The 461373-nt window shown below is 68.4% G+C and carries 334 protein-coding genes, 2 tRNA genes, 23 pseudogenes and 1 riboswitch (2 of these 360 running past the window's edge); of the genes and pseudogenes, 210 read left to right on the forward strand and 149 right to left on the reverse strand.

The window, feature by feature from the left end:
• From B9D87_RS03490 to B9D87_RS03505, 4 genes are all read left to right on the forward strand, one after another.
• Positions 1-320: the final stretch of a glycosyltransferase gene (locus B9D87_RS03490; protein ID WP_040631308.1), read on the forward strand. 958 nt of this gene lie to the left of the window's left edge; 320 of the gene's 1278 nt are visible here — the last part of the coding sequence; the start codon falls outside the window, past its left edge; it ends in the stop codon at positions 318-320.
• Between the two features lie 405 nt (positions 321-725).
• Positions 726-2012, forward strand: coding sequence for a glycosyltransferase (locus B9D87_RS03495; protein WP_040631307.1), 1287 nt, complete (start codon positions 726-728; stop codon positions 2010-2012).
• Positions 2013-2106: 94 nt separating this feature from the next.
• Positions 2107-2910, forward strand: coding sequence for a TylF/MycF/NovP-related O-methyltransferase (locus B9D87_RS03500; RefSeq protein WP_007774214.1), 804 nt, complete (start codon positions 2107-2109; stop codon positions 2908-2910).
• Between the two features lie 112 nt (positions 2911-3022).
• Positions 3023-3826, forward strand: coding sequence for a class I SAM-dependent methyltransferase (locus B9D87_RS03505; protein WP_077091815.1), 804 nt, complete (start codon positions 3023-3025; stop codon positions 3824-3826).
• A gap of 76 nt (positions 3827-3902) precedes the next feature.
• Here B9D87_RS03505 and B9D87_RS03510 read toward each other — a convergent pair whose 3' ends face one another.
• The 8 genes from B9D87_RS03510 to B9D87_RS03545 form a co-directional block, all read right to left on the reverse strand.
• A complete protein-coding gene (locus B9D87_RS03510) occupies positions 3903-5111 on the reverse strand; it encodes a class I SAM-dependent methyltransferase (RefSeq protein WP_007774212.1) in 1209 nt (402 codons plus the stop codon).
• Positions 5112-5249: 138 nt separating this feature from the next.
• On the reverse strand, positions 5250-6506 hold the full coding sequence (locus tag B9D87_RS03515) for a glycosyltransferase (RefSeq protein WP_007774211.1): 1257 nt from the start codon (positions 6504-6506) through the stop codon (positions 5250-5252).
• A gap of 108 nt (positions 6507-6614) precedes the next feature.
• Complete coding sequence (locus tag B9D87_RS03520; protein WP_040631303.1) at positions 6615-7271, reverse strand: O-methyltransferase; 657 nt, start codon at positions 7269-7271, stop codon at positions 6615-6617.
• Positions 7272-7288: 17 nt separating this feature from the next.
• Entirely contained in the window at positions 7289-8338 is a 1050-nt protein-coding gene (locus tag B9D87_RS03525) for a polysaccharide pyruvyl transferase family protein (RefSeq protein ID WP_007774209.1), read from the reverse strand.
• Between the two features lie 2 nt (positions 8339-8340).
• Positions 8341-9399 carry a glycosyltransferase gene (locus B9D87_RS03530; protein WP_101896860.1) on the reverse strand — a complete coding sequence of 353 codons (1059 nt, stop codon included), beginning with the start codon at positions 9397-9399 and terminating at the stop codon, positions 8341-8343.
• Positions 9400-9725: 326 nt separating this feature from the next.
• Positions 9726-10964, reverse strand: a complete 1239-nt coding sequence (locus B9D87_RS03535; RefSeq protein WP_007774206.1) for a glycosyltransferase — start codon at positions 10962-10964, stop codon at positions 9726-9728.
• A gap of 466 nt (positions 10965-11430) precedes the next feature.
• Entirely contained in the window at positions 11431-12261 is an 831-nt protein-coding gene (locus B9D87_RS03540) for an NAD-dependent epimerase/dehydratase family protein (protein WP_040631300.1), read from the reverse strand.
• A 103-nt stretch (positions 12262-12364) separates the two neighbouring features.
• Positions 12365-13192, reverse strand: coding sequence for a hypothetical protein (locus tag B9D87_RS03545; RefSeq protein ID WP_007774203.1), 828 nt, complete (start codon positions 13190-13192; stop codon positions 12365-12367).
• A gap of 142 nt (positions 13193-13334) precedes the next feature.
• Here B9D87_RS03545 and B9D87_RS03550 point away from each other — a divergent pair, with 142 nt between their 5' ends.
• The 3 genes from B9D87_RS03550 to B9D87_RS03560 all read left to right on the forward strand — a co-directional run bounded on the left by B9D87_RS03550 (position 13335) and on the right by B9D87_RS03560 (position 15798).
• Entirely contained in the window at positions 13335-13670 is a 336-nt protein-coding gene (locus tag B9D87_RS03550; RefSeq protein ID WP_148664680.1) for a hypothetical protein, read from the forward strand.
• Positions 13667-14881, forward strand: a complete 1215-nt coding sequence (locus B9D87_RS03555) for a glycosyltransferase family 2 protein (RefSeq protein WP_080598620.1) — start codon at positions 13667-13669, stop codon at positions 14879-14881. The genes B9D87_RS03550 and B9D87_RS03555 overlap by 4 nt, the downstream gene beginning before the upstream one ends.
• 134 nt (positions 14882-15015) lie before the next feature.
• On the forward strand, positions 15016-15798 hold the full coding sequence (locus B9D87_RS03560) for a class I SAM-dependent methyltransferase (protein WP_157373234.1): 783 nt from the start codon (positions 15016-15018) through the stop codon (positions 15796-15798).
• A 283-nt stretch (positions 15799-16081) separates the two neighbouring features.
• Here B9D87_RS03560 and B9D87_RS03565 read toward each other — a convergent pair whose 3' ends face one another.
• The 13 genes from B9D87_RS03565 to B9D87_RS03620 form a co-directional block, all read right to left on the reverse strand.
• Positions 16082-17131: a putative sugar O-methyltransferase gene (locus B9D87_RS03565; RefSeq protein WP_080598619.1), complete on the reverse strand. Its 1050-nt coding sequence runs from the start codon at positions 17129-17131 to the stop codon at positions 16082-16084.
• A 176-nt stretch (positions 17132-17307) separates the two neighbouring features.
• A complete protein-coding gene (locus B9D87_RS03570; protein WP_007774197.1) occupies positions 17308-18510 on the reverse strand; it encodes a class I SAM-dependent methyltransferase in 1203 nt (400 codons plus the stop codon).
• Between the two features lie 17 nt (positions 18511-18527).
• Positions 18528-19079, reverse strand: coding sequence for a dTDP-4-dehydrorhamnose 3,5-epimerase (gene rfbC, locus B9D87_RS03575; RefSeq protein ID WP_007774195.1), 552 nt, complete (start codon positions 19077-19079; stop codon positions 18528-18530).
• On the reverse strand, positions 19076-20164 hold the full coding sequence (gene rfbG, locus B9D87_RS03580; RefSeq protein ID WP_238553488.1) for a CDP-glucose 4,6-dehydratase: 1089 nt from the start codon (positions 20162-20164) through the stop codon (positions 19076-19078). Before rfbG ends, rfbC begins: the two co-directional genes overlap by 4 nt.
• Positions 20152-20925: a glucose-1-phosphate cytidylyltransferase gene (gene rfbF / locus B9D87_RS03585; RefSeq protein WP_007774193.1), complete on the reverse strand. Its 774-nt coding sequence runs from the start codon at positions 20923-20925 to the stop codon at positions 20152-20154. The genes rfbG and rfbF overlap by 13 nt, the downstream gene beginning before the upstream one ends.
• The gene (locus tag B9D87_RS26815; RefSeq protein ID WP_148664681.1) at positions 20925-21806 is read right to left on the reverse strand and encodes a hypothetical protein; all 882 of its coding nucleotides are present in this window, start codon (positions 21804-21806) and stop codon (positions 20925-20927) included. The genes rfbF and B9D87_RS26815 overlap by 1 nt, the downstream gene beginning before the upstream one ends.
• 453 nt (positions 21807-22259) lie before the next feature.
• Positions 22260-22958, reverse strand: a complete 699-nt coding sequence (locus B9D87_RS03590) for a hypothetical protein (protein WP_085382795.1) — start codon at positions 22956-22958, stop codon at positions 22260-22262.
• Between the two features lie 149 nt (positions 22959-23107).
• Positions 23108-23899, reverse strand: a complete 792-nt coding sequence (locus tag B9D87_RS03595; RefSeq protein ID WP_007774190.1) for an ABC transporter permease — start codon at positions 23897-23899, stop codon at positions 23108-23110.
• Positions 23899-24639: an ABC transporter permease gene (locus B9D87_RS03600; RefSeq protein ID WP_007774189.1), complete on the reverse strand. Its 741-nt coding sequence runs from the start codon at positions 24637-24639 to the stop codon at positions 23899-23901. Before B9D87_RS03600 ends, B9D87_RS03595 begins: the two co-directional genes overlap by 1 nt.
• Complete coding sequence (locus B9D87_RS03605; protein ID WP_007774187.1) at positions 24636-25583, reverse strand: daunorubicin resistance protein DrrA family ABC transporter ATP-binding protein; 948 nt, start codon at positions 25581-25583, stop codon at positions 24636-24638. The genes B9D87_RS03600 and B9D87_RS03605 overlap by 4 nt, the downstream gene beginning before the upstream one ends.
• 241 nt (positions 25584-25824) lie before the next feature.
• Entirely contained in the window at positions 25825-28743 is a 2919-nt protein-coding gene (locus B9D87_RS03610; RefSeq protein WP_040631296.1) for an MMPL/RND family transporter, read from the reverse strand.
• Between the two features lie 89 nt (positions 28744-28832).
• Positions 28833-31724: an MMPL/RND family transporter gene (locus B9D87_RS03615; protein WP_007774183.1), complete on the reverse strand. Its 2892-nt coding sequence runs from the start codon at positions 31722-31724 to the stop codon at positions 28833-28835.
• Complete coding sequence (locus tag B9D87_RS03620) at positions 31721-32179, reverse strand: MmpS family transport accessory protein (RefSeq protein WP_044488295.1); 459 nt, start codon at positions 32177-32179, stop codon at positions 31721-31723. Before B9D87_RS03620 ends, B9D87_RS03615 begins: the two co-directional genes overlap by 4 nt.
• Before the next feature lie 814 nt (positions 32180-32993).
• On the opposite strand from B9D87_RS03620, the gene B9D87_RS03625 reads away from it, so the two are divergent.
• The 12 genes and pseudogenes from B9D87_RS03625 (at position 32994) to ileS (ending at position 83920) form a co-directional block, all read left to right on the forward strand.
• Positions 32994-33224: an MbtH family protein gene (locus B9D87_RS03625; protein ID WP_003877688.1), complete on the forward strand. Its 231-nt coding sequence runs from the start codon at positions 32994-32996 to the stop codon at positions 33222-33224.
• Between the two features lie 40 nt (positions 33225-33264).
• A complete protein-coding gene (locus tag B9D87_RS03630; protein ID WP_040631546.1) occupies positions 33265-43524 on the forward strand; it encodes a non-ribosomal peptide synthetase in 10260 nt (3419 codons plus the stop codon).
• Positions 43521-51170, forward strand: a complete 7650-nt coding sequence (locus B9D87_RS03635) for a non-ribosomal peptide synthetase (protein ID WP_007774171.1) — start codon at positions 43521-43523, stop codon at positions 51168-51170. Before B9D87_RS03630 ends, B9D87_RS03635 begins: the two co-directional genes overlap by 4 nt.
• A gap of 614 nt (positions 51171-51784) precedes the next feature.
• Positions 51785-52732 (forward strand): annotated as a pseudogene (locus B9D87_RS27905) (condensation domain-containing protein); the annotation flags it as partial.
• Between the two features lie 333 nt (positions 52733-53065).
• Positions 53066-75109: pseudogene (locus tag B9D87_RS27690) on the forward strand (amino acid adenylation domain-containing protein); the annotation flags it as partial.
• Positions 75002-76495 (forward strand): annotated as a pseudogene (locus B9D87_RS27910) (thioester reductase domain-containing protein); the annotation flags it as partial. The pseudogenes B9D87_RS27690 and B9D87_RS27910, both read left to right, overlap by 108 nt.
• Positions 76496-76600: 105 nt before the next feature.
• Positions 76601-77443: a helix-turn-helix domain-containing protein gene (locus tag B9D87_RS03645; protein WP_040631874.1), complete on the forward strand. Its 843-nt coding sequence runs from the start codon at positions 76601-76603 to the stop codon at positions 77441-77443.
• A complete protein-coding gene (locus tag B9D87_RS03650) occupies positions 77397-77798 on the forward strand; it encodes a VOC family protein (RefSeq protein ID WP_040631829.1) in 402 nt (133 codons plus the stop codon). Before B9D87_RS03645 ends, B9D87_RS03650 begins: the two co-directional genes overlap by 47 nt.
• 76 nt (positions 77799-77874) lie before the next feature.
• Positions 77875-78444 carry a carboxymuconolactone decarboxylase family protein gene (locus tag B9D87_RS03655; protein WP_007776329.1) on the forward strand — a complete coding sequence of 190 codons (570 nt, stop codon included), beginning with the start codon at positions 77875-77877 and terminating at the stop codon, positions 78442-78444.
• 74 nt (positions 78445-78518) lie between these two features.
• Complete coding sequence (locus B9D87_RS03660; RefSeq protein ID WP_007776327.1) at positions 78519-79643, forward strand: NAD(P)H-dependent flavin oxidoreductase; 1125 nt, start codon at positions 78519-78521, stop codon at positions 79641-79643.
• A gap of 182 nt (positions 79644-79825) precedes the next feature.
• A riboswitch (M-box (ykoK) riboswitch) is annotated at positions 79826-79995 on the forward strand.
• Between the two features lie 278 nt (positions 79996-80273).
• Entirely contained in the window at positions 80274-80522 is a 249-nt protein-coding gene (locus B9D87_RS03665; RefSeq protein WP_007776326.1) for an Rv1535 family protein, read from the forward strand.
• Positions 80523-80782: 260 nt separating this feature from the next.
• Positions 80783-83920, forward strand: a complete 3138-nt coding sequence (gene ileS / locus B9D87_RS03670) for an isoleucine--tRNA ligase (RefSeq protein WP_007776324.1) — start codon at positions 80783-80785, stop codon at positions 83918-83920.
• 12 nt (positions 83921-83932) lie between these two features.
• On the opposite strand, the gene B9D87_RS03675 is transcribed toward ileS, so the two are convergent.
• Complete coding sequence (locus tag B9D87_RS03675) at positions 83933-84454, reverse strand: hypothetical protein (protein WP_007776322.1); 522 nt, start codon at positions 84452-84454, stop codon at positions 83933-83935.
• Between the two features lie 122 nt (positions 84455-84576).
• Here B9D87_RS03675 and B9D87_RS03680 point away from each other — a divergent pair, with 122 nt between their 5' ends.
• Positions 84577-85995: a DNA polymerase IV gene (locus tag B9D87_RS03680; RefSeq protein WP_007776321.1), complete on the forward strand. Its 1419-nt coding sequence runs from the start codon at positions 84577-84579 to the stop codon at positions 85993-85995.
• On the opposite strand, the pseudogene B9D87_RS03685 reads toward B9D87_RS03680, so the two are convergent.
• A pseudogene (locus B9D87_RS03685) lies at positions 85960-86915 on the reverse strand (asparaginase). The gene B9D87_RS03680 and the pseudogene B9D87_RS03685 sit on opposite strands and share 36 nt — an antisense overlap.
• Before the next feature lie 54 nt (positions 86916-86969).
• On the opposite strand from B9D87_RS03685, the gene lspA reads away from it, so the two are divergent.
• A complete protein-coding gene (gene lspA / locus B9D87_RS03690; RefSeq protein ID WP_040631826.1) occupies positions 86970-87620 on the forward strand; it encodes a signal peptidase II in 651 nt (216 codons plus the stop codon).
• Positions 87613-88539, forward strand: a complete 927-nt coding sequence (locus B9D87_RS03695) for an RluA family pseudouridine synthase (RefSeq protein ID WP_007776316.1) — start codon at positions 87613-87615, stop codon at positions 88537-88539. Before lspA ends, B9D87_RS03695 begins: the two co-directional genes overlap by 8 nt.
• 1 nt (position 88540) lies before the next feature.
• On the opposite strand, the gene B9D87_RS03700 is transcribed toward B9D87_RS03695, so the two are convergent.
• Entirely contained in the window at positions 88541-89299 is a 759-nt protein-coding gene (locus B9D87_RS03700; protein WP_007776313.1) for a class I SAM-dependent methyltransferase, read from the reverse strand.
• Between the two features lie 36 nt (positions 89300-89335).
• Complete coding sequence (locus tag B9D87_RS03705) at positions 89336-89746, reverse strand: group I truncated hemoglobin (protein WP_007776310.1); 411 nt, start codon at positions 89744-89746, stop codon at positions 89336-89338.
• Between the two features lie 284 nt (positions 89747-90030).
• On the opposite strand from B9D87_RS03705, the gene B9D87_RS03710 reads away from it, so the two are divergent.
• From B9D87_RS03710 to dnaE, 4 genes are all read left to right on the forward strand, one after another.
• The gene (locus B9D87_RS03710; RefSeq protein WP_040631825.1) at positions 90031-91071 is read left to right on the forward strand and encodes an SDR family NAD(P)-dependent oxidoreductase; all 1041 of its coding nucleotides are present in this window, start codon (positions 90031-90033) and stop codon (positions 91069-91071) included.
• A 4-nt stretch (positions 91072-91075) separates the two neighbouring features.
• Positions 91076-91879 (forward strand): SDR family NAD(P)-dependent oxidoreductase, encoded by an 804-nt coding sequence (locus tag B9D87_RS03715; RefSeq protein ID WP_007776304.1) that lies wholly within the window; start codon positions 91076-91078, stop codon positions 91877-91879.
• A 253-nt stretch (positions 91880-92132) separates the two neighbouring features.
• Entirely contained in the window at positions 92133-92564 is a 432-nt protein-coding gene (locus B9D87_RS03720) for a type II toxin-antitoxin system Rv0910 family toxin (protein WP_007776302.1), read from the forward strand.
• Positions 92565-92631: 67 nt separating this feature from the next.
• Positions 92632-96198 carry a DNA polymerase III subunit alpha gene (gene dnaE / locus B9D87_RS03725; RefSeq protein WP_040631822.1) on the forward strand — a complete coding sequence of 1189 codons (3567 nt, stop codon included), beginning with the start codon at positions 92632-92634 and terminating at the stop codon, positions 96196-96198.
• Between the two features lie 9 nt (positions 96199-96207).
• On the opposite strand, the gene B9D87_RS03730 is transcribed toward dnaE, so the two are convergent.
• Together B9D87_RS03730 and B9D87_RS03735 are read right to left on the reverse strand one after the other, a co-directional pair.
• A complete protein-coding gene (locus tag B9D87_RS03730; protein ID WP_007776296.1) occupies positions 96208-97149 on the reverse strand; it encodes an MBL fold metallo-hydrolase in 942 nt (313 codons plus the stop codon).
• Entirely contained in the window at positions 97146-97592 is a 447-nt protein-coding gene (locus tag B9D87_RS03735) for a PPOX class F420-dependent oxidoreductase (RefSeq protein WP_007776294.1), read from the reverse strand. The genes B9D87_RS03730 and B9D87_RS03735 overlap by 4 nt, the downstream gene beginning before the upstream one ends.
• Before the next feature lie 60 nt (positions 97593-97652).
• On the opposite strand from B9D87_RS03735, the gene B9D87_RS03740 reads away from it, so the two are divergent.
• The 5 genes and pseudogenes from B9D87_RS03740 (at position 97653) to B9D87_RS03760 (ending at position 103230) form a co-directional block, all read left to right on the forward strand.
• Positions 97653-98054 (forward strand): helix-turn-helix domain-containing protein, encoded by a 402-nt coding sequence (locus B9D87_RS03740; protein WP_007776292.1) that lies wholly within the window; start codon positions 97653-97655, stop codon positions 98052-98054.
• Entirely contained in the window at positions 98051-98527 is a 477-nt protein-coding gene (locus B9D87_RS03745) for a VOC family protein (protein WP_007776289.1), read from the forward strand. Before B9D87_RS03740 ends, B9D87_RS03745 begins: the two co-directional genes overlap by 4 nt.
• Before the next feature lie 101 nt (positions 98528-98628).
• Positions 98629-100455 carry a fatty acid--CoA ligase FadD11 gene (gene fadD11 / locus B9D87_RS03750; RefSeq protein ID WP_007776288.1) on the forward strand — a complete coding sequence of 609 codons (1827 nt, stop codon included), beginning with the start codon at positions 98629-98631 and terminating at the stop codon, positions 100453-100455.
• A pseudogene (locus tag B9D87_RS03755) lies at positions 100452-102343 on the forward strand (lysophospholipid acyltransferase). The gene fadD11 and the pseudogene B9D87_RS03755 overlap by 4 nt, the downstream one beginning before the upstream one ends.
• A 107-nt stretch (positions 102344-102450) precedes the next feature.
• A complete protein-coding gene (locus B9D87_RS03760; protein WP_007776286.1) occupies positions 102451-103230 on the forward strand; it encodes a DUF6065 family protein in 780 nt (259 codons plus the stop codon).
• Between the two features lie 7 nt (positions 103231-103237).
• Here B9D87_RS03760 and B9D87_RS03765 read toward each other — a convergent pair whose 3' ends face one another.
• Positions 103238-104701, reverse strand: a complete 1464-nt coding sequence (locus tag B9D87_RS03765; protein WP_007776285.1) for an FAD-dependent oxidoreductase — start codon at positions 104699-104701, stop codon at positions 103238-103240.
• Positions 104698-105105: a hypothetical protein gene (locus B9D87_RS03770; RefSeq protein ID WP_007776284.1), complete on the reverse strand. Its 408-nt coding sequence runs from the start codon at positions 105103-105105 to the stop codon at positions 104698-104700. The genes B9D87_RS03765 and B9D87_RS03770 overlap by 4 nt, the downstream gene beginning before the upstream one ends.
• Before the next feature lie 96 nt (positions 105106-105201).
• Between B9D87_RS03770 and B9D87_RS03775 the strand changes: the two genes are divergently transcribed.
• From B9D87_RS03775 to B9D87_RS27695, 4 genes are read left to right on the forward strand one after another with little or no spacing between them, the layout of a single operon-like run.
• Positions 105202-105759 carry a TetR/AcrR family transcriptional regulator gene (locus B9D87_RS03775; RefSeq protein ID WP_007776281.1) on the forward strand — a complete coding sequence of 186 codons (558 nt, stop codon included), beginning with the start codon at positions 105202-105204 and terminating at the stop codon, positions 105757-105759.
• Positions 105760-105806: 47 nt separating this feature from the next.
• Positions 105807-106244 (forward strand): nitroreductase family deazaflavin-dependent oxidoreductase, encoded by a 438-nt coding sequence (locus tag B9D87_RS03780; RefSeq protein ID WP_007776280.1) that lies wholly within the window; start codon positions 105807-105809, stop codon positions 106242-106244.
• Positions 106245-106282: 38 nt separating this feature from the next.
• Entirely contained in the window at positions 106283-107578 is a 1296-nt protein-coding gene (gene ilvA, locus B9D87_RS03785) for a threonine ammonia-lyase (RefSeq protein ID WP_007776278.1), read from the forward strand.
• Positions 107579-107617: 39 nt separating this feature from the next.
• A complete protein-coding gene (locus B9D87_RS27695; RefSeq protein ID WP_274517479.1) occupies positions 107618-107752 on the forward strand; it encodes a hypothetical protein in 135 nt (44 codons plus the stop codon).
• On the opposite strand, the pseudogene B9D87_RS03790 reads toward B9D87_RS27695, so the two are convergent.
• Positions 107725-108473 (reverse strand): annotated as a pseudogene (locus tag B9D87_RS03790) (pyridoxamine 5'-phosphate oxidase family protein). The gene B9D87_RS27695 and the pseudogene B9D87_RS03790 overlap by 28 nt on opposite strands.
• Positions 108474-108513: 40 nt before the next feature.
• Here B9D87_RS03790 and B9D87_RS03795 point away from each other — a divergent pair.
• Positions 108514-109841, forward strand: a pseudogene (locus tag B9D87_RS03795) (aminotransferase class I/II-fold pyridoxal phosphate-dependent enzyme).
• A gap of 7 nt (positions 109842-109848) precedes the next feature.
• On the opposite strand, the gene B9D87_RS03800 reads toward B9D87_RS03795, so the two are convergent.
• The 7 genes and pseudogenes from B9D87_RS03800 to B9D87_RS03830 all read right to left on the reverse strand — a co-directional run bounded on the left by B9D87_RS03800 (position 109849) and on the right by B9D87_RS03830 (position 120295).
• Positions 109849-110031: a hypothetical protein gene (locus B9D87_RS03800; RefSeq protein WP_007776272.1), complete on the reverse strand. Its 183-nt coding sequence runs from the start codon at positions 110029-110031 to the stop codon at positions 109849-109851.
• A 56-nt stretch (positions 110032-110087) separates the two neighbouring features.
• A complete protein-coding gene (gene treZ / locus B9D87_RS03805) occupies positions 110088-111818 on the reverse strand; it encodes a malto-oligosyltrehalose trehalohydrolase (RefSeq protein ID WP_007776269.1) in 1731 nt (576 codons plus the stop codon).
• On the reverse strand, positions 111811-114123 hold the full coding sequence (treY, locus tag B9D87_RS03810; protein WP_007776266.1) for a malto-oligosyltrehalose synthase: 2313 nt from the start codon (positions 114121-114123) through the stop codon (positions 111811-111813). Before treY ends, treZ begins: the two co-directional genes overlap by 8 nt.
• Before the next feature lie 3 nt (positions 114124-114126).
• Positions 114127-116337 (reverse strand): glycogen debranching protein GlgX, encoded by a 2211-nt coding sequence (gene glgX / locus B9D87_RS03815; RefSeq protein WP_040631818.1) that lies wholly within the window; start codon positions 116335-116337, stop codon positions 114127-114129.
• A gap of 61 nt (positions 116338-116398) precedes the next feature.
• Positions 116399-118564, reverse strand: coding sequence for an acetyltransferase SucT (sucT, locus tag B9D87_RS03820; RefSeq protein WP_007776260.1), 2166 nt, complete (start codon positions 118562-118564; stop codon positions 116399-116401).
• 146 nt (positions 118565-118710) lie between these two features.
• Entirely contained in the window at positions 118711-119487 is a 777-nt protein-coding gene (gene ripD, locus B9D87_RS03825) for an NlpC/P60 family peptidoglycan-binding protein RipD (RefSeq protein ID WP_007776258.1), read from the reverse strand.
• Between the two features lie 332 nt (positions 119488-119819).
• Positions 119820-120295: pseudogene (locus tag B9D87_RS03830) on the reverse strand (hypothetical protein).
• A gap of 62 nt (positions 120296-120357) precedes the next feature.
• Here B9D87_RS03830 and B9D87_RS03835 point away from each other — a divergent pair.
• The 4 genes from B9D87_RS03835 to B9D87_RS03850 are packed head-to-tail and all read left to right on the forward strand — an operon-like array spanning position 120358 to position 124032.
• Positions 120358-121674 (forward strand): adenosylmethionine--8-amino-7-oxononanoate transaminase, encoded by a 1317-nt coding sequence (locus tag B9D87_RS03835; RefSeq protein ID WP_007776254.1) that lies wholly within the window; start codon positions 120358-120360, stop codon positions 121672-121674.
• A gap of 4 nt (positions 121675-121678) precedes the next feature.
• Positions 121679-122824 (forward strand): 8-amino-7-oxononanoate synthase, encoded by a 1146-nt coding sequence (locus tag B9D87_RS03840; RefSeq protein WP_007776251.1) that lies wholly within the window; start codon positions 121679-121681, stop codon positions 122822-122824.
• A gap of 9 nt (positions 122825-122833) precedes the next feature.
• Positions 122834-123514, forward strand: a complete 681-nt coding sequence (gene bioD, locus B9D87_RS03845; protein WP_007776248.1) for a dethiobiotin synthase — start codon at positions 122834-122836, stop codon at positions 123512-123514.
• On the forward strand, positions 123514-124032 hold the full coding sequence (locus tag B9D87_RS03850) for a 2'-5' RNA ligase family protein (protein ID WP_007776246.1): 519 nt from the start codon (positions 123514-123516) through the stop codon (positions 124030-124032). Before bioD ends, B9D87_RS03850 begins: the two co-directional genes overlap by 1 nt.
• Here the strand turns inward: B9D87_RS03850 and B9D87_RS03855 are convergent.
• From B9D87_RS03855 to B9D87_RS03880, 6 genes are all read right to left on the reverse strand, one after another.
• Positions 124021-125433 (reverse strand): mechanosensitive ion channel domain-containing protein, encoded by a 1413-nt coding sequence (locus tag B9D87_RS03855; RefSeq protein WP_007776245.1) that lies wholly within the window; start codon positions 125431-125433, stop codon positions 124021-124023. The genes B9D87_RS03850 and B9D87_RS03855 overlap by 12 nt on opposite strands.
• Positions 125430-127610, reverse strand: coding sequence for an adenylate/guanylate cyclase domain-containing protein (locus B9D87_RS03860; RefSeq protein WP_040631815.1), 2181 nt, complete (start codon positions 127608-127610; stop codon positions 125430-125432). Before B9D87_RS03860 ends, B9D87_RS03855 begins: the two co-directional genes overlap by 4 nt.
• A gap of 81 nt (positions 127611-127691) precedes the next feature.
• On the reverse strand, positions 127692-129056 hold the full coding sequence (locus tag B9D87_RS03865; protein ID WP_007776243.1) for a hypothetical protein: 1365 nt from the start codon (positions 129054-129056) through the stop codon (positions 127692-127694).
• The gene (locus B9D87_RS03870) at positions 129053-129415 is read right to left on the reverse strand and encodes a hypothetical protein (RefSeq protein WP_007776242.1); all 363 of its coding nucleotides are present in this window, start codon (positions 129413-129415) and stop codon (positions 129053-129055) included. Before B9D87_RS03870 ends, B9D87_RS03865 begins: the two co-directional genes overlap by 4 nt.
• 4 nt (positions 129416-129419) lie before the next feature.
• Positions 129420-131252, reverse strand: a complete 1833-nt coding sequence (locus B9D87_RS03875; protein ID WP_007776241.1) for a hypothetical protein — start codon at positions 131250-131252, stop codon at positions 129420-129422.
• Positions 131253-131364: 112 nt separating this feature from the next.
• Positions 131365-131556: a hypothetical protein gene (locus B9D87_RS03880; RefSeq protein ID WP_007776237.1), complete on the reverse strand. Its 192-nt coding sequence runs from the start codon at positions 131554-131556 to the stop codon at positions 131365-131367.
• Positions 131557-131692: 136 nt separating this feature from the next.
• On the opposite strand from B9D87_RS03880, the gene bioB reads away from it, so the two are divergent.
• The 3 genes from bioB to B9D87_RS03895 all read left to right on the forward strand — a co-directional run bounded on the left by bioB (position 131693) and on the right by B9D87_RS03895 (position 133643).
• A complete protein-coding gene (gene bioB, locus B9D87_RS03885) occupies positions 131693-132730 on the forward strand; it encodes a biotin synthase BioB (protein WP_007776234.1) in 1038 nt (345 codons plus the stop codon).
• Positions 132731-132759: 29 nt separating this feature from the next.
• Positions 132760-132987: a biotin synthase auxiliary protein BsaP gene (gene bsaP, locus B9D87_RS03890; protein ID WP_064883538.1), complete on the forward strand. Its 228-nt coding sequence runs from the start codon at positions 132760-132762 to the stop codon at positions 132985-132987.
• 65 nt (positions 132988-133052) lie between these two features.
• Positions 133053-133643, forward strand: coding sequence for a DUF2567 domain-containing protein (locus B9D87_RS03895; protein ID WP_415623604.1), 591 nt, complete (start codon positions 133053-133055; stop codon positions 133641-133643).
• On the opposite strand, the gene B9D87_RS03900 is transcribed toward B9D87_RS03895, so the two are convergent.
• Together B9D87_RS03900 and B9D87_RS03905 are read right to left on the reverse strand one after the other, a co-directional pair.
• Positions 133638-134978 (reverse strand): lipase family protein, encoded by a 1341-nt coding sequence (locus tag B9D87_RS03900; RefSeq protein ID WP_007776229.1) that lies wholly within the window; start codon positions 134976-134978, stop codon positions 133638-133640. The genes B9D87_RS03895 and B9D87_RS03900 overlap by 6 nt on opposite strands.
• Positions 134979-135138: 160 nt before the next feature.
• Positions 135139-135876 carry an NUDIX hydrolase gene (locus B9D87_RS03905; RefSeq protein ID WP_007776226.1) on the reverse strand — a complete coding sequence of 246 codons (738 nt, stop codon included), beginning with the start codon at positions 135874-135876 and terminating at the stop codon, positions 135139-135141.
• A 46-nt stretch (positions 135877-135922) separates the two neighbouring features.
• Between B9D87_RS03905 and nadA the strand changes: the two genes are divergently transcribed.
• From nadA to nadC, 3 genes are read left to right on the forward strand one after another with little or no spacing between them, the layout of a single operon-like run.
• On the forward strand, positions 135923-136972 hold the full coding sequence (nadA, locus tag B9D87_RS03910) for a quinolinate synthase NadA (RefSeq protein ID WP_007776223.1): 1050 nt from the start codon (positions 135923-135925) through the stop codon (positions 136970-136972).
• Positions 136969-138549 (forward strand): L-aspartate oxidase, encoded by a 1581-nt coding sequence (locus tag B9D87_RS03915; protein WP_007776221.1) that lies wholly within the window; start codon positions 136969-136971, stop codon positions 138547-138549. Before nadA ends, B9D87_RS03915 begins: the two co-directional genes overlap by 4 nt.
• A complete protein-coding gene (gene nadC / locus B9D87_RS03920) occupies positions 138546-139406 on the forward strand; it encodes a carboxylating nicotinate-nucleotide diphosphorylase (RefSeq protein ID WP_007776218.1) in 861 nt (286 codons plus the stop codon). The genes B9D87_RS03915 and nadC overlap by 4 nt, the downstream gene beginning before the upstream one ends.
• A 177-nt stretch (positions 139407-139583) precedes the next feature.
• Here the strand turns inward: nadC and B9D87_RS03925 are convergent, their stop codons facing one another.
• Positions 139584-139997 carry a nitroreductase family deazaflavin-dependent oxidoreductase gene (locus B9D87_RS03925; protein WP_007776212.1) on the reverse strand — a complete coding sequence of 138 codons (414 nt, stop codon included), beginning with the start codon at positions 139995-139997 and terminating at the stop codon, positions 139584-139586.
• A 97-nt stretch (positions 139998-140094) separates the two neighbouring features.
• Here B9D87_RS03925 and hisD point away from each other — a divergent pair, with 97 nt between their 5' ends.
• From hisD to hisI, 8 genes are all read left to right on the forward strand, one after another.
• Complete coding sequence (gene hisD, locus B9D87_RS03930) at positions 140095-141441, forward strand: histidinol dehydrogenase (RefSeq protein WP_007776210.1); 1347 nt, start codon at positions 140095-140097, stop codon at positions 141439-141441.
• On the forward strand, positions 141438-142580 hold the full coding sequence (locus tag B9D87_RS03935; protein WP_007776208.1) for a histidinol-phosphate transaminase: 1143 nt from the start codon (positions 141438-141440) through the stop codon (positions 142578-142580). The genes hisD and B9D87_RS03935 overlap by 4 nt, the downstream gene beginning before the upstream one ends.
• Entirely contained in the window at positions 142577-143197 is a 621-nt protein-coding gene (gene hisB, locus B9D87_RS03940; protein WP_007776207.1) for an imidazoleglycerol-phosphate dehydratase HisB, read from the forward strand. The genes B9D87_RS03935 and hisB overlap by 4 nt, the downstream gene beginning before the upstream one ends.
• Positions 143194-143817, forward strand: coding sequence for an imidazole glycerol phosphate synthase subunit HisH (gene hisH / locus B9D87_RS03945; protein ID WP_007776206.1), 624 nt, complete (start codon positions 143194-143196; stop codon positions 143815-143817). The genes hisB and hisH overlap by 4 nt, the downstream gene beginning before the upstream one ends.
• A gap of 82 nt (positions 143818-143899) precedes the next feature.
• Positions 143900-144631 (forward strand): bifunctional 1-(5-phosphoribosyl)-5-((5-phosphoribosylamino)methylideneamino)imidazole-4-carboxamide isomerase/phosphoribosylanthranilate isomerase PriA, encoded by a 732-nt coding sequence (gene priA, locus B9D87_RS03950; RefSeq protein ID WP_007776205.1) that lies wholly within the window; start codon positions 143900-143902, stop codon positions 144629-144631.
• Between the two features lie 6 nt (positions 144632-144637).
• Positions 144638-145438 (forward strand): inositol monophosphatase family protein, encoded by an 801-nt coding sequence (locus B9D87_RS03955; RefSeq protein WP_007776204.1) that lies wholly within the window; start codon positions 144638-144640, stop codon positions 145436-145438.
• A 1-nt stretch (position 145439) separates the two neighbouring features.
• Positions 145440-146228 carry an imidazole glycerol phosphate synthase subunit HisF gene (gene hisF / locus B9D87_RS03960; protein ID WP_007776201.1) on the forward strand — a complete coding sequence of 263 codons (789 nt, stop codon included), beginning with the start codon at positions 145440-145442 and terminating at the stop codon, positions 146226-146228.
• Positions 146225-146572: a phosphoribosyl-AMP cyclohydrolase gene (gene hisI / locus B9D87_RS03965; protein ID WP_007776200.1), complete on the forward strand. Its 348-nt coding sequence runs from the start codon at positions 146225-146227 to the stop codon at positions 146570-146572. The genes hisF and hisI overlap by 4 nt, the downstream gene beginning before the upstream one ends.
• A gap of 4 nt (positions 146573-146576) precedes the next feature.
• Here hisI and B9D87_RS03970 read toward each other — a convergent pair whose 3' ends face one another.
• A complete protein-coding gene (locus B9D87_RS03970; RefSeq protein ID WP_007776198.1) occupies positions 146577-148103 on the reverse strand; it encodes a serine/threonine-protein kinase in 1527 nt (508 codons plus the stop codon).
• 107 nt (positions 148104-148210) lie between these two features.
• Here B9D87_RS03970 and B9D87_RS03975 point away from each other — a divergent pair, with 107 nt between their 5' ends.
• Positions 148211-149302 carry a calcium:cation antiporter gene (locus B9D87_RS03975; protein WP_007776196.1) on the forward strand — a complete coding sequence of 364 codons (1092 nt, stop codon included), beginning with the start codon at positions 148211-148213 and terminating at the stop codon, positions 149300-149302.
• A 3-nt stretch (positions 149303-149305) separates the two neighbouring features.
• Here B9D87_RS03975 and B9D87_RS03980 read toward each other — a convergent pair whose 3' ends face one another.
• Complete coding sequence (locus tag B9D87_RS03980; protein ID WP_007776195.1) at positions 149306-149764, reverse strand: peroxiredoxin; 459 nt, start codon at positions 149762-149764, stop codon at positions 149306-149308.
• Between the two features lie 73 nt (positions 149765-149837).
• Here B9D87_RS03980 and B9D87_RS03985 point away from each other — a divergent pair.
• The 11 genes and pseudogenes from B9D87_RS03985 (at position 149838) to B9D87_RS04035 (ending at position 162143) form a co-directional block, all read left to right on the forward strand.
• A pseudogene (locus B9D87_RS03985) lies at positions 149838-151375 on the forward strand (anthranilate synthase component I).
• Positions 151368-152045, forward strand: coding sequence for a TIGR02234 family membrane protein (locus B9D87_RS03990; protein ID WP_052002585.1), 678 nt, complete (start codon positions 151368-151370; stop codon positions 152043-152045). The pseudogene B9D87_RS03985 and the gene B9D87_RS03990 overlap by 8 nt, the downstream one beginning before the upstream one ends.
• Before the next feature lie 112 nt (positions 152046-152157).
• The gene (gene trpC / locus B9D87_RS03995; protein ID WP_007776189.1) at positions 152158-152976 is read left to right on the forward strand and encodes an indole-3-glycerol phosphate synthase TrpC; all 819 of its coding nucleotides are present in this window, start codon (positions 152158-152160) and stop codon (positions 152974-152976) included.
• Positions 152977-153045: 69 nt separating this feature from the next.
• Positions 153046-154308, forward strand: a complete 1263-nt coding sequence (trpB, locus tag B9D87_RS04000) for a tryptophan synthase subunit beta (RefSeq protein ID WP_175648696.1) — start codon at positions 153046-153048, stop codon at positions 154306-154308.
• On the forward strand, positions 154305-155120 hold the full coding sequence (gene trpA, locus B9D87_RS04005) for a tryptophan synthase subunit alpha (protein WP_007776184.1): 816 nt from the start codon (positions 154305-154307) through the stop codon (positions 155118-155120). The genes trpB and trpA overlap by 4 nt, the downstream gene beginning before the upstream one ends.
• Entirely contained in the window at positions 155117-156796 is a 1680-nt protein-coding gene (locus tag B9D87_RS04010) for a prolipoprotein diacylglyceryl transferase (protein WP_007776183.1), read from the forward strand. Before trpA ends, B9D87_RS04010 begins: the two co-directional genes overlap by 4 nt.
• Before the next feature lie 165 nt (positions 156797-156961).
• Complete coding sequence (locus tag B9D87_RS04015) at positions 156962-157315, forward strand: DUF2752 domain-containing protein (protein ID WP_040631867.1); 354 nt, start codon at positions 156962-156964, stop codon at positions 157313-157315.
• A gap of 65 nt (positions 157316-157380) precedes the next feature.
• A complete protein-coding gene (pyk, locus tag B9D87_RS04020; RefSeq protein WP_007776179.1) occupies positions 157381-158799 on the forward strand; it encodes a pyruvate kinase in 1419 nt (472 codons plus the stop codon).
• A gap of 92 nt (positions 158800-158891) precedes the next feature.
• On the forward strand, positions 158892-159740 hold the full coding sequence (locus B9D87_RS04025) for an acyl-CoA thioesterase II (RefSeq protein ID WP_085977894.1): 849 nt from the start codon (positions 158892-158894) through the stop codon (positions 159738-159740).
• A gap of 144 nt (positions 159741-159884) precedes the next feature.
• The gene (locus B9D87_RS04030) at positions 159885-161285 is read left to right on the forward strand and encodes a bifunctional lysylphosphatidylglycerol flippase/synthetase MprF (RefSeq protein WP_040631866.1); all 1401 of its coding nucleotides are present in this window, start codon (positions 159885-159887) and stop codon (positions 161283-161285) included.
• A gap of 114 nt (positions 161286-161399) precedes the next feature.
• On the forward strand, positions 161400-162143 hold the full coding sequence (locus B9D87_RS04035; RefSeq protein ID WP_080598647.1) for a maleylpyruvate isomerase N-terminal domain-containing protein: 744 nt from the start codon (positions 161400-161402) through the stop codon (positions 162141-162143).
• On the opposite strand, the gene cydC is transcribed toward B9D87_RS04035, so the two are convergent.
• From cydC to B9D87_RS04075, 7 genes are all read right to left on the reverse strand, one after another.
• Positions 162039-163766, reverse strand: coding sequence for a thiol reductant ABC exporter subunit CydC (gene cydC / locus B9D87_RS04040; RefSeq protein WP_007776160.1), 1728 nt, complete (start codon positions 163764-163766; stop codon positions 162039-162041). The genes B9D87_RS04035 and cydC overlap by 105 nt on opposite strands.
• On the reverse strand, positions 163753-165339 hold the full coding sequence (gene cydD, locus B9D87_RS04045) for a thiol reductant ABC exporter subunit CydD (RefSeq protein ID WP_040631864.1): 1587 nt from the start codon (positions 165337-165339) through the stop codon (positions 163753-163755). Before cydD ends, cydC begins: the two co-directional genes overlap by 14 nt.
• Positions 165340-165425: 86 nt before the next feature.
• The gene (gene cydB / locus B9D87_RS04050; protein WP_007776152.1) at positions 165426-166466 is read right to left on the reverse strand and encodes a cytochrome d ubiquinol oxidase subunit II; all 1041 of its coding nucleotides are present in this window, start codon (positions 166464-166466) and stop codon (positions 165426-165428) included.
• A gap of 35 nt (positions 166467-166501) precedes the next feature.
• On the reverse strand, positions 166502-167974 hold the full coding sequence (locus B9D87_RS04055; RefSeq protein ID WP_007776151.1) for a cytochrome ubiquinol oxidase subunit I: 1473 nt from the start codon (positions 167972-167974) through the stop codon (positions 166502-166504).
• A gap of 88 nt (positions 167975-168062) precedes the next feature.
• Complete coding sequence (locus B9D87_RS04060; RefSeq protein WP_415623600.1) at positions 168063-168668, reverse strand: HdeD family acid-resistance protein; 606 nt, start codon at positions 168666-168668, stop codon at positions 168063-168065.
• Positions 168669-168695: 27 nt separating this feature from the next.
• The gene (locus B9D87_RS04065; RefSeq protein WP_007776149.1) at positions 168696-170027 is read right to left on the reverse strand and encodes an adenylate/guanylate cyclase domain-containing protein; all 1332 of its coding nucleotides are present in this window, start codon (positions 170025-170027) and stop codon (positions 168696-168698) included.
• A gap of 767 nt (positions 170028-170794) precedes the next feature.
• Positions 170795-170871, reverse strand: a tRNA-Leu gene (locus B9D87_RS04075).
• 112 nt (positions 170872-170983) lie between these two features.
• Here B9D87_RS04075 and B9D87_RS04080 point away from each other — a divergent pair.
• Complete coding sequence (locus B9D87_RS04080; RefSeq protein ID WP_007776147.1) at positions 170984-171601, forward strand: ANTAR domain-containing response regulator; 618 nt, start codon at positions 170984-170986, stop codon at positions 171599-171601.
• A gap of 15 nt (positions 171602-171616) precedes the next feature.
• On the opposite strand, the gene B9D87_RS04085 is transcribed toward B9D87_RS04080, so the two are convergent.
• Together B9D87_RS04085 and B9D87_RS04090 are read right to left on the reverse strand one after the other, a co-directional pair.
• Positions 171617-172816, reverse strand: a complete 1200-nt coding sequence (locus B9D87_RS04085; protein WP_007776145.1) for a lipid-transfer protein — start codon at positions 172814-172816, stop codon at positions 171617-171619.
• Positions 172813-173256 (reverse strand): Zn-ribbon domain-containing OB-fold protein, encoded by a 444-nt coding sequence (locus B9D87_RS04090; protein WP_007776142.1) that lies wholly within the window; start codon positions 173254-173256, stop codon positions 172813-172815. Before B9D87_RS04090 ends, B9D87_RS04085 begins: the two co-directional genes overlap by 4 nt.
• Before the next feature lie 77 nt (positions 173257-173333).
• On the opposite strand from B9D87_RS04090, the gene polA reads away from it, so the two are divergent.
• The 3 genes from polA to coaE all read left to right on the forward strand — a co-directional run bounded on the left by polA (position 173334) and on the right by coaE (position 178974).
• A complete protein-coding gene (gene polA, locus B9D87_RS04095) occupies positions 173334-176069 on the forward strand; it encodes a DNA polymerase I (RefSeq protein ID WP_052002583.1) in 2736 nt (911 codons plus the stop codon).
• 247 nt (positions 176070-176316) lie between these two features.
• Positions 176317-177753, forward strand: coding sequence for a 30S ribosomal protein S1 (gene rpsA / locus B9D87_RS04100; RefSeq protein ID WP_007776137.1), 1437 nt, complete (start codon positions 176317-176319; stop codon positions 177751-177753).
• 6 nt (positions 177754-177759) lie between these two features.
• Positions 177760-178974, forward strand: coding sequence for a dephospho-CoA kinase (coaE, locus tag B9D87_RS04105; RefSeq protein WP_007776134.1), 1215 nt, complete (start codon positions 177760-177762; stop codon positions 178972-178974).
• Between the two features lie 6 nt (positions 178975-178980).
• Here the strand turns inward: coaE and B9D87_RS04110 are convergent, their stop codons facing one another.
• The 5 genes from B9D87_RS04110 to B9D87_RS04130 form a co-directional block, all read right to left on the reverse strand.
• Positions 178981-179394 carry a hypothetical protein gene (locus B9D87_RS04110; RefSeq protein WP_040631807.1) on the reverse strand — a complete coding sequence of 138 codons (414 nt, stop codon included), beginning with the start codon at positions 179392-179394 and terminating at the stop codon, positions 178981-178983.
• 57 nt (positions 179395-179451) lie between these two features.
• A complete protein-coding gene (locus tag B9D87_RS04115; RefSeq protein ID WP_040631805.1) occupies positions 179452-180228 on the reverse strand; it encodes a DNA-formamidopyrimidine glycosylase family protein in 777 nt (258 codons plus the stop codon).
• Positions 180221-181102, reverse strand: a complete 882-nt coding sequence (ligD, locus tag B9D87_RS04120; RefSeq protein ID WP_007776128.1) for a non-homologous end-joining DNA ligase — start codon at positions 181100-181102, stop codon at positions 180221-180223. The genes B9D87_RS04115 and ligD overlap by 8 nt, the downstream gene beginning before the upstream one ends.
• Positions 181103-181138: 36 nt before the next feature.
• Positions 181139-181579, reverse strand: a complete 441-nt coding sequence (locus B9D87_RS04125) for a ribonuclease FAU-1 family protein (RefSeq protein WP_007776126.1) — start codon at positions 181577-181579, stop codon at positions 181139-181141.
• A gap of 96 nt (positions 181580-181675) precedes the next feature.
• A complete protein-coding gene (locus B9D87_RS04130) occupies positions 181676-184414 on the reverse strand; it encodes an ATP-binding cassette domain-containing protein (RefSeq protein WP_193787399.1) in 2739 nt (912 codons plus the stop codon).
• A 305-nt stretch (positions 184415-184719) separates the two neighbouring features.
• Between B9D87_RS04130 and B9D87_RS04135 the strand changes: the two genes are divergently transcribed.
• The 5 genes from B9D87_RS04135 to B9D87_RS04160 all read left to right on the forward strand — a co-directional run bounded on the left by B9D87_RS04135 (position 184720) and on the right by B9D87_RS04160 (position 192535).
• A complete protein-coding gene (locus B9D87_RS04135) occupies positions 184720-186795 on the forward strand; it encodes a serine/threonine-protein kinase (protein ID WP_007776118.1) in 2076 nt (691 codons plus the stop codon).
• Between the two features lie 171 nt (positions 186796-186966).
• Complete coding sequence (locus B9D87_RS04140; protein WP_077091875.1) at positions 186967-187263, forward strand: hypothetical protein; 297 nt, start codon at positions 186967-186969, stop codon at positions 187261-187263.
• A 3-nt stretch (positions 187264-187266) separates the two neighbouring features.
• The gene (locus B9D87_RS04145) at positions 187267-188337 is read left to right on the forward strand and encodes a hypothetical protein (RefSeq protein ID WP_007776116.1); all 1071 of its coding nucleotides are present in this window, start codon (positions 187267-187269) and stop codon (positions 188335-188337) included.
• Between the two features lie 568 nt (positions 188338-188905).
• Positions 188906-191065, forward strand: a complete 2160-nt coding sequence (uvrB, locus tag B9D87_RS04155; RefSeq protein WP_007776111.1) for an excinuclease ABC subunit UvrB — start codon at positions 188906-188908, stop codon at positions 191063-191065.
• A 57-nt stretch (positions 191066-191122) separates the two neighbouring features.
• Entirely contained in the window at positions 191123-192535 is a 1413-nt protein-coding gene (locus B9D87_RS04160; RefSeq protein ID WP_007776110.1) for an MFS transporter, read from the forward strand.
• A gap of 74 nt (positions 192536-192609) precedes the next feature.
• On the opposite strand, the gene B9D87_RS04165 is transcribed toward B9D87_RS04160, so the two are convergent.
• A complete protein-coding gene (locus B9D87_RS04165; RefSeq protein ID WP_007776107.1) occupies positions 192610-194193 on the reverse strand; it encodes a mannosyltransferase in 1584 nt (527 codons plus the stop codon).
• Positions 194194-194477: 284 nt separating this feature from the next.
• Here B9D87_RS04165 and B9D87_RS04175 point away from each other — a divergent pair, with 284 nt between their 5' ends.
• A complete protein-coding gene (locus B9D87_RS04175) occupies positions 194478-194921 on the forward strand; it encodes a universal stress protein (RefSeq protein ID WP_007776105.1) in 444 nt (147 codons plus the stop codon).
• Positions 194922-195037: 116 nt separating this feature from the next.
• Here the strand turns inward: B9D87_RS04175 and B9D87_RS04180 are convergent, their stop codons facing one another.
• The gene (locus B9D87_RS04180) at positions 195038-195715 is read right to left on the reverse strand and encodes an MBL fold metallo-hydrolase (RefSeq protein WP_007776102.1); all 678 of its coding nucleotides are present in this window, start codon (positions 195713-195715) and stop codon (positions 195038-195040) included.
• Between the two features lie 162 nt (positions 195716-195877).
• Here B9D87_RS04180 and uvrA point away from each other — a divergent pair.
• A pseudogene (gene uvrA / locus B9D87_RS04185) lies at positions 195878-198792 on the forward strand (excinuclease ABC subunit UvrA).
• Positions 198793-198798: 6 nt separating this feature from the next.
• Here the strand turns inward: uvrA and B9D87_RS04190 are convergent.
• The gene (locus B9D87_RS04190) at positions 198799-199041 is read right to left on the reverse strand and encodes a PspA/IM30 family protein (protein ID WP_007776097.1); all 243 of its coding nucleotides are present in this window, start codon (positions 199039-199041) and stop codon (positions 198799-198801) included.
• Between the two features lie 270 nt (positions 199042-199311).
• On the opposite strand from B9D87_RS04190, the gene B9D87_RS04195 reads away from it, so the two are divergent.
• From B9D87_RS04195 to B9D87_RS04205, 3 genes are all read left to right on the forward strand, one after another.
• Positions 199312-200028, forward strand: coding sequence for a hypothetical protein (locus B9D87_RS04195; protein ID WP_007776095.1), 717 nt, complete (start codon positions 199312-199314; stop codon positions 200026-200028).
• A gap of 29 nt (positions 200029-200057) precedes the next feature.
• On the forward strand, positions 200058-201428 hold the full coding sequence (locus tag B9D87_RS04200; protein WP_007776093.1) for a cytochrome P450: 1371 nt from the start codon (positions 200058-200060) through the stop codon (positions 201426-201428).
• Between the two features lie 91 nt (positions 201429-201519).
• Positions 201520-202119, forward strand: a complete 600-nt coding sequence (locus B9D87_RS04205) for a class I SAM-dependent methyltransferase (protein WP_040631860.1) — start codon at positions 201520-201522, stop codon at positions 202117-202119.
• Between the two features lie 37 nt (positions 202120-202156).
• On the opposite strand, the gene B9D87_RS04210 is transcribed toward B9D87_RS04205, so the two are convergent.
• From B9D87_RS04210 to lysX, 6 genes are all read right to left on the reverse strand, one after another.
• On the reverse strand, positions 202157-204025 hold the full coding sequence (locus B9D87_RS04210; RefSeq protein WP_007776087.1) for a putative bifunctional diguanylate cyclase/phosphodiesterase: 1869 nt from the start codon (positions 204023-204025) through the stop codon (positions 202157-202159).
• A gap of 112 nt (positions 204026-204137) precedes the next feature.
• Positions 204138-206261, reverse strand: coding sequence for an Rv1355c family protein (locus B9D87_RS04215; RefSeq protein WP_007776084.1), 2124 nt, complete (start codon positions 206259-206261; stop codon positions 204138-204140).
• Between the two features lie 67 nt (positions 206262-206328).
• Positions 206329-206976, reverse strand: coding sequence for a TetR/AcrR family transcriptional regulator (locus B9D87_RS04220; protein ID WP_007776083.1), 648 nt, complete (start codon positions 206974-206976; stop codon positions 206329-206331).
• 46 nt (positions 206977-207022) lie between these two features.
• Complete coding sequence (locus B9D87_RS04225; protein WP_007776082.1) at positions 207023-207463, reverse strand: DUF6653 family protein; 441 nt, start codon at positions 207461-207463, stop codon at positions 207023-207025.
• A 5-nt stretch (positions 207464-207468) separates the two neighbouring features.
• Positions 207469-208953 (reverse strand): alpha/beta hydrolase, encoded by a 1485-nt coding sequence (locus tag B9D87_RS04230; protein ID WP_175648605.1) that lies wholly within the window; start codon positions 208951-208953, stop codon positions 207469-207471.
• 77 nt (positions 208954-209030) lie between these two features.
• Positions 209031-212390 carry a bifunctional lysylphosphatidylglycerol synthetase/lysine--tRNA ligase LysX gene (gene lysX / locus B9D87_RS04235; RefSeq protein WP_415623605.1) on the reverse strand — a complete coding sequence of 1120 codons (3360 nt, stop codon included), beginning with the start codon at positions 212388-212390 and terminating at the stop codon, positions 209031-209033.
• Between the two features lie 443 nt (positions 212391-212833).
• On the opposite strand from lysX, the gene infC reads away from it, so the two are divergent.
• The 4 genes from infC (at position 212834) to B9D87_RS04255 (ending at position 215000) form a co-directional block, all read left to right on the forward strand.
• Positions 212834-213442, forward strand: coding sequence for a translation initiation factor IF-3 (infC, locus tag B9D87_RS04240; protein ID WP_077091885.1), 609 nt, complete (start codon positions 212834-212836; stop codon positions 213440-213442).
• A 62-nt stretch (positions 213443-213504) separates the two neighbouring features.
• Complete coding sequence (gene rpmI / locus B9D87_RS04245; RefSeq protein WP_007776073.1) at positions 213505-213699, forward strand: 50S ribosomal protein L35; 195 nt, start codon at positions 213505-213507, stop codon at positions 213697-213699.
• 80 nt (positions 213700-213779) lie between these two features.
• On the forward strand, positions 213780-214175 hold the full coding sequence (gene rplT, locus B9D87_RS04250; protein ID WP_007776071.1) for a 50S ribosomal protein L20: 396 nt from the start codon (positions 213780-213782) through the stop codon (positions 214173-214175).
• Positions 214176-214199: 24 nt separating this feature from the next.
• Positions 214200-215000, forward strand: a complete 801-nt coding sequence (locus B9D87_RS04255; RefSeq protein ID WP_040631853.1) for a TrmH family RNA methyltransferase — start codon at positions 214200-214202, stop codon at positions 214998-215000.
• Here B9D87_RS04255 and B9D87_RS04260 read toward each other — a convergent pair.
• The gene (locus B9D87_RS04260; protein WP_040631801.1) at positions 214987-216066 is read right to left on the reverse strand and encodes an oxygenase MpaB family protein; all 1080 of its coding nucleotides are present in this window, start codon (positions 216064-216066) and stop codon (positions 214987-214989) included. The genes B9D87_RS04255 and B9D87_RS04260 overlap by 14 nt on opposite strands.
• Before the next feature lie 210 nt (positions 216067-216276).
• On the opposite strand from B9D87_RS04260, the gene B9D87_RS04265 reads away from it, so the two are divergent.
• The 17 genes and pseudogenes from B9D87_RS04265 to B9D87_RS04345 all read left to right on the forward strand — a co-directional run bounded on the left by B9D87_RS04265 (position 216277) and on the right by B9D87_RS04345 (position 248541).
• Positions 216277-217188, forward strand: a complete 912-nt coding sequence (locus tag B9D87_RS04265; protein ID WP_007776065.1) for an adenylate/guanylate cyclase domain-containing protein — start codon at positions 216277-216279, stop codon at positions 217186-217188.
• A 9-nt stretch (positions 217189-217197) separates the two neighbouring features.
• Positions 217198-218016 (forward strand): rhomboid-like protein, encoded by an 819-nt coding sequence (locus B9D87_RS04270; RefSeq protein WP_007776064.1) that lies wholly within the window; start codon positions 217198-217200, stop codon positions 218014-218016.
• Positions 218017-218163: 147 nt separating this feature from the next.
• Positions 218164-219207 carry a phenylalanine--tRNA ligase subunit alpha gene (gene pheS / locus B9D87_RS04275; protein WP_007776044.1) on the forward strand — a complete coding sequence of 348 codons (1044 nt, stop codon included), beginning with the start codon at positions 218164-218166 and terminating at the stop codon, positions 219205-219207.
• A complete protein-coding gene (gene pheT, locus B9D87_RS04280) occupies positions 219207-221708 on the forward strand; it encodes a phenylalanine--tRNA ligase subunit beta (RefSeq protein WP_007776042.1) in 2502 nt (833 codons plus the stop codon). Before pheS ends, pheT begins: the two co-directional genes overlap by 1 nt.
• 30 nt (positions 221709-221738) lie before the next feature.
• A pseudogene (argC, locus tag B9D87_RS04285) lies at positions 221739-222798 on the forward strand (N-acetyl-gamma-glutamyl-phosphate reductase).
• Positions 222753-224009, forward strand: a complete 1257-nt coding sequence (gene argJ / locus B9D87_RS04290; RefSeq protein WP_415623601.1) for a bifunctional glutamate N-acetyltransferase/amino-acid acetyltransferase ArgJ — start codon at positions 222753-222755, stop codon at positions 224007-224009. Before argC ends, argJ begins: the two are co-directional and overlap by 46 nt.
• Positions 224006-224896 (forward strand): acetylglutamate kinase, encoded by an 891-nt coding sequence (gene argB, locus B9D87_RS04295; RefSeq protein WP_040631798.1) that lies wholly within the window; start codon positions 224006-224008, stop codon positions 224894-224896. Before argJ ends, argB begins: the two co-directional genes overlap by 4 nt.
• 38 nt (positions 224897-224934) lie before the next feature.
• The gene (locus B9D87_RS04300) at positions 224935-226086 is read left to right on the forward strand and encodes an acetylornithine transaminase (RefSeq protein ID WP_052002584.1); all 1152 of its coding nucleotides are present in this window, start codon (positions 224935-224937) and stop codon (positions 226084-226086) included.
• On the forward strand, positions 226083-227009 hold the full coding sequence (gene argF, locus B9D87_RS04305) for an ornithine carbamoyltransferase (RefSeq protein WP_007776036.1): 927 nt from the start codon (positions 226083-226085) through the stop codon (positions 227007-227009). The genes B9D87_RS04300 and argF overlap by 4 nt, the downstream gene beginning before the upstream one ends.
• A 49-nt stretch (positions 227010-227058) precedes the next feature.
• A complete protein-coding gene (locus B9D87_RS04310) occupies positions 227059-227553 on the forward strand; it encodes an arginine repressor (RefSeq protein ID WP_007776035.1) in 495 nt (164 codons plus the stop codon).
• Between the two features lie 38 nt (positions 227554-227591).
• Entirely contained in the window at positions 227592-228809 is a 1218-nt protein-coding gene (locus B9D87_RS04315; protein ID WP_007776034.1) for an argininosuccinate synthase, read from the forward strand.
• Positions 228806-230224, forward strand: coding sequence for an argininosuccinate lyase (gene argH / locus B9D87_RS04320; RefSeq protein ID WP_007776033.1), 1419 nt, complete (start codon positions 228806-228808; stop codon positions 230222-230224). The genes B9D87_RS04315 and argH overlap by 4 nt, the downstream gene beginning before the upstream one ends.
• 111 nt (positions 230225-230335) lie before the next feature.
• Positions 230336-231397, forward strand: a complete 1062-nt coding sequence (locus tag B9D87_RS04325; protein ID WP_007776032.1) for a type III polyketide synthase — start codon at positions 230336-230338, stop codon at positions 231395-231397.
• A gap of 49 nt (positions 231398-231446) precedes the next feature.
• Positions 231447-237835 (forward strand): annotated as a pseudogene (locus B9D87_RS04330) (SDR family NAD(P)-dependent oxidoreductase).
• A 19-nt stretch (positions 237836-237854) separates the two neighbouring features.
• Complete coding sequence (locus tag B9D87_RS04335) at positions 237855-244220, forward strand: type I polyketide synthase (protein WP_007776019.1); 6366 nt, start codon at positions 237855-237857, stop codon at positions 244218-244220.
• Positions 244221-244222: 2 nt separating this feature from the next.
• Positions 244223-247326, forward strand: a pseudogene (locus tag B9D87_RS04340) (type I polyketide synthase).
• 154 nt (positions 247327-247480) lie between these two features.
• Positions 247481-248541 (forward strand): annotated as a pseudogene (locus B9D87_RS04345) (type III polyketide synthase).
• A gap of 65 nt (positions 248542-248606) precedes the next feature.
• Here the strand turns inward: B9D87_RS04345 and B9D87_RS04350 are convergent.
• The 9 genes from B9D87_RS04350 to B9D87_RS04390 form a co-directional block, all read right to left on the reverse strand.
• Positions 248607-250388 (reverse strand): ABC-F family ATP-binding cassette domain-containing protein, encoded by a 1782-nt coding sequence (locus B9D87_RS04350; protein ID WP_007776013.1) that lies wholly within the window; start codon positions 250386-250388, stop codon positions 248607-248609.
• 24 nt (positions 250389-250412) lie between these two features.
• Positions 250413-251099, reverse strand: coding sequence for a PAS and ANTAR domain-containing protein (locus B9D87_RS04355; protein ID WP_040631846.1), 687 nt, complete (start codon positions 251097-251099; stop codon positions 250413-250415).
• Positions 251100-251200: 101 nt separating this feature from the next.
• A complete protein-coding gene (locus B9D87_RS04360) occupies positions 251201-252316 on the reverse strand; it encodes an enolase C-terminal domain-like protein (RefSeq protein ID WP_007776002.1) in 1116 nt (371 codons plus the stop codon).
• The gene (locus tag B9D87_RS04365) at positions 252304-253320 is read right to left on the reverse strand and encodes an SDR family oxidoreductase (RefSeq protein ID WP_040631794.1); all 1017 of its coding nucleotides are present in this window, start codon (positions 253318-253320) and stop codon (positions 252304-252306) included. Before B9D87_RS04365 ends, B9D87_RS04360 begins: the two co-directional genes overlap by 13 nt.
• Positions 253321-253350: 30 nt before the next feature.
• Positions 253351-255141 carry a glycoside hydrolase family 15 protein gene (locus B9D87_RS04370; protein WP_007775998.1) on the reverse strand — a complete coding sequence of 597 codons (1791 nt, stop codon included), beginning with the start codon at positions 255139-255141 and terminating at the stop codon, positions 253351-253353.
• On the reverse strand, positions 255134-256831 hold the full coding sequence (locus B9D87_RS04375) for a GMC family oxidoreductase (RefSeq protein ID WP_007775996.1): 1698 nt from the start codon (positions 256829-256831) through the stop codon (positions 255134-255136). The genes B9D87_RS04370 and B9D87_RS04375 overlap by 8 nt, the downstream gene beginning before the upstream one ends.
• Positions 256831-257577, reverse strand: a complete 747-nt coding sequence (locus B9D87_RS04380; protein ID WP_007775995.1) for a gluconate 2-dehydrogenase subunit 3 family protein — start codon at positions 257575-257577, stop codon at positions 256831-256833. Before B9D87_RS04380 ends, B9D87_RS04375 begins: the two co-directional genes overlap by 1 nt.
• A gap of 18 nt (positions 257578-257595) precedes the next feature.
• Positions 257596-258102, reverse strand: coding sequence for a hypothetical protein (locus B9D87_RS04385; protein ID WP_040631841.1), 507 nt, complete (start codon positions 258100-258102; stop codon positions 257596-257598).
• A 396-nt stretch (positions 258103-258498) separates the two neighbouring features.
• On the reverse strand, positions 258499-259344 hold the full coding sequence (locus B9D87_RS04390) for an SDR family NAD(P)-dependent oxidoreductase (RefSeq protein WP_007775991.1): 846 nt from the start codon (positions 259342-259344) through the stop codon (positions 258499-258501).
• Positions 259345-259413: 69 nt separating this feature from the next.
• Here B9D87_RS04390 and B9D87_RS04395 point away from each other — a divergent pair, with 69 nt between their 5' ends.
• The 3 genes from B9D87_RS04395 to B9D87_RS04405 are packed head-to-tail and all read left to right on the forward strand — an operon-like array spanning position 259414 to position 264178.
• A complete protein-coding gene (locus tag B9D87_RS04395; protein WP_040631839.1) occupies positions 259414-260883 on the forward strand; it encodes an HNH endonuclease signature motif containing protein in 1470 nt (489 codons plus the stop codon).
• A 56-nt stretch (positions 260884-260939) separates the two neighbouring features.
• Positions 260940-263966, forward strand: coding sequence for an acyl-CoA synthetase (locus tag B9D87_RS04400; RefSeq protein WP_085977890.1), 3027 nt, complete (start codon positions 260940-260942; stop codon positions 263964-263966).
• Positions 263963-264178: a Trm112 family protein gene (locus B9D87_RS04405; RefSeq protein ID WP_007775985.1), complete on the forward strand. Its 216-nt coding sequence runs from the start codon at positions 263963-263965 to the stop codon at positions 264176-264178. The genes B9D87_RS04400 and B9D87_RS04405 overlap by 4 nt, the downstream gene beginning before the upstream one ends.
• Here the strand turns inward: B9D87_RS04405 and B9D87_RS04410 are convergent.
• The 4 genes from B9D87_RS04410 to B9D87_RS04425 form a co-directional block, all read right to left on the reverse strand.
• Entirely contained in the window at positions 264144-264767 is a 624-nt protein-coding gene (locus tag B9D87_RS04410) for a TetR/AcrR family transcriptional regulator (protein ID WP_007775983.1), read from the reverse strand. The genes B9D87_RS04405 and B9D87_RS04410 overlap by 35 nt on opposite strands.
• Positions 264768-264783: 16 nt before the next feature.
• Positions 264784-265602 (reverse strand): ABC transporter permease, encoded by an 819-nt coding sequence (locus tag B9D87_RS04415; RefSeq protein WP_199778447.1) that lies wholly within the window; start codon positions 265600-265602, stop codon positions 264784-264786.
• Positions 265536-266300, reverse strand: a complete 765-nt coding sequence (locus tag B9D87_RS04420; protein WP_040631793.1) for an ABC transporter ATP-binding protein — start codon at positions 266298-266300, stop codon at positions 265536-265538. Before B9D87_RS04420 ends, B9D87_RS04415 begins: the two co-directional genes overlap by 67 nt.
• An 88-nt stretch (positions 266301-266388) precedes the next feature.
• Positions 266389-267666 (reverse strand): ammonium transporter, encoded by a 1278-nt coding sequence (locus B9D87_RS04425; protein WP_007775977.1) that lies wholly within the window; start codon positions 267664-267666, stop codon positions 266389-266391.
• 108 nt (positions 267667-267774) lie between these two features.
• Here B9D87_RS04425 and B9D87_RS04430 point away from each other — a divergent pair, with 108 nt between their 5' ends.
• From B9D87_RS04430 to xerD, 14 genes are all read left to right on the forward strand, one after another.
• A complete protein-coding gene (locus B9D87_RS04430) occupies positions 267775-268419 on the forward strand; it encodes a DNA-3-methyladenine glycosylase (RefSeq protein ID WP_007775976.1) in 645 nt (214 codons plus the stop codon).
• Between the two features lie 33 nt (positions 268420-268452).
• Positions 268453-269724, forward strand: a complete 1272-nt coding sequence (tyrS, locus tag B9D87_RS04435) for a tyrosine--tRNA ligase (RefSeq protein WP_007775974.1) — start codon at positions 268453-268455, stop codon at positions 269722-269724.
• A gap of 99 nt (positions 269725-269823) precedes the next feature.
• Positions 269824-270186, forward strand: coding sequence for a DUF732 domain-containing protein (locus B9D87_RS04440; RefSeq protein WP_007775971.1), 363 nt, complete (start codon positions 269824-269826; stop codon positions 270184-270186).
• A 28-nt stretch (positions 270187-270214) separates the two neighbouring features.
• A complete protein-coding gene (locus B9D87_RS04445; protein ID WP_415623602.1) occupies positions 270215-271015 on the forward strand; it encodes a tetratricopeptide repeat protein in 801 nt (266 codons plus the stop codon).
• Positions 271015-272040: an HAD-IIA family hydrolase gene (locus B9D87_RS04450; protein WP_007775967.1), complete on the forward strand. Its 1026-nt coding sequence runs from the start codon at positions 271015-271017 to the stop codon at positions 272038-272040. The genes B9D87_RS04445 and B9D87_RS04450 overlap by 1 nt, the downstream gene beginning before the upstream one ends.
• Before the next feature lie 23 nt (positions 272041-272063).
• Positions 272064-272249: a hypothetical protein gene (locus B9D87_RS04455; RefSeq protein WP_007775965.1), complete on the forward strand. Its 186-nt coding sequence runs from the start codon at positions 272064-272066 to the stop codon at positions 272247-272249.
• A gap of 8 nt (positions 272250-272257) precedes the next feature.
• Entirely contained in the window at positions 272258-273067 is an 810-nt protein-coding gene (locus B9D87_RS04460; RefSeq protein ID WP_007775963.1) for a TlyA family RNA methyltransferase, read from the forward strand.
• A complete protein-coding gene (locus B9D87_RS04465) occupies positions 273064-273987 on the forward strand; it encodes an NAD kinase (protein WP_007775961.1) in 924 nt (307 codons plus the stop codon). The genes B9D87_RS04460 and B9D87_RS04465 overlap by 4 nt, the downstream gene beginning before the upstream one ends.
• Positions 273988-274012: 25 nt before the next feature.
• Positions 274013-275785 carry a DNA repair protein RecN gene (gene recN / locus B9D87_RS04470; protein WP_007775958.1) on the forward strand — a complete coding sequence of 591 codons (1773 nt, stop codon included), beginning with the start codon at positions 274013-274015 and terminating at the stop codon, positions 275783-275785.
• Positions 275786-275898: 113 nt separating this feature from the next.
• Complete coding sequence (gene steA / locus B9D87_RS04475) at positions 275899-277080, forward strand: putative cytokinetic ring protein SteA (protein WP_007775955.1); 1182 nt, start codon at positions 275899-275901, stop codon at positions 277078-277080.
• The gene (locus tag B9D87_RS04480) at positions 277081-278025 is read left to right on the forward strand and encodes a copper transporter (protein ID WP_007775951.1); all 945 of its coding nucleotides are present in this window, start codon (positions 277081-277083) and stop codon (positions 278023-278025) included.
• A gap of 122 nt (positions 278026-278147) precedes the next feature.
• A complete protein-coding gene (pyrG, locus tag B9D87_RS04485; RefSeq protein WP_007775946.1) occupies positions 278148-279899 on the forward strand; it encodes a CTP synthase in 1752 nt (583 codons plus the stop codon).
• A complete protein-coding gene (locus B9D87_RS04490) occupies positions 279892-280515 on the forward strand; it encodes an NUDIX domain-containing protein (protein ID WP_007775945.1) in 624 nt (207 codons plus the stop codon). The genes pyrG and B9D87_RS04490 overlap by 8 nt, the downstream gene beginning before the upstream one ends.
• The gene (xerD, locus tag B9D87_RS04495; protein ID WP_007775943.1) at positions 280512-281453 is read left to right on the forward strand and encodes a site-specific tyrosine recombinase XerD; all 942 of its coding nucleotides are present in this window, start codon (positions 280512-280514) and stop codon (positions 281451-281453) included. Before B9D87_RS04490 ends, xerD begins: the two co-directional genes overlap by 4 nt.
• A gap of 9 nt (positions 281454-281462) precedes the next feature.
• On the opposite strand, the gene B9D87_RS04500 is transcribed toward xerD, so the two are convergent.
• Positions 281463-282218 (reverse strand): O-methyltransferase, encoded by a 756-nt coding sequence (locus tag B9D87_RS04500; protein ID WP_040631791.1) that lies wholly within the window; start codon positions 282216-282218, stop codon positions 281463-281465.
• 206 nt (positions 282219-282424) lie between these two features.
• Between B9D87_RS04500 and B9D87_RS04505 the strand changes: the two genes are divergently transcribed.
• From B9D87_RS04505 to B9D87_RS04575, 16 genes are all read left to right on the forward strand, one after another.
• Complete coding sequence (locus B9D87_RS04505) at positions 282425-283288, forward strand: ParA family protein (protein WP_007775939.1); 864 nt, start codon at positions 282425-282427, stop codon at positions 283286-283288.
• The gene (locus B9D87_RS04510) at positions 283285-284100 is read left to right on the forward strand and encodes a segregation/condensation protein A (RefSeq protein WP_007775937.1); all 816 of its coding nucleotides are present in this window, start codon (positions 283285-283287) and stop codon (positions 284098-284100) included. The genes B9D87_RS04505 and B9D87_RS04510 overlap by 4 nt, the downstream gene beginning before the upstream one ends.
• Complete coding sequence (gene scpB, locus B9D87_RS04515; protein WP_007775935.1) at positions 284100-284795, forward strand: SMC-Scp complex subunit ScpB; 696 nt, start codon at positions 284100-284102, stop codon at positions 284793-284795. The genes B9D87_RS04510 and scpB overlap by 1 nt, the downstream gene beginning before the upstream one ends.
• On the forward strand, positions 284795-285538 hold the full coding sequence (locus tag B9D87_RS04520) for a pseudouridine synthase (RefSeq protein WP_007775933.1): 744 nt from the start codon (positions 284795-284797) through the stop codon (positions 285536-285538). Before scpB ends, B9D87_RS04520 begins: the two co-directional genes overlap by 1 nt.
• Positions 285535-286218, forward strand: a complete 684-nt coding sequence (cmk, locus tag B9D87_RS04525) for a (d)CMP kinase (protein WP_007775931.1) — start codon at positions 285535-285537, stop codon at positions 286216-286218. Before B9D87_RS04520 ends, cmk begins: the two co-directional genes overlap by 4 nt.
• Positions 286215-287615: a ribosome biogenesis GTPase Der gene (gene der / locus B9D87_RS04530; RefSeq protein WP_007775927.1), complete on the forward strand. Its 1401-nt coding sequence runs from the start codon at positions 286215-286217 to the stop codon at positions 287613-287615. The genes cmk and der overlap by 4 nt, the downstream gene beginning before the upstream one ends.
• A 199-nt stretch (positions 287616-287814) precedes the next feature.
• A tRNA-Pro gene (locus B9D87_RS04535) sits at positions 287815-287888 on the forward strand.
• Between the two features lie 91 nt (positions 287889-287979).
• Positions 287980-289173, forward strand: coding sequence for a tyrosine-type recombinase/integrase (locus B9D87_RS04540; protein WP_007775925.1), 1194 nt, complete (start codon positions 287980-287982; stop codon positions 289171-289173).
• A 244-nt stretch (positions 289174-289417) separates the two neighbouring features.
• The gene (locus B9D87_RS04545) at positions 289418-289633 is read left to right on the forward strand and encodes a helix-turn-helix domain-containing protein (RefSeq protein WP_007775923.1); all 216 of its coding nucleotides are present in this window, start codon (positions 289418-289420) and stop codon (positions 289631-289633) included.
• 324 nt (positions 289634-289957) lie between these two features.
• The gene (locus B9D87_RS04550; RefSeq protein WP_007775921.1) at positions 289958-291361 is read left to right on the forward strand and encodes an AAA family ATPase; all 1404 of its coding nucleotides are present in this window, start codon (positions 289958-289960) and stop codon (positions 291359-291361) included.
• A gap of 516 nt (positions 291362-291877) precedes the next feature.
• The gene (locus tag B9D87_RS04555) at positions 291878-292165 is read left to right on the forward strand and encodes a hypothetical protein (RefSeq protein WP_007775919.1); all 288 of its coding nucleotides are present in this window, start codon (positions 291878-291880) and stop codon (positions 292163-292165) included.
• Entirely contained in the window at positions 292162-292680 is a 519-nt protein-coding gene (locus tag B9D87_RS04560) for a hypothetical protein (RefSeq protein WP_007775918.1), read from the forward strand. The genes B9D87_RS04555 and B9D87_RS04560 overlap by 4 nt, the downstream gene beginning before the upstream one ends.
• Positions 292681-292836: 156 nt before the next feature.
• Positions 292837-293685 carry a phage major capsid protein gene (locus B9D87_RS04565; RefSeq protein ID WP_007775915.1) on the forward strand — a complete coding sequence of 283 codons (849 nt, stop codon included), beginning with the start codon at positions 292837-292839 and terminating at the stop codon, positions 293683-293685.
• A 165-nt stretch (positions 293686-293850) separates the two neighbouring features.
• Positions 293851-294111: a hypothetical protein gene (locus B9D87_RS26820; protein ID WP_148664683.1), complete on the forward strand. Its 261-nt coding sequence runs from the start codon at positions 293851-293853 to the stop codon at positions 294109-294111.
• A 417-nt stretch (positions 294112-294528) separates the two neighbouring features.
• Positions 294529-294897 (forward strand): hypothetical protein, encoded by a 369-nt coding sequence (locus tag B9D87_RS04570; protein WP_007775912.1) that lies wholly within the window; start codon positions 294529-294531, stop codon positions 294895-294897.
• Entirely contained in the window at positions 294897-295166 is a 270-nt protein-coding gene (locus B9D87_RS04575; RefSeq protein ID WP_148664684.1) for a hypothetical protein, read from the forward strand. Before B9D87_RS04570 ends, B9D87_RS04575 begins: the two co-directional genes overlap by 1 nt.
• A 623-nt stretch (positions 295167-295789) precedes the next feature.
• On the opposite strand, the gene B9D87_RS04580 is transcribed toward B9D87_RS04575, so the two are convergent.
• From B9D87_RS04580 to B9D87_RS04595, 4 genes are all read right to left on the reverse strand, one after another.
• The gene (locus B9D87_RS04580; protein WP_007775909.1) at positions 295790-296260 is read right to left on the reverse strand and encodes a hypothetical protein; all 471 of its coding nucleotides are present in this window, start codon (positions 296258-296260) and stop codon (positions 295790-295792) included.
• Between the two features lie 55 nt (positions 296261-296315).
• Positions 296316-296660, reverse strand: coding sequence for a DUF732 domain-containing protein (locus B9D87_RS04585; RefSeq protein ID WP_007775907.1), 345 nt, complete (start codon positions 296658-296660; stop codon positions 296316-296318).
• A gap of 184 nt (positions 296661-296844) precedes the next feature.
• A complete protein-coding gene (locus B9D87_RS04590) occupies positions 296845-297147 on the reverse strand; it encodes a hypothetical protein (protein WP_007775905.1) in 303 nt (100 codons plus the stop codon).
• A 393-nt stretch (positions 297148-297540) separates the two neighbouring features.
• Positions 297541-297720 carry a hypothetical protein gene (locus tag B9D87_RS04595; protein WP_040631789.1) on the reverse strand — a complete coding sequence of 60 codons (180 nt, stop codon included), beginning with the start codon at positions 297718-297720 and terminating at the stop codon, positions 297541-297543.
• Positions 297721-298039: 319 nt separating this feature from the next.
• Between B9D87_RS04595 and B9D87_RS04600 the strand changes: the two genes are divergently transcribed.
• On the forward strand, positions 298040-298375 hold the full coding sequence (locus B9D87_RS04600) for a hypothetical protein (protein WP_007775902.1): 336 nt from the start codon (positions 298040-298042) through the stop codon (positions 298373-298375).
• A 9-nt stretch (positions 298376-298384) separates the two neighbouring features.
• Here B9D87_RS04600 and B9D87_RS04605 read toward each other — a convergent pair whose 3' ends face one another.
• Positions 298385-299056, reverse strand: a complete 672-nt coding sequence (locus B9D87_RS04605; protein ID WP_007775900.1) for a DUF2510 domain-containing protein — start codon at positions 299054-299056, stop codon at positions 298385-298387.
• 321 nt (positions 299057-299377) lie between these two features.
• On the opposite strand from B9D87_RS04605, the gene B9D87_RS04610 reads away from it, so the two are divergent.
• The gene (locus B9D87_RS04610) at positions 299378-299677 is read left to right on the forward strand and encodes a hypothetical protein (protein WP_007775898.1); all 300 of its coding nucleotides are present in this window, start codon (positions 299378-299380) and stop codon (positions 299675-299677) included.
• A 50-nt stretch (positions 299678-299727) separates the two neighbouring features.
• Positions 299728-300213, forward strand: coding sequence for a pyridoxamine 5'-phosphate oxidase family protein (locus tag B9D87_RS04615; RefSeq protein WP_007775895.1), 486 nt, complete (start codon positions 299728-299730; stop codon positions 300211-300213).
• A gap of 16 nt (positions 300214-300229) precedes the next feature.
• On the opposite strand, the gene B9D87_RS04620 is transcribed toward B9D87_RS04615, so the two are convergent.
• The 3 genes from B9D87_RS04620 to B9D87_RS04630 form a co-directional block, all read right to left on the reverse strand.
• Positions 300230-300664 (reverse strand): DUF4383 domain-containing protein, encoded by a 435-nt coding sequence (locus B9D87_RS04620; protein WP_007775892.1) that lies wholly within the window; start codon positions 300662-300664, stop codon positions 300230-300232.
• A gap of 78 nt (positions 300665-300742) precedes the next feature.
• Positions 300743-301321 carry a cyclic nucleotide-binding domain-containing protein gene (locus B9D87_RS04625; RefSeq protein ID WP_007775886.1) on the reverse strand — a complete coding sequence of 193 codons (579 nt, stop codon included), beginning with the start codon at positions 301319-301321 and terminating at the stop codon, positions 300743-300745.
• Between the two features lie 76 nt (positions 301322-301397).
• On the reverse strand, positions 301398-302954 hold the full coding sequence (locus B9D87_RS04630; protein ID WP_007775883.1) for a succinic semialdehyde dehydrogenase: 1557 nt from the start codon (positions 302952-302954) through the stop codon (positions 301398-301400).
• A 159-nt stretch (positions 302955-303113) separates the two neighbouring features.
• Here B9D87_RS04630 and B9D87_RS04635 point away from each other — a divergent pair, with 159 nt between their 5' ends.
• The 3 genes from B9D87_RS04635 (at position 303114) to B9D87_RS04645 (ending at position 305564) form a co-directional block, all read left to right on the forward strand.
• On the forward strand, positions 303114-304349 hold the full coding sequence (locus tag B9D87_RS04635) for an MFS transporter (RefSeq protein ID WP_007775881.1): 1236 nt from the start codon (positions 303114-303116) through the stop codon (positions 304347-304349).
• Between the two features lie 127 nt (positions 304350-304476).
• The gene (locus tag B9D87_RS04640) at positions 304477-304758 is read left to right on the forward strand and encodes a hypothetical protein (RefSeq protein WP_007775880.1); all 282 of its coding nucleotides are present in this window, start codon (positions 304477-304479) and stop codon (positions 304756-304758) included.
• A gap of 59 nt (positions 304759-304817) precedes the next feature.
• Positions 304818-305564, forward strand: a complete 747-nt coding sequence (locus tag B9D87_RS04645; RefSeq protein WP_007775878.1) for an ANTAR domain-containing protein — start codon at positions 304818-304820, stop codon at positions 305562-305564.
• 1 nt (position 305565) lies between these two features.
• Here B9D87_RS04645 and B9D87_RS04650 read toward each other — a convergent pair whose 3' ends face one another.
• Together B9D87_RS04650 and B9D87_RS04655 are read right to left on the reverse strand one after the other, a co-directional pair.
• Positions 305566-306360 (reverse strand): GAP family protein, encoded by a 795-nt coding sequence (locus tag B9D87_RS04650; RefSeq protein ID WP_007775877.1) that lies wholly within the window; start codon positions 306358-306360, stop codon positions 305566-305568.
• A 592-nt stretch (positions 306361-306952) separates the two neighbouring features.
• Positions 306953-307147 (reverse strand): hypothetical protein, encoded by a 195-nt coding sequence (locus B9D87_RS04655; RefSeq protein ID WP_007775875.1) that lies wholly within the window; start codon positions 307145-307147, stop codon positions 306953-306955.
• A gap of 421 nt (positions 307148-307568) precedes the next feature.
• On the opposite strand from B9D87_RS04655, the gene B9D87_RS04660 reads away from it, so the two are divergent.
• The 5 genes and pseudogenes from B9D87_RS04660 to B9D87_RS04680 all read left to right on the forward strand — a co-directional run bounded on the left by B9D87_RS04660 (position 307569) and on the right by B9D87_RS04680 (position 344445).
• Positions 307569-307796: an MbtH family protein gene (locus tag B9D87_RS04660; RefSeq protein WP_007775874.1), complete on the forward strand. Its 228-nt coding sequence runs from the start codon at positions 307569-307571 to the stop codon at positions 307794-307796.
• A gap of 53 nt (positions 307797-307849) precedes the next feature.
• Positions 307850-339155: pseudogene (locus tag B9D87_RS27915) on the forward strand (non-ribosomal peptide synthase/polyketide synthase).
• A 159-nt stretch (positions 339156-339314) separates the two neighbouring features.
• Complete coding sequence (locus B9D87_RS04670) at positions 339315-341120, forward strand: N-acetylglutaminylglutamine amidotransferase (protein WP_007775863.1); 1806 nt, start codon at positions 339315-339317, stop codon at positions 341118-341120.
• The gene (gene ngg / locus B9D87_RS04675; RefSeq protein ID WP_007775862.1) at positions 341117-342907 is read left to right on the forward strand and encodes an N-acetylglutaminylglutamine synthetase; all 1791 of its coding nucleotides are present in this window, start codon (positions 341117-341119) and stop codon (positions 342905-342907) included. The genes B9D87_RS04670 and ngg overlap by 4 nt, the downstream gene beginning before the upstream one ends.
• A 53-nt stretch (positions 342908-342960) precedes the next feature.
• Entirely contained in the window at positions 342961-344445 is a 1485-nt protein-coding gene (locus B9D87_RS04680) for an MFS transporter (RefSeq protein WP_007775860.1), read from the forward strand.
• An 11-nt stretch (positions 344446-344456) separates the two neighbouring features.
• Here B9D87_RS04680 and B9D87_RS04685 read toward each other — a convergent pair whose 3' ends face one another.
• The 6 genes from B9D87_RS04685 to B9D87_RS04710 form a co-directional block, all read right to left on the reverse strand.
• Positions 344457-345971, reverse strand: a complete 1515-nt coding sequence (locus B9D87_RS04685) for a serine/threonine-protein kinase (protein ID WP_007775858.1) — start codon at positions 345969-345971, stop codon at positions 344457-344459.
• Positions 345972-346067: 96 nt separating this feature from the next.
• A complete protein-coding gene (locus B9D87_RS04690) occupies positions 346068-347867 on the reverse strand; it encodes a serine/threonine protein kinase PknE (RefSeq protein ID WP_007775857.1) in 1800 nt (599 codons plus the stop codon).
• 170 nt (positions 347868-348037) lie between these two features.
• Entirely contained in the window at positions 348038-348379 is a 342-nt protein-coding gene (locus B9D87_RS04695) for a hypothetical protein (RefSeq protein WP_007775854.1), read from the reverse strand.
• Between the two features lie 122 nt (positions 348380-348501).
• Entirely contained in the window at positions 348502-349218 is a 717-nt protein-coding gene (locus B9D87_RS04700) for a pyrimidine reductase family protein (RefSeq protein ID WP_007775851.1), read from the reverse strand.
• Positions 349219-349221: 3 nt separating this feature from the next.
• Positions 349222-349719 carry a flavin reductase family protein gene (locus tag B9D87_RS04705; protein ID WP_007775849.1) on the reverse strand — a complete coding sequence of 166 codons (498 nt, stop codon included), beginning with the start codon at positions 349717-349719 and terminating at the stop codon, positions 349222-349224.
• A gap of 94 nt (positions 349720-349813) precedes the next feature.
• On the reverse strand, positions 349814-351094 hold the full coding sequence (locus B9D87_RS04710) for an APC family permease (RefSeq protein ID WP_040631782.1): 1281 nt from the start codon (positions 351092-351094) through the stop codon (positions 349814-349816).
• Positions 351095-351205: 111 nt separating this feature from the next.
• Between B9D87_RS04710 and B9D87_RS04715 the strand changes: the two genes are divergently transcribed.
• Both B9D87_RS04715 and B9D87_RS04720 read left to right on the forward strand, forming a co-directional pair.
• The gene (locus tag B9D87_RS04715) at positions 351206-351952 is read left to right on the forward strand and encodes an arsenate reductase/protein-tyrosine-phosphatase family protein (RefSeq protein ID WP_007775845.1); all 747 of its coding nucleotides are present in this window, start codon (positions 351206-351208) and stop codon (positions 351950-351952) included.
• Positions 351952-353433, forward strand: coding sequence for a multicopper oxidase family protein (locus B9D87_RS04720; RefSeq protein ID WP_007775843.1), 1482 nt, complete (start codon positions 351952-351954; stop codon positions 353431-353433). The genes B9D87_RS04715 and B9D87_RS04720 overlap by 1 nt, the downstream gene beginning before the upstream one ends.
• A gap of 6 nt (positions 353434-353439) precedes the next feature.
• Here the strand turns inward: B9D87_RS04720 and B9D87_RS04725 are convergent, their stop codons facing one another.
• Positions 353440-354564 (reverse strand): FAD-dependent oxidoreductase, encoded by a 1125-nt coding sequence (locus B9D87_RS04725; RefSeq protein WP_007775841.1) that lies wholly within the window; start codon positions 354562-354564, stop codon positions 353440-353442.
• A 70-nt stretch (positions 354565-354634) separates the two neighbouring features.
• On the opposite strand from B9D87_RS04725, the gene B9D87_RS04730 reads away from it, so the two are divergent.
• Entirely contained in the window at positions 354635-355534 is a 900-nt protein-coding gene (locus B9D87_RS04730; RefSeq protein ID WP_415623701.1) for a hypothetical protein, read from the forward strand.
• Here B9D87_RS04730 and B9D87_RS04735 read toward each other — a convergent pair.
• Positions 355531-356448 (reverse strand): TIGR03619 family F420-dependent LLM class oxidoreductase, encoded by a 918-nt coding sequence (locus tag B9D87_RS04735; protein WP_007775835.1) that lies wholly within the window; start codon positions 356446-356448, stop codon positions 355531-355533. The two genes, B9D87_RS04730 and B9D87_RS04735, sit on opposite strands and share 4 nt — an antisense overlap.
• A 191-nt stretch (positions 356449-356639) precedes the next feature.
• Here B9D87_RS04735 and B9D87_RS04740 point away from each other — a divergent pair, with 191 nt between their 5' ends.
• Positions 356640-357251 (forward strand): PadR family transcriptional regulator, encoded by a 612-nt coding sequence (locus B9D87_RS04740; protein WP_080598651.1) that lies wholly within the window; start codon positions 356640-356642, stop codon positions 357249-357251.
• On the opposite strand, the gene B9D87_RS04745 is transcribed toward B9D87_RS04740, so the two are convergent.
• Entirely contained in the window at positions 357248-358999 is a 1752-nt protein-coding gene (locus tag B9D87_RS04745; RefSeq protein WP_174320974.1) for a 3-ketosteroid-delta-1-dehydrogenase, read from the reverse strand. The genes B9D87_RS04740 and B9D87_RS04745 overlap by 4 nt on opposite strands.
• A gap of 103 nt (positions 359000-359102) precedes the next feature.
• Between B9D87_RS04745 and B9D87_RS04750 the strand changes: the two genes are divergently transcribed.
• Entirely contained in the window at positions 359103-360224 is a 1122-nt protein-coding gene (locus tag B9D87_RS04750) for a 3-ketosteroid-9-alpha-monooxygenase, oxygenase component (RefSeq protein ID WP_007775831.1), read from the forward strand.
• A 2-nt stretch (positions 360225-360226) separates the two neighbouring features.
• The gene (locus B9D87_RS04755; RefSeq protein WP_007775830.1) at positions 360227-360511 is read left to right on the forward strand and encodes a hypothetical protein; all 285 of its coding nucleotides are present in this window, start codon (positions 360227-360229) and stop codon (positions 360509-360511) included.
• Between the two features lie 89 nt (positions 360512-360600).
• On the opposite strand, the gene B9D87_RS04760 is transcribed toward B9D87_RS04755, so the two are convergent.
• On the reverse strand, positions 360601-361509 hold the full coding sequence (locus B9D87_RS04760) for a hypothetical protein (RefSeq protein ID WP_007775829.1): 909 nt from the start codon (positions 361507-361509) through the stop codon (positions 360601-360603).
• Positions 361510-361860: 351 nt separating this feature from the next.
• Here B9D87_RS04760 and B9D87_RS04765 point away from each other — a divergent pair, with 351 nt between their 5' ends.
• Complete coding sequence (locus tag B9D87_RS04765; protein ID WP_007775828.1) at positions 361861-362418, forward strand: TetR/AcrR family transcriptional regulator; 558 nt, start codon at positions 361861-361863, stop codon at positions 362416-362418.
• A gap of 67 nt (positions 362419-362485) precedes the next feature.
• On the opposite strand, the gene B9D87_RS04770 is transcribed toward B9D87_RS04765, so the two are convergent.
• The 12 genes and pseudogenes from B9D87_RS04770 to B9D87_RS04825 form a co-directional block, all read right to left on the reverse strand.
• Complete coding sequence (locus B9D87_RS04770) at positions 362486-362914, reverse strand: nuclear transport factor 2 family protein (RefSeq protein WP_007775826.1); 429 nt, start codon at positions 362912-362914, stop codon at positions 362486-362488.
• Between the two features lie 16 nt (positions 362915-362930).
• A complete protein-coding gene (locus tag B9D87_RS04775) occupies positions 362931-363713 on the reverse strand; it encodes an SDR family NAD(P)-dependent oxidoreductase (protein WP_007775819.1) in 783 nt (260 codons plus the stop codon).
• A 20-nt stretch (positions 363714-363733) separates the two neighbouring features.
• Positions 363734-364810, reverse strand: a complete 1077-nt coding sequence (locus B9D87_RS04780; protein WP_007775818.1) for a hypothetical protein — start codon at positions 364808-364810, stop codon at positions 363734-363736.
• Positions 364811-364855: 45 nt separating this feature from the next.
• Positions 364856-365839: pseudogene (locus B9D87_RS04785) on the reverse strand (alpha/beta hydrolase).
• Between the two features lie 12 nt (positions 365840-365851).
• Positions 365852-366724 (reverse strand): SDR family NAD(P)-dependent oxidoreductase, encoded by an 873-nt coding sequence (locus B9D87_RS04790; protein ID WP_007775807.1) that lies wholly within the window; start codon positions 366722-366724, stop codon positions 365852-365854.
• A complete protein-coding gene (locus B9D87_RS04795) occupies positions 366724-367215 on the reverse strand; it encodes a nuclear transport factor 2 family protein (protein WP_007775805.1) in 492 nt (163 codons plus the stop codon). The genes B9D87_RS04790 and B9D87_RS04795 overlap by 1 nt, the downstream gene beginning before the upstream one ends.
• A 72-nt stretch (positions 367216-367287) precedes the next feature.
• On the reverse strand, positions 367288-368313 hold the full coding sequence (locus tag B9D87_RS04800; protein ID WP_007775802.1) for an acyl-CoA dehydrogenase family protein: 1026 nt from the start codon (positions 368311-368313) through the stop codon (positions 367288-367290).
• Positions 368310-369449: an acyl-CoA dehydrogenase family protein gene (locus B9D87_RS04805; protein WP_007775799.1), complete on the reverse strand. Its 1140-nt coding sequence runs from the start codon at positions 369447-369449 to the stop codon at positions 368310-368312. The genes B9D87_RS04800 and B9D87_RS04805 overlap by 4 nt, the downstream gene beginning before the upstream one ends.
• On the reverse strand, positions 369449-370225 hold the full coding sequence (locus tag B9D87_RS04810; protein WP_007775797.1) for a crotonase/enoyl-CoA hydratase family protein: 777 nt from the start codon (positions 370223-370225) through the stop codon (positions 369449-369451). Before B9D87_RS04810 ends, B9D87_RS04805 begins: the two co-directional genes overlap by 1 nt.
• Positions 370222-371640 (reverse strand): aldehyde dehydrogenase family protein, encoded by a 1419-nt coding sequence (locus B9D87_RS04815; protein WP_007775795.1) that lies wholly within the window; start codon positions 371638-371640, stop codon positions 370222-370224. The genes B9D87_RS04810 and B9D87_RS04815 overlap by 4 nt, the downstream gene beginning before the upstream one ends.
• A gap of 16 nt (positions 371641-371656) precedes the next feature.
• Entirely contained in the window at positions 371657-372763 is a 1107-nt protein-coding gene (locus B9D87_RS04820) for a zinc-binding dehydrogenase (RefSeq protein WP_007775792.1), read from the reverse strand.
• A 37-nt stretch (positions 372764-372800) separates the two neighbouring features.
• Positions 372801-374399 carry an acyl-CoA synthetase gene (locus tag B9D87_RS04825; protein WP_007775791.1) on the reverse strand — a complete coding sequence of 533 codons (1599 nt, stop codon included), beginning with the start codon at positions 374397-374399 and terminating at the stop codon, positions 372801-372803.
• A 93-nt stretch (positions 374400-374492) separates the two neighbouring features.
• Here B9D87_RS04825 and B9D87_RS04830 point away from each other — a divergent pair.
• Together B9D87_RS04830 and B9D87_RS04835 are read left to right on the forward strand one after the other, a co-directional pair.
• Positions 374493-376431 (forward strand): annotated as a pseudogene (locus B9D87_RS04830) (flavin-containing monooxygenase).
• Positions 376428-377315 (forward strand): SDR family NAD(P)-dependent oxidoreductase, encoded by an 888-nt coding sequence (locus tag B9D87_RS04835; protein WP_007775781.1) that lies wholly within the window; start codon positions 376428-376430, stop codon positions 377313-377315. The pseudogene B9D87_RS04830 and the gene B9D87_RS04835 overlap by 4 nt, the downstream one beginning before the upstream one ends.
• Positions 377316-377343: 28 nt before the next feature.
• On the opposite strand, the gene B9D87_RS04840 is transcribed toward B9D87_RS04835, so the two are convergent.
• From B9D87_RS04840 to B9D87_RS04850, 3 genes and pseudogenes are all read right to left on the reverse strand, one after another.
• A complete protein-coding gene (locus B9D87_RS04840; protein ID WP_007775779.1) occupies positions 377344-377781 on the reverse strand; it encodes an SRPBCC family protein in 438 nt (145 codons plus the stop codon).
• A gap of 8 nt (positions 377782-377789) precedes the next feature.
• Positions 377790-378425 (reverse strand): Dabb family protein, encoded by a 636-nt coding sequence (locus tag B9D87_RS04845; protein ID WP_007775775.1) that lies wholly within the window; start codon positions 378423-378425, stop codon positions 377790-377792.
• A pseudogene (locus tag B9D87_RS04850) lies at positions 378418-378764 on the reverse strand (hypothetical protein). Before B9D87_RS04850 ends, B9D87_RS04845 begins: the two are co-directional and overlap by 8 nt.
• Positions 378765-378862: 98 nt before the next feature.
• Between B9D87_RS04850 and B9D87_RS04855 the strand changes: the two are divergent.
• A pseudogene (locus tag B9D87_RS04855) lies at positions 378863-380100 on the forward strand (NADH:flavin oxidoreductase).
• On the opposite strand, the gene lipP1 reads toward B9D87_RS04855, so the two are convergent.
• From lipP1 to B9D87_RS04890, 7 genes and pseudogenes are all read right to left on the reverse strand, one after another.
• Entirely contained in the window at positions 380077-381000 is a 924-nt protein-coding gene (gene lipP1, locus B9D87_RS04860) for a LipP1 family hormone-sensitive lipase (RefSeq protein ID WP_007775769.1), read from the reverse strand. The pseudogene B9D87_RS04855 and the gene lipP1 overlap by 24 nt on opposite strands.
• Positions 380997-381860, reverse strand: a complete 864-nt coding sequence (locus tag B9D87_RS04865) for an IclR family transcriptional regulator (RefSeq protein ID WP_007775766.1) — start codon at positions 381858-381860, stop codon at positions 380997-380999. The genes lipP1 and B9D87_RS04865 overlap by 4 nt, the downstream gene beginning before the upstream one ends.
• 154 nt (positions 381861-382014) lie before the next feature.
• Positions 382015-383478 (reverse strand): FAD-dependent oxidoreductase, encoded by a 1464-nt coding sequence (locus tag B9D87_RS04870; protein WP_007775764.1) that lies wholly within the window; start codon positions 383476-383478, stop codon positions 382015-382017.
• Between the two features lie 187 nt (positions 383479-383665).
• A complete protein-coding gene (gene bphC / locus B9D87_RS04875) occupies positions 383666-384574 on the reverse strand; it encodes a biphenyl-2,3-diol 1,2-dioxygenase (protein ID WP_007775762.1) in 909 nt (302 codons plus the stop codon).
• A gap of 12 nt (positions 384575-384586) precedes the next feature.
• The gene (locus B9D87_RS04880; RefSeq protein ID WP_007775760.1) at positions 384587-385771 is read right to left on the reverse strand and encodes an acyl-CoA dehydrogenase family protein; all 1185 of its coding nucleotides are present in this window, start codon (positions 385769-385771) and stop codon (positions 384587-384589) included.
• A gap of 147 nt (positions 385772-385918) precedes the next feature.
• Positions 385919-386716, reverse strand: coding sequence for a mycofactocin-coupled SDR family oxidoreductase (locus B9D87_RS04885; protein ID WP_007775759.1), 798 nt, complete (start codon positions 386714-386716; stop codon positions 385919-385921).
• A pseudogene (locus tag B9D87_RS04890) lies at positions 386716-388349 on the reverse strand (flavin-containing monooxygenase). The gene B9D87_RS04885 and the pseudogene B9D87_RS04890 overlap by 1 nt, the downstream one beginning before the upstream one ends.
• Positions 388350-388479: 130 nt before the next feature.
• Between B9D87_RS04890 and B9D87_RS04895 the strand changes: the two are divergent.
• The 6 genes and pseudogenes from B9D87_RS04895 to B9D87_RS04920 all read left to right on the forward strand — a co-directional run bounded on the left by B9D87_RS04895 (position 388480) and on the right by B9D87_RS04920 (position 391824).
• Positions 388480-388782, forward strand: a complete 303-nt coding sequence (locus B9D87_RS04895; RefSeq protein WP_040631770.1) for a 2Fe-2S iron-sulfur cluster-binding protein — start codon at positions 388480-388482, stop codon at positions 388780-388782.
• 6 nt (positions 388783-388788) lie between these two features.
• Entirely contained in the window at positions 388789-389634 is an 846-nt protein-coding gene (locus tag B9D87_RS04900; protein ID WP_007775750.1) for a mycofactocin-coupled SDR family oxidoreductase, read from the forward strand.
• Positions 389635-389672: 38 nt separating this feature from the next.
• Positions 389673-389861: pseudogene (locus B9D87_RS27920) on the forward strand (SDR family NAD(P)-dependent oxidoreductase); the annotation flags it as partial.
• 43 nt (positions 389862-389904) lie between these two features.
• Positions 389905-390405, forward strand: coding sequence for a nuclear transport factor 2 family protein (locus tag B9D87_RS04910; RefSeq protein ID WP_007775748.1), 501 nt, complete (start codon positions 389905-389907; stop codon positions 390403-390405).
• Between the two features lie 14 nt (positions 390406-390419).
• On the forward strand, positions 390420-391181 hold the full coding sequence (locus tag B9D87_RS04915; RefSeq protein WP_238553498.1) for a hypothetical protein: 762 nt from the start codon (positions 390420-390422) through the stop codon (positions 391179-391181).
• Between the two features lie 40 nt (positions 391182-391221).
• Positions 391222-391824: a PaaI family thioesterase gene (locus B9D87_RS04920; RefSeq protein ID WP_007775746.1), complete on the forward strand. Its 603-nt coding sequence runs from the start codon at positions 391222-391224 to the stop codon at positions 391822-391824.
• A 13-nt stretch (positions 391825-391837) separates the two neighbouring features.
• Here the strand turns inward: B9D87_RS04920 and dmpG are convergent, their stop codons facing one another.
• The 5 genes from dmpG to B9D87_RS04945 all read right to left on the reverse strand — a co-directional run bounded on the left by dmpG (position 391838) and on the right by B9D87_RS04945 (position 396158).
• Positions 391838-392899 carry a 4-hydroxy-2-oxovalerate aldolase gene (gene dmpG / locus B9D87_RS04925; RefSeq protein WP_007775745.1) on the reverse strand — a complete coding sequence of 354 codons (1062 nt, stop codon included), beginning with the start codon at positions 392897-392899 and terminating at the stop codon, positions 391838-391840.
• Positions 392896-393816: an acetaldehyde dehydrogenase (acetylating) gene (locus tag B9D87_RS04930; RefSeq protein WP_007772459.1), complete on the reverse strand. Its 921-nt coding sequence runs from the start codon at positions 393814-393816 to the stop codon at positions 392896-392898. Before B9D87_RS04930 ends, dmpG begins: the two co-directional genes overlap by 4 nt.
• Before the next feature lie 10 nt (positions 393817-393826).
• Positions 393827-394612, reverse strand: coding sequence for a 2-keto-4-pentenoate hydratase (locus B9D87_RS04935; protein WP_007771595.1), 786 nt, complete (start codon positions 394610-394612; stop codon positions 393827-393829).
• A complete protein-coding gene (locus B9D87_RS04940; RefSeq protein ID WP_007771594.1) occupies positions 394599-395477 on the reverse strand; it encodes an enoyl-CoA hydratase in 879 nt (292 codons plus the stop codon). The genes B9D87_RS04935 and B9D87_RS04940 overlap by 14 nt, the downstream gene beginning before the upstream one ends.
• A gap of 249 nt (positions 395478-395726) precedes the next feature.
• Positions 395727-396158, reverse strand: a complete 432-nt coding sequence (locus tag B9D87_RS04945) for a hypothetical protein (protein ID WP_007771593.1) — start codon at positions 396156-396158, stop codon at positions 395727-395729.
• A gap of 359 nt (positions 396159-396517) precedes the next feature.
• On the opposite strand from B9D87_RS04945, the gene B9D87_RS04950 reads away from it, so the two are divergent.
• The 13 genes from B9D87_RS04950 (at position 396518) to B9D87_RS05010 (ending at position 408623) form a co-directional block, all read left to right on the forward strand.
• Positions 396518-397234, forward strand: coding sequence for an MlaE family ABC transporter permease (locus B9D87_RS04950; protein ID WP_007771592.1), 717 nt, complete (start codon positions 396518-396520; stop codon positions 397232-397234).
• A gap of 7 nt (positions 397235-397241) precedes the next feature.
• Positions 397242-398087, forward strand: a complete 846-nt coding sequence (locus B9D87_RS04955) for an ABC transporter permease (protein WP_007771591.1) — start codon at positions 397242-397244, stop codon at positions 398085-398087.
• Between the two features lie 14 nt (positions 398088-398101).
• A complete protein-coding gene (locus B9D87_RS04960; protein ID WP_040629939.1) occupies positions 398102-399286 on the forward strand; it encodes an MCE family protein in 1185 nt (394 codons plus the stop codon).
• Positions 399283-400308: an MCE family protein gene (locus B9D87_RS04965; RefSeq protein ID WP_007771589.1), complete on the forward strand. Its 1026-nt coding sequence runs from the start codon at positions 399283-399285 to the stop codon at positions 400306-400308. Before B9D87_RS04960 ends, B9D87_RS04965 begins: the two co-directional genes overlap by 4 nt.
• A complete protein-coding gene (locus B9D87_RS04970; protein WP_007771588.1) occupies positions 400308-401387 on the forward strand; it encodes an MCE family protein in 1080 nt (359 codons plus the stop codon). The genes B9D87_RS04965 and B9D87_RS04970 overlap by 1 nt, the downstream gene beginning before the upstream one ends.
• Positions 401387-402868, forward strand: coding sequence for an MCE family protein (locus B9D87_RS04975; protein ID WP_007771586.1), 1482 nt, complete (start codon positions 401387-401389; stop codon positions 402866-402868). The genes B9D87_RS04970 and B9D87_RS04975 overlap by 1 nt, the downstream gene beginning before the upstream one ends.
• A gap of 50 nt (positions 402869-402918) precedes the next feature.
• Entirely contained in the window at positions 402919-404109 is a 1191-nt protein-coding gene (locus B9D87_RS04980) for an MCE family protein (RefSeq protein WP_052002518.1), read from the forward strand.
• Positions 404109-405656: an MCE family protein gene (locus tag B9D87_RS04985; protein WP_007771578.1), complete on the forward strand. Its 1548-nt coding sequence runs from the start codon at positions 404109-404111 to the stop codon at positions 405654-405656. Before B9D87_RS04980 ends, B9D87_RS04985 begins: the two co-directional genes overlap by 1 nt.
• Before the next feature lie 50 nt (positions 405657-405706).
• Positions 405707-406222 carry an Rv2253/PknI dimerization domain-containing protein gene (locus B9D87_RS04990; protein ID WP_052002490.1) on the forward strand — a complete coding sequence of 172 codons (516 nt, stop codon included), beginning with the start codon at positions 405707-405709 and terminating at the stop codon, positions 406220-406222.
• Positions 406223-406344: 122 nt separating this feature from the next.
• Complete coding sequence (locus B9D87_RS04995; RefSeq protein ID WP_099047335.1) at positions 406345-406671, forward strand: hypothetical protein; 327 nt, start codon at positions 406345-406347, stop codon at positions 406669-406671.
• A gap of 10 nt (positions 406672-406681) precedes the next feature.
• Positions 406682-407107 (forward strand): Rv2576c family protein, encoded by a 426-nt coding sequence (locus B9D87_RS05000; protein WP_052002488.1) that lies wholly within the window; start codon positions 406682-406684, stop codon positions 407105-407107.
• Positions 407108-407262: 155 nt separating this feature from the next.
• Entirely contained in the window at positions 407263-407985 is a 723-nt protein-coding gene (locus B9D87_RS05005; protein ID WP_007771565.1) for an Rv1363c family protein, read from the forward strand.
• On the forward strand, positions 407982-408623 hold the full coding sequence (locus B9D87_RS05010; RefSeq protein WP_007771563.1) for a hypothetical protein: 642 nt from the start codon (positions 407982-407984) through the stop codon (positions 408621-408623). The genes B9D87_RS05005 and B9D87_RS05010 overlap by 4 nt, the downstream gene beginning before the upstream one ends.
• Positions 408624-408676: 53 nt before the next feature.
• On the opposite strand, the gene B9D87_RS05015 is transcribed toward B9D87_RS05010, so the two are convergent.
• The 4 genes and pseudogenes from B9D87_RS05015 to B9D87_RS05030 all read right to left on the reverse strand — a co-directional run bounded on the left by B9D87_RS05015 (position 408677) and on the right by B9D87_RS05030 (position 412172).
• Positions 408677-409558, reverse strand: coding sequence for an alpha/beta fold hydrolase (locus B9D87_RS05015; RefSeq protein ID WP_007771561.1), 882 nt, complete (start codon positions 409556-409558; stop codon positions 408677-408679).
• A gap of 60 nt (positions 409559-409618) precedes the next feature.
• Positions 409619-411012 (reverse strand): annotated as a pseudogene (locus B9D87_RS05020) (WS/DGAT/MGAT family O-acyltransferase).
• 212 nt (positions 411013-411224) lie between these two features.
• Positions 411225-411563 carry a DoxX family membrane protein gene (locus tag B9D87_RS05025; protein WP_007771559.1) on the reverse strand — a complete coding sequence of 113 codons (339 nt, stop codon included), beginning with the start codon at positions 411561-411563 and terminating at the stop codon, positions 411225-411227.
• A 156-nt stretch (positions 411564-411719) separates the two neighbouring features.
• Positions 411720-412172, reverse strand: coding sequence for a nuclear transport factor 2 family protein (locus B9D87_RS05030; RefSeq protein WP_007771558.1), 453 nt, complete (start codon positions 412170-412172; stop codon positions 411720-411722).
• Between the two features lie 291 nt (positions 412173-412463).
• Here B9D87_RS05030 and mbp1 point away from each other — a divergent pair, with 291 nt between their 5' ends.
• From mbp1 to B9D87_RS05055, 5 genes are all read left to right on the forward strand, one after another.
• Complete coding sequence (gene mbp1 / locus B9D87_RS05035) at positions 412464-412697, forward strand: microaggregate-binding protein 1 (protein ID WP_007771557.1); 234 nt, start codon at positions 412464-412466, stop codon at positions 412695-412697.
• 97 nt (positions 412698-412794) lie between these two features.
• Positions 412795-413220, forward strand: a complete 426-nt coding sequence (locus tag B9D87_RS05040; protein ID WP_007771556.1) for a PPOX class F420-dependent oxidoreductase — start codon at positions 412795-412797, stop codon at positions 413218-413220.
• A 52-nt stretch (positions 413221-413272) separates the two neighbouring features.
• Positions 413273-415543, forward strand: a complete 2271-nt coding sequence (locus B9D87_RS05045) for a molybdopterin-dependent oxidoreductase (protein ID WP_007771555.1) — start codon at positions 413273-413275, stop codon at positions 415541-415543.
• Between the two features lie 82 nt (positions 415544-415625).
• Positions 415626-416729: a type III polyketide synthase gene (locus B9D87_RS05050; protein WP_080598558.1), complete on the forward strand. Its 1104-nt coding sequence runs from the start codon at positions 415626-415628 to the stop codon at positions 416727-416729.
• Positions 416730-416742: 13 nt separating this feature from the next.
• The gene (locus B9D87_RS05055; RefSeq protein ID WP_007771553.1) at positions 416743-417246 is read left to right on the forward strand and encodes an isoprenylcysteine carboxyl methyltransferase family protein; all 504 of its coding nucleotides are present in this window, start codon (positions 416743-416745) and stop codon (positions 417244-417246) included.
• Here the strand turns inward: B9D87_RS05055 and B9D87_RS05060 are convergent, their stop codons facing one another.
• Positions 417247-418092 (reverse strand): SDR family NAD(P)-dependent oxidoreductase, encoded by an 846-nt coding sequence (locus tag B9D87_RS05060; protein ID WP_007771552.1) that lies wholly within the window; start codon positions 418090-418092, stop codon positions 417247-417249. It lies immediately after the preceding gene.
• A gap of 207 nt (positions 418093-418299) precedes the next feature.
• Between B9D87_RS05060 and B9D87_RS05065 the strand changes: the two genes are divergently transcribed.
• Both B9D87_RS05065 and B9D87_RS05070 read left to right on the forward strand, forming a co-directional pair.
• On the forward strand, positions 418300-419349 hold the full coding sequence (locus B9D87_RS05065; protein ID WP_080598547.1) for an alpha/beta hydrolase: 1050 nt from the start codon (positions 418300-418302) through the stop codon (positions 419347-419349).
• Between the two features lie 161 nt (positions 419350-419510).
• A complete protein-coding gene (locus B9D87_RS05070) occupies positions 419511-422177 on the forward strand; it encodes an FHA domain-containing protein (RefSeq protein WP_080598546.1) in 2667 nt (888 codons plus the stop codon).
• 11 nt (positions 422178-422188) lie between these two features.
• On the opposite strand, the gene B9D87_RS26955 is transcribed toward B9D87_RS05070, so the two are convergent.
• On the reverse strand, positions 422189-422353 hold the full coding sequence (locus B9D87_RS26955; protein WP_167540309.1) for a hypothetical protein: 165 nt from the start codon (positions 422351-422353) through the stop codon (positions 422189-422191).
• 253 nt (positions 422354-422606) lie between these two features.
• Here B9D87_RS26955 and B9D87_RS05075 point away from each other — a divergent pair, with 253 nt between their 5' ends.
• The 7 genes from B9D87_RS05075 to fadD1 are packed head-to-tail and all read left to right on the forward strand — an operon-like array spanning position 422607 to position 429121.
• The gene (locus tag B9D87_RS05075; protein WP_007771548.1) at positions 422607-423785 is read left to right on the forward strand and encodes an acyl-CoA dehydrogenase family protein; all 1179 of its coding nucleotides are present in this window, start codon (positions 422607-422609) and stop codon (positions 423783-423785) included.
• Positions 423786-423806: 21 nt separating this feature from the next.
• The gene (locus B9D87_RS05080) at positions 423807-424925 is read left to right on the forward strand and encodes an acyl-CoA dehydrogenase family protein (protein WP_007771547.1); all 1119 of its coding nucleotides are present in this window, start codon (positions 423807-423809) and stop codon (positions 424923-424925) included.
• Positions 424922-425422: a MaoC family dehydratase gene (locus B9D87_RS05085; protein ID WP_007771545.1), complete on the forward strand. Its 501-nt coding sequence runs from the start codon at positions 424922-424924 to the stop codon at positions 425420-425422. Before B9D87_RS05080 ends, B9D87_RS05085 begins: the two co-directional genes overlap by 4 nt.
• Positions 425419-425865, forward strand: coding sequence for a MaoC/PaaZ C-terminal domain-containing protein (locus B9D87_RS05090; protein ID WP_007771544.1), 447 nt, complete (start codon positions 425419-425421; stop codon positions 425863-425865). Before B9D87_RS05085 ends, B9D87_RS05090 begins: the two co-directional genes overlap by 4 nt.
• Positions 425862-427064, forward strand: coding sequence for a thiolase family protein (locus B9D87_RS05095; RefSeq protein WP_007771543.1), 1203 nt, complete (start codon positions 425862-425864; stop codon positions 427062-427064). The genes B9D87_RS05090 and B9D87_RS05095 overlap by 4 nt, the downstream gene beginning before the upstream one ends.
• A gap of 2 nt (positions 427065-427066) precedes the next feature.
• A complete protein-coding gene (locus tag B9D87_RS05100) occupies positions 427067-427468 on the forward strand; it encodes a Zn-ribbon domain-containing OB-fold protein (protein WP_007771542.1) in 402 nt (133 codons plus the stop codon).
• Positions 427469-427501: 33 nt separating this feature from the next.
• Positions 427502-429121, forward strand: a complete 1620-nt coding sequence (fadD1, locus tag B9D87_RS05105; RefSeq protein WP_040629921.1) for a fatty-acid--CoA ligase FadD1 — start codon at positions 427502-427504, stop codon at positions 429119-429121.
• A gap of 9 nt (positions 429122-429130) precedes the next feature.
• On the opposite strand, the gene B9D87_RS05110 is transcribed toward fadD1, so the two are convergent.
• The gene (locus tag B9D87_RS05110) at positions 429131-429994 is read right to left on the reverse strand and encodes a DMT family transporter (RefSeq protein WP_040630383.1); all 864 of its coding nucleotides are present in this window, start codon (positions 429992-429994) and stop codon (positions 429131-429133) included.
• A gap of 249 nt (positions 429995-430243) precedes the next feature.
• Between B9D87_RS05110 and B9D87_RS05115 the strand changes: the two genes are divergently transcribed.
• From B9D87_RS05115 to B9D87_RS05135, 5 genes are all read left to right on the forward strand, one after another.
• The gene (locus B9D87_RS05115; RefSeq protein ID WP_007771538.1) at positions 430244-431341 is read left to right on the forward strand and encodes a ferredoxin reductase; all 1098 of its coding nucleotides are present in this window, start codon (positions 430244-430246) and stop codon (positions 431339-431341) included.
• 16 nt (positions 431342-431357) lie between these two features.
• The gene (locus tag B9D87_RS05120) at positions 431358-432767 is read left to right on the forward strand and encodes a fatty acid desaturase family protein (protein ID WP_040629919.1); all 1410 of its coding nucleotides are present in this window, start codon (positions 431358-431360) and stop codon (positions 432765-432767) included.
• Between the two features lie 98 nt (positions 432768-432865).
• Positions 432866-433588: an SDR family NAD(P)-dependent oxidoreductase gene (locus tag B9D87_RS05125; RefSeq protein WP_007771536.1), complete on the forward strand. Its 723-nt coding sequence runs from the start codon at positions 432866-432868 to the stop codon at positions 433586-433588.
• A gap of 54 nt (positions 433589-433642) precedes the next feature.
• A complete protein-coding gene (locus B9D87_RS05130) occupies positions 433643-435007 on the forward strand; it encodes a molybdopterin-dependent oxidoreductase (RefSeq protein ID WP_238553442.1) in 1365 nt (454 codons plus the stop codon).
• The gene (locus B9D87_RS05135; RefSeq protein WP_007771534.1) at positions 435000-435476 is read left to right on the forward strand and encodes a hypothetical protein; all 477 of its coding nucleotides are present in this window, start codon (positions 435000-435002) and stop codon (positions 435474-435476) included. Before B9D87_RS05130 ends, B9D87_RS05135 begins: the two co-directional genes overlap by 8 nt.
• On the opposite strand, the gene B9D87_RS05140 is transcribed toward B9D87_RS05135, so the two are convergent.
• Complete coding sequence (locus tag B9D87_RS05140) at positions 435449-436330, reverse strand: alpha/beta fold hydrolase (protein ID WP_007771533.1); 882 nt, start codon at positions 436328-436330, stop codon at positions 435449-435451. The genes B9D87_RS05135 and B9D87_RS05140 overlap by 28 nt on opposite strands.
• A 103-nt stretch (positions 436331-436433) precedes the next feature.
• Here B9D87_RS05140 and B9D87_RS05145 point away from each other — a divergent pair, with 103 nt between their 5' ends.
• Complete coding sequence (locus B9D87_RS05145) at positions 436434-437396, forward strand: LysR family transcriptional regulator (RefSeq protein WP_007771532.1); 963 nt, start codon at positions 436434-436436, stop codon at positions 437394-437396.
• Here B9D87_RS05145 and B9D87_RS05150 read toward each other — a convergent pair.
• The gene (locus B9D87_RS05150) at positions 437373-437708 is read right to left on the reverse strand and encodes an SHOCT domain-containing protein (protein ID WP_007771531.1); all 336 of its coding nucleotides are present in this window, start codon (positions 437706-437708) and stop codon (positions 437373-437375) included. The genes B9D87_RS05145 and B9D87_RS05150 overlap by 24 nt on opposite strands.
• Positions 437709-438214: 506 nt before the next feature.
• On the opposite strand from B9D87_RS05150, the gene B9D87_RS05155 reads away from it, so the two are divergent.
• The 6 genes from B9D87_RS05155 to B9D87_RS05180 all read left to right on the forward strand — a co-directional run bounded on the left by B9D87_RS05155 (position 438215) and on the right by B9D87_RS05180 (position 444495).
• Positions 438215-439861 carry a class I adenylate-forming enzyme family protein gene (locus tag B9D87_RS05155; RefSeq protein ID WP_040629916.1) on the forward strand — a complete coding sequence of 549 codons (1647 nt, stop codon included), beginning with the start codon at positions 438215-438217 and terminating at the stop codon, positions 439859-439861.
• A complete protein-coding gene (locus B9D87_RS05160) occupies positions 439848-440621 on the forward strand; it encodes a class II aldolase/adducin family protein (RefSeq protein ID WP_052002486.1) in 774 nt (257 codons plus the stop codon). Before B9D87_RS05155 ends, B9D87_RS05160 begins: the two co-directional genes overlap by 14 nt.
• Before the next feature lie 19 nt (positions 440622-440640).
• Entirely contained in the window at positions 440641-441909 is a 1269-nt protein-coding gene (locus tag B9D87_RS05165; protein ID WP_007771527.1) for an amidohydrolase family protein, read from the forward strand.
• Between the two features lie 161 nt (positions 441910-442070).
• On the forward strand, positions 442071-443066 hold the full coding sequence (locus B9D87_RS05170) for an alpha/beta fold hydrolase (RefSeq protein ID WP_007771526.1): 996 nt from the start codon (positions 442071-442073) through the stop codon (positions 443064-443066).
• 143 nt (positions 443067-443209) lie between these two features.
• Positions 443210-443677, forward strand: a complete 468-nt coding sequence (locus B9D87_RS05175; protein WP_007771524.1) for a GbsR/MarR family transcriptional regulator — start codon at positions 443210-443212, stop codon at positions 443675-443677.
• The gene (locus B9D87_RS05180) at positions 443674-444495 is read left to right on the forward strand and encodes a class I SAM-dependent methyltransferase (RefSeq protein WP_007771522.1); all 822 of its coding nucleotides are present in this window, start codon (positions 443674-443676) and stop codon (positions 444493-444495) included. The genes B9D87_RS05175 and B9D87_RS05180 overlap by 4 nt, the downstream gene beginning before the upstream one ends.
• Positions 444496-444499: 4 nt before the next feature.
• On the opposite strand, the gene B9D87_RS05185 is transcribed toward B9D87_RS05180, so the two are convergent.
• Entirely contained in the window at positions 444500-445519 is a 1020-nt protein-coding gene (locus B9D87_RS05185; protein ID WP_007771519.1) for an NAD(P)H-dependent flavin oxidoreductase, read from the reverse strand.
• A gap of 113 nt (positions 445520-445632) precedes the next feature.
• Between B9D87_RS05185 and B9D87_RS05190 the strand changes: the two genes are divergently transcribed.
• Positions 445633-447234: an arylsulfatase gene (locus B9D87_RS05190; protein WP_007771518.1), complete on the forward strand. Its 1602-nt coding sequence runs from the start codon at positions 445633-445635 to the stop codon at positions 447232-447234.
• Here the strand turns inward: B9D87_RS05190 and B9D87_RS05195 are convergent.
• Positions 447225-447884 (reverse strand): class I SAM-dependent methyltransferase, encoded by a 660-nt coding sequence (locus tag B9D87_RS05195; RefSeq protein WP_040629911.1) that lies wholly within the window; start codon positions 447882-447884, stop codon positions 447225-447227. The genes B9D87_RS05190 and B9D87_RS05195 overlap by 10 nt on opposite strands.
• 91 nt (positions 447885-447975) lie before the next feature.
• Here B9D87_RS05195 and B9D87_RS05200 point away from each other — a divergent pair, with 91 nt between their 5' ends.
• Both B9D87_RS05200 and B9D87_RS05205 read left to right on the forward strand, forming a co-directional pair.
• A complete protein-coding gene (locus B9D87_RS05200) occupies positions 447976-448968 on the forward strand; it encodes a Gfo/Idh/MocA family protein (RefSeq protein WP_007771515.1) in 993 nt (330 codons plus the stop codon).
• 116 nt (positions 448969-449084) lie between these two features.
• Positions 449085-449933 carry a sigma-70 family RNA polymerase sigma factor gene (locus B9D87_RS05205; protein ID WP_007771513.1) on the forward strand — a complete coding sequence of 283 codons (849 nt, stop codon included), beginning with the start codon at positions 449085-449087 and terminating at the stop codon, positions 449931-449933.
• A gap of 121 nt (positions 449934-450054) precedes the next feature.
• Here B9D87_RS05205 and B9D87_RS05210 read toward each other — a convergent pair whose 3' ends face one another.
• The 4 genes from B9D87_RS05210 to B9D87_RS05225 all read right to left on the reverse strand — a co-directional run bounded on the left by B9D87_RS05210 (position 450055) and on the right by B9D87_RS05225 (position 452350).
• Positions 450055-450429: a DoxX family protein gene (locus B9D87_RS05210; RefSeq protein WP_007771510.1), complete on the reverse strand. Its 375-nt coding sequence runs from the start codon at positions 450427-450429 to the stop codon at positions 450055-450057.
• A gap of 108 nt (positions 450430-450537) precedes the next feature.
• A complete protein-coding gene (locus tag B9D87_RS05215) occupies positions 450538-450816 on the reverse strand; it encodes a DoxX family protein (protein ID WP_007771509.1) in 279 nt (92 codons plus the stop codon).
• A gap of 77 nt (positions 450817-450893) precedes the next feature.
• On the reverse strand, positions 450894-451751 hold the full coding sequence (locus B9D87_RS05220) for a sugar phosphate isomerase/epimerase family protein (protein ID WP_007771508.1): 858 nt from the start codon (positions 451749-451751) through the stop codon (positions 450894-450896).
• The gene (locus B9D87_RS05225; protein ID WP_007771507.1) at positions 451748-452350 is read right to left on the reverse strand and encodes a hypothetical protein; all 603 of its coding nucleotides are present in this window, start codon (positions 452348-452350) and stop codon (positions 451748-451750) included. The genes B9D87_RS05220 and B9D87_RS05225 overlap by 4 nt, the downstream gene beginning before the upstream one ends.
• A gap of 239 nt (positions 452351-452589) precedes the next feature.
• Between B9D87_RS05225 and B9D87_RS05230 the strand changes: the two genes are divergently transcribed.
• The 7 genes from B9D87_RS05230 (at position 452590) to B9D87_RS05260 (ending at position 460997) form a co-directional block, all read left to right on the forward strand.
• Positions 452590-453273 carry a TetR/AcrR family transcriptional regulator gene (locus tag B9D87_RS05230; protein WP_007771505.1) on the forward strand — a complete coding sequence of 228 codons (684 nt, stop codon included), beginning with the start codon at positions 452590-452592 and terminating at the stop codon, positions 453271-453273.
• A gap of 249 nt (positions 453274-453522) precedes the next feature.
• A complete protein-coding gene (locus B9D87_RS05235) occupies positions 453523-454725 on the forward strand; it encodes a cytochrome P450 (RefSeq protein ID WP_007771504.1) in 1203 nt (400 codons plus the stop codon).
• Entirely contained in the window at positions 454725-455561 is an 837-nt protein-coding gene (locus B9D87_RS05240; RefSeq protein WP_007771502.1) for a mycofactocin-coupled SDR family oxidoreductase, read from the forward strand. Before B9D87_RS05235 ends, B9D87_RS05240 begins: the two co-directional genes overlap by 1 nt.
• A 29-nt stretch (positions 455562-455590) precedes the next feature.
• Positions 455591-456559, forward strand: coding sequence for an enoyl-CoA hydratase/isomerase family protein (locus B9D87_RS05245; RefSeq protein WP_007771501.1), 969 nt, complete (start codon positions 455591-455593; stop codon positions 456557-456559).
• Between the two features lie 19 nt (positions 456560-456578).
• A complete protein-coding gene (locus B9D87_RS05250) occupies positions 456579-458942 on the forward strand; it encodes a CaiB/BaiF CoA transferase family protein (protein WP_007771496.1) in 2364 nt (787 codons plus the stop codon).
• Positions 458939-459700 (forward strand): SDR family NAD(P)-dependent oxidoreductase, encoded by a 762-nt coding sequence (locus tag B9D87_RS05255; RefSeq protein WP_040630370.1) that lies wholly within the window; start codon positions 458939-458941, stop codon positions 459698-459700. The genes B9D87_RS05250 and B9D87_RS05255 overlap by 4 nt, the downstream gene beginning before the upstream one ends.
• 19 nt (positions 459701-459719) lie before the next feature.
• Positions 459720-460997 carry a hypothetical protein gene (locus B9D87_RS05260; RefSeq protein WP_040630367.1) on the forward strand — a complete coding sequence of 426 codons (1278 nt, stop codon included), beginning with the start codon at positions 459720-459722 and terminating at the stop codon, positions 460995-460997.
• On the opposite strand, the pseudogene B9D87_RS05265 reads toward B9D87_RS05260, so the two are convergent.
• Positions 460994-461373: pseudogene (locus B9D87_RS05265) on the reverse strand (HNH endonuclease signature motif containing protein); it runs 978 nt beyond the window's last position. The gene B9D87_RS05260 and the pseudogene B9D87_RS05265 overlap by 4 nt on opposite strands.

The following is a 461373-nucleotide window of genomic DNA, read 5'->3' on the forward strand; positions in this document are numbered from 1 at the left end:
CGGTGGTCCACCACGGCGGTTCGGGCACCACCGCCGCGAGCCTGCGCTCCGGGGTTCCCACCCTGATTCTGTCGATGGACGCCAATCAGACCGTCTGGGGAGCCCAGCTCAAACGGCTGAAAGTTGGTACCACACGCCGGTTTTCGGCAACCGACCGGGAATCGTTGGTGGCGGACCTGCGGCGGATCCTGGCCCCGGACTACGCCGCGCGCGCCCGCGAGATCGGTGCCCGGATGACCAAGCCGGCCGACAGCGTGGTCAAGGCCGCCGACGTCGTGGAGAACTTCGTCAGCTCGCGGAGTCGGTCCCGTTCCAGCTAGCCCGCCGCAGCCGTTGTGCAGGGCGGATAGCTGACTCAGCTATCGAATCGGGGCGTGCGGCGCCATCCGGATCGACTTCTGATTTTTCTGAGACACGCTGTCGATCGTCTGGCAGACTTACATATGATCAGGCGGCGATACCTGGGGTTCAGCTAAACCACCCGGGGTCGTCATACTTCTACGGTCGGGGGGAAAGGCCGATGGGGTTGGGTTCGTCGCGCTCGACTGTACCGGTGCGCGCTCGCGATCGTGTCTGGCCTCGGGCTGCCAAATCCGTTGCGAAACAACTACATTCACTGTCTCTGACCACACCGCAGGGCCAATGGCGGGCCGCAGATTACCGAGCGAAAGCGCTGCAGTCAAAGTTGCCCATGCCGTCGGGGATTGATTAAGGTATTAATCGCGATGAAATTTGCTGTGGCAAGCTATGGAACGCGTGGGGATATAGAACCTTGCCTCACCATCGGTCGTGAGCTGATGCGCCGCGGCCATTCGGTTCGGATGGCCGTCCCGCCCAATCTCGTCGGTCTGGCCGAAGCGGCCGGTCTTCCGGCGATCGGCTATGGGCCGGATATGCACGACTTTTGGAGCGACGAGTTCATCCGGGACTTCTGGAAGAATTTCGTCAGGGGACCCATCAGTTTGATGCGCGAAGCCTGGGAACCGGTGCTGCGCAACTGGCAGGAAATGAGCTCGGCGCTGATGTCGGTGGGCGCCGGTGCCGATTTGCTGTTCAGTGGCCAGCTTTACCAGGATTTGGCCATCAACGTCGCCGACTATTACGGCATTCCGATGGCCACGCTGCACTACATCCCGATGCGTCCCAACGGTCGTCTCCTGCCGAAGGTGCCCGGGCCCCTGGTCCGCACCGGCATGTCGATATACGACTGGATGTGCTGGCGGATGAACAAGAAGGCCGAGGATCGGCAGCGCCGCGAGCTCGGCCTGCCGACCGCCTCGGTCGCCTCACCGCGACGCATCGCCGAACGCGGTTCGCTGGAGATTCAGGCGTACGACGACGTCTGCTTCCCCGGGTTGGCCGAAGAATGGAAGAAGTGGGGCACGCAACGGCCTTTCGTGGGTTCGCTGACCATGGAACTGCCGACGGACTCCGACGACGAGACCTTGTCGTGGATCGCCCAGGGAACGCCGCCGATTTGTTTCGGCTTCGGCAGCATGCCGGTCGCCGAGACACCCGCCGATACGGTCCGCATGATCGGCGACGCGTGCGCGGAGCTGGGGGAGCGGGCCCTGATCTGTTCCGGCTGGAGCGACTTCAGCGACGTCCCGCAGCTCGAGCACGTCAAGGTCGTCGGCGTCGTCAACTACACGAAGATCTTCCCCGCCTGCCGTGCCGTCGTGCACCACGGCGGATCGGGCACCACGGCGGCGGGCCTGCGCGCCGGGGTTCCCACGCTGATCCTCTGGACGGCGGGTGATCAGCCGATGTGGGGGTCTCACGTCAAGCAGCTGAAGGTGGGCACGTCCCGGCGGTTCTCGGCCACCACGCCCGAGTCCCTGGTCGCGGACCTGCGAAAGATCCTGGCGCCGGAGTACCTCACCCGTGCCCGTGAGCTTGCGGCGCGGATGAGCAAACCCGCCGAGAGCGCAGGTCGCGCCGTCGACCTGCTGGAAGAGTTCGCCCGCTCGGGGCGTTGCGTCCCGGGCATTCCCGCGGAGCGAAGTCGCTGAGCGGGGCAACGGATACACTGCGAAACGCATTAACGGCGCCCATGCGGCGTCTAGGCTCTACCGGTACTACTGGCTTGCGGATTAAGGGGCAGTTTTGGCCGTGACGGATCACGACACGCGGTTTGCATACCTCGACCTGCTCCGGCGTGACCTCACCAGGTACGGCAGCGACGAGCTGGTGCCGGTCGGGTTGTACCGCCTCGGTCGACCCTTGTTCAGCACCCGCAACTTGATGCTCGTGCGGAAGCGTCCGTTCAACAAGCAGGCGCGTGATCTCGGCCTGGACTGGCCGGCGGATGCCCTGACGATGATCGGCATGAAGCGGCTGACCAGCTTGCAGAACTGCGTCGAGACGGTGCTGGAAGAGGACGTGCCCGGCGACCTGGTCGAGTGCGGTGTGTGGCGCGGCGGCGCCTCCATCCTGATGCGTGCCGTGCTCGCGGCCCACGGGGACGAGAAGCGCACCGTATGGCTGTGCGATTCGTTCGCGGGTGTCCCGCCCCCGGACACCGTCAATTACAAGGCGGATAAAGGGATTAGGCTGCATCGCCACGCGCGCATCCTGGGCGTGCCGCAAGATCACGTCAAAGCGAATTTCGAGCGCTATGGGTTGCTCGATGACCAGGTCCGGTTTGTTCCGGGGTGGTTCAAGGACACCCTGCAGGACGCCCCGATCGACCGCATTTCGGTGTTGCGGCTGGATGGCGATCTGTATGAGTCGACGATTCAGGCGCTCGATGCGCTCTACCCGCGGCTGTCGCCCGGGGGCTTTTGCATCGTCGACGACTACCACGCGATCAAGGCGTGCGCGCAAGCCGTGACCGACTACCGAACGCAACACGGCGTGACATCGGAGATCGTCGAGATCGACGGCACCGGCGTGCTGTGGCGCAAGTGAGATTGCTGAAACCCTAGGTGTACGAAACGGTTTGCCCTCCGGCGAGGGATGGTCGAAACACGATCACCGCGCTCCCGTCGCGTTTCCCCGGGACGCCGTGCGCGCCGATGTTATGGTTGCCGCCGTGGCAACAGGGCTGACAGCTGGCACCCGCCTCAGGATGTGGTGGGTGCGCACCGAATACTGGCTCGCGCGCACGCTGCTGCCGGACGTCTACGCCAACGACGCGTTGATCACGTTCAACAACTTCCACGGATTCCTCGACGATCCCGACTTCCAGCGCGCTTACCGGCGCGGCGCCAAATCCCTCGGTAACGAGGACTGGTACCAGTGGCAATGGCGCGTACACGTGGGGCTGTGGGCCGCCGCGAGCGCCAGCCACCTCGAGGGCGATTTCGTCGAGTGTGGCGTCAGCTACGGGTTTTTGAGCAGCGCCATCATGGAGTACCTCGATTGGGATCGGCTGGGCAAGACGTTCTACCTGCTCGACACCTTCGCCGGGCTTGACCCGCGGTTCGTCAGCGACAACGAACGCCGGGCCGGAGCGCTGGAGACGAGCGAGGGACACCTCCGCAACGGGATGTACGTCAACGGAGTCGATGGCGTCCGCGCCAATTTCTCGCAATGGAAAAACCAGCGCATCATCGTGGGCGCGGTCCCGGAGACACTCGAGCAGGTCGAGGCGACGTCGGTGGCCTACCTGCACATCGACATGAACTGCGCGCCCCCCGAAGTCGCCGCGCTGCGCTACTTTTGGCCGCGCCTCACACCCGGCGCCTTCGTGCTGCTGGACGACTACGCGAATCGCGGACGCGACGAGCAGCGCATCGCCATGGATGAGGTCGCCGGCGAGCTGGGTGTGAAAATCTGCTCACTGCCCACCGGCCAGGGCCTGCTGATGAAACCCGCGCGCTGAGCTCAACCCCTGAATCTACAAGAGGCACTGTCTCTCAACACTTTTGGCTGGCCTGGACGTCGCCCGGAGCCGATGATCAGACGAGGCGGACATCCTGCGGCGCGTAGAAGATCCAGCGTCCGCCGTTCTCGTGAAACAAGCGCTCCTTCGTCATGATCTCGTCGGCGTGGTTCCAGGCGAACAGCAATGCGTAGTCGGGATAGGGGTGGGAGAAGGCTTCAGGTGAACACACGGGAACATTCGAGCCGGGTGCCAGGCAACCCTGCTTTTCGGGGGTCGAATCACACACCATGGGAATGAGATCCGGGCCGATATCACAGAAGTTCATCACCGTAGCGCTTCTGGATGTGGCTCCATACCCGACGATGCGCTTGCCGTCGGATCGTAAGTCGCGTAGGAGACGGAGTAGGTCCGCGCGGATGCGTTCGAGGTTGGTCGTGAACCGAACAAACGTTGCGTCTTCGGCAATCCCATCGGCTGTTTCCTGCGCCAAGTATTCGGCGACGTTGGCGGCGGCATTCCTGGTGCCTGCGCGGGCGAGGGTGTAACGAATCGAACCTCCGTGCAGTGGGAGGTGTTGGGCGTCAATCAGTTCGAGGCCGAACCGAACTGCCAGCGATTGCACCGAGCCCACGGAGAACAGGTAGAAGTGTTCGTCGTAGATCTGATCGAAGTAGACACACTTTTGGATATCACCGAGGTAGCGGTCCTCGATGATGAGTAACCCGTCGGGAGCAAGCAGCAAGTCGATTCCACGGAATATCGAGTCGAGGTCGGAGATATGGCTGATCGTGTTCGCCGAATAGATGATGTCGGCCGGGCCGTGCTCATCGCGGATCTGGCCGGCCGTTGGCTCGTCAAAGAACTCTGTACATACGGCGATGCCCTGCGCACGGGCGACATCGGCCGCGCTCGCGGCGGGGTCCACACCCAGGTGTCGTATCCCTGCCTTGCGGAGTGTCTTCAGCATGACGCCGTCGTTGCACCCGATCTCAACGACGAACGGATCCCCTCGTTCGCCTGCGCACATCTGCATAATCTGCTGGGCAACATCCTCACCGTGCCTGCGGATCAGGGCGGAGCCGGAGGCGCGATAGGGGTAATCCACGCGATACATTGCGTCCGGGGGAACCTGATTCAGCTGCTGCACCATCGTGCACGATGCACACATACCGACTTCAAGTTGGTAGAAGGGCACCTTCGCGGTCTCGTCGGGCCTCACAAATGCGTTTGAGACCGGCTGCCGTCCGAGGTCGAGGACCTTTCGAAGAGCTTCGCCGCACACCCGACATCTGTGTTCAGTCAAAGCGGCCCCCTGTCTAGAAGGTGAATACCACTTTTAATCAGCGTAAACCTCCGTGGCGGCGCCTGATGTTCTTCGAGCGCTTCCACGGATCTTCGCTAGAGCGCGACCGTTCTGGGTCTACTCAGCCGGTGCCCGGCGGGCTGCGTCTTCCAGAAGGTCGGCGACGGTCGCCGCGCTTTCGGCGGGTTTGGTCATCCGGCTGGCGAGCTCGCGAGCCCGCGTGGCGTACTGGGGGGCAAGGATGGTGCGCAAGTCGGCAACCAGCGACTCTTGGCTCGTGGCGGAAAAGCGTCGTGCCATGCCAACCTTGAGCCGTTTGACTTGAGCTCCCCAGTACGGCTGATCTCCCGAACTCCAGAGAATCAGCGTGGGGGTCCCCGCGCGCAGGCTCGCAGCCGTGGTGCCCGCGCCGCCATGGTGAACGGCGGCACGACAGGCGGGAAAGACGGTCGCGTAATTCACCGTGCCGACCACTTTGACATGGTCGAAATGCGGGACGTCGCTGAAGTCGGTGCCGCCGAAGCAGATTAGCGCCCGCTCGCCCAACCGTGCACAGGCTGAGCTGATCATCTCTACGGTGGCCGCGGGGGATTCGAGCGGTATGCTCCCGGAGCCGAAGCAAATGGGGGCTGTTCCTGAGGCAATCCATGACGTGATGTCGTCGTCGCCGTCCGTCGGCAATTCCATCGTCAGGGCGCCGACGAAGGGCCGGCGGCTGCCCCATTTCGCCCATTCGTCGGCCAGCCCCGGGAAGCACGCCTGGTCGTAGGCCTGTATTTCCAGCGACCCGCGTTCGGCCATCCGTCGCGGCGAGCGACGTGTCGCCTTGGGCAGGCCGAGCTGCCGGCGCTGCTCGTTCTCGGCCTTTTTCGTCGAGCGCCAGAACAGCCATTCGATCGCCGTCATCGTCGAGCGGACCGCGGTCGACGGCATGCTCGGGACGAGTTGGCCATTGGCTCGCATCGGGTAGTGGTGCAGCGAGGCGAACGGGATGTCGTAATACTCGGCGACGTTGGCCGCAGCCTGTTCGAAATTCAGGCCCGTCGCGAGCAGGTCGGCGCCGTCGGCCAGCGATTTCAAGGTGGTGCTCGCGTCGCTCCAGTAGCGGATAAGGGGCTCCCAGACTCTGGATATCGACCTGATTGGATTGCGAAAGGTATCGGTCCACATATTCCGAAGGAATTCCTCGTCGAGAAAGTCCTGCACCTTCGGGCCGTACGGAACCGCGGTGAGCCCGACCGACTCGACGAAGCTGACGAGTTCGGGCGGCACGGCCATGCGAACCTCGTGCCCCCGGCGCAGTAGTTCGACGCCAACGGCGGCGGCCGGTTCGATGTCGCCGCGAGTTCCGTAGCTCGCCAGGGCAAACTTCACGCCACGTCCTGCCTTCCGAGTCGTCCCGCCTGTCGGCGACGTCGGGGCCATTATTGCCGGTTCTACCGACCGGCCGTCAGGGGATCGCCAATGTGCGGGGGGCAGGGCTTAGGACGCCAATTCGACAAGGCCCAACCGTTTGGACACTTCGACAGCACCGACCACCTGAGGATCGGCGCAGATATCCCGCCAGGCTTCGCCCATCCCGCGGTTGAAGTCGATGTCATCGAACAGCACGCAGCCACCCGGGGCCATCCGGGGCTTCAAGATCTGCCATTGCCGGGTCACGAAGTCTCGGGTGTGGATCCCGTCCACCAAGGCCAGATCGATCGGGTCGGGGATGGCGCCGACGTGGTCTTCGAAGGCGCCCCGCGTCAGGGTGTAGCGATCGGTGACGGAGTTGATGTTTCGTTCTGCGATGTCGGCCCAGGAGGGGTTGATCTCGAACGAATACATCCAGCCCCGCCGAAGCGCCGAGGACAGGTACATGCCGGATACCCCGAACGCCGATCCGAACTCCACGACGATCGCGGGGTCGTGCCGGCCCACCAGGTAGGCGTACAGGTCGCCCTGCCACGACGCGGCCCGGACCTGTTTGGGCTTCCGGGTCGCACCGGGCTGCCCATAGGCCTCGGCCAGGGGCAGGGCGCCGAGCTTCTCGGTTGTGCGTGCTGACGATTCGATCTCGGTCTTGCGCTCCGCCAGCGGCAAGCGGCGGGGAAGATCGGCGATGCGCCCGCCGCGCTTGATCCACCTCAGCTCCAACCCTTTTCGCAGCGGTATCACGAGGCGAGACCCAACTCGCTTGCCAGCTCCGCGTATTCGCCTTCGAGGCGCCGTTTCAGGCGTGCGACGGCGGTGCGCTTCCTGCTCCGGATGCTGGACGCGTTCCCGATCGCATCGAACACCCGGTCGACGACGGCGCCGCTGCTCACCTCGTCGGTGCGAACCAGTGACCGTTCGTCGTCGATCGCAAGCGCGAAGTCCCGGCATTTCGGTTGGTACTCCAGCGAAACGACCGGCGTGTCCGAGAGCGAAGCCAGGACGCTCGCATGCAGGCGGGTGACGATCGCGACGGAACAGCGGGCCAGTTCCCGCGCCGCCGCATCGGGGTTGGCCGGCAGCACCATCTCCGCTTCCGGAATGTCCCTCAGCGCCACTTCGGTCCAGCGTCTGTCTTCCGGATTCATCAGTATCCCGACGAAGCGGTAGCCATGGGAGGACAGTTGCTTGACGGCGCCGGCTATCTCGTCCGCCAACTGCGTCGGGTCGTGTCCCCAAAGATCGTCGCCGAAGCCGAGATTCACTCCGATCAGGCCGTCTTCGGGGGTTACGGCGGGCCGGGGGAGAAGCAGCGCCGGATCGCCGGATACCTCGACGTCCAACCCGATGTCGGACAGCAGCTCGGCGCTGCGCGGCCCCCGCACGGACACGGTACGGAACTTGGAAAGTATCGGCGCCCAACGCCTCAGTTCGCCCCTGCCCGAGCCGCTATTGCGTCCGCCGAACGCCGGATCTTCCACGCCGACGCCGATCGCGTAGCTTGCATTGTCTTTGGTGAGCGCCAAGCCTCGGTTGACCAAGAGCCGCCACTGGCTGCGCCCGACGAGCGTTCCGCCACCCACGACTTGGCTGCTGCGCCGCAGCGATCGGTTCAAACCCATTGCCGCCGTGACGGTTGCATAGATCAGTTGGTGGGGAAGGCGCGGCAGATCGAGAAAGGTTGCGCCCTGCAACTGGCCCCGAACCGCGTCGTAGATCGCGTCGTCGCCAAGGTTGCCCAGCCCATGCCAGCCCAGGTACGCGACGGTGGCGTCGCCGGTGACACCCATCCTCAGGCACTCAGTTGTTCGTCGACACGGCGCCCAGCACCCTTCTTCGGGGCACCGGCGTTGCGAGTGAGCTTGCGCCGCAACCTCTTCACACGCCCGCCGAGCGTTTTGGTCCAGCGATTCTGCAATGCCAGCGTCGCGATGCGCGGGTACTGGGCCGTGGTTTGCACCAGAAGTTCCTGACCCTCAGGATCTGGGACCTGCTTGGCGATCGCGCTGAGCACCCAGTTGGCGTTTTTGGCAACGATCGACTCGTGCACGGGGTCGCCGCAGACGACGTCGAGCATGGCGTCCAATGTCGCCGCGTGCGCGGGGCCTTGCGTGCGCCAGAAGGTGGCGGGATCGGTGATGGACTTGTACCACATGCCGCGCGGGTGGCGGCGATACACGGCCATCGTCTCGGGCAGCATGGCGATACCGCCTTCGGCGGCATGGCGGACGTGCAGGTACCAATCCAGGGGCATGACGTCGGCCGGGATGTCGTCGTAGCGGGAGAGGCGGCGGTACATCACCGAGTTGGTCTGGATGAAGTTGCGCGAGATCAAGGTCTCGAAGCTGAGGTCGCCGGCCCGAAACGGCGGCGGAAACTTCGGAAGGAAGGTCTCTTCGAACTTGCGGTACAGGGTGTGGACGAGTTTCTCGTCCTCTGCGCGTTCGTTGGTCCAGACCACCTGCACCGGGTGGAAACACACGGTCGTGCGGGGTTCGGCGTCCAGCAGCTGCACCTGTTTGCTCAGCTTCGACGGGTCGGTCCAGTAGTCGTCGCCCTCGCACAGCGCGATGTAGTCACCACGCGCGGCGGACAGGGCGCCGGTGAGGTTGGCGTTGAGGCCGACGTTCTTGGACCGCAGGATGGGCCGGAACAGGTGCGGGTGGCGGTCGGCGTACTCGCGGATGATTCGGGGTGTGGCGTCGGTCGACGCGTCGTCGGCGACGATGACCTCCATCGGAAAATCGGTCTGCTGGGCGAGGAAGCCGTCCAGGGTGTCGCGGACGTAGGTCTGCTGGTTGTGCGTGGTCGATACCACGCTGACTTTCGGTGCGGTCGCTGCTTTCCTTATCGCGGTCACTGCGGGCCTCTCCTTCGCGCGCCGGCTGCGACGCGGTCGAGAAGTACCTTGTTATTGAGCAGCGAACAAAGTAGTTGCGAAGAGATGCCGATTCCCCCACTGCGGTTGCGTACAGCGCGACCCTGTGGGCGACGACGTACGATTACTGACAGTTTGGTCAATAATAGCCAACGTGGAACCCGGGTTCCTATCGGCTGCGCGGTTCGGGGGCTTGGCGCGGGATTCGGCAAATAATTACGAATGTTTCCTCGCGTCAAGAACTCCTGCTGAACCCATTTGGTTCTGTCAGCGACGATGTGCATGGCAACCCCGCTACCTCACGTGGCAAATTTCTCCAGGAGGTTGGCCGTGGTCGCGATGCTCTCGGCAGGTTTCGTCATCCGCGCCGCGATCGCGCGAGCGCGGATGGCGTACTCCGGTGCCAGGATCTGTCCGAGGTCAGCGACCAACGAATCCAGAGTGGTGCTCGGAAAGTGCCGCGCCAGGCCAACTTTCAAACGTTGAACCTGGCCGGCCCAGATCTTCTGATCGCTCAAACTCCAGAGGCTCAGCGTCGGGACTCCCGCGCGCAGGCCCGCCGCCGTGGTGCCCGCGCCGCTGTGGTGGACCACCGCGCGGCAGGCGGGAAAGACCGCTGCGTAATTCACCGGGCCCACCACCTTGACGTGGTCAAACTGTGCCGTACCAGTGAAGTCCGTTTTCCCGGAGCAGACCAGCGCCCGCTCGCCCAGCTGCGCGCAGGCGTTAGCAATCATGTTGAGTGTATTGGCCGGAGAATCAACGGATGTGCTGCCGAAACCGAAGCAGATCGGGGGCGTTCCGGCGGCGATCCACGCCGCGACGTCGTCGTCGGAGTCCGTCGTCAACTCCATCGTCAGCGTGCCGACAAAGGGCCGCTGGCCGTTCCATTTGGCCCATTCGGCGGCCAGCCCGGGAAAGCAGACCTCGTCGTAGGCCTGGATCTCCAGTGCGCCCCGGTCGGCCATCCGTTGTGGCGCAGGGCCTTTCGCCTTCGGCAGGCCGAGTTCGCGGCGCTGGGCGTCCTCGGCGTTCTTCGTCACTCGCCATTGCACCCAGTCCAGAGCGCTCATCGCGGTGCGCACGGCCGGCGCCGGCAGGTGAGGCGCGAGCTGCCCGTTGGGTCGCATGGGGAAGTAGTGCATCGTGGCCAATGGCACGTTGAGGTGTTCGGCCACGTTCGCCGCGATCCCCGGAAAGCCGGGGCCGGTGAACACCAGGTCGGCACCGTCGGAGAGCGATGTGAGGGTGGCGCTCATCTCCGCCCAGGACTGGGCAAGCAAGTCCTGGGCTTCGCGCCATCGCCTCCTCACCTCGGGGACGTTCCAGAACTTGCCGAGGAAGTCGGTGTCCCAGAAGCCGTCCTGCTGATCGGGCCCGTAGCCGGACGCCGAAAGGCCGGCGGACTCGACGAGGGGCACTAGGTTGGGCGGAACGACCATGCGGACCTCGTGCCCGCGGCGCTGCAGTTCGCGACCCACAGCCGTGCAGGGCTCCACGTCGCCGCGAGTTCCGTAGCTGGCCAGGGCGAATTTCACGACGAATCCTTCCAGTGGTCGTGCGTGTGCGGGCATTCGCAGAGGCCATTATCGCTGTTCGTCGGCTTTCACGTGGGTTGTTCGCTGTAGGCGCGTGCTGTTAATAGTGAGTTCGAATGCTCGACCTACCCGCTCAGAACATCGGGCTCCAGTGACTTGGCCGTGTGAGTGGCAGGCAGTAGGAAATCGTCGTTGGTTGGCGAACGCCGGAGCGGCGTGTCAAGACCTACACGCGCACGGCGGCGTCCTTTTTCCATTGACCTAGGGTCCTGCGACAAAAGCACGCGCTCCCCTATCGATCCACTGGGCCTGCACTGTCATCCGCGCGGCGGCGCTGCAGGGTCAAGGCCTTATCGGGCCACTGCGTTCTGATGGTCAGTGTGTTTTCGCCGTCGCAGCGATAGAGCCGTTCATCTCTTCAGAGATCGGAAGCACGCCCGTTTGTAACAGCTTGGCACCGTTGCCGTCATACGTGGCTCGGCACACCAACGATCCGCGGAGGGTCAAAGATGTTTTCCGGTTTCGCCCCAAAAAGCAGCAGGTCACGGCGGCCGTACTCGTCGGCGACGCTCTCGGCAAGTTGTCGAACAGTCACCCCTTCACCTGAGCAGATGTTGACCGGGCCTTGCTGCTTCCCGAGCGCGACATCGGCGATCATCCGCCCAGCGTCTTTGACGTCGAGGAAATCACGCACCTGATCGCCGCGAGTAAGGAGGACTTCTTTTCCAGCCTCGAGTTGCCCGCGGATATACGGCACCAGCCGCCGCTCGTCTTCTCCTTCCCCGTACAGGTAGAAAACCCGGCACCAGGCAAAGCTGATACCGTCTGCACCAAAGAAATGGTCTAGCACCTGAGCGGCCGCCGCCTTACACGCGGCGTACAACGTATTTGGCGCTAACGGCGTATCGGCTGCAAGCAGGCCCGCGGATGTGTCGTATTCCGCGCAGGTTCCTACACCAATGAATCGCTTGCCGCCGACCGCCGCGAATGCGCGGGCGAGGTTCAGCGTGCCGCTGAGGCAGCTAAGGTTCTCTGGCGACGTGAGGTATTTCCCGGGCTCCGCATACCAAGCCGCATGCACCAACGTTTCTGAGCTTTCGAGCAACTCTTCCAATTGCTGCGTCGCCTCGGTGAATAAGTTTGGCGTCTGCACGACCTCTAGCGCTCCTCCTGTCCGGCGAGCAGATAGACGGGACGGATCGCGAACGAGTGCCCTCACCGAGCAGCCTCGTTCAAGGAGGCTATGCAGAATCTGTCTTCCGACAAACCCGGTTGCTCCGGTCAAGGTGACGTTCATACGAGTGTCAGTTCCCGCGGGGTCGATAGTCGAATCCAGAAACAATCAAGTGCGTTTCGATTTTCACCATCTCGTCCACCTAGCTCCTCTTCGAGAAATTCGGCTACGCGCCATCGGCCGTGGCGCCCTTGCCCCAGGCCCGATACTGGAACTCGTCGCGCGTAGCCGTGGAACCATCACCGTACTTGCGCGTGTGATTATCTTGAACGATCAGGTTTGATTGGCCGTTTGCACAGTATGTTGCCGATTGTGGCCAATCGCTCGCTGCGAAATATCGGCCGTCCCGCCCTGCAACCAGAACCTTCAGGCCCTGGCGCTCGATCTGTCGAGTCATACTGCTCCGTCCGCTTTCAAAGGCCCAGGCGAGTTGCTTGCTGCGCGTTTGTGGAGACTTAAGCGCCAAGAACGTGTCGCGCTGCATGATGAATCCATTTGTGCGGATGTGCGGATTGGGGAAGTGCGGTGAGAAACGCCATTTGTAGAGCCACAGAATCGCAAGGTGGGGGAGTGGCTGTGCCCGCATAAGCTGAAAAGCATTGGATGTCTGGCTCTCCCAGGAACCCGTTACCCCGACGAGGCCTACGCCTTCTTGCCGGATGCCGTGATAAAGGCGGGCAAGCCATTCGTCGGCGAGGATCTCGCTGAACGAATTGAAAAAAGCCACATATCGGGTGTCGATCTCGCGCGTGGCTTCGTGGTAGGCGCCGATGTCGAATAGGTCGTCGCGTGCGAGCCTAAGCGTTTCGGCGCCAAACGTGCGTGCCAGCGCCTCGTGTTCCGTCAAGGTATTTTGATCGGCGTATCCCTTGAACACGACCAGAAACTGGTGAGCGACGCCGGCGTTGTGCGCGCGATAGCTTTCCAGGAACCGCTCGAGAGGTACACGGCCATTGCTACCGCGGGCTAGATGGATGACCGTCAACTCGCTCATAGCAATTGCCCGCTCTGCCTGTGCGGCTTGGTGTAGGCGGTGGCGTGCATCATCGGAAGTCCAACCCGGGAACCGCCGTCACGAACAAAAACCTCTCTGCACAAGATCTGTCAACTAGGCTCGCACCTCGTGGGCGATGTTCATGGGTAAGGTGACCACATCGTCTGTTGGCTTCGGTCGAGGAGTGAGCCGATTTCTTTCCGTGGAAAACGGAGGAGTGTGTTTTATGGGGTTGAGTCTGCCTGACGGTCGCCCCGAGACCAAGTACAAGGCCTGGCGGTTCGAAAGCGGCCAGGACAGGCTTTCGCGTTTCCTGGCTGCGTTGGGGTTGACCAGCCTGGTGTGCGGCCTCGGCCATGCGGCCCGGCCGTGGCTGGACGCGCGGATGCTTTCCGCACCGGCGCGAACGCAGTTGCTGGTGGTCGGCAATATCTGGCGTTGGGGGCGCGCTCCTACCGCGCCTGATGGCACCGCATGAGCGCACCTGAATTTTCGGTGCTCCTGCCCACACGCAACCGCGCGGAGTTGCTGGCCCAGGCGATCGCCACCGTGCGGGCGCAGGATGAGGCGAGCTGGGAGATCGTCGTCTCCGACAACGCATCCGTGGATGATGTGCGGGGTCTGGTAAAGAGCCTTGACGACCCGCGCATTCGCTATCTTCGCAGTGATACGCCGCTGCCGGTAACTGACAACTGGAACCGCGCCGCCGATGCCGCGACTGGCCGGTGGGTAGTGATGCTAGGTGATGATGACGGGCTTCCCGCCGGTTACATGAGGACGATGCGCGAGGCCTGCACGGCGCTGGCCGACCCTGACCTGATATATCACGGCGCGTACCATTTCATGGCGCCTGGCGTCGTCCCCGGCCAGACGCAAGGACTGATGTCCGATGTGACGCAGGTGTACTGCATGCTTCACGGCCGTGATGCGCCGGCGATCATTCCGCCGGAGGAGGCGCGGGCGGCGGCGCGGGCGGCGCTGGACATGCGTGCGCTCTACGCGTTCAACATGCAGCACTTCCTGTTCCGACGCGACTTCCTGGAGCGTTTGCGCGCCGACGCACCGGTGTTTAGGGGGCCGTTCCCGGATTTCTATACCGCCAACCTTGCCTTGCTGCGCGCGGCCCGCGTGGGCGTGGTGCCGCGCCCAATGACGGTGATCGGCATTACGCGCAAGTCCTATGGCTATTTCCACCTCAACGACTCCGAAGCGGCGGGGGTGGATTTCCTGGGGAACCAGGACTTCCGCGACGAAGTGGCACCGGGACTCCGCGAGCGGCTCCTGCCTGGCAGCTATATGAACACGCTGTGGCTTGTATCCGTGGCGCTGGTACGCGATGCGCTGGCGGATGATCCGTCTTTGCACCTGGGCGTGGACCGCTACCGGCGCTTGCAGATTGTGAGCACGATATTGCATCACTACACCACCGGGCGGCCTGTGGGCACGACGTTCGGTCAGATGTGGCCGCTGCTGAGTCGCTCGGAAAGGGCACTGGCGATGCTGCTGCGCATGGCATTGCTGCCATTGCGCGCATTACCGCAAGTCCTGCGCCGCGTGCTTGGCCACCTGGTTGCGAGCAGGTTCGGGCAATATGGCTGGCTAACCCGGCCACGCAAGGTGCCGCTGGCACCGTCCAACATGCTGGACGCCGTGGACGGCCTGCGCCGTCTGGCCGAGGGCGCCGCGTGATGGGCGGCGACGGGCCTCACTGCCCCTATTGCGCCGCGGCTACTACCGCTCTGCTGGCGGCGCCGGACGTGAATCGCCGCGTGACGGGGACCGTATTCCACCTGCGCCAGTGCAGTGGCTGTGGACTGATCTTCGTGGCCGACCCGCCAGCGGACCTCGGCCCCTATTACACGTCTGACTATCATTACGTGCCGAAGGACCAGGCCGAACTGGAGAGGCATCTGCCGCCGCAGCGCTTCAAGATCGAACTGCTGCGCCGCTACCGCCAAACCGGGACACTGCTGGAGATTGGACCTTCGATCGGCCAATTCTGCGCTCTGGCGCAGCAAGCGGGCTTCGTAGTTCACGCGGTGGAGATGGACCCCGAGTGCGCGCGGTTCCTGACGACGGAGCTCGGGGTTGTGACGACCTGTTCGGCCGATCCGGCCTCGGTGCTGCGGGACCAGCCGCAGACCTACGATGCGATCTGCCTGTGGCACGCTCTTGAGCATCTGCAGCGTCCCTGGGACGTGCTGGCAGCGGCCACGGCGCGGCTGAACCCGGGTGGCGTGATCGTTGTTGCGGCACCTAATCCATTGAGCATCCAGGCCCGCAGGATGGGCCGCCGATGGCCACATCATGACTTGCCGCGCCACCTCTTCGGATTATCGATGCCGTGGATGAGCCGTTGGGCCGAAGCTCACGGACTGGAGGTGGTATTGGCCACAACCCGGGACGAAGGCAGCTTGGACTGGAACCGCTTCTCCTGGGCGATGCGGACAATCGGCCTTGTGCCCGGGGCAAAGCCAGGCCGGTTGGTGTGGTGGCTGGGGATGCGGTTCGGTGGATTGATGCTGCGCTTCGAGGGAGGTGAGGGCGAGGGCGCGTGCTACACGATGGTGCTGCAGCGGCCCGAGTCACCCGCTGCCGCGAACTGATCGAGACTCGACTGGAGTGTTCCCGCGAATCGCTGCTGGAGCGCTCGATCAGCGCCGAGCGTGAGCGGGAGTTCGCGGGGGTCAGCGGCCCGCCAAAGATGCTGCGGACGGACAACGGCCGGGAACCGATTTCTCAAGCTCTGCGATCCTTTTCCGCTGGGAAAGTGGGACTGTCCTACATTTCACTTAGGCGCCGTGGGGCAACGTCTAGATCGTATCGTTCAGCAACCGGCTACGAAGGGAGCGCCTCACCCGCAACCACTGGATCAAGCTGCCCAGAATGCTATTTTGAATTGCGGCGCCAAACTCTATCAAAGAATTCCGGGACTATCGGATCGGAGAAGTGGTGAGACAGCTTCCATTCATTTCCATTGATGTAGTCGTCGGGTCCGATATCGGTTCCGTCAAGTGGATTCTTCCAAGACTTCCATTGCTTTAGATAGATGTAATCAGCCGATTTCCGCTGGAAAAGATCGATATAAAGTACCACCTGCTCGCGGCTCATCTCAGGCAAGGTGCTGATTGAGAGCATCACATCAAAGTATCTGTCTGGAAATTTGGTGATCTGATTAGCGGTAAAAAACGCAATGTCTGTCGACGACAGCTCGGCTTCGATCGTTGAGAAATCGTCAAAGGGACGGAATCGAAAAATCTTCTTGTCCGGGAACAGTTGGGACAAATACCACTGAGACACATAGAGGGCCGGTGGTATGTCAAAAATGACATACTGCCCTTGCAGTTTCTCGGCGAAAACTTGGGCCAACCGACCGGATCCGGCGCCTATTTCCGCCACCCTCCGCTGCGACGAAGGAGAATCCAGCAGATCAGCAATAACATTCGCCTCGATAATGGAATTGGCGAGATCCTGGCTTATTAGCGTCTCGCCCAATCGAATTTTAATCGGATTACCTAAAATCGGTTCAGACAGGTCAACGTGCAGCTTCCTCTTGTCGATCCGGACCATAAGGTCCCAGAGATAGGTCACGAACCGGCGGTAGTGGTTTTTTTGTCTTGGCTTCAGCGTTACTGGGGTGTCATGGGTAGTAAATGAGAGAGTGACATCATCCTCTATCGAGCTTCGCCAAGGATTGAGCGTGGGTCGCTTGAGCCAGTTAAGAAAGACGTGCCGGACCATCGGCCCTCCTCTGCCGACAACCCAGTTGAAGTAATTTTGAGAAACCGTTCTTTTGAAATTATCCAGTCCTCGGCTCTCCAACATAGCCATGTTTTTTTGACCAATGTCAGTCCAGAACTTCGACGCTAAAAAGCGGCGATCTCTTTCGATTTCCTGAAGCATCGAATTGCACACGCGATGAAGCTCAGTCTCAGTCATCTCGAGTTAGCCCCTGCGCCACATGCGATTTCAGCATCTGATTTCGTGACTCCTTGTCATGTTCACTAGATCTAAATGGCGAGAATTGTCCCTGGTGCGGCATCTCGGCCGTAGCGTATTCGGAACCTCGCTCCGAACGCCTCAAGGTGTCGGATAAAATTGGCCAACGCCGGACTTCACAGCACGCTCAATTCGGGAACCGCCGTCACGAAACGTGTACCGTTGTGTACAAGGTCAACCAATTGGGTTCGCACCTCCTGGGCGATGTTCCAGGGCAAGATGACTACGTCGTCCGGCCGATTCTCACGCAGTGCCTCAGGCGAATAGATGGGGATATGGCTTCCTGGCATGAATTTTCCTTGCTTGGACACCGCAGCGTCGCACACATACGGCAGCAAGTCAGGCTTGACACCTGCGTAGTTCAACAATGTGTTTCCTTTAGCAGCGGCCCCGTAGGCCGCCACACGCCGGCCGGCCTGCTTCTGCTCGATGAGGAACATCAGAAGATCGTCTTTCACGCGGTCGGCGCGCTGCTGGAAGGTCCAGTAAGTCTCGGGCCGGGATATCCCGAACGCATCTTCTCGCGTCAGCAACGAACCGACACGGTCCGTGGTCGAAATCGTTGCCTCGCTGTGGCAGCCGTACACTCGCAGGCTTCCGCCGTGCGTTGGCAGTTCTTCCACATCCCACACACGCAGTCCTGCGGCGTCGAAGATGCGGCATACTGTCGTGAGCGAGTGGTACGAAAAGTGCTCATGGTAGATGGTGTCGAACTGCGTCCGTTCGATCAACGGCATCAAATGCGGAAATTCCAGCGTGACAGTACCTTCCGGCTTCAGCGCGGCGGCCAATCCACGGGTGAAGTCATTGATGTCGGGAACGTGTGCGTACACGTTGTTGCCCGCGATCAGATCCGCCCGCCGTCCTTGGCTTGCGAGCCGACGTCCCAGGGCTTCTCCGAAGAATTCCCGCATGACGGCGATTCCCAATGCCTCGGCGGCTGCTGCTGTGCTCGCTGTCGGTTCGATGCCCAAGCAGGGGATCTTCTGGGCCACAAAGTTTTTCAGCAGATAGCCGTCGTTGGAGGCCACTTCGATCACAAAGCTGTCGGGCCCAAGCTGCAGCCGCTCGGTGATCATGTGTGCATAATCGGCCGCGTGCTCGAGCCAGCTGCTCGAGGTACTTGAGAAGTAGGCGTAGTCGGCACTGAACAGTTCTTCGGCGCGGGCGTAATCTTCGGTTTGAACGAGCCAACACTGGTGACAAACCTTAACGCGCAGTGGGTAATTCACCTCGGGACAACTCAGGGAGTCGGCCTCCAGATAGGCGTTGGACGGGGGAGCAAAGCCCAGGTCTACAAAACTGAGATCCAAGGGCACGCCGCAGTGTCGGCATTTCATAGCGTGACTCCAGTGAAATCGGCATTCAGGAGCGGATGTGCCTGGTCACGAGGTGACAGGTCCTGCGGTTGTAGCGGCCAGGCGATGGCGAGTCGTGGGTCGTCGTAGCGAAGTCCACCCTCGGCAGGTGGGTGGTACAAGGCCGTATGTAGATATAGCAATTCGCTCTCTGGCTCCAGGACCTGGAATCCGTGGGCAAAGCCTTCCGGGATGACCAGCATCTGCGCGTCCTCTTGCGCCAATTCCTGCGCATACCAGCGCAGGAACGTGGGGGACTCGGCCCGCAGGTCGACTGCGACGTCCCAGACCCTGCCGCGAAGGCAACGAATCATCTTCATTTCGGCGTGCGGCGGATGTTGAAAATGGAGGCCACGCACAGCCCCGACGTTACTGGTCCGGGAGTGATTGATCTGGGCGATCTGACGTTGCCCGACCACGGCCCGGAGTTCTTGCGCGCAGAACAGACGCAGGAAAGCGCCACGAGCGTCGCGGTGGGGCGATGACTGCACCACCTTCAAACCGGCGAGCGGGGTGTCGATGATATTCATGAAATCGCCCAGCCTAAGCCGGAATCGACCGCGTCGGTGGTATAAGTCGCCAGTTGGTCTGAACTCGACACTTCGCCTCGTTCGAGAAACTGGTGGTACCAATCGGCGGTGGAGTGGATGGCTTTTTGCAGGTTCCAGACCGGACGCCACCCGAGATGCATCTTCGCCTTCGCGGTGTCGAGTTGCAGTAAGCCGGCCTCATGAGGTTGGGGACTAGATGTTACTTGCCATTGGAGCTGCGGCCATGTGCCGGCGAGGTCTATTAGCACTCCTTCAACCGTACGGTTTCCTTCCCCATCGGGGCCGAAGTTCCAAGCGTCTGCGCACGCGTTCTCACCAGCCAGCAGCCGCTGACCCAGTAGCAGATACCCACTGAGGCAATCCAATACATGTTGCCAGGGACGTGTGGCGCGTGGCGAGCGAATGACGAGTGGCTCGCCGGCGGCGACCGACCGTACCAGGTCAGGAATGAGGCGGTCCTCGGACCAGTCGCCACCGCCAATCACGTTGCCCCCCCGGGCGGTTGCGAGCAGTGGGGCCGATGGCTGTTGCAGGAACGCGGACCGATAGCTCGCGGCCACCAACTCGGCACCGGCCTTAGACGCACTGTATGCATCGTGGCCCCCCAGCCGGTCCCGTTCTCGGTATGCCCAAGGCCATTCGCGATTCTCATAGCATTTATCGGTCGTCACGATTACCACCGCGCGCACGCCGGGCGTGTGACGAGCGGCCTCGATTAGGTGCGCCGTTCCCATCACATTCGTGGCCCATGTGGTGACTGGCTCGTGGTAGGACCGACGGACCAACGGCTGTGCGGCCAAATGAAAAACGATCTCGGGCTTTTCCGAAACAAAGACGTTGCGGACCGCCGATTCGTCACGGATGTCGATGCGATGATCGCGAATGGATAATTTCAACAGATCCCAGTGGTTGGGCTCGGTCGCGGGATCCAATGCGAGCCCGGAAATTTCGGCGCCGAGTGCCTGTAACCACAGACACAGCCAGCTGCCCTTGAACCCGGTATGGCCAGTGACCAGGGTCCGCCGCCCACGATAGGCCGAGCCGAAGGCGTTCAATGCCAGCATTTCCACGGCGCTTCGCCGCTGCTCCACAGTTCATCGAGCATATTCTTGTCCCGGAGCGTGTCCATCGGTTGCCAAAAACCAGAGTGCTCAAAGGCCATCATTTCGCCGTCGGCAGCGAGGCGCGCCAATGGCGCGCCCTCCCAAGAAATCTCGTCGCCCTCGATGTAGTCGAGTACCGCGGGCGACAGGACGAAGAATCCGCCGTTGATGAGGCCGCCGTCGCCGCGTGGTTTCTCGACGAAACGCGTGACACGGCCGCCCGCGCACTCAATGGCGCCGTAGCGGCCCGGCGGAAGTACCGCGGTGACCGTGGCGTGATGCCCATGCTCACGGTGGAATTCAATACTTGCGCTGATGTTCACGTCGCTGAGCCCGTCACCGTATGTGAAGCAGAACGCGTCATCGTCCTTGATGTAGGACTCCACGCGCTTTAGACGCCCGCCGGTCATGGTGTCGTCCCCGGTATCGACGAGTGTCACCCGCCAAGGTTCTGCGTGACGCTCATGGACTTCCATCTTGTTAGCGGACATATCGAAAGTCACGTCAGACATGTGTAGGAAATAATTGGCAAAATATTCCTTGATGACGTAACCCTTATAGCCACAGCATACGACGAAATCGTTAATTCCATGATGGGAATAAAGCTTCATGATATGCCACAGGATCGGCCGCCCGCCAATCTCCACCATAGGTTTGGGGCGGATCGTAGTTTCCTCGCGGAGGCGAGTGCCTAAACCGCCGGCTAGCAATACTGCTTTCATCAGGCTCGCTTACGTTTTAGATGGTACCTACGCGGCCGTACGTTGGGCCGATCTGTTTCAACGGCCTCCGATCTGCCGATCGAGTAACTTGAGTTACCTTCGACGATGACAGTCATATACCCGAATATATCGGCAGGAATTTTGTTTGAATACTTTTCCACAAGATGGCGAATTAAAAAGAAAGACCCCAGTCTCTCCGAAAGAAATCCAACCGCCCTTACCTGATACGTATCGTAATGTTTCAAACGACTCGCGTTTCTGTGTACAAAGTTCCTGCTAACGAGCTCTATGCTTGACATTGCGTCCATCAGCCATGACCTCGGATAGATCCCGAGTTGAATACCTCCGGGAATCAAATGTTTTGCGGTCAGAAACTCCGATGCGGAATCCGAATCTAATACCCCCAATTCAATCGCTAGCGCAGTGTAGTCGATTATATCCCTGCGATAATGAGCCGCTGCATATTGACCAATTATCGAGCTTTCGAAGTATAGGGGCTGCGCCACCAGGAACTCAATGCCATGCCTTGGTCTGATTACTGGTAGGGCAACCCCAGTTTCAAGGTTGCCGAGGCTCAATTCTCGCATGGTTGGATTGCCGTGCGATTTGGACTCCATGCCAGCCGGAGAGGGGAGAATTCTTTTCCTAAACGACGAAATTTCGATGAGCTCAGCGCCGCTGGATGACCTTTCGATCGCGATGGGTAAGACATAGGTGCCTTCCGCGCCGTACACAAGCGGTCTAGCCTCATGCCAAAAGCGATCGAGTTGCCCTATGTGAAATTTAGAGTCGGATTGGAAGTCGCCGAGCGAGATGCAATCGTCATACCAGCTATCCGGCAATAGCGGCTTCTGATGACTAATGCAGAATCGGTGAATCATGGTCGGGGATGACGTCGCGAAAGTTCGGATGTCGGAGACTTCCCTCCCACGTCTTTCCCGACTGTGTGCTGGATAACCCCGCAGTTCTCGGCCGGCGACACCATGAGCGCTTTCGGCTGCCAATGGACGATGTTCCCCTGGTTGTGTAGGAATTCATTCACTGCTTGGTCCGCGAGGCGCCGTGGGCGCGTCTCGGAACAAGCCTGTTTTCCATGTGGGCAACTGTAGCCCATGCTCTGCCTTACGAACCGGAGAACGCGCAGTCCGGTAGCCTTGGCCGCGGCACGCTCCTGCACACCAGCCGGAACTCCGTGGCCGCTTTTCGATTCCGCACCGGAACCGAGTGCCGTCGCACGCCCCCGCACCTCAGGCCTGCCAAGCGCATTGCCGGTATCGGGCGCGTGTCAACATGATCGATGCGATCTAGCGCGGCGAACATGGCTGCAAAGGTGCCTACTGATGGCTGGAGGACGTTTGCGTCAAATCTGGGGTTGTGCGCCGCACAATAACAATGGACTCGTAGATCTCGATGCTGCCTAAGGCCGGCGTGATTCTTGGTACCGAAACTTCGAGCATGTTGTTCGGGCTGCTGCCGCGCGCGCTGGTTCCGCTGGCGGTGACTTTGCTATGTATTGCGTCGATCAGTGCTCTAACAAGGTCGATGAACGAAACCGGGCTGTTGCGATAGGGATTCCGATAGTCGCAGTCAACCCTATCGACAATATAAGCCCCGCCGTCGCCCAGCGCGCTTACGAACAGACAACGAAAGCAGTCCACCATGTGAGAATTTGTATGGCTCCCAGTGTCGAGAATGACATCGAAAGGACCGAATTCCGCGGCCGTTCCGCGCAACGAGGAAATGGTCTGATCGCCACCGATACGAACGTGAATGCCTTGCGCATCCGCGATTTTTACCAACTTGGCGTCAACGTCGACCCCGACGATGAGCGAGTCGGGGTGAAGGAATTCCTGCCACATCTCTACCGAGTCGCCATAGAAGCTACCAATCACTAACATCCGGATCCGACTAGTTGAGTCGACTACAGATTCGTAGACCGGTAAGTCGTTCGGCGTCATGCGGGCCGGAGTCTGATTGCCTGACTCGCGCATTTCGCCGTGAAGCTCGGTGTGCACGGCAGGCAACGTGGTCATTGATCCAAGGTCGGGACCCAATGCTCTTAACATTTGGTCTTGGCCTCTATACGGGTACCGCCGAGCGAAGAAAAATAACTTCAAAACGGCTTTGGTTATCACCATCTTCCGATACAGGTCGCTTAGCAGCGGCCGTCGCGCGACGGCCGTCACGCACTTGCCTCTGCGGCCAACCGGTAGCCGCGCACGGCTATCGGGACGGATAGCGCGAGGAGCGCGACCGCCCAGGCCGCGGTTATGCTCAGGGGCTGCAACAGCGGACCGCCGTGGGCCAGCGACCGCATCGCCTCGATGGGCGGCGAAATAGGTTGCAGGTGAATCAAAAGTCGAATCCATCCGGGGAACTGCGCCATTGGCGTGGCGCCCGGATTGACGAACGCCATCGAAAAGGTAACGGCCACCAGCCAGTTCATCGCGGCACGGCCCTTGTCGCGAATGGCCACCGTCATCACGAGAGCGGTGAATCCGGTCACCACGATCGACGGAATCAGGAGGTACAGCACGATGGTCGGCCAGCCGTGGATGAAGCGCAGCCCCATCGCCACCCCGATCGCGGTGATCAGCGTCGTACCGAACAGAGCGCGCACGAACTCCGCGGTCAACCACCCGGTGAGCGCGCTCGCCCGATGTATCGGCAGGGTCCACATCCGGCTGAGCACGCGCGACTGACGGTCCATCATGATGCCGACAGAACCGCCGAGGGAGCCGAACAGCGCGGAAATCACCGCGCACATGGGCACAATGCCATAGACACTTTCGATACCGGTGGCCCTGCGCACCTGCTCGCCCAGCACGACCTGGTAGCAGAACAAGAGGAAGACGGGCAGCAGCAGCGACCCCATCAGCACCGCGAAGTCACGTCGCCAACGGATGAGCAGGCGACCGGCCTGCACCCAGCTCTCGGTAACCAGGGACCCTTGCGTCTCGAGCCGATGGGTCACTAGCCGCGCCTCTGCATCCGCAACGAGATCCCACCGAACACCACCACCATGCCTAGAGCCCAGGCCAGGGTGGTCGCCAGGTTGGCGAGTAACAGATGCCCGGTGGCCAGGCCGCGCAGTGTTTCGGCGAACTGCGAGAAAGGCTGGTTGCGGACATACGGGCGCAACCATTCCGGAAAGGTTTTTTCGGGCGCGATTCCCGTGGACAGCATGAACATCAGCAACTGCGGGACGAACAGTAGGTGGCTGGCCCCCTGAACCGTCTTGGCGCTTGATCCCAACGCGTCGGCGCCGAGCGTCACAGCCAGGCACAGCAGCAGCGCGACCACCACAAAAGCGATGGCATTGCCCGGGCCGCCGGTCATCCGAAAACCAAAGACAAAGCCGGCAATCATCGCCACTATCAGCGAGAGGACACCCCGCAGTAGGGTGGCCGCCGTCCGGGCCGTCACGGTGGCCGCCGCCGGAACCGGAAGCGTCCGGATCCGCTCGCCGAACCCGAAAATATGGTCGCGGACCGCGCGGTCCGCGGTGAGCATGCCGACGAAGGTCATCGACTGAACCACCACGGCGGGCAGCAGATACTGCGAATAACTGACGGGCCCGGTATCGATCAGCCCGTGCAGCGCGACGCTGAAGCCGGCCAAATACACGGCCGGCGCGAAGACCTCAAAAATCATCTCGCCATCGCGTGCCGCCGACATCAGCGAACGTTCGGTGAGGGCGGTCAGGGCGCTCATGACCGGGCGGGGGTCCGTTCGGTGATGTGCAGGAAGGCTTCGTCGAGCGACGGCTTGCGCAGCGAGATGTCGGCGAGTTCCAGCCCCAGCGCATCGACTCGGCGAAACACCTCGACCAGGGTGGCCACCCCATCGGGCGCAAACACCGACACCGAGCCCGTGTCGCTGTCGACCTCGACGCCCTCGAGTCCATTCAACGCCGCCGCGACCCGAGTCAAATCCGCGGGGTTCGCCGGTGTCACCTGGCAGTAGCTGGTACCCACCGCGCGCTTGAGCTCCTCGGAGGTGCCGCTGGCGATCACCCGTCCGTGATCGATGACGACGATCGAGTCGCTGAGCACGTCGGCCTCTTCCAGGTACTGCGTAGTCAGCAGCACGGTGATGCCCTGCACGGTCAGCGAACTCACCAAAGCCCACACGTCGCGCCGGCTGCGTGGGTCCAGCCCGGTGGTCGGCTCGTCGAGAAAGAGCACCTGCGGCGGAACCACCAGAGCGCTGGCCAAATCCACGCGCCGGAACATGCCTCCCGAGTAAGTCGACAGCCGGCGGTCGGCGGCGGCGACCAGATCGAACTGTTCGAGCAGCTCATCCGCCCTGGTCTTTGCCCGCTTGCGATTCAAGCCGCGCAGTCGGCCGAACAACACCAGGTTCTCCCGGCCCGTCAGCATGGGGTCCATTCCGGTGAACTGTCCGGCCATTCCGATGCTGGCACGTACCTTCGCCGGTTGGCGGATGACGTCGTACCCGGCGACGCTGGCGCGGCCCGAGCTGGGCCGGATCAGCGTGGACAGGATGTTGATCGTGGTGGTTTTGCCGGCACCGTTATGGCCCAGTACCCCGCACACCGTCCCAGCCGGAACCGAGAAGTCGATGCCGTTCAGCGCGACCGTGTCTCGCCCGAATGTCTTTGTGAGGCCTTCGACCTCGATCGCCAGAGCGCTCACGGTAGGAGTATTTCACGGTGCGTAGCGGCATGCTGGCGGTATAGGCAGATAGCGATATGGGGGATGGCGCAAGCCTTTCCTCGATGGCCACCGCGGATTCCGCCGGCACTGCGCAAAGCTGTTCGCAGCGGGGGAGTTCCGGATTTTCCATTCAAAATCATTGGCGTCCAATCTTTCTCGTCGCGTTTCGCGGAGGGCGTCGACCGCCTCGCTATCCGGGCAACGAAACGACGAGGACCACCTAGACGGTCGGCCTCGCGACGGGGATCTCGGCCGTGGGTGCGTCCATGTCGACCTCGTCGTGGTGGAGCAAGGTGCGTACCGACTGACGCGTTCCCACGGAGCGAAGCAGCAGACTGGCCGGCCTTGGTCGAACCAATTGTGGCCACCAGAACCACCGTCCGAGCAGCGCGGCGATGGTAGGCGTCATGAACGAACGCACGATCAACGTGTCGAACATCAGGCCGAGGCCGATCGTGGTACCGACCTGACCGATGATGCGCAGGTCGCTGACCACCATCGAGGCCATGGTGAACGCGAACACCAGGCCGGCATTCGTCACGACCTTGCCGGTGCCGCCCATCGCGCGGATGATGCCCGTATTGATGCCGCCGGCCAGCTCCTCTTTCATTCGGGATACCAGGAGCAGGTTGTAGTCGGAACCGACCGCCAACAAGACGATCACCGACATGGGCAGCACCATCCAGTACAGCTTGATGCCGAAGATGTACTGCCAGATCAGCACCGAGATCCCGAACGATGCGCCCAACGAGAGCGTCACCGTTCCCACGATCACCAGGGCGGCGATGAAACTTCGGGTCAGGATCAACATGATGATGAAAATCAGGCACAGCGCACCAATGCCGGCGATGAAGAGGTCGTACGTGGAGCCGTCCCGGAAGTCCTTGAACGTCGACGCGGTGCCCGCGATGTAGATCTTGGAATTCTCCAAGGGGGTGTTCTTGAGCGACTCTTCGGCCGCCTGCCGGATCTTGTCGATGCGGTTGACGCTTTCGGACGTCGCGGGGTCGCCTCGGTGCGAAATGATGAAGCGGGCGGCCTTCCCGTCCGGCGACAAGAATTGGGTCATCGCTTTCTTGAAGTCGGGATTCTCGAAAATCTCGGGCGGCAGATAGAACGAATCATCGTTCTTCGAATCGTCGAACGCCTGCCCCATGATGGTGGCGTCCTTGTTATTGCTGCTCATCTGGCCGATGATCCCGGACATGGTGCTGTGGTTCGTGAGCATCATGTTCCGCATGTCCTCGGACATCGCGATCATCGGCGGATACTGCTCGAGCAGCTGAGGCATCAGCTTGTCCATGTGATCGAGGTCTTGGAGTAGTGTCACCATCTTGTCGCTGAGCGTGTCGACGCCGTCCAGAATCTCGAAGATCTGCCGCAACGACCAGCAGATCGGGATGTCGTAGCAGTGCTTTTCCCAGTAGAAATAGCTACGCAGCGGCCGAAAGAAATCCTCGAAATCGGCCATCTTGCCATTTAACTCAGCGAGAACGACGGCCATTTCTTTGGTCTTCGTGATCGAGTCGTGCGTGATGTCCGTCATGCGGGACTGAAGTGCATATAAGCGCTTCATGATCTCGATCTGCTTGGCCATCATGTCCGCCTGGACAAGCATGTCGTCCATGCGCGCCTGCATGTACTTCATGTCTTGACCCATGATCGCTTGCTGCATGCTGAGCAGGAACGGGATCGAGGTGTGCTGGATCGGTGTTCCCTCGGGTCGCGTTATGCCCTGCACGCGAGAGATCCCGTGAACTCCGAAGATTGCCTTCGCAAGTCGGTGCAGCAACAGGAAATCCGCCGAGTTCCGCATGTCGTGATCGGATTCGATCATCAAGATCTCGGGCATCATGCGCGACTGGTTGAAGTGACGGTCAGCCGCCGCGTAACCGACGTTGGCGGGAACGTTGTCCGGCATGTAGAGCCGGTTGTTGTAGCTCGTCTGGTAGCCGGGCAGCGTCACCAGGCCCACCAGGGCGACGGCGATCGTCGCACACAGGATCGGCGCGGGCCAACGGACGATCGCCGTGCCGATGCGCCGCCACCGGCCGAATCCGATTGCGCGCGTCGGGTCGAACAACCCGAAGCCGCTTCCGACGGTCAGGACGGCCGGAACCAGCGTCAGGGCGATCAGCACCGAGATGAGCATGCCCACCGAGCAGGGCATGCCCATGGTCTGGAAGATGGGCATGCGGGTGAAACTCAGGCACAGCATCGCTCCGGCGATCGTCAGACCGGAACCCAAGACCACGGGGGCGACGCTGCGATAGGTGGTGAAATACGCCGTCTGCCGGTCTTCGCCCGCCTGGCGCGCCTCCTGATAGCGGCCGAAGAAAAAGATCGCGTAGTCCGTACCGGCGGCCATTGCCAGGGCCACCAGTAGGTTGACGGCAAACGTGGAGAGCGCCATCCAGTTGTTATTGGCGATAAAGGCGATGACGCCGCGAGCGGCGAAGACCTCGATCCCGACGGTGAGCAACAACAAAATGACCGTCGTGACCGAGCGGTACACCATGAGCAGCACGACGAAGATGATCAAGGCGCCGATCATCGTCATCTTCAGAATCGATCGGTCGCCGGCGAGCTGCATATCGGAGAACAGTGCCGAGGGACCGGTGACGTAGGCCTTGACCCCGGGGGGCGGTGGCGTTCGCGCGATCACATCGCGGACCGAGGCCACGGATTCCTGGCCCAGGGTGGTGCCTTGGTTGCCCGCCAGATTCAACTGCACATAGACGGCCTTACCGTCCGGGCTCTGGGCGCCCGCCGCAGTGAGGCGATCGCCCCACAGGTCCTGCACGTGCTCGATATGCTTTGTGTCGCTTTTTAATTCGCTAACGAGCTTGTCGTAGTACGCGTGATCCTGGTCGCCAAGCTGATGTTGCGACTCCAGGACCAGCATCGCGAAGCTGTCCGAATCGGATTCCTTGAAGTCCCGGCCCATGCGCTGCATGGCCTGCACCGCCGGCGCGTCCTGGGGGGCGAGCGGCACCGAATGCTGTTGGCCGACAATCTCGAGCCGTGGCACGCCGAACGTCACCAGCAGGGTCAGCGCCACCCACCCGATGATGATGAACACCGCAAGGTGGCGGATCGACCGCGCCAAGCGCGAGGGCCGGGGTGGGTGCGTAGTCATAAGGCCCTCGACGTGCCGACGACGCTATTGCCCTGTGTCACAGTGTTCCCCACGGTCGCTGTTCCCATCCTGAAGTGGAAAGCCACCACTTATTGCGGCTGCTTCAGGAGCAGTGAACGCACCAACGGACGGGGGCCGGTGTGCCGCAGCATCGTGCTGGCCGGGCGGGGGCGCACCAACTGTGGCCACCAGAACCAGCGTCCCAGCAATGCGGCGACCGACGGCGTCATGAACGCCCGCACGATCAACGTGTCGAATATCAAGCCGATGCCGATCGTCGTGCCCACCTGGCCGATGCTGCGCAGCTCGCTGACCCCCATCGAGGCCATGGTGAAGGCGAACACCAAGCCGGCGTTGGTCACGACCTTTCCGGTACCGGCCATGGCGCGGATGATGCCCGTGTGGATACCGGCAGCCAACTCCTCCTTCATTCGGGAGACCAAGAGCAAGTTGTAGTCGGAGCCCACCGCCAACAGCACGATCACGGAGGTGGACAGCACACTCCAGTGCAGTTGCATGTGCAGCAAGTACTGCCAGAACAGCACGGACAACCCGAAGGACGCCCCGAGCGAGAGCAGAACCGTGCCGACGATCACCATGGCGGCAATGAAGCTTCGCGTCATGATCAGCATGATGATGAAAATGAGGCAGATCGCGGATACGCCGGCGATCAACAGGTCGAACATGGATCCGTCAACCAGATCTTTGGTGATCGCCGCGGTACCGGTCAAGTAGATCTTGGCGTTTTCCAGGGGAGTGCCCTTGAGTGATTCCTCGGCCGCCGTCTTGATCTGTTCGACCCGGTTGAGGCCTTCGGGTGTCGACGGGTCGCCCCGCTGGGAGATCAGCAGACGGACGTCCTTGCCGTCCGGCGACATGAACACCTTCTCGATCCGCTTGAACGACTCGGACCCGTTGATGATCCCGGGCGGCAGGTAGAAGGAATCGTCATTCTTGGAGGCATCGAACGCCTGCCCCATGGCGCTGGGATCCTTTGCGCTCGAATCCATTTGGCCCATGACGCCGGACATGGTGCTGTGCATGGTCAGCATCATGGTGCGCATGCCCGACATGGTTTCGATCATCGGCGGGATCTGCATGACCAGCTGCGGCAGGATCGTATCCAGCTGGTCCAGGTCCTTCACCAGGTCGCCCAATTTGTCGCTGATCTCGTCGACGCCGTCGATTGCGTCGAAGATCGATCGCAGGGAGTAGCAGATCGGGATGTCGTAGCAGTGCTTTTCCCAATAGAAGTAGCTGCGAATCGGGCGCCAGAAATCCTCGAAGTCCGAAACGCGGTCGCGCAATTCTGAAGTGATGTCCTGCATTTCATGCGTCGTCCCGACCATGTGGTGGGTGGTGGCGACGAGTTCTTTCATCAGGTCGAGCATGTGCTGCATGATGCCGATCATCTTCCCCAGCTCATTGGCTTGGGTGAGCATGTCGTTCATGCGGTCTTTTTGGAAAGCCATGTTCTGCATCTGGCTTGCCTGACCCATGCTGATGATCCAGGGAATCGTGGTGTGCTGCAGGGGCGTTCCCTCGGGACGGGTCACGGTCTGCACCGTCGCAATTCCGGGCACCGCCAGCACGCCCTTGGCGAGCTTGTTGATGACGAGCATGTCCGTCGGATTACGCAAGTCGTGATCGGTCTCGATCAACAGAATTTCGGGCATCGACATCCGCTGACCGGGGAAGTGCCGAGCCGCGGCCGCATACCCCACGTTGGCGGGGATGCTCTGCGGAATGAATTTCTGGTCGTCATAGCTGGGCTTGTAATTCGGCAGGGTCAACAGCCCGATCAACGAGACGGCCAGCGAGGCGATCAGGATGGGCGCCGGCCACCGCACGATGGCCGTACCGATCCGCCGCCACCTGCGGGTCGAGAGCGCGCGCCGTGGGTCGAACAAACCGAACCGGGCACCGGCGGCAATAAGGGCCGGGCCCAGCGTGATCGCGACCAGGACCGCGATGGCAATGCCGACGGCGCAGGGAATGCCGAGCGGCTGGAAAAACGGAAGTCGGGTGAAGCTGAGGCAGAGCACCGCGCCGGCGATGGTCAAACCGGAGGCCAACACGACCTTGGCGACGCCGTTGAATGTGGTGTAAAAGGCCTCTTCTCGGCTTTCACCCGCGTGCCGCGCTTCTTGATATCGGCCGACGAAGAAAATGCCGTAGTCGGTACCCGTCGCGATAACAGCGGCGACCAGCAGGTTGACGGCAAAAGTGGTAAGGCCGACCAACCCGAGATGGCCGAGCAGCGCGACCATTCCGCGCGCGATCTGCAACTCGAGGCCGACGATCAACAACAAAAGAACGACCGTGACGATTGACCGGTAGACGAGCAGCAACGTCAAGAAAATCACGGCAAGGCTGACCAGCGTAACCAGCATGATGCTCTGCTGACCGGCAATGTTCATGTCCGCGACGATGGGTGCGGGCCCGGTCACGTAGACCTTTAATCCCGGTGGGGGCGAAGCCTCCTGCACGATCTTTCGAACGGCCGCCACGGACGCGTCACCCGCGGCCGCGCCCTGGTTACCGTTCAGGTTCACCTGCACATATGCGGCCTTACCGTCCTGGCTCTGCGCGGCGCCGCGGGTCAGCGGGTCGCCCCAGAAGTTCTGGACGTGCTGCACATGCGTGTGATCGTCTTCCAGAAGCTTGACCAGGCGGTCGTAATACTTGTGCGCGTCGTCGCCGAGTTGCTGCTGGCCCTCCAGCAGGATCATCGCCAACGCGCCGGAGTTCGTCTCGTGGAAGTCCTGACCAAGGCGCTCCATGGCCTTGAACGACGGCGCGCCCAGGGGGCTCAGCGAGACCGCGTTCTCCGCCTCGACCTGCTCCAGCGACGGGACGCCGATGCTGATCAGGACGGCGACAGCCAGCCAGCCCAAGATGATCGGAACCGACAGGCGATGAATGATCCGCGCAATACGTGGCCGCGGCGCAGCCTGGGTCTCCAGTTGCGGGGCGCTCATGTGGCCGTCAACACGCAGTAGGTGAACGCATTCAATTCGTGCGAGATCCTCTCGGCTTTGACGACACCGTCGACCACGATCCGGCAGCCGAGACTATCGCTGTTGCCCTGCGCGACCACATTTCCCACGATCGAAGGCAGCGTCGTCGAGATGTCGAACGTCCACGGCAGCTCGATACCGGTGATGTGGTTCGGCTCGCCGTTGGCGTCGAAGTAGCTGATGTCGGCCATCGACCCGGCGGGGCCGAAGACCTCGTACTTCACGTGCTTGGGGTTGAACGGCTTGGTGTCCTGCTGTCGTGATTCGGCGTAGCTCGGGCGCTTCTCGGAGCCGAAGACACCATGCAGCCGCGAGACGGTCATACCTCCGGCCACGACGACGGCCACGATGACCAGCGGGATCCACAGCCGGCCGAGGAAACCGAATATCCCAGGACCCTTTTTCGTCCGCGTCACCTGACGGCCGCTTTGCTGCACGGGTTCAGTTGAAGATCGACGACCAAAGCCTAGGAAACGACGTTGGCTAATGTCTCGTCCTTCCGCGATGGTGTTGTCGGGCCGGGCCCGGACATCCGATTCGACCACTGCACCCCCTTCAGCCGTGTTCATGCCCGGGCGGTTCTCGCCGCTCAAACATGCAACTACACCCCCGCCGCGACACGCCAGGCTGCAGCGCTTTGAATGTGGTGCACGTGGCGGACCAGCCGTGCCTCGGACACCTCATACAAGCTCCGCCCCCCGGGGAGCGCGACCAGGTCTTGTTGAGTAAACCACGCCAGTCGCTTCCGTATCAGTTCTTTGGCAACGCGATGCGGGATCGTAATGCCCCTCGCGTGCGTAAACCGCATTTGCTGACCGCCCGAATGTGCCCGGCGAGTCCCGCAGCGCCGCACCCACCTAAGCACAACACACGGTACGTGTCACTGGCCCGGGTGGTTCAAGGCTCCTCGCTGACCGGGCGCGTTCGCCTCTTGGTGATTTTCCCGGCCCCTGGGGCTTCGGCTAAGCTCAAGGGCGACAAGCACAAAAACTTCATCGGCCTGAAGGACGTGCCTGCCCCAATAGCGATATTTCGCAAGCCAACGCCATTGATGCAGGTCACTGCAGCGAACTCCGGGGCATCGGGGCCCCGCCGCACACCATTCACTGGACGCCGTCAACGCCTTCTAGGTCACACCAGGAACTTTGTCCAAACCACGGGCGAGCGCTCTAGGGCTCAACTATGGTTTGGACCTGTTCCACTCATGTCCACTATGCATCCTGGAGAATTGTGAGCATCAATCCATTCGACGACGACAACGGCAGCTTTTTCGTCCTGGTGAACGACGAGGAGCAACACAGCTTGTGGCCGGCCTTCGCCGATGTTCCAGCTGGCTGGCGAGTGGTCCACGGCGAAGCCGACCGAGCTGCGTGTCTGGAGTACATCGAGCAGCACTGGCCTGACATTCGGCCGAAGAGCCTGCGGGACAAGCTCGCAACGGGTCGGGGTTTTGACCAGTAACGAGTCGGGGTATGGGGCGGGTGGAGACTTGGGGGAGTCGATGGCGAGGGAAGATGGGGCACTTCCGCTAACGCGGGGGCAGCTTGACATCTGGTTGTCCCAAGAGGCCGGGTTCGCCGGCACGCAGTGGCAACTCGGTCTCCTGGTCAAGATCGACGGCATCGTCCACCGCGATGAGCTCGAACAGGCGATCACTCAGGCCGTCGCCGAGGCGGAACCGGGCAGGGTCTCGTTCTTCGAGGTCGACGGCCAGGTCGTGCAGAAGCCGGTCGACTACCCGCTCGTCGAGTTGACGTTCGACGACCTGAGGAGCGCGGCCGACCCCGTGCAGGAGGCCCGCGAGAGGTCGTCGTCAATCCAGCGCACGCCGATGGCGTTGAACGGCCAGCTGTTCAAATTCGTGCTTTTTCAAACAGGGCACGAGGAATTCTATTTGTTTGGTTGCTGCCACCACATCGCCATCGACGGTCTGGGCATGGCCCTCGTCTGCCGCCGGGTTGCAACCATTTACTCGGCGATGGTGGCCGGAAAACCGATTCCCGACGCCTACTTCGGTTCCACGCGGGACCTGGTGGACCTGGAGTCGGGGTACGAAGCCTCCGAGGACTACGCCGAAGACAGGGCCTATTGGAGCGAGCACCTGCCGCCGGAGAGCGGGCCGGTCGATCGCCTGCCCGAGGCGGCCGGCGAACGCGACCATTACTCGCCGTCCGCGTCCGTGCAGCTGGACCCCGCGGTTGCCAACCGCATCAAGGAGCTGTCGAAAAAGCTTGCCATCCGCCGCTTTTCGGTCACCACCGCCGCGTGCGCCCTGCTGGTCCGCGGGTGGTCCGGTAGCGGCTCGGAGGTGGCGCTCGACTTCCCGGTCAGCCGGCGCGTGCGGCCGGAGTCCAAAACGCTGCCCGCCATGCTCGCCGGAGTGGTGCCGCTGGTCCTGGCGACCGAGCCGCAATCGACCGTCGCCGACTTCTGCAAGCACGTCGACATCCGCATCCGTGAACTCCTGCACCACCAGCGCTTCCCGGTGCACACCCTGGAGGGCGACGGGCTGCGGCAGGCGCCGAACCGGGTCGGGATCAACTTCATCCCGTCCCGGCTGACGCTGGACCTCGCCGGCGCTCCGGCCACCGCGTCGTACACGAACCACGGCCCGGTCGGGCACTTCGGACTGTTCTTCCTCGGCGCCGGTGACCAGCTGTTCCTCAGCACCGCGGGCCCGGGCCAGCCGTTCGCCAGCTTCGGCGTCGCCGACCTGGCGGGGCGCTTGCAGCAGATCCTGGAAGAGATGACCGCCGACCCCGAGCGGCCGCTGTCGTCGATCGATCTCCTGACGCCCGACGAGCCCGCCCTGCTGGACGAGTGGAGCAACCGGCCGGCGCTGCACGAGCCGGTCCCCGACCCCGTGTCGATCCCTCAAGCGTTCGCCGAGCACGTGCAGAGCACGCCCGAGGCGGTCGCGGTGACATTCGGCGACCGCTCCCTGACATTCGCGGAACTCGACGAGGCCTCCAACCGGTTGGGCCATCTGCTCGCCGACCGCGGGGTCGGCCCGGGGGACTGCGTGGCGGTGCTGTTCCCCAGGTGCGCCGACGCCATCGTGTCGATGATGGCGGTGCTCAAGACCGGGGCGGCGTACGTGCCGATCGATCCGGCGCACGCGTCGTCGCGGATGGATTTCGTGCTCGAAGACGCGGCGCCCAGTGCGGTGATCACCACGGCGGAGCTGCGCCCGCGGCTCGACGACCATGACGTCCTGGTTGTCGACGTGCACGACCCGGCCATCGACAGCCAGCCCGACACCGCCTTGCCGCTGCCGGCGCCCGAGAACACCGCGTACATCATCTACACCTCCGGAACCACCGGAACCCCCAAAGGCGTTGCGATTCCTCATCTCAACGTCACCTGGCTGATCGAGTCGCTCGACGCCGGACTGCCCAAGGGAAACGTGTGGACGCAATGCCACTCCTCGGCCTTCGACTTCTCGGTGTGGGAGATCTTCGGCGCCCTGCTGCGCGGTAGGCGCCTGCTGGTGGTGCCCGAATCGGTGGCGTCGTCGCCGGCGGACCTGCACGACCTGCTGGTCGCGGAGAAGGTCAGCGTGCTGACCCAGACCCCGTCGGCCGTGGCGATGCTGCCGGCCGACGGCCTGGAGTCCACCGCGCTGGTGGTGGCCGGTGAGGCCTGCCCGACCGACGTCGTCGATCGGTGGGCGGCGCCCGGGCGGGTGATGCTCGACGCCTACGGTCCGACCGAGACCACGGTCTGCGCGTCGATCAGCACGCCGCTGGTGCCCGGATCGCCGGTGGTGCCGATCGGCTCCCCGATAGCCGGCGCGGCGATGTTCGTGCTCGACAAGTGGCTGCAGCCGGTGCCCGCCGGCGTGGTCGGCGAGTTGTACCTGGCCGGGCGCGGCGTCGGGCACGGCTACGTGCGCCGGGCCGGCCTGACCGCATCGCGGTTCGTGGCCAACCCGTTTGGCGGCCCGGGGGCACGCATGTACCGCACCGGTGACCTGGTGTGCTGGGGCCCCGATGGGCAGTTGCAATACCTGGGCCGCGCCGACGAGCAGGTCAAGATCCGCGGCTACCGCATCGAACTCGGCGAAATCCAGGCCGTGCTGGCCGGACTCGACGGAGTGGACCAGGCGGCCGTGGTCGCCCGCGAGGACCGTCCCGGCGACAAGCGTCTGGTCGGTTACATCACCGGGACCGCCGACCCGGCGGCGGTGCGCGCCGAGCTGGCCGACAAGCTTCCGCCCTACATGGTCCCGACCGCGGTGATGGTGCTCGACGCCCTGCCGCTGACCGGTAACGGCAAGCTCGACAAGCGCGCCCTGCCCTCGCCCGAATACGCCGCGAGTGAGTACCGGGCCCCGGCCGACGCGATCGAGGAGATCCTGGCCGACATCTACGCCCAGGTGCTCGGCGTGGAGCGCGTCGGCGTCGACGACTCCTTCTTCGACCTCGGCGGCGACAGCATCCTGTCGATGCAGGTGGTGTCGCGGGCCCGCGCGGCCGGCGTAATCTGCCGTCCGCGAGACATTTTCGTGGAGCAGACGGTCGCTCGCCTGGCGCGGGTGTCCGAGGTGGCGGCCGACGGTGAGTTCGGTGCGGCCGACGAGGGGATCGGGCCCGTGGTGGCCACTCCGATCATGCGCTGGCTGCAGACCATTGACGGCCCGATCGACGAGTTCAACCAGACCATGGTGCTGGCGGCTCCCGCCGGCGTGGGCGAGGACGACGTGACGGCGGTGCTGCAGGCGCTGCTGGATCGCCATCCCATGCTGCGGCTGCGCGTGCAGGACGACGGCGCCGGCGGCTGGTCCCTGGAGGCGCCCGAGGCGGGTTCGGTGCAGGCCGGCGACTGCCTGCGCGTGGTGGACACGTTGTCCGACGCGGCGCTGATCGAAGCCCGCGGCCGGCTCAATGTGGCCGACGGCGCGCTGGTGAGCGCTGTATGGGCAAGCGCGACAAGCCAATTGGCGTTGGTCATTCACCACCTGGCCGTCGACGGCGTCTCGTGGCGGACCCTGATCGAAGACCTCAACATCGCCTGGGCCCAGCTGCACAACGCCCAGCCGGTGGCCCTGCCGGTGCCCGGAACGTCCTTTGCCCGTTGGTCTTCGCTGCTCGCCGACTACGCGCAGAGCCCGGCGGTGACCGCGCAGGCCGACGCGTGGCGGCAGGTGGCCGCCACCCCGGCGGTGCTGCCGGCGGTGCAGGCCGAGGACACCTACGCGACCGCCGGGCAGTTGACGGCGTCACTGGACGTCCACACCACCCGGCTGCTGCTGGGGGAGGTGCCCGCGGCGTTTCACGCTGGGGTGCAAGACATTCTGCTGATCGCGTTCGGGCTGGCGTTCACCGAATTCCTCGGCGAAGCCGCCCCGATCGGTATCGACATCGAGGGACACGGCCGCCAGGAAGAGGTGGCCTCGCACGTGGACCTGTCGCGCACCGTGGGCTGGTTCACCACCAAATACCCTGCGGCGCTGAAGATCAACGGCACGCTGAACTGGTCGAAGGTGGCCGCCGGTGACGCCGCGCTGAGCGCGGTGATCAAGGACGCCAAGGAGCAACTGCGCGCCCTGCCCGACGGTCTGACCTACGGGCTGTTGCGTTACCTGAACACCGACGTCGACCTCGACGGTCCCGACCCGGTGATCGGGTTCAACTACCTGGGCCGGCTGGCCGCGGGAGCCGACCTCTCCGAGGACCTGTGGCGGGTCAGCGAGGACAGCCTGTCGTCGGCCGCGGTGGCCACAGCGGTGGCAATGCCCTTGGCGCACACCGTGGAACTCAACGCGGGCACCATGGACACCGAGGCCGGTCCGAACCTGCACGCCAACTGGCGGTGGGCGCCGTCGGCGCTGACCGACGAGCAGGTAAACCGGTTGAGCCAGTTGTGGTTTGAGGCTCTTACCGGGATCTGCGCGCACGTGCGCGCCGGAGGCGGCGGGCTGACCCCGTCCGACATCGCCCCCGCCCGGCTGGACCAGCAGCAGATCGACGAGCTCTGCCGGCAGCACCAGATCGCCGACGTGCTGCCGCTCAGCCCCGTCCAGCAGGGCCTGCTCTTCCACACCAGCTTCGCGCAGGAGCTCGAGGACCTCTACGCCGTGCAGCTCGGCATCACCGTAAGCGGTTCCCTTGACCCGCAACGGCTTCGCGACGCGGTGCAGGCCGTCGTCAACCGCCACCCCAACCTGGCGGCCCGGTTCATCGACGAATTCGGCGAGCCGGTGCAGATCATCCCGGCCGAGCCGGTGATGGCGTGGAACTACGTCGAGCTGAGCGGCGGCGAGGTCGACCAACAGGTCGAGGCGCTGTCCGCCGCCGAACGCACCGCCGTCTGCGATCTGGCCGGCCAGCCGGCCTTCCGGGCCGCGCTGATCCGCACCGCGCCCGACCGGCACCGGTTCCTGCTCACCATTCACCACATCGTCATCGACGGCTGGTCGCTGCCCGTGCTGATGCGCGAGGTCTTCGCCGGCTACTACGGCGAGCGGCTGCCCGCGCCGCCGTCGTATCGCAGCTACCTGATGTGGCTGGCCGCGCAGGATCGCGCCGGCGCCCAAGCCGCCTGGGCCGAGGCGCTGGAGGGATTCGAAGCGCCCACCCTGGTGGCGCCGCCGGGCAAGATCGGCCGGCGTGCCGTTGCCAGCTATACGGTTTCGGCGGACACCACCCGCGCCCTGAGCGAATTGGCACGCTCCAGCCGCACCACCGTCAGCACCGTGCTGCAGGGTGCCTGGGCGCAACTGCTGACCTGGCTCACCGGCCAGCACGACGTGGCCTTCGGCACCGCGGTGTCGGGCCGGCCCACCGAACTGCCCGGCGCGGACGCCATGGTCGGTTTGTTGATCAACACCGTTCCGGTGCGGGCCAACATCGCCGCCGCCACCACCGTCGCCGACCTGCTCGAGCAGCTGCAACGCGTCCACGCCGAGACGCTCGAGCATGAACACTTGGCGCTCAACGAGATTCACCGCGTCACCGGCCACGACCAGCTGTTCGACACGCTCTTCTTGTACGAGAACTACCCGATCGATGCCGGTGCGCTGCTGGGCGTCCAGGAGCTGGCCGTCACCGAATTCAACAGCCGCGAATTCAACCACTACCCGCTTTCCGTGGTGGCCACCCCGGGCCACGAACTGAGCCTGCGCGTCGAGTACGACACCGAGGTGTTCGAGGCGTCCGAAGTCGAAACGCTGATCGAGCGGTTGCGTCAGGTGATGGCGGCCATGACCGCCGATCCCGCACAACGGCTTTCGTCGATCGACCTGCTCGACGCCGCCGAGCACGAGCGGCTCGACGCCTGGGGCAACCGGGCGATGCTGGCCCGCCGTCCGCGCGGGAAGGCGTCGATTCCGGAGCTGTTCGCCGCGCAGGTGGCCCGCGCCGCCGACGCGGTGGCGATCACCTGCGGCGAGCGGTCGTGGACCTACCGCGAGGTCGAGGAGTCGGCAAACCGGTTGGCGCACTTGCTTTCCGACCAGGGCGCCGGACCGGGTCAGCGGGTGGCCGTGGTGATCCCGCGGTCGGCCGAAGCGGTAATGGCGATCTTCGCCGTGCTCAAGACCGGGGCGGCCTACGTGCCGATCGACCCGAGCGTGCCCGAGGCCCGGTTGCAGTTCGTGCTCGGCGACTCCGCACCCGTCGCGGCGGTGACCACCGCCGAGGTGCGCGCCCGGCTGGACGGGTTCGACGGCCTGATCGTCGACATCGACGACCCCGCCGTGCAGACCCAACCGGCGACGGCCCTGCCGGTGCCGGCGCCGGAGAACATCGCGTACATCATCTACACCTCGGGGACCACCGGAACCCCGAAGGGCGTGGCCATCCCGCACCACAACGTGACGTTGTTGCTGGAGACACTGGATGCTCAGCTCGGGTTGGGCCAGGTGTGGACGCAATGTCACTCGCTGGCGTTTGACTTCTCGGTATGGGAAGTCTTCGGGTCACTGCTCTACGGCGGACGCCTGGTCGTCGTGCCCGACGCGGTGGTGCGTTCGGCTGAGGACCTGCACGCGTTGCTGGTGCGCGAGCAGGTCAGCGTGCTGAGCCAGACCCCGTCGGCGTTCTATGCGTTGCAGAGCGCCGATGCGTTGGCGCCGGAGTTGGGTGAGCAGCTGAAGTTGCAGACGGTGGTCTTCGGTGGTGAGGCGCTGGAGCCGCACCGGTTGTCGACGTGGTTGCACCGTCACCCGGGGCTGCCCCGGATGGTCAATATGTATGGCATCACCGAAACCACGGTGCACGCGTCGTTCCGCGAGATCGTCGACGCGGACACCGACAACAACGTCAGCCCCATCGGGGTGCCGCTGGCCAACCTCGCCTTCTTCGTGCTCGACGGCTGGCTGCGCCAGGTGCCGGTCGGTGTGGTCGGTGAGCTGTACGTCGCCGGCGGCGGGCTGGCCACTGGCTATGTCGGGCGCCCAGACCTGTCGGCCACGCGGTTCGTGGCCTGCCCGTACGGGGCCCCGGGAGGACGCATGTATCGCACCGGCGACCTGGTGCGCTGGGGCGCCGACGGGCAGCTGCAGTACATGGGCCGCTCCGACGAACAGGTCAAGATCCGCGGCTACCGCATCGAACTCGGGGAGATCCAGGCCGCCCTCGCCTCGCTGGACGGGGTCGAGCACGCGGCGGTGATCGCCCGCGAGGACCGGCCCGGCGACAAGCGCCTGGTCGGCTACGTGACCGGGACGGCCGACCCGGCCGAGGTGCGCGCCCAGCTCGGCGAGCGGTTGCCGAGCTACATGGTGCCCACGGCCGTCGTCGTGCTCGAGGCCCTGCCGCTGACGGTCAACGGCAAGCTGGACACCCGCGCGCTGCCGGCGCCGGAATACTCCGACGCCGATCGTTACCGGGCCCCGGTGAGCGCCATCGAGGAGATCCTGGCCGGCATCTACGCCCAGGTGCTCGGTGTGGAGCGGGTCGGTGTCGACGACTCCTTCTTCGACCTCGGCGGCGACAGCATCCTGTCGATGCAGGTGGTGGCGCGCGCCCGGGCGGCCGGAGTGGTGTGCCGCCCGCGCGACGTCTTCGTCGAGCAGACAGTGGCCAAGCTGGCGCGAGTCGCCACCGTGGCCAGCGGCGAGGACGACGTGGTCGACGAGGGGCTGGGCGCCGTGGTGGCCACCCCGATCATGCGCTGGCTGCAGAACATGGACGGCCCGGTCGAGCAGTTCAACCAGACCATGGTGCTGGCGGCGCCGGCCGAGGTGACCTTCGACGACGTGCCGGTGGTGGTGCAGGCGCTGCTGGATCGGCACGCGATGTTGCGGATGCGCGTCGAGGACGACGGCGCCGGCGGCTGGTCGCTCGACGTGCCCGAGGCGGGTTCGGTGCAGGCCGGCGACTGCGTGGAGTCGGTCGACGAGTTGTCCGAAGCGGCGCTGGTGGACGCCCGGTCGCGGCTGAACCTGGCCGACGGTGTGCTGGTGCGTGCCGTATGGGCAAGCGCGACAAACCAATTGGCGCTCATCATTCACCACCTGGCCGTCGACGGCGTGTCCTGGCGGACCCTGATCGAGGACCTCAACATCGCCTGGGCGCAGCACCACAGCGGCCAGCCGGTGGCGCTGCCGGTGGGCGGCACCTCGTTCGCGCGGTGGTCGTCGCTGCTGGACGACTACGCGCGCCGGCCCGAGGTGGTCGAGCGGCTGGAGGAGTGGCGGCAGGTGGCCGCCGTCCCGGCGGTGCTGCCGAAGGCGCAGCCCGAGGACACGTACGTGACGGCCGGGCAGTTCTCGGCGTCCCTGGACGTCGAGACGACCCGGCTGCTGCTGGGTGAGGTGCCCGCGGCGTTCCACGCCGGGGTGCAAGACATCCTGCTGATCGCGTTCGGCCTGGCCTGGACCCAGTTCATGGGCACCGGCGCGCCGATCGCCATCGACGTGGAGGGCCACGGACGCAACGAAGAGCTGGGCCCGCAGGTGGACCTGTCGCGCACGGTCGGCTGGTTCACCGCGAAGTACCCGATGTCGTTGCGGATGGGTGGACTGTCCTGGGGCCAGGTGATCGGCGGCGACCCGGCCCTCGGCGGGCTGATCAAGGACGCCAAGGAGCAGCTGCGCGCGTTGCCCGACGGCTTGACCTACGGGCTGCTGCGTTACCTGAATCCCGAAGCGGCACTGGATGATCCGGACCCGGTCATCGGATTCAACTACCTGGGCCGGCTCGGCGGCGGGGCCGCCGAACTGTCGGCCGACCTGTGGCAGCTGGCCCCGGACAGCTTCGCGCTGGCCGGTGCGGCCGGCGCGGTGGCCCTGCCGTTGCCGCACACGGTGGAGCTCAACGCCGGCACCATGGACACCGCGGACGGCCCGCACCTGCAGGCCAACTGGACGTGGGCGCTCTCGGCGCTGGACGACAAGCAGATCGGCCGGCTCAGCGAACTGTGGTTCGACGCCCTGGCCGGCATCTGCGCGCACGTGCGCAACGGCGGCGGCGGCCTGACCCCGTCCGACATCGCGCCCGCCCGCCTGAGCCAGCGCGACCTCGACGAACTGCAGCAGCAGTACCAGATCGCCGACGTGCTGCCGCTGACCCCGCTGCAGCAGGGACTGCTGTTCCACACCGGCACCGCCCAGGGCGGCCAGGACTCCGACGACCTCTATGCGGTGCAGCTCGACATCTCCGTGACCGGCGCTTTGGACCCGGAGCGGCTGCGCGAGGCGGTGCAGACCGTCATCCGGCGCCACCCCAACGTGGTGGCCAGCTTCTCCGAGGACTTCGGGGAGCCGGTGCAGGTCATGACGACCGATCCGGCGCTCGCCTGGCAGTACGTCGAACTGGACACCGACGACGGCCCGGACGCTCACGCCGAGCAGGTCGAGCGGTTGTCCACCGCCGAGCGCGTCGCCGTCTGCGATCTGGCCGGGCAGCCGCCCTTCCGGGCCGCCCTGATCCGCACGGCGGAGAACACGTACCGGTTCGTGCTCACCAACCACCACATCGTGCTCGACGGCTGGTCCAAGCCGGTCCTGCTGCAGGAGATCTTCGCCAGTTACTTCGGGGTGCGGCTGCCCGCACCGGTGCCGTACCGCAGCTTCATCACCTGGCTGTCCGAGCAGGATCGTGCCGCGGCTCAGGCGGCGTGGCGCGACGTGCTGGCCGGTTTCGACACCCCCACGCTGGTGGCTCCGTCGGGACGCATGGCGCTGGGTCCGCGCGGCGTCGCCGAGTTCCATGTGTCCGCGGAGACGAGTCGTCTGCTCGGCGAATTGGCCCGCTCGTGCCGCACCACCGTCAGCACGGTGCTGCAGGGAGCCTGGGCGCAGCTGCTGATGTGGCTGACCGGACAGCACGATGTGGTGTTTGGCACAGCAGTTTCGGGCCGTCCCACCGAATTGCCCGGATCCGACGCCATGGTGGGCCTTTTGATCAATACCGTGCCGGTGCGGGCGACTATCGGCGCCGAAACCACCATCGCCGACCTGCTTGACCAGCTACAACGCGCCTACACCGACACTCTGGACCACCAGCATTTAGCACTGAATGACATCCATCGTGTAACGGGACATGACCAAATTTTCGACACAATGTTCGTGTACGAGAACTATCCCATCGATACTGCCGCGCTATCGGCCGTGGACGAGTTAACTATTACTGGATTCACGAATCGGGAATACAACCACTACCCGCTTTCGGTGCAAGCCGTGCCAGGCCATGAAATAGGCCTTCGCGTCGAGTTCGATACAGACGTATTTGGCGAGGCGAGGATCGACAAGCTCGTAGAGCGGTTCAAGCGGGTGCTGGAAGCCATGACCGTGGACTTGGAGGAGCAGTCATGACCGTCGGTGCGGGACGGCGCTTGTTGTCGATCGATCTGCTGGATGGCGGCGAACACGATCGACTCGACGAGTGGGGCAACCGGGCGGTATTGACCAAGCCGGTCAAGGCTCCCTTGTCGATCCCCGAGATGTTCGCCACCCAGGTGGCCCGTGCTCCGCAGTCGGTGGCACTGACCTTTGGCGACCGCTCCCTGACCTACCAGGAGCTCGACGAGGCCGCGAACCGGCTGGCCCACCTGCTGGCCGAGCAGGGCGCGCGCCCGGGCGAATGCGTCGCGCTGCTGTTCTCCCGCTCGGCCGAGGCGATCATCTCGATTCTCGCGGTGCTGAAGACCGGCGCGGCCTACCTGCCGATCGACCCGGCGCTGCCCTCGGCGCGGATGGAATTCATGCTCGGCGACGCAACGCCGATCGCGGTGGTGACCACGGCCAGCCTGCGCACCCGGCTGGACGGGTTCGACCTGCCCGTCATCGACGTCGACGAAGCCGCGGCCGACGGCCAGCCCAGCAGCGCGCTGGAGGGGCCGGCGCCCGAAGACATCGCCTACATGATCTACACCTCGGGCACCACGGGGACACCCAAGGGCGTCGCGGTCACGCACCGCAACGTCACCGAGTTCGTGCGGACGCTGCACGCCGATCTGCCGACCGGGCCGGGGAAGGTCTGGTCGCAGTGGCACTCGCTGGTGTTCGACGTCTCCGTCTGGGAGATCTGGGGCGCACTGCTCCACGGCGGTCGCCTGGTGGTGGTCCCCGAGTCCGTCGCGGGGTCGCCCGACGAACTGCACGCGCTGCTGGTGGCCGAGAAGGTCAACGTCCTGAGCCAGACCCCGTCCGCGGTGGGCATGCTCTCGCCGGAGGGCCTGGACGACACCGCGCTGGTGGTCGCGGGTGAGGCCTGCCCGGCCGAGGTGGTCGACCGGTGGGCGCCCGGACGCGTGATGATCAACGCCTACGGCCCGACCGAGGCCACCGTCTACGCCGCGATGAGCACGGCGCTGGCGGGCGATTCGGGCGCTCCGCCGATCGGATCGCCGGTCCCAGGCGCGGCGTTGTTCGTTCTGGACAAGTGGTTGCGGCCCGCGCCGGAAGGCGTGGTCGGTGAGTTGTATGTGGCCGGCCGCGGCGTCGCCACCGGGTACGCCCGCCGGGCCGGCCTGACGGCGTCGCGCTTCGTGGCCTGCCCGTTCGGCGGGCCGGGCGCGCGGATGTACCGCACCGGTGACCTGGTCCGCTGGGGCGCCGACGGCCAGCTGCAGTACCTGGGCCGCGCCGACGAGCAGGTCAAGATCCGCGGCTACCGCATCGAACTCGGCGAGATCCAGTCGGCGCTCGCCTCGCTGGAGGGCGTCGACCAGGCCGCGGTGATCGCCCGCGAGGACCGCCCCGGCGACAAGCGCCTGGTCGGGTACATCACCGGGACCGCCGATCCGACCGAGCTGCGCACCCAGCTGGGCAAGCGGCTGCCGGCCTACATGGTCCCGGCCGCGGTCGTCGTGCTGGAGACCCTGCCGCTGACGGTCAACGGCAAGCTGGACAAGCGCGCGCTGCCCGCGCCGGAGTACCACAAGCGCGGCGGCCAATACCGCGCGCCCGGCAACCACACCGAGGAGATCCTGGCCGGCATCTACGCCCAGGTGCTCGGCGTCGAGCGGGTCGGCGTGGACGACTCGTTCTTCGACCTCGGTGGAGACAGCATCCTGTCGATGCAGGTGGTGGCCCGGGCCCGCGCGGCCGGCGTGATGTGCCGCCCGCGCGACGTGTTCGTCGAGCAGACGGTCGCACGGCTGGCCCGGGTGGCCACCGACGGCGCCGACGAGGACGACGTGGTCGACGAGGGCATCGGGCCGGTGCTGGCCACCCCGATCATGCATTGGCTGCAAACCGTGCAGGGCCCGATCGACGACTTCAACCAGACCATGGTGCTGGCCGCCCCCGCGGGCGTCACCTCCGAGGACGTCGCGCTGGTGCTGCAGGCCTTGCTGGACCGTCACCCCATGCTGCGGCTGCGCGTGGAGGACGACGGCGACGGCGGCTGGTCGCTGCATGCGCCCGAGCCGGGCACCGTGCAGGCCGCCGACTGCCTGCAGTCGGTCGAGCAGCTGTCCGACGAGACCCTGGTGGCCGCCCGGTCCCGGCTGAACCCGGGCGCCGGAGTGATGGTGAGCGCCGTCTGGGCAACGGAGACAAGCCAATTGGCGTTGATCATCCACCACGTGGCCGTCGACGGCGTGTCGTGGCGGACCTTGATCGAGGACCTCAACATCGCGTGGGCGCAGCACCACAGCGGCCAGCCGGTGGCGCTGCCGACGGGTGGCACCTCGTTCGCCCGCTGGTCCTCGCTGCTGGCCGAGCACGCGCAGAGCCCGGCGGTGGTCGAGCAGGCCGACGCCTGGCGCGAGGTGGTCGCGACCCCGGCCGTGCTGCCGGCGGTGCGCCCCGAGGAGGACACCTACCAGACCGCCGAGCAGTTGTCGGTGTCCCTGGATGTCGAGACGACGCGGCTGCTGCTGGGTGAGGTCCCCGCGGCGTTCCACGCCGGGGTGCAGGACATCCTGCTGATCGCGTTCGGGATGGCGTGGACGGAGTTCCTGGGCAGCGGCACGCCGATCGGCATCGACGTCGAGGGCCACGGCCGTCAGGAAGAGCTCGGCCCGCACGTCGACCTGTCCCGCACCGTGGGCTGGTTCACCACCAAGTACCCGGTCGCCTTGAAGGTCGACGGCCTGGACTGGGCGAACGTGGTGGCCGGTGACGACGCGTTGGGCGCGGCGATCAAGGCCACCAAGGAGCAGCTGCGCGCCCTGCCGGACGGACTGACCTACGGCCTGCTGCGCTACCTGAACCCCGACGTCGACCTGGGCGGATCCGACCCCGTGATCGGGTTCAACTACCTGGGACGGCTGGGCGCGGCCGCCGACCTGCCGGGCGAGCTGTGGCGGCTGAGCCCCGACAGCCTGTCGCTGAGCGGCGCGGCCGCGGCGGTGGCGATGCCGCTGATGCACACCGTCGACCTCAACGCCGGCACCATGGACACCGAGGAAGGCCCGCACCTGCACGCCAACTGGACGTGGGCGGCCTCCGCGATGGACCGGGAGCAGATCAACCGGCTGAGCCAGCTGTGGTTCGAGGCGCTGACCGGCATCTGCGCCCACGTGCAGGCCGGCGGCGGCGGGCTCACCCCGTCGGACATCGCGCCCGCACGCCTGAACCAGCCGCAGATCGACGAGCTGAGCAAGCAGCACCAGATCGCCGACATCCTGCCGCTGACCCCGTTGCAGCAGGGGCTGCTGTTCCACGCCAGCTTCGCGCAGGACCCGGGCGACGACGTCTACGCGGTGCAGCTCGGCATCACCGTGACCGGCGAGCTGGACTCGCACCGGCTGCACGACGCCGTGCACACCGTGGTCAGCCGGCACCCCAACCTGGCGGCCCGGTTCTGCCCGCAGTTCGGTGAGCCCGTCCAGGTCATCCCGGCCGACCCGGTCATGGCGTGGCGGTACATCCAGCTGGGCGCCGAGGACCTCGACCCCGAGCAGCGGGTCGAGGAGCTGTGCGCCGCCGAGCGCGCCGCGGTGAGCGACCTGGCGAACCGTCCGGCATTCCGGGCCGCGCTGATCCGCACCGCGGACAACCGGTACCGGTTCGTGCTGACCAACCACCACATCGTGATGGACGGCTGGTCGCTGCCGATCCTGCTGCGCGAGATCCTCGCCAACTACTACGGCGACCAGTTGCCCGCGCCGGCGACCTACCGCAGCTACCTGACGTGGCTGGCCGGACAGGACCGCACCGCCGCGCAGGCGGCCTGGCGCCAGGTCCTCGAGGGCTTCGACACGCCCACCCTGGTGGGTCCGGCGGGCCGGATGAAGCTCGGCCGGCGAGCCGTGGAGTCCTACCGGCTGTCCGCGGAGACCACGCTCGCCCTGGGCGAGCTGGCCCGCTCGTGCCACACCACCGTCAACACCGTGCTGCAGGCCGCGTGGGCGCAGCTGCTGATGCGCCTCACCGGCCAGCACGACGTCGCGTTCGGCACCGCGGTGTCGGGGCGGCCGGCCGACCTGATCGGCGCCGAGTCCATGGTGGGTCTGCTGATCAACACCGTGCCGGTGCGGGCCAGCATCACCTCGGAGACCACCGTCGCCGACGTGCTGGAGCAGCTGCAGCAGCACCACAACGACACCCTCGAGCACGAGCACCTGGCGCTGAGCGACATCCACCACGTCACCGGCCACGACGCGCTGTTCGACACCTTGTTCCTGTACGAGAACTACCCGATCGACACCAGCGTGCCGTTGGGCTTCCACGAGTTGGCCATCACCGATGTCACCAACCGCGAGTACAACCACTACCCGCTGTCGGTGATGGCGCTCCCGGGCCGCGAGCTGGGCCTGCGCGTCGAATTCGACACCGACGTGTTCGACGCGGCCGGCATCGAGAAGCTGACCGAGCGGTTCCAGCGGGTGCTGTCGGAGATGACGGTCGACCCGACCCGAAAGCTGATGTCGCTGGACGTCGTCGACGAGCACGAGCACGCGTGGCTGGACGAGCGGGGCAACCGCGCGGTGTTGAGCCAGCCGGCGACCGGCAAGTCCATCCCGGCCATGTTCGCCGCGCAGGTGGCCAGCACCCCGGACGCGGCGGCGCTGACCTTCGACGGCCGCTCGATGACGTATCGGGAGCTCGACGAGGCCGCCAACCGGATGGCGCACCTGCTGACCGAAGAGGGCGCCGGCCCGGGCGAGCGGGTCGCGCTGCTGTTCTCGCGCTCCGCCGACGCGATCGTCTCGATCCTTGCGGTGCTCAAGACCGGGGCGGCCTATTTGCCGATCGACCCGGCCCTGCCGGCCGCGCGGATCGAGTTCCTGCTGGCCGACGCCGAGCCTGTCGCCGTGGTCACCACCGCGGGGCTGCGGGATCGGCTGGACGGCTGCAACCCGACGGTCATCGACGTCGACGACCCGGAGCTGGCCGCCCAGCCCAGCACGGCGTTGCCGATCCCGTCGTCGGACAACATCGCCTACGTGATCTACACCTCGGGAACCACCGGTGTCCCCAAGGGTGTGGCCGTCACCCACGAGAACGTCGCGCAGCTGCTGGAGACGCTGCACGCCGACCTGCCGGAGGCGGGGGTGTGGGCGCAATGGCACTCGCTGGTGTTCGACGTGTCGGTCCACGAGATCTGGGGCGCGCTGCTGCACGGCGGCCGCCTGGTGGTGGTGCCCGAGTCGGTCGCGGCTTCGCCCGACGAGTTGCACGCGCTGCTGGTCTCCGAAGGCGTCACCGTGTTGAGCCAGACCCCGTCGGCGGTGGGCATGCTCTCGCCGGAGGGCCTGGAGTCGACGGCGTTGGTGGTGGCCGGTGAGGCCTGCCCGGTCGAGGTTGTCGATCGGTGGGCGCCGGGACGGGTGATGATCAACGCCTACGGCCCGACCGAGGCCACCGTGTACGCGGCGATGAGCGCTCCGCTGGCGAGCGGAACAGGGTCGGCGCCGATCGGTTCGCCGGTGCCGCGCGCCGCGCTGTTCGTGCTGGACCGCTGGCTGCGACCGACACCCGAGGGCGTCGTCGGCGAGCTGTACATCGCGGGACACGGTGTGGCCACTGGTTATTCGCGCCGGCCCGGCTTGACGGCGGGACGCTTCGTCGCCTGCCCGTTCGGCGGCCCGGGTGCGCGGATGTACCGCACGGGCGACCTGGTCCGGTGGGGCCGCGACGGTCAGCTCGAGTACCTGGGACGGGCCGACGAGCAGGTCAAGCTGCGCGGCTACCGCATCGAGCTCGGTGAGGTCCAGGCGGCCCTCGCCTCGCTGGAGGGCGTCGAGCAGGCGGCGGTGATCGCCCGCGAGGACCGTCCCGGTGACAAGCGGCTGGTGGGCTACATCACCGGAACGGCCGACCCGGTCGGGATCCGGATCCAGCTCGCGGACCGGCTGCCGGCCTACATGGTGCCGGCCGCGGTGGTGGCGTTGGACGCGCTGCCGCTGACGGTCAACGGCAAGCTGGACAAGCGCGCCCTGCCCGCACCGGAGTACCAGAAGCGCGGCGGCGAGTACGTCGCGCCGGCCGACCCGACCGAAGAGATCGTGGCCGACATCTTCGGCCGCGTCCTCGGCATGGAGCGGGTGTCGGTCGAGGACTCCTTCTTCGAGCTGGGCGGCGACTCGTTGTCCGCGATGCGGGTGATCGCCGAGATCAACACCGCCGTCGATGGCGCCCTGTCGGTGCGCACCCTGTTCGACTCGCAGTCGGTGCGCGCACTGGCGCACCGGATCACCAGCGGTGCGGACACCGAGGGCGCCGCGGGACCCGGCTTCGCGGCGGTGCACGGCGCCGACGCCAAGGAGGTGTTTGCCCGCGACCTCACGCTGGACAAGTTCATCGACGCGACGACGTTGTCCAACGCGCCGGCGCTGCCCGGCCCGAGCGCGGAGGTCCGCACGGTCCTGCTGACCGGTGCGACCGGGTTCCTGGGTCGCTACCTGGCACTGGAATGGCTCGAGCAGCTGGAACAGGTCGACGGCAAGCTGATCTGCCTGGTGCGGGCCCGCTCCGACGAGGACGCGTGGCGCCGCCTGGAGAAGACCTTCGACAGCGGTGACCCGGATTTGCTGCGGCACTTCCAGGAGCTGGCCGAAGAGCACCTGCAGGTCGTCGCCGGTGACAAGGGCCAGGCCAACCTCGGGCTGGACGACGAGACGTGGCAGCGGCTGGCCGACACCGTCGACCTGATCGTCGACTCCGCGGCCGTCGTCAACGGTGTCCTGCCCTACAACGAGCTGTTCACCCCGAACGTCGGCGGCACCGCGGAGCTGATCCGGCTGGCGATCACTACGAAGAAGAAGCCGTACGCGTACGTGTCGACGTCGGACGTGGGCCGCCAGATCGACCCGGCTCAGTTCACCGAGGACGGCGACATCCGGGTGATCAGCGCCCGGCGCGTCATCGACGGCGGCTACGCCAACGGGTACGGCAACAGCAAGTGGGCGGGCGAGGTCCTGCTGCGCGAGGCCAACGACTTGTGCGGCTTGCCGGTCTCGGTGTTCCGCTCCGACATGATTCTGGCCGACACCACCTACGCCGGTCAGCTCAACGTGGCGGACATCTTCACCCGGATGATCCTGAGCGTCGTGGCCACCGGCACCGCGCCCAAGTCCTTCTACCAGCTGGACGCCGACGGCAACCGGCAGAGCGCGCACTTCGACGGCCTGCCCGTCGAGTTCGTCGCCGAGGCCATCGCCAAGCTGGGCGCCCAGGTGATGGACGGGTTCGAGACGTACCACGTGATGAACCCGCACGACGACGGCATCGGGCTCGACGAATACGTCGACTGGCTGATCGAAGCCGGCTACCCGATCGAGCGCGTCGGCGACTTCGGTGAGTGGCTGCAGCGCTTCGAGACCGGCCTGCGCGGCCTGCCGGAACGGCAGCGGCAGAACTCGGTCCTGCAGATGTTGACGTTGCTGCTGCGGGAACCGAAGAACCTGCAGCCCGCCGAGCCGGCCCGGGGGGCCTTCGCCCCGACGGATCGCTTCCGCGCGGCGGTGCAGGAAGCCAAGGTGGGTTCCGACAACGACATCCCGCATGTCAGCGCGTCGGTGATCGTCAAGTACGTCACCGACCTGCAACTGCTCGGTTTGCTGTAATCCCTTACGACGAAAACGAATGCGGCGTGGTCCACCCGGACCACGCCGCATTCGTTTATCCGGGATTGGTGAGATCGGCCCTTCGGGGCTAGCCACGGCCCGCCTATAACCGCGGGATAACGGTCGGCGCCGCGATGCGGGCTTTCGAATGGCGAAATGCCGCGCCACCAATCCATACCGTATGTTGCCGCCATACCATCGACCAGTACTGAAAGTACGTTCAATATGGCTATTACTGAGTCAAGATCTACCTTCTTGGCCAATTCACAGGACATTAAGTTTGAATAACCCTGGACCTACGGGGTGGTCGTCTACTAGCGTCCCAACTGTTGCACTCGTGTTGACTACGGGGTCTGCGGAGTGGGTGGGCGTCGACCGTTCGATGGCGGCGCCCGCCGGCTCGGTCGCCTCGGCCAACGACGAGCAGCAGCGAGGTTGTGGTCGGTCTTTGCCGACGCCGGGCCCGATGTGGGGTCGAGCGCCGCGAAGCGGACCGCGCCGAGCGCCGGAGCTATCTCGAGCGGAAGCGCAACGGGCCATGGCCTGAGCGTCCGCGCGAGCGGCTTCACTCAACCGGGGGGGTTGAAAGGAACACCCTGTTGTTGGGGAGTTGGATGGAGCTTGAGAGCCAGGCACTTCCGCTGACGCGCGGACAACTGGACATATGGCTTGCGCAGGAAACGGGCCACTCCGACACCGAGTGGCAGCTCGGCCTGTTCGTGCGGATCAACGGCATGGTCCAGCGCGACGCCCTGCAGTGGGCGATCCGGCAAGCCGTGCACGAGGCGGAACCGACCAGGGTCGCCTTCTTCGAGGTCGACGGCGAGGTCGTCCAGCGGCCGATCGAGGACCCAAACGTCGAGTTGACGTTCCTCAACCTGAGCGATTCGCCCGATCCCGAGCAGGAAGCCCGTCGCCGAGCGCTGGCCATTCAGCGCACGCCCATGCCGCTCACCGGGCCGCTGTTCAAGTTCGTCCTCTTCCAGACCCGGCGAGACGAATTCTTCTTCTTCGCGTGCTGCCATCACATCGTGATCGACGGCACCGGCGTGGGGCTGGTCGGCCATCGCATCGCCTCCATCTACTCCGCGATCGTGTCCGCCGGCCCCATCCCGACGGGGGTCTTCGGCTCGCTGCGGGAGCTGATCGACTGCGAATCGCACTACGAAGCCTCCGACGAATACCGCGAGGACGAGGCCTACTGGAGCGCCAACCTGCCCACGGACAGCGAAGCGCAGCACCGCATGCCCGACGGCGCGGGGGAGCGTGACCCGTGGCCGTCCGCTCCGGTCGCGCTGGACCCCGCGGTGGTGCGCCGGGTGCAGCGGTTCTCCGACGTTTGGGGCGTGTCGCAGACCTCGGTCATCACGGCGGCGTGCGCGCTGTTGGTCCGCGGGTGGTGCGCGAACGGCTCGGAAGTGGTGCTCGATTTCCCGGTCAGCCGGCGCGTGCGCCCGGAGTTGAAGACGCTGCCCGGCATGGTGGCCGGCGTCGTGCCGCTGGTGTTCACCGCCGGGCCACGGGCAACGGTCGCCGAGTTCTGCAAGCACGTCGAGAAGCGCATCGACGAGGCGGTGCAACACCAGCGATTCCCGGTGCACGCCCTGGAGCGCAAGGTCCGCGGCCTGACGAAGCCACCCGAACGGGTCAGCGTCAACTTCATCCCGTCCGCGTTCACCCTGCCCTTCGGTGGCGTCATGGCCTCGGCGTCGTACACGAACTCCGGTCAGGCCGACGGCTTCGGCCTCATCTTCTCCAGCGACGGTGACGAACTCTTCCTCAGCACGGCGGGCAGCTGGCAGCCCTGGTCCGGCCTGGACGCTCCCGACCTGGCGGCGCGTCTGCAGCGGCTCCTGGTGGCGATGACGGCCGATCCCACCAGGCCGCTGAGGACACTCGATGTGGTCGACGAGAGCGAGCGCGCCCGGCTCGACGGGTGGGGCAACGAGGCCGTCCTGGCCGAGCCGATGGAACCCGTGTCGGTGGTGGGGTTGTTTGCGGCGCAGGTGGGGCGGACTCCGGATGCGGTGGCGTTGACGTTCGAGGGCGAGTCGATGACCTACCGCGAGCTCGATGAGGCGGCTAACCGGTTGGCGAACCTGTTGGTGGAGTGTGGTGCCGGTCCGGGACAGGTTGTGGCGCTGTTGTTGTCGCGGTCGGCCGAGGCGGTCGTGGCGATTGTGGCGGTGCTCAAGTCCGGGGCGGCCTACCTGCCGATCGATCCCGCGCTGCCGGGGGCGCGGGTGGAGTTCATGGTGGCCGACGCGGGCCCGCGGGTCGCGGTCACCACGGCCGAGCTGGCCGGCAGGTTGGCCGGCTTCGACCTGACCGTGGTCGATGTCGGTGATCCGGCGGTGGCGGGGTGGCCCAGCAGCGCGCCGGCTGCGCCGGGGCCGTCGGATCTGGCGCACATCATTTACACGTCGGGTACCACGGGTGTGCCCAAAGGTGTTGCGGTGAGCCAGCACAACGTGGCGCAGTTGTTTGACGGGTTGGATCTTGGGTTCGCGCTGTCGGCCGGGCAGGTGTGGACGCAGTTTCATTCGTATGCGTTCGATTTCTCGGTGTGGGAGATCTGGGGGCGTTGCTGCACGGTGGGCGGTTGGTGGTGGTGCCCGAGGCGGTGTCGCGTTCTGCTGAGGAGTTTCATGCCCTGTTGATTCGTGAGGGTGTCACGGTGTTGACCCAGACCCCGTCGGCGGCTGCGGTGGTGTCCGCGGAGGGCCTGGACGGTACGGCGTTGGTGGTCGGGGCCGAGCCCTGCCCGCCCGAGTTGGTGGACCGGTGGGCGCCGGGGCGGGTGATGGTCAACGTTTACGGCCCCACCGAGACCACCATGTGGGTCTCGCACAGCACGCCACTGACCCCCGACCTCGGCGCACCACCAATCGGGTCACCGGTGACCCGCGCGGCGTTCTTCGTGCTGGACGAGTGGCTGCGCCCGGTGCCCGCCGGCGTGGTCGGGGAGCTCTATCTCGGCGGTGAAGGCGTGGGCGTCGGGTATTGGCGTCGGCCCGGGCTGACCGCGTCGCGGTTCATCGCCTGCCGGTTCGGGCAGGCGGGCACCCGGATGTATCGCACCGGCGACCTCGTCTGCTGGGGTCGCGACGGGCAGCTGCGCTACTTCGGCCGGGCCGACGAGCAGGTCAAGGTGCGTGGCTATCGCATCGAGCTGGGCGAAATCCGCACCGCACTAGCCGAATTGGACGGCGTTGAACGGGCGGCGGTGCTGGTTCGTGAAGATCGTGTCGGCGACAAGCGCGTCGTCGGCTATGTGACTGGAGCCGCTGACCCGGCCGACATTCGGGCCCGGTTGGGTCAGCGGCTCCCCACATATATGGTGCCCGCGGCGGTGGTGGTGCTCGACGCGCTGCCGGTGACGCTCAACGGCAAGCTGGACACCCGCGCCCTGCCCGCCCCCGAATATCAGGGCGGCCACGGCTACCGCGCACCGGAAACCGCCATCGAGGAAATCCTGGCCGGCATTTTCGCCCGGGTCCTCAACGTCGACCGTGTCGGCATCGACGACTCGTTCTTCCACCTCGGCGGCGACTCCCTGTCAGCGATGCGGCTCGTCTCCGCAATCAACACCGGACTGGACGCCCATCTGGGCGTGCGGATCCTGTTCGAGGCGCCCTCCGTCGCCGAACTGGCGCCGCATGTTTGCGGAGGCGGGAGCAAGCTCGCCCGGGTGGTGGCGGCCGACCGGCCGACCGTGGTGCCGTTGTCCTTTGCCCAGTCGCGACTCTGGTTCCTCGACCAGCTGCACGGGCCGTCGCCGGTGCACAACATGGCGGTGGCCCTGCGGCTGACGGGACGGTTGGACGCCGACGCGATGGGCGCCGCCCTGGGCGACGTGGTAGCCCGCCACGAAAGCCTGCGAACCGTCTTCGTCGCGGACCAGGGGACACCCCGGCAAGTGGTGGTCCGGGCCGACGGCGCCGAAGTCGGCTGGCAGGTCATCGATGCCTGCGGGTGGCCGATAGAGCGACTGAGCGAAGCCATCGACACCGTGGCACGGCACCGTTTCGATCTGTCCAACGAAATCCCGTTGCGAGCAATGCTTTTGCGCCTCGCCGACGACGACCACGTGTTGGTTGCGGTGGCCCACCACATTGCCGCCGACGGATGGTCACTCACCCCGCTGGTGCGGGACCTGGGCATCGCGTACGCCGGCCGGTGCGGCGGCCGTGCGCCGGATTGGGCGCCGTTGGCGGTGCAGTACGTGGACTACACGTTGTGGCAGCGGGCCCAATTCGGTGACCTGGACGATCCATCCAGTCCGATCGCCGGGCAGCTGGGGTATTGGCAGCGGGAGTTGGCTGGATTGCCCGAACGCGCTGAGTTGCCGACGGACCGGCCGTATCCGTTGGTGGCCGATTATCGCGGGGCCAGCGTGGACATCGACTGGCCCGCGCAGTTGCAGCAGCAGGTGCGTGCGGTGGCGCGGGCGCACAACGCGACCGAGTTCATGGTGATGCAGGCCGCGCTGGCGGTGCTGCTGGGCAAGCTGAGTGCGAGTTCGGATGTGGCGGTGGGCTTTCCGATCGCCGGTCGAAGCGATCCCGCGCTGGACGACGTGGTGGGGTTCTTCGTCAACACGTTGGTGCTGCGGGTGGACCTCGGCGGTGACCCCAGCGTCGCCGAGCTGCTGGACCGGGTGCGCCAGCGCAGCCTGGCCGCCTACGAACACCAGGACGTGCCCTTCGAGGTACTCGTCGAACGGCTCCATCCCGCCCGCAGCCTCGCGCATCACCCGCTGGTCCAGGTGGTGCTGGCCTGGCAGAACCTGCCGTGGCAGCACGACGGCCCGGCCGCCGGCCTGGAACTCGGCGACGTGCGGGTCACCCCGTTGCCGCTGGACACCCAGGTTGCCCGGATGGACCTGGTGTTCTCGCTCGCCGAACGCTGGACCGACGACGGCCAACCCGCCGGCATCGGCGGCGCGGTCGAGTTCCGCACCGACGTCTTCGATCCGTCGAGCATCGAAACGCTGATCGAGCGGTTTCATCGGGTACTGACGTCGATGACCGCCGATCCCGCGCAACGGCTTTCGTCGATCGACCTGCTCGATGACGCCGAGCGTGAGCTGCTCGACGCGGCCGGCAACCGCGCGGTCGTCACCCTGCCGCCCATGGCGTCGGTGTCGATTCCGGCGTTGTTCGCCGCGCAGGTGGCGCGCGCCCCGGGAGCGGTGGCGGTCACCTGCGGTGCGCGGTCGCTGACTTACCGCGAGGTCTACGAGTCCACAAATCGATTGGCGCACTTGCTTTTCGAGCGGGGCGCCGGACCGGGCGAGCGCGTCGCGGTGGTGATCCCGCGGTCGGCCGACGCGATCGTCGCGATCCTGGCGGTGCTCAAGACGGGGGCGGCCTACGTGCCGATCGACCCGAGCGTGCCGGCGGCCCGGTTGGACTTCGTGCTCCGTGATGCCGAGCCGATCGCGGCGGTGACCACCGCCGAGGTGCGCTCCCGGCTGGACGGGTTCGGCGGGGCGATCATCGACGTCAATGACCCGGCCCTGCGCACCCGGCCCGCCACCGGCCTGCCGGTGCCGGCCGCCGACAGCATCGCCTACATCATCTACACCTCCGGCTCGACCGGCGTTCCCAAGGGGGTGGCGGTCACCCACCGCAGCGTCACCCAGCTCTTGGACGCGATAGACGCCGGGCTGAGCCCGGGCGAGGTCTGGAGCCAGTGCCATTCGCTGGCGTTTGACTTCTCGGTCTGGGAGATCTTCGGTGCGCTGCTGCGCGGCGGTCGGCTGGTGGTCGTGCCCGACGCGGTGGTGCGTTCGGCTGAGGACCTGCATGCGTTGCTGGTGCGTGAGCAGGTCAGCGTGCTGAGTCAGACGCCGTCGGCGTTTTATGCGTTGCAGAGCGCCGATGCGTTGGCGCCGGAGTTGGGTGAGCAGTTGAAGTTGCAGACGGTGGTCTTCGGTGGTGAGGCGCTGGAGCCGCGTCGGTTGTCGACGTGGTTGCACCGGCATCCGGGGCTGCCCCGGATGGTCAATATGTATGGCATCACCGAGACCACGGTGCACGCGTCGTTCCGCGAGATCGTCGACGCGGACATCGACAACAACGTCAGCCCCATCGGGGTTCCCCTGCCGCACTTGGGCTTTTTCGTGATGGATGGCTGGCTGCGTCAGGTGCCGGTCGGTGTGGTCGGTGAGCTGTATGTCGCAGGCGGTGGGCTGGCCACCGGTTATGTGGGCCGCCCGGACCTGTCGGCCACGCGGTTCGTGGCCTGCCCGTACGGGGCGCCGGGTGCGCGGATGTATCGCACGGGTGATCTGGTGCGCTGGGGCGCCGACGGGCAGCTGCAGTACCTGGGCCGCTCCGACGAACAGGTCAAGGTGCGTGGGTATCGCATCGAGTTGGGCGAAATCCGTGCGGCGCTAAGCGATCTGGACGGCGTCGAGCACGCGGCGGTGATCGCCCGCGAAGACCGGGCCGGCGAGAAGCGTCTCGTCGGCTATGTAACCGGAGCCGCTGATCCGACCGACATTCGGGCCCGGTTGGGTCGGCGGCTCCCCACATACATGGTGCCCTCGGCGGTGGTGGTGCTCGAGGCCCTGCCGCTGACGGTCAACGGCAAGCTGGACACCCGCGCGCTGCCGGCGCCGGAATACTCCGACGCCGATCGTTACCGGGCCCCGGTGAGCGCCATCGAGGAGATCCTGGCCGGCATCTACGCCCAGGTGCTCGGTGTGGAGCGGGTCGGTGTCGACGACTCCTTCTTCGACCTCGGCGGCGATTCGCTGTCGGCGATGCGCCTGATCGCGGCGGTGAACACCGCGCTGAATGCCGGGGTTTCGGTGCGGACGCTGTTCGAGGCGCCCACCGTGGCCCAGCTGGCGCCGCGACTCGGCGACGGCGGTGTGCGCAGTGCCCGCGTGCTGGCGGGTCCACGACCGGCGTCGGTGCCGTTGTCGTTCGCGCAGTCCCGGTTGTGGTTCATCGACCAGTTGCAGGGGCCCTCGCCGATGTACAACATGCCGGCGGCACTGCGCATGTGCGGCCGATTGGACGTGGAGGCCCTGCATGCCGCGCTGATCGATGTGGTGGCACGGCACGAGAGCTTGCGCACGGTGTTTCCCGTCTCCGACGGGACACCGCGGCAGGTCGTGATACCCGCTGAACGGGTGGACGTCGGGTGGGACGTAGTTGATACCGCCGGTTGCTCACCGGCACGGATGAAGGAGGCAGTTGATGCCGCGGCAAGTCACGTATTTGACCTCGCAACCGAAATACCCATACAAGCAAAGCTATTCCGTCGCGGCGATGACGAGCATGTGTTGGTGGCGGTGGTCCATCATATTGCTGCGGATGGTTGGTCGCTGAACCCACTCGTGCGCGATCTCGGGGTCGCGTACGCCGGCCGGTGTGCCGGCCGTGCGCCGGATTGGGCGCCGTTGGCGGTGCAGTACGTGGATTACACGTTGTGGCAGCGGGCCCAATTCGGTGACCTGGACGATCCATCCAGTCCGATCGCCGGGCAGCTGGGGTATTGGCAGCGGGAGTTGGCTGGATTGCCCGAACGCGCTGAGTTGCCGACGGATCGGCCGTATCCGTTGGTGGCCGATTATCGCGGGGCCAGCGTGGACATCGACTGGCCCGCGCAGTTGCAGCAGCAGGTGCGTGCGGTGGCGCGGGCGCACAACGCGACCGAGTTCATGGTGATGCAGGCCGCGCTGGCGGTGCTGCTGGGCAAGCTGAGTGCGAGTTCGGATGTGGCGGTGGGCTTTCCGATCGCCGGTCGAAGCGATCCGGCGCTGGACGATGTGGTGGGGTTCTTCGTCAACACGTTGGTGCTGCGGGTGGACCTCGGCGGTGACCCCAGCGTCGCCGAGCTGCTGGACCGGGTGCGCCAGCGCAGCCTGGCCGCCTACGAACACCAGGACGTGCCCTTCGAGGTACTCGTCGAACGGCTCCATCCCGCCCGCTCCCTCGCCTATCACCCGCTGGTGCAGGTGATGCTCGCCTGGCAGGGCAACGACCCCACGCAGCTGAACCTGGGTGGCCTGCAGGTCACCGCCGAGCCCGTCCAGACCCACACCGCCCGTGTGGATTTGACGTTCTCGATGTCCGCCCGCTGGGGTGAGGACGGCGGGCCGGCCGGGATCGGCGGAACGGTCGAGTTTCGCACCGACGTGTTCGACGCGGACACCATCCGCACCCTGACCGAACGACTGCGTCGGGTATTGGTCGCCCTGACCGAGGATCCGCGCCGCCGCCTCTCGTCGATCGACGTGCTCGAGAACAACGAATGCGAGCGACTGACCGCGTTGGGTAATCGGCCCGCCCTGGGTCGGGCGTCGGCGCCGGTGTCGGTGGTGGGGTTGTTTGCGGCGCATGTGGGGCGGACTCCGGATGCGGTGGCGTTGACGTTCGAGGGCGAGTCGATGACCTACCGCGAGCTCGATGAGGCGGCTAACCGGTTGGCGAACCTGTTGGTGGAGTGTGGTGCCGGTCCGGGACAGGTTGTGGCGCTGTTGTTGTCGCGGTCGGCCGAGGCGGTCGTGGCGATTGTGGCGGTGCTCAAGTCCGGGGCGGCCTACCTGCCGATCGATCCCGCGCTGCCGGGGGCGCGGGTGGAGTTCATGGTGGCCGACGCGGGCCCGCGGGTCGCGGTCACCACGGCCGAGCTGGCCGGCAGGTTGGCCGGCTTCGACCTGACCGTGGTCGATGTCGGTGATCCGGCGGTGGCGGGGTGGCCCAGCAGCGCGCCGGCTGCGCCGGGGCCGTCGGATCTGGCGCACATCATTTACACGTCGGGTACCACGGGTGTGCCCAAAGGTGTTGCGGTGAGCCAGCACAACGTGGCGCAGTTGTTTGACGGGTTGGATCTTGGGTTCGCGCTGTCGGCCGGGCAGGTGTGGACGCAGTTTCATTCGTATGCGTTCGATTTCTCGGTGTGGGAGATCTGGGGGGCGTTGCTGCACGGTGGGCGGTTGGTGGTGGTGCCCGAGGCGGTGTCGCGTTCTGCTGAGGAGTTTCATGCCCTGTTGATTCGTGAGGGTGTCACGGTGTTGACCCAGACCCCGTCGGCGGCTGCGGTGGTGTCCGCGGAGGGCCTGGACGGTACGGCGTTGGTGGTCGGGGCCGAGCCCTGCCCGCCCGAGTTGGTGGACCGGTGGGCGCCGGGGCGGGTGATGGTCAACGTTTACGGCCCCACCGAGACCACCATGTGGGTCTCGCACAGCACGCCACTGACCCCCGGCCCCGGCGCACCACCAATCGGGTCGCCAATCTCTGGGGCGGCCCTGTGCGTGCTGGACCAGTGGCTGCGCCCGGTGCCGATCGGTGTGGTCGGGGAACTGTACGTCGCCGGTGCCGGGGTGGGCGTCGGCTATCTCGGCCGGGCGGGACTGTCGGCGTCGCGATTCGTGGCCTGCCCGTTCGGCGCGCCCGGCCAACGCATGTACCGTACCGGGGACCTGGTGCGGTGGGGGGCCGATGGACAGCTGCGCTACTTCGGTCGGGCCGACGAGCAGGTCAAGGTGCGTGGCTATCGCATCGAGCTGGGCGAAATCCGCACCGCACTAGCCGAATTGGACGGCGTTGAACGGGCGGCGGTGCTGGTTCGTGAAGATCGTGTCGGCGACAAGCGCGTCGTCGGCTATGTGACTGGAGCCGCTGACCCGGCCGACATTCGGGCCCGGTTGGGTCAGCGGCTCCCCACATATATGGTGCCCGCGGCGGTGGTGGTGCTCGACGCGCTGCCGGTGACGCTCAACGGCAAGCTGGACACCCGCGCCCTGCCCGCCCCCGAATATCAGGGCGGCCACGGCTACCGCGCACCGGAAACCGCCATCGAGGAAATCCTGGCCGGTATTTTCGCCCGGGTCCTCAACGTCGACCGTGTCGGCATCGACGACTCGTTCTTCCACCTCGGCGGCGACTCCCTGTCAGCGATGCGGCTCGTCTCCGCAATCAACACCGGACTGGACGCCCATCTGGGCGTGCGGATCCTGTTCGAGGCGCCCACCGTCGCCCAGCTGGCGCCACGCGTGGAGGCCGGTGTCGGTCGCGCGGACCGGTTGGCGCCCACCGAGCGACCCGCGCTGCTGCCGTTGTCGTTCGCCCAGTCCCGCCTGTGGTTCATCGACCAATTCCAGGGACCGTCGCCGGTGTACAACATGGCGGTCGCCCTGAAACTCAACGGGCCGGTGAATACCGACGCGATGGGCGCCGCCCTGCGCGACGTGGTAGCCCGCCACGAAAGCCTGCGAACCCTGTTCGTCGCACCCGAAGGCACACCCCAGCAGGTGATCGTCGCGCCCGAGCGCAGCGACGTCAGCTGGCAGGTCGTCGACGCCACCCGCTGGCCGGCGTCCTGGCTGGCGGAGGCGACCCAGGAGGCGGCCCGCTACACTTTCGACCTCGCGAACGAAATTCCCTTGCGGGCATGGCTTTTCCAGACGGGCGACGACGAGCACGTCTTGGTGGCGGTCGTACACCACATCGCCGCGGACGGGTGGTCGCTGACGCCGCTCGTCCGCGACCTGGGGGCGGCCTATGCCATCAGGTCCACCGGACGGACACCCGATTGGGCGCCGCTGCCGGTGCAATACGCGGATTACACGCTGTGGCAGCGGGCCCACTTCGGCGACCTGGAGGATCCGGCCAGCCCCATCGCCGGGCAGCTCGCCTACTGGGAACAAGCCCTGGCCGGGCTGCCCGAACATGTTGAGCTGCCCACGGATCGGCCGTATCCCTTGGCGGCCGATTACCGCGGATCCAGTGTCGACGTGCAATGGCCGGCCGAACTTCAGCAACGGGTCGCCCGCCTGGCGCATACCCACAACGCGACCGGTTTCATGGTCGTCCAGGCCGCGCTGGTGGTGCTGCTGGGCAAGCTGAGTGCGAGTTCGGATGTGGCGGTGGGCTTCCCGATCGCCGGTCGAAGTGATCCGGCGCTGGACGATGTGGTGGGGTTCTTCGTCAACACGTTGGTGCTGCGGGTGGACCTCGGCGGTGACCCCAGCGTCGCCGAGCTGCTGGACCGGGTGCGGCAGCGCAGCCTGGCCGCCTACGAACACCAGGACGTGCCCTTCGAGGTACTCGTCGAACGGCTCAACCCGTCCCGCAGCCTGGCTCACCACCCGCTGGTCCAGGTGATGTTGGCCTGGCAGAACAACGATCCCGTCGACCTGAGCCTCGGCGACGTGCAGGTCACCCCGCTGCCCCTGGAGACCCAGGTCGCCCGAATGGACCTGGTGTTCTCGCTCGCCGAACGCTGGACCGACGACGGACAACCCGCCGGCATCGCCGGAACCGTGGAATTTCGCACCGACGTCTTCGATGCGGCCAGCATCGAGACGCTCGTCGCGCGATTGCGGCAGGTGCTGTCGGGCATGGCCGACGACCCTGCCCGGCCGCTGTCGTCGATCGACATCCTCGACGCGTCGGAACACACCCGGCTCCATGAGATCGGCAACCGCGCGGTCTTGGCCCGGCCGCCGAGGGGGACGGTCTCGATCCCCGCACTGTTCGCCGGCCAGGTCGCTCGCACGCCGGGGGCGGTGGCGATCACCTGCGGGCGACGGTCGTGGACCTACCGCGAGCTCGATGAGTCGGCGAACAGGTTGGCGCACATGCTCGTTGGCCGCGGCGCGGGCCCGGGCCGACGGGTGGCGGTGATGATCCCGCGGTCGGCCGACGCGATCGTCGCGATCCTTGCGGTGCTCAAGACAGGCGCGGCCTACGTGCCAATCGACCCGGCTCTACCGCTGGCCCGCATCGAATTCATGCTCACCGATGCCGCTCCGATCGCGACGGTCAGCACCGCCGAATTCCCTGCCCGACTTGATATTTCCGGTCCGCTCATCGATATCGACGACCCCGGCGTGCGCACCCATCCCAGCACCGGGCTGCCGGCGCCGACGGCGGACAACATCGCGTACGTCATCTACACCTCGGGGACCACGGGCACCCCCAAGGGGGTCGCGGTCACCCACCACAACGTCACCCAGCTGCTGCAGTCGGTGGATGCTCAGCTGGGCCTGGGGCAGGTCTGGAGCCAGTGCCATTCCCTGGCGTTCGACTTCTCGGTGTGGGAACTCTTCGGGTCCCTGCTGCGAGGCGGGCGTCTCGTCGTCGTTCCCGACCAGGTCGTCCGATCGCCAGAAGACCTGCACGCCTTACTGATCGCCGAACGGGTCAACGTCTTGAGCCAAACCCCGTCGGCGGCGGCGGTACTGCCGTCCGATGGCCTGGAATCGGTGGCGCTGATCGTCGGCGGTGAACCGTGCCCGCTGGAGGTGATGGATCGGTGGGCGCCCGGGCGCGTGATGGTCAACCAATACGGCCCCACCGAGACCACGATGTATGCGGCGATGACCGTGCCGCTGACCGCGGGCCTCGATTCGGTGCCGATCGGCTCGCCGGTTCCCGGCGCCGCGCTGTTCGTGCTGGATCACTGGCTGCGTCCGGTGCCGCCCGGCGTGGTGGGGGAGCTGTACATCGCGGGGCGGGGCGTCGCCACCGGTTATCTCGGCCGGGCCGGCCTGACGGCATCGCGGTTCGTCGCCTGCCCGTTCGGCGGCTCCGGCGCGCGCATGTACCGCACCGGGGACCTGGTGCGCTGGGGCGCGGACGCGCAGCTGGACTATCTCGGGCGCGCGGACGAACAGATCAAGATCCGCGGCTACCGCATCGAGCTGGGCGAGATACACTCTGTGCTCACCGAATTGGAGGGCATCGAGCAGGCCGCGGTCATCGCCCGCGAGGACCATCCGGCCGCCGTGCGGCTGGTGGGGTATGTCACCGGGACGGCCGACCCGTCCGAGGTGCGGTCGCAACTCGCCGAACGGTTGCCGCCCTACATGGTGCCGGCCGCCGTCGTGACGCTCGACGCACTGCCGCTGACGGTCAACGGCAAGCTCGACACCCGCGCCCTGCCCGCCCCGGACTACGGCATCAACGAATATCGGGCCCCGGCCGACGCGATCGAAGAGATCCTGGCCGGCATCTACGCCCAAGTCCTCGGCCTCGAGCGGGTCGGCATCGACGATTCGTTCTTCGACCTGGGCGGGGACAGCATCTTGTCGATGCAGGTGGTGGCCCGCGCCCGCGCCGCCGGCGTAATGTGCCGGCCGCGCGATGTTTTCGTCGAGCAGACGGTGGCCCGGTTGGCCCGGGTCGTCACGCTGACGACCGCCGAAGACGACGCGGCCGACGACGGGGTCGGGCCGGTGCTGGCCACCCCCATCATGCGCTGGCTGCGGGACATGGACGGTCCGATCGAGCAGTTCAACCAGACCATGGTGCTGTCGGCCCCAGCGGAGGTGGGCCAGGCCGACGTGCAGGTCGTGCTGCAGGCGCTGCTGGATCGGCATCCCATGCTGCGGCTCTGCGTCGACGACGACGGAGCCGGCGGGTGGTCGCTTGAGGTTCCCGAGGCGGGCGCGGTGGACGCCCGCGCCTGCCTGCGGACCGTCGACGTGCTCTCCGATGCGGCCGTGAGGCAGGCCCGGTCGCGGCTGAACCCGGGCGCCGGGGCGATGGTGAGCGCGGTATGGGCCAGTGCGACAAACGAATTGGCGCTGATCATTCACCACCTGGCCGTCGACGCCGTCTCGTGGCGGACCTTGATCGAGGACATCAACGTCGTTTGGGCGCAGCACCACAGCGGTCAGCGCATCGAGCCGCCCGCGGGCGGCACGTCGTTCGCGCGCTGGTCGTCGCTGCTGGCCGACCATGCACGGAGCCCCGCGGTGCTCGACCACGCGGACGCGTGGCGGCGGATCACGCAGACTCCTGCGCTGTTGCCTGCCGTCCAGCCGGACGATACCTACGAGACGGCCGGGCAGCTGTCGGCATCGTTGGACGTCGAGACGACGCATCAGCTGCTGGCAACGGTGCCCGCCGCGTTTCACGCTGGGGTGCAGGACATCCTGCTGATCGCCTTCGGGATGGCGGTCAGCGAATTCCTGCAGACGACGGCGCCCATCGGCATCGACATCGAGGGTCACGGGCGCGCCGAGCAGCTCGGCCCGCATGTCGACTTGTCGCGCACCGTCGGCTGGTTCACCGCCAAGCATCCGGTGGCGCTGGAGGTCGGGACGCTGGACTGGGCACGCGTGGTGGCCGGCGAGGCCGCCCTGGGTGCGGTGATCAAGGACGCCAAGGAGCAACTGCGCGCCCTGCCGGACGGCCTGAGCTACGGATTGCTGCGCTACCTGAATCCCCAGTCGGGGCTTGCCGATCCGGATCCAGTTATCGGGTTCAACTATCTGGGCCGGCTCGGTGGCGGGGCCGCCGGGTTGTCCGACGACGTGTGGCAGCCCAGCCCGAACAGTCCTTCGCTGAGCTCCGCGGCCGCCGCGCTGGGGCTTCCGTTGCCGCACACGGTGGAGCTCAACGCCGGCACCATCGACACCGAGGATGGCCCGCACCTGCGGGCGAATTGGACGTGGGCGTCCTCGGCGCTGACCCATGATCAGGCAACGCGGTTGAGCCGGTTGTGGTTTGAGGCGCTCGCCGGAATCTGCGCGCATGTGCGCCGCGGTGGCGGCGGGCTGACCCCGTCCGACATCACGCCCGCCCGCCTGAACCAGCGCCAGATCGACCAACTCGAACGGCGATACGACGTCGCCGACATCTTGCCGCTGACCCCGCTGCAGCAGGGACTGCTGTTCCATGCGACCGCCACGCAGGGCGCCGCCGACGTGTACGCGGTGCAGCTGACCATCACGCTGCGCGGCGCCCTGGATTCGCAACGGCTGCACCGGGCGGTGCACACCGTCATCACCCGCCATCCCAACCTGGCGGCCCGGTTCGATTCCGAATTCGGCGATCCCCTGCAGATCGTCCCGCCGCCCCGGACCTCGCCTGGCAGTATGTCGAGATCCGCGACGGCGACGTCGAGGAGAGGGTTTACCAACTGTGCGCCGCCGAGCGCGTCGCGGCGCGCAGTCTCGGCGAGGAACCGCCCTTCCGCACCGCGCTGATCCGCACGGCGGGCGACGAATACCGGTTCGTCCTCACGGTGCACCACATCGTGATGGACGGCTGGTCGCTCCCGGTCCTGCTGCGGGAGATCTTCGCCTGCTATTACGGGTCGCGGCTGCCCGCGGTGGCGCCCTATCGAAGCTTTGTCACCTGGCTGGCCGACCGAGACCTGCCCGCCGCGCGGCTGGCGTGGCGCGAAGCGCTCGACGGGTTCGACACCCCAACCCTGGTGGGGCCGGCGGGCCGCGGGGAGCTCGGACCGCGCGGCGTCGCCGAGCTACACTTGTCCGCCGAAACTACGTGTGCACTAAGCGAACTCGCGCGTTCCTGCCGCACCACCGTCAACACCGTGCTGCAGGGCGCATGGGCGCAGCTGCTGATGCTGCAGACCGGCCAACGCGACGTCGCCTTCGGCACCGCCGTCTCGGGCCGGCCGGCCGACCTGCCCGGCGCCGAATCCATGGTGGGCCTGCTGATCAACACCGTGCCGGTGCGCGCCCGCGTCACGGCGATCACCACCGTCGCCGAATTGCTGAACCAGCTGCAACGCGCCCACAACGACACCCTCGAGCATCAGCACCTGGCGCTCAACGAGATTCACCGCATCACCGGGCACGACCAGTTGTTCGACAGCCTGCTGGTGTACGAGAACTATCCCGTCGACGCCGCCACGCTATCGGCAGCCGGCGACCTGACCGCCACCGCGTTCACCAGCCACGAATACAACCACTACCCGCTGTCGCTGCAGGCCGTGCCGGGCGACGAACTCAGCCTGCGTGTCGAATTCGATGCCGACGTGTTCGACGCCGCCGCCATCGACAAGCTGACCACACGGCTGCGGCGGCTGTTGGTGGCCATGGCCGCCGACCCGGCCCGGCCCGTGGCGGCGCTGGACGTGCTCGACGACACGGAGCGTGCCGAGCTGGCGCGGTGGGGGAATCGGGCGGCCTTGTCCGGCCCGGCAGGCGCGGCGGCGTCGCTCCCGGAGCTGTTCGCCGCGCAGGTGACCCGGGTCCCCGGCGCGGTCGCGGTGACCTTCGAAGGCCGCTCGATGACGTATCGCGAACTCGACGAGGCGTCGAACCGCCTGGCGCACCTGCTGCTCGACCAGGGAGTCGGCGCGGGAGACGTTGTGGCGCTGCTGTTTCCCCGGTCGGCCGAGGTGATCGTGGCGATGCTGGCGGTCTTGAAGGCCGGGGCGGCGTATCTGCCGATCGACCCGGCGCTGCCGGAAACCCGGATCGGCTTCATGATCGACGACGCCGCACCGACCGCCGCGATCGGCACGACAGAACTGCGGTCGCGGCTGGCCGGCTTCGCCCTGCCGGTCATCGAGGTCGGTGGCACCGTCGCACCGGACCACCCCAACGCCGCGTTACCGGCTCCCGCGGCCGCGAACGTCGCGTACGTCATCTACACGTCGGGCACCACCGGCGTCCCCAAAGGTGTTGCCGTCACGCACCGCAACGTCACCCAGCTGCTGCCGGCGCTGCACGCGGCGCTGCCCGCGGCGGGCGTGTGGTCGCAGTGCCACTCCTACGGCTTCGACGTCTCGATCCAGGAGATCTGGGGCGCCCTGGCCGGCGGCGGGCGGCTGGTCATCGTGCCCGAGTCGGTGACCCGCTCCCCGGATGAGCTGCACGCCTTGTTGATTGCCGAGCGGGTGAGCGTGCTCAGCCACACCCCGTCGGCGCTGGCGGCGCTGTCGCCGCAGCATCTGGACACCGCGCTGATCATCGGCGGCGAACCCTGCCCGCCCGCCCTCGCCGACCGGTGGGCGCCGCGGCGGGTGATGATCAACGCCTACGGCCCGACCGAGACCACGGTGGACGCGGTCCTCAGCGCGCCGCTGGCCGCGGGTGGGGGAGCACCACCACTCGGCTCGCCGGTGTCGGGGGCGGCCCTGTTCGTGCTGGACGGGTGGCTGCGGCCGGTGCCCGCCGGGGTGATCGGCGAGCTGTACGTCGCCGGTGCCGGTGTGGCCGTCGGTTATGCGCGCCGGGCGGGCCTGACCGCATCGCGGTTCGTGGCCTGCCCGTTCGGCGGTGTCGGCGCGCGCATGTACCGGACCGGGGACCTGGTGCGCTGGGCCCGGACGGCCGGCTGCACTACGTCGGGCGCGCCGACGAGCAGGTGAAGATCCGCGGCCATCGCATCGAGCTCGGCGAAATACGCAGTGCCCTAGCCGAATTGGATGGCGTCGGACAGACGGTGGTGATCGCCCGCGAGGACCGGCCCGGCCAAAAGCGGATCGTCGCCTACCTCACCGGGACCGCCGAGGCGGCCGACGTCCGCGACCGGCTCGCCGCGCGGCTGCCGGCCTACATGGTGCCGGCCGCGGTGATCGCCATCGAGGCAGTGCCGTTGACACCCAACGGCAAACTCGATGCTCGCGCGCTCCCCGCACCCGAACACACCGCCGGCGCCTATCGCGCCCCGTCCGGCGCGGTCGAGGAGATCCTGGCCGGCATCTACGCCGACGTCCTCGGGCTGGAGCGGGTCGGCGCCGACGATTCGTTCTTCGATCTGGGCGGAGATTCGCTGTCGGCGATGCGGGCGATCGCCACGATCAACGCCACGCTCGACGCCCACGTCGGGGTGCGGATGTTGTTCGAGGCACCCACGATTGGCCAGTTGGCGTCGCGTATCGGCACGGGCGGTGGGCGGCTCGACGGTGTGGTGGCGCACCAGCGCCCCGCGGTGCTGCCGCTGTCGTTCGCCCAATCGCGGCTGTGGTTCATCGACCAACTGCACGGTCCCTCCGCGGTGTACAACATGGCGGCGGCGTTGCGGCTGAGCGGACGCCTGGAGGCCACCGCCCTCGGGGCGGCGCTGCGAGACGTCGTCGCGCGCCACGAAAGTCTGCGCACGGTGTTCGCCGCCGTCGAGGGCGTGCCCCAGCAGGTGGTGCTGGCCCCCGAGCGGGCCGACCTCACCTGGCGAGCCATCGACGCCACCGGCTGGTCGCCGGCCCGGCTGGAGGACGCCATCCGCGACACGGCGCGGCACACGTTCGACCTGGCAACCGAAATCCCGTTGCGCGCAGAGCTGTTCCGTGTCGGCGACGAGGAGCATGTCCTGGTCGCCGTGGTGCACCACATCGCCGCCGACGGGGGATCGCTGACCCCGCTGGTGCGCGATTTGGCGGTGGCCTACGCCAGTCGCGTGGCCGGCGACGCCCCGGACTGGGCGCCGCTGCCGGTGCAGTATGTCGACTACACGCTCTGGCAGCGCGCCCATTTCGGTGACTTGGAAGATCCGGACAGCCCGATCGCGGCGCAGCTGGCGTACTGGGAACAGGAGCTGGCCGGGCTGCCCGAGCGCCTCGAGTTGCCCACCGATCGGCCGTATCCGTTGGTGGCGGACTACCGCGGGGCGAGCGCGCCCGTGGAGTGGCCGGCGGAGTTGCAGCAGCGCGTTCGCGCGGTGGCTACTGCGCACAACGCGACCACCTTCATGGTGGTGCAGGCCGCCCTGGCGGTGCTGCTGGCCAAGGTCAGCGCGAGTTCGGATGTGGCGGTGGGGTTCCCGATCGCCGGACGGCGCGATCCGGCGCTGGACGACGTGGTGGGCTTCTTCGTCAACACACTGGTGTTGCGCGTCGAGGTGGGCGCGGATCCGACCGTCGCCGAAATCCTGGCCCAGGTTCGCCGACGCAGCCTGGCCGCCTACGAGCATCAGGACGTGCCCTTCGAGGCGCTGGTGGAGCGACTGAACCCCACCCGAAGCCTCGCGCATCATCCGCTGGTGCAGGTCATGCTGGCCTGGCAGAACACCGGGGCCACCGACCTGAGTCTCGGCGACGTACGGGTGACCCCGCTGCCGGTCGACACCCGCACCGCCCGCACCGACCTGGCGTGGTCGCTCGCCGAACGCTGGACCCCCGACGGGCAGCCCGGCGGGATCGGCGGGGCCGTCGAGTTCCGCACCGACGTCTTCGACCCCGCCACCATCGAGACCCTGATCGGGCGTTTGCGCAGGGTGCTGGACGCGATGACGGCCGACCCCACCCGTCGACTGTCGTCGATCGACGTGCTCGGCGCCGGCGAGCGCACCCGCCTCGATGAGATCGGCAACCGGGCGACCCTGTTCGAGCCCCGCGTCGAACCGCCGTCGATCCCGGCGTTGTTCGCCGACCAGGTGGCGCGCAGCCCGCACGCGGTGGCGCTGACGTGGCAAGGCCGATCGACGACGTATCGGGAGCTCGACGAGTCGGCAAACCGGCTGGCGCACCGGCTGATTGACGAGGGCGCGGGCCCCGGGCAATACGTGGCCGTGCTGATGGAGCGCTCCGCGCAGGCCGTCGTCGCGATCCTTGCGGTGCTCAAGACGGGGGCGGCCTATCTGCCGATCGATCCCGCGGCCCCGCGCAACCGGGTCGGGTTCATGCTCGCCGACGCCCGGCTCGTCGCCGCGATCAGCACCGCCGCCCTGCGGTCGGTGCTGGACGGGTTCGGCGTGGCGGTCATCGACGTCGACGAGGCCGCCGCGCACGCCCGGCCGTACAGCGCACTGCCGCCGACGGCTGCCGCGGACATCGCCTACGTCATCTACACCTCCGGCACGACCGGAACCCCGAAGGGCGTCGCCGTCACACACCGCAACGTCGCCGAGCTGCTGGGCTCGGTGCGCGGCCGGCTAACCTCGACGACCGGGGTGTGGAGCCAGTGCCATTCGCTGGCCTTCGACTTCTCGGTGTGGGAGATCTTCGGCGCGCTGCTGCACGGCGGACGACTGCTGGTCGTGCCCGACGACGTGGTGCGCTCGCCGGAAGACCTGTGCGACTTGCTGATCGACGAAGACGTCAGCGTGCTCAGCCAGACACCGTCGGCGTTCTTCGCCCTGCAAAGCGCCGACGCCTCGCGGTCGGGACGCCGGCTCAGCCCGCACACCGTGGTGTTCGGCGGCGAGGCGCTGGTTCCGCAGCGCCTGGGCAAATGGGTGCACAACCATCCGCGACACCCGCGACTGGTCAACATGTACGGCATCACCGAGACCACGGTGCACGCCTCGTTCCGCGAGATCGTCGAGGCTGACATCGACGGCCATGGGAGCCCGATCGGAAAACCGTTGGCGCATCTCGGTTTCTTCGTGCTGGACGCGTGGTTGCGGCCGGTGCCCGCCGGTGTGCTGGGCGAGCTGTATGTGGCCGGGGCCGGAGTGGCCGCCGGCTATCTGGGCCGGGCCGGCTTGACGGCGTCGCGGTTCGTGGCCTGCCCGTTCGCCGGCGGCGGGGCGCGCATGTATCGCACCGGCGACGTGGTGTGCTGGGGCCACGATGGGCAGTTGCAGTACGTCGGCCGCGCCGACGATCAGGTCAAGGTGCGTGGCTATCGCATCGAGCTCGGTGAAATCCAGAGTGCGATAACCGAATTGGAGGGGGTTGGGCAGGCCGCGGTGATCGCCCGGGAGGACCGGCCCGGCGAGAAACGGCTCGTCGGCTATGTCACCGGCACCGCCGATCCCGCCGAGGTGCGCGCCCAACTGGCCGAGCGGTTACCGGCCTACATGGTGCCGGCCGCCGTGGTGGCCATCGAGGCATTGCCGCTGACACCCAACGGCAAACTCGATGCTCGCGCCCTGCCCGCTCCGGACTACCACGGCATCGATCAGTACAGCGCCCCGACCACCGCCGTCGAGCGGACCATGGCAGACATCTACGCCCACGTGCTGGGCGTCGACCGCGTCGGTATCGACGACTCCTTCTTCGATCTCGGTGGCGACTCGCTGTCGGCGATGCGCCTGGTCGCCGAGGTCAACACCAATCTCGATGTGCACCTTGGTGTTCGGGCCCTGTTCGAAGCGCCCACCATCCGCCGCCTGGCGGCGCGCCTGGGCGACGGCGGCGGAGACCGCCTCCCGCTGGTCGCCGGTGCGCGGCCGGAGGTGGTGCCCCTGTCGTTCGCCCAGTCGCGGCTGTGGTTCATCGGCCAGCTGCACGGGCCGTCACCGGTGCACAACATGGCGATGGCCCTGCGGCTGCACGGACGTCTGGACGGCGACGCGTTCGGCGCCGCGCTGGCCGACGTGGTGGCCCGGCACGAAAGTCTGCGCACCCTCTTTCCGGCGCACGGGGGCATACCTCAGCAGCTGGTGGTCGAGGTGGACGACGCCGACTTCGGTTGGCAGATCAGCGATGCGCGCGGGTGGTCGTCGACCCGGCTGAGCAAGGCCATCGACACCGTGGTGGCCCACCGCTTCGACCTGGCGACCGAGCTCCCGTTGCGCGCGCTGCTGTTCCGGCTCAACGACAACGAGTACCTGTTGGTGGCCGTGCTGCACCACATCGCCGCCGACGGCTGGTCGCTGACCCCGCTGGTGCGGGATCTGGGGGAGGCCTACGCCAGCCGGGTGCTCGGGGACGCGCCGGACTGGGCGCCGCTGCCGGTGCAGTATGTCGACTACACGCTGTGGCAGCGCGCGCAATTCGGCGAATTGCAGGATCCGCACAGCCTGATCGCCGGGCAGTTGCGGTACTGGGAGCACACCCTGGCCGGAATGCCCGAGCGGCTGGAGTTGCCGACCGATCGGCCGTATCCGTTGGTGGCCGATTTCGCCGGGGCGAGTGTGGCCGTGGATTGGCCGGCGGAGTTGCAGCAGCGGGTTCGCGCGGTGGCCACTGCGCACAACGCGACGAGCTTCATGGTGGTGCAGGCCGCCCTGGCGGTGCTGCTGGCCAAGGTCAGCGCGAGTTCGGATGTGGCGGTGGGGTTCCCGATCGCCGGGCGGCGCGATCCGGCGCTGGACGACGTGGTCGGCTTCTTCGTCAACACCCTGGTGCTGCGGGTCGACCTGGCCGGTGATCCCACCATCGCCGAGGTGCTGGCGCACGTGCGGGCGCGCAGCCTGGCCGCCTACGAGCATCAGGACGTGCCCTTCGAGGTCCTCGTGGAACGGCTCAACCCCACCCGAAGCCTGGCGCATCATCCGCTGGTGCAGGTCATGCTGGCCTGGCAGAACACCGACTCGGCGGAGCTGAGCCTGGGCGATGTGCGGGTCACCCCGGTGCCGGTCGACACCCGCACCGCCCGAATGGATCTCGCGTGGTCACTGGCGGAGCGCTGGACCCCCGACGGGCAGCCCGGCGGGATCGGCGGAGCGGTGGAGTTCCGCACCGACGTGTTCGACACGGCCACCATCGAAGCGCTCGTCACCCGGTTGCACCGGGTGCTGACGGCCATCACGGCCGACCCCGCCCAGCGGTTGTCGTCGATCGACGTGCTCGGCGCCGACGAGCACACGCGCCTCGACGCCATCGGCAACCGGGCCGCGTTGACGCGTCCGTCGCACCGGCCGGCGTCGATCCCGGAGGTGTTCGCCGGGCACGTCGCGCGCACGCCCGAGGCCGTGGCCATCCGCTACGGCGCGTGCTCGTGGACGTACCGCGAACTCGAGGAACACGCGAACCGGTTGGCGCACGTGCTCGTCGACCACGGCGCGGGGCCGGGACAGTGCGTGGCGCTGCTGCTGGAACGCTCGGCCCGGGCCGTCGCCGCGATCCTGGCCGTGCTCAAGACCGGCGCCGCGTATGTGCCGATCGACCCGGCCCTGCCGGCGGCGCGGATCGAGTTCATGCTCACCGACGCCGCGCCGACGGCGGTGCTCACCACCGCCGAATCGCGTTCTCGGATAGGCGATTCCGGCCCGCTGGTCATCGACATCGACGATCCGGCGATCCAGGCTCGGCCCACGACGGCGCTGCCGGCACCGGCACCGCATGGGGTCGCCTACACGATCTACACCTCCGGTACCACCGGCGTTCCCAAGGGCGTGGCGGTCACCCACCACAACGCCACCCAACTGTTCGCGTCGCTGGGCGCCGCCGGTCTGCCGGCGGCGCCGGGCAAGGTGTGGAGCCAGTGCCACTCGCTGGCCTTCGACTTCTCGGTGTGGGAGATCTTCGGCGCGCTGCTGCACGGCGGACGGGTGCTGGTGGTGCCCGACGAGGTGGTGCGCTCGCCGAAAGACCTGCACGCCTTGCTGGTCGCCGAGGGCGTCGACATGCTGACCCAGACGCCGTCCGAGGCGGGGATGCTCGCGACCGACGGCCTGGACTCGACGGTGTTGGCCGTCGCGGGTGAGGCCTGCCCGACCGAACTGGTGGATCGGTGGGCCGCCGGGCGTGTGATGGTCAACGTCTACGGCCCCACCGAGATCACCATCGTCGCGGCCGTCAGCGCACCGTTGGTGCCGGGCCCCGAGGTACCGCCGATCGGTTCGCCGCTGTCGGGCGCGGCGCTGTTCGTGCTCGACGGATGCCTGCAACCGGTGCCCGCGGGGGTGGTCGGCGAGCTGTACGTGGCCGGCGGCGGTGTCTCCACCGGTTACCTGCGCCGGTCCGGCCTGACCGCGTCGCGGTTCGTGGCGTGCCCGTTCGGCGGGACCGGTGCGCGCATGTATCGCACCGGGGACCTGGCGTGGTGGGGCACCGACGGGCAACTGCGCTACGCCGGGCGCGCCGACGAGCAGGTCAAGATCCGCGGCTACCGCATCGAACTCGGCGAGATCCAGGCCGCCCTGGCCGCGCTGGACGGCGTGGACCGGGCATTCGTGATCGCCCGCGAGGACCGGCCCGCCGCCTTGCGGCTGGTGGGCTACGTCACCGGAACGGCCAACCCGGCCGAGATCCGCACCCTGCTCGCCGAGCGGCTGCCGGCCTACATGGTGCCCGCCGCGGTGGTGGTGTTGCCGGTGCTGCCGTTGACACCGGGCGGCAAGCTGGACACCCGCTCGCTGCCGGCGCCCGACTACCAGGGCGCCGACGACTACCTCGCCCCGGCCACCGCGGTCGAGGAGATCCTGGCCTGGCTCTACGCCCAGGTGCTGGGCCTGGAACGGGTCGGGGTCTCCGAGTCGTTCTTCGACCTGGGCGGGGATTCGCTGTCGGCGATGCGTCTGGTCGCCGCGATCTACAACGCCCTGGACATCCACCTGCCGGTACGGGCCGTCTTCGAGGCGCCCTCGGTGCGCAGCCTGAGCCAGCAGCTCAACGCCGATCACGGTGCGGCAGAAGGCCTTCGGGCCGACTTCGCGTCCGTGCACGGCCGCGACGCGACCGAGGTGTACGCCAGCGATCTCACGCTGGACAAGTTCATCGACGCCCCGACGCTGTCGGGCGCGGCGGCGCTGCCGGGGCCGGGCGCACAGGTGCGCACGGTCCTGCTGACCGGGGCCACCGGCTTCCTCGGCCGCTACCTGGTGCTGCAGTGGCTCGAACGGCTGGAGCTGGCCGACGGGAAGTTGATCTGCCTGGTGCGTGCCACCTCGGACCAGGACGCGCGGCGCCGCCTCGAAAAGACCTTCGACAGCGGCGATCCCGCGCTGCTGCGCTACTTCCACGAACTCGCCGACGACCATCTCGAGGTCATCGCCGGCGACAAGGGCCGGGCCGATCTCGGTGTGGACGAACAAACGTGGCGGCGGCTGGCCGACACCGTCGACCTGATCGTGGACTGCGCTGCCGTGGTCAACGGCGTGCTGCCCTACAGCGAGCTGTTCGGCCCCAACGTGGCCGGTACCGCCGAGCTGATCCGGTTGGCGCTCACCACCAAACTCAAGCCGTACACCTATGTCTCGACGGCCAACGTCGGCGACCAGATCGACCCCTCGGCGTTCACCGAGGACGCCGACATCCGGACCGCCGGCCCGATCCGCACCATCGACGGCAGCTACGGCAACGGCTACGGCAACAGCAAGTGGGCCGGCGAGGTGTTGCTGCGGGAGGCCAACGACCTGTGCGGGCTGCCGGTTTCGGTGTTCCGCTGCGACATGATCCTGGCCGACACCACCTACGCCGGACAGCTGAACCTGTCGGACATGTTCACCCGGATGGTGCACAGCGTGGTGGCCAGCGGGGTCGCGCCGCGCTCGTTCTACGAGCTGGACGCGCAGGGCAACCGGCAGCGCGCGCATTTCGACGCCCTGCCCGTCGAGTTCGTCGCCGAGGCGATCACCACGCTGGGCGCCCAGGTGATGGACGGGTACGAGACCTATCACGTGATGAATCCCCACGACGACGGCATCGGGCTCGACGAGTACGTCGACTGGGTCGTCGAGGCCGGCTACCCGGTGCGGCGAGTCGACGACTTCACCGAATGGCTGCAGCGGATGGAGGCCGCCCTGCACGCGCTGCCCGAGCGGCAACGCCACCAGTCGGTGCTGCAGCTGCTGCAGTTGCGCAGCGCCCAGCACGTGCCGCCGGCGGACCCCGCTCGCGGGTGCCTGGCGCCGACCGACCGTTTCCGCGCCGCGGTGCAGGAAGCCAAAATCGGCCCCGACAACGACATCCCGCAGATCAGCCCGTCGGTGATCGTCAAATACGTCACCGACCTACAACTGCTCGGACTGCTCGAGCCACCGGGCTGACGTCGCGGCCGCGCCGCGATAGCGTGGCTGGTGATGATCGACGAAGTGGAGCGCGGCTGGGAGTACGTGCTGGCTCCGCCGCGCAGCGCGCCCGGCGTCATGTCGATGGTGGGCTATCGCACCCCGGATGTGGCTGAGAAGGTGCACCGCGGCATGCCGTCGTCGACGTTGACATTCATCGTCAGCCTCGACGACGGCGTGGAGGCCGCGTCCACCGCCGACGCGCTGGCGGGTTCTCGGCCCAACCCGTTGATCCTCGGCGGATTACACGTGCAGGCCAGCCATGTGCGGCTGTGTCGCGGCCAGGCGGGTGTGCAGCTGGCCGTGCACCCGTTGGCCTCGCGTGCGCTGTTCGGCGTACCCAGCGCCGAGCTCCCAATCACCGGCTTCGACGGCGTTGAAGTACTGGGCCGGTCTGCCGCCAGGCTCCCCGAGCGTGCCGCGGACGCGCGCGGATGGTCCGATGTATTCGCAACTGTCGCTGGATATCTCGTGGAGGCCCGCCGGTTCCGCGACGGCGCGACCGTGCGGCCGGAGGTCGCCTATGCCTGGCGGCTACTGGAACGCACTCGCGGCCGAGTGCAGGTTGGCAAGGTGGCCGACCAAGTCGGAGTGAGCGCACGACACCTAACGACTCTCTTCCACCAAGAGGTGGGCAGATCGCCGAAGACGGTGTCGATGTTGATGCGATTCCAGAACGCGTCAGCACGGATCGCGGCATCGGCGCGCGCGTACGGCCGGGTTGACCTGGCGGCGATCGCGGCCGGCACCGGTTACTGCGACCAGGCCCACCTGACCCGCGAGTTCGTCCGGTTCGCCGGGGTGCCGCCGCGGGCGTGGCTGGCCGACGAGTTCCGAAACATCCAAGACGGCGGCCACTCCTGGGCATCACAGTGGGACCATGACTACTTCGAATCCGACAGTCTGGTTGACGCTGCAGGCGCATGACGCCCCCAAGCTCATCGATTACTACGTCGAGACGTTCGGCTTTGTCGTCGCGGCACGCTACGGCGCCGGCGACCGAGTCGACCATGCCCAATTGCTTTGGCCGGAAGGCAGCGGCGGCATCATGTTGGGCAGCCACAAACCCGGGGCGGACTGGTCGCGCGAACCGGGAACCGCCGGTGGCTACATCGTCACCGGCGATCCCGATGCCCTCTACGCCCGGGTGTCCTCACACCAGGCGGAAATCGTCCGCCCGCTCGGCAAAACCGATTACGGTGCAACGGAATTCGCCGTCCGTGATCCGGAAGGCAACTTGTGGTCGTTCGGCGACTACGCCGGCGAGCCGATGCCGAGCTGACCCGTGAGACTGCGACGCCTGGCTACCATGACCGTAGAACGCGACGGTCCCGCCAGCACGGAGGAGTGCTCATCCGATGACAACAGCGCGCCTGCCTCAACTGCCACTCGACGAAGCCAAGGCCGCCGCCGACGAAGCGGCCGTCCCCAACTACATGGCCGAGCTCAGCATCTTCCAGGTGCTGCTCAACCATCCGCCGCTGGCGCGTGGCATCAACGACCTGCTCGCCACCATGCTCTGGCACGGGACGCTCGACTCTCGGCTGCGCGAGCTGGTGATCATGCGGATCGGCTGGCTCACCGCCTGCGACTACGAATGGACACAGCACTGGCGCGTCGCATCCCGGCTCGGCGTTCCGGCCGACGACCTGCTGGGCGTGCGGGATTGGCCGAACCACGCCGGGTTCGGGCCCGTCGAGCGGGCCGTGCTCGCGGCCACCGACGACGTGGTGCGCGACGGCTCGGTGAGCGCCAAGAGCTGGTCGGCATGCGAGCGCGAATTCCAGGGCGACACAACCGTTCTCGTTGAGCTCGTGACGGTCATCGGCGCCTGGCGGATGGTCGCGTCGATCCTGCAGAGCCTGGAAGTGCCGCTGGAGGAGGGCGTGTCGAGCTGGCCGCCGGACGGCCGGTCGCCCCGGTCCTAACCTCGGCGCGCGCATGAGTTGCCCACGCGCCGTGGCCGATTGACTTAGCCGTCGATAACTCTTAGCGTCGGGCAATGAGAACCAGGGTCGCCGAGCTGCTCGGAGTCGAATTCCCGATCTGCGCCTTCAGCCACTGCCGCGACGTGGTGGCGGCGGTGACCAACGCGGGCGGCTTCGGAATCCTGGGCGCCACCGCGCACAGCCCCCAGCGGCTGCAGAGCGAGCTGACCTGGATCGAGGAACAGACCGGCGGCAAGCCCTACGGAGTCGACCTGCTGCTGCCGCCCAAGTACGTCGGTGCCGAGCAAGGCGGCATCGACACCACCCAGGCCCGCACCCTGCTGCCCGAGGAGCATCGCGCCTTCGTCGACGACCTGCTGGCCCGCTACGGCGTCACCGCGGCCGCCGCGGAGCCGCGCGCGTCGCTGGGTGGCCTGAACATCTCGCCCAAGACCTATGAGCCGCTGCTCGACGTCGCCTTCTCCAACAACATCCGGCTGATCGCCAGCGCGCTCGGCCCACCGCCGGCCGACCTCGTCGAACGCGCGCACGACCGGGACGTGCTGGTGGCCGCGCTGGCCGGCACCACCCGGCACGCGCAACGGCACGCCGCCGCGGGCGTCGACCTGATCGTCGCGCAAGGCACCGAGGCCGGCGGTCACACCGGCGAGGTGGCGACCATGGTCCTGGTGCCCGAGGTCGTCGACGCCGTGGCCCCGGTGCCCGTGCTCGCCGCCGGCGGCATCGCCCGCGGGCGCCAGATCGCCGCGGCGCTGGCCCTCGGGGCCGAGGGCGTGTGGTGCGGCTCGGTGTGGCTGACCACCGAAGAGGCCGAGACGGTGCCCGTGGTCAAGGAGAAGTTCCTGGCCGCGACCTCGTCGGACACGGTGCGCTCGCGCTCGATGACGGGCAAGCCGGCGCGGATGCTGCGCACGGCCTGGACCGACGAGTGGGACCGGCCGGAAAACCCCGATCCGCTGGGCATGCCGTTGCAGACCGCGCTGATCACCGAGCCGCAGGTGCGCATCAACTCCGCCGCCGCCCAGCAGGGCGCCAAGGCGCGTGAGCTGGCCACCTACTTCGTCGGGCAGGTGGTGGGCTCGCTCGACCGGGTGCGCCCCACCCGCTCGGTGGTGCTGGACATGGTCGAGGAGTTCATCGACACCATCGGCCGGCTCGACGGCCTGGTCGAGAAGTGATCCGGGGCGCCGAACGGACCGCGCGGAATTGACGGATCCCTGACGGTGGGCGCGCGTATGCCCAGCTCAGCGCCGTGAACCTGGCCGATTGCTGTGTGCGCCCCTAATGAATGCGTACAGAATCGTCGACACGCCATCCGGGGATTTGACCGCGTCATGGCCGTCGTGCATCATCGGTCGGGTAAGCACCTCGTTAGGTGAGGCGTCTACACGAATACAGGCCACTGACCCCGAACGTCGAAAGACGCCCCGGGTCAGGACAGCTCCTCCCGGCTTAAGGGTTGAGCCCAGGTGGCTTCCGAGGTATCGGACACGTCGTGTGGTGCCGAAGCTCTGACGAGTGGGGTGCGGATCGCCGACGGTCGTCGGGTTCTGCTCCTTTGCTGCGCATAGATCGCATGCGACACGCGCGTGCGTCGTGACCGCGAGGAGGTGAGGGACACATGAGTTCTAGCGATAGTCCGGACCGAAGTCCGAACTGTGTTTTGTCCCGATCCGGTCTCCGGCGCGACCTTCTCGGCTGAGTCGTCGCAACGCTAAGTGGTTATCGCCCAAGCGTTCTGAGATCACACGGGATGGGACACACCAGTCCGATCAGTCCCCGTTAGATCTCCCCTCTAGGAGGCGATGATGACCGCAGCTTTCTACGACGAAGTGCTCACCGTAGCTCCCGCCCCCACGCTCACCGTGGTGCGCGACACCGACACGATCCCGGCGCCCGCCCCGGCTCCGGTGGCCAAGGCCCGCCGGTCCGACCACGCACCGTTCGGCGCCGGTGGCGACCCGCTGGTCGACGGCGCCGCGCGCCTGCTCAGCGTCCCGCTGCGCCACGTGTACGCCGCGCTGTGGCGGGTCGGCGTCCTCGACGTCCGGGCCTGACAGCCGAACTTCGATGGACGTCGAACACCCGGATTTGCGGGTTTTCGTAGAATCGACCTACTGGCGTCGATCCGGCCATCACCGGGGAGCCTTCGGAAGAACGGCCGTGCTGGCTCAGTAGAACCGAACGGGTAGGCCCGTCACAGCCCTCATCGAGTGGCCACGCGAAAGCGCGGCAAGCGGGGTGGTACCGCGGCGCTCGCGCAGCCAGCGCGTCGTCGTCCCCGGTTTGCACCGTGGCACAGGAGACAACGCGCATCGTGACCGACAACGTCGACGTCAACACGTACCCCAAGCCGGCCGGCGGGGCGCCCGACTTCCCGGCGCTCGAGCTCGAGGTGCTCGACTACTGGGCCCGCGACGACACCTTCCGGGCCAGCATCGCCCGCCGCGACGGCGCGCCGGAATACGTGTTCTACGACGGGCCGCCGTTCGCCAACGGGCTGCCGCACTACGGCCACCTGCTCACCGGCTACGTCAAGGACATCGTCCCGCGCTACCGCACCATGCGCGGCTACAAGGTGGAGCGCCGCTTCGGCTGGGACACCCACGGGCTGCCCGCCGAACTCGAAGTCGAGCGCCAGCTGGGCATCACCGACAAGTCGCAGATCGACGACATGGGCATCGCCGCGTTCAACGACGCCTGCCGGGCCTCGGTGCTGCGCTACACCGACGAGTGGCAGGCCTACGTCACCCGCCAGGCGCGCTGGGTCGACTTCGACACCGACTACAAGACGCTGGACCTGCCCTACATGGAGTCGGTGATCTGGGCGTTCAAACAGCTCTGGGACAAGGGCCTGGCGTATGAGGGCTACCGGGTGTTGCCCTACTGCTGGCGCGACGAGACCCCGCTGTCCAACCACGAATTGCGGATGGACGACGACGTGTACCAGAGCCGCCAGGACCCCGCCCTGACGGTGGGCTTCAGGGTGGTCGGTGGCCCGCTGGACGGGGCGCACCTGCTGGTATGGACGACGACGCCGTGGACCCTGCCGTCCAACCTCGCCGTCGCCGTCAACCCCGAGGTGACCTACGTCGAGGTCGAGGCCGACGGCAAGCGCTTCGTCCTCGCGGAGCCGCGGCTGACCGCCTACGCGCGCGAGTTGCGCGAAGAGCCCGAGATCCTGGCCACCTACCGCGGGGCCGACCTGCTCGGTATGCGCTACCTGCCGCCGTTCCCGTATTTCATGGATCCGGAACCGGGCAGGGCCAACGCATTTCAGGTGCTGCCCGGTGAGTTCGTCACCACCGAGGACGGTACCGGCATCGTGCACATGGCGCCGGCCTACGGCGAGGACGACATGGCGACCACCGACAAGGTCGGCATCACCCCGGTCACGCCCGTCGATTCCAAGGGGCGCTTCGACGCCACGGTCCCGGATTACCAGGGGCAGCACGTCTTTGACGCCAACCCGCACATCATCCGCGACCTGAAGAACGGCAGCGGTCCCGCCGCGGCCAACGGCGCCGTGCTGCTGCGCCACGAAACCTACGAGCACCCCTACCCGCACTGCTGGCGCTGCCGTAACCCGCTGATCTACCGGGCGGTGTCGTCGTGGTTCGTCGCGGTCACCGAGTTCCGGGACCGCATGGTCGAACTCAACCAGCAGATCACCTGGTACCCCGAGCACGTCAAGGACGGCCAGTTCGGCAAGTGGCTGGCCGGCGCCCGCGACTGGTCGATATCCCGAAACCGCTACTGGGGCACCCCGATTCCGGTGTGGAAGTCCGACGACCCGGCGTACCCGCGGGTCGACGCCTACGGCAGCCTCGACGAACTCGAACGCGACTTCGGGGTGCGGCCCACCAACCTGCACCGGCCGTTCATCGACGAGCTGACCCGGCCCAACCCCGACGACCCCACCGGCCGCAGCACGATGCGGCGCATCCCCGACGTGCTCGACGTGTGGTTCGACTCGGGGTCCATGCCCTATGCCCAGGTGCACTTCCCGTTCGAGAACGAAGAGTGGTTCGACAGCCACTACCCCGGCGACTTCATCGTCGAGTACATCGGGCAGACCCGCGGCTGGTTCTACACCCTGCACGTGCTGGCCACCGCGCTGTTCGACCGTCCCGCCTTCAAAACCTGTGTGGCACACGGCATCGTGCTGGGCTCCGACGGCCAGAAGATGAGCAAGTCGCTGCGCAACTATCCCGATGTGTCCGAGGTGTTCGACCGTGACGGCTCCGACGCCATGCGCTGGTTCCTGATGGCCTCGCCGATCCTGCGCGGCGGCAATCTGATCGTCACCGAGCAGGGCATCCGCGAGGGTGTGCGCCAGGTGCTGCTGCCGTTCTGGAACGCCTACAGCTTCCTGGCCCTCTACGCGCCCAAAGTCGGTACCTGGCGCACCGATTCGACACAGGTGCTGGACCGCTACATCCTGGCCAAGCTCGCCGAGCTGCGCGACGAGCTGACCCACGAGATGGACACCTGCGACATCTCCCGGGCCTGCGAGCAGCTGCGCCAGTTCACCGAGGCGCTGACGAACTGGTATGTGCGACGGTCGCGTTCGCGGTTCTGGGAGGAAGACGTCGACGCCATCGACACCCTGCACACCGTGCTGGAGGTCACCGCGCGGCTGGCCGCGCCGCTGCTTCCGTCCGTGACCGAGATCGTCTGGCGCGGCCTGACGTCGCAGCGGTCGGTGCATCTCACCGATTGGCCGGCACCCGGCGACGTGCCCGCCGACCCGGACCTGGTCGCCGCGATGGATCAGGTCCGCGACGTCTGCTCGGCCGCGTCCTCGTTGCGCAAGGCCAAGAAGCTGCGGGTACGGCTGCCGCTGCCTAAACTGACTGTGGCGGTGGAGAATCCACAGCGATTGGCGCCCTTCGCCGACCTGATCGCCGACGAGCTGAACGTCAAGAGCGTCGAGCTGACCGACGCGATCGACACCTACGGCCGCTTCGAGCTCACCGTCAACGCGCGGGTGGCCGGGCCGCGGCTGGGCAAGGACGTGCAGGCCGCCATCAAGGCGGTCAAGGCGGGGGAGGGCGTCGTCAATGCGGACGGCACGCTGACCGCCGGACCCGCGGTGCTGCAACCCGAGGAATACAGTTCACGGCTGGTCGCGGCGGACCCGGAATTCACCGCCGCCCTGCCCGACGGGTCGGGCCTGGTGGTGCTCGATGGCACGGTGACCCCGGAACTGGAGGCCGAAGGCTGGGCCAAGGACCGGATCCGCGAGCTGCAGGAGCTGCGCAAGTCGACCGGGCTGGACGTCTCCGACCGCATCAGCGTGGTGATGGCGGTGCCCGGCGAGCGGGCCGACTGGGCGCGCACCCACCGCGACCTCATCGCGGGCGAAATCCTGGCCACCAGTTTCGAATTCGGCGATCCGGTCGATGGCGCCGAGATCGGCGACGGTGTGCGGGTCAGCATCGCCAAGGCGTGAACCGCGAACCGGTCAGGCGCGCGACCACAGCGCCCGGTGGGCGTGCGGCCAGAACGGCATGCCCGCCACCACCGTCGCCCCGGTCGCGATCAGGCCGACCGCGACGTCCACGCTCTCGCGCCCTTCCTTGGCCCAGTAGACGTCCTTGAGGTCCAACAGCAGCGCCAGCTCGTCGACGATCATCGCGTTGGCGGCACCATAGGCCACCGCCGCCGCGGGATGCCGCCGCTGCTTGTCGGTTCCGCGCAGCCCCACTCCCGCCACGGTCGCCAGCATCCCGATGCCGATGTTGTAGTGGTGGAAGTGCTTGCCGCCCAACGACATTCCGCCACCGGAAGGTCCGTGGCCGGCGCGGATCCAGTGGGTGAGGCCCCGCAGCCCCGCGAAGGTCAGGGTGAACGACACCCACGCCAGCACCGTGGCCTGCTCGCCGGGTTGCAGGCGCTGGTCCCATTGGTGGCGCAGCCGCGCCCACCGCTTCGCGGGAGGCGCATCCCCGGGCGAAACGGCCGCGTCGCCGGCCCCGGTGCTCATCGGCGGACCCCGACCGCCCCGGCCGGGCGCCGCGAGCTGCGGATCCGGCGGGGCGCCAGCTTCATGGCCATGACAAAACGTTAGTCCAACTGGCCCTTCGCGCGGGCCCTAGCATCGATCGTGTGGAGTCGCGGTGGGTGCTGCACCTGGACATGGACGCGTTCTTCGCCTCCGTCGAGCAACTCACCCGCCCGACGCTGCGCGGACGCCCGGTGCTGGTCGGTGGCGTGGGCGGGCGCGGCGTGGTGGCCGGGGCCAGCTACGAGGCGCGCGTGTTCGGGGCGCGCTCGGCCATGCCCATGCACCAGGCGCGCCGGCTGGTCGGCGTGAGCGCGGTGGTGCTGCCGCCGCGCGGCGTGGTGTACGGGCTGGCCAGCAGGCGCGTCTTCGACACCATCCGCGCCGTGGTGCCCGTGGTCGAGCAGCTGTCCTTCGACGAGGGATTCGGCGAACCGGCACAGCTCGCCGGGGCGTCGGCGGCGGAGGTCGAGGCGTTCTGCGAGGACCTGCGGCGACGGGTCCGCGACGACACCGGACTGATCGCCTCGGTGGGTGCGGGCTCGGGCAAGCAGATCGCCAAGATCGCCTCCGGGCTGGCCAAGCCCGACGGGGTCCGGGTGGTGCGCCGCGCCGAAGAGCGGCTGTTGCTCGGCGGGCTGCCGGTGCGCCGGCTGTGGGGGATCGGCCCCGTCGCCGAGGAGCGGCTGCATCGCCTCGGCATCGAGACCATCGGGGAGCTGGCCGCGCTGACCGAGCCCGAGGCCGCCAACATCCTGGGCGCCACGATCGGGCCGGCGCTGCACCGGCTGGCCCGCGGCATCGACGACCGCCCGGTCGCCGAGCGGGCCGAGGCCAAGCAGATCAGCTCCGAGTCGACGTTCGCCGCCGACCTGACCAGCCTGGAGCAGCTGCGTGAGGCCATCGAGCCGATCGCCGAGCACGCCCATCACCGCCTGCTGCGCGACGGCCGCGGCGCGCGCACCGTCACCGTCAAGCTGAAGAAATCCGACATGAGCACGCTGACCCGGTCCGCCACGCTGCCCTACGCCACCACCGAGGTCGCCGCGCTGGTGGGCATGGCCCGCCGGCTGCTGCTCGATCCGCGCGAGATCGGGCCCATTCGCCTTCTCGGCGTGGGCTTTTCGGGGCTGAGTGACGTGCGCCAGGAATCGCTGTTTCCGGATTTGGAACTGGCTGCGCCGCAATCGGATTCATCGTCGGTGGAGACCGCGACCGAGGCCATGTATGGGCCCGGTCCCCAGCCGGCAGAGGCTGCGGGGTGGCGGGTCGGCGACGACGTCGCCCACCGCGAGCTCGGGCACGGCTGGGTGCAGGGCGCGGGCCACGGCGTGGTCACCGCGCGGTTCGAAACCCGCAGCACCGGCCCCGGCCCGGCCCGGACCTTTCCCGCCGACGGCGGCGACCTGGTGCGCGCCAACCCGATCGATTCCCTGGACTGGCCCGATTACGCCGGGGAGCTGCAGGCCTCAGAAGTCAGAGCGCTGTCAGCCCCACCGGGCGACGACGTCGGCGACCGGTAGCCCCGCGGCCAGCGCGGCGATCAGCAGGACGCGCGCCTGAGGCGGTCGCAGCCGCGGCACCATCACCGCCCCGCCGCCGCCATGTCGTGCCCGGGGCCATAGCTGGCGCCCACCGACCCGCCGGGGACGCGGGTGGACACCGCGACGACGACCCCGTCGCCGCAGTGCCGGCGCACCGCGTCGACCACCGCGGGTCCGGCGTTTCCCGAACCCAGCGCCTCGAGCACCACGCCCCGCGCCCCGGCGGCCACGCACGCATCGAGCGCCACCGCGTCGCTGCCCAGGTACGCCGCAACGATGTCGACGCGCGGGGCGCCGGTGGCCCGCAGCTCGCCGACGAACGGGCGGGTCTTCGGGCCGGTCAGGGACACGTCACCGGCCACGGATCCGAGCGGGCGGCCGGTGAAGCCGCTCAGGTCCTCGGTGGCCACCTTGCTCATGCCCAGCGGTTGCAGCACCCGGCCGGCGAAACACAACAGCACGCCCAGGTCACGGGCGGCCGGGCTGGCCGCCACCGCCAGGGCGTCGCGCACATTCGCCGGGCCGTCAGCGTCGGGGGCGTCGGCACTGCGCATGGCGCCGGTCAGCACGACCGGGGCCCGGCCCGCATAGGTGAGCTCGAGCCACAGCGCGCTCTCCTCCATGGTGTCGGTGCCGTGCAGCACCACCACACCGTCGGCGCCGCCGTCGACCGCGGCCGTCACCGCGTCGCGGATCCGGTCCCAATCGGCCAGTGTCAGCTCCGAGCTGTCCACCGCCAGCAGGTCGACGACGTCGACGTCGTGTCCTTCGCGGAAAGGCGCCGTGAGATCCGACCCGGTGTAGGAGGGCCGGTGCACCCCGTCGGCTCCGGTGCCGGTCGATATCGTGCCTCCGGTGGCGATCACGGTGAGGCGGGCCATGCTGGCATCATTGCGCATCGCCGCCGCGCGAACATGGCTAGCCCGCGCGGGGCGGTAGGGGATGATGGGGACGTGCCTGAAGAACCAACGAACTCGACTGAGCCGGTGACCTCAGCCGAAGAGGCTGGTGGGGCCGCCCCGGTCGAGCGAGACGCGGAGCCCGAATCGGTCGCTTCGCCCGGACCCGCGCCACGGCGGCTGCGGCTGCTGCTGTCGATCGCGGCGATCATCCTGGCCCTCGACGTGGTCACCAAGGTGCTTGCCGTCAAACTGCTGCCGCCCGGCCAGCCGGTGCCGATCATCGGCGACACGGTGACCTGGACCCTGGTGCGCAATTCCGGTGCGGCCTTCTCGATGGCGACCGGCTACACCTGGGTGCTGACGCTGATCGCGACCGGCGTGGTGGCCGGCATCTTCTGGATGGGGCGCCGGCTGGTGTCGCCCTGGTGGGCGGTGGGCCTGGGGATGATCCTCGGCGGCGCCATGGGCAACCTGGTCGATCGCTTCTTCCGTGCCCCGGGGCCGCTGCGCGGGCATGTCGTGGACTTCCTGTCGGTCGGCTGGTGGCCGGTGTTCAACGTCGCCGACCCCTCCGTGGTCGGCGGGGCCATCCTGCTGGTGGTGCTGTCGATCTTCGGGTTCGATTTCGACTCGGTAGGTCGGCGCACCGCCGGCGACCGGCGCAAGGACGAGGGCGACAGCCAGGACAGCGCGGGTGAGTGACCGCTCGATGCCCGTCCCGGAGGGCCTGGCGGGCATGCGCGTCGACGCCGGGCTGGCCCGCCTGCTGGGGTTGTCGCGCAGCGCGGCGGCGGCGATCGCCGAGGACGGCGGCGTCGAACTCGACGGCGTCCAGGCCGGCAAGTCCGACCGGCTGACCGGCGGCGCGTGGCTGCAGGTGCGGCTGCCCGAGGCGCCCGCCCCGCCGCAGAACACGCCGGTCGACATCGAGGGCATGACGATCCTGTACTCCGACGACGACATCGTCGCCGTCGACAAGCCGGCGGCCGTGGCCGCGCACGCGTCTGTCGGCTGGACCGGGCCCACGGTGCTCGGCGGCCTGGCCGCCGCCGGCTACCGGATCACCACCTCGGGTGTGCCCGAGCGGCAGGGCATCGTGCACCGGCTCGACGTCGGCACGTCCGGGGTGATGGTGGTGGCGCTGTCCGAGCGCGCCTACACCCTGCTCAAGCGGGCGTTCAAACAGCGCACCGTCGACAAGCGCTATCACGCGCTGGTGCAAGGACATCCGGACCCGTCCAGCGGGACCATCGACGCGCCGATCGGGCGGCACCGCGGCGGCGAGTGGAAGTTCGCGGTCACCAAGGACGGCAGGCACAGCCTCACCCACTACGACACGGTGGAGGCCTTCGTCGCCGCCAGCCTGCTCGACGTGCACCTGGAAACCGGCCGCACCCACCAGATCCGGGTGCATTTCTCCGCGCTGCACCACCCGTGCTGCGGTGACCTCGTCTACGGTGCCGACCCCAAGCTCGCGAAAAAGCTTGGGCTGGAACGCCAATGGCTGCATGCCCGCTCGCTGTCGTTCGCGCACCCGGCCGACGGCCGGCGGATCGAGATCGTCAGCCCCTACCCGCCCGACCTGCAGCACGCGCTGGACGTGTTGCGCGACGAGGGCTGACTCAGGCGGGCTTGCGGGCCTCGACGAGCAGCCGCACGGAGTGGGCGACGAACGGCCCCTCGGATTCGATGCGCTCGTGCAGTTCGGCCAGCCGCTCGCGGTAGCGCTGCACGCTGAAGTCGGGCACCGTCCAGATCACCTTGCGCAGGAAGTACACCACGGCCCCGATGTCGAAGAACTCGGCGCGCATCCGCTCCATCCGCACATCGACAACCTCCAGCCCGGCCGCCTCGGCCTGCGCGCGCACGGCGTCCGGGTGAAACTCGGCCCACTTCTCCGGCTGCGGCCCGATGAAAAACTCGACCAGCTCGCCCATGGTGGCCGGGCCGATGTGCTGCGCGAAGTACGTGCCGCCCGGCCGGAGCACCCGGCGGATCTCCGTCCACCAGACCGAGATCGGGTGACGGGTGGTCACCAGGTCGAACGCGTCGTCGGCGAACGGCAACGGGGGTTCGTCGCGGGTCGCGACGACCACCACGCCCAGGGCGTGCAGGCGCCGGGTGGCCAGCGCCGCGTTCGGCGGCCACGTCTCGATGGCCGCCATGGTCGGCGGGAACGGTGCCGCGCCGGACAGCACCTCCCCGCCGCCGGTGTGAATGTCCAGCGCCGCCGACACCGTCGCCAACCGCGCCCGCAGCAGCCGCTGATAGCCCCATGACGGGCGTTCCTCGGTGGCCCGGCCGTCCAGCCACGAAAAGTCCCAGCCCTCGACCGGGGCGGCGTCCGCCTCGGCGATCAGGTCGTCAAATGTGCGCCGCATGTCAGGCATGCTAGGCGTGCGGCGCGCCTAAAACCGTCAGATTCTGACCTTGCCGGCGTCGCCCGTGGCGATCTGGGGGGCCAGCGGGGCGATCGCGCCGAGTATCTCGGTGACCGTCTCCGACGGCACCCCGGCTGCGGCCAGCGCGTCGGCCAAATGGCCCGCCACCAAACCGAAGTGGTGCATGGTGATCCCGCGGCCCTGGTGCACCTGCTTCATCGGCGCGCCGGTGTAGGGCTCCGGGCCGCCTAGGGCGGCGGCGAAGAATTCCACCTGCTTGCCCTTCAGGCGGTTCATGTTCGTGCCGGTGAAGAAGCCGGACAGCTCGTCGTCGGCAAGCACGCGAACGTAGAAGTCCTCCACCACGACTTCGATCGCCTCGTGCCCACCGATCCGGTCGTAGACGGGTGCCGGTGCGGACTTGCGGAAGCGCGCCAGAATTTTCATAAGCTGGATTGGATCATTCCGGCGTTGCCCGTCGGTTAGTGTGCGATCACACCCGGATTGCCCTGTGTAACAAGCGGATTGCCCACGGCTGGCGGTCGCTGCCGGCGGGCCGTGAGGCCCGGCGCCGCGTTACATGACGGCAATCTGCATCGGGGTGACGGATTGATGTCCTAGGTTGGCTTAATGATGCACGTCACATCACTCGCGCAGCCCCGCAAGGCGGTCGTGGTCATCGGGCTGGCCAGTTGCGGTCGGGGGGCTCACATCATCAGGGGTGAAAGCCGATGAATCTTGGTGACTTAACGAACTTGGTGGAGAACTCGATCGGGAGCCTGGTGGAAAAGCCACTGGCCGCGGTGTCCCACATCGTCAACACCCCGAACTCGGCCGGGCGGTATCGGCCGTTCTATCTGAGGAATCTGCTGGACGCGGTGCAGGGCCGCACGCTCGAGGAGGCGGTCAAGGGCAGGACCATCCTGATCACCGGGGGATCGTCGGGCATCGGTGAGGCCGCCGCGAAGAAGATCGCCGAGGCCGGGGGGACGGTGGCGCTGGTGGCGCGCACCCGGGAGAACCTGGAGAAGGTCGCCGACGAGATCCGCGACGGCGGCGGGGCCGCCCACGTCTACCCGTGCGACCTGTCCGACATGGACGCCATCGCCGCGATGGCCGATCAGGTGCTCGCGGATCTCGGCGGCGTCGACATCCTGATCAACAACGCCGGCCGCTCGATTCGGCGCTCGCTCGAGCTGTCCTACGACCGGATCCACGACTATCAGCGCACGATGCAGCTGAACTATCTCGGCGCGGTCCAGTTGATCCTCAAATTCATCCCCGGGATGCGCGAGCGGGGATACGGGCACATCGTCAACGTCTCCTCGGTCGGCGTGCAGACCCGCGCGCCGCGCTTCGGCGCCTACATCGCCAGCAAGGCCGCGCTGGACAGCCTGTGCGACTCGCTGCAGGCCGAGACCGTCAACGACGACGTGCGGTTCACCACGGTGCACATGGCGCTGGTGCGCACGCCGATGATCAGTCCGACCACGCTCTACGACAAGTTCCCGGCGCTGACGCCCGAGCAGGCGGCCGGGGTGATCGCCGACGCGATCGTGCATCGGCCGCGGCGGGCCAGCTCGCCGTTCGGGCAGTTCGCCGCGGTCGCCGACGCCGTCAACCCGGCGGTGATGGACCGGGTGCGCAACCGGGCGTTCGCCATGTTCGGCGATTCCGACGCGGCCAAGGGTGATGAAACATCAACCGAGACAACGCAATTCGATAAGCGCAGCGAAAACTTTGTGCGGGCGACCCGCGGGATACATTGGTGACACCATGAGTCTTCCCAAACCTGATATTGAGACCACCGTCGTCATCACCGGCGCCTCGTCCGGCATCGGCGCCGAACTGGCCCGCGGGTTGGCCCGCCGTGGCTTCCCGTTGTTGCTGGTCGCGCGGCGCCGCGAGCGCCTCGACGAGTTGGCCAACGAGGTGGGCCAGGAGTACTCGGTGGGCGTCGAGGTGCTGCCACTGGACCTCAGCGACGCCAAGTCGCGCGCCAAGCTGGCGAGCCGGCTGCGCAGCGAGCCGATCGCCGGCCTGTGCAACAGCGCCGGTTTCGGCACCAGCGGGGTGTTCCACGAGCTGCCGGTGGAGCGCGAGAGCGAAGAGGTCACGCTCAACGCGCTGGCGTTGATGGAACTGACCCACGCGACGTTGCCCGGCATGGTCGAGCGCGGCGCCGGCGCGGTGATGAACATCGCGTCGATCGCCGGATTCCAGCCCGTTCCCTTCATGGCGGTCTATTCGGCCACCAAGGCGTTCGTGCAGACGTTCTCCGAAGCGGTGCACGAGGAGCTGCACGGGACGGGTGTGTCGGTCACCTGCCTGTGCCCGGGACCGGTGCCGACGGAGTGGGCCGAGATCGCCAACGCCGAGCGGTTCAGCATTCCCATCGCCCAGGTGTCGCCGCGCGACGTGGCCGAGGCGGCCATCGGCGGCATGCTCGCCGGCCGGCGCACGGTGGTGCCCGGCGTGGTGCCCAAGGTGGTCAGCACCGGCGGGCGGTTCGCTCCGCGCAGCCTGCTGCTGCCCGGGATCCGGATCGGCAACCGCTTCCGCGGTGGGCCGAAGAGCTGACTTGATGGCCCGGTTCGCGGTCGCCGGATCACATTCGTCACATCCGTCTCCGCGCCGGGCATATGACGAAATGCCCGCCTCGGAGCGACAACTGGGTTGGTGCGCGTCGCCGTTTCCGGTTGTCGCGTCGCCCGTCGCCCGTCGCCCGTCTCCCGTCGCCCGTCTCCCGTTGTCGCTCAGAGGCGGGCAATAGACCCTGTGCCTCGGCGGTGGGACCGCAGTGGCGGATGTGACGAAGCGCTAGGCTCAGGCGGTGGCTGCCGTGGACCTGACCGCCGACGTCCCGATGACTCCGCAGGACATGTGGGATCACGTCTCCGATCTCTCGGATCTGGGCGACTGGCTGGTCATGCACGAGGGCTGGCGCAGCGACCTGCCCGACGAGATCGCCGAGGGCACCCAGATCGTCGGCGTCGCGCGCGCCAAGGGACTTCGCAACCGGGTGACGTGGACCGTCACCAGGTGGGACCCGCCGCACGAGATGGCGATGTCGGGGGACGGCAAGGGCGGTGCAAAGTACGTCGTCACCCTCACCGTGCGGCCCGCCGGCGAGGGATCGACGCTGGGTCTGCGCCTCGAACTGGGCGGACGGGCGCTGTTCGGCCCGGTGGGATCGGCGGCCGCGCGGGCCGTCAAAGGCGACGTCCAGAAGTCGCTGAAGAACTTCGTCGAGTTGTACGGATAAACCGGTCAAGACACACGCCGCGACACGCCGAACTCGTGTCGGTCCGCGGTCATAGACTGGCGTCCCTATGACCGGTTCGTCAGCTCCGAACGCGAGCGCTCCTCGCGGGTCGTCCTTCGTGCACCTGCATAACCACACCGAGTATTCGATGTTGGACGGTGCCGCGAAGATCGCGCCGATGCTGGCCGAGGTGGACCGGCTGCAAATGCCCGCGGTCGGGATGACCGACCACGGAAACATGTTCGGCGCCAGCGAGTTCTACAACGCGGCGACCAAGGCCGGGATCAAGCCGATCATCGGCGTCGAGGCCTACATCGCGCCGGCCTCGCGCTTCGACACCCGGCGGATCCTGTGGGGTGACCCGGGCCAGAAGTCCGACGACGTGTCGGGCAGCGGCTCCTACACGCACATGACGATGGTGGCCGAGAACGCCACCGGGCTGCGCAACCTGTTCAGGCTGTCGTCGTTGGCTTCGTTCGAGGGCCAGCTCGGCAAGTGGTCGCGGATGGACGCCGAGATCATCGCCGAACACGCCGAGGGCATCATCGCCACCACCGGCTGCCCGTCCGGCGAGGTGCAGACCCGGCTGCGGCTGGGACACGAGCGTGAGGCGCTGGAGTCGGCCGCCAAGTGGCGCGAAATCTTCGGCGCCGACAACTACTTCCTGGAGCTGATGGACCACGGCCTGTCCATCGAGACCCGGGTGCGCGAAGGGCTGCTGGAGATCGGCCGCAAGCTGGGCATCCCGCCGCTGGCCACCAACGACTGCCACTACGTCACCCGCGACGCCGCCCACAACCACGAGGCGCTGCTGTGCGTGCAGACCGGCAAGACGCTCTCGGACCCCAACCGGTTCAAGTTCGACGGCGACGGCTACTACCTGAAGTCGGCCGCCGAGATGCGCCAGATCTGGGACGACGAGGTTCCCGGCGCCTGCGACTCCACCCTGCTGATCGCCGAACGCGTGCAGTCCTACGACGAGGTGTGGGAGCCACGCGACCGGATGCCGATCTTCCCGGTGCCCGAGGGCCACGACCAGGCGAGCTGGCTGCACCACGAGGTGCTGGCCGGGCTGCAGCGCCGGTTCCCGTCCGGCGTCGGGCAGGACTACATCGACCGCGCCGAGTACGAGATCAAGGTCATCTGCGACAAGGGCTTCCCGTCCTACTTCCTGATCGTCGCCGACCTGATCAACCACGCGCGGTCGGTGGACATCCGGGTGGGCCCGGGCCGTGGCTCGGCGGCCGGCTCGCTGGTGGCCTACGCGCTGGGCATCACCAACATCGACCCGATCCCGCACGGCCTGCTGTTCGAGCGCTTCCTCAACCCGGAACGTCCGTCGGCGCCCGACATCGACATCGACTTCGACGACCGTCGCCGCGGCGAGATGGTGCGCTACGCCGCCGAGAAGTGGGGCTCGGACCGGGTGGCCCAGGTCATCACCTTCGGCACCATCAAAACCAAAGCGGCGCTGAAGGATTCGGCGCGCATCCACTACGGCCAGCCCGGGTTCGCGATCGCCGACCGGATCACCAAGGCGCTGCCGCCGCCGATCATGGCGAAGGACATCCCGCTGTCGGGCATCACCGACCCGGGCCATGAGCGGTACAAGGAGGCCGCCGAGGTCCGCGGCCTGATCGAAACCGATCCCGACGTGCGCACCATCTATCAGACCGCGCGCGGCCTGGAGGGCCTGATCCGCAACGCCGGCGTGCACGCGTGCGCGGTGATCATGAGCAGCGAGCCGCTGACCGAGGCCATCCCGCTGTGGAAGCGCCCCCAGGACGGCGCCATCATCACCGGCTGGGACTATCCGTCGTGTGAGGCCATCGGCCTGTTGAAGATGGACTTCCTGGGCCTGCGGAACCTGACGATCATCGGCGACGCCCTGGAAAACATCAAGAGCAACAGGGGAATCGACCTCGACCTGGAATCGGTGCCGCTGGACGACAAGCCCACCTACGAACTGCTCGGTCGCGGCGACACCCTGGGCGTGTTCCAGCTCGACGGCGGGCCGATGCGAGACCTGTTGCGCCGCATGCAGCCCACCGAGTTCAACGACATCGTCGCGGTGCTGGCGCTGTACCGCCCCGGCCCGATGGGCATGAACGCCCACAACGACTACGCCGACCGCAAGAACGGTCGTCAGGCGGTCAAGCCCATCCACCCGGAGCTCGAGGAGCCGCTGCGCGAGATCCTGGCCGAGACGCACGGCCTGATCGTCTATCAAGAGCAGATCATGTTCATCGCCCAGAAGGTCGCCTCCTACACGATGGGCAAAGCCGACGCGCTGCGCAAGGCGATGGGTAAGAAGAAGCTCGAGGTGCTCGAGGCCGAGTACAAGGGCTTCTACGAAGGCATGACCGCCAACGGCTTCTCCGAAAAAGCGGTGAAAGCGTTGTGGGACACCATCCTTCCGTTCGCCGGGTACGCGTTCAACAAGTCGCACGCGGCGGGCTACGGCCTGGTCTCCTATTGGACGGCCTACCTGAAGGCCAACTATCCGGCCGAGTACATGGCCGGCCTGCTGACCTCGGTCGGCGACGACAAGGACAAGGCCGCGGTGTATCTGGCCGACTGCCGCAAGCTCGGCATCACGGTGCTGCCGCCGGACGTCAACGAGTCCCTGGTGAACTTCGCCTCGGTGGGGCAGGACATCCGGTTCGGGCTGGGCGCGGTGCGTAACGTCGGCGCCAACGTGGTCGGCTCGCTGATCAGCACCCGCAACGGCAAGGGCAAGTTCACCGACTTCTCGGACTACCTCAACAAGATCGACGTCGCGGCCTGCAACAAGAAGGTCACCGAGTCGTTGATCAAGGCGGGCGCGTTCGACTCGCTGGGGCATGCCCGCAAGGGCCTGTTCCTGGTGCACACCGACGCGGTCGACTCGGTGCTGGGCACCAAGAAGGCCGAGGCGATGGGCCAGTTCGACCTGTTCGGCGGCGACGAGGGGTGCACCGAATCGGTGTTCAACATCAAGGTGCCCGACGACGAATGGGAGGACAAGCACAAGCTCGCGCTGGAGCGGGAGATGCTGGGCCTGTACGTGTCCGGGCACCCGCTCAACCAGGTGGCGCACCTGCTGACCGCGCAGGTCGACACCCAGATCCCGGCCATCCTCGACGGCGATGTGCCCAACGACGCCCAGGTGCGGGTGGGGGGCATCCTCGCCTCGGTCAACCGGCGGGTCAACAAGAACGGAATGCCTTGGGCGTCAGCCCAATTAGAGGATCTCACCGGTGGGATCGAGGTGATGTTCTTCCCCCAGGCGTACTCCGTCTACGGGGCCGACATCGCCGACGACGTCGTGGTGCTGATCAAGGCGAAGGTGTCGCTGCGCGACGACCGGGTCGCGCTGATCGCCAACGAGCTTGTGGTGCCCGACTTCTCCAACGCGCAGCCGAACCGGCCGCTGGCGGTCAGCCTGCCGACGCGGCAGTGCACCATCGACAAAGTCACCGCGCTCAAGCAGGTGCTGGCCCGTCACCCCGGCACGGCGCAGGTGCATCTGCGCCTGATCAGTGGGGACCGGATCACCACGCTGGAATTGGATGCGTCCCTTCGGGTTACGCCCTCGCCGGCGCTGATGGGGGACCTCAAGGCGCTGCTGGGCCCGGGCTGCCTGGGCGGCTAGCGCGAACGGCTATCCGGCCAATCGCGACGCCGCCCGGTGGTCGTGGGTCGGGATGATCGTCACGGTGTGCCGCGCCAGGTGCAGGCGCTGCAGGGTTCTGAACGTCTCCTCGCGATCCTCGTCCACCAAATTGCCGGGGTAGCTTGCCTTCTGACGGACCTTGTCGATCTGCAAGTGGTGCCACGCGGCGTCGCCGGCGATGAGGATCCAGCCCCGCGCGGTGTGGGCCAGCACACCGACACTGCCCGGCGTGTGGCCGGCCAGGTCCACCAGCACGACCGAACCGTCACCGAAGAGGTCGTGGCTGGCGGTGAAGGTCAGCACCGGCGGACCGTCCAGGTCGTAGTCGTTGACGGGCCGGCCGAGCAGCGAATCGCGCACGCCGCCGACGGGCGCGACGGGACCCGAACCGACCCAATCGTGTTCGCGGCGGTGCAGGTGCACCGGAAGGCCCGGCAGGTCCAGCAGGCCCGACACGTGGTCCCAGTGCGCGTGGGTGGGGAGCGCGAAATCCAGGCGTGGCGCGTCGGGCAACCGGTTCAGCGCGGTGCGGGTGGGGATGGTCGAGGCGGGCGGGCGGACCGCGACCCGCAGCACGGCGGGCAGCTGGGCGATCGCGCGTCGCTCGACGTCGACGCACACCGCGGGGTCGACGATGAACGTCGCCTCCGGGTGGGTGACGACGAACGACGTGAGCGAGTTCTCGACGCGCGCCGGGGTGAAGGTGCCCTCGACGATGGCGGCGGTCGGCACCGGGCGCGGCACCTGCGGCAGCGCACTCACCGTCACGGTAGTACCGGGAGCCGGGAGGCCGGCGTCGACGACGCCGCGCAGGAACCTCTCGTCGGGCCGCTTCGGGCGCACCATGCCGAGCGCCAATCCCGCTGCGGCGCCGCAGCATTGGCGGAGGCCGGGGGAGCGGACGGGGTCGGACACCAGTGCCCGCGTCATGGCAGTTCCACCCGCACGATGACGCTGTCCGGCCACACCCCGCGGTCGCGGGCGCGCCGCAACTTCTCGCGCGCGCACAGGTCTTGGTGGACGTTGGTCACGCCGGGCACCTTGATCAGCGGGACGATGTTCCACTGCCAGCCGTAGCGCCGGTGCAGCACGCGGTTGGCGCGGGCGGCCTCGGCGCCGGACAGCACGGTGGCGCGGCCGGTCACCGTCGCCGCGCCGGGGCGCAGCCGGCCCCGGTGGTCGCAGGCGGCGAGTTCGACGTCGCGGCGGGCGGCCAGCCGCCTGGTCTTCGGGCCGACCTTGGTCCGGAACAGCAGGCCGTCGTCGTCGAACGCGAACCAGATCGGGGTGTCGACGGGCGTGCCGTCGCGGCGAAACGATCGCAGCAGCGCGTAGCGAGAGCGCCGGATTTCCGCGTGTTGGGAGATGGTCATAACCCCAGTCAAGGACTTAGAGTTGGCTCGAAGTCAAGCATCGAATTCCGGGAGGCTGCGATGGCGCCGAGCCTGACGATCGGGGAGGTGGCGCGCCAGACCGGGGTCGCCGCGACGGCGCTGCGGTATTACGAGCAGATCGGGCTGGTGCCGCAGCCGGCGCGGCTGGGCGGTCAGCGCCGCTACGACGACTCGATCCTGGCCCGCCTCGAGGTGATCGCGCTGTGCAAGGCCGCCGGGTTCTCGCTGGAAGAGATCCAGCTGTTGTTCGCCGACGACGCTCCCGGGCGGCCGGCCAGCCGCGCGCTGGCCGAGGCGAAACTCGCCGAGATCGACGCCCAGATGGACTCGCTGGCGCGCGCCCGCGCCGTCATCGAGTGGGGGATGCGCTGCACGTGCCCCTCAATTGACGCCTGTACCTGCGGCATTCACCCACCCCACGCCGGCAAGGAGCCCACATGACCCACCAGCACCGGATCGCCGTGCAGAACTTCTCGCACATCTGCATCGGCGTCTCCGACATCGAGGCCTCGCTGGCGTTCTACACCGCGGTGCTGGGCATGGACGTGGTGTTCGACGTCGAACTCGCCGGCGCCGGACTGGATTCGGTCACCGGCGGCGCCGCCCAGCAGGGCCGCATGATCGGCGGGCTGATCGGGGCGGCGATGGTGGAACTGTTGTCGTTGGGCACGGTGCCCGACTGCCCGAGCGGCCCACACCTGGGCTACACCAACATGTCGTTCCGCGTCGACGATCTCGACGCCGCCTACGACACCGTGACGCGCCACCACCCCGGCGTCCGGGCCGACCCGCCCGTCGACATCGGGGGCGTGCGGATGTTCTTCATCCACGACCCCGACGGCACGCCGATCGAGCTGGTGGAACTGCCCGGCGACGCGACGGGCACAGTGCAGCTCTGGCGGCCACAGGCCTGAGCCGTGCGTGAACCGGTGAAGTCACGCGATATGTTCCCTGCCCCTGTGCTCGGACGTAGGCTCACGAGGTCAGCGCTGCTGCGACACCGAGGAGGACGTACATGACGACACCCCGGGATCCGGCCACCTTGTGCGAGGCGTTTCAGCGCAACGCCGCGATCGAGCCCGACGCCGTCGTGTTGCGCACGCCCGGCGCAACCCAGACAATGACCTGGCGCGAGTGCGCCGAACAGGTGCGCAAGGTCGCGGCCGGCCTGGCGGGGTTGGGGATCCGGCGCGGTGACGCCGTGTCGCTGATGATGGCCAACCGGATCGAGTTCTATCCGCTCGAAATCGGTGCGCAACACCTTGGCGCGACGTCGTTTTCGGTCTACAACACGCTGCCGGCCGAGCAGCTGACGTATCTGTTCGGCAACGCGGACACCAAGGTCGCGATCTGCGAGGAGCAGTACGTAGACCGCATCCGTGCCAGCGGGGTCCCGATCGAGCACATCGTCTGCATCGACGGCGCACCGCCGGGCACCCTGTCGGTGGAGCAGCTCTACGCGGCGGCCGACGACGACTTCGACTTCGAATCGACCTGGCGTGCCGTACAACCCGACGACATCGTCACGCTCGTCTACACCTCGGGTACCACCGGAAACCCCAAGGGCGTGGAGATGACGCACGCCAACCTGCTGTTCGAGTCCCAGGCCCTCAACAGCGTGCTTCCCTCGAAGTTCGGCGACCGGGTCACCTCGTATCTGCCGACGGCGCACATGGCCGACCGGGTGATGGGGCTCTACGCGCTGGAGGTGTTCGGCGCGCAGGTCACCGTCGTCGACGATCCGCGGGCCATCGCCGCCGCGCTGCCCGACGTGCGGCCCACGGTGTGGGCCGCGGTGCCGCGGGTCTGGGAAAAGCTCAAGGCGGGAATCGAATTCACCGTCGCCAACGAGGCCGACGAGGCCAAGCGCCAGGCGCTGCGGTGGGCGATGGCGGTGGCCGCCAGGCGCGCCGACGCCCTGCTGGACGGTGGCCGGGTGCCGGACGAGCTGGCCGCCGAATGGGCCCGGGCCGACGAGCTGGTGCTGTCCAAGCTGCGCGAGCGGCTCGGGTTCGGCGAACTGCGCTGGGCGGTCTCGGGCGCGGCGCCGATCCCCAGGGAGACGCTGGCCTTCTTCGCCGGCATCGGCATTCCGATCGCCGAGGTGTGGGGCATGTCGGAACTGAGTTGCGTTGCGGCCGTGAGTCACCCGCGCGACGCCAGGCTGGGCTCGGTCGGAAAGCTGCTGCCCGGGCTGCAGGGCAGGATCGCCGACGACGGCGAGTTCCTGGTGCGTGGTCCGCTGGTGATGAGGGGCTACCGCAAGGAGCCGGCGAAGACCGCCGAGGCGATCGACGCCGAAGGCTGGCTGCACACCGGCGACATCCTCGAGGCGGATGCCGAAGGCTACCTGCGCGTGGTCGACCGCAAGAAGGAACTGATCATCAACGCGGCCGGAAAGAACATGTCGCCGGCCAACATCGAGAATGCCATCCTGGCCGCGTGCCCCATGGTCGGGGTGATGATCACCATCGGCGACGGACGGCCGTACAACACCGCGCTGATGGTCTTCGACGCCGACTCGGTCGGCCCGTACGCGGCCCAGTGCGGCCTGCCCGATGCCTCGCCGGCCGCGCTGGCGGCCGACCCGGAGGTCGTCGCGCAGATCGCGCGCGGGGTGGCCGCGGGCAACGAGAAGCTGTCCCGGGTCGAACAGATCAAACGGTTCCGCATCCTGCCCACCTTGTGGGAGCCCGGCGGAGACGAGATCACGCTGACGATGAAGCTCAAGCGCAAGCCGATCATGGCGAAGTACGCCGACGAGATCGAGCAGCTCTATGCGCCCGAACCGCATCCGGACGTGCACGAGCCCGCCGAGGCCGCCACGGTGCAGCCCGCATGAGCGGGGGACCGGCGGGGACGGCGCGGGAGATCGGCCGGGTGGGAGTGCGAAAGTTGTTGCAGCGCAGCGGCATTGTCGAGGAAGCGACGTCACCCCTGCCGACGGACCCGGCCGAGGTCGCCGATCTGCTGCGCGCCCCTGGTATGACGAGCGGCTGGGCAGGCTGGCCCACGAACTCGGGCGCGATCTGGACAGCGTGCGTGCCGAGGCCGCCGGTTACCTGCGCGAGATGGCGCCGTCGCTCGACGTGCGGGCGGTGAAGGCCTGGCGCAGCTTCAGTTGCTGGCTGATGCGCGCCTATGACGTGCTGACCGACGAGGACCAGATCGCCCAGCTACGCAGGCTGGACCGCAAAGCCACACTGGCGTTTGCCTTTTCGCATCGCTCCTACCTGGACGGGCTGCTGCTGCCCGAGGTGATCCAGGCCAACCGGCTCTCGCCCGCGCTCACCTTCGGCGGCGCCAACCTGAACTTCTTCCCGATGGGCGCCTGGGCCAAGCGCACCGGAACCATCTTCATCCGGCGGCAGACCAAGGACATTCCCGTCTACCGCTTCGTGTTGCGCGCCTATGCCGCGCAACTGGTGCAAAACCATGCCAACCTGACCTGGTCCATCGAGGGCGGCCGGACCAGGACGGGCAAGCTGCGGCCGCCGGTGTTCGGAATTCTGCGCTACATCAGCGACGCCGTCGACGAAATCGACGGCCCCGAGGTGTATTTGGTGCCAACCTCGATCGTGTACGACCAGCTGCACGAGGTGGAGGCGATGACCACCGAGGCCTACGGCGCGACGAAGCGGCCGGAGGATTTTCGCTTCCTGATCCGGCTGGCGCGACAGCAGGGCGAGCGGCTCGGTCGCGCCTACCTGGACTTCGGTGAACCACTGCCGCTGCGCAAGCGCCTCGAGGAGCTACGCGCCGAGGAGTCCGGCGCCAGCACCGAGATCGAACGCATCGCCCTGGACGTCGAGCACCGGATCAACCGCGCCACGCCCGTCACCCCGACGGCGGTGGTGAGCCTCGCCCTGCTGGGCGCCGACCGCTCGCTGTCCATCAGCGAGGTGCTGGCCACCGTGCGCCCGCTGGCGAGCTACATCGCGGCGCGCAACTGGGCGGTGGCCGGCGCCGCCGACCTGACCAACCGCTCGACCATCCGCTGGACCCTGCACCAGTTGGTCGCCTCCGGCGTCGTCAGCGTGTACGACGCCGGCACCGAACCGGTCTGGGGCATCGGGGCGGAGCAGCACCTGGTCGCCGCCTTCTACCGCAACGCCGCCATCCACATCGTGGTCGATCGCGCGATCGCCGAGACGGCGCTGCTGGCCGCCACGGAGGACGCCGAGGGCTCGGTCGACGGGCTGGTCCAACCGAGCGCCGTGCGCGATGAGGCGCTGAAGCTGCGCGAATTGCTGAAATTCGAGTTCTTGTTCTCCGCACGAGCGCAATTCGAGAAGGAACTTGCCGACGAGGTCCGCCTGCTCGGGCGGGTGGATGACACCAGCAAGGCGGCCAGCGCCGGCGACGTGCGCGGCCTGCTGGAAAAGGCCGACGTGCTGCTGGCGCACCTGGTGCTGCGCCCGTTCCTCGACGCCTACCACATCGTCGCCGACCGGCTCGCCGACTACGACGACGAATCGTTCGACGAGGACGCGTTCCTCGCCGAATGCCTTGAGGTGGGTAAACAGTGGGAGCTGCAACGCAGGATCGCCAGCGCCGAGTCGCGGTCGATGGAGCTGTTCAAGACCGCGCTGCGGCTGGCCCGGCATCGTGAACTGGTGGACGGCGTCGGGGACCTGGATATCGCCCGGCGGCGCCGTGAGTTCGCCGAGGAGATCGCGGCGGCGGTCCGGCGGGTGAATACCATCGCGGAGCTGGCCGGAACGCGCTGAGCGCCCGCTCGCCGCGCGCGGCGCGGTTCACGGACCGTTAACGTTTGGTGGCGATAGTGCGTTGGCGACGTCGGTGATGGTCGGCAGTGGCCGGTGAAGAGGATGTGATGAGTGAGAAATCCAGCGGGCAGTCCCGCCCGCTGATCGGGTACGTCACCCACGAGATCGCGCCCCCGATCAGCCCCGCGCCGATCGGCCGGGAGTGGATGTCGGAGATACGGCAGGGGTGGCCGCACCGGTGCCTGCCGATGCTGATCGCCAACCAGAGCGGCTGGGAGGTGCGCAACCGCAGCGCGTTCACCGCGACGTGGATGGGCGGCAACGACCGCACGAACCTGATGATCGCCCCCGACACCCGCGAAAGCGGCCAATTCCTGCCCTCCAGCCACTTCGGCTATGGCATCTTGACCTGGCATCTGCCGATCCTGTTTCGCACCCCGCCGGGCTACAACCTGCTGGCCCGGGGGCCGGCCAACTATCCGAAGGACGCCATCTCGCCGCTGGAAGGCATCGTCGAAACCGATTGGTCCAGCTCGAGTTTCAGCATGAACTGGAAGTTCACCCGCGAATTCATGCCGGTGCGGTTCGAGGTCGGCGAGCCGATCTGCATGATCGTGCCGCAGCGCCGGGCCGAGCTGGAGGAGTTCGCCCCCGAGCTTCGGCCCATCGAATCCGACGAGGAACTGCACCGCAAGCACGAGCACTTCCTCGGTTCACGCGGCGCACTGGGCCGCGAGCAGGAAGCCGCGGGCGGCGCCGGGAGCGAGAAGGTGCCCTGGCAGGGCGATTACACGCGGGGCCGGCACAGCGACGGCGAGCCCGGCGCGGAAGACCACCAGACCCGCCGTCATCTCCGGTCGTTCGTCCAGTCCGAGAACACGGACTAGCGCGAAATCACCGCGCGGGTACGGCGGTTGCCGCGGCCATCTTCGTGATCCGGTCCGGCGCCTGCGCCGACGCACCGGCCCACGCGATGTAGCCGTCCGGGCGCACCAGCACGGCCGGCCCGCGGTCGGCGCGCTGGGCCTGCAGCATCCCCGGTGTCTCGACCGGTGCGGCGCCGTATTCGCGGATGAAGACGAAGCCGCCGCCGCGCTGCAGGTGCGTCAACCGTTCCTCGACGAGGGGGATGGTGGCGGCACGGGTGCCGACCAGTCCGCGCCGGCCGTACCGCAACGTCGTGCCCGCGAAACTGCCGGCCACGAAGTCCTGCACCGCGGGTATCCGAAGCAGGTTGGGAGCCAACAGGTTACGCAGCCAGATCGCCGGCCGCCGGTGCAGCGTCGCGCCGCGGGCGATCATCCCGGACTGCAACAGCACCCGCTTGCCGATCGGGTGGCGTTCGTCCTGGTAGGTGTCCAACAGGGCGTCGTCGGCGCCGCCGAGCACCGCGTCGAGCTTCCAGGCCAGGTTCGCGGCATCCTGGATGCCGGTGTTCATGCCCTGGCCGCCCATCGGTGAGTGCACGTGCGCGGCGTCGCCGGCCAGGAACACCCGTCCGTGCCGGTACCGCGCGACTTGCCGTTCGTCGCAATGGAATCGCGACTTCCAGCCGATCTCGATCACGCCGAAGTCGGTGCGCATGGCGCGGGCCAGGACGTCGATGATCTCGGCGTCGTCGACGGGCGCGCTGTCGGGCAGCTGGTGGTCGCGGTCCCAGACCAGGGCCCGGTACCACGAGCCGTCCTCGTCGTGGCGGTTGTACGGGGCCAGGAACCCCAGCACGTCACCGGTGGTGCCCACTACCAGCCCGCCGCGCGACGGGCCGTGGGCCAGCTTGACGTCGGCCAGCATGAGCGAGGTGAGCACCGTCTTGCCGGGAAAGTCGACGCCCAGCAGCGTGCGGACGGTGCTGTGCGCGCCGTCGGCGCCGATCACGTACCGTGCCCGCCACGTCTGAAGGGGGGCGGGATCGCCGTCGCCCTTTGGGCGGGCGGTGACGGTGACGGCGGCGGCGTCCTGCTCGAGCGCGACCACCTCGACGCCGCGCCGGATGTCGGCCCCTTCGGCCACCGCGTAGCGGCGCAGCGCCGCATCGACGTTGGTCTGCGGGGTGACCAGGACGAACGGGTAGGCCGAATCGAGGCGGGTCAGGTCGATGCGGGCCTTGGCGAACAGGGTCACGTCCGGTCCGCGCTGCCCGACGGCGAGCAGCTCGTCGGCCGCGTCCCGCGCGTCGAGGACCTCCAGCGTCCGGGGCATGACGGCGAACGCGCGGCTGGTCGGGTTTTCGGCGGGCCAGCGCTCCAGGACGGTCACCGACCGTCCGGCCCGAGCCAGGTCACCCGCGGCGGTCAGGCCGGTGGGACCGGCTCCCACCACCAGCACGTCGACGTCGCGAACAGTGGTTGTACTCATCGGACCGCTCCTTCCGGTTGCGGGTACCAGCGACGGATGTCGCCGGGGGTGGCTTGCGCTGCCTGGTTGAAGACGAAGCGGCAGCCGGGCTGGGTGGTGTGCGCGAGGTTGACGATCGACTCGAACAGCAGGGTGTTGCCGGCGACCAGGCGAATCCCGGCGCCGATCAGCACGGCGTCGTAGCGCTTGGCGCGCAGCCACTCGCCGGCCTTCTCGGCGCCGGCGGCGCCGAAGTCGATCAGGCAGTTGTCGACCTGGTGGCCGGCGGCACGCAGGCCCGCGACGTTGTCGTCGTTGGCGGCCCGCAGCACCTCCCTGGACAGTCCCGCGAACTGGGCGAACTCCGGTGACGAGTAATCGATCACGTCGGGGTCGAGCCCGATCTGGATGACGGTCACGGTCATGTCTGTGCCTCCTCGGCCAACCGATTCAACAACTGTTGAAATCAACGTAAGCCCGGTCGGTGGCGATGTCAACAGTTGTTGAACTAGAATTTCGGCATGCCCGGTAAAGCCCGCGACGGCAAAGTCACCCGCGCGACGATCCTCAGCGCGGCGCGGACCCTGTTCTCCACCCACGGCTTCGAGCGGACCACCATCCGCGCGATCGCGGCCGAGGCCGGCGTCGACCCCGCGCTCGTGATGCACTACTTCGGCAATAAGGCCGACCTGTTCGCCGCGGTCTCGCGGCTCGAGATCACCTTCCCCGACCTCACCGGCGTCGCCCCGGAACGCATCGCCGACATCCTGGTGCCGTTCCTCATCCGGGTGTGGGATCCGGCCGGGTCGTTCCTGCCGCTGCTGCGCGCGGCCGCCACCAACCGGACCGCCGCCGACGCTCTCCTGGAGGTGTTCGTCGAAAAGGTGGCGCCGGCCCTGACCACCGTCACCCCCGACCGCGCCGCCGAGCGGACCGCGATGGTGGGATCGCAGGTGCTGGGAATCGCCATGGCGCGCAACGTCGTTGGGGTGCCCGCGCTGGCCGCTATGGACGACGCGACGCTGACCGAATGGCTGCGCCCGGTGCTGGCCCACTACCTCACCGGGGCGGCGCCGTGATCGCCGTCCGCGGCGGGACCGTGAAAACCGCGCCTAGAGTTGATGCCATGCCGCTAGAAGGGGAGTACTTGCCGAGCCCGTTGGACTGGTCTCGCGAGCAAGCTGACACATACGCCGAGTCGGGGGGAGCCGAGGCCGCCGACATGAAGGGCAAGCCGATCATTCTGCTGACCACGGTCGGCGCCAAGACCGGCAAGCTCCGCAAGACGCCGCTGATGCGGGTCGAACACGATGGCCAGTACGCGGTCGTCGCCTCGCTGGGCGGGGCGCCGAAGAACCCGGTCTGGTACCACAACATCAAGAAGAACCCCCGCGTCGAGCTGCAGGACGGCCCGGTGACCCGCGATTACGAGGCCCGGGAGGTCTTCGGCGACGAGAAGGCCATCTGGTGGGAGCGGGCCGTCGAGGCGTGGCCGGACTACGCCGAGTATCAGACCAAGACCGACCGCCAGATCCCGGTGTTCGTGCTGACCCCGGTCGGCTGAATTCCGGAGTTGGCCGGCTGTCATGGCACCATTGATCAGTGTCCGCCGAATTGAGCCAGCACCCGAGCGTGTCGCCGTTATCCGCGGCTGACATCGACAGCGCGGCCAAGCGGATCGCCGCGGTGGTCACGCCGACCCCGCTGCAGTTCAGCGACCGGTTGTCGGCGATCACCGGCGCGCAGGTCTACCTCAAGCGCGAGGACCTGCAGATCGTGCGCTCCTACAAGTTGCGTGGCGCGTACAACCTGCTGGTCCAGCTGTCCGACGCGGAACTGGCCGCCGGCGTGGTGTGCTCGTCGGCGGGCAACCACGCGCAGGGCTTCGCCTACGCGTGCCGGATGTTGCAGGTGCACGGCCGCGTCTATGTGCCGGCCAAGACGCCCATGCAGAAGCGCGACCGGATCCGCTACCACGGCGGCGATTTCATCGACCTGATCGTGGGTGGCACCACCTACGACCTCGCTGCCGAGGCGGCGCTGGCCGACGTGGAAAGCACCGGCGCCACCCTGGTGCCGCCCTACGACGACCCGCGCACCATGGCGGGCCAGGGCACGATCGGGGTCGAACTGCTCGACCAGCTGGACAAGCTCGGTATCGGGGAGCCGGACCTGGTGGTCGTCCCGGTGGGCGGCGGCGGCTGCATCGCCGGCATCACGACCTATCTCGCCGAGCGCACCGACAACACCTCGGTGCTGGGCGTCGAGCCGGCCGGTGCCGCGGCGATGATGGCCGCGCTGTCCGCCGGCGAGCCGGTGACGCTGGACCACGTCGACCAGTTCGTCGACGGCGCCGCGGTGCGGCGGGCCGGCGACCTGACCTATGCCGCGCTGGCGGCCGCGGGCGACATGGTGTCGATCACGGCGGTCGACGAGGGAGCGGTGTGCACCGCGATGCTCGACCTCTATCAGAACGAGGGCATCATCGCCGAGCCCGCAGGCGCGCTGTCCGTCACCGGACTGCTGGACGCCGACATCGAGCCCGGATCCACTGTGGTGTGCCTGATTTCGGGCGGCAACAACGACGTGTCGCGCTACGGCGAAGTGCTCGAGCGCTCGCTGGTGCACCTCGGCCTCAAGCACTACTTCCTGGTGGACTTTCCGCAGGAGCCCGGCGCCCTGCGTCGCTTCCTCGACACGGTGCTCGGACCGAACGACGACATCACCCTCTTCGAGTACGTCAAGCGCAACAACCGCGAGACCGGCGAGGCGCTGGTCGGCATCCAGCTGGGATCCTCGGCCGACCTGGACGGCCTGCTGGCCCGGATGCGTGCGACGGAGCTGCACGTCGAAACCCTGAAACCGGGCTCGCCGGCCTACCGCTACCTGCTGCTTTAACCGCGCGGACCGCGCCTGCTACCCGGACTGTGGCGGCGGGTGGCCGACAACGCCGTGATCGGCCAGACGCTGGCCTGGGTGCGCGACCGGACCGGCGACAACGGGCGGCCGCTGACGCTCCGGCTGCCGGTGAGCGAAGTCGTCCACTACGTCAGCGACGTGCTCTCCGGCTGAATGCTGGGCCTGGCCTGGGCCGGTGCCGTCATGCTCGTCGGATCCTGGTGGGACAGCGCCAAGCGGGCCAAGTAGGCCGGGACCGCAGTGCCGGGAGCCAGGTCGTCGGCCGGCACCGGCGCTGCGGCCGTCAGGCTCAGCGGCACCACGCCCGCCCAGTGCGGCAGCGGGACGTCCTCCGGATCGTCGGCCGGGGGACCGCTGCGCACCTTCGCCGACACCTCGACGAGGTCGAGCGCGAGCACCCCGGTCGCGGCGAGCTCCCGGGCATCGGGCGCCCGGCAATCGGCGGCGCGCCCCGGCGCGATGTGGTCGAGCAGGCAGCCCAGCGCCCGCGACTTCTCCACCGGATCGTCGACGATGCGCGCGTCACCCAGCGCGACCACCGAGCGGAAGTTCACCGAGTGGTGCATCGCGGACCGGGCCAGCACCAGCCCGTCGACCAGGGTGACCGTGACGCAGACCGGCAGGCCCGACCCCGACGCCTGGGCCGCCCCGGCGGCCAGCAGGGGGCCGCCCCCGTCGAACCGTGCAGGTAGAGCGTTTCGCCGAGCCGGGCATGGGTGGTGGGCAGGACCACCGTCCGGCCGCCGTTCGAGTAGCCCAGGTGGCAGATCAGCGCCTCGTCGAGGATGTCGTGAATGGCGCGGCGCTCGTAGTGCGCCCGCTCCCGGTAGCGGGTCGGGGTGGTGCGTGCCGTCGGCTGGTATGCGGTGTCCACGGAATTGCCCTCTAGTTTGTCCTAGTACATAATGTATTGCGTGCCAGTACAAAACAGCATAACCGGATCCGGGGCTGAATCCATAGCCGCCAGCGTCGAGGCGGCGATCTCGGACGGCTCACTGGCGCCCGGCGACGCGCTCCCGCCCGTGCGCGAGCTGGCCGCTCAGCTCGGCGTCAACGCGAACACCGCCGCCGCGGCCTACCGCCTGCTCCGCCATCGCGGGGCCGTCGAGACCGCCGGCCGGCGCGGCACCCGCGTGCGCCATCGCCCGGCGACCACTCCGCGTTCGCTGCTCGGCCTCGACGTGCCTGCGGGCGTGCGCGACCTCTCGACGGGCAACCCGCACCCGGACCTGTTGCCCATCGCCCGCGTCGCGCCGGTCGGCCCGGCGCCGGCCGTCCCGTGCTCTACGGCGAGCCGGCCCTCTCACCGGCGCTGGAAAAGTTCGCCCGCGATGCGCTGGCGGCCGACGGGATCGCCGCCGATCACCTTGCGGTGACCAGCGGGGCACTGGACGGCATCGAGCGCGCACTCGCCGCGCATCTGCGCCCCGGCGATCGCGTCGCCGTCGAGGACCCCGGCTGGGCCAACCTCCTCGATCTCCTTGCCGCGCTGGGGCTTTCGGCCGAACCGGTGCGGGTCGACGACGACGGCCCGCTGGCCGGCGACCTGGCCCGGGCGCTGGACGGTGGGGTGCGCGCCCTGGTGCTCACCAACCGCGCCCAAAACCCCACGGGCGCAGCGCTTTCGGCGGAACGCGCCGACTCGCTGCGTGCGCTGTTACGGCGGCGGGCCGAGGACCTGCTGCTGGTCGAAGACGACCACTGCGCCGGCATCTCCGGGGCGCCGCTGCACACCCTGGCCGGTTGCACCGCGCACTGGGCGTTCGTCCGCTCGGCGTCCAAGGCCTACGGCCCCGACCTGCGGGTGGCCGTCCTCGCCGGAGACCACCGCACGATCGAGCGCGTGCACGGCCGGTTGCGGCTCGGGCCGGGCTGGGTGAGCCACTTGCTGCAGCGCCTCGCCGTCGACCTGTGGTCCGACCGGGCGGCCGGGGAGTTGGTCGCGACGGCCGAGCGGCGCTACGCCGACAGCCGCCGACGGCTCCGCGAGGCCCTGGCCGAACGCGGCCTACCGGCTCACGGCCGGTCGGGGCTCAACGTGTGGGTCCCGGTGCCCGACGAGGCGGTCGCGGTATCCCGGCTGCTCGGCGCCGGCTGGGCGGCCGCACCGGGCAGCCGGTTCCGGATGAACACGCCGCCGGGTATTCGCCTGACCATCTCCGACCTGACTCCCGACGAGATCGATCCACTCGCCGACGCGGTCGCCCAGGCCGTGCGTCCGGCCGGCCGGGTCATCGTGTAGCCCCAGCTCACGCGCCTTCGTCGTCGTCGATGGCGCCGGGCCCGGGGCCGCTCCACAACAGCTCGACGCTGGGATGCGGCGGCGTCTCGTGGCGCACGGTACGCCGCCCGGACGGTGGGTTGGCGGCGCGGCGCCTCGGCTTGCACAGACAGATCCGCCGCAGGGGGCGACCGAATTCGGATTGACTCATGGCGGCATCATCGGGGGTGAGCCCGCCGCGCCGCTATTCAGTTATCCACAGCCCGTTCAGACCGACAGAATGGCGAACGAATGGCCTTGGAGCACAGTGCCGTCGGCGTCGGCGGCCGGCTCGTCCCAGGCCAGCACCACGTCGCCGCTGACCGGAACCCGCACCTGCTCGGCGCCGAGATTGCACACGATGCGCAACCGGCCACGGGAGACGCTGATCCAGCGTTGCCTCTCGTCGTAGTCGACCGCGACGTGCTCCAGCCAGGGATCGGCCATGTCGGGGTGGTTGCGCCGCAAGGCGATCAGGTCGCGGTACAGGCGGAGCAGCCGGACATGCTCGCCGGTGTCGACCTCGGCCCAGGCCAGTTTGGAACGCGCGAAGGTCTGGGGATCCTGCGGGTCGGGGATCTCGTCGGCGTCCCAGCCGTGCTCGGCGAACTCGGCCTTGCGTCCTTCGGCCGTGGCCCGCGCCAGCTCCGGTTCGGGGTGCGAGCTGAAGAACTGGAACGGGGTCGAGGCCCCGTACTCCTCACCCATGAAAAGCATGGCGGTGTAGGGAGATCCGAGCGCGAGCGCGGCCTTGATGGCCAGCTGGCCGCCGGTCAGGTTCTGCGAGGGGCGGTCTCCCAGGGCGCGATTGCCGACCTGATCGTGCGTGCTGGTGTAGGCGACCAGCCGGGTGGCCGGGATGCCGGAGCTCTCGCTGGTGTCCAGCGGCCGCCCATGGCGGCGACGGCGGAACGACGAATAGGTGGCGGCGTGGAAGAAGCCCTGGCGCAGCGTGTGCGCCAGGGTGGCCAGGCTGCCGAAGTCGCCGTAGTAGCCCTGCCGCTCGCCGGACACCGCGGTGTGGATGGCGTGATGAATGTCGTCGGCCCACTGCCCGGTCAGGCCGTAGCCGCCACGATCGCGCGGGGTGATCAGCCGCGGGTCGTTCATGTCGCTCTCGGCGATCAGCGACAGCGGGCGCCCCAATTGCTGTGCCAGCCAATCTGTTTCGGTTGCAAGCTCTTCGAGGATATGGATCGCGGTGGTGTCCACCAGCGCGTGGACCGCATCGAGTCGCAGTCCGTCGGCGTGAAAATCGCGCATCCAGCGCAGCGCGCACCCGATGATGTAGCGGCGCACCTCGTCGGAATCCGCGTCGGCGATGTTGATGCCCTCGCCCCACGGGTTGCTCGCCGACGACAGGTAGGGGCCGTATCGCGGCAGGTAGTTGCCCGACGGGCCGAGGTGGTTGAAGACCGCGTCGATCAGCACGCCCAGGCCCTTGGCGTGGCAGGCGTCGACGAAGCGCACCAGCCCGTCGGGGCCGCCGTAGGGTTCGTGCACGCTGTACCACAGCACGCCGTCGTACCCCCAACCATGAGTGCCGGCAAAGGAATTCACCGGCATCAGCTCGACGAAGTCCACGCCCAGATCGACCAGGTAGTCCAGCTTCTCGATGGCGGCGTCGAAGGTGCCGGCCTCGGTGAAGGTGCCCAGGTGCAGCTCGTAGATCACCGCGCCCTCGACCGCGCGGCCGGCCCACCCGGTGTCGGTCCACGTCGCGGCGGCCGGATCCCACAGCTGCGAGCGGGCATGCACCCCCTCGGGCTGCCGCGGTGAGCGCGGGTCGGGCAGCACGGTGGGGTCGTCGTCGAGCAGGTAGCCGTACCGGGCGTCCGGCGCGGTGTCGACGCTCGCATGCCACCAACCGTCATCGGAGCGTGTCATGGCGTGCGCCCGGCCGTCGACGTCGAGGCGAACCTGCGCGGGTTTGGGCGCCCAGACCCGGAATTCAGTCATGGTGGCGCTCCAGCAGCACGACGGGCAGGTCGGCGAACAATTGGGCGGCCGACGTCGGGCCGTCGGCGATCACCCCGGTGAGCGCGTCCTTCCAGGTTCCCTCGGGAAGCGGCAAAACGGTGTTGCCCCAGCCGGTTTCGGCCAGTGCCACCGTCCACCGGGTCACCGCCACCACGATGTCCTCGCCGCGGCGGAACGCCAGCACGTGGTCGGCGGCGTCGCCGTTGGCCAGCACCGGGACGTAGTCGCCGTGCAGGAAGGCGTCCGGATGCTCACGGCGCACCCGCAGCGCGGTGGTGACCACCCGAATCTTGGGATGCTCCAACGCCTGCAGGGCGGCGCGCCGGGCGGCGTAGTCGACGGCCCGGCGGTTGTCCGGGTCGACCAGGCTGTCGTCCCACAGCTCGGTGCCCTGATACACGTCCGGAATTCCGGGCACGGTCAACGCCAGCATCTTCTGGGCCAGCGCGTCACTGGCGGCATGCGGATTGAGTTGGGCGACAAGCTCGGTCAGCTGGCCGGCCACCGGGCCGTCGAGCACGGTGTCCAGCCACCGGTGCACCGCGTCCTCGAACTCGGCGTCCGGGTCGTTCCACGAGGTGTGCCAGGACGCCTCCCGGATGGCCTTCTCGGTGTAGGCGTGCAGCCGGTCGCGCAGCGCGTCGGTGCCTGCCCCTTTTTCGGGGCCTCCGACGGGCCACACGCCGAAGATGTTCTGCCACAGGAACTGTCCGGTCGCCGGATCGGGGGAGGGCGCGGCGATCTCCCAGCGTGCGAGGAACTCGGTCCACAGCGACGGCACCTGGGACAGCACCGAGATGCGGGCCCGCACGTCCTCGCCGCGCTTGGTGTCATGGGTGGTCAGCGTCGTCATGGTCTGCGGCCACAACCGGGCCCGGGTGGCGGCGCTGTGGTGGAATTCGGCCGCGCCGACACCGAAGCGGTGCGGCTCGCCGCCCACCTCGTTCAGCGAGACCAGCCGGGCGTCGCGGTAGAACAAGCAGTCCTCGACGGCCTTGGCGGTGACGGCGCCGCACAGCTGCTGCAGCCGGGTGGCCGGCTCTGCGTCGCGGGCCAGCGCCGCGGCCAGCACCTGTAGCGCGGGGCCCAACTCCGGTGCGGCCGCCTGGGTTTCGGCCAGTGCGGTGGGCAGCAGCGCGACCAGCCCGGGGTAGTCGCAGCGGTACACCCCGATGTGGGTGAGCAGCGCGGCCACCGCCTCGGGCAGCTGCGGGTCATCGGCGCCGGCGGCGGCCACGATGCTGCGGCGCAGCCGGCGCAGTTCACTGGCCAACGTGTCGGTAGCCGATCGGATCTTGAGGTCCACCAGCATCTTCGGCATCGCCTGGTAGTCCACGCCCGCCGACTCCACCAGCGCGGTGAGCGCCGGGGCGCCCTTCGGATCCACCAGCACGCCCCCGGTTTCGCGCAACACGTCATAACCGGTGGTGCCGCCGATGGGCAGGGTGGGTTCGAGCGCCTCGTCGACGGCCAGGATCTTCTCGATCACGATCCAGGCGTTCGGGCCGGTCAGTTCGCGCAGCCACGCCAGATACCCGCACGGGTCGGACAGGCCGTCGGGGTGATCGATGCGGATGCCGTCGACCAGCCCCTCGGCGAACCACCGCCCGACTTCGGCATGCGTGGCGTCGAAGACGGCGCGATCCTCCTGGCGCAGTCCCGCGAGCGAGGTGATGGAGAAGAAGCGCCGGTATCCGCAGACACCGTTGCGCCAGCCCACCAGCCGGTAGTGCTGGCGATCGTGCACCTGCGGGCCAGAGCCCCCCGCCGTGCCGGGCGCGATCGGGAACGCCAGGTCGCCCAGGCGCAACAGGTCGCCGTCGACGGTGAGGCCGGCGGCATCGTCGTCGGAGCCCAGCACCGGCAACACGATGCGGCCGTCGTCGTCGAGGTCCCAGTCGATGTCGAAATACGTTGCGTAGGGCGATGAACGGCCGTGCCGCAGGACGTCCCACCACCAGGGGTTCTGCCGCGGCTGGTCGATGCCCACATGGTTGGGCACGATGTCCACGATCAGGCCCATGCCGCGCTCTCGGGTCGCGGCCGACAGCCGGGCCAGCCCCTCTGGGCCGCCGAGCTCGGGTGACACCGTCGTGGGGTCGGTGACGTCGTAGCCGTGGCTCGATCCCGTCGTCGCCGTCATGATCGGGGACAGATACAGGTGCGACACCCCGAGGTCGTTCAGGTAGTCGAGCAGGTTTTCCGCGTCGGCGAAGGTGAACGCGAACCCGCTGGACTCACCACGCAGTTGCAGCCGGTAGGTGGAGATGACGGGTAAAGCCATGCGTCACTGGGTCTTACGCAGGACCAGCAGTGAGCGCGAGGGCAGCGACACCTTCTCCCCGGCGGTCACCACCTGATCGGCTCCCTCTTTGCGGCCGGTCGGTTCGTTGGTGTCCAGTTCCACGGTCCACTCTTTCGCATAGTCGCTGTTCGGCGTCACGAAGTCCACCGGATCTTCACCGGCGTTGAAACACAACAGGAATGAGTCGTCGACCACCCGTTCGCCGCGGGCGTTGGGTGCGCTGATCGCGTCGCCGTTGAGGAAAACCGCGACGCACTTGTGGATGCTTTCGCCCCAGTCCTCGTGCGTCATCTCGCGGCTGCTCGGATTCAGCCAGGCGATGTCGCGCACCTCGTCGCCGCTGCGGATCGGCTCGCCCTCGAAGAACCGGCGCCGCCGGAACACCGGATGCCGCTTGCGCAACGTGCTCACCCTGCGGGCGAACTCCAGCAGGTCGGCATTCTTGTCCACCAAAGACCAGTCCATCCAGGACAATTCGGAATCCTGGCAGTACACGTTGTTGTTGCCGCTTTGGGTACGCGCGAACTCGTCACCGTGGGCGATCATCGGCGTGCCCTGGCTCAGCATCAGCGTCGCCCAGAAGTTGCGCATCTGGCGGTAGCGCAGCTGGTTGATCTCAGGGTCGTCGGTGGGGCCTTCGACGCCACAGTTCCACGACCGGTTGTGGCTTTCCCCGTCCCGGTTGTCCTCCCCGTTGGCCATGTTGTGTTTTTCGTTGTAGGACACCAGGTCGTTGAGCGTGAATCCGTCGTGCGCGGTGACGAAGTTGATGCTGGCGCTGGGACGGCGACCGGTCGCCTCGTACAGGTCCGACGACCCGGTCAGCCGGGAAGCGAACTCGCCCAGGGTTGCGGGCTCGCCCCGCCAGTAATCGCGCACAGTATCGCGATACTTCCCGTTCCACTCGGTCCACAAACCCGGGAAATTTCCGACTTGGTAGCCACCCTCGCCGACGTCCCACGGCTCGGCGATGAGTTTGACCTGGCTGACGATCGGATCCTGCTGCACCAGATCGAAGAACGCGCTCAGCCGGTCGACGTCGTGCAGTTCGCGGGCCAGCGTGGCGGCCAGGTCGAAGCGGAAGCCGTCCACGTGCATCTCGGTCACCCAGTAGCGCAGCGAGTCCATGATCAGCTGCAGCACATGCGGGTGGCGCGGGTTGAGGCTGTTGCCGGTGCCGGTGTAGTCCTTGTACAACCGCAGGTCGCTGTCGACCAGCCGGTAGTACGCGGCGTTGTCGATGCCGCGGAAGTTGATGGTCGGGCCGAGGTGGTTGCCCTCGGCGGTGTGGTTGTAGACCACGTCGAGGATCACCTCGATGCCGGCCTCGTGGAAGCTGCGCACCATCGATTTGAACTCGGGCACGCTGGACTTGCGGTTGGCGGCGTACTCGTTGTTAGGCGCGAAGAACCCGAATGTGTTGTAGCCCCAGTAGTTTCGCAAACCCAGGTCCAGCAGTCGGAAGTCGTGCATGAACTGGTGCACCGGCATCAGCTCGATCGCGGTGACCTGCAGCGACTTGAGGTGGTCGATGACCGCCGGGTGGGCCAGGCCGGCATAGGTGCCCCGGAGCTCCTCGGGGATGCTGGGATGGGTCTGCGTCATGCCCTTGACGTGTGCTTCGTAGATGACAGTCTCGTGGTACGGGGTCAGCGGCGCGCGGTCGGAGCCCCAGTCGAAGAACGGGTTGCTCACCACGCTGGTCATGGTGTGGCCCAGCGAGTCGACCATCGGCGGCGTGCCCGGGTCGGCTCCGTCGGCGTTGGGCCCGTCCGGGTCCCTTTCGCTGGTGGCCTTCAAGTCGTAGGAGAACAGCGCCTGGCCGAAGGTGAAGTCGCCGTGAAAAGCCTTGCCGTACGGGTCGAGCAGCAGCTTGCTGGGGTCACAGCGGTGACCCGCCGCCGGGTCGAACGGGCCGTAGACGCGAAAGCCGTAGCGCTGGCCGGGGGTGATGTTGGGCAGGTAGGCGTGCCAGACGAATCCGTCCACCTCGTCCAGGGGAATCCGCGACTCGCCGCCCTGGTCGTCGATCAGGCACAGCTCGACCTTCTCGGCGATCTCGGAGAACAACGAGAAGTTGGTTCCGGCGCCGTCGTAGGCGGCGCCGAGCGGATAGGGGTTGCCCGGCCACACGGTGGCGAGCTTGGGTTCGTGGTTACCGCCTGCTTCTGAAGCGGGACTGTTGGTTGACACCTAACGACCTTATCCGCGCGCGGTTGCGCTCACTCGGGTAAGCAGCCAGGAGTAAGCCGGGTCACCACCAGCCGGTGGCCTCGGCGATCTGGCGGCCCAATTCGGGCGTCATCGTCCGCACGTACGTGGGGGTCAGGTGGTGGGCGCCGTGGTAGATCAGGATGTTGCCCTCCACCGGACGGCACACGTCGGCGCGGCAGATCGCGTCCGACATGTCGAGCACCTTGAGCCCTGGGAACTGCCCGACGAAGTCGAGCGTCTGGTTGCGGTCCGAGAGCAGGTCGGAACGCTTGATCGCGCAGGACTGCGCGGTGCCGCCGCGCTTGGCCAGGCAGTCCGCCGGGTCGAACGGTTGTCCGTTCTTGACCAGCCAGGGGGTGTCCCGCATGCCGAGAATGGGAATGTTGTTGTCCGACAACGTCTGCCAGATGCCGATATAGGTGGCGGGCATCACGTCGCCGCTCTTGATGTTCCACGGCCGGGTGGTGGTGGTGAAGACGTAGTCGGGCCGATCGGTGACCAGCTTGGTCATGGTTCGCTGCACCCACTCGCGGCACTGCGGGTAGGGGGCGTTGTTGCCCATGATCAGCGGGACCTGCTCGGTCGACAGCGGGCAGCCCATCTTCAGATACGTCACGACCTTGAAGTGGCGCGTCTTGCCCAGGATGTCCAGCGCGGGCAGCCAGTGCTCGGCGTGCGATCCGCCGGCCAGCGCGATGGTCCGGTCGGCGGCCACATCGCCGTAGGTGCAGGTGACCACCGCGGGGTTGACGAAGTCGCTGATGCACCCGTCCCGGGTGGTGGCGGGCAGGTCCTGCTTGACCTCCAAGACCGAGGGCCGCATCGGCAGCGCGGGCACCCGCAAGCGTTCGGTCAGCGCCCGCGCGCCGGGATAATCCTGCGGGTTGAGGACGCTGAGCTCCTTACCGGCCGACCGCAGCACCGTGACGTGCTGACGCCAGGTGAACGAGGTCGCGGTCAGCGTCACGCCGAGCAGCACGATGGCCGATCCGAGCGCCATCGTCGGCCGGGCCAGGCGCGTGGGCCACGGCCGTTTCGGCGCCGGCGCCGCGGCCGGCTTCGCGGAGGCCCGGTAGCGCAACGGGTCCTCGACGAGCCGGTTGGTCAGGTAGGCCAGCGCGCCGGACACCAGCAACAGCACCGCGCCCTCGACGAAGTTGGCGTGCTTGTGGCCGCTGTAGGACAGCCAGAAGATCAGCAGCGGCCAGTGCCAGAGGTACAGCGCGTACGCCATGGCGCCCAGCTCCACCAGGGGGCGCGTCGCCAGGATCCGGTTGGGCAGCGGCAACCGGTCGCCGGCCCCCTGCAGGTTGGCCCCGACGAGGATCAGCAGCATGGCGGCGCCCACCGGCACCAGCGCCCACGGGCCGGGGAACTCCTGCACGCCGTCGATCAGCGCGCCGCAGGACAGCACGGCGCCCAGCGCGACCGTGGCCACCACCGTCCGCAGCCACATGGGCCAGCGGACCCGGGTCACCAGCGCGCCGACCAGCGCGCCCAGCAACAACTCCCAACCCCGGGCGAAGGTGTTGTAGTAGGCGGCCGCCTGGTCCTGCTGGTGCGCGACGATCGCGTAGACGAACGAGGCCACCGTCAAGGCGGCCAGCACGACCAGGAACAGCGTCCGCAGCTTTTCGCCCAGCGCCCGCCGGAACAGGTAGGCCAGGCCGGCGATCAGCACCAGGAAGCTGACGTAGAACTGGCCCTGCACCGACATCGACCAGATGTGCTGCAACGGGCTGACGGCTTCGCCCGCCCGCAGGTAGTCCGAGGCGGTGTTGGCCAGTTCCCAGTTCTGGTAGTAGCCCAGGCTGGCAAGGCTTTGGTCGGCGTAGGTCTCCCAGCGGGTCTCCGGTTGGACCAGGATGGTCAACACCGCGCAACCGGCCAGCACCACGACGAGCGCGGGAACCAGGCGACGGATGAGCCGGACCACCTCGGACGCCGGCGACAGCGTCACGGCCGGGTTCAGCGCGGCGCGAATGACCTTGCCGCCGAAGAAGAATCCGGACAGCGCCAGGAACACGTCCACGCCGCCGGAGACGCGTCCGAACCAGATGTGGAAGACGGCGACCAACGCGATCGCGATGCCGCGCAGGCCGTCGAGGTCGTAGCGATAGAACCCCCGCGACCCCTTCGTCCGCGGTCCCGCGGCCCCCGGATCGGCGGTGGCGTCCGGTGCAGGAGAGGGTGACGGGGTCTGCATGATCGACAGTCAATTTACCGAAAACCCGCCACCCGCTCCCGACAGCTCGCGGCGGTGAGGCTGCTCAGATGGGTCGCGAGAGCCTGTGGGCCGGGCGGCGGGGGAGCCAGTGGCGGGCGTCGGACTGCCGAGGAATCGGCCCGGAATTACCTGCCGATGCCCGCGCCGGTCGGCTGCAACGGCGACTGCTGGGTCGGCAGTTGCTGGACGGGCGCCTGCTGGAACGGCGACTGCTGCAGGGGGGCCTGCTGCGTCGGGACCTGCTGCAACGGCGCCTGCTGAGCGGGCAGCTGCTGCGGCGTCTGCTGGTACGGCGACTGCTGCAGCGGGGCCTGCTGGGTGGGCAGTTGCTGCGGTGTCTGCTGGGTAGGCAACTGCTGCGGCGCCTGCTGCGCCGGCGCTTGCTGCAACGGCGCTTGCTGCAACGGGGCGCCCAGAACCCGGACCATGTACGGCGTCATGCCGCTGGTACGCACCGGCGAGACCTGCACGACGTCGCCGACCTCCAGCATCTGGTTGTTGCCCAGGTACATCGCGACGCTCTGTGTGCCCTCGGGGCCGTAGAAGATCAGGTCACCCTTGCGGGCCTGCTGGGGGACGATCTTCTGGCCGACGCGGTAGATCGCGCCCGAGGACCGCGGCAGCTTGATGCCGGCGCCGGCGTAGGCGTACTGCATCAGCCCGGAGGCGTCGAAACCGACGGTGTTGATGCCGGTGCCGGTGCCGCGGGTGGGGCCGTTGATGCCGCCACCGGCCCAGGAGAACGGCACACCGCGCTGCGACAGACCGCGGGCGATCACCACGTCGGTGGCCTGCTGGTAGTCCATCGACCTGGCGCCCGGGTCGGCGGTCGCGATGGTGGGAACCACCATCGGCGCCCCGAGCAGGGCTAAACCGATCGCGAAGGCGTAGATGCGTTTCATGTTTCTGGCCTTTCCCTGGCCTCTCCAGGCGCTCAATGGGCCTCGACGCGGTGACCTCGCGCGTCCGCCCCCGGTTCATGGACCGGGCGAGGGCCCCCACGCTGGGGCCCGGCGCCGTCCATGGCACTTGCGAAGTGAATCAGCGGTCAGGCCGCTGTATTCACATCAGTCACACAAGCCACTTTGACAACAGATTGTGTTAGCCGCCAGGTCCAGGCGAGATTTTTTGTCGTACCGTGACCGGATGGTGACTGGCGGGCCGAATCCCGTATGCGCCGTTGTGATTTCGGTCTCAGTCGGCGGACGAAAACGCACGTGCGCCGGTCGGGCGATCAGAGCCAGTAGCGTTCGCTGAACATGGTCAGCAGCGACCCGGCCACCGAGCTGACCATGACCAGCGCCAGCGCCAGAACCGGCCAGAAGGACATGTACCAGCCCTTCAGGATCGACACGACCGGCCCGATGACGGCGGCGGTCAGGGCCGCGCCGATGCCGCCCCACACCACCGGGTGGATGTACAGGTCCAGGCCGTAGGGCACCGGCCCGCAGGTTTCGTCCTCGCAGACGTTCGCCAGGAACCCGAAAAGCCGCGTCGGCCAGGTCGTCGCCGTGGCCAGCACCGCGAGCAGGATCAGCAGCACCACGGTGCACACGACGTCCCACGGCGCCAGCCGCACCCGGATCACCCGGGGCGCCTCGTCGTCGTAGTCCACCAGCGGGTAGTGCGTGTCCCTGGACCAGCCGGGCCCGGCCCCGGCCCGGCCTCGGGTCCGGGCGCGGCGCTGTCGGGCTGCTGCGGCGTGGCCATGATGCCCCATGCTTCCCGACGTCGGAGTTTTGCGCGAATCGGCTGCTTTACCCTCGATCACTATGCCCGCGGCCAAGGCCGGGTTGACGCCCGAGCAGATCAGCGCGATCGACGCCGCGCACCTCTGGCACCCCTACAGCACCATCGGCGCCGAATCCGTCGCCCCCGTGGTGGCCGCCGGCGCCCGCGGCGCCTGGCTCACCCTGATCCGCGACGGCGAGCCGGTCGAGGCGCTCGACGCGATGAGCTCCTGGTGGACCGCGATCCACGGCCACGGCCACCCGGTGCTCGATGCTGCGCTGAAAGCCCAGCTCGGCGTGATGAACCACGTCATGTTCGGCGGGCTGACCCACGAACCGGCGGCGCGACTGGCCCAGCTGCTGGTGGACCTCACCCCGCCGGGGCTGGACACGGTGTTCTTCAGCGACTCCGGGTCGGTGTCGGTGGAGGTCGCGGTGAAGATGGCGCTGCAGTACTGGCGCAGCCGCGGCCGGCCCGGCAAGCACCGGCTGATGACCTGGCGCGGCGGCTACCACGGCGACACCTTCACCCCGATGAGCGTCTGCGACCCCGATGGCGGCATGCACTCGCTGTGGACCGACATCCTGGCCCGGCAGGTGTTCGCCCCGCAGGTGCCGCGCGCCTACGAACCCGGCTACAGCGCGGCGTTCGAGGAACAGCTGGCCCGGCACGCGGCCGAGCTGGCCGCCGTCGTCGTCGAGCCCGTCGTGCAGGGCGCCGGCGGCATGCGCTTCCACGACCCGCAATACCTGCGCGACCTGCGCGACATCTGCCGGCGGCACGACGTGCTGCTGATCTTCGACGAGATCGCCACCGGCTTCGGCCGCACCGGCGAGCTCTTCGCCGCCGACCACGCCGGCGTGAGCCCGGACATCATGTGCGTCGGCAAGGCGCTGACCGGTGGATATCTCACCCTGGCCGCGACCCTGTGCACGACCGACATCGCCCACACCATCAGCGCGGGCGAGGCCGGGGCGCTGATGCACGGTCCCACGTTCATGGCCAACGCGCTGGCCTGCGCGGTGTCGGTGGCCAGTGTCGAGGTGCTGCTCGGGCAGGACTGGCGGGCGCGGGTCGGCGAGATCGGCGCCGGCCTGGCGGCCGGGCTCGAGCCGGCGCGGGCGCTGCCCGGCGTGCGTGACGTGCGGGTGCGCGGGGCCATCGGCGTCATCGAATGCCGGCGCCCGGTCGACCTGGCCGTCGCCACCCCGGCGGCGCTGGACAACGGCGTCTGGCTGCGCCCGTTCCGCAACCTGGTCTACGCGATGCCGCCCTACATCTGCACGCCCGACGAGATCGCCCGGATCACCTCGGCGATGGTGCAGGTCGCTCGCGTCGTCGGCTCTCGTAGTCTCTAAGGCGATGAAGGCACCGATCGAGGTTTCCCCGCTGGCCTGGCTCGAGGCGGTGGAACGGCAGCGCCGCGAGGCCGGGCTGCGCCGCTCGCTGCGGCCGCGTCCGGCCGTGGCCACCGAGCTGGACCTCGCCTCCAACGACTACCTCGGCCTCTCCCAGCACCCGGACGTGATCGACGGCGGGGTGAGCGCGCTGCGCATGTGGGGCGCCGGGGCGACCGGGTCGCGGCTGGTCACCGGTGACACCGAGCTGCACCAGCAGTTCGAGTCCGAGCTGGCCGACTACGTCGGCGCCGAATCCGGACTGCTGTTCTCCTCCGGCTACGCGGCCAACCTGGGCGCGGTCGTCGGCCTGTCGGGACGCGGATCGCTGCTGGTCTCCGACGAGTACTCGCACGCGTCGCTGGTGGACGCCTGCCGGCTGTCGCGGGCGCGGGTGGCGGTGACGCCGCATCGCGACGTCGGCGCCGTGGAGGCGGCGCTGCGGGCCCGCGACGAGGAGCGCGCGGTCGTCATCACCGAGTCGGTGTTTTCCACCGACGGCGCGCTGGCGCCGCTGCGGGACCTGCACGAGGTGTGCCGCCGGCATCGCGCGCTGCTCATCGTCGACGAGGCGCACGGCCTGGGCGTGCGCGGCGGCGGCCGCGGGCTGCTGCAGGAGGTCGGGCTGGCCGGTGCGCCCGACGTGGTCATGACCACCACGCTGTCCAAGGCGCTGGGCAGCCAGGGCGGCGCGGTGCTCGGACCGGCGTCCGTGCGCGCCCACCTGATCGACGCGGCGCGCACGTTCATCTTCGACACCGGCCTGGCCCCGGCGGCCGTGGGCGCCGCGCGGGCGGCGCTGGCGGTGCTGGGAGCCGAACCGTGGCGGGCCGACGCGGTGCTGCGCCACGCCGCCTTCCTGGCGCAGGTCTGCGGCGTGGCCGAGACGCCGCGGTCGGCGGTCGTGTCGGTGATCCTGGGCGACCCCGACCTGGCGGTGGCCGCCGCGAGCGCGTGCCTGGACGCGGGCGTGCGGGTGGGGTGCTTCCGGCCCCCGACCGTGCCCGCCGGGACGTCGCGGCTGCGGTTGACCGCGCGCGCGTCGCTGGACGACGCCGAGCTGGAGGTCGCGCGCCGGGTGCTCACCGATGTGCTCGCCCGGCTGGGTTGAGGCGCGCCGGTGACGGTTCTGGTCGTCACGGGCACCGACACGGGGGTCGGCAAGACGGTCGCCACCGCGGCGCTGGCCTGCCACGCGCGTCAGGCCGGCCTCGACGTGGCGGTCTGTAAGCCGGTCCAGACCGGCACCGACGCCGGCGACGACGACCTCGCCGAGGTGGCCCGGCTGTCCGGGGTGACCGAGCTGGCCGGGTTCGGCCGCTATCCGCAGCCGCTGGCGCCGGTGGCCGCCGCCGAGGCGGCCGGGATGCCGTTGCCCACCCGCGAGCAGCTGCTGGCGCTCGTCGGCGAGCTGGACCGTCCGGGGCGGCTGACGCTGGTCGAGGGCGCCGGGGGACTGTTGGTGGAACTCGGCGAAAACGGTGTCACCGCACGCGATCTCGCCGTCGCGCTGGGTGCGGCGGTGCTGGTGGTGGTCGGCCCGTCGCTGGGCACCTTGAACCACACCGCGTTGACCCTGGAATCGATTGCCGCACAGGGTCTTTCATGCGCGGGCCTGGTCATCGGCAGCTGGCCGCGGCGGCCCGGGGTGGTGGAGACGACGAACCGGCAAGCGCTGGACCGGCTGGCCGCGGTGCGCGCCGTGCTGCCCGAAGGCGCGGCGTCGCTGGGCCCCACCGAGTTCGCGGCCCTGTGCTCCCGGGCGTTCGACCGTGACTGGGTCACCTCGCTGGTGGGCTGATGGTGCACTCCATCGAGCTGGTCTTCGACCGCGACACCGAGTCGGCGATCCGGAACATCTGGGCAGCGTTGGCCGCGGCCGGGATACCGAGTCAGGCGCCGGCCAGCCGGCCGCACGTGACGCTGGTCGTGGCCGATGGCATCGCCCCCGACGTCGACGAGCTGCTGCGCCCGCTGAGCGAGCGGCTGCCGCTGCGCTGCCTCGTCGGGGCGCCGGTGTTATTCGGCCGCGCCAGTGCGGTTTTCGCGCGGCTGGTGGTGCCGACCGGCGAGTTGTTGGCCCTGCACGCCCAGGTGCACGGGGTGTGCGGTCCGCATCTGTCGCCCGGTCCGATGCCCAACAGCCTGCCCGGTCAGTGGACCGCGCACGTCACGATGGCCCGGCGCGTCGGCGGCGCTCAGCTCGGGCGGGCGCTGCGTATCGCGGGCCGGCCCGCCCAGATCGACGGCAGCTTCGCCGGTTTGCGCCGCTGGGACGGCAACAAGAAGGTCGAGCACCCCATCGGGTCAGGCGCCTGACGGCGCGAACTCCGGCGCGGTGGCCGCCTGCACTCTGGCGCGCCGCTCGTCGATGGTCCGGCCCAGCTCTTGCAGCAGCAGCGGCTTGTCCATCACGAGCTCGACCAGGTGATCGCGGTCGATCTCCAGCGCGGTCACTTCGTCGATGGCCTGCGCGTCGGCGAGGTTGGGCTGGCGGGTCAGGGCTGTCACACCCAGGAACGAGCCCTCGTCCAGACCGCCGACCGCGGCGACCGATCCGTCCGTGGCGATCGCGGTCAACCGCACGCCGCCCTCGATCAGGAACGTCATCCCGGCTGGAACGCGACCGGCGTGCTCGACGATCTCGTCGGCCCCGTACCGGACGATTCTCGCGTGCGACACCAAGGCCTGCTGATCCGGTTGGCTGAGCCGCAGGGCCGGCGCCACCACCGTGCGCACCGCCCTCTCGATGCGCTCGGTCGTGGAGATGTCGTCTTCGGCGCCGTCGAGGTGCAGACCCTCGCGCCGCGCCGCGTACCACAGCCAGCGCAGGAACGCCGCGTGCGCGGCCGCGTCGTCCGCGGGCGATTTCAGTCCGACGGTGACCCGATACTCGGCGCCCCCGGTCGGCGCCGCCGACGCCACCGTGTCGGGCCTGCGCTGCGGCAACGCGTCGGCGACCCGTTCCAGCAGGGCGCACACCCGGTCCGGCGGGTCGATCTCGGAAAAGGTTGTGGTGATTGCCAATTGGTGCCCTCCGGGCGGGCGGCTGAGATTGGTGAACGAGGTGGTGGCCAGCACCGAGTTCGGGGTGATCTGCAGCCCGCGGCCGGATTCGATGTGCACGGCCCGCCAGTTCGCCTCCACGATGCGGCCCCGCGCCGACGGGGTGTCCAGCCAGTCGCCGATCCGGAACGGCTGCTCGAACAACATGAACAGGCCCGACACGATCTGGCCGACGGAGTTCTGCAGCATCAGGCCGATGACCACCGAGGTCACCCCCAGCGCGGTGAACAGGCCGCCGACGCGCACCCCCCACACGTAGGAGAAGATGACCGCCAGTCCGACCCCGATCAGCACGAACCGGGTCACGTCCAGGAAGATGCCCGGGATTCGTTGGCGCCAGGATCCCTGCGGTGCGCCCTCGAAAACCGTTGCGTTGAGCCCGGACAGCAGCAGCACCAGCACCACGAAACCGAACACCGTCGCCAGCACCCGAACCGACGTGAACTGCGCCGGCATCCTGGCCACGTTCACCAGCAGCACCAGCAAAGCGCCCAGCGGGACGAGGTAGCTGCGCAACAGCAGGACGGGCCGCGCCAGCGGGCTCGCTTTGCGGACCAGGCCCTGGTGCCATTCGGTGAGGGCGATCAGCAGCAGCGGCAGGCCGAACACCACGCCGGCGGCCCAGTACAGCGTTGACGAGTCAAAGGTTCTCACTGTCCCTGCCCTTCGGAGAGCTTCCAGATCTGTTGCTCGACGCCGCCCACGGTGATGGTGCCCGCCGGTGTGAATCGCCGGATGTCGTGCATCACCTCATAGACCTGAGCGGTGACATAGATCCCCGATTGTGTTGTGCTGCTGCGGGTCTGATGGGCCAGGTTGACGGCAGCGCCCCACATGTCGTAGACGATGCTGGATCGCCCGACCAGCCCGCTGATCACGTGGCCCGTGTTGATGCCGGCCCGCAGGGCCAGGTGGTAGCCGGTCTTGCTGTTGAAGCGCGCGATGATGTCCTGCATCTCCACGGCGAACTCCACGGTGCGGTGGACGCTGTCCAGCCGGGGGAAGTTCAGGCCGCAGCTGGCCAGGTAGCCGTTGTGCAGCGTGCGGATCGGTTCGATGCCAAGGGATTCCGCCGCCGAGTCGAGCTCGCGGATCAGCTGGTCGACGATGCCGACCAGTTCCCGGCCGGAGATCTTGCCGGAGATCTCGTCGAGGCCGACGATGTCGGCGAAGATGACCGTGACGTCCTGGTGCTCCTGGGAGATGGTCTGTTCGCCGTCGCGGTAACGCCGGGCCACCGGTTCGGGCATCAGCGAAGCGAGCAGGCGGTCGTTCTCCTTGCGTTGTTCGGTCAGCAGTTCCTCTTTGATCTGCAGGTTGCGGCTCATGTCGTTGAAAGCGGCCATCAGCTCGCCGATCTCGTCGCGCGAGGTGACCGGGATCGAGACGTCGTAGTTGCCGGCGCCGATCTCTCGGGCCCCGGCCTGCAACCTGCGGATGGGCCGCACGAATATCTGGGCGACCAGCAGCGCGGCCACGCAGATGACGAAAACCATTGCCGCTGTGGTCAATATCAGGGTCTGGGTGAGCGACGCCACCCGGGCGTTGGCCTCCGAGGTCTCCCTGGTGGCCACGATCGACCAATGCAGGTCGGAATTCGGCAGGGACAACGGCGCATACGACATCAGCTCCTTGCGACCGAGATAACCGGTGTCGGTCACGGTTCCGGTCTCTCCGCGCTGCGCGGCGCGTACGGCCGCCGTGGCGACGGGCTGGACCAGCGTCGTGCCACCCCACTTGATCGCCGTATCGACGGTCTCGCGTCGAACGCCGGCGGCCAGCGCCTCACGGCGGTATCGCTCACGATCTTCGAGGAATACCCGTGAATCGGAACGCATCAGGCTGTCCGGGCCGGCCAGATAGGTCTCGGCCGTTCGGCCCATGCCGGCGGCCCGCCACTGCTGGTCGGCGGTCATGATCCGATTGACCGTCGCGATGGGCAGCGGCAGCGCCAGCACTCCGATCGGTCTTCCCGGTGAACCGATCGGCGCGACCAACCAGGCAATCGGGTGCCCGAGTTGAGGCTGATACGGCTGAAAGTCGGTGATCCACACGAAGTTCAGCGAATTCGCGGCCATCGCCTTTTCGTAGGCGCCGCGCAAATTGGACTGACGATACGGACCGGTGAGGACGTTGGTGCCGAGCGAGGCGCTCTTCCGGACGGTGTAAACCACGTTGCCGCGGGTGTCCAGCAGCATCGCGTCCTGATACTCGAAGCGGGTGGCGATCTCGCGGAAATAGTCGTTGAAGCGGGCATTGGCGGCCGACCAGGCGCTGCCATCGCCGGCGTCGTCGGGCGCGGACCCGTTCGAAGACCCGTGCGCCGCAACGGTGTAATGCGCCTGCAGGTACTTCTGTGCGTTGTTGCTGGGTAACACGGCGTCGAGAGCCAGCTTGTTGCCGGTGTCGCGCTCGAGCGGTTTGATCAGCCGCTCGTTGTAGAAGTCGACCAGCGCCTGCTGCTGGCCGGGGTCGACGGGGGCGTTGGCCAGTTGGTCGAAGCCGGAAGTGAACGCCTGTACGGCTTCGAACGCGGTCATCCCACGGCTGTAGACGACCAAGGAATCCGACAGATCCGAGAACAGCGTCTCGATGGCTCGTTTCTGCGACGCTCGCAACTGCGTCATCCGCTCGGTCGCCGCGGGCAGCAGCGCGTTACGCGCGGCGACGTACTCGACCGTCCCGATCACGCCCAGCGACGCCAGGCTCGACACCAGCAGCATCAGCATCACCTTGGACTGAATGCTGATCCAGGACAGCGCTCGCGGGCGACGCCTCTTCTTTCGGGCCGGGTTCTGTTCGTCCGGGGGGACCGACTCGGTCGGGCGCATCAACCGGCCCGGTGCCGGGTCGATCCTCGACGCCACGGCGCCGCTTCTCGCGATGGCGTTAGGAAGCGCACGCCCCGACGCCTACCCCCCGAAGAGCAAGTACAAACCGGTGAAGGTGTAGCCGACCATCACCAGCATCATCGTCAGCTGGCCGGTGAGCTGATGGCCGGTGGGCAGCAGCCGCAGGGCCTTGTCGTGGGCGGCGATCACCGCGACGATGTGCCCGGTGACCACGCAGGCCACCTTGATCGCGGCCAGCACCGGCGGGTGCATGGACAAGACGTAGGCCACGTGCAGATGCGCCAGACCGAGCAGATTCCACCCGCGGCCGAACGGGTCGGCCAGCGCGAACACCGCCTGCTGTCCACGCTCCACCAGGTAGGACAGGTAGTGCGCGAAGATGTAGCCCACCACGATCGGGATCAGTGAATGCGCCATCTCGCCGGGCAATTCGCGCCGCTGCTCCGCGGTGACCCCGCCGGTGGCGCGTGCCGCGAGTGAAAACGTCACTGCCACAACGCAAATAAAGACGATCAGGCCGACGGTGCGCAGCATCGAGGACGCCAGCGTCGGGGGAGCGCCGAATTCGCGGGTGAGCTGGTCGGAGAAGCCGCGCCACGTCGGCGACGACGAGAAACTGTCGAACGCCGTCGAGCCGAGCAGCACCGCCAGCAGCACCACGACACCCGGCCGCACCGGCAGCGACGGCAGATGGTCCAGCGGGTTTCCGATGACGATCTGCTGCGTGTCCCGGTTGCGCCGAAACGGTGAGAGCCGCGAGACGGCCACGCTGTACACGCCGAACGGGTCGGCGCGGGCCAGCCAGCGCTGGCCACACAGCCACGCGCCGGCCAGCATCAGCACGGCGTAGGCGGCCAGCCACGCCCTGACCCCCGGCAGTGACGCCGGATTCGGGCTGGCCAGCTCCATCCACACGAAGGCGAACAGTCCGAAGGCCGCGGGCCGATACCCCCAGCCCTCGGGGTAGGACAGCCGGGGCCGGCCGAGCCGCTCCGGAATGACGCGGCGCAGCAGCAGGTACAGCGTGCTCATCGGCGAGATCACCCGCCATACCGGCCCGATGGCCAGCGACAGCGCCACCAAGCCGACCCACAGCAGCACGTAGAACGCGCCCAGCAGCGCGTTGGCTTCCGATTCGGGGCCCCACACCCCGGCGGCCACCGCCCACGCCGCGCACACCAGCGCCAGCGCGGCCGCCGACCACCGGGTCACCGGGGAGTCGACGAACGTCGTCACCGCCGTCGGCAAGGGCCGGCCCGGCTTCAGCGGATCGAACCGCGGCCGCCGCCACGCGAACGCCACCAGGGCGAACGTGAAGGTCAGCGCCCAGGCCGCTCCCACCATCGCGTAGGCGTAGGGCACCGGAAGGTCGCCCGACCCGCCGAGTCCGTGCGCGAGCACCACCGCCGCGGCGGCGGACCTCACGACTGGACTTGGATCGTCGCGATGGTGCGGTCCAGGTGGTGCAGCTCCACCGCGACGTTGCCCGGAACGTCGACGGCGAACCCGAACGTCTGGTTGGGGGCGGCCGCGACCTGGAACTTGTGATCCGGCGTCGAATGCACGTGCAGCTCGTCGGTGGCGTCGCTGGTCACGTGCAGGGTGATCTGCTGATGCACCTTGGCCTGCAGCGTGGCGTTGGTCGGGGTGACCTGCCCGTGGGCGATGGTCACGTCGATCATCAGCGGCGCTGCCGGCGACTTACTGGTCGAACCGCCGCAGCCGACCAGGCCGCAGGCCAGCGCCGCCGCCCACGCCGCGATGAGGGTGCCTCGCAGTGTCATGGATTCACGCCGCCCGCGGGATCTGCTGTTTGTCCTCGACGGGTTCGGGCTCGGTGATCGCGTAGCCGAGCCGGCCCGCACCCCAGGTCAGGCCGCCGATCACCATGAGCGTCAGGAACAGCACCACGATCCCGCCGGCGGTGAACAACCAGGCCGGCGCGCTCTGGTCACGCTCGCGCTGCAGGATGGTGACTTCCAGGACGAAGGGACGCGTGCTGGCCGCCAGCGCGGGAACCTCGGGGGCCGGAATGGCCGAGTCCGCCGGCTCCCAGATCGGCACGGCCGTCATCGTGCGGCCGTCCTGGACCCGCAGCAGGGTCTTCCAATCCCCCCACACGGGGACCGGCTGAGTGGACCGGTAGTGCCCCGGCCCGACCTTGGCGAGCCGGTCGATCACCAGGCCGCGGTCGTTGTTCATGCGCCCCTGCCAGGACAGGATCGTCAACCAGTCCGGGTTGCCGCTGACCATGTCGGCGGGTAGCAGCTGGACGTCGGCCGACACCATGCGCTGCCCCGGTGCACTGGGCAGATCCGTCAACACGATGGTGGCGTTGTTCTGCCCCGGCACCACGATGTGCAAGCCATTGGCCACCGCGCCGCCGATCACCAGCACCGTCAACGCCACCGCGGCGATGCCGATCCCGCGGCCGGGTAGGCGTTGGCCGGTGAGCACCATGCCGAACAGGGCGCCGCACACCCCCATCAGGACCGCGACCGGTACCGCCATGGCCAGGGCCTCGCCCCACATGCTGATCGGCCACGGGTAGTGGTACACCGCCGCGATCCACAGCGACTCCAGCCACAGTCCGACGGTGCCCACGCCCAGCCCGGCGACGGCGCCGAACACGATGGGGCGCTTGACAAGCGGGGTCAAGGCGACCAGCTCGACGGCTAGCGCCGGGCCGAGATACAGCGGGAACCAGTTGATCGGGGCGCCCAGAATCGGCCCGACCAGCAGGGCGACACCGCCGCGCAGGGCGATGGCGAAGATCGCCGCGATCAGGGCCGCCCCCCGGCCCATGGTGATGCGGGCGGCGACCGCCGCCAGGGCCGCCGCGCCGGCGATCAGCATGGGCTGGAACACCAGGCGGAACTGCGGGACGCCGAAGTCGAACTCGATCTGATAGACCGACAAGCCAATGAACAACCCGCCGAAGGACAGGTAGCGCAGGAAGGTGATGAAGACGCCGTGATAGACCTGCTCGCCTTCTTGGGCCTCACCCTCGCGCTCCAGCATCAGCACCGCGAACAGCGAAAAACAGGCGCCGCCGATCATCATCAAATGCGTTGGGCCCCAAAGGGTTACATCCTGCCCGAAGATGCGGTGCCAGATGTCGTCGAGCGGGAACCCGATCATCGCGTAGAGGCCGCAGCCGGCCATCAGCACCCCACCCACCGGTGCGTGCCAGTTGCGGGTGATGCGCACCGGCGCCGGTCCGGGCCTGTCGAACGGCAGGACGACCGACACCATGCCGGCCAGGAACACCCCGAACAGCCCGATGATGATGAAGTAGTGCGCCGGGTTGGCCAGCGGGCCCGGGTCACGGCCGTTGCCGATGTGCCAGCTGACGTCCCAGATGAACCCGAACAGCGCGCAGATGATCGACGTGGTGAAGATCAGGACCGGCAGCGCCACCCAGTTGGGCCGGTGGAACTTCTCGCCCACCTTGTCGGCGGCGCGGGTCAGCCACTGGATGCGGTGGGTGCGATGAGCGTGGCCCGCCCACAGCATCAGTAGCGTGATCACCACCGCTGCGATCGACAGCCCGATCACCTGGTTCAGTCCCGCGCCGCGCGCGGGTGCCTCAGCAACAATCGTCAGTTCATTCGACCGCATCGTCGTGCCTCCCAACCGCGCCGGGCTGCCCCGGAGGATCCGATTCCGTCAACCGCTTATTACTGTCAAGTAGGTTCGTGATTGTTTGTTTAATGCCCCGATCCTGGGCTCGTCAATCACGCTCTTTGTCGGGCGTGTCGGGTTGGGAGGCGTCCTTGCCGGCGCCCGTGGCGCTCCGGCCCTCGCGGCGGTCGCGCAGCGCGATGTACAGGACCACCCCGACGACGATCACCGCAGGCAGAAACGCCGGCGCCGCCAACAGCAGGTAGTGGTGCGCCAGGAATTCGACGTGCGGAGTCACCATGGTCGTATACCCATAGGGAGGTCGTGTACTTCGGCCGTTACCCTACTTTGAACACCTTTTCATTCACCGCTGCCACCGCCACGTGGCAGATGTGTCCCCACGTGCGGACACGAAAAAGAGGCAAGGGGAGTACCTGGTGACTCAAGCGGCGACGCGACCGACGGCCGAAGCCGGCAGCGACGAGGACATCTTGGCGGTGGCCCGGCAGCAGGTGCTTCAGGACGGCCAGGGATTGAGCCGGGACCAGGTGCTGCGGGTGCTGCAACTGCCCGACGACCGCCTCGACGAGCTGCTGGCGCTGGCCCACGACGTGCGGATGCGCTGGTGCGGTCCCGAGGTCGAGGTCGAGGGCATCATCAGCCTGAAGACGGGCGGTTGCCCGGAGGATTGTCACTTCTGCTCGCAGTCGGGGCTGTTCGCGTCGCCGGTGCGCAGCGCGCGGCTCGACATTCCCAGCCTGGTGGAGGCGGCCAAGCAGACCGCCAAGTCCGGCGCCACCGAGTTCTGCATCGTGGCCGCCGTGCGCGGACCCGACGAGCGGCTGTTGGCCCAGGTCGCGGCCGGTATCGAGGCGATCCGCAACGAGGTCGAGATCAACATCGCCTGCTCGCTGGGGATGCTGACGGCCGAGCAGGTCGAGCGGCTCTCCGAGATGGGGGTGCACCGCTACAACCACAACCTCGAGACCGCCCGCTCGTACTTCACCAACGTCGTGACCACCCACAGCTGGGAGGAGCGCTGGGAGACGCTGTCGATGGTCCGTGACGCCGGCATGGAGGTCTGCTGCGGCGGCATCCTCGGCATGGGCGAGACGCTGGAGCAGCGCGCGGAATTCGCCGCCGAGCTGGCCGAACTCGGCCCCGACGAGGTGCCGCTGAACTTCCTCAACCCGCGGCCCGGCACCCCGTTCGGCGACCTGGAGGTGATGCCGGCGAGCGATGCGCTGAAGTCGGTGGCCGCGTTCCGGCTGGCGCTGCCGCGCACCATGCTGCGGTTCGCCGGCGGCCGGGAGATCACGCTGGGCGACCTCGGTGCCAAGCAGGGCATCCTGGGCGGCATCAACGCCGTGATCGTCGGCAACTACCTGACCACGCTGGGCCGGCCCGCCGAGTCCGACCTGGAATTGCTCGACGACCTGCAGATGCCCCTCAAGGGGCTCAACGCCAGCTTGTAGTCCGGCTTCGCGGCTAAGGTTGGAGACTTGTGGTTGGCGATTTGGGCGCTGCGGTCAGTGCCGGCGTCTACAACGTCTACACCGGGGAATTAGGGGGCACCTCAGTGCCGACAGCGGCTCAATTGGGCCTTGAGCCTCCCCGGTTCTGCGCGGCGTGCGGACGCCGGATGGTGGTGCAGGTTCGCCCCGACGGCTGGCGGGCACGCTGCTCACGGCACGGTGAGGTCGATTCCGGTGACTTGGAGACGCAACGGTGACCGCTCCGGCCAAGGCCGCTGCGCCGCCCGCCACCGTTTCCCGGCGGGCCCGGACGCGTGCGCTCCTGATCGTGTCCCTGGGATCGGCGGCCATCGGCGTGGTGATCGGCGCAGTGTGGGCGTGGATCGCCCCGCCGATTCGCGCCGTGGTCGCCATCACCCGGTCGGGCGAGCGGGTCCATGACTATCTGGGCAACGAGTCCGAGCACTTCTTCGTCGCGCCGGCCCTGCTGCTGGGGCTGCTGACCGTGCTGGCGGTGGTCGCGTCGGTCGGGGTGTGGCAGTGGCGGGAACACCGCGGGCCGGCGATGGTCGTCGCCCTGACCGGCGGCATGGTGGCGGCGGCCGCCCTGGCCTCGGCCGTGGGGGCCGGGCTGGTCCGGCTGAGCTACGGTGCCCTGGACTTCGACGCGGTCCCGCTGACGAAAAGCCCGTCGGTCGCCTATGTCACGCAGGCGCCGCCGGTGTTCTTCTCGACGGGTCCGCTGCAGGTCGCGGTGACCCTGTTGTGGCCGGCCGGCATCGCGGCCCTGGTCTACGCCGTGCGTGCCGCCGCGGACGCCCGCGACGACCTGGGTGCGCTTCCGCCCGAGCCTAGGCCCGCCGAAGCGCTTCCGGTGGGCGGCGGAGGCGCCGCGGACGCGCCCGTGTCATAGCGGGCGGCGGCTGATCTTGCGGCCCGTGACCACCTTGGCCGCGACCTTGAGCAGCCGGGCCATGCCGACGTAGGTCATCGGGTTGAACATCGTCGGCCACGTGGTGCGGATCAGGTGCTCGGTCAGCGGGCGGCCCTCGAAGCGATCCGTCAGCCAGCGCAGCGTCATCGGCGCCGACAGCGGGTGCAGCATCATGTGCTCGTTGAAGGCGTCGCGGTGGTAGGTGACGTGCGCGCCGCCGGCCGAATAGGCGTCGGCGAGCGCGTCGATGTCGTGGACGTCGATCAGGTAGTCGTGCACGGCCTGCACGATCAGCACCGGCGGCGTCGGGACGGCGGCACCCAGCCTGATGTGGTCGAAGACATAGGTGACTTCCGGGGTGGACAGGATCTGCTCGAGCGGCTGGTCGAGGTAGTCGCCCATGTTCTTGCCGGCCATCCGCACCACGGCCTCCACCGTGGTCATCTTCTCCAGCGAGTCGAGCAGGGCGCGGCCCTCCTCGTTGGTGTGCTCACGGATCACCCGGTCCAGATCGGGGTAGATGTGCGCGAGCGCGGCCACCACCAGCGCGGGCAGCCCCGACAGGAAGCTGCCGTTGAGCCGGCGGAACGTGTTGCCCAGGTCCCCGACGGGTGAGCCCAGCACGGCGCCGACGATGTCCAGCTCGGGCGCGTACTCGGCGCACACCTCCGCGGCCCAGGCGCTGGCCAGTCCGCCGCCCGAGTACCCCCACAGCCCGACCGGCGCGGTGGAGGACAGGTTGAGGCGCTCCGAGTTGCGCGCGGCCCGGATGCCGTCCAGGACGCGGTAGCCGGGTTCGTACGGTGCGCCCCACAGGCCGCGCAGGCCTTCGTGGTCGGGCACGGAGACGGCCCACCCCTCGGCCACGGCGGCGGCGATCAGGAACAGCTCGAACTGGCCGATCGCGCCCAGCGCCTTCGCCCGCCGCCGCAGCGCGTAGGAGGGGAAGCAGCGCGACGAGACGGCGTCGATCGCGCACTGGTAGGACAGCAGCGGGCAGGACTGGCCCGGGGCGAGGTCGGCGGGGACGATCACCGTCGTGGCGGTGGCCTCCGGCTCGCCGTTCATGTCCATGGTCCGGTACAACAGCTGGACGGCCTTGATGGGCTGCCGGATCAGTCCGAGGAACGCCAACTCGACGTCGCGCGAGCGCAGCACGGTCCCGGGCTCGGCGTGCTGGAAGCCCAGCGGCGGCTGGTAGAACGGGTCGTCCGAGGGCAGCAGCGGACGCACCTTGTGCTGCAGTTCCTCGTGCGGCGGCCGGGCGAGCCATTCCGCGCCCTGCGTGCCTGCGAGGTTGCCGAGCTCAGCCATTGAGGCTCCCTTCGTGGCCACCCGGCATTCTCGCGCAGAACGACAGGTAACCAAAACGTAATCGCCGCAGTGTGAGCGACTTCTCGTCACGTCGGCCAGGTCGGAACGCTACTGAAATTCGAATTGCCCCCGCGCCGCCCGATGACGCTTTTCTGCCAGCCTAGCCTGGCAGCCCCGGCGGCCTGAGCGCCGCGAACTCGTCGGTGACCCGCAACGCCGCGTCGGTGAACCGGTACAGCGCCGCCGGGCGTCCGCCGCTGCGCCCGGATTGTGCGATGGTGCCGGTCGCCCGGATCACTCCACGCCGGGCCAGCACGCGCTGCAGGTTCGTCGCGTCCACCTGATAGCCCAGCGCGGCGCCGTAGATGTCGCGCAGCGTGGAGAGCGCGAATTCCCTTGGCGCCAAAGCGAAGCCGATATTGGTGTAGGACAGCTTGGCGATCAGCCGGGTGCGGGCGTTGTCCACCATCTGCCCGTGATCGAAGGCCATCGGCGGCAGGGAGTTCACCGGATGCCAGCGGGTGTCCGGCGGCAGCTCGGGGCTGGCGGGGGAGGGCACCAGGCCCAAAAATGTGGACGCGATGACGCGCGTGTCCGGCACCCGGTGCGGGTCGGAGAACACCGCAAGCTGTTCCAGGTGTGCCAGCTCTTTGAGGTCGACCTTCTCGGCGAGCTGGCGCCTGACCGACGTGATCATGTCCTCGTCGGTGCGCAGCTGCCCGCCCGGCAGCGACCACGTGCCCTGTTGCGGCTCCCTGGCGCGCTGCCATAACAGCACGTTCAACTGCGGTTTCGCCGCGCTTAATCTGTTTGCCGGCCGCTTGGCGCCCTCGTCGGTCACTTCGCGAACCTGGAACACGACCGCGAGCACTTCGTGAGCGGTGCTACCATGGGCCATGTTTTCGATTATAAGTCGAAAACCTCCTGGGCTGAAAGGAGCCGCCATGACGGTTATCAATCGCATGGACACGCTCGCCGAAGGCATGATCGCCGACATCACCAATTCCCCCGCCGGGTACGCCGGCGTGGCCGGTGATGAGCAATGGGCCGCCGAGGTTCGCCGCCTGGCCAAGCTGCGCGGCGCCACGGTGCTGGCGCACAACTATCAACTGCCCGAGATCCAGGACGTCGCCGACCACGTGGGCGACTCGCTGGCGCTGTCACGGATCGCCGCCGAGGCGCCCGAGGACACCATCGTGTTCTGCGGTGTGCACTTCATGGCCGAGACGGCCAAGATCCTGAGCCCCGACAAGACCGTGCTGATCCCGGACCAGCGCGCCGGCTGCTCGCTGGCCGACTCCATCACGGCCGACGAACTGCAGGCTTGGAAGGACGAACACCCCGGCGCGGTCGTCGTCTCCTACGTCAACACCACGGCGGCGGTCAAGGCGCTCACCGACATCTGCTGCACGTCGTCCAACGCGGTCGAGGTGGTCGAGTCCATCGACCCCGACCGCGAGGTGCTGTTCTGCCCCGACCAGTTCCTCGGCGCCCACGTCCGCCGGGTGACGGGCCGCGAGAACCTGCACGTCTGGGCGGGCGAATGTCACGTACACGCCGGGATCAACGGCGACGAGCTCAACGAGCAGGCCCGCGCCAACCCCGACGCCGAGCTTTTCGTGCACCCCGAATGTGGTTGCGCCACTTCGGCTTTGTATCTCGCGGGCGAAGGCGCCTTCCCGCCTGACCGGGTGAAGATCCTGTCCACCGGCGGCATGCTGGAGGCCGCCAACCAGACCGACGCACGCAAGGTGCTGGTGGCCACCGAGGTCGGCATGCTGTATCAATTGCGCCGGGCCGCACCGCAAGTCGACTTCCGCGCGGTCAACGACCGCGCCTCCTGCAAGTTCATGAAGATGATCACCCCGGCCGCGTTGTTGCGCTGCCTGGTCGAGGGGGCCGACGAGGTCGATGTCGATCCCGACGTCGCCGCCGCCGGCCGGCGCAGCGTGCAGCGAATGATCGAGATCGGCCAGCCGGGCGGTGGCGAGTGACCGCCCGTCTCCAGTGGACGCACAGCGCCGACGTCGTCGTCGTCGGCACCGGCGTCGCGGGACTGGCGGCTGCGCTGGCCGCGCACCGCGCCGGGCGCAACGTCGTCGTGCTGAGCAAGGCAGACCAGGCCCGCGGGGCGACCGCGACCCATTACGCGCAGGGCGGCATCGCGGTGGTGCTGCCCGACAATGACGATTCGGTGGAAGCCCACGTCGCCGACACGGTGGTCGCCGGCGCGGGCCTGTGCGATCCCCAGGCGGTCTACTCGATCGTCGCCGACGGGTATGCGGCGGTCGCCGAATTGGTCGGTGACGGTGCACGTTTCGATGAATCCGCGCCGGGCAGGTGGGCGCTGACCCGCGAGGGTGGGCACTCCCGGCGGCGCATCGTGCATGCCGGTGGCGACGCCACCGGCGCGGAGGTGCAGCGGGCCCTCGACCACGCCGCGCGCACCCTGGACATCCGCACCGGCCATGTGGCGCTGCGGGTTCTGCGCGACGGTGCGGCGGTGACCGGCGTCCTGGTCGGCACCCCCGGCGGGTGCGGAATCATCAGCGCGCCGTCGGTGATCCTGGCCTCCGGCGGCCTCGGGCATCTGTACGGCGCCACCACCAACCCCGAGGGCTCCACCGGCGACGGCATCGCGCTGGGCTTGTGGGCCGGTGTCCCGGTCAGCGACGTCGAGTTCATCCAGTTCCACCCGACGATGCTCTTCGCCCCCGGTGCCGCCGGCGGGCGGCGGCCGCTGGTCACCGAAGCCATTCGCGGCGAGGGAGCGAAACTGATTGACCGGCAAGGCGATTCGGTGACCGCCGGCGTTCACCCGATGGGTGACCTGGCGCCCCGCGACGTCGTCGCCGCGGCCATCGACGCCCGGCTGAAGGCCACCGGCGATGCCTGCGTGTTCCTCGACGCGCGTCACATCGGCGACTTCGCGAACCGGTTCCCCACGGTGACGGCCGCCTGCCGGGCCGCCGGCATCGATCCGGTCCGACAACCCATTCCGGTGGTCCCCGGGGCGCATTACAGCTGCGGCGGCATCGTCACCGACGTCTACGGCCAGACCGAACTGCCCGGGCTGTTCGCCGCGGGCGAGGTGGCCCGCACCGGGCTGCACGGCGCCAACCGGCTGGCGTCCAACAGCCTGCTGGAAGGCCTGGTGGTCGGTGGGCGGGCCGGGAAATTGGCGGCGGCGCACGCCGCCACGACCGGGCGGGTGCTCGCGGTCGCGCCCGAACCGCTCGCCCACACCGCGCCCCAGCGCGCCGAGCTGCAGCGCGCGATGAGCCGGGACGCGTCGGTGGTGCGCGATGCCGCCGGGCTGGCCCGGCTGTCCACCGTGCTGTCCCAGGCGCAGCCGCGTCCCGTATCCGGCCGCCACGACTTCGAGGATGTGGCGTTGGCCGTCACCGCCCGCGCGGTCACGGCCGCCGCCCTGGCCCGCACCGAGAGCCGGGGCTGCCACCATCGCGAGGAATACCCGCAGACCGCATCCGAGCTGGGTCGCAGCAACGTGCTGCGCCTGGCCGACGACCAGAGCGCGGTGCTGGTTGAGGCGTTGGCGGCGGTCGTATGACCACGATGTCCGACTGTGAGCTGACCGCCGCGCGCGACACCATCAAGCGCGGCCTGGTCGAGGACCTGCGGTACGGGCCCGACGTCACCACGCTGGCCACGGTGCCCGCCGAGGCGGTGGCGACCGCGTCCATGGTGCCGCGCCAGCCCGGCGTGATCGCCGGCATCGACATCGCGCTGCTGGTGCTCGACGAGGTGCTGGGCACCCGCGGCTACCAGGTGCTCGACCGCGTCGAGGACGGCGCCCGCTTGGAGCCGGGCCAGCCGGTGCTGACGCTGCGCGCCGAGACCCGTGGCCTGCTGACCGCCGAGCGGACCATGCTGAATCTGATCTGCCACCTGTCCGGGATCGCCACCACGACGGCGCACTGGGTGGACGCCGTGCACGGCACCAAGGCTCAGGTGCGCGATACCCGCAAAACCCTGCCCGGCCTGCGCGTACTGCAGAAATACGCGGTCCGGGTCGGTGGCGGCATGAACCACCGCCTGGGGCTCGGCGACGCGGCCCTGATCAAGGACAACCACGTGGTGGCCGCCGGATCGGTGGTGGACGCGCTGCGCGCCGTGCGCGAGGCGGCCCCGGATCTGCCGTGCGAGGTGGAAGTGGATTCGCTCGAGCAGCTGGACGAGGTGCTGCCCGAGAAGCCCGAGCTCATCCTGCTGGACAACTTCCCGGTGTGGCAGACGCAGATGGCCGTGCAGCGCCGCGACGCGCGGGCACCCGCCGTGCTGCTGGAGTCCTCGGGCGGGCTCAGCCTGGAGAACGCGGCCGCGTACGCCGCGACCGGGGTGGACTACCTGGCCGTCGGCGCGCTCACCCATTCGGTGCGGGTGCTCGACATCGGCCTCGATATGTAGCCGGCTGTGGTGTGCGCACCGCCGCGCACCTGCGCCGCCGTCGAGTGTGCATCCCGGGCGTTGAGTGTGAATCGTGGGCGGCGGTTCCCGGCGTGTCGCCGCCCTGGGCGCACACCCAACGCCGCCGGCGCACACTCAAATGGCCTCAGGCGAGGTCGGCCTCAGGCGATGTCGGCCTCAGGCGATGTCGGCGACGAAGACCCCGATCCGGCGCAGCTGCATGCGCGCCAGCCCCGGCAGGCCGTCGCCGTCCGAGCCGGCGGGCAGGATTCGCGGGTTGATCAAATGCGCCGACCGGTTGCGGCTGAACTCCACGTCCGCCTCACCGGCGGCCAGCACGTTCTTCACCCAGTTCGTCTTGCCGTGGCCCAGCGCGATCGCCAGGGTGTTGCCCTTGCGGTACGTGGTCACGATCGTCTCGTAGGGCTTGCCGGAGGTGCGGCCCCGGTGCTTGATCGTCGCCGTTCCGGGCAGGTACCGCACGATCGGCTTCAGCGCCGGGTTGAAGTATTTGATCTGGAAACGCTCGAACCAGGGCGGGAAGACCATCGGGATGCCCGGGGCGTTGTTGGGGTGATCCTTCGCGGACATGGCGGCTCCCTGGGTCGGCGCTGTCGTCTCAGCGCGGGGTATGGCCTCAATACCGGCACTGTACCGGGCGGATATTGACTTGAGTTCCTCTGGGACAATGGACACCGTGAGCAACACCCAACCGTCGCCGATGGCCCGCATCGACCTGCGGGGCGCGGAGTTGACGGCTGCCCGATTGCGGGCGGCGCTGCCCCGCGGCGGCGCCGATGTGGAGGCGGTGCTGCCCAAGGTCCGGCCGATCGTGGCGGCCGTCGCCGAGCGCGGCGCCGAGGCCGCCCTGGAATTCGGGGCCACCTTCGACGGGGTGCGGCCCCCGGCCGTCCGGGTGCCCCACGCCGCGCTCGAGAAGGCCCTGGCGGACCTGGACGCGAGGGTGGCCGACGCGCTGCGGGTGATGATCGACCGCACCCGCGCCGTGCACGCCGACCAGCGCCGCACCGACGTCACGACAACCCTCGGCCCGGGCGCGACCGTCACCGAGCGGTGGGTCCCGGTGGACCGGGTGGGTCTCTACGTCCCCGGCGGCAACGCCGTCTACCCCTCCAGCGTGGTGATGAACGTGGTGCCGGCCCAGGCCGCCGGCGTCGCCTCGCTGGTGGTGGCCAGCCCACCGCAGGCCCAATTCGACGGCCTGCCGCATCCGACGATCCTGGCTGCCGCCCGGCTGCTGGGCGTCGACGAGGTGTGGGCCGTGGGCGGCGCGCAGGCGGTGGCGCTGCTGGCCTACGGCGGCACCGACCTCGACGGCGCCGAGCTGGCGCCCGTCGACATGATCACCGGGCCCGGCAACATCTACGTCACCGCCGCCAAGCGGCTGTGCCGGTCGCACGTCGGGATCGACGCCGAAGCCGGGCCGACGGAGATCGCGATCCTGGCCGACCACACCGCCGACCCGGCGCACGTCGCCGCCGACCTGATCAGCCAGGCCGAGCACGACGAGATGGCGGGCAGCGTGCTGGTCACCCCCAGCGCGGACCTGGCCGCCGCCACCGAGGCGGAGCTGGCCGCCCAGCTGCAGACGACGGTGCACCGCGAACGGGTGACGGCCGCGCTCGGCGGGCGCCAGTCGGCCATCATCCTGGTCGACGACCTGGACGCCGGCGTCGACGTGGTCAACGCCTACGCCGCCGAACACCTGGAGATCCAGACCGTCGACGCGGCCGCCGTGGCCGGCCGAATCCGTTCGGCCGGAGCCATTTTCGTCGGACCGTACGCGCCGGTGAGCCTCGGTGACTACTGCGCCGGCTCCAATCACGTGCTGCCCACCGCCGGCAGCGCCCGGCACTCCAGCGGCCTGTCCGTGCAGACCTTCCTGCGCGGCATCCACGTTGTCGACTACACCGAGGCGGCCCTGAAAGACGTGTCCGGACATGTGATCGCGCTCGCCGAGGCCGAAGACCTGCCGTCACACGGCGAGGCGGTGCGGCGGAGGTTCGAGCGATGAGCGGACCATCGGAGCCCACGCTCGACGATTTGCCGTTGCGCGACGACCTGCGCGGCAAATCGCCGTACGGCGCACCGCAGTTGGACGTCCCGGTGCGGCTGAACACCAACGAGAACCCGCACCCGCCGAGCAAGGCGCTGGTGGACGACGTGGTCCGGTCGGTGGCCGAGGCCGCCGCCGAGCTGCACCGCTACCCCGACCGCGACGCGGTGGCGCTGCGGACCGACCTGGCCGCCTACCTCAGCGCCCAGACCGGCGTTGCCCTCAGAGTCGAAAACCTCTGGGCGGCAAACGGTTCCAATGAGATACTGCAGCAGCTGCTGCAGGCCTTCGGGGGCCCGGGGCGCAGCGCCATCGGGTTCGTCCCGTCCTATTCGATGCACCCGATCATCTCCGACGGCACCCGCACCGAATGGCTGCAGGCCGCCCGCGCCGACGACTTCGGACTGGACCTGGACACCGCGGTCGCCGCCGTCGTCGAACGCCAACCCGATGTGGTGTTCGTCGCCAGCCCGAATAACCCGTCCGGGCAGAGCGTTCCGCTGCCGGATCTGCGTCGGCTGCTCGACGTGGTACCCGGCATCCTGATCGTCGACGAGGCCTACGGCGAATTCTCGTCGCAGCCCAGCGCGGTCGAACTGGTGGGGGAGTATCCGACCAAACTGATCGTCTCGCGGACCATGAGCAAGGCGTTCGCGTTCGCCGGCGGCCGGTTGGGCTACCTGATCGCCACCCCGGCGGTGATCGACGCCATGCTGTTGGTGCGGCTGCCGTACCACCTGTCGGTGCTCACCCAGGCCGCCGCCCGCGCCGCGCTGCGGCACGCCGATGACACCCTGGGCAGCGTGGCGACGCTGATCGCCGAACGCGAGCGGGTCTCGACGGCCTTGACCGGCATGGGTTTTCGGGTGATCCCCAGCGACGCCAACTTCGTGCTGTTCGGCGAATTCGCCGATGCGCCGGCCACCTGGCAACGCTATCTGGATGCCGGCGTGCTGATCCGCGACGTCGGCATCCCCGGCTACCTGCGCACCACCACCGGGCTGGCCGAGGAGAACGACGCCTTTCTGCGCGCCAGCGCCCAGATCGCCGCCACCGAACTGGCACCGATTACTTCCAGCCCCGTAGGAGCACCGTGACAGCCACCGCCACCCGTCGTGCGCGCATCGAGCGCCGCACCAAGGAATCCGACATCGTCATCGAGCTCGACCTCGACGGCACCGGCCAGGTCGACATCGACACCGGCGTGCCGTTTTACGACCACATGCTCACGGCCCTGGGCAGTCACGCCAGCTTCGACCTGACCGTGCGCACCAAGGGCGACGTCGAAATCGAGGGTCACCACACCATCGAGGACACCGCCATCGCGCTGGGCACCGCACTCGGCCAGGCCCTGGGTGACAAGCGGGGCATCCGGCGGTTCGGCGACGCCTTCATCCCGATGGACGAGACGCTGGCCCACGCCGCGGTCGACGTCTCCGGCCGGCCCTACTGTGTGCACACCGGGGAACCGGATCACTTGCAGCACACCACCATTGCCGGCAGCTCGGTGCCGTACCACACCGTCATCAACCGGCACGTGTTCGAATCCCTGGCGATGAACGCGCGCATCGCGCTGCACGTGCGCGTCCTGTACGGGCGCGACCCGCACCACATCACCGAGGCGCAGTACAAGGCGGTGGCCCGCGCGCTGCGCCAGGCGGTCGAGTCCGACCCCCGGGTGTCGGACGTGCCGTCCACCAAAGGGGTGCTGTGACGGCGCCCAAGAAAGTAGTTGTCCTTGACTACGGCTCGGGCAACCTGCGGTCGGCTCAGCGTGCCCTGGAGCGGGTGGGCGCGTCGGTCGAGGTGACCGGCGACGCCGGGGCCGCGGCCGCCGCCGACGGCCTGATGGTGCCCGGGGTCGGCGCCTTCGAGGCCTGCATGACGGGGCTGCGCAACATCGGCGGAGAGCGCATCATCGCCGAGCGGATCGCCGCCGGCCGCCCGGTGCTGGGCGTCTGCGTCGGCATGCAGATCCTGTTCGCCCGCGGGGTCGAATTCAGTGTGGAGACGCAGGGATGCGGCCAGTGGCCGGGTTACGTCACGCGGCTGCAGGCGCCGGTCATTCCGCACATGGGCTGGAACGTCGTGGAATCCGGGCCCGGCACCGTGCTGTTCAAGGGGCTCGACGCCGACACCCGGTTCTACTTCGTGCACTCCTACGCCGCGCAGAAGTGGGAGGGTTCGCCCGACGCGGTGCTGACGTGGGCGACCCACGAGGGCCCGTTCCTGGCCGCGGTCGAGGACGGACCGTTGTCCGCCACCCAATTTCATCCGGAGAAGAGCGGGGATGCCGGCGCGGCCGTGTTGAGCAATTGGGTCCAGGGATTGTGAAGGGCCTCGCGGAAGCGCTTTCTGCCAAGCAACAGCCGGGGATGCGCGTAATGCGTTGCGGCCCCGGCACACAGGAGGGAATGTGTTGATCTTGTTGCCCGCGGTCGACGTGGTCGACGGCCGTGCCGTGCGCCTGGTGCAGGGCAAGGCGGGCAGTGAAACCGAATACGGCTCGGCGCTGGATGCCGCGCTGACCTGGCAGCGCGATGGCGCCGAATGGATCCATCTGGTCGACCTGGACGCGGCGTTCGGGCGCGGCTCCAACCGCGAACTGCTGGCCGAAGTGGTCGGCAAGCTCGACGTGCGGGTGGAGCTGTCCGGCGGGATCCGCGACGACGATTCGCTCGCCGCCGCGCTGGCCACCGGCTGCGCCCGGGTGAACCTGGGTACGGCGGCCCTGGAGGATCCGCAGTGGTGCGCGCGGGCGATCAGTGAGCATGGCGACAAGGTCGCCGTGGGCCTGGACGTCCAGATCGTCGACGGCGCGCACCGGCTGCGCGGCCGGGGCTGGGAAACCGACGGCGGCGACCTGTGGGAGGTGCTCGAACGCCTTGACGGGCAAGGGTGTTCGCGGTTCGTGGTCACCGATGTGACCAAGGACGGGACGCTGGGCGGCCCGAACCTGGACCTGCTGGCGTCCGTCGCCGACCGCACCGACGCACCGGTGATCGCCTCTGGCGGCGTGTCCAGCCTCGATGACCTGCGGGCGATCGCCACCCTCACCGGCCGCGGGATCGAGGGCGCCATCGTGGGCAAGGCCCTCTACGCGGGCCGGTTCACCTTGCCGCAGGCGCTGGCCGCGGTGGCGGAGTAGCGCCGCATGGACGTGCACACGTTGGTGGCGCAGGCGTCGGCGATTCTCGACGACGCGGTCGAACCGTTCCTTGCCGGTCACCGCGCCGATTCCGCGGTCCGCAAGAAGGGCAACGACTTTGCCACCGACGTCGACCTCGCGATCGAGCGTGAGGTGGTCGCCGCGCTCGTCGAGGCCACCGGGATCGGGGTGCACGGCGAGGAATTCGGCGGCTCGGCCGTCGATTCGCCCTGGGTGTGGGTACTGGACCCCGTCGACGGCACCTTCAATTACGCGGCCGGATCTCCGATGGCCGGGATCCTGCTCGGCCTGCTGCACCACGGTGCCCCGGTGGCCGGACTGACCTGGCTGCCGTTCATGAATCAGCGCTACACCGCGGTGGCTGGTGGCCCGTTGCGCAAGAACGGGGCGCCGCAGCCGCCGCTGGCGCCCGTCGACTTGGCCGACGCCCTGGTCGGCGCCGGGTCGTTCAGCGCGGACGCTCGCGGCCGGTTCCCGGGGCGCTACCGAATGGCGGTGCTGGAGAACCTCAGCCGGGTTTCCTCGAGACTGCGCATGCACGGCTCCACCGGCCTTGATCTGGCGTTCGTCGCCGACGGAATACTCGGTGCGGCAATCAGTTTCGGTGGACACGTGTGGGATCACGCCGCCGGGGTGGCGCTGGTCCACGCCGCCGGTGGTGTCGTCACCGACCTGGCCGGACAGCCTTGGACCCCGTCGTCGGATTCCGCGCTGGCGGCCGGTCCCGCCGCCCACGCCGAGATCCTGGAAATCCTGCGCGCCACCGGCCGACCGGAGGACTACTGAGATGGCCCCGAACCCGCACGGCCTCGCGGTGCGAGTGATCCCATGCCTGGACGTCGACGGCGGCCGGGTGGTCAAGGGCGTCAACTTCGAAAACCTCAGGGACGCCGGTGATCCGGTAGAACTCGCGGCCGTCTATGACGCCGAAGGCGCCGACGAGCTGACGTTTCTGGACGTCACCGCGTCGTCATCCGGGCGGGCCACCATGCTCGAGGTGGTGCGCCGAACGGCCGAGCAGGTCTTCATTCCGCTGACCGTCGGCGGCGGGGTGCGCACCGTGGCCGACGTCGACGTGTTGCTGCGTGCGGGCGCCGACAAGGTGTCCATCAACACCGCCGCGATCGCCCGCCCCGAACTGTTGGCCGAGATGGCGCGGCAATTCGGCTCCCAGTGCATCGTGCTGTCCGTGGATGCCCGCACGGTGCCGCCGGGCGCGGTGCCGACGCCGTCGGGCTGGGAGGTCACCACCCATGGCGGGCGCCAGGGCACCGGGCTGGATGCGGTCGAGTGGGCTTCGCGCGGAGCCGATTTGGGGGTGGGGGAGATCCTGCTGAACTCGATGGACGCCGACGGCACCAAGGCCGGGTTCGACTTGGAGATGCTGCAGGCGGTCCGGTCGGCGGTCACGGTGCCCGTCATCGCCAGCGGCGGGGCCGGGGCGGCCGAACACTTCGCGCCCGCGATCGCGGCCGGCGCCGATGCGGTGTTGGCGGCCAGCGTCTTTCACTTCCGGGAGCTGACCATCGGTCAGGTGAAGGCCGCGATGGCCGCTGAAGGGATCACCGTGCGATGAGTCTCGACCCGCAGATCGCCGCGCGGCTGAGGCGCAACGCCGACGGCCTGTTCACCGCCGTCGTGCAGGAGCGCGGCAGCGGTGACGTGCTGATGGTCGCCTGGATGGACGACGCGGCGCTGGCCAGGACGCTGGAAACCCGTGAGGCGACCTATTATTCGCGGTCCCGCGGTGAGCAGTGGATCAAGGGGGCGACGTCCGGCCACACCCAGTACGTCCACTCGGTGCGCCTGGACTGCGACGGCGACACCGTGCTGCTGACGGTCGACCAGGTCGGCGGCGCCTGCCACACCGGCGATCACAGCTGTTTCGACGCCGACGTGCTGCTGGCACCGGAGCGCTGAGCGCCTAACCCGGCATTTCGTTGAGTCCGTTGGCCGCGGCCACCGCGGCGCGGGTCCACTCCCGCCGCACGACGGCCGGTTCGATGCGGTCGCGGCGAATGGCCTCGACGTCGATCGCCGTTCCGCTGATCGCCGCGCCGGGCACCCGGAAGGAAAAGGCGCGCTCCTCGGTGGCGACGGCCAAAAGCGCGTCGCTGTCGGTGAAACCGTTGGCGCGCATGGTGTCTTCGGCCCAGCGGAGCGGCCGGAGTCCGGCGAAATTCTTGACGTACACCACCCATAGTCGAATGCCGCGGCGGTTGTGCAGGTTGTTCAGCGCGCGTTCGACAGTGTTGTGCTCGATGGGGCCGAGCACCCCCGACTGGTCGGTGATCTGGCCGGACAGCTTCAGGGCCGGCTTCGCCGGTGGCGCAACCGCGCTCGCGGTGGTTCGGCCCGGCGGTGACGCGGTGCCAGGGTCCGGCCGGCCGGCGTGGCCGTTCAACAGGCGCACCCCGATGACGGCGGCGACGGCGACCAGCGCGGCGGCCACCAGCACGACCGTCAGCGCCACCGCCCCGACGCGCCCGCCGCGCGCCGGTGCCGCCGCGCTTTCCGGGGCCGGCGGCGTTGCGATGACTTCCGTTGGCGCGGAGCTGATTTCGGTTGTACCCGCGGCGTCGGGCGGTGTGGTGACCGCTCGGCCGGCCAGCGCCGCGGCGAAATCCGTGCAGGACGCGTAGCGGTCGGACGGGTGCTTGGCGAGCGCCTTGGCGATGACGGGGTCGAGTTCGGCCAACTCGGGCCGGCGCTGGCTGATCAGCGGCGGCGGCGCGGACAGGTGCTGGCCGATGACCACCGCCGGGTTGGAATGATGAAACGGAGCCGAACCCGTCAACAGGTTATAAGCCGTGCACCCCAGCGCATACTGGTCGGCCCGCGCATCGAGGTCCGCGCCCTGCAGTTGCTCGGGCGCGCAGTAGGCGGTCGTGCCCACCAACATGTTCGTCGCGGTCAGGCCGCTGATCTCACCCAGCTCGCGGGCAATGCCGAAATCGGCCAGCAGGATCCGCCGTCGCGGGTGGGCGTCACCGAGCAGGATGTTGGCGGGTTTGACGTCACGATGCAGCAGGCCGCGCGAGTGGGCGTAATCGAGCGCATCGGCCACCGCCGAAATGATCTCGACCACCTCGACTTTGGGCATGCCGGACGGATACCGGCTGTGCAGCAATTCCGAGGCGTCGATGCCCTCCACGTAGTCCATCGACAGCCACAGCTTTCCGTCGAACTCGCCTCGGTCGTGGATGCCGACGATGTGCTCGTTGTAGAGACTGGCGGCCAGATCGGCCTCGCGGTTGAAACGTTGGCGGAACTCGTCGTTCGCGGTCAGCTCGCCGGACAGCACCTTGAGCGCGTCGCGGCGCGGCAGCCGCGGATGCGCAGCCAGATAGACCTGGCCCATGCCGCCGGCTCCCAGCCGCCGAACGATGGTGTAGCCGGCGAACACCTGTCCCGGGGTCAGGCCGTCGCCGTCGTTGCCGCTGTCGGGCATGTGAGCATGCTACTGACGACGTCGCCGCCGCAACCGGTTATCGCCGGGGGTGTCCGCGGTCACTTTCCGCAGGCGCGGGCGCACGACTTCGACAAGAATGGCGGGCAATGTCGAAATGGTTGTCCTGGAACGTCGTTGTGCCGGTGCTTTCCGTTGTCGTGCTGGCATTGATCTGGGGCGAGACGCTCGGGCCGGTGCTGGTCGGGCTGGCGGCGCTGTTTCTCATCGGTGCGGTGGTGGCCGCGGTGCACCACGCGGAGGTGGTCGCCCACCGGGTCGGCGAGCCGTTCGGGTCGCTGGTGCTCGCCGCCGCGGTGACCGTCATCGAGGTGGCCCTGATCGTCGAGCTGATGGCGTCCGGGGGCAACGAGACGGCGACCCTGGCCCGGGACACCGCCTTCGCCGCGCTGATGATCACCACCAACGGAATCGCGGGGTTGTCGCTGCTGCTCGGTTCCCGGCGCTACGGCGTGACGCTGTTCAACGCCGAAGGCAGCGGCGCCGCGCTGGCCACGGTGACCACGCTGGCGACCCTGAGCCTGGTGCTGCCCGCGTTCACCACCACCGCCGTGGGCAAGGAGTTCTCGCCCGGGCAGCTCATTTTCGCCGCGGTCGCCTCGCTGTTGCTCTACCTGGTGTTCGTGTTCACGCAGACGGTGCGGCACCGCGACTTCTTCCTGCCGGTCGCGCAGAAGGGCCAGAAGAGCCTGTTCGCGGACGAGAGCCATGCCGATCCGCCGACCACCCGCGCGGCGCTGACCAGCCTCGGGTTGATGCTGGGGGCCCTGGTGGCGGTGGTGGGCCTGGCCGAGGAGGAGTCGCCGGCGGTCGAAAAGGCGGTGACCGCGGTCGGCTTCCCCCAGTCGTTCGTGGGCGTGATCATCGCCGCGCTGGTGCTGCTGCCCGAGACGGTCGCGGCCGTGCGGGCGGCGCGCCAGGGCCGCATCCAGATCAGCCTGAACCTGGCGTACGGGTCGGCGATGGCCAGCATCGGGCTCACCATCCCGGCGATCGCGCTGGCGTCGATCTGGCTCAAGGGGCCGCTGGTGCTCGGCCTCGGCGCCATCCAGCTGGTGTTGCTCGCCCTGACGGTGGTGATCAGCGTGCTGACCGTGGTGCCAGGGCGGGCGACCCGCCTGCAGGGCGAGGTGCATCTGGTGCTGCTGGCCGCCTACGTGTTCCTGGCGATCAGCCCCTGAGGCTCACGCCCGCGCGCGCAGCGTCGCCAGAGCCTTGTCGGCGTGGCTGTCCATGTTGAACTCGCTGGAGATCACCTCGAGCACCGTGCGGTCGGTGTCGATCACGAACGTCGTGCGCTTGACCGGCATCAGTTTGCCGAGCAGGCCGCGCTTGACGCCGAACTGGCTGGCCACGGTGCCGTCGGTGTCCGACAGCAGCGGGTAGTCGAACTTCTGCAGGTCGGCGAACTTGGCCTGCTTCTGCACGGCGTCGGCGCTGATCCCCACCCGGTTGGCCCCCACCGTGGCGAATTCGGAGGCCAGGTCCCGGAAGTGGCACGCTTCCTTGGTGCAGCCGGGCGTCATCGCGGCCGGGTAGAAGAACAGCACCACGGGCCCGCCGGAGAGCAGTTCGCTGAGCTTGCGCGGCGTCCCGGTCTGATCGGGCAACTCGAAGTCCGCGACGGTGTCACCAGGTTTCATGGCGGACACGCTACGCCCGCAAGCGTCGTCGGGCTGGGCCGAAGCACAGCAACCCGTCTGGGAGGATGGATCGGTGCACGCCCACCTTGCCGCGACGACCTCACGAGAGGATTTCCGCCAGCTGGCAGCCGAGCACCGCGTGGTTCCGGTGACCCGCAAGGTGCTGGCCGACAGCGAGACGCCGCTGTCGGCCTACCGCAAACTCGCCGCCAACCGTCCGGGCACCTTCCTGCTGGAGTCGGCCGAGCACGGTCGTTCCTGGTCGCGGTGGTCGTTCATCGGCGCCGGGGCGCCGTCGGCGCTGACCGTGCGCGACGGCGAGGCCGTCTGGCTGGGCGTGGTGCCACAGGACGCACCGACCGGGGCGACCCGCTGCAGGCCCTCCGCGCCACCTGCGAGCTGCTGGCCACCGGCCCGCTCGACGGGCTGCCGCCGCTGTCGGGCGGGATGGTCGGGTTCTTCGCTTACGACCTGGTGCGGCGCCTGGAGCGGCTGCCCGAGCTGGCCGTCGACGACCTGAAGCTGCCGGACATGTTGCTGCTGCTGGCCACCGACGTGGCGGCGGTCGACCACCACGAGGGCACCATCACGCTGATCTCCAACGCCGTGAACTGGAACGGGACCGACGAGCGGGTGGACGAGGCCTACGACGACGCGATCGCCCGCCTGGACGTGATGACGGCGGCGCTGGGCCAGCCGCTGCCGTCCACCGTCGGCACGTTCGAGCGGCCCGAGCCGCGCTACCGCGCGCAACGCAGCGTCGAGGAGTACGGAAAGATCGTCGACTACCTGGTCGACCAGATCGCCGCGGGGGAGGCCTTCCAGGTGGTGCCCTCGCAACGGTTCGAAATGGACACCGACGTCGATCCGATCGACGTGTACCGGATGTTGCGGGTCACCAACCCGAGCCCCTACATGTATCTGCTGCAGGTGCCGAATGGCGCTGGGGGAACTGACTTTTCGATCGTGGGCTCCAGTCCGGAGGCGCTGGTCACCGTCGCCGACGGCACCGCGACCACCCATCCGATCGCGGGCACCCGGTGGCGCGGGGACACCGACGAAGAGGACCAGCTGCTGGAAAAGGAGTTGCTGGCCGACGAGAAGGAACGCGCCGAGCACCTGATGCTCGTCGACCTGGGCCGCAACGATCTGGGCCGGGTCTGCGCGCCGGGCACCGTGCGCGTCGAGGACTACAGCCACATCGAACGCTACAGCCACGTCATGCACCTGGTATCGACGGTGACGGGCACGCTCGACGAGGGTCGCACCGCGCTGGACGCGGTGACGGCCTGCTTCCCGGCGGGCACGCTGTCGGGCGCGCCGAAGGTCCGGGCCATGGAGCTGATCGAAGAGGTGGAGAAGACGCGCCGCGGCCTGTACGGCGGCGTGGTCGGCTACCTGGACTTCGCCGGCAATGCCGACTTCGCGATCGCCATCCGTACCGCCCTGATGCGCGACGGCATCGCCTACGTGCAATCCGGTGGCGGGGTGGTGGCCGATTCCAACGGCCCCTACGAGTACACCGAGGCGACCAACAAGGCCCGCGCGGTGCTGAGCGCGATCGCGGCCGCCGAGACGCTGACCGAACCCGGCCCCAGTGGCGATGGCTGAGGCCGGCGCGGGCACCCGCCGCCCGAACAGCCGGTGGCTGATCCGGATTGCCCAGGCGGTGCTGGTGATTGCCGCAGGAACGTTATGGCTGGCCTCACGCCTGCCCTGGGTCGTCATCCGGTCGTTCGACGGGCTCGGGCCGCCCAAGCAGGTGACCCTGGCCGGCGCGGCGTGGTCGACGGCGCTGCTGCCGTTGGCGTTGCTCCTGCTGGCCGCGGCCGTCGCCGCCATCGCCGTGCGGGGTTGGCTGCTGCGCGCGCTGGCGGGTCTGTTGGCGGTGGTCAGCCTGGCGGTGGGCTACCTGGGGGTCAGCCTGTGGGTGTTGCCCGACGTGGCGGTCCGCGGCGCCGAACTGGCGCACGTCTCGGTGATGTCGCTGGTGGGAAGCGAGCGGCTGTACGGGGGCGCCGGTGTCACGGTGGCCGCCGCGGCGTGCACGCTCATCGCCGCCGTCCTGCTCATGCGCTCCGCGTCCGACTCGGGGTCGACCCGCTCGAAGTACGCCGCACCGGCGACGCGCCGGTCGATTGCGCGACGCGAAGAGGCCGACGGGGCGATGCTGGAGCAGGCGGAGACGCCGGGAATGTCGGAGCGGATGATCTGGGACGCGCTTGACGAGGGACGCGACCCAACCGATCGGCCGAACGAGTCTGACAGCGAGGGTCGGTGATGGGACGCAAGCCGCGGGCCGCTACCCTTCATTCACGTCGTCGCAATCGGCTGGGGACAACAAATCGGCCGTGGGATGACAGCGGGCGACAGGGCGAAGGGAAACGACAGGCATGAGTCCGGCAACCGTGCTTGACTCCATCCTCGAGGGAGTCCGGGCCGACGTTGCCGCGCGTGAAGCGCTGATCAGCCTGTCCGAGATCAAAGCCGCCGCGGCGGCCGCGCCACCGCCACGCGACGTGATGGCCGCCCTGCGCGAGCCCGGAATCGGCGTCATCGCCGAAGTCAAGCGCGCCAGCCCGTCGGCGGGCTCCCTGGCCACGATTGCCGATCCGGCGAAACTGGCCCGGGCCTACGAAGACGGTGGCGCCCGCATCATCAGCGTGTTGACCGAGGAGCGCCGCTTCCACGGCTCGCTCGACGACCTCGACGCGGTGCGCGCGGCCGTGTCGATACCGATTCTGCGCAAAGACTTTGTCGTGCAGCCCTATCAGATCCACGAGGCGCGCGCGCACGGTGCCGACATGCTGTTGCTCATCGTCGCGGCGCTGGAGCAGTCGGCGTTGGTGTCGATGCTGGACCGCACCGAATCGCTGGGCATGACGGCGCTCGTCGAGGTGCACACCGAGGAAGAAGCCGACCGGGCACTCAAGGCCGGAGCCAACGTAATCGGCGTCAACGCCCGCGATCTGGCGACACTCGAGGTGGACCGGGACTGCTTCGCGCGCATCGCTCCGGGGCTGCCCAGCAACGTGATCCGGATCGCCGAATCCGGTGTGCGCGGTACCGGGGACCTGCTGGCGTACGCCGGCGCGGGTGCCGACGCCGTCCTGGTCGGCGAAGGTCTGGTCAAAAGTGGTGACCCGCGCGCCGCGGTCGCCGACCTGGTCACCGCGGGCACCCATCCGTCCTGTCCGAAACCGGCTCGGTAGTCACAACGGCACTGAAGAGCCCCAGCGCTGAAACGTTGAACCCATGAGCCATCCCCGCGTAGAGACTTGGTGATGGTGGACCTGTCCCGCCCGGACCTTCCGCTCGCGAGCGCAGCCATCGCCGAACCCACCCGCCACGAACCCGATGCGGGTGGCCATTTCGGTGTGTACGGCGGCCGCTACGTCGCCGAGGCCTTGATGGCCGTGATCGAAGAGGTCACCGCCGCCTACGAGAAGGAACGCGTCAACCAGGATTTCTTGGACACCCTGGATTACCTGCAGGCGAACTACGCCGGGCGGCCGTCGCCGCTGTACGAGGCGCCGCGCCTGTCCGAAGTGGCCGGCGCGCGCATCTTCCTCAAGCGAGAAGACCTGAACCACACCGGTTCTCATAAGATCAACAACGTGCTCGGTCAGGCGCTGCTGGCGCAGCGGATGGGCAAGAAGCGGGTGATCGCCGAGACCGGGGCCGGTCAGCACGGCGTGGCGACCGCCACCGCGTGTGCCCTGCTCGGCCTGGAGTGCGTGATCTACATGGGCGCGGTGGACACCGAGCGTCAGGCGCTCAACGTGGCGCGGATGCGCCTGCTGGGAGCGACGGTCGTCTCGGTGGAAAGCGGTTCGAGGACGCTCAAGGACGCCATCAACGAGGCGTTCCGGGACTGGGTTACCAACGCCGACAACACCTTCTATTGCTTCGGCACCGCGGCCGGCCCGCATCCCTTTCCCGCCATGGTGCGCGATTTCCAGCGGATCATCGGCCTCGAGGCGCGTGCCCAGATCCAGGCCCAGGCGGGCCGGTTGCCCGACGCCGTGGTGGCCTGCATCGGCGGCGGATCCAATGCCATCGGCATCTTCCATCCGTTCATCGACGACCCGAATGTGCGACTGGTCGGTTTCGAGGCGGCCGGCGACGGTGTCGAAACCGGCAGGCACGCCGCGACCTTCAGCGGCGGCTCGCCCGGTGCTTTTCAGGGATCGTTCTCGTACCTGCTGCAGGACGAGGACGGGCAGACCATCGAATCCCATTCCATCTCAGCGGGTCTGGACTATCCGGGAGTGGGGCCAGAACATGCGTACCTGCGCGAGACGGGCCGCGCCGAGTACCGACCGATCACAGACTCCGAGGCGATGGATGCGTTCCGCGTCCTGTGCCGCACGGAGGGGATCATCCCGGCGATCGAATCCGCGCACGCCGTGGCCGGCGCCCTGAAATTGGGCCCCGAGTTGGGGCACGGCGCGATCGTCGTGGTGAACCTGTCCGGGCGCGGCGACAAGGACGTCGAGACCGCCGCGAAGTGGTTCGGGCTGTTGGGATCCAGCGATCGATGACGGTCAAACACAGCGAAGCGGGCAAGCTCGAGTCGATCTTCGATGACTGCCGCACAGACAATCGCGCGGCGCTGATCGGATACCTGCCCACCGGTTACCCCGACGTGCCGACGTCGGTGCAAGGGATGACGGCACTGGTCGAATCGGGTTGCGACATCATCGAAGTCGGGGTTCCCTATTCCGACCCCGGCATGGACGGCCCGACCATCGCCAAGGCCACCGAGATCGCGCTGCATGGGGGAGTGCGCGTTCGCGACACCCTTGCCGCGGTCGAGGCGATCAGCGCGGCCGGTGGCCACGCGGTGGTGATGACCTACTGGAACCCGGTGTTGCGCTACGGGGTTGACGCGTTCGCCCGGGATCTGGCATCCGCGGGCGGGTTCGGCCTGATCACGCCCGATCTCATCCCCGACGAAGCCGGGCAGTGGCTGGCGGCCTCCGAGGAGCACCGGTTGGACCGGATCTTTCTGGTGGCGCCGTCCTCGACGCCGCAGCGGTTGGCGATGACGGTCGACGCGTCGCGGGGATTCGTCTACGCGGCCTCGACGATGGGCGTGACCGGGGCGCGCGACGTCGTGTCGAACGCCGCGCCCGAGTTGGTGAGCAGGGTCAAGGAGATATCCGACATACCCGTCGGCGTCGGTCTGGGGGTGCGGTCGCGGGAGCAGGCCGCCCAGATCGGCAGTTACGCCGACGGCGTCATCGTCGGGTCCGCGCTGGTGTCGGCGCTGGGTGAGGGGGGGTTGACTGCATTGCGTGCACTGACTGAGGAACTCGCCGCCGGTGTTCGTCAGAGGGCGGCCGTCTCGTGACGAAGCTGCTGGCCTATTTCCCGAGCCCGCCGCGGGGCGTGTGGCACCTCGGCCCGCTGCCGATCCGGGCCTATGCCCTGTTCATCATCGCCGGCATCGTGGCCGCGCTGCTGATCGGCGACCGGCGCTGGGAAGCCCGCGGCGGCGAGCGCGGCGTGATCTACGACATCGCGCTGTGGACGGTGCCGTTCGGGTTGGTCGGTGGCCGGCTGTATCACCTGGCCACCGACTGGCGTACCTATTGGGGCCCCGGCGGCGCCGGACTCGGGGCGGCCGTTCGGATCTGGGACGGCGGCCTGGGGATTTGGGGCGCGGTGGCGCTCGGGGCCGTCGGCGCCTGGATCGGCTGCCGCCGGCACGGGATTCCGCTTCCCGCCTTCGCCGACGCGCTGGCCCCCGGAATCATCCTGGCGCAGGCCATCGGTCGGCTCGGCAACTATTTCAATCAGGAACTCTACGGCCGCGAGACCACGCTGCCGTGGGGCCTGGAGGTCTTCTACCGCCGGGACCCCTCGGGATACATCGACCCGCATTCGCTGGATGGCGTCTCGACGGGCCAGCTCGCGTTCGTGGTGCAGCCGACGTTTCTCTACGAATTGATCTGGAACCTCCTGATTTTCGTCGCGCTGCTCTACGCGGACCGCCGATTCACGCTGGGCCACGGCCGGCTGTTCGCCCTGTACGTGGCGGGCTACTGCGTCGGGCGGTTCTGCGTCGAGTTGCTGCGCGACGACACCGCCACCCACATCGCCGGCATCCGGATCAACTCGTTTACATCGACTTTCGTGTTCATCGGGGCCGTGGTGTATCTGATGGCGGCGCCTAAGGGCCGCGAAGATCCCGAGAGCCTGCGCGGCAACGAATACCTCGACGAGGAAGCGGCCGAGGCCGAACCGGACGCTGAGCCCGCGACGGTGGCGGCTGCGACGACCGCGGCGGCCGCCGCAGCGACCACCGCGGCGGGTGATGCGCCGACGTCCTCGGCGGAGACGGCGGAAGCTGACGACACCACCGCCGCCGATGCGGGCGCCGGAGAATCGGTGGCGGCCACCGAGGCGGAGCCCAGCGCGGCCGAGGCCGTAGAGGCCGAAGACGCCGAGGCAGAGGCAGAAGAAACCGAAGACGCCGAGGCAGAAGAACCCGAAAAGGCCGAGGCGGAAGCGAAATCCGAGGATTCTGAATCAGGGGCCGAAGCCGAAGAGCCCGAAGCCGAAGCCGAAGCGCCGGAAGCCGAAGAGCCGCAAGCCGAAGAGCCGCAAGCCGAAGAGCCCGAAGCCGAAGCCGAAGCGCCGGAAGCCGAAGAGCCGCAAGCCGAAGAGCCCGAAGCCGAGCAGCCGGAAGCCGAAGCCGAAGAGCCCGAAGCCGAAGAGCCCGAAGCCGAAGAGCCCGAAGCCGAAGAGCCCGAAGCCGAAGAGCCCGAAGCCGAAGAATCGGAGGCCGAAGAGCCGGAAGCCGAAGCGGCAGTGCAGGATTCCGAAGCCGAGGATTCCGAAGCCGAGGAACCCGAAGCCGAGGAACCCGAAGCCGAAGAGGCCGAAGCGGACGAGCCGGCCGCCGAGACACCCGAACGCGAGACACCCCAACCCGAAACACCGGAAACCAAGCCGACCCCGACTGAGCCCGAAACCCGTCGGCGATGGGGCTCGCGACTCAGGAACCGGCTGTCGGGGCGCTGACCATCGGCGTGCCCCGATTCACCTGGCGGAGCGCAACGGATCTGGCAGGCTGAAAACCGTGACCGACACAAGGTCAGCGGCGAGATGACGCGACCTCACCCGGCCGCGCAACCGCATCCGCGCGGCGTGCGGCGCCATCGCCTCTCCATCGCGGCCGGGACCGGGGTGGCGCTGGGTGGCGCGCTCGGCTACGTCGCGCTGGCCGACCCACACCGCCCCAGTTCGATCTACCCGGCGTGTCCGTTCAAATGGCTCACCGGCTGGAATTGCCCGTTTTGCGGCGGGCTGAGGATGACGCACGACCTGTTGCACGGCGACCTGATGGCCGGCATCCACGACAACGTCTTCGTGCTGGTAGGAATCCCGCTGCTGGCCGCATGGGTGCTGGTGCGCCGCGCCCGCGGCAAGGGGGTTGCGCCCAGGGCCGCGTTGCTCACCGCCCTTGTCGCGACGATCGCGTGGACGGTGCTGCGTAACCTGCCCGCCTTCCCCTTGTTTCCCACCGTTCTTGGTGGGTAAAAGCACACTGCGCGGGGCGCCAATCTGCGGGCCGTGGGGGTTACACACGACTATGCTGGGTCGGCGTGAGTAGACGCGGGAAGATCGTCTGCACCCTTGGCCCTGCGACCAATTCGGATGAGTCGATCCTGGCCCTGGTTGAGGCCGGAATGGACGTCGCAAGGCTGAACTTCAGCCATGGCGACTACTCGGATCACAAATCCGCCTACGAACGCGTCAGGTCCGCTTCCGACGCGACGGGCCGAGCCGTCGGTGTGCTCGCCGACCTGCAGGGCCCCAAGATCAGGCTGGGTCGTTTCGCCACCGGTCCCACGTACTGGGCCGACGGCGAAACGGTGCGGATCACCGTCGCCGACTGCGACGGCGACCACGACCGCGTATCGACCACCTACAAGAAGCTGGCCGAGGACGCCGCCGTCGGCGACCGCATCCTGGTCGACGACGGCAAGGTCGGCCTGGTGATCGACGGCATCGACGGTGACGACGTCATCTGCACGGTCGTCGAGGGCGGACCGGTCAGCAACAACAAGGGCATCTCGCTGCCGGGCATGAACGTGACCGCACCGGCCTTGTCGGACAAGGACATCGAGGACCTCACCTTCGCGCTGGAGCTCGGTGTCGACCTGATCGCCCTCTCGTTCGTGCGTTCACCCTCGGACGTCGAACTGGTGCACGAGGTGATGGACCGCGTCGGCCGGCGGGTGCCGGTGATCGCGAAGCTGGAGAAGCCCGAGGCCGTCGACAATCTGGAGGCCATCGTGCTGGCCTTCGACGCGATCATGGTGGCCCGCGGCGACCTGGGCGTCGAACTGCCCCTGGAAGAGGTGCCGCTGGTGCAGAAGCGGGCCATCCAGATGGCCCGGGAGAACGCGAAACCCGTGATCGTGGCGACCCAGATGCTCGACTCGATGATCGAGAGCTCACGGCCGACCCGGGCGGAGGCCTCCGACGTCGCCAACGCCGTCCTGGACGGCGCCGACGCGGTGATGCTGTCCGGGGAAACCTCGGTGGGGAAGTATCCGCTGGCGGCCGTCCGGACCATGGCGCGCATCATCTGCGCCGTCGAGGACAACTCCACGGCCGCGCCGCCGCTGACGCACGTGCCGCGCACCAAGCGCGGCGTGATCTCCTACGCGGCACGCGACATCGGTGAGCGCCTCGACGCCAAGGCACTGGTCGCTTTCACCCAGTCCGGCGACACGGTCAAGCGCCTCGCGCGCCTGCACACCCCGCTGCCGCTGCTGGCCTTCACCGCGTGGCCGGAGGTGCGCAGTCAGCTGGCCATGACCTGGGGCACCGAAACGTTCATCGTCCCGATGATGACCTCCACGGACGGCATGATCCGCCAGGTCGACAAGTCGCTGCTGGAACTCGGTCGCTACAAGCGGGGCGACCTGGTGGTCATCGTCGCCGGCGCGCCACCTGGCACAGTAGGGTCAACCAACCTCATCCATGTGCACCGGATCGGGGAGGACGACGTCTAACTAGAGGAGAGCGTGTGCCGGCCGGCGGTGAGTCTCAGGAGCCGAATGCGGTTGACGAAGCCGCGACGCAGACCCATCCGGATTTCGTCGAGCTGCTGGCGACCCTCGACCTCCGCCGTGTCGACGACGACCTGTTCATCGGCTCGCATCCCAGCAAGAACCCGATGCGGACCTTCGGCGGCCAGCTCATGTCGCAGTCATTCGTCGCGAGCAGCCGCAGCCTGGTTCGCGCCGACCTGCCGCCGGGCGCGCTGTCGGTGCACTTCATCAACGGCGGGGACACCGCCAAGGACATCGAGTTCCGGGTGACACGGCTGCGCGACGAGCGCCGGTTCGCCAACCGGCGCGTCGATGCAGTGCAAGACGGCACGCTGCTGTCCACGGCCCTGGTCTCCTACATGTCCGGCGGCCGCGGCCTGGAACACGGCATCGAGCCGCCGGAGGTGGCCGAGCCGCACACCCAGCCCACGATCGGTGAACTCCTGCGCGGCTACGAGGAGACCGTTCCGCACTTCGTCAACGCCCTGCAGCCCATCGAATGGCGTTACACCAACGATCCGGCGTGGGTGATGCGAACGAAGGGCGATCGGCTCCCGCACAATCGGGTCTGGGTCAAGGCGTTGGGGGAAGTTCCCGACGACCCCATATTGCACACGGCAACAATGGTGTATTCGTCGGACACCACGGTATTGGACTCGGTTATCACGACGCACGGCCTTTCCTGGGGATTCGACCGCATATTCGCCGCGTCGGCCAATCATTCCATTTGGTTTCACCGGCAGGTCAACTTCAACGACTGGGTGTTGTACGCCACATCGTCGCCGGTGGCGGCCGATTCCCGGGGCCTGGGGGCCGGGCACTTCTTCGACCGATCAGGGCAACCGCTGGCCACGGTGGTGCAAGAAGGCGTCCTGAAATACTTCCCATCTTCGGGCCGGTAAAACGTGACCTAATAGCTACGGAATCTCCGCGCGAATTCGTGCCCTAAACGGCCGTAACCGGGCGTAGCTTTGACGTAGTCGGGTATTCGGTGCAGAGGCGGCGATCAAGCCGCCCAGCTGATGTCAGCGCATCGGGAGGTGATTGTGAACGGGCCAGTGGTGGACGTCACGGCAGCAAGACCCCGCGCGCGCGAACGCGTTGTCGTGTCGGTCGATTCGCTCGCGGCCCGCTTGATCGGCGCGTTGGCGCTGTTCGGCGCGGCGTGCTGGCTCATCGAGATCCTCGCGCGGCACCATAGCCATCCGAGCTGGAACTACACCGACCGGTTGGCCTGGTCGCTGACCGTGCTGGTGGCGGTGGCCTGGATGGCTCGCGGCATCTTCCTGGGCCGCCCGGTGACGACCATGCACGCCATCGCCGCCGCCTTTTTCGTGCTGGCCGGGCTGGGCCTGCACGTGCTGTCGTTCGATCTGCTCGGCGACCTGGTGATCGCCGGCTCGGGCATGGTGCTGATGTGGCCGACGACCTCGTATCCGCGGCCCGGTGACCTGCCGCGGGTGTGGCAGCTGATCGACGCGACGGCCGGCGACGCACTGGCACCGTTCACCATGCAGACCGGCAAGAGCTATCACTTCACCGCCGACGGCACCGCGGCGCTGGCCTACCGTACGCGGATGGGAATCGCCGTGGTCAGCGGTGACCCGATCGGGGACGAGGCCCAGTTCCCGGAACTGGTGGCCGATTTCGCCGCCACCTGCCACGCCCACGGCTGGCGCATCGCCGTCGTGGGGTGCGGCGAGCGGCGGCTGGGCCTGTGGACCGATTCGACGGTGTTGGGACAATCGTTGCGGCCCATTCCGATTGGCCGTGATGTGGTGGTCGACGTGGCCGGCTTCGACATGGTCGGCCGCAAATTCCGCAACCTGCGTCAGGCGGTCAAGCGCACCCACAATTGCGGTGTGACAACCGAAATCGTGCCGGAGCAGGGACTCGACGACGAGCTGCTGGCCGAGCTGACCGAGGTGGTGCACGAGTCGTCCAAGGGGGCCCACGCCGATCGGGGATTCCACATGAACCTCGACGGCGTGCTGGAGGGCCGTTTCCCCGGCATCCAGCTCATCATCGCCCGGGACAAGGCGGGAACGGTGCAGGCATTCCACCGGTACGCCACGGCGGGCGCGGGCAGCGACATCACCCTCGATGTGCCGTGGCGCAGGCGCAGCGCGCCCAACGGGCTCGACGAGCGCCTCAGCGTCGACATGATCATGGCCGGTAAAGAGACTGGCGCGCAGCGGGTCTCGCTGGCCTTCGCCGCATTCCCGGAGATCTTCGACGACAAGAACCGCGGCTGGACGCAGCGCGTCTTCTACCGGTTGATCCACGTTCTCGACCCCTTGATCGCGCTGGAGTCGTTGTACCGGTATGTGCGCAAGTGGCACGCGCTGGACGCCCGCCGCTACGCGCTGATCTCCATGACGCAGATCGTGCCGCTATTGTTCGTGCTGCTGTCGCTGGAGTTCATGCCGCGCCGGCGACACCTCTGAGTGCGCCCAACTGTGATGTCGGAAAACGGCTAGCGCTGCGCCGACCCGGACGGTTGGGTGGGGACTGCACGAGAACGCCAGCCGCGAATTCATCCGGGAGTTCCTTTCGGCACCATGACAGACAGCGTAAGCCTGCGGGATGAAGCCATGCGCGCGTTCATCTCCAGCCTGTCCAAATGCGAGGCATCCGCGCCAACCTGGTGCACCGGCTGGAGCGCCCACGAGCTCACCGCCCATGTGACTGCCGCAGCGGCCGAACGGGCTGACCTCATCGAGGAATATCTGGCGGGCCGGCCAGCGAGGGCGACGCGTTCGTGGGAGGTACGCGAGCCGCCGTTTCGGGCGTTGCCAGATCCTGTCCTCCGAAAGCGGTTGGTAGAGCACGCCGCTCGCTTCGAGTCGAGCGTCGCCGCCCTCAAAGCGGACGACACCATCATGTACACGGGCTGGGAAATGACCGCCGAGCGGTTGGCCATGCACAGCCATAGCGAAGCGGTGCTGCACCGGTGGGATCTGGTGGGCGACGACGACCACAGCGTCCGGCCGCTCTCGGACCCGGCCATGGTCACCCACGCGCTCGCGGCATTCGACGCGCTGCCGGCCCTGGTGGAATCGCGCCGCTGGCGCGATGCCTGCGCGATAACCCGGCCGGTGACGCTACGAAGCGGCCACCGGCCCGATGTGGTTGTGGCACCGGGATTGTCGGCAATTCCGGCCGAGGCGGGCATCGTGATAGAACTCGCGCCCCACGAGTTACCGCTGGTCTTGTGGGGACGCTGCCCGTCCAGGTTGCGCTACCCGAGCGCCAACGCGGAGACACTCGACGACGTCTTGCGGCGCCTCCTGAGCGACGCGTAGTTGACGGCAGTCGAAGCCCTTGGGCAGGTGGTGGGTCGCCACCACCACCGTCCGCTCCGCCGACATCAACCGCGAATCCGGGGCCAGCAGGTCGCGGAGAACCTGTTCGGCGTCGGTGACATCGAGGTGCTCGCTGGGCTCGTCGAGCAGCACGATCCGCGTGGGCGAGAGCACCGCCCGGGCCAGCAACAGCCTTCGGCGCTGGCCGGCCGAAACCGCTTGCGCCCCACCGGTGAGCACGGTGGCCAACCCGTCGGGCAGACCGGTGAGCCAGCCACCCAGGCCTACGGCGCGCAGCGCTGCCGTCATTTCCTCGTCGGTGCAGTCTCCGCGCGCGACCAACAGGTTGTCGCGGACGGTGGTGGCGAAAATATGGGCGTCCTCGGCGAAAAACCCGATCGCGCTGCGCAAGTCGGCCTCGCCGAACTCGTTCACGGCGGTGCCGTCCAGCGTCACCCGCCCGTCCAGGGGCGGCAGCAGGCCGGCGAGCGTCATCAACAGCGTCGTCTTGCCGGAACCGCTGGCGCCGGTAACGGCCAGCCGCGCACCCGGCGCCAGGTCCACCGCTATCCGGGTCGAGCGTGCGGCGCCGTCATGACCGGAACGCACGTCGGCCGACAACCGTCCGGGCCCGACCGGTGCGGGCGCCCTCGCCGCCGCGTTCTGGGGTCCGGGCGGCGTCAGCTCGAGCAGGCGGCGCGCGGCGATCCGCGACCGCGTCAATTGGACCGCGGCGGCCGGTAACGGCGTCATCGCTTCGAAGGCGGACAGCGGTAGCAGCATCAGCACCGCCAGCGTGGTGGGCGCGACCGCGTGCGCCAATCCGATCCCGCACACCACCGCGCCCAGCACGCTCGCCCCGATCGCGGCGGTCGGCATCGCCTCGGCAATGGCCGCCGGTTTGGCGGCGGCGTCCAGAGCGTCGCCCCACGCGCGTTGCCGGCGTTGCGATTCGGCGATGACGTCGGGCAGCAGGCCGGCGACACGAAGCTCGGGCGCATGTTCGAGCGCCACCATCGCCGATGTGTCGCGCTCGGAATGATGCTGCCGCGCAACGTCTTCCTGGGCCGCGGCCGCGAGGCCGGCGAGCCGGGGCGCGACGAAGCCGGCGATCAGCAGACAGCCGGCCAGCACCACGGCCGCCGCCGGTGAAATGGCCGCCACGACGGCGGTCGCCGCCAGCGCCAGCACCACCGCGACCCCGATCGGCACCAGGGCGCGCACCAGCACGTTGGCCAGCTCGTCGACGTCGGCGCCGACCCGCGCCACCAGTTCACCGCTGTGCAGCCGGACGGCGGCCGCCACCGGTCCGCGCGCCAGCCGCTGGTAGATCTGCACCCGGGCGGTGCCGGCGGCGCGCAAGGCCGTGTCGTGGGTGGCCAGTCGCTCGCAGTAGTGCAGCACGCCCCGCGAGATCGCGAACATCCGGACCGCGACCGCCGCCACCGACAGGTCCAGCACGGGCGGCATCTGCCATGCCCGCGTGATCAGCCACGCCGACACACCGGCCAACGCCAGCGCACTTCCCAGCGAGAGCACCCCGAGCGCTATCGCCGTCAGTACGCGCGGCAGCCGCGGGCGCAGCAGCGTCCAGGCGTCCTCGAGCGGATCACGCCGGTGCATAATGCGCCCTCCGGTCGGCGACGACTTCGACGACCCGGTCACCGATGGCCAGCACCGGCGCACGATGGCCGACGACGATCACCGTCGCACCCGCGCGGGCCCGCTCGACGATGGCCCGCAACACGCGGTCCTCGGTGGCCGCGTCCAGGTGTGCGGTCGGCTCGTCGAGCAACAGCACGGCGGCCGTCGAGCCGAGCGCACGGGCCAGACCCAGCCGCTGCCGCTGCCCCAGCGACAATCCGGTGCCGCCGCGCCCGAGCACCGTGGCGCCGCCATCTGGCAGCTCGGCCAGCACCGCGTCGAATCCGGAATCGGCACAAGCCTTTTCGGCGTCGTGCAGCTCTCCGAGCAGCTTCAGGTTGTCGTCGACGGTGCCCGGCACGAGCACCGGACGTTGCGGCAGCCAGGACAGTTGCGCCCACCAGCCGGCCGGCTCGAGGCCGGCGACGTCGACGCCGTCCACGCTGACCCGGCCCGATGAGGGCACGCTGATGCCGGCGACCGCCTGCAGGGCGGTGCTCTTGCCGGCGCCGTTACGTCCGGTGAGCACCGTCACCGAGCCGGGCTCGATGACCGCGCTCAGATCGTACGGCGCCTGCCCGTCGCGGCCGGTAACGGTCAGATGGTCGAGGCGGATCCGCGCGCCGCGGGCCGTGACCGTCTGAGTCTTGGCGGTCGGCGCGGCCGGCTCGCCGATGAGGGCGAACGCGGCACCGGCTGCGGCCCTGCCGTCCTGCGCGGCATGGAATTCCACGCCGATGCGGCGCAGCGGCCAGTACACGTCCGGCGCGAGCAACAGGACGGTCAACCCGGTGGTCAGGGTCATCTCGCCGAACACCAGGCGAAAACCTATCCCGACCGCGATCAGCGCCACCCCGAGCGTGGCCAGCAGCTCGAGCACCAGGGCCGACAGGAATGCGATGCGCAGCGTCGCCATGGCCGAGCGGCGGTGTGCCGCAGCCAGTTCGGCGATGCGGTGTTCGGGGCCCGAGCTGCGGCCCAGCGCCCGCAAGGTGGGGATGCCGGCGATCAGGTCGAGCAACCGGGCCTGCAGCGTCGTCATCGCGGCCAGCGCCGCGGCCGACCGGTCGGCGGTCGCCAGCCCGATCAGCACCATAAAGATCGGTATCAGGGGCAGCGTGATCGCCACGACTGCGGCCGATTTCAGGTCGTAGGCGGCGACCACGGCGACGGTGGCCGGGGTCAGGATCGCGGCGAGCATCAACGTCGGCAGGTACCCGGTGAAGTACGGGCGCAAGCCATCCAGTCCGCGGGTCACGACGACGGCGGCGGTGTCGCGCTGCGTCGCCAGTTCACCGGGTTGCCTGGCGGTCACCGCGGCCAGCACCTGGCCGGACAGGTCGGCGATGACCGCGCTGGCTCCACGTTGTCCCAACCGGGCCTGAAGCCAATGCGTCAGCGCGCGGACCGTCCAGAGCGCCAACAGGATTGACAGCGGACCCAGCCAGGCGTGCAGGCTCGGGGCGGGGTCGCCGACGACGCCGGCGACGATACGCGCCAAGATGATCGCGGACCCGATCGCGCAACCGGAGATCACCACGCCGCAGCCCACCACGGCGGCAAGGTAGCGGCGCACCGCCGCCGACGCTCGCCACAGTCTCGGGTCTAGCGGCGCCCGGCTGGCACGGTCCGTACCGCTCAGGTCGTGCGCCTTGCCAGTCCGATCGGCGCGGGTATCCGGTCGGCCGAGATCCGTTGCCTGAAAATCCAATACGACCAGGCTTGGTAGATCACCGTCAGCGGGGCCATGAACGCCGTCACCCACGTCATGACCTTGAGAGTGTAGTGGGTGGACGAGGCGTTGTAGATGGTCAGGCTCCATTGCGGGTTCAGCGTCGAGGGCACCAGGTTCGGATACAGCGAGCCGAAGAGCAGAATGACCACCGCCGCCACCACCAGCGCGACGCAGGTGAACGCCCAGCCGTCGGACGCGCGGCGCCACACCAGCAGCACCGCCGCCAGTTGCGCCAGCACCGCCACGGCCAGCACCAGCCAGGTCCAGCCCTTGCCGTGCGCCAGCTGCGTCCAGAGCCCAAACGCCGCAACCAGTCCGGTGACCGGAAGTGATAACCAGACGCCGAACCGATAGGCGTCGTCGCGGATGGCGCCCGAGGTCTTCAACGCGACGAACGTCGCCCCGTAGAACAAGAACAGTCCGGCGGTGGCCAGGCCGCCCAGCACCGTGTAGGGGTTGAGCACGTCGGTGATCGAGAGGTGAATGTGGCCGTCGGCCTCGACCGGGAGCCCACGCACCAGGACGGCGAACGCGACGCCCCACAGAACGGCCGGCAGCCACGACCCGGCAGCGATGGCGGCGTCGGCCCAGCCGCGCCATTTGGTGTCATCGATCTTGCCGCGCCACTCGATGGCCACGGCGCGCACGATCATGCCGAAAAGGATCGCCAGCAGCGGCAGGTACAGCGTGGAGAACACGGTGGCGTACCAGGCGGGGAAGGCGGCGAACATCGCGGCGCCGCCGACGATCAGCCAGACCTCGTTGCCGTCCCACACCGGTCCGATGGTGTTGAGCGCCGTGCGGCGCAGCGGCTCGGGTTCGCCGATGCCGACGCGGGCGAACGGCTCCATCAACATGCCCACGCCGAAGTCGAAGCCCTCGAGGATGAAGAAACCCAGGAACAGCACCCCGAGGATGCCGAACCACACTTCCTGCAGTCCCACCGTCGCAACTCCTTTCGGCGTCGGGTAAGCCCTCGTCAGTACGCGAAGGACAGAGGTGCCACCTCGTCATCGCTGGGCGCCTGCGGGGGAGCGGGTTCCGCGTCGTGTTCCAGCGGCCCCTCGACGGTGTAGCGCTTGAGCAGGAAGAACCACAGGACTGCGAGCACCGCGTAGACGAGGGTGAAGGTCACCAGCGAGGTGACGACCATGCCGGGCACGTGATGTGACACCCCTTCGCGCACGGTCATCCGAATCAATTGGTCCCCAGTGGGATTGGGTGCCACCACCCAGGGTTGACGGCCCATCTCGGTGAACACCCACCCGGAGATGTTGGCCAGGAACGGCGTCGGGATGGTGAGCAGGGCGAACCAGGACATCCAGCGGCTCTTGGGTGTTCGCCCGCCGCGGGTGACCCACAACACGGTCAGGGCGAACAGCACCGGGATCGCCAGGAACCCGATCATCGCCCGGAAGGACCAATAGGTGACGAACAGGTTCGGCCGGTAGTCGTCTGGCCCGAAGCGCTGCTGGTACTCCTGCTGCAACTCGTCCACCCCACGCAGCGTCACGCCGCTGAATTTGCCCTCGGCCAGGAACGGCAGCACGTAGTGCACCTTGATCACCTCGGCGACGCTGCCGCAGTTGTTGTGCGTTCCGATCGTCAGCACCGAGAAGTCGGGATCGGTTTGGCTGTGGCACAACGCCTCCGCCGACGCCATCTTCATCGGCTGCTGGACGAACATCAGCTTGCCTTGCCGGTCGCCGGTGAAGAACAGGCCGACGGTGGCGAGCAGCACCACCCCACAGCCCAGGATGGCCGCCGGACGAAACATGGTGCGGGCATCGGTCTGCCCCTTGGGCGTGGCGGACGCCTGCGTGCGTGAGCGCACCATCCACCAGGCGCTGACCGCGGCGACGAAGGTGCCCGCAACCAGGAGCGCCCCGGTCACGGTGTGTGAAAACGCCGCTTGCGCAGTGTTATTGGAGAGCAGGGCGAAGATGTCGTCCAACTCGGCGCGTCGCGTCGCCGGGTTGTAGTGCGCGCCGACCGGGTGCTGCATGAACGAGTTCGCCGCGATGATGAAGAACGCCGACGCATTGACGCCGAACGCGACGATCCAGATGCAGGCCAGGTGTATCAGCTTCGGCAGCCGGCTCCAGCCGAAGATCCACAACCCGATGAAGGTGGACTCGAAGAAAAAGGCGAACAACCCCTCCATCGCCAGTGGCGCACCGAAGATGTCGCCGACGAACTTCGAGTATTCCGACCAGTTCATCCCGAACTGGAATTCCTGGACGATCCCGGTCGCCACGCCGATGGCGAAGTTGATCAGGAACAGCTTGCCGAAGAACTTGGTCAGCCGGTACCAGGCGGTGTTGCCGGTGGCCACCCACACCGTCTGCATGATGGCGATCAGCGGCGCCAAACCGATGGTGAGCGGCACGAAGATGAAGTGGTAGACGGTAGTGATACCGAACTGCCACCGAGAAATATCGACGACATTCATCTGTCATCTCCCGAGACTGCGGAGGGCCGACCAACGGCTACGACAGAGTGTAGTAGATGAGTCGGCGCCTCCGCTACCGGTGCCCTCGTCAGCCGGCGAGGGTCTTGGAGGCCTTGCGAATTCCGAACGAGGAAATGATCTCGAATACGCCGATGACGACGAACCACGCGCCGACCACGATCGCCAGGGTGACGATGGATTGGAACGGCGAGGCCAGCACGACGATGCCGGCGAGCAGGCTGATCACACCGACGAAGATGTTCCAGCCTCGACCCGGCAGGTGTGGGTCACTGACGGCCGAAATCGTTGTGGCGACACCGCGGAAGATGAACCCGACGCCAATCCAGATGGCCAGCAGCAGGATTGCGTATCCCTGACCGAAATGGCGGAATGCCAGCAGCGCGAGGATCAACGACGCTGCGCCACTGATGAACAGCAGGACCCGGCTGCCCGCCGAGACATGCAACGAGAACGCGAAGACGACCTGCGCGATGCCGGTGATCAACAGATAAACGCCGAAGGCGACGGCGGCGACCAGGATGGAAATTCCCGGCCACGCCAGCACCAGGACACCGAGGACAAGAGACAGAATTCCCGACAGCAGAGCGGATTTCCACAGATGCGGCAGCAGGCTTGGAACGGGGTGGGTTCCAGGAGAGCCAGGGGAGATAGTCATGGCCGCAGTCTGGCACAAACGTGAGCGGTGGTACAGGGACTTTCGTCAGACGTGGACCGTGCGCGGATCTTCGGCACGCAGGTCGGTGGGTTCTTCGCCCGCCTTGCGACCGATCAGATACCAGGTGCGCATAACGCCCTTGCCCTTGATCTCGATCCGGCCGCGCTCCTGCAGAACGAACTCGTGTTTGAGGCGTTCATACATCGCCTCGGGCACTTGGATTCGGCCCACCGAATCGGTGGACTCCATCCGCGACGCGACGTTGACGGCGTCGCCCCATACGTCGTAGAAGAACCGTCGCGAGCCCACGACGCCGGCCACGACGGGCCCGCACGCCATGCCCATCCGCAACGGGATCGCCTGGCCATGCGGATCCTTCAGTGCGGCAGCAACATTGGCCATGTCGAGCGCCAAAGCGGCCAGGGCGAAGGCGTGGTCCGGCCGCGCGCGCGGCACCCCGCTGACCACCATGTAGGAGTCGCCGCTGACCTTGATCTTCTCCAGGCCGTGCCTGTCCACCAACTCGTCGAAGGCGCCGTACAGCCGGTCGAGGAAGCGCACCAGGTCGGCGGGGGTGGTGCTGCTGGCGCGTTCGGTGAAGCTGACGATGTCGGCGAACAGGACGGAGGCCTCGTCGTACTTGTCGGCGATCACGTTCCGGTCGGCGCTCTTGAGGCGTTCGGCGATGCTGCCCGGCAACATGTTGGCCAGCAGCGCCTCGGACCGCGCGTACTCGGATTCCATCACCGCCTCCGCGCGCTGGGTGTCGCGCAGCGCGTACGACACCGTGATGAACACCATCACGCAGGCGGAGACGATGGTGACGACGAACATCATGGACTGCGCCCAAGCCGGCACCAGACCGGTGTCGCGGGGAACCAGGAATTCCAGGGCGATGATCAGGCCGGCGGCGATCGCCGCCAGGATCGCGGCCAACACGATGTGATCAAGCCCCAGCACCAGCACCACCAGGCAGGCGCCTACCACCAAGAAGAACTGGGCGCCCGAGGCGGTGCCCGAATCCCAGCAGGTGACGAAGACCGTGACGTAGGCGGCACCGATGAAGGTCAGCGGCGCAACCAGGTCACCGAAGCGGTGCAGCCACGGCACACACGCGAAGATCACCGCGGAGGCTGAACTGACGAGGACTATCTGCCAGATCCAGGCCCCGGTGACGACCTGCAGCACGACGAAAGTGGTGGAGACTGCCACTGCAAGCCAGGCCGCGATCATGAGCACTCGATACTCGCGTGCGGCGCTGTCGGCGTAGTGCTGAGTGCGGTCGCGTGACTGGGCCCGCGCCGCGGCCACGCAGTCCGGGCGCTCCGAGGAGCCGTCTAGGCGTGTTGGTGGGGCACCACACTTCTTGGCCGCCACGGGTGTAAGCCTAACCGCTGAGCAGCGAATTTTGTCGACTGCGGCATGAATATTGCCGTTTTCGCTCCCGCGAGTTTCCCGAGTCTGATAACAACTTTGTTATCGGGTTGTAATCGGGTTTGCGAATGGATCGTTATGGTTATTTAACACGTGTTGGGCAGGGCTGTTCGACACGTGTTCGCCTCGACTAAGGGGTGCCTGATGGCGGGTCTCAAGAGATTCGTTCTTGCGTTAATCCTTGCTCTCACCGCCGTGCTCATGGACGGCTGTAGTGCCGCCTGTAGCGAGCCGAGCTGGCTTCTCCGGGTCGCGGGCGACTCCATCGGTAACGACGCCACGGGGCTGAATGTCTCTGCGTCAGACCAGGTCTGCATCACCCGATCATTCGGCGACTGAACCGGACGGTGGGCCTCGACGAGGGGTGAGGCCCACCCCGACGGTCCGGTCGGCACGGAATCCCCGAGCATGGGCCCACGCGAACGAAGCCGTTGCTGGATGCATTTCGGCGCGCGCGTCGCGGGGCCGGAAAAAAATAATCTGAATTCATCGCGCTCGTGACAATGCATTGTTTGTCGAAATTTGCGCGGAGTTTATAAACGGGGCTGAATCCATACCATTGGAAGGTATAGGCCTCAATAACAGACCGACGGGTTTGGTGAAGCCCGCAGAGGGTCAACTTCGGTACCGGAAAGCGCCCGCGGCTCCTGCGGCGCGTCGATGTGAAGCGGGACGCTCGACCGGGACGCCCGGCCGGGACGCGGCGGGTGTGGTGCCCTCGGTGAGATTCGAACTCACACTGTACGGGTTTTGAATCCGTTTCCTCTGCCAGTTGGGATACGAGGGCGCGCGGCCTCTTACCTTAGAGGCAGCCTCCCACCATAGAGGATCACGAGTGCTCAACTGCCTCACCGCCCCCGAGGTCGCTGGTCTGAGGCGTTCACGACACAATATGCGTCATGACAGGCCCCACGACCGACACCGACGCCGCTGTGCCGCGCCGGGTCCTGATCGCTGAAGACGAAGCGCTCATCCGCATGGATCTCGCCGAGATGCTCCGAGAGGAGGGTTACGAGATCGTCGGGGAGGCCGGCGACGGACAGGAAGCCGTCGAATTGGCGGAAGCCCATCGGCCCGATTTGGTGATCATGGATGTGAAGATGCCGCGCCGCGACGGGATCGACGCCGCATCGGAGATCGCCAGCAAGCGCATCGCGCCGATCGTGGTGCTGACCGCGTTCAGCCAGCGCGATCTGGTGGAGCGGGCGCGCGACGCCGGCGCGATGGCTTACCTGGTGAAACCCTTCACAATCAGCGACCTCATCCCGGCCATCGAACTGGCCGTCAGCCGTTTCGGCGAGATCGCCGAGCTGGAACGCGAGGTCGCGACGCTGTCGGACCGGCTCGAGACGCGCAAGGTCGTCGAGCGCGCCAAGGGCCTGCTGCAGACCAAGCAGGGCATGACCGAGCCCGAGGCGTTCAAGTGGATTCAGCGCGCCGCCATGGACCGCCGGACCACGATGAAGCGGGTGGCCGAAGTCGTGCTGGAGACCCTCGACACCGACGACGAAGGCTGATCGCCCGGGAGGGTCCTAGCGCGCGACGATCACCGACGAGCCGTGCCCGAACAACCCCTGGTTGGCGGTCACCCCGACGGTGGCGTTCTCCACCTGCCGGCCGGTGGCCTGGCCACGCAGCTGCCAGGTCAGCTCGCAGACCTGAGCGATCGCCTGCGCGGGAATCGCCTCGCCGAAGCACGCCAGCCCGCCCGACGGGTTGACCGGGACCCGGCCGCCGATCGTGGTGGCGCCGCTGCGCAGCAGCTCCTCCGCTTCACCCTTGGCGCACAGCCCCAGGTGCTCGTACCAGTCGAGCTCCAGCGCGGTGGACAGGTCGTAGACCTCGGCCAGGCTCACGTCCTCGGGACCGATGCCCGCCTCGGCGTAGGCCGCATCGAGGATCTGATCCTTGAACACCCGCTCCGGTGCCGCCACGACGGCGGTGGAATCCGTTGCGATGTCCGGCAATTCGGGCAGGTGCTGTGGGTAGCGCGGCGTGACCGTGCTGACCGCGCGCACCGACGGCACGCCCTCGAGCGAACCGAGATGCTTGCGGGCGAACTCGGCGCTGGCCACGATCAGCGCCGCGGCGCCGTCGGAGGTGGCGCAGATGTCGAGCTGCCGCAACGGGTCGGAGACCACCGGGCTCGCCAGCACGTCCTCGACCGAAGATTCCTTGCGGTAGCGGGCATTCGGGTTCTGCAGGCCGTGCTGGGAGTTCTTCACCTTCACCGCGGCGAAGTCCTCGGACGTCGCGCCGTAGAGGTCCATCCGGCGGCGCGCCAGCAGCGCGAAATACACCGGGTTCATCGCACCGATGAGGTGGAAGCGCTGCCAGTCGGGGTCGTTCTTGCGTTCGCCGCCGACCGGGGCGAACGCGCCCTTCGGGGTGGTGTCGGCCCCGATCACCAGCGCGACGTCGCAGAAGCCCGCCAGGATGTGGGCGCGCGCGCTCTGCAGCGCCTGCGAGCCGCTGGCGCAGGCGGCGTAACTGGAGCTGACCGGCACGCCGTTCCAGCCGAGCTTCTGGGCGAACGTCGACCCCGCGATGAAGCCCGGGTAGCCGTTGCGGATGGTGTCGGCGCCGGCGACCAGCTGGATCTGCTGCCAGTCCAGGCCCGCCTCGGCCAGCGCGGCGCGCGCGGCGACCACGCCGTATTCGGTGAAGTCGCGGCCCCATTTGCCCCACGGGTGCATCCCGGCGCCGAGGATGTAGAGCGGTTCAGGGCTCATCGGGCGACCTTCCAAGCGTGCACGAGGCGCTCGACGCCGTCGTCGTCGGTGAACAGTGTCATGGTGGCCAGCTCCATCTCCATGCCGACCTTCAGGTCGGCGGCCAGCGTGCCCTCGACCACCTTGCCGAGCACGATGATCCCCTCGTCGGCCAGCTCCACCGCGGCGATGGCGAATGGTTCGAACGGGTCGGCCGCCGGGTAGGGCGCGGGCGGCGGATACCGGTTCTCGGTGTAGCTCCACAGCGTTCCGCGGGTGGACAACGCGACGGACTCCAGGGTGTCGCTGGCGCACGCCGGGTTGGGGCAGTTGTTCTCCCGCGGCGGGAAGACGTAGGTGCCGCACTCGGGGCACTTGCTGCCGATCAGGTGGGGATTTCCGGCGTCATCGGTGGCGAACCACCCGTCGATAGCGGCTTGTGTACTGGTGACCTCTGGCACCCGGCCAGACTACCCAGCTCATACACAAAACTGAAACGTGTTGCAGTTCTGCCGGCTCCGGTGACTCGTCGTAGCGCATGCCTAGAGTGAGACCCGTGCCCGCCACGAAAACCACGCCGAAGGCCAGCGAGGAAGAAACCACGCCGACGCTCATGCTGCTGGACGGCAACTCGCTGGCGTTTCGGGCGTTCTACGCGCTACCCGCCGAAAACTTCAAGACCCGCGGCGGGCTGACCACCAACGCGGTCTACGGCTTCACCGCGATGCTGATCAACCTGCTGCGCGACGAAGCGCCGACCCACATCGCGGCGGCGTTCGACGTGTCCCGGCAGACCTTCCGCTCCGAGCGCTACCCGGAGTACAAGGCCAATCGGTCGGCGACGCCCGACGAGTTCCGCGGCCAGATCGACATCACCAAGGAAGTCCTGGCGGCGTTGGGCATCACGGTGCTGGCCGAGGAGGGGTTCGAGGCCGACGACCTGATCGCGACCCTGGCCACGCAGGCCGAAAACGAGGGCTACCGGGTGCTGGTGGTCACCGGCGACCGCGACTCGCTGCAGTTGGTCAGCGACAACGTGACGGTGCTGTATCCGCGCAAGGGCGTCAGCGAGTTGACGCGCTTCACCCCGGACGCCGTCGTCGAGAAGTACGGGCTGACGCCCCGGCAATACCCCGACTTCGCCGCTCTGCGCGGCGATCCCAGCGACAACCTGCCCGGCATCCCCGGGGTGGGGGAGAAGACCGCCTCCAAATGGATCGGCGAATACGGCTCGCTGCAGGCGCTGGTCGACAACGTCGATTCGGTGCGCGGCAAGGTGGGCGACGCGCTGCGCGAACATCTGGCCAGCGTCATCCGCAACCGCGAGCTGACCGACCTCGTCAAAGACGTGCCGCTGGCCCAGACTCCGGACACGCTCCGGCTGCAGCCGTGGGATCGCGACCAGATTCACCGGCTCTTCGACGATCTGGAGTTCCGGGTGTTGCGGGACCGGTTGTTCGAAACCCTGGCCGCGGTGGAGCCCGAGGTCGACGAGGGCTTCGACGTGCGCGGCGGTGCGCTGGAAGCCGGTGAGCTGGCCGTGTGGCTGGCCGAGCACAGCTCGGGAAAGCGGTTCGGCCTGGCCGTCGTCGGCACCCACCTGGCCTACGACGCCGACGCCACCGCGCTGGCCATCGTCTCCGCCGACGGCGAGGGCCGCTACATCGACACCGCGACGCTGGATCCCGAAGACGAAGCGGCGCTGGCTTCTTGGCTTGCCGACCCTGGTCCGCCCAAGGCGCTGCACGAGGCCAAGCTGGCGATGCATGACCTGGCCGGACGGGGCTGGACGCTGGCCGGCGTCACCTCCGACACCGCCCTGGCGGCCTACCTGGTGCGGCCGGGGCAGCGCAGCTTCTCCCTCGATGACCTGTCGCTGCGCTACCTGCGCCGCGAGCTGCGCGCGGAAAACCCTGAACAGCAACAACTTTCGCTGCTCGACGACAACGAGGGCACCGACGACCAGGCGGTGCAGACGCTGATCCTGCGCGCGGTGGCGGTGCTGGACCTGGCCGACGCGCTCGACGAGGAGCTGGCCCGGATCAACTCCACCTCGTTGTTGAGCACGATGGAGCTCCCGGTGCAGCGAGTGCTGGCCGGCATGGAAAACGCCGGTATCGCAGTCGATTTGGATCTGCTCGGCGAGCTGCAAAGCGATTTCGCGCACCAGATCCGCGACGCGGCCGAGGCGGCGTACGCGGTGATCGGTAAGCAGATCAACCTGGGCTCGCCAAAACAGTTGCAGGCGGTGCTCTTCGACGAGCTGGAGATGCCGAAGACCAAGCGCACCAAGACCGGCTACACCACCGACGCGGACGCCCTGCAGTCGCTGTTCGACAAGACCGGCCATCCGTTCCTGCAGCACCTGCTGACCCACCGCGACGCCACCCGGCTCAAAGTCACCGTCGACGGGTTGCTGAACGCGGTGGCCTCGGACGGCCGCATCCACACCACGTTCAACCAAACCATCGCCGCCACCGGCAGATTGTCGTCGACCGAGCCGAACCTGCAGAACATTCCGATCCGCACCGAGGCGGGCCGGCGGATCCGCGACGCGTTCGTCGTCGGCGACGGTTACAGCGAGCTGATGACGGCCGACTACAGCCAGATCGAGATGCGGATCATGGCCCACCTGTCCAAGGACGCCGGCCTCATCGAGGCGTTCAACACCGGCGAGGACCTGCACTCGTTCGTCGCCTCGCGGGCGTTCGGCGTGCCGATCGACGAGGTCACCGCCGAACTGCGCCGCCGGGTCAAGGCGATGTCCTACGGCCTGGCCTACGGATTGAGCGCCTACGGGCTGTCCGCGCAGCTGAAAATCTCCACCGAGGAAGCCAAAGACCAGATGGAGCAATACTTCGCCCGGTTCGGCGGGGTGCGCGACTACCTGATGAATGTCGTGGAGCAGGCCCGCAAGGACGGCTTCACGTCGACGGTCTTCGGCCGCCGTCGCTACCTGCCCGAACTCGACAGCAGCAACCGCCAGGTGCGCGAGGCCGCCGAGCGGGCGGCGCTCAACGCGCCGATCCAGGGCAGCGCGGCCGACATCATCAAGGTGGCCATGCTCGAGGTCGACCGGGCGATCAAGGACGCCGGGCTGTCCTCCCGCATCCTGCTGCAGGTGCATGACGAGCTGCTGTTCGAGGTCGCCACCGGCGAGCGAGAGCAGCTGGAGGCGCTGGTACGCGACAAAATGGGCGGCGCCTACCCTCTCGACGTGCCACTGGAGGTTTCGGTCGGTTACGGCCGCTCCTGGGACGCCGCGGCGCATTAGCGCGGCGATCGGTCCGGTGCGGCGCACGGAGGGCCCCGCGGACGCATATTCGCTGCTCAGCCCGTTGTCGAGACTGGTGCAATGGCGAAATGTTTGCTGCGGATTCGGTGTGGCGTCACATTCGGGGCTGCCGCTCGACCCGGCGGGATCACGCTGAGTTTGGCCAGCGTGTGCACAGTCGAGTAGCCTCGACAGGTAAATCCAGAATTGTCCCTACGACCCAACCTGTCCGGAGCAACCCAACAATATGCCGAGTCCCGCCGTCACCTCGCCGCAAGTAGCCGTCAACGACATTGGCTCGAGCGAGGACTTTCTCGCCGCAATAGACAAAACGATCAAGTACTTCAACGATGGCGACATCGTCGAAGGCACGATCGTCAAAGTGGACCGGGACGAGGTGCTCCTCGATATCGGCTACAAGACCGAAGGGGTCATCCCCGCCCGCGAACTCTCCATCAAGCACGATGTCGACCCCAACGAGGTCGTTTCCGTCGGTGATGAGGTCGAAGCCCTGGTCCTCACCAAGGAGGACAAAGAGGGTCGCCTGATCCTGTCCAAGAAGCGCGCGCAGTACGAGCGCGCCTGGGGCACCATCGAGGCGCTCAAGGAGAAGGACGAGGCCGTCAAGGGCACCGTCATCGAGGTCGTCAAGGGTGGCCTGATCCTCGACATCGGGTTGCGCGGCTTCCTGCCCGCCTCGCTGGTCGAGATGCGCCGGGTGCGCGATCTGCAGCCGTACATCGGCAAGGAGATCGAGGCCAAGATCATCGAGCTGGACAAGAACCGCAACAACGTGGTGCTGAGCCGGCGCGCCTGGCTGGAGCAGACCCAGTCCGAGGTGCGCAGCGAGTTCCTCAACCAGCTGCAGAAGGGCGCCATCCGCAAGGGTGTGGTGTCGTCGATCGTCAACTTCGGCGCGTTCGTCGACCTCGGCGGTGTGGACGGCCTGGTGCACGTCTCCGAGCTGTCCTGGAAGCACATCGACCACCCGTCCGAGGTTGTTCAGGTCGGCGACGAGGTCACCGTCGAGGTGCTCGACGTCGACATGGACCGCGAGCGGGTTTCGTTGTCGCTGAAGGCGACTCAGGAAGACCCGTGGCGCCACTTCGCCCGCACCCACGCCATCGGCCAGATCGTGCCCGGCAAGGTCACCAAGCTGGTTCCGTTCGGTGCGTTCGTGCGTGTCGAGGAGGGCATCGAGGGCCTGGTGCACATCTCCGAACTGGCCGAGCGCCACGTCGAGGTTCCCGACCAGGTGGTCGCCGTCGGCGACGACGCGATGGTCAAGGTCATCGACATCGACCTGGAGCGGCGCCGGATCTCGTTGTCGCTCAAGCAGGCCAACGAGGACTACACCGACGAGTTCGACCCGGCCAAGTACGGCATGGCCGACAGCTACGACGAGCAGGGCAACTACATCTTCCCCGAGGGCTTCGACGCCGAGACCAACGAATGGCTCGAGGGCTTCGACAAGCAGCGCAACGAGTGGGAAGCCCGCTACGCCGAGGCCGAGCGCCGGCACAAGATGCACACGGCGCAGATGGAGAAGTTCGCCGCCGCCGAGGCTGCCGGGCACGCCGAGCAGTCGCCGGGCAACGGCGCTCCTCCGGAGAAGGCGGGCGGATCGCTGGCCAGCGACGCCCAATTGGCCGCTCTGCGGGAGAAACTCGCCGGCAACGCCTAATCGCCGATGCTGCGTATCGGGTTGACCGGTGGCATCGGCGCCGGCAAGTCGGCGCTGTCATCCACGTTCGAGAAGTACGGTGCCGTCATCGTCGACGGTGACGTGATCGCGCGTGAGGTGGTGCGACCGGGCACCGACGGCCTGGCAGCGCTGGTCGAGGCGTTCGGGAGCGACATCCTGCTCGCGGACGGATCGCTGGATCGACCGGCGTTGGCCGCCAAGGCCTTTCGCGACGACGAGGCACGCAAGACGCTGAACGGGATTGTCCACCCCCTGGTGGGCAATCGCCGTTCGGAGATCATCGCGTCGGTGCCCGAGGATTCCGTTGTGGTCGAAGATATTCCGCTGCTGGTGGAGTCCGGGATGGCGCCGCTGTTCCCGCTTGTGGTCATCGTCTACGCCGACGTCGAGGTGCGGCTGCGGCGCCTGGTCGAGCAGCGCGGCATGCCGGAGGATGACGCCCGCGCGCGGATCGCCGCGCAGGCCACCGACGAGCAGCGCCGCGCGGTCGCCGACATCTGGCTGGACAACTCGGGCAGCCTCGAGGATTTGGTCCAGCGCGCCCACGACGTGTGGAACAACCGCATCGTCCCGTTCGCACACAACCTGAGCGCGCACCGGATCGTCCGGGCCCCGGCCCGGTTGGTGCCGCCCGACCCGAGCTGGGCGGACCAGGCACAGCGAATTGTGAACCGCCTCAAGGCCAGCTGCGGTCACCGCGCGTTGCGCGTCGATCACATCGGCTCAACCGCGGTGCCGGACTTTCCCGCCAAGGACGTCATCGACGTTCAGATCACCGTGGAATCTTTGGCCGTCGCAGACGAACTCGTCGAGGTGTTGCTGTCGGCCGGGTATCCGCGCATCAAACACATCGCCGAGGACGTGGCCAAGCCCGACGCCCGCAGCACCGTGGAACGCTACGATCGCCGGGACGATCCGGCGTTGTGGTTCAAGCGAATCCACGCCTCGGCCGACCCCGGTCGACCCACCAACGTGCACATCCGGGTGGACGGCTGGCCCAACCAGCAGTTCGCCCTGCTGTTCGTGGACTGGCTGACGGCCAACCCCGACGCCCGCGCCGACTACCTGAACGTCAAGCGCGCGGCCGAGCGGGACGGCGGAACGGACACCGCGGCGTACGTCGAGGTCAAGGAACCGTGGTTCCTCGATGCCTACCGGCGGGCCTGGGAGTGGGCCGACTCGACCGGTTGGAAGCCCTGAGGTCTGTCAGGGCAACGGCGCGCCGCACTGCAGCGCCCCGTTGTTGGGATCGCTGTTGCCGGCCGTCGGCCTCACCATCTGGTCGGTCTGGGTGAAAACGTTGTCGTCGGCATCGATCTCGCAATGCACGTTGGCCGCGTAGGGAAAGTGCAGCACGATCCGCAGGCCGGCTTGCGCCGGATCGGGAAGCACGGTGTTGGCTTCGAATACGTTGCCGGGCATGGAAGGAAGGCCGGTCGTGCTGGTCTGACCGCCGTTCGTCACGAACGTGGCCTGGCTACCGGTCGTCAGGGCGTCGATCCTCGCCCGATAGGTGATGTTGTGCAGATCCGCTCGTGCGATTGCCGGACTCAACTGGGCGCCGGCGGCGACGACCGTCACCGCGGCGATCGGCATCCACCGGCGGAAATGGGAGCTCATAGCAGCTGAGATTACGCCCAACGTGGCCGGGTCCACCAGGCTGTCCGGTCGCCGCGGCTAGGGCTGGCATGCGGGACACCAGAACGACATCCGACCGCCGATCCGGCCGTGCCGAAGCGCGGTGCCGCAGCGCGGGCAGTGCGGGTCGGGATCGTCGCGTGCCCCGGTGAGCCAGCGCGACAGTCCGGGGACCCGGCCGTGGCGCACCGCGGTGTGCAGCACCTGCGTCATCGCGCGATGCAACTTCTTGACGGCGTCGTCGTCCAACTCCGTGACCGCAAAGCTGGGCCGTATCCCCGCCCGCCAGCAGATTTCGTCGACGAGCAGATTGCCCAGGCCGGCGATCACCGACTGGTCCATCAGCGTCGGCTTCAGGCGACCCCGTCGCCCGGCGACCACGCCGCGAAACTCCCGCAGGCCCAGGCCGAGCGCGTCGGGGCCCTGCGGACCCAGCACGTCGGCGACTTCTTCCTCGCCGTCGGCCAGCCAGACCCCGCGCAGCTTGCGCAGGTCGGCGTAGCGCAGTTCACCCTGGTCGAGCGACATCACCAGCCGTTCATACTTTTCCGGCTGGGCGCCGGGCTTCGCGTAATACGGGTGCCCGGTCATGCCACTGTGAATCAGCAGCGTCGGACCGTCGGTCGGCAGTATCAGCCATTTGCCGTGCCGGCGCGGGGCGCCGAAGCGGTGCCCGGTCAGGCGCCGCGCGAGCGCGGTGGCCGAGGCGTTGCGCAGAATTCCCGGGTCGCGGACGTCCACGCTTTCAATCCGGCGGCGGGGCAAGGCCTTTGCGAGCTCGCGCCGGAACCCTTCGACATCCGGCAGTTCAGGCACGAAGTTTCGCCAACCGCTCGCGCGGACCGCCCAGCGAGCGGGCATGCCGGAACATGTCTGCCCACGGATCACCTTGCTCAGCAAGCCGTTTGGGGATATCGCGGATGCTGAACCGATCCGCCCGCAGGCCACGCGCGTCCAGTTCGTCCCACTCCAGCGGGGTGGCCACCGGCGCACCGCCGCGGGCCCGCACCGAGTAGGGTGCGACGGCCGTCTGCGCGTAGGCGTTGCGCATGACGTCGAGGTAGATGCGGCCATCGCGCTTGTCCTTGCGGGCCTCGACGGTGCGGTGCGCCTCGTCGTCGGCCGCAACGACTTCGGCGACGTCCCGGGCGAATTGGCGCACGGTGTCGAAGTCGGCCTCGGCGCGCAACGGCACCACCACGTGTAGCCCGCGTGATCCGGTGGTCTGCACGTAGCGGGCCAGTCCGAGGTCGTCGAGCACATCGGCCACCGCGTGGGCGGTCGCGCGCACCGCCGCGAAATCCGCGTCGGACGGGTCCAGGTCGAAGACCAGCCGGTCGGGATGGTGCAGGTTGCCGCGGCGCGACTGCCACACGTGCAGCGTTATGCAGTTCTGGTTGGCCAACCAGCGCAGCGCTTCCGGGCGTTCGGCCACCGGGTGCACCAGGGTGCCGCCCTCTTTGTCGACCTCCACCCCGCTCATCCAGTCCGGCAAAGTGTCGGCGAAATCCTGCTGCACGAACCCTTTTTCGCCGATGCCCCGGGGAAACCGTTGCACGGTCAGCGGGCGGCCCTTCAGGTGCGCCAGCATCGTCTGGGCCACCTCGCCGTAGTAGTCGACCAGGTCGCGCTTGGTGAACCCGTCCTTGCCGAACATGACCCGATCCGGGTGGGTGATCTCGACCCGCATGTCGGGTGCATACCCGCCGCCGGGGGCAGAAAACGACTACGGTCCGCGCCAGGTCAGTTCCATGCCGTGCCGCGCCAGCCACCGCGCCAGGTCGTAGCCGTTGCACGCCAACCCGTCGACGGCGGCCACGGCCCGCAGCACCGCCTGCTCGGCGACCTCGGGAGTCAGCAATCCGTGCCGCACGGCGTCCAGCAGCTCGTCGACGTCGGTGAGCTCGGCCCTGGCGCCGGTGCGGACCTCGATGTCCAGGTAGTGGTCTTCGGAATGCCACACGGTGGGGCCGGGTGAGTAGTGGCCCACGTCCAGGTAGTAGTCGTGGTCGCGTTCATGGCCGGGGTTGAAGTGAAACACGGTGGCGCGCAGGCCCAGCGACGGCAGCAACCACGACTCGAGGTAATGGAATTGGGCGCGGCCGGGAGTGGGGCGGGCGATGTAGAGGCCCCACGGGCGCACGGCGTACTCGTCGACCGTCCGCACGATGCCCTTGGGATCGGTGTTCGTGTGGGCCAGCAGGTCGAAAGTCTCGTGCTTGGGTGGGTGAATGATGTCACCCTACCGCCGCGGGCCGATTTCTCACCGGCGCAGCCGGATCTTCCATCGCACGAACCCGGCGTAGAAGATCGACAACGCGGCGAGCATGCCCATGTCCAGCAGCCAGGTCTTCGGCGTGTGTTGCCAGAACCGGTCCTGGGACAGCAGGGAATCGGGCACCAGGTGGCGCAGGTCCACCGTCGACGCCGCCGCGGCGTAGCCCCAGCGCGCCGGCATCGCCCACGACAGCTGGTTCAGACCGAGCCGGCCCGTCACCGGGACCATCCCGCCGCACAGCACCAGCTGCGCCATCACCGTCACCACGAACAGCGGCATGATCTGCTCGCTGGACCGCACCAGCGACGAAATCGCCAGGCCCAGAATGGCCGAGGCGACACACGTCGCCGCCACCGTGGCGAACAATTCGGCGGTGGCCCCGACGGTCGAGTGGCCGAACAGCACCGCGCCGCGCGTCGGGGCGCTCTTGCCGATCACCACGATCGCCGTGACGATCGCCGACTGCAGTATCGCGAACCCGCAGAACACCGCGGTCTTGGCGAGCAGGTAGGCGGTGGTGGACAACCCGACCGCCTGCTCGCGCTGGAAGATGGCGCGCTCGCCGACCAGGTCGCGAATTGTCAAGGCGGTGCCCATGAAAGCCGCGGCGGGCATCAGCAGGGCCAGTATCTGCGCGGCCTCGTCGGGTGTCCCCGCGTTGGGCGCCGGCACATGAAATCCGTTGCTGCCCGGGACGGTCAGCGACAGCGAGCCGAGGATGAACGGCAGCAGCGCCAGGAAGACGAAGTAGGCGCGGTCGGCGATCACCAGTCGGACCTGGCGGCGGGCGATCGTCGAGATCTGGCGCCGCACGCTGGTGTGCACCGGTTCGCCGAGGGTGCTCGGCTCGTCGGTCTTGTCCGGCAGGTACTTCTGGGGCCGCTTCTGGGCCTCGTTTTGCTCCAGGAAGCGGCGGTTGGCTTCGTCGGGGTCGGCGCCGACCTGGGTGAAGATCTTCGCCCAGTTGGTGGTGCCCATCGCCCCGCCGATCTGGTCGGGCGGACCGCAGTAGGCCGTTTTGCCGCCGGGGGCCATCAGCAGCACCTGGTCGCAGACGTCCAGGTAGGACAGCGAGTGCGTCACCACCAGCACCACTCGGCCGGCGTCAGCCAGCTGCCGCAGCATCGTCATCACCTGCAGGTCCAGCGCGGGATCCAGGCCCGAGGTCGGCTCGTCGAGGATCAGCAGCGACGGCCCGGTGAGCAGCTCGAGCGCCACCGAGGCGCGTTTGCGTTGCCCGCCGGACAGCTTCTCGACGCGGGTGTCGGCGTGCTTGGTCAGGTCGAGCTCCTCGAGCACCTGGGCGACGACCTTGGCGCGGTCCGCTTTGCTGGTGTCGGGCGGCAGCCGCAGCTCGGCCGCGTAGCCCAGCGCCTGGTTGACGGTCAGCTGGCGATGCACCACGTCGTCCTGCGGGACGATCCCGATCCTGCTGCGCAGCGACGCGTACTCCGCGTGAATGTTGTGGCCCTCGAACGTCACTGCGCCGGACGTCGGGGTGGTGTAGCCGGCGATGAGCCGGGCCAGGGTGCTCTTTCCGGCGCCCGAACCGCCGATCACGGCGGTCAGCGTGCCGGGCCGCGCCGTCAGCGAGATGTCGTCGAGCAGTTGTTTGCCGTTGTCGACGACGTACTTGACGTCGCGCACCTCCAGGCCGCCGGTGCGGGTGGCGGCGCCGCCGCGTTCGGTCAGGGTGCCGTCGCGGAACACCAGGTCGACGTTGCCGATGGTGACGATGTCGTCCTCGGACAGGATCGCCGACCCCACCCGGGTGCCGTTCACGAACGTCCCGTTGACGCTGTTGTCCCGGATCTCGGTGCCCAGCTGGGTGGGCACCAGCGTCGCGTGCTGGCGCGACGCCAGGACGTCGGAGACGACGATGTCGTTCTCGGCGGCCCGGCCGATCGTCATGGCGCCGACCGTGCCCGCGGCCGACGACGCGCGCGGCGAGAGCAATTTCACAAAACGCGTCGCCAGGTTCGACACGTCGGCCGTCTTGGCGTCGATGACGGTGAATTCCGCTGCGGGCGTGGGGGATGGCTGCGACGGCGCCGCGATTCCGTCCGCGACGGGCGGCGTGACCTGCAACCTTGCCGGCGAGCCGGGGTCGATGACGGTGAGCTGTTCCGGCGGTGTGCCACGCCGCGCCGCCGACGGTGGCACCCAGGGTGGCGGTGCGGGCTGCCGTGGCGGTGCGTTCGGCGGTCCGGCCGGCCGCCGGGGTGGTTCGGGGCGCGACGGCGCACCCGGCGGGCCGCCCCGCGCCGGGCTCCTGCCCGGGCCACCGAGCCGGGCCTGAGGGGGCCGCGGCGGGTGGGTCGCATTGGTTTGCTCAGCAACAGCGGACCACGGCAGGGTCGGCGGTCCGGAATCGTGGCTCGGCCGGATCCGCTGCGGATGCCCGGCATGGCCCTGCTGCGGCCCGATCGCGAAGGTCAGGCGCGGACCCTGCGGATTTCCGATGTGAATGCTCTGGCCGTCGTGGATATCGACCACCGGCATCCGGTAGCCGTTCAGGTAGGTCCCGTTCAGCGAGCCGTTATCGATTGCCAGCCAACGGCCTTGATCGAACCGAAGGATCAGGTGCGCGCGCGAGATCCGCGGATCGGCGATGCGCACGTCGGCCTGCACGTCGCGTCCGACGACCACCTCGTGGCCGGCCGCGAAGGATCGTTTTGACCCGTCGTGCCGAATTGTCAGGATGGGCGGGGCGGGTCGAGTCACCCCTCAAGTATCGGCCCGTGTTGGCAGTGCGCTCTATTGGAGCCGGCTGTGACTTCCCTTTGTTTCGATTCGGCCACTCATAGCCCATTCATAGCCTGCTGCGACGAATCGCCAACGGCGGTGCGGCATTATTCGATCGGGAGGGGTAGTTCGATTGTGTCCGTGCGCGCCGAGCACAGCGTTGTGCCGGCAGACGCGAGACGGAGCAGAGGGCCCAATCGCTATGCGCCTGTTCATGGTATGCGATCCGCATCACAGTGCGGCGACACCTGGGCGGTGCCGGAAAACGAGGGGGCAAGGCATTGATGAACGAGCACAAGGGAACTACCCGGCGCATCGGCGCCGGGAGACGGTTGCTGAGCAACCCGCGGCAGGCCCGTGAGGCGTTGCGCGCGGGGTTTCACTCGTTGCCGGCCATGCCGATCGGGCAGCTGTTACGCCGGATACCCCCGGTCGATTCCGCGCCGAACGCGGAACCCGTGGTGGCGCAACGCCCCAACGATTCCTCCGGGGCGCGGCTTGCGGTCGGAAACGGCGCGTCGTTCGCCGGTTACACGATCTTGCGGCAGCTGGGCGCCGGTGGCATGGCCGAGGTGTACCTCGCGCTGCACCCCCGGCTGCCCCGCCGTGACGTGATCAAGGTCCTCGCCGAGGCGGTGACCGCCGACCCCGAGTTTCGCGAAAGGTTCAACCGGGAGGCCGATCTCGCGGCGACGCTGTGGCACCCGCACATCGTCGGCGTGCACGACCGAGGCGAATTCAACGGGCATCTGTGGATCTCGATGGACTACGTCGAGGGCACCGACGCCTCGCGGCTGGTCAAGGAGAACTATGCCGGCGGCATGCCGATCGACGAGGTGTGCGCCATCGTGCAGGCGGTCGCGGGCGCGCTGGACTACGCCCACGACCGCGGCCTGCTGCACCGCGACGTCAAGCCCGCCAACATCCTGCTCACCCACCCGGACGAGGGGGAGCGCCGAATCCTGTTGGCGGACTTCGGCGTCGCGCGTCACCTGGGCGACATCAGTGGGATCACCGAGACGAACGTCGCGGTCGGGACGGTGGCATACGCCGCGCCCGAGCAGCTGACGGGTTCCCCCATCGACGGCCGGGCAGACCAATATGCTTTGGCCGCAACGGCTTTCCATCTGCTCACCGGGGCACCGCCGTTCCAGCACTCCAACCCGATCGCGGTGATCAGCCAGCACCTGCACGAGGACCCGCCTCGGCTCAGCGATTTCCGTCCCGATCTGGCCGAGCTCGACGACGTGTTCTTCCGCGCCCTCGCCAAGCAACCCGAGGACCGGTTCGAGCGGTGCCGCGCGTTCGCCGCCGCCGTCGTCGAGTCGGCCGGTGGTGTCTCCGACGTCGGCCCCGGCGCCCGCCCGCGCCCCGCGGCGTCGACATCGCATCGCCGGCGCGGCCCCGCCGGCGTCGTAGCCGGGTTGAGCCACCGGTTTTCGGCGAAAACCCGGTGGGCGACGGCGCTGGTGTGTGCGGTGCTCATCGCCGTCGCGGCGACCTGGTCGCTCCTCTACTCCTTTCAGCCCGACGCCCCGCCGGCCAGCCCCGCGCTCGCGTCGAGACCGTCCGCACCGGCGGCCAGCGCCGCGCCCACCGCGGGCGGACCCGTGCTGAACGGCGTCTACAAGCTGGATTACGACCAGACCAAGCGCACCACCAACGGCATCTCGATCCGGCACGACGGGGCCGCCACCGGTTGGTGGGCGTTCCGGTCGGTGTGCACCGCGAACGGGTGTGCGGCCACCGGGACCCAGCTGGACGACGCCACCCATCAGGTGGCCAACACCACCGACGGGGGACAGGCCGACACCCTGCGCTTCGTCGGCGGCTACTGGCAGGGCGCCCCGGCGCAGCAGCGGGTGGGCTGCACGCAGCCCAATGGGCAGGTTCGGGCGACCCAGCAGGAAACCATCGCCTGGTCGCTCGCGCCGCAGGCCGACGGCACGCTGCGCGGCACGTTGACCGAGACGGTGCTGAGCAACGAGTGCGGCGCCCAGGGCGCGGTGGTGCGGGTGCCGGTCGTGGCCACCCGGACCGGCGACGTTCCCGCGACGGTGACGTTGGGCGACCCCACCCAGGTCATCAACGCCTCGACCACCGCGTCAGCTCCGGCGCCGCCGGTGCTCGGCGGGCTGTGCAGCGACGTCGGCAAGGTCGCCTACGACCCGACCAACAACGAGCAGATCGTCTGCGAGGGCAGCAGCTGGGCCAAGGCGCCGATCACGATGGGCGTGCACGCCGCCGGCAGCTCGTGCGACCGGCCGGGCACGTCGGTGTTCGCCATGAGCACCTCCAGCGACGGCTACCTGCTGCAGTGCGATCCGGTGACCCGGACGTGGACGCGGCCGGTGGGCTAGCCTGCTCCCGGCCCGGTCGGCCTCCAGGTACCAACGGGTGAGTTCAAAACTCGCTAGCGCATCCGCTAGCGCGTTTTAGAAAAGCCCTGTCGCTTCGCGCAGGTACTCATGTCGCCGGGCGCGGGCGCTGACTGACTTTCGCGACGTCACATTCCCGATTAACTTTCACTCATGCAGGTAGTGAGTTCGGACTCCGCTGGTCTGCAGGCGCTAGGTGCTCGGTGGACCGCGTCGGCCGGCGAGCTGGACGCTTCGATGGCTCCGATGGCATCAGGATTGTCGTTTCAGGCCAGCACGGCCGCTGTCAGCGTCGCCCACGCCGATGTCGAAGCATTCGTGACGACGCTAGCCATGCGTGTTCGCAACCGAGCAACTCGTGTCATTGCGGCCGATGGCCGCTATACCCGCAATGAAGCAGATTCGGCTGGCGAAATGGCCGCGGTGACCCATCCGAGCGTTGTTGTTTAGCCGATGTCTGCGGTCGCGGGATTTCCGCTCCTCTCGCAGGTGCTGGCTTGGCCAACTCGGCACCTGACTGAGGCGGCTGACTATTGGGAGGCGGTAGGCGGGCGCAGCTACGCGGTGGCCTCCCAAGTCTGGCGTGACGGCCTATCGGTTGATTGGCAAGGTCGCGCGGCTGACGCGCTGCATGCCGCGACGCACGGCGACTTGCAGAAGACGAGCGCGGTCGCCGATCAACTGCAAGCAGCGGCGAAAGTTGCCAGAAGCGGCGCCGCCGACCTCTCCGCGGCTCGATCACGGGTTCGGTATGTCGTCGAGGACGCTTTCGGGGCGGGTTTCGATGTGCGCGAAGACATGTCGGTCACTGATCCCTCGACTGGCGGTTCGACGGCGCAGCGCGCCACCCGGCGGGCTCAGGCACAAGGCTATGCCGGTGACATCCGCCAACGGGCGACGCAATTGGTCGCACTCGACCAGCAGGTCGCCGAGAGGGTCACCTCAGCCATGGCCGGAATCCGCGACACGTTTCCTTCAGCCACCGGCCCTGACGGGCCGGGCGAGAGGTCCAGATTCCGCGCCGTCGACAATCACTCATTCAAAGAGGATCCACCCCTGTCAGGGGGTTACCCCGCCAACGACGTGATCGCCGAAGCCACAGACCTGGACGGCAATCACATTGTTCTCCGACGGGGATACTACGATGCGGAGACCAGAAAGGGCTGGGGCTGGGACAAGGCGTACTGGAGGCACGGCGTAGTCAATCCAAATGTGTTCAAGGACTTGATCTCTCACAGCCGACCAGTGCACCAGCCGGACGGCACCCTCCGATATGACGTTCCGATCAACCGTGCCCACTGCACTAGGGGGCCACTGGGGATTGTCGACTGTCAGGACACGGGTGAGAGTTTGACAATGAGAATCGTGGTTGATCCGAGCGTGGGGCGTGCCGATGTGCCCGACGGTAGACAGAAAGGGGTGATCACGATGTATCCGCTCGAGGGTGGGAGTGGAGTGATCACATTAGGTCCGAAATGGACGTGGACTCCGCCGTGGGTAAACACCAATGTGCCCATCAACTGACGCCGACGATGCCCAAGTCCAGTTCGCCGTCGCGGTGTTGCGGAAGTTGTTGCGCCACATCGAAGCTGAGAACAGTAGAGGAAGCAAACCATTCCTCGTTTCGCATGCCTGGACCGACGGTCCAACAATCTACCTGGTTTACACCGCTCCGCCATCGGACAGAACGTGGGGGCTCGCGCGCGACACAAGGGAGTCGATCATCGACCCGGGACCCTGGCCGGACGTGGACGAGGCAGTGCGCTACTACTACCTCCTCGACCTTGAAGAGGGCCAGCCATGGGGTTCGTTCCGGCAGCCAGGCGAGCCTGACCGTATCCTGTGGGATGGCTTTCCGCTCGAAGAAGATCTGCCCGAGCGTCCATCGGACGTCCGCGACGAGTTTCGATACACGCGACCGACCGGTGGGTCATCGGCGAAGCCCAGCGCAGTTCACGACCCGTCCGTAACGGAGCCTCGTCGGTACGGGAATCCACTGTGAGCTATCCGCTCGTCCAGATGAGCGTGAACTCGCCAACTTCGTAAGATCAGCCCCACGACACTTGTCGGTGATCGGTCCTACCCTGGTGGCATGGCATTCGCCACGGAGCATCCCGTAGTAGCGCATTCGGAGTATCGCGCTGTCGACGACGTCGTGCGCGTCGGCGGCGACTTCGAGGTGGTCAGCCCGCACGATCCCGCCGGCGACCAGCCGGCCGCCATCCAGGAGCTGGAACGACGGATCAGGGCGGGGGAGCGCGACGTCGTGCTGCTCGGCGCCACCGGCACCGGGAAGTCGGCCACCACCGCGTGGCTCATCGAGCGGCTGCAGCGGCCCACCCTGGTGATGGCCCCCAACAAGACGCTGGCCGCCCAGCTGGCCAATGAGCTGCGAGAGATGTTGCCGCACAACGCGGTCGAATACTTCGTCTCGTACTACGACTACTACCAGCCCGAGGCGTACATCGCGCAGACCGACACCTATATCGAGAAGGACAGCTCGATCAACGACGACGTGGAGCGGCTACGGCACTCCGCGACGTCCTCGCTGCTGTCGCGGCGCGACGTGGTCGTGGTGGCGTCGGTCTCGTGCATCTACGGCCTGGGCACGCCGCAGTCCTACCTGGACCGCTCGGTCGAGGTGCGGGTGGGCGCCGAGGTGCCGCGGGATGCGCTGCTGCGCCTGCTGGTCGACGTCCAGTACACGCGCAACGACCTGTCGTTCACCCGTGGCTCGTTCCGGGTGCGCGGCGACACCGTGGAGATCATCCCGTCCTACGAAGAGCTGGCGGTACGCATCGAGTTCTTCGGCGACGAGGTCGAGGCGCTGTACTACCTGCATCCGTTGACGGGCGACGTGATCCGCCAGGTGGATTCGCTGCGGATCTTCCCGGCCACCCACTACGTGGCCGGCCCCGAGCGGATGGCCCACGCGATCTCGACGATCGAAGCGGAGCTGGCCGAGCGGCTGGCCGAGCTGGAGGGGCAGGGCAAGCTGCTCGAGGCGCAGCGGCTGCGGATGCGCACCAACTACGACATCGAGATGATGCGCCAGGTCGGGTTCTGCTCGGGCATCGAGAACTACTCCCGGCACATCGACGGCCGGGGTCCCGGCTCGCCGCCGGCCACCCTCCTGGACTACTTCCCGGAAGACTTCCTGCTGGTCATCGACGAATCGCACGTCACCGTCCCGCAGATCGGCGGCATGTACGAGGGCGACATGTCGCGCAAACGCAACCTGGTCGAATACGGCTTCCGGCTGCCGTCGGCGTGCGACAACCGGCCACTGACCTGGGAGGAGTTCGCCGACCGGATCGGGCAGACGGTGTACCTGTCGGCCACCCCCGGGCCCTACGAACTCAGCCAGACCGGCGGCGAATTCGTCGAGCAGGTGATCCGGCCCACCGGCCTGGTCGACCCGAAGGTCGTGGTCAAGCCGACCAAGGGGCAGATCGACGACCTGATCGGCGAGATCCGCAAGCGCACCGAGGCCGACCAGCGGGTGCTGGTCACCACGCTGACCAAGAAGATGGCCGAGGACCTCACCGACTACCTGCTCGAAATGGGCATCCGGGTGCGCTACCTGCACTCCGAGGTCGACACCCTGCGCCGGGTCGAGCTGCTGCGCCAGCTGCGGCTGGGCGAGTACGACGTGCTGGTCGGCATCAACCTCCTGCGCGAGGGCCTGGACCTTCCCGAAGTGTCCCTGGTGGCGATCCTGGATGCGGACAAAGAGGGCTTCCTGCGGTCGTCGCGCAGCCTCATCCAGACCATCGGCCGCGCGGCCCGCAACGTCTCCGGTGAGGTGCACATGTACGCCGACACCATCACCGATTCGATGAAGGAGGCCATCGACGAGACCGAACGGCGGCGGGCGAAGCAGGTCGCGTACAACGAGGAACACGGCATCGACCCGCAGCCGCTGCGCAAGAAGATCGCCGACATCCTCGACCAGGTCTACCGCGAGGCGGACGACAGCGAGGCGGTGGAGATCGGCGGGTCAGGGCGCAACGCGTCCCGCGGCCGGCGCGCGCAGGGCGAGCCGGGCCGCGCGGTCAGCGCGGGGGTGTTCGAGGGCCGCGATACGTCCGGCATGCCGCGCGCCGAACTGGCCGACCTGATCAAGGACCTCACCGCCCAGATGATGGCCGCGGCTCGTGACTTGCAGTTCGAGCTGGCGGCACGGTTCCGCGACGAGATCGCCGACCTGAAGAAGGAACTGCGCGGGATGGACGCCGCCGGCCTGAAATGAGTTTGCTGGCAACCGATCTCCCGCTCTTATCTCCGCGCGACCCCATACGGTAGAGGAGTGACCGACGCGGCGACTATCACCGGCGGCTGGCGTGAGCTGCTGGGCGCGAGGTATCTGAGAACTTCCGTACTGCTGGCCGGCGGGGTGGCGCTCTACGCGACGAATGAGTTCCTGACCACCAGCTTGTTGCCCAACACCATCGCCGAAATCGGCGGCAGCCGGCTCTACGCGTGGGTCACGACGCTGTACCTCGTGGGCTCGGTGGTGGCCGCGACGATGGTCAATCCGATGCTGCTGCGCATCGGTGCGCGGTCGTCGTATCTGATGGGTCTCGCCGTGTTCGGCATCGCCAGCCTGGTTTGCGCTGCCGCCCCGACCATGCATGTTTTGATTGCTGGACGGGCGATGCAGGGGGTGGCCGGGGGCTTGCTGGCCGGCTTGGGCTACGCGGTCATCAATTCCGCCCTGCCCCGTTGGTTGTGGACGAGGGGCTCGGCCCTGGTGTCGGCGATGTGGGGCATCGCGACCGTGGTCGGACCCACCACGGGAGGGCTGTTCGCCCAGCTCGGGATCTGGCGATGGGCGTTCGTCACGATGGCCGTCCTGACCTTCCTGATGGCCCTGCTGGTCCCGGTCGCGCTGGCCCGCGTCAACCCGACGAGCGGCCTCCCCAGGATGAGGGTGCCGGTGTGGTCGCTGCTGATCATCGGGGCGGCGGCGCTGGCCGTCAGCGTGGCGCAGATTCCGCGCAGCACCGTCGCCACGTATGGGCTGCTGGCGGCGGGCATCGGCCTGGTCGGCGTCTTCGTGCTCGTCGACTGGCGGATGCACGCGGCCATCCTGCCGCCCAGCGTCTTCTCGCCCGGCCCCCTGAAGTGGATCTACCTCACCATGGGCGTGCTGATGGGCGCGGCGATGGTGAACACCTACGTGCCGCTGTTCGGCCAGCGGCTGGCCCACCTGACGCCGATCGCCGCCGGATTCCTGGGGGCGGCGCTCGCGCTGGGCTGGACGGTCAGCGAGATCGTCAGCGCGTCGCTGGAGAACCCGCGGACGGTCGGGCGGGTGGTCATGGTGGCGCCGATGGTGGCGGCGTCGGGCCTCGCGCTGGGTGCCGTCGCCCGGCACGGCGACGACTCGGCCTGGACCGCGGCGCTGTGGGCGGTGGCCCTGCTGGTCGCCGGCATCGGGATCGGGATGGCCTGGCCGCACCTGTCGGCCCGCGCAATGGCGTCCGTCGCCGACCCCGCCGAAGGCGGCGCCGCATCCGCGGCGATCAACACCGTCCAGCTGACCTCCGCCGCGATCGGTGCCGGATTGGCCGGTGTCGTCGTCAACACCGCCACCGGCGGCGAGGAGATGGCGGCGCACCTGCTGTTCACGGTGTTCACCGCGCTGAGCGCGGCCGGAGTGGCGGTGTCCTACGCCGCGACGCGGGCCACCCGGCAAGCCGAACCGGTCGCCACCTGAGCCTGAGCGCAGCCGTGAGCGCAACCGCGGCGCAGCGGTTCACGGCCATCGGACCCGGTCGGCACAGCGGCACATCACCGCGTGGACTTGACGACCTGCGAGTAGTGAAACTGCCACCGCTCCACGATGTGGAAGCCGAGATAACCCGGGAACCGGTATGCCGGGGCGCGCCCGAATGCCTTGCCGGGCGGTAGCGATTGCCCGGCTTGATGGTCGGGCAGCGAGTTGTCCTTATTGGTGATGGTCCAGATCGCCGGGCATTTATTGATTTTGGCCGTCGTCAGCCACACGGCGACGTGCCCGTCCCACAAAGATCCGACCTTCGGGCCGTACACGCCGCGCTCCACGTCGATCAACGACCGGAACGCCGCCGGGCGGGTGGCCAGCAGCGCACGAATCGGGCCGGGCCGCCAGGGCACGGTGTTGTCCACCATCAGGCAGTCGCCGGGGGCGGCGTGCGTGCTGATCAGATCGGCGACCTGGCTGTAGTCCCACCCCTCTTTGGCATACGGCCAGCGCTGGACGAACAGGTAGTTCGGCACCGCGGCGACGGCGAACACCAGCACCCCGCCGGCGATGGGCCACGGGCGGCGGAACACAGTGACGAGACAGACGGCCAGCACGACGGCCATCGCCGGCGCGGTGAAGATCAGGTAGCGCGGGTAGTAGATCGGCTCGCTGACGGCCGAATAGATGACGACCAGGGCGGTGGGAATCACCATCCACGCGGTGGCGATGAGCAACAGCCGGCGCAGGTCACCCGCCGGCGCCGGCACGCCAGCCCACCGTGTCACGGCCGCCGCGACGATCAGGACCGCGCTCGCGATGGCGAAGGCCACGCTGTGGTCGAAGTATTGGCGCAGGATGATGTCGAACGCGTAATGCCAGCTGACGGGGTAGATCCAGTTGACCTGCCACACCTGGTTGTGCGCGAACACCAGGAACGGCGTCATGGCCGCCACGGCGACGGCCGACGCCGCGGCCCACCGGATCGCCGGAGACTTGCGGGCGCCCCGGGGCGCGAGCAGCGGCAGCATCGCGCCGTACACCGGCACCAACAGCACCAGGTTGAGGTTGAGCAGTATCGACAGCATCAATCCCAGCGCGTACCAAACCCATCCACGCGGCCTGTTCAGCCGGACGGTGCCGACGAACAACACCGTCAGCCAGACCGCGGCGGCGGCCACGAAGGCGTACGGGCGCGCTTCCATGCCCGCCCACGTCGTGCGCGGCAGGATCGCGAAAATCGCCCCCGCGCACACCGCCGCGGGCCGCGTGGAGAACTGTCTGGTGAACACCGTGACGCCGGCGGCCGCCGCTCCGATCGCCAGGGAACTAGGAAAACGCGACCAGAATTCGGTGGGCGGGAACAGCGCGAACCAACCGTGCATCAGCAGGTAATACGCGCCATGGACGGCGTCGATGTGGCCCAGCAACCGCCACAGCTCTGGCAAAGTCCGGCTGGCCGCGGCCGAAATCGTCGCCCCTTCGTCGAACCAGAGCGACGGTCGGCAGGCCCAGGCGGCGCTGACGGCGGTGGCGAACAGGGCGATTGCCCACGGATCGAGCAACCCACCGCGCGCACGCCCGGGCGCGGGCGCACCGCCGAAATCCCCTGCACCGGGCTCGACGGTGGGCTCGAGGGTGGGCATGGACATGATGCTTGTTACTGTAAGGCGCCGTTGACGGAACGGGTCACAAACGGCGTCCGGCGCATTCACTGTTCGCGTTCACTTTCACGAAAAGCGGCGTAATGCAATGCCTTCCACGTTGGCCTCGCACATTCGATGGTTTTGTCATTGGCAATATTGTCCGTTGCCGCAGCCAGGGCCCGCAAATTGTCGACGCGCCACGCCACGCTGTGTCGTTAATCTGTCTCCTGCGCATCGAGCAAACGCGCTACTGTCTTGGGTTGGCTGACCAACCGAAACTGGGAGGGTAAATGGGCGCCTATCGGACTGTGGTGGTAGGAACCGATGGCTCGGATTCGTCGATGCGCGCGGTGGAGAAGGCGGCGCAGATCGCGGGAGCGGACGCCAAGCTGATCGTGGCGTCGGCATACCTGCCCCAACATGAGGACGCCCGGGCCGCCGACGCCCTGCGGGACGAGAGCTACAAGGTTTCCGGCACCGCCCCGATTTACGCGATCCTGCGCGACGCCAAGGACCGCGCCCACGCCGCCGGTGCGCAGAACATCGACGAGCGACCCATCGTCGGCGCCCCGGTCGACGCGCTGGTGCACCTCGCCGAGGAGGAGCAGGCCGACCTGCTCGTGGTCGGCAACGTCGGCTTGAGCACGATCGCCGGCCGGCTGCTGGGCTCGGTGCCGGCCAACGTCTCGCGCCGGGCCAAGACCGACGTGTTGATCGTGCACACCACGACGTAGCCCGATGGTGGCGACCCGCTTCGCCCGGCTACGCCGCGCTCGCGATCGCCACTAGCCCGATGGTGGCGACCCGCTTCGCCCGGCTACGCCGCGCTCGTGATCGCCACTGCCCGCAGTCACCAGCCTCGCTCGCGCCATTCGCTCAGGTGCGGACGCTCGGCGCCTAACTGCGTGTCGTCGCCATGGCCGGGATAGATGACGGTGGAGTCGTCGTACACATCGAACACCCGGGTGCTGACGTCCTCGATCAGCTGGGTGAAATCGCCCGGCTGCCAGGTCTTCCCGACGCCGCCCGGGAACAGGCAATCGCCGGTGAACAGCTGGGTGACGCCGCCGGTCGCCGGCCCGTCCAGGGCCAGCGCGATGGAGCCCGGGGTATGCCCCCGCAAGTGGATGACGTCGAACGTCAGCTCGCCGATCTGCACGGTGTCGCCGCCCGCCAGCAAACGGTCCGGTTTGACCGGCAGCGGTTCGGCGTCGATCTCGTTGGCGGCGGTGGGTGCCCCGGTGGCGGCGGCCACGGCCTCCAGCGCCTGCCAGTGATCGAAGTGCTGGTGGCTGGTCACGATCAGCGACACCTTCGGCGCGTTCTTCTGGATCAGGTCGATCAGCACGTCCGCGTCGTTGGCGGCGTCGATCAGCAGCGTTTCGCCGGTAGCGGAACAAGTGATCAGATATGCGTTGTTGTCCATGGGGCCGACAGAGGCCTTTAGGATCGTGGCGCCGGGTAGGGTCCGGCGGGCCGCGGTACCGGGGTCAACGTGTCCGGTGTAGTTGTCGTCCACTTCAGTCATGTGCGCCACTCCTCGATCCCGCCAGTCACTGGCGGCCACGTTACTGGTCGCACAGTGCTTGTCGGTATGGGCACATAGCATGGAATGCGCCGTGCGCAATTCCGGTTCGGATTCCGCAGCGCGGCTACCAGAAGTCGCAGATAGTTCCTGAGAGGGGCAGCGTTGGCTGACCGTCTGATCGTCAAGGGCGCCCGCGAGCACAACCTGCGCGGCGTCGATCTCGACCTGCCCCGCGACGCGCTGATCGTCTTCACCGGGCTGTCGGGGTCGGGCAAATCGTCGCTGGCCTTCGACACGATCTTCGCCGAGGGACAGCGCCGGTATGTGGAGTCGCTGTCCGCCTACGCGCGTCAGTTTTTGGGGCAGATGGACAAGCCGGACGTCGACTTCATCGAGGGCCTGTCCCCGGCGGTGTCCATCGACCAGAAGTCGACCAACCGCAACCCGCGCTCGACCGTCGGAACCATCACCGAGGTGTACGACTACCTGCGGCTGCTGTACGCGCGGGCCGGCACACCGCACTGCCCGATCTGCGGCGAGCGGATCGCCCGGCAGACCCCGCAGCAGATCGTCGATCAGGTGCTGGCGATGCCGGAGGGCACCCGGTTCCTGGTGCTGGCGCCGGTGGTGCGCACCCGTAAGGGCGAATTCGCCGATCTCTTCGAGAAGCTCAATGCCCAGGGCTACAGCCGGGTGCGGGTCGACGGCGTCGTGCACCCGTTGACCGATCCGCCGAAGCTGAAGAAGCAGGAAAAGCACGACATCGAGGTGGTGGTGGACCGCCTGACCGTCAAGGCGTCCGCCAAGCAGCGGCTCACCGATTCGGTGGAAACCGCGCTGAACCTGGCCGACGGCATCGTGGTGCTCGAGTTCGTCGACCACGAGCACGACGCGCACAACCGGGAGCAGCGGTTCTCCGAGAAGCTGGCCTGCCCGAACGGGCACGCGCTGGCGGTCGACGACCTGGAGCCGCGGTCGTTCTCGTTCAACTCGCCCTACGGTGCCTGCCCGGAGTGCAGCGGCCTGGGCATCCGCAAGGAGGTCGACCCCGACCTGGTGGTGCCCGATCCCGAGCGCACCCTGGCCGAGGGCGCGGTGGCGCCGTGGTCGGCCGGCCACACCGCGGAGTACTTCACCCGGATGATGGCCGGGCTGGGTGAGGAGCTGGGCTTCGACGTCGACACCCCGTGGCGCAAACTGCCGGCCAAGGCCCGCAAGGCGATCCTCGAGGGCTCCGACCACCAGGTGCACGTGCGGTACCGCAACCGGTACGGCCGGACCCGGTCCTACTACGCCGATTTCGAGGGCGTGCTGGCCTTCCTGCAGCGCAAGATGGCCCAGACCGAGTCCGAGCAGATGAAGGAGCGCTACGAAGGCTTCATGCGGGACGTACCCTGCCCGGAGTGTGAGGGCACCCGGCTCAAGCCGGAGATCCTGGCGGTCACGCTGGCCGCCGGGGGCGCGGCAAAAAGTCCATCGCCGAGGTCTGCGAGCTGTCGATCTCGGACTGCGCGGACTTTCTGAACGGGCTCACCCTGGGCCCCCGCGAGAAGGCGATCGCCGGTCAGGTGCTCAAGGAGATCCAGTCGCGGCTGGGCTTCTTGCTCGACGTGGGGCTGGAGTATTTGTCGCTGTCCCGCGCCGCGGCAACGCTGTCCGGCGGTGAGGCGCAACGCATTCGGCTGGCCACCCAGATCGGCTCCGGTCTGGTCGGCGTGCTCTACGTGCTCGACGAGCCGTCGATCGGTCTGCATCAGCGCGACAACCGCCGGCTCATCGAAACCCTCACGCGGCTAAGGGGTTTGGGTAATACGCTGATCGTCGTCGAGCACGACGAGGACACCATCGCGCATGCCGACTGGATCGTCGACATCGGTCCGCGGGCCGGTGAGCACGGCGGCGAGATCGTGCACAGCGGCACCTACAGCGAGCTACTGGCGAACAAGGATTCGATCACCGGCGCCTACCTCTCGGGCAAGGAACGCATCGAGATGCCGGCGAAGCGGCGCGCGATAGACCGCAAGCGTCAGCTGACCGTCGTCGGCGCCCGCGAACACAACCTGCGCGGCATCGACGTCAGTTTCCCGCTCGGCGTGCTCACCTCGGTGACCGGTGTGTCCGGATCCGGGAAATCGACTCTGGTCAACGACATCCTGGCCGCGGTGCTGGCCAACCGGCTCAACGGCGCCCGGCAGGTTCCCGGCCGGCACACCCGGGTCACGGGGCTCGACCACCTGGACAAGCTGGTGCGGGTGGACCAGTCGCCGATCGGCCGCACCCCGCGATCCAACCCGGCCACCTACACCGGGGTGTTCGACAAGATCCGCACCCTGTTCGCGGCCACCACCGAGGCCAAAGTCCGTGGCTATCAACCGGGCCGGTTCTCGTTCAACGTCAAGGGCGGCCGCTGCGAGGCGTGCACCGGCGACGGCACCATCAAGATCGAGATGAACTTCCTGCCCGACGTGTACGTGCCGTGCGAGGTCTGCCACGGCGCCCGGTACAACCGGGAAACCCTGGAGGTGCACTACAAGGGCAAGACCATCTCCGAGGTGCTGGACATGTCGATCGAGGAGGCGGCGGAGTTCTTCGAGCCGATCACCGGCATCCACCGCTACCTGCGCACGCTGGTCGACGTGGGGCTGGGATACGTGCGGCTCGGCCAGCCCGCCCCGACGCTGTCCGGCGGCGAGGCGCAGCGCGTCAAACTGGCCGCGGAACTGCAGAAGCGCTCGACCGGGCGCACGGTGTACATCCTCGACGAACCCACCACGGGCCTGCATTTCGACGACATCCGCAAACTGCTGAAGGTCATCAACGGCCTTGTCGACAAAGGCAATACGGTCATCGTCATCGAACATAACCTGGACGTGATCAAGACCTCGGACTGGATCGTCGACATGGGGCCGGAAGGCGGAGCCGAGGGCGGAACTGTTGTCGCGGAGGGCACTCCGGAGGACGTCGCCGCCGTACCGGAGAGCTACACCGGCAAGTTCCTCGCCGAGGTGATCGGCCGCAACCCGGCACCGTCCAGCGCCGCGCGGCGATCGAGCCGGCGCCGCAAAGTCACCGCCTGAGCCCGGTCAACCCTTCTCGGGCCGCATCGATTCCCGAATCTCGGCCAGTCGCTCGGCCGCGGCCCGCTGGCGTTCGTCGTATTGTTCGGCGACCGAGCGTCCTTCGGGTGATTCCGCGTCGAGTTCGGCGGCGCCTTGCGCTGTCGCATACCGGGACTCGATCTGATCGCGCACCGACTCGAAGGTCGGCACACCGCCGTCGTCGTATGCGGGGACGGGCCCGGTGGGGGTGACTGGTTCGTCGGGCATGCCGCCACGGTAGCGCGACGGTTGACAGAAATATCGTGTCGTCGTTCTGAGTGCGGAAGCGTCAATATATCGGCGTCGCGGCACTACGGCGCGCCCGACCACCAAAACAAAAGGTACAGGGGTCTTTTTGGCGTCTTAATGCCCTCGCCGGTCGGTCGAATTCGTCCGTTTATGTCACAATCCCTTTGGTTAATTTGTCGGGAGTCGAATTAGCAAACGGCGCTCTCAAAAAATTACTCGTTAGTAACTGCGAATAGGCGGAGGTCACGTATGGAAGCGGTGCAAATCACGGGGCTCGGGATTGACGGCCCGTGGTCGGATTCGGGGTTCGGTTGGCGCGATCACGCGACGGGGTGCTGGGTCGCCGCGGCGACGCCGGCCGCGGAGCCTGATCTGTGGAATCAGTACCTCGAAGGCGCGCTGAACAGCTATCGCCGACACGGGCTGGATTGGGTGCTCGGCCTCGACCAGATTCAGGATGGAGCCGACACGTCCCTGTTTTTTGCTGCGCTCGACCCGCAGGGGCGGGTCGTCGGAGGCACGCGCGTCGTCGGGCCTTTGCGCTCGCCGGAGGACTCCCACGCTCTCGAGGAATGGAAAGGCAACCCGGGGCTTCCGCTGCTGCGCCATATGATTTCCAACCGGCTGCCGTTTGGCGTCGTCGAGGTGAAAAGCGCGTGGACCAATTCTCGCGAATACGGCAATCGGGCGCTGTCCACCGTGTTGGCCCGCACCGCGCTGCCGATGATGACTTTGCTGGGTGTTCAATTCGTGATGGCCACCGCGGCGGCCCACGTGCTGGAACAGTGGCAGTCCTCCGGCGGCGTCGTGGCCAACCGCGTACCGGCGGCGGCCTATCCCACCGAGGACTACCGAACCAAGGTGATGTGGTGGGATCGCCGCACCCTTGCCACGCATGCCGAGCCGGCACAGTTCAAGCTGATGTGCGCCGAGAACGCCGAAGTCCTCAGTCGCATTTCGGCGTAGGTGAAATCGAAGTGTTCTAGGGTCGACTCGTGTCCATCGCTGAGCCCGTGCGCGACGTCGCGGCGTTGCCGTTGGCCCCGAAAAACCCGCTTCCGTATCGGGAACGACTGAAGGCCATCAAGGAATTTCATACCGGTACCAACAAACTCCGCGACGCCGGTGGGCCTGTCACCCGGGTTACCTTGGGCCCGAAGTGGCTGATCCCGCCGATCGTTTTGGCGACATCGCCACAAGGCATCCGCGACATCGTCAGTGTGAGAGACGGTTCGGTCGACAAGACCAGCACGGTGGCCACCGAGCTTCGTCGGCTGCTTGGCGGAAACCTGTTCGTCTTGCCCCACTCGGAGTGGTTGCCGCGCCGACGCACCTTGCAACCGGTGTTCACCCGCCAGCGTGTCCGCCAGTTCGGTGGGCACATGGCCGAGGCCGCGGAGATCGTGTGTGCCCAGTGCCGCGACGGCGCCGAGATCGATCTGGACGCCCAATGCCGCACGCTGACGTTGCGGGCATTGGGTCGCTCGGTATTGGGTTTGGATCTCGATGAGCGCTCCGACGCGATCGCCGAGCCGCTGCGCGTGGCGACGAGTTACGCGGTACGGCGCGCACTGCGGCCGCTGCGTGCACCGGAGTGGATGCCCACACCGGCGCGTCGGCGTGCCCGCGCCGCGGCCGCGGCGATTCGCGAGCTGGCAGACGAGATTTTGCAAGCGTGTCGTGCTGACCCCGAGAGGGAGGCTCCGCTGGTACACGCGTTGATCGCCGCCACCGACCCCGAGACCGGACAGTCGTTGTCGGATAACGAGATCCGCGACGAAATGATCATCTTCTTATTCGCTGGCCACGACACCACGGCGACGACGCTGACCTACGCGCTGTGGGCGCTGGGTCGCCACCCGGACTTGCAGCAGCGGGTCGCGGCCGAAGCCGCCGGCCTACCAAATCGCCAACTCACTCCCGACGACGTTGCGCGGCTGGGCTTTACCGTCCGAGTACTTCAGGAGGCGCTGCGGCTGTGCCCACCGGGCCCGACCGGAACCCGAATGGCGATGCGCGATGTCGAAGTCGCCGGCTACCGCGTCGAAGCCGGCACCATGCTGGCGTTCGGAAGGATGGCGGTACAAACCGACCCGGACCTGTGGGACGATACGTTGCGATTCGATCCGGACCGGTTCAGTCCCGAGCACGCTGACGGCCGCGACCGTTGGCAGTACGTTCCATTCGGGGGCGGGCCGCGCTCGTGCATCGGGGACCACTTCGCGATGCTGGAAGCCACCCTCGCGTTGGCGACCATCGTGCGCCGGGTCGAAATCAAGTCTCTTTCCGAAGAATTCCCGCTGGCCGTGCCCTTCACAATGGTCGCGGCGGCTCCGATCAGGGCCAAGATACGACTACGTCAGTAACCCTTTCCGCTGGCCAAGGCGTGACGCAGCGCTGCACCTGCCGGCAGGGGGTGGCGACCGGCGAGTTGTCGCGGGTGCCATGATTGCGGCTATGGCTTCTCGACACATGCGATTTCGGTTCTTCTATCGGGTTGGCTTCACGCCGTGGGAGGGCCATCCGATCGGGCAGGGCCTGCGGGATCTGGTCGAGGGGAACGCGGAGACCCCCGCATTGCCCCAGGGGTCGGCTCTCGATGTGGGATGCGGCACCGGGGATTGCGCCATCTACCTTGCTCAGCAGGGCTGGAAGGTCACCGGAGTCGACTACGTCGCAAAGCCACTCGACAAGGCGCGGGCCAAGGCCGGCGCCGCCCAGGTTCCGGTCAATTTCGTCCGTGCTGACGTCACCCAGTTGAGTCAGTCCGGAATCGGAAGGGACTTTGGCTTGATCGTCGATAACGGGTGCATCCACAATATGAGTGGTGCCGATCGTGAGGCCTACGTCCGGGAGATCAGCGCCGTGGCGGCGTCCGATGCGCGGCTATTCATTGTCGCGTTCCCTCCCGGTGGCCGGTTCGGGGTGCCGGGTATTGATCACGCAGAGATCGAACGGCGGTTCGCTCCCGGATGGACGCTGCTGTCAACCGGCAACGAGCGGGAACTCGACGACAAGACCGCGACGTATTATTACCTGTTTCAACGCCGCCCTTGACGCCAATCAGCGGAGGGTTTTCGCTTCGTGGGCGGGTCTACAGCGAGTTACCTCTTCCAGAAGGCCCCGCGTCGGAGAAGTCAATCGGGACGACGCGTTTGGTCAAGAGTGACTCCATCGCCGAGTTGTCCAGCGGGCGGGACAGCAGAAAGCCTTGTGCGCGATGGCAACCGAGGCTGAGTAGCGTCTTGGCTGCGGCCACGGTCTCGACCCCTTCGGCGACGACCTCGAGCCCGAAAGCCTCCGCCAGCGCCATCGTCGAGCGCACGATCGCGAGGTCACCGGCGTTGGTATCGAGATTACGGACAAACCCTTTGTCGATCTTAAGTGCGTCGACGGGCAGCGATTTCAGGTACGTCAGCACACTGTATCCGGTGCCGAAGTCGTCGATGGCGATCTGTACGCCGATATCCTTCAAGCCGAACAACGTTTTGCGTGTGGCGTCGATATCTTGAACCACAACACTTTCGGTGATCTCCAGACATACGGTGCTGGGATTGAGATTGAACTCGTCGAGGGTGGCCGCGACGGCGCCGACAATACCATCTGTGACAAGCTGCACCGGCGACACGTTGACGCGGAGCACCGTGCCGTGTCCGACGCCGCGTGACTGCCAGAGCCCAAACTGCGCACACGCGGAACGCATTACGAGACGGCCGAGTTTGGCACCGAGGTTGATCGATTCCACGACCTGAATGAACGAATCGGGCATCAATAACCCCAGAGTCGGATGTTGCCAACGGATCAACGCCTCGGTACCGAGTATGGCCCCGGTATTCATGTCGAACTCCGGCAAGTAGTGGAGCACTAAGGTCCCGATACCGCTATCGGTCGTTCCTTCCAGGTGCAGTTCGATGTCATTGCGGATCATGTCTGTCGTAGACATCTCTGGACTGAAGGTTGCGAGTTTGTTGCCGCCGGAACCCTTGACTGACCGGGTGGCCTGGTCGACCCGACGTAGTAGGTCCGACGTGCTCTCGTGTCCGGGTACGCCGGCTGCGACGCCGATACTGACGGTGCGGCTGAGCATCTCACCGTCGATTGAGACTTGTCCGTGAAGCTGGTTGTGCAGCGACCGCGCGAATGCTTCGGCTGCATCGACGTCCATGGGCCCGGTCGGCACGACGACAAACTCGTCACCGCCGAAACGCGCTATGACGGTGGATACGGCATCGGTGGCCTCGCGCAGCAGCGCGGCGAAGGCCACGATGAACCGGTCGCCCGCGTCTTGGCCCAGGCGGTCATTGATGACTTTGAAGCGGTCGAGTGAGACGAATACCACCGAGACCGGACCCGGACGTCCCTCGGCCAACCGCTTATCGAGGTAGGCGATGAGGGCTCTGCGGTTCAGCAACCCAGTGAGTTCGTCGTGCTCAGCCAGGTAGTGGATCTGCTCTTCGGCGACGACCCGGGCCTGCAGTTGGGCGAAGAGCGCGGCGATCGCCTGCACCGCGTTGAGCTCTTCGGGCAGCCATTCGCGGTCTCCGACCTTGCCAAAGGCCAGGGTCCCGGTCGTTACATCGCCAGACAGCAGCGGCACGGCGGCCAGGGACACGGTGCCCCACCCGGTGCCCTCGTCGATATTGCGTTGATAGTCCTCATTCGCCGGCGCGGGACGCACGACTTGCGGCACTTTGAGGTGCTCGGCCTGGGCGAACACGGAGTCGGCGTCGGAGAAATAGATGACGCCGATCGGGTCGGGGTCGGCGTTGCGTGGCGGCCACTCTGCGACGAGCACGGTGGCACGGATCGTGTGATCGTTGTGGCGCAGGAAGCTGAAGTCCACAGCCAGTTCGCGGACCAAATCACCGAGCACTCGTTGACTCACCGCAGCAGAGTCAGCCGCGGTGGCCGCCATCAACTCTGCGGCGGCACCGGTGACCAAGTAATCCAGCGTGCCCGACATTGCCCTTACCGTAGCTTCAACTCGTGGGCTGCGCCGACATTGCGTACTGCCTCACGAGTCTGCGCGCCAAGCGGACTCGGAATCCATAAGTGGTGCATCAGCAAACGACCGCTCAACGAAGCACCCGTCCGCGGTCAAAATTGCGGCGGCTTGGTACCGATGCCGGTGGACCGGCAGTGAACCGGAGTACCAGCACCTCGGAATGGCCGGCAGGTATGCCCGCCAAGGCTCGGAAGTCGCGCTGCAATTGCGTTAGCTCATTCGCGAATTGGGTTGACAGCTCGCGGAATTCAATTTCGTTGTGGGCGTACAGGAAGACCGGCGAGACCGGCTGCACAGAAAGCCCTTGCCGCTGCGCGATGATCCAGATCAACTCAACAGCGGCTCCTCCTTTGGCGTAGTCGCAAAGTCCCCGCCCTGGCACGGTTACCGCGGCCAGCGCCGAACTGGCTAATATCCGGTCCCGGGTGTCTTCACCGAGGGCGCTGCCGGCGTTCCATTGGGCCAGATGGGTCATGACGTCGGTGCGGCGCAGGATATCGAGCATCGCCAGATCTCCGGTGTCGAGTTCCAGACTGCGCACGTCGATGCCGGTGTCGGGGTCGGTATCACCGGGCCAGCGCAGTTCGGAGACCATCTCTTTGTGCAGCTTCGGCGTCAGGTAGCGGGTGCGATCGGACGCGGCAAGAATTGTTGCGGCATGCGCGATGTCGTCTCTGTCGGTGAGGAGGTGTAGATGCGCGCATTCCCGTTTCGCCGCGACGCGCAGCGCTTCGATGGTGGCGGCGCCGATCGGCCGGGGAGTGCCGTGGTGGCGGTTGGTTTCGCGCTCGAGCATCGGTTGATAGAGATCGGCAAGGTCGGGGTCGGTGCCGTCGCTCAATTTCAGGGTGGCGCGCAGGGATCCGTTGCCATTTTCGGTGAGGCTGACGGGGCCCAGAACGTGGTGAGTCGCGGCGGCGATCCTGGCGTTCAAGAGCGCAGCCCCCACTGCGACAGCGCTGCCCCGGAATCCGACGTCCATTGTCGACGTGTGTTGTGCGGCAATATCGATGGTGACCTCGGTAGGTCCGGCCTGGACATACCAGGGCTGTACATTTCCCCCGGAAGGAGCGCGGATCGCCGCGGCAGCGATGATTCCGGCGATTCCGGGTAGTTCCGGTGGCTCGGGATGGTCTGCCGGCGCGGGGTGGTGCTTGGCCATCTCGGGGTCACCGAGTTGGTCTAGCGCCCAGCCGATATCGATGCGCGTACGGCCCGAGCGAAGCTCCTCGCCGAGCCCAATTCTGCGCACGCCCTCGGCCAACGCCGACGCCCCCAGCACGACATCCGAGGCCACCTGCGGCCAGGTCGACACCGTGCGGTCGATCTCCAACAGCGAGGCGGCCGTCCGGGGTGAAAGACGTTCGGCCTCAAGGTGACGCAAGATGTGGGGGACCTTCTCGCGGCTGCTCATGCCGGGCAACAATCCGATGTCGAGGTCGCCGAGCAGACCATGCAGAATCGGTCGCTGAGGCTGTTGATCGAAACGCTCCACATCGATGAGGCCGCGATCACTGGTCGCCATCAGAACCGGAATGCGGCGGGTTCGAGCGCCTTCCCGCAAGACCGCCTTCATGTCCAGGGAATCGCATTCTTCGATGACGATGTCGAGCCCGTCCAAAAATGCATCGACGGTATCGAACGTCAGTCCGGCGTCAAACACTTCCACCGGTAGGTACGGATCGAGCTCGGCGATCCTGCGCGCCGCGACACAAGCCTTGTTGACCCCAAGGTCGAACACGCTGGCAGGCACCCGATTCAGGTTTGACAGCTCGAGATGGTCAAAGTCGGCCAGGCGAAGGCGGCCACACAAGCCCTGGGCCGCGAGGGTGTGCGCGATGACGTGGCCGACGCTGAGACCGGCGACGCCGATGCGCAGCGCGCCCAGTCGGTCCTGTTCCGCCGGGGTGATGTTATTGCGATTGCGGTCGAGGCGCACGGCGCGATATCCGCGCGGGCCCAGCACCGCCACAACCGCGCGACGCCACGGGTAGTAGGCCCAGCGGCCGGGCTCTGTCAGAAGCTCAGGATGCGGGGTGGGCCGAAGGCTACGCAGGTTGGCTGTCTGCGCATCGAGACGGTCGATGAACTCCACGCTGGGATCGGCGCGTAGTCGCCGCAACACCGACTCGCCTTGTGCCTCGGTAGCGTCGAGAAGCTGCGCGGTGTAGGCGATTACGCCGGGCTCATCCATGGTGCTTCGTGTATAGCACCTGGGCGGCAAGCCGGACCGGGTTTGAGCCGGTTTGCCTAGCGCAAGGTCAACGCCGAGGTGTGGCTTCGTCGAGGAATTGCCCATGTCGTATGAGGCTGGTGACGGCCGCATCCCAGCGGCGCAATTGCCGCTCGGTAAAGAAAGATTCCCGCAGGTGCAGCTCGATGTACGGATGCAGGATGATCGCGCCGACACGCAGGATCAGCGGGTTGAGCGCAGCCCAATCGGGATCGAGGTCAGGGTGGATGTTGTTCCGTCGGGAGAACTCGTCACGCTGGGCCGTGCTGATGCCCAAAAGCCCGGTGAAGATGACCGAACCCAATGCGCCGCCCTCGGCAAGCGCGCGACCGAGATAGGTCATCACGTCGGGTCTTTCGACCATAAGTCCCGTCAGTCGGCGCCCGGCCGCGTTGAGCCCGTCGGAGGGAGGCTCGGGCATCGTTGTGGGTTCCAAAGCCTCGCTTACCACTTGCAGGACGTACTGATCGACTGCGGCGGTCAGCGCGGCCTTGGTACGAAAGTGGTGCTGCACCAGCCCAAGCGAAACCTCCGCGGTCTCCGCGATCGCACGCAGCGTCGTGGCGGCGATGCCGCGGACAGCAAAGCAGCTCAGCGCGGCGTCGCGAATTCGCTCCTTGGGAGAGGGCTCTGCTGGTGGGGGCGGGTCATACGGAAACAGCCGGGTGGATCCCACGGCCGGACAATACACCCGCACCGCGCCACGATACGTGGATATCGGATTACCCCGTACTGCGTATCGATTCCGGCGATCGGCGCTCGAAAAGCCGGACCATCTGCTGCCAGTACACCAGCGTCAGCGCCATCTGCACCGCGACGGCGATCAGCGCGGGGCGCAGCCGGTGCCGGCGCGCGGCGACCAGTGCCACCAGCGCGCTCGCCGACGTCGCCGCGCTGACCAGCATCGCCGCGTCGCGGGGCCGGCGGCTGATCCACAGCTCTTCGCCCAGCATCGCGCGGGTCGACCACGCGCGGAGATGCGCGGGCTTGCCGAACACCACGGGATTCACGGCCAGCCACAACGCAATCCACACCGCATGGGCCCGCCGCCGCGTCCAGACCGGCACCAGGATCAGCGGCGTGCTGGCCCACCGGGTCCAGGCGCTGAGCGGGTGGCAGTGCCGCGCGAAGACGGCCCGCCGAACCCGCGCGACGGACAGCACAGGCGTTATCGCTTGGCGGTGTTGGAACGCTGGGCCGGGACGACCACCGGGGAGCCCACGGCGGGCGCGGACGCGGCGGGCAACGGCGTCCGCGCAATCCCCGGCGTACCCAGTTCGCCGGCGAGCCAGGGCAGCGAGGCCGCGAATACGCGGTCCGCGAACGGCCAGTCGTGCTTGCCGGGCTGGGGCACCACCGCGCAGTCGATTCCCTCGGAGCGGCCGAGCGCACACAGCGAATAGGCGGCGGCGGTCTGATTGCCGGGATTGGCGGCCGCTTCGCGTCCCGCGAGCCGGATGGCGCCGCTGTCGGTCAGCGGGACGTCGCGGCGTGGGGTGGGCGGGCCGTCGGACGAGATCGCGAACCAGCCGGCCACGTCGCGGTACGGGCCGTGCCGGTTGATCACCGTGGTCGGATCGAAAGCCGCCCAGGCGTCGGCGTTTCCGCCGAACAGCCTGGCGATGGTTTGAGCCTTGTTGCCGGCGTTCGGGAAGAAATCGCCGGCGACGTCGACGAACGCGCTGAACATGTCGGGGTGCATGACGGTCAGGTCCACGGCGCAGGTCCCGCCCATGGACCAGCCCACGACGCCCCAGTTCGCCCGGTGCGGGCTGACCCCGAAACTCGAAACCATAAAAGGAACAACATCTTTGGTCAGGTGGTCGGCGGCGTTGCCGCGGACCCCGTTGACGCATTCGGTGTCGTTGTTGAACGCGCCGCCGGAATCCACGAACACCAGCACCGGAGCCCTGCCGTCGTGCGCGGCGGCGAAGTCATCGATCGTCTTGACCGCGTTGCCCGCGCGCGTCCAGTCCGCCGGCGTGTTGAACTGCCCGCCGATCATCATCACGGTCGGCAGCGGCGGGGGCGGGGTGGTGGCGAACCATTCCGGCGGCAGGTAGACCAGCTCGCCGCGGTGCTTGAAGTGCGACCCGTCCGAGGGGATCGCCACCGGCACCACGGTGCCGTGCGGCGGCCGGGTTCCCTTGGCGGCCATCGCGGTAACGGTGGCCTGGTCGGTTTGATCGGGCAGCGGGCCCGAGGTCAGCTGGCTCCAGGCCGACTGCACGGTGGGGAAGTAGCCCACCCAGAGGTTGAGCATCAGCGCGGTGCTGAGCAGGCACAGGGGCACGGCCAGCACCGTGGCGCCGCGCCGCCAGCGGCGCGCGGTGCGCCAGCCCAGCACCAGCACCGCCGCCGCCATGCCGGTCAGCGTGACCCAGAGCCACAGCGCCGCCGGGGCCGGATCGTCGGAGAGCCCGCGGTCGACGATGTACCAGTGCGTCAGGTACGCCACGACCCCGCCGGCCAGCAACGCCGCCGGCATCCACACCGTGCGCCAGCGGCGCGACCGCCAGCCGACCGCCGACGTCAGCACCACCGCGGCGAGCACCTGGATCGTCACCGGCACCCAGCCATGCATCAGCGAGGTGTGGCTACTTGCCAGGAGCTGCGCGGGAGCGCTGTCCATCGAGGCTGTCACGTGACTCATTGTGATCTATCGGTAACCGGCCTGGAACATGTTCACCGAATGTTCGCTCAGGGCTTTCTGCTTGGTCGGGTCCTGGTCTAATGCGGCTTGGCCAGCGGGAATGGCAGTGTCTCGCGGATGCTGCGGCCGGTTATGAGCATGACGAGCCGATCGATGCCCATGCCCAGCCCACCGGTGGGCGGCATCGCGTACTCCATCGCCTGCAGGAAGTCCTCGTCGAGCTCCATCGCCTCGGGATCACCGCCGGCAGCTAACAGCGACTGCTCCTGCAGGCGGCGGCGCTGCTCGACCGGATCGGTGAGCTCGCTGTAGGCGGTGGCCAGTTCGACGCCCCACGCCACCAGGTCCCACCGCTCGGCGACGCCCGGTTCGCTGCGGTGCGGCCGCGTCAGCGGGGACACCGACGTCGGGAAGTCGATGTAGAAGGTCGGCTCCTCGGTCCGGTCCTCGACCAGGTGCTCGTACAGCTCCAGCACCACCGCGCCCGCATCCCAGTGCGCCCGGTAGGGGATGTGGGCGGCATCGGACAGCTTGCGCAGGGCGGACAGCGTCGTCGCGGGGTCGATGTGTTCGCCGAGCGCCTCGGACACGGCGTCGTGCACGGTCTTGACCGCCCAGACGCCGGAGATGTCGGCCGGTTCCAGCCGGCCGTCGGTGCCGGGCCGTAGCACGACCTGCTCGCCGTGCGCGGCCTGGGCCGCGTTCTGGATGAGCTCGCGGCATCCGTCGATCCACACCCGGTAGTCGGCGTGGGCCTGGTAGGCCTCCAGCAGCGTGAATTCGGGGTTATGGCTGAAGTCCACGCCCTCGTTGCGGAAGGCCCGGCCCAGTTCGAAGACCCGCTCCACGCCACCGACGCACAACCGCTTCAGGTAGAGCTCCGGCGCGATGCGCAGGAACAGGTCGAGGTCGTAGGTGTTGATGTGTGTGACGAAGGGCCGGGCGGTGGCTCCGCCGTGGATCTGCTGCAGGATCGGGGTCTCGACCTCGATGAAGTCCTTGGCGAACAGGGTCTGCCTGACCGAGCGCAACACCTCGCTGCGCGCCCTGATCAGCTCGCGCGACTCGGGGTTGACGGCCAGGTCGACGTAGCGGGTCCGCACCCGCGCCTCCGGGTCGGTCAGCCCCTTCCACTTGTTCGGCAACGGCCGCAGGCATTTGCCGATCATCCGCCAGTCGGCGACGATCAGCGAGCGGCTTCCCTTCTTGGAGAAGCCCATGTGTCCGGACACCTCCACCAGGTCACCCAGGTCGATGGCGGCGGTGAAGTCGGCGGTTCGTCCGCGCTGCAGCTGCGAATTGTCCAGCAGCACTTGGATTTCCCCCGACCAGTCGCGCAGGTGGGCGAACAGCACGCCGCCGTAATCGCGGATCCGCAAGATCCTGCCCGCGACGGAGATGGTGTCCCGGTCGTCCGCGTCGAGCGCACCGGCGACGGTGTGGCTGGGCGGGGAGCCCACCGGATACGCGTCGACGCCGTTGCGCTGCAATATCTTCAGCTTGGCCAGCCGCACCCGCACCTGCTCGGGCAGCCGAGACCTCGACTCCTCCTCGTCGGCGGTCTCGCGGCGCTCCCGCAGCCCGCTGACGTCCGGGGCGCTGCCGTCGTGATGCAGCAGCCCGGATTCGGCCAGCCGCTGCGGGACGGCGGGGTAGTGGCCGGTGTGCGTCTTGCGCCGGCCGAACGGCAACACCAGGAACCCCTCGGCGAGCGCGGAGGCGACGCCGACCCGCGGAATCAGGCGGGCGTCCTCGTAGCACGCGTAGCGCGGCACCCAGTCGGGCTGGTACTTCATGTTCGAGCGGTACAGGGTCTCCAGCTGCCACCACCGCGAGAAGAACAGCAACAGCCCCCGCCACAGCCGCGCCACGGGACCGGCGCCGAGCTGTGCGCCCTGCTCGAACGCCGAACGGAACATCGCAAAGTTCAGTGAAATGCGGGTGATGCCAAGGGCTTCGGCATTCAGGGCCAGGTCGCTCACCATCAGCTCGATGGTGCCGTTGGGGGACTGCGGAGAACGGCGCATCAGGTCCAGGGAGACGCCGGTGGTGCCCCAGGGAACCAGCGACAGCATCGCCACGACGTTGCCGTCGCGGTCCAGCGCCTCGACCAGCAGGCAGTCCCCGTCGGCGGGGTCGCCGAGCCGGCCCAGCGCCATCGAGAAGCCGCGCTCGGTCTGCGTATCCCGCCAGGCGTCGGCGCGCGCGATGGTTTTGGCCATCGCGTCGGCGTCGATGTCGCGGTGCCGCCGGATCCGCACGGTCAACCCCGCTCGGCGGGCCCGGGTCACGGCCTGACGGACCCCGCGCATGTCCGGGCCGGACAGCTTGAAATCGGAGGTCCGCAGGATGGCCTCGTCCCCGAGCTCGAGCGCGTTCAGGCCGCCCTCACGGTACGCCCGCGCGCCCTGGGTGCTGGCCCCCATCACGCCGGGCGCCCAGCCATAGGTCTGGCACAGACCCAGCCAGGCGTCGACGGCCTGCCCCCAGGCCCGCGGATCGCCGATCGGGTCGCCGCTGGCCAGGCAGACCCCGATCTCGACCCGGTAGGTGATGGCGGCACGCCCGCTCTGGGCGAACACCACGGACTTGTCGCGGCGGGTGGCGAAGTAGCCCAGCGAGTCGTTCTTGCCGTAGAGCTCCAGCAGCCCGCGGATCGCCGATTCGTCCTCACCGGTCAGCGCGTTCTCCGCGCGCTGGGACTGGAAGAGCACGATCGTCGCCAGGATCAGCGCCAGCGCGCCGAACAACCCGAAGATCGCGTTGAGGAACACGTGCGGCCGGCCGGTGAACAGGTCCGGGTCGGCCAGCGCGAACCCCACCACCCGGTTGGCCACGTACGGCAGGCGGTCCTGGCGGGCCAGCGTTCCCGGGAACAACTCGACCAGGCCCCAGGACACCAGGATCCCCACCACATCGCCGGCGACCAGCACCGCGGCCGCCTTGACCAGTGCGCCCTTGCGGACCTTGGCCCAGAACTCCCGGTAGGCCAGCACCAGCAGGACGATCGCCACGATATGTACGGCGAACCCGAGGTTTTCGCCGAAGATCTCCGCGGCGGTGTTGTCGCCCGCGGCGATGTCGGCGGCGTTCAGCGCGGCGGCCAGGATCATGTTGGCCAGCAACAGCAGCCAGGCGATGCGCTTGCGGGCGGTCAGCGCCGCGGCCAGCAGGGCAAGGATGAACGACCACGCGATGCTGGTGTCCGGAAAGTTGAACAGATAGTTGTTGATGAACTCGCGGGGGACCTTGATCAGGTACCTGATCAGCGGGGACACGCTCCCGAGCAGCGACACGGTGGCGATGACGCCCACGGTCCATCCGGCCGCCGCGGGCACCCAGCGATACCGCGAGTTCGACCGGCCGCCGGGCCCCGAACGCGGCCCCGAACGAGGACCCGAAGCAGGAGTAGCGAGTGTCACAGACCGCGAGGATATGCCCTCAATCCGTGAAAAGCTTGTCTAAGCGCCAAGTGTGGCGGGCGCGAGTCCGGCCGCGTGTTTGGGGCCGGGTTGACGCCCGTTGCGGGGCCGTCGTCCGGCCGAAGTGCTAAAAGCCACCTCAAGGCTGCTAAACTAGCGCCTGCGACCATCCCGGCGAAAGCCAGGAACAGTTAAGTGGAGTCCCACTCCCACCGCGCGCCGACGAAATCCCTGAGCGGATCTTCCAAGGTTCAGCGGTCCGGTCACAGGCATCGCGGATGCCTGTTCCGCGGGCAACGCGGGCGGCTCGAGCAGTTCCAGCCGTGATCGGTCGGCATTGGGCCCTGCTTGTGCAGGGCTTTTTTGCTAGTGGTGTGGTGTCTCCGCCGCTGCTTCCTCCCGGCCTTCCCGACCGGTCGTCACCGCAGGACATATAGAAGCCCAACAAGGGAGGCCCCATCAGCACTGAGACCCGCGTCAACGAGCGCATTCGCGTACCTGAAGTCCGATTGATCGGCCCAGGGGGAGAGCAGGTAGGCATAGTGCGCATCGAAGACGCACTGCGCGTCGCTGCGGACGCCGATCTCGACCTTGTCGAAGTTGCCCCGAACGCCAGGCCGCCGGTCTGCAAGATCATGGACTACGGCAAGTTCAAATACGAAGCGGCGCAAAAGGCGCGCGAATCCCGCCGGAACCAGCAGCAGACCGTCGTCAAAGAACAAAAGCTGCGACCGAAAATCGACGATCACGACTACGAGACCAAGAAGGGTCACGTCATCCGCTTCCTGGAAGCGGGATCGAAGGTGAAGGTCACCATCATGTTCCGCGGACGCGAGCAGTCGCGGCCCGAGCTGGGCTATCGGTTGCTGCAGCGCCTGGGTGCGGACGTCGCCGAGTACGGCTTCGTCGAAACGTCCGCCAAGCAGGACGGCCGCAACATGACGATGGTGCTGGCACCGCATCGCGGCGCGAAGACTCGCGCCAAGGCGCGGCATCCGGAAGGGCCCGGCGGCGGCGCGGCATCCGACGACGATGCGGCGGCCGAAGCCGAACCTACGTCGAACTGACCGACAGACAGCAGCGAGTGCTCGAGTACCAGCACTCGAGCACTTCATAGAACAGAGGAAACATGCCCAAAGCCAAGACCCACAGCGGGGCGTCAAAGCGGTTCCGGCGCACCGGTACCGGCAAGATCGTCCGCCAGCAGACCAACCGCCGGCATCTGCTCGAGCACAAGCCCTCGAAGCGGACCCGCCGCCTCGACGGCCGAATCACGGTGTCGGCCAACGACACCAAGCGTGTTAACAGCCTGCTGAACGGCTGACCACCGCGCCGGCCAGACCCGCATCGCGAGCTGGCACGGCGACCCGACCAACTAATTGTGAACGAGAGTAGGAACATCCAATGGCACGCGTGAAGCGGGCGGTCAACGCCCACAAGAAGAGGCGCAGCATCCTGAAGGCCTCGAAGGGCTATCGCGGCCAGCGATCCCGGCTCTACCGCAAGGCCAAAGAGCAGCAACTGCATTCGCTGAACTACGCCTACCGCGACCGTCGTGCGCGCAAGGGCGAGTTCCGCAAGCTGTGGATCTCGCGTATCAACGCGGCGGCACGCGCCAACGACATCACCTACAACCGGCTGATCCAGGGCCTCAAGGCCGCCGGTGTGGAGGTGGACCGTAAGAACCTGTCCGACATCGCGATCGCCGATCCGGCCGCCTTCACGGCGCTGGTCGACATCGCGCGGGCGGCCCTGCCCGAGGACGTCAACGCTCCCTCGGATTCCGGAGAAGCGGCCTAACCAGAGACGGTGCGGACCGGCCAGGTGCTGACCGAACGTTCGGCCAGGGTCGCCGCGGCGGTCAAGTTGCACCGCCACGTCGGCCGCCGGCGGACGGGCCGGTTCCTCGCCGAAGGCCCCAATCTCGTCGAGGCCGCCGCCAGTCGCGGCCTGGTTCGCGACGTCTTCGTCACCGAAGTCGCCCAGCAGCGTCATGCGTCGCTGCTGGCGACTTTGACGTCCGCGGGATGCCCCGTGCATCCGGTCACGGACCGCGCGGCGAAAGCGTTGTCCGACACCGTCACCCCGGCCGGACTGGTCGCCGTCTGCGAAACGCCGCAGACCCACCTGCACGACGTGCTGGCCGGCCCGCCGGCGCTGGTGGCGGTCGCCGTCGAAATCAGCGAACCCGGCAACGCGGGCACGCTCATTCGCCTCGCCGACGCGATGGGCGCGGCCGGGGTGATCCTCGGCGGCCACAGCGTCGACCCCTACAACGGCAAGTGCCTGCGCGCGTCGGCGGGCAGCATCTTCTCGGTCCCGGTGGTCGCCGCGCCCGACACGCTCGCCGCCGTCGGCGCGCTGCGCGCCGCGGGTCTGCAACTGCTCGCCACCACCGTGGACGGTGAGACGCGGCTCGACGAGGCCACCGACCTGCTCGGCGTACCGACGGCGTGGCTGTTCGGCCCCGAATCACACGGTCTGCCAACCGACGTCGCGGCGGCGGCCGATCATCGCATGCGCATCCCGATGGCCGGCGGCGCGGAGAGCCTCAATGTGGCGTCGGCCGCGGCCATCTGTCTGTATCAGAGCGCGCGGGCGCTGAGCCTGCCTACGCGGCCTTGACCGGCCGCTTCGGCCGACCGCGGCCCGCCCGCAGTCCGGCCAGCGACAGCGTCGTGTGCACCAGGGATCCGGCGCGTTCCATCAGGGCACGGGCGGGCTGCAGCGCGGGGTCCAGCGGCGAGCGGGGCGACGGCGGAAAGTAGTGCATCGGCAGCCCGCGGCGGTCACGCGGCGGGGCCATGAACGGCGGGGCCTCCACCAGCGGCGCGTCGCTGGGCAGGCGTCCCTCGGCGCGGCGGTAGGCGGCCAGCGCCCGCGGGTGCAGCCGGATCTCGTCGGGCACCGCCAGGAAAGCCAGTTCGACGAGCTTGCCGAACAACCGCAGCAACACCTCGTCGCCTGGCGTCCAATGCATGCCGGCCTTCTCGCGCACCGCGGGCTCGAACAGGCCCGCCGCGATCCAGCGCTGGCCGGCGACCAGCGGCTTGAAGATCTGGTCCCAGATCGGGGTCGGCATCAACACGAATTTCGGCTTCGGGATTCGCATCTGGAAGATGTCCAGCGTCGCCCGGTTGATCTCCAGGGTGTCGCGGCCGGTGCGCTCCCAGTAGTCCTGGAACTCCTCCCACGTTTCGGGCACCGGCCGCATGCTCATCCCGTACATCCGGTACCACTGCACGTGCTCGGCGAACAGCTGCCGCTTCTCGGCCTCGGTGAGGCCGCCGCAGAAGTACTCGGCCACCTTGACGATCAACATGAAGAATGTGGCGTGCGCCCAGTAGAAGGTCTCCGGGTTGAGCGCGTGATAGCGCCGCCCGGCGGCGTCGGTGCCCTTGATGGTGTGGTGGTAGCTGGTGATCTGGCGCCCGGTCTGCGATGCGCGGTCGCCGTCGTAGACCACGCCCATGATCGGGTAGACCGACCGGGCCACCCGCTGCAGCGGCTCCCGCAGCAGGATCGAATGCTCCTCGACGGCCGCGCCGAGTTCGGGGTACATGTTCTGGATCGCCCCGATCCAGACGCCCATCATTCCGGTGCGCAGATCCCCAAAATACTTCCAGGTCAGGGAATCTGGTCCGAGCGGGTCCGCGGATTCGCTCCCGCAAGCGTTCACAGTGCCAGTCATCGCGGCCTCCTGCTCCGATTGGGCTCACGATAACTTTGACAACGCGTGTTGTCTACGATTTCGGCGATGTGTTCGCCCGGGTGTTATCGAGCTTCCACACCGGTGTGGCGCCACCGTGATCAGGTGGTTCGGTGCGAGATGCGACACACACGGCGGCCCCGTCGCGGACTGTCGTTGGCTGCCCGCAACGAAAACAAATAACCTGGCCAGGTGGAACTCGCGCGTCGCGATCTGGACCCGGGTAAGCCCGAAGAGACCGAGGCGCAATCCGTTACGCAACGCTCTCCACTGCACAGCGCGACCCAATGGCTACACAGCCGCAACCGCAGCCCCGGGGCGGTTGCCTTGATCCGGCGCGCGCGCAAACTGCTGCCCGGCGACCCGGAGTTCGGCGACCCGCTGTCCACGGCGGGCGACGGAGGACCGCGCGCCGCGGCGCGCGCGGCCGACCGGCTGCTGGGGGACCGGGACGCGGTGTCACGCGAGGTCAGCCTCGGGGTGCTGCAGGTGTGGCAGGCGCTGACCGAGGGGGTGTCGCGCCGGCCCGCCAACGCGGAGGTGACGCTGGTCTTCACCGACCTGGTCGGCTTCTCGACATGGTCCCTGCAGGCCGGCGACGACGCGGCGCTGGCGCTGCTGCGCCAGGTGGCGCGGGCCATCGAGCCGCCCCTGCTCGACGCCGGCGGACACATCGTCAAACGGATGGGCGACGGCTTGATGGCCGTCTTCGGCGATCCGACGGTCGCCGTGCGGGCCGTCCTGGCCGCCAAGGAGTCGCTGAAATCGGTCGAGGTGGCGGGCCACACGCCCCGGATGCGGGTCGGGATTCACACCGGGCGTCCGCAGCGGCTCGCGGCGGACTGGCTCGGTGTCGATGTGAATATCGCCGCACGAGTTATGGAAAGAGGCACCAAGGGTGGAATCATGGTGTCGAGTTCAACGTTAGATCTCATACCGCAAAGCGAGTTGGACGCGTTGGGCGTCGAGGCCAAACGCACGAGGAAGCCGGTTTTCGGGCCGAAGCCCGCCGGAATTCCCGACGATTTGGCGATATATCGCCTCAAGACTCTTAAGGAGTTGTCAGGCTCTGATGACACAGCCGAGACGAAACCGCAGCCATAATGGATGCCAATGTTAGGGGGCATCGTGTCCCGGCTCGCCCGGGTCCAATTCACTGTGGGGTATGCGGCGCTGCTGCTTGCCATCAGTTGCGCCATCCTGGCCCTCGGCCCGCAGGCACATGACATCATCGTGCAGCGCGCCAGCACCAACGTGCACAACCTGGCGCACGGCCACGTGGGCACGCTGCTGGGCAGCGCGCTGGTGGTCGACGCCGGCCCGCTCTACTTCTGGCTGCCCTTCCTGACCTGCCTGCTGGCGCTGGCCGAGCTGCATCTGCGCACCATCCGGCTGGTGGTGGCCTTCCTGGTCGGCCACATCGGCGCGACGCTCCTGGTGGCCGCCGCGCTGGCGGCCTCGGTCGAGTTCGGCTGGCTGCCCGTGTCCATCACCCGGGCCAGCGACGTCGGTATGAGCTACGGCGCGCTGGCGGTGCTCGGCGCGATGACGGCGGTGATCCCGTCGCGCTGGCGGGCCGCCTGGGTCGGCTGGTGGGTATCGGCGGGCATCGCTTCGGCGATCATCGGCGGCGACTTCACCGACGCGGGCCACACGGTCGCGGTGATTCTGGGTGTGCTGGTCTCCGCCCGGTTCCGGCAGCCGATCCACTGGACACCGGCGCGATACCTGATGCTGGCCGCGTCGTCGGGCTTCGGCTTCCTGATGCTGGCGCACCACTGGGGCACCCTGGCGGCGACGCCGGTGTTCGGTCTCGTGGGCGCCTTCCTCGCCTACCAGGTCGCCAAGTTCGCCGGCGGTCGCGGGCTGCCGGCGCTGCCGCTCGACGGTGGCGACCCGCTGGCCGGCCCGCAGCCGGCCGTCGCCGGCTAACGCCACCCCACCGCCCCGCCGGGCCCGCGCGTCGCGCGGCCGCCCAACTGCCACGCGCCCGCCGGGCGCCACGCGCCGAATCACTATGATCAGCACTTGCCGCTGGGCAACCTGCAGCCAACCTTGAAGCAAGGAGAGTGTCGCCGCGTGGCCGATCAACCCGTCGACCTGTCGCCGGCGGCCCTGGCCCGAGCGGTCAGCGCCGCCCGGGAGGCCTTCACGCGCGCCGGCGATCTCGACGCACTGGCGCGCGTCAAGACCGAGCACCTCGGCGACCGCTCACCGCTGGCCCTGGCGCGCCAGGCGCTGGGCGGCGTGCCCAAGGACGAGCGGGCCGACGCCGGCAAGCGGGTCAACGCCGCCCGAGCCGACACCCAGCAGGGCTACGACGAACGGCTCGCGGTCCTGCGCGCGGAGCGCGACGCCGCCGTGCTGGTGGCCGAAGGCATCGACGTCACGCTGCCGTCGACCCGGCAGCCGACCGGCGCGCGGCACCCGATCACCATCCTGGCCGAGCACATCGCCGACACCTTCATCGCCATGGGCTGGGAACTGGCCGACGGCCCCGAGGTCGAGTCCGAACAGTTCAACTTCGACGCGCTCAACTTCCCGGCCGACCATCCCGCCCGCAGCGAGCAGGACACCTTCTACATCGCGCCCGACGGCTCCCGGCAGCTGCTGCGCACCCACACCTCACCGGTCCAGGTGCGCACCCTGCTCGCCCGCGAGTTGCCCGTCTACATCGTCTCGATCGGCCGCACGTTTCGCACCGACGAACTCGACGCCACCCACACGCCGGTGTTCCATCAGGTCGAGGGCCTGGCGGTGGACCGCGGCCTGACCATGGCGCACCTGCGCGGGACGCTGGACGCGTTCGCGCGCGCCGAGTTCGGCCCGCAGGCTCGCACCCGGATCCGGCCCCACTTCTTCCCGTTCACCGAGCCGTCCGCCGAGGTCGACGTCTGGTTCGTCGGCAAGAAGGGCGGCGCCGGCTGGGTGGAATGGGGCGGCTGCGGGATGGTGCATCCAAACGTGTTGCGCGCCGCGGGAATTGACCCGGCTGTCTACTCCGGCTTCGCATTCGGCATGGGGCTGGAACGAACGCTGCAGTTCCGCAACGGGATTCCGGACATGCGCGACATGGTCGAGGGCGACGTCCGCTTCTCGCTGCCGTTCGGGGTGGGTGCGTGATGCGCGTTCCGTACAGCTGGCTACGTGAGATCGTGGCGGCCGGCGCGCCGGGCTGGGACGTCGCCCCCGCCGAGCTCGAGCAGGCGCTGGTGCGCATCGGCCACGAGGTCGAGGAGGTCGCCACCCTCGGGCCCGTCGAGGGTCCGCTGACGGTGGGCCGGGTCACCGCCATCGAGGAACTCACCGGCTTCAAGAAGCCGATCCGGTTCTGCCACGTCGACGTCGGCGAAGGCAAAGACCGTGAGATCGTCTGCGGTGCAACTAATTTCACCGTGGGTGAGCTGATCGTCGCCGCGCTGCCGGGCACCACGCTGCCCGGCGACTTCAAGATCGCCGCCCGCAAAACCTACGGCCGCAACTCCGACGGCATGATCTGCTCGGCGGCGGAACTCGGCATGGGCGCCGACCACTCCGGGATCCTGGTGTTGCCGCCGGGCACCGCCGAACCGGGCGCCGACGCCGCCGCGGTGCTGGGCCTGGACGACGTGGTCTTCCACCTGGCGATCACGCCCGACCGCGGCTACTGCATGTCGCTGCGCGGCCTGGCCCGCGAGGTCGCCTGCGCCTACGACCTGGACTTCGTCGATCCTGCCCAGGTGGTCAAGCCGCTGCCGGCGAACGGCGAGGCCTGGCCGCTGACCGTGCAGCCCGGCACCGGGGTGCGGCGTTTCGCGCTGCGCCCGGTCACCGGCATCGACCCCGCGGCCGTGTCGCCGTGGTGGCTGCAGCGCCGGCTGCTGTTGTCCGGCATCCGCGCGACCTCCCCGGCGGTCGACGTGACCAACTACGTGATGCTCGAGCTGGGTCACCCCATGCACGCCCACGACCGCAAGCGGATCACCGGAAGCTTCAGCGTGCGGTTCGCCCGGCCCGGCGAGACCGTGGTGACCCTGGACGACATCGAGCGCAAGCTCGAACCGGCCGACGTCCTGATCGTCGACGACACGGCGACCACCGCGATCGGCGGTGTGATGGGTGCCGCGAGCACCGAAGTGCGCGCCGACTCGACCGACGTGCTGCTCGAGGCCGCGGTCTGGGACCCCGCCGCCGTCTCGCGCACCCAGCGCAGGCTGCATTTGCCCAGCGAGGCCGCCCGCCGCTACGAGCGCGGCGTGGATCCGGCCATCTCGGTGGCCGCGCTGGACCGGTGCGCCACGCTGCTCGCCGACATCGCCGGCGGGGTGGTCTCCGACGGCCTGACCGACTGGCGCGGTGACCCGCCGGTCGGCGACTCGGTCACCGATTGGGCCGGGACGCCCATCGAGATCTCCGTCGACCTGCCCGATCGCGTCGCCGGGGTGAGCTATGCCCCGGGCGTGACCGCCAGGCGGCTCACCCAGATCGGCGCCGAGGTGGCGGAGCGGGGTGACACGTTGACGGTGACCCCGCCCAGCTGGCGGCCCGACCTCGTGCAGCCCGCGGACCTCGTCGAGGAGGTGTTGCGGCTCGAGGGACTGGACGTCATCCCGTCGGTCTTGCCGTCGGCACCGGCCGGGCGGGGCCTGTCGGCCGCGCAGAAGCGCCGCCGCGCCATCGGCAAGGCGCTGGCCCAATCGGGCTATGTCGAGATCCTGCCGACGCCGTTTCTGCCCGCGGGCGTGTTCGACCTGTGGGGCCTGCCGGACGACGACCCGCGGCGCACCACCACCGATGTGCTCAACCCGCTGGAGGCCGATCGCCCGCACCTGGCCACCACGCTGCTGCCCGCATTGCTGGAAGCGTTGGTGCGCAACGTCTCTCGTGGGCTGGTCGACGTCTCGCTGTATGCCCTGGCGCAGGTGGTCCGCCCGACGACCGACACCCGCGCGGTGGACGTCATCCCCGTCGACCGCCGGCCCACCGACGCCGAGATCGCCGTCCTGGACGCGTCGTTGCCGCGGCAGCCGCAGCACGTCGCGGCGGTGCTGGCCGGCCTGCGCGAACACCGCGGACCCTGGGGCCCGGGCCGCCGGGCCGAGGCCGCCGACGCGTTCGAGGCGGTCCGCATCATCGCCCGCGCGAGCGGAATCGACGTGCGGCTACGCGCGGCGCAGCAGCTGCCGTGGCATCCGGGTCGGTGCGCCGAGGTGCTCGTCGGGGACACCCCGGTGGGTTACGCGGGCCAGCTGCATCCCGCGGTGATCGAGCGCTCCGGGCTGCCGAAGGGCACCTGCGCCCTCGAGCTGGACCTGGATGCGATGCCCATCGCCGCGGCGCTGCCGGCGCCCCGGGTGTCGCCGTTCCCGGCCGTCTTTCAGGACGTCAGCCTGGTGGTGGCCGCGGACGTGCCGGCCCAGGCGGTGGCCGACGCCGTCCGCGCGGGCGCGGGGGAGCTGCTCGAAGACCTGCAGCTGTTCGACGTGTTCACCGGTCCGCAGATCGGCGAGGACCGCAAGTCGCTGACCTTCGCGCTGCGGTTCCGCGCGCCCGATCGCACGCTCACCGAGGACGACGCCACCGCGGCCCGCGACGCGGCGGTCCGCCGCGCCGCCGAGGCGGTCGGCGCGGAGCTGCGCGGCTAGCGGAATGGATTTGCAAACCACTGCATAACCATGCAGAATCGGCGGAATGGCCGACGGAATGAAGGTGGCGGTTGCCGGTGCCAGCGGCTACGCGGGCGGCGAGATCCTGCGTCTGCTGCTCGGGCATCCCGCCTACGCGCACGGGCGCCTGACGATCGGCGCGGTGACCGCGGCCGCCAGCGCCGGCAGCACGCTCGGTGAGCACCACCCGCACCTGACGCCGCTGGCCCAGCGCGTGGTCGAGCCCACCGAACTCGACGTGCTCGCCGGCCACGACGTGGTGTTCCTGGCCCTGCCCCACGGTCACTCGGCCGCGCTGGCCGAACAGCTCGGCCCCGACACGCTGATCATCGACTGCGGCGCCGACTTCCGGCTCACCGACGCCGGGGCGTGGGAGCGGTTCTACGGATCGCCGCACGCCGGCAGTTGGCCGTACGGGCTGCCGGAGCTGCCCGGCGCGCGCGAGCGGTTGCGCGGCGCCCGCCGCATCGCGGTCCCGGGCTGCTACCCGACCGCGGCGCTGCTGGCGCTGCTGCCCGCGGTGGCCGAGGACTTGATCGAACCGGCCGTCACCGTGGTCGCCGTCAGCGGCACCTCCGGGGCCGGCCGAGCGGCCAAGACCGACCTGCTGGGCGCCGAGGTCATCGGCTCGGCGCGCGCCTACAACATCGCCGGGGCGCACCGGCACACCCCCGAGATCGCCCAGGGTCTGGGCGCCGTCACCGGCCGCGACGTCACCGTGTCGTTCACCCCGGTGCTGATCCCGACGTCGCGCGGGATCCTGGCGACCTGTACCGCCCGCACCAGCGCCCCGCTGTCGCGGCTGCGGGAGGCCTACGAAAAGGCTTACCACGCAGAGCCTTTCATCTACCTGATGCCCGATGGACAGCTGCCCCGCACCGGCGCGGTGATCGGCAGCAACGCGGCGCACATCGCGGTCGCGGTGGACGAGGCGGCGAGCACCTTCGTGGCCATCGCCGCGATCGACAACCTGGTCAAGGGGACGGCCGGCGCCGCCGTGCAGTCGATGAACCTGGCGCTGGGATGGCCGGAGACCGAAGGCCTTTCGGTGATCGGGGTGGCGCCGTGACGTCCACGGCTGCCCACGCGCGGTTGTTGCGCGAGCAGGGCGTCACCGCGCCGGCCGGTTTCCGGGCCGCCGGCATCGCCGCCGGGATCAAGGCGTCGGGCAACCGCGACCTGGCCCTGGTCTTCAACGAGGGGCCCGACTACGCGGCGGCCGGGGTGTTCACCCGCAACAAGATCAAGGCCGCGCCGGTGTTGTGGAGCCAGCAGGTGCTGAGCACCGGCGCGCTGCGCGCGGTGATCCTCAACTCCGGCGGCGCCAACGCCTGCACCGGACCGGGCGGGTTCCAGGACACGCACGCCACCGCCGAGGCCGTCGCTGCCGCGCTGTCGGACTGGGGCACCGAGACCGGCGCCATCGAGGTCGCGGTGTGCTCGACCGGCCTCATCGGTGACCGGTTGCCGATGGACAAGGTGCTCGCCGGGGTGCGCGCGATCGTGCAGGACATGGCCGGCGGCCTGTCCGGCGGCGACGAGGCGGCCCAGGCGATCATGACCACCGACACCGTGCCCAAACAGGTTGCGCTGCATCATCCGGACAACTGGACGGTCGGCGGAATGGCCAAGGGCGCAGGCATGCTCGCCCCGTCGCTGGCGACGATGCTCTGCGTGCTCACCACCGACGCGGCCGTCGACGCCGCCGCCCTGGACTCCGCGCTGCGTCACGCCAGCGCCCGCACCTTCGACCGGCTCGACATCGACGGCGCCTGCTCGACCAACGACACGGTGTTGCTGCTGACGTCGGGAGCCAGCGGCATCGCGCCCAGCCAGGCCGACCTCGACGAGGCGGTGCTGCGGGTCTGCGACGACCTGTGCGCCCAGCTGCAGGCCGACGCCGAGGGCGTCACCAAGCGGGTCAACGTCACCGTGCAGGGGGCGGCCTCCGAGGACGACGCGCTGGTGGCCGCCCGGACGATCGCCCGCGACTCCCTGGTCAAGACCGCGGTGTTCGGCTCGGACCCCAACTGGGGTCGGGTGCTCGCCGCCGTCGGCATCGCGCCCATCGCCCTGGACCCCGACCGGATCACGGTGGCGTTCAACGGCTTTGCGGTCTTCGCCGACGGGGCCGGAGTGCCGGGTGCGCGCGAGGTGGATCTGTCCGAGGCCGACATCGACATCACGGTCGATCTGAGGCTCGGCGACGGGCGGGTCACCATCCGGACCACCGACCTGTCGCACGGCTACGTCGAAGAGAATTCGGCCTACAGCTCATGAGTCGTGCCGTGGAAGCGCTGCCCACCGGGGTCAAGGCGCAGGTGCTCGCCGAAGCCCTGCCCTGGCTCAAGCAACTGCACGGCAAGATCGTGGTCATCAAGTACGGCGGCAACGCCATGACCGACGACACGCTGCGCCACGCGTTCGCCGCCGACATGGCGTTCCTGCGCAATTGCGGTGTCCATCCCGTCGTCGTGCACGGCGGCGGCCCGCAGATCACCGCGATGCTGCGCCGGCTCGGCATCGAGGGCGATTTCAAGGGCGGATTCCGGGTCACCACACCGGAAGTGCTCGACGTGGCGCGGATGGTGTTGTTCGGGCAGGTCGGCCGCGAGCTGGTCAACCTGATCAACGCGCACGGGCCGTATGCCGTCGGCATCACCGGCGAGGACGCCCAGCTGTTCACCGCCGTGCGGCGCAGCGTCACCGTGGACGGCGTGGCCACCGACATCGGCCTGGTCGGCGACGTCGAGCGGGTGAACACCGCCGCGGTGCTGGATCTGATTGCCGCACGGCGCATTCCGGTGGTGTCGACGTTGGCCCCGGACGCCGAGGGCGTGGTGCACAACATCAACGCCGACACCGCCGCGGCGGCGCTGGCCGAGGCGCTGAACGCAGAGAAGCTGTTGATGCTCACCGATGTCGAAGGCCTGTACACCAGCTGGCCGGACCGCGGTTCGCTGGTCAGCGAAATCGACACCGGCACACTGTCGCAACTACTACCCACGTTGGAGGCCGGCATGATTCCCAAAGTCGAAGCCTGTCTGCGGGCCGTGACCGCGGGCGTGCCGAGCGCGCACGTCATCGACGGGCGCGTCGAACACTGCGTGCTGGTCGAGCTTTTCACCGACGCGGGCACCGGTACGAAGGTGGTGCGGAAAGCGTGACCCATACGGACGACATCAAGCAGCGGTGGGAAGCCGTGATGATGAACAACTACGGCACCCCGCCGATCGCCTTGGCCAGCGGGGACGGCGCCGTGGTCACCGACGTGGACGGCAAGACGTATCTCGACCTGCTCGGCGGCATCGCGGTCAACGTCCTGGGCCACCGCCACCCCGCCGTCATCGAGGCCGTCACCCGCCAGATGTCCACGCTGGGCCACACGTCGAATCTGTATGCCACCGCACCCAGCCTCGCGCTGGCCGAGGAACTGGTCAACCTGCTGGGCGCCGATCCCGCGGCGCGGGTGTTCTTCTGCAACTCCGGAACCGAGGCCAACGAGGTGGCGTTCAAGCTGTCCCGGCTCACCGGGCGCACCAAACTGGTTGCCGCGCAAGAGGCTTTCCACGGCCGGACGATGGGCTCGCTGGCGCTGACCGGCCAGCCGAGCAAGCAGGCGCCGTTCGCCCCGCTGCCCGGCGACGTCACGCACGTGCCCTACGGCGACACCGAAGCCCTGGCCGCCGCGGTCGACGACGCCACCGCCGCGGTGTTTCTGGAGCCAATCATGGGGGAGAGCGGCGTCGTCGTCCCGCCCGAGGGATACCTCGCCGCCGCCCGCGACATCACCGCGCGGCACGGGGCGCTGCTGGTGCTCGACGAGGTGCAGACTGGGATGGGCCGAACCGGAACGTTTTTCGCCCATCAGCACGACGGCATCACCCCGGACGTGGTGACGCTGGCCAAGGGGCTCGGCGGTGGCCTGCCCATCGGCGCCTGCCTGGCCGTCGGGCCGGCCGCCGACCTGATGACGCCCGGCCTGCACGGCAGCACCTTCGGCGGCAACCCCGTCTGCGCGGCGGCGGCGCTCGCGGTGCTGCGGGTGCTGGCCGAGGAGAACCTGGTCCGGCACGCCGAGGTGCTGGGCAAGTCGCTGCGCCACGGCATCGAGGCGCTGGCCCACCCGCTGATCGACCACGTGCGCGGCCGCGGGCTGCTGTGCGGCGTGGCGCTCACCGCGCCGCGCGCCAAGGACGCCGAAGCCGCCGCGCGCCGGGCCGGGTTCCTGGTGAACGCGGCCGCACCCGACGTCATCCGGCTGGCGCCGCCGCTGATCCTCACCGAAGCCCAGGTCGACGGCTTCGTCGCCGCGCTGCCGGCCATCCTCGACGAAGCCTCCGGAGCCGCAGCATGACTCGACACTTTTTGCGCGACGACGACCTGTCGCCGGCCGAGCAGGCCGAGGTGCTGGCGCTGGCCGCCGAACTGAAGAAGGATCCGTTCAGCGCCCGCCCCCTGGAGGGCCCGCGCGGCGTCGCGGTCCTGTTCGACAAGAACTCCACCCGCACCCGGTTCTCGTTCGAGGTGGGCATCGCCCAGCTCGGCGGGCACGCCGTCGTCGTCGACGCCCGCAGCACCCAGCTGGGCCGCGACGAGACGCTGGAGGACACCGCGCGGGTGTTGTCGCGCTACGTCGAGGCCATCGTCTGGCGGACGTTCGGCCAGGACCGCCTCGACGCGATGGCCTCGACCGCGACGGTCCCGGTTGTCAACGCGCTGTCCGACGACTTCCACCCCTGCCAGGTGCTGGCCGACCTGCAGACCATCGCCGAACGCAAGGGCTCGCTGACCGGTTTGCGAATGACCTATTTCGGTGACGGCGCCAACAACATGGCCCACTCGTTGATGCTCGGCGGCGTCACCGCCGGCGTCCACGTCACCATCGCCGCGCCCGACGGCTTCGCCCCGCACCAGGCCTTCGTGGCCGCGGCCCGGCGCCGCGCCGAGGACACCGGCGCCTCGGTCACCGTCACCGCCGACGCCGACGCGGCCGCGCGCGGCGCCGACGTGCTGGTCACCGACACCTGGACGTCGATGGGGCAGGAGGACGACGGGCTGGACCGCCTCACCCCGTTCAAGCCCTACCAGATCAACACCCGGCTGCTGTCCCTGGCGGACCCGGAAACCATTGTGCTGCACTGCCTTCCGGCTCACCGAGGCGACGAGATCACCGACGAGGTGATGGACGGACCGGCCAGTGTGGTCTTCGACGAGGCCGAAAACCGGTTGCACGCCCAGAAAGCGCTGCTGGCCTGGCTGCTGGAGCGGTCCCGATGACGCCGCGGCGACGACGATGCAGAGCGAAGCGATGCGGAGGAGTGGCGCAATGACGCGCAGCAAGACCACACCCGAGACCACCAGGGCCGGCCGGCAGGCCCGCATCGTGGCCATCCTGTCGTCGGCCGAGGTGCGCAGCCAGAGCGAACTGGCCGCGCTGCTGGCCGACGAGGGCATCGACGTCACCCAGGCCACGCTGTCACGGGATTTGGAAGAACTGGGCGCGGTCAAGCTGCGCGGCGCCGACGGCGGGGTCGGCGTCTACATGGTTCCCGAGGACGGCAACCCGGTGCGCGGGGTGACCGGCGGCACCGCACGGCTGTCCCGGTTGCTGAGCGAGCTGCTGGTGTCGGCCGACGCCAGCGCGAACCTCGCGGTGCTGCGCACCCCGCCCGGCGCCGCCGACTACCTGGCCAGCGCGATCGACCGCGCGGCGCTACCGTACGTCGTCGGCACCATCGCCGGCGATGACACCGTCTTCGTGGCCGCTCGAGAGCCGATGACCGGCGCCGAGCTGGCCACCACCCTGGAAAGACTCACGTAAAACTCGCGTAAGCGCTTCAAGTGTAAGGAGATTGGTTCATGTCAGAACGCGTCATCCTGGCGTATTCCGGCGGTCTGGACACCTCGGTGGCCATCAGCTGGATCGGCAAGGAGACCGGCCGTGAGGTCGTAGCCGTGGCGATCGACCTCGGCCAGGGCGGCGAAGACATGGAGGTCATTCGCCAGCGGGCCCTGGACTGCGGCGCGGTGGAGGCCGTCGTCGTGGACGCCCGCGACGAGTTCGCCGAGGGCTACTGCCTGCCCACCATCCTGTCCAACGCCCTCTACATGGACCGCTACCCGCTGGTGTCGGCGATCAGCCGGCCGCTGATCGTCAAGCACCTGGTGGCGGCGGCCCGCGAGCACGGCGGCAGCATCGTCGCGCACGGCTGCACCGGCAAGGGCAACGACCAGGTCCGGTTCGAGGTCGGATTCGGTTCGCTGGCACCCGATCTCGAGGTGCTGGCGCCGGTCCGCGACTACGCCTGGACGCGGGAGAAGGCGATCGCGTTCGCCGAGGAAAACGCCATCCCGATCAACGTGACCAAGCGCTCCCCGTTCTCCATCGACCAGAACGTGTGGGGCCGCGCGGTGGAAACCGGCTTCCTGGAACACCTTTGGAACGCCCCCACCAAGGACGTGTACGCCTACACCGAAGACCCGACGCTGAACTGGAGCACGCCCGACGAGGTGATCGTCGGTTTCGAGCGCGGCGTGCCGGTGACGATCGACGGCAAGCGGGTGTCGGTGCTGGGCGCCATCGAGGAACTCAACACCCGCGCCGGCGCCCAGGGCGTCGGGCGTCTCGACGTCGTCGAGGACCGGCTGGTGGGCATCAAGAGCCGCGAGATCTACGAGGCGCCGGGCGCCATGGTGCTCATCACCGCGCACACCGAGCTCGAACACGTCACGCTGGAGCGGGAATTGGGCCGGTTCAAGCGGCACACCGATCAGCGGTGGGCCGAGCTGGTTTACGACGGGCTGTGGTACTCGCCGCTCAAGGACGCGCTGGAAAGCTTCGTCGCCAAGACCCAGGAGCACGTGACGGGTGAAGTGCGAATGGTGTTGCACGGCGGCCACATTGCGGTCAACGGCCGGCGCAGCGCGGAATCCCTGTACGACTTCAACCTGGCCACCTACGACGAGGGCGACAGCTTCGACCAGTCGGCCGCCAAGGGTTTCGTCTACGTGCACGGGCTGTCGTCGAAGATCGCGTCCCGACGGGACCAGGCAGCAAAGGGCCCGGCCGAAGCGTGAGCACTCGGGAGGGGTCCCTGTGGGGCGGCCGGTTCGCGGACGGCCCGTCGGATGCGCTGGCCGCGCTGAGCAAGTCCACCCACTTCGACTGGGTGCTGGCCCCCTACGACATCGTCGCCTCGCGGGCCCACACCGTGATCCTGTACCGGGCCGGGCTGCTGAACGAGGAGCAGCGCGACGGGCTGCTGGCCGGTCTGGATCAGCTGGCCGAGGACGTCGCGGACGGCAGCTTCGCGCCGCTGGTCACCGATGAGGACGTGCACGGGGCGCTGGAACGCGGGCTGATCGACCGGGTCGGGCCCGACCTGGGCGGGCGGCTGCGGGCCGGCCGGTCGCGCAACGACCAGGTGGCCACCCTGTTCCGGATGTGGCTGCGCGACGCGGTGCGCCGGGTCGCCGCCGGGGCGCTGGACGTCGTGGGCGCGCTGGCGGCCCAGGCCGCCGCCCACCCGGGCGCGATCATGCCGGGCAAGACCCACATGCAGTCCGCGCAGCCGGTGCTGCTGGCCCATCACCTGCTGGCGCACGCCCACCCGCTGCTGCGCGACGTCGACCGGATCGTCGACTTCGACCGGCGCGCCGGGGTGTCCCCGTACGGGTCGGGAGCGCTGGCCGGCTCGTCGCTGGGCCTGGACCCCGACGCGATCGCCGCCGAGCTCGGTTTCGCCGCAGCGGCCGACAACTCGATCGACGCGACCGCGTCCCGCGACTTCGCGGCGGAGGCCGCCTTCGTGTTCGCCATGATCGGGGTCGACCTGTCCCGGCTGGCCGAGGACGTCATCCTGTGGAGCTCGACGGAATTCGGCTACGTCACCCTGCACGATTCGTGGTCGACCGGCAGCTCGATCATGCCGCAGAAGAAGAACCCCGACATCGCCGAACTGGCGCGCGGCAAGTCCGGCCGGCTGATCGGGAACCTGACGGGCCTGCTGGCCACCCTGAAGGCCCAGCCGCTCGCCTACAACCGTGACCTGCAGGAAGACAAGGAGCCGGTGTTCGATTCGGTGGCCCAGCTGGAGCTGGTGCTGCCGGCGATGGCGGGGCTGGTGGCCAGCCTGACCTTCGACGTCGAGCGGATGGCCGCCCTGGCCCCCGCCGGCTACACCCTGGCCACCGACATCGCCGAATGGCTGGTGCGCCAGGGGGTGCCGTTCCGGTCCGCGCACGAGGCCGCCGGCGCCGCGGTGCGCGCCGCCGAGCAGCGGGCGGTCGGGCTCGACGAGCTCACCGACGACGAACTGGCCGCCATCAGCCCCGATCTCACGCCACAGGTCCGTGAGGTTTTGACGATCGAAGGCTCGGTGGCGTCGCGCGACGCCCGGGGCGGCACCGCGCCGGCGCGGGTCGCCGAGCAGATCGAAACCGTCCTGGCCAGCGTCGATAGCCTCAAAAGCCAGCTGCGCGGCGACGATTGAGATGAGGTTGGTTTCCCTGACGGGCCGTGCCATGCAGACTAGACTTCGAGCTCAAAGCGATCCGGATGAACGTTTCGGGCCGGGTCCTCGTCACCAAGGGGTGGGAGAACAATGAGCGTCGTCGCCGGCGTCTTCGGTGCGCTGCCACCGCACCGGTACTCCCAGCGTGAGCTCACCGACTTCTTCGTCAGCATCCCGGAGTTCGAGGGCTACGAGGACATCGTCCGGCAGCTGCACGCCAGCGCCAAAGTCGGCAGCCGTCACCTGGTGTTGCCGCTGGAGCAGTACCCCGCGCTGACCGACTTCGGGATGGCGAACCGGATCTTCACCGAGCACGCCGTGAAGCTGGGCTGCGAGGCCCTGTCCGGCGCGCTTGACGAGGCGGGACTGCAGCCGCGCGACGTCGACGTGCTCGTCACCACCACCGTCACCGGCCTCACCGTGCCCTCGGTGGACGCGCGGATCGCCGCGCATCTCGGCCTGCGCGACGACGTGCGGCGGGTGCCGCTGTTCGGCCTCGGCTGCGTGGCCGGCGCCGCCGGCGTGGCCCGGCTGAACGACTACCTGCGCGGCGCGCCGGACGCCGTGGCCGCCCTGATCTCCGTCGAGCTCTGCTCGTTGACCTACCCCGGATACAAGCCGTCGCTGGCCGGTCTGGTCGGCAGCGCCCTGTTCGCCGACGGGGCCGCGGCGGTGGTGGCCGTCGGTGAGCGGCGCGCCGAGCAACTGGCGGCCGGCGGGCCCACCATCCTGGACTCGCGCAGCCACCTGTATCCCGACTCGCTGCGCACCATGGGCTTCGACGTGGGCGCCACCGGCTTCGAACTGGTGCTGTCCAAGGACGTCGCGGCCGTCGTCGAGCAGTACATCGAGGGGGACGTTACCAAGTTCCTGGGGGCGCACGGCCTGACCACCGAAGACATCGGTGCCTTCGTGAGCCACCCCGGCGGCCCCAAGGTCATCGAGGCCATCAACGCGGCGCTCGGCTTGGCGCCCGAGGCCCTCGAACTCACCTGGCGTTCACTCGGCGAGATCGGCAACCTGTCGTCGGCGTCGGTGCTGCACGTGCTGCGCGACACCATGGCCAAGCCGCCGCCGAGCGGAAGCCCCGGTCTGATGCTCGCGATGGGTCCAGGATTCTGTTCCGAACTGGTGTTGTTGCGTTGGCATTGATCCTCTCCCGCGGAAGTATCGCTGTGAGTGACATGAGAGGCCGCCTTCGATGAACGGCAACACCGAAGAGCTGGTCAAGGCCCTTCGTCAGGCGCTGAAAGACAACGAGCGGCTCAAGCGCGAAAACCGCCAGTACCTGGCCGCCGCAACCGAACCGGTCGCGGTGGTCGGCATGGCCTGCCGGTACCCGGGTGGGGTGAATTCGCCAGAGGCTTTGTGGCAGATGGTGGTTGACGGCCGCGATGTCGTCTCGGAGTTCCCAGCGGACCGCGGCTGGAACCTGACCGGCCTGTTCGACGCGGATCCCGACGCCGTGGGCAAGTCGTACGCGCGGTGCGGCGGGTTCCTCTCGGACGTCGGCGATTTCGACGCCGCGTTCTTCGGCATCGCGCCCAGCGAGGCCCTGGCCATGGACCCGCAACAGCGCCTGCTGCTCGAGGTGTCCTGGGAGGCGTTGGAGCGGGCCGGGATTGACCCCGCCACCCTGCGCGGCTCGGCGACCGGTGTGTTCGCCGGGATTTTCCACGGCTCCTACGGCGGGCAGGGACGGGTGCCGGGACACCTGGAGCGCTACGGCCTGCGCGGTTCGACGCTCAGTGTCGCCTCGGGCCGGGTGGCCTATTCGCTGGGATTCGAAGGCCCGGCCGTCTCGGTCGACACGGCGTGTTCGTCGTCGCTGGTGGCCCTGCACCTGGCGGCGCAGTCGTTGCGTTCCGGCGAATGCGATCTCGCGCTGGCCGGCGGCGTGACCGTGATGGCCACCCCGGCGATGTTCATCGAATTCAGCCGGCAGCGGGCACTGGCCGCCGACGGCCGGTGCAAGGCGTACGCGGGTGCCGCCGACGGCACCGGGTTCTCCGAGGGCGTCGGCGTGCTGGTGCTGGAACGGCTGGCCGACGCGCGCCGGCACGGGCATCCGGTGCTCGCCGTGGTGCGTGGGTCGGCGGTGAATCAGGACGGCGCCTCCAACGGCCTTGCGACGCCCAACGGGCCGTCGCAGCAACGGGTGATCCGGGCGGCGCTGGCCAACGCGCGGCTGGGCACGGCCGACGTCGACCTGGTCGAGGGTCACGGCACCGGCACCACGCTCGGGGATCCCATTGAGGCGCAAGCGGTTCTGGCGACTTACGGGCAGGACCGGCCGACGGATCAGCCGCTGTGGCTGGGCTCGATCAAATCGAACATGGGCCACACGTCGGCCGCCGCGGGCGCCGGCGGAGTGATCAAGGTGGTGCAGGCCATCCGCCACGGGGTGATGCCCAAGACGTTGCACGTGGATGAGCCGACGCCGCATGTGGATTGGAGCGCCGGCGCGGTGTCGCTGCTGACCGAGCAGCGGGGATGGCCGGCGGTGGAGCGGCCGCGCCGCGCGGGGGTCTCGTCCTTCGGCATCAGCGGCACCAACGCGCACGTCATCGTGGAGCAATACACCCCGGAGCCCGAGACCGCCACCCGCCCAGGCGATGACGTGGTGGTGCCGTGGGTGCTCTCGGCCCGCTCGGGGGAGGCGCTGGCGAACCAGGCGGCTCGGCTGCTAGCCCGGGTGAAGGCCGATCCCGGTGTGCGGGTGCTGGATGTGGGCTGGTCGCTGGTCGCGACGCGGTCGCGGTTCGAGCACCGCGCGGTGGTGGTGGGCGCCGACGGCGCGCAGCTGCTGCGCGGGCTGACGGCGCTGGCGGCCGGTGAGCAGGGCGCGGGCCTGGTGGTGGGCCGCGCGCACCCGGTCGGCAAGACGGTGTTCGTGTTTCCCGGCCAGGGCTCGCAATGGCGCGGCATGGGCGCCCAATTGCTGGACAGCTCACGGGTATTCGCCGAGCACATGCAACGCTGCGCTGACGCGCTCGCCGCATACGTCGACTGGTCGCTGATCGACGTGATCCGCGGCGCCCGGGCACGCCCGGGTTGGATCGGGTGGACGTGGTGCAGCCGGCGCTGTGGGCGGTGATGGTGTCGCTGGCCGAACTGTGGCGTTCGGTGGGCGTGACGCCCGATGCGGTGATCGGCCATTCGCAGGGCGAGATCGCGGCGGCCTATGTGGCGGGCGCGCTGTCGCTGGACGACGCCGCCCGGGTGGTCGCGCTGCGCAGCCGGCTGCTGGTGCGGTTGGCGGGCCGGGGCGGCATGGTCTCGTTGGCGTGCGGTCTGCCGCGCGCCGAGCAACTGATCGCGGGCTGGGGTGAGCGACTGAACATCGCCACCGTCAACGGCGTTGCGGCGGTGGTTGTTTCGGGTGAGGTGGACGCCCTTGCCGAACTGATGCAGCGGTGCGACGCCGACAACATCCGCGCCCGCAGGATCGACGTCGACTACGCATCGCATTCGGCGCAGGTGGACGCGATTCGCGAGCCATTGGCCGACGCGCTGCACGGCCTCGCGCCGCGATCGTCGGCGGTCGCCTTCTTCTCCACGGTCACCGGTGAGCCGATGGACACCGCGGGGCTGGACGCCGACTACTGGTTCCAAAGCATCAGGCACACGGTGCAATTCGAGCGGGCGGTACGCAGCGCGTGCGACGCGGGATACCAGGCGTTCATCGAATCCAGCCCGCATCCCGTGCTCATGGCCGCCATCGAAGACACCATGCCGGACAGCGAGCGGGCGTGGGTCATCCCGTCGCTGGGCCGCGACGACGGCGGCCTGGACCGCTTCTGGCTCTCGGCCGCCCAGGCCCACGTCTTTGGCGTGGCCGTCGACTGGCGCGCCGCGATGGCCGGCCTGGGTGGCCGGGCCGTCGATCTGCCGACATACGGCTTTGTCCGGCAGCACTTTTGGCTCCCTGGCGGGTCGGCGGGGACGCAGGACGTCACCACGCTGGGCCTGGCCGCCGCCGAACACGGGCTGCTCGGTGCGGTGGTGCCGCGGCCCGATTCCGGCGGCGTGGTGCTGACGGGCCGGTTGTCGACGGCGGCGCAGGCGTGGCTGGCCGATCACGCGGTGGGCGAGACGGTGCTGTTCCCCGGCGCCGGGTTCGTCGAGCTGGCGATCCGCGCCGGCGACGAGGTCGGCGCGACGGTGCTCGACGAGCTGACGTTGTCGGCTCCGCTGCTGCTGCCCCCGGCGGGCGGTGTGCAGGTGCAGCTGGTGGTCGGCGCGCCCGACGAGGCGGGGTCGCGACCGTTGTCGGTGTATTCCGCCGGCGCCGAACCGGATTCGGAGTGGACGTTGCATGCCGAGGGGCTGCTGCGCCCCGGCACGGTGACGCCGGGCGCGGACCTCTCGATCTGGCCGCCGGCCGGGGCGACCGCGGTGGACGTCACCGGCGCCTACGCCCGGCTGGCGCAGCGGGGCTACGACTACGGCGGCGCGTTCCGGGGTCTGCGGGCCATGTGGCAGCGCGGCGACGAACTCTTCGCCGAGGTCGTCGTGCCCGACGACGCCGGGACCCAGGACGGCGGCTTCGGGCTGCATCCCGTGCTCCTGGACGCGGCGCTGCATGCGATCGGCGTCGCCGCCGAGCAGGACCAGACCCTGCTGCCGTTCTCGTGGCAGGGCGTGTCGCTGCACGCCTCGGGTGCGTCGCGGGCGCGGGTCCGGATCGCGCCGGCCGGCGCCGGGTCGGTATCGGTGGAACTGGCCGACGGGACGGGACTTCCGGTGCTGTCGGTGCGGTCGTTGGCCATGCGCCCGGTCTCGGCCGAGCAGTTGACGGCCGCTCCCGCCCAGCGCTCGCGCGCCGAGGGGTTGCTCGACGTGACGTGGTCCCCGATCGCGCTGGGCGGCGCCGATTCCGGTGCCGGGGCCACGCTGTGGGAGCTGGGCGATCACGGCGGTGACGTGGTGAAGGCGGTGCACGCCGCGGCCGCCGAGATCTTGGCGGCGCTGCAATCGTGGCTGCGCGACGAAAACGCCGGGGTGCTGGCCGTGCAGACCCGCGGGGCCGTCGCCCTTGCCGGCGAAGAGGTTTCGGACCTGGCCGGCGCGGCGGTGTGGGGCCTGGTGCGGTCGGCGCAGGCCGAGCACCCGGGCCGGATGGTGCTGATCGACTCCGACGGCTCCCTCGACGCCGCAGCGGTGATCGACTGCGGCGAACCGCAGGTGGTGGTGCGTCAGGGCACGGCGTACGCGGCGCGGCTGCGCCCGGTGCGCGTGGGCCCCGTCGCCGCGCTGCCCTCCGCCGCCTGGCGGCTGGATGCCGGTGGCGAGGGCACGCTGCAGGACCTGGTTGTAAGTGCCTGCCCGCGAACCGAATTGACCGGCGGGCAGGTGCGGGTGGCGGTGGCCGCGGTCGGCGTCAACTTCCGCGACGTCCTGGTGGCCCTCGGGATGTATCCCGGCGGCGGCCAGCTCGGTGCCGAGGGCTCCGGCGTGGTCGTCGAGGTGGGACCCGACGTGACCGGGCTGGCCGTCGGCGACGCGGTGATGGGACTGCTCGGCGTCGTCGGTTCCGAGGCCGTGGTGGATCACCGCGTGGTGACACCGGTGCCGCCGGGCTTGTCGCTGGTGGCGGCCGCGGGTGTGCCGGTGGTGTTCCTGACGGCGCTGTACGGGCTCTCGGTGCTGGGCGGGCTGCGCGCCGGCGAGCGGGTGCTGGTGCACACCGCCACCGGCGGGGTGGGCATGGCCGCGGTGCAGCTGGCCCGGCACTGGGGCGCCGAGGTGTTCGTCACCGCCAGCAGCGGCAAGTGGGACACCTTGCGCGCGATGGGGTTCGACGACGACCACATCGGCGATTCGCGGACAACGGAGTTCGAGACGAAGTTCGGCTCCGCCACCGGCGGTGCCGGGTTCGACGTCGTGCTCAACTCCCTCGCGGGTGAGTTCACCGACGCGTCGTTGCGGCTGTTGGCCCCCGGCGGGCGATTCATCGAGATGGGCAAGACCGATGTGCGCGATCCGCACGCCGTCGCCGACGAGTATCACGGCGCGGTGTATCGGGCGTTCGACCTGATGGAGGCCGGCCCCGACCGCACCGCGGCCATGCTGGCCGAGATCGTTGGTCTGCTGACCGCCGATGTCTTGAAACCGTTGCCGCTGAAGACCTTCGACGTCCGCTGTGCCTCGGCGGCCTATCGATACGTCAGCCAGGCGCGCCACATCGGCAAGGTCGCGCTGACCGTCGGATCGGGACCCGGCGAAGTGCTCAGCGGCTGCGGCGGTGGGCTGGCGGACGCCAGCGTGGTGATCACCGGTGGCACCGGCATGGCCGGTTCGGCGCTGGCCCGCCACCTCGTCGACCGTTACCGGGTGGCGCACGTGGTGCTGGTCAGCCGCACCGGCGCCCGGGCGGCCGGCGTCGACGAACTGGTGGCCGGGCTGCAAAACGCCGGCGCGCAGGTGTCGGTGGTGGCCTGCGATGTCGCCGATCCCGAAGCGGCGTCGGCGATGCTGACCCAGATCCCCGCGCAGTACCCGCTGCGCGGAATCGTGCACGCCGCGGGCATTCTCGACGACGGGCTGATCTCGTCGCTGACCCCGGATCGGGTGGACGCGGTCCTGCGCGCCAAGGTCGACGGGGCCTGGAACCTGCACGAGCTCACCCGGCACCTGGATCTCTCGGCGTTCGTGGTGTTTTCGTCGATGGCCGGGATCGTGGGAACCCCGGGTCAGGCCAACTACGCGGCCGCCAACAGTTTCCTCGACGGGCTGGCCGCATACCGGCGCGCCCACGGACTTGCCGGCCTGTCGCTGGCCTGGGGACTGTGGGAGCAGGCCTCGGCGATGACGGCGCACCTCGGGGACCGCGACAAGGCCCGGATGAGCCGGATCGGGCTGGCACCGCTGTCCACCGAACAGGCGCTCGCGGCGTTCGACGCCGCGATGCTGGTCGAAACCCCGATGCTGGTGGCCGCGCGGGTGGACCGGGCGGCCCTGTCCGACAACATCGCCGCGCTGCCCCCGCTGCTGCGGGAACTCGTCGCCGGCCCGACCCGGCGCGTCATCGACGACACGGATGTCAGCGCGTCGTCGACCGGGCTGGCGGCGCGGCTGCACGGGCTGACTCCGGAGGCGCGACAGCGCGAGCTGGTCGACCTGGTGTGCGGCAACGCGGCGATGGTGCTGGGCGTGCCCAATCCGGCGGACATCGACGCCGGCCGTGCCTTCCAGGAGCTGGGGTTCGATTCGCTGACCGCGGTCGAACTGCGTAACCGGCTCAAAAACGCTACGGGCCTTACCCTTTCGCCGACCCTCATATTCGACTATCCAACACCCACCGTGCTGGCCGCGCACCTGGACACCCAACTCGCCGGCACCGCCGGTGCCGGCGATCAGCCGAACCTGATGGGCCGCTTCAACGACATCACCCGGGAACTGCAGGCGCTGCTCGGGGCGCCCACCTGGAATGCCGACGACAAGTCGGTGCTGCGGGCCCGGATTCACAACCTGCTCGCCGCGCTCCCGCCGGGCGATGATTCCGATGCCGAACACCTCGACGACGACCTCGACGCCGCCACCGAAAGCCAACTCTTTGCGATCCTCGATGAAGAACTCGGCCGCTGACACCCCGCAAGGAGCAACGATGCCGGGCACCTCGCAACACGTCGACTACCTGAAACGCCTCACGGCGGATCTCAGGCGGACCCGGCGGCGTGTCGCGGAACTGGAGGGCCAACTCTTTGAGCCGGTCGCCGTGGTGGGAATGGCATGTCGCTACGCCGGGGGCGTGGAATCGCCAGAAGACCTGTGGCAACTCGTGATCGAGGGCCGCGACACGGTGTCGGACTTCCCAGCCGACCGCGGTTGGGACGTCGAGGGGTTGTACGACCCCGACCCCGACGCCAAGGGCAAGATGTACACCCGGCAGGGCAGCTTCCTGCAGGACGCGGGTGACTTCGACGCCGGATTCTTCGGCATCGGGCCCAGCGAGGCGCTGGCCATGGACCCCCAGCAACGGATGATGCTGGAGATCTGCTGGGAAGCGTTGGAGCGGGCCGGCATCGACCCCTTCGCCCTGCGCGGCTCGGCGACCGGCGTCTTCGCCGGGGTGATCCACGCCGGCTATGGCGGCGAGGTGAAGGGCGAGCTGGAGGGCTACGGGCTCACCGGCTCGACGCTGAGCGTGACCTCGGGCCGGGTGTCCTACGTCCTGGGCCTGGAGGGCCCGGCGGTGTCGGTGGATACCGCCTGCTCGTCGTCGCTGGTCTCGATGCATCTGGCCGCGCAGTCGCTGCGGTCCGGGGAATGCGATCTGGCGCTGGCCGGTGGGGTGACCGTGATGGCCACCCCTGCGGCTTTCGTCGAGTTCAGCCGCCAGCGCGCGCTGGCCCCCGATGGTCGCTGCAAGGTGTACGCCGGTGCGGCGGACGGGACTTCGTGGTCGGAGGGCGCGGGCGTCCTGGTGCTGGAGCGGTTGGCCGATGCGCGGCGCCTCGGGCATCCCGTCCTGGCGGTACTGCGCGGCACGGCGGTCAACCAGGACGGCGCGTCGAACGGGTTGACGGCGCCCAATGGGCCGTCGCAACAGCGGGTGATCCGCGCGGCGCTGGCGAACGCCGGGCTGGCGGCCGCGGACGTGGATGTCGTCGAGGGCCACGGGACGGGGACGGTGCTCGGGGATCCCATCGAGGCCCAGGCGCTGCTGGCGACCTATGGGCAGGATCGTCCCGCGGACCGGCCGCTGTGGTTGGGGTCGATCAAATCCAACATCGGTCACACGTCGGCCGCGGCGGGGGTGGCCGGGGTGATCAAGATGGTGCAGGCGATCCGGCACGGGGTGATGCCCAAGACGCTGCATGTGGATGTCCCGTCGCCGCATGTGGATTGGACGTCCGGCGCGGTGTCGCTGTTGACCGAGCCGCAGCCGTGGCCGGATCACGGCGGGATACGGCGGGCGGGTGTCTCGTCGTTCGGGATCAGCGGCACCAACGCGCACGTGATCGTCGAGCAGGCCCCGGCGCAACTCGACAGCGACGCCGAACCGGTGGCGGGGCCGTCGAATCCGGTGATCCCGTGGGTGATTTCGGCCCGGTCGCCCGAGGCGTTGGCCGGCCAGGCCCAGCGGCTGCTGGACCGGCTGAGCGCCGACGCGGATGCGCGGGCGGTGGATGTCGGGTGGTCGCTGGCGACCAATCGGGCGGCCTTCGAGCACCGCGCGGTGCTGATCGGTCGCGACCGCGAGGCGCTGACAACGGGGTTGGCGGGGTTGGCCTCCGGGCGGCCCGACCCGGGCGCGCTGGTCGGCCGGACCCGGCCGGCGGGCAAGCGGGTGTTCGTCTTTCCCGGCCAGGGCTCGCAGTCGCTCGGGATGGGCGCCGAGCTGTACGACCGTTTTCCCGCGTTCGCGCAGGCCTTCGACGAGGCGGTCGCCGCGGTGGACGCGCACGCGCGGCTGCCGCTGCGCGAGGTGATGTGGGGCACCGACCCGGAGTTGTTGCAGAGCACGGAGTTCGCGCAACCGGCGTTGTTCGTCGTCGAGATCGCGCTGGCCGCGTTGTGGCAATCCTTCGGTATCACACCGGATGTGGTGATCGGGCATTCGGTGGGCGAGATCGCCGCGGCGTGCGTGGCGGGGGCGATGCCGCTGCCCGACGCGGCGCGGCTGGTGGCGGCGCGCGGCCGGCTGATGGCCGGGCTGCCCGCCGGCGGGGTGATGGTCGCCGTCAGCGCAACCGAAGCCGAGGTGGCCGGACTGCTGAACGGCGCCGTGAGCATTGCGGCGGTCAACGGCCCGCGGTCGCTGGTGCTCTCCGGTGAGCGGGACGCGGTGGGGGCGGTCGCGGACCGGCTGGCCGCCGGCGGCGCCCGGGTGCACCGGCTGGCGGTCTCGCACGCGTTTCACTCGCCGTTGATGGAGCCGATGATGGGGGAGTTCGCGGCGGTGGCCGCCGGCGTGTCGGCCGGCCAGCCGCGGATCGCCCTGGTGTCCAACCTGACCGGGCAGCTGGCCGGCCCCGACTATGGGACCGCCGGGTACTGGGTCGACCACGTGCGCAAGCCGGTGCGATTCGTCGACGGTGTGCAGCTGGCCGAATCCCTTGGTGCCGGGGTGTTCCTGGAGGTGGGTCCCGGCGCGGCGTTGACGTCCGCGGTGGAGCAGTCGCTGACCACCGAGCGCGCCACCTCGGTGGTGAGCATGGCCAAGGACCGGCCCGAGGTGGACTCGCTGCTGCGGGCGGCGGGGCAGCTGTTCACGGCCGGCGCCGACGTGCGATGGGCCGCGGCGTTTGCGGACGGCTGGGCACGCCGTGTCGAGCTGCCCACGTATGCCTTTGTGCGGCGCAGGTTTTGGTTGTCCAGCGATTCGGTGGGTTCGGCCAACATCGCCAGCCTGGGTCTGGCCGAGGCCGAGCACGCGCTGCTGGGCGCGGTGGTGGACCGGCCGGATTCCGGCGGCGTGGTGTTGACGGGCCGGCTGTCGATCGCCGCTCAGCCCTGGCTTGCCGACCACGCGGTGGCCGGCACGGTGCTGTTCCCGGGCGCCGGCTTCGTCGAGTTGGCGTTGCGGGCCGGCGACGAGGTCGGCTGCTCGGTGGTCGAGGAGTTGACGCTGGCGGCGCCGCTGGTGGTGCCTGCGGCCGGGGTGGTGCATCTTCAGGTCGTGGTGGCCGGGGCAGGCGACGCGGGCACACGCACGGTCACGGTGTATTCGCGTGCCGCCCAATCTGATTGGGTGTTGCACGCCGAGGGCGTGTTGAGCGGCGGTGCGCCGGCACCTGACACCGACCTGTCGGTGTGGCCGCCGCCGGGCGCGGACGCGGTGGACGTGACCGGCGCGTACGACGGCCTGGCCGGACGCGGCTACGGATACGGGCCGGCCTTTCGCGGGCTGCGGACCGTATGGCGAAGGGGGACTGAGACTTTCGCCGAGGTGGAGCTTCCAGAACAGGCCGGGGTGGCGACCGGCGGGTTCGGCATCCACCCGGTGCTGCTGGATGCCGCGCTGCACGCCCTGGGCGTCGCCGACGAGCGGATCGAGACGGTCTTGCCGTTCTCGTGGCAAGGAGTGTGCCTGAACGCGGCCGGCGCGTCCCGGGTCCGGGTCAGGCTGGCGCCGGTCGGCGCCGGCGCCGTGTCGGTCGAGCTGGCCGACTCGTCGGGGCTGCCGGTCCTGTCGGTGCGCGAGCTCGTGACGCGCGCCGTCTCGGCCGACCAGCTGGCCGCGGCCGTGGCGGCGCGCTCCGGCAGCGGTGAGCTGCTCGACGTGGTGTGGTCACCGGTCTCGCCGCCCGGCAACGACGTTGGCTCGGACATCACCGTCTGGGAGTCACCGCCGGCCGGCCCGGGCGCGGTCGGCTCGGTCTACCGCGCGACCCACGAGGCCCTGGGTGTGCTGCAATCCTGGCTGACGGCTGAGCAGGCCGGGGTCCTGGTGGTGCTGACCCGCGGGGCGGTGGGCCTGGCGGGCGAGGACGTCGCGGACCTGGCCGGTGCCGCGGTGTGGGGGTTGACCCGTTCGGCCCAGGCCGAGCATCCCGGCCGCGTGGTGCTGGTCGACACCGACGGGACCCTGGATGTCGCAGCGGTGATCGGCGGTTGTGGCGAGCCGCAATTGGTGGTGCGCGACGGCGTGGCCTACAGCGCCCGGCTGAAGCCGGCCGACCAACGGCCGCTGCTGCGGTTGCCCGATCCGCCGTCGGCATGGCGGCTGGCCGCCGGCGATGCCGGGACGCTCGAGGACCTGGCGGTGCAGGAGTACCCGCCGGCGGCGCTGGAGTCCGGTCAGGTGCGCGTCACCGTGGCCGCCGCCGGGGTGAACTTCCGCGATGTGCTGGTGGCGCTGGGCATGTACCCGGGTGCGGCGCAGCTGGGCGCCGAGGGCGCGGGAATCGTCACCGAACTCGGCGCCGGCGTGGCGGATCTGGCCGTCGGCGACGCGGTCATGGGGATCTTCGGACTCGCCGGCTCCGAGGCCGCCGTCGACCGCCGGTTGGTGACCCGGGTGCCGCGGGGCTGGTCGATGGCGCAGGCCGCGGCCGTGCCGGTGGTGTTTTTGACGGCGTATTACGGGCTGTCGGTGCTGGCCGGTCTGCGCGCCGGGCAGCGGGTGCTGGTGCATGCCGCCACCGGCGGGGTGGGCATGGCCGCGGTGCAGCTGGCCAGGCACTGGGGCGCCGAAGTGTTCGCGACCGCCAGCCGTGGTAAGTGGGACACCTTGCGCGTCATGGGGTTCGACGACGCGCACATCGCGGATTCGCGCACCCTGGATTTCGAGCAGAAGTTCGCCGGCGGCATGGACGTGGTGCTCAACTCCCTGGCGGGGGAGTTCAACGACGCGTCGCTGCGGCTGCTGGGGCCCGGCGGCCGCTTCATCGAAATGGGCAAGACCGACCTGCGTGACCCGGATGCCGTCGCGGCCGACCATCCCGGGGTGACGTATCGCGCGTTCGATCTCATGGAGGCCGGCCCCGACCGCATCGCCGAGATGCTGGCCGAATTGATGGACCTGTTCGCCAGAGGTGTCCTGATGCCGTTGCCGGTCAAGGAATTCGATGCGCGCAGCGCCGCCGACGCCTACCGGTTTGTCAGCCAGGCCCGCCACGTCGGCAAGGTCGTGCTCACCATGCCGGACGGGCCCGCCGGGCTGGCCGGCGGCACCGCGCTGATCACCGGCGGCACCGGCATGGCGGGTTCGGCGGTGGCGCGTCATCTCGTCGAGCGGCACCGGGTGCCGCATGTGCTGCTGGTCAGCCGCAGCGGGGAACGCGCGGGCGGCATGGCCGACTTGGCCGCCGAGTTGCGCGAATTGGGCGCATCGGTGTCCGTTGCGGCCTGCGATGTCGGTGACCGGGACGCCGTCGCCGAGCTGCTGGCGCAGGTGCCGGCGCGGTACCCGTTGCGCTCGGTGTTCCACGCCGCGGGGGTGCTCGACGACGCGGTGCTCGCGTCACTGACGCCCGCGCGCATCGACACGGTGTTGCGGGCCAAGGTCGACGGTGCCTGGAATCTGCACGAGCTGACCGGCGGGCTGAATCTGTCGGCGTTCGTGGCGTTTTCGTCGATGGCGGGCATCGTCGGGGCGCCGGGCCAGGGGAACTACGCGGCGGCCAACAGCTTCCTCGACGCGCTGGCGGCGCACCGGCGCACTCGCGGGCTGCCGGGACTCTCGGTGGCCTGGGGGATGTGGGAAGAGACTTCGACCATGACCCAGCACCTCGGCGAGCGTGACAAGGCGAGGATGAGCCGGGCCGGGCTGAGCGCGCTGTCCACTCGCCAGGCGCTGGAGCTGCTGGATGCCGCGTTGCTGACCGAACAGCCGATGGTGGTGGCCACCCGGCTGGACCGGGCGGCGCTGGCGCACCACGGCGACACGTTGCCGCCGCTGCTGAGCCAGTTGGCCACCCGCCCGGCCCGCCGGGTGCTGGAGCACACCGACATGGTCTCGCTGACGGGCCTGCGGGCGCGGCTGGAGGGCATGACCCCCGACCAGCGACACAGCGAACTGGTGGAATTGGTGTGCAGCAACGCGGCCACGGTGCTGGGCCACAGCTTTGCGGACGTCAATGCCGACGACGCGTTCGGCGACCTCGGGTTCGATTCGCTGACCGCGGTCGAACTGCGCAACCGGCTGAAAATCGCCACTGGGCTTACCCTTTCGCCCACGCTGATCTTCGATCAGCCCACGCCGGGCGCGCTCGCCGAGCACCTCGGCGCCCAGCTGGCCGGCAGCGCCCCCGGCGCCCCCGCGATCGGTGCCGCCGCGGCGCCCGATCGCATGGCCCGCTTCAACGACATCGCCCGGGAGCTGCAGGCGCTGCTGGGCCAGCCCGACCTGAGCCCCGGTGACAAGGCGCAGCTCATCACCCGGCTGGAAGGCCTGTTGGCCGCGGCGACCGGCCGGGCGCAGGCCCCGCTGCTCGAACACCCCGCGGACGCGTTCGACGACGACATCGCCACCGCCACCGAGAGCCAGCTGTTCGCGATTCTCGACGAGGAAGCCGGCCCCTGACGTTGTCTTCGACCGACGTAGCGATCATCGGGCTGGCGTGCCGGTTCCCGGCCGCCGCCGGACCGGGCGCGTTCTGGCGCCTGATCCGCGACGGACGTGAGGCCACCCGGTTCACCGGGGAGGCGGCCGAATTCGACGCCGACTTCTTCAATCTGTCGCCGCGCGAGGCGAGCGCGATGGATCCGCGGCAACGCCTGGCCCTGGAGCTGACCTGGGAGTTGTTCGAGGACGCCTTGCTGATACCGGAAACACTGCGGGGAGAACCGGTTTCGGTCTTCCTCGGGGCGATGACGGACGACTACGCCGCGCTGACGCTGCGCGATCTCGCCGACAACCTGGACCACCACAGCTTCACCGGGATCAGCCGGGCGATGATCGCCAACCGCATCTCGTACGCCTTCGGGCTGCGCGGGCCCAGCATGACCGTCGATTCCGGCCAGTCGTCTTCTCTGGTGGCGGTGCACCTCGGCTGCGAGAGCGTGGCCACCGGCCGGTCCGCGCTGGCCATCGCGGGCGGGGTGCACCTCAACCTGGCCGACGAAATCGGGATGCTGGAACGCGAATTCGGGGCGGTCTCGGTGTCCGGGCACACGTATGCGTTCGATCGGCGTGCCGACGGCTACGTGCGCGGCGAAGGCGGCGGGCTGGTGCTGTTGAAGGCCTTGCCGTCGGCACTGGACGACGGCGACCGCATCCACGCAGTCATTCGCGGTGGCGCCGTCGGCAACGCGGGGAACGGTGCGACCGCCCAGACCGTGCCGTCGGCGAGCGGCGAGGCGGACGTGATCCGGCGTGCGCTCGCCGCTGCCGGCCTGCGGGGCGGCGACATCGACTACATCGAGGCGCACGGTACCGGGACCAAGGTCGGCGATGCGATCGAAGCCCAGGCCCTGGGGCAGGTTTTCGCCGAGCGCGCCCACGATCCGGTGCGGGTGGGATCGGTGAAGACCAACATCGGCCACGCCGGCGGCGCCGCGGGCATCGCGGGCCTGCTCAAGGCCGTACTGGCGATCGAGCATGGTGCGATCCCGCCCAGCCTCAACTACGCCGACCCCGCGACCGAGCTCAATCACCTTGGGCTGCAGGTCAACACCGCGCTGACGCCGTGGCCACCGGTAGCTCGCGCACGCCGGGCCGGGGTGTCCTCGTTCGGCATGGGCGGCACCAACGCGCACCTCGTCGTCGAGCAGTTCGAGCGGCCATCGGCCCAGCCGCACGCACAACCCGCGGACCCGGACGAGATCCTGCCGTGGGTGCTGTCGGGCCGCTCCGAACAGGCGCTGGCCAACCAGGCGCGGCGGTTGTCGGCCTATCTGACCGACCGGGCCGATGTGAGCCCCCTCGACATCGCCTGGTCGTTGGTCGGTACCCGCACGGTCTTCGAGCACCGCGCGGTGGTGGTGGGCGGCGATCGTGCCGCGCTGGCAACGGGTTTGGCGGCCCTCGCGGCGGGGGAGTCCGGGCCGGGCGTGGCGGTGGGCCGGGCCGGCTCGTCGGAGTCGTTGGGCAAGACGGTCTTCGTCTTCCCCGGTCAGGGGTCGCAGTGGTTGGGGATGGGCCGGCAACTGTATGAGCGGTTCGGCGTGTTCGCCCGTGCCCTGGACGAGGCCGCCGCTGCGGTCGACGCTCACCTGCGTGCGCCGCTGCGCGAGGTGATGTGGGGTGCCGACCCGGACTTGTTGCGTAACACCGAGTTCGCCCAGCCGGCGTTGTTCGCGATCGGCGTCGCGTTGACGGCGTTGTGGCAGTCCTTCGGGGTGACACCGGATGTGGTGATGGGGCACTCGGTCGGTGAGATCACCGCGGCGTGCGTGGCCGGGGTGCTGTCGCTCGCGGATGCGTCGCTCATGGTGGCGGCGCGGGGCCGGTTGATGTCCGGGCTGCCGGCCGGTGGGGTGATGGTGGCGGTCGGCGCCGCCGAGGCCGAGGTGACCGGGTTGCTGGACGGCGGGGTGAGCATCGCGGCGGTCAACGGGCCCGACGCGGTGGTGCTGTCGGGCGCACAGGCGCCGGTGGACGCGCTGGCGGACCGGCTGGCCCGGGCAGGCCGGCGCGTGCGCCGGCTGGCGGTGTCGCACGCTTTTCATTCGCCGCTGATGCAGCCCATGGTGGCGGAGTTTTCCGCGGCGGTGGCCGGCATCGAGGTGGGGGAGCCGCGAATCGCGTTGGTGTCCAACGTGACCGGGCAACTCGCCGAGGATGGCTACGGGTCCCCGCGGTACTGGGCGGACCACGTCGGTCATCCGGTCCGATTCTTCGAGGGCGTGCGCGCCGCCGAGGCCGCCGGCGCCGGGATCTTCCTGGAACTGGGTCCGGGTGCGGCCTTGACCGCGGCGGTCGACCAATCGCTGAGCGCCGAGCGGGCGGTCTCGGTGCCCTGCCTGGCCAAGGATCGGCCCGAGGCGGAGTCGTTGCTCGGCGCGGCCGGCCAGTTGTTCACCCGTGGCCTCGACCCGAACTGGGCGGCCGCCTTCGCCGGGCTGAACGCGCGATGCGTCGAGTTGCCGACGTATGGCTTTGTGCGGCAGCGGTTTTGGCTTGGCGCCGAGGGTGCCGGTGCGACGGGGGCCCGCCCGCGACGGCTTCTCGCACGCCCGACCTGGCGCACCGGTTGCTCGGACTGCCGCCCGACGACCAGCGCCGGGCGCTGGTCGAGCTGGTCTGCGAGCACGCGGCGGCGGTGTCGGGGCACCCGGGCGGCCACGCCATCGACCCCGGCCGCGCGTTCGGCGACCTCGGCTTCGACTCGATGATCGGGGTGGAGCTGCGCAACCGTCTGACCAGCCATACCGGCCTGGCCCTGTCGCGAACGCTGATCTTCGATTACCCCACGCCGGCCGCGCTGGCCGAACATCTTCGCCGGCAACTGCTCCACGACGAGCCGGCCGAATCAGACGAGGAAAAGATTTGGTCGGAACTGCGCAAGATTCCGGTGCGCGAGCTCCGGAGAACGGGATTGCTCGAGAAGCTGTTGTTGCTCGCCGGCGCCCCGGAATCACCCGCCCCCGACGCAAATTCCGGTGCCGACGACATCGACGCGTTGAGCCCCGATGCGTTGATCGCGATGGCGCTCAGCTCGGCGGATGAGGAAGACACCGAACGATGAATTCCCCGCTGGCGGATATGATTACGCGGACACGGAACGCAATTAATAAGACATGTGTCGAATACATCGATCCTTTGCACCGCCAAACGGAACCGCATAAACTTCCCGCATTAAGGGGAGCGTTCACGCTGGTTGGCAAGCAAGAAGGTAGAACATGAGCGTCATCGCGGGTGTTTTCGGCGCGTTGCCGCCTCATCGGTATAGCCAAAGCGAAATCACCGACCAGCTCGTCGAGTTGCCGGCGCTGAAGGAGCACGAAGAGGTTGTCCGGCGGCTGCACGCCGCCGCCAAGGTCAACAGCCGCCACTTCGTGTTGCCCCTGGAGCGTTACCAGGAGCTCACCGACTTCAGCGCGACCAACGAGATCTTCATCGACAAGGCCCTGGAACTGAGCTGCGAGGCGTTGCTGGGCGCGCTCGACGAGGCGGGCCTGCAGCCCCACGACATCGACATGATCGCCACCACGACGGTCACCGGCATCGCGGTCCCGTCCCTGGACGCCCGGCTCGTCGGCCTCCTCGGCCTGCGCCCCGACGTGCGCCGCATTCCGATGTTCGGCCTGGGCTGCGCGGCCGGTGCCGGGGCGTCGGCCGGCTGCACGATTACCTGCGCGGCGCGCCGGACGGCGTTGCCGCCCTGGTGTCGGTCGAGCTGTGTTCGCTCACCTTCCCGACGGTCAGGCCGACCGTGTCGGGGCTGGTCGGCACGGCGATGTTCGGCGACGGCGCCGCGGCCGTGGTCGCTGTCGGCGACCGTCGCGCCGAGCAGCTGAATTCCGCCGGGCCCGACATCGTGGATTCGCGCAGCCGGCAGTACCCCGAATCGCTGCACATCATGGGGTGGAACGTCGGTTCGGACGGCATGCAGCTGGCCATGTCGCCGGAACTGCCGAAGGTCGTCGACCGCTACCTGGCCGACGACGTGAACAGCTTCCTGGCCGCACACGGGCTGACCAAGGTCGACATCGGCGCCTGGATCACGCACCCCGGCGGCCCCAAGGTCATCGACGCGATCGCCGGCAGCCTCGAACTGCCGCCGGAGGCACAGGAATTGACCTGGCGCTCGCTCGAGGAAGTCGCCAACCTGTCGTCGGCGTCGGTGCTACACATCCTGCGCGACACCATCGCCAAACCGCCGCCCAGCGGCAGCCCCGGGTTGATGCTCGCGGTGGGTCCCGGCTTCGGCTCCGAGCTGGTGCTGCTGCGCTGGCACTGAGCCGCTGACAGCGCCGCGAAACACCCTGCCACTCAACACATCCGCGTCGACGCGCCGCGCCAGACTCATTCGAGGAGTTCGGACAGCTCCAGCCAGCGACTCTCCGTCGCGGCGACCTCGTCTTCGAGCGCGCGCAACTCCTGGGTGAGCCGGGTGACGCCGACATGGTCGGACTGGTCGTGCGCGGCGAGTTCGTTGTGCTTGTCCGCGATCCGCTCCGCCAGCCGCGCCAGCTGGCGATCGACGGAGGCCACTTCCTTCTCCGCGGCGCGGCGTTGCGCGCCGGACATCGCTTGGGGGGCGGCCCCGGACGGCCGCGACGATCCGGCGGTCGCCGCGCCGGTGCGCTGCTCGGCCAGCCGCAGATACTCGTCGACACCGCCGGGCAGATGCCGTAGCCGGCCGTCGAGCACCGCGTACTGCTGATCGGTGACCCGCTCCAGCAGGTAACGGTCGTGCGAGACGACGATCAGCGTGCCCGCCCACGAGTCCAGCAGGTCCTCCATCGCGGCCAGGGTGTCGGTGTCGACGTCGTTGGTCGGCTCGTCCAGCAGCAACACGTTGGGCTCACTCAACAGCGTGAGCATCAGCTGCAGCCGCCGCCGCTCACCGCCGGAGAGGTCCTCGACGCGGGCGGACAGCTGCCCGCGCCCGAAACCGAGCCGTTCCAGCAGCTGCGCCGGGGTGACCTCGCGGCCGTCCATCTGATAGCCGCCCTGCAGCCTGCCCAGCACATCGGCGATCCGGTCACCGCCGACCGCGGCCAGGGAATCGCCCTGCTGGTCGAGCACCGCCAGCCGCACGGTCTTGCCGCGCTTGACCCTTCCCGCGTCCGGTGTGACTGTCCCGTCGATCAGCCCGAGCAGCGTCGACTTGCCGGCGCCGTTGGCCCCGACGATGCCGGTGCGCTCGCCGGGCGCGATCCGCCACTCGACGTCACGCAGCACCGTGCGCCCGTCAAACGAGACCGACACGTCGAGCAGGTCGACCACGTCCTTGCCCAGCCGCGCGGTGGCCAGCTTGGCCAGCTCGACGGTGTTGCGCAGCGGGGGCACGTCGGCGATCAGCTGGTTGGCCGCCTCGATCCGGAACTTGGGTTTGGACGTCCGTGCCGGCGCCCCGCGGCGCAGCCACGCCAGCTCCTTGCGCATCAGGTTCTGCCGCTTGGCCTCGGCGACGGCGGCCATCCGGTCCCGTTCGACCCGTTGCAGGACGTAGGCCGCGTACCCGCCGTCGAACGGTTCGACGATCCCGTCGTGCACCTCCCAGGTCGTGGTGGCGACCTCGTCGAGAAACCAGCGATCGTGGGTCACCAGCAGCAGCCCGCCGGTGTTGCGTGCCCAGCGCCCCCGCAGATGCTCGGCCAGCCAGGTGATGCCCTCGATGTCCAGATGGTTGGTGGGCTCGTCCAGGGCGATGACGTCCCACTCGCCGATCAGCAACCGGGCCAGTTGCACCCGGCGGCGCTGGCCGCCGGACAGCGTGGCAACCGTTGCCTCCCAAGCGATGTCGGAGACCAGCCCGGCGACCACGTCACGGACCCGCGCGTCGCCGGCCCACTGGTGCTCGGCCGCCTCGCCGACGAGGGTGTAGCCCACGCTGTGCTGCGGGTCCAGCGTGTCGGCTTGGCTCAGCGCGCCCACCCGCAGCCCGGTGCGCCGGGTGACCCGGCCGGCGTCGGGCCGCTGCTGGCCGGTCAGCAGCCGCAGCAGGCTGGACTTGCCGTCACCGTTACGGCCGACGATCCCGATGCGCGCGCCGTCGTTGACCCCCAGCGTGATCGATGCGAAGACCACCTGAGTCGGATATTCGAGGTGTACCGCCTCAGCTCCAAGTAGGTGCGCCACCGGGCCGACCCTAGCGTGGCGCCGCTAGCCCAGGGTCAGCAGCGCCTGGTCCACCTGGCTCTGGGTCTCCGGCGACGCCTTGCTGGCCACGGCGTCCAGGAAGCGGCTGGCGACGTCGCGCAGCTTGAGGTTCGTCTCCTGGGAACGCCACACCAGGATGTCGAAGGCCCGCTCGGCCGAGATGCCGTAGGAAGTCATCAGCACGCCCTTGGCCTGCTCGATGCGCGCCCGGGCCTCGGCCACCGCCGAGAGCACGTTGGTGATATCGGAGTGCAGTGAGTCGGTGACGTCGACGTAGAACCCCGACGTGCCGGCCAACGCACCGCTGTCGTCGAGCATCCGGTCGCCGGCGACGACGACGCAGTGGGTGCGTCCGGCGGCGTCGATGATGCGGTGCCGGCTGCTGAACGGCTTGCCCTTTGTCACCCGGTCCAGCACGGCGGCCACCTGCTCCCGGTCCTCGGGATGTTTGTGTCGCAGCAGCAGTTCCGTGGTGGGCTGCACCTGCCCGGGCTTGTAGCCGTGCATGCGTGCCACCGCATCCGACCACTCCCAGCGGTGGCCGTCGAGGTAGAACCAGTACCGGCCGACGCGCTGGGGCTCGCCGAGGCCCAACACCCGGTCGATCGCGTTCACGTCGTCTTCCTCGACGGCGTCGGGCACCGGCGCGTCGGGGCGCTTAACGGTTTCGTCGTTGGAGTTCACTGGCATCGTGTGTTTCCCCAATCCGCTTTGTGAAAACATTGGCGTATCGATTCCCGTTTTTGCGCGCGTTCATGCCTCGCCTGATGCGGGTGTACAGGGCCTGACGGTCACGCCGTCCGATAGCGCTCGGCATCTTGGTGTTTGAACTCCAGGCCGAACCCCGGCCGGTGCTGGTCGGGTCGCAATGCGCCGCCCTCGGGCGGCAGCGCGCCGTCGAAGAGCAGGTGTTCGATGCGGTGGTGGTCGTGGAAGTACTCCAGATGCCGCAGGTTGGGGATGCTGGTGGCCACGTGGGCGTGCAGGTTGGGAGCGCAGTGCCCCGAGACGTCCACGTTGTAGGAGGCGGCGACGGCCGCGGCGCGCACCCAGTCGGTGATGCCCCCGCAGCGAGTGACGTCGATCTGCAGGCAGTCGACGGCGTCGGCGGCGAGCATGCGGTTGAAGTACGCCAGGTCGTAGCCGTACTCACCGGCGGTGACGTCCGGTGTCACCTGGTCGCGCACCTCGCGCAACCCGTCGAGGTCGTCGGAGGACACGGGCTCTTCGAACCACGTGACACCGTGGTCGGCCATCGCGTGGGCCACCCGGATCGCCTGCTTGCGGTCGTAGCCGCCGTTGGCGTCGACGTACAATTCGACGTCTGGTCCGATCACCCTGCGCGCCAAGGCAATCCGATCCAGATCGCGGGTCACGTCGGAGCCCCATGACTCACCGATCTTGATCTTCACCCGGGGGATCTTCCACTCGTCGACCCAGCGTTCGAGTTGGGTGCGGGTGGTGCGCTCGTCGTAGGTGGTGAAGCCGCCGCTGCCGTAGATCGGCACCTCCGCGTGCGCCATGCCGAGCAGCCGGCAGACCGGCAGATCCAGCAGCTTTCCCTTGAGGTCCCACAGCGCGGTGTCGACCGCGGAGATCGCGCACGACGCCAGCCCGGGCCGCCCGTTGTTGCGCATCGCCGTCACCATCGACCCCCACCGCGCCGGGATGTCGATGGCGCTGTGGCCGGTGAGCGCGCCGGCCAGCTTGCCGGAGATCAGCTTGGCGCACGCCCCGTCGGCGTAGGTGTAGCCGATTCCGCGGCGGCCACCCGCAGCGACCTCGGCCAGCACCAGCGTGGTGGACGTCCAGGACAGGGTGCCGTCGGCTTCCGGTGCGTCGGTGGGGATTTCGTAGACCTGCGCGGTGACCTCCTCGATCCGCGCGTAGGGAGTCATCGCGCCCACCGGCGGCCCGCCCGGGCCGCGAACCAGGCGCCCACACCGGCGGCGCTGAGCGCGCCGGAGCCGCTGACGATCGGATGTTGGGACGCCCACAATTGCGGGCTGTGGGCGTGCGACTGGTCGTCGAACTGGCCGCGCGGGCCGTGGTCGGTGCCCGGCTCGGAGTCCAGCGGCTGCCAGAGGTTGTGGGGCCGGTCGCGGCTGACGTGTTCTTTGGTCTGCTGCGAGTCGTATCCGGTGCGGCCGAGGTAGCGGTCCAGCAGCGGCGCGACGAACTTCTGCCCCAGCAGGGTCACCATGGTGGAATCGCCGACCCAGAACTGTTTGCGCCCTGGGTGATCGGCGGCGTACAGCACGCCGCGGGCGGCGACCTCGGGCTGGTAGATCGGCGGCACCGGCTGGGGATGGCGGGGCAGCCGGGACAGCACCCAGGAGAATTGCGGGGTGTTCACCGCGGGCATCTGCACGACGGTGATCCGCACCTTCGAGCCCTCGTGAAACAGCTCGCAGCGCACCGATTCGGTGAATCCGTTGATGGCGTGCTTGGCGCCGCAATAGGCCGACTGCAGCGGGATCGATCGCTGGCTGAGCGCCGAGCCCACCTGCACGATGGTGCCCCGGTTGCGGGGGCGCATCTTGGCCAGCGCCGCCATGGTGCCGTGCACGTACCCGAGGTAGGACACCTCGGTCACGCGCTTGAACTCCTCGGCGCTGATCTCGGTGAACGGCGCGAACACCGACGTGAACGCGACGTTGACCCAGACGTCGATGGGACCGAAGGCGGCTTCGGCCTCGTCGGCCGCGGCGACGACGGCCGAGTGGTCGGCCACGTCGGTCGGGATGGCCAGCGCCTTGCCGCCGCCGGCCTCGACGTCGCGAGCGGCCCCGTCGAGCCCCGCGGCGCCGCGGGCGAGCAGGACGACATTGGCGCCACGTTGCCCGAATTGTTGGGCGGTGGCGCGGCCGATGCCCGCGCTGGCTCCGGTGATCACCACTGTCTGTGTCATCGTGGAAATGCCTTTCGCTCGCTCCGGTAGTCACTCATGGTGGGCGTCATCGTCGGTGAGGGTCGCCGTGCATTCGAGCATCAGCGCGTGCGCGAACGCCTGGGGCAGGTTGCCGCGGAGCTGGCGCTGCCGCACGTCGTATTCCTCGCAGAACAGACCGGGTGGGCCGCACGCGGCTCTGTTGCGCTCGAACCAGCGCATCGCGCAATGGCCATGGCCCTGTTGATCTTCGGCCAGCGCCATCATGAACCCGCAGAGCAGGAAGGCGCCCTCGGCGTCGCCGAGGTCGCGCTCATCGTGCCGGAATCGGTAGACGAACCCGTCGTCGGTGAGTTCCCGGCGAACCGCGTCCAGGGTGGCCCGGGTGCGGGGGTCGTCGGCGGGCACGGCGCCGCGCACGGGTGGCAGCAACAGTGACGCGTCGACGCCCGTCAACCGCGGGCTGCGCTGCCAATAACCGTGTGGGTGCAGGCTGTTCGACGCGGTGTCGGCCAGGATCGCGTCCGCCAGCGAGGCGCAGGCCGCCACCTCGGGACCGGCGCCGGCCAGTTTCGCGACGGCGCGCAACCCGGCCACGCAGGCCAGCCGGGACTGCGTCCAGTGCTCGTCGTGGATCTCCCAGACCCCGGCATCCGGTTCGCGCCAGCGCTTTTCGATGGCCGCGACGGCCGCCTGCACGGCGCGCCACCCGTCGGCGTCGAGCCGGTCGGCGGCGCCCGCCTTGGCCAGCAGCTGCAGCGCCTCGCCGAAGACGTCGAGCTGGAATTGCTGGTTGACCCAGTTGCCGACCTTGTCGGCGCCGCCGGGATAGCCGGGCAGGTCGAGCGTTCGTTCGCTGGGCACCGCGCCGCCGGTGACGGTGTAGGCGGGTTTGAGGTTCGGGCCGTCGTCGAGCAGCCGGGCGCCGACGAATTCGACCGCCGCGTCCAGCAATTCGGTCGTGCCGACGGCGGCGGCGGCCATGCCGGCGTAAACCTGGTCGCGGATCCAGGCGTACCGATAGTCGTAGTTCTGATTGGTGTGGGCCCTCTCGGGCAGGCTCATCGTGGCCGCGGCCACCATGCCGCCCCCGCTGCTGGTCAGCCCGCGCAGCACCGCGTAGGAGTGCCGGCCGTCGCGGGGTGCGATGGTGCAATCCAGGCTGGGCATGCTGCGCTGCCAGGCGGCCGCGGTGGCGTCCCAGGCCAGATCGGGGTCGGGGGGCTGGTCGGGCAACGCGTGTTCGGACAGCTCCAACACCAGGTCGTGTTCCTGGCCCTCCTCGAGCGTGATCTCGCAGGTGAGCAGCTCGCTTTTGTCGTGCGCGGCTTTGAGGGTGTGCGCGTCGCAGCCGGCCAGCCAGCGCCAGCGCAACCGGCCCGACCGGCCGCTCCACACCCCGCCATCACGGCTCGGCTGGCCGAGGCCGTGCCGGCCGAATGCCGCGCCGGGGGCCATCAGCACCCGCACCCGCGCCGTCCCTCGGCACACCGTGAGTCGCCGCAGCAGCACCACCCGGTCGCGGTCACCCGGAAAGGCCAGCGCCTCACGGCATTCCACGATGCCGTCGCGGGTGATCCAGCGGTTGCGCCAGATCAGGGTGCCCGGCTCGTAATAGCCGCCCCACACGTGCCGGACGTCGATCGGGGTGATCGCGTAAACACCGCCGCCGCCAATGAGATTGGAGAAGACGGCATCGGAGTCCCAGTGCGGCGCGCACATCCACGCCACGTCGCCCTGGGGCCCGAGCAGCGCGCCGCGTTCGCCGTCGGCGAGCAGCGCGTACTCACGCAGCACCCGGGGCGCAAAGGTGGTCTCGATGTCGATCGTTCGGTCAGCCACGGACTCCCGCCTCCGACCTCCGTCCCGCGCGGGTATCGATCTTCCCTCCTGCCAACCGCTCGGCGAGCCGGGAGGCCAGCGCCATGATGGTCAGCGCGGGGTTCGCCGAGCCCTGGGTGGGGCACACCGAGCCGTCGGCGAGGAACAGGTTCGGCACGCCCCACACCCGGTGATCGGAGTCGACGACCGAGTTCTCCGGGCCGGTGCCCATGCGGGCGCCGCCGATCAGGTGGGCGAAGCGCTCGATGGTGAGCACGTCCTGGGCGTCGGCGGCGTGCAGGATGTCACCGATCACCTTGGTGGAGTAGGCCATGTTGGCTTTGTCGTTGTCGCACAGTGTGTAGTCGAACCGGGCCACCGGAATGCCGTACGGATCCTTCTCGTCGGCCAGCGTCACGCGGTTGTCCGGCAGTGGCAACAGCTCGTTGAGCACGCCGACGGTTGCCCAGTGGTTGTAGTCGCGCATGTACTCGCGCAGGGCACGGCCCCAATGGCCGTCCGCCAGCACGTGTTCGGCCCAGCCGATGGGCATCGGCGACACGGTCTGGATGGCGAAGCCGCGGGCGAACCCGCGCGAGAGGTCGGTCTCGTAGAACTGTTCGGACGTCACCTCCGGGGGCGGCGCCTTGTACATCCGGACCTCCTCGGACCACCGGCCCGCGGACTGGGTGGCGCCCTGCACCATCACGTAGCGCCCTACCTGATCGTCGTTGTTGCCCAGCCCGTTCGGAAACCGGTCGCTGGTCGAGTTCAACAGCAGTCGCGGTGTCTCGATCGAATATCCAGCAATCGCAACCACTTTGGCTCGCTGCAGCCGTTCCTTGCCGCCGATCTCGTCGTAATAGACCACGCCCCGGGCGGCGCCGCTCTGGTCGAGCTCCACGCGGGAGGCCATGCAGTTGGCGCGGATCTCCACGGCGTGGGCCAGCGCGTCGGGCAGGTGCGTGACGTACGGGCTGGCCTTGGCGTTGACCTTGCAGCCCTGCAGGCAGTAGCCACGGTAGATGCAGTGCGGGCGGTTGCCGAAGGTGCCGTTGACGATGCCGACGGGCCCCACCCGCATCTCGATCCCGAGCTTGAGCGCTCCCCGCCAGATCTTGGCGGCCGCACCCGAAATAGGGTGCGGTGCAAAGGGGTAGCGGTGCGGATCGCCCCAGGGCCAGTTCTGTCCGGCCACCGGCAGCTCGAGTTCGACCTGCTCGTAGTGACGGCGGATGTCCTGGTAGCGGATGGGCCAGTCCGCCCCGACCCCGTCGCGCGTGTAGGTCTCGAAGTCGCTGGGGTGGAAGCGCGGCGTGTACCCGGCGTAGTGCACCATGGACCCGCCCACGCCACGTCCGGAGTTGTTCTTGCCCAGCTCGATTGGGTCGTCGCCGCCGATGATGCGTTTCTGCGTCCAGTAGAGCGCGTGCGACCCGGCCTCGTCGGACACCCAGTCCTCGTCGGGGTGCCAGAACGGGCCGGCCTCGAGGATCACCACCCGCCAGCCCTCCCGCGCCAGCCGCTGCGCCAGCACCGAGCCGCCGGCCCCGGCGCCCACCACAACCAGATCGACCTCGTCGTCGTCGGCGTAGCGGCGCATGGTCTTCTCGCCGGGCAGGTCGCGGCTGTGCACGTCGAGCAGGAATCGTGAATCGTTGTCCTTGGGTTCGACCGCGCCCTTGAACAGCCCTCGTAAGAAGTCGCCCATCACAACTCCCCGTTGTTCACGATTTGCACCGGATCCTCGTCGGTGGCCCCGCGGGTCTCGTACGGTTCGCGCGCGGAGGCCGGCCCGGTGGCGCCACCGAGGCGCATGAAGCCGCGCGGGTAGGCGGGGCCGCCGAACCCGATCTCGTTCCACGCCCAGGGGTGGGAGTAGAAGCCCGACAACGTCATTCGCATGCATACCGACCACGCCCGCTTGACGTTCAGGCTCTCCCACGCCCCGCCCTGCAGATCCGCCTGCGAGAACTTGTCGACGATCGCCTCGCGGGTGGTGATATCGGCGCCGGCGAACGACGCTGCGCCGTAATGAGTCCGCGCCGTCTCGTCGAGCCCGCGCAGCACCAGCCGCCAGGTGTCGCGGTCGTCGGGCATGTCGGCGTACTGGTAGCCGTCGAGGCGCCCGTCGGCGAGTTTGGAGTCGACCGACTCGGCCGCCGGCACCCGCGGGTCGACGTCCTGCGCCAGCACCGTGTCGCAGAAGGCGCGCAGGCACGGCTCCTCTTCGGGTGTGAAAAACCGCAAGGGCCCAGGCGGTTCGAGCCGGGCCAGCACGACCTTGCGGGTGGCCTCGTCCCAGGTGTCGGCGGTTTCCAGCACGTCGTAATCGGGGTAGCGCCCGATCATCTGCGGCGTGACGCCGCGGCGCTGCTTGGGCAGCCAGGACGGGTGCGGCGGCTTGCCGTCGGGGCGCAGGTTGGGCAGGTGGTCGGGGCGTGAGGTGTTGGCCATCTCAGATATCCCAGCGCCCTAACCGCGGAACCGTTCGCGGCGCAGTATCGACGCCAGCAACCCCATCCCGCCGACCATGCACATCAGTCCCGGCGCCGCGATCGGCGGCCCCATCGGCACGTTGTACGACGCGTTCTTCCAGCCGCCCGGCTTGCGCGCGACCCCACGGGCGTGCAGGTATTCGCCCATCAGTCCATTGGCGGTATAGATGCCCGCGGTGAGCGGGAGCCAGGTTTTGGCCCAGCGCTTTGAGAACACCCCGCCGATTCCGGCGACGACCACCGGCGGGGTCACCACGATCGGGCTCCACATCCATTTGTTGCCGAAGCTGGCTTTGTAGTGCTCGAAATAGATTTCGGCCGTCGTGACCAGAGCCGCCACGGCGGTCAGCCCGGACAGCGAGCGCTCGAATCGGCCGTGCGCGACGTCGTACAGCGCCCGCCCGGCCAGATGTTGGACCTCGCCGAGTCCGTCGCCGCCGGCGGTGCGGCCTTTCAACCGTCCGCCGTTGCCCAGCAACAACATGTGCATCCCTTTCTCGCTCGCGTTCGTGCCGGGCCGGCGGTCACCGGTCCGGTGTGACGTGGTTGAGGAACTGATTGGTTGCCGGGGGCGCGCCGAAGGCGTCGCCGAGCGAATTCGCCGTCGTCGTGCCCATGTGCCACCTCGCCTTCGCGTTGGAAGGAACACGGTCCGGCCGGCTTCGGCCCCGACACTGACAGCGCAGTAACGGTCGCCAAAGCCCGCCCAGAAAACTGGAAGCGCCCAGCTGTGTCTTTCAACCGAGAAGGCCCCGACGACGCGTCGCGACCGAAGCGCAACGGCTGTGTACCCGGCGTCCTGCTGCGCAAACGGAGCCCCGGCCGGTTCTCAGCGTGCTTTCAGGAGGGTGGCCGGAACGATGTCAGGGCAGCCGGCGCATCACGATGCGCTGGACGGCATTTCACGCAATCGCTTGAGCACGATTCGTCCCACCTGCATCGACATCGTCTGCGAGAGGCGCTCGAGGTACCACAGCGTCTTCCACCATGCCGGCACGATGATGATCGCCTTGTTGCGCAGCACGGCCCGAAGCACGCGGGCGGCGAACTTGTCCGGTGCCATCGGCCGCGTCGGCTCCCAGGATTTGAGGATGTCCTCTTCGCTGGCACCGGTGTTGGTCATCCGGCCGTAGACGCCGCCGGTGAGGATCGGGGTCCGGATCGCGCCGGGGCACAGCACCGACACCTTCACGTTGTGGCGCTTGGCCTCCAGCCGCAGCGCCTTCGACAGCGCGACGACGGCGTGCTTGGAGGCGGTATAGCTGGCGGTGCCCGGGCCGGCCAGCAGGCCCGCCATCGACGCCGTGTTCACGATGTGGCCCGAGCGCTGCCGGATCATGATGGGATACACCGCCTGGATGCCGTGCACCACCCCGTGCAGGTTCACGGCCAGGACGTCGTTCCAGTCGTCGAGGCTGTAGGAGTCGACCTCGCCGCCGACCCCGATGCCGGCGTTGTTGAACAGGTAGTCGATGCGCCCGGATGTCCGCACCGCCTCGGCGACCGCGGCCTCGAACGCGGGGTAGTCGCGCACGTCGAGTTCGATCGCGTGGGCCTTCGTGCCGCCGCTGCCGAGGCGTTGTGCGAGCTCCTGCGCGGCGGCCAGCTGGCGATCGGCGAGCCAGACCTCCGCGCCGCCCTCGGCCAACTTGGTGGCCAGCGCGGCACCGATGCCCGAAGCGCCGCCGGTGATGAATGCGATCTTGCCGGACAAGCTCGGCGTCATGAGGGAAGGATAGGCGTCGTCTGCGCAGCTAGGGGCGCTTTGTCTGACCCCTGTGGCATGATCGAACGCATGTTCGAGTGGTGGTACGCCTCGCGGGAGACGTCGGAGTCGGCGGCGCTGCTGGATCGGGCGCGCGAGGCCCGACGGGCGGAGGCGCGGGCGGCCGCTGAGCGGTTGGTGGCCGCCGGTGAGCTGTTGGTGTTGCGGTGCCGGGAGTCGGGGGAGCGCGCGGACTGGTCGGCCGACGCGTGGGAGGCGGTGGCCGCGCAGTTGGGTGCGGCGTTGGGGTGCAGCGTGGCGATGGGGCACAGCTATCTGCGTTACGCGATGGCGATGCGCGATCGGCTGCCACAGGTGGGGGAGGCCTTTCGGGCCGGCTACATCGACTATCGGGCGTTTCAGACGATCGTGTTTCGCACCGACTTGATCACCGATGCCGAGGTGCTGGCCCGCGTCGATGCGCGAGTGGCGGTGTTGTTGTCGCGGCGCCCCTCGCTGACCCGCGGTGGGCTGGCCGCCGCGGTGGACCGGGTGGTCGCGTTGGTCGATGGCGATGCGGTGCGCCGGGCCAAGGACGCACTCGGTGATCGCTATGTGGATGTGCTGGCCCACGGGTCGGGGATGGCGTATGTGACGGGCAGCGTCTTAGGCGCCGACGGCCGGGCGTTGGACCGGCGCCTGGAGGCGCTGGCCGCCACGGTGTGTGACGCCGATCCGCGCACCGTCACGCAGCGGCGCGCGGATGCGTTGGGGGCGTTGGCCGCTGGTGGTTCGCGGCTGGTGTGTGGCTGTGGGCGTGCCGACTGCGCCGCGGGCGCGCCGAGCGCGGGCAAGCCCGGGAGCAACGTGGTGATCCACGTGATCGCCGAGCGGGCCAGCGTCGAGGGCCGCGGTTCTGCCCCGGCGGTGTCGGCGGGGGTGGAGGGGCTCATCCCGGCCGAGGTGGTCGCCGAGCTGGCGAAGTCAGCGCGGCTGGTACCGGTGGCGGCACCGACCGGCGCGCAAACCGGTTACACCCCCTCGGCCAAACTGGCCGACTTTGTGCGCTGCCGGGATCTGACGTGCCGGGCTCCGGGCTGTGATCGTCCGGCCACCGACTGCGACCTCGACCATACGATCCCGTACGCCGACGGGGGGCCGACGCACGCGTCGAACCTCAAGGCGCTGTGCCGCGTGCACCATTTGATGAAAACGTTCTGGGGCTGGCGCGACCGCCAGCTGCCCGACGGCACGGTGATCTGGACGCTGCCCGACCAGCACACCTACGTCACCACCCCGGGCAGTGCACTGCTGTTCCCGCAGCTGTGCACTCCCACCGGCGATGTCATCATCCCGCCCCCGCCACGACCCGACCGTTGCACCGACCGGACCGCGATGATGCCCCGACGCACCCGCACCCGCGCCCAACACCGCGCCACGCGCGTCGCCACCGAACGCAAGCACAACCGCGAGGCCCGGCAACCGAAACCTCGAGAGCGCGAGGCCGCCCACTTCGGTCCCGCACCACCTGCCGACGATGACGAGCCGCCACCGTTCTGAACGGGTGCGGCGGCTGACACCTGATCGGAGGAACCAGCGCCCTTCTAGCTGCCCTGATGTGCCATGATGTCCAAGCTGTCAAGACTCAGGGAGCAGCAGTGGATCTCAATTTTTCGATGGTCACACGACCGGTCGAGCGGCTGATCGCCACCGCGCAGAACGGGCTGGAGGTCTTGCGGCTGGGGGGCTTGGAAACCGGTAGCGTGCCGTCGCCGTCCCAGACCGTCGAGAGCGTGCCGATGTACAAGCTGCGGCGGTACTTTCCGCCGGACAGCCGGCGCGGCCAGTCGCCCGTCGGGCCGCCGGTGCTGATGGTGCACCCGATGATGATGTCGGCGGACATGTGGGACGTCACCCGCGACGAAGGCGCGGTGGGGATCCTCCACGCGCACGGGCTTGACCCGTGGGTCATCGACTTCGGCGAACCCGACAAGGTCGAGGGCGGCATGCGCCGCACCCTGGCCGACCACATCGTCGCGCTCAGCCAGGCCATCGACACGGTCCGGGAAACCGCCGGCAGCGACGTCCACCTGGTCGGCTATTCGCAGGGCGGCATGTGGTGTTACCAGGTCGCCGCCTACCGGCGCTCGAAGAGCCTGGCCAGCATCGTCACCTTCGGTTCGCCGGTGGACACGCTGGCGGCGCTGCCGATGGGCATCCCGGCAAACTTCGCCGCGCCCGCCGCGAACTTCATGGCCGACCACGTCTTCAGCCGGCTGGCCATCCCCAGCTGGATGGCGCGCACCGGCTTCCAGCTGCTCGACCCGCTCAAGACCGCCAAGGCGCGCGTCGACTTCGTGCGCCAGCTGCACGACCGCGAGGCGCTCCTCCCGCGCGAGCAGCAGCGGCGGTTCCTGGAGCGCGAGGGCTGGATCGCGTGGTCGGGCCCGGCCATCTCCGAACTGCTCAAGCAGTTCATCGCCCACAACCGGATGATGACCGGCGGGTTCGCCGTCAACGGGCAGATGGTCACCCTCACCGACATCACCTGCCCGGTGCTGGCGTTCGTGGGCGAGGTCGACGACATCGGGCAGCCGGCCTCGGTGCGCGGTATCCGGCGGGCGGCGCCGGACGCCGAGGTCTACGAATCCACCATCCGCACAGGGCATTTCGGCTTGGTCGTCGGTTCAAAGGCAGCGCAACAGAGCTGGCCGACGGTCGCGGAATGGGTGAAGTGGCTGTCCACCGGGGGCGACAAACCGGACAGCATCGACCTGATGGCCGATCAGCCCGCCGAGCACACGGACAGCGGGGTCGCGCTGAGCTCGCGGCTTGCGCACGGCCTCGGGGAGGCCTCCGAGGCGGCGGTGGGGCTGGTCCGTGGCGCGGCCAACACCGTCGTCGCCGCCAACAAGTCGGTCCGCACCCTGGCCGTCGAGACGGCCCGCACGCTGCCACGCCTGGTCCGCCTGGGCCAGATCAACGACCACACCCGGATCTCGCTGGGCCGCATCATCGAAGAGCAGGCCCACGACGCGCCGCAGGGCGAATTCCTGTTGTTCGACGGCCGGGTGCACACCTACGACGCGGTGAACCGGCGCGTCAACAACGTCGTTCGCGGCCTGATCGACGTCGGGGTGCGGCAGGGTGACCGGATCGGCGTGCTGATGGAGACCCGGCCCAGCGCGCTGGTGGCCATCGCCGCGCTGTCGCGGCTCGGCGCCATCGCGGTGGTGATGCGGCCCGACGCCGATCTGGCCGCCTCGGTGCGGCTCGGGGGAGTGACCGAACTGCTCACCGACCCCGCCAACCTCGAGGCCGTGCTGCGGTCCGACCGCCAGGGGCTGCGGCAGGTGCTGGTGCTCGGCGGCGGCGAGTCGCGGGATCTGCACCTGCCCGAGGACTCCGACGTCATCGACATGGAACAGATCGACCCGGACGCCGTCGAGTTGCCCGGCTGGTACCGCCCCAACCCGGGGCTGGCCCGGGACCTGGCGTTCATCGCGTTCAGCGCGGCCGGCGGCGAGTTGGTCGCCAGGCAGATCACCAACTACCGCTGGGCGGTGTCGGCGTTCGGCACCGCCTCGACGGCCGCCCTGGACCGCCGCGACACCGTCTACTGCCTGACGCCGCTGCACCACGAGTCGGCGCTGCTGGTCAGCCTGGGCGGCGCCGTGGTCGGCGGCACCCGCATCGCGCTGTCGCGCGGCCTGGACCCGAGCCGATTCGTCCAAGAGGTGCGCCAGTACGGCGTCACCGTGGTGTCCTACACCTGGGCCATGCTCCGCGAGATCGTCGACGATCCCGCGTTCGTGCTGCAGGGCAATCACCCGGTGCGGCTGTTCATCGGTTCCGGCATGCCGACCGGGCTGTGGGGGCGCGTCGTCGAGGCGTTCGCGCCCGCCCACGTCGTCGAGTTCTTCGCCACCACCGACGGGCAGGCGGTGCTGGCCAACGTGTCCGGAGCCAAGGTCGGCAGCAAGGGCCGCCCGCTGCCGGGCGCGGGGCGGATCGAGCTGGGCGCCTACGACGCCGAGCACGACCTGATCCTGGAGAACGACCGCGGCTTCGTGCAGATCGCCGAGCCCAAACAGGTCGGGGTGCTGCTGGCGGCCTCCAACGGGCCGATCGATCCGAGCGCCTCGGTCAAACGCGGCGTCTTCGCCGCCGGCGACACCTGGATCTCGACGGAGTACCTGTTCTACCGCGACGACGACGGCGACTTCTGGCTGGCAGGCAGGCGCGGCTCGGTGGTGCGCACCGCGCGTGGCCTGGTGTACGCCGAGCCCGTCACCGATGCGCTGGGTTGCATCAACGGCGTGGACCTCGCGGTGACCTACAACGTGCCGGTGGGCGACCACGAGGTGGCGGCGTCGGCGGTGACGCTGTTGCCCGGCGCCTCGATCACCGCGGCCGACCTCACCGAGGCCTTCGCCAAGCTCCCGATCGGCCTGGGACCCGACATCGTGTGCGTGGTGCCGGAGATGAACCTGAGCGCGACGTTCCGCCCCACGGTCAGCGCCCTGCGGGCGGCCGGGATCCCGAAGGCCGGACGTCACGTCTGGTATTTCGACGCCGGCACCGACCAGTACCGCCGCCTGACCGGGGCGGTCCGTTCCGAGCTGACGGGAGCGCAGTCATGATCGACGATGCACTGCTGAGCATCCTGGTGTGCCCGGACGACCGGGGCCCACTGGTGCTGGTCGGCTCCGAATGGCTCTACAACCCGCGGCTGCGGCGCGCCTACCGCATCGAGGACGGCATCCCGGTGCTGCTCATCGACGAGGCCCGCGACGTCGGCGAGGAGGAGCACGCCCGGATCATGGCAGAAGGCCGTCCGGCAGATCCCCGGTGAGATAGCGCTGCAGGTTCGGCGCGATGGTCCGCGCGATCTGCTCGGGCGGCAGCGACGCGAACGGCTCCAGTCGCAGGATGTAGCGCGCCATCACCACGCCCACCAACTGGGACGCGACGAACTGGACGCGGGTGGTGCCGCTCCCGGGCGGGTTGTCCACGCGCGAGCCGATTTCCACGGTGATCACGTCCTCGATGAACGTGCGGAACAGGCTGATCTCCTCGCCGGCCAGGATGGACCGCAGTGTGGCGATGAACGCCGCACCGATCTCGGAATCCCACAGCGGCAACAACAATGACGGGATGCGATAGCCGAGCTCGTCCACCGGCATCTCGCGCAACGGCCCGATGATGTCCATCGGGTCGATCGGGATGTGCACGGCCGCGGCGAACAGCTTCTCCTTGGTGCCGAAGTAGTGATGCACCAGCGCCGAATCCACCCCCGCCGCCGCGGCCACCGCGCGGATAGAGGTGTTGCGAATCCCGTTGCGCGCGAACAGCTCCCGAGCGCTGATCAGGATGCGCTCGCGGCTACCCGAGCTGCCGGCCGGCCGCCCTCGCCGCCGGCGCCCGGCGCTGGTGGCCGTCACTAGGAGCCGCCCGTCACTAGGGCGTCCGCCGCCGCAGCGTCGCCGCGGCCAGGCACAGCGCCGCCAGCGCGAAGCCCAGCACCACGGCGATGTCGCGCACCGCGATGAACGTCAGTTCCGGATGGGCGCCCACCTGCTGCAAGGCCTCCAGCGCGTAGCTGGCCGGCAGCACATTGCTGATCCATTGCAGCCAGTGTGGCATCAGCGCGCGCGGCACGATGATGCCGGCCAGCAACAGCTGCGGCACCATGACCAGCGGAATGAACTGCACGGCCTGAAACTCGGTGCGGGCGAACGCGCTACACAGCAGGCCCAAGCCGACGCCCAGCACGGCGTTGACGATCGCGATGACGAACACCCATGCCGGGCTGCCGGCCGTGTCGAACCCGAGCAGCCAGAACGACACGACGCAGGCCAGAATCGCCTGCGCCGCAGCGGCGATGGAGAAGGCGCTGCCGTAGGCGATCAGCAGATCCAGCCGGCGCAGCGGCGTGGTCAGAATGCGCTCCAGCGTCCCGGAGGCCCGTTCGCGCTGCATGGTGATCGCCGTGATGATGAACATCACGAACAACGGGAACAGGCCCAGCAGGATCAGGCAGGCGTTGTTGAACGGGGTCGGCCCGCCGGGGCGGTGCGGGGCGTTCTCAAACATGAAGTACATCAGGCTGATCACCAGCACCGGCACGAACAGGATCATCGCGACACTGCGGTGATCGGCCGCCAACTGGCGCAGGATCCGCGCCGTGGTCGCGGTGTAGCCGCGCAGGCTCAGCCCGCTTCGCGCATGGTGCTGCGCTTGATGATGGACAGAAACGCGTCCTCCAGTGACGTGCATCCGGTGTCCTCTCTCAGTCGGGACGGGGTGGTGTGGGCGACCAACCGGCCGTCGCGCATCAGCAGCAGGTCGCCGCAGTGGTCGGCTTCGTCCATCACGTGGCTGGAGACCAGCAGCGTGGTCCCGGCGCGGGCCAGCTCGGCGAACTGCTCCCAGAGATCCGCCCGCAGCACCGGGTCCAGGCCCACGGTGGGCTCGTCGAGCACCAGCAGGTCGGGCTGGCAGACCAGCGCGCAGGCCAGCGACACCCGGGTGCGCTGGCCGCCGGAGAGGTTGCCGCACAAGGCGGTTCGGTGATCGGTCAGCCCCACGCGGTCGATGGCTACGTCGGCGGCCCGGCCGTCGAACCCGTACAGCGCCGCGAAGTAGCGGACGTTGTCCACGACCCGCAGGTCGTTGTAGATGGTCGGATCCTGCGGCAGGTAGCCGATCCGGTGGCGCAGTTCGGCGCTGCCGGCCTGCTTGCCGAGCACGGTGACGGTGCCCGTCGAGATGATCTGGGTGCCGACAATGCAGCGGATCAGCGTGGTCTTGCCGCAGCCGGACGGCCCGAGCAGGCCGGTGATGCTGCCGGCGGCGATGCGCACGGAGAAGTCGTGCAGAGCTGGCCGTTTGCCGCGGACGACCCGTAGGTGATCGATGTCCACCGCCGGTTCCGAGGGCCCGGTAATTAATTCATCATGGGATGAACTCATCATGCGATGAATAATCCGCCCGTCGCGCGGGGTTGTCAAGGTCGCCCGAGCAGCGCAGGTGGCTCGGGGATGCCGTGATTGGATCCGACGGCTAGTTGAAGCGTTCGCCGGTGGCCGGGCGGCGCTGCGGCAGATGTCCGTGCACGCCTTCGGCGTAGGCGGTTTCGGCGTGCTGCGTGAGGTCGACACCGGTGGTCTCGTCTTCGGCGCTGACCCGGAAACCCATCAGCCGGTCGATGACCTTGCCCAGCACGAAAGTCATGGCGAACGCGTAGAGCGCGACGACCGCGATCGCCAGCGCCTGCTTGCCCAGTTGGCCGAGGCCGCCCCCGTAGAACAGGCCCCGGGGGCCCGCCGTCATCACCGCGGTGGCGAACAGGCCGATCAAGGACACCCCGACCACGCCGCCGACGAAGTGCACGCCCACCACGTCGAGCGAATCGTCATAGTTGAAGCGCAATTTCGCGCCCACCGCGAACGCGCACACGACGCCCGCGGCCAGCCCGACGACCGTCGCGCCCAGCGTGTTGACCGTCCCGCAGGACGGGGTGATCGCGACCAACCCGGCGACCACTCCAGAGGCCGCACCGAACGTGGTGGGCCGGCCGTCGCGGATCTGCTCGACCGACAGCCAGCCGAGCATGCCCAGGCAGCCGGCGACCAACGTGTTGAGGAAGATCGCCGCGGCAGTTCCGTTGGCGGCCAAGGCGGAACCGGCGTTGAACCCGAACCAGCCGAACCACAGCAGCCCGACGCCGACGAACAGCAACGGCAGGTTGTGCGGCCGCATCGCGTCCTTCTTGAAGCCGATGCGCGGCCCGAGCACCAGCGCCAGCGCCAGCGCGGAGGACCCGGAGACGATTTCGACGACGAGCCCGCCCGCGTAGTCCAGGACGCCCAGCTTGGCCAGCCAGCCACCGGGCCCCCAGACCCAATGCGCGACAATCGAATACACCGCGAGCGTCCACACCGGGACGAAGACCATCCAGGCCGCGAACTTGGCGCGGTCGGCGATCGCGCCGCTGACCAGGGCGGCCGTGATGATCGCGAACGTCAACTGGAACGTGGCGAACAGCAGTTCGGGGACCGTGCCGTGGGCGGTGTCCGGGGTGATGCCGAGCATGCCGAAATGCCTGAGGTTGCCCGCCAGCCCGCTGACCCCGTCCTCGGAGAACGCGATGGTGTAGCCCACCAGCAGCCAGGCCACCGTCACCAGCGGGATGGAGATGAAGCTCATCATGATCATGTTGAGCACACCGGTGGTGCGGACCATGCCGCCATAGAAGATCGCCAGGCCGGGGGTCATCAGCAACACGAGTGCGGTGCTGGCCAGCAGCCACGCGGTGGCCGCGGGATCGATCGCATGCATGGGTGGGCTCCTTCTCGCGGCCCTGGGGTCACAGGACACCGGGATACTGCCATGTTTGGCCTGCCGGTAGGTTCGTCGGGTTGGCGAAAAGAGGATTCAGGATCTGATGTGGTCGAGGCTCGAGGGCGGTTTCGCGGAAACGCGGCTGCGGCCCAGCTGTTAGTCGACCCGGTCGAGGCCGCGCGCCGATTGCTGGGCGCCACGCTCACCGCGCGCGGTGTCAGCGGGATCGTCGTCGAGGTCGAGGCCTACGGGGGAGTGCCCGACGGCCCCTGGCCCGACGCCGCCGCGCACTCGTACAAGGGCCTGCGCGCCCGCAACTTCGTGATGTTCGGGCCCCCCGGGCGGCTCTACACCTACCGCAGCCACGGCATCCACGTCTGCGCCAACGTCTCGTGCGGACCCGACGGCACCGCCGCCGCGGTTTTGCTGCGCGCCGCCGCCATCGAGGACGGCACCGACGTCGCGCGTGCCCGCCGCGGCGAGTTGGTGCACACCGCCGCCCTGGCGCGCGGCCCGGGCAACCTGTGCTCGGCCATGGGAATCACCATGGACGACAACGGCATTGACCTGTTCGCGCCCGACAGCCCGGTGACCCTGGAACTGCACGAACCGCTGACCGCGACGGCAGGCCCCCGGGTCGGCGTCAGCCACGCCGCCGACCGGCCGTGGCGGTTGTGGCTGCCGGGCCGCCCGGAGGTCTCGGCGTACCGTCGTAGCCCCCGCGCGGCCGCGCCGGGCGCCAGCGACTAGCCGGGCCGATCCCGGGTGGAAGGATCTTGGATCATGGGCGACATGATCATCGACGAGCTGGCCTGGCGCGGGCTGATCGCGCAGTCCACCGACCTCGATGCGCTGACCGCCGAGGCGCAGCGCGGGCCGATGACGGTGTACGCGGGCTTCGACCCCACCGCGCCCAGCCTGCACGCCGGACACCTGGTGCCGCTGCTGGCGCTGCGCCGTTTCCAGCGCGCCGGCCATCGCCCGATCGTGCTCGCCGGCGGCGCGACCGGCATGATCGGCGACCCGCGTGACGTCGGCGAGCGCACCCTCAACGAGGCGGACACCGTCGCCGAGTGGACCGAGCGGATCGGCGGGCAGCTGCGCCGCTTCGTCGACTTCGACGAATCACCCACCGGCGCCGTCGTGGTCAACAACCTGGACTGGACCCGCCCGCTGTCGGCGATCGAGTTCCTGCGCGACCTCGGCAAGCACTTCTCGGTCAACGTGATGCTGGACCGCGACACCGTCCGGCGGCGCCTCGAGGGCGACGGCATCTCCTACACCGAGTTCAGCTACATGCTGTTGCAGGCCAACGACTACGTCGAGCTGCACCGGCGCTACGGCTGCACGCTGCAGATCGGCGGCTCCGACCAGTGGGGCAACATCGTCGCCGGCGTCCGGTTGGTGCGCCAGCAGCTCGGCGCGTCGGTGCACGCGCTCACCGTGCCGCTGGTGACCGCCGCCGACGGCACCAAGTTCGGCAAGTCCACCGGCGGCGGCAGCCTGTGGCTGGACCCCGAGCTGACCACGCCCTACGCCTGGTACCAGTACTTCTTCAACACCGCCGACGCCGACGTGATCCGCTACCTGCGCTGGTTCACCTTCCTGACCGCCGACGAGCTCGGCGAGCTCGAGCAGGCGACGGCCGAGCGACCCCAGCAGCGCGCCGCCCAGCGGCGGCTGGCGCGCGAACTGACCGTGCTGGTGCACGGCGAGGCGGCCACCGAGGCCGTCGAGCACGCCAGCCGGGCGCTGTTCGGGCAGGGCGAGCTGGACCGCCTGGACGAGGCGACCCTGGCGGCGGCGCTGCGCGAGGCGTCGGTCGCCGAGCTCAAACCCGGCGGCCCCGACGGGATCGTCGACCTGCTGGTCGCCAGCGGCCTGTCCGAGAGCCGCAAGGCCGCGCGGCGCACCATCGGCGAGGGTGGCGTCTCGGTCAACAACGTCCGCGTCGACAGCGAGGACTGGACGCCGCAGCCGACCGACTTCCTGCACGGCAAATGGCTGGTGCTGCGCCGCGGCAAACGCACCGTCGCCGGGGTCGAAAAGGTCTAGCCGCGCGGGGCCCCGAACCGCCTTCGCGAAACGCGTGCGTGCACAGATCTTTACCTCACCGTGTCGTTGACGTGACCCTCGGGGACCACTGTTGTCACGGTGATTTTCGCGACGCGCGTGCGGTGGACCGTCCTGCCGATCGTGGGGGTGATCACCGGACTGGTGTCGCTGGCCGCGGTCTTGTCGGCGCCCATCCGCGCCGACATCGTGGGCAACGCCTTCCTGTCGGCGCTGACGAACGCCGGGATCACCTACACCCAACCGGCCAGCGCCACGGCGATGGGAGAGTCGGTGTGCCCGATGCTGTTCGAGCCCGGCGGGTCGTTCGACGAGGTGGCCTCCAGGATGGCCGAGGGCAACGGACTGTCATACGAGATGGCGGGCAAATTCACCATCGTCGCCATCGCGACCTACTGTCCGGCGGTGATCGCGCCGCTGCTGGGTAACCGGCCGCGCAGCTAGGCGCAAGGCTGCCCGTATTCTCGGCTGCGTGGTCGACGACAGGCAAAGGCAGCGCGGCGAACGGCGGGGGCGGCCGGCATCCAACGGATGGTCGGGTCCGGGCCGTGCGCGCCCGGCCCAGCCGCAGAGCTCCGCGCGCCGGGATGCCCCGGCCGATCGCGCGCCACACGACGGCCCACCGATTCCGCCCGGCGTGGAGGCCAAGCAGCTGGCGCCCGACGTCCGCCGCGAACTGAGCACCCTGGACCGCGCCACCGCCGACGCGGTGGCGCGCCACCTGGTGGCCGCGGGCGAACTGCTCGACGAGGACCCCGAGGCCGCCCTGCGGCACGCCCGGGCGGCGCGCGCCCGGTCCAGCCGGATCGCCACCATCCGGGAAGCGGTCGGCATCGCCGCCTACCACTGCGGCGACTGGGCGCAGGCGCTCGCGGAGCTGCGCGCGGCCCGCAGGATGGGCAGCAAGTCGTCGCTGCTGGCCCTGATCGCCGATTGCGAACGCGGGCTCGGCCGCCCGGAGCGGGCGATCGAACTGGCGCGCGGGCCGGAGGCCGCCGAGCTCAGCGGGGACGACGCCGACGAGCTGCGCATCGTCGCGGCCGGGGCGCGCGCGGACCTCGGCCAACTGGAGCAGGCGCTCACCGTGTTGTCCACGCCGCAACTGGATCCGGCCCGCACCGGCACGACGGCGGCGCGGTTGTTCTACGCCTACGCGGACACGCTGCTGGCGCTCGGCCGCGGGGACGAGGCGCTGCAGTGGTTCCTGCACTCCGCGGCCGCGGACGTCGACGGCGTCACCGATGCCGAAGACCGGGTCAGTGAACTCGGCTGATGACGGAGCCGGGTAACACCAAAACTCTTGCGCAGCAACATGATTGCCTGCTGATCGATCTGGACGGCACGATGTTTCGCGGCCGTCGGCCCACCGAGGGCGCGGTGCGGGCGCTCGCCGAGGTGCGCAGTCGCGCGTACTTCGTCACCAACAACGCGTCGCGCAGCGCCGACGAGGTCGCCGCGCACCTGACCGAGCTGGGTTTCACCGCCGTCGCCGACGACGTCGCGACCAGCGCGCAAAGCGCGGCGCGGCTGCTGGCCGACCAGTTGGCGCCCGGCTCGCCGGTGCTGATCGTGGGCACCGAGGCGCTGGCCGACGAGATCACGGCCGTCGGACTGCGCGCGGTGCGCAGCTACGACGACGAGCCGGCCGCCGTCGTGCAGGGACTGTCCCAAACCATCGGGTGGCCGGAGCTGGCCGAGGCGGCGCTGGCCATCCGGGCTGGTGCGCTGTGGGTGGCGTCCAACGTCGACCTGACCCTGCCCACCGAGCGCGGGCTGCTGCCCGGCAACGGATCGTTCGTGGCCGCGTTGCGGGCGGCCACCGGCGGCGACCCTCAGGTCGCGGGCAAGCCGGCGCCGGGGCTGCTGCGGGATGCCGCGGCGCGCGGCGACTTTCGTGCGCCCCTGGTGGTCGGGGACCGGCTCGACACCGACATCGAGGGCGCCAACGCCGCCGAGCTGCCCAGCCTGATGGTGCTCACCGGGGTCAATTCCGCGCGGGACGCCGTGTACGCCAACCCCGGTCAGCGCCCCACTTATATCGGTCACGACCTGCGCTCGCTGCACGCCGACGCCGAGTCGCTCGCGGTCGGGCCGCAGCCGGGCTGGCGCGTCGAGGTCGCGGACGCGACGATCACGGTGAGCGCCGACGGCGCGGGCGACGGGGACGGCCTGGCGGTCGTTCGCGCGGTCGCCGGCGCGGTGTACGGCGCGGCGGGCTCCGGCGAGGTGCGCATCGAGGCCGCCGACGACCGGGCGCGCGCCGCGCTGCAACGCTGGTCTTTGGTGCACAGCGACTGACGGGTGACTAGCGTAGTAACGCGATGACTATCGATCCCGATGAGATTCGCGCCGAAATCGACGCCCTGCTGGCCCGGTTGCCCCAGGCCGGGGACACCGAGGACCCCGAGCAGGTGCCGTCGCTTGATGAGCTCGAAGAGATAGCACGCCGCCTGTCCGAGGCGCACGACGTGCTGCTGGCCGCGCTGGAGTCGGCGGAGAAGGGCTGAGTGCGCGGATGTCTCGACGCGCCCGCGTTGACGCCGAGTTGGTCCGGCGCGGCCTGGCCCGGTCCCGTCAGCAGGCCGCGGAGTTGATCGGCGCGGGGAAGGTGAGCATCGACGGGATGCCGGCGCGTAAGCCGGGCACCGCCGTCGCGGTCACCGCCGCCCTGACCGTGGCCGAGGACGGCGAGCGCGGCTGGGTCTCGCGCGGAGCGCACAAACTCATCGGGGCGCTGGACGCCTTCGCGATCGCGGTCGCGGGCCGCCGCTGCCTGGACGCCGGCGCGTCGACGGGCGGCTTCACCGAAGTCCTGCTGGACCGCGGCGCCACCGAGGTGGTCGCCGTCGACGTGGGATACGGCCAGCTGGCGTGGTCGCTGCGCAGCGACGCGCGGGTGGTCGTCGTCGAGCGGACCAACGTTCGCGACCTGACGCCGGACGCGATCGGGGGACGCGCCGACCTGGTGGTCGCTGACCTGTCGTTCATTTCGCTATCCACGGTGTTGCCGGCGCTGGCTGGATGTGCCGCACCCGACGCGGATATCGTTCCCATGGTGAAGCCGCAGTTTGAGGTGGGCAAGGGCCTGGTCGGTGCCGGGGGTGTGGTGCACGACCCGGAGCTGCGCGCCGGCGCGGTGCTGGCGGTCGCCGCCCGCGCGGCCGAGCTGGGCTGGCACCCGGTCGACGTCACCGCCAGCCCGCTGCCCGGCCCGTCGGGCAACGTCGAGTACTTCCTGCGGCTGCGCGCCCAGACCGATCGGCCGCTCGCCGGCGACGAGCTGGTGAGTGCGGTGCGGTCCGCGGTGGAAAGCGGGCCGCAGTGACTCACGAACGCACCGTGCTGATGGTGGTTCACACCGGCCGCGACGAGGCCACCGAGACCGCGCGACGCGTGCAAAAAGTGCTGGGCGACAACGCAATCGCGCTTCGTGTGCTGTCGGCCGAGGCGGTCGACAAGGGGCCGCTGCACCTGGCCCCCGATGACATGCGCGCCCTGGGCATCGAGATCGAGGTGGTCAACGCCGACCCGCAGGCGGCCGAGGGCTGCGAATTGGTGCTGGCGCTGGGTGGCGACGGCACGTTCCTGCGGGCCGCCGAACTGGCCCGCAACGCCAACATTCCGGTGCTGGGTGTCAACCTGGGTCGCATCGGGTTCCTGGCCGAGGCCGAGGCCGAGGCCATCGACCGGGTGCTGGAACATGTTGTGGCACAAGATTACCGGGTGGAAAACCGGTTGACGCTCGACGTGATCGTGCGCCACGGCGGCGGCGTCGCCGTGCACGGGTGGGCGCTCAACGAAGTCAGCCTGGAGAAGGGGCCCCGGCTGGGCGTGCTCGGCGTGGTGCTCGAGATCGACGGGCGCCCGGTCTCGGCGTTCGGGTGCGACGGGGTTCTGGTGTCCACACCCACCGGGTCCACCGCGTACGCGTTCTCCGCGGGCGGCCCGGTGCTGTGGCCGGACCTCGAGGCAATCCTGGTGGTACCCAACAACGCTCACGCCCTGTTCGGCCGCCCCATGGTCACCAGCCCGGACGCCACCATCGCGATCGAGGTCGAGGCCGACGGGCACGACGCCCTGGTGTTCTGCGACGGCCGGCGCGAAATGCTGATCCCGGCGGGCAGCCGGCTGGAGGTAAAACGTTGCGACACACCGGTGAAATGGGCCCGGCTGGACAGCGCCCCGTTCACCGACCGGCTGGTGCGCAAGTTCCGGTTGCCGGTCACCGGGTGGCGCGGGAACTGACGGCCCCGACGCAGGTGCTGACTGAATGCTGACCGAAATCCGCATCGAGTCACTCGGTGCCATCAGCGCCGCGGTCGGCGAGTTCGACCGCGGCCTGACCGTGCTGACCGGCGAGACCGGTACCGGCAAGACGATGGTGGTGACCGGGCTGCACCTGCTCGGTGGCGCCCGCGCGGACGCCACCCGGGTGCGGTCCGGCGCCGATCGGGCGATCGTCGAAGGCCGGTTCACCACAACCGATCTCGACGAGTCATTGATCGTGAAGCTGGACGAGATGCTGGACGCGTCGGGGGCCGAGCGCGACGAGGACGGCAGCGTGATCGCGCTGCGCTCGGTCAGCCGCGAGGGGCCGTCGCGCGCCTATCTCGGCGGGCGCAGCGTGCCGGCCAAGTCGCTGGGGGACTTCACCGCCGGGCTGCTGACCCTGCACGGGCAGAACGACCAGCTGCGGCTCATGCGTCCCGAGGAGCAGTGCGGCGCGCTGGACCGGTTCGCGAAGGCCGGTCCCGCGCTGGAGCGCTATTGCAAACTGCGCGACGCCTGGCTGTCGGCGCGGCGCGATCTCCTGGACCGCCGCAACCGGATGCGCGAGCTGGCGCTCGAGGCCGACCGGCTCAACTTCGCCCTCACCGAGATCGACGCCGTGGACCCGCAACCCGGCGAGGACGACGCCCTGGTCGCCGAGATCCTGCGGCTCTCCGAGCTGGACACCCTGCGCGAGGCCGCGGCCACCGCGCGCGCGGCCCTGTCCTCCGATGAGGCCGACGGGTCCGGGTTCAGCGCGACCGACAGCCTGGGAAAGGCAAGGGCCGCACTGGAATCGACGGACGACGCGAAGCTTCTCGCGTTGGGCGGCCAGCTCGGCGAGGTGCTGACCGTGGTCGTCGACGCGGCCGGTGAGCTGGCCGGCTTCCTCGACGAGCTGCCGGTCGACGCCAGCGCGCTGGAATCCAGACTGGCCCGGCAGGCCGAACTGCGCACGCTGACCCGCAAGTACGCCGCGGACATCGACGGCGTGCTCGCGTGGGCCCGCGAGTCGCGGGAGCGGCTGGCCCAACTGGACGTCTCCGAGGAGGGGCTGGCGTCGCTCGCGGCCCGCGTCGACGAGCTGGCGCGCGAATTAGCCGAGGCGGCGGTCGATCTCAGCAACATCCGGCGCAAGGCCGCCAAGCGGCTGGCCAAGGAGGTCACCGCCGAGCTGTCCGGGCTGGCGATGGCCGACGCGCAGTTCGGCATCGACGTCTCCGTCGATACCGCATCGGGCGCCGACGACGCGGCCAGCCTCACTGTGTCGTTTGGGCCCGACGGGCCGATGCTGGCCCGCGCCGGCGCCGGCGGCATCGACCAGGTGGAGTTCGGCTTCGCCGCGCACCGCGGGATGGACCAGCTGCCGCTGGCCAAGAGCGCCTCCGGTGGCGAGCTGTCCCGGGTGATGCTGGCGCTGGAAGTGGTGCTGGCGGCCTCGCGCAAGGAGACGGTGGGCACCACCATGGTGTTCGACGAGGTCGACGCCGGGGTGGGCGGCCGCGCGGCGGTGCAGATCGGCCGGCGGCTGGCGCGGTTGGCGCGCACCCACCAGGTGATCGTCGTGACGCACCTGCCGCAGGTCGCGGCGTACGCCGACGTGCACCTGGTGGTGCACGGCGCGGGGCCGAAGGGGACCAGCGTGGTGCGGCGGGTCGCCGACGACGAGCGGGTGGCCGAGTTGGCGCGGATGCTGGCCGGGCTGGGCGAATCCGACAGCGGCCGCGCGCACGCCCGTGAGCTGCTGCAGGCCGCGCAGAAGGATGAGATCTAACCGCCGACAACAAGTAATACAGATGTGACTAATGGGACTCTAGATAACTTATGAGGCTAATGTTACGGCGCGCCTCCCGTCCTCGCCGCAGCTTCGCGGACAGAATCGCCCCCATGAAGATGTCAGGCCTGCTCTCCCGTAACCCCGCCCGGCCCGGCCTCGTCGGCACCGCCCGCGTTGACCGGAACATCGACCGCCTGCTGCGCCGTGTCTGCCCCGGCGACATCGTGGTGCTCGACGTCCTGGATCTGGACCGCATCACGGCGGACGCGCTGGTGGAGGCCGACATCGCCGCGGTGGTCAACGCGTCTCCGTCGGTGTCGGGCCGCTACCCGAACATGGGCCCGGAGGTGCTGGTCAACAACGGGGTGACCCTGATCGACGAGGCCGGCCCGGACATCTTCAAGAAGGTCAAGGACGGCGCCAAGATCCGCCTGCACGAGGGCGGGGTGTACGCCGGTGACCGCAGGCTGGTCCGCGGCACCGAGCGCACCGACCACGACATCGCCGACCTGATGCGCGAGGCCAAGAGCGGGCTGTCCGCCCACCTGGAGGCCTTCGCCGGCAACACGATCGAGTTCATCAAGAGCGAGAGCCCGCTGCTGATCGACGGCATCGGCATCCCCGACGTCGACGTCGACCTGCGCCGCCGGCACGTGGTGATCGTCGCCGACGAGCCCAGCGCCGAGGACGATTTGAAGTCGCTCAAGCCGTTCATCAAGGAGTATCAGCCGGCCCTGATCGGTGTCGGCACCGGCGCCGACGTCCTGCGCAAGGCGGGCTACCGCCCCCAGGTCATCGTCGGCGACCCCGACCAGATCAGCACCGACGCGCTCAAGTGCGGCGCCCAGGTGGTGCTGCCCGCCGACGCCGACGGGCACGCGCCCGGCCTGGAACGGATCCAGGATCTCGGCGTCGGGGCGATGACGTTCCCGGCCGCGGGCTCGGCGATCGACCTGGCCCTGCTGCTGGCCGATCACCACGGCGCCGCGCTGCTGGTGACGGCCGGGCACACCGCCAACATCGAGACGTTCTTCGACCGGACCCGGGCGCACAGCAACCCCTCGACCTTCTTGACCCGGCTGCGGGTCGGGGAGAAGGTGGTGGACGCCAAGGCCGTGGCCACGCTGTACCGCAACCACATCTCGGCGGGTGCCATCGCGCTGCTGGCGCTGACCATGCTGATCGCCGTCATCGTCGCGCTGTGGGTGTCGCGCACCGACGCCGCGGTGCTGCATTGGGTCACCGACTATTGGAACCACTTCTGCCTGATGGTGCAGAAGTGGGTCACCTAGATGATCTCGTTGCGCCAACACGCGCTGTCGCTGGCCGCCGTCTTCCTGGCGCTGGCCGTGGGGGTCGTGCTGGGTTCCGGCTTCTTGTCGGACACCCTGTTGTCCAGCCTGCGCGACGAGAAGCGCGACCTGAACACCCAGATCAGCGGGCTCAACGACCAGAAGAATGTGCTGAACGAAAAGCTCAGCGCGGCAAACAATTTCGATACTCAACTGGCGGGGCGGATGCTGCACGACGCGCTGGCCGGCAAGGCGGTGGTGGTGTTCCGCACCCCGGATGCCACCGACGACGACGTGGCCGCGGTGTCGAAGTTCATCGGTCAGGGGGGCGGGACGGTGACCGGGACGGTGTCGCTGACCAGTGAGTTCGTCGAGGCCAATTCGGCGGAGAAGCTGCAGACGGTGGTCAACTCCTCGGTGCTGCCCGCGGGTCAGCAGCTGAGCACGAAGCTGGTCGACCAGGGTTCGCAGGCGGGTGACCTGATGGGCATCGCGCTGCTGGCCAACGCCAACCCGGCGGTGCCCCCGGTGGACGACGTCGCGCGCAACACCGTGCTGGCGGCGCTGCGCGACACCGGCTTCATCACGTACCAGGCGACCGATCACATGGGCGCGGCCAACGCCGCGCTGGTCGTCACCGGCGGCGCGCTGCCCGGGGACGCCGGCAACAAGGGCGTCAGCGTGGCGCGGTTCTCGGCCGCGCTGGCCCCGCACGGCTCGGGCACCCTGCTCGCCGGGCGCGACGGTTCGGCGACCGGAGGCGCCGCGGTGGCGGTGACGCGTGCCGACGCCGGGATGAACTCCGCGATCAGCACGGTCGACGACGTCGACGCCGCGCCGGGCCGCATCACCGCGGTCCTGGGCCTGCACGACCTCCTGGGCGGCGGGCACGCAGGGCAGTACGGCACCGGTCACGGGGCCACATCAATCACGGTGCCCCAGTAGCGGGCGTGTTAGCCGCGACACAGCGCGGTGGATGTTAGGGTGGGTTTCCGTGGGTCGGCAGGCCCATCTAGTTATTCGCTAGAACAATTTTCACGCCCTGCCCGTCTTCACGGAGGTCGCCTGTGCGAAAGCACCCGCAATCCGCCACCAAGCACCTCTTCGTCAGCGGGGGCGTGGCTTCCTCGTTGGGCAAAGGGCTGACCGCCAGCAGCCTTGGTCAGCTACTGACGGCCCGCGGGTTGTACGTGACGATGCAAAAGCTCGATCCGTACCTCAACGTCGATCCGGGCACCATGAACCCCTTCCAGCACGGCGAGGTCTTCGTCACCGAGGACGGCGCCGAAACCGACCTCGACGTCGGCCATTACGAGCGGTTCCTGGATCGGGACCTGTCCGGGTCGGCGAATGTCACTACGGGGCAGGTCTATTCGACGGTCATCGCCAAGGAGCGGCGCGGCGAATACCTCGGCGACACCGTCCAGGTGATTCCGCACATCACCGACGAGATCAAAGCGCGCATCATGTCGATGGCCCAGCCCGACGCCCAGGGCAACCGGCCCGACGTGGTCATCACCGAGATCGGCGGCACCGTCGGCGACATCGAGTCGCAGCCCTTCCTGGAGGCCGCGCGGCAGGTCCGTCACGACGTCGGCCGGGAGAACGTCTTCTTCCTGCATGTCTCGTTGGTGCCCTACCTGGCCCCGTCGGGTGAGCTCAAGACCAAACCCACCCAGCACTCGGTGGCCGCGCTGCGCAGCATCGGTATCACCCCGGACGCGCTGATCCTGCGTTGCGACCGTCCCGTCCCCGAGGCGTTGAAGAACAAGATCGCGCTGATGTGCGACGTCGACATCGACGGCGTCATCTCCACGCCGGACGCGCCGTCGATCTATGACATTCCCAAGGTGCTGCACCGCGAAGAGCTCGACGCCTACGTGGTGCGCCGGCTGAGCCTGCCGTTCCGCGACGTGGACTGGACCGAGTGGGACGACCTGCTGCGCAGGGTGCACGAGCCGCACGAGACGGTGCGAATCGCCTTGGTGGGCAAGTACGTTGACCTGTCCGACGCCTACCTGTCGGTGACCGAGGCGCTGCGCGCCGGCGGGTTCAAGCACCACGCCAAGGTGGAGCTGGTGTGGGTGCCCTCCGACGACTGCGAGAGCGCGGCCGGTGCCGCGTCGGCGCTGGGCGACGTGCACGGCGTGCTGATCCCCGGCGGGTTCGGCATCCGCGGCATCGAGGGCAAGATCGGCGCCATCCAGTACGCCCGCACCCGGGGGCTGCCGGTGTTCGGCCTGTGCCTCGGCCTGCAGTGCATCGTGATCGAAGCCGCCCGCTCCGCCGGCCTGACCGAGGCCAACTCGGCCGAATTCGATCCCGAGACGCCCGATCCCGTCATCTCCACGATGGCCGACCAGGTCGACATCGTCGCCGGCGAGGCCGACCTGGGCGGCACCATGCGGCTGGGCGCCTACCCCGCGGTGCTGCAACCGGAATCGATTGTGGCCCAAGCCTATGGCGCCACCGAGGTGTCCGAGCGCCACCGGCACCGCTACGAGGTCAACAACGCCTACCGCGACAAGATCGCGGAGAGCGGCCTGAAGTTCTCCGGGACGTCTCCGGACGGCCACCTGGTCGAATTCGTCGAATACCCACCGGACGTGCACCCGTTCATCGTCGGCACCCAGGCTCACCCCGAGCTGAAGAGCCGGCCCACCCGGCCGCACCCGTTGTTCGTCGCATTCGTCGGCGCGGCCATTGACTACAAGGCGGGCGAGCTGCTGCCGGTGGAAATCCCGGAGCAGTCATCGAACGGCATCCAGCACCGGGACAGCGCTGCGCGGCCTATACCTGAGCCCGCGACCCGTGGCTGAGCACGTCTTCGAGACGGCGTCATCCGAAACGCTGTACACCGGAAAGATTTTCGCGTTGCGCAGCGACCGGGTGCGGATGCCGGGCGGCAAGGTGGTGACCCGGGAGATCGTCGAACATTACGGCGCGGTCGCCGTGGTCGCGATGGACGACGACGGCAACATCCCGATGGTCTACCAATACCGGCACGCCTTCGGCCGGCGGCTGTGGGAGTTGCCCGCCGGGCTGCTCGATGTCCCTGGCGAGGCGGCCCACCTCACCGCCGCTCGCGAGCTGATGGAAGAGGCGGGGCTGAAGGCCGAGACCTGGGCCGTGCTCGTCGACCTCGACTCCACGCCGGGCTTCAGCGATGAGTCGGTGCGTGTCTATCTGGCCACCGGCCTGACTCGGGTCGACCGGCCCGAGGCGCACGACGAAGAAGCCGACATGACAGTGGAGTGGTATCCGCTGGCCGACGCCGTCCGCAAGGTGCTCGGCGGTGACGTCGTCAATGCCATTGCGGTGGCGGGGATTTTGGCCGCCCACGCCGTGACGACAGGGTTCGCGCAGGCGCGTCCGGTGGACAGCCCGTGGCGGGACAAGCCGACGGCGTTCGTCGCGCGCAAGGCCGCGCAATGACAACGGCGGCGCTGGACACGCAGTTGCAGGGCTACCTTGACCATCTCACGATCGAGCGCGGCGTCGCCGCGAACACCCTGAGCTCGTACGGCCGCGACCTGCGCCGCTACACAAGACACTTGTCGGACCGTGGAATTCACGACCTGGCCAAGGTGGGCGAGAACGACGTGAGCGAGTTCCTGGTGGCGCTGCGCCGCGGCGATCCCGACACCGGCGTCGCCGCGCTGTCCGCGGTGTCGGCGGCGCGGGCGCTGATCGCGGTGCGTGGCCTGCATCGGTTCGCCGCCGCCGAGGGGCTGGCCGAACTCGACGTGGCGCGCGCGGTGCGCCCGCCGACGCCGGGCCGCCGGCTGCCCAAGAGCCTGACCATCGACCAGGTGCTGGCGCTGCTGGAGGGCGCCGGCGGCGAGAGCCCGGCCGACGGCCCGCTGACGCTGCGTAACCGGGCGCTGCTCGAACTCCTGTACTCCACCGGCGCACGCATCTCCGAAGCCGTCGGCCTGGACGTCGACGACGTCGACACGCACGCCCGGTCGGTGTTGTTGCGCGGCAAGGGCGGTAAGCAGCGGCTGGTGCCGATCGGGCGGCCGGCCGTCGCCGCGCTGGACTCCTATCTGGTGCGGGGCCGTGCGGAGCTGGCCCGCCGCGGGCGCGGGACGCCGGGCATCTTCCTCAATGTGCGCGGCGGGCGGCTGTCGCGGCAGAGCGCGTGGCAGGTCCTGCAGGACGCGGCCGCGCGCGCCGGCATCACCTCGGGGGTGTCGCCGCACATGCTGCGGCATTCCTTCGCCACCCACCTGCTGGAGGGCGGCGCCGACGTGCGGGTCGTGCAGGAGCTGCTCGGGCACGCCTCGGTGACGACGACGCAGATCTACACCATGGTCACCGTGCACGCGCTGCGCGAAGTGTGGGCCGAGGCCCACCCGCGGGCGCAGTAGTCGCCCCGCTCAGCCGCCCAGGTAGTCGGACTCCAGCACCAGGTCGGACAGCATCGTCTGGTACTCCACGTGCGTCTTGTGCTCGACCGTGCTGAACAGCTTGCCCTGCTGGCGGTGCATGTACTCGCGGTATTTCGGCGCGCCCGGCACCCGGACGTTGTCGGCGACCACGATCGAGCCCGGATGCAGCCAGCCGCGCTCCATGATGCTCTTCAGGTCGTCGAGGTAGGCGTCCTTGTCGTGGTCGAGGAACACGAAATCGAGTGTGCCTTCGGCGAATCCGTGCTCGGTGGCCAGCGCGTCCAGGGTGCGACCGCCGTCGCCGATGGTGCCGACCACGCACGTCACCCGGTCGGCGACGCCGGCGTGCGCCCAGATCTGGCGGGCGTTGGCGGCGTTGGCGTCGGCGAGTTCGACCGAGAACACCTTGGCCTTCGGGGCCGCCCGGGCGATGCGCAGGGCGCCATAGCCGCAGTAGGTGCCCAACTCGAGCGCGAGCGCCGGGTCGGCGCGCCGCACGGCGGCGTCGAGCAGCAGCCCCTTCTCGTCGCCGACGTTGATCAGCAGCGATTTCTCGTAGGCGAACTTGTCGATGGTGGCCAGCACGTCGTCGATGTCGCCGGCCCGCGCGTTCTGCAGCACGTACTCGACGGCGGCCGCCTCGCGCCCGTCACCGATCTGGCCCGTCGTGGTGATGTTCTGGGCGCCGGCGGCCATGCGCCAGACCGACCAACGCAGTAGAGGTATCCGTCGCTTCAGGTTCATAGACGCCACGATAGGCGGGTGGCGCCGCGGGCCCTTTGCGCTCGGAAATTGGTGCTGGTGTGACTGAAGTGAATAGGCTGTCGGGATGTGCGTTCTACCACCGATTTTTCCCCATATTGGCTGGTTAATTGCCTGCGGGTCGCCGAGTTTCGCGCGTCGAACCCGTTAGACTTTCCGACGATGTTCACCTCCCGAACACCCCCGCCATGACCGAGCAGCCGGACAACGGCGTCGAGCTCGGCCTGACCGGGCGGCCGCCGCGGGCGATCCCGGAGCCACAGCCGCGCACCTCGCACGGCCCGGCCAAAGTCGTCGCCATGTGCAACCAGAAGGGCGGCGTCGGGAAGACCACGTCGACCATCAACCTGGGTGCCGCGCTGGCCGAGTACGGCCGCCGCGTGCTGCTGGTGGACATGGACCCGCAGGGCGCGCTGTCCGCCGGCCTGGGCGTCCCGCACTACGAGCTGGAGAAGACGATCCACAACGTGCTGGTCGAGCCGCGGGTGTCGATCGACGACGTGCTGCTGCAGACCCGGGTCAAGCACATGGATCTGGTGCCCAGCAACATCGACCTGTCGGCCGCGGAGATCCAGCTGGTCAACGAGGTGGGGCGCGAGCAGACGCTGGGCCGCGCGCTGCACCCGGTGCTGGACCGCTACGACTACGTGCTGATCGACTGCCAGCCGTCGCTGGGGCTGCTCACCGTCAACGGCCTGGCCTGCGCCGACGGCGTGGTGATCCCGACCGAGTGCGAGTACTTCTCGCTGCGCGGGTTGGCGCTGCTGACCGATACCGTCGACAAGGTGCGCGACCGGCTGAACCCGAAGCTCGAGATCAGCGGGATCCTGCTCACCCGGTACGACCCGCGCACGGTCAACTCGCGCGAGGTGATGGCCCGGGTGGTGGAGCGGTTCGGCGACCTGGTCTTCGACACCGTGATCACCCGGACCGTCCGGTTCCCGGAGACCAGCGTGGCCGGCGAACCCATCACCACCTGGGCGCCGCGCTCCACCGGCGCCATCGCGTACCGCGCGCTGGCCCGCGAGTTCATCGACCGATTCGGCGCGTGAACGCGACCGAAACCGGTGAGGCGCCACAGCAGAACGGCTTTCAGGTCCGCCTGACCAATTTCGAGGGCCCGTTCGACCTGCTGTTGCAGCTGATCTTCGCCCATCGTCTCGACGTCACCGAGGTGGCGCTGCACCAGGTCACCGACGACTTCATCGCCTACACCCGCGAGATCGGGTCGCAGCTGGAGCTGGAGGAGACCACGGCGTTCCTGGTGGTCGCCGCGACCCTGCTGGACTTGAAGGCGGCCCGGCTGCTGCCGGCCGGACAGGTCGACGACGACGAAGACCTGGCGCTGCTGGAGGTGCGCGACCTGCTGTTCGCCCGGCTGCTGCAGTACCGCGCGTTCAAGCACGTCGCCGAGATGTTCGCCGAACTCGAGGCCACGGCGCTGCGCAGCTATCCGCGCGCGGTGTCGCTGGAGGACCGGTTCACCGAACTGCTGCCCGAGGTGATGATCGGCGTCGACGCCGAACGGTTCGCCCAGATCGCCGCGATCGCGTTCACCCCGCGCCCCGTCCCGACCGTGTCCGTCGGGCACCTGCACCAGGTCCAGGTCTCGGTTCCCGAGCAGGCCAAGAAGCTGCTGGCCATCCTGGAAGCGCGGGGCAGCGGCGCGTGGGCGACGTTCTCCGAACTGGTCGCCGACTGTGCGGCGTCGATGGAGGTGGTCGGGCGCTTCCTGGCGCTGCTCGAACTGTATCGGTCCCGGGCGGTAGCATTCGACCAGTCGGAGCCGCTTGGCGTGCTCCAAATCTCGTGGACCGGGGAGCGTCCGGCCAGTGAAGCCTTGGTAGAAGTGCGGGACGAATAGTGAGTGAAGAACTGCCCGAGATCGACCTGGATTCACCGATCCCGGACATCGCCGAGGCCGTGCCCATGGAGCCCGAGGAACTCGGTTGCGTGCTGGAGGCGCTGTTGCTGGTGGTGGACACCCCGGTGACCGCGGAGGCGCTGGCGTCGGCCACCCAGCAGCCGGTGTACCGCGTCGCCACCAAGCTGCAGGAGATGTCCGAGCAGCTCACCGAGCGTGACAGCGGCATCGACCTGCGGCAGAACAGCGAGGGCTGGCGGATGTACACCCGCGCCCGGTTCGCGCCCTATGTCGAGAAGCTGCTGCTGGACGGCGCGCGGTCCAAGCTGACCCGGGCGGCGCTGGAGACGCTGGCCGTGGTCGCCTACCGCCAGCCCGTGACACGCGCGCGGGTGAGCGCGGTGCGCGGTGTCAACGTCGACGCCGTGATGCGCACGCTGCTTGCGCGGGGCCTGATCACCGAAGCCGGAGTGGACGACGACACCGGCGCGGTGACGTTCGCCACCACCGACCTGTTCCTGGAGCGCCTGGGGCTGACGTCGCTGGCCGATCTTCCGGACATCGCGCCGCTGCTTCCCGACGTCGACACGATCGAGGACCTCAGCGAATCCCTGGACAGCGAGCCACGTTTCATCAAATTGTCCGGCGGTCAATCGTCCGACCAGTCGCTGACGTTCGACGTGGACCAGGATTGATGGAAGAAGCTCAGGGGATCCGGCTGCAAAAAGTGTTGTCCCAGGCCGGAATTGCATCGCGGCGGGCCGCCGAGAAGTTGATCATCGACGGCCGCGTCGAGGTGGACGGCCAGGTGGTGACCGAGTTGGGCACCCGCGTCGACCCGGACTCCGCGGTGATCCGCGTCGACGGCGCCCGGGTGGTGCTCGACGACTCGCAGGTGTATCTGGCCCTGAACAAGCCGCGCGGCGTGCACTCGACCATGTCCGACGACCGCGGCCGGCCGTGCATCGGCGATCTGGTCGAGCGCAAGGTTCGCGGCAACAAGAACCTGTTTCACGTCGGGCGGTTGGACGCCGACACCGAAGGGCTGATCCTGCTGACCAACGACGGCGAGCTCGCGCACCGGCTGATGCACCCCTCCCACGAGGTGCCCAAGACCTACCTGGCGACGGTGACCGGGTCGGTGCCGCGGGGGCTCGGCAAGAAGCTGCGCGCCGGCATCGAATTGGAGGACGGGGTGGCGCGGGTTGACGAGTTCGCGGTGGTGGACGCCATTCCGGGCAAGACGCTGGTGCGGGTGACGCTGCACGAGGGGCGCAATCGGATCGTGCGCCGGCTGCTGGCGGCCGCGGGATTCCCGGTGGAGTCGTTGGTGCGCACCGACATCGGGCCGGTCTCGCTGGGCAAGCAGCGGCCGGGCACCTTCCGGGCGCTGGCTCACCACGAGATCGGGCAGCTGTATAAGGCGGTGGGGCTGTGAGCGGCGTGGTGGTGGCCATCGACGGTCCGGCCGGCACCGGAAAGTCTTCGGTGTCAAAGGGATTGGCGCAGGCGCTCGGCGCACGCTACCTGGACACCGGCGGAATGTACCGGATGGTGACGCTGGCAGTGCTGCGCGCCGACATCGACCCGGCCGACGCCGAGGCCGTCGCGCACACGGCGGAAACGGTGCAGATGTCGATCGACTCTCACCCCGACGGCGACCGTTATTTCCTCTGTGGAGAGGATGTTTCGACGGAGATCCGTGGCGACCGGGTCACCGGCGCGGTGTCGGCGGTGTCCTCGGTTCCGGCGGTGCGCACCCGGCTCGTCGACCTGCAGCGCGAAATGGCCGAGGGTCCCGGGAGTGTCGTCGTCGAGGGCCGTGACATCGGCACCGTCGTGCTGCCCAACGCGCCGGTGAAGATCTTCCTGACCGCGTCGGCCGAGACCCGCGCGCGGCGGCGCAACGACCAGAACGTGGCGGCCGGGCTGGCCGACGACTACGAGGCGGTGCTGGCCGACGTCCGCCGCCGCGACCATCTCGACTCCACGCGGGCGGTGTCGCCGCTGCGGGCGGCACCGGACGCGGTGGTCGTCGACACCAGCGAGATGACCGAGGCCCAGGTGATCTCGCACCTGCGGGACCTGGTCAAGCAGCGAAGCGGGGCGGTGCGGTGAGTCAAGACGGCACGTGGAGCGACGAAAGCGACTGGGATTCAGTCGAATTCGGCCTGGACGAACAGGAGGACGCCGGACCTGCGCCCGTGGTGGCAGTGGTCGGCCGGCCCAACGTCGGCAAATCGACGCTGGTGAACCGGATCCTGGGCCGGCGGGAAGCGGTGGTGCAGGACATCCCGGGCGTCACCCGCGACCGGGTGTCCTACGACGCGCTGTGGACGGGCCGCCGGTTCGTCGTGCAGGACACCGGGGGATGGGAACCCGACGCCAAGGGGCTGCAGCAGCTGGTGGCCGATCAGGCCTCGGTGGCCATGCGCACCGCCGACGCGGTGATCCTGGTGGTCGATGCTGTCGTCGGCGCCACCACCGCCGACGAGGCCGCCGCCCGGATCCTGCTGCGGTCGGGCAAGCCGGTCTTCTTGGCGGCCAACAAGGTTGACAGCGACAAGGTCGAGGCGGACGCCGCGATGCTGTGGTCCCTGGGGCTCGGTGAGCCGTACGCGATCAGCGCGATGCACGGCCGCGGCGTGGCGGACCTGCTCGACGCGGTGCTGGCCGCGCTGCCCGAGGTCTCCGAGGTGGCGGCCACGTCCGGTGGTCCGCGGCGCGTGGCGCTGGTCGGCAAGCCCAACGTCGGCAAGAGCTCGCTGTTGAACAAGCTGGCCGGCGACCAGCGCTCGGTGGTGCACGACGTCGCCGGAACCACGGTGGACCCGGTGGACTCGCTGATCGAGCTGGGCGAGCGGGTGTGGCGGTTCGTCGACACCGCGGGGCTGCGGCGCAAGGTCGGTCAGGCCAGCGGGCACGAGTTCTACGCCTCGGTGCGCACGCACTCGGCCATCGATGCGGCCGAGGTGGTGATCGTGCTGATCGACGGGTCGGACCCGCTCACCGAACAGGACCAGCGGGTGTTGTCGATGGTCATCGAGGCCGGCCGCGCCCTGGTGCTGGCCTTCAACAAGTGGGATCTGGTCGACGAGGACCGCCGCGAGCTGCTGGAGCGCGAGATCGACCGCGAGCTGGTGCAGCTGCGGTGGGCGCCGCGCGTCAACATCTCCGCCAAGACCGGGCGGGCGCTGCAGAAGCTGGTGCCCGCGATGGAGACCGCGCTGGCGTCATGGGATGCGCGGATCCCGACCGGCCCGCTGAACTCGTGGCTCAAGGAGGTGGTGGCCGCCACGCCGCCGCCCGTGCGTGGGGGCAAGCAGCCGCGCATCCTGTTCGCCACCCAGGCCACCGCGCGGCCGCCGACCTTTGTGTTGTTCACCACCGGTTTCCTGGAGGCCGGGTATCGGCGGTTCCTGGAGCGACGGCTGCGCGAGACGTTCGGGTTCGAGGGCTCGCCGATCCGGATCAACGTGCGGGTGCGCGAAAAGCGGGGGGCCAGGCGGCGCTGAGGTTCTGCTTTCGGGACGCCGGCGGTCTGTCCCGCTCTCTCCAGACCAATAGGTGCTTCCCAAATCCGCTAGCACCGGCGCTAGCACGTTTGCGATTCACCTATTGGTCTTCGGTCGCCAGCCGGGGGAGGTCGCTTGGCGGGTCCGTCGCGCGTTTACGGTAGGCTTTCGACCTGCTGCCGGTGCACGCATCGGCGCGCGGGCTGTGGCGCAGTTTGGTAGCGCACTTGACTGGGGGTCAAGTGGTCGCAGGTTCAAATCCTGTCAGCCCGACACAGGTCAGAGGCGGTTTTACCGCCGCCGATGACGCGAAGATTTCCGGCGTACGCCCTTTAGTACGCCCACCAGGTCTAGACTGACCGGCATGGCGAAGCGTCGCGCCAACTCACAGGGCAACGTCTACCAGCGTCCGAATGGGCGTTGGGAGGCGCGGTTGCGCTACCGCGACCCCGACACCGGCGAGCAGAAGCGGGTCAGCGTCTACGGCGCCACCCAGAAGGCGGCGCTGGCCGAGCTGAAGAAGGTCCGCGACAGGATCGACGAGGGCCAGCCACCGCGGGACGCCACCACGACCGTGGCTGCGTGGATGTCCCACTGGCGGGCCACCACGCTCGCGGCGTCCGGCCGCAGCCAGGCAACCAAGGCGCTGTATGACAGCCTGAGCCGCAAGCACATCGAGGCGGCGCCGATCGGTCGCGTGCGGCTCGACCGGCTTCGGCCGTCCGACGTCGAGAAGCTAGTCCTCGACATGCGGGCACAGATGAAGCCAGGGGAGCGGACCGACGACAACCCCAACCCGGACCCGGTGCGGGCGCTGGCCGACTCGACGATCCGGTCGACGTACACCGTCCTCCGCGCCAGCCTAGACGGAGCGGTACGCGACGGCCTGCTGGGCAAGAACCCAGCGGCCGCCGTCAAACGCCCCGGGGTCGAGCGCACAGAGGCCCGACACCTCGACCGCGACGCCGTCATCAAACTGCTCGACGCCGCGAAGGCGTCGCGGTACCACCCGGCGCTGGTGCTGATCGCGTCGACCGGGATGCGTCGCGGAGAGGCCGCGGCGCTGCGGTGGGAGCACGTCGACCTCAAGACCGGCGCGCTACGGGTCGCAGCGACCGTGGCGCGCGTGGACGGCAAGCTGGTCACCACGCCGCCCAAGACGGAACGCTCGAGGCGACAGATACCGCTGTCGGCCCCGGTGGTCGAAATGCTTCGCGCGCACCGCGCCCGGCAGAAGCGGGAGCGGCTGCAGGCCGGCGACCAATGGCGTGAAAGCGATTTGGTGTTCCCGACCGAGTTTGGTACGCAGGTCGACCCGCGCAACCTGCTACGGGTGATCCAGGCCGCGGCGAAAAAGGCTGGGCTGCAAGATGTCTACGTTCACACGCTGCGCCACAGCGCTGCATCGGCGTGGCTCGAAGGTGGTGTGCACATCAAGGCGGTCGCCGATCTGCTCGGGCACAGCTCCATCTCGATCACAGGCGACATTTACGGCCACGCTGAGGACGCAACCGCACGCGCGGCCGTGGACAGTTTGGCCAATTCGCTGGGTTTGTGACCGACGTTACATAACGCCAGCAAACCGCAAAACCACCGGCCAGCGCCGGTTCGACATATGTAGACATGTGCGCGCATATGCGAGCACATGCGCATCTTTCGCATTCGCCGAACGTGTAGAGCGCTCTGCAAACGTTTGGGGTGCAACGACCCCCACAAAATCGATTCGCATCGTCCGCGTGTGTAAGCCTTTATCGCAGAAGCCGCCCAATAACGGCGGTTAACGCAAAGCGAAGGACCACCACATGACCACCCAGCAACTTGTACCGATCGGCATGACCCGCACCGAAGGCGTCCGCGCCGCACTCGGCGGCATCAGCCGGCCGACCGTCTACCAACTGATCAAACGCGGCGAGCTCGTCCACGTGAACATCGGCCGCCGCGGATTCGTCACAGCCGCCAGCATCGACGCCTACATCGAAAGGCTCACCGCGGCAACCCAACCGGCCGGCGCCGCCTAAACACGCCGCTGCGTCAACAACTTCCCGAACACGGACCCCGGCTGCAACCCACGTCCACAGGGGAGACCTAACAGTGACAACCGCAAAATGCGAAAGGCCCGGCCGCCGAAACGAACCGGGCCTCCCACCAGAGGAGACATACCCGCACCACCAGGTAAATCCACCGCCGATTCTACCAGGTTGTGCCCGCGGTTACACCGCGGATGCCCGCTGGCGCAGCAACTTTGAACGCATGGCCAAGCGCGCGGAGAGCGATTCCGACTTCTACGCCATCGCCGGCGGCAACGTCCAACACCGCGCCGACCAGATCAAGCGAGGCCAACCATGACCGTGCCCGAACAACGCACTGCGTGCACGCTCTGCTGGCTCGGCGGCAGCCCATGCCGCGAACACGCGACACCCACACCGCGGCCAGCCAAGCCGCCGGCGGAGGTTGAGCATTCGTATAGCGGGCCGCTTGGCGACGACCCGTACGCCAACAAGGCGCTCGAGCGCCTGGCCGGCGAAGTCGCCGCAACACCCGAAGGCGCACGCAACCACACCCTCAACGTGAACGCGCTACGCGCCTACCGAGTAGCCGACGCCCGCCACGTTGATCGCCAGATCGTGACCGACGCAATGGAAGACGCCGCCCGGGCCTGCGGGCTGCCTAGCAACGAGATCGAGGCAACGCTGAAATCAGCGCAAGCCGGCGCCGACAAACACGGACCCGCCGACATAGACGACACCTGGGCACCCGGCAACGGCAACACCGACGCCGGCCACCTCGACCTAATTGACAACGGGCCGCCGGCGCTGGCCGCGCGACTACTCACACGCACTGCGCTGCGCAATCTGCCCGACCCCGAACCGCTCATCGACAACACGCTCGACCAAGGCACCGTTGCGCTGCTCTACGGCAAGTGGGGAACCTGCAAATCGTTCATCGCGTACGACTGGGCGGCGTCCGTTGCCACCGCCCGCGCATGGCAAGGCCGCGCAACCCGGAAGCGCCGCGCGCTGTACGTCGCAGCCGAAGGCGCGTACGGATTCAAAGCGCGGGCCGCCGCATGGGAAGCCGGTTGGCACACCACTATCGACGACGACAACCTCGAATTGTTGCCCCTCCCTATCAACCTGACACGCCCGGCCGACGTCCGCGAGCTCGGCGCGCTCATCAAGTGGGGCGGCTACGGATTCATCGTCTTGGACACGTTGGCGCGCTGCATGGTCGGCGCCGACGAAAACAGCGCCAAAGACTGCGGCGAGGTCGTCGACTCGCTCACCCGTCTGCGGGAAGCCACGCCCGACGGCCGCGGCGTCGTCCTCGGCGTCCACCACACCGGCAAGGACGGCAAAACGTTCCGCGGCTCGTCAGTGTTCGAGGCGGGCGCCGACACCGTATACGCGGTCAACGCGGACTGCGGCATGATCAGCCTCGAGCGCGAGAAGCGTAAGGACGGGCCAGAAGCCGACCATCACGAGCTGCGGCTCGAGCTGATCGAGGGCACCGGATCCGGCGTGATTTCTATTCACCGATTGGGTGGACAAACGGATCGCGCAGACCGGCTGATGTCCACCTTTGTCCACCATTTCGGCCAAACTGGAGCAACCAAAGCTGACCTACGCGCCGTGGCCGACATGCCTAGCGCCACGTTCCACCGCGCAGTAAATGACCTGCTGAAACAGGGCGCTCTGGCCAACACGGGCACCGAGAAGCGCCCATTCCTGAAGGTCGCCAGCGAATGAGCGTGTCCACCTTGTCCACCCTTGTCCACCCCGACTTGGACATGTCCATCCACCTGGGGGGGTCTATAGCCCCCCAGGGTGGACAGACAACGGGTGGACAGATCAGCACAAGGAGGCTGACGGCATGAACGCGAGAGGAGCCCCGACGCCGGCCGAACTGGCTCGGCCGGAAACGTCCAAGCAACGCCGCGAACGCCGCGCCGACGCACGGCAACCCGGTGGGCGTGTGGCACGCCGACCTGCCGAACGCCCCGTGGAATGTTGGCCGGCCTGACCGAGGCGAGGCCGCGCCGTGAACCGCGCTGTCACGGTGGTGATCCCGCCGGCCGCACGGGCGAACGCGGCGAAAACCCACTGCGCGCCGGCCGGCCATTCGCTCAACGACTGCCTGGTATGGCAGGACCGCCGCGGCAGATGGCATCGACGCTGCAGGCATTGCCAGCGGGCCGCGAACGCGGCCGGCTATCGACGACGGCGGGAACGTCTCGCCGCCCAAACGAAAGGAAACCCCCAACCATGACTGGCCAACCCGAGGCATACCCCGACCGCGACATCAGCGAGCTCCGCGACGTCCTCGCCGAAGCCCGCGCGCACCGGGCGCCGAAAGACGCTGCGCCGCGCGTCATCCCACCCGAGGGACTGCCGCCGATACCGGCCGGCCCGGCCGAGATAACCCACACCGAGGTGTGGGTCGACGCCGAAACGGGCGTGCCCGTGGCAGTCGACCAGTACACCCGAACCGATTGGGTGGCCGCCCCGATCACCCGAGAAGCACTGAAAGCGAGAGGAATCCACCTGCGATGACCACCGAAGCAGCCACCGCCGCCGAAAGCACCGCCCCGCCGCCCACGTCAACGGACACGGTTGAAAACCCCACCGCTGGCCCCGATACCCCAGAAGAACGGGAGAACGGCATTCCGGCCGACGACGGCGAACAGGACAGCCGCCCGCGTGGCCGGGCCGCTGTCTACCGCGAGCGTGCACAAGCAGCCGAAGCGCGAGCCAGCGAGCTCGAACAACAGATAGCCGGCCATGCGGCGACCATCGAACGGCTACAACGCCTACACGTCGACGCCGCAATCGAACGCGCCGGCGTGAAACCCGCTGCCGTCCACGCCATCACCGACCTCGCCGGCCTGCTCGGCGACGACGGGCTTCCCGACCCCGCCAAGATCACCGAGGCCGTCAACACGGCGAAGGAAACGCTTGGCATCCAACGGCCGACCGTGAACCGGCAGATGGGGATGCGCAGCGGCGCTGGCGTGTCACCGCCACGAAAAGACAACTGGGCGGCCGCTTTCGCCCCGCGCGACGAATAAGCGGCACCAGGCCCGGCACGGTACGCTTTAGGGGACGCGCGCACCGGCGCCCGAGCAGACCGTCGCCCGGCCGGAACCGTAGCGGATACCCATCCCCGTAAATTCGGCGCGCGCTCAACATATTTGGGTCACGCGCCCGACTCGAAAGAGTGAACCATGACTGTCCAACGCACAACCGACACCGCCTTCGGGTGGCATCCCGACGAGGTAACCTTCGCCGCCGACGACGTGGTGCCCCAGGCGCTCGTGCTGCAAACCTCGACCGTTTCCGGTGAAATCGACGGCGACCAGCCCGCCCTGCACGTCGCGTTCGTGACCGACGCCGGCCAGACCGGCGACGGCGCCAAGTACGTCGCCGAGGGCGCCACCATCGACGACGAGGAAGCCGGCCTCGACGAGGTCTTGGTGCACACCAAGAAGATCGCCCGCCTGGCCACCCTCTCCAACGAGCAATTCCGGCAGGCCCCGACCGCGGCGCGCGTCGCAGCGTCGTTCGCCCGCGACCTGGTCCGCAAAGCCGACGCCAGCTTCCTGGGCGACGCGGCTAACCCGACCGGGCTGCTACACGCGACCGGAGTCACCGACGCCTCGGCGCCCGTCGACAAGTCGCTCGATGTCCTGGTCGACTTGCTGGCCGAGCTCGAGGTCCAGGGCGCCACACCTTCCGCGATCGTGCTGGATCCGTTGAGCTGGGCCGCGTTCCGCAAGTTGAAGGTTGCCGAGACCTACAACGAGAGCCTGCTGGGCGCTGGCACGACCGACGCCGCGCCGATGCTGCTCAGCCTGCCGGTGCTGCGCTCCCGGTTCATCCCCGAGCACAGCGGCCTCGTAGTGGACCGCACCGCGATCGCCAGCGCCGTTGGCCCGGTTCGGGTTTCGCAGTCCGAGCACGCCGCGTTCAAGGCCGACGCCACCGTGGTCAAGGCCACCTGGCGTATCGGCTGGAACCTGGTTCGCCCCGAGCGGATCGGCCGCTTCACCGTCGGCGACATCAGCGGCAGCTAGAACGTGGGCACGGGCGCCGGGCTGCTCACATAACCCTGGCCGGCGGCAGCGCCGGCGCCCGTATCCGCCACAACCCCCGCGGGGTCCGCGTCCTTTCATCCTTTCAACGCGGACCCCCGCGGGGGCCACCAACCCCACCCACCCCACCGGAACGGACCCCCACCCGTGGACACCGCCACAGACCACACACGTCGCACGCCAGAGAACAGGCTGCGCGCCGCCATCACCGAACAGTTCGGCCGCTACTGCGTCTTCTGCGGCAACGGCGAACGCTATTTGAAGATGGACCGCCTCTCGCGCAGACGCCCCGAAAGCATCACCAATTGCGTGCTGATCTGCGAGGAATGCGCAGAACATCACAACCCTGAATTATTCGCGCCGCGTGAGAGGTTCGCCGGCCGCCGAGACAGGTGGAGTCGGCGATGACGTCGGGCTGGACGCGCAACCCGTGCATCGCCGAGCTGCCGCGCCACTCGCTGCGCCCCGTCAACACCACGCAGGTCGACAAGGACGTCCCGACCCTGCAAGGCGACAGGGATAACCTGCTCGAGAACGTCGAGACACCCTGCGCCCTTGCCATGACCGGCGCACGCGGAACCCGAGCCAGGGGAACCGTAGCCTCGCCCCGCGCCGGCCGTCGCCCACCTGTCGGCCGTGCATCCGTCGGCCGCTTCTGGCTGGCGCGGCGGCCGCGGCCGCGTCCGGCGTGTGGTCGCCGGCGGTTGCGCCAAGGGTGGGGGAGTGCCCCCAGTCGGCGCCGCCCCGCCCCGGGCCGTACATAGCGCCAGACAGTTTCTAAGTTGAACGGCCCACCGCTGGGCCACGACCGAAAGGAGCAGGCACATGTCTGCTGGTGACGATTTGCGCGCCGGGCTGGACGCGGCGCTCGCGCGTGAGGCCAAAGCACTAGGCCGCACCGAACTGGTGTGGGACGAGCGCGAAGCGTTCCACGTCGATGCGGCGTGCGCGGCCGCCGACAGCGCCGAAATTCTGGCCGCCCGCATCGAGGCCGCCGCAACCGACCCGGGCACGTCGCACTCCGACCTGGTGCGGCTGCTCGCCGAGCGGCGCCAACAGCTCGCGAAAGCCGCGGAGCACCTCCGCTGGCTGTCCCTGCCGCACGCGCTGTCGGCGGCCAGCGATCCCCAAAAGGCCAGCGCTGGTGTCGGTTCCGGCCGGTCTCGGCGCACCGGCCGGCCGGGGGCTGGCTGATGCCTATGCTGCCGGCGGCCGAGCAGGCCGCGAACAGTTTGCGTGACGCGCTGGTCCGTCGTGGCTACGCACCGGGCGCGGATGGCGTGTTGCGGGTGCCGCTGTGGGAGCTGCCGAACGTAGAGGGCGTGCTGCTCGCGTTGAGTGATCCGCGGTCGCGGATGGTTGAGCTTTCGCCGGGGGAAGACCATGTCATCCCGGAGGCCGCGTACCGGCGGTTGGTGGAGCCACCGCCGGTCGATCCGCTCGCCGAGTACCGGGACTTGTGATGCTGCGCTGCTGGTGGTTTCTGCGCCGGCTGCCGGGCCGGCTGGCCGAGATCGAGCGCCGCGTCGCCGATCTCGAGGCTGGGCGGCCGCGGATCGTGCGCGTGGGCGGCGAGCGGACAGCTGGCGACGTTGGCTCTAGCAGTCGCCTACTGATTCGATGACTTTCTTCAACGGCGGCGCCGGCCGTGCCTCGGTGTCATAGCCAGGATTGTCGGAAGCCCACGCGATCTTGGAACAGTAACCCGGGCCGGTTGGCTCGCCCGCGGGCCAAGTATCAACGGTGGGCTTGCATTGCGAGAGGTCCGCGTCACCTACTGTGAAAGCGCTGTCGGGGATGCGTGGCCGACGTTCCCAGATAATCAGGTCCCGGGTGGTCGGCATGTCGCACGGACCCGTTATGGGAATCGGGTTAGAAGTGGGCGTGCTCGCATCGCTTGGCACCGCTGGCATGAACGGCAACACACACATTGCAAACGCGGCAGTCGATGCGATTGTCACTCGGCCCACGGCGTCCCCGTCCCCTTGTTGTTGTTTGGCGTGCAAAAGCGTAATTCCTCAGCGAGCCAGGCGAAGTGGAAATGGTGTTCTTCGATGGGCTCGAGGTCCGGGGCGACGAAACTCATTTAGCCGGCCAGTAGGAGTAACACGGTGCCCGCTATCGTCAGCGCGACGCCAAGCAGGGCTATGGCCGTCTGGCGCCGCGTCGCGGCCCGCTGCTCTGCCCCGTAGGCGCTGATTGCCTGCTTGATTGCCTCCGCGTTGCGTTTGGAATCGTCTGCTCGTTCGTTGGCCGTCTTGTTGGCGAGTTCGTCGATCGCGCGCTCGATGCGTGCCAGTTGGTCGGCGTCAGTGCCGATGCGTGGTGTGAGCATTCGAGCGGTCGCCGTCATCGTGGGCGCAACTATCGTGTGGGCCTCAGCGGTGTGGTGCACTGGCCGGCCGAAGCGCGCCCACCGCCTGGCTTTCGCGCCGAGGTTGCGCAGCGATGCGCGCCACTTCTGCAGTGTGTCGGAGTTCTGGTGCCACATCACCAACAGACTGCAGGCCGTCACGATCGTGCCCAGGAGCACGAGCACGTTGCCTGCCGTGGCCATGCGCAACCCTAGCGTGAGCTGCGGCAACAATCCGAGGCCGCGCGCGGCAAAATCTTCAGCCGCCTTGCACGGCGGACATCTGCTCAGGGCAGTACGTGTTGATCGCGACGCCGAGGAACTCGCCCGCTTTGTATTCGGTGGTGTTCGCCCAGTTGGCCAGCCACGCGCCTTCGTCCGCGGTCTGCTGGGCTGGTGTCTCGTCGCTGTCGCCCCGGCGCAGGTCGCCGCAGAAGGTTTTGGCTTGGCTCAGCGCCACGCCTTTGGTGACCTTCGGTCCCATTTCGAAGGTTTGCACGATCGCCCAAAAATTGTCGTCGGTGTCGTCGGCGCGGGCCGGGGCGGCGAGTGTTATCGCGGCTGCGGCCGCGACTACGGTCAGGACGATAGGTCTTGCGCGCATCGGTCAATTGTTTCTTATGACATGTGTCGTCCGCGGCGATTTGTTCTATCCGTCTGGCTTGAATATCGACGCGGGCGCGCTCGCCTGGCGCGGCCTGGCCGGCGTTGCGCACGTCGGTGCCGGTGCGCGTCCCCAAGTGGGGGAAGGCTGCGGGCCGGTGATTGTGAAAGTAGGCGTGGAAGTTCTACCTGTTCGTGACGGCGTCTAGCTCATGGGCCAGTAGACAGGCCACGGTAGCGAGGCGACGCAGGTCGACCGGGTCCTGCAGTTTGACGAGCGACGCGCTGTCGCCGTGGCCGTCGATGTTGATCTCGGCGTCGTGCGTGATCGCGCCGTCGGTGTCGATGTAGTGCCAGAGCTCGCCGATTACGCGGCCGGCGATGATTGCCGCGGCGACGCCGCACCAGCCGCGGCCCGGCTCGATGTCGGCCGGGTCCGGCGGGGCGTGGCGGATGATCGTGATGGGCGGGGTAGCGGTGGTCGTCATGGGGCCGACGGTAGCTCCATAGGTGGGGCTTGGCAGGTAGTTGATTTACGTCAAACACTGTTTGATCCGTACGCCCTTTTGTACGCCCTTTGGGCGATGAGAGCGGATGTAAGCCGGCGGCAATAGCCGGTTTGAGCTGGTAAAATTACCATACGGCAACACGCATTTACGCAGAAAACATATCTGGGGGTCAAGTGGTCGCAGGTTCAAATCCTGTCAGCCCGACCAGAGTTGTTGTAGCCCATAGCACTATTACTTCGGCCACGCGCTGAGTGTTGCGGGTGGAACCGCTGGCCAGTCGCGGTCATGGTGGAACCGGCGTCGCCAGCAAGTCCTCAGATATGCGCCAGCCCCCCGGCCTATCGGCAAACGGGGGGCTGGTCGTTGTCTTTCTTAGCGCTGCGGCGCCGGAGGTGCCGGCTGCTGCTGCTGGTGCTGGTCGTGGTGCTCCACAGCTTTATGGATGTCGTGACCAACGACCGCATCCGTGATGATCCCGGCGTTAGCCGCCGGGGCCAAGCCCATCAGCAGCCCCGTGGCGACTGTGGCCGATATCAGAATCTTTTTCTTCATCGGTGTGTGTTTCCTTCCTGTAGTGGGTCGGCGCTTTGCGCTTTCCCGGCTCGGGTCTGGGACACGGCTCCAGGGTTACCAGTCACCCCCCTTTCCGCACCCATTGTGGGGAACCCCACATCGCTTGGGCGGCACTTCGTGGCCGCATAACTGCAGTTCAGGCCCTGGAGGGGGTGGGCAAATCCCGGGAGGGGCCCTTCGGATTCGAGGGCAACCAGTCGCAGGTTCGATCCTGTCGGCCCGCCCAGGGTTAGAACGCCGCAGGAGGCGGTGGCCCCCTCGCCCGCAACCACCCGGCGCGATGAGAGCATGGCCTCCGATGACCACGCACACCTGCATGGGCTGCGGCCTGGAAACCCGCTACTCCTATTGGCGCAACTGCACTGGGTGCGGCTTGGAGACCCGCAGCCCATACGACGAAGCCTGGCCGGATCGGTATCAGCAGGCCGCGGAAGCATTCGCGGCGCTCGCGGGAATCGTCCCTCTGATCGAGAAGCATCCGACGGCCGCGTTGGCGTTGCTGGTGCCGGGCTCGCTGCTGGCCATGGCCGCGGTCGCGGCGTACCCACTGGTGTTCGTGCCGCTGCTGGTCCTGCTCGCCGTGGCAATGGTGGCGGCCGTCCGGTACGAGGACGGCCGCACCCCCTTGAAGTAGCGGGCGTGGCTACGGCTGGAAGGCCGGAAGAACGAAGCCGGAGTCGCGGATCTCCCAGATGCTGGTCTTGCTGATGCCGTCGAAGTTGATCTTGTCCAACGTGGCCCGCGAATACGTGAGGTCGATGGCCACCTGGGTCGAGGTGTTGCCGTACGGGTCGGTCATCGGGAAGCTGCCCTGCACGTTCACCGCGGACGCGTCGGGATAGGTCGCTCTTGCGTACTTGAGGATGTCGATGGTGTCCAGCCGGGCGCCGTCCCTGATCAGCTGCTCGGTGTAGTTGTCGCGAATGGCGAATCGGGCGTCGACCACGTCGCCGTTCGGGCCCGGCGCCGTGGAGAAGGTGACGCCCTCGGGTTTCTTGGGGCCGGCCGGTGTCGACGGCGCCGGCTCGGTCGGTCCCGCGGCGACCGAACTGCTCGATGGGGTCGAGTGGCTGGCCTTCCTGGGGTCGAAGATCCAGCTTTTGCCCACGATGATCAGGAGGACGAGGACGCACAGGGCCGACACCGCCAGGACCGCCTTTCCGGACAGGCCCTTCTTCGGCGGCTCCGCGGAGAACGCCCACTCGCTGGTCCAGCTGGTGCCGTCGAAGTACCGCTGCAGCCCGTGACCAACGGCGGGGTCGGGGTACCAGCCCGGCGCCGATTTCGGCGGGGGCGGCGCCTGTTCAGACGGCATCTACCCATTTTCGCCGTGCCGTCGCCATCCCGCCTTCGCGCCCATGGTCCGCCGGACCGGGGCGGCCACCCTTGGGCTCGTCGTCGTCCCGCTCTGATTGCTTGGCCATCGCAACCTCCTTCGTCGACCGACGGACTATCCGCGGCGTGCAATCCGAAGACCCCGGGGACCGCAATCAGCCGCTCCGCCAAGCGTAGGCGCTGCACGGGTATGAGGGCGGCGGGCGCGTAACGCGCCGGCGATGTGAACTCGAGATGGCACCCGCGTGACGGTTCGGCGTTCGGCGCGTCGACGCGTCCGGTGCGGGCTATGAATCTAAACGTGAGCACCCACCACGTGAACCTGACCCCGCAGGAGAGCTCGTTGATCGGCGAGAGCCATCCCGAGGCTCTCACGCGCATGGATGAGAAGTCGCTCAAGGACTTACAGAGCAGGCTTCGGCAAGCGCGCGAGAAGAACTTCAGCCTGTTGCGGCGTCAGGGCGCGGCTCGGGTGGCGGCCGAAGGCGCCCGCGGCTCCGCCCAGCCGGCCAACGAGAAGCGCGGCGAAAAGCTGGAGATCTTCGACGAGGCACTGGCCCGGGTCGGCGAGCGCCTCGGCGCCGTCGGCGGCACCGAGTAGCAGCGAGCACTACACAATTTCGTGTCCGAAGGGGTAGGACTACGAGTGTGATGAACCCGCAGGATCTGGCCCGTGAGCTCAACCACCCCGGCGCGCAGAAGCTGCTGGCGGGCTCCATGGCGCGGCTCGCCTACAACGGACACGATGGCTTTCCGCGCGTCGTCCCGGTCGGGTTCTACTGGACCGGCGACCGCATCGTTGTATCGACGGCCCCGACCTCGCCGAAGGCGCAAGCGCTTTCGTCACGTCCGCAAGTCGCGGTGACGATCGACACCGGCTCCACGCCGGAAGAGGCGAGGGCCCTGCTGGTGCGTGGCCTCGCCACGCTGGAAACGGTCGACGGCGTCACCGAGGAGTACCTCGCGGCAGCGAGAAGCTCACTGGCCGAACCCCAACTCGCCGAGTTCGAACGCAACGTGCAATCGACGTACAAGCAGATGGTGCGCATCTCGATCGAGCCGAAATGGGCGCGGTTTTACGACTTCGGCGCCGGCCGGCTACCGGCCTTTCTCGCGAAACTCGTCAACGACGGCTAGCCCCAAACCCCTTGCGTTACGGCGCTTTCCGGAGATCGGCGAGCGAGTTTCGCAGCCCACCGTCCATCCGGATCTGCACGGCGGCGACGACCGCCATGATCGCGGCGGTCACCAGGTGCACCACCGCGTCGACCGTGTTGTTGGGAAAGGTGAACACGAACGCGACCTGATGCGAGAAGAAGGCCCAAATGCCCGGCAGCGCACCGGCTATCGCGGCCAGCAGCAGGTACAACACCGACCACGACTTGCGAATGGCGAAGACCAGCCCCGGCGCGAACAGCGCCAAGCCGGCGACGGCGTGCCAGCCGTTGTAGTCCATGCCGAGCAGCTGCACGGTCGGCGCGTCGGGCCCGGTCGCGAAGCTGGGATTGAGGATGAACCCGATCACCGCCTGGACGACATGGAAAACGCAGATGATCAGCAGCCCGACCTGGGCGAAGCTCCACCTCACAGTGCACCCCCTTGTGCGTGGCGAGATGGCCCGAATACTACGCTCGGTAGTAGATCGGGGTCAACGAAACGCCACAAGCTAGGTGGTGCCGTCGCGTTCGATCCACCGGGTGAGCGCGTCTTCGAGCGCGGTCGCGACGTCCACACCGGCGCTGACGGCGGCCTGCTCAAAACGCTCGACCAGGTCGGTGCGGACCGCGGCGCCCATCCTGGAGAACGGTGGTTTCGGCTTCGGCGGCAGCTCGACGGGCACGTGCCGCGCGACGGACGCATCGATGATGTCGCGAAGCGCGGGTATCTCGTCGAGCAACGCGGCGAGATCGTCGCGTTCGATCCGCAATAACTCGGCCGGCCCCATCGTCGTCACGGTCGCGGAACGCAGTCTGCCGCGGTGCAGCGCCGATTCGCCGATCACCTCGCCCGGCCCCAGCGCCGCGACGCGGTCCCGGCCGATGTACACGCCGACCTCCCCGCTGAGCAGGATGTAGCAGGAGTCCGACGGGGTCTGCTCGTGAATCAGCGGCAACGCCGCCGACGTCGTGGCGCGATGAGCCACTCGGGCCAGACGCTGCAGTTGGGCGTCCGAGAAGTTCCCGAACGTGGCGTACTCGCGTAGCCGCCGAGCGTCTTGCTCATACTGCTTCTCGTCGGCCTTCATAGCGGACTCCTGACGTGCGATGCGCCGCTGACATCGATGAGCGTAACGCCGATTTACGACGGGCCGCCGGCGAAACTTACTTTCGGCCGGGAAGCTTCGATACCGTCCGCACGATGGGCAGCAGCGACTTCTGCCAGAGTTTGCCCGGAATGCCAAGGGGCGGATCGAGATTGAACACGCGTGCGGTCGCGATCGTCTGCGATTCGGTGTACTTCAGCAGGCCCTCGGGACCGTGCCTGCGACCGACGCCGGACTGGCCCATGCCGCCCATCGGCGCGCTGAGGCTGCCCCACGCGAACGCGTAGCCCTCGTTGACATTGACCGTCCCCGACCGCAACCGCGCGGCGACCCGCTCGCCCTCGGCCGAGGATCCTGCCCATACGCTGGCGTTGAGCCCGTACTCGGTGTCGTTGGCCTTCTCGACGGCCTCCTCCACGTCGGCGACGGGATAGATCGAGACAACCGGCCCGAACGTCTCGTTGGCCGCGCACTCCATCTCCTGCGTGACGTCGGTCAGCACCGTCGGCTCGTAGAACAGTGGCCCGACGTCGGGCCGGGCCTTACCGCCCGCAATCACCTTGGCGCCCTTGGCTTTCGCGTCGTCGACGTGGTCTGTCACGGTGTCGAGCTGACCCGCGGAGATCAGGCTGCCCATGTCGACCGAGAAGTCATATGCTGTGCCCAGCTTCATGTTTCGGACGGCGGCACCGAACTTGCCGATGAAATCGTCGGCGATGTCCTTCTCCACGTAGATCCGCTCGATGGAGATGCACAGCTGGCCCGCGTTCGAGAAGCACGCGCGGGTGGCCGCCTTGGCGGCCTTGTCCAGGTTGGCCCCCCGCGTCACGATCATCGCGTTCTTGCCGCCGAGTTCGGCCGAGAAACCGATCAGCCGGCGGCCCGCGTGTTCGGCGAGCTGCCTGCCGGTGGCGGTCGAACCGGTGAACATCAAGTAGTCGCAGTTGTCGATGATCGCGGTGCCGACCACCGAGCCCGGTCCGGGCACGATCGCGTACAGCGCCCGCGGCAGGCCGGCCTCATAGAGCAGCTCGGCGCACGCGAGCGCGCAGTACGGGGTCTGGCTGTCCGGCTTGAGCACCACCGCGTTGCCCGCCAGCAGCGCCGGCACCGAGTCGGACACCGTCAGCGTCATGGGGTAGTTCCACGGCGAAATCACCCCGACCACACCCTTGGGCTGGTAAGCGACCGTGGTCTTGCCGATCCCGGGCAGCAGCGCGGGCACCGTGTGGGGCTTGAGCAGGTCCGCGGCCACGCCGGCGTAGTAGTTCGCGTTGGCCATCAGGTCGATGATTTCCTCCTGCGCCGCCCAGCGGGCCTTGCCGGCCTCGGCCTGCAGGAGGTCCATCAGGAACTCGCGGTTCTTCACGACGAGGTCGCGGTACCGGGCGATGATGGCGACGCGCTCGGTGACCGGGCGGTTCGCCCAGGCGGCCTGGGCCGCGCGCGCCTCGGCGAACGCGGCCTCGACGTCTTCGGCCGTGCCGATCGGGATGGTGGTCAAAGGCCTGCCCGTGAACACCTCGTCGATCGTCTTTGTCTGGCGTGCGGTGATGTCCTTGATCGCGGCGAGCTGGCGCAAACGGTCGAAGACCTCGGCTGACGGTGCGGGCATGTCATCACCTCTCGAACGGCGTACAAAACACCAGACTATTGGCTCTGAGCGATCGGGCCCGCCGGTGGCCGTGTCCGGTGGCGACGGGATGGGCGAGACGTCCGGCACAATGTCGACATCATCGGGCCGGCGGCAACGGTACCGCCGAAGGAGGTGCGCATGTCCGACGAGCGGGTCGACGCGGGGGAGCTCGGGGTGGACGATTCCGGGGAGCGGTGGCTGACCCCGGGCGTCGGAGCCGTCGGCGCGGCAAGCTTCTTCTCCGATTCCGGCCACGAGATCACCACATCGGTGCTGCCGGTATTCATCACCGGGACGCTGGGCGCTTCGGCAAGTGCCCTGGGCATCGTCGACGGCATCAGCGACGCGCTCATCGGCGTCATGAAACTGGTCGGTGCCTCGCCGGCCAATGACCGCACCAAGCGCGGTCGCACCGCGTCCGGCGGCTATCTGGGCACCGCGCTGGCCACGGGCGCGATCGGCGCGGCGACCGCGGTATGGCAGGCGGGTATCTTCCGTGCTTTGGCATGGGTCTCCCGCGGGTTGCGCTCGCCGTCGCGCGACGCGCTGCTGGCGTCGCTGAGCCCGAAATCGGCCCACGGCAGAGCTTTTGGATTGGAACGGGCGGGAGACAACCTCGGTGCGGTCGCCGGTCCGTTGCTGGCCGCGGGTCTGGTGGCCTGGGTCGGCGTTCGGCCGGCCTTGTTCCTGGCAGCCATACCGGGCCTGTTCGCCGCCCTGGCGATCCTCGTTGCGGCGCGCGAAGCGCGGCGCAGCGGCCAGACATCGTCGGAGCCGGTAGCGCGGCGCCTGCAACTTGGGGCATTGCGCGACGCGGGGATGCTGCGCGCCCTGCTGCCGGTCGCGCTGTTCGAATTCGGCAACCTCGCGGCGACGTTACTCATTCTGCGGGCGGCGCATCTGTTTGCGTCACCGACCCGATCGCTGACCGCGGCCACCTCGCTGGCCATCCTCGTCTACGCATGTCACAACATCGCCGCCACCGTTGCCTCACTTCTGGCCGGGCGCTGGTATGACCGCGCCGGTCCCCGCGCCGTATTCGTCACCGCCGCAGGCGTTTACGTCGTCGGATACGGGCTGTTTGCCGTCGGGGGCACCGGCGTGGCGCTGGTTGTGGTGGCGTTTTGCGCGGCGGGCGTGGGCATCGGCCTCGCCGAGCCCATCGAGTCGGCGGTGGTGTCTCAGCTACTTCCGGATCGGCTGCGCGGCAGTGGTTTCGGGGTTCTCGGTGCCGTGCAGGCCGCCGGGGATCTGGTGGCGACCGTGGTGGCCGGGTTCCTGTACACCCTGGTGTCTCCCGCGGCGGCCTTCGGGTATGCCGCGGCGTGGATGGCCGCGGCGATGCTCGCCGCCGGCCTGTTACGGCCACGCTGAGGCGGTGCCGACGCGATACTCGGCGGCACTCGGGGACTTGCATCGTGGCTGAAGTGGGTAAACAACATCCACGCCTCGGGAGCGTCACGTTTGCACACCAGGGTCACGAGCCGGAAGGCGGCAGCGGATGGTTGGTCACGAAGGAGGCCGGTGGGACGTCGCGGCCAAGGACAAGGCGGTTTACCTGCAACGCGTCTCGGACGGCGATGAGCGGTTGTTCGAGGACTCGCTGACACCCGAGGAGGCCCGGGCATTGGCGGGGCTTTTGACGAAGTACGCCGACAAGGCCGGGGAGTCCGGGGGTTCCGGTGAGGCAGAGGACTCCGATGAGTCCGGCCACGGCGACGAGGCCACGTCCGGCGACGAGGACAAGTCCGGCGACGAGGACACGTCCGACGAGGACGAATGACGCTCGGTGCCGACGGCGGCGGGTTGAAAACGCGGATTAGCGGGTAAGCGCCACTCACAGTGCGCAACCAAGATCGTTTCGACGTGATCGCCCGAAAAATGGTCCGGGGGGCATCGGGCGTGTGTTGCGTGCTTCTCGATCGCGACCTGCGGATACGGGCGGCAAGCAAGGACTACGAGCGGGTCACCCTTCGCGGGCACGGCGAACTTCCGGGGCAGTACCTCTTCGACGCCTTCCCGGACAATCCGAAGGATCCGCACGCGGACGGGACGGCCAGGCTCGCGTCGTCGTTGGAGACCGCAATGCGCAGCGGCCATCCCCACACGATGCGGATGCAGCGGTATGACATTCCCGATCCCGCCGCCCCCGACGAATTCCTGCCGAAGGTGTGGAGCCCCACCAACTCCCCGTTGCTCGATCACGGCGAACTGGTGGGCGTGGTGCACACCGTGAGGGAAGTTTCGCAGAGCAGGCAACTCCTCGACGAGGTGGCGCGCGACGTCGATCACGGTGTCCCCTGGGATCCGGCGGATCTGCTGCACACCCTCGAGGCCGTCAGCGCCGTGGAATCCGGCCGACACCGCCAGCGGCAGCAGGAACTGGCCACGGAGAACAGGCAGCTGATGCGCGCCATCGCCACCAGAGACATGATCGGCCAGGCCAAGGGCATGCTGATGGAACGATTCAACATCGACGCCGATCGAGCTTTCGGACTGCTGACCAGGCTCTCGCAGGAGACCAACACCCGGGTCGAGGAGATCGCCCGCAATCTGGTCCAGACGCCGCGCCCGCCCCGTTCGGACTGAGCTACAGAACGTGTAGACCCTGGGCCAGCTGTGACACCCCGACCACCGTGAACAGTGCCACCAAGATGTGGCGGTGGTAGCTCCGCACCCAGTTGTGCAGCACGAGCAAGAGGGTTTGCGTTTTCGCCGGCGCGACCACGTATCCGACCAGAATGACCTCGACGACGGCGTACATCAGGAGGATGAACGCGACGGACGCGCTGGCCTGCGCGGAGACCGATGCCCCCGACGCTGCGATGATCGCCACGATGAACAGGACGCCGTCGACCGGCACCGAGATGATGCCGATTACCCACGCGACCCACGAGGAGCCGCTCTCCCACGCGTCGTGAATGCGGTTGAGTAGCCGCCGGACCGGCGAGGGGTTCCTCACCGACTCCTCCGGGACCCGGGTCAGCAGCCGCGGCATCGGGATCGGCGCGCCTGAGACCATCGACATCTCGGGGGAGCGGGCGTCCTCGGGTACGGGCTGCGGCGTCCGCGGGCGGACGAGAAATCGCACCGTCAGCACGGCGGCGATCGACAGGCCGACCACACCGAGGCCGATCTGGATCTTGCCGAGGGCCGAATTCGTCGAGGGGGATGCCGAACCGTGCGCCACGTGCCCGAACATCGGGGTGAAGTTCAGCAGGAGCAGCGGGATGAGCAACTCGGGTATGCACACCGTCAGGCCGCCGAGCCAGTATGCGAGCAGACTCGGCCCGGGCCGGGGCCGAGAGATCATCAGCAGGGCGAGCCCGAGGCGGACAGGATTGAGCGCGGCCAGGATCCCCAAGCCCAGCACCGACCCCCACATGGTTCGAGGCTCTACCCGCGAGTGGCGGGGTCTAAACGCCGCCGGGGTACATCTGAGAACGTTGAAAATCGGCTCGGCAAAGTCGGCTATGAATCAGCTGTGTGCGCGGAAACATGCTCCTGTGCAACGGATTCCGGCCGTGCCGCCGCATGCGTAGCGGCGCAGGTGAGGCAGCGGTTCTGCGAGCCGAGGATGCACCGGCGTAGCTCGCCGGTTTCGGGGTAGTCGGGTTAGCGGGCCCGCACGGTCGGCGGGTCCTGGCGAAGTTCGTGCCCGCGATGGGTGCGTGAGATCAATCACAACTTGCCTGCGTGACGGCCTGCCCTGGCGCGCGTAGGGGCTCATCGGCAAACGTAGCCCGGCGGCTGGTGTGTCCGATGAAACCCGACCGGCGACGCCGCCACGCCTCGAGGCGAGACCGCCACGGGCCGCTCGTTGATAGCTATGCGGCAGCGGGATGTGGCGCGGATTGCGGCGATGACATGGGCTTTCGCATAGCAAGCGTCCATACCCTTTTGCACGGTGCGCGTGTGAGATTCGACATCTGAGCGATCGACGCTAGGCTGGTACGCGAATATCCGTGAATGCGCTGCTAGAGGCCATTTAGGGACGTTTTCGCGGAACTGAGTTCGGTGGCGCCGCAGGCCACAGGCGGCAGCGTCGGGCCGAAACCGGAAGTCAGAAGCAAAGATTCGGTGACCATCCGGGCCGCGTTCTGCTTGTCGACGTCGGCAAACGCGGAACGCCGATGGGTGGGCACGATCGCGCGGGCGACAGAAGCGGCCACCGGGGAGTGAGATATCCAACACCGGCGCGACACGGTCTTTTGCTGCGCAGCTACGCAACAGTGGGGCAGTAGAATCCGTCGTGGATCGGGTTATGTAGGAACGGAATTCAGATGTTTCGGGGAGTGATCGTTGGGTATCCGCGCAGCGTGGATCGCGACGCCGATGGTCGTATTGCGGGCGCGCACCGGGTGCGCTGTTCGGTAAACAACGATTGTCGGCTCGGGGCCGCAATGGGTACCGCGACGATCGCGTTGCGGCGCCACCCCTCACGACCGAGCTCATCGGTGCCGGTATTCGACGGCGGAGCTGGTCGATATTGTGGCCCGGCCTGACGGCTCAATCCTTAAGCGCTGCAAAAAAGTTCGGCGCGCCCGTGCAAGATGTTTACGGAATTTACGCTGGTGTAAGGGGGTCCATCCGTTGCCGCTCAATCCGTTTGATGACGACAATGGCAGTTTTTTCGTCTTGGTCAATAACGAAGAACAACACAGTCTTTGGCCAACATTCACTGTCATTCCCGCCGGTTGGAGAGTAGTTTTTGGAGAAGCCGACCGCGCCACCTGCCTGCATTACATCGAAGAAACCTGGCCCGATATACGGGCGAAAAGTCTGCGCGACACGCTGACCGCTCCGGTTCGTGATCAATAAGCCGGCGTCGGTATGAAGGGTTTCGGGGTCAACTTTTTAGTGGGGGGCGTGTAGTGGAGCGTGCTGACCGGGCACTTCCCGTGACGCGGGGCCAGCTGGACATCTGGCTGGCGCAACAAACTGGCTACTTCGATGTGGCCTGGCAGCTGGGCGTACTCGTGCACATCGAGGGCGCGATCGACACCGGGTTGCTGCATCAGGCTATGCGACACGTGGTGAACGAGGCTGAGAGCCTGAGGGCTTCGTTCTTCGAGGTCGACGGCCAGGTCTTCCAGAAGGCCGTCGAGTACGACGACGTCGATCTGGTCTTCTATGACCTGACCGAGTCGCGCGATCCCGAGCGGGAAGTCCGCGCGACGGCTTCATCGATTCAGAACACGCCGATGCCGCTCACCGGCCCGATGATCAAGTTCGCGTTGTTCCGGACGGCCCCCGACGAGTACTACTGGTTCACCACCTGCCATCACATCGCCATCGACGGGATGGGCATCGCGCTGATCGGTCGCCGCATCGCGGCCGTCTATTCCGCGCTGGCCTCCGGGAAACCGATTCCGCCGGCCTTCTTCGGCTCGCTGCACGACCTGGTCAGCGGCGAGTTGGAATACGAGGCGTCGCCCAAATTCGTTGAAGACCAAGAGTATTGGGCCGCCCACCGTCCCGAGGGTGACGGTGCGGATTACCCGGCGACCGCGGCCGACGACGGGCGGGATCCGTATTCACCTTCTCCGCCAGTGCAACTGGATCAATCGGTGGTCGGCAAGGTCAAGGAGCTGTCCAAGACGCTGGGCATCCGCCGGTCGTCGGTCCTGACGGCGGCGTGCGCGCTTCTGGTGCGCGGCTGGTCCGCCGACGGGTCGGACGAAGTCGTGCTCGACTTCCCGGTCAGCCGGCGCCCCGACCCGAAATCCAAGACGCATCCCGGCATGCTCGCCGGGGTGGTGCCGCTGGTGCTCAAGGCCGCGCCGGACACGACGTTCGCCGACTTCTGCCGGCACGTCGACACGCGATCACGGGAAGCGCTGCGGCATCAGCAATTCCCGACCCGCACGCTGGACGGCGAAGGTGACTTCAGCGGTCCGCGGCAGGCGCCGAACCGGGTGGTGGTCAACTTCGTCCCGGCGCGCCTCACGCTCAGCCTCGGCGACGTGCCGGCGACCGCGAAATACACCAGCTTCGGCCCGGTGGGCCACTTCGGGCTGTTCTTTCTGGGATTCGGCGATCAGCAGTTCCTGAGCACCGTCGGCACCGGGCAACCCTTCTCGAACTTCGATGTCTCGGATCTGGGGGAGCGGCTGCAGCGGATCCTGGCGGCCATGGCGGCCGATCCGGGCCTGCAATTGTCGTCGCTGGATGTGCTGCACCCCGATGAGCGCGCCCGCCTGGAAGAGGTTGGTAATCGGGCGGTTTGGAGCCGCCCGGCGAGCGCGCCGCTGTCGGTGGCTGCGCTGTTCGGCACGCACGTGGACCGCTCACCCGAGTCGGTGGCACTGGTCTGCGCTGATCGCTCGATGACGTATCGCGAGCTCGACGAGGCGGCTAATCGATTGGCGCACTTGCTGATCGGTCAGGGCGCCGGCCCGGGTGAGTACGTGGCGCTGTTGTTGCCGCGGTCGGCCGAGGCGATCGTGTCCATCATGGCGGTGCTCAAGACCGGTGCCGCGTACCTGCCCATCGAACCGGCGTCACCGGACGCGCGCATCGGCTTCATGCTCGCCGACGCCAACCCGGTGGCCGCGATCACCACGGCCGATCTGGCCGACCGGCTCGACGGCCACGACATGACGGTCATCGATGTCGCCGACCCGCGTATCGAGGCGCAACCCGGCACGCCGCTGCCCGCGCCGGATCCGGCCGACCTCGCGTACCTGATCTACACCTCGGGCACCACCGGTACGCCCAAGGGCGTGGCGATCACCAACCACAACGTCACCCAGCTGCTGGAGTCGCTGGATGCCGGCCTGCCGTCGCCGGGCGTGTGGTCGCAGAGCCACTCGTATGCGTTCGACTTCTCGGTATGGGAGATCTTCGGCGCGCTGCTGCGTGGCGGGCGGCTGGTCGTCGTCCCCGACGACGTCGCGCGCTCGCCGGAGGACTTGCACGACTTGCTCGTCGAGCAAGGGGTCACCGTCTACAGCGAAACCCCGTCCGCCGTGCAGATGGTGTCGCCGGAGGGTCTCGATTCCACCGCGCTGGTGATCGGCGCCGAGGCCTGCCCCGCCGAGGTCGTGGACCGCTGGGCGCCCGGGCGCGTCATGGTCAACGCGTACGGGCCGAGCGAGACGACGATGTGCGTGGCGATCAGCGCGCCGCTGCGGGCCGAGTCCGGGGCGGTGCCGATCGGCTCGCCGGTGCCGGGGGCGGCGTTGTTCGTCCTGGACGGGTGGTTGCGCCCGGTGCCCGCCGGCGTGGTCGGTGAGCTGTACGTCGCGGGTCGCGGGGTGGCCGCCGGCTACGTGGGCCGGACCGGACTGACCGCGTCACGGTTCGTGGCCTGCCCGTTCGGCGAGCCCGGCGAGCGGATGTATCGCACCGGCGACCTGGTGTGCTGGGGCGACGACGGTCAGCTGCGCTACCTGGGGCGTGCGGACGAGCAGGTCAAGATCCGCGGCTACCGCATCGAGCTCGGCGAGATCCAGGCGGCGCTGGCCGCGCTCGACGGGGTCGAGGCCGCGGTGGTGATCGCCCGCGAGGACCGTCCCGGCGACAAGCGGCTGGTCGGGTACGTCACCGGCGCCGCCGACCCGGTCGAGGCGCGCGCCGCGCTGGCCGACCGGCTGCCGGCCTACATGGTGCCGAGCGCGGTGGTGGTGCTCGAGGCGCTGCCCCTGACGGTCAACGGCAAGCTCGACACCCGCGCCCTGCCTGCGCCCGAATACAGCACGGGCGAATACCGCGCCCCGGGCAACGCCTTCGAGGAGATCCTGGCCGGCATCTACGCCGAGGTGCTCGGCGTGGAGCGGGTCAGCGTTGACGAGTCGTTCTTCGAGCTCGGCGGCGACAGCATCCTGTCGCTGCAGGTGGTGGCGCGGGCGCGCGCCGCCGGCCTGACCTGCCGGCCGCGCGACGTCTTCGTCGAACAGACCGTGGCGCGCCTGGCCCGGGTGGCCGGCGTGAGCGACGGGGCCTCCGACGTGGTGGACGAGGGCGTCGGCCCGGTGCTGGCCACCCCGATCATGCAGTGGCTGCACGGAATCGAGAGTGCCGGCGGCCCGATCGAACAGTTCAACCAGACCGTGATGGTCCAGGCCCCCGCCGGGGTGACCGAAGCCGACGTCGCAATCGTGTTGCAGGCCTTGGTGGATCGGCATGGCATGCTGCGGCTGCGCGTCGACGACGACGCGGCCGGCGGTTGGTCACTGCAGGTGCCCGAACGCGGCTCGGTGCGGGCCGAGGATTGCCTGCGGTCGGTGGACGCGCTGTCCGACGAGGCGCTGCTGGACGCGCGCTCGCGGTTGAACCCTGCCACGGGGGCGATGCTGAGCGCGCTGTGGGTCGAGTCCACCGGCCAGCTGACGGTGATCATTCACCACCTCGCCGTCGACGCGGTGTCGTGGTGGATCCTGTTGGAAGACCTCAACATTGCCTGGGCCCTGCACAGCGCGGGGCAGCCGGTGGAGTTGCCGCCGGCGGGCACCTCGTTCGCGCGCTGGTCGACGGTGCTGGCCGAGCACGCCCAGCGTCCCGACGTCGTGAGCCAGCTGGGCGCGTGGAAGAAGGTGGCGGCGACGCCCGCCGCGCTGCCCGCGGCCAACCCCGAAACGGATACGTATGCCTCCGCCGGCCGTCTGTCGGTGGAGCTGGACGCCGAGACGACCGGGGCGCTCATCGGTGACGTGCCAACGGCGTTCCACGCGGGAATCCAGGACATCCTGTTGATCGCGTTCGGCCTCGCCTGGTCCGAATTCCTGGGCGAGGGCGCCGATGCGATCGGCATCGACGTCGAGGGCCACGGCCGCCATGAGGAGCTCGGTGCCGACATCGACCTGTCCCGCACCGTCGGATGGTTCACCACCAAGTACCCGGTGTCGCTGGGAGTGGCCGGGCTGCGCTGGGCGCAGGTGGCGGGCGGCGACGCGGCGCTGGGCGCGGTGATCAAGCGCGCCAAGGAACAGCTGCGGGCCCTGCCCGACCCGCTCACCTACGGGCTGCTGCGGTACCTCAACGCCGACGCCGACCTGACCGGCCCCGACCCGTCGATCGCCTTCAACTACCTGGGACGCCAAGGCGCGGCGTCCGATTCGGCGGGCGAGGGCTGGCGGATCAGCCAGGACGGCCTGTCGTTGATCGGTGCGGCCGCGGCGGTGCCCATGCCGCTGATGCACACCGTCGAGCTCAATGCCGGCACCATCGACACCGGTACCGGACCGCACCTGCACGCCGAATGGACTTGGGCGCCATCGGTTCTCGATGCGAGCCAGATCACCCGGCTGAGCCAGCTGTGGTTCGAGGCCCTGGCCGGTGTTTGCGCGCACGTGCGCTCCGGTGGGGGCGGCCTGACCCCGTCGGACATCGCGCCGGCGCGCCTGAGCCAGCAGCAGATCGACGAGCTGGCGCGCCAACACCACATCGCCGACATCCTGCCGCTGACCCCCCTGCAACAGGGCCTGCTCTTCCACTCCAGCACCGCGCAGGGCAGCGACGACATGTACGCGGTGCAACTGGACTTCACCCTCACCGGGCCGCTGGATCCGGACCGCCTGCGCGACGCGGTGCACACCGTCGTCAACCGGCATCCGCACCTGGCGGCGCTGTTCTGCGAGCAGTACGACGAGCCGGTGCAGATCATCCCCGCCGACCCCGTCGTCGAGTGGCGCTACCTCGAACTCGGCGGAATCGGCGACGCCGAGGCCGGCGAGCTGATCGAGCGGCTGTGCGTTTCCGAACGCGCCGCGGTCGGCGACCTCGCCGCCCAGGCGGCCTTCCGCGCCGCGCTGGTCCGCACCGCCGACGGCCGGCACCGCTTCGTGCTGACCAATCACCACATCCTGCTCGACGGCTGGTCGCTGCCGATCCTGCTGCGCGAGATCTTCACCAGCTACTACGGCCAGCGGCTGCCCGCCGCCGGCTCCTACCGAGCCTTCCTCACCTGGCTGGCCGCCCGAGACCTCGACGCCGCCCGCGAGGCCTGGGGTGAGGTGTTGCACGGCTTCGACACCCCCACCCTGGTCGCGCCGGAAGGACACCTGGGACAGGGCGCCCGGGGCTTCGAAAAGTCTTGCGTGCCTGAGCAAACCACCGCCGCCCTCACCGAGCTGGCGCGCTCCTGCCACACCACCTTGAGCACCGTGCTGCAGGCCGCCTGGGCGCTGGTGCTGACCTCGCTGACCGGTCAACACGACGTCGTCTTCGGCACCCCGCGGTCCCGGGTCGGCCAGCTGGAGGTCGACGACGCCGAACAGATGGTCGGGCTGCTGATCAACACCGTGCCGGTGCGCGCCGACATCACCGCGACCACGACCACCGCGGACCTGTTGGCGCAGTTGCAGAACAGCCACAACGACGCCCTCGAGCACCAGCACCTGGCGCTCAGCGAGATTCACCGCGTCACCGGTCACGACCAACTGTTCGACACGCTGTTCGTCTACGAGAACTACCCGATCGACAGCGGCATGACGCTGGGCGAAGACGGGTTGGCCATCGCCGAATTCAGCAACCGCGAATACAACCACTACCCGCTGACGGTGGAGGCCCTGCCGGGCCGCGAACTCGGGCTGCACATCGAATTCGACACCGACGTGTTCGACGCCGGCGCCATCCGGGCGCTGGTCGAGCGGCTGCAGCGGGTGCTGGTGGCGATGACGGCCGACCCCGGCCGGCGGCTGTCGTCGATCGACCTGCTGGGTCGCGACGACCGCGAGCTGGTGCTGGAGCGGCTGTCGGGCGCCGGCGTGAGCGCGCCGGTGGGGGTGGCGCCGCAGCTGCTGGCCGCGGCGGTGGCCGCCGACGCGGACGCGCCGGCCGTGGTCGACGGTGCCCGGGAACTGTCGTATCGCGAACTCGACGAGTGGTCAACGCGGTTGGCGCGCAAGCTGATCGATGCGGGTGTCGGTCCCGAGCGCGCCGTCGGCGTGGCGGTTGACCGGTGCGCCGAGTTGGTGGTCGCCTGGTGGGCGGTGGTCAAGGCCGGCGGCATCTACGCGCCGGTCGATCTGGACCACCCGGTGGAGCGCATCGCCTCGGTGCTGGACGCCGTCGACGCGGTGTGCGTATTGACCTGCGGCACCGACGAAGTCGCCGGCGCCGGCGCGCGACCGATCGTGCGCATCGACGGCCTCGACTTGTCCGGGTACTCCGCGCGGGAGATCACCGACGCCGATCGGCTGTCGCCGCTGCGCGCGGACGACACCTCGTACCTCATCTTCACCTCGGGGTCCACCGGTGTCCCCAAGGGTGTGGCGGTGAGCCACACCGGCCTGCTGGGCTGGGCCGCGGCCCAGCGCGAGCTGTTCGGCCTGGGCTCCGACGCGCGCGTGCTGATGGTCGCCTCGCCCACCTTCGACGCATCGGTGGGAGAGCTGTTGCTGGCCGCGGGATCCGGTGCCGCGCTGGTGGTGGCGCCGCCGCAGGTGTACGCCGGTGACGCGCTGACCGCGTTGCTGCAGAACCAGCGGGTGACTGCCGCCATCTTGACCCCCACCGTGGTGTCGACGCTGGATCGCGCACGCCTGGATGCGCTGCAGACGCTGGTCGCCGTCGGGGAGGCCTGCCTGCCGGAGCTGGTGGACGCCTGGGCGCCGGATCGCCAGATGTTCAACGGCTACGGCCCCAGTGAGACCACCATCTGGGTCACCTGCGCACGGTTGCACGCCGGGCAACCGGTCCGCATCGGCGCCCCCATCGCCGGCGTGTGCGCCCGGGTGCTCGACGGATGGCTGAACCCGGTTCCGGTCGGCGTGGTGGGCGAGCTGTACCTGAGCGGACCGGCGCTGGGCCATGGCTACGTGGGCCGGGTCGACCTGACCGCGGAACGCTTCGTGGCCAACCCATTTGGGGAGCCCGGAACGCGTATGTATCGCACCGGCGACCTGGTCCGCTGGATGCCCGACGGCACGCTGGACTACCTGGGGCGCGCCGACAGCCAGATCAAACTGCGCGGCCAGCGCATCGAACTGGGCGAGATCGAAAACACCCTGCTGGCCTGCCCGCAGGTCACCCAGGCCGCCGTCACCGTGCAGGACGGCGCCACCGGCTCGCACCTGGTCGCCTACGTGACGCTGGATCACGCCACCACCACCGACAACGACGCCGAAGACGTCGAGGAGTGGCAACACCTCTACGACGACCTGTACGGCGCCGACCTGGCGGCCGGCTTCGGCGACGACTTCCGCGGCTGGAACAGTAGCTACACCGGCGAGGCCATCCCGCTCGAGGAGATGGTCGAATGGCGTGCCGCCACCGTCGACCGGATCATGTCGCTGCGCCCGCGGCGCGTGCTGGAGATCGGCGCGGGCTCGGGGTTGCTGCTGTCCCAGATCGCGCCGCAGTGCGATCAGTATGTCGCCACCGACTTTTCGCCCGTCGCGATCGACAGCCTGGCGCGCTCCATGGAGCGGCTGCAACTGCCGTGGCGTGACCGGGTCGAGCTGCTGACCCAGCCCGCCCACGTCACCGACGGGCTGCCGCGCGGCCACTTCGACACGATCATCCTCAACTCGGTCGTGCAGTACTTCCCCAACGCGGGATACCTGGCCGAGGTCATCGACAAGTCGATGGAGCTGCTGGCCCCCGGCGGCTCGGTGTTCATCGGTGACATCCGCAACCACACTCTGCAGGGCGCGTTCCAGACCGCGATCGCGCTGGCCCGCGGCGGCGCCGCGAACGCGACCGAAATCCGCCGGCGGGTGCGCCACGCGATGCTCGGCGAAACCGAATTGCTGTTGGCCCCAGAGTTTTTCACCACCTGGGCCGACTCGCGCGACTCCGCGGTGGGTGTCGACATCCGCATCAAACGCGGAATGGCCGACAACGAGCTGAACCAGCACCGCTACGACGTCGTGCTGCACAAGGCTCCCGCACCCGTGCGCTCGGTGGCCGCCGAACCCACCTGGGCGTGGGAGCGGTGCGCAAGCCTGGACGGGCTGCGCGACGCGCTGACCACCGAACGCCCCGCGGCCGTCCGCGTCACCGACATCCCGCGCACCGGGCTGATCACCGACGTCGCCGTCGAAAACGCGCTCGCCGCAGGGCTTCCCCTGGCCGACGCGCTGGCCGAGGCCGACGCCGAAAGCCGCGCCGACGCCGTCGTCGGCGAGGAACTGCACCGTCTCGGCGAGACCGCCGGATACCGCGTCGCGGTGACCTGGGGTGCCCAGCGGGGCACGCTCAGCGCGGTCTTCCTCGCGGCCGACGACAACGCCTCCGCCCTGACCGACGTCTACCTGCCGCCCGCCGGCGCCCACAAACGCAGCAGCCACGCCAACGACCCCCGCACCAACACCAAGATCGGTGAGGTGCGCGAGCGGCTCAGCGCATGGCTGCCCGAGTACATGGTGCCGACTCACATTGTGGCGCTTGAAGAATTCCCGATGACCAGCTCGGGCAAGCTGGACCGCAAGGCCCTGCCGGCGCCCGAATACCAGGACGCCGATCGGTACCGCGCCCCGTCCACCGCCGTCGAGGAGATCCTGGTCGGCATCTACGCGCAGGTGCTCGGGCTCGAGCGGGTTGGCGTCGACGACTCGTTCTTCGACCTCGGTGGGGACTCGCTGTCGGCGATGCGCCTGATCGCCGCCGTCAACACAAGTTTGAACGCCGACCTCGGCGTGCGGGCCGTCTTCGAGGCGCCCACCGTCGCCGAGCTGGCGCTGCTCACCGGCAGCGGCGGCGATCGGCCCGAGCCGCTGGTGGCGGGGGAGCGGCCCGCGGTCATCCCGCTGTCGTTCGCCCAGACCCGGCTGTGGTTCATCGACCAGTTCCAGGGCCCCTCACCGATGTACAACATCACGGTCGCGCTGCGGCTGCGCGGACGCCTGGACGCCGACGCGCTGGCCGCCGCCCTGGCCGACGTGGTGGGCCGCCACGAAAGCCTGCGCACGGTGTTCGCGTCGGCCGACGGCGTCCCGCAACAGGTGGTGGTTCCCGCCGAGCGGATCGGCTTCGCCTGCGACGTCATCGACGCGCGCGGGTGGCCTGAGGACCGGCTGCGTGAAGGCATGGCGGCCGCCGCCCGCTACACCTTCGACCTGGCCAACGAAAGCCCGCTGCACACAGAGCTTTTCAGCGTCAGCGAAGGCGAACACATGCTGGTGGTCGCGGTGCACCATATTGCCGCGGACGGGATGTCGATCGCGCCGTTCGCGCGCGACCTCGGGATCGCCTATGCCAGCCGGTGCGCCGGCGAGGCCCCTGAATGGGCGCCGCTGGCGGTGCAGTACGTCGACTACACGCTATGGCAGCGTGCGCATCTCGGCGACGTGGACGACAGCGACAGCCGCATCCATGCGCAGCTGGACTTCTGGGCCGACACGCTGGCCGGGCTGCCCGAACGCCTCCAGCTGCCCACCGACCGGCCCTACCCGCAGGTCGCCGACCACCGCGGCGCCCGGCTGGCCGTCGACTGGCCGGCGGAGCTGCAGCAACAGCTGCGCCGGGTGGCGCGCGAGCACAACGCGACGAGCTTCATGGTGATCCAGGCCGCGTTCGCCGCACTGCTGGCCAAGATGAGCGCGAGTGACGATGTGGCCGTGGGCTTCCCGATCGCCGGGCGCCCCGAACCCGCGCTCGACGAGCTGATCGGGTTCTTCGTCAACACCCTGGTGCTGCGCGTCGACCTGAAAGAGCTGGGCGGGGACCCGACCTTCGCCGAGCTGCTGGCCCAGGTGCGCCGGCGCAGCCTGGCCGCCTTCGAGCACCAGGACGTGCCCTTCGAGCTGCTGGTGGAGCGGCTCAACCCCACCCGAAGCCTGACGCATCACCCTCTGATCCAGGTGTTGCTGGGCTGGGAGAACTTCCCCGGCGAGGTCAGCACCCCCGCGGCCGGGCTGACCCTGGGCGACCTGCAGGTCACCCCGATGCCGGTGCACACCAACACCGCTCGCATGGACCTCACGTTCTCGCTGGCCGAGCGGTTCACCGAATCCGGTCAGCGGGCCGGCATCGCCGTCACGGCCGAGTACCGCACCGACGTGTTCAACGCGGACACCGTCGAGTCGATGATCGAACGCCTGCAACGACTCTTGACGGCGGTCACCGCCGAGCCCGGGCGGCGGCTGTCCTCGGTGGATCTGCTGGATTCCGCCGAGCACGCCCGCCTGGCGGAGTGGGGCAACCAGGCCGTCCTTACCGAGGCGATGGAGCCCGTGACGGTCGCCGGGCTGTTCGCCGCGCAGGCCGCGCGCACCCCGGACGCGGTGGCGCTGACCTTTGAGGGCCGGTCGATGACCTACCGCGACCTCGACGAGGCGGCCAACCGCTTGGCGCACCACCTGGTCGACCGCGGTGCCGGCCCGGGAGAGTCTGTCGCGCTGCTGTTTTCGCGTTCGGCCGACGCGATCGTGGCGATTCTGGCGGTGCTCAAGTCCGGGGCGGCGTACCTGCCGATCGACCCCGCGCTGCCGGCCACCCGCGTGGAGTTCATGCTGACCGACGCCGGCCCGACGGCCGCGGTCACCACGGCCGAGCTGGCCGACAGGTTCGACGGCTTCGACCTGACCGTCGTCGACGTGGCCGATCCCGCGGTCGCGACGCGGCCCAGCACCGCGCCGCCCGCGCCGGCTCCCACCGACCTGGCCCACATCATCTACACGTCGGGCACCACCGGTGTGCCCAAAGGCGTTGCGGTGACCCAACACAACGTCGCGCAGCTGTTCGACGACCTGCGCCTCGGTTTCGCGCTGTCGGCCGAGCAGGTGTGGACGCAGTTCCACTCGTATGCGTTCGACTTCTCGGTGTGGGAGATCTGGGGGGCGTTGCTGCACGGCGGGCGACTGGTGATCGTGCCCGAGGCGGTGTCGCGGTCGCCCGAGGAGTTCCACACGTTGCTGGTCCGCGAGGGCGTCACGGTGCTGACCCAAACCCCCTCGGCCGTCGGACTGCTGCCCACCGACGGCCTGGACGCGACGTCGTTGGTGATCGGCGCCGAGCCCTGCCCGCCCGAGCTGGTCGACCGCTGGGCGCCGGGCCGGGTGATGGTCAACGTCTACGGCCCCACCGAGACCACCATGTGGGCGTGCAAGAGCACGCCGCTGCAGGCCGGGTCGGGCTTCCCGCCGATCGGCTCACCGGTGACCCGCGCGGCCTTCTTCGTGCTGGACGAGTGGCTGCGCCCGGTGCCCGCCGGCGTGGTCGGCGAGCTCTACCTGGCCGGCCAAGGCGTGGGCGTCGGGTATTGGCGTCGCCCCGGGCTGACCGCGTCGCGGTTCATGGCCTGCCCGTTCGGCGAACCGGGCACCCGGATGTATCGCACCGGCGACCTGGTCTGCTGGGGTCCCGACGGGCAACTGCGCTACTTCGGCCGCGCCGACGAGCAGGTCAAAGTGCGCGGCTACCGCATCGAACTCGGCGAGATCCAGGCCGCGCTGTCCGCGCTCGACGGCGTCGAGCAGGCCGTCGTGGTCGCCCGCGAGGACCGGCCCGGCGACAAGCGCCTGGTGGGTTACGTCACCGGGTCGGCGGACCCGGGCGCGGCGCGCGCCGCGGTGGCCGAGCGGCTGCCCGCCTACATGGTGCCGGCCGCGGTGGTGGTGCTCGACGCGCTGCCGGTCACGGTCAACGGCAAGCTCGACGCCCGCGCCCTGCCGGCGCCCGACTACCGGGCCGTCGACAACTACCGCGCCCCCAGCACCGCGGTCGAGGAGATCCTGGCCGGCATCTACGCCCAGGTCCTGGGCGTCGAACGCGTCGGCGTCGACGACTCGTTCTTCGACCTCGGTGGCGACTCGCTGTCCACCATGCGCCTGGTCACCGCGATCAACGCCGCGCTGCACAGCGACCTTCCGGTGCGCGTGGTGTTCGAGGCGCCCACCGTCGCGCAGCTGGCACCGCGCGCCGCGGAGAGCGCGGGCGGCCTGGAGCCGCTGGTCGCCGGTGAGCGGCCGCCGGTGGTTCCATTGTCGTTCGCGCAGAACCGGTTGTGGTTCATCGACCAATTCCAGGGCCCCTCACCGCTGTACAACATGGCGGCCGCGTTGCGGCTGCGCGGGCGGCTCGACGCCGAGGCCCTAGGCGCGGCGCTGGCCGACGTGGTGGGCCGCCACGAAAGCCTGCGCACCCTGTTCCCGGCGCACGAGGGGACCCCGCAGCAGGTGGTGGTGCCCGCCGAGCGCGCCGAATTCGGCTGGGACGTCGTCGACGCCACCGCATGGCCGGCCGGCCGGCTGGACGACGCCATCAAGGCGGCAACCCGCTACACGTTCGACCTGGCCGCCGAAATCCCCATGCGGGCACAGCTTTTCGCGGTTGCCGAGGACGAGCATGTGCTGGTGATCGTGGTGCACCACATCGCCGCGGACGGCTTGTCGCTGACGCCGCTGGGCGCCGACCTGAGCGTGGCCTACACCGGCCGGTGCGCCGGACACGCCCCCGAATGGGCCGAATTGCCGGTGCAGTACATCGATTACACGCTGTGGCAGCGGGCCCAATTCGGTGACCTCGACGACAGCGCCAGCCGCATCGGCAGCCAGCTGGCCTACTGGGAGCAGGTGCTGGCCGGCATGCCCGAACGGCTGCAGCTGCCTACCGATCGGCCCTACCCGCCGGTGGCCGATCAGCGCGGCGACAGCGTGGTGGTGGACTGGCCGGCGGAGCTGCAGGAACAGGTGCGTCGTCTGGCCCGCGAGCACAACGCCACCAGCTTCATGGTCGTACAGGCCGCCCTGGCGGTGCTGCTGTCCAAGATCGGCGCGAGTTCCGATGTGGCGGTGGGCTTCCCGATCGCCGGCCGGCGCGACCCCGCCCTCGACCGGCTGGTCGGCTTCTTCGTCAACACCCTGGTGCTGCGGATCGACCTGGCCGGCGACCCCAGCTTCGCCGAGCTGCTGGAGCGCGTACAGGGGCGCAGCCTGGAGGCCTTCGAGCACCAGGACGTGCCGTTCGAGGTGCTGGTGGAGCGGGTCAACCCGACCCGGAGCCTGACGCATCACCCGTTGGTGCAGGTGATGCTGGCCTGGCAGAACTTCGCCGGGCACGACGACCCGGCCGCCGGCCTGGCCCTGGGCGATCTCGAGGTCGCGTCCGTGCCGGTGGAGGACCAGTCGGCCCGCATGGACCTGGTGTTCTCACTCGCCGAGCGCTGGAACGCCGCCGGCGAGGCCGCCGGCATCGGCGGGCGGGTCGAGTTCCGCACCGACGTGTTCGACGCGGCCACCATCGAGACGCTGATCGCGCGGTTGCGGCGGGTGTTGACGGCGATGACCGCCGATCCCACCCACCTGCTGTCGTCCGTGGACCTGCTCGACGAGGCCGAGCACGCCCGCCTGAAAGAGCTTGGCAACAACGGCGTTCTGACCCGTCCCGCGGGCGCACCCACGTCGGTGCCCGAACTGTTCGCCACCCACGTCGCCGGCACACCGGACGCCGTCGCGCTGGTGTGCGAGGGCCTGTCGGTGACCTACCGCCAGCTGGACGAGGCGTCGAACCGGCTGGCGCACTACCTGGTGGACCACGGCGCCGGCCCCGGACAGACTGTGGCGCTGCTGTTTTCGCGGTCGGCCGAGGCGATCGCGTCGATCCTGGCGGTGCTCAAGACCGGGGCGGCCTACCTGCCGATCGATCCGTCCTCGCCGGACACCCGGATCGAGTTCATGCTCGGCGACGCCAAGCCGGTCGTCGCGGTCACCACCGCCGACCTGGCCGGGCGGTTCGACGGGTACGGCGTGGCCGTCATCGACGTCGACGATCGGCGCATCGACACCCAGCCCGAAACGGGACTGCCGCTGCCGACACCGGACGGTGTCGCCTACCTGATCTACACCTCGGGCACCACCGGTGTGCCCAAAGGCGTTGCCATCACCCACCGCAACGTGACGCAGCTGCTGGGATCGCTGGATGCCGGCCTGCCGGCCGCGGGGGTGTGGTCGCACAGCCACTCGCTGGCGTTCGACGTCTCGGTGTGGGAGATCTTCGGCGCGCTGCTGCGCGGCGGCCGGCTGGTCGTGGTGCCCGAATCCGTCGCCCGCTCGCCGCAAGACCTGCACGACGCTCTGGTCGCCCAACAGGTCAGCGTGTTGACCCAGACGCCGTCGGCGGTGGCGATGCTCTCGCCCGAGGGGCTGGAGTCGGTGTCGCTGGTGATGGCCGGCGAGGCCTGCCCGGCCGAGGTGGTGGACCAGTGGGCGCCCGGACGGGTCATGGTCAACGCCTACGGCCCGACCGAGACCACGATGTGCGTGACCATCAGCGCGCCCCTGGCGCCGGGCTCGGCCGCCGACGGGCCGGTGCCGATCGGGTCCCCGGTGACGGGGGCGGCGCTGTTCGTCCTCGACGAGTCGTTGCGGCCGGTGCCGCCCGGCGTCGTCGGTGAGCTGTATGTCGCCGGATCCGGTGTGGCCGCGGGGTATGTCGGCCGGCCCGACCTGACCGCGTCGCGGTTCGTCGCCTGCCCGTTCGGCGGGGCCGGCACCCGGATGTACCGCACCGGCGACCTGGTGCGCTGGAACGCCGATGGCCAACTGCAGTACTTCGGGCGCGCCGACGAGCAGGTCAAGGTTCGCGGCTACCGCATCGAACTCGGCGAAATCCAGTCCGCGTTGGCCGGACTCGACGGCGTCGAGCAGGCCGTCGTCATCGCCCGCGAGGATCGCGCCGGCGACAAGCGCCTCGTCGGCTACGTCACCGGCAGCGCCGACGCGGCCGCGGCGCGCACCGCGCTGGCCGAGCGGCTGCCCGCCTACATGGTCCCCGCCGCGGTCATGACCCTCGACGCAATGCCGTTGACCGCCAACGGCAAGCTCGACACCCGCGCCCTGCCCGCACCCGAATACACCGCCGGCGAATACCGCGCCCCGGAAACGCCCACCGAGGAAATCCTGGCCGGCATCTACGCCGAGATCCTCGACGTCGAACGGGTCGGCGTCGACGACTCCTTCTTCGACCTCGGCGGCGACAGCATCTCCGCCATGCGCCTGATCGCCGCGATCAACGCGAGCCTGGACGCCGGCCTCGCGGTGCGCGTCGTGTTCGAGGCGCCCACGGTGGCCCAGCTGGCACCCCGGATCGGCGAGGGCGGAACCGGACTGGACCCGTTGACGGCCGGTGAGCGGCCCGCCGTCGTCCCGCTGTCGTTCGCGCAGAACCGGTTGTGGTTCCTCGACCAATTGCAGGGCCCCTCACCGGTTTACAACATGGCGGCCGCGCTGCGGCTGGACGGCCGCCTCGACGCCGAGGCGCTCGGTGCGGCCCTGGGCGACGTGGTGGCCCGCCACGAGAGCCTGCGCACCCTGTTCGCGGCCCCGGAGGGGACCCCACATCAGGTGGTAATCCCCCCGGACAAGGCCGATTTCGGCTGGGAGATCGTCGACGCCGGCGGCTGGTCGGCAGGCCAGCTGGACGAGGCGATCGGCGAGACGGCCCGCTACACCTTCGACCTGTCGGCCCAAATCCCGTTGCGGGCAGAGCTTTTCCGGATCCGCGACGACCAGCACGTGCTGGTGGCCGTGGTGCACCACATCGCCGCCGACGGCATGTCCATCACCCCGCTGGTGCGCGACCTGGGGGTGGCGTACGCCGGCCGGGCCGCCGGGCGCGGACCCGACTGGACGCCGCTGCCGGTGCAGTACGTCGACTTCACGCTGTGGCAGCGCGCGCAATTCGGCGACCTGGACGACGGCAACAGCCGCATCGCGGCCCAGCTGTCCTACTGGGAGGACGCCCTGGCCGGGATGCCGGAGCGGGTGCAGTTGCCCACCGACCGGCCCTACCCGCTGGTGGCCGACCAGCGCGGCGCCACGGTCGAAATCGACTGGCCGACCGAGCTGCAGCGGCGCGTCGGCGAAGTGGCGCGCCAGCACAACGCCACCAGTTTCATGGTCGTTCAGACCGCGCTGACGGTGCTGCTGTCCAAGCTCGGCGCCAATCCCGATGTGGCGGTGGGCTTCCCGATCGCCGGGCGGCGTGACCCCGCGCTCGACGAGCTGGTGGGCTTCTTCGTCAACACCCTGGTGCTGCGCGTCGACCTGACAGAGCTAGGCGGCGATCCCACGTTCGCCGAGGTGCTGTCGCAGGTGCGCCAGCGCAGCCTGTCCGCCTACGAGCACCAGGACGTGCCGTTCGAGGTGCTGGTGGAGCGGCTCAACCCGACCCGGAGCCTGACGCATCACCCGCTGGTGCAGGTGATGCTGGCCTGGCAGAACTTCGCCGGGCACGACAGCGGTCCCGCGGCCGGGCTGTCGCTGGGCGACGTCGACGTGACGCCGATCCCGGTCGACACCCAGACCGCCCGCATGGACCTGACCTTCTCGATGGGCGAGCGCTGGACCGACGGCGGCGAACCCGACGGCATCGGCGGGACCGTCGAATTCCGCACCGACGTCTTCGACGCGGCCAGCATCCGGGCGCTGATCGACCGGTTGCGGCGCGTGCTGCTCGCGATGACCACCGATCCCGCGCGGGCGGTCTCGTCGGTCGACCTGCTCGACGACGCCGAACACGCCCGGCTCGACGAGATCGGCAACCGCGCCGCGGTGACCGGATCGGCGCCCGAAACCGATTCCGTCCCAGCGTTGTTCGCCGCCCAGGCGGCCCGCACCCCGGACGCCGTCGCGCTGGTCTGCGACGGCCGCTCGCTGACCTACCGCGAGCTGGACGAGGTCTCGAGCCGGCTGGCGCATTGCCTCGTGGAGCGGGGCGCCGGCCCGGGACAGATTGTGGCGCTGCTGTTTTCGCGGTCGGCCGAGGCGATCGTGTCCATCCTGGCCGTGCTCAAGTCCGGGGCGGCCTACCTGCCGATCGACCCCGCGCTGCCCGAGTCCCGGATCGGTTTCCTGCTCGGCGACGCCGCGCCCATCGCCGCGATCACCACCGCGGAGCTGACCGACCGGTTCGACGGCCACCACGTCAAGGTCATCGACGTGAACGACCCGGCCATCGGCGACCGGCCCGCCACCGCGCTGCCGGCACCGGGACCGGAGCACCTCGCCTACCTGATCTACACCTCGGGCACCACCGGTGTCCCCAAAGGCGTTGCCGTCACGCATCGCAACGTCACCCAGCTGCTGACGTCCGGCGACTCGGGTCTGCCGCGCACCGGCGTGTGGTCGCAATGGCATTCGCTGGCGTTCGACGTCTCGGTGTGGGAGATCTTCGGCGCCCTGCTGCACGGCGGCCGGCTGGTCGTGGTGCCCGAGTCGGTGGCGCGCTCACCCGAAGACCTGCACGCGCTGCTGGTGGCCGAACAGGTCAGCGTGCTCAGCCAGACCCCGTCCGCGGCCGGAGCGCTCTCGCCCACCGGGCTCGACTCGGTCACCCTGGTGGTGGCCGGCGAGGCCTGCCCGTCCGAACTGGTGGACCGGTGGGCGCCGGGCCGGGCGATGATCAACGCCTACGGCCCCACCGAGGCCACGGTGTACGCCGCCATCAGCGCGCCGCTGGGGGCGGGCTCGCCGGGCGTGGTGCCGATCGGCTCCCCGGTGCCGGGCGCGGCGTCGTTCGTGCTCGACGAATGGCTGCGGCCGGTGCCCCGGGCGTGGTCGGCGAGCTGTATGTCGCCGGCGCGGGCGTGGCCTGCGGCTACTGGCAACGCCCCGGCCTGACCGCGGCGCGGTTCGTGGCGTGCCCGTTCGGGGCGCCCGGGGCGCGCATGTACCGCACCGGCGACCTGGTGCGCTGGCGCGCGGACGGGCAGCTGGACTACCTGGGCCGCGCCGACGAGCAGGTCAAGATCCGCGGCTACCGCATCGAACTCGGCGACGTGCGCGCGGCGCTGGCCTGGGTGGACGGCGTCGAGCAGGCGGTCGTGGTGGCCCGCGAGGACCGGCCCGGAGACAAGCGCCTGGTCGGTTACGTCACCGGCACCGCCGACCCGGCCGCGGTGCGTGCCGCGCTGGCCGAGCGGCTGCCGGGCTACATGATCCCGACCGCCGTGGTGGTGATGCAGGCCCTGCCGCTGACCCCCAACGGCAAGCTGGACACCCGCGCCCTGCCCGCGCCCGACTACCAGGACGCCGACCGGTATCGCGCCCCCGACAACGCCATTGAAGAAATCCTGGCCGGAATCTTCGCCCAGGTGCTCGGCATCGAGCGCGTCGGCGTCGACGACTCCTTCTTCGACCTCGGTGGCGACAGCATTTCGTCGATGCAGGTGGTGACGCGGGCGCGCGCCGCCGGCCTGGTGTGCAAGACGCGCGACATCTTCGTCGAGCAGACCGTGGCCCGGCTGGCCCGGGTGGCCGAAGTCCTCGACGCCGACTCCGCCGTGGCCGACGAGGGGCTCGGGCCGGTGCAGGCCACCCCGATCATCCGGTGGCTGCAGGACGTGGAAAACGCCGGCGGCCGCGTCGACCAGTTCAACCAGGCCATGCTGGTGCAGGCGCCCGCCGCGGTCACCGAGGCCGACGTCGTCGCGGTGCTGCAGGCGCTGCTGGACCGCCACGCGATGCTGCGGCTGCACGTCGACAGGGACGCCGCCACCGGCTGGTCGCTGACCGTGCCCGAGCCCGGCTCGGTGGACGCGCGCGCGTGCCTGCACGCGGTGGACGAACTGTCCGACGAGGCGGTCATCGAGGCGCGGTCGCGGTTGAACCCGGCCGCAGGCGTGATGCTCAGCGCGGTGTGGGCGAACGCCACCCGGCAACTGGTGGTGATCGTTCACCACCTGGCCGTCGACGGTGTTTCCTGGCGAATCCTGTTGCAGGACTTGAACATCGCGTGGGCTCAGCATCACGGCGGGCAGCCCGTGACGCTGCCCGCCGCGGGCACCTCGTTCGCCCGGTGGTCGGAGCGGCTGGCCGAACGCGCGTACCACCGCGACGTGGTGGATCAGGCCGACGCCTGGAGGCGGGTCGCGTCGGCGCCCGCGGTGTTGCCCCCGGTGCGCGCCGACGTGGACACGTTCGCCACCGCCGGACACCTGTCGATGGAACTCGACGCCGAGACCACCCGCACGCTGCTCGGTGACGTGCCCGCCGCGTTCCACGCCGGCGTGCAGGACATCCTGCTGATCGCGTTCGGGCTGGCATGCGCGGAGTTCGCCGGCGATTCCGGCGCGCCGATCGGCATCGACGTCGAAGGCCACGGGCGCCACGAGGAACTGGCCCGCGACGTCGACCTGTCCCACACCGTCGGCTGGTTCACCACCAAGTACCCGGTTTCCCTTGCGGTGCACGGTGTTTCGTGGGCTCAGGTCGCTTCCGGCGGCGCCGCGCTGGGCGCGGTGCTCAAAGACGCCAAGGAACAGCTGCGGGCCCTGCCGGATCCGCTGAGCTACGGGCTGCTGCGCTACCTGAACACCGACGTCGACCTGGACGCCCCGGAGCCCCCGATCGGCTTCAACTACCTGGGACGCCAGGGCGGCCTGGGAACCGGCAGCGCCGAGCTCACCGACGCCATGTGGCGCCCCGAACCGGACGGCTGGTCGGTCACCCGCGCCGCGACCGCGATCCCGATGCCGCTGATGCACACCGTCGAGCTGAACGCGGTCACCGTCGACGCCGAGGACGGCCCGCAGCTGCACGCCAACTGGACCTGGGCGCCCTCGGCGTGCAGCGACGAGCAGGTCACCCGCCTGGGCCGGCTGTGGTTCGAGGCCCTGGCCGGCATCTGCGCGCACGTGCGCTCCGGGGGCGGCGGCCTGACGCCGTCGGACATCGCGCCCGCCCGCCTGAGCCAACAGCAGATCGATCAGCTTGCGCGGCAGCACCACATCGCCGACGTGCTGGCGCTGACCCCGGTCCAGCACGGCCTGCTCTTCCACGCCAACACCGCGCAGGCGACCGACGACCTGTACGCGGGACAGCTGGACATCAGCGTCACCGGCCCGCTCGACCCGGACCGGCTGCGCGACGCCGTGCAGGCGATGATCGACCGCCATCCCAACCTGGTGGCCCGGTTCTGCGACCGGTACGACGAGCCCGTCCAGATCATCCCGGCCGACCCGGCGGCGGCCTGGCAGTACCTCGAGCTGGACGGCGACGCCGACGCCGAGGGGCGGGTCGCGCGGCTGTGCGCCGCCGAGCGCGCCGCGGTCTGCGGCGACCTGGCCGAGCAGCCGGCCTTCCGCGTGGCGCTGGCCCGCACCGCCCCCGAGCGCTACCGGCTGGTGTTGACCAACCACCACATCGTGCTCGACGGCTGGTCCATGCCGATCCTGCTGGGGGAGATCTTCGCCGGCTACTACGGCCAGCGCCTGCCGGCGTCCGCGCCCTACCGCGGCTTCGTCGACTGGCTGGCCGGACGGGACATCGACGCCGCCCGCGCGGCCTGGGCCGAGGTCTTCGCCGGCTTCGACGCCCCGACCCTGGTCGGCCCCCGGGCCGCACCGAGCTCGGGCCGCAAGGCGTCGAGTCGTTCGCCCTGCCCGCCGAGCTCAGCCAGGCCGTCACCGACCTGGCCCGCGCGCGCCACACCACCGTCAACACCGTGCTGCAGGCCGCCTTCGCGCAGCTGCTGTGCGGCCTGACCGGCCAAAGCGACGTCGTGTTCGGCACCACCGTGTCCGGCCGTCCGGCCGAGGTCGCCGGCGCGGACACCATGGTGGGCCTGCTCATCAACACCGTTCCGGTGCGGGCGAACATCACCGCGACCACCACCACCGCCGAGCTGCTCGACCAATTGCAGGGCGCGTACAACCACACGCTGGACCATCAGCACCTGGCGCTCAACGAGATTCACCGCATCACCGGCCAGGACCAGCTGTTCGACACCCTGTTCGCGTACGAGAACTATCCGATCGACGCCAGCGCGCTGTCGGCCGACCAGGAGCTGGCCGTCACCGACATCACCAGCCGGGAATCGACCCACTACCCGCTGACCGTGCAGGCCCAGCCCGGCGAGGAACTGCGCTTGCAGGTCGAATACGACACCGACGTCTTCGACGCGGCGCGGATCGCAACCTTGATCGAGCGGCTGCGGCGCCTGCTGGTCGTCATGACCACCGACCCGGCGCGGCGCTTGTCCTCGATCGACCAGCTCGACGACGCCGAACACGACCGGCTGGACGCGTGGGGCGACCGGGCCGTACTGGCCCAGCCCGGCACGTCGGCGTCCATCCCGGCCTTGTTCGCCGCGCAGGCGGCGCGCAGCCCGCGGGCCGCGGCGGTCACCTTCGAGGGCCGGTCCATGTCGTACCGGGAGCTCGACGAGAAGTCGAACCGGTTGGCGCACTTGCTGATCGAGCGTGGTGTGGGCCCGGGCGAGGCCGTGGCCCTGCTGTTCGGGAAGTCGGCCGACGCGATCGTGGCGATCCTGGCGGTGCTGAAAACAGGCGCGGCCTACCTGCCCATCGATCCGGCGCTGCCGGCGGCCCGCATCGACTTCATGCTCACCGACACCGCGCCGATGGCCGCGATCACGGTCGCCGCGCTGGCGGACAAGCTGGACGCCCACGACCTGATCGTCATCGACATCAACGACCGTGCCGTGGCCCGCAAGCCCCGCACGGCCCTGCCGGCGCCGGCCCCCGAGCACGTCGCGCACATCATCTACACGTCGGGCACCACCGGTGTGCCCAAGGGCGTGGCCGTCAGCCACCGCAACGTGACCCGGCTGTTCGATGCGCAGGCCGTCGGCGTCACGCTGTCGGCCGACCAGGTGTGGACCCAGTTCCACTCGTACGCCTTCGACTTCTCGGTGTGGGAGATCTGGGGCGCGCTGCTGCACGGCGGCCGGCTGGTGGTGGTGCCCGACTCGGTGGCCCGCTCGCCGATGGAATTCCACGCCCTGCTGGTCGCGGAGAAGGTCACCGTCTTGAGCCAGACCCCGTCGGCGGTGCGGATGCTGTCGCCGCAGGGTCTGGAGTCCGCAGCGCTGGTGATCGGGGCCGAGCCCTGCCCGCCCGAGCTGGTGGACCGCTGGGCGCCCGGACGGACGATGCTCAACGTCTACGGTCCGACCGAGGCCACCATCTTCTCGTCGATGAGCACGCCGCTGGCCGCGGGCTCGGGCGCGCCGCCGATCGGCTCGTCGGTGCCCGGGGCGGCGCTGTTCGTCCTGGACGGCTGGCTGCGCCCGGTGGCGGCCGGCGTGGTCGGCGAGCTGTACGTCGCCGGTCGCGGCGTCGGCTACGGCTACGTGCGGCGGCCCGGGCTGACCGCGACGCGGTTCGTGCCCTGCCCGTTCGGCGAGCCCGGCTCGCGCATGTATCGCACCGGCGACCTGGTGTGCTGGGGCCCCGACGGGCAGCTGCAGTACTTCGGCCGCGCCGACGAGCAGGTCAAGATCCGCGGCTACCGCATCGAGGTCGGCGAGGTGCGCTCGGCGCTGGCCGCGCTGGACGGCGTCGAGCAGGCGGTCGTCATCGCCCGCGAGGACCGACCCGGTGACAAGCGCCTCGTCGGCTACGTCATCGGCGACGCCGACCCGGCCGAGGCCCGCACGCAGCTGGCCGACCGGCTGCCCGGCTACATGGTCCCGGCCGCGGTGGTGGTGCTCGAGGCGCTGCCGATGACCCTGAACGGCAAGCTCGACATCCGCGCCCTGCCCGCCCCCGAATACTCCGCGGCCGGCTACCGCTCGCCGACCACCCCCACCGAGGAGATCCTGGCCGGCATCTACGCCCACGTGCTCGGCGTCGAACGCGTCGGCGTCGACGACTCCTTCTTCGACCTCGGCGGTGACAGCATCTCCGCGATGCGGGTGATCGCGGCCGTCAACAGCGCCATGGACGTCGGCGTCGCGGTCCGCGTGATCTTCGAGTCGCCCACCGTCGCCCAGCTGGCGCCGCGCATCGGCGAGGACTCCGGCCGGCTGGACCCCCTGGTGGCGGGCGAGCGGCCGGCGGTGATCCCGCTGTCCTTCGCGCAGAGCCGGCTCTGGTTCCTGGACCAGCTGCAGGGACCGTCGCCGGTGTACAACATGGCGGCGGCGCTGCGGCTGCACGGGCGCCTCGACGCCCGGGCGCTGGGCGCGGCCCTGGCCGACGTGGTGGCCCGGCACGAGAGCCTGCGCACGGTGTTCGCCGCGACCGACGACACGCCGCAGCAGGTGGTGATCCCGGTCGAGCAAGCCGATCTGAGCTGGCGGACCGTGAACGCCCGCGGCTGGTCGGCGGGCCGGTTGCGCGAGGCCGTCGACGCCGCGGCCCGCGAGACGTTCGACCTGGCCACCCAGATCCCGTTGCGCGCCTCGCTGTTCCGCGTCGACGACGACGAGCACGTGCTGGTCGCGGTGGTGCATCACATCGCCGCGGACGGCTGGTCGCTGCGGCCGCTGGTGCGCGACCTGGGCATGGCCTACGCCAGCCGGTGCGCCGGGCGGGCCCCCGACTGGGAGCCGCTGGCCGTGCAGTACGTCGACTACACCCTGTGGCAGCGCGCGCAGTTCGGCGAGCTCGCCGACAGCGGCAGCCGCATCGCCGGGCAGCTGGCCTACTGGCAGGACGCGCTGGCCGGCATGCCGGAGCGGTTGCAGCTGCCCACCGATCGGCCCTACCCGCCGGTCGCCGACCAGCGCGGGGCGGCCGTCGAGGTGGATTGGCCGGCCGACCTGCAACAGCAGATCGCGGGGCTGGCCCGCGAGTACAACTCCACCAGCTTCATGGTGGTGCAGGCCGCCCTGGCGGTGCTGCTGTCCAAGATCAGCGCCAGCACCGACGTGGCGGTCGGCTTCCCGATCGCCGGGCGGCGCGACCCCGCGCTCGAGGACCTGGTCGGCTTCTTCGTCAACACCCTGGTGCTGCGGGTGGACCTGGCCGGCGATCCGAGCTTCACCGAGCTGCTGACCCGGGTGCGGGCGCGCAGCCTGGAGGCCTTCGAGCATCAGGACGTGCCGTTCGAGGTGCTGGTGGAGCGGGTCAACCCGACCCGGAGCCTGACGCATCACCCGCTGGTGCAGGTGATGCTGGCCTGGCAGAACTTCGCCGGGCAGGACAGCGAACCGGGCGCCGGGCTGGCGCTGGGCGACGACGTGCAGGTCACGTCGATACCGCTGGACACCCAGGTCGCCCGCATGGATCTGGTGTTCTCGCTGGCCGAGCGCTGGGCCGAGGACAACGAGCCCGCCGGGATCGGCGGGCGGGTGGAGTTCCGCACCGACGTGTTCGACGCGGAGACCATCGAGACGCTGATCGCCCGCCTGCAGCGCGTCCTGGAGGCGATGACGGCCGATCCCACCCGTGCGCTGTCCACGGTCGATCTGCTCGACCGTCGCGAGCACGCCCGCCTGGACGCCCTCGGCAACCGCGCGGTGCTGACGGCGCCCGCCACCGTCGACGCGTCGGTGCCGGCGTTGTTCGCCGAGCAGGTGGCGCGCGTCCCGGACGCGGTGGCGCTGCGCTGCGAGGACCGCTCGTGGACCTATCGCGAATTCGACGAGGCCGCCGACCGGCTGGCCCGCCGCCTGGCCGGACTGGGCGTCGGCCGCGGCGAGCGGGTCGCGCTGCTGTTCGGACGGTCCGCCGAGGCGATCGTGGCGATCCTGGCCGTGCTCAAGGCCGGGGCCGCCTACCTGCCGATCGACCCGGCGCTGCCGGCCGAGCGGATCGGATTCATGCTCGGCGACGCCGCGCCGATGGTCGCGATCAGCACCGCCGAGCTGGCGGAGCGGCTGTATGGCCATCACGTCCCCGTCATCGACGTCGGCGACGTCGATGCCCCGGGCGTTGACGCCCAGCCTGCAACCCCGCTGCCGGCGCCGAGCCCCGACGACATCGCCTACCTGATCTACACCTCCGGCACCACCGGTGTGCCCAAAGGTGTTGCGGTCGCGCACCGCAACGTCGCGCAGCTGCTGGCCTCGGGGGAGTCCGGCCTGCCGCACGAGGGCGTGTGGTCGCAATGGCACTCGCTGGCCTTCGACGTCTCGGTGTGGGAGATCTTCGGCGCGCTGCTGCAGGGCGGGCGCCTGGTGGTCATCCCCGACGCGGTGGTCCGGTCGCCGGAGGACTTCCACGCGCTACTGGTCGCCGAAGGGGTCACCGTGATCAGCCAGACCCCGTCGGCGGCGGACGTGTTGTCGCCCGAGGGACTGGAGTCCGCGGCGCTGGTGGTCGCCGGTGAGGCCTGCCCGGCCGAACTGGTCGACCGGTGGGCGCCGGGCCGCGCGATGATCAACGCCTACGGCCCCACCGAGGCGACGGTGTACGCGGCGGTCAGCGCGCCGCTGCAGGCGGGCGCGGCCGCCAACGCGCCGGTGCCGATCGGCTCCCCGGTGCCCGGGGCGGCGGCCTTCGTCCTGGACGAGTTCCTGCGCCCGGTGCCGCACGGCGTGGTCGGCGAGCTGTACGTCGCCGGCGGCGGCGTCGCGGTCGGCTACTGGCGCCGCGCCGAGCTGACCGCGTCGCGCTTCGTGGCGTGCCCGTTCGGGGCGCCCGGGGCGCGCATGTACCGCACCGGCGACCTGGTGCGCTGGGGCTCCGATGGGCAGTTGCAGTACCTGGGCCGCGCCGACGAGCAGGTCAAGATCCGCGGCTACCGCATCGAACTCGGCGAGGTGCGCTCGGCGCTGGCCGCACTCGACGGCGTCGAGCAGGCGGTCGTCATCGCCCGCGAGGACCGGCCCGGTGACAAGCGCCTGGTCGGCTACATCACCGGGGGAGCGGACCCGGTCGAGATCCGCACCCGGCTGGCCGATCACCTGCCGGCCTACATGGTCCCGGCGGCCGTCGTGACGCTCGAGGCGCTGCCGTTGACGGCCAACGGCAAGCTCGACGTGCGGGCCCTGCCCGCACCCGAATACCGCGACGTCGACCGGTATCGCGCACCCGGCAGCCCGGTCGAGGAGACCCTGGCCGGCATCTACGCGCAGGTCCTGGGTGTCGACCGGGTCGGCATCGACGACTCGTTCTTCGACCTCGGCGGCGACAGCATCTCCTCGATGCAGGTGGTGACCCGCGCGCGGGCCGCCGGCCTGGTGCTGCGCACCCGCGACATCTTCACCGAGCAGACCGTGGCCCGGCTGGCCCGGGTGGCCGGCGTGACCGACGGTGAATACGGCGTGGCCGACGAGGGCGTCGGCGACATCGCCGCCACCCCGATCATCCGCTGGCTGCGCAGCGTCGACGGTCCCGTCGACCAGTTCAACCAGACGATGGTGCTGGCCGCACCGGCCGGCGTCACCGAGGCCGACGTGGTGACCGTGTTGCAGGCCCTGCTGGACCGGCACGCCATGCTGCGGCTGCGCGTCGACGACGACTCCGGCGAATGGTCGCTGCGGGTGCCCGAGCCGGGCTCGGTCGACGCGGCCCAGCGCGTGCATGCCGTCGACGCGCTGTCCGACGCGGCGATCATCGAGGCGCGGTCGCGGTTGAACCCGGCCGCCGGGGTGATGCTCAGCGCGCTGTGGGTGGCCGCCACCCGCCAGCTGGTGCTGATCATTCACCACCTCGCCGTCGACGGGGTGTCCTGGCGAGTGCTGCTGGAAGACCTCAACATCGCCTGGGGCCAGCACCACCACGGGCAACCGATCGCGCTGCCCGCCGGCGGAACGTCGTTCGCCCGCTGGTCCGCGCTGCTCGCCGAGCACGCGTCGTCGCCCGCCGTGGTCGCGCAGGCCGACGCGTGGCGGCGGGTGGCCGCCACGCCGGCCGCCCTGCCGGCGGTTCGGCCCGACGTCGACACCTACGAAACCGCCGAGAACATGGCGGTGACGCTGGACGTGAAGACCACCCGCACGCTGCTCGGCGAGGTGCCGGCCGCGTTCCACGCCGGCATCAACGACATCCTGCTGGTCGGGTTCGCGCTGGCCTGGGCGGAGTTCCTGGGTAACGCCGGCTCGCCGATCGGCATCGACGTCGAGGGCCACGGCCGCCACGAAGAGCTGGCTCCCGGAGTGGACCTGTCCCGGACCGTGGGCTGGTTCACCACCAAATACCCGGTCGCGCTGAACGTCGGCGGGCTGTCCTGGTCGCAGGTCACCGCCGGAGCGCCGGTCCTGGGTGCGCTGATCAAGGACGCCAAGGAACAACTGCGCGGGCTGCCGGACCCGCTGAGCTACGGGCTGCTGCGCTACCTGAACGCCGAAATCGACCTCGACGGCGCCGACCCGGCGATCGGGTTCAACTACCTGGGCCGGTTGGGCGGCGCGGCCGCCGAGCTCTCCGACGAGCTGTGGCGGATCGCCGCGGACGGTTCGTCGGCCACCGCCACCAGCACCGCGGTGCCGATGCCGTTGATGCACACCGTGGACCTCAACGCCGGCACCATGGACACCGCGGACGGCCCGCAGCTGCACGCCAACTGGACGTGGGCGGCCTCGGCGCTGGACCGCGAGCAGGTCGCGCGGCTGAGCCGGTTGTGGTTCGAGGCCCTGGCCGGCATCTGCGCGCACGTCCGCACCGGCGGAGGCGGCCTGACCCCGTCGGACATCGTCCCGGCGCGCCTGGACCAGCAGCAGATCGACGAGCTCGAGCGGCGGCTGCGGGTCGCCGACGTGCTGCCGCTGACGCCGCTGCAGGAGGGGCTGCTCTTCCACGCCGACTCCACGGGGGACAACGGGGACCATCGGGACGACCACCTGTACGTGGTGCAGCTGGACCTCACGCTGACCGGCCCGCTGGACGGGGACCGGCTGCGCGACGCGATGCACGCCGTCGTCGGCCGGCACCCGCACCTGGTGGCCCGATTCTGCGACCAGTTCGACGAGCCGGTCCAGGTCATCCCGGCGGATCCGGCGATGGCGTGGCGGTACCTCGAGTTCAAGCCGAACGGCAGCGAGCCCGATGAGAAGATCCGGCGGCTGTGTGCGTCCGAGCGTGCGGCGGTCTACGACCTGGCCGACCAGCCGGCCGTCCGCGCGGCGCTGGTGCGCACCGGGGACGACCGGCACCGCCTGATCCTCACCATCCACCACATCGTGCTCGACGGCTGGTCGGTGCCGATCCTGCTGAACGAGACGTTCGCCTGCTACACCGGGCAGCGCCTGCCCGCGCCCGCGCCGTATCGCAGGTTCGTCACCTGGCTGGCCGACCGCGACCTGGACGCCGCGCGCGCGGCGTGGGGCGAGCTGCTGGCCGGCTTCGACACCCCGACGCTGGTCGGGCCGCCGCAGCAGCGGGAGCTCGGCGCCCGCGGCGTGCAATCGTTCGCGCTGTCCGAGGACACCACCCGGGCGCTCAGCGAGCTGGCCCGCTCCAGCCACACCACGGTCAGCACCGTGCTGCAGGCCGCGTGGGCGCAGCTGCTGGCCTGGCTGACCGGCCAGCACGACGTCGCCTTCGGTACCACCGTGTCGGGCCGGCCGGCCGAGGTCGTCGGCGCCGAATCGATGGTGGGCCTGATGATCAACACCGTCCCGGTGCGCGCCGACATGACGGCGGCGACCACCACGACCGAGCTGCTCGGCCGGCTGCAGCGCGGTCACGCCGAGACGCTCGACCATCAGCACCTGTCGCTGAGCGAGATGCACCGGATCACCGGTCACGAGAAGCTCTTCGACACCCTGTTCGCCTACGAGAACTACCCGCTGGACACCTCGGCGATGGCGGTCGACCACGAACTGGCGATCGCCGACGTCAACATGTTCGAGCGCAACCACTATCCGCTGACCATGCAGGCCGCGCTGTCCGGCCAGGAGCTGGGCCTGCGGGTGGAGTACGACACCGGCGTCTTCGACACGCCGACCGTCGAGGCGCTCCGCGACCGGCTGGAGCGGGTGCTGCTGGCGATGACCGCCGATCCGGACCGGCCGCTGTCGGCGGTGGACCTGCTCGACGCCTCGGAGCACGCCCGCCTGGACGAGATCGATAACCGCGCGGCGCTGGCCCGGCCGCGGGCCGCGCTGCCGTCGATCCCCGCCCTGTTCGACGCCCAGGTCGCCGACCGGCCCGACGCGGTGGCGATCAACTGGGGCGGCACGTCGATGACCTACCGCGAGGTCGACGAGTCCGCCAACCGGCTGGCCCACCTGCTCGCCGAGCAGGGCGCGGGCCCGGGAGAGTCTGTGGCGCTGCTGTTTTCCCGGTCGGCGCAGGCGATCGTGGCGATCCTGGCGGTGCTCAAGACCGGGGCGGCCTACCTGCCGATCGACCCGGCGGCGCCGGGCGCCCGGATCCGCTTCATGCTCGACGACGCCGCGCCGGTCGCCGCCGTCACCACGGCGGGCCTGCGGTCGCGGCTGAACGGTTCGCGCCTGACGGTCATCGACATCGAGGACCCGCGGATCGAGCGCCAGGCGGCCACCCCGCTGCCGGCACCCGCGGCCGACGGCATCGCCTACGTCATCTACACCTCGGGGACCACCGGCGTCCCCAAAGGCGTTGCGATCACGCATCGCAACGTGACCCAGCTGCTGGAGTCCCTGGACGCCGGCCTGCCGCGGCCGGGCGTGTGGACGCAGAGCCACTCGTACGCGTTCGACGTCTCGGTGTGGGAGATCTTCGCTCCGCTGCTGCGCGGCGGGCGGCTGGTCGTGGTGCCCGAGTCGGTGGCCCGCTCGCCGAAGGACTTCCACGCCCTGCTGGTCGACGAAGAGGTCACCGTGTTGACCCAGACGCCGTCGGCCGTGGCGATGCTTTCGCCCGACGGCCTGGAGTCGGTGTCGCTGGTGATGGTCGGCGAGGCCTGCCCGGCCGACGTGGTGGACCGGTGGGCGCCGGGGCGGGTGATGGTCAACGCCTACGGTCCGACCGAGACCACCATGTGCGTGGCGATCAGCTCCCCGCTGACGCGGGGATCCGGGGCGCCGCCGATCGGCTCGCCGGTGGACGGCGCGGCCCTGTTCGTGCTCGACCCGTGGCTGCGTCCGGTGGCCCCGGGCGTGGTCGGCGAGCTGTACGTGGCCGGCGACGGCGTGGCCGCCGGGTACGTCGGGCGGCCCGGGCTGACGGCCTCGCGGTTCGTGGCGTGCCCGTTCGGGGCGCCCGGGGCGCGCATGTATCGCACCGGCGACCTGGTGCGCTGGCGCGCGGACGGGCAGCTGGACTACCTGGGCCGCGCCGACGAGCAGGTCAAGATCCGCGGCTATCGCATCGAACTCGGCGAGGTCCAGGCCGCGCTGGCGGCGCTCGACGACGTCGACCAGGCCGTGGTGATCGCCCGCGAGGACCAGCCCGGCGTCAAGCGCCTGGTCGGGTACGTCACGGGGACCGCCGACCCCGGCGAGGCGCGCACCGCGCTGGCCGCGAGGCTGCCGGTCTACATGGTTCCGGCGGCGGTGGTCGCGCTCGACACCATCCCGTTGACGCCCAACGGCAAACTCGACACCCGGGCCCTGCCGGCGGCGCAGTACACCGGCGGCGCGTACCGGGCGCCGTCCACGCCCACCGAGCGGGCCCTGGCGGACGTCTACGCCCGCGTGCTCGGCACCGACCAGGTGGGCGTCGACGACTCGTTCTTCGACCTGGGCGGCGACAGCATCTCGGCGATGCGCGTGGTCGCGGCGATCAACGCCGAACTGGGTGTTGACCTGGCGGTACGCACCCTGTTCGACGCGCCCACCGTCAAGGAATTGAGCCAGCGGGTGCGGGCCGAGGCGACGGACACCGACGAGGTGGTTCCCGTGCAGACCCTGAAACAGGGGTCCGGCGTGCCGCTGTTCTGCATCCACCCGGCGGGCGGGGTGAGCTGGCCGTACCAGGTTCTCGGGAACTACGTGGACTGCGCGATCTTCGGCATCCAGCAAATCCCGCAGGCCGACCAGGCCGCTCCGCGCTCCATCCGCGAACTGGCCGAGGTCTACGCCGACCGGATCCAGGACGTCTATCCCGGTGGGCCCTATAACATCCTGGGCTGGTCGTTCGGCGGCGTCGTCGCCCATGAGATCGCGATCGAGCTGCAGCGCCGGGGCTGCGTGATCGGCCGCCTGATCCTGCTCGACGCCCAACCCAGCATCGACGACGGCATCGCCCTGCCGGAGCATGCGCTGAGCGAGCAGCAGGTGCTCGACGACGTCCTGCGGGCCTACGACATCAGCACCGATGCGCACACCGGCCCGCCCACCGACGAGCAGCTGGCGGAGCTGTTGCGCGAGTCGGGGGTCGCGGACATCTCCCGGCACCGGCAGCTCGTCGATTTGCTGGTCGGGAATCTCAACGCCAACATCGAGCTGTACCGGCTGCACGAGCCGGGGTTGTTCGACGGTGACCTCAGCGTCTTCTCCGCGGTGCGGGATCAAAGCGACCGCAGTTCGCTGCTGGTCCGATCCTGGGAGCCCTACGCCTCGGGTGACGTCCTGACGTTCGCCGTGGACTGCACCCACAACGAGATGCTGACCGCCGAGTCGGCCGAGATGTACGGCGAACAGCTGCGGCGGCTGGTTCGCGCGGAGCGGCGCCGCGAACTGGCCCCGCACGAACGGTTCAACGCGGCGTCCGGCGACGACGAACCGACCGCCACGTGACGAGCGTTTCGGGCGGTTCGCGGCGCCGGTGCGATTCAGTTCACACATCCGTCGATCGCGGTGATCACCATGCGTTGATCGCGGCCGCAGGTGGCCCGTTGCAGCGCTTTTGGTGGAGCTCACGCGCGCTGGGAATCGGACAACGGTAGGGTCGAAGGCGTGTGCGGAGTCACCGGGGAGGTACGACTCGACGGGCAGGCGCCCGATGTAGCGGCGGTCTCAGCGATGGCCGCGGTGCTGACACCACGGGGTCCGGATGCCGGCGGCGCCTGGTCGCAGGGTCGCGTTGCGCTCGGCCATCGTCGCCTCAAAATCATCGATCTCACCGAAGCCGGCGCCCAGCCGATGGTCGACTCGGAGCTGGGCCTGTCGCTGGCGTGGAACGGCTGCATCTACAACTACAAGGAGTTGCGGCAGGAGCTCAGCGGGTACGGCTACCGGTTCTTCTCGCACAGCGACACCGAGGTTCTGATCAAGGCCTACCACCGCTGGGGCGACGACTTCGTCAGCCATCTGTTCGGCATGTTCGCCTTCGCCATCGTCGAGCGCGACAGCGGGCGGGTGCTGCTCGGCCGGGACCGGCTCGGCATCAAGCCGCTGTACCTGACGGAGGACAACCACCGCGTGCGGTTCGCGTCCACGTTGCCGGCCCTGCTGGCCGGCGGCGGCGTGGACACCCGGATCGACCCGGTCGCCCTGCACCACTACATGAGCTTCCACTCGGTGGTGCCCGCGCCGCACACCATCCTGCGCGGCGTCCGCAAGGTGCCGCCCGCGTCGCTGGTGGCCATCGAGCCGGACGGCAGGCGCACCGTCACCACGTACTGGGCGCCCGACTTCACCCGTCACGCCGACCGAGCCGACTGGTCGGAGCGCGACTGGGAGGACGCGGTGCTGTCCACGCTGCGGCTGGCGGTCAAGCGCCGCCTGGTCGCCGACGTGCCGGTCGGCTGCCTGCTGTCCGGGGGCGTGGACTCCAGCCTGATCGTGGGTCTGCTCGCCGAGGCCGGCCAGCACGGCCTGTCGACCTTCTCCATCGGCTTCGAGTCGGCGGGCGGCGTCAAGGGCGACGAGTTCCAGTACTCCGACATCGTGGCCAAGCGCTTCGAGACCGACCATCACCAGATCCGCATCGATTCCGACCGGATGCTGCCGGCGCTGGACGGGGCCATCGGCGCGATGAGCGAGCCGATGGTCAGCCACGACTGCGTCGCCTTCTACCTGCTGAGCCAGGAAGTGGCGCGGCACGTGAAGGTCGTGCAGTCCGGTCAGGGCGCCGACGAGGTGTTCGCCGGCTACCACTGGTACCCGCCGATGGGCTCGCCGGCCGCCGCATCGCTGGAGGGTGCCGTCGCCGAGTACCGCGGTGCCTTCTTCGATCGCGATTCGGCGGAGCTGGCCGGCCTGCTGGGGCCGGGCATCATGGCGCCGGGTGACCCCAGCCTGCGGTTCGTCACCGAGCACTTCGCCCAGGCCGGCGCCGAGACCGGCATCGACCGCGCGCTGCGGCTCGACACGACCGTGATGCTGATCGACGACCCGGTGAAGCGGGTCGACAACATGACGATGGCGTGGGGCCTGGAGGGCCGGGTGCCGTTCCTCGACCACGAGCTGGTCGAGCTCGCCGCCACCTGCCCGCCGGAACTCAAGATCGCCCACGAAGGCAAGGGCGTCCTGAAACAGGCTGCGCGACGGGTGATTCCGTCAGAGGTCATCGACCGACCGAAGGGATATTTCCCGGTTCCGGCGCTGACCCATCTCGAAGGCCCCTACCTCGACATGGTCCGCGACGCCCTCTATGCGCCGGTTGCCAAGGAGCGCGGGCTGTTTCGTGCAGACGCGGTCGACACCCTGCTGGAGAATCCCAACGGCAAACTGACCCCGCTGCGGGGTAACGAGCTCTGGCAGATCGCCCTGCTCGAGCTCTGGTTGCAGCGTCACGGTGTATCGGGCCCGGTTGCATGACCACGGTCGATCCGTCCGGCGACCACACCGAGGCGATCACGCTCGGTCTGCACGACGCCTCGCCGCCGGAGCTGGTGGACGCGATGGCCAAGGATGTCGAGCTCGAACTCGGTTGGGGCCGGCTGATTTTCGGGCAGACCTTCGCCAATTCCCAGGAACTGGTCGAGGCGCTGCGCCGCGAGGGGCCCGGGCGTCGCGACATCTGCATCTACGCCCGCGAGTCGCACGTGGTGGTTGCCGAGGCGCCCACCGAGCTGTTCATCGACCCCAGCCACACCTACCGGCTGCGTTTCACCCCTAAGACGAAGAACCTGGCGCCGTCGCCGCTGGGCGTGACGGTGCGCACGCTCAACGACCCGATCGATGCCGACGCCATGAACCGCGTCTACGTGCGTTGCGGCATGGTCCCGGCCGGCGTCGACGTGATCTGGGACAACCATCAGAACGTGCCGGCGGTGAAGTATCTGCTCGCGGTGCGCGACGAGGACGGGGCCGTGGTCGGCACCGTCACCGGCGTCGACCACGAGTTGCTGTTCAACGACCCGGAAGAGGGCTCGAGCCTGTGGACGCTGGCGGTCGATCCGGCCGCCGGGCTCCCCGGCGTCGGCGGCGCCCTGACCAAGGCGCTGGCCGAGCACTTCCGCAGCGCGGGCCGCGCCTACATGGACCTGTCGGTGGCGCACGACAACGCCGCCGCCATCGGCCTCTACGAGAAGCTGGGGTTCCGCCGCGTCCCGGTGCTGGCGATCAAGCGCAAGAACGCGATCAACGAGCCGCTGTTCACCCCGCCGCCCGAGACGATCGACGACCTCAACCCGTACGCCCGGATCATCGCCGACGAAGCGCTGCGCCGCGGCATCTGGGTCGAGGTGCTCGATGCCGAGACGGGCGAGATGCGCCTGACCCACGGCGGCCGCAGCGTCGTCACGCGCGAGTCGCTGTCCGAGTACACCTCCGCGGTGGCCATGTGCCGCTGCGACGACAAGCGGCTGACGCGCCGGCTGGTCTCCGAGGCGGGCATCACCGTGCCGCGCGCCCGGCTGGCCACCTTCGACGAGGGTGACTTCGCCTTCCTCAAGGAGGTCGGCGAGGTCGTCGTCAAACCGACGCGTGGCGAGCAGGGCAAGGGCATCACCGTCGGGGTCCTGCCGGACAACGGACCCGACGACCTCAGCTCCGCGCTGGCGCGGGCCCGGCAGCAATACCCGGACGTGCTGATCGAGCAGCGGGTGACCGGCGACGACCTGCGGCTGGTGGTGATCGACGGCCGCGTCGTCGCCGCCGCGCTGCGGATGCCCCCGGAGATCATCGGCACCGGGGAGCACAGCGTGCGCGACCTGATCGCGGCCGAGAGCCGGCGGCGCTCGGCGGCCACCGGCGGCGAGTCCCGCATCCCGCTCGACGACCTCACGGAATCGACGATCGCCGAGGCCGGCTGGAGCCTGGACGACGTGCTGCCGCAGGGCACCCGGCTGCGGGTTCGCCGCACCGCCAACCTGCATCAGGGCGGCACCATCCACGACGTCACCGCGCACGTCAACAGCGAACTGTGCCGCGTCGCGGTGACGGCCGCCGAGGCGATCGGCATCCCGGTGACCGGCATCGACCTGCTGGTGCCCGACGTCAGCGGCGCCGACTACGCCTTCATCGAAGCCAACGAGCGCCCCGGGCTGGCCAACCACGAGCCCCAGCCCACGGCCGCGGCCTTCATCGACTTCCTCTTTCCCGGCCACCCCGGCCAGCCGCAGGCCTGGACCCCCGAAGAGTCCCGGGCCGATCGCGGCTGAGGCCGACGGGTGCTGAGTGGGTAGATCTCTGTCAAACGCCGAACGGAGACCGCATGAGTGCCAGCGCGCAAACAAAGACCATCTCGACGCACGTGCCGGCACGGCTGGACCGGTTGCCGTGGTCGCGGTTTCACTGGCGCGTCGTCGTCGGGCTGGGCGGGGTGTGGGTGCTCGACGGGCTCGAGGTCACCATGGTGGGCAACGTCTCGGCCCGGCTGATGGAGCACAACAGCGGCATCTCGCTGAACGCCGCGCAGATCGGCATGGCGGCCGCCATCTACATCGCGGGGGCGTGTTCGGGGGCGCTGTTCTTCGGCCACCTGACGGACCGCTTCGGCCGGCGCAACCTGTTCATCATCACGCTGGCGATCTACCTGGTGGCCACGGTCGCCACCGCGTTCGCGTTCGCCCCGTGGTACTTCTTCCTGACCCGGTTCTTCACCGGGTCGGGCATCGGCGGCGAGTACGCCGCCATCAATTCGGCCATCGATGAGTTGATCCCGGCGCGGGTGCGCGGCCGGGTCGACCTGGTGATCAACGGAACCTATTGGCTGGGCTCGGCCGCCGGTGCGGGCGGCGCGCTGGTCCTGTTGGACACGTCGAACTTCCCGCCCGACATCGGCTGGCGCCTCGCCTTCGGCATCGGCGCCATCCTCGGCATTTTCGTGTTGCTGGTGCGGCGCAACGTCCCGGAGAGCCCGCGCTGGCTGTTCATCCACGGCCGCGACAAGGAGGCCGAGCAGATCGTCGGCGACATCGAGGAGGCGGTCGAGCGGGAGACCGGCGAGCCGCTGCCCGAACCGCAGGGCAAGGCGCTGCGGATCCGCCAGCGCACGGCGATTTCGTTCCGCGAGATCGCCGCCGTGGCGTTCAAGCTCTATCCGCGGCGCGCGATCCTGGGACTGGCGCTGTTCATCGGCCAGGCGTTCCTCTACAACGGCGTCACGTTCAACCTCGGCACGCTGCTCAGCCAGTTCTACGCCGTGCCGTCGGGCATGGTGCCGGTGTTCTTCGTGCTGTGGGCCCTGAGCAATTTCGCCGGGCCGCTGGTGCTCGGGCACCTGTTCGACACCGTGGGCCGCAAGCCGATGATCACGTTGACCTACATCGGTTCCGGGGTGGCGGTGGTGGCGCTGGCGATCGTGTTCCTCACCCAGGCCGGCGGCGTGTGGGCGTTCATCGGCGTGTTGATCGTGGCGTTCTTCCTGGCGTCGGCGGGCGCCAGCGCGGCGTACCTGACGGTCAGCGAGATCTTCCCGATGGAGACCAGGGCCCTGGCGATCGCGTTCTTCTACGCGATGGGCACGGCGATCGGCGGCATCACCGGCCCGCTGCTGTTCGGTCAGCTGATCAACTCGGGCATGCGCAGCGAGGTCGTCTGGTCGTTCCTGATCGGCGCGGTGGTGATGGCCGCGGCCGGGCTGGTCGAGTTGTGGCTCGGCATCGCCGCCGAGCAGCGCCCGCTCGAGGAGCTGGCGCTGCCGTTGACCGTGGAAGACGCTGAGCGGCAAGAGGATTCGGAGCCGGTCACGGACTAGGCCCGGACGGGTCAGCCGTACGCGTCCCACCACGTGTGCAGGTCTTCGACGGTCGCCGGATCGCCGGTGACGTCGCTGAGCATGAGCCTGGCGTCGTTGGACCAGATCACGTTCGGGTGGCCGTTGTAGGTGCCGCACGCGATCAGGCCCGCCATGTCGTTGGGGGTCTCGTCGTAGTGCCAGCTGACGGGCGAGCGTCCCTCGCCGGGGCAGTTCACCAGGCTGACGTTGCCGACGTCGTCGTTGAAGGCCTTCTTCAGCCGGTCGGGCGTTGCGAACAGGCCGTAGGTGGCCCGGGCCGGGCCGCCGGGCTGGGTGTTCTGTCCGCAGGTCACCATGGCCACCGCGTGCACCCAGATGCTGCCCGACTCGGCAGTGGCGGGCGTGCAGGTTCCCGGCAGGTAGCCCGGTGGCAGCAGGCTGATCAGTCGCGCCGCCTCGCCGCTGGGGGCGGCGGCCGACGGCGGCGCCGTCTTGCCCGAGCTCGCCCGGTGCTGCGGCTGGCTGGTGGGTTTGAGCACCAGCCAGACGCCGACGGCGCTGATCGCGACGGCGACGACGGCCGCGGCGGCCACCATCGGCCAGCGGGTGCGCCGGCGCCGCGGCGGCGCGGGTGGGCTGATCGGGACCTCGGCGACCGCGGTGCTGCTGCGTTCCAGGATCGTCGCGGCGCGTTCGCGTTCCGGGCTGGTGAGCGCCTTGTGCGCGGCGTCCGCCAGCGCGCCGGCGGTGGGGTAGCGCTCGCTGGGATCCTTGGCCATTCCCGCCGCGATGACCGCGTCGAATGCCGGGTTCACGCCGTGCGCGCTGGGTTTGGGGATGGGGTGCATCAGGTGCGCGGTGACCAGCGCGCCCGTGCTGTCGGCCGCGTACGGTGGCACGCCGGTCAGGCATTCGTAGAGCACGCACGCCAGCGCGTACACGTCGGCGCGAGACGTCACGTCGCTGCTCGACGAGTCACTCGAAAAGCGTTCGGGCGCCATGTATTTCAATGTCCCCACCGCGGTGCCCAGTTGGGTGAGCTTCTCGTCGGTCTTGGCGCTGGCGATGCCGAAGTCGACCAGATAGGCGAAGTCGTCGCCGGTGATCAGGATGTTCTGCGGTTTGACGTCGCGATGCGTCACCCCGGCGGCGTGGGCCGCGTCCAGGGCGGATGCGACCTGGTGGATGATGGCCACCGCGCGCGGCGCGGGCAGCGGTCCCTCCCGTTGCAGCAGGCTGTCCAGGTCGGCACCCTCGATGAGGCGCATCTCCAAGAACAGCTGGCCGTCGATCTCGCCGTAGTCGTGGATCGGCACCACATGCGGCTCCAGCAGCCGGCCGGTGATGCGGGCTTCGCGCTCCATTCGCTTGCGGAACACCGGATCCTGGCTGAACGTGTGCGACATCAGCTTCAGCGCCACGGTCCACTGCTTGACGGTGTGCTCGGCCTCGTAGACCTCGCCCATGCCGCCCCGGCCGAGCAGCCGGCCCAGGCGGTACGGGCCGAACATCGTTCCCGACCGCGAGCCCTGCGCGTCGCCCATCGCCGACTCCAATCAACTCGCCGCAGGAAACGTACAACATCCCCGTGTGCTGCGATGGCGGCTCGCCCCACCGGCGGCCCCCGGTCCGGCCGCTCGCTATCCGGTGAGTTTCGTCAGCCAGGCCGGGTTCTGGTAGTTCACCGCGGTCGTGCCGTCCCAGACGAAGGGCGTGGAATTGGCGTTGTCCGCCGACAGGGTCGAGTAGCCGTTCGCCGCCTTCGCCTTGGCGGTGCCGATGTCGTCGCCGGACTTGATGCACGCGACGACGGCGCCATCCGCGCCGACCGTCTTGGCCAGTTGCGCGAGCTCGCCGTCGGTGCGGTCTTCGGCGGCGCCCTCTTGGGGCTGAAAGCTGCTGGCGAACAGGCCGGAATAGAAGTCGACGTAGACCTTGGGGTCGTTCTGCCCGGCGACGCAGTAGGTGGCCGCCACCGCGCGCGTCGAGTAGTCCTGGCTGTGCGACTTGTCGTCGAGGAAGTTCAGCAGGTGGTAGCGCACGGCGAGCTTCTTGTTGTTCACGGCGGTGTCGATGTCGGTGGCGTTCGACCTGATGAAGCTGCCACACGGCGGGCAGATGGGTTCGTTGAAGACGTCGATCGTGGTCTGGGCCGCCGAACTGCCCACGAACACACCGTCATCGAGGACCCGCAGCGCCACGGCATCCGGCGGTGGCGGGGGTGGGGCGGGCGCGGGCCGGGTCTTCGATTCCCAGGGACGGACGACGCCGAGGATCACCCCGATGAGCGCCACCGTCAGGGTGGCGGCGACACCGACCCACAGCCAGGGTTTGCGGCTGGAACGCGGCGGTTGGCCCCACGGCGGTGTCGCGCCGGCGTTCGTCCAGACCGGCGGGCCGCCCCACGCGGCGGGCTGCAGCCCCGGGGCGCCGGCGGTCAGGGGTTGCGCGGCGGGCGGCGCGGGCCAGCCGCCGAGGGGCGGTGGCGCCGGCGCGGCGACGGGCGGCCCGGGCGCGAAGCCGCCGGCCGGCTGGCCGGCGAATGCGGCCGGTGGCGTTGCCATTTGGCTGCGTTCCAAGATGTCGGTGGCCCGATCCTGATCGGGTGCGGCCAGCGCGCCGTAGGCGGCCGCCGACAGGTCACCACAGGTGAGGAAGCGGTCCGCCGGGTCCTTGGCCATGCCGCGGGCGATGACCCCGTCGAAGGCGGCCGGGATGCTGGGCCGGGCCGCGCTCGGCCGCGGGATCGGCTGGTGCATGTGCGCGCCCATCACGCTGAGCTGGTCGCCGGTGTAGGGCGGCGAGCCGGTCAGGCATTCGTACAGCACGCAGGCCAGCGCGTAGATGTCGGCTTTCGCGGTGATCTCGGAGTCGCCGAACCGTTCCGGGGCCATGTATTTGGCGGTGCCCACGGTGGTGCCGAATTGCGTGAGCTTTTCGTCCGAGGTGGCGCTGGCGATGCCGAAATCGACGAGGTAGGCGAAGTCGTCGGCGCTCACCAGAATGTTTTCCGGTTTGACGTCCCGGTGCAGGATCCCGGCGGTGTGGGCGGCGTCGAGCGCCGAACCGATCTGGCGGACAATAGCTATCGCCCGCGGCGGTGAGATCGGCCCGTAGCGCTTCAGCATGCTGGCCAGGTCTTTGCCGTCGATCAGCCGCATGTCCACGTACAGCTGGCCGTCTATCTCGCCGAAGTCGTGGATGGGCACGACGTGCGGTTCGTGCAGCCGTCCGGCCGTGCGGGCCTCGCGCTGCATCCGCGAACGGAAGACCGGGTCGTTGGACAGGGTGCGCGACATCAGCTTCAGGGCCACGATGCGCTCGCGGACGGTGTCCTCGGCCTCGTAGACGTCGCCCATGCCGCCGCGACCGACCAACCGCCGCAGCCGATACGGCCCGAATTGCGTACCCTCCCGCGAATCCGCGGTCGCGTCACCCATCGACACTCCTCACCCGCCGGCCATGCGCCGCAAACCGGCCGCCGGCGCTGGCGCCGTGGCGGCGACTGCGCCGAATCCGCGTATGCGGTGGCATGCAGGCCTAAGGCTAAGGTTTTCGCGACCTCGGGGCACGGCGAATAGCGAAAGCCAGCTAATTCGACGGCGCGGAATTAACGGTTGTCGTCGTCGCCGCTGGCGCGTTCGGTGAGCCCCTCTCGGGACAGCGCGCGGACGAATCCGTAGGCCTGCATCCCGGCCGGGCCCGGATTGTCGAAGATCCATTCGTTGATCTTTTCCAGCGCGTTGGCCAGGTCGTCGCGCTTGACTCGCACCAGGTAGGTCTTCCGGTCGTCGTCGGGATCCTCGATGGAGTCGGCGACCGCGACGGGATTCTTGAACGCGTAGGCGATCCCGTGCACCGCATCGTGATTCAGCGCCCATTGAATTTCACTGGGGCGCAGTCGATTCACCGCCAGATTACGGTAGTCATGGTCGTGGTCTGAACTGCTCACCGGGCCGGTGATCCTATTCTCGAACGCGTTTCAAGCCGGGCATTTTCATCATAGGAACAGGCGCCGTCGGCTGCATGTTGAGCGCTTTCGCGCACCCGCACTCCGCCGGGCCGCCGCGCGGCTCAGCGGCGATATTTCACAAACAGATAGCCGTCGCAGACGAACACGTGCTCGAGTTGCATGGTGACCGGGGTGGGCAGCCGGGCCGGGTGTGACCGGTAGCCGACCGGCTGGCTCGCCGCCAGCTTCGGGGCGAGGGTCACGCAGATCTCGGTGACGGCGTCGGCCTCCACCAGCTCGTCGAGCAGCGTGGGGCCGCCCTCGCACAGGATGCGGTGCATGCCCAGCTCGCGCAGCATCGCGACCGCGCGGGAGACGTCCACCGAGTCCTGCCCGGCGACCATGACGTGTTGCCGATCGTCGTCGGGGTCGTGTCGTGCCGCGGTGCGTTCGCAGGTGACCAGGATCGGCGGCTGGTCCGGGTTGCTGAACAGCCGGGCCGGTAGTTCACCGCTGCGGCTCACCACGGCGATCGGGGGCGGTTCGGCGCGCCCTTCGTGCTGCCGCCTGGCGCGCGCCGCGTCGCTCAGCTTCACCGGGCCATAGTTTTCGGCGCGGGCGGTACCGGCGCCGACGAGCACGACGTCGGCCAGGCCGCGCAGGATGTTCAACAGCCGCTGATCGGTGGGGCATGACAGGGGACCGGCGCGACCGCCGAACGCGGCCGCGCCGTCGGCGCTGAAGATCATGTTGGCGCGCACGCCATCCGGGGGATCGGCATAGAACGGCGCGAGTTCGACGATGCCGGGGACGGCGCCGATTCGGGGCGACTCGCTCACGCGCTAGGCCTCATGGCCGGGTTCCAGCTCGCGCACGTCGCCGAAGGACACCCAGGTCTCCAGTTCCTGTGGCGGGCTGCCGCCCACCGGCGCCAGCAGGTGCCCGACGTGATCGCCCAGCGAGAAACGTTCCAGGATCTCGCCGGCGAACCAGGCGGCGGCGTCGTCGAGGATGGGCAGCTGTTCGGGGCCGCGGTGCCAGGAGCATCGGGCGAACTTGTCGACCTCGTCGCCGGTCTGGCTGCCGAAGAGCTCCACCACGTCCAGGTGGTCGTGGTCGAACACGTGCACGGCCAGGTGGGAGGCGTCGTGGGCGACGCGGAAGGTGTGGTTGCGCCGGGACAGGCCGACCAGGAAGCGGGGTGGATGGATGCTGGTCTGGCTGGCAAAACCCACCAGGCAGCCGGCCGGGGTGCCGTCGGCCTGGGTGGTGACGACGTACATCGGATAGTTCAGCAGCGCCACCAGCTTGTCGAACGCTTCGGTTTCCGGGTCGGACATCCGGTCAGTCTTCCCCGTCCGGCCCGCGGGGAATCGCGTTGTGGCGAATTGGCCGGTGACGGGCCGCGACCGACCCCGGTGAAATTCGCCGGCGTCAGGTGTGATTCCGGTTGCGTCGCAACCCCATTGGGGCGACGAAGCGGCGAATCAAGTAGGCGGCTGCGCCGATGCCCAGCACCACCACACCGGACAGCGCGGACCACGGCGGCATCGCGATGGCCAGCACCACGCAGCCGAGCAGCCCGATCAGCGGAATGGCGCGGTGCGGGCGTCCCTCGTCGGGGCCGAGGGTGAACGCGGAGGCGTTGGCGACGGCGTAGTAGATCAGCACGGCAAAGGAGGAAAACCCGATCGCGTCGCGAAGGTCGGCGGTGGCGGCCAGGGCCGCGACCACGACGCCGATCAGCAACTCCGCACGGTGGGGCACCCGAAACCGTGGGTGCACGGCGGCCAGGGCACGGGGAAGGTGGCCGTCGCGCGCCATCGCGAACGTGGTGCGCGAGACGCCGAGGATCAGCGCGAGCAGGGAGCCGACCGCCGCCACCACCGCGCCCACCCGCACGACCGGGACCAGCCAACCGGCCCCCGCGGCGCGGGCCGTCTCGACGAGCGGGGCGGCGCTCTGGGCGAGGCGGCCCGGCCCCAGCACCGTCAGCGCGGCCACGGCCACCAGCGCGTAGACGGCCAGGGCGATGGTGAGCGCCAGCGGTATCGCGCGGGGGATGGTGCGCGACGGGTCGCGCACCTCCTCGCCCAGCGTCGCGATGCGCGCGTAGCCGGCGAAGGCGAAGAACAGCAGACCCGCGGCCTGGACGACGCCGCCGGCGGTGGCGGCGGTCGGGTGGAGTTGATCGGCGCCGGACGCCGCGGCGGTGAACGCCGCGACGACGACCGCGGCGAGCACCGCCAGCACCGAGCCGACGATGACGCGGGTCAGCCAGGCCGACTTCTGCACGCCGCCGTAGTTCACCGCGGTGAGCACGACCACCGCGGCGACGGCCACCGCATGCGCCTGCGCCGGCCACGCATAGACGCCGATGGTCAAGGCCATCGCCGCGCAGGACGCGGTCTTGCCGACGACGAAGCCCCACCCGGCCAGGTATCCCCAGAAGTCTCCCAACCGTTTTCGGCCATAGACGTAGGTGCCGCCCGACGCGGGGTAGCGCGCCGCCAGTCGAGCGGAGGAGGTGGCGTTGCAGTAGGCCACGGCCGCGGCCAACGCCAGGCCCGGCAGCAGTCCCGAGCCGGCGGCGCGCGCGGCAGGCCCCAGCGCCGCGAAGATGCCCGCGCCGATCATCGACCCCAGCCCGATCACCACCGCGTCGAAAACGCCGAGGCTCCGGCGCAATTCGCCGTCGGTCGGCGGGGTGCTCATCGGGGTGGTACCGGACACTCGGTCTCCTCGAAGGTCGCCAGAGATGGGCACGCCTGTGTCACTCGCGCGCTGCCTAACCTATCAAATCATTTTGATGTATTGTGCGGAAGCATGGCGGCAGCCGATCGAGCGAACGTTCCACCGCTGATGCAGCTGGCGGCGCACCCCCTGCGGTGGGCGTTGCTGACCGAACTGGCATCCGGGGACCACCGGGTGCGGGAGTTGGCCGCCGCGGTCGGCGAGCCGCAGAACCTGGTCTCGTATCACCTGCGGCTGTTGCGTTCGGCCGGACTCGTCGAGGCGCGACGCAGCAGCTTCGATGGGCGCGACACCTATTACTGGCTGAACCTGACGAAGTGCGCCAAGGCATTTCGTGAGTCCGCCGCGGCGTTGCATCCGGCCTTGGCGCCCGGGCCCGCGACTATGGCGGCGCCGCGGTCGGTGTTGTTTTTGTGCACCGGCAACAGCGCGCGGTCGCCCATGGCCGCGGCGCTGCTCGAGAAGCGCGCCCGGGGCCGCATTCGAACGGCGAGCGCGGGCAGCCATCCGAAGCCCGAGCTCCACGTCAACGCCCTCCGGGTGATGCGCGAGGAATACGGCATCGACCTCAGCGGCACCCGGCCCCGATCCCTGGCCGCGGTCTCCCGGCGCCGGTTCGACTGTGTGATCACGCTGTGCGACAAAGTGCGCGAATACGCGCGCGACCACGACCTGGCGACCACGATGCATTGGAGCCTGCCCGACCCGTCGGCCGCGGGCGGCGGCTACCCGCAATTTTCGCGCGTGGCAGGCGAATTGAGCCGGCGGGTGGAGTTCTTCGTGCCCGATCCGGGCGCCCCACCGGGCGGGCGCTGGTGATGGCGCTCAGCCGGCGCCAATTCGGCAAGTGGGCGGGCGTCGCGCTGACGGCGGCGGCGGGAAGCGCGGGTGCCGGTGTCGCGTGTACGCACCCGTCGCCCCAGGGCCCGCCCGGCGGCAAGGCCGACTACACGCTGCGGATCGGCACGGGCAAGGTCGAGCTGGCCCCGGACCGCATCGTGTCCACCCTGACCTACAACGGCCAATTTCCCGGTCCGCTACTGCGATTCAAGGAGGGCCGGCGCACCTGGGTCGACGTCGTCAACGACACCGATTCGCCGGAGCAATTGCACTGGCACGGCCAGCACATCGGCGCCGACGTCGACGGCGCCGCCGAAGAGGGCACCCCCGACATACCCGCACATGGCATGCGCCGGATTTCCTTCGTCCCCGGCCCGGCCGGCCTCCGCTTCTATCACACCCACGTCGTCCCGCGCGCCGATCTCTCGCGTGGCCAGTACAGCGGCTTGGTGGGCCCGGTCTACATCGAGCCCGCGCACGACGCCGGCGCTTACGACCAGGAAATCTTCCTGACGCTCAAGGAGTTTGAACCCGCCTTCAGCCGCGGGGGCGACATGGCCAGTGACTTTCTGGCCGGCGAGCAGGACCAAGACCTCAGGGACAGAGGCGAGTCGGCGATGGCCGCCTCGCTGGGGCGCGGCGAATCACCCGGCAACGAGGTGGGGTACGGGGCATTCGCGATCAACGGGCGCATGCTGGGCCACGGTGATCCCATTCGCGTGCAAGCCGGTCAGCGGGTGCTGCTGCACGTTCTCAACGGCAGCGCCACCGAGACGCGCAGTCTTGCCCTGCCCGGGCACACCTTCGACATCGTGGCGCTGGACGGCAACCCGGTGCCCACGCGGGCGGCGGTGCCGGTGTTGTGGCTCGGGGCGGGCGAGCGAATCTCGGCCCTTGTCAGCATGACCCATCCGGGAGTGTGGGTGCTGGGCGATCTGTCCGACGACGACCGCGGCCACGGAATGGGCGTGGTGGTCGAATACGCCGGGCGCGGCGGGTATCCGCAATGGGCGGCGCCCCCGCCCTTCAGGTGGGACTACCGGCTGTTCGGCACGCCGCAACCGACCGGTGTCCGGCCGCCCGACCACACCATCGACATGTTGATCGAGAAGCGCAACGCCGCCGACAACGGTTTCAACGTCTGGACGATCAACGGCACGCCTTTTGCGATGGACGCCAACAAGCCCGTGCTGCACATCGCGCGCGGCATGCGTTACCGGCTGCGGTTCCGCAACGCCAGCGACGACCTGCACCCGATGCACCTGCACCGGCACACCTTCGAAATCACCCGGTTCGCCGGGACACCGACCGCCGGCGTCCGCAAGGATGTCGCCATGCTCGGCGGCTACCAGAGCATGGAGGTCGATTTCGTCGCCGACCAACCCGGCCTCTCGCTGCTGCACTGCCATCAGCAGATCCACATGGATTACGGGCTCATGCTGCTGCTCGACTGCAGCTGAGCATCCTCACCCCAGCGGGTCGTTCTGGCGCACCCCCCGGTACATGCCCCAGCGCACGATCCACGGCATCACCACGCGCTCGACCGACCACGACGGGAAGCGGAAGGCGTGGCCGGTGGGCAGGAAGACCTCCAGCCCGTTGGGCTGTATGCCCACCAGGGAGCCCCATCGCCGGGTCGGTGCACGGTAGGTGCGCAGCGGCCGGCCGGCGAAGTCGGCGAGGACGTTGCGCGCCACCAGCGTGTCGCCGCGGTTACGGGCGGAGCTGCGCAACGGGTCGGTCGCCGCGACGTCGCCGACCGCGAACACGCCCCGGTGGCCGGGCACCCGCAGCTCCGGCGTGACGCGCACGAAACCCCGCTCGTCGAGCAGTTCCGGCGGCAGCCACCCGGTGTTGGGCCGCACCCGCCCGATCGCCCACAGCACGGCGTCGGCGGCGGCCGGGGGTTGCCCGGTGCTCCAGTGAACCGGTCCGCTGGTCAGTTCGTCGCCCGCGAACCCGTCGGCCACCACCGCGCGGTGTCCCGGGTGCAGGCCGACGCCCAGCTGGGCCAGGCGGCCGCGGATCCGCTGCCAAATCCGTGGATGGTGCCCCTCGAGCGCGGACTCGCCGGGGAAGTACAGCTCGATCCGCTTGTCCGGCCAGGTGGTCGCCATGTTGAGCGCGCTGCTCACCGCCGCGGCCCCGCCGCCCACCACCACCACCGACGCGGCGGCGGCCAGCCGGTCGTGCGCGGCGCGCAGTCCCGCGCCGATCTCGGCCGCCGACTGCAGGGTCGGCTGCCGCCAGAAGCCGTTGCTGACGCCGGTCGAGATGACCAGCGCGTCGTACGGCTCGGTGATCGCCGTGCCGTCTTCGGTTCGGACGAAGACGGTCTGGGCGGCCAGGTCCACCCCGGTCAGCGTGGCCTGCACGGTGCGAACGCCGTCGAGGCGGCGGAACCGGTCGAACGGGATCCAGTAGTCGCGCGCCCAGTCGTGCGGACGCGAGAGCCGGACGCCGAGTTCCTGACCGCTCACCAGCGCGGGTTTGGCCGAGATGCCGACGACGTCGGCGTGCCGGGACAGCCGGATCGCCGCGAGGACGCCTGCGTCCCCGAGTCCGGCGACGATGACACGCTTGCGGTTCATGCCGTTATCCTGCCCTGCGTAGATTGCGGGCGAGCCGTTGACCGATCCGAGAGCGAGGGGGGCACGTCAGTTGATCGTCTCGCGCAGAATCGACAGCCCGGCGCGGCTGGGGGAGTCCGGGGCGTCGGCGCATCCGCGGGTGAGTCCCGCGCTGCGCACCTTTCTGAGTGCGATGGTGCGCGCGTCGGCCCCTCGTCCCGCCGCGGCCCGGCGCGCCGCGAAGGACTTCGAGAAGCGCCTGATGCCGGCGGTCATCGCCGAGATCCGGTGGTCGTTCAGCCGGCCGCGCACCTGGTTGATGGGTGTGGTGGCCAACGTGCTCTTCGCCGGCGGCTGGTTGCTGGTGCAGCCGCTGACTCTTGGCCGGCACCACGACTGGGTGATCCTGGTGGGCACCTATTTCTCCTCCTGGGTCCTCGCCGACGTCACCACCACCAACTTCCTGGGCGCCGACCATTACCGCATCCTTCGCGGTTTGTCGGACGGGGTGCCGTTCTGGCGAATCCTGTTGATCAAGAACCTCGCCCTGCTCGCGATCGTCGGGCTGCCCACCCTGGCCGCCGCGGTCGCGTTGACGCTGTGGCTGGAAACACCGGCGCGGCTTGGCATTACGATGCCCACCGTCGCGGTGCCGATTGTGTCCTGGCTGGGTGTCGGCAACTTCATCTCGGTGCTGCACCCGGTCAGCGTCGAGCCGCTGATCCGGCGCTGGCGCCAGCGCGGGGACCTGCGCCGCACCCGCAGCTGGGTGCTGGCCCTGACGTTGCCGTACGCGCTGTACTACGTTGCCGATCCGATGAACGGGGTGGAGCACCGCGTGTTGTGGCAGCAGGCGCCCGCCCTGTTCTGGCCGGTGTTCGGGCGTGACACCAAAAGTTTCGTCCACCTCGCCATCGCCGCGAGCGTGTGGGTCGCGGGCAGCATCGCCGCGGTGTATTGGGTGCGCCGGCGCGGACTGCAGATCCGCTAGGACACCTGGGGTTTGATCTCTTCGATGACCCATTGCGCGTAGTCGAGGTATTCGTCCACGCCGCTGACGGCGGGGACCGGAACCGCGGTCACGGTCACGCCCTGCTGGGCGAGCCAGCTCAACCGGTCGACGATCTCTGTGGCGCTCATGCCCGGGCGGTCGGTCGCGCGGCGGGCGACGTGTCCCTCGCCGACCCGGTTGGTGCCCAGCCCGTGCATCACCTCGAAGTCCCGGCCGTCGTAGGAGGGTTGGGACTTGATGTAGTCGAGCTTCCCGGCGATCTGTTCCGGTTGTGTGAGGAATGGCCACCACCCGGACCCGAAGGTGGCCGCCCTGCGCAGCGCGGCGTCGGCGTCCCCCCCGATCCAGATCGGAAGATGGGGTTTTTGAACGGGTTTCGGGTCGAAGGCGATGTCGGCGAACGACACATACCGTCCTTCGAACCGAGGCGTGTCGCTGGTCCACAATTCGACGATGGCGGCCAGATACTCGTCGGCGATGCGGCCCCGTTCCTTGAACGGCACTGAAAGCAACTCGAACTCGCGGGCCAGCCACCCCACTCCGAACGTCACCATCATCCGGCCGCCGCTCATCCAGTCCGCGGTGGCCAGCGCTTTGGCCACCACGATGGGGTGCTGCAGCGGCAGGATGGTGACGCAGGAGTTGATGGCCACCCGTTCGGTGGCCCCCGCGATGAAGGCTTGGGCGGTGGTCGAGTGCAGGTAGTGCGACCCGGACAACTCGACGTGGTCGGTGGGGATGACGAGATGCTCGGGCACCGCGATCATGTCGTAGCCCCACCGGTCGGCGCATTGCATCATGCGTCGTTGTTCGGGCCCGGTGACGGCCGCCTCCCAGGGCTGCGTAATCGCCTTGAGGCGCAGCAGGTGCGGAACGGGGAAGGCGAATTTCACGGGGCAACTCCTGCTGAGCTCTCGGATAGCCGACGTTGTCGGCAGTCCCTGTAACAATCGCACGCGCATCCCGACCAGCGGTCCATGCCGGGCAACCTTTTCCCGCGAGTTGTTAGTCTGGCGACGTGGACGGGCCTGGCGACAAACCCACGAAGGCGGCACTGGCCGCGACGAGTTGGGCGCTGCTGGGCATGATGTCCTACGAAGAGGAAGTCTCGGGCTACGACCTCAAGAAGTGGATCGACTGGAGCGTCGACCTTTACTACTGGAGCCCGTCGTACAGCCAGATCTACACGGAGCTGAAAAAGCTCGAGAGCCTGGGCCTGGTGACATCACGCGTCGAGCACGACGAGGGTACGCGCAGCCGCCGGCTGTACAAGATCACCTCGGCGGGGATGGCCGCCGTCACCGACTGGACCAACAACGCGCCGGTGGACCCGCCGGTGCTCAAGCACAGCGTGTTGCTGCGGGTGACCTTCGGGCACCTGAGCAACCCGGCGCGGCTGAAGGAACTGCTGCAGGAGCACGCGGCGTATGCCGAAGCGCGACATCGCAAAGCGGTGGAGGACGCCGAGGGGGCGGAGATCGAGCCCGCGTGGGCGTATTCGGTGATCGCACTTCGCTGGGCGGCCAAGTATTACGCCGCCGAGCGAGAGTTCGCCTTGGAGCTGATGAAGGACATCGACGAAGCGGATGCCATCATCGAGAAGGCCGCCAAGGGCGGCTACGGGCGCCCGCGCCCCACGCCGGGCTTCTGGCGCGAAGTCGAAAAACAGATCGAAGCCCAACGCGAAGCCGACTAGTGCTGCCGGTGGCGGTCAGCCTGGCCCGGCTCCACCGCGCTTGCCGTCGCCGTACCCGCCGCGTCGCGGGCCGCGATGTAGCCGTAAACGAGGCCCTGCGCGATCGTCGCACCCGCTCCCGGATAGGTCGTGCCGAAGGCGTTGGCGGCGGTATTGCCGATCGCGTACAGCCCGGGGATGGCTGTCCCGTCTTCGCGCAGCACCCGCGCCCGTTCGTCGGCCTTCAGCCCGCCGCACGTGCCGAGATCGGAGAGCACCATCCTGACGGCGTAGAACGGCCCCTTGCGCAACGGACGCAAGTTCGGATTCGGGGTTATCGTCGGGTCGCCGTAGTACCGGTCATAGGCGCTGCGTCCCCTGCCGAAGTCGGGATCTTCTCCCGCGCAGGCGCTTTCATTGAAACGGAGCATTGTCGCGGTGAATTCCGGGATCGGGACGTTCATGTTCGCGGCCAGCTCTGCGTGGCTGTCGGCACGCACCGCGATACCCGCGTCGTACCAGGCCTGGGGAATTCGCATCCGCGGAAATAACTCGGCGCCAAAGACATAACTGTTGCGGTATTGCTGGTCGAAAACGATCCACATCGCCTCGACAGGCGTTCCCGCCCGTTCCAGTTCGAGCAGCCGTTGGCCGAACGACATGTAGTCTGCGGACTCGTTGGCGAACCTGCGGCCGTTCTGGTCGACGATCAGCGAGCCCGGGAGTGATCGTTCGGCGAGCATCACCATCGGTGCCTTGCCCGGCAGCGGTGCGACGGCCGGAAACCACCATGCCTGGTCCATCAAATCGACGTCCGCCCCGAGCTCCTGGGCCGCGCGGATTCCGTCGCCCGTATTCGATTCGGCACCCAGGCTCAGGTTCGCGCCCAGCGCTTCGGACTGGAATTTCCACCGCAGGTCCATGCTGTGGTCGAATCCGCCCGTCGCCAGCACCACACCGCGCCGCGCCGTAACGGTGACTTCGCGTCCGGCGTGGTCGAGGACGGCGCCGGTTACCCGGCTGTCGTCGCCGGCGAGCCGCAACAGCGTGGTATCGGTCCACAGGGGGATTCCCGCCCGCAACACGCCCGCAAAAAGGCCGGCCGTCAGGCCTTGGCCACCGGCCGCGTAGTGACGCCCCAACAGCAGGCCGCCGACGCCTTGGGTCACTCGTTTGAGGATCGTCGGGATGCCCTTGCGCGGCACCCGCGCCATCAGATTCATCCAGCGGTAGTCCGCGCCCGTCGTCGGGACGGGGACGCCGGCCTCCATGACCCCGGGCCGCAGCCGGGAACGGTATTCGCCCAGCACCGAGGTGTCCAGTGGGCGGCATTCGCAGGTGCGCCCCGCGGCGCTGCCCCCGGCTTGCTCGGGGTGGTAGTCCGAGTAGTCACGGGCCCAGAAGAGACGCAGCGGAGTGGTCCGGCGCAGCAACTCGACCGTTGCGGGCAGGTGGGCCAGAAACGCGGCGGAGCGCTGCGCCGGTGCGGACCCGGCGACCACCGATTCGAGGTAGGTGGCGGCACGTTCGGCGCTGTCGTTGGCACCGGCTTCGGCGAGCACCGGACCGGCGGGCAGCCACAGTGCACCGCCGGACCGGGCGGTCGAGCCGCCCACGTATGACGACTTCTCCACGATGAGCACCGATAGCCCGAGCTCACGGGCGGCGAGCGCGGCCGTCAAGCCGGTGCCGGAACCGACTACCAGCAGGTCGACGGTCATGTCGGCCACTGGAAGTCCGGCGGGAATCGTCGTGCTTGGCGCGGTCACGTCACAAAACGGTAGGCGTGGGCGTGGGGGCGCAGCAACGGTCCTCCTGATGAGTGGAACATCCGTCCCCCGAAGCCCGGTTGGAGGTTGTTCAATGATGCCCATGAGTTTGCAGTCCGATGCCGACGAAATCCGACTCATCGAGGCGCAGGCGACGCCGACGCGGTTCGCCCGCGGCTGGCACTGCTTGGGTCTGATCAAGGATTTCGGCGACGGTAAACCGCACGCGGTCAACGCCTTCGGGCAGAAGCTCGTCGTCTTCCGCGGCGGTGACGGGAACATCAACGTGCTCGACGGCTACTGCCGCCACATGGGCGGTGACCTGTCCCAAGGCGAGGTCAAGGGTGACGAGATCGCGTGTCCGTTCCATGACTGGCGTTGGGGCGGCGACGGTCGCTGCAAGCTGGTGCCCTACAGCAAGCGCACCCCCCGACTGGCGCGCACCCAGGCATGGACCACCCTGCAACAGGACGGGATGCTGTTCGTCTGGAACGATCCCGAGCGCAAACCACCGCCTCCGGAGGTGACGATCCCGCGCATCGAGGGCGCCACCAGCGACGCGTGGACCGATTGGCACTGGTACACCACCGTGGTGGACACCAACTGCCGCGAAATCATCGACAACGTCGTGGACATGGCGCATTTCTTCTACATCCATGGGTCTTTGCCCACGCAATTCAAGAACATCTTCGAAGGCCACGTGGCGACGCAGTACATGAACAGCGCGGGCCGTCCCGACATCGGCGGTGAGGGTCCCAAGATGCTCGGGACCACCTCGGTGGCGTCCTACTGGGGTCCGTCATTCATGATCGACGACCTGACCTATCACTACGAGGACGCCGACCACCAGACCGTGCTGATCAACTGCCACTACCCGATCGACGCGAATTCGTTTGTGCTGCAATACGGGATCATTGTCAAGAAGTCGGACGCCCTGCCCGAGGACCTGGCCATGCAGACCGCGATTGCTCTCGGCGACTTCGTCAAGATGGGCTTCGAGCAGGACGTGCAGATCTGGCGGCATAAGGCGCGCATCGACAACCCACTGCTGGTCGAGGAAGACGGTCCGGTCTATCAGCTGCGTCGCTGGTATCAGCAGTTCTACGTCGATGCCGCCGACGTGCAACCGGATATGGTGGACCGCTTCGAGTTCGAGCTGGACACCACCCGGCCCTACGCGGCGTGGATGAAAGAGGTCGAGGACAACATGACGGCCAGGGCCTGACGATGCTGGAAGCGTCTGTGCGCGAGGATAACCGGCTCGAAGCGGCGCCGATGGTGCCGGTGACGTGCCGTGAGTGCCGTGCACGGGTGCTGGCGCGCAAAAGCAGTTGGAACCAGACCAGCGTGCAGTGGGACGCGGCGTCCTCGGCGCGCTGTGTCGAGCGGCGCGAGGCCGAGCGCCTCGCCGGCCATCACCGGGGACCGTTCCTGGCGTGTGAAGCTTTGCGCGATTCGATTCAGGTCGCCGTTGCGACAGGGGAATTGGCGATCGTCGACCCGATAGCCTGACCGGCGTGCCGCACCCGTCCGTGAGCCGGCAGCCTGTCGATCGGTGACGCGTCGACGCCGTGCAGAGGCGGGTGCGGCATGGTCGCCTCCTACGTAGACGACACCGGCATGATGGGGATCTTCTTCATCGCACTGGCGCGCGGATCGGGTGCTGCGGCGGCGGCACGATGATTTTCTTCACCCCGGGTATAGGTCCACACGCAGAAGGGTTCGCCGACGGCGAATTTGAAATCTTTTGGTGGCAAGTTGATCTCAAGTTTGCAGCCAGGGAAGAACGGTGCCGAGATGCGTTGCTCGAAAGTGCAGTTCATCCATGCTCGCGCGGGTGGGTAGAGACCTTCATCCGTGTACTTCTGCAGCACCTCGCATCGACGCATGTTGAGTACCACATGATCAGGGTTGTGCACGATGTACTCGCCGCCATACCCGAGCGTGCCGTCGATGCTCAGGCACGCCAGCTTGAGAAAGTCGACGACATGCACGGGCTCGATCTTGAGCACCTTGGCCAGCTTCGGGTATTCGTAATCGATGATGAGCTGGTACATGTCCGGTAGTCCCAGCCAGACCTCTTCTTCGGGAATGATTTTGGTCCACTGATCGATGAAATAGTTGTGCCCTTTCAGGTATTGGTCCCAGTAGGTCTTGATGAGCCGCATCAGCGCATCCTTGGTCAGATCCTCGGTCTGAACATCGAAGGGAATCGCTTGGTACTGGGGGTTTTTCCAGTCCCAGGCCGGGGGTGCGATGAAACGGCCCATGGGCATCACCTGGCGCATTACCGCCCTGGACACTTCGGCGGCCACGTCCATGGCGGTGTTGATGCCGACTTTCTCTGAGTAGATTTTGACGTGGGCATAGGGCATGAAGTTCAACGTGTCTTCGAACACGCGGGCCAAGCCGAGAAGAAAATCGCGTGAGAAGTCCTCGATATTTCCGACCTTGCCCATGAAGTCGTGGGAATAGTCGTCGTAGTTCAGTTGGGCTGATTCGGTGGTCATTGCTCCTCCTAGTGACTTGCGATGTCGTTGCATCGCCTTCGCGTGGTGTCGCCCGCGTCGGTCGAGCGTTTTTGAGGTTCGACCCCAGGCCGGTACACGGCCGATAACTCACCACGTAGGCTGTGTCAGATTCAGCATGCCTGGCAGAATCTGACATGTTTGAGCGTAGGGTTATGACCATGCATCTGGCCGTCTGGCTTCCCGCTCAGCGGGACCTCGCCCGCCATGGATACGCGCGTGAGCAGTACGGACAGCTACGATGAACGGGCCAGGCGGGTATCAGGGAGCCGTAACGTGAGGGTAGTGAGCAGGCCCGCGACACTGACAGCGCGGCGTGCCGCGGAACTCCGCATGGAAATCGCCTTGGCGGCCCGCAACCTTTTCCTGGCGGAGGGTTCGACCTCGGTTACGGTCGAGCGAATCTGTGCAGCGGTGGGCATCGCGCCGCGTACCTTTCACCGTCACTTCCCGGTCAAAGAAGACGTCGTGATGCCGCTGTTTCAACGATTCGGCGCACTGAGCATCGAGGTTCTCGACAACGCCGCGCCGACCAGCGACACCGTCGACACGCTTGTCGAAGCGTTCGCAACCGAGGTCCCCAAGCGTGGGCAGATCGATATCGACCGCGCGTTCATGGCGCTAATGATCGACAACCCCCAATACCGACTGCGGTGGCTGGATTGGGGAGAAGATCTCATCGGTCCCGTCTCCGCGTTTCTGGCCGATCGATTCGATATTGGCAATGATCCGTTCACCCGAGAGTTGCCGGCGCAGTTGGTTATTCAGGCTTGTCGGTACGCCTATGTGCACTGGGTACGGGATGGCGACTTCGGCAACCTGCGGTCCACCCTGCGCGTTGCCATGCAGATGATCGTCCGAAGCCTGCCTACCCTGCCGCCCCCAGAGTGATACGGCGCAGCTTCATACGGTGAACTCTCCGTGGAACTTTGGGCGGACCGATAGCCGCCGGCACCGGTCACCCGCCGAATACGTCGAGTGCTCCGACGTACGCGCGGTTGGCCTTGACTCGCTCGGTCAGGCACCACGACCCATCAGGGCGGCGCCGCCACGTGTCGTGATAGTCGCCGATGGTATAAAACCGCGTCGTCGGATCGGCTGTCGAGTTCAGGTGCACGTCGCGGACATAGGAGCGGCTCACCGCGGTGTCTCCCGTGACGTCGATGATGATGTTGCCCAAGAGGTGTTGAGTGGGACCGCACCCGTCGAGGAACCCGCGAATCGTTTCGATGATCGCAGTGCTTCCCTCCAGTCGCCCCGTCCCGAGATCCCCGTGGGCATCCTCGGCCAGGATCGCGGCCATCGCCGCGTAGTCGCGGTCGTCCATGGCCCGGGCGAATCGGATCAGCGCGCGTTGCACGTCACGCTCGTCGCACAGCGTCTGCAATCGATCAGCAACCATGTCAGGCGTGTGCGCCGCCGTCGATACGGATCTCCGTCCCGGTGAGGAACGCACCATCGTCGGACGCCGCCATCGCGATCACCGCGGCGACCGCACTCGGGTCGCCGAGTATTTCGCTGTCCTTGCCGTGCAGCAACGGAGTTTGCTTGGCCCACAGCCCCAGGTCATATCCGTCGGGCATCTTCTCCAGCGTGCTGTTGGCCAGTGCCGTCGAGATTCCGCCGGGTTGGATGTTGACCGCACGCAGCCCCTGCTTGGAATACTCCAGCGCCAGCGAATGCGTGAAGCTCAAGATGCCGCCCTTGCTGGCGGCGTACGCGGCCATGTAGGGGTGCGCGAACGACGCGGCGGTGGAGGTGAAGTTGACGACCACACCGCGGCCGGATTCGAGCAGCGCCGGTAGCGCCTGGCGGGTCATCAGGAAGGTGCCGGTCAGATTGACCGCCAGCGTCCTGTTCCAGTCGGCCAGCGTGGTCTGGTGAGTGTGCGAACACGTCTGTACGGCCGCGACATTGACCAGCACGTCGAGGCCGCCGAGGTCGGCCACCGCGGCATCGACGGCGGCAATGACATCCCCTTCCACCGAGATGTCGAGGACGGCGGTGCTCAGGCGCTTACCGGTGCCGGCGTCGTCGGCGGCGGCAGTCGTGCGCGCCAGCCCCTCCGCGGAGATGTCGTAGGCCACGACGGTGGCGCCCTCGTCGAGCAGACGGGCTGCGGTGGCCGCACCGATCCCGGAGCCCGCCCCGGTCACGATTACGCGGCGGTCTGCGAAACGGTCCATGACGCAATGCCTCTCGGTGATCAGGCCGGCTGGAACGCGCTCAGCGGCGCCTGCTCGGGATAGGTGGTTGGACCCCCGACGTCATAGGCGGCGTTGAGGGCGGCGATGAATTCCGGGTCATGCAGTGGCTCGCTCGGGACGTCGAGTTTGATGCCCTTGGCACTGAGGTCGTCCAGCATCATGTCGATCGCGCGGTCGACGGTGATGTCGTCGGAGCCCTCCATGTTTTTCTTGAGTTCGTCGTAGTCGGAGAAAACCTCGGCCGACCAGTGGACCAGGAATCGCAACTCGTCAGTGTGGTGGCGGGCGATGACGTCGTCGCCGTTCTTGAGCAACCAGTGGTTGCGATCGGTCGGGTCACCCGCGAAAACGGTGTCGAACGCCAAGCCGGGCGGAACCTGTTGTTCCAGTGGCCCGTTGGCTTCCCCGCGGTGCACCATCATCTCGTTTTGCACCACCACGCCGCGGTTGTTGATCGGCGGCAGCACTCGCGCCGGAGCTTTCAGCGGACCGTCGGGCCAGTAGGTAAAGCCACTTCCGGCGTCAAGGGAGAACCACGTGATCACCTGCGCCATTTTGACCAGGTAGTCGGAGAACAACCCCGACTTGCCCATGACGCTGCACAGCCAGGTGGGTGCGTTCTCGTGGCGTACGCCGCGAAAGCTCGGCGAATCCAAGTGGCCTGGATCGCGGTTGGCGCAAGGGCCATTGATGTTGAAGAGCATCATCTCGGGCTTGGCGTACTCAGCGTTCCAGTAGCGCTTGGCATGTTCGAGGAAAGCGGCATTGTAGAAGCAGTCGTGTAGTTCCGGGTACAGCACAGCGCCATAGCTGGCGAGGTAGCCCCGGAATGTCGGCGTAAGAAACAGGTCCAGCGAGGGGGTGAACCCCTCAGGAAACGCACCGCTCATCGTCGCCATCAGCTCATCGGCGGACGCGAAATGCTGGGCGATGATGAGGCGCCACGGACCGTGCGTGTGCACCACATTCAATAGGCGCTCGCGCTGGTCGTCGGTGTAGACATTGTCGATCTCGCGGGGCGGGGCGGCCGGCCGCAACACGTCGGAAAGCTCCATCCGGCGCTCGTCGGTGAGCATCAGCTGTCTCCTTTGCGGTTCAAGGTTGGTTGATTGTGCGCAGCGTCAGTGCGATGCGGTGTACGGCTGTCCGGTGATCGGGACGTCAAAACCGCAGCGGATGGGCGAACTTGGCCCGCAGCAACCCACCGATCTCGGCGAGCGCCAGCCGGCCGCGGGCGGTGGCATCGGAGCGCATCAGAAAGCCGTGGTACATGCCGGGGTAGCGGGTGAGGGTGGTCTGCACGCCGGCGTCGCGCAACCGTTCCGCGTAGCGCTCACCCCAGTCCCGGATGGGGTCGCAACCCCCGGTCACCACGATTGCCGGCGGTAGACCGGACAGGTCGGTCGCATACGCCGGAACCAGATACGGGTCGGTGGGGGGCCGGCGTCGCCATCGGCCAACGCGTGCATGTAGTCGATGTCGGCCCGGGCGAGCAGTGGCGCGTCGGGCAGCGTGACGATCGAGGCGACCGACATGTCCCGGTCCAGGCCCGGATAGAGCAGCACCTGCGCACAGATGGTCGGTCCGTGGCGATCGCGCGCGGCCAACGCCACTGCAGCCGCCAGCGACCCACCGGCGCTGTCGCCGATGACCGCGAGCCGGTCAACGTCGACGCCGAGCTCGCCACCGTTTCGCGATACCCATTCGGTGGCGCCATAGGCGTCCTCGAATTGGGCGGGCGGCGGCGCCTCCGGGGCCAGCCGGTAGTCCACGGCCACCACGGTGGCCGCGGACGCCGAGGCGAGTTCGCGGGCCAGCGGCTCGAACGAGTGGTTGGAACCCATCACCAGTCCGCCGCCGTGCAGATAGACCAAGACCGGCCCGCCGGAATCATCTGTCGGACAATAAATCCTGACCGGAATGTCGCCCGTGGCAGCGGGGATGAGCCGTTCGGTGACGGCGGCCATCTCGGGCATCGCCGCCGGCAGCGGCGCGGACTCGAGCCCGGCGCGCACCGCGGCCAAACCCCGTTGCCGCATCGGAGCGATCTGGCCGAGCGAGGCTACCCGCGCGGCTGCGTCGGGATCCAACGCGTTAGACGTCATGTGGTCGCCATGTCACTGCGGCGCGGAGTCGAACCGGGTCTCGGTCCTCAGTTGTGGGGACCGTTGCGCGGCAAGAACATTGGCGCGCTCGGCCATCGCCGCGCCCACGCTGTCCGGGTGGGTGTGCAGGTAGAAGTGGCCCTCGGCGGACTGCGTGAAGATCATCTCGGCGGCTTCCAGGGGATCCATCGACGCCGCCTTGATGTTGAGCATCGTCGAGCGGTGGCCTTCGGCTGCGGCCACGTCGCTGGTTACGCCGGGTTCGACACCGCCCGCTGACTCGAAGATGTTCGAGCGCACCGGTCCGGGCAGCACGGCCTGGACGTGGATGTGATGGTGGTGCCCGGTGGCCTGCACCTCGAGGTGCAGACACTCGGTCAACGACAGCACCGCATGCTTGCTGACGATGTAGGGCGCCTGCAACGGGATCGCGACCACCGCGCCTACCGACGCGATGTTCCACACCCAGGCTTGCTCGTCGGCGGCCATCATCTTCGGCAGAAATGCACGCACGCCGTAGAACACGCCGTTGACGTTGATGTCCATGATGCGCTGCCAGTTGGCCACCGGGGTGTCCCACAGATAGCCGAATTGCTCGATGCCGGCGTTGTTGACCAGCAGGCGCACCGGTCCGACGTCACGGTAGGCGCGGTCGGCGAGGTCTCGGAGGGCATCGGGATCGCGCACGTCGCAGAGGACATCGTGTGCCACGCCACCCGCCGCGGACAGTTCGTCGCGCAGTGCGGCCGCAGCGTCCCCGTCGATGTCGGCCAATACCACCGTCATGCCCAGCCGGGAGGCGTACCGCGCGAGCCCGGCTCCCAGGCCGGATCCGGCGCCGGTGATGACCGCGACACCGCCCCCGAATGCTTGTCGAGCGTCCATCACTGGGCGCCGGCGCCGCTTTCGGCGTGCAGTTCCGAGAGCAGGACCGAGTTGGTGGCGTCGAGAACCACGTCCATGTCGGTGAACTCCAGTCCATTGGGACCGCGCCGAACGGCGACGTTGACCACCCCGCTGGACACCGCGAACGGCACGAAGTTCGCGATCTGGTTGACGAAGATGTAGAACCGCGCGCGGGTGGCCCCGTCGTCGGAGCCGTCGGGGCCGATGCGGTGCACGTTGGTCGCGTGGTGGCGCAGTGGGTAAGGGCTCTGCTCGCGGTGCTCGGACAGCCATTCCATCACCGCGTCGCGGCCCCGCAGCTCCGGAGACATCAGTTCTTCGAAAGGGCTTGCGCCGGAATCGCTTCGAGTCAGGTAGTGCACGTCTTCGGCGTAACTGGCGGCGAGCTCGTCGTAGTGGCCCTCGTCGTAGTGATACCAGAAGGATGCGATGAACTCCTGCAATTCCGGCAGCGTGATGTCGTCGCTCATCCCATCAGTCAACTCCGGGTGTGGTCCCGGTAACAGTGCCGGTGCCCGGTCAGTGGAACACGGGTCTGGGACTCAGCCGGTGATCAGGTCCCACAGCGCGCCGGCGCTCGCGTGCATCGCCGCGTCGGTGACCCGCTCGTCCCAATACCGCACCGAGCCGAACTCCGAGCGCCAAGCCAGCGCCGCGCGGGTGAACTCGTGCAACCGATGCTCTCGGGTGGTGCCGATCGCGCCATGCAACTGGTGGGCGTTGCGCACCACGACCGAAGCCGCATGGCCGGCACACGAACGCGACACGGCCACCAGGAAATCCAAGTCGGGCGCCGACCAATCGCCGGTAACCGCGGCGTGCAGTGCGGCCTCGGTCGCCGCCCGGGCCAGTGCGGCCTCGGCGGCGGCATCCGAGATCAGGTTCTGTATGGCTTGAAACTTCGCGAGGGGGCGGCCGAACTGGACCCGTGCGGTCACATGCTCGACGCACAGCTGCAGGATCCGGTCGAGGGCGGCACTGACCTGGATGGATCGGACCAGGGCTGCCTTCAACTCAAGCTGGTCGATGAGCGCCCGGCCCACCGGAATCCCGTCCAGCCCGGCCAGATCGGCGGCCACTGTGTCTCGTGGTTCGCCGATCAGGTTGCTACCCGCAGTGATCGACAGCCGGGCGGCGGCGACGTCGGCGACCTGGCGGCCGCCCCCGCCGCGCCAGGCGACGACGATCCGATCTGCCGAAGCCGCCCAGGGCACTGCGGTCGCGGTGCCCCGATTGTCGAGCACGCATACGGTCCGAACCGCGTCGTCGACCGGAATCCCGGCCGCGTCCAATAGCCAGCATGCCAATAAATCGTGCTCGGCCAACGGGATTCGCACCCCGTGATTGACGGCCGCGGCCAGAAGTTCGGCCGCTTCATACCAGCTTGCCCCGCTGCCGCCCTGCTGTTCGGGACCGGTCAACCGCACCAGACCGAGCTCGTCGAGGTGACGCCACAAGAGCGGGTCCCGCTCGATCGTCGCCGAGGGCGGGTGCGTGTCCCGGTAATCGGCAAAAACCGCCCCCATCATGTCGACGAGGGCGCTGTCGACCGACGGCCCGGCGCTCATCGCATGCCCAATCCGCGCGCCAGGACGCCACGCAGCACCTCGTTGGTGCCGCCGCGCAGCGTGAAACCGGGTCGCTGATCCACGGCCGCACGTACCAGATCGGTGAACAGGGAATCGGGGGAGTCCTGCAGATCGGCGAACTCCGCGATATCGCCCTCGGTGGTGGTGCCCAGCACCTTGACGACCGCCGCGGGTAGGTCCGCGGGCTCGTGCCGTTCCAGCGCGCCGGCCACCGCCGTGGACATCCGGTGCAACCCGGCGATGCGCGCCACCAGACGTCCCAGGTTCGGATCGCGGGGAATGGCGTTGGACGCCATCCGGTCGGCGCACGCCGATAGCAGCACGAACGTGGACAGGAACCGCTCGGGTCCACTGCGTTCGAAGGCGAGCTCCGAGGTCACCTGCCGCCAACCGTTGCCGATGTCGCCGAACACCAGGTCGTCGGGGACGAACGCCGAGTCCAGGATCACCTCGTTGAAGTGGTGGGCGCCGTTCATCGACACGATCGGCCTGATCTCGACGCCGGGTCCGCGCAGGTCGACGATGAACTGACTGAGCCCGGCGTGGCGGTGCTCGGGATCCACCGGCGCGGTGCGCGCCAGCGCGATGAACCAGTGCGCCAGGTGCGCCCCCGACGTCCAGACCTTGGTGCCGGTCAGCGACCAGCCGCCGTCGACGCGCTCGGCCCTGGTGCGCACGCTGGCCAGGTCTGAGCCGGAGTCGGGCTCGCTCATGCCGATGCCGAAGAAGCACTCGCCGCGGACGATTCGCGGCAGGAACTCCGACTTCTGTTGTGCGGTGCCGTATTTGAGCAGCGACGGGACAATCTGGCGGTCCGCGATCCAGTGCGCGGCCACCGGGGCGCCGGCCGCCAGCAGTTCCTCGGTCACGACGAAACGTTCCACAAACGAGCGTCCGTGGCCACCATATTCGACCGGCACGGTCATGCCCAGCCAACCGCGGGCGGCGAGCGCGGCGGTGAATTTCTCGTCCCAGCCCGTCAGCCAGGCATCGACCGACGGGGTGAACGCCCCGGCGGCCAGTTGGTCGGCGAGGAAATCGCGCACTTCGGTGCGCAGGTCCGCGCTCGCCGCGGCGTCGACGCCGGCGGGCGGCACCAAGCGGGGCAGCGTCATCAGCGCGTCTGCCACTTCTGGATGCGTTGCCCGTGTTCGGCGGAGGCATGGGCCAGCGGCTGCATGGCCGCGGCCATGCCCAACGTGGCGTCGAGCGTGCCCGTGCGTGACTCCCGTAGCAGCCGCTTGGCCATGCGCAGCGCATGGGGCGGATTTTTGCTGATCCGCTCGGCCAATGCCTGTGCCTCGGTGAGCAGTTCGTCGTGCGGCACCACCCGGCTCACCATGCCCCATTCCAGCGCGGTCGCCGCGTCCACGCGGTCGCCGGTGAACGTCATCTCGGCGGCGCGCTCATATCCCACCGCACGCGGCAGGAACCAGGTGCCTCCGTCACCGGGAATCAGACCGAGCTGCACGAAGCTCTCCGCGAACGACGCGCGTTCCGAGGCGATCCGCATGTCGCACATCATCGCGAGGTCGCAGCCGGCGCCCACGGCGGCACCGTTGACCGCGGCGATCAGGGGTACCTCCAGCAGGTCCAGCGCCCGCGGGATGCGCTGGATTCCGGCGATGTAGGCGTGCCGCTGGTCCAGTGCGTCCAGGCCGAACATGCCGTCACGGTCGGCCATCTCCTTGACATTGCCGCCCGCGGAGAAGATCTTGCCTGCTCCGGTGAGGATGACGGCGCGGATCGAGGTGTCGGCGTTGGCGGCGTCGACGGCCTCCTCGAACGCGGCGATGAAATCGTGGCCGGTGATCGCGTTGCCCACCTCGGGCAGGTTGATCGTCCAGACCTGAGTCGGTCCGCCGGCGGCGATATCGAGAGGCGCGTTCATGCTGGCAACTGTAGAGACTTGGTCTGCAGGTACTCCTCGAACCCGGCGCGGCCCAGTTCGCGGCCGATGCCGGATTTCTTGTAACCACCGAAGGGCGCGACAGGGTTGTACCTGCCGCCGTTGATGTCGAGCTGACCGGTTCGCACGCCGCGGGCGAAGGCGATCGCGCGCTCGGTGTCGCCGGCCCACACCGCGCCGGACAGGCCGTACGGGGTGCCGTTGGCGATCCGCAGGGCGTCGGCGTCGTCGTCGAACGGTATGACCGCCAGCACCGGACCGAACACCTCCTCCTGGCCCAGCTCCGAGTCGGGGTCGACGTCGGCGAACACCGTCGGTGCCACGTAATAGCCCACCTCGCGGACCTTCTCGGGCCCGCCGGTGACCAGTCGCGCGCCGTCGCGCTGCGCGCGCTCGATGTAGCCGCGGACTGTGTCGAACTGCTTGGCCGAAGCCGACGGGCCGATCCGGGTCGCCGGATCGAACGGGTCACCCACGGTGTACTTGGCCGTCGCGGCCCGCGCCACCTCCAGTGCCTCGTCGTAGCGCGACCTGGGCACCAGCATTCTGGTCCAGGCCATGCAGGTCTGGCCCCCGTTGAGGAAGGCGTTGCCGACGCCCACCTTGACCGCGGTGGCCAGGTCGGCGTCGTCGAGGATCACGTTGGCCGACTTTCCGCCCAGTTCCAGGGCCACCTTCTTGACTGTGCGCCCGGCCAACTCGCCGACCCGGGCACCGACGCCGGTGGAACCGGTGAACGAGACGAAGTCGACGCCGGGATGCTCGGCGAGCCGCTCGCCGATCACCTGCCCGCCGCCCGACACCAGGTTCACCACCCCGGCGGGAAGGCCCGCCTCCTCGACGGCCTCCACGAACTCGAACACCGACAGCGGCGCCTCGTTGCTGGGCTTGAGCACCACCGTGCAGCCGGCAGCGATCGCCGGCAACACCTTGGCGACCACCTGATACAGCGGATAGTTCCACGGCGTGATCGCCCCGACCACGCCGTAGGGTTCCCGGATGACCAGCGAATTGCCCACGCGCTCTTCGAATTCGAAGGTATCCAGCACCTCGGCGAAACCCCGGGCCACCGCCAGCGGCACTTGGGTCTGCACGGTTTGGGCGATGCGCAGCGGAGCCCCCATCTCCCGGGCGATGGTCTCGGCGATATCGGGCAGTCGCTTTTCCATCGCGGCGATCACGGCGGCAGTCCGCTCGCGACGCTCGGCGATGCCGATCAGCGGGTCGAACGCGCGCTGGGCGGCGGCGACCGCGGCGTCGACGTCGGCCGTGGTGCCCGCGGGCACCGACCCGATCGGCTTCTCGGTCGAGGGGTCGATCACCTCGATGGCGTCACGCCCGTCGGGCTCGACCCACTTTCCGTCGATGAACAGCGTGCTGCGGTCGTAGTTGTGCATGGTCTTCTTTCTTCGATCAGGGGACGATGCTGGCGCGCACGTCGCGCTTGCCTTCGGCGGCCGCAAATGCCTCGTCGATGTCGTCGAGCGAATAGCAAGCCGCGGCAAGTCGGTTGAGTGGCAGCCGGTCTTGGTTCTGTTCCAGGAAGGTCAGCGCCCGCGACAACACCTCCGGGTCGTAGAGCGAGACGCCGATCATCGTCTTGTTCCCGAACACGAACCGGGAGGGGTCGAACTCGAAGGTCTTGCCGATGTTGATATTGCCGATCTCGACGTAGCGGCCGAACTGGCCGAGCAGCTTGAGCCCTTCGTCGATCGCCGACGGGTGGCCCACCACTTCGACCACGACGTCGGCGCCCTGTCCGTCGGTCAGTGTGCGCACGATCCTGGCCCGGTCTTTGACCTCGGCCACCTCGGTCATGTCGATGACGCGGTCGGCGCCGAAAGCGGTTGCCAGTTCCAGGCGTTCGGGCACGCCGTCGATGGCGATGACGGTAGCGGCGCCGCGCGCCTTGGCGACCGCGATCGCGTACAAACCGAGCGCACCCGCGCCCTGCACCACGACCGTTTCCCCGAGTTGCAGGTCAACCCGCTCCAGACCGTACATCACCTGGGATAGAGCACAATTGGCGCCGGCGGCGATATCGTCGGACACGCTGTCCGGCACTGTGTAGAGCACCGCCCCGGCCGGTAGCAGGTAATAGTCGGCGTAGCCGCCGACGAAATACGGGGGTTCGTCGGCTCGGCCGAGCATGGCCATCTTCAGGTTGATGCACGCATTCCTCTTGCCGGCCAGGCAATTCCGGCACCGGTGGCAGCAGAAAAAGTAGGGAAAGACCACCCGGGTGCCCGGTTGCAGCGGTTTGCCGTTGGAATCCGTGCTGACGCCGTCGCCGAGCGCTTCGACCGCTCCGACCATTTCGTGGCCGAGGACGGTGGGCAGCTGACCGCCCAGGCCCCGGGTGGCGAAGGTGCCGTGCCAGGCGTGCACGTCCGAGCCGCAGATGTTGGCCCGGGTGACCTTGATCAGGATTTCTCCGGCGCCCACCTCGGGCAGGGTCACTGTTTCTATTTCGAAGGGCTTTCCCGGCCCGTCGAATCGCGCTATGCGGCCTTTGTGCATTGGTCGTGAATTCCTTTCGGGCAGAGCAATAACGAGATCAGCAGGGCACCTGGTTGTCGAGGGTGAAGCGCTCGCGCAGCAGACGTTTGAGTAACTTGCCGCTGGGGTTCTTCGGCAACTCTTCGGCGAAGAAGACCCTTTTGGGTGTCTTGAATCCGGCCAGATGCTCCCGGCAGTGGGCGATGACGTCCTCCTCGGTCACCCGGACGCCGTCGCGGGGGACGACGGCGGCTACCACCGCCTCCACCCACACCGCGTCGGGTAGGCCGAACACCGCGACTTCCCGGACGCCGTTGTGTCGGTAGATGACTTCCTCGACCTCACGGCTGGCCACGTTTTCGCCACCGGTCTTGATCATGTCCTTCTTGCGGTCGACGACGTGCAACAGTCCGTGCTCGTCGTAGTAACCCAGGTCCCCGGAGTGAAACCAGCCGCCCCTGAAGGCCTCGGCGGTGCGTTCCGGGTCGTCGAGGTAGCCCGGCGTCAAATGCGGGCTGCGGTGGGCGATTTCGCCGACCACGCCGGCCGGGACGGGGTTGTCCTCGTCGTCGAGGATGACCGTTTCGACGTTGACCACCGGCCGGCCGGCGGACCCGGCGTGTGCGTCCTGTTCGCCGGGTCCCAGCGCGGAGGCCAGCGGCGCCATCTCGGTCTGGCCGTAGAAGTTCCACAACCGGAGATCGGGTAGCCGGTCGCGGATCTCGTGCAGGATTTCCACCGGCATGGCCGACGCGCCATAGTAGCCCTTGCGCAGGCTGGACAAGTCGACCTGATCGAACAGCGGTGAACGCAGCAGCGAGATCCACACCGTCGGGGGAGCGAAGTAGTTGGTGACCCGGTAGCGCTCCATCGTGCGCAACACCGCTTCGGGCTCGGGCCGTGGCAGGATGATGCTGGTGGCGCCGAGGTAGACGTCGGTGGCCAGGAAGTTGTCCAGCTGCGCGCAGTGGTACAGCGGCAGCGAGTGGATCTCGACGTCGTCGTGCGACATCTCGCCGGCGACGATCGTGCTGACGTACTGCCACATCAGGCTGCGGCTGGTGTGGATGGCGGCCTTGGGACGGGATTCGGTTCCGCTGGTGTACATCAGCCGCACCGGCTGGTCGTCGTCGATGTGCGGGCTCGGGGCGGGCGTGTCGGTGGCCAGCCACTGGGCGAAGTCGTCCCACCCGGCCGCGGGCCGGTCTCCGGTGGGCGCCAGAGCGACCTTGGTCCGCACCACACCAGCGCGCTCGATCGCCTCCTCGGCCGTGCCTGTGAGCTTCGCTTCGACGATGAAACCGGTGACCCGGCTGTGACCGAGGATGTAGGCGATCTCCTCGGCGGTCAGCATGAAATTGACCGGAACCAGGACCACGCCGACGCGCGCCGTCGCGAATGCCAGCACGGCGTACTGCCAGCAGTTCCGGGATAGCAGGGCGATCCGATCGCCGACCTGGAAATCGTTGTCGCGCAACGCGGCCGCCGCACGGTCCACCAGATGGTCGAATTCGGCGAAGGTCAAAACGATGTCGCCGTCGATGATCGCGATCTTGTCCGGCTGCCGGAGTGCCGACCGCCGGGGAAGGTCGCCGAGTCCGTGGCTGCGCGCCCTGGCGATCGACGCATCGAGGTCATCCGGCTGCATGGCCGTCACGGTAAGCGTTGACATCACTGATCGGGTCGTGCGTGTCCCGCTGAGTAGACAAGGGCCTGCCTACGGTTGGGAATCGCGCCGATACTCGTTGGCATGAGCACTGGTGTCCCCGTCCCGACCGACAACGCCGGACAGGCGGATCTGGACCCCCGAGAAGTCGACGAGCTTCGGGCCAACCTGCGCCAGGCAGACCCCGGGGTGCTGGTCGCCGTCCTGGCGCAGCTGACCGGTGACCCGGCCGTGGCCGAGCGGTTCGCGCCCAAGATCAGCTACGTGCCCGATCCGCCGGAGCAGGCGGGTGTCACCGACCCGGAGACGGCCGAGCAGCTCATCGACGAAATCGTTGCGGCGCTGGGGGCGCCTCGACCGGCGGATGCGGTTCCCGCCGATGACCTCGACCTGTTCGCCCGTGTCGCCCCCGTGGCGCTCGGGGGAGAGATCGGCCCGGAGTATCTGCACCTGCTGCTCGAGCAGGGTGGATTCCAGCCCTCGCAACCGGTGCTGCCGCGCACCGCGAAACTGCCCGAGGGCTTCCGTGTGGTCATCATGGGCGCGGGCATTGCAGGGATAACCGCCGCCCTCGCGTGTGCCGACGCCGGTATCGACTACCAGATCATCGAGCGCAATGACGAGGTGGGCGGCACCTGGTACACGACAACGTATCCCGGCATCGGCGTGGATACGCCGTCGGCGTATTACTCGCTGTCGCGCGACATCAACGGCGACTGGTCGAGCTACTACCCGCAGGGCGCGGAGTACCAGGCGTACCTGGTTTCGGTGGCCAGCAAGAACGGCCTGCGCAAGCGCACGCGGTTCGGTACCGAAGTGGAAGCCCTGTGGTGGAACGAGCGGCGCCGGCAATGGCAGATACACTCGGTCGGCCCGGACGGGATGCGCGACGTCAGCTATGCCAACGTTGTCATCCCGGCGGCAGGCTATCTCAACCGGCCGCGTTGGCCGGATCTGCCCGGCCGCGAAACGTTCTCAGGAATTTCCATCCATTCCGCGCAGTGGGATCCCGAGCTCGATCTCACGGGTAAGCGGGTGGCGATCATCGGGGCGGGTTGCACCGCGGTCCAAATCGTCGACGCAACCGTGGACCAGGTCGCCCGGCTGACCGTCTTTCAGCGCCAGCCGCATTGGGTCGCACCGCGGCGGCGCGCGTCCGACGATGTCCCCACCCATCAGCGGTGGCTGGGCACCCGGCTGCCGTACTACGCCAATTGGGTTCGGCTCAAATCGTATTGGGGGACATCGGACAACAACTATCCGGTGATCCTGCACGACCAGGAATGGGCGCGCGAGCATCTGTCGATCTCGCCGGCCAACGACGCCTTGCTGAAGATGTGCCAGGAATACATCGATCGCGTGTTCGGCGCGGGCAGCGAGCTTGCGCGCAAGGTGACGCCGGACTTCGCTCCGTACGGCAAGCGGATCATTCGCGACCCCGGCGGCTACTACGCGGCGCTGGCCCGCGACCACGTCGACGTGGAGGCCAATGAGCCGGCCCGGGTGAACGAGGCCGGGATCGTCACCGCCGACGGCCGACAAATCGAACTCGACGTGATCATCTACGCCACCGGCTACTACCTGGATTTCCTATCCACCGTGGATATCCGGGGCCGAGACGGCAAGAAGCTGACCGACGAGTGGGGCGACGCCCCCCGGGCCTACCGCGGCGGGATGGTGCCCGGATTCCCCAACATGTTCATCTCCTCGGCGCCCAACTACAGCCCCGGACACGGGCCGGCCACAACTTCGGCGTCGAGGTGATGGTGCACTACGTGATGGAATGCCTGCAATTGATGGCGTTGCGCGAGGCTGCAACCATCGAGGTGACGCAGCAGGCTTACGAGAGCTACGTCGCCCGGATCGATGCGACCATGGCCGGCACCGTGTGGTGCCACACCCCGTCGGCGCACACCTATTACCGCTCGGGCGGGGCCGGATCGTGACCGCCTTCCCCTACCGGTTGGTGGACTTCTGGCATGATCACCGTGCCCCCATCGAGACGGAGCTCGAGCTCAGATGAGTGGAATACTCTGCGGTAGAACGGCTTTGGTGACCGGAAGTAGCCGGGGTATCGGCCGTGCCATCGCCCAGCGGCTGGCCGCCGAGGGCGCCACGGTGGCTGTCACCGCGCGATCGCACGCCCCCTCTTTGTCGATGCGGGCAGGCACGACCGCCGCCCTGCCCGGCACCATCGGCGAAACGGTGGGGCTGATCGAGGCCGCCGGGGGCTCGGCCTTCGGCATCGCGAGCGACCTGGAGGACGCCGCGCAACGCGACGCCTTGGTCGACGCGGTCCTCGACCGCACCGGCCGCATCGACATACTGGTCAACAACGCCGGTTTCGCTGACTACTCGGTGGTCGAGGACATGAGCCTGGACACCTTCGACCGCACGGTGGCGCACTACCTGCGGACACCGTTTGTGTTGACCAAAGCCGCCGTGTCGCACATGCGTAAGCAAGGCGCCGGATGGATCGTCAACATAGGCTCGGTTACCGGAGTGGCACCGGTGCGCCCCTACCGCGCATACAACAAGACATCTGGCGACGTCGTCTATGCGTCCTGCAAGGCGGCGCTGCACCGCTTCACGCAGGGGGTGGCGGCCGAACTCCTCGACGCCAACATTGCGGTGAACTGCGTCGGTCCGTCGACGGCCGTCCGCACACCCGGTGCCGCGCAGCTGATTCCGGATACGTTCCCGACCGAACCAGTCGAATATTTGGCCGAGACGGTTCTCGCGATGTGCCATTTGCCGGCCGCGCAGCGTACGGGCCTGGTCGCGTTCAGCTTGCATTACCCGTGGTCGCAGCAGCTGCCGGTGCACAGCCTGGACGGCTCCGAAGTGCTGCCCCCGCTGGAGCCGCCGGCGAGCGCCAACCCGAATATCTCCGCGGTCGGGATCTGACGGCCGCCACACTGACGCGTATGGCCGATCAGGCCGGTCGGTGCTCGGCTCCTCTGGCCAACGCCGTCGCCATCCTGGGCATGCTCGCGCGCAGCATCAACCAGATCAACGGTCCCGCACAGGGAATTCGCGAACGGAACGTCGCCCGCCAGACAATGAGCGATCCACGGACTTGCTCCTCGATGTGCACATCGGCGCGATGATCGGTCACCGGGACCCCCGAGACGATGCGATAGGCGTGGTGGTGTGGGCCGTCGTCAACCAAGACCTCCTCGCGCATTGTCAAGCCGCTGACGACGATTCGCCGGATGGCCCCCTCGTGGGCCCCGAGGCTTCCCGTCTCTTCCCAGTTGGCGCTGCGCGCGCCCGGTAACCAATCCGGCCACCGCTCGACGTCGATGAGAAGCCCATACACGACCTCGGGCGGCGCGGCGCATGCCCGCTCGAACCGAATTGAATAGCGCATCGTGCGGATTATCCGCTGAGCCGCAGAACGGCCGCCTCGCTGTGGCAGAAACTGTGGCAGACGCGATCGCGCACGATGACGTCGGGACATTCGGGGTCGAACCAGCGATCCACCACCGCCCAATGGATCGGATGCATCAGGTAGGGCCCCATCAACCCGTCCGCGTCGGTGAAGAGCTGCTCGAACACGTGGGTCCACGCCGAGGCTCCGGTCGCCTCCTCGACCCTGCTCAGCTGCCAGTCGGTGATGCTGCGCACGTACCGCGGCATCAGTCGCAGGTCGGCCTCGAAACGGGCGACGGTGGCCGCGTCGGTGCCAGCCGACACGCTCAGCAGCAGCGCTCGGTACACGCCGCCGGGCTTGTCGCTGCTCTGCACGGGCGTGCCGGAGTAGGCCGCGCCGTTGATCCGGCTGACCGCGGGGTCGTCCAGGACATCACCGAAACCTACTGCCGCAGCGTCCCATTGATCGTGCGAGGCGAACCGCATGTGCATCAGGATGTCGCCGCCGTTGCGCGAACCGGCCAGGGTCGGTTGTACCACGAACCGCAGCGGTGCCGCGGCCGCGGCGGCACCGCGCAACTCGTCGAGTATCCGGTCGCGGTCGGGTTCGGCGACGTCGATCAGCCGGGTGACGCTATACATCGCACAGCCCGTCCACGTCGTCGGCCGCCGCGGCGAAGGACCGCGACCGCTGGGCCACCAACTCGCTTATCCGCGACCACCATTCGCCGAGCGTCGGGTCGGGGCGGCCTTTCCAGGTCATCTCCCACCACGCCTGCGCACTCGGTAGCGTCCAGGTGACCGTGACGACGTTGCTGTCGTCGTCAAACCAGATCGGTGGGCTGACGAGAACGTCCCGCAACGTCATACCCCGTGCCCGCGCGCCGGGGCGTACTCGGCGAGGTAGGCGTCGACGAATCGGCGGGCACATCCGGGTCGGGTCACCACGCGGTCGATCACGAAGATGTCGCCCTCGGCCATAGTCCGACCATAGGACGCCCGCGGCGGCCCGCGCCGCCGGCTCCCGGCCATCGGGAAGGTGCGTTGACCGTCGCCCGGCGCGGAGTAAGGGTGGCCGCATGAGCGCAGTGCAGCCGGATCCCTTCGCCCCCGCAACCCTGGGCCCGGTGACCTTGCGCAACCGGGTGATCAAGGCCGCCACGTCGGAAGGCCGCTCACCGCACGGTCTGGTCACCGACGACCTGATCGAGTTCCACCGCGCCTTCTCCAGTGGAGGTGTCGGCATGACGACGGTCGCCTACTGCTGCGTCTCCGCGGAAGGGGCGAGCGCCCCCGGGCAGATCGTGATGAGCGAGGCCGCCCTGCCCGGCCTGCGAGGCTGGCCGACGCGGTCCACAGGGACGGCGCCGCGATCTCGGCGCAACTGGGTCACGCCGGTGTCGTGGCGCACAAGAAGCTGACCGGGGTGACCCCGGTGGCGCCGAGCAGGTTCATCAATCCCGCGTCCATGAGTTACTGCCGCGAGATCAGCCGCGACGAGATCGCGAGGGTGATCGACCAGTTCGGTGCGGCGGCCCGGGTCGCCGCCGACGCGGGTTTCGACGCTGTGGAACTGCATTTCGGCCACCTGTACCTGCCCAGCTCGTTTTTGAGCCCGCTGATCAACCGCCGCAAAGACGAGTACGGCGGCGACATCGACAACCGCTCGCGGTTCTGCCGCGAGATCGCCCGGCGCGTGCGCGACGAGATCGGGGATCGCATCGCAGTAACCGCCAAGCTCGACATGGACGACGGTGTGCCCGGCAGCATCTGGGTCGACGAGGCGCTGCGCACCGCCGTGCTGCTCGACGCCGACGGGACCCTCGATGCAATCGAATTGACGCAGGGCTCTTCGGTTTTCAAGCCCATGTACCTGTTTCGCGGTGACGTCCCGGTCAGGGAATTCGCCAAGGTCATGCCGCAGCCCATGCGCAGCGGGATCCGGTTCTTCGGGCGGTGGGCGATGGGCGACTACCCTTACCGCGATCTCTACATGCTGGACAATGCCCGCCAATTCGTCCCGGTCATGCGCAACACCAAGCTGATCCTGTTGGGTGGCATCACCAATCGTGAGCACGCCGATACCGGTATGCGCGAAGGCTTTGATTTTGTGGCGATGGGGCGGGCGCTGTTGCGCGAGCCCGACTTGGTCACCAGGATGATCGCCGATCCGGCCGCCCGCAGCCGGTGCACGCACAACAACAAATGCATGGTCACCGTGTTCGGGCGGACCCACTGCGTGCTGGATCCCGGGCAGCGTTACGGTGCGGCTAAAATGTTGCCTGCCAACGGATTACCGCTGCAGCAGATCCGCTAGGCCGGCGGTCGCCTCTTTGCGGGCCCGATGCGCGATGTCGAGCATCGGCATCGTCATAAACCCGTGGATTCCGCCCTCGTAACGCAATTGCGCGGTCGGCACGCCGGCCGCCGTCAGCGCGGCGGCGTAAGCCAGGCCCTCGTCGCGCAGCGGGTCGTGACCGGCGATCACCAGGACGGCCGGCGGTAGTCCACGCAGGTCGGCGTTGAGCGGGGCGGCGTAGGGGTGCGCGCGGTCCTCGAGCGACGGCACGTAGGAATCCCAGTACCACCGCATCGCCGGCTTCGGGTTGTAGTAGCCCTGGCCGAACAACCGGTAGGACTCGGTGTCGAAGTCGGGCGCGATCACCGGGTAGAGCAGCAGTTGGGCGGCTGGCATGGGTCCACCGCGGTCGCGGGCCATGATCGCGGTGACCGTGGCAAGATTGCCCCCCGCACTGTCGCCGCCCACGGCCAGACGCCCGGGATCGGCGCCGAGGGCGGCAGCGTTCTCGGCGGCCCAGCAGGTCACGGCGTACATGTCCTCGGCTGCCGCCGGCCAGGAATTCTCCGGCGCGAGTCGGTAGTCGACCGAAACCACTACGGCGGGAACAAGGTTGGCGATGTTGCGACAAAGCCCATCATGGCTGTCGAGGTCGCAGAACACGAATCCGCCGCCGTGCGCGTGGACCACGATGGGGAGTGGCCCCGCGGCGCGGGGCCGGTACACGCGCACGGGGATCGGGCCATCCCGGCCGTCGACCGTGCGATCGGCGACCTCAGCGACGGGCTCGGGCCGGGCCGCCGGTACGAACCTCGACTTGATCAGTGCCCTGGCCTGCGCCCCGGTCATGTCCTGCACCGGGGGGAAGCCGTCGTCCAGTTGCTGCAGAACCGCGGCGATCTGCGGGTCGAGGCTCACGCGAACTGCAGGGCAGGCCGGGGCGCCGGGGTCGCGTGCTGGGGTCGATGCGGAAGTAGCGGGCGCAGCGGCTGCAGGGTGGGGGCAACCCGTTGTGGACCGTCTTCCACGTTGCGCCAGATGCCCATCGCGGTCATGCGCACGGGAGCCGCGAGCCGCTGGTCGAACCTCATGCGATTCATGGGGCCGCACACGGAGACCGCGGCAACGGCCTCGCCGGGGCCCCCGATAGGCGCTGCGACACAGCCGAACCCGAGCACCGACTCTTCGCGCTCGAATGCGACGCCGTGGGCCCGGACTTTGGCCAACTCGGCTGCCAGCTGCGGTGTGGTGGAAATCGAGTATTTGGTCAGGCGGGCCGCGAGACCATCCTGACCGTTCCGGCGGGGGTCCTCGCCCCTGTAGGCCAGGATCGCCTTTCCGATCGCGGTGCAGTGAGCCGGCTGCCGGCCACCGACACGCGTCGGGATCACACCGGCCATTTGATCGCCGATCTTCTCGAGATAGACGACATCGCCACCGTCGAGGACCGCAAGGTGCACGACAAGTCCTGTGGCGCGGTGCAGTTCCCCCAGCAGCGGGGTGGCCGCGCGCACCAGGCGGTCCTGGTGCACAGCGAGCGAGCCCAGCTCGACCAACCGCATGCCGAGCTCGTAGTCACGCCCACTGCGGCGCAACCAGCGCAGCTGCACCAGGCGCTCGAGCATCCGGTGCGCCGATGACCGGGGCAGGCCGGTGCGCCGGACGATCTGGGCCAGCGTGAGGCGCCCCGGGCCGTCGAAGGCGTCCAAGACGAGCGAGATGCGGTCGATGACCGCCGTGGGCGTGGCGGATTCCGTGGTGTCGGCGGTCGGGGCCATCGATCTGTCCTCCAATACGTCCGTGTATCTGGATGGCATATTCCTATTAGGAATATCTATTCCTACCACACCCATGTGGTTGCTGTCACACTCCACACGAACAATCGCCGCCGGACATGGTCGTGTCCGACGGCGATCAAGAAGTGGGTGCTGGTCAGCCCTTGGCTGCCGAGCGGCCGGCGCGGCGGCCGTAGAAGCTGCCGTCACCGAGCGAGACACCGCTGGCGTAGCCCCAGGCGGCGAGCCCGGCGGTGCAGCGGCCGGCGGCGAAGAGCCCCGGGATCGGTTCGCCGCTGACGTGCAGCACCTCGGCGTCCAGGGTGGTCGCCAGCCCGCCCAGGGTGAAGCCGCCGGTGTTCTCCCGCAGGTCGACGGCGCCGACGGGGGAGCCGATCGGCTTGATCCACTCCGGCTTCTTGTGCAGCAGCGGATCCTCGCCGCGGGAGGCACCCTCGTTGTACGCGGCCACGGTCGCCTGCAGTGAGCCCGGCGGCAGCCCCATGTCGCGTTCCAGGTCGGCGACGGTGTCGGCCACCCACGTCGCCGGGCGCAGCATGAACTTCGGCGACCACGACGCCATCGCCTCCTCCTGCGCGTCGCCGTCGATGATCAGATAGGCGACGTTGTCCTGCTGGTAGAGGGTGAGCTGCCCGATCCGGCCCGGGTAGGTGTCCTCGGCGACGTAACGCTGGCCGCGGCCGTTGACCAGGATTCCGCGCACCAGCTGCTGCGGGTCGATGAAGATCGCGACCTCGGTGGCGTCCATGTGCGCCAGGTCGGCGCCCAGCGCCTGCGCCATCCGGATCGCCTGACCGTCGTGCTGCTCGATGGAGGCGGCGGGCCGGCCGGCGATCCGCGGCGCGTAGCGCTGGACCATCGCGTCGTTGTAGGCGAAGCTGCCCGTCGCCAGCACCACCCCCGACCGCGCCCGGATGTTCATCTCGCTGCCGTACTTTCGGGCGCGGATGCCGACCACCCGGCCGTCGGATTCGGTGATCAGCCGCTGCACCCGCAGGTCGTACAGGGCCCGGGCGCCGGCCGCGGTCGCGGTTTCCACCAGCGGCTTCATCAGCATGTAGCCGGCGCTGGCCTCGCCCTGCTTCTTGTTCTGCATCTGCGGGACGTGCCCGCGCGGCGCGGGGGAGGCGATGGTGTTGAACGGGAACGAGTTCTCGCCGCCGCTGTACATCAGTCCCTGATCGCCCATCGGCTCCCAGCCGGGCTCGGAGAAGAACTCGGCCTTGAAGGGGACGCCGCACCCGACCAACCAGTCGAAGTGCGCGACGCTGCCGGCGCAGTAGTCGGCGATCCTGTTCTCGTCGGCGCCGGGGCCCATCGCGACGTTGAGGAAGGCCGCCATGTTCTCGACGGAATCGTCGAAGCCGCAGGCCTTTTGGATGGGGGTGCCGCCGCCGAGATAGATGAAGCCTCCGGCCATCGCCGCCGCGCCGCCCCAGGACCCGGTGCGCTCCAGCACCAGGACGTCGGCGCCGGACCGGGCCGCTTCCACCGCCGCCGCCGCACCTGCGACCCCGTAGCCGGCGATGACGACGTCGGCCTCGTCATCCCACGAGGCGATCGTCGACGCCGCGACCGGCGTCACGTCCCATTCGGTCATGTGTCTTCGAAGTCCCTTCTGCCACTTCCGTCAGCGGGAAGTGGGATATGGCGTTGTGCCCGCCTCCGAGCGACAACGCGGGTCCTTGATCGGTGCGTCTGTACGTTGTCGCTCAGAGGCAGGCACATTGCCACATGTCCGAACTGTGTGACGCACGAGGTTTCACGGCGCGCCGGGGACATGGCCGTCACATTCGCATAGCCGCGGGCATTTCGCCGACCCACTGGTGGCCCCAGTAACTGTCGGCAGTGATTTCCTCTGCGGTGTAATAGGTTTCGTCCACCCGCATCCCGTCGGTGCCGAATTCGATGTCCCAGTCACCGGGGGCGCGGACGTAGAACGAGACCATCTTGTCGTTGGTGTGCCGCCCGAGGGTGGACGACAGCTGGAAGCCCTCGGCGTTGACCCGGTCCAGCGCCTGCCCCACGGCGTCCAGCGTGTCGACCTCCACCATGATGTGCACCAGGCGCGGGTCGCGCTGGTGTGCGGCCGGCACGATCGCCAGGCTGTGGTGTCGCTCGTTGATGCCCAGGAACCGAACCCGCACCGGGCCGAACTCTTTCGGCAGCGGCACCCGGAACGCGCCGCGGGCGCGGAAGCCCAGCACCTCGGTGTAGAAGTCGAAGAGCCCGTTGGGGTCGGTGGCCGGCACCACCACGTGGCCCATGCCCTGATCGCCGGTGACGAACTTCGCGCCGAACGGCGTGACGACCGGGCTGTGGTCGAGCACCGCGCCGTGGAACACCTCCAGCGTGGTGCCGGCGGGATCCTCGAACGTGATCACCTCTTCGACGCGGCGCGCCTCGGCCTCGTCGGGGGACAGCTGCTTGTACGCCACGCCGGCGCGATCCAGTGCGGCCTGCACCCGCTGCAGCGCCGGGTGATCGCGCACCTCCCAGCCGACGGTCAGCACCCGGTCGGTCTCGCCCGGCACCACGATGAGCCGGGCCGCGCGCTCGTCCATCCGCAGATACAGGGCGGACTCGTCGGGTCCTTTACCTTCGGCGAATCCCAGCATGCCGAAGGCGAACTGGCGCCACCGGTCGATGTCGTTGGTCGCAATGGTGATGTAGCCCAGGCTTTTCAGGTCGGTCACGTTCACACCCTCCTAGATCAGCGCCCGCAGCGGACCTTGCGGCGGGTCGACGCCAAGGGAACTCAATGCGGCCGCGTGGTAAATCGTGCCCGGGACATGGATCGCGTGCATTTGACCGACGTGGACGTCGCGCCAATAGCGCTGCAACGGTTTGTCCATCCGCGAGGCGTTGCCGCCCGAGCGGGCGAAGATCTCGTCGACCGCGGACACCGCGCGCCATACCGCGCGCACCTGCGTGCGCCGCCCGGCCGCGCGGTCCGCGAACGACACCTCCTTGCCGGCGGCGACCATGTCGTAAATGCGATCCGCGTTGGCCAGCAGCTCCTGGCGGGCGGCGTTGATGTCGGCGGCGGCCTCGCCGATCGCGTGCATGACGTAGGGGTCGTCCTTGATTGCGGTCCCGGTCGCGCCGACGCGTTCGCGCTGGTAGTCCAGGTGTGCGGCCAGCGCGCCTTCGGCGATGCCGATCGTCGCGGCCGAGATGCCCAAGGGGAACATGGTCGACCACGGCATCAAATACAGCGGCTCGGTCATGCCGGCCTCTCGCTGCGCGGTGCCGTCCATCACCTTGGTCGCGTCCATGGTCCGGTAGGTCGGCACGAACGCGTCTTTGACGATCACGTCCTTCGACCCGGTTCCACGCAGCCCCACCACATTCCACGAGTCGTCAACGATCTCGTAGTCCTTGCGCGGCAGGATCATGTGCAGCATCTGGGGTGGCATCAGCGGTTTGCCCTCGGCGTCGCCGAGCATCGCGCCCAGGATGATCCAATCGCAATGGTCGGTCCCGGAGCTGAACTGCCAGCGGCCGTTGAAGATGTAGCCCCCGTCGACGGGCTTGGCCACGCCCTGTGGTGCGTAAGGGGACGCCATCCAGGTGTCGACGTCGTCGGCCCAGATCTCGGCGGCGACCTTCGGATCGGCGTAGGCCAACTGGTAGGGGTGCACGCCGACCACGCCGACGATCCAGCCCGCGGCCGGATCCAGCGCCGCGGTGGCCATCGTCGTCTCGGCGAACTCGCGGGGATGCGCCTCGAAGCCCTGATACTGCTTGGTCTGCAGCAGCCGGATCAGGCCGGCGCCCTTCATCAGCTTGACGGTGTCGTCGGTAAGGCGACCGATTTGCTCGGCCGTCGGCGCCTGCTCGCGCAATTGGTCGGCCATCTCGACGACCCGGTCAAGTACCCGCTCGCTCATGTCATCGTCCTTACGTGTGTGGGCTTATGAATGGTTTACCGCACTCGGCGCGGCGACTCGCCGGTGATCCCGATCAGCGGGCGAAATTGGGTGCGCACCAAGCTCCGGTCGTTGCAACTCCGTCGACGCACGCTCGACGAACATCTCTTACGCCTTCGCCAGCAAGCCGGCGTCGACCACGATCTGGGTGCCCGTGATGTACCGCGCCTCGTCAGAGGCCAGGAACACCACGGCATTGCTGACGTCGGCGGGTTCCACCCACGGCACGGGGAGCAGGTGCCTGGCGGTGAGCACTTCGGCGGCGTCGGCCGCGGTGGGGCTTTCCAGGTCGGGCCGCAACCGTTTGAAGGTTGTCTCATTGAGCACCATCGCCGTCCCGACCGCTCCGGGATGCACGGTGTTGACCCGGATGCCGCGCGGTCCCAGCTCGTTGGCGAGCGTGCGGGCCAACCCCACCACGGCATGCTTGCTGGCGGTGTAATGGGCGCTGTTCGCCGTACCGCGAATCCCGTTGGTGGAGCTGATGATCACGATCGACCCATTGTCGCCGAGATGCGGAGCGGTGGCCTTGACGGTATGCCAGACGCCGGTCAGATTGACGTCCAGCACCTGCTGCCAGCTGTCCGGCGTTATTTCCCAGGTCGGCGCCCCCGGCGGATGGATGCCCGCGTTGGCGACGACGACATCGAGGCGCCCCAGGGTGCTCACGGCCGCGTCCACCGCGGCCGTCAGGGCCGCGAGGTCGCTGACATCGGCCAGGCCGGTGGCGGCGCGGCTGCCGCGATCCACGACCGCGGCAGCGGTGTGCTCGAGGTCCGCGGCCGCCGCGGGCACATCTACCGCGATCACGTCCGCGCCGTGGTCGGCGAAGCGCTCGCAGTGGCTGCGGCCGGTGCCCCGCGCGGCACCGGTCACCAAAACCACACGACCGCGCAAGCCGGACATCATGGCTCCTTGATCAGCGAGAATCCCTTGTACCCGGCCTCGGCTACCTCGTTGCAGATGTCGAGATAGACGCCGAACCCGCCGATGAAGAGCATGAATACGCGTGGCTTGCCGGGCACGTTGGCTCCTAGATACCAGGAGTTGGCTTTGGTGAACAGGGTGGCATCGGCCCGGCGTGCACATTCGGCGCCCCAGTCGTCGACGGCGTCGGAAGTCGCCTCCGCTGCCACGTAGCCGTGGGCGTCAAGATAGCCGATACAGGCCGCGATCCAGTTCACGTTCGCCTCGGCGTGCAACACCATGTTGGCCAGCACGGCGGGCGCTCCGGGGCCCGAGATCAGGAACAGATTGGGGAATCCGTCGACCCCCATTCCCAGGTAGGTACGCGGCCCGTCGGACCAGTCGTCGCTCAAGCGCCTGCCCTCGCGGCCGACGATGTCGATCTTGCCCAGCGCGCCGGTCATCGCGTCGAATCCGGTCGCCAACACGATGGCGTCGAGGTCGTAATGAGCGTCGGTGGTGTTGATCCCGGTGGCGTCGATCGATTCGATCGGCGTCTTGCGCACGCTGACCAACTTCACGTTCGCCCGGTTGAAGGTCTGAAAATAGTTGGTGTCGGTGCAGATTCGCTTGGTACCAATCGGATGGTCGTTCGGGATCAGCAGGTCGGCCAGCTGTGGGTCGTCGATGACCGCCCGCACCTTCTCCTCGTAGAACTTGCGTGCTTCCTCGTTGGCGGCCGGGTCGGTCATCTGGTCGGTGAATGTCTTGGAGAACAGCACTCCGCCCAGTTGCCAGCGGGTCTCGAACGCCGCTCGCCGTTCCTCGGGGGTAGCCTCCATCGTCAGCTTCGGATGGGCGACGTGCGGTGATCCGCCCCGCTGCGCCATGACATCCGGCGCCGTTCCCCGTAATTGGCCTTCACCCGGTCGCGATCTTCGTCGGTGAGCGGCCGATTACCCGCCGGCACACTGTAATTCGGGGTGCGCTGGAAGACGTACAGTTGTGCGGCGCTTTCCGCGATGATCGGAATCGACTGGATCCCCGACGAGCCGGTGCCGATCACGGCCACCCGCTTGCCGGTGAAGTCCACGGATTCATGGGGCCACGACGCGGTGTGGTAGATCTGCCCGGTGAAGGCGTCCAGACCGGGGAAGGGCGGGGTCATCGCCGCCGACAGTGGACCGGTGGCCATCAGACAGAACCGAGCCGTGACGGATTCGCCAGTGTGGGTGGTCACCGTCCAGCGCAGATTTTGTTCATCGAGCACCGCCGATATCACGCGGGCGTTCAAGGTGATGCCGGGACGCAGGTCGAGTCGGTCGGCGACCCAGTTGATGTAGGCCAGAATCTCGGCTTGGGTGGCATACTTCTCCGACCAGTTCCACTCCTGCTGCAGCTCGTCGGAGAACGAATAGCAGTAGTCCACGCTCTCGACGTCGCATCGGGCACCGGGGTAGCGGTTGAAATACCAGGTGCCACCGACATCCGGGCCGGCTTCAAAGACGCGCACCGTCAGACCGTTCGATCGGAGTTTGTGCAGCGCGTACAGGCCGGCGAACCCCGCGCCGACGACCACAACATCCACGTCCGGTTCTGCATCCGCGGTCACGCGCCGATCGCTGCCACTCACAGCTGTCCACGGTAGATCTCGGAGGTCAGTGTCGGGTGCGGTATCCCGGTGACCGGACTCCGGCGTAGTCGTCTCCCAGCCATCGGAAACGGTGTGGCGGCCCAGCCGCTTGCCCGGTCAGAATCGCCGAATGCCGGAAGTCGCAGGACGCACAGGCGTGCAGGCCGCCACCGTCGAGGTGGATCTGGACGGTGAACTGCATCGTCTGCCGTGGCCGCGCGACAAGTCTCTGGTCGACACGATGCTCGACGCGGGAATCAACGTGCCACACTCATGCCGAGAGGGCCACTGCGGCTCATGCGTTGCGACGTTGATCTCGGGCGAGGTGGACATGGTCAGTTGTGACGTCCTGGGGCCGGAGGATCGCGCCGAAGGCCTGATCCTGGGCTGTCAGGCCCGTCCGGTGAGCGACGATGTCCGTGTCGTCTTCTGACGCCCGATGAACGCGGGTGCGGCCGGGCGGCTGATCGGCAAGGTCGCCTTGATCACCGGCGCGGCGCGGGGCATCGGCCGGGCGCAGGCCGTACGGTTCGCCGAGGAAGGCGCGGCCATCGTGGCGCTCGACCTGTGCGGGCCCGTCGACACCGTGATGGTCCCGCACAGCACACCGGCCGACCTCGAGCACACGGCCGGACTGGTCGCGGACATCGGCGGGCGGGTGCACACCGCACTAGTCGACGTTCGTGACCTCGATGGCCTTCAGGCCGCCATCGATCGCGGTGTCGATCGGTTCGGCGGATTGGACGCGGTATGCGCGACGGCCGGCATCACGTCGCGCGCGATGGCAGTCGAGATGGACGAAAGCGTCTGGCGGACCATGCTGGACGTGAACCTCACCGGCGTATGGCACACCTGCCGGGCTACCGCACCGCACCTGATCGCGCGCGGTGCCGGGGCGATGGTTCTGACGAATTCCATTGCGGGGCTTCGAGGTCTGGTCGGCGTCGCACACTACACCGCCGCCAAGCACGGGGTGGTCGGCCTGATGCAGACCCTCGCCCACGAACTCGCGCCGCACAATGTTCGGGTCAATTGCGTGCACCCGACCAACGTCGATACGCCTTTGATCCAGAACGACGTTGTGCGTAGCGCGTTTCGGCCGGACCTCGGCCGGCCCCCGACGCGAGCGGAGTTCGCCGAGGCGGCGCGGAATATGAACATGCTCCCCTTACCTTGGGTCGCCCCGCTCGATGTCGCCAACGCCGCACTTTTCCTGGCTTCCGACGAGGCTCGCTACATCACCGCCGCGACACTTCCGGTCGATGCGGGGGCCAGTCAGAGATAGGGAGAATCGGTGACCGACACTGCGAAGTACGGACCATCGTGCCGGGCGTTTCGGTTGCCGAACCGGTCGACGTCGCTCGCGAGGGGCTGGAGAACCTGGCCAATGGCCCGGTGTTCATCGCCGGTGGCAATGCCGCCGCTAGTCTCGGAAATCGTTGTGGCCCATTGCTATCCACCAGACATGTCCGCATGGAGTTTGCGGCAGGACGAGGCGGCCTTGCCGGGTGATCGAGCTCGCCCACGGGGGCTGGCCGGCGAAAGGAGACCAACCGTGATCGATGACGAACTGGTGGAGCGCCTGCGCAGACTCGAGGACGAACGCGATATCGCCCGGCTGATCGCGTCCTACGGTCCGGCGGTGGACGCCGGGGACGCGGACGCCGCGGCGCGGCTGTGGGCCACCGACGGCAGCTATGACGTCGAGGGCTGGCAGATGCGTAGTCAGGCCGACGTACACGCCATGGTGAGTTCGGCCGCCCACCAGAACCTGGTGGGCGGCGGCTGTTGCCACTTCATCGGGCCGGCTGTCGTGACGGTCACGGGCGATTCGGCGGTGGCGGTCAGCGAATCGCTGGTTCTGGTACGCGATGACGAGAGCTATCGGGTATGGCGTTCGACGGCTAACCATTTCGAGTTGCGCCGCACCGAGGAACGCTGGCGGATCACCAAGCGCACCAGTCGTGTCCTCGACGGCGATCCGGGTGCACGCGCCTTATTGATGGCAGGGCTGGCGGGTGCACCGGCACCGTTACCCGGGGCGGGGGAGATGTGAAGGACTGCCCGCTGGTGTTCTTCTCGTTTGTCGCGCTGGATGATCCAGATCCCGATTCACACCGCCGTTACAACGAATGGCATCAACTCGACCATCGCCCGGAGAACTTGGCACTGCCTGGCGTCGCGTGGGGAGACCGGTGGGCTCGCACTGCCGGATGCCGCGCCGAATCGATCGCAAGCCCCGAACATTCGGCAACCGACTACGTCGCCATGTACTGGTTTCGCGATCCGGTGGAGCGATCGGTACGGGAATGGGAGCAGCTCGGGCGCGACTCATTCGAGTGGGGGCGTGGACCCATGATTGCGGGAGTGCGCCGAACGCTCCTCGCGTTCTTCCGGCCCGTCAAGGGTTACGCCGCGCGTTCTGCTTTGGTGTCGCCGCAAGCCATTCCGTGTCGGCCCAACCGTGGGTTGCACCTCACGATGACGCGGTTCGCCGATCCGTTCGGCCCCGGTACACACCAGCATCACCGTTGGGAGGACCGCGTCTTGATCCCGGAACTGCTCGACATTCCGGGAGTGGCTGGGGTGTGGACGTTCTCGCTCGTTCGTCATCAGGACGATCGACTCGGGCTTCGGTCCCACGCACCGCCGGCCGGTAGCCCAGCGTTACGCATCCGCTTGCTCTATCTTGACGATGAACCGGTGGCGACCTGGGCCCGGGTGCGTGATCGGATCGGTGCCCCCGATATGCGGATACCGAACTCTGTGGTGCACGGAGACATCGTGATCAGCACACCACTGCACACGATAATCCCCTGGCAGGATTGGTAATTGGGCCGTCGTGGCGGGTTATGTGGGAAGGGTTGGTTCGATGGCGGCTGATGGCAATGGTGAGCAGGTGGCACCCGCCTATGAATCTCTGGCCGAATCGGTACGGCGACTCATCGATGCCACCATCCGCACCGAAGTCGACGCCAGCGTCGTCGCGCGAGCCACGGCGCAGGTCGATTCCGTGGTTGAGCAGCTGAGCCAAGTTCTGATGCCGTCCTCATTCGGGGTTCGCGACGGCGTCGACGGCCAATCGTCGGTATCGGGCAACGTCGCGATCGGCATGCGTAATCCCATCGCGCCGCCACTGGTGATTCATCACGAGGCCGACGGCGAGGTGTGGACCGAGATCGTGCTGGGCGCCGCCTATGAGGGCCCGCCCGGTCATGTGCACGGCGGGATGTGTGCCTTGATTCTCGACCACGTGCTCGGCGCAACCGCGCACCGGCCCGGGAGCCCGGCCTACACCGGCACGCTGACGGTGCGCTACGAGCGCGGAACGCGGCTGGGTCCGATACGAGCAAGTGCGCGGGTCGAGCGGGTCGAGGGCGCAAAGACTTTCGCGGTGGGACACATTGCCGACGGGCAAGGAATCACGGTCATCGCCGAGGGTGTGTTCATCATCCCCAAAACAGCCGTCCCATGATGGCCGCGGCCGGTCAGTGTGGGGCTGTGGCGCCGTTTTCTTGTTCGCGTTTGATTTCTAGGGCGATGTCGATGAGTTGGTCTTCTTGGCCGCCGATGAGTTTGCGCTGGCCGGCGCGGTGCAGGAGTTGGTGGGCGGGTACGCCGTAGCGTTCGGATTGGCGGATGGCGTGTTTGAGGAAGCTGGAATATACCCCGGAGTAGCCCATGATCAGGGCGTTGCGGTCGAGTAGGCACTCGGCGGGCATGGCCGGGGCGACGACTTCTTCGGCGGCGTCGGCGATGTCGAAGAAATCGATGCCGGTCTTGACGCCGATCTTGTCGAACACCCCGATGAGGGCCTCGACGGGCGCGTTGCCGGCACCGGCGCCGAACCGGCGGCACGAGCCGTCGATCTGCTTGGCCCCGGCGCGGACGGCCTCCACGCTGTTGGCCACCCCGAGCCCGAGGTTCTCGTGGCCGTGGAAGCCGACTTGGGCGTCGTCGCCGAGTTCGGCGACCAGCGCGGCGACCCGGTCACGCACGCCCTCGAGGACCAGCGCCCCGGCCGAATCGACCACATACACGCACTGGCAGCCGGCGTCGGCCATGATGCGGGCCTGGGCGGCCAGTTTCTCCGGTGAGATGGTGTGGCTCATCATCAAGAACCCGACGGTTTCTAGGCCGAGTTCGCGGGCCAGGCCGAAGTGCTGGATCGAGACGTCGGCCTCGGTGCAGTGCGTGGCGATCCGGCAGATCTCCCCGCCGTTGTTCTGGGCCTCTTTGATGTCTTCTTTGGTGCCCACCCCGGGCAGCATCAAAAAGGCGATCTTGGCCGCTGTGGCGGTCTGGGCGGCGAGCTTGATCAGCTCCTGTTCGGGGGTCTTGGAGAACCCGTAGTTAAAGCTCGACCCACCCAGGCCGTCGCCGTGGGTGACCTCGATGACCGGCACCCCCGCGGTGTCCAGGGCGGCCACGATCGCGCCCACTTCGTCTTTGGTGAACTGGTGGCGCTTGTGGTGGGAGCCGTCGCGCAACGACGTGTCGGTCAGCCGGATGTCCCAGACCGGATCGAAGAAAATGTCTTGGGTGCTCATGATTGCGCTCCTTTAGCCGTCGCGCTCAACGACTCTTTGGCGATCTGTTCGCCGACCTTGGTGGCCGCGGCGGTCATGATGTCCAGATTTCCAGCGTAAGGCGGCAAATAGTCGCCCGCACCCTCGACCTCGACGAACGTGGTGACCAGCGCCTGACCCCCCGAGTGCAGCGACGGATCGTCGAACTGGGGCTCGTTGAGCAACCGGTAGCCCGGCACATAGGACTGCACCTCGGCCACCACGTCATGGATGGACTGGGCGATCGCGGCCCGGTCGGCGTCTTCCGGGATGGCGCAAAAGATGGTGTCGCGCATGATCATCGGCGGATCGGCCGGGTTCAAGATGATGATCGCCTTACCGCGCTGGGCGCCGCCGATGGTCTCCACGCCTTTGCTGGTGGTCTTGGTGAACTCATCGATGTTGGCCCGCGTCCCCGGGCCGGCCGACAGCGACGCCACCGAGGCCACGATCTCGGCGTACGGCACCTCGACGACGCGGGAGACCGCGTACACGATCGGGATCGTGGCCTGACCACCGCAGGTGATCATGTTGACGTTGGGGGCGTCCACATGCGCGCGCAGGTTGGCCGGCGGGATCACCGCCGGCCCCACCGCGGCCGGCGTCAAGTCGATGGCCCGGATCCCGGCGGCCTCATACTTCGGCGCGGCGTCGCGATGCACATAGGCACTGGTCGCCTCGAACACCAGATCAGGCTTCTCAGGCTGGGCCAACAACCAGTCCACCCCCTCGTGGGTGGTCTCCAAACCCAGCTTGCGGGCCCGGGCCAAACCCTCACTGTCCGGGTCGATACCCACCATCCAGCGCGGTTCCAGCCACTCCGATCGCAACAACTTATAGAGCAGGTCAGTGCTGATATTCCCCGACCCGACAATGGCCACACTCGCCTTAGCCGGCATGAATCCTCCTCTATTCCAACGACAATCGGACCGAACCCAGCCCGGTAAACTCCGCGACGAACTCGTCACCGGGACGGGCGTCGATCGCCCGGGTGCAGGATCCGGGCAGCACCACGTCGCCCTTGCGCAGCCGCACACCGAAGCCGTCCACCTTGCGGGCCAGCCAAGCCACCGCGGTGACCGGGTTGCCCAGCACCGCGTCGGTCCGGCCTTCGGCGACCACCTCGCCGTTGCAGCGCAACACCGCGTCAATCCCCTTGACGTCGATGTCCTGCGGTGAAACGCGCGCCGCACCGAGCACGAAACCCGCCGACGAGGCGTTGTCGGCGATGGTGTCGCACAGTTCGATCTGCCAGTCGGTGATCCGAGTGTCGATCAGCTCAATCGACGGCACCAACGCCTCGGTCGCCGCCAACACATCGTCCTCGGTGCACCCCGCCCCCGGCAGATCCGCATTCAACACGAACCCCACTTCGACCTCCACCCGCGGGTACAGGTAGCGGTTCGCCTTGACCGGGGTGTCCTCGAACAACTGCATCTCGTCGAGCAGATGCCCATAGTCCGGCTCATCGACACCCATCATCTGCTGGATCGCCTTGCTCGACAGGCCCACCTTGTGGCCCAGCACCCGGGCCCCCTCCGCGACCCTCTGGCGGATATTGATCAGCTGAATCTCATAGGCGTCGACGACATCGATGTCCGGATGGGCCGCAGTAAGCGGGGCGATCGGCTCACCGCTCCGCTCGGCCTGCGCCAAGTCCGCAGCCAGCTCGTCACGCACCTCACGGCTGAGCATGGCACCCAGGCGCCTCGTCACCCGCCGAGGCCATGGCCTTGACATCCATGCCGCCAAGCGAGCCCATCCCGACTTCTGCATTGTGCGCGTGGGCGAGGTGATGCAGGCCGAAGACGGCGTCCATGCCGTTGCGTAACCCCATCTGATCCTCACACTGGTTGATCGATCGCTTCGTCAACGCCAGACCGAAGCGTGGCATCTTTGCGATATGCGCTGCGAGCCGCAGTGTTTCGCGTTCCAGCTCGAGACGCGGAACCACCCGGTTGACCATGCCGACCGCGTAGGCGCGCCGAGCGTCGAACCTGTCGCCGGTGAATAGGATCTCCTTGGCGAACCGTGGTCCCAGCACCCAGGGATGAGCGAAGTACTCGACGCCAGGGATGCCCATCCGCACGACGGGGTCGCTGAAAAAGGCGTCCTCGGCGGCCACGATCAGATCGCAGATCCAGGCCAGCATCAGGCCGCCGGCGATACAAGCGCCCTGCACCATGGCGATGGTGGGCTTGGGAATCTCGCGCCAGCGTCGGCACATCCCCAGGTAGACCTCCATTTCGCGGGCGAAGCGCTGATCGCCGCCCGGTTTGCCGACATGGTCCCACCACAGCACGGCGCGATTGTCGTAACTGACGTGGTGGTCGCGGCCGGGAGTCCCGATATCGTGCCCCGCGCTGAAATGCTCGCCGGCGCCCGCCAAGACGATCACGCTCGCCGCGTCGTCCTCGACCGCCCGTTGGAACGCGGCGTCGAGGGCATAGGTCATCGCCGAGTTCTGTGCGTTGCGAAATCGCGGACGATTCATGGTGATAACGGCAACGCCGGCGGTCACCCGGTAAGTGACCACTTCATCTTCGTTTGGTGCGTCCATCCGCTGCCTTCCCGCATGACGCTGTAAGTGCCGACCATCATCGATGCGGCTCGGCGGCGCATCGGGCTGGGTGTCCGCCCACCGGGAGCCATTCCGGTCACGGTCCAGGCGAACAGTGCGATGCCGCCGCGCGAGTGATCCGATGTCTGGGTGGTATCCCCACGTGGACTATCACGAGACAGGCCGACGTTTGGTTGCTGCGGGGGCGACCGGGCTGAGGGCCGGCTCCCGCACAAGAACCCGTGATTCCTACATCCGCACCAGCGCAAAGGGATAGGTAGAGCTTCCCCCAGGCGCCCCGTTGCATCCGGTGGCAAACGACGAGTCGAGGGAACCGGCCAACGTCATGGCATCCCATGAGTAGACGTCGTGTGTGGGAATGACCGGGCCGTAGTAGACGTCGCCACATCGCAGCCCGTCCGGCACGTCGACGGCCAAGGTGTAACGGCCGTCGACGAATTGCGCCGAACCGCGGTACTCGAAAGCCTTTGCCACGGGCCGTGGTATCGCCTGGACGGTTACGCAGTTACCGAGGCACGACGAGATCGCCCACACCCAGGTGTGAAAGTCGTATCTGCCGGTGATCGCGAGCTCGTAGTTGCCGGTGCGCATCTCGGCGTGCGCGGCGGGTGCGAAAAGCATCGCCGCCGGCGCGAACCAAATAGTCAGCGTCAACGCCATCACGCGGGCGCGTCGAGTTGTTTGCGGCGTCATGTGGATACCACCGCCCGGCAGTCGTATCGGGCATGCCGGCTGTGGCGACAGGTCACCCAGCGATACTGTGCCGCCGCGCCAGTGTCATCTGTCAGTCCTCCCGGTAGGCGGGACACACCGTGTTGCTCACGTCACGAATCCGGGAAGGTTTCGGCCGGGCTGTTCGTCGGCGCGGCTGGACGTGTTGGGTTTTGACCGCGGTGACAAGGATATAAGAGGAGTCGGTTCGAGTGGTGACCAAGGCGTCAGCCCGCTTGTCGCTGCGACTTCCGAAGCTCGGCGGGAACGCGGGTGGCCCTTTCCAGGCCATCGGTGGTCTGGTCGCGATGGCGGCCGATGCGGCAAAGTTTCTCTTCCGCAGGCCGTTTCAGGGGCGTGAGTTTCTGGAGCAGTCCTGGTTCGTCGCGCGTGTGTCGATGATGCCGACGCTTCTGGTGGCCATCCCGTTCACGGTGCTGGTCAGCTTCACGCTGAACATCCTGCTGCGCGAGTTGGGTGCGGCCGATTTGTCCGGGGCGGGCGCGGCCTTCGGCGCGGTCACCCAGGTGGGTCCATTGGTCACGGTGTTGATCGTGGCCGGCGCGGGCGCCACGGCGATGTGTGCGGACCTCGGCTCACGAACCATCCGCGAGGAGATCGACGCGCTGGAAGTGTTGGGCATCAATCCGATTCAGCGACTGGTGGCACCGCGCATGCTGGCGTCGGGGGTGGTGGCACTCCTGCTCAACAGCGTGGTCTGCATCATCGGCATACTGGGCGGCTATTTCTTTTCGGTGTTCGTCCAGCAGGTCAACCCGGGAGCATTCGCCGCCGGTATCACCCTGTTGACCGGAATTCCCGAACTCATCATCTCGTCGGTCAAAGCTCTGCTGTTCGGTCTGGTCGCGGGTTTGGTCGCCTGCTATCGCGGCCTGACGATCACCGGCGGTGGCGCCAAGGCGGTCGGCAACGCCGTCAACGAGACCGTGGTGTACGCGTTCATGTCGCTTTTCGTCATCAACGTGGTCGTCACGGCCATCGGTATTCAGATGACGGCGAAGTAGGCAACCAGTGGCGTTACAAGCGACGTATCCGGGCCTGGCTCGGGAAATAGGCAAACCGGTTGCTGCGCTGGCCGGGATCGGTGATCACGCCGTGTTTTACGGAAGGTCGATCGCCGGGGCGCCGTTTGCGGTCACCCGCTACCGACGAGAGATCATTCGTCTGGCCGCTGAAATCAGCATGGGTTCAGGGACATTGGCGATGATCGGTGGCACGGTCGTCATCGTCGGATTTCTCACCTTGGCAACCGGTGGGACGCTGGCGATCCAGGGGTACAGCTCGCTGGGCAATATCGGTATCGAGGCGTTGACCGGGTTTTTGGCTGCGTTCATCAATGTCCGGATCTCGGCGCCCATCGTCGCCGGTATCGGCTTGGCGGCGACTTTCGGTGCCGGGGTGACCGCCCAGCTGGGCGCGATGCGGATCAACGAGGAGATCGACGCGCTGGAAAGCATGGGCATCCGGCCCGTGTCGTACTTGGTCAGCACCCGGCTCATCGCGGGGATGCTGGCGATCACACCGTTGTATTCGATCGCGGTGATCTTGTCGTTTGTCGCAAGTCAATTCACGACAGTGGTGGTGTTAGGGCAATCGGGGGGCTTGTACGGTCACTATTTCTCGACCTTCCTGAACCCGACTGATTTGGTGTGGTCGTTTCTGCAGGCAATCCTCATGGCTTTGGCCATCCTCTTGATCCACACGTACTACGGCTATTTCGCGAGCGGGGGCCCGTCGGGCGTGGGTGTGGCGGTGGGTAATGCGGTGCGGACCTCGCTGATCGTTGTCGTCTCGGTGACCCTGCTGGTCTCGTTGGCCATCTATGGGGCCAACGGAAACTTCAACCTGTCGGGCTAGGGAGGAAACCTGTTTTGAACTCCGCTGTGCGCCCGCTACTCGGACTTGTCATCATCGGCGCGATCGGTGCGATCGTGGCGGGAACCGTCTTCCTGTTTCAGGGCGGTGCCTCGGAATCGGTTCCGGTCACCGTGATGTCGCCGCGCGCCGGGCTGGTGATGAATCCGGACGCCAAGGTGAAGCTGCACGGCGCGCAGGTCGGCAAGGTCTCCTCGATCGAAAACCTGCCGGACGGGCGGGCGGCCATTCATCTGGCGATGGATCCGGCATGGCTGCATCTGATCCCGGCGAACACGCGAGTAGACATCGAATCGACCACCGTCTTCGGATCGAAATTCGTTCAGCTGATACCACCACCGGATCCCTCTCCGCGATCGTTGACGGCGGGTCAAATCCTGGACTCCGAGCATGTGACGGTCGAAATCAACACGGTGTTCCAACAGCTGGTTTCGGTGCTGTCGCAAATCGAACCAGAGAAGCTGAACGAAGCCCTGGGCGCGCTCGCGCAGGCTATGAGCGGCCGCGGCGCAAAGTTTGGTCGCACGTTGGCCGATCTCGACACGCTCCTGACCAAAATCGACCCCAGCCTTCTTACCCTGAGCCGTGAAATGGCAGTGGCGCCAGGTGTGCTCCGGGCGTATGCCGATGCGGGCCCGGATCTTGTCAGGACAATCGAAAACGGCACCCGCGTCAGCGACACGGTGGTCGACCGGCAGCGGGATCTGGACGCACTGCTGATCAGCGCGATCGGGTTGGCCGACATCGGAAACGACCTGTTGGCAACCAACGCGAAGCCGCTGGAGACCGTCCTGCATTCGCTGACTCCCACCACTGACCTGACCAATGAATACCACCAGGCCCTCACCTGCGGCCTGGCCGGCCTGAAACCGTTGGCCACCGGCCCACCGCTGCCCGTGCCGGGGGTGCTGTTGCTGGATTCGTTTCTGCTGGGCACCGAACGTTATCGGTATCCGCAGAACCTGCCCAAGGTCGCGGCGACCGGCGGTCCGCAGTGTATGGGCCTACCGAATGTCGGCTTCGGACAGCGGCCCCCGTATCTCGTCACCGACATCGACGCCAACCAGGCACAGTACGGAAACCAGGGAATCTTGTTGAACTCCAACCGTCTCAAGCAAATGCTGTTCGGCCCAATCGACGGTCCGCCACGCAACACCCCGCAGATCGGGCAGCCCGGATGAGAGGAGGGGGCGGGACTGCCGTCAAGTTCGGAGCCTTCGCCGTGGTGACGCTGCTGTTGACCGCGGCCCTGTTCGCGATTCTCGGGCAATACCGCACGGGTGCGACCAACGGCTACTCGGCCGTGTTCACAGACGCATCCAGTCTGAAGCCGGGAGATTCGGTGCGCGCCGCAGGAATTCGGGTGGGGACGGTCGACGGCGTCGTCCTGCAGCCGGACAACTCGGTGCTGGTGGCATTCGATGCCGACCGCGCGGTGATGCTCACCACCAGCACCAGGGTCGCGGTGCGCTACCTCAATCTGGTCGGTGACCGCTACCTCGAGCTGCTCGATGCGCCCGGTTCCGCGTCGATCCAAGCGCCCGGTTCACGGATCCCGCGAAACCGCACCGAGCCGGCACTGGACCTGGATTTGCTGCTCGGCGGACTCAAACCGGTGATCCAGGGGCTCAACCCGCAAGCGGTCAATGCGCTGACCAACTCGCTGCTGCAAATTTTGCAGGGCAGCAGCGGCGATGTGGAGTCGCTGTTCGCCAAGACCTCGTCGTTTTCGAATGCGTTGGCAGACAACGATACTGTGGTGCAGCGACTGATCGACAATCTCAACGAGGTGCTCGCCACGGTCGCCAAGGACGGCGACAGGTTTTCCGGGACCGTGGATCGCCTCCAACAACTCATTGCCGGGCTATCGCAGGACCGCGACCCCATCGGTGACGCCATCACGGCACTGGACAGCGGGACCGCATCGTTGGCGGACCTGCTAACCCAGGCGCGTGCACCGTTGGCCGGAACCGTTGGCCAACTCAATCGGCTGGCTCCGCTGCTCGACAATGACAAGGCGCGACTGGACCTTTCATTGCAGCGCGCTCCGGAAAACTATCGCAAACTCGTCCGCCTGGGCGCGTACGGAAGTTTCATCAACCAATACCTGTGTGGAATTTCCATTCGGGTCAGCGACCTTCAAGGCCGCACCGCGGTATTCCCATGGATCACCCAAAACACCGGAAGGTGCGGGGAGCCCTGATGCTCAAATATCGCGGAGCTCACCTGATCCGGGCCGGCTTCATCGGCTTCGTGCTGGTTGTGCTGATCATCGTCATCGGATTGCGCTCCCAGCAGTTGGTGTCGATGGCCACGTCGATCCGGTACCAAGCGCTGTTCGCCGAAGCCGGTGGCCTGACCGCCGGCAACGACGTCCGGGTGTCGGGCGTCAAACTGGGAACGGTCTCCGACGTCGCGCTCAGTCACGGCAAAGCACTGGTGACCTTCACCCTGGACGCGAAGGTGCGCCTCGGATCGCGCACCACCGCGCACATCAAGACGGGGACGGTGCTGGGTGCGCGGATGCTGGCGGTGGAGCCGGCGGGTAGCCGAGTCCTGCATTCGTCCGACGTCATCCCGCTGTCTCAGACCTCATCGCCCTACTCGCTGACGGATGCCGTCAGCGACTTCGCCGGCAACACCGCCGACACGGACACCGGTTCGCTCAACCGGTCGCTGGACACGCTGGCCGAAACGATCGACCGGATTGCGCCGCGCCTGGGATCCACATTCGACGGGCTGAGCCGGCTGTCGCGCTCGCTGAACGGCAGAAACGACTCACTGGCCAACCTGCTCAAGAGCGCCGCCGATGTGACCGGGGTCCTGTCTGCGCGCAGCCAACAGGTCAACACCTTGCTGCTCGACGCCAACGACCTGATGGGGGTCTTGAAGCAACGCCGCTACGCAGTCGTCAATCTGCTGGCCAACACTTCGGCGCTCGCCAAGGAGTTGTCCGGGATGGTGGCCGACAACGAAAAGGAACTGGCACCGACCCTGAAGCAACTCAACTCGGTCACCGCGATGCTGGAGAAGAATCGGGACAACATCGCCAAGGCGATCGTCGGCCTGGCGAAATACCAGGTGACGCAGGGGGAGTCGGTCAACAATGGCTTCTACTACAACGCCTTCGTCGGAAACCTGTTGCCGGCACAGGCCCTGCAGCCGTTCCTCGACTACGCCTTCGGATTCCGGCGAGGCACCAACGCGGGCCAACCACCCGACAATGCCGGCCCGCGAGCTGAATTCCCGTGGCCGCACAACGGTATCCCGGGAGGACGATGATGCGGGCGCGGCCACCGTGGATCACCAAGGTGCTGATGTCGATCCTGATAGGGCTTATCGTTTGCGGCACAACGTTCCTGGTGCATCTGGAGTTCTTCGGGCCCAAGATCATCACCGCATATTTCAGCTCGGCGACGGCGATCTATCCCGGGGACGAGGTGCGAGTCGTCGGCGTCAAAGTGGGCACCATCAAATCGATTGAACCGCAGGGGACCCAGGCCAGGATGACCCTCGCCGTCGACCACGACGTGCCGATCCCGGCGAACGCGAAAGCAGTGATCGTGGCGCAGAACCTCGTCGCGGCCCGTTACGTTCAGCTGACGCCGGCCTACGATGCCGGCGGTTCCGGAGGTCCTGTCATGGCCGACGGTGCGGTGATCGGCGTGGAGCGCACCGCGGTGCCCGTGGAGTGGGACGAAGTCAAGACGCAACTGATGCGACTGGCGACGGACCTGGGCCCGACCAACGGAGTATCGGCCACGTCGCTCGGCCGCTTCATCGACAGCGCCGCCAATGCCATGGCGGGCAATGGGGACAAGCTGCGGCAGGCCATCGGCCAGCTCTCCACCGTGGGTCGCGTCCTGGCCGCAGGCAGTGGCAACGTCACGGAAATCATCCAGAACCTGCAGATCTTCGTGGCGGCGCTGCGCGCCAGCAACGTTCAGATTGTGCAGTTTCAAGACCGGCTCGCCACCGTGAGCAGCATCGTCGACGACAACCGGTCGGATCTGGACGCCGCGCTCACCAACCTCTCCTCAGCGGTCGGCGAGGTAAAGCGATTCATCGCCGGAAGCAGGGACCAGACCGCAGAGCAGATCTCGCGACTGGCCAACGTGACTCAGAATCTGGCCGACAACCGCATGGGGGTGGAGAACCTGTTACATGTGGCACCCAACGCGATCGCCAACGGCTACAACATCTACAGCCCCGACAGCGGGACGGCCCGAGGGGCCTTCGCGATGTCGAACTTCGCCAATCCGGTGACACTGGTGTGCTCGGCAATCGGGGCCGTCAAGAACGCCACCGCAACCGAGACCGGCAAATTGTGCGCGCAATACCTCGGCCCGGCGCTGCGTTTGATCAACTTCAACTACCTGCCGATACCGTTCAATGCCTACCTGGCCAAATCGCCGAGCCCGGGAAATCTCGTGTACTCCGATCCGAAACTGGCTCCCGGTGGGTCCGGCGGAGTCCCCCCGATCCCGTCCGAACCGCCGGCGGTATCGGCGTACACGGGTGCCGATGACATACCGCCGCCTGCTGGGTGGGGGATGCCGCCCGGCCCGCCGGGAGCCTATGCGCCCAACGGATTACCGGCTGATCCCTCGCCCGCGTTGTTCCCGGGTGCGCCGGTTCCACCCGGGGTGCCCAGGGCGGCGCAACCGGCGCCCGCGCCGGGCAATCTGCGGGACATGTTGCTACCGGCCCAGTCCCAGCCGCCGGTGGCTGCCACGGCGCAGCCGGGCGGGGGGACACAGTGACGGGCGCCCGATCCTTGCGTCGGTTGACGGCGATCACGTCGTGGGTGGTGATGACCGCGACCGGATGCGCATTCGACGGGCTGAATTCGCTGCCTCTGCCCGGCACCGCCGCGCATGGTCCGGACGCGGCGACCTACCACGTCGAGATCGCCAATGTCGGTACACTCGAATCGAATTCGCCGGTGCTGATCCATGATGTCGTCGTCGGCAGCGTAGGCAAGATGACGCTGCGGAACTGGCACGCCGACGTCGAGATCTCGGTGCGTCCGGATGCGGTGGTGCCGGCCAACGCGGTGGCCAGTGTCGGCCAAACCAGCCTGTTGGGTTCGATGCACCTGGCGCTGGACCCGCCGCCGGGCCAGCCGGCGACCGGCAGACTCAAACCCGGAGCGACCATCGGTCTGCAACGCTCGTCGACGTATCCGTCCACCGAGCAGACTCTGTCCTCGCTGTCGGTCGTCGTCAACGGCGGCGGCCTGGGGAAGGTAGGCGTTCTGGTCAATGAGTTCAACGCCGCACTGGGCGGGCGGGAGGACAAGATCCGGGATCTGCTGACCCGCCTCGATGACTTCGTCGGCGTTCTGGACACGCAGCGCGACAATATCAACGCATCCATCACGGCACTCGACGCACTCGCAGGCACCGTGGCAGGGCAGCGGGGTGTCATCACCACTGCGCTGCAACGCATTCCGCCCGCGTTGGACGTGCTGATCAAAGAACGTCCACGGATCACGACTGCGTTGGACAAATTCCGGGTGTTCAGCAACACGGCGACCGGAGTGGTCAGATCAACTCAAGCCGATCTGGTCCAGAACCTCAAAAACCTGGAACCGACCGTGCGCGCCCTCGCCGACGTCGGCCCCAGCCTGGACACGGTTCTCGCCTTCGCGCCTGCCTATCCGTACCCGCAGAACTTTATCGACCGCGCGATCCGGGGCGACTATTTGAATGAGTTCATCACGTTCGATTTCACGATTCCGCGGCTCAAGAGGGGGCTGTTGCTGGGCACCCGGTGGGGGCAGGAGGGCGCCCAGTTGGTCCCCGCGCCCGGGGATCCCTGGTACAGCACCTTCACCAAGGACCCGCTCAACGCGCCGCTCACCGCGCCACCGAGCGCCGTGGCGGTGCCGTCGGCGACCGGCCTGGCAACGGCCGCCGCACCGGTCACGGCCCTACCAGTGACGAAGGCGCCGGTCCCGGCGCCGACCGATTTCGTGCCCTTGGACGTGGGGGACCGCTGATGTTGACGCGTTTCGTCCGAATCCAGCTGATCATTTTCACGATCGCGTCGGTCATCGGCATGACCGTGATGGTCGTCGAGTACCTGCAGGTGCCCATCCTGCTGGGGGTCGGCCGCATCACGGTCACGCTGGAATTGCCCGGCACCGGTGGGCTGTACCGGTTTTCGAACGTGACCTACCGGGGGGTGGAGGTCGGAAAAGTCACCGATGTGCGGCCCACCCGCACGGGCGCGGAGGCGACGCTGTCGTTGAAGACCGCCCCGAAGATCCCTGCGAATCTGCACGCGGCCGTCCTCAGTGTGTCCGCGGTGGGTGAACAATACGTAGACCTGCAGCCGACCACCACCGCGGCGCCCTACCTGAATGACGGCGCGGTTATTCCCGCCGGGAGAACTTCGATTCCGCAGGCCGTCGGACCCATGCTGGATCAGGTCAGCTCGCTTATCGACAGCGTCCCCAAGCAAAAGATCGGCGGCCTGCTCGACGAAACGTTCAAGGCCTTCAACGGATCCGGGTTCGACTTCGGGTCGCTGCTCGACTCCTCGTCGCGAGTCATCGGCGACGTGAATGCGAACGCCGAGCAATCACGTTCCCTCATCGACGACAGCGGCCCGCTGCTGGATGGCCAGGCGCGATCTACCGACGCCATCCGGACCTGGGCGCGGAGCCTCGCCGGAATCAGCGAGCAACTCGTCAACGACGACGCGAAGACGCGGACCCTACTGCGCACGGCGCCCGCGACGGCCGACGAGGCGTCACGCCTCTTCGAACAAGTGAAACCGACGCTGCCCTTGCTGTTGGCGAACCTCACCACCCTCGGTCAGGTGGGCGTCACGTATCACCCGTCGCTGGAGCAACTGCTGGTGCTGCTGCCCCCCACGATCGCGGCCACTCAGTCCTACGGCGCACCGAAAAACAATCCCACCGGGTTCTCGCTCGGCGACTTCACCCTCACGATCGGCGACCCGCCCGCGTGCACGGTGGGCTTTCTGCCGCCGTCGTCCTGGCGATCCCCGGAGGACACGTCGGTGATCGACACCCCCGACGGCCTGTACTGCAAGCTGCCGCAGGATTCCCCCATCGGGGTGCGCGGCGCCCGCAACTATCCGTGCATGGGACATCCGGGAAAGCGCGCGCCGACCGTCGAAATCTGTGACAGCGATAAACCCTTCGAGCCGTTAGCGATCCGTCAGCACGTGCTCGGCCCCTACCCGACGGATCCGAACCTTCTCGCGCAGGGCATTCCGCCCGACGATCGCGTCACCTTCGGGGACCAGATCTTCGGACCCGTGGACGGTACGCCCCCGCCGGGGACGCCCGCGTCACCGCCCGCCGCACCCGAGCCGGCGCCGGGCGATCGTGGCGGCACCGCGCCCGAAGCCGCCCCGAGCGCGTACACGTCCCAGCGCCCCGGCCCGTCGATCGCCGTCGCCACCTACGATCCCCGCACCGGGCGCTACGCCACTCCCGACGGCACCGTGTATCGGCAGTCGGATCTCGTGGCCCAGGCCGGGACGCGGTCGTGGAAGGATCTCTTCCCCACATGACCGCCCGCCTGCCTCGGAGTATCCGAACCGCTGAACATGTTGCGGTGCCGATGATCTGCGCTTGGTCTGCCCTGGCGAGCATCGTCGCCGCCGGAACGATCGTGCTCGGGGTTGCGTCGCCACCGGCGGCCGCCGCCGACGATTGGGGACTCAACGGCACCTACATCGCGACGTCTAACGGGGAGTGGGCGAAAACCAACGAAGTCTTCCACAACGAGGCCAGCATCAGAAGCAGCTGGACCGTGAGCACCACGTGCAGTTATCCCACCGAGTGCACCGGCACTGTCGTCAGCGATTGGGGCTGGCGGGCTCCGATCTATCAGACCGGGGGCGTCTGGTTCGTCAAGCGCGTCGTCGACAACTGGCAGCCATGCCCGGACGGACCGGCAGGCCCCGGGCTACAGGTCTTCCGTTTCGCTCCCACCAGCCCCGACGGCGATTCCGTCGACCCGGCCTCGCCGGTTCTGACCGGCGCCGACGAGACGACCGGCGTCAGCGGAACATGCGGCATCAGCAAGACCCTGTTCATCTCCATGCCCTTCAAGCTGGTCAGGGCGTCTGCATGACCGAAGCGGATGAAACCGTCTCCCCGGGAGAATATTTCGATTCCTTGGCAACGCGACGTCCTCGGCGTGATGCGGTGCGATCGGTCGCGCTCGGTGTGGGACTGCTGGCCGTGGCCGTCGCGATGCCGGCACCCGCTGTTGCCCGTCCGTCATCGTGTGACGACCCGTCCTGTGTGCCGGGCATCACCGGTGGCGTCGTGCTCGGGGCGCCATGCCCGGATACCACCCGCTTCGTCTTCGGCACGACGTCCTGGGGGCGACTGGTCTTTTGCGGATCTCCGCGACGCTACGCGCCCAGATATTTCCGCTCCCCGTCGATGCGGGGGATCAAGGACGAGAACTCCGACTGCGAGGGTTCCGAGAATTCGGTCGCACAGGCACCGGATGGTCTGTTTCTGACGTGCCTGTCGGTCGACGGTGCTCCCCGCTGGGTTCGTGGTGACACGTAGGCCCCCGGACGTGTCGGGACGGAATCGAGCGCACCGGTGCCTGGTTGCGCTGGCATTGCCATACCTGGTCTCGACGGCTGGTGGAGCGGTCGCGGGCGCGGACCAACCGGTGCTGCACCACGTCACGTACACGGTCACCGCCGAACGACCGGTCCACGTGTATATCTACTTCAGGGACACCGATCCGCCCAACTGGGCCGAATATAGCCACGACCCATACCAATTCAGCCCCAAGGTCGAGGCCGATGTAGGCCCCGGTGCGCGGTGGACGCACGAGGTCATGCTCGCCGATCCTGAGCAGTGGGCGATGGTGACCGTCACCGGCGGGCCGTCGGCGGCAACGGCAGGGTTTCACTGCGAGTTGTCGGTGGACGGTGCCGTCGTCGCGTCCAACAATGGTGCCAAGGGCGCGCTGTGTTCGATGCGCCATTGGTGAGCCGGCACCCCGGGCGCCGAGAGGAATGCTCACTGAGCGGGAACCTGGTCCCGAGTCAACCCCCCATCGAGGTAAGTTGCCTTGTCCGAACCGCATTCGCGGCGCTCCCGCCCAAACCCGGTTCCACGCATCCGGCGGCAAACGAGAGGACGGCAATGCCCGGCACGAATTCGCCGCTCGAGCTCGACGCCGACCGGGTTGCCCTGATCGACGCGGAGGAAGAAGCCGCCCGAGCTGAGGAACTCGCTGCGGCCGCTCGAGCGCGCGTCGACGCCCTGCGGCTACACCGGCAAGAAGACGCAGCCGACGAGGTGTCCACCCCCTCCGACGAAGAAGGTGAACCGATCGCGCCGCCGTCAGCAGATGACGATGCGGGAAGGAAACGGCGTCGCCGTCCGAGGCTGAAGACGGTTGTTGTCGGCGTAGCCGTTGTCTGCGCGGCGGCGCTTCTGGCGGTGAGCGCGATGATGGTGCGACATCAGCGAGATCTGGTCCGCAAGCAACAAGACGCTGCTGAATTCACCGCTGCGGCACGCCAAGTCGTCGTCACCCTGATGTCGATCAATGCCGCCAGCGCCAAAGACGACGTGCAGCGCATCATCGACAGCACGACCGGTCAATTCAAAGATGAATTCCAACGTGCGGCTGAAGATTTCACCAAGGTTGCCCAGAACGCGAAGGTCTCCACCAAGACGAGTGTGCAGGCTACGGCCGTTGAGTCGATTTCCCACGACACCGCGGTCGTCCTCGTGGCCGCCAGCTCTACCCTCACCAATGCGGCCGGCGCCACCGAGCAGCCCCGTTCGTGGCGGCTGAGCCTGAAACTGGCCCGGGACGGCGGGAAAATCAAGATGTCGAGCATGGAATTCATTCCATGACCGCCGAACACCCCGAGGTTCGCGGCGAGCCGCAGGTCGACGACAAGGAAATCGGAGCCGGCGATCACCGCCACGCTGACGACAGTACCGGCGACGCCGAATGTCTCACTGTCGGAACGTCTGTGCGTGCGCAGCGCCGCTGGACGCACCGAGCGATCTCGCACTGGCCGTTGATCGCCGCCGGGGCGCTGCTGACGGCCGCCGCCGCGACCACCGCGGGGCTGTACTTCGGGCAGTATCGCGGCGGCGAACAGATCAACGATGCCTCCGCGAAATCGGCAATTGGCGCCGCGTCCGATGGCACCGTGGCGCTCCTGTCGTATTCTCCGGACCGGCTGCAGAGCGATTTGACGGCCGCAAAATCACACTTGACGGGTGAGTTCTTGACCTACTACGGCAAGTTCACCGATCAGATCGTGGCCCCGGCGGCCAAAGAAAAGGCCGTCAGCACCAAGGCCGTGATTCAGCGCGCGGCCATAGCCGACCTGCATGATGACACGGCCAGGGTGTTGGTGTTCCTGGATCAGACAACGACGAGCAAAGACGCGCCCGAGCCCGTGCAGACCGCTAGCAGTGTGATGGTCAGTCTGTCCAAAGTCCATGGCGCGTGGCTCATTTCGGCATTCGATCCTGTCTAGAGCTGACACCGAGTCGGTGCGACGGCGCTCGGGACAGCGTCGAACCGGGCCCGCTAGCCGCGTGACAGGAAAGCCAGCACGGTGCTTTCGAACGCGTCCTTGGCCTCGATCATCGCCCAGTGCCCCGAGTTGGGGAAGATGTGCAGCTCCGCGTTGGGGATCGTGCGCATCGGGATCAGCGCCATGTCCGGCGGGCTCACCCTGTCGTCGCGGCCCCACGTCAGCAGGGTGGGCGCGGTGAGCTTGTGCATGGTCGCCCACGGCAACGGCCGGTCGGAGGCGTTCAGCGCGGCGTTCATGCCGGCGAACGCGGCCTTGCCGTACATCCGTCGCGCCGCGGCCAGGGTGTCCGGGTCGGTGGCCAGCTGCCACCGTTCCTCGATCAGCTGGTCGGTGACCAGTGCCTGGTCGTAGACCATCGACTTGAGCCAGTCGACGAGCCGTTGCCGCGTCGGGTCCTCGACGAACTCCTGCAGCAGCCGAATGCCTTCGCTCGGACTGGGACTGAAGATGTTGGTGCCGATCCCGCCGATGGTCACCAGGCGGGCGACGCGGTCCGGGTTGTGGGTCGCGAAGTTGATGCCGACGCCGCCGCCCATCGAGTTGCCGACGATGTGCACCCTGTCGATGCCCAGCGCGTCCAGGAACGGCGACACCGTGCCGAACGCGGTGACCATCGGGTGCCCGCCGAAGTCGTCGCTGACCCCGAACCCGGGGAATTCCAGGATCAGGCACCGGAAGTGCGCGGCGAAGGCGGGCAGCACGCCGCGGAAGTTCCGCCATCCGGTGACTCCGGGCCCCGAGCCGTGCAGGAACAGCAGCACCGGGCCGGATTCCGGGCCGCCGGTGTCGTAGTAGCGCAAAGCGCCCTTGTCGAGGCCGATTTCACGCAGGTCGTCCGCCGCGATGGTCGTCGGTTCAGAAGTGTCTGCCACGGATGTCACCCTGCCATGCCGCGGCGGCGAGGGCGGACGGGGTTCCGCTGACCGGACCGCTCAGCCCGGGCCACCGGCGGGCTCGCCGGAATTCAGCAGCTCTTTGAGCGCGGCCGGGAACGCGTCGGCGAGGTCCCACAGGTCCGGCACCAGGTCGGGGCACGAGATGATGCCGACGCCGAGCCGGCCGTTGAGCGACATCACGGTGATGTTGAGCGCGGCGCCCGCGATGATCGGGCCCAGCGGATACATGGCGTCGAGCCGGCACCCCAGGAAGTACAGCTGCTCCTGCGGGCCGGCCACGTTGGACATCACCAGGTTGTGCGGGGGCCTGTCGGGCAACGGGATGCGTGGCAGCAGTTTTCGTGCGGCGCCGAACAGGCTCTGTCCGGCGACTTGCGTCCAGTCGTGCAGCAGGGTCGGGCCCAGCGCGGCGGAGTGGTCCTTGGCGGCGGCGTTGGCGGCGGCGATGCTGGCCAGCCGTTGCACCGGGTCGTCGATGTGGGTTTCGAGCCGGCAGAGCATCCAGGTCATCTGGTTGCGGCCCGTCCGGGTGGAACGGTCGCGGACGGACACCGGGACGCTGGCCACCAGGGGCAGGTCCGACAGCGCGTCGCGATCCTGGAGGTACTGGCGCAGCGCCCCGGCGCACAGCGCCGTCACGACGTCGTTGACCGTCACCCCGAACCGGTTTTTGACGGTTTTCACGTCCTCGAGGTCCACGCTGGTCAGCGCGATGTTGCGGCGCCGGGTGAACGAGCCGTTGAACTCCGTCGCGGGTGCCGCGAACGGAGCCGCCATCGTCTGCCCGCCACCGCGGGCACGCAACACCGTTCCCGCCAGCGTCAGCGCCGTGGACGGTACGACCCTGGCCAGGCGCCACGGCCGCAGCGCCGCGCCGATCAGCCCGCTGGCCGCGATCTGCAGCGGATTCGGCGCGCCGGTGCGCTCGGCCGGTTCCGGCGGCGCGGCGTCAGGCGCGGTGCTGCACAGTTGCGCAAGCAGGTTTGCTCCGCCCACGCCGTCGACCACCGCGTGGTGAACCTTGAGGACGACGGACAGCGCGTCGGTGCCGTGCAGGCCTTCGATCACCCACATTTCCCACAGGGGGCGGTCCCGGTCGAGCGCCAGCCCGGCGACGTGGCCGCAGATCTCCGCTAATTCTTTCGGCCCCCCGGCGAGGGCAGGGCGACGCGGTGCAGGTGTCGTGCCACATCGAACCGATCGTCGTCGACCCACACCGGGTGGTCGAAGTTCAACTGGCTGTCGGCCAGCTTGAGGCGCAATTCGGGCACGGCGTCCACCCGCACCGACAGCGCCTCCTTGAAGCGGTCGAAGGTGTAGCCCGCCGGCATCGTGGCCGGGTCCATTTCCAGGACACAGCAAATATTCAAGGGCTGCGTCGGTGATTCCAGGTACAAGAAGAACGCGTCTAACCCACTGAGTCGTTGCATGCTTGCTCGTCTCGGTTGTGCAGCCATGACCGCTGGTCACGTGACCGGCGGTCATCCCGGAGCTCCTGAGGGGACGCGCGATCGGGGCGGCCGCGACTTATTCGGTGTGACTATTACCTGTAGCCGTTGCCGGGCTTTCGGCAAACATTCCGGCGGTACATTTAACGAAATCGCTACTCAGCCGACGCCCCATGGGTCCCCGGGCATGCCGGTTATGCCCTGGTGGGGCGCCGGCCCGCGACCAGACGGTCGACCGAGTAGCGGTTGTGGCCACGGAACGCAATCACGCTGACGAGAAAGAGCGTGTGCACAAGTTGCTCCCCGATCACGTTGAAGTGCTCGATGGACGTCGCGCCCAGGACCAGGACGATCATCACCAACCCGGCGGCGATGGCGGCGGCGCGGGTCAGCGCGCCCGCCAGCAGCAGCACCCCGGTGATCAACTCGGCGAAGGGGAGCGCGTAACCGCACGTCGAGACCGCGACGGTGGGCAGCATCGACTTGGTGAACTCGCCCATCAGCTGCGCGTGAAACGCGGCCAGCTTCGGCATCCGGACCAGCCCGTGGCCGAACAGGCTGGCGCCGATGGTCAGCCGAAGCAGCAGATACGCCAGCGCACGGTCGGTCGCGGCGATGATCGGGCCTCCTCGATGCTCAGGCGAAAAGCCAATGCGGACAGGCGGTTCGGTGCGCCCGCGCGGGCGCGGTCACTGCGCCCCGGAGGGCTCGCGGGCCATTGCCGACTCGGGCGCGGCCCAGTCGGTCGAGACCTTGCGGTGCTTGAGCAGCCAGGCATCGTCCTCGGACACCAGGAGGTCGCGGTACCGGCCGCAGTGGTCGAGCCCGATGTGCGTGACCACGGTGAAATAGGAGTCGACGCGGGCCTGGCCGGGTGTCACCTCGGTGAACAACACGTTCGCGACGTTATGGCGCACAATCGGTTTGACGCCGGCGTGAACGGCGACCCGCCCGGTGACACCGCCCAGGAATGCCGCGATCTCCGAACGCCCGTTCAGCGGCGCAATACCCCGGATCTCGAGGACGCCGTCGACGCAGAACGTCTCCGCGAGTCCGTCGAGCCGGCCGGCGTCACCGGACCAGTTGTAGCGCGCCAGGGTATCCCGGATCCGTTCGCGGGCGATCAGTTCCCACAGTTCCACCGTCCCGACTCCTCGCGCCGTCGACACCTCGGCCCACCAGCGTAGGCGCATTCGGTGACGGCGCGGCATTCAGGCGGCGCGGCGATGGTCGGGGCCGAAGAGAGGCGATCAGTGATGTTGTCCGGCAAGGAAATTGGACCGCGCCACCGGTGACTTCTCGGTGACGGCGAATTGCCAGGTCAGGGTGTGGCGGAGGCTACTCGCCGTGCACGTTTCGAGATAGCCCCGGTTGGGCAATAAACGTGACGAGCGCGCGACACGGGCGTTGTGCGTCACACGGAGGGAGAACGCATGTCGGACAAGAGTGGTCCCGAAGAAGCCATCGAGGGCATCGTCGAGGGTGTCAAGGGCAAGGTCAAGGAAGTCGCCGGCGCCGTCGCCGGGCGTGACGACCTGATGCGCGAGGGCAGGGCTCAGCAGGACAAGGCCGACGCGCAACGAGAGGCGGCCCAGAAAGAGGCCGAGGCCGAAAGCGCCCGCAAGGCCGCCGAAGTCAACGAAGCTCGCCAGAAGGCCGAACAGTAGCGGCGATCGGTGGTGGCCCGGTCACAGGCGTGGCCGGGCCACCGCTGTGTCGCGGCCTCGTGGGAATGAAAGACCGCGCGTCGGCGTAGTACGGCGCATGGAACTCAACGACGCCGCCCGCGATCTCATCGGGAAGGGCGCGGACGCCACCCTGGTCACCGTCAATCCCGACGGCAGCCCCCAGGTGAGCGTGGTCTGGGTGGCGTTGCGTTCGACGCCGGACGGCGACGAACTCGTCAGCGCCCACCTTGCCGAACACAAGAAGGTACGCAACGTCCGTCGCGACCCCCGGGTCGCCGTGACGATCGTGTCGCTCGACGCCGCGGGCCAGGGGATGCGGCCCTACCTCTCGCTTTTGGGGACCGCGCGGATCACCGAGGGCGGCGCCCCCGAACTCCTGGCCGAGCTCAATCCGATCCTGGGCGACCCGAACGCGAAATTCCCGCCCGACAACGCGCCGCCGGGCTACCTCACCCACATCCACATCGACAAGGTGGGCGGCATCGGCCCCTGGGCCGGCTGACCCCCCGATCTTGGCACTTCCGCTACTTGTGGTAGCGGAATAGAGTGGGTGGATGAAAACGGGCGAAGACGGTACCCACCTGCGCACCTGTCCCTTGTGTGAAGCCATGTGCGGCTTGGAAATTCACGTCGAGGGCGGCCCCGGCAACGGTAAGGTCACCAGCATCCGCGGCAACCGTGATGACGTGTGGAGCCGCGGATATCTGTGCCCCAAAGGCACCTCGCTTGCGGCCCTGCACGACGATCCGGACCGCATCCGCCAGCCGATGATCAAGGTCGACGGCCAGTGGCGGGAAGTCAGCTGGGACGCGGCGTTTCGGCGCTGCACCGAACTGCTGACCCCGGTGATCGACAAGTACGGCATCGGCGCGGTCACCGCCTACACCGGCAACCCGCTGGCTCACTCGTTCTCGCTGGCCCGCTACGCGGGCGTCCTGATGGGCATGTCCGGCATGCCGGTCACGTATTCGCCGGGCACCGTCGACCAGTGGCCGAAGAACCTGTCCTCGCATCTGATGTACGGCCTGTGGTGGAACTTCCCGGTGCCCGACATCGAACGCACCGACTTGCTGGTGATCATGGGCGCCAACCCGGCGGCGTCGCAGGGCTCGTTGTTGGCCGCGCCCAACGTGATGGGCCTGATCGACGGGATTCGCAAACGCGGCAAGGTGATCGTGATCGACCCGGTGCGCACCCAGACCGCCGCGCGCGCCGACGAGTGGCTGCCTATCGTGCCGGGAACCGACGCGGCGCTGTTGCTGGCCGTCGCGCATACCCTCTTCGGCGAGAACCTCGTCAATCCGGGGCCACACGTCGACGGTGTCGAAGCCATGCGGCGGGCCGTTGCGGACTGGCCACCGGAACGGGTCAGCGCGGTCACCGGCATCGACGCGGACCGCATCCGCCGGCTGGCCCGCGAGCTCGCCGCCACCGAGAAGTCGGTGGTATACGGCCGAATTGGCCTGTGCAATCAGGAGTTTGGCAGCCTCGCCAGCTGGCTGGTCGACGTGATCAACATTCTTACCGGACACTTCGACACGCCGGGCGGCGCGATGTTCCCCAAGCCGGCGGCCTGGTCGATCACCACGCAGCCACTGCCCGGGCTTCAGGACGGCGCACCGGAATTCGGTCGCTGGCACACCCGGGTGCGCGGCGCCAAGGAGGTGCTCGGTCAGGCGCCGGTGTCGTGCATGGCCGAGGAGATCGCCACCCCGGGCGACGGGCAGCTCAAGGCGCTGATCACGGTCGCGGGCAACCCGGTGCTGTCCACCCCGGCCGGCGACAAACTCGACGAAGTGCTGCCGATGCTGGAAGCGATGATCTCGGTTGACCTTTGGCTCAACGAGACCACGCGGCACGCCGACGTGATCTTGCCCGGCCTGTCCCCGCTCGAACAGCCGCACCACGACGATCTGATCCTGCTCTTCGCCATCCGCAGCATCGCGAATTATTCTGCGCCGGTGTTCGATCCGGGCGATCGCCCGCACGAATGGGAGATCCTGATCCGGTTGACCGGGCTGTGCACCGGGACACCCGCCGAGGACGTGGACGTCACCGCGATCGACGACGGCTTCTTCGACTACCTGGCCTTTACCCAGGGCCTCGACGGTGCCCAGATCCGCAAGCTCTACGACCACGGCGGGCCCGAGCGAATGCTCGACCTCACCCTGCGCACCGGGCCCTTCGGCGACCAGTACGGCAAGAACCCGGGCGGGTTGACGCTGGACCTACTCAAGGCCAACCCGAACGGCATCGACTTCGGGCCCATGGTGCCGCAGCTCCCCGACATCCTCGGCACCGCCGACAAGAAGATCCGGCTCGCGCCGCAATACCTACTCGACGACCTGCCGCGGCTGGCCGCGCGGGTGGAGCGGCCGGCCGAGCCGCTCGTCCTGGTGAGCCGCCGGCACTTGCGATCAAACAACAGCTGGCTGCACAACGTGCCCGCGCTGATGAAGGGGAAGGACCGGTGCACGTTGCTGATCCATCCCGACGACGCGGCCCGCTGCGGCGTCACCGACGACGACGTCGTGACGGTGAAATCGGAGGCCGGCGAGATCAAAGTTCCCGTCGAGGTCACCGAGTCCATCAAGCCCGGTGTGGTCTCGATGCCGCACGGCTGGGGGCACGGCAAGCCGGGCACCCGCATGTCGGTCGCCAACGGCTCGCCGGGCGCCAACACGAATGTGCTTTCCCCGCCAACGTTTGTCGACGAACCCTCCGGCAACGGCGTGCTCAATGGCATCCCGGTCACGATCATCGATGACCGGGCCCGGTTCCGCCCTGCGCCAACGGCCTGCACACCGGCGGCGCTTCCTGGTTAACGGCAGCGGCGCCGTTGTGGTTCGCCTCACTTCGGCGGTGATCCGGTGAACCTTTGACGGGGCCGCCGTCGTCGGCATGGGCATGACTGCAACAACGTATTCCAGTTCCGCGCAACGGGCCGCGGGCCGTGGATCTGGCTCTCCGCGGATCGCCGGCACCGCGGTGGCTTTCACGCCGCACCGCTACAACCAGGACGAGGTCGCACGCGAACTCACCGAGTTCACCGATCCGGGATTCCTGCGCTTCGCGCGGACGGCCGGCGTCGATCAGCGCAGCCTCGCGCTGCCGCTGTCGCGCTATCCGAGGCTGAGCGGCTTCACCGAAGCCAACAACGCGTATCTCGAAGTAGCCGTCGATCTCGGTGAGCGGGCGATCAATTCGGCGCTGGCGGCCGCCGGGGTGGCACCGCACGAGGTCGACACCATCGTGATGGTCTCCAGCACCGGAATCGCCGTACCCACTATCGACGCGCGACTGATGACCCGAATCGGGTTGCGGCCCGACGTCAAACGGGTACCGCTGTTCGGGCTCGGCTGTGTGGCCGGCGCCGCGGGAATGGCGCGCGTCCACGACTATTTGCACGGCTACCCCGGGCATGTGGCCGTGCTGCTGTCGGTCGAGCTGTGCTCGCTCACCCTGCAGCGCGACGACACCTCGATCCCCGCGCTGATCGGAGTGTCCCTGTTCGGTGACGGCGCCGCCGCCGTCGTCGCCACCGGAGCGCAACGAATCCCGTTGGCCGACAGCGCGACAGGGCCACGCGTGCTGGCGACCCGCAGCCGCGTCGTCCCGGAGACCGTCGACGTGATGGGCTGGAATGTCGGCTCGAGCGGATTTCAGCTCGTCATGTCCCGTGACGTCCCCAAGATGGCCGACGACTACCTGCGCGCCGAGATCGACACGTTCCTGGCCGACCACGGGCTGACGCTCGCCGACATCGCGGCCTGGGTGTGTCACCCCGGCGGTCCGAAGGTACTCGACTCGATCGAGAATGCGCTCGGACTGCCCGCCGAAGCCCTGGCACACAGCCGAAATTCCATGCGGGAGAACGGGAACGTGTCCTCAGTGTCCGTGCTGGACGTGCTGCGCCGCACGGTCGCCGCGCCTCCGGGCGACGGCGCCTTCGGGGTAATGCTCGCGATGGGGCCGGGGTTCTGCTTCGAGCTGATCCTGCTGCGGTGGTGACGGGGAGGACGCCATGTACTACTACCTGTTCATTCTCGCCGTCGGGGCCGAACGCCTCGTCGAGTTGGCCGTCGCCCGGAGAAACGCCAGATGGTCAATGGCGCACGGGGGCAAAGAGTTCGGACGCGATCACTACCCGGCGATGGTCAGCATGCATGGGCTGCTGCTGGTCTCCTGCATCGTCGAGACATGGAGCCTGGGTCGGCCGTTCATCGGGTGGCTGGGCTGGCCGATGCTGGCCGTGGTCGCACTCAGCACCGTCGTCCGCTGGCGCTGTGTCAGTGTGCTCGGCAAGCACTGGAACCCGAGGCTGATCGTGATCCCGGACGCGCCGCTGGTTCGGCGCGGACCGTATCGCTGGGTGCGCCACCCCAACTACGCCGCGGTGGCGGCCGAGGTCGCAGCCCTGCCGCTGGTGCATTCCGCGTGGCTCACCGCGATCATGTTCAGCCTGGCCAATGCGCTGGTGCTCGCCGTGCGCATCCGCGCGGAGAACGCGGCGCTGGGTTACGCGTGATCAGGGGGCGATGGGCCGATTGGTCCACTGGCGATCGGGCCGGCGCGTCGAGCGGAACCAGCCGCCGGCCGCGCCGGTGCCGCCGTCGGTCGGGATGACGTGGCCCGTGACGAAACCCGAGAGGTCCGAGGCCAGAAACAGGATGACGCGGGCCTGATCCTCGGGCAGGCCCATCCGCCCGACCGGGACCCACTGCGGCCACTGGCGCTGTTCCTCGGCCGAAAGCCATTGCGAATAGGGCACTTGCAGGGATTCGGTGACGTCGGGCGCGATCGCGTTCACCCGCACCCCGTCGTTGCCCACCTGGACCGCGAGACTGCGGGTGAACGCGTTGACGGCGGCTTTGAAGGCGGCATACACCGGATCCTCCGGATAGCCGCGCAGCCCCTCGACCGACGAGACGTTCACGATCGCGCCCGTGCGCCGCTCGACCATGGCCGGCAGGAACGCGTGGGTCAGCAGGAAGACGTGGTGCAGATTGATCCGGTAGAGCTCGTCCCACAGCTGCGGGTCGGTGGCGGCGAAGTCTCCGGGATGGCGCAGCCAGTGGCCCACGTTGTTGACCAGCACGTCTACCCGGCCGAACCGGTCCAGCACCGTCGCGGCCAGCCGGGACACCTGGTCGGGGTCACGGACGTCGGTCACGACCGCCAGCGCCGACCCACCGTGCTCGGTGATCGAGGCCGCCGTCGCGTCGGCGAGGCCGGCGTCGATGTCGGCGATGATCACGTCCGCGCCGTGTTCGGCGAACAGTCGCGCGGTGGCCGCGCCGATTCCTCCCGCGCCGCCGGTGACCACCGCCACCCGGTCGGTCAGCAGCGGATCGTGATGCGTAGCGTGTGTCACCGCTCATATCATCGGGCATTCAGGGAATTGAGCAACAGCCGGTCCGGCCGGATCAAGCCCGCGCGGCAACCGCAACAGAGATAATCGAGTGATACCCATCTCCGCGGCCAGCAAACAGTGATGCACCTGACATTTCTCGTGCGTTAATTCGCCGTTAGCCCTTTGCGGCGGCGGGTACCCGCCCTCCACTTAGGAGGTTGAAGCCCAATGGTGAGTACAGCCGAACCGACACATATATTGCCGAGCGTGGCGACCACGAGGCGCGTCCATCATCGCCACAGCCCGCAGTCAGTTGCCGTAGGACTTGCCAGCCGCTTGATCGTGAAGAACACCGTTCGCGCGTGGGCCATGACGCCGAATCTGCGTTGGCCATTCGAATACGTCGACACCGTCGCGGGATTGTTCCCTCGCGTCGGATACGCGGCGCACACGGAATCGGTGCGATTGGACAACTGTGCCGCCGAATGGGTCCGCGCGCCCGGCGTATCGGGGGAGCGGGCGATCCTGTATCTGCACGGCGGCGCATTCCTGACCTGTGGCCTCAACACGCACCGCTCGATGGTGACCCGCCTGTCGAAGGCGGCCGATGCCGCCATCCTCGCCGTCGCCTACCGGAAGCTGCCCGCACATCAGATCACCGATGCCATCGACGACGGGATCAGCGGCCTGCGCTGGCTGCAGGATCACGGCTACGACGGCGACCGGGTGGTCGTGGCCGGCGATTCCGCCGGGGGGTACCTGGCCTTCATGACCACGCTTCTGGCGATCCAGGACGGCATCATGGAGCCGGCCGGGGTCGCGGCCGTCTCACCATTCACCGATGCGGATCCGGTGCGAAAGCTCAAGCACCCCAACGCCCGTAGATGCTCGATGTTCACCCGCCGGGCCTTCTCGCGGTTCGCCCAATTGCTCAGCAGCGCGCAGGTTGTGGAGGGCGAGGGGCAGGGCGACACCACCGTCGCGTCGCCGGTGGACGCCGATCTGTCCTCGTTGCCACCGGTCACCATTCACGCCAGTTCCGACGAGTTGTTGCTCGCCGATGCCGAGCTGATGGCAAAGCGCTTGGAAGCCAGCGGGATCCACTGCGACCTGCACCTGTGGGACGGACAGATCCACGACTTCCCTTTGGCCGCAGACGTTTTGCCGGAGGGCAGGCGCGCCATCCGGTACCTGGGGGACTTCGTCAAGGACGTCACCGCTGTCCGCGCCAAGGTTCCGAGCATGCGTAGCCTGCGCAATGCCGCGGTGGCCGGTTGAAGGCGTCGAAAGTAACTGCGCTGCAAACCGTTTCGCTGGACCGCTGCCCCGGGGCCCGCGTACCGCTTTCTAGCATGCACTCTGGCGGGCGGTCGCGCGACACCGGGCCGGGCGAACAACCCGGCGCATAACTTGCGCCGCTGCCGTTACAGTTGGTCCTGATGACCCCACCAGCCCCGCCTGCGCTGACCGTGCGCTACGAGGGAGCCGAGCGCACCTTCGCGCCGGGCAACGACGTAGTGATCGGCCGTGACCTGCGCGCCGACATGCGAGTCGCCCACCCGCTGATCTCCCGCAACCACCTGATCGTGCGGTATGACCAGGGCCGATGGATCGCCATCGACAACGGCAGCCTGAACGGCCTGTACGTGCACAACCGTCGCGTCCCGGTCGTCGACATCCAGGACGGCCTGCGCGTCAACATGGGCAATCCCGACGGCCCCCCGCTGTCCTTCGAGGTCGGCCGCCACCAGGGCACGGCCGGCCGCCCCCCGCTGACGACGTCCATACCGATCGTCAGTAACCCCAGCGAACCGCTGGCGCGGGCGCCGCAGAGCCAGCCACTCGGCCCGCAGTGGCCCGGCCAGCCCCAGCAGCCGGCGTCGTCCTCCTTCCGCCACCCCGCCCATCCGCCCACCGCCGCGCAGCCGGGCCAGCAGGCCGGCGGAGCCACGCCGGGCTACCCGTCCGCACCGCAGCCCCGGTACCCGACCGGCGGCCTGCCGAGCGCCCCGCCCAGCGGCGCCCAGCACGCCCCGCAGATCTACCGGTCGCCGTCGGCGCACGCGGCACCGCCGACCACCGCCGGGCCTGCGGCGCCCCAGACGGGCCGCATCGGCGGCGACTCGTCCGTCATCGCGACGTCGATGATGAAGATCCTGCGGCCGGGCAAGACCGGGCTGGACGTGCCCGGCGCGATCAAGATCGGCCGCGCCAACGACAACGACATCGTCATCCCCGAAGTGCTGGCCTCGCGCCACCACGCCACCCTGGTCCCGACGCCCACCGGCACCGAGATCCACGACAACCGCAGCATCAACGGCACCTTCGTCAACGGCGCCAGGGTCGATTCGGCCGTGCTGCACGACGGCGACGTCGTCACGATCGGCAACATCGACCTGGTCTTCCACGGCGGCCACCTGGCCCGCCGCGACCAGGCCGCGACGGCGACGCGCAGCGGCGGGCTCGACGTGCGCGGGGTGACCTGGACGATCGAGAACAACAAGACGCTGCTGGACAACATCTCGCTGACCGCGCTGCCCGGCACGCTGACCGCGATCATCGGGCCCTCCGGCGCCGGCAAGTCGACCTTCGCCCGGTTGGTCGCGGGCTACACCCACCCCACCACGGGAACGGTGTCGTTCGAGGGCCACAACGTGCACGCCGAGTACGCCTCGCTGCGCAGCAGGATCGGGATGGTGCCCCAGGACGACGTCGTGCACGGGCAGCTGACCGTGCAGCAGGCGCTGATGTACGCCGCGGAACTGCGGCTGCCGCCGGACACCACCAAGGACGACCGCGCCCAGGTGGTGGCCCGGGTGCTCGAAGAACTCGAGATGACCCAGCACCTGCACACCCGGGTGGACAAGCTGTCCGGGGGTCAGCGCAAGCGGGCGTCGGTGGCCCTGGAACTGCTGACCGGGCCGTCGCTGCTGATCCTCGACGAGCCGACCTCCGGCCTGGACCCGGCGCTGGACCGCCAGGTGATGACCATGCTGCGGCAGCTGGCCGACGCCGGCCGCGTGGTGCTGGTGGTGACGCACTCGCTGACCTACCTCGACGTCTGCGACCAGGTGCTGCTGCTGGCGCCGGGCGGCATGACGGCGTTCTGCGGGCCGCCCAGCCAGATCGGTCCGGCCATGGGCACCACCAACTGGGCCGACATCTTCAGCACGGTCGCCAACGACCCCGACGGGTCCCGCGCGCGCTACCTGACGCGCACCGGTCCGCCGCCGGCCCCGCCGCCCGCTGAGAAACCCGCCGAACTGGGCGATCCCGCGCACACCAGCCTGTTCCGGCAGTTCTCCACGATCGCGCGGCGCCAGATGCGGCTGATCGTCTCGGACCGCGGCTACTTCGTCTTCCTCGCGCTGTTGCCGTTCATCATGGGGTCGCTGTCGATGTCGGTGCCCGGCGACGTCGGCTTCGGCATCCCGAACCCGATGGGCGCCGCGCCCAACGAGCCGGGGCAGATCCTGGTGCTGCTGAACGTCGGCGCGGTGTTCATGGGGACCGCCCTGACCATCCGCGACCTGATCGGTGAGCGCGCCATCTTCCTGCGCGAGCAGGCGGTCGGGTTGTCCACGTCGGCGTATCTGTTGGCCAAGGTCTGCGTGTACACGGTCTTCGCGATCGTCCAATCGGCGATCGTCAGCATCATCGCGGTGCTCGGCAAGGGCGCCCCGACCCAGGGTGCGGTGGCGCTGGGCAAGCCGGCCCTGGAGCTGTTCGCCGACGTCGCGCTGACCTGCGTCGCCTCGGCCATGCTCGGGTTGGCCCTGTCCGCCGTCGCCAAGTCCAACGAGCAGATCATGCCGTTGCTGGTGGTGGCGGTCATGTCGCAGCTGGTGTTCTCCGGCGGGATGATCCCGGTCACCGCGCGCATCGGGCTGGACCAGATGTCATGGGCGACACCGGCGCGGTGGGGATTCGCGGCGTCGGCCTCCACCGCGGATCTGACCAAGCTGGTGCCCGGCCCGCTCACGCCGAAGGACTCGCACTGGCGGCACACTCCGGCGACCTGGTGGTTCGACGTCGGCATGCTGTTCGTCATCAGCGCCGTCTACCTGGGCTTCGTGCGCTGGAAGATCCGGCTGCGGGGCGGCTGAGCGCTGGACTGTCAGGCGCCCTTGCGCACCAACTGCTCGGCCGCGGCGCGCATCCGGTCGGACAGCTGCAGCAGATCGTGCTCGCCCACGCCCAGCGGCAGCGTGTATGCCAGTTGCCGCAATTCGACGGCGTAGTTGCGCAAATCTTCGCGAAGGCGCATCTCAACAGTGGGCATGAACTTCTCCCTCGGGCTGGGCAGGAGTCTGGTCCGCGTCGACCAGCCGATCTGAAAATTTTCGCAGCCCGTAGGGGCAACCGCGAGGGCGCCGACGCGTATTAACGGGAGTTTGACAGCGAATTTACAGTTCGGGCGTTGGAGCTGTCGGCACGCGCGCGTGCCGCAATACCGAAATTCCTTGCGCCAGCTCGCCGTGGCGTTACGCTGACGACGCTCGGTGACAAGCATGCGGAAAGGCAAAGGCGCCGGAATGGATTTCGAACTCGACGCTGGGCAGCGCGCCTGGCTCACCGAAATTCGTGAGTTTCTGCACCAGAACGTCACCCCGGAATTGCGCGCCGAACTCGCCGAGCACGACCTGGAATTCCCGGACGGCGAGGTCGCCCGGTTTCGCCGCAAGATCGGGGCCAAGGGCTGGTTCGGGCTGAACTGGCCCCGCGAATATGGGGGACTGGGGCTCGGCGCCATTCACCTGCACCTGCTGATGAGCGAATTCGAATACTGGGGCGTGCCCGGCCCCGACTTGACGGTCACCTCGGTGGCGCCGATGATCATGTGGCACGGCACCGAGCGCAACAAGACCGAATGGCTGGCCCCGATCGCCCGGGGCGAAATGATCTGCGCGGTGGGCTATTCCGAGCCGGAGGCGGGAACCGACCTGGCCAGCCTGCGCACCAGCGCCAGGCTGGACGGCCAGGAATGGGTGATCAACGGCACCAAGATCTGGAACAGCGGCGCCCAGCGCGCGACGCACGAATGGCTCTGTGTCCGTACCGATCCCACCGGCGCCCGGCACCGGGGCATCTCGGTCATCATCGTGCCGATCGACAGCCCGGGCGTCGAGGTCCGACCGCTGTACGCGTGGTCGGGTTATCGGACCAACGAGGTGCACTTCCGCGACGTGCGGGTCCCGGTCACCAACCTGGTCGGCGAGGTCAACCGCGGCTGGACCTACATCACCGGTGCGCTCGATCTCGAACGCGGCGCGCTGACCAACGCCGGAGACCTGCGCCGCGCCGTTGACGAGCTGCACGAGCTGGCGGGGCGGCCGCGGCGCGACGGGTCCGTACCCGCCGACGACCCGTCGCTTCGACGCAGGTTGGTGCAGGCGGAGGCCGATGTCGCGGTGGCCGTCCTGATGGGCTACGAGGCGGCGTCGATCCTCGACAGCGGCGTCATCCCGAGCGTCGAGGTCAGTGTCGAGAAGGTGTTCACCAGCGAGCTGCGCCAGCGCATCGCCGACCTGGCGCTCGACCTTCTCGGCCCCGACGGCCTGCTGGCGCATCGCAGCGAACGGGCCCCGCTGGCGGGCAAATTCGAGCGGCTGTACCGGGCCGCCCCGCTGATGCGCTTCGGCGGCGGCACCAACGAGGTGCTGCGCGACATCATCGCCCAGCGCGGGCACGCGATGCCCTCCTATGGGCGCTGACCCCGAGCCCCGCCCCCGCCGATGAAGACGATCCTCACCGCCGAACAGCGCGAGTTCGCCTCGGCGTTGCGCGCACTGCTGGCCGCCGAGAACCCGATCGCTCTGGTGCGCGCCCTCGCCGAACCCGGCGCGGACCGCGGTACGCCGGCGCTGTGGAAGGCGCTGGCCGATGCGGGCGTCTTCGGCCTGGCCATCAGCGAGGAATACGGCGGCGCCGGCGGCTCGCTCGACGACCTCGCGGTCTTCTACACCGAGGCCGGCCGCGCGCTGTGCCCGACGACGGTGCACAGCAGCGTGCAGGCCGCGCTGGCCATCGACCAACTCGGCTCCCCGGCCGCGAAGTCGCGCTGGCTGCCGCCGCTCGCGTCCGGGGGCATCCGCGCCACCACCGCGCTGTGGAACGCCCGCGACGCCGGCGTCGTCGCCCCGCCGCTGCACGCAGATCCCGCCGGAGAACGGTGGCGGCTCAACGGAACCGCGGACTACGTCCTCGATGCCGACATCGCCGACCTCATCGTGGTGTCGGCCGCGGCACCCGGGCGCACCCTGCTTTTCGTCGTCGACGTCGGCCTGGTCAGCGTGGAACCGCTCGACATGGCCGGCGGGCTGCGGGCCTACACGGTGCGCTTTGACGACGTGGCCGCCGACGCGGCGCCCGACGGGATCGCCGCACCGGCGTTGCGCCGCCTGGCCAACACCGCCGTGGCGCTGGGATCGCTCGACCTGGTCGGCGTCGGCCAGGCCGTGCTGGACCGCACCGTCGACTACACCAAGCTGCGTCATCAATTCGGCCGGCCCATCGCGTCGTTTCAGGCGGCCCAGCATCTGGTCGCCAACATGCACATCGCGCTCGCGGCGGCGCGACTGGCCGCGCACGCTGCGGTGTTCTGGCTGGGCCGCGGCCGGGTCGCGGCCAGGGAGACGGCCGTCGCGCGCATGCATGCGGCTGCCGCCGCGCGGCTGATCACGCTGGACGCCCACCAATTGCACGGCGGCATGGGCTATGTCACCGAGACCGACCTGCACCTGTGGAGCGAGCGCGCACGGCTGGGCTCGACGCTCGGCGGCGGGCCCGACGTCGCCGCCTGCTGGCTCGAGCGGAGCATGCACGGGGAGACCGATGAAGGGGAGCGCCGTTGAGCGAGGACAGTCTGATCGATGCGGAATCGGCATCGCGGGTGGGCACCGTCGCCGCGTCGGCGACCGGTGAGGTGAACCGGCGCGACTGGCAACGCTGGGCCGCGGCGGTGGGTGACCACAACCCGCTGTATTTCGACCCGGATCACGCGAGGGCCAATGGATATCGCGACATCATCTGCCCGCCGTTGTTCCTCCAGTACGCGATCCTCGGGGTCTCGCCGCTCGGGTCGCTGCGCCCCGACGGATCGTCCGGCGCGGTCTCCGGCGGCCTGGCCTTCCCCCGGGCCCCCAAACGGATGGCCGGCGGCGAGAGCTTCACGTTTCACCTGCCGGCCTATCACCGCGACGAGATCGAGATGGTCCGCACCATCGCCTCGATCATCGAAAAGCAGGGCCGCTCCGGCAAATTCGTTCTCGTCACCTGGCACACGGTGTACCACAACCAGCACGACGACCTGCTGGCCGAAGCGTCGACCTCGATGATCGCCCGTCCATGACCGGTCAGCAGCCGTTCTTCGAGGACGTCGCGGTGGGCGACGACATTCCCACCCTGACCGTCACCGTCGACGAAACCCAGATGTTCTTCTTCAGCGCCGCCACCTACAACGGCCACCGGATCCACTACGACAAAGAGTGGGCCCGCGACACCGAAGGCTACGAGAACATCCTGGTGCATGGCCCGCTGCAGGCGGCGCTGCTGGCCCGCGCGCTGGGCGACTGGATCGGCGGGCGCGGGCGGCTGGTGTCGTTCTCGGTGCAGAACCGGGCCGTCGCCTATCCCGGCGAAGCGCTCAGCTTCGGTGGTGAGGTCACCGGTAAACGGCTGAGCGACACGGGAACCGGGCTGGTCGACCTCGTCATCGCCGGGCGCCGCGACGCCACGATACTGATGCCGGGCATGGCGACGGTCGAGCTACCGATGCGGGGAGCCCAGCCGTGACCGGGCTGCGCGGCGAGGCGGCCATCGTCGGCATCGCCGAGCTGCCCGCGCAGCGGCGGCCGACCCGTGCGCCGCTGTTCACCCTCGACCAGTACGCGGTGCTGGCGAAGATGGCGATCGAGGACGCCGGAGTCGACCCCGGCTGTGTCAACGGCCTGCTGACCCACGGCATCGCCGAGTCGCCCATGTTCGCACCGGCCACACTGTGCGAATACCTGGGCTTCGCCCTGGATTTCGGCGAGCGGGTAGATCTCGGCGGGGCCACCGCCGCCGGAATGATCTGGCGGGCCGCGGCGGCCGTCGAACTCGGCGTCTGCGAAGCGGCGCTCGCCGTCGTGCCCGGATCGGCTTCGGTACCCCAATCCGAGCGCCGGCCCATGCCCGAGCCGAATTGGTATGGGGCGTCGTCGAACAACTACGGCTCGCCGCAGGCCGAATTCGAGATTCCCTACGGCAACGTGGGCCAGAACGCGCCGTATGCGCAGATCGCCCAGCGTTACGCCGCGGAATTTGGTTACGACCCGGCCGCGGTCGCCAAGATCGCCGTCGACCAACGCACCAACGCGTGTGCGCACCCCGGCGCGGTGTTTCACGGCACCCCGATCACGGTGAACGACGTGCTGGACAGCCCGATGATCGCCGACCCCATCCACATGCTGGAAACGGTGATGCGCGTGCACGGGGGAGTGGGCGTATTGATCGCCAACGCCGACATCGCGCGCCGCGGCCGCCACCGCCCGGTGTGGATCACGGGCTTCGGCGAGCACATCGCCTTCAAGACCCCGACCTATGCCGAGGACCTGCTCTCCACCCCGATCGCACGCGCGGCCGACCGAGCCTTCGCGATGGCCGGGCTGAACCGGTCCGAAGTGGACGTCGCGTCGATCTACGACTGCTACACCATCACGGTGCTGATGAGCCTGGAGGACGCCGGCTTCTGCGCGAAAGGCGAAGGCATGTCCTGGATTACGGAGCACGACCTGACCTTTCGCGGTGACTTCCCGCTCAACACCGCCGGCGGCCAACTGTCCTTCGGCCAGGCCGGCATGGCCGGCGGCATGCACCATGTGGCCGACGGTGCGCGCCAGATCATGGGCCGGGCCGGCGACGCGCAGGTGGCCGACTGTCACACCGCGTTCGTGACCGGCAACGGCGGCATCATGAGTGAACAGGTCGCACTGCTCCTGCGGGGGGACTAGCCATGGCCCACCCCGTCCCCGAGCCCACACCCGTCTCGCGGCCGTTCTGGGACGGCCTCGCGCAGCACCGGATCCTGGTGCAGTATTCGCCGTCGGCGCAGCGCTACGTGTTCTACCCGCGCACGCTGGCCCCGGGCACCCTGGCCGACGACCTGGAATGGCGCGAAATCGACGGCGCTGCAACGCTGTACACCTTCACGATCGCCCGCCGGCCCACCGGGCCGCCGTGGCAAGACGCGCTGCCTCAGTTGCCCGCGGTGGTGCAGTGGGACGCCGGGCCGAAATTCAGCACCGAACTTGTCGATGTCGAACCCGGTGACATCCGGGTCGGGATGCGGGTGCGGCCGGTGTTCTACGATCTGCCGGAAGAGGGCATCACCCTGCTGAAATATCGGCCCGCATGACCTTGGGCGGCCACGTCGGAGAGGAAGCGATCCCTGCTGGAGACGGTTCAACAGCTATTGCGGCAGCGTCGCGACGACGACAGCCCGGCGCTCGCCCACGGCGAGGCGACGTGGACCTGGCGCCAACACCTCGCCGAGGCGGAGGCTGAGGCCGCCGCGCTCATCGAACTCGCGGACCCGGCGCGCCCGCTGCATGTCGGTGCGGCGCTTGGCAATTCACCGGCGATGTTGCGGGCCATGGCCGCGGCCGCGCTTGGCGGCTACGTACTGTGCGGCCTCAACACCACGCGGCGCGGTGCCGGATTGCTAGCCGACATCCGGCGATCCGACTGCCAGCTGCTGCTCGTCGACCCCGACCATCTCGAACTGCTGGAGGGATTGGACCTCAACGGCATTCAGGTGCTCGACGTGACCGGCGCACGCTACGCCGAAGCCGTGGCCGCGGCGCCCCCGCTGGTCCCCGTTCGCGAGGTGGCCGCCGCCGACACCCTGATGATGATCTTCACCTCGGGCACCAGCGGTGACCCGAAGGTGGTGCGGTTCGCCCACGGCATGGCGATCATGTGCGGTGCAAGCCTGATCTATCAGTACGACGTCACCGCCGACGACGTCTGCTACCTGTCCATGCCGCTCTTCCATTCCAATGGCGTCGCCGCCGGGTGGGCCGTCGCCATCGGCAGCGGGGCCACCATGGTGCCGGCCCGGTTCTCGCCGTCGCGCTTTCTCGACGATGTCCGCCGCTACCGGGTGACCTACCTGAACTACGTCGGCAAGCCGCTGGCGTTGATCCTGTCCACCCCCGAGCGTCCCGACGACGCCGACAACACGCTGCGGGTGGCGTTCGGCAACGAGGCCACTGATCGCGATATCGCGGAATTCGCAAGGCGGTTCGGCTGCCGGGTGATCGACAGCTTCGGCTCCAGCGAATTCGCGGTCATCGTGGTGCGCGAGGACGGCACCCCGCCCGGCTCCATCGGCAAGCCGTACCCCGGCGTGAGCATCTACAACTCGACGACGCTGCAAGAGTGCGAGACCGCGCGGTTTGACGCGCACGGGGCGCTGGCCAATTTCGATGACGCCGTCGGTGAACTGGTCAACACCCAGGGCGCGGGGCCGTTCGCCGGCTACTACAACGACCCGGCCGCCACCGCCGAGCGGATGCGGCACGGGATGTATTGGTCCGGCGATCTGGCCTACCGCGACGCCGACGGCTGGATCTATCTCGCCGGGCGGACCGCCGACTGGATGCGGGTGGATGGGGAGAACCTGGCGGCCGGCCCGATCGAGCGGATTCTGGCACGGCTGCCCGAGGTCAGCCAGGTCGCCGTCTACGCGGTGCCCGACGAGCGGGTGGGCGACCAGGTGATGGCCGCCCTGGTGCTGCGGCCCGGGGCCAGCCTGCAGCCGGAGGATTTCGCGAAATTCCTTGCCGCCCAAGCCGATCTGTCCCCGAAGGCGTGGCCGCGCCACGTCCGCATCAACGATCGGTTGCCCTCGACCGCGACCAACAAGATCCTCAAGCGGGCGCTGATCGCCGCGGGCGTCACGGCGCAGGACGGTGTGTTGTGGACGCGGCCCGCGCGCGGCACCGGCTACGCCCTGGCGGGTGACAGCGCCGACGGCCGCGACATCGGCCCTCGGGTCGTGAGCTAGCGGGCCGGCTCAGCCCGCTTCCTCGGGGGCCGGGGCCTCGCCGAAGCGCGCCAGCACCAGGGTCCCGGACACCGCGACGGCGAACCCCGCGATCACCAGCCAGCCGAGGCCGTCGCGCGCGGTGTCACCCAGCCACACCACCCCGACGAACGCCGGCGCCAGCGTTTCGCCGACCACCATCCCCGCGACGGCCGTGGTCACCGATCCGCGGTGTAACGCGGAGGTGAGCAACAGAAACCCCGCGGCGCCACCCGCGGCCGCCGCGTACAGGGCGGGGTTGGTGTAGAAGGAGCGTTCGGTGGGATCGATCGCGTCCACCAGGCGCACGCCGACCTCGACGACGCCGAAACCGGTTCCGGCGCCCAACCCCAATACGAGGGCACGGGCACGGTCGGGCAGACGTCCCGCGGCGGCGCCGCCGGCGAAAATCGCGGCCACCACGCCCAGCAGGGCCCAGCCGAGTCCGGCCGGGGCGTGCCGAAAGTGGCCCGGCCCGGCGGCGAGGGCGAGGGCGACCAGGCTGGCGCAGACGACGCCGACGGCCGTCCACTCGGACGACGACAAGCGCGCCGAGAGCACCGACGCCGCGACGACGCCGGTGACCGCGATCGAGGCGGCCAGCGCCGCCGCGACCACATAGATCGGGACGAGGCGCAGCGCCGCGACCTGCAGCGCAAACCCGGCGACGTCCAGGCCGACACCGGCCAGATAGCGCCACTGGCGCACCGCGCGCAGCAGCAACACCGCGTCCACCCCCGAGCCGCTGCCGGCTTCCACCGAGCGCGTCCCCGCCGCTTGCAGCACGGTCGCCGTCCCGTAGCAAAGCGAGCAACCCAGCGCGAGGAGGAAGCCGATCAGCACACCCACCGACAGTAGGCGACCGGCGTCGTGCGGCGGGCCGGCGCGGCGGATGATCCTGCAAATCACCTGAACAAACGTTTGGGCCCCGCGGGCCCGGGGCACCTCACAGGTATCCCTCGCCACAGCGGAAAATCGAGCACCGAACGGCCAGTGAACGGCTGAGATTTCCCTGTGTGCGCGTTGTACATATGTATAAACCTGTGCGACAACCACATTCGAAACCATGTTTAGAGTCGGTGTACAACTGTGTACTCTGGCGCTATGGCTGAACGCGGCGCCCAGCCCCACGTCCCCCGGGGACGTCGGCTGTTCCTGCGGGCGGTGCGGCGGCTGTTCAGCCCGCTTCAGCCCGACGATTACCTCGAGATGATCAATCCGCTGTGGACCACCAAGGAACTGCGCGGCAAGGTCGACCGCATCGAGCCGGAGGGTTCCGAAGCGGCCAGCGTTCTCATTCGTCCCGGCTACGAATGGCCCGGTCACAAGCCCGGTCAGTACGTGCGGCTCGGCGTGGTGATCGACGGCGTCTACCACTGGCGTGCGTATTCGCTCACCTCCGATCCGACGCCCGAGGACGGGCTGATCAGCGTGACGCCCAAGAAGGTCGACGGCGGCGTGGTCTCGCCGTACCTGGTGCAGAAGATTCAACCGGGAGACCTGGTTCGGCTCGGTGAGATCGAGGGCGTGTTCACCCTGCCCGAGCCGCTGCCGGCCAAGCTGCTGTTCATCAGCGCCGGCAGCGGCATCACCCCGATCATCAGCATGCTGCGCAGCCTCGACCATCATGATCAGCTGGCCGACGCGGTGGTCATTCACTCCACCCGCACCCGCGAACAAACCATGTTCCTGTCCGCGCTCGAAGAACTCGACCGCCGGCACGAGGGGATGCGGCTGGACCTGCGCCTCACCTCCGAGCGTGGCCGGCTCGGGCCGGACAACCTGGACGAGGCATGTCCGGACTGGCGCGAACGTGAGGCCTTCTGCTCGGGCCCCGGCGAGATGCTCGACGCGCTGATCGAGCACTGGGAAAACAACGGCGATCGCGACCGCCTGCACTTCGAACGGTTCCAGCCCAAGATCGGCGGCGACGCGAACGCCGGCGAGGGCGGCACGGTGTGCTTCCTGGACAGCGAGAAATCCGTCGAATGTGACGGCGCCACATCGATTTTGGAGTCGGGGGAGCAGGCCGGGCTCAACCTCGCCCACGGTTGCCGAATCGGAATTTGCCATACCTGTGTGGGAACGCTGAAGTCGGGAAAGCTGCGTGACCTGCGCTCAGGTGAAGTGACCGAGCCCACCGGGCAGGACGTCCGGATCTGCATCAACACCGCCGAGGGCGACGTCGAACTCGAATTGTGATCGAAAGGAGCGGCTTGTGACGACCGCTGTGAAGAAATCCGGGGGAGAAAGCCCATTGGCCCGGCTGAGCGAGCAGGAAATCGAAAAGCTCGCCAAAGAACTGGATGCCATCCATGACGAGGTCTTCGCCGACCTCGGGGAGCGGGACCGCCGCTACATCAAGACCGTCATCTCGGCCCAGCGGCAGATCGTGGTGCTGGGCCGGGTGCTGTTGTTGGCCTCGCGGTCGAAGACGGCGTGGGCGCTGGGCACCGCGTGCCTCGGCATGGCCAAGATCCTGGAGAACATGGAGATCGGCCACAACGTCATGCACGGCCAATGGGATTGGATGAACGATCCCGACATCCATTCCTCGGTGTGGGACTGGGACACCGCGTCCACCGCCGAGGCATGGAAACACTCACACAACTACATTCACCACACGTACACCAACATCCAGGGCAAGGATAAGGACCTCGGCTACGAGCTGCTGCGGATCGACCCCAGTCAGAAGTGGGTCCCGCGGTACCTGTTTCAGCCGATCTCGAACATCCTGCTGATGCTGCTCTTCGAGTGGGGTGTGGCCATTCATGATATGGACATCGACGCGATACGCAAGCGCGAGAAGCCGTGGTCGGAGGTGCGCAAGGACCTCAAGGGCATCAGCGGCAAGGCACGCGCGCAGATCATCAAGGACTACATCGGGTGGCCCATGATCAGCGCTGGCGCATTCGCCTTGGCACAGCTGGCTTTTCGCGGCCGGATCGAACAACCGGCGCAGTCACGCCTGGGCAAGCGGCTGCGCAAGGTGTCGAACAAGGGTCGCGTCGGGGCCCTTGCCGGTTTCCTCGACAAGACCATGCCCGGCGTGGAAAGCACTTATCTGCGAACCTTGGGCGCCGACGCCGTCGCCAACCTCATGCGCAACGTGTGGTCGAACGCCATCATCTTCTGCGGCCACTTTCCCGACCAGGCCTACAGCTTCACTCAGGAAGAGGTCGAGGACGAGACCCGCGGCGGTTGGTACTTGCGCCAGTTGCTCGGCGCCGCGAACATCGAGGGCAGCCCGCTGTTCCACATCATCAGCGGCAATCTGGGCTATCAGGTTGAACACCACCTCTATCCCGACATGCCGAGCAGTCGTTACTCGGAGATCGCGCCCAAGATCAAGGACATCTGCGAACGCTATGAACTGCCTTACAACTCCGGCCCATTCGGGAAGCAGTGGCTGATGGTGCAGCGCACCATCTTGCGGCTCGCCTTCCCGGGCGGCAAGCCGAGGCCGAAACCGGGACCGTACCGCAGCCAGGACTCCCGGGTGGAAGCGCAGCGGCCCAGTGAGGGCGCCCGGTTCCGTGACCGCGTCCCCGCCGAACACCCGGCGGCCGGCCCCGAACACGACTCCGGTGGTGTCGAGGTGCAGCCCCCGCCGCGTGGCAAGGACTGACACCGCCCGGACCCTCATCGGGATTCTTGATCGCCGGCATCGGCGATCCCGATAGCCGCGGAGCACCGCGCCCGCCTCTTGGCGCCTTGAATGGGGTGATGGAACTCGAATCGCAGATCGCGCTGGTCACGGGTGGCACTGCCGGAATCGGCCTCGAATCGGCCCGACTGCTGGCCGGCGAGGGAGCCGAGGTGGTGATCTCGGGACGCGACGTTGAGCGCGGTGCCCGCGCCGTCACCGAAATCGATGGCAAGGTCAGGTTCGTCCGGGCCGATCTGGCCGACATGGGCTCGATCGACGAGCTGGTGAGCGAAGCCGGAGCGGTGGACATACTCGTCAACAACGCCGGCGCCTTTCCGGTCGCGCCCACCGTCGGGCAGGATGTCGCCCGGTTCGAGGCGATGTTCGACACGAACGTGCGGGGCGCCTACTTTTTGGTCGCTCGACTCGTCCCGGGCATGATCGCCCGGCAGCGCGGCAGCATCGTCAACATCACGTCCCTGGCGGCGGACAAAGGGATGCCGGGGGCATCGGTTTACGGCGCGACGAAGGCGGCGCTGGCATCGCTGACCCGCACCTGGGCCGCCGAATTCGGTCCGCACGGTGTCAGGGTGAACAGCGTGTCGCCGGGCCCCACGCGCACTGCGGGTGTCCTGGCGGAGTGGGGAGAGTCCATCGAGGACATCGCCGCTGCTCTCCCGCTGCGCCGCACCGCGCGCCCGGCCGAGATCGCGCAGGCGGTGCTGTTCCTGGTGTCACCGCGGGCCAGCTACGTCACCGGATCGACGCTCTACGTCGACGGCGGCGGGACCGCTGGCTGAACATGCACCGAATCTGAACCATTTTCCCGGACCTGTCGTGGATCATCATCGATGATGCGCCCCGTCCGCAGTCCCGCTAGCGAAGGCACCGAGGCGCCGGAAGCTCCCGGCGGCTACGGATTTCCCGCGCGGCTGTGGCGCCTACTGGACAAGCATCCGCCCCCGGGCGTCCGGCGGGCACAACGGTGGCGCAGCCCGTTGCGCGGGCCTTGGCTGACATCGGTCTTCGGTTCGGTGCTGCTGGTGACGCTGCCGGTCGTCATCGTCACCGGCCTGCTGTCGTACATCGCCTATGGGCCCCGGTTCGGCCAGGCCATTCCCGGCGACGTCGGCTGGCTGAAGCTGCCGACGTTCGATTGGCCCACCCGTCCGTCGTGGCTGTATCGGCTGACCCAAGGGCTGCACGTCGGGCTCGGCCTGATCTTGATCCCGGTGGTGCTGGCCAAGCTGTGGTCGGTGCTGCCCAGGCTGTTCGTGTGGCCGCCCGCCCGGTCCATAGCCCAACTGCTGGAACGGGTTTCGCTGCTGATGCTGGTCGGGGGCGTCCTGTTCGAAATCGTCACCGGCGTGTTGAACATCCAGTACGACTACATCTTCGGGTTCAGCTTCTACACCGCGCACTACTTCGGGGCGTGGGTGTTCATCACCGGGTTCGTGGTGCATATCGCGATCAAGCTCCCGAAAATGTGGGCCGGTCTGCGCTCGATCTCCGTGCGCGAGGTCTTCCACACCGGGCGCGCGGGCACCAGAGCCCAGGCGTGGGAGCCGGACGGACTGGTCGCCCCCGAACCGCGGCCCGCGACCATGAGTCGTCGCGGCGCGCTGGCGCTGGTGGGCGGCGGCGCGCTGTTCATCGCGGTGATCACGGCGGGCCAGACGTTGGGTGGCTTCGCCCGCCCGGCCGCGCTGCTGCTGCCGCGGGGGCGCACCCGCGGGGCCGGACCCAACGATTTCGAGATCAACCGGACCGCGGTGGCGGCCGGGATCTCCGCCGAGAACACCGGCGAACGCTGGCGGCTTCACCTCAGCGGCGGCTCCCGGCCCCAGGCATTGGGCCGCGCCGCGCTGCTGGCCATGCCGCAGCACACCGCGGTGCTGCCGATCGCCTGCGTGGAGGGCTGGTCGACCACACAACGCTGGACCGGCGTGCGGCTGGCGGATCTGGCCCGGCTGGCCGGAGTACCGGCGCCGGAATCGGCGCACGTGACATCGTTGGAGCGCTCGGGCGCGTTCGGCCGGGCCACCCTGCAGGGAAGCCAGGTGCTGCACCCCGACGCGCTGCTGGCCCTGCGTGTCAACGGCACCGACCTGTCACCGGATCACGGCTTCCCGGCGCGCATCATCGTGCCGGCGCTGCCCGGGGTGCACAACACCAAGTGGGTGGAGTCCATCGCGTTTCAGGGCGCCGCGAATGCCTGACTTCCGAGCGGGTTTCGCCAAGGCCTACGGCTCCCACCCATTGCATCTGCTGATCCTGCTCGCCGGGTTCGCGCTCCTGGGTTACGTGGTGGCCACCGTCGATCCGGTCACGCTGTGGAATCCGCGGGTGTGGTGGCAGTCGATCATCGTGTGGTTCGCCGCGGCCATCGTCGTCCACGACCTGGTGCTGTTCCCCGTCTACGCGCTCCTCGACGGGCTGCTGTCACGGGCCGTCGTCCGCCCGGAACCGCCACGCGTGCCGGTGGTCAATCACATCCGGGTGCCCGCGCTGGGAGCGGGTCTGACGCTGTTGGTGTTCCTTCCTGGAATCATTAGGCAGGGTGCGGCCACCTATTCGGCCGCGACGGGCCAGACCCAGGACCCCTACCTTGGGCGCTGGTTGCTGTTGACCGGGGCGATGTTCGGGGTCAGCGCCGTGATCTACGCGGTCCGCGTCGTCAGGCGGTGAACCGCCGCGGCGATTTCGGCGGGATGGTCCTCTTGCAGAAAATGCTTGGCGGGCAACAGGATCGGGTCCGCGACACCCGCCGCGCGCTGCGCCTGGATGCCGTACCGCCGCCAGGGGAGCATCGCGTCGCGAGAACCCCAGATGACCTGCACGGGATAGCGTGCCGGGCGCACCGCGTCGAGGTAGCGCTGCTGCTTGGCGGCGGTCAGTTCGAAGCCGCGCATGATTTTCAGGAACGCCCTCCCGCCATCGTCGCCGAACAGCAGCGGCGGCCAGCAGGCCAGTTCGGCGGCCGGGATCTGCCGACTCACCCCGACCAGGCGCATGATCGCCGCGAAGGCGCCGGGCACGCGCATCGAGGCCAACCAGGCTTCGCCGAGGCCGCGATGCGCGAACGGTTCCATGGGCCATGGCCGGTGGAACGACTGCACTTCGACGATGGTGTTCAGCAGCGTCAACGACAACATCCGCTCGGGCACGGCGTGAGCCACCTCGAATCCGACGGGCCCGCCGATGTCATGCACCACGAGGTGGAACCGGTCGAGCCGCAACGCGTCGATCGCGCTGAGCAGCCATTGGCCGAGCCCGGTCCAGGAGTAGTCGGCGTCGTCGGGCCGGTCGGCGAACCCGAGCCCCGGCAGATCGACCGCGATGCCGCGTAACCCCCGCGCGCCCAGTTCCGGCACGACCTTGCGATACAGGTAGGCCGAGGCGGGGACGCCGTGCACGCAGACGACCGGTGGCGCGTCGAGCGGGCCCGCCTCGAGCACGAACGATGCGATGCCGCCGGCTTTGAAGGTGCGCCCCGAGGACCGATGAGCCGCGAGCAACCGGGTGACGTGCGCGGCGCTCATGTGGCCGGCTCCGTGTCAGGCATCCATCCATACAACCCGATGGCCGGGCACCGACGTCGCTATCGCCCATTTCGATTCGCGATGGCCGCCATCGGCCGGCGTAATGGAACAGCCGCGGGCCGTCGTCGTGTTGGTGTACGGCATGGAGATCTGGGATCTGCGGGCGTTCATCGGTGTGGTGGAGGAAGGGGGCCTCTCCGCGGCAGCGCGCCGTCTGCACATCAGCCAGCCATCGCTGTCACAGACCATCCAGGCCCTCGAGAAGGAGCTCGACGTGCGGCTGTTGACCCGCAGCAGCTCCGGCGTCGCGCCCACACCGGCGGGAATGACACTGCTGGGCGAGGCGCGGGCGGTGATCGCGCGCTACGACCATGCGATCACCGCAATGGCGAAGCATTCGGCGCAGGAGGGCCGGTCGCTGAGGATAGGCGTTCCCCTCGAGCTGCCCGCGCAGCCGCTCTCGGGGGCGCTCGCGTCGCTGGCGACGGCGTTCCCGCTGACGGTGGTGCAGGTGCGTCATCTGTCGACCGCGGCGCAGATCGAAGCGCTGACGGGCGGGGAGTTGGACGTGGGACTGGTGCGGGAACGCCCGATCGCCAAGCATCTCGACGTCTCGATCGTCACCGAGGAGCCACTCGGCGTGCTGCTCGCCGCCGAGCACGCCGACGCGATGGATACGACCGACGGGCAGGTGCGCCTGGACCGATTGTCCGGTCTGCAGTGGCTCGGGTTTCCCCGCGCGGGCAGCCCGGCCTGGTATGACGAGCTGACGGCGGTGCTACGCAGCCATGGCATTGACCCGGGGCCCGCGGCGTCGTACGACCAGGACCTGTTGCCGGAGGTGAAGCTGGCGGCGGTGAGTGCTGGGGGGAAATTCGCGCTGGCCCCCGCGGGACGGCTGGAACCCCTTCCGGATTCGGTGCGCTGGCTGGCCCTCGCCGGACGCCCGCTGGTGCGCCGGACCTGGGTGGCGTGGCCCGGCGCGTCGCGGCGGCGCGATCTCGCGCACCTCGTCGCGGCTCTGGAAGACACACTCGCTGCGCTAGCCGCCGGCGATGATGTGTAGGCGCCGGTCCCGGTATTCGCGGTCCGAGATGACGCCCCGCGCATACAGGATGTCCAGTTGCCGCAGTCGCTCCGACGACGCGGCCGGGTGCTCGGGAGATTCCCTGCGCCGCAAGGTGTCCGGTCCCGCACGCCACCCGTCGCCCAACTCGAGGAGCCGCAGCGCGAACAGCACGCCGGCGCCGGTCACCGGCAGGCCCAGATAGAGCATCCAGCCCAGCGGCACGCCGGCCCGGCTTAGCGCGAAATAACGCGTCACCAGAAACAAGGAGACCGCCACGCCGGCCGCCAGCACGAGGACCTTGCTCTTCATTCGCGGAAATCCTCTGTCTCGGGGGCTTGAGGCAACTGCAAACCCGCTGCGTCGCTACCGATCCCAACTCGTGGCGACGTAATCCTGCGGCCGGCGCCTTGAAGGATCCTTGGAGTGTCCTCGCAGTTGCCCCGCGTGACCTGCGTGTCTATCGATCAGCCACTACTGTGGTGCCTCATGGGGACGCCGAAGGCCAGGGCACGCGCCGCGCTGTTCGGGTGCGTGACCGCCGTCGTCCTGGCCGCCGGTCCCTCGTTCGGCGGCGCAACGGCCGCCGCCACGCCGTCGGTCGTGACGCCCCGCCGCCGGTTCCGGGTGGTGCGGTGCCGGTGCAACCGGTCGGGGGAGGCGGGTGCATCATCGGCCTCAATTGCGGGTGCATTCGCAATGTCACCTGCCCGTCACCGCGCCCGCGCCACCCGGGCGTCAACAACAACCAGCACGCCGCGCCCGCCCCACCGAATCCCTAGCGCCGAAACCGCGGGCGGCTTTCCTATCATTTGGTGATGGGTGCCGCTGGGTTGGAGACCGTGGGTTCGCCGGCGTTCGCCGACGAGGACCCGGCCCGCTTTCGTGCCGCCGGCTGGTGGTGCGATACGACGCTGTCGGATGCGGTGCGCCGCAACGCCGAACGCACACCGGACCGCATCGCATATCGCGACCACGGCGGGTCCGCCCTGACTTGGTCTGAATTCGACTGTGCAGCAAATTGTTTGGCTGAGTCGTTGGCCGGGGCCGGTGTCGCCCGTGGTGACCGGGTGGCGGTGTGGCACGGCGACTGCGCCGCCATTCACGTGCTGTTCGTCGCGATCGAACGCTGCGGTGCGGTAGTCGTCGGCATCGGCGCGCGCGCCGGCGCGCGCGAGGCGTCGGCGATCCTGTGCACCGCCCAGCCGAAGCTCGTGATCAGTGACCCGCCCCGCGCCGGGATCGCCGCGGACGTGGCGGACGAACTGCGGGCGGCCAGTCTGGTGTTGAGCCACGACGACGGGAAACTCGGGCTCGACGTCGACGTCGACGTCGACGTCGACGTCGACGCCGAGCCCAGGGCGCCGGCGGCCGGCTGCGAACTCGGCCCCGACGATGTCTTCCTGATCAACTCGACGTCCGGCACCACCGGGCTGCCCAAGTGTGTCGTGCACACCCAGAACCGTTGGCACTACTTCCATCAGAAGGCGGTCGCCAACGGCCTGCTGACCAGCGACGAGGTATTCCTGCCGGTCATTCCCACCCCGTTCGGGTTCGGGCTGTGGACCAGCCACACCACGCCGATCTTCCTCGGCGCCACCGCGGTGATCCTGAACCGGTTCACCACGACGGCCACCTGCGAGGCGATAGAACGGCACAAGGCCACCGTATTATGTTGCGTCAGCACACAATTGACCATGCTGATGGCGGACCCCGCGAGCCGCCGCCACGACCTCAGTTCGCTGCGCGTGGTGTACACCGGCGGGGAGGCCCTACCGTATCGGCCCGCCGCCGAGTTCGAGGAACTCACGGGCGCCAAAATCCTGCAGTTCTACGGGTCCAACGAGACCGGGATGCTCAGCGCGACCACCGTTGACGACCCGCGCGAGCGCCGGCTGCGCACCGGCGGTCGCGTCATCCCCGAAATGGAGGTCCGGCTGTTCGACGGGGACCGCGACGTCACCGCGACGGGGCGCGGCCAGCCCGCGTGCCGGGGACCGGCGACCAGCCTCGGTTACCTCGGAGGCACCGACCACGACAAGCTGTTCACCCGCGACGGGTGGATGCGCATGGGCGACATCTGTGAAATCGACGCCGACGGCTACCTGCGCGTCACCGGGCGCACGTCCGATTTCATCGTGCGTGGCGGCAAGAACATCAGCGCCGGCCAGGTCGAAGACGCCGTCATGACCCATCCCGCCATCGCGATCGCGGCGGCCGTCGCGATGCCCGACCCGGTGTTCGGCGAAAAGGTCTGCCTTTACGCCGAACTCACCGACGGCTCCGCCGTCGACCTGCCCGGACTCGTCGAACACCTGCTGGCGCTGGGGGTTTCCAAGGAGCTGCTGCCCGAACGGCTCATCGTGGTCGACGAGTTGCCCCGCTCATCGGGCGGAAAGATAGCCAAAGCCCGGCTGCGCGAGGATATTGGAGCCAGAATAGAGGCCGGTCATGAACGCTCCTGATGCACGCCGCGGCGGGTTGGAAGTCTGGGCGCCGTCGGTGGTTCCCCCCATCGGGGTCGAGCTTTCCCACAAGCAGGCGCTGGCCATCGCCTTCCGTCACCTGGCCGGCATCGGCTTCGCCGAGAACATGGCCGGGCACATCACCTGGCAGCTCGACGGCCAGACCGACATGCTCGTCAACCCGTGGGGGCTGTGGTGGCAGGAGATCACCGCGTCCGATATCTGCGTGGTGGACGGTGACGCGCGCGTGGTCAGCGGCCGCTGGGACGTCACCCCGGCCATCCACATCCACACCGAACTGCACCGGGTGCGCGACGACGCCCGAGTGGTCATCCATAACCACCCCTACTACGCCTGCGTGCTCGCCGCGTTGGGCAGGCTGCCCGAGCTGGTGCACCAGACCGGTTCGCTGTTCCTCGACGACCTGTGCCTGGTCGACACCTACGACGGTGAGATCGACAGCCCCGCGCGCGCCGCGGAACTCGCCGCCCGGATCGGCGGCGCCAACCTGACCATCCTGGCCAACCACGGCGTCATCGTGACCGGCCGCAACCTGCCCGAAGCCGTCTACCGCGCGGCATCCATCGAACGCGTCTGCAAGCTGGCCTACGACGTCCTGCTCACCGGCCGGGACCCGGTGCCCATGAACTGGTCGGACATGGCCGGCATGCAACGGTCGCTGATCGAACGGGCGGCCGACGTGTACTGGGCCGGGGCGGCGCGCATGACGATCAAGGCCGATCCGGACGTGCTGGCTTGAGCCACAAGGAGATTGACGAATGAAATCGATCGACGAGCTGGCCTCCGACCTCAGCTTCACCACGGCGAAGACCGGTGCCCAGCGTTCGGTCACCTTCCTGCCGGATCCGCCGCGGGCACCGCGGCGTTACACGGTGATCTCGGTGGACGATCACATCGTCGAACCCCCGGACACCTTCACCGGGCGCCTGCCCCGCAAGTACGCCGACCGGGCGCCGAGGATCGTCGAGACCGACGACGGGGGACAGACCTGGGTCTACGACGGCAAGGAACTGCCCAATGTCGGATTCAACGCGGTGGTCGGACGGCCGGTGTCGGAGTACGGCTTCGAGCCCGTCCGGTTCGACGAAATGCGCAGGGGCGCATGGGACATCCATGCCCGGGTCAAGGACATGGATCTCAACGGCATCTACGCCTCGCTGAACTTCCCGTCGTTCCTGCCGGGCTTCGCCGGGCAGCGGCTGCAGCAGGTGACCAGCGACCGCGACCTGGCGCTGGCCGCGGTGCGGGCGTGGAACGACTGGCATTTCGACGTGTGGGCGGGGTCGTACCCCGACCGGATCATTCCGTGCCAGTTGCCATGGCTGCTCGATCCCGAACTCGGCGCCGCGATGATCCGCGAGAACGCCGAGCGCGGTTTTCACGCGGTGACGTTCAGCGAGAACCCGGCGATGCTCGGATTGCCCAGCATCCACACCGGGCACTGGGACCCGCTGATGGCGGCCTGCGCCGAGACCGGCACCGTGGTGAACCTGCACATCGGATCGTCGGGGTCGTCGCCGTCCACCACCGCGGACGCGCCACCGGACGTGCAGGGTGTGCTGTTCTTCGCCTACGCCATTTCCGCTGCGGTCGACTGGCTGTACTCCGGGCTGCCCAGCCGATTCCCCGACCTCAAGATCTGCCTGTCCGAAGGCGGAATCGGTTGGGTGGCCGGCCTGCTCGATCGCCTCGACCACATGCTCAGCTATCACGCGATGTACGGCACCTGGCAGGCGCTCGGTGAGCCCTTGACCCCGGCGGAGGTGCTGACCCGCAACTTCTGGTTCTGCGCGGTCGAGGACAAATCCTCCTTCGTCCAGCGCGACCGGATCGGCGTCGACAACATCATGCTGGAAGCCGACTACCCGCACTGCGACTCGACGTGGCCGCACACCCAACAAACGATTCACGAGCAGATCGGCGACCTTCCGGCCGACGTCATCCGAAAATTAAGCTGGGAGAACGCGTCCCGGCTATACCGGCACCCCGTGCCGGCGGCGGTGCAAGAGGACCCCGAGGCGTTCTGACCGGGCTCGCACGCCGCCCGAGCACAACGCGCAAAACTGCGAAAATCGCTCGTTGCGTGGCTTTCGCGCACAAGCGAGTCATGGCCCGCGCCGGTCCGTAACTTCGATCGCAACGAGATGCCGGGACCCCCCTCGGCATCGCCACCGGTCAGGAGTTCGCCGTGTTCATTGAGCCAGAACTGATTACGGGATCGAACGCGTACCGCTCGACCAACGTGACGCCGCCGCTGCGGCTGGAGGCCAAGCGCGACGGCTATGTCGAGCGGACGGTCACCACGAGCGACGGTGTGCGGCTTGCGGTTCGCGACTACGGGTCGGCCGTCGCCCGCGAGCACACGATCGTCCTGCTGCACGGCCTTTGCCTGACCCAGGCGAGTTGGGCCCTGCAGGTTCGCCACCTGCGGCGCCGCTGGGGCAGCAGCGTGCGGATCATCACCTACGACCACCGTGGCCACGGTGAGTCGACGGGCGCCGACATGCGCACCTACCGCATCGACCGGCTGGCCGACGACCTCGCCGAGGTGCTCTCCGCACTGCGCGTCACCGGGCCGCTCACGCTGGCCGGTCACTCCATGGGGGGCATGACCGCGCTGGCCTACCTCGGCCGCCCCGCCGCCGACCGCCCGGTGGACCCGCAGGGTTTGGTCCTGGTCGCCACCGCGGCCGGCCGGCTGGCCGAGCGCGGCCTCGGCCGGCTGCTGAACACGCGCGCCACCGAGATGCTGTTCGAACTCGTCCACCACATTCCCCGCCGCGCCATGGACCGGGCGGTCAGTGGTCTGGTACGCCCGCTGTGCGGCGGCCTGATCAAATTTTCCGGCCCCGATTGGCGGGGCGCGGCCGCACTGACGGTGTCGGCCATTCGCACCACGCCGTTGACCACGGCTGCCGGCTTCCTGCCCAGCTTGAAGCGATACGACGAATACCACGCGCTCGCCACCATCGCCGCCAACACCGTGGTGGTCAGCGGCGGCGCCGACCGGACCACCCCCACCGCGCACGCGCGTGACATGGCGGCGGCCATCCCGGGCGCCACCCACCTGCACCAGCCCGACGCCGGGCACATGCTGCTCGAAGAGCGGCCGCGGTGCGTCAGCGACGCGATCGACCGCGTTGTGGGGCGGCGCGCCCCGGCCTCGCAGGGCGCCGCGAGCTGATGCGCGAAGCGCCGAACCGGTACCGCGCCAAGGGAATTGGAGACGGCATCGGTACAACGTCGCATCCGGTGCCGGACGCAGTTCCGCGGGCCGTGCCATTGGTGTAAATTACGTTTAGTACGTACTGAACGAACTGGAGGCTTATGTTTCCGGAAGAGGCCGAGTTCGTCGACCGCCTCGGGCTGTTCTTCGAGCTGCTGGGTGCGACCCGCACCATGGGGCGGGTCTATGGCTGGCTGCTGATCTGCGAACCGCCGCAGCAGTCGTTGACCGAGCTGGCCGAGGTGTTATCGGTGAGCAAGGCGTCGATCAGCACCGTCGCCCGTCAACTGCTGGACGGCGGCATGGTCGAGCGGCTGCCCAGCTCGAACCGTCAGCACCTCTACCGCGTCAGGCCGGGCGGGTTCACCAGCGTCCTGGAAACGCAGTTGTCACTGATGCGGCTGGGCATCGAACCGGCGGAGTTCGCGCTGTCGGTGCTGGGTGAGGACCGCGCCGAACAGCGTCGGCGCGTCGAGGACTTCCGCGACTTCTGTGAATTCTGCACCCAGGCCTACGGCGATCAGCTCATGCAGATGTGGAACGAGTACCGGAAAAGGAAGAAGCCATGACCACGACGGACAAAGTCGACTTCAGCTCCGTCCCTTGGGGTTCGGTGGAGTGGACCAACCTCGTCACGCTGTACCTGCGGGCGCACGAGAGCCGCACGGCGCGGCCGATTCTGGGGGATCGGGCGGCCGCGGAAGCGGTGGACAGGATCGCGTATGACTTCAAGAGGATCCACCGGATGTCGTGGCCGGGGACCAATCAATACCTGGTCGCGCTGCGGGCCAGGCAGCTCGACGACTGGTGCGCGGATTTCCTTGCCCGGCACCCGGATGCCGTTGTGCTGCACTTGGGTTGCGGCCTGGACGGGCGGGCGTTCCGGTTGGATGTCCCGCCGGCGGTGTCGTGGTTCGACGTCGATCAGCCGGGCGTGATCGGGCTGCGCCGCCGGCTCTACGACGACAGCGACCGGTACCGGATGATCGGCTCGTCGGTGACCGAACTGCAGTGGTTGGATCAGGTCCCGACCGGACGCCCGACCCTGATGATTGCCGAGGGCCTGCTGATGTACCTGCACGAGCACGAGGTTCGCCGGTTGCTGCAGCGCCTGACCGACCAATTCACTTGCGGCGAAATGCATTTCGACACGCTGTCCGCGCTGGCCCCGCTACTGTCCAAGCTCTTCACCAGGGGAATCATCAAGTGGGGCATCCGGGACGTCCGCGAGATCGCGACCTGGAATCCCCGGTTGCGGTTCCTCGAGCAGACGCCCGTGTTGGCCGGCTACAACCGGATCCCCTCGGCCGCGGTGCGGCTGATCTACCGGTTGACCTGGCTGACGGCCGGTCGCCACTACGACGTGCTGAACCGATTCGAGTACTGACCGATCACAGGCCGGACGCCAGCCGGCGCAGAATGTCGGCGGCGGACTCCGCGGTCGCGTGCCGGTATCCGGTGCCCGCCCAGAGGTGGACGTAGTCCGGCTTGCCCGCCGCCGCGGCGGCCTTGCGCAGCGGGCTGGTCAGGTAGTGGATGGCGGGATAGCCCGCCGGAGCCTCGGCTTCATGGGCGTCGATGAACGCGTTGCGCAGGCCCCGGGCCGGGCGGCCGGTGAAGGCGCGGGTCAACACCGTCTCGGTGTAGGCGGGATCGACCAGGGCCGCCTGATGAGTGGCGGAGGCGCCGCTCTCCGTGGCGCGCAACAGTACGGTGCCCACCGCCGCCGCGGTCGCGCCCGCGCGGATCACCTCGGCCACCGCGCCGGGGGTGGCCAGCCCGCCGGTGGCCATCACCGGCAGCGGCACCTTCGCGACGACCTCCTTGACCAGCTCGACGATCGGGACCGGCGTCAACGGCCGGTGTGGCGAGAGGGTGCCGGAATGGCCGCCAGCGTCGGCCGCCTGCACGGCGAGCATGTCGACGCCGGCGTCGTGCGCCCGCGCCGCCTCGTCGGCCGTGGTGACCGTCTGCACCACAACGCTGTTGGCGCGGCGCAGCGCGGCGATCACGTCCCGCGACGGAATGCCGAACGTGAACGACACCATCGGCACCGGGTCGTCGAGCAACAGCGCGATCTTCTCGTCGAACCTGTCGTTGTCCTCGATGGGTTCGGGAGGCAGCGTCAGCCCGAACTGGTCTGCCTCGGCCTGGACGATCGCCGCGTAGGCGCGGTAGCGCTGCGGGTCGACCGGCACCGGATTCGGCGCGAAGACGTTGACCCCGAATGGGATTGACTCGGCACGAACGGCTTTGATCTCGGCCTCGGTGGCCTCGACGGTCTTGTATCCGGCCGCGAGCAGGCCCAGCGCGCCCGCGCGGGTGGCGGCCGACACCATGGCCGGGGTGGTCGGGCCGCCCGACATCGGGGCCGCCACCAGCGGAACGGACATTCCAAACTGCGCCAACATCTCCAGGCCCCTTCCCTGTGCTCCGCGGTAAACCCTGCCTGCCTCGACCCTATCGGCGCCCGGCCGGTGCGGCAGCATCCGCGGCGGGAGCCGACCTGGCAGGATGCTTGACTGTGACGCGCCCCAACTTCCTTGTGATCGTTGCAGACGACCTCGGCTTCTCCGACATCGGCGCGTTCGGCGGCGAGATCGAGACGCCCAACCTCGATCGGCTGGCCCATGCGGGGATCCGGCTCACCGATTTCCACTCGGCACCGGCCTGCTCACCAACCAGGGCGATGTTGTTGACCGGGACCGACCACCACATCGCCGGAATCGGCACCATGCTCGAGGTCGCGTCCCCGGAATTCCGCGGCGCGCCCGGGTACGAGGGCTATCTGAACGACCGGGTGGTCGCGCTGCCCGAACTGTTGCGCGACGCGGGGTACCTGACGCTGATGTCGGGCAAGTGGCACCTGGGCGCCACGATCGAGACGTCGCCGTGGGCGCGCGGTTTCGAGCGCTCGTTCGCCCTGCTGCCGGCCGGCGCCAGTCACTACGGCGGCTCGGGGGCACGCGGATTCTCGCCCGTGCCAACGCTGTACACCGAGGATGACCAGTTTGTCAGCGTCGGCGACGACTTCTATTCGTCGGACTCCTATACCGACACCCTGCTGCGGTATCTGGATGAGCGCGCGCCCGGGGACGACCGGCCCTTCTTCGCCTATCTGCCTTTCCAGGCGCCGCACTGGCCCCTGCAGGCGCCCGACGAATCCGTCGCGAAATATCGGGGTCGCTACGATGCCGGGCCGGACGCGCTGCGCGAGGAGCGGTTGGCCGCGCTCAAGCGGCTCGGACTGTGTCCGCCGGATGTGGTCGCACACCCGGTGGTGGCCGACGGCGCACCGGAGTGGGCCGACATGACCGGCGAGCAGCGCGCGCGCTCGGCCCGCAGCATGGAGGTCTATGCCGGGATGGTCGACCGCATGGACTACAACGTCGGCCGGGTCATCGACTACCTCTCGGCCAGCGGCGAACTCGACAACACCGTCATCATCTTCATGTCCGACAACGGCGCCGAGGGCGCGATCGTGGAGGCGATGCCGCTGCGCGGTCCGCAGATCGTCGCGCAGATCGAAAAGCATTGCGACAACAGCCTGGACAATCTCGGCCGGCCCACGTCGTTCATCTGGTATGGCCCCCGCTGGGCGCAGGCCGCCACCGCGCCGTCGCGCCTGCACAAGGCGTTCACCACCCAGGGTGGGATCCGGGTGACCGGCTTCGTCACCTGGCCCGGCTTCGCCCGGCAACAACAGATCGGCACCGCGTTCAGCACCGTGATGGACATCGCGCCGACCGTGCTGGAGCTGGCCGGGGCCACGCACCCGGGCACGTCGTACCGCGGCCGCGAGGTGGCCCCGATGCGCGGCCGCTCACTGGTGGACTACCTCACCGGGAACGCGGAGAGCGTGCACGACGCGGGCACCGGCACAGGCTGGGAGCTGTTCGGCCGTCGCGCCATCCGGCAGGGCGACTGGAAGGCGCTGTACCTCCCGGCACCGTACGGGCCGGGCCGCTGGCAACTCTACGACCTGTCTTCCGACCTCGGCGAGATCGACGACCTGGCCGAGGCGCGGCCCGACAAGCTGGCCGAGCTGCTGGCGCTGTGGGATCGCTACGTCGAGGAAACCGGCGTGATCCTGGATCCCATCTCGGTGTACGACGTTCAATTGTGACGGGCCTCGAATAGCTCCACTGAACCGCTGTGCCGCGCAACCGAGACTTCGAGTCCCGCATCCGTGAGCCAGCGCTGCACGTCACCGGCCCGGGGCGTATCCCCGAAAAAGCCAGCCGCCTGCAGCGCCGTCACAAAACGATCCTGGCGCCGGCCGCGACCACGTACACACGTGCTGCCGCGAAGAATCCCACCCGGCTTGAGCACGCGGGCAAGCTCGAAAACCGCCGCTCGCGGGTCGGGAAGACAATGCAGGCCGTTGAAGGTCAATGCCAGGTCAAAGGTGTTGTCCTGGAAGGGCAAGGCTGTGATATCGGCATCGGCGAACTCCATCAGGTCGGCCACCCCCAACTGAGTCGCCCGACTGCGCGCCCGCCTCAGCATGTCCGGGGAAATGTCAGCGGCCACGTAGCGGCAATCCTGCCCAGGGCGCAAGCCGCGAAAGGCAAATCCACCACCGCACGGGATGTCAAGCACGTGGGCGCCGGCGCGAGCTTCACCGACACGCTGAACATCTTCTAGGAGTTCGTGTAACGTCAAGCCCCACAACGCTTTTGCGCCTACCGCAGCGACGCTGTCATGCATTGCGGCCATGTTGTACAACGCCGATGCCACCCGAGCGGCACGCCAGCGGTCCGTTACCTGCCCCATGCACTGACTCTAGCTGGAAACCAAGGTGTGGCGACCTCGGCTGGACAGGCGGGCGATAAGCTCAGCGGCGTGTACGGACCGCAGGGCCGCGATGGCTGATTCCGCGATACGCATCGGCATCCTGGGGGCGGCCAGCATCGCGCCGGTGGCGTTGATCGATCCCGCCAAGGAGAACGCGGAGGTGATCGTCACCGCCGTGGCGGCCCGCGACGTGCCGCGTGCGCGGGCGTTCGCCGCACGACATGACATCCCCACGGTGCACGGGGATTACGGGGCGTTGATCGCCGATCCCGACATCGACGCCATCTACAACCCACTGCCGAACGGCCTACACGGGCGTTGGACCCGGGCCGCACTCGCCGCGGGCAAACACGTGCTGTGTGAAAAGCCGTTCACCGCCAACGCGGCCGAGGCCCGCGAAATCGCCGAGCTGGCAGCGGATTCAGACCGCGTGGTGATGGAGGCCTTCCACTACCGCTACCACCCGTTGACGCTGCGCGCCGAGGAGATCATCGCCTCCGGCGAGCTGGGCACGCTGCGGCATGTGCAGGCCGCGCTCTGTTTCCCGCTGCCGAAGTTCTCCGACATCCGCTACGACTACGCGCTTGCCGGCGGGGCGACGATGGACGCGGGCTGCTACGCGGTGCACATGGCCCGCACGTTCGGCGGGCCCTCCCCGGAAGTCGTCTCGGCGCAGGCCAAACTGCGCGACCCACGGGTCGACCGGGCCATGACCGCCGACCTGCGGTTCCCGGCCGGCCACACCGGGCGGGTGCGCTGCTCGATGTGGTCGCCGCGGCTGCTGCAGATCAGCGCCCGGGTGATCGGCGAACACGGTGAGCTGCGCATCCTGAATCCCGTGCTGCCACAGACTTTCCATCGGCTGTCGGTGCGATCGCGGCGGGGCGAACGGGCGGAACGTTTCGGGCGCCGGGCTTCCTATGCGTATCAACTGGACGCGTTCGCCGCGGCGGTGCTGCGCGGCGAACCGGTGAAGACCACCCCGCAGGACGCGATCGACAACATGACCGTCATCGATGCGATTTATCGCGCCGCAGGTCTCCCGCTGCGTTACCCGAGCTGAACGTCTGCCACAGGCGTCGCCATCACCGTCCGCAGCCCGGTATTGCGGCGTCGTTGTCACATTCTGGGCGTGCAGGGGTTCACCACTATGAACCGTGCAGCGGGAAGGCGTTCGCGATGAATGAGAACGAATGGTTGGCGGGGCAGTTCGAGGAGCACCGCCCCCGGCTTCGCGCGCTGGCGTATCGGATGTTGGGGTCGCATGCCGAGGCCGACGACGCCGTGCAGGACACGTGGCTGCGTCTGAGTCGCGCCGACGACGATCAGATCGATAACCTCGGCGGCTGGTTGACCACCGTGGTGACCCGGGAATGTCTGCACCTGCTGCGCTCCCGCCGAAGCCGCCGGGAGGATCTGATTGGCACTCAGCTGTCGGATCCGATCATCACCGCCGACGAGGGCCTGGACCCCGAGCAGGAAGCGTTAATCGGGGAATCGGTTGGCCTTGCCCTGCTGCTGGTGCTTGACCGGCTGCCTCCCGCCGAACGGGTAGCCTTCGTGCTTCACGATGCGTTCCAGTTGCCGTTCGACGAGATTGCCCGCCTGACCGAACGACAGCCCGCCGCCGCCCGCCAGCTTGCCAGCCGGGCGCGGCGTCGGGTGCGCGACGCCGGTCTGGCCGCAGCGGCGACTGACGTGGCCAGTCACCGCAAGGTTGTCGATGCCTTCTTCGCCGCGGCGCGGGCCGGTGACTTCGACGCACTCGTCAAACTGCTCGATCCAGACATCGTGCTGCGCGCCGACTTCGGTCCCGCCCTGCCACAGGCCGAGTACCGCGGAGCCGCCCAGGTGTCCCGATTTGCCCTTGCCCCCCGCGGTGCCGCACTGCACCCGGTGTTGGTTAATGGTCGAGTCGGGAGATTGGTCACCATCGATGGCCGGCCGGTCGCGATGCTGGTGTTCACGATCGCCGACGACCGCGTCATCGAGATCGACGCTGTCCGCTGGGGCGAGAGCCGCGGTTGACCACATTCGCCGTTCGGCCCGCGGCAGATGAGTGCTTGCCGGTGTCCGCCGTCGAGGATGGCTAGTCGCATTGGGTCTCCTTGGTGCGGCATTTTTCAGCTGCCCGGAGGTCTCGGACCACTCATGAGCGCAGCGTCAAGTGCGGCCAGCGCGCGAGCATGCCGACCACCAATGTGGCAACCGCCGGCGCAACATAAGTCAATGGAACGGGGATGTGTGCGTACCACCGCCGTGATATTGAAATAACCACTGCTCCAGAGAAATACACGATCAGACAAATTGCGGCTAGCACACCGACAGTCGGGACGGCGAGGCCCGCGACCAGGCCGGCGGCACCGGCTGCCTTGGCGGTCGCCAGCCACGGCCACCATGACGGCGGCACCCGCAAGCGCTCGATCGGCTCCATGACAAACTTGCGGCGCGAGGACAGTGCGTAAGAGGAGAAGGCGACCAGCGCGGCGGTCACGATTGTCAGTGTGAAGTACGCAGTGGCCATGGTGCGGCCTCCTTTGCATCTTTTGCGGTTTCACCAGATATGAACCGCCACCACGTGAAAGTGTGACGGCTAATCGAAAAAGGGTGCTGCCCAAAGGTTCGGTCGTGATCAGATCGCGTGGTCCGCAAGGCGGCGGGATGTAGGCCGCATCGTCCACGAGCCGAACGTGAGAGCAAGGAAGACAGCCGGCAGCAACGCGGTGGCGACCGAATCGTGAACCGATAAGTGCGACACAACCGCGCCGGTGTAGACGAAAGTCGCGCCGGCATAGGCCCATTCCTTGAGCCGCGGAAACCGTGGGGTGAGCAGTGCGATACCGCCCAGCGCATACCAGACACCGAGCAACACACTGAAGTAGGTCGGGTAGCCCAAGTGCTGCAGCACCACCCGCGCACGCGGAATCCGGAAGGTATGACCCGCGGCGGCCGCAGAATGTGACCGGCGTTGAACCTGTTGGAACGAAGCTATCCGGTTGCGTCAGGTTTTTCGGGACGGCCCTGTGACAACAAACGGCGGGCGGCCTCGACGCACGGGCGCAGACGGTCGATAGGACTCACCCCGGCCAGCGCGAACGATCTTCGGGGAACCTCGATTTCGATGATGGTGTCACCGGGCAGCGCCGACAGCAGGTCATGCAGCGGAAGTTCCCCCTCACCGGGCACCATCCGCTCGAACATGGCCTCCTCCAGGTAGTTGTCGCCGCGTGGCCGCAGCGTCGTGTCGTTGAGTTGGGCGTAGCCGATGCGCTCGGGGTCGACGGCAGCGAGCTCGGCGGCCCCGGCACCCGACCGCACCAGGTGCATGGTGTCGATCAACATTCGGAAGTCCGGCCGGCCAACGTATTCCGTGGCGGCCAGCGCGGAGCTCAGGTTGCCGATGGTCAGGCCGGGCACCGGTTCGACGACCGTGCCGATATGGCGCTGCGCGGCGAGCTCGGTCAGTGCGGCGAACTGGTCGAGCGTTCGGGGCAGGTCGGGGTCCAGGCTGACCACGTTGATCCGCGGCACAGCGAGCTCGGCCAGCGCGTCGAGGTCGCCGCCCAGCGCGCTCACGTCGGCGCCGGGCCGCACCAGGAAACCGTCGCCGAGCGAGACGCTCACGCCCCGATCGCCCATCGCGGCGAGCAGGTTCTTCCGCAGAACGGCGTCGTCCCGCAACGAGAACGGGGGATAGCCCAGCGGCACCAGCGGCATCCCCTGCACGGCGACCGAGACGTACCGGCAACCCAGGTCCGCGGCCAGATTCACCAATTCGATTGGGGGCAGCCCGAATACGCTGAGCATGCCGATGCCGAGGCGGTCCGCGCGCCCCGAGGCCGTCATCCGGGACGACCTACCAGCTGGGCCAATTGTGCCGCGCCCTGGGCCGTTTGGGTGGTGAGCACGATCCGCCCGGACGTGGCGGGCTGTTCGATGATCGGCGCCTCCAGGACCATGTTGTCCCGGAGGAAGGCCACGTGGTCCTGCAGATGCGCGCCCGTGAATGCGGCCCACGCTGCCGCCGACGGCGGATCCAGCACAAGCGTCAGTTCGTAATAGTCCGCGGTCAACGCCTTTGGCGGGTCGACGCGGACGAGGCCGAGCTGCGTGGTCTCGGGGCCCAACGTGTAAACGGTGGTCCGCCCGATGTCACAGGTGGTGAGGGCGTCGGTCGGCTTAACCGGAGCGTTCGGATCGGTGGCCGGGCACTTCACGGCGGGCGTCGTCGGCTGCGACTTCGTCACCGGACGGACCGGCAGCGGCGCGATCTTCACGACCGGCGGCGGCGGGGGTGACGGCGCGGTCGTGCCGGGCGGCGCGGTGGTCGACGAGGTGGGCGGCGCGGGCTTGTGCGCCTGTTGACAGCCACACAGCGCCGCCGCGAGCAGCCCGGCAGACCCAAGCCAGGCGGCGGCACCACGCGCGCTGAATCGGTGAATCATCGTCAGCGCACTCTACCTGCAGGGGCGTCGATTCCAGGTGCGACGGGAACTCCTGCACCGCAATTTCTTTGGCGCCCGGCGGCGCGCCGCGTCGAAATCGCACAATTCGACGAGGGCTGCCGCAGCGGCCTGGCCTGCACACATGCGGCATTCCGGCGCGCACGGAAACGCGTTCTTTACTGACACTACGAATATAGAGTAAGGTCGCCGTCGAGAAGACTGTCGCCGTCGAGAAGACTATGGATAAACGCCGAAAGCCCAACCCCGCTGAGCGCCGCCGCGATCTGTGCGACGCGGCGATCCAGTTGTTGGCCGATGACGGCGCCAAAGGGCTCAGCCATCTGAAGGTCGACCGCGCCGCCGGTGTGCCGGACGGCACCACGTCGTTCTATTTCCGTACCCGGTCCGCGCTGTTGCGCGCGGTGGCCGAGCGCTCGGCCGAGCTCGACCTCGCCGAACTGCAGGCGATCGCGGACAGCTCGGACGGCGACGGCGGGGATCACGCGCCGTCGCGGTTGTCGCAGGTGGTCATCCAGGCCGGCAGCGATCCGCAGTTGTACCGGACCAGGGCACGCTACGAGCTGACCATGCAGGCCACCCGCGATCCCGCGCTGGCCGCGATCCTGCAGCAGGCCACCGACGAGTTCACCAAGCTGCACCGGGAGATCCTGGTGCAGCTCATGCCGCACGGCGCCGAGCTGGATCCGGCCGTCGTCGACGACCTGAGCAACGTCACGCTGACGTTCATCAACGGCCTGCTGCAGCGGTTCGCCCACGGCGACCGGATCATCGACAGCGCCGAGCAGCTCGACGGGATCCTGTCGGCGATCGCCGCCGGCATCTTGAAGAGTTCCGACAAGGGGCGGCTGACCCAGGCCGGCGGTCTGCGGGTAGTGCGCAGCACGGCGGCCGGGTCCGCGTGAGGACGCCGCCGGGACACGTCATGCGGGGCTATGGCTCTTGCCACGGCACGGGCTGTATGGTTCTCTACGAGAATAGAGTAAGCCCACGTTCATGCGTCGCTTTCCGCGGAGCTTGTGCAGAAGTCAGAACGACGCAATTAAGCGGAGTGTATAAATTGCCCCGACCGAATCCAGCGCTGCGACGCTGGCAGCGCTAGCCCTGGTGCAGGTCATGCGGGCGTCTAAAACTGCAGCGGTAGGAGGGTTTTCGTGACGGCGAGCACCGATAGCCATGTTCGGTTCGATCCCTACGATGTCGGGTTGATCGCCGACCCGTATCCGATGTTCGCGCGATTGCGCGAAGAGGCGCCGCTTTATTACAACGCCGAATACGATTTTTACGCGGTGAGCCGTTACGCCGATGTCAGCAAGGCGCTCGTCGACCACGAGACCTACAGCTCCGCGCGCGGCGCGATCCTGGAACTGATCAAGGCCAACCTCGAAATCCCGCCGGGCATGTTGATCTTCGAGGACCCGCCGATCCACGACGTGCATCGCAAACTGCTGTCGCGCATGTTCACGCCACGCCGGATCGCCGCGCTCGAGCCGATGATCCGCGACTTCTGCGCGCAGCTGCTGGATCCGTTGGTGGGATCGGGCCGCTTCGACTTCGTCACCGACCTGGGTGCGCAGATGCCGATGAAGGTGATCAGCATGCTGCTCGGCATTCCGGAAGACGACCAGGAGTACATCCGCGACCGGGGCAACGCCCAGCTGCGCACCGAGGCGGGCAAGCCCATGAGCGCCGCCGAGCATGGCCTGGCGGTGGGTGAACAATTCGAGGCCTACATCGACTGGCGCGGCGAGCATCCGTCCGACGACATCATGACCGAGCTTCTCAACGTCGAATTCGTGGACGAAACCGGCACCACACGGCGGCTGTCCCGCGAAGAGATCCTCGTCTACCTCAACGTCGTGGCCGGGGCCGGCAACGAGACGACGACGCGGCTGATCGGTTGGTCCGGAAAAGTTCTCGCCGAACACCCCGACCAGCGCCGTGACCTCGTCGAGAATCCGGCGCTCATCCCGCAGGCCATCGAGGAGCTGCTGCGCTACGAGCCGCCGGCGCCGCACGTGTCGCGCTACGTGACCCGCGACGTCACCGTGCACGACCAGACTGTGCCCGAGGGCAGCGTGATGATGATGCTGATCGGTTCGGCGTGCCGCGACGAGGCCCAGTTCGGGTCCGACGCGGGCGATTTCAACATTCATCGCACCGTCCGCCCACACCTCACCTTCAGCATGGGAACCCATTTCTGTCTGGGATCGGCGCTGGCCCGCCTGGAAGGCCGCGTCGCGCTGGAGGAGATCCTGAAACGATTCCCCGAGTGGGAGATCGACCTGACCAACGCAGTCCTGAGCCCGACCTCCACGGTCCGGGGGTGGGAGTGCATGCCGTCGCTGGTGCCCTGATGACCGGCCGGGTCGAGGGCAAGGTCGCTTTCGTCAGCGGCGCCGCGCGCGGGCAGGGTCGCAGCCACGCCGTCCGCCTGGCGCAGGAGGGCGCCGACATCATCGCGATCGACGTCTGCGGGCCGATCGACAACCTGGCCTACCCGCACTCGACGCCGGAAGACCTTGCCGAGACGGCGGATCTGGTCAAGAACCTCGACCGGCGCATCGTGACCGCCCAGGTGGACGTGCGCGACTACGACGCGCTGAAGGCGGCGGTGGACGGCGGGGTCGAACAACTCGGTCGTCTCGACATCATCGTCGCCAACGCCGGCGTCGGCACCGATGGCAGGAAGCTGCACAAGATCCGCGAGGACGTGTGGCAGGACATGATCGACATCAACCTCAGCGGCGTGTGGCACACCGTCAAAGCGGGTGTGCCGCATGTCCTTTCGGGTGGCCGCGGTGGATCCATCGTGCTCACCAGCTCGGTGGGCGGCCGCAAGGCGTACCCGAACACCGGCCACTACATCGCCGCCAAGCATGGGGTCATCGGCCTGATGCGGGCCTTCGCGGTTGAGCTGGGCCCGCACATGATCAGGGTCAACTCGGTGCTGCCCACCCAGGTCAGCACCACGATGGTGATGAACGACAACACCTATCGGCTGTTTCGCCCGGATCTGGAAAATCCCGGACCGGACGACTTCGCGCCCATCTCGCAAATGATGCACACACTGCCGGTGCCTTGGGTGGAAGCCACCGACATCAGCAATGCTGTCCTGTTCCTCGCCTCTGACGAATCGCGTTACGTCACCGGCGTTTCGCTTCCCGTCGATGCGGGCAGCTTGCTCAAATAGGCGCTAACCCCAAGTGAAAGAAGAAGCCCATGCCGGAATATGACTACGAAGAGCTGAAGAAGGAAGCCGAGCAGTACATCAAGTTCGAAAAGGACAAGAAGAACCGGATCGCCTACATCACCTTCGATCGTCCCGATGCGCAGAACGCCACCAGCCTGGGCATGCGGCAGAACTACGCGGACCTGATCCACAAGTGCAACGTGGACGACGACGTCAAGGTGGTCGTGATCCGCGGCGAGGGACAGGATTTCGGCAGCGGCGGCGACCTGCCCGAGCAGCGCCCGATGCTGGAGAACCCCGGCCTCCCACTGCATCACGAGCTCGCGATCAACGACGATGACGTCAAGTACCCGCCGGGTGGTTCGTACCGCTACCTGTCCACCGTCACCGACTTCTATGCCAAGGCCCGCGCCGGAAACCGTCCGCTGCAGGAACTTCGGAAGATCAGCATCATCGAGGCCAAGGGCTACTGCTACGGGTGGCACTTCTACCAGGCCGGCGACGCCGACCTGGTGATCTCCTCCGACGACGCACTGTTCGGGCACCCCGCCTTCCGGTACGTGGGCTGGGGACCGCGGCTGTGGTGGTGGGCCGAGACCATGGGTCTGCGCAAGTTCTCCGAGATGCTGTTCACCGGACGGCCGTTCAGCGCGAAGGAGATGTACGACTGCGGCTTCGTCAACAGCGTCGTGCCGCGTGACCAGCTGGAATCCGAGACCGAGAAATACGCCATGGCATGCTCACGGTCGCGCCCAACGGACACGGTCGCGGTGCAGAAGACCTTCCTCGAGCTGTACAAGCAGCACAAGGGCGAATACTTCGGGAGCCTGCTGACCGGCATGGTCGAGGGCATGCTGCCGATGATCCAGAACGACGCGCAAGAAGTTGACCTCACCGAAGGCACTTTCAACAAGGGCCTCAACAACGTGGTCAAGGACAACGACATGAACTTCCCGCCGGAGTGGCGCCTGAGCCGCTCGGGCCGCGCGAAGCCCTGACCGACTTGGCGGGGCGTGCATGTCCGCGCTGACGGGTATCAGGGTCGTCGAGTTAGCCGAATCCGTCGCGGGGGAGTACTGCGGGAAGCTGCTGGCCGACTTCGGCGCCGAGGTCATCAAGATCGAGGCGCCGGAGCGCGGCAGCGCGACCCGCGCCATGGCACCGCTCCTCGCCGACGGGTGCGACGGCAGCGCGTTGTTCGCCTACCTCAACACCAACAAGCGCTCCGCCGTCCTCGATCTCGGCTCTGAGGTCGATGCGGAGCGGCTGCGCCGGCTGATCGACACCGCGGACGCGGTCATCGAGGGCCGGGCCACGGACCGGTCCGCGCTCTACCCGTCGGTGGTCTTCTGCTCGATCACCCCGTACGGCCACGGGGTGCCCGCGGAGTTCGATAATGCCCGGAGCATCAACGTGTTCCACGCGAGCGGGTGGGGGTATCACACCCCGAGCCACCCGGACCCCGGTAAGCCTCCGCTGCAGGGTCCGGGCCGCTTCCTGGCCGACTACGAAGCCGGACTGGAGGCGGCGCTGTGTGTCGCGTCGTCGCTGTGGGGACGGCTGCACACCGGCCGGGGCGAGTTCATCGACATCTCCCAGCAGGCCGTGCTGGTCTCTCGCGCCGACTGCATCCTGGGCCGGTTCGTGACCGGGGAGGTGCCGGCCGGCGGCGAGCGGGGCGATTTCGATCAGGCCGGGCCGGCCTCGTTCTTCGCCTGTGCCGACGGCTTCGTCTACCTCTACATGACCAGCGGCGCGCACTGGTCCGGGGTGAAAACCTTGCTGGGCCATCCCGATTGGCTCGATGAGTTCGAGGACGACTGGCTGGAGTTCTCCGTCACCGCGCAGAAGGTCACCGCGTTTCAGCGCGGCTTCGCCGCCTGGGTCGCCGGCCTGCGCAAGGAGGAGGCCGCCGAACGGGCGCAGCGCCTCGGCGTGCCGCTGGTGCCCGTCAACGGCGCCGCGGACCTGCATCACTCGCCCCAATACCGGCATCGCGGCTTCTTCCAGCGCATTCGCCATCCGGTGCTGGGCGAAGCGGCGTATCCGACCGTGCCGTACGCGCTCAGCGCGTCGCCCGCGCGAATCGCCAGCGCCGCACCGGGTCTCGGCGAGCACACCCGGTCGGTGATGGAAAGCGTCGACATCCCGCGCGCACGGCCGACGGTCAAGTCGGCGCAACTGAAGCCACCCAGGGACGCCCGGGGCGGTCCGCTGGAAGGCGTGCGGGTCGTCGAGCTCACCAAGGTATGGGCCGGTCCGTACGCCGGCAAGCTGCTGGCGATGCTGGGCGCCGAAGTCATCAAGGTCGAGACGCCCGGCAACCCCGAGGAGATGCGCGCCTACGGCGGCACCGACATCAACCACGCTCCCTACTTCTTGAGCATCAACCCCGAAATCCTCAGCGTGGACCTCGATATCAAGTCGGCCGACGGTATGGCGCGGCTGCGCGAGCTGATCGCCCGCAGCGACATCGTCATCAACAACCTGCGCCCGGGCGCCATGGAGCGTCAGGGCCTGGGGTACCAACGGCTGGCCGAGATCAAGTCCGACGTCATCTCGGTGTCGATCAAGATGTGGGGCAACGACGGACCGCTGGGCCACCAAACCGGTTATGCCCCATGCTTTGCCGCGTTGGCCGGTCCGGCATCATTGGTCGGCTATCCCGATGGGCCGCCGCTCGGGACCAGCATGCGCTACGGCGACTCGACGGTGGGTGCGGCCGCCGCCTACGCCGCCGTGGTGGCGTTGCTGCATCGCGAGCTCAGCGGCGCCGGGCAATTCGTCGACGTGTCGGCCGTGGAGACCCTCTCCTCGATGATCGGTGACTGCCTGCTGGAGCAATCGCTGACCGGACGACCACTGGGTCCCAGCGGCAACACCAACCCCGACATGTGCCCGCACGGTTGCTACCCGTGCGCCGACGGCGGGTGGCTCACGGTGGCCGTCGCGAATGACTCCGAATGGCGGCGGTTGTGCGAGGCGCTCGGGGCGGCGCCGCTGGCCGACGAGCCCCGCTACGCCACACGTGAATCGCGACACCGGCACGCCGACGTGCTCGACGAGGATCTCTCCCGGCTCACCCGGGGCCAGGACGCGGAGCGGCTCGCCGAGCGCCTGCGCGCGGCCGGGGTGCCGGCCGCCAAGAGCGCCACCTCGATGGATGTGGTTGCCGATCAACGGCTGTGGGACCGCGAGCTGTACCGCTTCGTCACCGATCACCGCGAGGGCCAGCGACCGGTGCTGGGTCCGTCCTGGCGGATGGCGCGGCCGGCCCGGATCTCGCGCGGCGCGCCGGACCTGGGCGAGGACACCGACTACGTTCTTCACGAGATACTCGGCAAACAACCGATGGGCGGAACATGGCGACCCGGAACATGACGACGCTGGCGCAAACAGCGGCCCTGGTCACCGGCGCCAGCAGCGGCATCGGCGCGGCGACGGCCCGAGCGCTGGCGGCCCAGGGCGCGGCGGTGGCCCTGCTCGCGCGCCGCGCCGACCGGTTGGCGGAGCTGAAAGCCGAGATCGAATCCGCCGGTGGCACAGCGCTCGTGGTGACCGCCGACGTCACCGATGCCGAACGGGTGGCGTCCGCGGTGCAGCGCACCGTCGCCGAGCTGGGACGCCTCGACATCCTGGTGAACAACGCGGGCCTGATGCAGTCGGCACCCGCGATCGAGGCGCCGCTGCGGGATTGGGACCAGATGGTGGCCGTCAACGTGCAGGGCGTCCTCTATGCGACCCGCGCGGCGCTTCCCCACCTGATCGATGCGGCCGCCGACTCGCCGCGCGGGGTGGCGGACCTGGTCACCATCAGTTCCACCGCCGGCTGGGTGGCCAGGCCGAACACGGCGGTGTATTCGCTGACCAAGTTCGGGGTCAACGCCTTCAGCGAGGGTCTTCGCCAGGAGGTGCTCGGCAAGCGGGTCCGGGTCGGCGTGGTGGGCCCCGGAACCGTCGACACCGAAATCTTCAGCCACCTGGCCGAGACGTCACGCGAGGCGTTCGAACGCCAGACCGCCGGCATGGTGATGCTGCGACCCGAGGACATCGCGGATGCCGTGCTGTTCATGGTGACGCGCGACCGGCGCGTCGCGGTCAACCACATGCTGGTGCGCTCGGCCGAGCAGACCTGGTAGCGGCGTGGACCCGGAGTGGGTGACCGGCGATCACCACGGATTGCCGCTGCCGGTGGACCCCGCCGCGTTGCTCAGCGGGGGAGCGTCGTTCCTGACCAACGCGTTTCGGGCCTCCGGCGTGCTGGTGGAGAACAGCGTCGCCCGGATCGGCGAATTCCGGGAGATCGGCGGTGGCAGCACGGGCCGCAAGGTGATGCTGTCGGTCGAATACGACCGGCCCGCACCGACTCTGCACACCGATCTGTTCGTCAAGTTCTCCCGCGATCTCGACAATCCGGTGCGCGACCGCGGAAAGACCCAGATGGCATCCGAGGTCCGGTTCGCCTCGTTGGCGCGTGCGCCCGAATTCCCCATCGCGGTTCCGAGCCCGCAGTTCGCCGATTACCACGCCCGAAGCGGTACCGGAATCTTGATCACCGAGCGAATCGGCTTCGGCGCCAACGGGATCGAACCCCAATATCACAAGTGCCTCGACTACGAGATGCCCGATCCGGTGGGGCATTACCGCGCGCTGCTGACCGCTCTGGCGCGGTTGGCCGGCACACACCGGTCCGGTCGGCTGCCCGCGGCACAGGCCGCGCACTTTCCCCTCGATGTGGCGGCCGCGACGGTGGGCGAGCGGCGTCCGCTGTCGATGGAGAAGCTGCAACGGCAGGTGAACCGACTGGCCGAATTCGTCGCGGCCAACCCCGGGCTGGTGCCCGACGGGGTGGGCTCGCCACAGTTCCTGGCCCGGTTGGCCGACGAGGCGCCTCGGTTGGCTCTGTTCGAGGACGAGGTCGCGGATCACCTGGCCGGCGACGGCGATTACATCGCGCTGTGCCACTGGAATGCGAACATCGACAACGCGTGGTTCTGGCGGGATGGCAACGGCACTGTGCGCTGCGGCCTGATGGACTGGGGATGCGTCAGCCAGATGAACGTGGGTATGGCCCTGTGGGGGGCCATGTCGGGCGCCGAGAACGACATGTGGGATAACCACCTCGACGACCTGTTGGAATTGTTCGTCGCGGAATTCGAGCGTAGCGGCGGTCCGCGCCTGGATCCGGGCCGGCTACGCCGGCACACGCTGCTGTATGCGGCGGTGATGGGCGTGGCCTGGTTACTGGACGTGCCGGCGTTGACACGTAGGCGTTTCGACATCGCACCGACGAGCCGGATGGACCCTCGGATCAAGGACGATGAGGGCGTGCGCGCCCCGCTGCAGATGCTGTCGAACCTGCTGTTGCTGTGGCAGCGCCATCCGATGGGCGACCTGCTCGACGAGGCGCTGGCCGAGGAAGGGCGCGTCGCCTAGGGCACGTCGTCGTCGCGGTCATGCAGCAGTTTCTCGGGGTGGTGGAAGGTGTTGGTGCGTGGTTGGCCGCGGTCGAGGTGCGGGGGTGGGACCCATTCGGTGTCGGCTTTGGTGTTTTTGCGGGTCATCCAGCCACCCGGTTGCAGGAGGCGGTGGTGCGGTCCGCAGGCGAAGGTCAGGTCGTTGACGTCGGTGGTGTGGCAGGTAGCCCAGTCGGTGACGTGGTGGACTTCACTGTAGTAGCCGGGCACCGTGCAGCCCGGGTTTGAGCAGCCGCGGTCCTTGGCGTACAACACAATTCGCTGGCCGGGTGAGGCCAGCCGTTTGGTGTGATACAGCGCTAAGGCTTTGCCCTTGTCGAAGATCGCCAGGTAAT

The sequence above is a fragment of the Mycobacterium colombiense CECT 3035 genome (genome assembly GCF_002105755.1).
Classification (GTDB): domain Bacteria; phylum Actinomycetota; class Actinomycetes; order Mycobacteriales; family Mycobacteriaceae; genus Mycobacterium; species Mycobacterium colombiense.

Coding starts and splice junctions, on each gene's coding strand:
- B9D87_RS03495 (WP_040631307.1), top strand. CDS start 726: ATGAAATTTGCTGTGGCAAGCTATGGAACGCGTGGGGATATAGAACCT.
- B9D87_RS03505 (WP_077091815.1), top strand. CDS start 3,023: ATGGTTGCCGCCGTGGCAACAGGGCTGACAGCTGGCACCCGCCTCAGG.
- B9D87_RS03525 (WP_007774209.1), bottom strand. CDS start 8,338: ATGGGTGTCACCGGCGACGCCACCGTCGCGTACCTGGGCTGGCATGGG.
- B9D87_RS03540 (WP_040631300.1), bottom strand. CDS start 12,261: ATGAACGTCACCTTGACCGGAGCAACCGGGTTTGTCGGAAGACAGATT.
- B9D87_RS03545 (WP_007774203.1), bottom strand. CDS start 13,192: ATGAGCGAGTTGACGGTCATCCATCTAGCCCGCGGTAGCAATGGCCGT.
- B9D87_RS03550 (WP_148664680.1), top strand. CDS start 13,335: ATGGGTAAGGTGACCACATCGTCTGTTGGCTTCGGTCGAGGAGTGAGC.
- B9D87_RS03555 (WP_080598620.1), top strand. CDS start 13,667: ATGAGCGCACCTGAATTTTCGGTGCTCCTGCCCACACGCAACCGCGCG.
- B9D87_RS03565 (WP_080598619.1), bottom strand. CDS start 17,131: ATGACTGAGACTGAGCTTCATCGCGTGTGCAATTCGATGCTTCAGGAA.
- rfbC (WP_007774195.1), bottom strand. CDS start 19,079: ATGAATATCATCGACACCCCGCTCGCCGGTTTGAAGGTGGTGCAGTCA.
- rfbG (WP_238553488.1), bottom strand. CDS start 20,164: ATGCTGGCATTGAACGCCTTCGGCTCGGCCTATCGTGGGCGGCGGACC.
- rfbF (WP_007774193.1), bottom strand. CDS start 20,925: ATGAAAGCAGTATTGCTAGCCGGCGGTTTAGGCACTCGCCTCCGCGAG.
- B9D87_RS26815 (WP_148664681.1), bottom strand. CDS start 21,806: ATGATTCACCGATTCTGCATTAGTCATCAGAAGCCGCTATTGCCGGAT.
- B9D87_RS03590 (WP_085382795.1), bottom strand. CDS start 22,958: ATGACCACGTTGCCTGCCGTGCACACCGAGCTTCACGGCGAAATGCGC.
- B9D87_RS03600 (WP_007774189.1), bottom strand. CDS start 24,639: ATGAGCGCCCTGACCGCCCTCACCGAACGTTCGCTGATGTCGGCGGCA.
- B9D87_RS03610 (WP_040631296.1), bottom strand. CDS start 28,743: ATGACTACGCACCCACCCCGGCCCTCGCGCTTGGCGCGGTCGATCCGC.
- B9D87_RS03615 (WP_007774183.1), bottom strand. CDS start 31,724: ATGAGCGCCCCGCAACTGGAGACCCAGGCTGCGCCGCGGCCACGTATT.
- B9D87_RS03630 (WP_040631546.1), top strand. CDS start 33,265: ATGGCGAGGGAAGATGGGGCACTTCCGCTAACGCGGGGGCAGCTTGAC.
- B9D87_RS03635 (WP_007774171.1), top strand. CDS start 43,521: ATGACCGTCGGTGCGGGACGGCGCTTGTTGTCGATCGATCTGCTGGAT.
- B9D87_RS03645 (WP_040631874.1), top strand. CDS start 76,601: ATGGTGGGCTATCGCACCCCGGATGTGGCTGAGAAGGTGCACCGCGGC.
- B9D87_RS03650 (WP_040631829.1), top strand. CDS start 77,397: ATGACTACTTCGAATCCGACAGTCTGGTTGACGCTGCAGGCGCATGAC.
- B9D87_RS03655 (WP_007776329.1), top strand. CDS start 77,875: ATGACAACAGCGCGCCTGCCTCAACTGCCACTCGACGAAGCCAAGGCC.
- B9D87_RS03660 (WP_007776327.1), top strand. CDS start 78,519: ATGAGAACCAGGGTCGCCGAGCTGCTCGGAGTCGAATTCCCGATCTGC.
- B9D87_RS03665 (WP_007776326.1), top strand. CDS start 80,274: ATGACCGCAGCTTTCTACGACGAAGTGCTCACCGTAGCTCCCGCCCCC.
- B9D87_RS03675 (WP_007776322.1), bottom strand. CDS start 84,454: ATGAGCACCGGGGCCGGCGACGCGGCCGTTTCGCCCGGGGATGCGCCT.
- B9D87_RS03700 (WP_007776313.1), bottom strand. CDS start 89,299: ATGCGGCGCACATTTGACGACCTGATCGCCGAGGCGGACGCCGCCCCG.
- B9D87_RS03705 (WP_007776310.1), bottom strand. CDS start 89,746: ATGAAAATTCTGGCGCGCTTCCGCAAGTCCGCACCGGCACCCGTCTAC.
- B9D87_RS03710 (WP_040631825.1), top strand. CDS start 90,031: ATGAATCTTGGTGACTTAACGAACTTGGTGGAGAACTCGATCGGGAGC.
- B9D87_RS03715 (WP_007776304.1), top strand. CDS start 91,076: ATGAGTCTTCCCAAACCTGATATTGAGACCACCGTCGTCATCACCGGC.
- dnaE (WP_040631822.1), top strand. CDS start 92,632: ATGACCGGTTCGTCAGCTCCGAACGCGAGCGCTCCTCGCGGGTCGTCC.
- B9D87_RS03730 (WP_007776296.1), bottom strand. CDS start 97,149: ATGACGCGGGCACTGGTGTCCGACCCCGTCCGCTCCCCCGGCCTCCGC.
- B9D87_RS03735 (WP_007776294.1), bottom strand. CDS start 97,592: ATGACCATCTCCCAACACGCGGAAATCCGGCGCTCTCGCTACGCGCTG.
- B9D87_RS03740 (WP_007776292.1), top strand. CDS start 97,653: ATGGCGCCGAGCCTGACGATCGGGGAGGTGGCGCGCCAGACCGGGGTC.
- B9D87_RS03745 (WP_007776289.1), top strand. CDS start 98,051: ATGACCCACCAGCACCGGATCGCCGTGCAGAACTTCTCGCACATCTGC.
- fadD11 (WP_007776288.1), top strand. CDS start 98,629: ATGACGACACCCCGGGATCCGGCCACCTTGTGCGAGGCGTTTCAGCGC.
- B9D87_RS03760 (WP_007776286.1), top strand. CDS start 102,451: ATGAGTGAGAAATCCAGCGGGCAGTCCCGCCCGCTGATCGGGTACGTC.
- B9D87_RS03765 (WP_007776285.1), bottom strand. CDS start 104,701: ATGAGTACAACCACTGTTCGCGACGTCGACGTGCTGGTGGTGGGAGCC.
- B9D87_RS03770 (WP_007776284.1), bottom strand. CDS start 105,105: ATGACCGTGACCGTCATCCAGATCGGGCTCGACCCCGACGTGATCGAT.
- B9D87_RS03775 (WP_007776281.1), top strand. CDS start 105,202: ATGCCCGGTAAAGCCCGCGACGGCAAAGTCACCCGCGCGACGATCCTC.
- B9D87_RS03780 (WP_007776280.1), top strand. CDS start 105,807: ATGCCGCTAGAAGGGGAGTACTTGCCGAGCCCGTTGGACTGGTCTCGC.
- B9D87_RS03800 (WP_007776272.1), bottom strand. CDS start 110,031: ATGAGTCAATCCGAATTCGGTCGCCCCCTGCGGCGGATCTGTCTGTGC.
- treZ (WP_007776269.1), bottom strand. CDS start 111,818: ATGACTGAATTCCGGGTCTGGGCGCCCAAACCCGCGCAGGTTCGCCTC.
- treY (WP_007776266.1), bottom strand. CDS start 114,123: ATGGCTTTACCCGTCATCTCCACCTACCGGCTGCAACTGCGTGGTGAG.
- sucT (WP_007776260.1), bottom strand. CDS start 118,564: ATGCAGACCCCGTCACCCTCTCCTGCACCGGACGCCACCGCCGATCCG.
- ripD (WP_007776258.1), bottom strand. CDS start 119,487: ATGAAACGCATCTACGCCTTCGCGATCGGTTTAGCCCTGCTCGGGGCG.
- B9D87_RS03835 (WP_007776254.1), top strand. CDS start 120,358: ATGCCCGCGGCCAAGGCCGGGTTGACGCCCGAGCAGATCAGCGCGATC.
- B9D87_RS03840 (WP_007776251.1), top strand. CDS start 121,679: ATGAAGGCACCGATCGAGGTTTCCCCGCTGGCCTGGCTCGAGGCGGTG.
- B9D87_RS03850 (WP_007776246.1), top strand. CDS start 123,514: ATGGTGCACTCCATCGAGCTGGTCTTCGACCGCGACACCGAGTCGGCG.
- B9D87_RS03860 (WP_040631815.1), bottom strand. CDS start 127,610: ATGCGCCCGACCGAGTCGGTCCCCCCGGACGAACAGAACCCGGCCCGA.
- B9D87_RS03870 (WP_007776242.1), bottom strand. CDS start 129,415: ATGACACTGCGAGGCACCCTCATCGCGGCGTGGGCGGCGGCGCTGGCC.
- B9D87_RS03875 (WP_007776241.1), bottom strand. CDS start 131,252: ATGCGGTCGAATGAACTGACGATTGTTGCTGAGGCACCCGCGCGCGGC.
- B9D87_RS03880 (WP_007776237.1), bottom strand. CDS start 131,556: ATGGTGACTCCGCACGTCGAATTCCTGGCGCACCACTACCTGCTGTTG.
- B9D87_RS03900 (WP_007776229.1), bottom strand. CDS start 134,978: ATGGCTGAGCTCGGCAACCTCGCAGGCACGCAGGGCGCGGAATGGCTC.
- B9D87_RS03905 (WP_007776226.1), bottom strand. CDS start 135,876: ATGGCCCATGGTAGCACCGCTCACGAAGTGCTCGCGGTCGTGTTCCAG.
- nadA (WP_007776223.1), top strand. CDS start 135,923: ATGACGGTTATCAATCGCATGGACACGCTCGCCGAAGGCATGATCGCC.
- nadC (WP_007776218.1), top strand. CDS start 138,546: ATGACCACGATGTCCGACTGTGAGCTGACCGCCGCGCGCGACACCATC.
- B9D87_RS03925 (WP_007776212.1), bottom strand. CDS start 139,997: ATGTCCGCGAAGGATCACCCCAACAACGCCCCGGGCATCCCGATGGTC.
- hisD (WP_007776210.1), top strand. CDS start 140,095: ATGGACACCGTGAGCAACACCCAACCGTCGCCGATGGCCCGCATCGAC.
- B9D87_RS03935 (WP_007776208.1), top strand. CDS start 141,438: ATGAGCGGACCATCGGAGCCCACGCTCGACGATTTGCCGTTGCGCGAC.
- B9D87_RS03955 (WP_007776204.1), top strand. CDS start 144,638: ATGGACGTGCACACGTTGGTGGCGCAGGCGTCGGCGATTCTCGACGAC.
- hisF (WP_007776201.1), top strand. CDS start 145,440: ATGGCCCCGAACCCGCACGGCCTCGCGGTGCGAGTGATCCCATGCCTG.
- hisI (WP_007776200.1), top strand. CDS start 146,225: ATGAGTCTCGACCCGCAGATCGCCGCGCGGCTGAGGCGCAACGCCGAC.
- B9D87_RS03970 (WP_007776198.1), bottom strand. CDS start 148,103: ATGCCCGACAGCGGCAACGACGGCGACGGCCTGACCCCGGGACAGGTG.
- B9D87_RS03975 (WP_007776196.1), top strand. CDS start 148,211: ATGTCGAAATGGTTGTCCTGGAACGTCGTTGTGCCGGTGCTTTCCGTT.
- B9D87_RS03980 (WP_007776195.1), bottom strand. CDS start 149,764: ATGAAACCTGGTGACACCGTCGCGGACTTCGAGTTGCCCGATCAGACC.
- B9D87_RS03990 (WP_052002585.1), top strand. CDS start 151,368: ATGGCTGAGGCCGGCGCGGGCACCCGCCGCCCGAACAGCCGGTGGCTG.
- trpC (WP_007776189.1), top strand. CDS start 152,158: ATGAGTCCGGCAACCGTGCTTGACTCCATCCTCGAGGGAGTCCGGGCC.
- trpA (WP_007776184.1), top strand. CDS start 154,305: ATGACGGTCAAACACAGCGAAGCGGGCAAGCTCGAGTCGATCTTCGAT.
- B9D87_RS04035 (WP_080598647.1), top strand. CDS start 161,400: ATGACAGACAGCGTAAGCCTGCGGGATGAAGCCATGCGCGCGTTCATC.
- cydC (WP_007776160.1), bottom strand. CDS start 163,766: ATGCACCGGCGTGATCCGCTCGAGGACGCCTGGACGCTGCTGCGCCCG.
- B9D87_RS04055 (WP_007776151.1), bottom strand. CDS start 167,974: ATGAATGTCGTCGATATTTCTCGGTGGCAGTTCGGTATCACTACCGTC.
- B9D87_RS04080 (WP_007776147.1), top strand. CDS start 170,984: ATGACAGGCCCCACGACCGACACCGACGCCGCTGTGCCGCGCCGGGTC.
- B9D87_RS04085 (WP_007776145.1), bottom strand. CDS start 172,816: ATGAGCCCTGAACCGCTCTACATCCTCGGCGCCGGGATGCACCCGTGG.
- polA (WP_052002583.1), top strand. CDS start 173,334: ATGCCTAGAGTGAGACCCGTGCCCGCCACGAAAACCACGCCGAAGGCC.
- rpsA (WP_007776137.1), top strand. CDS start 176,317: ATGCCGAGTCCCGCCGTCACCTCGCCGCAAGTAGCCGTCAACGACATT.
- coaE (WP_007776134.1), top strand. CDS start 177,760: ATGCTGCGTATCGGGTTGACCGGTGGCATCGGCGCCGGCAAGTCGGCG.
- B9D87_RS04110 (WP_040631807.1), bottom strand. CDS start 179,394: ATGAGCTCCCATTTCCGCCGGTGGATGCCGATCGCCGCGGTGACGGTC.
- ligD (WP_007776128.1), bottom strand. CDS start 181,102: ATGCGGGTCGAGATCACCCACCCGGATCGGGTCATGTTCGGCAAGGAC.
- B9D87_RS04135 (WP_007776118.1), top strand. CDS start 184,720: ATGAACGAGCACAAGGGAACTACCCGGCGCATCGGCGCCGGGAGACGG.
- B9D87_RS04140 (WP_077091875.1), top strand. CDS start 186,967: ATGCAGGTAGTGAGTTCGGACTCCGCTGGTCTGCAGGCGCTAGGTGCT.
- B9D87_RS04145 (WP_007776116.1), top strand. CDS start 187,267: ATGTCTGCGGTCGCGGGATTTCCGCTCCTCTCGCAGGTGCTGGCTTGG.
- uvrB (WP_007776111.1), top strand. CDS start 188,906: ATGGCATTCGCCACGGAGCATCCCGTAGTAGCGCATTCGGAGTATCGC.
- B9D87_RS04165 (WP_007776107.1), bottom strand. CDS start 194,193: ATGTCCATGCCCACCCTCGAGCCCACCGTCGAGCCCGGTGCAGGGGAT.
- B9D87_RS04175 (WP_007776105.1), top strand. CDS start 194,478: ATGGGCGCCTATCGGACTGTGGTGGTAGGAACCGATGGCTCGGATTCG.
- B9D87_RS04180 (WP_007776102.1), bottom strand. CDS start 195,715: ATGACTGAAGTGGACGACAACTACACCGGACACGTTGACCCCGGTACC.
- B9D87_RS04190 (WP_007776097.1), bottom strand. CDS start 199,041: ATGCCCGACGAACCAGTCACCCCCACCGGGCCCGTCCCCGCATACGAC.
- B9D87_RS04195 (WP_007776095.1), top strand. CDS start 199,312: ATGGAAGCGGTGCAAATCACGGGGCTCGGGATTGACGGCCCGTGGTCG.
- B9D87_RS04205 (WP_040631860.1), top strand. CDS start 201,520: ATGGCTTCTCGACACATGCGATTTCGGTTCTTCTATCGGGTTGGCTTC.
- B9D87_RS04210 (WP_007776087.1), bottom strand. CDS start 204,025: ATGTCGGGCACGCTGGATTACTTGGTCACCGGTGCCGCCGCAGAGTTG.
- B9D87_RS04215 (WP_007776084.1), bottom strand. CDS start 206,261: ATGGATGAGCCCGGCGTAATCGCCTACACCGCGCAGCTTCTCGACGCT.
- B9D87_RS04230 (WP_175648605.1), bottom strand. CDS start 208,953: ATGAGTCACGTGACAGCCTCGATGGACAGCGCTCCCGCGCAGCTCCTG.
- rpmI (WP_007776073.1), top strand. CDS start 213,505: ATGCCCAAAGCCAAGACCCACAGCGGGGCGTCAAAGCGGTTCCGGCGC.
- rplT (WP_007776071.1), top strand. CDS start 213,780: ATGGCACGCGTGAAGCGGGCGGTCAACGCCCACAAGAAGAGGCGCAGC.
- B9D87_RS04260 (WP_040631801.1), bottom strand. CDS start 216,066: ATGACTGGCACTGTGAACGCTTGCGGGAGCGAATCCGCGGACCCGCTC.
- B9D87_RS04270 (WP_007776064.1), top strand. CDS start 217,198: ATGTTAGGGGGCATCGTGTCCCGGCTCGCCCGGGTCCAATTCACTGTG.
- pheT (WP_007776042.1), top strand. CDS start 219,207: ATGCGCGTTCCGTACAGCTGGCTACGTGAGATCGTGGCGGCCGGCGCG.
- argJ (WP_415623601.1), top strand. CDS start 222,753: ATGGCCGGAGACCGAAGGCCTTTCGGTGATCGGGGTGGCGCCGTGACG.
- argB (WP_040631798.1), top strand. CDS start 224,006: ATGAGTCGTGCCGTGGAAGCGCTGCCCACCGGGGTCAAGGCGCAGGTG.
- B9D87_RS04300 (WP_052002584.1), top strand. CDS start 224,935: ATGATGAACAACTACGGCACCCCGCCGATCGCCTTGGCCAGCGGGGAC.
- argF (WP_007776036.1), top strand. CDS start 226,083: ATGACTCGACACTTTTTGCGCGACGACGACCTGTCGCCGGCCGAGCAG.
- B9D87_RS04310 (WP_007776035.1), top strand. CDS start 227,059: ATGACGCGCAGCAAGACCACACCCGAGACCACCAGGGCCGGCCGGCAG.
- B9D87_RS04315 (WP_007776034.1), top strand. CDS start 227,592: ATGTCAGAACGCGTCATCCTGGCGTATTCCGGCGGTCTGGACACCTCG.
- B9D87_RS04325 (WP_007776032.1), top strand. CDS start 230,336: ATGAGCGTCGTCGCCGGCGTCTTCGGTGCGCTGCCACCGCACCGGTAC.
- B9D87_RS04335 (WP_007776019.1), top strand. CDS start 237,855: ATGCCGGGCACCTCGCAACACGTCGACTACCTGAAACGCCTCACGGCG.
- B9D87_RS04355 (WP_040631846.1), bottom strand. CDS start 251,099: ATGCCAGTGAACTCCAACGACGAAACCGTTAAGCGCCCCGACGCGCCG.
- B9D87_RS04365 (WP_040631794.1), bottom strand. CDS start 253,320: ATGACACAGACAGTGGTGATCACCGGAGCCAGCGCGGGCATCGGCCGC.
- B9D87_RS04375 (WP_007775996.1), bottom strand. CDS start 256,831: ATGGGCGACTTCTTACGAGGGCTGTTCAAGGGCGCGGTCGAACCCAAG.
- B9D87_RS04380 (WP_007775995.1), bottom strand. CDS start 257,577: ATGGCCAACACCTCACGCCCCGACCACCTGCCCAACCTGCGCCCCGAC.
- B9D87_RS04385 (WP_040631841.1), bottom strand. CDS start 258,102: ATGTTGTTGCTGGGCAACGGCGGACGGTTGAAAGGCCGCACCGCCGGC.
- B9D87_RS04390 (WP_007775991.1), bottom strand. CDS start 259,344: ATGACGCCGAGCTTGTCCGGCAAGATCGCATTCATCACCGGCGGCGCT.
- B9D87_RS04395 (WP_040631839.1), top strand. CDS start 259,414: ATGTTCGAGTGGTGGTACGCCTCGCGGGAGACGTCGGAGTCGGCGGCG.
- B9D87_RS04400 (WP_085977890.1), top strand. CDS start 260,940: ATGTGCCATGATGTCCAAGCTGTCAAGACTCAGGGAGCAGCAGTGGAT.
- B9D87_RS04405 (WP_007775985.1), top strand. CDS start 263,963: ATGATCGACGATGCACTGCTGAGCATCCTGGTGTGCCCGGACGACCGG.
- B9D87_RS04415 (WP_199778447.1), bottom strand. CDS start 265,602: ATGCACGTCACTGGAGGACGCGTTTCTGTCCATCATCAAGCGCAGCAC.
- B9D87_RS04420 (WP_040631793.1), bottom strand. CDS start 266,300: ATGATGAGTTCATCCCATGATGAATTAATTACCGGGCCCTCGGAACCG.
- B9D87_RS04425 (WP_007775977.1), bottom strand. CDS start 267,666: ATGCATGCGATCGATCCCGCGGCCACCGCGTGGCTGCTGGCCAGCACC.
- tyrS (WP_007775974.1), top strand. CDS start 268,453: ATGGGCGACATGATCATCGACGAGCTGGCCTGGCGCGGGCTGATCGCG.
- B9D87_RS04450 (WP_007775967.1), top strand. CDS start 271,015: ATGACGGAGCCGGGTAACACCAAAACTCTTGCGCAGCAACATGATTGC.
- B9D87_RS04455 (WP_007775965.1), top strand. CDS start 272,064: ATGACTATCGATCCCGATGAGATTCGCGCCGAAATCGACGCCCTGCTG.
- B9D87_RS04460 (WP_007775963.1), top strand. CDS start 272,258: ATGTCTCGACGCGCCCGCGTTGACGCCGAGTTGGTCCGGCGCGGCCTG.
- recN (WP_007775958.1), top strand. CDS start 274,013: ATGCTGACCGAAATCCGCATCGAGTCACTCGGTGCCATCAGCGCCGCG.
- steA (WP_007775955.1), top strand. CDS start 275,899: ATGAAGATGTCAGGCCTGCTCTCCCGTAACCCCGCCCGGCCCGGCCTC.
- B9D87_RS04480 (WP_007775951.1), top strand. CDS start 277,081: ATGATCTCGTTGCGCCAACACGCGCTGTCGCTGGCCGCCGTCTTCCTG.
- xerD (WP_007775943.1), top strand. CDS start 280,512: ATGACAACGGCGGCGCTGGACACGCAGTTGCAGGGCTACCTTGACCAT.
- B9D87_RS04500 (WP_040631791.1), bottom strand. CDS start 282,218: ATGAACCTGAAGCGACGGATACCTCTACTGCGTTGGTCGGTCTGGCGC.
- B9D87_RS04505 (WP_007775939.1), top strand. CDS start 282,425: ATGACCGAGCAGCCGGACAACGGCGTCGAGCTCGGCCTGACCGGGCGG.
- B9D87_RS04520 (WP_007775933.1), top strand. CDS start 284,795: ATGGAAGAAGCTCAGGGGATCCGGCTGCAAAAAGTGTTGTCCCAGGCC.
- B9D87_RS04540 (WP_007775925.1), top strand. CDS start 287,980: ATGGCGAAGCGTCGCGCCAACTCACAGGGCAACGTCTACCAGCGTCCG.
- B9D87_RS04545 (WP_007775923.1), top strand. CDS start 289,418: ATGACCACCCAGCAACTTGTACCGATCGGCATGACCCGCACCGAAGGC.
- B9D87_RS04550 (WP_007775921.1), top strand. CDS start 289,958: ATGACCGTGCCCGAACAACGCACTGCGTGCACGCTCTGCTGGCTCGGC.
- B9D87_RS04555 (WP_007775919.1), top strand. CDS start 291,878: ATGACTGGCCAACCCGAGGCATACCCCGACCGCGACATCAGCGAGCTC.
- B9D87_RS04560 (WP_007775918.1), top strand. CDS start 292,162: ATGACCACCGAAGCAGCCACCGCCGCCGAAAGCACCGCCCCGCCGCCC.
- B9D87_RS04565 (WP_007775915.1), top strand. CDS start 292,837: ATGACTGTCCAACGCACAACCGACACCGCCTTCGGGTGGCATCCCGAC.
- B9D87_RS04570 (WP_007775912.1), top strand. CDS start 294,529: ATGTCTGCTGGTGACGATTTGCGCGCCGGGCTGGACGCGGCGCTCGCG.
- B9D87_RS04575 (WP_148664684.1), top strand. CDS start 294,897: ATGCCTATGCTGCCGGCGGCCGAGCAGGCCGCGAACAGTTTGCGTGAC.
- B9D87_RS04580 (WP_007775909.1), bottom strand. CDS start 296,260: ATGGCCACGGCAGGCAACGTGCTCGTGCTCCTGGGCACGATCGTGACG.
- B9D87_RS04585 (WP_007775907.1), bottom strand. CDS start 296,660: ATGCGCGCAAGACCTATCGTCCTGACCGTAGTCGCGGCCGCAGCCGCG.
- B9D87_RS04590 (WP_007775905.1), bottom strand. CDS start 297,147: ATGACGACCACCGCTACCCCGCCCATCACGATCATCCGCCACGCCCCG.
- B9D87_RS04595 (WP_040631789.1), bottom strand. CDS start 297,720: ATGAAGAAAAAGATTCTGATATCGGCCACAGTCGCCACGGGGCTGCTG.
- B9D87_RS04600 (WP_007775902.1), top strand. CDS start 298,040: ATGACCACGCACACCTGCATGGGCTGCGGCCTGGAAACCCGCTACTCC.
- B9D87_RS04605 (WP_007775900.1), bottom strand. CDS start 299,056: ATGCCGTCTGAACAGGCGCCGCCCCCGCCGAAATCGGCGCCGGGCTGG.
- B9D87_RS04615 (WP_007775895.1), top strand. CDS start 299,728: ATGAACCCGCAGGATCTGGCCCGTGAGCTCAACCACCCCGGCGCGCAG.
- B9D87_RS04625 (WP_007775886.1), bottom strand. CDS start 301,321: ATGAAGGCCGACGAGAAGCAGTATGAGCAAGACGCTCGGCGGCTACGC.
- B9D87_RS04630 (WP_007775883.1), bottom strand. CDS start 302,954: ATGCCCGCACCGTCAGCCGAGGTCTTCGACCGTTTGCGCCAGCTCGCC.
- B9D87_RS04635 (WP_007775881.1), top strand. CDS start 303,114: ATGTCCGACGAGCGGGTCGACGCGGGGGAGCTCGGGGTGGACGATTCC.
- B9D87_RS04640 (WP_007775880.1), top strand. CDS start 304,477: ATGGTTGGTCACGAAGGAGGCCGGTGGGACGTCGCGGCCAAGGACAAG.
- B9D87_RS04650 (WP_007775877.1), bottom strand. CDS start 306,360: ATGTGGGGGTCGGTGCTGGGCTTGGGGATCCTGGCCGCGCTCAATCCT.
- ngg (WP_007775862.1), top strand. CDS start 341,117: ATGACCACGGTCGATCCGTCCGGCGACCACACCGAGGCGATCACGCTC.
- B9D87_RS04680 (WP_007775860.1), top strand. CDS start 342,961: ATGAGTGCCAGCGCGCAAACAAAGACCATCTCGACGCACGTGCCGGCA.
- B9D87_RS04685 (WP_007775858.1), bottom strand. CDS start 345,971: ATGGGCGACGCGCAGGGCTCGCGGTCGGGAACGATGTTCGGCCCGTAC.
- B9D87_RS04690 (WP_007775857.1), bottom strand. CDS start 347,867: ATGGGTGACGCGACCGCGGATTCGCGGGAGGGTACGCAATTCGGGCCG.
- B9D87_RS04705 (WP_007775849.1), bottom strand. CDS start 349,719: ATGTCCGACCCGGAAACCGAAGCGTTCGACAAGCTGGTGGCGCTGCTG.
- B9D87_RS04710 (WP_040631782.1), bottom strand. CDS start 351,094: ATGAGCACCCCGCCGACCGACGGCGAATTGCGCCGGAGCCTCGGCGTT.
- B9D87_RS04715 (WP_007775845.1), top strand. CDS start 351,206: ATGGCGGCAGCCGATCGAGCGAACGTTCCACCGCTGATGCAGCTGGCG.
- B9D87_RS04720 (WP_007775843.1), top strand. CDS start 351,952: ATGGCGCTCAGCCGGCGCCAATTCGGCAAGTGGGCGGGCGTCGCGCTG.
- B9D87_RS04725 (WP_007775841.1), bottom strand. CDS start 354,564: ATGAACCGCAAGCGTGTCATCGTCGCCGGACTCGGGGACGCAGGCGTC.
- B9D87_RS04740 (WP_080598651.1), top strand. CDS start 356,640: ATGATGTCCTACGAAGAGGAAGTCTCGGGCTACGACCTCAAGAAGTGG.
- B9D87_RS04750 (WP_007775831.1), top strand. CDS start 359,103: ATGAGTTTGCAGTCCGATGCCGACGAAATCCGACTCATCGAGGCGCAG.
- B9D87_RS04755 (WP_007775830.1), top strand. CDS start 360,227: ATGCTGGAAGCGTCTGTGCGCGAGGATAACCGGCTCGAAGCGGCGCCG.
- B9D87_RS04760 (WP_007775829.1), bottom strand. CDS start 361,509: ATGACCACCGAATCAGCCCAACTGAACTACGACGACTATTCCCACGAC.
- B9D87_RS04765 (WP_007775828.1), top strand. CDS start 361,861: ATGGAAATCGCCTTGGCGGCCCGCAACCTTTTCCTGGCGGAGGGTTCG.
- B9D87_RS04775 (WP_007775819.1), bottom strand. CDS start 363,713: ATGGACCGTTTCGCAGACCGCCGCGTAATCGTGACCGGGGCGGGCTCC.
- B9D87_RS04780 (WP_007775818.1), bottom strand. CDS start 364,810: ATGCTCACCGACGAGCGCCGGATGGAGCTTTCCGACGTGTTGCGGCCG.
- B9D87_RS04790 (WP_007775807.1), bottom strand. CDS start 366,724: ATGGACGCTCGACAAGCATTCGGGGGCGGTGTCGCGGTCATCACCGGC.
- B9D87_RS04795 (WP_007775805.1), bottom strand. CDS start 367,215: ATGAGCGACGACATCACGCTGCCGGAATTGCAGGAGTTCATCGCATCC.
- B9D87_RS04800 (WP_007775802.1), bottom strand. CDS start 368,313: ATGAGCGCCGGGCCGTCGGTCGACAGCGCCCTCGTCGACATGATGGGG.
- B9D87_RS04805 (WP_007775799.1), bottom strand. CDS start 369,449: ATGACGCTGCCCCGCTTGGTGCCGCCCGCCGGCGTCGACGCCGCGGCG.
- B9D87_RS04810 (WP_007775797.1), bottom strand. CDS start 370,225: ATGAACGCGCCTCTCGATATCGCCGCCGGCGGACCGACTCAGGTCTGG.
- B9D87_RS04815 (WP_007775795.1), bottom strand. CDS start 371,640: ATGCACAACTACGACCGCAGCACGCTGTTCATCGACGGAAAGTGGGTC.
- B9D87_RS04820 (WP_007775792.1), bottom strand. CDS start 372,763: ATGCACAAAGGCCGCATAGCGCGATTCGACGGGCCGGGAAAGCCCTTC.
- B9D87_RS04835 (WP_007775781.1), top strand. CDS start 376,428: ATGAGTGGAATACTCTGCGGTAGAACGGCTTTGGTGACCGGAAGTAGC.
- B9D87_RS04840 (WP_007775779.1), bottom strand. CDS start 377,781: ATGCGCTATTCAATTCGGTTCGAGCGGGCATGCGCCGCGCCGCCCGAG.
- B9D87_RS04845 (WP_007775775.1), bottom strand. CDS start 378,425: ATGTATAGCGTCACCCGGCTGATCGACGTCGCCGAACCCGACCGCGAC.
- B9D87_RS04865 (WP_007775766.1), bottom strand. CDS start 381,860: ATGGCCCCGACCGCCGACACCACGGAATCCGCCACGCCCACGGCGGTC.
- B9D87_RS04870 (WP_007775764.1), bottom strand. CDS start 383,478: ATGACCGAATGGGACGTGACGCCGGTCGCGGCGTCGACGATCGCCTCG.
- B9D87_RS04880 (WP_007775760.1), bottom strand. CDS start 385,771: ATGAGCGAGCGGGTACTTGACCGGGTCGTCGAGATGGCCGACCAATTG.
- B9D87_RS04885 (WP_007775759.1), bottom strand. CDS start 386,716: ATGTCCGGCTTGCGCGGTCGTGTGGTTTTGGTGACCGGTGCCGCGCGG.
- B9D87_RS04895 (WP_040631770.1), top strand. CDS start 388,480: ATGCCGGAAGTCGCAGGACGCACAGGCGTGCAGGCCGCCACCGTCGAG.
- B9D87_RS04900 (WP_007775750.1), top strand. CDS start 388,789: ATGAACGCGGGTGCGGCCGGGCGGCTGATCGGCAAGGTCGCCTTGATC.
- B9D87_RS04920 (WP_007775746.1), top strand. CDS start 391,222: ATGGCGGCTGATGGCAATGGTGAGCAGGTGGCACCCGCCTATGAATCT.
- dmpG (WP_007775745.1), bottom strand. CDS start 392,899: ATGAGCACCCAAGACATTTTCTTCGATCCGGTCTGGGACATCCGGCTG.
- B9D87_RS04930 (WP_007772459.1), bottom strand. CDS start 393,816: ATGCCGGCTAAGGCGAGTGTGGCCATTGTCGGGTCGGGGAATATCAGC.
- B9D87_RS04935 (WP_007771595.1), bottom strand. CDS start 394,612: ATGCTCAGCCGTGAGGTGCGTGACGAGCTGGCTGCGGACTTGGCGCAG.
- B9D87_RS04940 (WP_007771594.1), bottom strand. CDS start 395,477: ATGGACGCACCAAACGAAGATGAAGTGGTCACTTACCGGGTGACCGCC.
- B9D87_RS04945 (WP_007771593.1), bottom strand. CDS start 396,158: ATGGCGTTGACGCTGACTATTTGGTTCGCGCCGGCGGCGATGCTTTTC.
- B9D87_RS04950 (WP_007771592.1), top strand. CDS start 396,518: ATGGCGGCCGATGCGGCAAAGTTTCTCTTCCGCAGGCCGTTTCAGGGG.
- B9D87_RS04965 (WP_007771589.1), top strand. CDS start 399,283: ATGAGAGGAGGGGGCGGGACTGCCGTCAAGTTCGGAGCCTTCGCCGTG.
- B9D87_RS04970 (WP_007771588.1), top strand. CDS start 400,308: ATGCTCAAATATCGCGGAGCTCACCTGATCCGGGCCGGCTTCATCGGC.
- B9D87_RS04975 (WP_007771586.1), top strand. CDS start 401,387: ATGCGGGCGCGGCCACCGTGGATCACCAAGGTGCTGATGTCGATCCTG.
- B9D87_RS04980 (WP_052002518.1), top strand. CDS start 402,919: ATGACCGCGACCGGATGCGCATTCGACGGGCTGAATTCGCTGCCTCTG.
- B9D87_RS04985 (WP_007771578.1), top strand. CDS start 404,109: ATGTTGACGCGTTTCGTCCGAATCCAGCTGATCATTTTCACGATCGCG.
- B9D87_RS04990 (WP_052002490.1), top strand. CDS start 405,707: ATGATCTGCGCTTGGTCTGCCCTGGCGAGCATCGTCGCCGCCGGAACG.
- B9D87_RS04995 (WP_099047335.1), top strand. CDS start 406,345: ATGCCGGCACCCGCTGTTGCCCGTCCGTCATCGTGTGACGACCCGTCC.
- B9D87_RS05005 (WP_007771565.1), top strand. CDS start 407,263: ATGCCCGGCACGAATTCGCCGCTCGAGCTCGACGCCGACCGGGTTGCC.
- B9D87_RS05010 (WP_007771563.1), top strand. CDS start 407,982: ATGACCGCCGAACACCCCGAGGTTCGCGGCGAGCCGCAGGTCGACGAC.
- B9D87_RS05025 (WP_007771559.1), bottom strand. CDS start 411,563: ATGCCGAAGCTGGCCGCGTTTCACGCGCAGCTGATGGGCGAGTTCACC.
- mbp1 (WP_007771557.1), top strand. CDS start 412,464: ATGTCGGACAAGAGTGGTCCCGAAGAAGCCATCGAGGGCATCGTCGAG.
- B9D87_RS05040 (WP_007771556.1), top strand. CDS start 412,795: ATGGAACTCAACGACGCCGCCCGCGATCTCATCGGGAAGGGCGCGGAC.
- B9D87_RS05045 (WP_007771555.1), top strand. CDS start 413,273: ATGAAAACGGGCGAAGACGGTACCCACCTGCGCACCTGTCCCTTGTGT.
- B9D87_RS05050 (WP_080598558.1), top strand. CDS start 415,626: ATGACTGCAACAACGTATTCCAGTTCCGCGCAACGGGCCGCGGGCCGT.
- B9D87_RS05055 (WP_007771553.1), top strand. CDS start 416,743: ATGTACTACTACCTGTTCATTCTCGCCGTCGGGGCCGAACGCCTCGTC.
- B9D87_RS05065 (WP_080598547.1), top strand. CDS start 418,300: ATGGTGAGTACAGCCGAACCGACACATATATTGCCGAGCGTGGCGACC.
- B9D87_RS05070 (WP_080598546.1), top strand. CDS start 419,511: ATGACCCCACCAGCCCCGCCTGCGCTGACCGTGCGCTACGAGGGAGCC.
- B9D87_RS26955 (WP_167540309.1), bottom strand. CDS start 422,353: ATGCCCACTGTTGAGATGCGCCTTCGCGAAGATTTGCGCAACTACGCC.
- B9D87_RS05075 (WP_007771548.1), top strand. CDS start 422,607: ATGGATTTCGAACTCGACGCTGGGCAGCGCGCCTGGCTCACCGAAATT.
- B9D87_RS05080 (WP_007771547.1), top strand. CDS start 423,807: ATGAAGACGATCCTCACCGCCGAACAGCGCGAGTTCGCCTCGGCGTTG.
- B9D87_RS05090 (WP_007771544.1), top strand. CDS start 425,419: ATGACCGGTCAGCAGCCGTTCTTCGAGGACGTCGCGGTGGGCGACGAC.
- B9D87_RS05100 (WP_007771542.1), top strand. CDS start 427,067: ATGGCCCACCCCGTCCCCGAGCCCACACCCGTCTCGCGGCCGTTCTGG.
- B9D87_RS05115 (WP_007771538.1), top strand. CDS start 430,244: ATGGCTGAACGCGGCGCCCAGCCCCACGTCCCCCGGGGACGTCGGCTG.
- B9D87_RS05125 (WP_007771536.1), top strand. CDS start 432,866: ATGGAACTCGAATCGCAGATCGCGCTGGTCACGGGTGGCACTGCCGGA.
- B9D87_RS05130 (WP_238553442.1), top strand. CDS start 433,643: ATGCGCCCCGTCCGCAGTCCCGCTAGCGAAGGCACCGAGGCGCCGGAA.
- B9D87_RS05135 (WP_007771534.1), top strand. CDS start 435,000: ATGCCTGACTTCCGAGCGGGTTTCGCCAAGGCCTACGGCTCCCACCCA.
- B9D87_RS05140 (WP_007771533.1), bottom strand. CDS start 436,330: ATGAGCGCCGCGCACGTCACCCGGTTGCTCGCGGCTCATCGGTCCTCG.
- B9D87_RS05145 (WP_007771532.1), top strand. CDS start 436,434: ATGGAACAGCCGCGGGCCGTCGTCGTGTTGGTGTACGGCATGGAGATC.
- B9D87_RS05150 (WP_007771531.1), bottom strand. CDS start 437,708: ATGAAGAGCAAGGTCCTCGTGCTGGCGGCCGGCGTGGCGGTCTCCTTG.
- B9D87_RS05155 (WP_040629916.1), top strand. CDS start 438,215: ATGGGTGCCGCTGGGTTGGAGACCGTGGGTTCGCCGGCGTTCGCCGAC.
- B9D87_RS05160 (WP_052002486.1), top strand. CDS start 439,848: ATGAACGCTCCTGATGCACGCCGCGGCGGGTTGGAAGTCTGGGCGCCG.
- B9D87_RS05165 (WP_007771527.1), top strand. CDS start 440,641: ATGAAATCGATCGACGAGCTGGCCTCCGACCTCAGCTTCACCACGGCG.
- B9D87_RS05175 (WP_007771524.1), top strand. CDS start 443,210: ATGTTTCCGGAAGAGGCCGAGTTCGTCGACCGCCTCGGGCTGTTCTTC.
- B9D87_RS05180 (WP_007771522.1), top strand. CDS start 443,674: ATGACCACGACGGACAAAGTCGACTTCAGCTCCGTCCCTTGGGGTTCG.
- B9D87_RS05185 (WP_007771519.1), bottom strand. CDS start 445,519: ATGTTGGCGCAGTTTGGAATGTCCGTTCCGCTGGTGGCGGCCCCGATG.
- B9D87_RS05195 (WP_040629911.1), bottom strand. CDS start 447,884: ATGGGGCAGGTAACGGACCGCTGGCGTGCCGCTCGGGTGGCATCGGCG.
- B9D87_RS05200 (WP_007771515.1), top strand. CDS start 447,976: ATGGCTGATTCCGCGATACGCATCGGCATCCTGGGGGCGGCCAGCATC.
- B9D87_RS05205 (WP_007771513.1), top strand. CDS start 449,085: ATGAATGAGAACGAATGGTTGGCGGGGCAGTTCGAGGAGCACCGCCCC.
- B9D87_RS05210 (WP_007771510.1), bottom strand. CDS start 450,429: ATGGCCACTGCGTACTTCACACTGACAATCGTGACCGCCGCGCTGGTC.
- B9D87_RS05220 (WP_007771508.1), bottom strand. CDS start 451,751: ATGACGGCCTCGGGGCGCGCGGACCGCCTCGGCATCGGCATGCTCAGC.
- B9D87_RS05225 (WP_007771507.1), bottom strand. CDS start 452,350: ATGATTCACCGATTCAGCGCGCGTGGTGCCGCCGCCTGGCTTGGGTCT.
- B9D87_RS05230 (WP_007771505.1), top strand. CDS start 452,590: ATGGATAAACGCCGAAAGCCCAACCCCGCTGAGCGCCGCCGCGATCTG.
- B9D87_RS05240 (WP_007771502.1), top strand. CDS start 454,725: ATGACCGGCCGGGTCGAGGGCAAGGTCGCTTTCGTCAGCGGCGCCGCG.
- B9D87_RS05245 (WP_007771501.1), top strand. CDS start 455,591: ATGCCGGAATATGACTACGAAGAGCTGAAGAAGGAAGCCGAGCAGTAC.
- B9D87_RS05250 (WP_007771496.1), top strand. CDS start 456,579: ATGTCCGCGCTGACGGGTATCAGGGTCGTCGAGTTAGCCGAATCCGTC.
- B9D87_RS05255 (WP_040630370.1), top strand. CDS start 458,939: ATGACGACGCTGGCGCAAACAGCGGCCCTGGTCACCGGCGCCAGCAGC.